General features: G+C 69.7%; 359 protein-coding genes and 6 pseudogenes. 207 read left to right on the top strand and 158 right to left on the bottom strand.

What is annotated here, in order from left to right; translation table 11 throughout:
* Positions 1-176: 176 nt before the first annotated feature.
* Together ACH4YL_RS15815 and ACH4YL_RS15810 are read left to right on the top strand one after the other, a co-directional pair.
* Entirely contained in the window at positions 177-350 is a 174-nt protein-coding gene (locus ACH4YL_RS15815) for a CsbD family protein (protein WP_398507864.1), read from the top strand.
* A 35-nt stretch (positions 351-385) separates the two neighbouring features.
* Positions 386-566, top strand: a pseudogene (locus ACH4YL_RS15810) (RtcB family protein); the annotation flags it as partial.
* A 125-nt stretch (positions 567-691) separates the two neighbouring features.
* On the opposite strand, the gene ACH4YL_RS15805 reads toward ACH4YL_RS15810, so the two are convergent.
* The 3 genes from ACH4YL_RS15805 to dhaM form a co-directional block, all read right to left on the bottom strand.
* Complete coding sequence (locus ACH4YL_RS15805; RefSeq protein WP_398507863.1) at positions 692-1,180, bottom strand: ATP-binding protein; 489 nt, start codon at positions 1,178-1,180, stop codon at positions 692-694.
* A gap of 76 nt (positions 1,181-1,256) precedes the next feature.
* Positions 1,257-1,553, bottom strand: a complete 297-nt coding sequence (locus ACH4YL_RS15800) for an HPr family phosphocarrier protein (protein WP_398507862.1) — start codon at positions 1,551-1,553, stop codon at positions 1,257-1,259.
* The gene (gene dhaM, locus ACH4YL_RS15795) at positions 1,537-1,929 is read right to left on the bottom strand and encodes a dihydroxyacetone kinase phosphoryl donor subunit DhaM (protein WP_398507861.1); all 393 of its coding nucleotides are present in this window, start codon (positions 1,927-1,929) and stop codon (positions 1,537-1,539) included. The genes ACH4YL_RS15800 and dhaM overlap by 17 nt, the downstream gene beginning before the upstream one ends.
* A 60-nt stretch (positions 1,930-1,989) precedes the next feature.
* Between dhaM and ACH4YL_RS15790 the strand changes: the two genes are divergently transcribed.
* The 13 genes from ACH4YL_RS15790 (at position 1,990) to ACH4YL_RS15730 (ending at position 16,250) form a co-directional block, all read left to right on the top strand.
* The gene (locus ACH4YL_RS15790) at positions 1,990-2,766 is read left to right on the top strand and encodes an IclR family transcriptional regulator (protein WP_398507860.1); all 777 of its coding nucleotides are present in this window, start codon (positions 1,990-1,992) and stop codon (positions 2,764-2,766) included.
* Positions 2,767-3,109: 343 nt separating this feature from the next.
* On the top strand, positions 3,110-3,883 hold the full coding sequence (locus tag ACH4YL_RS15785; protein ID WP_398507859.1) for an MIP/aquaporin family protein: 774 nt from the start codon (positions 3,110-3,112) through the stop codon (positions 3,881-3,883).
* Entirely contained in the window at positions 3,880-4,878 is a 999-nt protein-coding gene (gene dhaK, locus ACH4YL_RS15780; protein WP_398507858.1) for a dihydroxyacetone kinase subunit DhaK, read from the top strand. Before ACH4YL_RS15785 ends, dhaK (ACH4YL_RS15780) begins: the two co-directional genes overlap by 4 nt.
* 131 nt (positions 4,879-5,009) lie before the next feature.
* Positions 5,010-5,645 carry a dihydroxyacetone kinase subunit DhaL gene (dhaL, locus tag ACH4YL_RS15775; protein ID WP_398507857.1) on the top strand — a complete coding sequence of 212 codons (636 nt, stop codon included), beginning with the start codon at positions 5,010-5,012 and terminating at the stop codon, positions 5,643-5,645.
* Entirely contained in the window at positions 5,642-7,324 is a 1,683-nt protein-coding gene (locus tag ACH4YL_RS15770; RefSeq protein ID WP_398507856.1) for a putative PEP-binding protein, read from the top strand. Before dhaL (ACH4YL_RS15775) ends, ACH4YL_RS15770 begins: the two co-directional genes overlap by 4 nt.
* Positions 7,325-7,388: 64 nt before the next feature.
* Positions 7,389-8,381: a dihydroxyacetone kinase subunit DhaK gene (gene dhaK, locus ACH4YL_RS15765; RefSeq protein ID WP_398507855.1), complete on the top strand. Its 993-nt coding sequence runs from the start codon at positions 7,389-7,391 to the stop codon at positions 8,379-8,381.
* A 46-nt stretch (positions 8,382-8,427) separates the two neighbouring features.
* Entirely contained in the window at positions 8,428-9,093 is a 666-nt protein-coding gene (dhaL, locus tag ACH4YL_RS15760) for a dihydroxyacetone kinase subunit DhaL (RefSeq protein ID WP_398507854.1), read from the top strand.
* A 203-nt stretch (positions 9,094-9,296) separates the two neighbouring features.
* The gene (locus ACH4YL_RS15755) at positions 9,297-11,441 is read left to right on the top strand and encodes a nitrate- and nitrite sensing domain-containing protein (protein WP_398507898.1); all 2,145 of its coding nucleotides are present in this window, start codon (positions 9,297-9,299) and stop codon (positions 11,439-11,441) included.
* 153 nt (positions 11,442-11,594) lie between these two features.
* Positions 11,595-12,752 (top strand): alpha/beta hydrolase family protein, encoded by a 1,158-nt coding sequence (locus ACH4YL_RS15750; protein WP_398507853.1) that lies wholly within the window; start codon positions 11,595-11,597, stop codon positions 12,750-12,752.
* Between the two features lie 157 nt (positions 12,753-12,909).
* A complete protein-coding gene (gene rpmF, locus ACH4YL_RS15745; protein WP_398507852.1) occupies positions 12,910-13,080 on the top strand; it encodes a 50S ribosomal protein L32 in 171 nt (56 codons plus the stop codon).
* Positions 13,081-13,085: 5 nt separating this feature from the next.
* Complete coding sequence (locus tag ACH4YL_RS15740; RefSeq protein ID WP_398507851.1) at positions 13,086-14,261, top strand: GTP-binding protein; 1,176 nt, start codon at positions 13,086-13,088, stop codon at positions 14,259-14,261.
* A 184-nt stretch (positions 14,262-14,445) separates the two neighbouring features.
* Positions 14,446-15,489 (top strand): permease, encoded by a 1,044-nt coding sequence (locus ACH4YL_RS15735; protein ID WP_398507850.1) that lies wholly within the window; start codon positions 14,446-14,448, stop codon positions 15,487-15,489.
* Positions 15,486-16,250, top strand: a complete 765-nt coding sequence (locus ACH4YL_RS15730) for a TIGR03943 family putative permease subunit (RefSeq protein WP_398507849.1) — start codon at positions 15,486-15,488, stop codon at positions 16,248-16,250. Before ACH4YL_RS15735 ends, ACH4YL_RS15730 begins: the two co-directional genes overlap by 4 nt.
* Positions 16,251-16,383: 133 nt before the next feature.
* On the opposite strand, the gene rpsN is transcribed toward ACH4YL_RS15730, so the two are convergent.
* Positions 16,384-16,689: a 30S ribosomal protein S14 gene (rpsN, locus tag ACH4YL_RS15725; protein WP_398507848.1), complete on the bottom strand. Its 306-nt coding sequence runs from the start codon at positions 16,687-16,689 to the stop codon at positions 16,384-16,386.
* Complete coding sequence (gene rpmB / locus ACH4YL_RS15720) at positions 16,689-16,925, bottom strand: 50S ribosomal protein L28 (protein ID WP_398507847.1); 237 nt, start codon at positions 16,923-16,925, stop codon at positions 16,689-16,691. The genes rpsN and rpmB overlap by 1 nt, the downstream gene beginning before the upstream one ends.
* A 67-nt stretch (positions 16,926-16,992) precedes the next feature.
* Between rpmB and rpmG the strand changes: the two genes are divergently transcribed.
* The 6 genes from rpmG to ACH4YL_RS15690 all read left to right on the top strand — a co-directional run bounded on the left by rpmG (position 16,993) and on the right by ACH4YL_RS15690 (position 21,290).
* Complete coding sequence (rpmG, locus tag ACH4YL_RS15715) at positions 16,993-17,157, top strand: 50S ribosomal protein L33 (RefSeq protein WP_134028780.1); 165 nt, start codon at positions 16,993-16,995, stop codon at positions 17,155-17,157.
* A 41-nt stretch (positions 17,158-17,198) separates the two neighbouring features.
* Positions 17,199-17,453, top strand: coding sequence for a type B 50S ribosomal protein L31 (locus ACH4YL_RS15710; RefSeq protein ID WP_398507846.1), 255 nt, complete (start codon positions 17,199-17,201; stop codon positions 17,451-17,453).
* The gene (locus tag ACH4YL_RS15705) at positions 17,453-18,607 is read left to right on the top strand and encodes a CobW family GTP-binding protein (protein ID WP_398507845.1); all 1,155 of its coding nucleotides are present in this window, start codon (positions 17,453-17,455) and stop codon (positions 18,605-18,607) included. Before ACH4YL_RS15710 ends, ACH4YL_RS15705 begins: the two co-directional genes overlap by 1 nt.
* 54 nt (positions 18,608-18,661) lie before the next feature.
* The gene (gene rpsR / locus ACH4YL_RS15700) at positions 18,662-18,904 is read left to right on the top strand and encodes a 30S ribosomal protein S18 (RefSeq protein ID WP_398507844.1); all 243 of its coding nucleotides are present in this window, start codon (positions 18,662-18,664) and stop codon (positions 18,902-18,904) included.
* A gap of 119 nt (positions 18,905-19,023) precedes the next feature.
* Positions 19,024-19,653, top strand: coding sequence for a hypothetical protein (locus ACH4YL_RS15695; protein ID WP_398507843.1), 630 nt, complete (start codon positions 19,024-19,026; stop codon positions 19,651-19,653).
* A 275-nt stretch (positions 19,654-19,928) separates the two neighbouring features.
* The gene (locus ACH4YL_RS15690; protein WP_398507842.1) at positions 19,929-21,290 is read left to right on the top strand and encodes a hypothetical protein; all 1,362 of its coding nucleotides are present in this window, start codon (positions 19,929-19,931) and stop codon (positions 21,288-21,290) included.
* Between the two features lie 115 nt (positions 21,291-21,405).
* On the opposite strand, the gene ACH4YL_RS15685 is transcribed toward ACH4YL_RS15690, so the two are convergent.
* Both ACH4YL_RS15685 and ACH4YL_RS15680 read right to left on the bottom strand, forming a co-directional pair.
* A complete protein-coding gene (locus tag ACH4YL_RS15685; RefSeq protein WP_398507841.1) occupies positions 21,406-21,675 on the bottom strand; it encodes an amphi-Trp domain-containing protein in 270 nt (89 codons plus the stop codon).
* Between the two features lie 63 nt (positions 21,676-21,738).
* Positions 21,739-24,057 carry a SpoIIE family protein phosphatase gene (locus tag ACH4YL_RS15680; RefSeq protein ID WP_398507840.1) on the bottom strand — a complete coding sequence of 773 codons (2,319 nt, stop codon included), beginning with the start codon at positions 24,055-24,057 and terminating at the stop codon, positions 21,739-21,741.
* Positions 24,058-24,671: 614 nt separating this feature from the next.
* On the opposite strand from ACH4YL_RS15680, the gene ACH4YL_RS15675 reads away from it, so the two are divergent.
* The 8 genes from ACH4YL_RS15675 to ACH4YL_RS15640 all read left to right on the top strand — a co-directional run bounded on the left by ACH4YL_RS15675 (position 24,672) and on the right by ACH4YL_RS15640 (position 34,669).
* Positions 24,672-25,112, top strand: a complete 441-nt coding sequence (locus ACH4YL_RS15675; RefSeq protein ID WP_398507839.1) for a hypothetical protein — start codon at positions 24,672-24,674, stop codon at positions 25,110-25,112.
* Positions 25,082-26,638 carry a gluconokinase, GntK/IdnK-type gene (locus ACH4YL_RS15670; RefSeq protein ID WP_398507838.1) on the top strand — a complete coding sequence of 519 codons (1,557 nt, stop codon included), beginning with the start codon at positions 25,082-25,084 and terminating at the stop codon, positions 26,636-26,638. The genes ACH4YL_RS15675 and ACH4YL_RS15670 overlap by 31 nt, the downstream gene beginning before the upstream one ends.
* A gap of 32 nt (positions 26,639-26,670) precedes the next feature.
* Positions 26,671-27,585 carry a cyclase family protein gene (locus ACH4YL_RS15665; protein WP_398507837.1) on the top strand — a complete coding sequence of 305 codons (915 nt, stop codon included), beginning with the start codon at positions 26,671-26,673 and terminating at the stop codon, positions 27,583-27,585.
* Positions 27,586-27,725: 140 nt separating this feature from the next.
* Complete coding sequence (locus ACH4YL_RS15660; RefSeq protein WP_398507897.1) at positions 27,726-29,306, top strand: GMC oxidoreductase; 1,581 nt, start codon at positions 27,726-27,728, stop codon at positions 29,304-29,306.
* 197 nt (positions 29,307-29,503) lie between these two features.
* Positions 29,504-30,298, top strand: coding sequence for an SDR family oxidoreductase (locus tag ACH4YL_RS15655; protein WP_398507896.1), 795 nt, complete (start codon positions 29,504-29,506; stop codon positions 30,296-30,298).
* Between the two features lie 35 nt (positions 30,299-30,333).
* Complete coding sequence (locus ACH4YL_RS15650; RefSeq protein ID WP_398507836.1) at positions 30,334-31,815, top strand: cytochrome ubiquinol oxidase subunit I; 1,482 nt, start codon at positions 30,334-30,336, stop codon at positions 31,813-31,815.
* Positions 31,812-32,867 (top strand): cytochrome d ubiquinol oxidase subunit II, encoded by a 1,056-nt coding sequence (locus ACH4YL_RS15645; RefSeq protein WP_398507835.1) that lies wholly within the window; start codon positions 31,812-31,814, stop codon positions 32,865-32,867. The genes ACH4YL_RS15650 and ACH4YL_RS15645 overlap by 4 nt, the downstream gene beginning before the upstream one ends.
* A complete protein-coding gene (locus ACH4YL_RS15640; protein ID WP_398507834.1) occupies positions 32,864-34,669 on the top strand; it encodes a cation:proton antiporter in 1,806 nt (601 codons plus the stop codon). The genes ACH4YL_RS15645 and ACH4YL_RS15640 overlap by 4 nt, the downstream gene beginning before the upstream one ends.
* Positions 34,670-34,696: 27 nt before the next feature.
* Here the strand turns inward: ACH4YL_RS15640 and ACH4YL_RS15635 are convergent, their stop codons facing one another.
* The gene (locus ACH4YL_RS15635; RefSeq protein ID WP_398507895.1) at positions 34,697-36,595 is read right to left on the bottom strand and encodes a glycoside hydrolase family 15 protein; all 1,899 of its coding nucleotides are present in this window, start codon (positions 36,593-36,595) and stop codon (positions 34,697-34,699) included.
* A 180-nt stretch (positions 36,596-36,775) separates the two neighbouring features.
* On the opposite strand from ACH4YL_RS15635, the gene ACH4YL_RS15630 reads away from it, so the two are divergent.
* The 3 genes from ACH4YL_RS15630 to ACH4YL_RS15620 all read left to right on the top strand — a co-directional run bounded on the left by ACH4YL_RS15630 (position 36,776) and on the right by ACH4YL_RS15620 (position 39,881).
* Complete coding sequence (locus ACH4YL_RS15630) at positions 36,776-38,086, top strand: DUF2254 domain-containing protein (protein ID WP_398507894.1); 1,311 nt, start codon at positions 36,776-36,778, stop codon at positions 38,084-38,086.
* Between the two features lie 142 nt (positions 38,087-38,228).
* A complete protein-coding gene (locus ACH4YL_RS15625) occupies positions 38,229-39,104 on the top strand; it encodes a hypothetical protein (protein ID WP_398507833.1) in 876 nt (291 codons plus the stop codon).
* A 27-nt stretch (positions 39,105-39,131) separates the two neighbouring features.
* Positions 39,132-39,881, top strand: coding sequence for a hypothetical protein (locus tag ACH4YL_RS15620; protein WP_398507832.1), 750 nt, complete (start codon positions 39,132-39,134; stop codon positions 39,879-39,881).
* A gap of 50 nt (positions 39,882-39,931) precedes the next feature.
* On the opposite strand, the gene ACH4YL_RS15615 is transcribed toward ACH4YL_RS15620, so the two are convergent.
* Positions 39,932-40,705 carry an SDR family NAD(P)-dependent oxidoreductase gene (locus ACH4YL_RS15615; RefSeq protein ID WP_398507831.1) on the bottom strand — a complete coding sequence of 258 codons (774 nt, stop codon included), beginning with the start codon at positions 40,703-40,705 and terminating at the stop codon, positions 39,932-39,934.
* A 63-nt stretch (positions 40,706-40,768) separates the two neighbouring features.
* A complete protein-coding gene (locus ACH4YL_RS15610) occupies positions 40,769-41,104 on the bottom strand; it encodes a YnfA family protein (protein WP_398507830.1) in 336 nt (111 codons plus the stop codon).
* A gap of 105 nt (positions 41,105-41,209) precedes the next feature.
* On the opposite strand from ACH4YL_RS15610, the gene ACH4YL_RS15605 reads away from it, so the two are divergent.
* Entirely contained in the window at positions 41,210-41,689 is a 480-nt protein-coding gene (locus tag ACH4YL_RS15605) for a hypothetical protein (protein ID WP_398507829.1), read from the top strand.
* Between the two features lie 54 nt (positions 41,690-41,743).
* A complete protein-coding gene (locus tag ACH4YL_RS15600; protein ID WP_398507828.1) occupies positions 41,744-42,451 on the top strand; it encodes an AAA family ATPase in 708 nt (235 codons plus the stop codon).
* 23 nt (positions 42,452-42,474) lie between these two features.
* On the opposite strand, the gene ACH4YL_RS15595 is transcribed toward ACH4YL_RS15600, so the two are convergent.
* The gene (locus ACH4YL_RS15595) at positions 42,475-43,881 is read right to left on the bottom strand and encodes an FAD-dependent monooxygenase (protein WP_398507827.1); all 1,407 of its coding nucleotides are present in this window, start codon (positions 43,879-43,881) and stop codon (positions 42,475-42,477) included.
* A 115-nt stretch (positions 43,882-43,996) separates the two neighbouring features.
* On the opposite strand from ACH4YL_RS15595, the gene ACH4YL_RS15590 reads away from it, so the two are divergent.
* Together ACH4YL_RS15590 and ACH4YL_RS15585 are read left to right on the top strand one after the other, a co-directional pair.
* Positions 43,997-44,569 carry a TetR family transcriptional regulator gene (locus ACH4YL_RS15590; RefSeq protein WP_398507826.1) on the top strand — a complete coding sequence of 191 codons (573 nt, stop codon included), beginning with the start codon at positions 43,997-43,999 and terminating at the stop codon, positions 44,567-44,569.
* A gap of 41 nt (positions 44,570-44,610) precedes the next feature.
* Positions 44,611-45,093: a MarR family winged helix-turn-helix transcriptional regulator gene (locus tag ACH4YL_RS15585; protein ID WP_398507825.1), complete on the top strand. Its 483-nt coding sequence runs from the start codon at positions 44,611-44,613 to the stop codon at positions 45,091-45,093.
* 41 nt (positions 45,094-45,134) lie between these two features.
* Here ACH4YL_RS15585 and ACH4YL_RS15580 read toward each other — a convergent pair whose 3' ends face one another.
* The 3 genes from ACH4YL_RS15580 to ACH4YL_RS15570 form a co-directional block, all read right to left on the bottom strand.
* Positions 45,135-45,869 (bottom strand): Mut7-C RNAse domain-containing protein, encoded by a 735-nt coding sequence (locus tag ACH4YL_RS15580; RefSeq protein WP_398507824.1) that lies wholly within the window; start codon positions 45,867-45,869, stop codon positions 45,135-45,137.
* A 12-nt stretch (positions 45,870-45,881) separates the two neighbouring features.
* Complete coding sequence (locus ACH4YL_RS15575; RefSeq protein WP_398507823.1) at positions 45,882-46,736, bottom strand: NmrA family NAD(P)-binding protein; 855 nt, start codon at positions 46,734-46,736, stop codon at positions 45,882-45,884.
* A 126-nt stretch (positions 46,737-46,862) separates the two neighbouring features.
* Positions 46,863-47,393, bottom strand: coding sequence for a GNAT family N-acetyltransferase (locus ACH4YL_RS15570; protein ID WP_398507822.1), 531 nt, complete (start codon positions 47,391-47,393; stop codon positions 46,863-46,865).
* Between the two features lie 110 nt (positions 47,394-47,503).
* Between ACH4YL_RS15570 and ACH4YL_RS15565 the strand changes: the two genes are divergently transcribed.
* A complete protein-coding gene (locus ACH4YL_RS15565; protein ID WP_398507821.1) occupies positions 47,504-48,124 on the top strand; it encodes a hypothetical protein in 621 nt (206 codons plus the stop codon).
* A gap of 37 nt (positions 48,125-48,161) precedes the next feature.
* On the opposite strand, the gene ACH4YL_RS15560 is transcribed toward ACH4YL_RS15565, so the two are convergent.
* A complete protein-coding gene (locus ACH4YL_RS15560; protein WP_398507820.1) occupies positions 48,162-49,076 on the bottom strand; it encodes a DUF6597 domain-containing transcriptional factor in 915 nt (304 codons plus the stop codon).
* 63 nt (positions 49,077-49,139) lie between these two features.
* Here ACH4YL_RS15560 and ACH4YL_RS15555 point away from each other — a divergent pair, with 63 nt between their 5' ends.
* Positions 49,140-49,751, top strand: coding sequence for a TIGR03086 family metal-binding protein (locus ACH4YL_RS15555; RefSeq protein ID WP_398507819.1), 612 nt, complete (start codon positions 49,140-49,142; stop codon positions 49,749-49,751).
* A 64-nt stretch (positions 49,752-49,815) separates the two neighbouring features.
* On the opposite strand, the gene ACH4YL_RS15550 is transcribed toward ACH4YL_RS15555, so the two are convergent.
* On the bottom strand, positions 49,816-50,373 hold the full coding sequence (locus ACH4YL_RS15550; RefSeq protein WP_398507818.1) for a hypothetical protein: 558 nt from the start codon (positions 50,371-50,373) through the stop codon (positions 49,816-49,818).
* Between the two features lie 274 nt (positions 50,374-50,647).
* Between ACH4YL_RS15550 and hemL the strand changes: the two genes are divergently transcribed.
* The 8 genes from hemL (at position 50,648) to ACH4YL_RS15510 (ending at position 58,831) form a co-directional block, all read left to right on the top strand.
* Positions 50,648-51,955 carry a glutamate-1-semialdehyde 2,1-aminomutase gene (gene hemL, locus ACH4YL_RS15545; RefSeq protein ID WP_398507817.1) on the top strand — a complete coding sequence of 436 codons (1,308 nt, stop codon included), beginning with the start codon at positions 50,648-50,650 and terminating at the stop codon, positions 51,953-51,955.
* A complete protein-coding gene (locus ACH4YL_RS15540; RefSeq protein WP_398507816.1) occupies positions 51,952-52,653 on the top strand; it encodes a histidine phosphatase family protein in 702 nt (233 codons plus the stop codon). The genes hemL and ACH4YL_RS15540 overlap by 4 nt, the downstream gene beginning before the upstream one ends.
* Before the next feature lie 113 nt (positions 52,654-52,766).
* The gene (locus ACH4YL_RS15535) at positions 52,767-54,026 is read left to right on the top strand and encodes a hypothetical protein (protein ID WP_398507815.1); all 1,260 of its coding nucleotides are present in this window, start codon (positions 52,767-52,769) and stop codon (positions 54,024-54,026) included.
* An 89-nt stretch (positions 54,027-54,115) separates the two neighbouring features.
* Positions 54,116-54,721 carry a TlpA family protein disulfide reductase gene (locus tag ACH4YL_RS15530; RefSeq protein ID WP_398507814.1) on the top strand — a complete coding sequence of 202 codons (606 nt, stop codon included), beginning with the start codon at positions 54,116-54,118 and terminating at the stop codon, positions 54,719-54,721.
* A 31-nt stretch (positions 54,722-54,752) separates the two neighbouring features.
* The gene (locus ACH4YL_RS15525; protein ID WP_398507893.1) at positions 54,753-55,490 is read left to right on the top strand and encodes a cytochrome c biogenesis CcdA family protein; all 738 of its coding nucleotides are present in this window, start codon (positions 54,753-54,755) and stop codon (positions 55,488-55,490) included.
* 6 nt (positions 55,491-55,496) lie between these two features.
* Positions 55,497-57,206, top strand: coding sequence for a cytochrome c biogenesis protein ResB (locus tag ACH4YL_RS15520; protein WP_398507813.1), 1,710 nt, complete (start codon positions 55,497-55,499; stop codon positions 57,204-57,206).
* On the top strand, positions 57,203-58,288 hold the full coding sequence (gene ccsB, locus ACH4YL_RS15515) for a c-type cytochrome biogenesis protein CcsB (RefSeq protein WP_398507812.1): 1,086 nt from the start codon (positions 57,203-57,205) through the stop codon (positions 58,286-58,288). Before ACH4YL_RS15520 ends, ccsB begins: the two co-directional genes overlap by 4 nt.
* 36 nt (positions 58,289-58,324) lie before the next feature.
* Positions 58,325-58,831 (top strand): SRPBCC domain-containing protein, encoded by a 507-nt coding sequence (locus ACH4YL_RS15510; protein ID WP_398507811.1) that lies wholly within the window; start codon positions 58,325-58,327, stop codon positions 58,829-58,831.
* Between the two features lie 18 nt (positions 58,832-58,849).
* Here the strand turns inward: ACH4YL_RS15510 and ACH4YL_RS15505 are convergent, their stop codons facing one another.
* The gene (locus ACH4YL_RS15505) at positions 58,850-59,782 is read right to left on the bottom strand and encodes an isopenicillin N synthase family dioxygenase (RefSeq protein WP_398507810.1); all 933 of its coding nucleotides are present in this window, start codon (positions 59,780-59,782) and stop codon (positions 58,850-58,852) included.
* A gap of 135 nt (positions 59,783-59,917) precedes the next feature.
* Between ACH4YL_RS15505 and ACH4YL_RS15500 the strand changes: the two genes are divergently transcribed.
* Complete coding sequence (locus ACH4YL_RS15500; protein ID WP_398507809.1) at positions 59,918-60,826, top strand: DMT family transporter; 909 nt, start codon at positions 59,918-59,920, stop codon at positions 60,824-60,826.
* Here the strand turns inward: ACH4YL_RS15500 and ACH4YL_RS15495 are convergent.
* Both ACH4YL_RS15495 and ACH4YL_RS15490 read right to left on the bottom strand, forming a co-directional pair.
* Positions 60,780-61,676 (bottom strand): LysR family transcriptional regulator, encoded by an 897-nt coding sequence (locus ACH4YL_RS15495; protein WP_398507808.1) that lies wholly within the window; start codon positions 61,674-61,676, stop codon positions 60,780-60,782. The genes ACH4YL_RS15500 and ACH4YL_RS15495 overlap by 47 nt on opposite strands.
* A gap of 10 nt (positions 61,677-61,686) precedes the next feature.
* Entirely contained in the window at positions 61,687-62,076 is a 390-nt protein-coding gene (locus ACH4YL_RS15490) for a PLD nuclease N-terminal domain-containing protein (RefSeq protein ID WP_398507807.1), read from the bottom strand.
* An 88-nt stretch (positions 62,077-62,164) separates the two neighbouring features.
* Here ACH4YL_RS15490 and ACH4YL_RS15485 point away from each other — a divergent pair, with 88 nt between their 5' ends.
* Together ACH4YL_RS15485 and mqnP are read left to right on the top strand one after the other, a co-directional pair.
* Complete coding sequence (locus tag ACH4YL_RS15485; protein ID WP_398507806.1) at positions 62,165-63,616, top strand: menaquinone biosynthesis decarboxylase; 1,452 nt, start codon at positions 62,165-62,167, stop codon at positions 63,614-63,616.
* Positions 63,613-64,515 (top strand): menaquinone biosynthesis prenyltransferase MqnP, encoded by a 903-nt coding sequence (mqnP, locus tag ACH4YL_RS15480; RefSeq protein ID WP_398507805.1) that lies wholly within the window; start codon positions 63,613-63,615, stop codon positions 64,513-64,515. Before ACH4YL_RS15485 ends, mqnP begins: the two co-directional genes overlap by 4 nt.
* Before the next feature lie 188 nt (positions 64,516-64,703).
* Here mqnP and ACH4YL_RS15475 read toward each other — a convergent pair whose 3' ends face one another.
* A complete protein-coding gene (locus tag ACH4YL_RS15475; RefSeq protein WP_398507804.1) occupies positions 64,704-65,309 on the bottom strand; it encodes a rhomboid family intramembrane serine protease in 606 nt (201 codons plus the stop codon).
* A gap of 96 nt (positions 65,310-65,405) precedes the next feature.
* Here ACH4YL_RS15475 and ACH4YL_RS15470 point away from each other — a divergent pair, with 96 nt between their 5' ends.
* The 6 genes from ACH4YL_RS15470 (at position 65,406) to ACH4YL_RS15445 (ending at position 69,732) form a co-directional block, all read left to right on the top strand.
* Positions 65,406-66,095 carry a UbiX family flavin prenyltransferase gene (locus ACH4YL_RS15470; protein WP_398507803.1) on the top strand — a complete coding sequence of 230 codons (690 nt, stop codon included), beginning with the start codon at positions 65,406-65,408 and terminating at the stop codon, positions 66,093-66,095.
* A 121-nt stretch (positions 66,096-66,216) separates the two neighbouring features.
* The gene (locus ACH4YL_RS15465; RefSeq protein ID WP_398507892.1) at positions 66,217-66,672 is read left to right on the top strand and encodes an Lrp/AsnC family transcriptional regulator; all 456 of its coding nucleotides are present in this window, start codon (positions 66,217-66,219) and stop codon (positions 66,670-66,672) included.
* Between the two features lie 46 nt (positions 66,673-66,718).
* On the top strand, positions 66,719-67,882 hold the full coding sequence (gene mqnE / locus ACH4YL_RS15460) for an aminofutalosine synthase MqnE (RefSeq protein ID WP_398507802.1): 1,164 nt from the start codon (positions 66,719-66,721) through the stop codon (positions 67,880-67,882).
* A gap of 8 nt (positions 67,883-67,890) precedes the next feature.
* Positions 67,891-68,415 (top strand): GNAT family N-acetyltransferase, encoded by a 525-nt coding sequence (locus tag ACH4YL_RS15455; protein ID WP_398507801.1) that lies wholly within the window; start codon positions 67,891-67,893, stop codon positions 68,413-68,415.
* Between the two features lie 117 nt (positions 68,416-68,532).
* Positions 68,533-68,787: a DUF4229 domain-containing protein gene (locus tag ACH4YL_RS15450; RefSeq protein ID WP_398507891.1), complete on the top strand. Its 255-nt coding sequence runs from the start codon at positions 68,533-68,535 to the stop codon at positions 68,785-68,787.
* 288 nt (positions 68,788-69,075) lie between these two features.
* On the top strand, positions 69,076-69,732 hold the full coding sequence (locus tag ACH4YL_RS15445) for a TetR/AcrR family transcriptional regulator (protein ID WP_398507800.1): 657 nt from the start codon (positions 69,076-69,078) through the stop codon (positions 69,730-69,732).
* Here the strand turns inward: ACH4YL_RS15445 and ACH4YL_RS15440 are convergent.
* Positions 69,701-70,561, bottom strand: a complete 861-nt coding sequence (locus tag ACH4YL_RS15440) for a MaoC family dehydratase (RefSeq protein WP_398507799.1) — start codon at positions 70,559-70,561, stop codon at positions 69,701-69,703. The genes ACH4YL_RS15445 and ACH4YL_RS15440 overlap by 32 nt on opposite strands.
* A 442-nt stretch (positions 70,562-71,003) precedes the next feature.
* On the opposite strand from ACH4YL_RS15440, the gene ACH4YL_RS15435 reads away from it, so the two are divergent.
* Positions 71,004-75,308, top strand: coding sequence for a Pls/PosA family non-ribosomal peptide synthetase (locus tag ACH4YL_RS15435; RefSeq protein ID WP_398507798.1), 4,305 nt, complete (start codon positions 71,004-71,006; stop codon positions 75,306-75,308).
* On the top strand, positions 75,296-76,684 hold the full coding sequence (locus ACH4YL_RS15430) for a M1 family metallopeptidase (protein WP_398507797.1): 1,389 nt from the start codon (positions 75,296-75,298) through the stop codon (positions 76,682-76,684). The genes ACH4YL_RS15435 and ACH4YL_RS15430 overlap by 13 nt, the downstream gene beginning before the upstream one ends.
* Positions 76,685-76,709: 25 nt before the next feature.
* Here the strand turns inward: ACH4YL_RS15430 and ACH4YL_RS15425 are convergent, their stop codons facing one another.
* The gene (locus ACH4YL_RS15425; protein WP_398507796.1) at positions 76,710-77,111 is read right to left on the bottom strand and encodes a DUF1992 domain-containing protein; all 402 of its coding nucleotides are present in this window, start codon (positions 77,109-77,111) and stop codon (positions 76,710-76,712) included.
* 70 nt (positions 77,112-77,181) lie between these two features.
* Positions 77,182-78,084, bottom strand: coding sequence for a MurR/RpiR family transcriptional regulator (locus tag ACH4YL_RS15420; protein WP_398507795.1), 903 nt, complete (start codon positions 78,082-78,084; stop codon positions 77,182-77,184).
* 122 nt (positions 78,085-78,206) lie between these two features.
* Here ACH4YL_RS15420 and ACH4YL_RS15415 point away from each other — a divergent pair, with 122 nt between their 5' ends.
* The 6 genes from ACH4YL_RS15415 to ACH4YL_RS15390 are packed head-to-tail and all read left to right on the top strand — an operon-like array spanning position 78,207 to position 84,555.
* Positions 78,207-79,370, top strand: a complete 1,164-nt coding sequence (locus ACH4YL_RS15415; RefSeq protein ID WP_398507794.1) for a C45 family autoproteolytic acyltransferase/hydolase — start codon at positions 78,207-78,209, stop codon at positions 79,368-79,370.
* 9 nt (positions 79,371-79,379) lie between these two features.
* Complete coding sequence (locus ACH4YL_RS15410) at positions 79,380-81,020, top strand: ABC transporter substrate-binding protein (RefSeq protein WP_398507793.1); 1,641 nt, start codon at positions 79,380-79,382, stop codon at positions 81,018-81,020.
* A gap of 7 nt (positions 81,021-81,027) precedes the next feature.
* A complete protein-coding gene (locus tag ACH4YL_RS15405) occupies positions 81,028-81,975 on the top strand; it encodes an ABC transporter permease (protein ID WP_398507792.1) in 948 nt (315 codons plus the stop codon).
* Positions 81,972-82,808, top strand: a complete 837-nt coding sequence (locus ACH4YL_RS15400) for an ABC transporter permease (RefSeq protein ID WP_398507791.1) — start codon at positions 81,972-81,974, stop codon at positions 82,806-82,808. The genes ACH4YL_RS15405 and ACH4YL_RS15400 overlap by 4 nt, the downstream gene beginning before the upstream one ends.
* 2 nt (positions 82,809-82,810) lie before the next feature.
* Positions 82,811-83,767: an ABC transporter ATP-binding protein gene (locus tag ACH4YL_RS15395; RefSeq protein WP_398507790.1), complete on the top strand. Its 957-nt coding sequence runs from the start codon at positions 82,811-82,813 to the stop codon at positions 83,765-83,767.
* Positions 83,764-84,555: an ABC transporter ATP-binding protein gene (locus tag ACH4YL_RS15390; RefSeq protein WP_398507789.1), complete on the top strand. Its 792-nt coding sequence runs from the start codon at positions 83,764-83,766 to the stop codon at positions 84,553-84,555. Before ACH4YL_RS15395 ends, ACH4YL_RS15390 begins: the two co-directional genes overlap by 4 nt.
* Before the next feature lie 133 nt (positions 84,556-84,688).
* Here the strand turns inward: ACH4YL_RS15390 and ACH4YL_RS15385 are convergent, their stop codons facing one another.
* On the bottom strand, positions 84,689-84,892 hold the full coding sequence (locus ACH4YL_RS15385) for a cold-shock protein (RefSeq protein ID WP_003967102.1): 204 nt from the start codon (positions 84,890-84,892) through the stop codon (positions 84,689-84,691).
* 317 nt (positions 84,893-85,209) lie between these two features.
* Between ACH4YL_RS15385 and ACH4YL_RS15380 the strand changes: the two genes are divergently transcribed.
* On the top strand, positions 85,210-86,106 hold the full coding sequence (locus ACH4YL_RS15380) for a menaquinone biosynthetic enzyme MqnA/MqnD family protein (RefSeq protein ID WP_398507788.1): 897 nt from the start codon (positions 85,210-85,212) through the stop codon (positions 86,104-86,106).
* 22 nt (positions 86,107-86,128) lie between these two features.
* Here the strand turns inward: ACH4YL_RS15380 and ACH4YL_RS15375 are convergent, their stop codons facing one another.
* On the bottom strand, positions 86,129-87,175 hold the full coding sequence (locus ACH4YL_RS15375; RefSeq protein WP_398507787.1) for an alpha/beta hydrolase: 1,047 nt from the start codon (positions 87,173-87,175) through the stop codon (positions 86,129-86,131).
* Positions 87,176-87,376: 201 nt separating this feature from the next.
* Here ACH4YL_RS15375 and ACH4YL_RS15370 point away from each other — a divergent pair, with 201 nt between their 5' ends.
* The 10 genes and pseudogenes from ACH4YL_RS15370 to ACH4YL_RS15325 all read left to right on the top strand — a co-directional run bounded on the left by ACH4YL_RS15370 (position 87,377) and on the right by ACH4YL_RS15325 (position 98,184).
* On the top strand, positions 87,377-89,017 hold the full coding sequence (locus ACH4YL_RS15370; RefSeq protein ID WP_398507786.1) for a serine/threonine-protein kinase: 1,641 nt from the start codon (positions 87,377-87,379) through the stop codon (positions 89,015-89,017).
* A gap of 104 nt (positions 89,018-89,121) precedes the next feature.
* Positions 89,122-90,321: a cyclic dehypoxanthinyl futalosine synthase gene (gene mqnC, locus ACH4YL_RS15365; protein WP_398507785.1), complete on the top strand. Its 1,200-nt coding sequence runs from the start codon at positions 89,122-89,124 to the stop codon at positions 90,319-90,321.
* 7 nt (positions 90,322-90,328) lie between these two features.
* Positions 90,329-90,925, top strand: a complete 597-nt coding sequence (locus ACH4YL_RS15360; RefSeq protein WP_398507784.1) for an imidazolonepropionase-like domain-containing protein — start codon at positions 90,329-90,331, stop codon at positions 90,923-90,925.
* A 32-nt stretch (positions 90,926-90,957) separates the two neighbouring features.
* On the top strand, positions 90,958-92,331 hold the full coding sequence (locus ACH4YL_RS15355) for a hypothetical protein (RefSeq protein WP_398507783.1): 1,374 nt from the start codon (positions 90,958-90,960) through the stop codon (positions 92,329-92,331).
* Positions 92,328-93,077, top strand: coding sequence for a hypothetical protein (locus tag ACH4YL_RS15350; RefSeq protein ID WP_398507782.1), 750 nt, complete (start codon positions 92,328-92,330; stop codon positions 93,075-93,077). Before ACH4YL_RS15355 ends, ACH4YL_RS15350 begins: the two co-directional genes overlap by 4 nt.
* Positions 93,074-93,706, top strand: coding sequence for a hypothetical protein (locus ACH4YL_RS15345; RefSeq protein WP_398507781.1), 633 nt, complete (start codon positions 93,074-93,076; stop codon positions 93,704-93,706). The genes ACH4YL_RS15350 and ACH4YL_RS15345 overlap by 4 nt, the downstream gene beginning before the upstream one ends.
* Positions 93,707-93,738: 32 nt before the next feature.
* Positions 93,739-94,434 carry a demethylmenaquinone methyltransferase gene (locus ACH4YL_RS15340; RefSeq protein WP_398507780.1) on the top strand — a complete coding sequence of 232 codons (696 nt, stop codon included), beginning with the start codon at positions 93,739-93,741 and terminating at the stop codon, positions 94,432-94,434.
* A 6-nt stretch (positions 94,435-94,440) separates the two neighbouring features.
* Positions 94,441-95,352 (top strand): glutaminase, encoded by a 912-nt coding sequence (locus ACH4YL_RS15335; RefSeq protein ID WP_398507779.1) that lies wholly within the window; start codon positions 94,441-94,443, stop codon positions 95,350-95,352.
* Between the two features lie 309 nt (positions 95,353-95,661).
* Positions 95,662-95,727, top strand: a pseudogene (locus ACH4YL_RS15330) (zinc-ribbon domain-containing protein); the annotation flags it as partial.
* 27 nt (positions 95,728-95,754) lie between these two features.
* Positions 95,755-98,184, top strand: coding sequence for a hypothetical protein (locus ACH4YL_RS15325; protein WP_398507900.1), 2,430 nt, complete (start codon positions 95,755-95,757; stop codon positions 98,182-98,184).
* Here the strand turns inward: ACH4YL_RS15325 and ACH4YL_RS15320 are convergent.
* Positions 98,168-98,677 carry a GNAT family N-acetyltransferase gene (locus tag ACH4YL_RS15320; protein WP_398507778.1) on the bottom strand — a complete coding sequence of 170 codons (510 nt, stop codon included), beginning with the start codon at positions 98,675-98,677 and terminating at the stop codon, positions 98,168-98,170. The two genes, ACH4YL_RS15325 and ACH4YL_RS15320, sit on opposite strands and share 17 nt — an antisense overlap.
* 99 nt (positions 98,678-98,776) lie before the next feature.
* Between ACH4YL_RS15320 and ACH4YL_RS15315 the strand changes: the two genes are divergently transcribed.
* A complete protein-coding gene (locus tag ACH4YL_RS15315; RefSeq protein ID WP_398507777.1) occupies positions 98,777-100,063 on the top strand; it encodes a geranylgeranyl reductase family protein in 1,287 nt (428 codons plus the stop codon).
* Positions 100,064-100,278: 215 nt separating this feature from the next.
* On the opposite strand, the pseudogene ACH4YL_RS15310 reads toward ACH4YL_RS15315, so the two are convergent.
* Positions 100,279-100,560 (bottom strand): annotated as a pseudogene (locus tag ACH4YL_RS15310) (hypothetical protein); the annotation flags it as partial.
* Here ACH4YL_RS15310 and ACH4YL_RS15305 point away from each other — a divergent pair.
* Positions 100,449-102,836: an NPP1 family protein gene (locus ACH4YL_RS15305; protein ID WP_398507890.1), complete on the top strand. Its 2,388-nt coding sequence runs from the start codon at positions 100,449-100,451 to the stop codon at positions 102,834-102,836. The pseudogene ACH4YL_RS15310 and the gene ACH4YL_RS15305 sit on opposite strands and share 112 nt — an antisense overlap.
* Positions 102,837-102,931: 95 nt before the next feature.
* Here ACH4YL_RS15305 and ACH4YL_RS15300 read toward each other — a convergent pair whose 3' ends face one another.
* The gene (locus ACH4YL_RS15300) at positions 102,932-103,729 is read right to left on the bottom strand and encodes a C40 family peptidase (RefSeq protein ID WP_398507775.1); all 798 of its coding nucleotides are present in this window, start codon (positions 103,727-103,729) and stop codon (positions 102,932-102,934) included.
* A 724-nt stretch (positions 103,730-104,453) separates the two neighbouring features.
* Between ACH4YL_RS15300 and ACH4YL_RS15295 the strand changes: the two genes are divergently transcribed.
* From ACH4YL_RS15295 to nuoN, 14 genes are read left to right on the top strand one after another with little or no spacing between them, the layout of a single operon-like run.
* A complete protein-coding gene (locus tag ACH4YL_RS15295; protein WP_030494815.1) occupies positions 104,454-104,813 on the top strand; it encodes an NADH-quinone oxidoreductase subunit A in 360 nt (119 codons plus the stop codon).
* An 18-nt stretch (positions 104,814-104,831) separates the two neighbouring features.
* The gene (locus ACH4YL_RS15290) at positions 104,832-105,386 is read left to right on the top strand and encodes an NADH-quinone oxidoreductase subunit B family protein (protein WP_266533888.1); all 555 of its coding nucleotides are present in this window, start codon (positions 104,832-104,834) and stop codon (positions 105,384-105,386) included.
* On the top strand, positions 105,383-106,111 hold the full coding sequence (locus tag ACH4YL_RS15285; RefSeq protein WP_398507774.1) for an NADH-quinone oxidoreductase subunit C: 729 nt from the start codon (positions 105,383-105,385) through the stop codon (positions 106,109-106,111). Before ACH4YL_RS15290 ends, ACH4YL_RS15285 begins: the two co-directional genes overlap by 4 nt.
* Positions 106,111-107,433, top strand: a complete 1,323-nt coding sequence (locus ACH4YL_RS15280; protein ID WP_398507773.1) for an NADH-quinone oxidoreductase subunit D — start codon at positions 106,111-106,113, stop codon at positions 107,431-107,433. Before ACH4YL_RS15285 ends, ACH4YL_RS15280 begins: the two co-directional genes overlap by 1 nt.
* Before the next feature lie 17 nt (positions 107,434-107,450).
* The gene (gene nuoE / locus ACH4YL_RS15275) at positions 107,451-108,266 is read left to right on the top strand and encodes an NADH-quinone oxidoreductase subunit NuoE (RefSeq protein ID WP_398507889.1); all 816 of its coding nucleotides are present in this window, start codon (positions 107,451-107,453) and stop codon (positions 108,264-108,266) included.
* Positions 108,263-109,627, top strand: a complete 1,365-nt coding sequence (gene nuoF, locus ACH4YL_RS15270; protein WP_398507772.1) for an NADH-quinone oxidoreductase subunit NuoF — start codon at positions 108,263-108,265, stop codon at positions 109,625-109,627. Before nuoE ends, nuoF begins: the two co-directional genes overlap by 4 nt.
* The gene (locus ACH4YL_RS15265; protein ID WP_398507771.1) at positions 109,624-112,161 is read left to right on the top strand and encodes an NADH-quinone oxidoreductase subunit G; all 2,538 of its coding nucleotides are present in this window, start codon (positions 109,624-109,626) and stop codon (positions 112,159-112,161) included. Before nuoF ends, ACH4YL_RS15265 begins: the two co-directional genes overlap by 4 nt.
* A gap of 32 nt (positions 112,162-112,193) precedes the next feature.
* Entirely contained in the window at positions 112,194-113,528 is a 1,335-nt protein-coding gene (gene nuoH / locus ACH4YL_RS15260; protein WP_398507888.1) for an NADH-quinone oxidoreductase subunit NuoH, read from the top strand.
* On the top strand, positions 113,521-114,108 hold the full coding sequence (nuoI, locus tag ACH4YL_RS15255; RefSeq protein WP_398507770.1) for an NADH-quinone oxidoreductase subunit NuoI: 588 nt from the start codon (positions 113,521-113,523) through the stop codon (positions 114,106-114,108). Before nuoH ends, nuoI begins: the two co-directional genes overlap by 8 nt.
* 14 nt (positions 114,109-114,122) lie before the next feature.
* On the top strand, positions 114,123-114,947 hold the full coding sequence (locus tag ACH4YL_RS15250) for an NADH-quinone oxidoreductase subunit J (protein WP_398507887.1): 825 nt from the start codon (positions 114,123-114,125) through the stop codon (positions 114,945-114,947).
* The gene (gene nuoK / locus ACH4YL_RS15245) at positions 114,944-115,243 is read left to right on the top strand and encodes an NADH-quinone oxidoreductase subunit NuoK (protein ID WP_069927518.1); all 300 of its coding nucleotides are present in this window, start codon (positions 114,944-114,946) and stop codon (positions 115,241-115,243) included. Before ACH4YL_RS15250 ends, nuoK (ACH4YL_RS15245) begins: the two co-directional genes overlap by 4 nt.
* Before the next feature lie 15 nt (positions 115,244-115,258).
* Positions 115,259-117,154, top strand: a complete 1,896-nt coding sequence (gene nuoL, locus ACH4YL_RS15240; protein ID WP_398507769.1) for an NADH-quinone oxidoreductase subunit L — start codon at positions 115,259-115,261, stop codon at positions 117,152-117,154.
* Between the two features lies 1 nt (position 117,155).
* On the top strand, positions 117,156-118,727 hold the full coding sequence (locus ACH4YL_RS15235; protein ID WP_398507768.1) for an NADH-quinone oxidoreductase subunit M: 1,572 nt from the start codon (positions 117,156-117,158) through the stop codon (positions 118,725-118,727).
* Positions 118,724-120,373 (top strand): NADH-quinone oxidoreductase subunit NuoN, encoded by a 1,650-nt coding sequence (nuoN, locus tag ACH4YL_RS15230; RefSeq protein WP_398507767.1) that lies wholly within the window; start codon positions 118,724-118,726, stop codon positions 120,371-120,373. Before ACH4YL_RS15235 ends, nuoN begins: the two co-directional genes overlap by 4 nt.
* 91 nt (positions 120,374-120,464) lie before the next feature.
* Here the strand turns inward: nuoN and ACH4YL_RS15225 are convergent, their stop codons facing one another.
* The 11 genes from ACH4YL_RS15225 to ACH4YL_RS15175 form a co-directional block, all read right to left on the bottom strand.
* Entirely contained in the window at positions 120,465-120,902 is a 438-nt protein-coding gene (locus ACH4YL_RS15225) for a type II toxin-antitoxin system VapC family toxin (RefSeq protein ID WP_398507766.1), read from the bottom strand.
* Positions 120,899-121,165 (bottom strand): CopG family transcriptional regulator, encoded by a 267-nt coding sequence (locus ACH4YL_RS15220; RefSeq protein WP_398507765.1) that lies wholly within the window; start codon positions 121,163-121,165, stop codon positions 120,899-120,901. The genes ACH4YL_RS15225 and ACH4YL_RS15220 overlap by 4 nt, the downstream gene beginning before the upstream one ends.
* Positions 121,166-121,534: 369 nt before the next feature.
* Complete coding sequence (locus tag ACH4YL_RS15215) at positions 121,535-124,228, bottom strand: fumarate reductase/succinate dehydrogenase flavoprotein subunit (protein ID WP_398507764.1); 2,694 nt, start codon at positions 124,226-124,228, stop codon at positions 121,535-121,537.
* Between the two features lie 11 nt (positions 124,229-124,239).
* Positions 124,240-125,013, bottom strand: a complete 774-nt coding sequence (locus tag ACH4YL_RS15210; protein ID WP_398507763.1) for an ABC transporter ATP-binding protein — start codon at positions 125,011-125,013, stop codon at positions 124,240-124,242.
* Positions 125,014-125,016: 3 nt separating this feature from the next.
* Entirely contained in the window at positions 125,017-125,889 is an 873-nt protein-coding gene (locus ACH4YL_RS15205; RefSeq protein WP_398507762.1) for an ABC transporter permease, read from the bottom strand.
* Positions 125,886-127,232 carry an ABC transporter substrate-binding protein gene (locus ACH4YL_RS15200; RefSeq protein ID WP_398507761.1) on the bottom strand — a complete coding sequence of 449 codons (1,347 nt, stop codon included), beginning with the start codon at positions 127,230-127,232 and terminating at the stop codon, positions 125,886-125,888. Before ACH4YL_RS15200 ends, ACH4YL_RS15205 begins: the two co-directional genes overlap by 4 nt.
* A gap of 31 nt (positions 127,233-127,263) precedes the next feature.
* Positions 127,264-127,491 (bottom strand): ferredoxin family protein, encoded by a 228-nt coding sequence (locus ACH4YL_RS15195; RefSeq protein WP_266479325.1) that lies wholly within the window; start codon positions 127,489-127,491, stop codon positions 127,264-127,266.
* Between the two features lie 33 nt (positions 127,492-127,524).
* A complete protein-coding gene (locus ACH4YL_RS15190; RefSeq protein WP_398507760.1) occupies positions 127,525-128,295 on the bottom strand; it encodes a GntR family transcriptional regulator in 771 nt (256 codons plus the stop codon).
* A 138-nt stretch (positions 128,296-128,433) separates the two neighbouring features.
* Positions 128,434-129,108, bottom strand: a complete 675-nt coding sequence (locus tag ACH4YL_RS15185) for a GPP34 family phosphoprotein (RefSeq protein WP_398507759.1) — start codon at positions 129,106-129,108, stop codon at positions 128,434-128,436.
* Positions 129,105-130,337, bottom strand: a complete 1,233-nt coding sequence (gene fahA / locus ACH4YL_RS15180; protein ID WP_398507758.1) for a fumarylacetoacetase — start codon at positions 130,335-130,337, stop codon at positions 129,105-129,107. Before fahA ends, ACH4YL_RS15185 begins: the two co-directional genes overlap by 4 nt.
* A gap of 84 nt (positions 130,338-130,421) precedes the next feature.
* Complete coding sequence (locus ACH4YL_RS15175) at positions 130,422-132,389, bottom strand: CocE/NonD family hydrolase (protein WP_398507757.1); 1,968 nt, start codon at positions 132,387-132,389, stop codon at positions 130,422-130,424.
* Between the two features lie 187 nt (positions 132,390-132,576).
* On the opposite strand from ACH4YL_RS15175, the gene ACH4YL_RS15170 reads away from it, so the two are divergent.
* The 5 genes from ACH4YL_RS15170 to ACH4YL_RS15150 all read left to right on the top strand — a co-directional run bounded on the left by ACH4YL_RS15170 (position 132,577) and on the right by ACH4YL_RS15150 (position 138,192).
* Positions 132,577-133,587, top strand: a complete 1,011-nt coding sequence (locus ACH4YL_RS15170; protein WP_398507756.1) for a polyprenyl synthetase family protein — start codon at positions 132,577-132,579, stop codon at positions 133,585-133,587.
* 176 nt (positions 133,588-133,763) lie between these two features.
* Positions 133,764-134,777 carry a CHRD domain-containing protein gene (locus ACH4YL_RS15165; protein WP_398507755.1) on the top strand — a complete coding sequence of 338 codons (1,014 nt, stop codon included), beginning with the start codon at positions 133,764-133,766 and terminating at the stop codon, positions 134,775-134,777.
* Positions 134,778-134,977: 200 nt separating this feature from the next.
* Complete coding sequence (locus tag ACH4YL_RS15160; RefSeq protein ID WP_398507754.1) at positions 134,978-136,243, top strand: outer membrane lipoprotein carrier protein LolA; 1,266 nt, start codon at positions 134,978-134,980, stop codon at positions 136,241-136,243.
* 82 nt (positions 136,244-136,325) lie between these two features.
* Positions 136,326-137,273, top strand: a complete 948-nt coding sequence (locus ACH4YL_RS15155; RefSeq protein ID WP_398507753.1) for an ABC transporter ATP-binding protein — start codon at positions 136,326-136,328, stop codon at positions 137,271-137,273.
* Positions 137,260-138,192: an ABC transporter permease gene (locus tag ACH4YL_RS15150; protein WP_398507752.1), complete on the top strand. Its 933-nt coding sequence runs from the start codon at positions 137,260-137,262 to the stop codon at positions 138,190-138,192. Before ACH4YL_RS15155 ends, ACH4YL_RS15150 begins: the two co-directional genes overlap by 14 nt.
* Positions 138,193-138,274: 82 nt before the next feature.
* On the opposite strand, the gene ACH4YL_RS15145 is transcribed toward ACH4YL_RS15150, so the two are convergent.
* Entirely contained in the window at positions 138,275-139,576 is a 1,302-nt protein-coding gene (locus tag ACH4YL_RS15145) for a M28 family metallopeptidase (RefSeq protein WP_398507751.1), read from the bottom strand.
* Between the two features lie 226 nt (positions 139,577-139,802).
* Positions 139,803-140,252, bottom strand: a complete 450-nt coding sequence (locus ACH4YL_RS15140; protein ID WP_398507750.1) for a VOC family protein — start codon at positions 140,250-140,252, stop codon at positions 139,803-139,805.
* Positions 140,253-140,273: 21 nt separating this feature from the next.
* Between ACH4YL_RS15140 and ACH4YL_RS15135 the strand changes: the two genes are divergently transcribed.
* Positions 140,274-140,879: a CGNR zinc finger domain-containing protein gene (locus ACH4YL_RS15135; protein ID WP_398507749.1), complete on the top strand. Its 606-nt coding sequence runs from the start codon at positions 140,274-140,276 to the stop codon at positions 140,877-140,879.
* A 77-nt stretch (positions 140,880-140,956) separates the two neighbouring features.
* On the opposite strand, the gene ACH4YL_RS15130 is transcribed toward ACH4YL_RS15135, so the two are convergent.
* On the bottom strand, positions 140,957-141,451 hold the full coding sequence (locus ACH4YL_RS15130; RefSeq protein ID WP_398507748.1) for a winged helix-turn-helix transcriptional regulator: 495 nt from the start codon (positions 141,449-141,451) through the stop codon (positions 140,957-140,959).
* A 137-nt stretch (positions 141,452-141,588) separates the two neighbouring features.
* Between ACH4YL_RS15130 and ACH4YL_RS15125 the strand changes: the two genes are divergently transcribed.
* Positions 141,589-143,007 carry an MFS transporter gene (locus ACH4YL_RS15125; protein ID WP_398507886.1) on the top strand — a complete coding sequence of 473 codons (1,419 nt, stop codon included), beginning with the start codon at positions 141,589-141,591 and terminating at the stop codon, positions 143,005-143,007.
* Positions 143,008-143,034: 27 nt separating this feature from the next.
* Here ACH4YL_RS15125 and ACH4YL_RS15120 read toward each other — a convergent pair whose 3' ends face one another.
* The 3 genes from ACH4YL_RS15120 to ACH4YL_RS15110 form a co-directional block, all read right to left on the bottom strand.
* Complete coding sequence (locus ACH4YL_RS15120; protein WP_398507747.1) at positions 143,035-143,799, bottom strand: hypothetical protein; 765 nt, start codon at positions 143,797-143,799, stop codon at positions 143,035-143,037.
* A 72-nt stretch (positions 143,800-143,871) separates the two neighbouring features.
* Complete coding sequence (gene rarD / locus ACH4YL_RS15115; RefSeq protein ID WP_398507746.1) at positions 143,872-144,831, bottom strand: EamA family transporter RarD; 960 nt, start codon at positions 144,829-144,831, stop codon at positions 143,872-143,874.
* Between the two features lie 101 nt (positions 144,832-144,932).
* A complete protein-coding gene (locus ACH4YL_RS15110) occupies positions 144,933-145,787 on the bottom strand; it encodes an SDR family oxidoreductase (protein WP_398507745.1) in 855 nt (284 codons plus the stop codon).
* Positions 145,788-145,879: 92 nt separating this feature from the next.
* Between ACH4YL_RS15110 and ACH4YL_RS15105 the strand changes: the two genes are divergently transcribed.
* The 4 genes from ACH4YL_RS15105 (at position 145,880) to ACH4YL_RS15090 (ending at position 151,509) form a co-directional block, all read left to right on the top strand.
* Complete coding sequence (locus ACH4YL_RS15105; RefSeq protein ID WP_398507744.1) at positions 145,880-146,272, top strand: winged helix-turn-helix transcriptional regulator; 393 nt, start codon at positions 145,880-145,882, stop codon at positions 146,270-146,272.
* A gap of 66 nt (positions 146,273-146,338) precedes the next feature.
* Complete coding sequence (locus ACH4YL_RS15100; protein ID WP_398507743.1) at positions 146,339-147,172, top strand: hypothetical protein; 834 nt, start codon at positions 146,339-146,341, stop codon at positions 147,170-147,172.
* Positions 147,169-149,337 carry a bifunctional serine/threonine-protein kinase/ABC transporter substrate-binding protein gene (locus tag ACH4YL_RS15095; RefSeq protein WP_398507742.1) on the top strand — a complete coding sequence of 723 codons (2,169 nt, stop codon included), beginning with the start codon at positions 147,169-147,171 and terminating at the stop codon, positions 149,335-149,337. Before ACH4YL_RS15100 ends, ACH4YL_RS15095 begins: the two co-directional genes overlap by 4 nt.
* Positions 149,338-149,340: 3 nt before the next feature.
* Complete coding sequence (locus tag ACH4YL_RS15090; RefSeq protein ID WP_398507741.1) at positions 149,341-151,509, top strand: bifunctional serine/threonine-protein kinase/ABC transporter substrate-binding protein; 2,169 nt, start codon at positions 149,341-149,343, stop codon at positions 151,507-151,509.
* A 36-nt stretch (positions 151,510-151,545) separates the two neighbouring features.
* On the opposite strand, the gene ACH4YL_RS15085 is transcribed toward ACH4YL_RS15090, so the two are convergent.
* The 5 genes from ACH4YL_RS15085 to ACH4YL_RS15065 all read right to left on the bottom strand — a co-directional run bounded on the left by ACH4YL_RS15085 (position 151,546) and on the right by ACH4YL_RS15065 (position 158,237).
* Positions 151,546-152,607 (bottom strand): 2-oxoacid:ferredoxin oxidoreductase subunit beta, encoded by a 1,062-nt coding sequence (locus ACH4YL_RS15085; RefSeq protein WP_398507740.1) that lies wholly within the window; start codon positions 152,605-152,607, stop codon positions 151,546-151,548.
* On the bottom strand, positions 152,600-154,546 hold the full coding sequence (locus tag ACH4YL_RS15080) for a 2-oxoacid:acceptor oxidoreductase subunit alpha (protein ID WP_398507739.1): 1,947 nt from the start codon (positions 154,544-154,546) through the stop codon (positions 152,600-152,602). Before ACH4YL_RS15080 ends, ACH4YL_RS15085 begins: the two co-directional genes overlap by 8 nt.
* A gap of 272 nt (positions 154,547-154,818) precedes the next feature.
* A complete protein-coding gene (locus tag ACH4YL_RS15075; RefSeq protein ID WP_398507738.1) occupies positions 154,819-155,478 on the bottom strand; it encodes a LuxR C-terminal-related transcriptional regulator in 660 nt (219 codons plus the stop codon).
* 151 nt (positions 155,479-155,629) lie between these two features.
* Positions 155,630-156,973 (bottom strand): sensor histidine kinase, encoded by a 1,344-nt coding sequence (locus ACH4YL_RS15070; protein WP_398507737.1) that lies wholly within the window; start codon positions 156,971-156,973, stop codon positions 155,630-155,632.
* A gap of 70 nt (positions 156,974-157,043) precedes the next feature.
* Complete coding sequence (locus ACH4YL_RS15065) at positions 157,044-158,237, bottom strand: sensor histidine kinase (RefSeq protein ID WP_398507736.1); 1,194 nt, start codon at positions 158,235-158,237, stop codon at positions 157,044-157,046.
* Positions 158,238-158,453: 216 nt separating this feature from the next.
* Between ACH4YL_RS15065 and ACH4YL_RS15060 the strand changes: the two genes are divergently transcribed.
* The 13 genes from ACH4YL_RS15060 to ACH4YL_RS15000 all read left to right on the top strand — a co-directional run bounded on the left by ACH4YL_RS15060 (position 158,454) and on the right by ACH4YL_RS15000 (position 170,758).
* Complete coding sequence (locus ACH4YL_RS15060) at positions 158,454-158,852, top strand: NADH-quinone oxidoreductase subunit A (protein ID WP_398507735.1); 399 nt, start codon at positions 158,454-158,456, stop codon at positions 158,850-158,852.
* Complete coding sequence (locus ACH4YL_RS15055; protein ID WP_398507734.1) at positions 158,843-159,454, top strand: NADH-quinone oxidoreductase subunit B; 612 nt, start codon at positions 158,843-158,845, stop codon at positions 159,452-159,454. Before ACH4YL_RS15060 ends, ACH4YL_RS15055 begins: the two co-directional genes overlap by 10 nt.
* On the top strand, positions 159,451-160,971 hold the full coding sequence (locus ACH4YL_RS15050; RefSeq protein ID WP_398507733.1) for an NADH-quinone oxidoreductase subunit C: 1,521 nt from the start codon (positions 159,451-159,453) through the stop codon (positions 160,969-160,971). Before ACH4YL_RS15055 ends, ACH4YL_RS15050 begins: the two co-directional genes overlap by 4 nt.
* Entirely contained in the window at positions 160,968-161,936 is a 969-nt protein-coding gene (locus ACH4YL_RS15045) for an NADH-quinone oxidoreductase subunit H (protein WP_398507732.1), read from the top strand. The genes ACH4YL_RS15050 and ACH4YL_RS15045 overlap by 4 nt, the downstream gene beginning before the upstream one ends.
* Positions 161,936-162,625: a 4Fe-4S binding protein gene (locus ACH4YL_RS15040; RefSeq protein WP_398507731.1), complete on the top strand. Its 690-nt coding sequence runs from the start codon at positions 161,936-161,938 to the stop codon at positions 162,623-162,625. The genes ACH4YL_RS15045 and ACH4YL_RS15040 overlap by 1 nt, the downstream gene beginning before the upstream one ends.
* Positions 162,622-163,182 carry an NADH-quinone oxidoreductase subunit J gene (locus tag ACH4YL_RS15035; RefSeq protein WP_398507730.1) on the top strand — a complete coding sequence of 187 codons (561 nt, stop codon included), beginning with the start codon at positions 162,622-162,624 and terminating at the stop codon, positions 163,180-163,182. Before ACH4YL_RS15040 ends, ACH4YL_RS15035 begins: the two co-directional genes overlap by 4 nt.
* Positions 163,182-163,553, top strand: a complete 372-nt coding sequence (gene nuoK, locus ACH4YL_RS15030; protein WP_398507729.1) for an NADH-quinone oxidoreductase subunit NuoK — start codon at positions 163,182-163,184, stop codon at positions 163,551-163,553. The genes ACH4YL_RS15035 and nuoK (ACH4YL_RS15030) overlap by 1 nt, the downstream gene beginning before the upstream one ends.
* Positions 163,550-165,562: an NADH-quinone oxidoreductase subunit L gene (locus ACH4YL_RS15025; RefSeq protein ID WP_398507728.1), complete on the top strand. Its 2,013-nt coding sequence runs from the start codon at positions 163,550-163,552 to the stop codon at positions 165,560-165,562. The genes nuoK (ACH4YL_RS15030) and ACH4YL_RS15025 overlap by 4 nt, the downstream gene beginning before the upstream one ends.
* A gap of 27 nt (positions 165,563-165,589) precedes the next feature.
* Complete coding sequence (locus tag ACH4YL_RS15020) at positions 165,590-167,143, top strand: NADH-quinone oxidoreductase subunit M (protein WP_398507885.1); 1,554 nt, start codon at positions 165,590-165,592, stop codon at positions 167,141-167,143.
* A complete protein-coding gene (locus ACH4YL_RS15015) occupies positions 167,140-168,681 on the top strand; it encodes an NADH-quinone oxidoreductase subunit N (protein WP_398507727.1) in 1,542 nt (513 codons plus the stop codon). The genes ACH4YL_RS15020 and ACH4YL_RS15015 overlap by 4 nt, the downstream gene beginning before the upstream one ends.
* Positions 168,682-168,829: 148 nt before the next feature.
* Positions 168,830-169,693, top strand: a complete 864-nt coding sequence (htpX, locus tag ACH4YL_RS15010) for a zinc metalloprotease HtpX (RefSeq protein WP_398507726.1) — start codon at positions 168,830-168,832, stop codon at positions 169,691-169,693.
* The gene (locus tag ACH4YL_RS15005) at positions 169,690-170,082 is read left to right on the top strand and encodes a YccF domain-containing protein (protein ID WP_398507725.1); all 393 of its coding nucleotides are present in this window, start codon (positions 169,690-169,692) and stop codon (positions 170,080-170,082) included. The genes htpX and ACH4YL_RS15005 overlap by 4 nt, the downstream gene beginning before the upstream one ends.
* Positions 170,083-170,200: 118 nt before the next feature.
* On the top strand, positions 170,201-170,758 hold the full coding sequence (locus ACH4YL_RS15000; protein ID WP_398507724.1) for an SMI1/KNR4 family protein: 558 nt from the start codon (positions 170,201-170,203) through the stop codon (positions 170,756-170,758).
* Here ACH4YL_RS15000 and ACH4YL_RS14995 read toward each other — a convergent pair.
* Positions 170,733-172,034: an APC family permease gene (locus tag ACH4YL_RS14995; protein ID WP_398507723.1), complete on the bottom strand. Its 1,302-nt coding sequence runs from the start codon at positions 172,032-172,034 to the stop codon at positions 170,733-170,735. The two genes, ACH4YL_RS15000 and ACH4YL_RS14995, sit on opposite strands and share 26 nt — an antisense overlap.
* Positions 172,035-172,120: 86 nt before the next feature.
* On the opposite strand from ACH4YL_RS14995, the gene ACH4YL_RS14990 reads away from it, so the two are divergent.
* On the top strand, positions 172,121-172,390 hold the full coding sequence (locus tag ACH4YL_RS14990; protein WP_398507722.1) for a GlsB/YeaQ/YmgE family stress response membrane protein: 270 nt from the start codon (positions 172,121-172,123) through the stop codon (positions 172,388-172,390).
* Between the two features lie 28 nt (positions 172,391-172,418).
* Here ACH4YL_RS14990 and ACH4YL_RS14985 read toward each other — a convergent pair whose 3' ends face one another.
* Positions 172,419-173,087 (bottom strand): alpha-ketoglutarate-dependent dioxygenase AlkB family protein, encoded by a 669-nt coding sequence (locus tag ACH4YL_RS14985; RefSeq protein WP_398507721.1) that lies wholly within the window; start codon positions 173,085-173,087, stop codon positions 172,419-172,421.
* Complete coding sequence (locus ACH4YL_RS14980; RefSeq protein WP_398507720.1) at positions 173,084-173,596, bottom strand: methylated-DNA--[protein]-cysteine S-methyltransferase; 513 nt, start codon at positions 173,594-173,596, stop codon at positions 173,084-173,086. The genes ACH4YL_RS14985 and ACH4YL_RS14980 overlap by 4 nt, the downstream gene beginning before the upstream one ends.
* A 339-nt stretch (positions 173,597-173,935) precedes the next feature.
* Between ACH4YL_RS14980 and ACH4YL_RS14975 the strand changes: the two genes are divergently transcribed.
* Both ACH4YL_RS14975 and ACH4YL_RS14970 read left to right on the top strand, forming a co-directional pair.
* Positions 173,936-174,688, top strand: coding sequence for a tRNA-dependent cyclodipeptide synthase (locus ACH4YL_RS14975; protein WP_398507719.1), 753 nt, complete (start codon positions 173,936-173,938; stop codon positions 174,686-174,688).
* A complete protein-coding gene (locus ACH4YL_RS14970) occupies positions 174,678-175,886 on the top strand; it encodes a cytochrome P450 (protein WP_398507718.1) in 1,209 nt (402 codons plus the stop codon). The genes ACH4YL_RS14975 and ACH4YL_RS14970 overlap by 11 nt, the downstream gene beginning before the upstream one ends.
* A gap of 75 nt (positions 175,887-175,961) precedes the next feature.
* Here ACH4YL_RS14970 and ACH4YL_RS14965 read toward each other — a convergent pair whose 3' ends face one another.
* The 4 genes from ACH4YL_RS14965 to ACH4YL_RS14950 form a co-directional block, all read right to left on the bottom strand.
* A complete protein-coding gene (locus ACH4YL_RS14965) occupies positions 175,962-176,360 on the bottom strand; it encodes a hypothetical protein (protein WP_398507717.1) in 399 nt (132 codons plus the stop codon).
* A 170-nt stretch (positions 176,361-176,530) separates the two neighbouring features.
* Entirely contained in the window at positions 176,531-177,268 is a 738-nt protein-coding gene (locus ACH4YL_RS14960; RefSeq protein WP_398507716.1) for an anti-sigma factor domain-containing protein, read from the bottom strand.
* Positions 177,265-177,789 carry an ECF RNA polymerase sigma factor SigK gene (sigK, locus tag ACH4YL_RS14955; protein ID WP_398507884.1) on the bottom strand — a complete coding sequence of 175 codons (525 nt, stop codon included), beginning with the start codon at positions 177,787-177,789 and terminating at the stop codon, positions 177,265-177,267. The genes ACH4YL_RS14960 and sigK overlap by 4 nt, the downstream gene beginning before the upstream one ends.
* Before the next feature lie 435 nt (positions 177,790-178,224).
* Positions 178,225-178,608 (bottom strand): MmcQ/YjbR family DNA-binding protein, encoded by a 384-nt coding sequence (locus ACH4YL_RS14950; protein ID WP_398507715.1) that lies wholly within the window; start codon positions 178,606-178,608, stop codon positions 178,225-178,227.
* Positions 178,609-178,885: 277 nt separating this feature from the next.
* Between ACH4YL_RS14950 and ACH4YL_RS14945 the strand changes: the two genes are divergently transcribed.
* Positions 178,886-179,296 (top strand): VOC family protein, encoded by a 411-nt coding sequence (locus ACH4YL_RS14945; protein WP_398507714.1) that lies wholly within the window; start codon positions 178,886-178,888, stop codon positions 179,294-179,296.
* Positions 179,297-179,330: 34 nt separating this feature from the next.
* Here the strand turns inward: ACH4YL_RS14945 and ACH4YL_RS14940 are convergent, their stop codons facing one another.
* Entirely contained in the window at positions 179,331-180,608 is a 1,278-nt protein-coding gene (locus tag ACH4YL_RS14940; RefSeq protein WP_398507883.1) for a hypothetical protein, read from the bottom strand.
* 133 nt (positions 180,609-180,741) lie between these two features.
* Here ACH4YL_RS14940 and ACH4YL_RS14935 point away from each other — a divergent pair, with 133 nt between their 5' ends.
* From ACH4YL_RS14935 to ACH4YL_RS14925, 3 genes are all read left to right on the top strand, one after another.
* Positions 180,742-182,496 carry a cellulase family glycosylhydrolase gene (locus ACH4YL_RS14935; protein ID WP_398507713.1) on the top strand — a complete coding sequence of 585 codons (1,755 nt, stop codon included), beginning with the start codon at positions 180,742-180,744 and terminating at the stop codon, positions 182,494-182,496.
* A 76-nt stretch (positions 182,497-182,572) separates the two neighbouring features.
* A complete protein-coding gene (locus ACH4YL_RS14930) occupies positions 182,573-183,871 on the top strand; it encodes an alpha/beta fold hydrolase (RefSeq protein WP_398507712.1) in 1,299 nt (432 codons plus the stop codon).
* A 61-nt stretch (positions 183,872-183,932) separates the two neighbouring features.
* Positions 183,933-184,766 carry an enoyl-CoA hydratase/isomerase family protein gene (locus ACH4YL_RS14925; protein ID WP_398507711.1) on the top strand — a complete coding sequence of 278 codons (834 nt, stop codon included), beginning with the start codon at positions 183,933-183,935 and terminating at the stop codon, positions 184,764-184,766.
* Positions 184,767-184,779: 13 nt separating this feature from the next.
* Here ACH4YL_RS14925 and ACH4YL_RS14920 read toward each other — a convergent pair whose 3' ends face one another.
* A complete protein-coding gene (locus tag ACH4YL_RS14920; RefSeq protein ID WP_398507710.1) occupies positions 184,780-185,664 on the bottom strand; it encodes an SDR family oxidoreductase in 885 nt (294 codons plus the stop codon).
* 150 nt (positions 185,665-185,814) lie between these two features.
* Here ACH4YL_RS14920 and ACH4YL_RS14915 point away from each other — a divergent pair, with 150 nt between their 5' ends.
* The 6 genes from ACH4YL_RS14915 (at position 185,815) to ACH4YL_RS14890 (ending at position 191,203) form a co-directional block, all read left to right on the top strand.
* The gene (locus ACH4YL_RS14915; protein WP_398507709.1) at positions 185,815-186,399 is read left to right on the top strand and encodes a helix-turn-helix domain-containing protein; all 585 of its coding nucleotides are present in this window, start codon (positions 185,815-185,817) and stop codon (positions 186,397-186,399) included.
* An 80-nt stretch (positions 186,400-186,479) separates the two neighbouring features.
* On the top strand, positions 186,480-187,448 hold the full coding sequence (locus tag ACH4YL_RS14910) for an NADPH:quinone oxidoreductase family protein (RefSeq protein ID WP_398507708.1): 969 nt from the start codon (positions 186,480-186,482) through the stop codon (positions 187,446-187,448).
* A complete protein-coding gene (locus tag ACH4YL_RS14905) occupies positions 187,445-188,626 on the top strand; it encodes an acyl-CoA dehydrogenase family protein (protein WP_398507707.1) in 1,182 nt (393 codons plus the stop codon). Before ACH4YL_RS14910 ends, ACH4YL_RS14905 begins: the two co-directional genes overlap by 4 nt.
* Positions 188,623-189,723, top strand: coding sequence for an acyl-CoA dehydrogenase family protein (locus ACH4YL_RS14900; RefSeq protein WP_398507706.1), 1,101 nt, complete (start codon positions 188,623-188,625; stop codon positions 189,721-189,723). Before ACH4YL_RS14905 ends, ACH4YL_RS14900 begins: the two co-directional genes overlap by 4 nt.
* Positions 189,724-190,021: 298 nt before the next feature.
* Positions 190,022-190,879 carry a phosphatidylinositol-specific phospholipase C/glycerophosphodiester phosphodiesterase family protein gene (locus tag ACH4YL_RS14895; protein ID WP_398507882.1) on the top strand — a complete coding sequence of 286 codons (858 nt, stop codon included), beginning with the start codon at positions 190,022-190,024 and terminating at the stop codon, positions 190,877-190,879.
* A gap of 129 nt (positions 190,880-191,008) precedes the next feature.
* Entirely contained in the window at positions 191,009-191,203 is a 195-nt protein-coding gene (locus ACH4YL_RS14890; protein ID WP_398507705.1) for a hypothetical protein, read from the top strand.
* 6 nt (positions 191,204-191,209) lie between these two features.
* Here ACH4YL_RS14890 and ACH4YL_RS14885 read toward each other — a convergent pair whose 3' ends face one another.
* A complete protein-coding gene (locus ACH4YL_RS14885; protein ID WP_398507704.1) occupies positions 191,210-191,566 on the bottom strand; it encodes a DUF779 domain-containing protein in 357 nt (118 codons plus the stop codon).
* 134 nt (positions 191,567-191,700) lie between these two features.
* On the opposite strand from ACH4YL_RS14885, the gene ACH4YL_RS14880 reads away from it, so the two are divergent.
* Positions 191,701-192,147 (top strand): nitroreductase family deazaflavin-dependent oxidoreductase, encoded by a 447-nt coding sequence (locus ACH4YL_RS14880; RefSeq protein ID WP_398507703.1) that lies wholly within the window; start codon positions 191,701-191,703, stop codon positions 192,145-192,147.
* 200 nt (positions 192,148-192,347) lie between these two features.
* Entirely contained in the window at positions 192,348-193,115 is a 768-nt protein-coding gene (locus ACH4YL_RS14875; RefSeq protein WP_398507702.1) for an NPP1 family protein, read from the top strand.
* Positions 193,116-193,216: 101 nt separating this feature from the next.
* Here the strand turns inward: ACH4YL_RS14875 and ACH4YL_RS14870 are convergent, their stop codons facing one another.
* The 4 genes from ACH4YL_RS14870 to ACH4YL_RS14855 form a co-directional block, all read right to left on the bottom strand.
* Entirely contained in the window at positions 193,217-194,278 is a 1,062-nt protein-coding gene (locus ACH4YL_RS14870) for a radical SAM protein (RefSeq protein ID WP_398507701.1), read from the bottom strand.
* A 67-nt stretch (positions 194,279-194,345) separates the two neighbouring features.
* Positions 194,346-194,546: a hypothetical protein gene (locus ACH4YL_RS14865; RefSeq protein ID WP_398507700.1), complete on the bottom strand. Its 201-nt coding sequence runs from the start codon at positions 194,544-194,546 to the stop codon at positions 194,346-194,348.
* Between the two features lie 124 nt (positions 194,547-194,670).
* On the bottom strand, positions 194,671-195,819 hold the full coding sequence (locus tag ACH4YL_RS14860; RefSeq protein ID WP_398507699.1) for a tryptophan 7-halogenase: 1,149 nt from the start codon (positions 195,817-195,819) through the stop codon (positions 194,671-194,673).
* Complete coding sequence (locus ACH4YL_RS14855) at positions 195,816-198,815, bottom strand: LodA/GoxA family CTQ-dependent oxidase (protein ID WP_398507698.1); 3,000 nt, start codon at positions 198,813-198,815, stop codon at positions 195,816-195,818. Before ACH4YL_RS14855 ends, ACH4YL_RS14860 begins: the two co-directional genes overlap by 4 nt.
* A gap of 215 nt (positions 198,816-199,030) precedes the next feature.
* Between ACH4YL_RS14855 and ACH4YL_RS14850 the strand changes: the two genes are divergently transcribed.
* The 6 genes from ACH4YL_RS14850 to ACH4YL_RS14825 all read left to right on the top strand — a co-directional run bounded on the left by ACH4YL_RS14850 (position 199,031) and on the right by ACH4YL_RS14825 (position 203,406).
* On the top strand, positions 199,031-199,681 hold the full coding sequence (locus ACH4YL_RS14850) for an RNA ligase (RefSeq protein ID WP_398507697.1): 651 nt from the start codon (positions 199,031-199,033) through the stop codon (positions 199,679-199,681).
* A complete protein-coding gene (locus tag ACH4YL_RS14845) occupies positions 199,645-200,235 on the top strand; it encodes a hypothetical protein (protein ID WP_398507696.1) in 591 nt (196 codons plus the stop codon). The genes ACH4YL_RS14850 and ACH4YL_RS14845 overlap by 37 nt, the downstream gene beginning before the upstream one ends.
* 3 nt (positions 200,236-200,238) lie before the next feature.
* Positions 200,239-201,153 carry an AAA family ATPase gene (locus ACH4YL_RS14840; RefSeq protein WP_398507695.1) on the top strand — a complete coding sequence of 305 codons (915 nt, stop codon included), beginning with the start codon at positions 200,239-200,241 and terminating at the stop codon, positions 201,151-201,153.
* Between the two features lie 126 nt (positions 201,154-201,279).
* Complete coding sequence (locus ACH4YL_RS14835; RefSeq protein WP_398507694.1) at positions 201,280-202,725, top strand: glyceraldehyde-3-phosphate dehydrogenase; 1,446 nt, start codon at positions 201,280-201,282, stop codon at positions 202,723-202,725.
* Between the two features lie 215 nt (positions 202,726-202,940).
* The gene (locus tag ACH4YL_RS14830; protein WP_398507693.1) at positions 202,941-203,192 is read left to right on the top strand and encodes a DUF6400 family protein; all 252 of its coding nucleotides are present in this window, start codon (positions 202,941-202,943) and stop codon (positions 203,190-203,192) included.
* Positions 203,176-203,406: a hypothetical protein gene (locus ACH4YL_RS14825; RefSeq protein WP_398507692.1), complete on the top strand. Its 231-nt coding sequence runs from the start codon at positions 203,176-203,178 to the stop codon at positions 203,404-203,406. The genes ACH4YL_RS14830 and ACH4YL_RS14825 overlap by 17 nt, the downstream gene beginning before the upstream one ends.
* Positions 203,407-203,473: 67 nt before the next feature.
* Here ACH4YL_RS14825 and hypE read toward each other — a convergent pair whose 3' ends face one another.
* The 15 genes from hypE to ACH4YL_RS14750 all read right to left on the bottom strand — a co-directional run bounded on the left by hypE (position 203,474) and on the right by ACH4YL_RS14750 (position 218,391).
* Positions 203,474-204,514, bottom strand: a complete 1,041-nt coding sequence (gene hypE, locus ACH4YL_RS14820; RefSeq protein ID WP_398507881.1) for a hydrogenase expression/formation protein HypE — start codon at positions 204,512-204,514, stop codon at positions 203,474-203,476.
* A gap of 19 nt (positions 204,515-204,533) precedes the next feature.
* Positions 204,534-205,715 (bottom strand): hydrogenase formation protein HypD, encoded by a 1,182-nt coding sequence (gene hypD / locus ACH4YL_RS14815; RefSeq protein WP_398507691.1) that lies wholly within the window; start codon positions 205,713-205,715, stop codon positions 204,534-204,536.
* Positions 205,712-206,017, bottom strand: a complete 306-nt coding sequence (locus ACH4YL_RS14810; protein WP_398507690.1) for a HypC/HybG/HupF family hydrogenase formation chaperone — start codon at positions 206,015-206,017, stop codon at positions 205,712-205,714. Before ACH4YL_RS14810 ends, hypD begins: the two co-directional genes overlap by 4 nt.
* 10 nt (positions 206,018-206,027) lie before the next feature.
* A complete protein-coding gene (gene hypF, locus ACH4YL_RS14805; RefSeq protein WP_398507689.1) occupies positions 206,028-208,448 on the bottom strand; it encodes a carbamoyltransferase HypF in 2,421 nt (806 codons plus the stop codon).
* Positions 208,445-209,140, bottom strand: a complete 696-nt coding sequence (hypB, locus tag ACH4YL_RS14800; protein ID WP_398507688.1) for a hydrogenase nickel incorporation protein HypB — start codon at positions 209,138-209,140, stop codon at positions 208,445-208,447. The genes hypF and hypB overlap by 4 nt, the downstream gene beginning before the upstream one ends.
* A 2-nt stretch (positions 209,141-209,142) precedes the next feature.
* Positions 209,143-209,538, bottom strand: a complete 396-nt coding sequence (locus ACH4YL_RS14795; RefSeq protein ID WP_398507687.1) for a hydrogenase maturation nickel metallochaperone HypA — start codon at positions 209,536-209,538, stop codon at positions 209,143-209,145.
* A 139-nt stretch (positions 209,539-209,677) separates the two neighbouring features.
* A complete protein-coding gene (locus ACH4YL_RS14790) occupies positions 209,678-209,794 on the bottom strand; it encodes a DUF6893 family small protein (protein WP_398507686.1) in 117 nt (38 codons plus the stop codon).
* A gap of 55 nt (positions 209,795-209,849) precedes the next feature.
* Complete coding sequence (locus ACH4YL_RS14785; protein ID WP_398507685.1) at positions 209,850-210,362, bottom strand: hydrogenase maturation protease; 513 nt, start codon at positions 210,360-210,362, stop codon at positions 209,850-209,852.
* A complete protein-coding gene (locus ACH4YL_RS14780) occupies positions 210,359-211,822 on the bottom strand; it encodes a hypothetical protein (RefSeq protein ID WP_398507684.1) in 1,464 nt (487 codons plus the stop codon). The genes ACH4YL_RS14785 and ACH4YL_RS14780 overlap by 4 nt, the downstream gene beginning before the upstream one ends.
* On the bottom strand, positions 211,819-212,457 hold the full coding sequence (locus ACH4YL_RS14775) for a DUF6084 family protein (RefSeq protein WP_398507683.1): 639 nt from the start codon (positions 212,455-212,457) through the stop codon (positions 211,819-211,821). The genes ACH4YL_RS14780 and ACH4YL_RS14775 overlap by 4 nt, the downstream gene beginning before the upstream one ends.
* Positions 212,454-213,119, bottom strand: a complete 666-nt coding sequence (locus ACH4YL_RS14770; RefSeq protein WP_398507682.1) for a DUF5947 family protein — start codon at positions 213,117-213,119, stop codon at positions 212,454-212,456. The genes ACH4YL_RS14775 and ACH4YL_RS14770 overlap by 4 nt, the downstream gene beginning before the upstream one ends.
* Entirely contained in the window at positions 213,116-213,679 is a 564-nt protein-coding gene (locus ACH4YL_RS14765) for a hypothetical protein (RefSeq protein ID WP_398507681.1), read from the bottom strand. Before ACH4YL_RS14765 ends, ACH4YL_RS14770 begins: the two co-directional genes overlap by 4 nt.
* Complete coding sequence (locus ACH4YL_RS14760; protein WP_398507680.1) at positions 213,676-215,457, bottom strand: nickel-dependent hydrogenase large subunit; 1,782 nt, start codon at positions 215,455-215,457, stop codon at positions 213,676-213,678. Before ACH4YL_RS14760 ends, ACH4YL_RS14765 begins: the two co-directional genes overlap by 4 nt.
* 72 nt (positions 215,458-215,529) lie before the next feature.
* The gene (locus ACH4YL_RS14755; RefSeq protein ID WP_398507679.1) at positions 215,530-216,618 is read right to left on the bottom strand and encodes a hydrogenase expression protein HypE; all 1,089 of its coding nucleotides are present in this window, start codon (positions 216,616-216,618) and stop codon (positions 215,530-215,532) included.
* 39 nt (positions 216,619-216,657) lie between these two features.
* The gene (locus tag ACH4YL_RS14750) at positions 216,658-218,391 is read right to left on the bottom strand and encodes a hydrogenase maturation protein (protein ID WP_398507678.1); all 1,734 of its coding nucleotides are present in this window, start codon (positions 218,389-218,391) and stop codon (positions 216,658-216,660) included.
* Between the two features lie 227 nt (positions 218,392-218,618).
* Here ACH4YL_RS14750 and ACH4YL_RS14745 point away from each other — a divergent pair, with 227 nt between their 5' ends.
* From ACH4YL_RS14745 to ACH4YL_RS14725, 5 genes are all read left to right on the top strand, one after another.
* Positions 218,619-219,377, top strand: coding sequence for an IclR family transcriptional regulator (locus ACH4YL_RS14745; protein WP_398507677.1), 759 nt, complete (start codon positions 218,619-218,621; stop codon positions 219,375-219,377).
* Positions 219,378-219,476: 99 nt separating this feature from the next.
* Positions 219,477-220,820: a PP2C family protein-serine/threonine phosphatase gene (locus ACH4YL_RS14740; protein WP_398507676.1), complete on the top strand. Its 1,344-nt coding sequence runs from the start codon at positions 219,477-219,479 to the stop codon at positions 220,818-220,820.
* Positions 220,821-220,948: 128 nt separating this feature from the next.
* Positions 220,949-221,206 (top strand): Atu4866 domain-containing protein, encoded by a 258-nt coding sequence (locus tag ACH4YL_RS14735; RefSeq protein ID WP_398507675.1) that lies wholly within the window; start codon positions 220,949-220,951, stop codon positions 221,204-221,206.
* Between the two features lie 34 nt (positions 221,207-221,240).
* Complete coding sequence (locus ACH4YL_RS14730) at positions 221,241-222,800, top strand: Na+/H+ antiporter (protein ID WP_398507674.1); 1,560 nt, start codon at positions 221,241-221,243, stop codon at positions 222,798-222,800.
* Between the two features lie 93 nt (positions 222,801-222,893).
* Complete coding sequence (locus tag ACH4YL_RS14725; protein WP_398507673.1) at positions 222,894-224,288, top strand: amidohydrolase family protein; 1,395 nt, start codon at positions 222,894-222,896, stop codon at positions 224,286-224,288.
* Between the two features lie 109 nt (positions 224,289-224,397).
* Here the strand turns inward: ACH4YL_RS14725 and ACH4YL_RS14720 are convergent, their stop codons facing one another.
* Positions 224,398-225,153 carry an Atu4866 domain-containing protein gene (locus ACH4YL_RS14720; RefSeq protein WP_398507672.1) on the bottom strand — a complete coding sequence of 252 codons (756 nt, stop codon included), beginning with the start codon at positions 225,151-225,153 and terminating at the stop codon, positions 224,398-224,400.
* A 421-nt stretch (positions 225,154-225,574) separates the two neighbouring features.
* On the opposite strand from ACH4YL_RS14720, the gene ACH4YL_RS14715 reads away from it, so the two are divergent.
* Positions 225,575-228,496, top strand: a complete 2,922-nt coding sequence (locus ACH4YL_RS14715) for an MGH1-like glycoside hydrolase domain-containing protein (protein ID WP_398507671.1) — start codon at positions 225,575-225,577, stop codon at positions 228,494-228,496.
* A 94-nt stretch (positions 228,497-228,590) separates the two neighbouring features.
* Here ACH4YL_RS14715 and ACH4YL_RS14710 read toward each other — a convergent pair whose 3' ends face one another.
* From ACH4YL_RS14710 to ACH4YL_RS14700, 3 genes are all read right to left on the bottom strand, one after another.
* On the bottom strand, positions 228,591-229,373 hold the full coding sequence (locus ACH4YL_RS14710; protein ID WP_398507670.1) for an SDR family oxidoreductase: 783 nt from the start codon (positions 229,371-229,373) through the stop codon (positions 228,591-228,593).
* 64 nt (positions 229,374-229,437) lie between these two features.
* On the bottom strand, positions 229,438-230,277 hold the full coding sequence (locus tag ACH4YL_RS14705; protein WP_398507669.1) for an SDR family NAD(P)-dependent oxidoreductase: 840 nt from the start codon (positions 230,275-230,277) through the stop codon (positions 229,438-229,440).
* 205 nt (positions 230,278-230,482) lie between these two features.
* Positions 230,483-231,358 (bottom strand): helix-turn-helix transcriptional regulator, encoded by an 876-nt coding sequence (locus tag ACH4YL_RS14700; RefSeq protein ID WP_398507668.1) that lies wholly within the window; start codon positions 231,356-231,358, stop codon positions 230,483-230,485.
* 227 nt (positions 231,359-231,585) lie between these two features.
* Between ACH4YL_RS14700 and ACH4YL_RS14695 the strand changes: the two genes are divergently transcribed.
* Together ACH4YL_RS14695 and ACH4YL_RS14690 are read left to right on the top strand one after the other, a co-directional pair.
* A complete protein-coding gene (locus tag ACH4YL_RS14695; protein WP_398507667.1) occupies positions 231,586-232,458 on the top strand; it encodes a helix-turn-helix transcriptional regulator in 873 nt (290 codons plus the stop codon).
* A 56-nt stretch (positions 232,459-232,514) separates the two neighbouring features.
* Entirely contained in the window at positions 232,515-232,685 is a 171-nt protein-coding gene (locus ACH4YL_RS14690; RefSeq protein ID WP_398507666.1) for a flavin reductase, read from the top strand.
* On the opposite strand, the gene ACH4YL_RS14685 is transcribed toward ACH4YL_RS14690, so the two are convergent.
* Complete coding sequence (locus tag ACH4YL_RS14685; RefSeq protein ID WP_398507665.1) at positions 232,642-233,274, bottom strand: TetR/AcrR family transcriptional regulator; 633 nt, start codon at positions 233,272-233,274, stop codon at positions 232,642-232,644. The genes ACH4YL_RS14690 and ACH4YL_RS14685 overlap by 44 nt on opposite strands.
* A gap of 81 nt (positions 233,275-233,355) precedes the next feature.
* On the opposite strand from ACH4YL_RS14685, the gene ACH4YL_RS14680 reads away from it, so the two are divergent.
* Together ACH4YL_RS14680 and ACH4YL_RS14675 are read left to right on the top strand one after the other, a co-directional pair.
* Complete coding sequence (locus tag ACH4YL_RS14680; protein ID WP_398507664.1) at positions 233,356-234,261, top strand: alpha/beta hydrolase; 906 nt, start codon at positions 233,356-233,358, stop codon at positions 234,259-234,261.
* Entirely contained in the window at positions 234,254-234,883 is a 630-nt protein-coding gene (locus tag ACH4YL_RS14675) for a maleylpyruvate isomerase family mycothiol-dependent enzyme (protein ID WP_398507663.1), read from the top strand. Before ACH4YL_RS14680 ends, ACH4YL_RS14675 begins: the two co-directional genes overlap by 8 nt.
* Before the next feature lie 173 nt (positions 234,884-235,056).
* On the opposite strand, the gene ACH4YL_RS14670 is transcribed toward ACH4YL_RS14675, so the two are convergent.
* Positions 235,057-236,136: a LacI family DNA-binding transcriptional regulator gene (locus ACH4YL_RS14670; RefSeq protein WP_398507662.1), complete on the bottom strand. Its 1,080-nt coding sequence runs from the start codon at positions 236,134-236,136 to the stop codon at positions 235,057-235,059.
* A gap of 192 nt (positions 236,137-236,328) precedes the next feature.
* Between ACH4YL_RS14670 and ACH4YL_RS14665 the strand changes: the two genes are divergently transcribed.
* The 11 genes from ACH4YL_RS14665 to ACH4YL_RS14615 all read left to right on the top strand — a co-directional run bounded on the left by ACH4YL_RS14665 (position 236,329) and on the right by ACH4YL_RS14615 (position 249,971).
* Positions 236,329-237,255, top strand: coding sequence for a carbohydrate ABC transporter permease (locus ACH4YL_RS14665; protein WP_398507661.1), 927 nt, complete (start codon positions 236,329-236,331; stop codon positions 237,253-237,255).
* Positions 237,256-237,259: 4 nt separating this feature from the next.
* A complete protein-coding gene (locus ACH4YL_RS14660) occupies positions 237,260-238,216 on the top strand; it encodes a carbohydrate ABC transporter permease (protein WP_398507660.1) in 957 nt (318 codons plus the stop codon).
* 98 nt (positions 238,217-238,314) lie between these two features.
* On the top strand, positions 238,315-239,652 hold the full coding sequence (locus ACH4YL_RS14655) for an ABC transporter substrate-binding protein (RefSeq protein WP_398507659.1): 1,338 nt from the start codon (positions 238,315-238,317) through the stop codon (positions 239,650-239,652).
* A gap of 50 nt (positions 239,653-239,702) precedes the next feature.
* Positions 239,703-241,745 carry a beta-galactosidase gene (locus ACH4YL_RS14650; protein ID WP_398507658.1) on the top strand — a complete coding sequence of 681 codons (2,043 nt, stop codon included), beginning with the start codon at positions 239,703-239,705 and terminating at the stop codon, positions 241,743-241,745.
* 100 nt (positions 241,746-241,845) lie between these two features.
* Entirely contained in the window at positions 241,846-243,927 is a 2,082-nt protein-coding gene (locus ACH4YL_RS14645; RefSeq protein WP_398507657.1) for a glycoside hydrolase, read from the top strand.
* 284 nt (positions 243,928-244,211) lie between these two features.
* Entirely contained in the window at positions 244,212-244,760 is a 549-nt protein-coding gene (locus tag ACH4YL_RS14640) for an FABP family protein (protein ID WP_398507656.1), read from the top strand.
* A gap of 86 nt (positions 244,761-244,846) precedes the next feature.
* A complete protein-coding gene (locus ACH4YL_RS14635; RefSeq protein ID WP_398507655.1) occupies positions 244,847-245,941 on the top strand; it encodes an MFS transporter in 1,095 nt (364 codons plus the stop codon).
* On the top strand, positions 245,938-248,268 hold the full coding sequence (locus ACH4YL_RS14630; protein ID WP_398507654.1) for a molybdopterin oxidoreductase family protein: 2,331 nt from the start codon (positions 245,938-245,940) through the stop codon (positions 248,266-248,268). The genes ACH4YL_RS14635 and ACH4YL_RS14630 overlap by 4 nt, the downstream gene beginning before the upstream one ends.
* A gap of 7 nt (positions 248,269-248,275) precedes the next feature.
* Positions 248,276-248,944 carry a 4Fe-4S dicluster domain-containing protein gene (locus ACH4YL_RS14625; protein WP_398507653.1) on the top strand — a complete coding sequence of 223 codons (669 nt, stop codon included), beginning with the start codon at positions 248,276-248,278 and terminating at the stop codon, positions 248,942-248,944.
* On the top strand, positions 248,941-249,606 hold the full coding sequence (locus tag ACH4YL_RS14620; RefSeq protein WP_398507652.1) for a Rieske (2Fe-2S) protein: 666 nt from the start codon (positions 248,941-248,943) through the stop codon (positions 249,604-249,606). Before ACH4YL_RS14625 ends, ACH4YL_RS14620 begins: the two co-directional genes overlap by 4 nt.
* Complete coding sequence (locus ACH4YL_RS14615) at positions 249,603-249,971, top strand: hypothetical protein (RefSeq protein ID WP_398507651.1); 369 nt, start codon at positions 249,603-249,605, stop codon at positions 249,969-249,971. Before ACH4YL_RS14620 ends, ACH4YL_RS14615 begins: the two co-directional genes overlap by 4 nt.
* 34 nt (positions 249,972-250,005) lie before the next feature.
* Here ACH4YL_RS14615 and ACH4YL_RS14610 read toward each other — a convergent pair whose 3' ends face one another.
* Positions 250,006-251,169 (bottom strand): MFS transporter, encoded by a 1,164-nt coding sequence (locus tag ACH4YL_RS14610; protein WP_398507880.1) that lies wholly within the window; start codon positions 251,167-251,169, stop codon positions 250,006-250,008.
* A 289-nt stretch (positions 251,170-251,458) separates the two neighbouring features.
* Here ACH4YL_RS14610 and ACH4YL_RS14605 point away from each other — a divergent pair, with 289 nt between their 5' ends.
* Together ACH4YL_RS14605 and ACH4YL_RS14600 are read left to right on the top strand one after the other, a co-directional pair.
* Complete coding sequence (locus tag ACH4YL_RS14605) at positions 251,459-251,887, top strand: MarR family winged helix-turn-helix transcriptional regulator (protein WP_398507879.1); 429 nt, start codon at positions 251,459-251,461, stop codon at positions 251,885-251,887.
* Complete coding sequence (locus tag ACH4YL_RS14600; protein ID WP_398507650.1) at positions 251,884-252,330, top strand: MarR family transcriptional regulator; 447 nt, start codon at positions 251,884-251,886, stop codon at positions 252,328-252,330. The genes ACH4YL_RS14605 and ACH4YL_RS14600 overlap by 4 nt, the downstream gene beginning before the upstream one ends.
* Positions 252,331-252,435: 105 nt before the next feature.
* Here the strand turns inward: ACH4YL_RS14600 and ACH4YL_RS14595 are convergent, their stop codons facing one another.
* The 6 genes from ACH4YL_RS14595 to ACH4YL_RS14570 all read right to left on the bottom strand — a co-directional run bounded on the left by ACH4YL_RS14595 (position 252,436) and on the right by ACH4YL_RS14570 (position 256,666).
* Complete coding sequence (locus tag ACH4YL_RS14595) at positions 252,436-252,966, bottom strand: alpha/beta fold hydrolase (protein WP_398507649.1); 531 nt, start codon at positions 252,964-252,966, stop codon at positions 252,436-252,438.
* Entirely contained in the window at positions 252,963-253,310 is a 348-nt protein-coding gene (locus tag ACH4YL_RS14590) for an alpha/beta fold hydrolase (protein ID WP_398507648.1), read from the bottom strand. Before ACH4YL_RS14590 ends, ACH4YL_RS14595 begins: the two co-directional genes overlap by 4 nt.
* The gene (locus ACH4YL_RS14585; RefSeq protein WP_398507647.1) at positions 253,307-254,086 is read right to left on the bottom strand and encodes a TetR/AcrR family transcriptional regulator; all 780 of its coding nucleotides are present in this window, start codon (positions 254,084-254,086) and stop codon (positions 253,307-253,309) included. The genes ACH4YL_RS14590 and ACH4YL_RS14585 overlap by 4 nt, the downstream gene beginning before the upstream one ends.
* 9 nt (positions 254,087-254,095) lie before the next feature.
* Positions 254,096-254,887 carry a class II aldolase/adducin family protein gene (locus ACH4YL_RS14580; RefSeq protein WP_398507878.1) on the bottom strand — a complete coding sequence of 264 codons (792 nt, stop codon included), beginning with the start codon at positions 254,885-254,887 and terminating at the stop codon, positions 254,096-254,098.
* 364 nt (positions 254,888-255,251) lie between these two features.
* Positions 255,252-255,509 carry a hypothetical protein gene (locus ACH4YL_RS14575; RefSeq protein ID WP_398507646.1) on the bottom strand — a complete coding sequence of 86 codons (258 nt, stop codon included), beginning with the start codon at positions 255,507-255,509 and terminating at the stop codon, positions 255,252-255,254.
* A gap of 200 nt (positions 255,510-255,709) precedes the next feature.
* A complete protein-coding gene (locus ACH4YL_RS14570; RefSeq protein WP_398507645.1) occupies positions 255,710-256,666 on the bottom strand; it encodes a LysR family transcriptional regulator in 957 nt (318 codons plus the stop codon).
* A gap of 114 nt (positions 256,667-256,780) precedes the next feature.
* Between ACH4YL_RS14570 and ACH4YL_RS14565 the strand changes: the two genes are divergently transcribed.
* Genes ACH4YL_RS14565 through ACH4YL_RS14540 form a run of 6 tightly spaced genes read left to right on the top strand, consistent with a single transcriptional unit; the run spans position 256,781 to position 263,514 of the window.
* Positions 256,781-257,653 (top strand): FAD binding domain-containing protein, encoded by an 873-nt coding sequence (locus tag ACH4YL_RS14565; RefSeq protein ID WP_398507644.1) that lies wholly within the window; start codon positions 256,781-256,783, stop codon positions 257,651-257,653.
* A gap of 1 nt (position 257,654) precedes the next feature.
* Positions 257,655-258,176, top strand: coding sequence for a (2Fe-2S)-binding protein (locus tag ACH4YL_RS14560; protein ID WP_398507643.1), 522 nt, complete (start codon positions 257,655-257,657; stop codon positions 258,174-258,176).
* Positions 258,173-260,545, top strand: a complete 2,373-nt coding sequence (locus tag ACH4YL_RS14555; RefSeq protein WP_398507642.1) for an aerobic carbon-monoxide dehydrogenase large subunit — start codon at positions 258,173-258,175, stop codon at positions 260,543-260,545. The genes ACH4YL_RS14560 and ACH4YL_RS14555 overlap by 4 nt, the downstream gene beginning before the upstream one ends.
* A gap of 9 nt (positions 260,546-260,554) precedes the next feature.
* Entirely contained in the window at positions 260,555-261,481 is a 927-nt protein-coding gene (locus tag ACH4YL_RS14550; protein ID WP_398507641.1) for an XdhC family protein, read from the top strand.
* Positions 261,474-262,382, top strand: a complete 909-nt coding sequence (locus tag ACH4YL_RS14545) for an AAA family ATPase (RefSeq protein ID WP_398507640.1) — start codon at positions 261,474-261,476, stop codon at positions 262,380-262,382. The genes ACH4YL_RS14550 and ACH4YL_RS14545 overlap by 8 nt, the downstream gene beginning before the upstream one ends.
* Complete coding sequence (locus ACH4YL_RS14540; protein WP_398507639.1) at positions 262,375-263,514, top strand: VWA domain-containing protein; 1,140 nt, start codon at positions 262,375-262,377, stop codon at positions 263,512-263,514. The genes ACH4YL_RS14545 and ACH4YL_RS14540 overlap by 8 nt, the downstream gene beginning before the upstream one ends.
* A gap of 835 nt (positions 263,515-264,349) precedes the next feature.
* Here the strand turns inward: ACH4YL_RS14540 and ACH4YL_RS14535 are convergent.
* A complete protein-coding gene (locus tag ACH4YL_RS14535; protein WP_398507638.1) occupies positions 264,350-266,965 on the bottom strand; it encodes a cation-translocating P-type ATPase in 2,616 nt (871 codons plus the stop codon).
* Positions 266,966-267,122: 157 nt separating this feature from the next.
* Positions 267,123-269,501, bottom strand: coding sequence for a phosphoketolase (locus tag ACH4YL_RS14530; protein WP_398507637.1), 2,379 nt, complete (start codon positions 269,499-269,501; stop codon positions 267,123-267,125).
* Between the two features lie 846 nt (positions 269,502-270,347).
* Between ACH4YL_RS14530 and ACH4YL_RS14525 the strand changes: the two genes are divergently transcribed.
* Positions 270,348-272,075: a GAF domain-containing protein gene (locus ACH4YL_RS14525; RefSeq protein ID WP_398507636.1), complete on the top strand. Its 1,728-nt coding sequence runs from the start codon at positions 270,348-270,350 to the stop codon at positions 272,073-272,075.
* Between the two features lie 197 nt (positions 272,076-272,272).
* Here ACH4YL_RS14525 and ACH4YL_RS14520 read toward each other — a convergent pair whose 3' ends face one another.
* The 3 genes and pseudogenes from ACH4YL_RS14520 to ACH4YL_RS14510 all read right to left on the bottom strand — a co-directional run.
* The gene (locus ACH4YL_RS14520; protein WP_398507635.1) at positions 272,273-272,968 is read right to left on the bottom strand and encodes a response regulator; all 696 of its coding nucleotides are present in this window, start codon (positions 272,966-272,968) and stop codon (positions 272,273-272,275) included.
* Between the two features lie 150 nt (positions 272,969-273,118).
* Positions 273,119-273,535, bottom strand: coding sequence for a universal stress protein (locus ACH4YL_RS14515; RefSeq protein WP_398507877.1), 417 nt, complete (start codon positions 273,533-273,535; stop codon positions 273,119-273,121).
* An 87-nt stretch (positions 273,536-273,622) separates the two neighbouring features.
* A pseudogene (locus ACH4YL_RS14510) lies at positions 273,623-274,018 on the bottom strand (universal stress protein); the annotation flags it as partial.
* A gap of 1,167 nt (positions 274,019-275,185) precedes the next feature.
* Between ACH4YL_RS14510 and ACH4YL_RS14505 the strand changes: the two are divergent.
* A complete protein-coding gene (locus tag ACH4YL_RS14505; protein ID WP_398507634.1) occupies positions 275,186-276,055 on the top strand; it encodes a universal stress protein in 870 nt (289 codons plus the stop codon).
* Between the two features lie 772 nt (positions 276,056-276,827).
* On the top strand, positions 276,828-277,706 hold the full coding sequence (locus tag ACH4YL_RS14500) for a universal stress protein (RefSeq protein ID WP_398507633.1): 879 nt from the start codon (positions 276,828-276,830) through the stop codon (positions 277,704-277,706).
* A gap of 521 nt (positions 277,707-278,227) precedes the next feature.
* On the opposite strand, the gene ACH4YL_RS14495 is transcribed toward ACH4YL_RS14500, so the two are convergent.
* The 9 genes and pseudogenes from ACH4YL_RS14495 to ACH4YL_RS14455 all read right to left on the bottom strand — a co-directional run bounded on the left by ACH4YL_RS14495 (position 278,228) and on the right by ACH4YL_RS14455 (position 291,244).
* The gene (locus ACH4YL_RS14495; protein ID WP_398507632.1) at positions 278,228-279,751 is read right to left on the bottom strand and encodes an aldehyde dehydrogenase family protein; all 1,524 of its coding nucleotides are present in this window, start codon (positions 279,749-279,751) and stop codon (positions 278,228-278,230) included.
* A 101-nt stretch (positions 279,752-279,852) separates the two neighbouring features.
* A complete protein-coding gene (locus tag ACH4YL_RS14490) occupies positions 279,853-281,415 on the bottom strand; it encodes a GMC family oxidoreductase (protein WP_398507631.1) in 1,563 nt (520 codons plus the stop codon).
* A gap of 27 nt (positions 281,416-281,442) precedes the next feature.
* The gene (locus ACH4YL_RS14485; RefSeq protein WP_398507630.1) at positions 281,443-283,002 is read right to left on the bottom strand and encodes an APC family permease; all 1,560 of its coding nucleotides are present in this window, start codon (positions 283,000-283,002) and stop codon (positions 281,443-281,445) included.
* Entirely contained in the window at positions 282,999-284,468 is a 1,470-nt protein-coding gene (locus tag ACH4YL_RS14480) for an aldehyde dehydrogenase family protein (RefSeq protein WP_398507629.1), read from the bottom strand. Before ACH4YL_RS14480 ends, ACH4YL_RS14485 begins: the two co-directional genes overlap by 4 nt.
* A gap of 183 nt (positions 284,469-284,651) precedes the next feature.
* Positions 284,652-285,266: pseudogene (locus ACH4YL_RS14475) on the bottom strand (transcriptional regulator); the annotation flags it as partial.
* Positions 285,185-285,433 carry a hypothetical protein gene (locus ACH4YL_RS14470; RefSeq protein ID WP_398507899.1) on the bottom strand — a complete coding sequence of 83 codons (249 nt, stop codon included), beginning with the start codon at positions 285,431-285,433 and terminating at the stop codon, positions 285,185-285,187. The gene ACH4YL_RS14470 and the pseudogene ACH4YL_RS14475, both read right to left, overlap by 82 nt.
* 116 nt (positions 285,434-285,549) lie before the next feature.
* Positions 285,550-286,926 (bottom strand): esterase-like activity of phytase family protein, encoded by a 1,377-nt coding sequence (locus ACH4YL_RS14465; protein WP_398507628.1) that lies wholly within the window; start codon positions 286,924-286,926, stop codon positions 285,550-285,552.
* A gap of 179 nt (positions 286,927-287,105) precedes the next feature.
* On the bottom strand, positions 287,106-288,371 hold the full coding sequence (locus ACH4YL_RS14460) for an SWF or SNF family helicase (protein WP_398507627.1): 1,266 nt from the start codon (positions 288,369-288,371) through the stop codon (positions 287,106-287,108).
* Positions 288,368-291,244 carry a DEAD/DEAH box helicase gene (locus tag ACH4YL_RS14455; protein WP_398507626.1) on the bottom strand — a complete coding sequence of 959 codons (2,877 nt, stop codon included), beginning with the start codon at positions 291,242-291,244 and terminating at the stop codon, positions 288,368-288,370. The genes ACH4YL_RS14460 and ACH4YL_RS14455 overlap by 4 nt, the downstream gene beginning before the upstream one ends.
* 260 nt (positions 291,245-291,504) lie before the next feature.
* Between ACH4YL_RS14455 and ACH4YL_RS14450 the strand changes: the two genes are divergently transcribed.
* The 3 genes from ACH4YL_RS14450 to ACH4YL_RS14440 all read left to right on the top strand — a co-directional run bounded on the left by ACH4YL_RS14450 (position 291,505) and on the right by ACH4YL_RS14440 (position 293,486).
* Positions 291,505-292,599, top strand: a complete 1,095-nt coding sequence (locus tag ACH4YL_RS14450) for a fatty acid desaturase family protein (RefSeq protein ID WP_398507625.1) — start codon at positions 291,505-291,507, stop codon at positions 292,597-292,599.
* Positions 292,600-292,669: 70 nt separating this feature from the next.
* The gene (locus ACH4YL_RS14445; RefSeq protein ID WP_398507624.1) at positions 292,670-292,852 is read left to right on the top strand and encodes a hypothetical protein; all 183 of its coding nucleotides are present in this window, start codon (positions 292,670-292,672) and stop codon (positions 292,850-292,852) included.
* 91 nt (positions 292,853-292,943) lie between these two features.
* A complete protein-coding gene (locus tag ACH4YL_RS14440) occupies positions 292,944-293,486 on the top strand; it encodes an MOSC domain-containing protein (RefSeq protein WP_398507623.1) in 543 nt (180 codons plus the stop codon).
* A gap of 22 nt (positions 293,487-293,508) precedes the next feature.
* On the opposite strand, the gene ACH4YL_RS14435 is transcribed toward ACH4YL_RS14440, so the two are convergent.
* Positions 293,509-294,312 carry a hypothetical protein gene (locus ACH4YL_RS14435; protein ID WP_398507622.1) on the bottom strand — a complete coding sequence of 268 codons (804 nt, stop codon included), beginning with the start codon at positions 294,310-294,312 and terminating at the stop codon, positions 293,509-293,511.
* Positions 294,313-294,446: 134 nt separating this feature from the next.
* On the opposite strand from ACH4YL_RS14435, the gene ACH4YL_RS14430 reads away from it, so the two are divergent.
* A complete protein-coding gene (locus ACH4YL_RS14430; protein ID WP_398507621.1) occupies positions 294,447-294,866 on the top strand; it encodes a deoxyxylulose-5-phosphate synthase in 420 nt (139 codons plus the stop codon).
* On the opposite strand, the gene ACH4YL_RS14425 is transcribed toward ACH4YL_RS14430, so the two are convergent.
* Complete coding sequence (locus ACH4YL_RS14425; RefSeq protein ID WP_398507620.1) at positions 294,790-295,077, bottom strand: hypothetical protein; 288 nt, start codon at positions 295,075-295,077, stop codon at positions 294,790-294,792. The two genes, ACH4YL_RS14430 and ACH4YL_RS14425, sit on opposite strands and share 77 nt — an antisense overlap.
* Before the next feature lie 109 nt (positions 295,078-295,186).
* Positions 295,187-295,786: a class I SAM-dependent methyltransferase gene (locus tag ACH4YL_RS14420; RefSeq protein ID WP_398507619.1), complete on the bottom strand. Its 600-nt coding sequence runs from the start codon at positions 295,784-295,786 to the stop codon at positions 295,187-295,189.
* A 157-nt stretch (positions 295,787-295,943) separates the two neighbouring features.
* On the opposite strand from ACH4YL_RS14420, the gene ACH4YL_RS14415 reads away from it, so the two are divergent.
* The 4 genes from ACH4YL_RS14415 to ACH4YL_RS14400 are packed head-to-tail and all read left to right on the top strand — an operon-like array spanning position 295,944 to position 300,325.
* The gene (locus ACH4YL_RS14415) at positions 295,944-296,798 is read left to right on the top strand and encodes an MHYT domain-containing protein (protein WP_398507618.1); all 855 of its coding nucleotides are present in this window, start codon (positions 295,944-295,946) and stop codon (positions 296,796-296,798) included.
* Positions 296,799-296,846: 48 nt separating this feature from the next.
* Positions 296,847-299,459, top strand: coding sequence for a nitrate- and nitrite sensing domain-containing protein (locus ACH4YL_RS14410; RefSeq protein ID WP_398507617.1), 2,613 nt, complete (start codon positions 296,847-296,849; stop codon positions 299,457-299,459).
* Complete coding sequence (locus tag ACH4YL_RS14405) at positions 299,456-299,878, top strand: roadblock/LC7 domain-containing protein (RefSeq protein WP_398507616.1); 423 nt, start codon at positions 299,456-299,458, stop codon at positions 299,876-299,878. The genes ACH4YL_RS14410 and ACH4YL_RS14405 overlap by 4 nt, the downstream gene beginning before the upstream one ends.
* A 39-nt stretch (positions 299,879-299,917) precedes the next feature.
* Positions 299,918-300,325 carry a DUF742 domain-containing protein gene (locus ACH4YL_RS14400; RefSeq protein WP_398507615.1) on the top strand — a complete coding sequence of 136 codons (408 nt, stop codon included), beginning with the start codon at positions 299,918-299,920 and terminating at the stop codon, positions 300,323-300,325.
* Positions 300,326-300,332: 7 nt separating this feature from the next.
* Here ACH4YL_RS14400 and ACH4YL_RS14395 read toward each other — a convergent pair whose 3' ends face one another.
* Entirely contained in the window at positions 300,333-300,902 is a 570-nt protein-coding gene (locus ACH4YL_RS14395) for a GNAT family N-acetyltransferase (RefSeq protein WP_398507876.1), read from the bottom strand.
* 230 nt (positions 300,903-301,132) lie between these two features.
* On the opposite strand from ACH4YL_RS14395, the gene ACH4YL_RS14390 reads away from it, so the two are divergent.
* From ACH4YL_RS14390 to ACH4YL_RS14355, 8 genes are all read left to right on the top strand, one after another.
* Positions 301,133-301,738, top strand: coding sequence for a GTP-binding protein (locus ACH4YL_RS14390; RefSeq protein ID WP_398507614.1), 606 nt, complete (start codon positions 301,133-301,135; stop codon positions 301,736-301,738).
* Positions 301,739-301,824: 86 nt separating this feature from the next.
* Entirely contained in the window at positions 301,825-302,229 is a 405-nt protein-coding gene (locus ACH4YL_RS14385; RefSeq protein ID WP_398507613.1) for a roadblock/LC7 domain-containing protein, read from the top strand.
* A gap of 120 nt (positions 302,230-302,349) precedes the next feature.
* On the top strand, positions 302,350-303,303 hold the full coding sequence (locus ACH4YL_RS14380) for a DUF6397 family protein (RefSeq protein WP_398507612.1): 954 nt from the start codon (positions 302,350-302,352) through the stop codon (positions 303,301-303,303).
* A gap of 392 nt (positions 303,304-303,695) precedes the next feature.
* Positions 303,696-304,202, top strand: a complete 507-nt coding sequence (locus ACH4YL_RS14375; RefSeq protein WP_398507611.1) for a two-component system response regulator — start codon at positions 303,696-303,698, stop codon at positions 304,200-304,202.
* A gap of 119 nt (positions 304,203-304,321) precedes the next feature.
* The gene (locus tag ACH4YL_RS14370; protein WP_398507610.1) at positions 304,322-305,386 is read left to right on the top strand and encodes a dipeptidase; all 1,065 of its coding nucleotides are present in this window, start codon (positions 304,322-304,324) and stop codon (positions 305,384-305,386) included.
* A 433-nt stretch (positions 305,387-305,819) separates the two neighbouring features.
* On the top strand, positions 305,820-306,851 hold the full coding sequence (gene tdh / locus ACH4YL_RS14365) for an L-threonine 3-dehydrogenase (RefSeq protein WP_398507609.1): 1,032 nt from the start codon (positions 305,820-305,822) through the stop codon (positions 306,849-306,851).
* A gap of 92 nt (positions 306,852-306,943) precedes the next feature.
* The gene (locus tag ACH4YL_RS14360) at positions 306,944-308,125 is read left to right on the top strand and encodes a glycine C-acetyltransferase (RefSeq protein WP_398507608.1); all 1,182 of its coding nucleotides are present in this window, start codon (positions 306,944-306,946) and stop codon (positions 308,123-308,125) included.
* A 117-nt stretch (positions 308,126-308,242) separates the two neighbouring features.
* Positions 308,243-309,157: a LysR family transcriptional regulator gene (locus ACH4YL_RS14355; RefSeq protein ID WP_398507607.1), complete on the top strand. Its 915-nt coding sequence runs from the start codon at positions 308,243-308,245 to the stop codon at positions 309,155-309,157.
* 28 nt (positions 309,158-309,185) lie between these two features.
* On the opposite strand, the gene ACH4YL_RS14350 is transcribed toward ACH4YL_RS14355, so the two are convergent.
* The 4 genes from ACH4YL_RS14350 to ACH4YL_RS14335 form a co-directional block, all read right to left on the bottom strand.
* The gene (locus ACH4YL_RS14350; protein ID WP_398507606.1) at positions 309,186-309,695 is read right to left on the bottom strand and encodes an SRPBCC family protein; all 510 of its coding nucleotides are present in this window, start codon (positions 309,693-309,695) and stop codon (positions 309,186-309,188) included.
* Positions 309,696-309,724: 29 nt separating this feature from the next.
* Positions 309,725-311,308 carry a cation acetate symporter gene (locus ACH4YL_RS14345; RefSeq protein WP_398507605.1) on the bottom strand — a complete coding sequence of 528 codons (1,584 nt, stop codon included), beginning with the start codon at positions 311,306-311,308 and terminating at the stop codon, positions 309,725-309,727.
* The gene (locus tag ACH4YL_RS14340; protein WP_398507604.1) at positions 311,305-311,598 is read right to left on the bottom strand and encodes a DUF485 domain-containing protein; all 294 of its coding nucleotides are present in this window, start codon (positions 311,596-311,598) and stop codon (positions 311,305-311,307) included. The genes ACH4YL_RS14345 and ACH4YL_RS14340 overlap by 4 nt, the downstream gene beginning before the upstream one ends.
* A 335-nt stretch (positions 311,599-311,933) precedes the next feature.
* A complete protein-coding gene (locus tag ACH4YL_RS14335) occupies positions 311,934-312,833 on the bottom strand; it encodes a DMT family transporter (protein WP_398507875.1) in 900 nt (299 codons plus the stop codon).
* Positions 312,834-312,984: 151 nt separating this feature from the next.
* Between ACH4YL_RS14335 and ACH4YL_RS14330 the strand changes: the two genes are divergently transcribed.
* Positions 312,985-313,875 carry a LysR family transcriptional regulator gene (locus ACH4YL_RS14330; RefSeq protein ID WP_398507603.1) on the top strand — a complete coding sequence of 297 codons (891 nt, stop codon included), beginning with the start codon at positions 312,985-312,987 and terminating at the stop codon, positions 313,873-313,875.
* A gap of 36 nt (positions 313,876-313,911) precedes the next feature.
* Here the strand turns inward: ACH4YL_RS14330 and ACH4YL_RS14325 are convergent.
* The 4 genes and pseudogenes from ACH4YL_RS14325 to ACH4YL_RS14310 all read right to left on the bottom strand — a co-directional run.
* Positions 313,912-314,712, bottom strand: a pseudogene (locus tag ACH4YL_RS14325) (ThuA domain-containing protein); the annotation flags it as partial.
* Positions 314,709-316,964 carry an RICIN domain-containing protein gene (locus tag ACH4YL_RS14320; RefSeq protein WP_398507602.1) on the bottom strand — a complete coding sequence of 752 codons (2,256 nt, stop codon included), beginning with the start codon at positions 316,962-316,964 and terminating at the stop codon, positions 314,709-314,711. The gene ACH4YL_RS14320 and the pseudogene ACH4YL_RS14325, both read right to left, overlap by 4 nt.
* 53 nt (positions 316,965-317,017) lie before the next feature.
* Positions 317,018-318,403: a ricin-type beta-trefoil lectin domain protein gene (locus ACH4YL_RS14315; protein WP_398507601.1), complete on the bottom strand. Its 1,386-nt coding sequence runs from the start codon at positions 318,401-318,403 to the stop codon at positions 317,018-317,020.
* Positions 318,403-319,674, bottom strand: a complete 1,272-nt coding sequence (locus ACH4YL_RS14310) for a ricin-type beta-trefoil lectin domain protein (protein WP_398507600.1) — start codon at positions 319,672-319,674, stop codon at positions 318,403-318,405. The genes ACH4YL_RS14315 and ACH4YL_RS14310 overlap by 1 nt, the downstream gene beginning before the upstream one ends.
* Before the next feature lie 330 nt (positions 319,675-320,004).
* On the opposite strand from ACH4YL_RS14310, the gene ACH4YL_RS14305 reads away from it, so the two are divergent.
* The 5 genes from ACH4YL_RS14305 (at position 320,005) to ACH4YL_RS14285 (ending at position 324,227) form a co-directional block, all read left to right on the top strand.
* Positions 320,005-321,216 carry an MFS transporter gene (locus tag ACH4YL_RS14305; RefSeq protein ID WP_398507599.1) on the top strand — a complete coding sequence of 404 codons (1,212 nt, stop codon included), beginning with the start codon at positions 320,005-320,007 and terminating at the stop codon, positions 321,214-321,216.
* Positions 321,217-321,310: 94 nt separating this feature from the next.
* Positions 321,311-321,745 carry a heme-binding protein gene (locus ACH4YL_RS14300; RefSeq protein WP_398507598.1) on the top strand — a complete coding sequence of 145 codons (435 nt, stop codon included), beginning with the start codon at positions 321,311-321,313 and terminating at the stop codon, positions 321,743-321,745.
* Positions 321,746-321,800: 55 nt separating this feature from the next.
* On the top strand, positions 321,801-322,082 hold the full coding sequence (locus ACH4YL_RS14295) for a helix-turn-helix domain-containing protein (RefSeq protein WP_398507597.1): 282 nt from the start codon (positions 321,801-321,803) through the stop codon (positions 322,080-322,082).
* Positions 322,079-323,665 carry a helix-turn-helix domain-containing protein gene (locus ACH4YL_RS14290; protein ID WP_398507596.1) on the top strand — a complete coding sequence of 529 codons (1,587 nt, stop codon included), beginning with the start codon at positions 322,079-322,081 and terminating at the stop codon, positions 323,663-323,665. The genes ACH4YL_RS14295 and ACH4YL_RS14290 overlap by 4 nt, the downstream gene beginning before the upstream one ends.
* A complete protein-coding gene (locus ACH4YL_RS14285) occupies positions 323,658-324,227 on the top strand; it encodes a transcriptional regulator (RefSeq protein WP_398507595.1) in 570 nt (189 codons plus the stop codon). The genes ACH4YL_RS14290 and ACH4YL_RS14285 overlap by 8 nt, the downstream gene beginning before the upstream one ends.
* A 222-nt stretch (positions 324,228-324,449) precedes the next feature.
* On the opposite strand, the gene ACH4YL_RS14280 is transcribed toward ACH4YL_RS14285, so the two are convergent.
* The 6 genes from ACH4YL_RS14280 to ACH4YL_RS14255 all read right to left on the bottom strand — a co-directional run bounded on the left by ACH4YL_RS14280 (position 324,450) and on the right by ACH4YL_RS14255 (position 331,045).
* Positions 324,450-325,139, bottom strand: a complete 690-nt coding sequence (locus tag ACH4YL_RS14280; protein ID WP_398507594.1) for a hypothetical protein — start codon at positions 325,137-325,139, stop codon at positions 324,450-324,452.
* Between the two features lie 189 nt (positions 325,140-325,328).
* On the bottom strand, positions 325,329-327,245 hold the full coding sequence (locus ACH4YL_RS14275; protein ID WP_398507593.1) for a transglycosylase domain-containing protein: 1,917 nt from the start codon (positions 327,243-327,245) through the stop codon (positions 325,329-325,331).
* A gap of 69 nt (positions 327,246-327,314) precedes the next feature.
* Positions 327,315-328,556, bottom strand: coding sequence for a sensor histidine kinase (locus ACH4YL_RS14270; protein WP_398507874.1), 1,242 nt, complete (start codon positions 328,554-328,556; stop codon positions 327,315-327,317).
* An 8-nt stretch (positions 328,557-328,564) separates the two neighbouring features.
* Complete coding sequence (cseB, locus tag ACH4YL_RS14265) at positions 328,565-329,278, bottom strand: two-component system response regulator CseB (protein WP_398507592.1); 714 nt, start codon at positions 329,276-329,278, stop codon at positions 328,565-328,567.
* The gene (locus ACH4YL_RS14260) at positions 329,278-329,982 is read right to left on the bottom strand and encodes a hypothetical protein (RefSeq protein WP_398507591.1); all 705 of its coding nucleotides are present in this window, start codon (positions 329,980-329,982) and stop codon (positions 329,278-329,280) included. The genes cseB and ACH4YL_RS14260 overlap by 1 nt, the downstream gene beginning before the upstream one ends.
* Positions 329,983-330,052: 70 nt before the next feature.
* Complete coding sequence (locus ACH4YL_RS14255) at positions 330,053-331,045, bottom strand: aldo/keto reductase (RefSeq protein WP_398507590.1); 993 nt, start codon at positions 331,043-331,045, stop codon at positions 330,053-330,055.
* 185 nt (positions 331,046-331,230) lie between these two features.
* Here ACH4YL_RS14255 and ACH4YL_RS14250 point away from each other — a divergent pair, with 185 nt between their 5' ends.
* Positions 331,231-331,674: an SPW repeat protein gene (locus tag ACH4YL_RS14250; protein ID WP_398507589.1), complete on the top strand. Its 444-nt coding sequence runs from the start codon at positions 331,231-331,233 to the stop codon at positions 331,672-331,674.
* 110 nt (positions 331,675-331,784) lie between these two features.
* Here ACH4YL_RS14250 and ACH4YL_RS14245 read toward each other — a convergent pair whose 3' ends face one another.
* Together ACH4YL_RS14245 and ACH4YL_RS14240 are read right to left on the bottom strand one after the other, a co-directional pair.
* Positions 331,785-332,744: an endonuclease/exonuclease/phosphatase family protein gene (locus ACH4YL_RS14245; protein ID WP_398507588.1), complete on the bottom strand. Its 960-nt coding sequence runs from the start codon at positions 332,742-332,744 to the stop codon at positions 331,785-331,787.
* Between the two features lie 132 nt (positions 332,745-332,876).
* Entirely contained in the window at positions 332,877-333,323 is a 447-nt protein-coding gene (locus ACH4YL_RS14240; RefSeq protein WP_398507587.1) for an SRPBCC family protein, read from the bottom strand.
* A 195-nt stretch (positions 333,324-333,518) separates the two neighbouring features.
* Here ACH4YL_RS14240 and ACH4YL_RS14235 point away from each other — a divergent pair, with 195 nt between their 5' ends.
* Positions 333,519-334,457, top strand: coding sequence for a lytic polysaccharide monooxygenase (locus ACH4YL_RS14235; protein ID WP_398507586.1), 939 nt, complete (start codon positions 333,519-333,521; stop codon positions 334,455-334,457).
* Positions 334,458-334,479: 22 nt separating this feature from the next.
* Here the strand turns inward: ACH4YL_RS14235 and merB are convergent, their stop codons facing one another.
* Both merB and ACH4YL_RS14225 read right to left on the bottom strand, forming a co-directional pair.
* A complete protein-coding gene (gene merB, locus ACH4YL_RS14230; protein ID WP_398507585.1) occupies positions 334,480-335,187 on the bottom strand; it encodes an organomercurial lyase in 708 nt (235 codons plus the stop codon).
* Between the two features lie 38 nt (positions 335,188-335,225).
* The gene (locus tag ACH4YL_RS14225) at positions 335,226-335,978 is read right to left on the bottom strand and encodes a DUF2470 domain-containing protein (RefSeq protein WP_398507584.1); all 753 of its coding nucleotides are present in this window, start codon (positions 335,976-335,978) and stop codon (positions 335,226-335,228) included.
* Positions 335,979-336,103: 125 nt separating this feature from the next.
* Here ACH4YL_RS14225 and ACH4YL_RS14220 point away from each other — a divergent pair, with 125 nt between their 5' ends.
* Positions 336,104-336,682 (top strand): YdeI family protein, encoded by a 579-nt coding sequence (locus ACH4YL_RS14220; RefSeq protein ID WP_398507583.1) that lies wholly within the window; start codon positions 336,104-336,106, stop codon positions 336,680-336,682.
* A 63-nt stretch (positions 336,683-336,745) separates the two neighbouring features.
* Here the strand turns inward: ACH4YL_RS14220 and ACH4YL_RS14215 are convergent, their stop codons facing one another.
* The 3 genes from ACH4YL_RS14215 to ACH4YL_RS14205 form a co-directional block, all read right to left on the bottom strand.
* Positions 336,746-338,746: a GTP-binding protein gene (locus ACH4YL_RS14215; protein ID WP_398507582.1), complete on the bottom strand. Its 2,001-nt coding sequence runs from the start codon at positions 338,744-338,746 to the stop codon at positions 336,746-336,748.
* 176 nt (positions 338,747-338,922) lie between these two features.
* A complete protein-coding gene (locus ACH4YL_RS14210) occupies positions 338,923-339,666 on the bottom strand; it encodes a type 1 glutamine amidotransferase domain-containing protein (RefSeq protein WP_398507581.1) in 744 nt (247 codons plus the stop codon).
* Between the two features lie 159 nt (positions 339,667-339,825).
* The gene (locus ACH4YL_RS14205) at positions 339,826-340,545 is read right to left on the bottom strand and encodes a DinB family protein (protein WP_398507580.1); all 720 of its coding nucleotides are present in this window, start codon (positions 340,543-340,545) and stop codon (positions 339,826-339,828) included.
* Positions 340,546-340,770: 225 nt separating this feature from the next.
* On the opposite strand from ACH4YL_RS14205, the gene ACH4YL_RS14200 reads away from it, so the two are divergent.
* Together ACH4YL_RS14200 and ACH4YL_RS14195 are read left to right on the top strand one after the other, a co-directional pair.
* Positions 340,771-341,007, top strand: a complete 237-nt coding sequence (locus ACH4YL_RS14200) for a hypothetical protein (RefSeq protein ID WP_398507579.1) — start codon at positions 340,771-340,773, stop codon at positions 341,005-341,007.
* 5 nt (positions 341,008-341,012) lie between these two features.
* Positions 341,013-341,135: a hypothetical protein gene (locus tag ACH4YL_RS14195; RefSeq protein WP_398507578.1), complete on the top strand. Its 123-nt coding sequence runs from the start codon at positions 341,013-341,015 to the stop codon at positions 341,133-341,135.
* Between the two features lie 214 nt (positions 341,136-341,349).
* Here ACH4YL_RS14195 and ACH4YL_RS14190 read toward each other — a convergent pair whose 3' ends face one another.
* Both ACH4YL_RS14190 and ACH4YL_RS14185 read right to left on the bottom strand, forming a co-directional pair.
* On the bottom strand, positions 341,350-342,195 hold the full coding sequence (locus tag ACH4YL_RS14190) for a nitroreductase/quinone reductase family protein (RefSeq protein WP_398507577.1): 846 nt from the start codon (positions 342,193-342,195) through the stop codon (positions 341,350-341,352).
* A gap of 483 nt (positions 342,196-342,678) precedes the next feature.
* Positions 342,679-343,632, bottom strand: a complete 954-nt coding sequence (locus ACH4YL_RS14185; protein ID WP_398507576.1) for a nucleoside hydrolase — start codon at positions 343,630-343,632, stop codon at positions 342,679-342,681.
* Between the two features lie 159 nt (positions 343,633-343,791).
* On the opposite strand from ACH4YL_RS14185, the gene ACH4YL_RS14180 reads away from it, so the two are divergent.
* Positions 343,792-344,589 (top strand): maleylpyruvate isomerase family mycothiol-dependent enzyme, encoded by a 798-nt coding sequence (locus ACH4YL_RS14180; protein ID WP_398507575.1) that lies wholly within the window; start codon positions 343,792-343,794, stop codon positions 344,587-344,589.
* Positions 344,590-344,609: 20 nt separating this feature from the next.
* On the opposite strand, the gene ACH4YL_RS14175 is transcribed toward ACH4YL_RS14180, so the two are convergent.
* The 6 genes from ACH4YL_RS14175 to ACH4YL_RS14150 all read right to left on the bottom strand — a co-directional run bounded on the left by ACH4YL_RS14175 (position 344,610) and on the right by ACH4YL_RS14150 (position 351,710).
* Complete coding sequence (locus ACH4YL_RS14175) at positions 344,610-345,812, bottom strand: epoxide hydrolase family protein (protein WP_398507574.1); 1,203 nt, start codon at positions 345,810-345,812, stop codon at positions 344,610-344,612.
* An 83-nt stretch (positions 345,813-345,895) separates the two neighbouring features.
* Positions 345,896-347,614, bottom strand: a complete 1,719-nt coding sequence (locus ACH4YL_RS14170; RefSeq protein WP_398507873.1) for an RNA polymerase sigma factor — start codon at positions 347,612-347,614, stop codon at positions 345,896-345,898.
* A gap of 75 nt (positions 347,615-347,689) precedes the next feature.
* Complete coding sequence (locus ACH4YL_RS14165; protein ID WP_398507573.1) at positions 347,690-348,952, bottom strand: alginate lyase family protein; 1,263 nt, start codon at positions 348,950-348,952, stop codon at positions 347,690-347,692.
* Between the two features lie 111 nt (positions 348,953-349,063).
* The gene (locus tag ACH4YL_RS14160; protein WP_398507572.1) at positions 349,064-349,267 is read right to left on the bottom strand and encodes a cold-shock protein; all 204 of its coding nucleotides are present in this window, start codon (positions 349,265-349,267) and stop codon (positions 349,064-349,066) included.
* A gap of 130 nt (positions 349,268-349,397) precedes the next feature.
* Entirely contained in the window at positions 349,398-350,945 is a 1,548-nt protein-coding gene (locus ACH4YL_RS14155) for a carboxylesterase/lipase family protein (RefSeq protein WP_398507571.1), read from the bottom strand.
* 96 nt (positions 350,946-351,041) lie between these two features.
* Positions 351,042-351,710, bottom strand: coding sequence for a hypothetical protein (locus tag ACH4YL_RS14150; protein WP_398507570.1), 669 nt, complete (start codon positions 351,708-351,710; stop codon positions 351,042-351,044).
* An 82-nt stretch (positions 351,711-351,792) separates the two neighbouring features.
* On the opposite strand from ACH4YL_RS14150, the gene ACH4YL_RS14145 reads away from it, so the two are divergent.
* The gene (locus tag ACH4YL_RS14145; RefSeq protein ID WP_398507569.1) at positions 351,793-352,470 is read left to right on the top strand and encodes a class I SAM-dependent methyltransferase; all 678 of its coding nucleotides are present in this window, start codon (positions 351,793-351,795) and stop codon (positions 352,468-352,470) included.
* Positions 352,471-352,486: 16 nt separating this feature from the next.
* Here the strand turns inward: ACH4YL_RS14145 and ACH4YL_RS14140 are convergent, their stop codons facing one another.
* Complete coding sequence (locus ACH4YL_RS14140; protein WP_398507568.1) at positions 352,487-353,857, bottom strand: NAD(P)-binding domain-containing protein; 1,371 nt, start codon at positions 353,855-353,857, stop codon at positions 352,487-352,489.
* 141 nt (positions 353,858-353,998) lie between these two features.
* Here ACH4YL_RS14140 and ACH4YL_RS14135 point away from each other — a divergent pair, with 141 nt between their 5' ends.
* Positions 353,999-354,361: an ArsR/SmtB family transcription factor gene (locus ACH4YL_RS14135; protein ID WP_398507567.1), complete on the top strand. Its 363-nt coding sequence runs from the start codon at positions 353,999-354,001 to the stop codon at positions 354,359-354,361.
* Between the two features lie 182 nt (positions 354,362-354,543).
* The gene (gene pstS / locus ACH4YL_RS14130) at positions 354,544-355,668 is read left to right on the top strand and encodes a phosphate ABC transporter substrate-binding protein PstS (protein ID WP_398507566.1); all 1,125 of its coding nucleotides are present in this window, start codon (positions 354,544-354,546) and stop codon (positions 355,666-355,668) included.
* Here the strand turns inward: pstS and ACH4YL_RS14125 are convergent.
* Both ACH4YL_RS14125 and ACH4YL_RS14120 read right to left on the bottom strand, forming a co-directional pair.
* Positions 355,605-356,423: an aquaporin gene (locus tag ACH4YL_RS14125; protein ID WP_398507565.1), complete on the bottom strand. Its 819-nt coding sequence runs from the start codon at positions 356,421-356,423 to the stop codon at positions 355,605-355,607. The genes pstS and ACH4YL_RS14125 overlap by 64 nt on opposite strands.
* Positions 356,424-356,479: 56 nt before the next feature.
* Positions 356,480-356,794 carry an ArsR/SmtB family transcription factor gene (locus ACH4YL_RS14120; RefSeq protein WP_398507564.1) on the bottom strand — a complete coding sequence of 105 codons (315 nt, stop codon included), beginning with the start codon at positions 356,792-356,794 and terminating at the stop codon, positions 356,480-356,482.
* A gap of 86 nt (positions 356,795-356,880) precedes the next feature.
* On the opposite strand from ACH4YL_RS14120, the gene ACH4YL_RS14115 reads away from it, so the two are divergent.
* Together ACH4YL_RS14115 and ACH4YL_RS14110 are read left to right on the top strand one after the other, a co-directional pair.
* Positions 356,881-357,513 carry a three-helix bundle dimerization domain-containing protein gene (locus ACH4YL_RS14115; protein ID WP_398507563.1) on the top strand — a complete coding sequence of 211 codons (633 nt, stop codon included), beginning with the start codon at positions 356,881-356,883 and terminating at the stop codon, positions 357,511-357,513.
* 53 nt (positions 357,514-357,566) lie between these two features.
* Positions 357,567-357,986, top strand: coding sequence for an arsenate reductase ArsC (locus tag ACH4YL_RS14110; RefSeq protein ID WP_398507562.1), 420 nt, complete (start codon positions 357,567-357,569; stop codon positions 357,984-357,986).
* A gap of 107 nt (positions 357,987-358,093) precedes the next feature.
* Here ACH4YL_RS14110 and arsM read toward each other — a convergent pair whose 3' ends face one another.
* On the bottom strand, positions 358,094-358,858 hold the full coding sequence (arsM, locus tag ACH4YL_RS14105) for an arsenite methyltransferase (RefSeq protein ID WP_398507561.1): 765 nt from the start codon (positions 358,856-358,858) through the stop codon (positions 358,094-358,096).
* An 80-nt stretch (positions 358,859-358,938) separates the two neighbouring features.
* Positions 358,939-359,313, bottom strand: a complete 375-nt coding sequence (locus tag ACH4YL_RS14100) for an ArsR/SmtB family transcription factor (protein WP_398507560.1) — start codon at positions 359,311-359,313, stop codon at positions 358,939-358,941.
* A gap of 251 nt (positions 359,314-359,564) precedes the next feature.
* On the opposite strand from ACH4YL_RS14100, the gene ACH4YL_RS14095 reads away from it, so the two are divergent.
* Positions 359,565-360,554 (top strand): D-cysteine desulfhydrase family protein, encoded by a 990-nt coding sequence (locus ACH4YL_RS14095; protein WP_398507559.1) that lies wholly within the window; start codon positions 359,565-359,567, stop codon positions 360,552-360,554.
* Here ACH4YL_RS14095 and ACH4YL_RS14090 read toward each other — a convergent pair.
* Together ACH4YL_RS14090 and ACH4YL_RS14085 are read right to left on the bottom strand one after the other, a co-directional pair.
* Positions 360,538-361,638 (bottom strand): DNA alkylation repair protein, encoded by a 1,101-nt coding sequence (locus tag ACH4YL_RS14090; protein WP_398507558.1) that lies wholly within the window; start codon positions 361,636-361,638, stop codon positions 360,538-360,540. The two genes, ACH4YL_RS14095 and ACH4YL_RS14090, sit on opposite strands and share 17 nt — an antisense overlap.
* A 22-nt stretch (positions 361,639-361,660) precedes the next feature.
* Positions 361,661-362,458, bottom strand: a complete 798-nt coding sequence (locus tag ACH4YL_RS14085; protein WP_398507557.1) for a VOC family protein — start codon at positions 362,456-362,458, stop codon at positions 361,661-361,663.
* A gap of 247 nt (positions 362,459-362,705) precedes the next feature.
* Here ACH4YL_RS14085 and ACH4YL_RS14080 point away from each other — a divergent pair, with 247 nt between their 5' ends.
* Both ACH4YL_RS14080 and ACH4YL_RS14075 read left to right on the top strand, forming a co-directional pair.
* Positions 362,706-364,823, top strand: coding sequence for a SpoIIE family protein phosphatase (locus tag ACH4YL_RS14080; RefSeq protein WP_398507556.1), 2,118 nt, complete (start codon positions 362,706-362,708; stop codon positions 364,821-364,823).
* A 46-nt stretch (positions 364,824-364,869) separates the two neighbouring features.
* A complete protein-coding gene (locus tag ACH4YL_RS14075) occupies positions 364,870-365,814 on the top strand; it encodes a serine hydrolase (protein WP_398507555.1) in 945 nt (314 codons plus the stop codon).
* 22 nt (positions 365,815-365,836) lie between these two features.
* Here the strand turns inward: ACH4YL_RS14075 and ACH4YL_RS14070 are convergent, their stop codons facing one another.
* Positions 365,837-366,436, bottom strand: a complete 600-nt coding sequence (locus ACH4YL_RS14070; RefSeq protein WP_398507554.1) for a TetR/AcrR family transcriptional regulator — start codon at positions 366,434-366,436, stop codon at positions 365,837-365,839.
* A 103-nt stretch (positions 366,437-366,539) separates the two neighbouring features.
* Complete coding sequence (locus ACH4YL_RS14065) at positions 366,540-368,603, bottom strand: discoidin domain-containing protein (RefSeq protein ID WP_398507553.1); 2,064 nt, start codon at positions 368,601-368,603, stop codon at positions 366,540-366,542.
* A gap of 278 nt (positions 368,604-368,881) precedes the next feature.
* Here ACH4YL_RS14065 and ACH4YL_RS14060 point away from each other — a divergent pair, with 278 nt between their 5' ends.
* A complete protein-coding gene (locus ACH4YL_RS14060) occupies positions 368,882-369,661 on the top strand; it encodes an alpha/beta fold hydrolase (protein ID WP_398507552.1) in 780 nt (259 codons plus the stop codon).
* Positions 369,662-369,696: 35 nt separating this feature from the next.
* Here the strand turns inward: ACH4YL_RS14060 and ACH4YL_RS14055 are convergent, their stop codons facing one another.
* Together ACH4YL_RS14055 and ACH4YL_RS14050 are read right to left on the bottom strand one after the other, a co-directional pair.
* On the bottom strand, positions 369,697-370,254 hold the full coding sequence (locus tag ACH4YL_RS14055) for a hypothetical protein (RefSeq protein ID WP_398507551.1): 558 nt from the start codon (positions 370,252-370,254) through the stop codon (positions 369,697-369,699).
* Positions 370,255-370,322: 68 nt separating this feature from the next.
* Complete coding sequence (locus ACH4YL_RS14050; protein WP_398507550.1) at positions 370,323-371,849, bottom strand: phosphoesterase; 1,527 nt, start codon at positions 371,847-371,849, stop codon at positions 370,323-370,325.
* Between the two features lie 344 nt (positions 371,850-372,193).
* Here ACH4YL_RS14050 and ACH4YL_RS14045 point away from each other — a divergent pair, with 344 nt between their 5' ends.
* Positions 372,194-372,550, top strand: coding sequence for a DUF805 domain-containing protein (locus tag ACH4YL_RS14045; protein ID WP_398507549.1), 357 nt, complete (start codon positions 372,194-372,196; stop codon positions 372,548-372,550).
* A 107-nt stretch (positions 372,551-372,657) separates the two neighbouring features.
* Here ACH4YL_RS14045 and ACH4YL_RS14040 read toward each other — a convergent pair whose 3' ends face one another.
* The 4 genes from ACH4YL_RS14040 to ACH4YL_RS14025 are packed head-to-tail and all read right to left on the bottom strand — an operon-like array spanning position 372,658 to position 378,643.
* Entirely contained in the window at positions 372,658-373,869 is a 1,212-nt protein-coding gene (locus ACH4YL_RS14040; RefSeq protein ID WP_398507548.1) for a type III PLP-dependent enzyme, read from the bottom strand.
* The gene (locus tag ACH4YL_RS14035; RefSeq protein WP_398507547.1) at positions 373,866-375,629 is read right to left on the bottom strand and encodes an IucA/IucC family protein; all 1,764 of its coding nucleotides are present in this window, start codon (positions 375,627-375,629) and stop codon (positions 373,866-373,868) included. Before ACH4YL_RS14035 ends, ACH4YL_RS14040 begins: the two co-directional genes overlap by 4 nt.
* 6 nt (positions 375,630-375,635) lie before the next feature.
* Positions 375,636-377,435 (bottom strand): IucA/IucC family protein, encoded by a 1,800-nt coding sequence (locus ACH4YL_RS14030; RefSeq protein ID WP_398507546.1) that lies wholly within the window; start codon positions 377,433-377,435, stop codon positions 375,636-375,638.
* Complete coding sequence (locus ACH4YL_RS14025; protein WP_398507545.1) at positions 377,432-378,643, bottom strand: acetyl-CoA carboxylase biotin carboxylase subunit family protein; 1,212 nt, start codon at positions 378,641-378,643, stop codon at positions 377,432-377,434. Before ACH4YL_RS14025 ends, ACH4YL_RS14030 begins: the two co-directional genes overlap by 4 nt.
* Positions 378,644-378,783: 140 nt before the next feature.
* On the opposite strand from ACH4YL_RS14025, the gene ACH4YL_RS14020 reads away from it, so the two are divergent.
* Positions 378,784-379,662, top strand: a complete 879-nt coding sequence (locus ACH4YL_RS14020) for a (2Fe-2S)-binding protein (protein ID WP_398507544.1) — start codon at positions 378,784-378,786, stop codon at positions 379,660-379,662.
* A gap of 18 nt (positions 379,663-379,680) precedes the next feature.
* On the opposite strand, the gene ACH4YL_RS14015 is transcribed toward ACH4YL_RS14020, so the two are convergent.
* The 4 genes from ACH4YL_RS14015 to ACH4YL_RS14000 form a co-directional block, all read right to left on the bottom strand.
* Entirely contained in the window at positions 379,681-380,112 is a 432-nt protein-coding gene (locus ACH4YL_RS14015) for an SRPBCC family protein (RefSeq protein ID WP_398507543.1), read from the bottom strand.
* A gap of 110 nt (positions 380,113-380,222) precedes the next feature.
* Positions 380,223-380,519, bottom strand: coding sequence for a hypothetical protein (locus tag ACH4YL_RS14010; RefSeq protein WP_398507542.1), 297 nt, complete (start codon positions 380,517-380,519; stop codon positions 380,223-380,225).
* A gap of 201 nt (positions 380,520-380,720) precedes the next feature.
* Positions 380,721-381,566, bottom strand: a complete 846-nt coding sequence (locus ACH4YL_RS14005; RefSeq protein ID WP_398507541.1) for an SDR family oxidoreductase — start codon at positions 381,564-381,566, stop codon at positions 380,721-380,723.
* Between the two features lie 100 nt (positions 381,567-381,666).
* Positions 381,667-382,467, bottom strand: coding sequence for an SDR family NAD(P)-dependent oxidoreductase (locus ACH4YL_RS14000; RefSeq protein ID WP_398507540.1), 801 nt, complete (start codon positions 382,465-382,467; stop codon positions 381,667-381,669).
* 149 nt (positions 382,468-382,616) lie between these two features.
* Between ACH4YL_RS14000 and ACH4YL_RS13995 the strand changes: the two genes are divergently transcribed.
* Complete coding sequence (locus tag ACH4YL_RS13995; RefSeq protein ID WP_398507539.1) at positions 382,617-383,576, top strand: helix-turn-helix transcriptional regulator; 960 nt, start codon at positions 382,617-382,619, stop codon at positions 383,574-383,576.
* Positions 383,577-383,619 lie beyond the last annotated feature (43 nt).

Raw genomic sequence — 383,619 nt, 5'->3', positions numbered from 1 at the left:
CAGACGACAACACCAAGCCCGCCTCAGTCACTACAAACGACGCGGACACAGCCCATAAAAACTGCCCAACCGTCACGGCAAACACCGTTGCAGTACTAGGTCGTGCACACCCGCGAGCAGAGCGCCCGCACGGGGGATCACACAGGAAACCACCCTCTGGACGAGAAGGAACCGCCATGAGCGTTGGGCAGAAGATCACCCACAAGACACAGGAACTGAAAGGCCGGATCACGGAAAGCGTCGGCCGGCTCACCCGGAACAGGCGGCTGCAGAGGGAAGGCAGGAACGATCGGGTCGCGGGGACCATGAAGCAGGCCGGCGACAGGGCCAAGAAGGCATTCAAGCGGTGACGCCACCGGGAGGGTGACTCCCCGCCACATGGGGGCACCACAACTACGTGGCGGAGGAGCGGTACGAGGGCATGGACCCGCTGGTCACCCGCGAGGGGAGCGATCCGGGCGGGCAGCGGCGACTTCGGGATCATCCCGGGCTCGATGGGCACCGGTTCGTACATCGTGAAGGGCCTGGGGAACGAGGCGTCGTTCAACTCGGCGTCGCACGGGGCGGTCTGCGTGCAGACGGACTTCTGGGCCGATGCCTCACTGGCGCACGACCTGCCGATCGGCGCCCTGACGATCGTTCGCGAGCCGTGCACCGCGGGTCCGGCCGTTCCTGTGCCCCCGGACGTTCCTCAAGGGCTTGCAGTGGCAGCACTGCCAGTGTGGCCGCCCGCCACGTGGAGCTCAGCCCATCGGGTCATCCTCTGGAGTTGGCGGGACACGCCGTGTCGCATGGAAAGGGCCGCGACGATGCCGGTCCCGCGGCCGTGTTCCTCAAGTTCCGCAGGCGGCGGACTCTCGAGTGATCGGCGCGGTCGGGGTACCGGCCCGGCATCTGCGACCTCGATACGGAGGGTGTGACGGCCGCCGGCCTCGGGCATCGACAGCCGCAGTACTGCTGGGGGCAGTGCATGGGCGATCGCGTTGGTGATCAGTTCCGAGATCACCAGGATGGCGTTGTCTGCTGTCTCCGTGGGCAGGGCCCAGCGGGCCAGGACCGTGCGTGCGCGGTGGCGCACGGTGGAGACGGTCTCAGGGATGTGCGGCAGCGGGAGGATGTACTCGGTCCGCGGGTGCGGTGCCACGCTGGTGCCAGACGTGGTCATGGCCGGAGTGGTCATCTTCGACCACCTCCACTTGTCTCGGCTTCTCATATCGGAAGCGGCGGCTCGTTCTGTGCGGTGGCGCGTGGCCGGGCTATTCGGCGTTGGCGAGGATCTCGGCCAACGCGGTGACGGCCTCGTCTGCGTCGGGGCCTTCGGCGCGGACGGTCACGGTGCTTCCGGCGGTGGCGCCCAGGCCCATCACGGCGAGGACGCCGGTGGGGTTGACGGTGCGGCCGTCGTGCTCCAGCTGTATGGCACTGGTGAATCCTGCTGCGACGCGGGCGAGTTGGCCTGCGGGGCGGGCGTGCAGGTTGGCGGGGAGGACGACGGCGATTTCGTGGTTCAGCGTGGCCGTGGTCGTGGCGTTGGACTCAGAGCTTGAGGACATGGCGGGCCTCCTTGGCGGCCTCGACGACGGTCTTCAGGTCGGCGCCGGATGCGGCGGTGACGACGGCTGCGACGGCTCCTTCGACGAAGGGTGCGTCGACGATGGTGACGTCGGTGCGGGGATGGTCTTCCAGGACGGTGCGGGCGGTCAGGACGGAGCTGCCGAGGTCGGGGAGGACGACGACGCCGGCTCCGCGGTCCGCGTTGCGGATGGCGGCGAGGACGAGGTCGTAGCTGGTGCCGATCCGGCCGTCGTCGGTTCCTCCGGCGGTGGCGAGGGGGACTGTGTCGGAGCCGATCTGCTCCACCAGCAGGCGAAGGCCCGCGGCGAGCTCGGCGCTGTGGGACACGAGTACGATGCCGACAGGGTTGCTCATGAACAACCACGCTATATCTCGGAACGCTGTTCATCAATACTGAATCTGGAGAAACTTTCGATGGTGCAAGCGGTGCAGCGGGCGGTGCAGATCTTGCGGGAGCTCGCGACCACCGGGCCCCGGCTGGGTGTGACCGAGCTGGCCGACCGCCTGGGTGTGGCCAAGCCGACCGTCCATGCGCTGCTGCGCACGCTGGAGGGCGAGGGGCTGGTGGTGCAGGACCGGGACAGCTCGAAGTACCAGCTCGGCCCGCACCTGGTGCAGCTGGGCAATGCCTACCTGGACACCCAGGAGCTGCGGACCCGCTCGCTGACCTGGGCGGACCAGCTCGCCACCCGGGCGAACGAGGCGGTGTGGGTGGCCGTGCTCACGGGTGACCACGTCCTGGTGGTGCACCATGCCTTCCGGCCGGAGGGTGCCGTGCAGATCCTTGAGGTGGGCGCCAGTGTCCCGTGGAGTACCTGCGCCCTGGGCAAGGCCATCGTGGCCTTCACTCCGGCCTCCGAGCGGGAGCGGCTGCTCGCGGGCGAGCCGGCGGTGCTCACCGGCGCCAGCATCACCGATCCCGGGGAGCTGGCGGGGCAGCTGAAGGAAATTCTCAGGACGGGGTACGCGATCGAGGATCAGGAGTCCGCCATCGGGGACGCCGGCATCGCATCTCCTGTCTTCGACCGTTCCGGCGAGGTGGTCGGCGCTCTTGGCATCGTCGGCCCCGTTGAGCGCCTGCTGGCCGAACCGGCACGTCAGGAGCTTGCGGTCGCGGTCAGGGAGACCGCCCGGAACCTCTCCCGCGACCTGGGCGCCCCCAGAGGAGTTCCGCGCATCGCGGGCACCTGACCTGCACACTCCGCATCCATCTGCAGCCCGGTAGCGGCGTACGCCGTCTCCGCCACCTACCCCTCCGCCCAGGCCCCTCGGCGCATCGCCGTGGGGCCTTCTGCGTGTCCGCGGTGCCCGATATTCACGGAACCTCTTGACAGGCGTGAAACGCGGGCTTAACTTCCGGAACAACGTTCGTCATTAATGAACGACTTACCGGATTCCGCTGGTTATCCGGTTCCCCTGAGCCGGCCGCCAGGTGCCCGACCCCTGACCACCTGGCGGCCACCTCCCCTTCATAGCCCGCTCCACGCGGAGGAGGTGAGACGCCCAAGCTGCCGCTCGGCACTGGGCGCCCATCATGGAAGAAAACACCTACCCACAGAAGCTTCTCGCCGAGATGCTGGGCACCGCAGTGCTGGTGTTCATCGGCGTCGGTTCGGTTCCCGCCACGCTCATAATCGGCGGCGACGCCCCCTTCACCATGGCGCAGCTGGGAATGATCTCGCTGGCCTTCGCCACCGCGGTGATCGCCATGGTCTACGCGATCGGCCATATCTCCGGCTGCCAGATCAACCCGGCCATCACGCTGGCGCTGGCCGCCACGAAGAAGATGCCCTGGCGGGACGTCCCCGGCTACATCGCGGCCCAGGTGGCCGGTGCGGTGCTGGGAGCGCTTGCGATCGTCGGAGTGCTGGGGAAGAAGGCGGTCGACGTCGGCCTCGGCATCGCCGCCTACGGCACCGGTGTCGGCTCCGGCCAGGCATTCTTCGCCGAAGCCATCGGCACGTTCATCCTCGCGTTCGTCGTCTTCGGGGCCATCGACCGGCGCGCGGCCGGCGGCTTCGCGGGCCTGGCCATCGGCCTCGGCGTGTTCGCGATCATCATTCCGGTGGCGCCCGCCACCGGCGCGTCCATCAACCCGGCCAGGACGATCGGCCCGATGATCACCGGCGAGCTGTTCGACGGCACGGTCCACTGGGACCAGCTGCTCGTCTACCTGTCTGCCGAAGTGGTCGGCGCGATCGCCGCCGGCGTCCTTTACACCGCCCTCAACGCCAACCGCAAGGCCGCCGCAACCGCAGCCGAGAACCGGGCCGCCCAGCCCGCCGCTGCCGAAGGAGCCCTGTCATGAAGAAGCTCATCAACGCCCCCGAGGCGGTGCTGGACGAGGCCTTGGCCGGCATCGCCGCCGCCCACCGGGATCTGAAGGTCGACGCGGAGAACAAGGTGATCGCCCGCGCGGGCGGCACCCGACCGGGCAAGGTCGCCCTCATTTCCGGCGGCGGTTCCGGGCACGAGCCGCTGCATGGCGGTTTCGTGGGACCGGGCATGCTGGACGCCGCCTGTCCCGGCGAGGTGTTCACCTCTCCCGTACCCGGCCAGATGCTGACCGCGGCCAAGGCCGTCGACGGCGGCGCGGGCGTGCTGTTCATCGTGAAGAACTACACCGGCGACGTACTCAACTTCCAGATGGCCGCCGAACTGGCCGCCGAGGAAGGCATCACGGTGGAGACCGTGCTGGTCGACGACGACGTCGCCGTCCAGGACTCCACCTGGACCGCCGGACGCCGCGGCACCGGAGCAACCGTCTTCGTCGAGAAGATCGCCGGCGCCCTCGCCGAGAACGGCGCCGACCTCGCCGCGGTGGCGGAGATGGGAAAGCGCGTCAACGCCGCCTCCCGGTCCTTCGCCGTCGCCCTGACCGCATGCACCACACCCGCCTCGGGTAAGCCCGGCTTCGACCTGCCCGAGGACGAAATCGAAGTCGGCGTAGGCATCCACGGCGAACCCGGCCGCAGCAGAGAAAAGCTCCGCCCCGCCAAGGAGATCGTGGCCACCGCCCTGGACGCCATCCTCGCCGACCAGCCGCTCGCCGCGGGGGACGAGTCCATCGTCATGGTCAACGGCCTCGGCGGCACACCGCTCATCGAGCTGTATGTGGTCTTCAACGAGGTCGCCGCCGTTCTCGCGGACAAGGGCGTGGTCATCGCCCGCAACCTCGTCGGCAACTACGTGACCAGCCTGGACATGGCCGGTGTTTCCATCACCGTGTGCAAGACCGACGCCGACATGCTGTCCCTGTGGGACGCACCCGTAAACACCTCAGCCCTGCGCTGGGGCGCCTGAACCGAGCCGGGGGCGGGGCCGCGCGATACGCGAGGGCCGGGCGGGCGCCTTCCCGCGCCAGCTCACCCGACCGCCCTCGCATCCGCCCCCGCCCTCGGCTCGCCCAACCGTGAACCCGCCACACACCGACCATGAACGGAGACTCCGTGGACATCGACCTCGCCCGCACGTGGGTGCAGGCCATCGCCGCCGCCGTCGACCAGCACAAGGACCACCTCACCCAGCTCGACTCGGCCATCGGCGACGCCGACCACGGCGTCAACATGAAACGCGGCTTCTCCGCCGTCACCACGGCGCTGGCCGACTACAGGCCGGACACCGTCGGGGCCGTGCTGGTCAAGACGGGCACCACCCTCATCTCCAGCGTCGGAGGCGCGTCCGGCCCGCTGTACGGCGGCGCCTTCCGCGCCATGGGCAAGGCCCTTGACGCACCCACGGCCGACACGCAGCAGTTCGCCACCGCACTTGCCGCCGGCCTGGAGAGTGTCCAGAAGCTCGGCGCGGCCGCACCCGGCGACAAGACAATGATCGACGCATACGTTCCCGCGCTGTCCGCCTTCCAGCAGCACGCCGGAGCCGACTTCGCCGCCGCAGCCGGGGCCGCAGCGGACGCTGCCGAGGAGGGCATGCGCGCGACCACCCCCATGCAGGCACGCAAGGGCCGAGCCTCGTACCTCGGCGCCCGCAGCATCGGCCACCAGGACCCGGGAGCCACCTCCACGGCCCTGATCTTCCGCGCCCTCGCCGAGGTGGTGGCTCCCCGATGATCCGCCACACCTACGCCGGGCACACCGCTGCACCCGGCATAGCCCTGGGCTTCCTCCACCGCACTGACCGCCCCCTCACCCGAGCCGTGCTCCCTCAGCGCACCAGTGGCGACGCCGCACAGCAGATCACCGACGCTTTCGACGCCGTCGCCGCCCGCCTGCTCGACCTGTCCACCTCGCTGCGCGAACAGGGCAAGGACGAACAGGCCGACATCATGGAGGTCAACAGCTACATCGCGCAGGACCAGGATCTGCGCGAACAGGCCGTCAAACGAGCGAACGACGGCCAGCCGGTACCCGTCGCCGTCCGGCAGGCCATCGACACCTACGCCGCAACCATCGCTGCCCTGGACGATCCCACCCTCGCCGAACGCGCCGCCGACGTCCGGCAGGTCGGCCGCCGCGTCCTGGCCCACCTGCACGGCGACACCGGCCCCGCACCCGACCAGCCCCTCGTCCTGGTCGCCCACGAAATCGGCGCGGCAGACCTGCTGGAACCCGGCCAAACGGTCACCGCCGCCATATCCGTCACCGGCGGCCCCAACTCCCACGCCGCCATCGTCGCCCGCTCCCAGGAAATCCCCCTCCTCCTGGCCGTCGACCCCGCCCTGCTCGACCTGCCGGACGGACAGGAAATCCTCCTCGACACCGACCAGGCCACCGCCGTCGCCCACCCCAACGACAGCGAACGCGCAACCGCCCTGCACGCCATGGACGTTGCCCGCACCCGCCGCCTCGCCCTCGCCGAAGAGCGCCACCTGCCCGCCCAGACACTGGACCACCACCACGTGGTGCTGCGGGCCAACGTGGCGACCCCGGCCGAGGCCCGCGCAGCCCTCGCGGCCAACGCCGACGGCGTCGGCCTGCTCCGCACCGAACTGCCTTTCCTCAACCACCCCGCCTGGCCCACCCGCAACCAGCACGCGGCCACACTCGTCCCCGTCCTGCGCGCACTCGCCGGACAGACCGTCACCGCCCGCACCCTCGACTTCGCCGATGACAAACTCCCGCCGTTCCTGTCCCGCCTCCAAGGCGCGCGGATCGGCCGCGGTCTGCCGCTCATGCTGGCCCAACCAGACGCCTTCGCCGACCAGTTCCGCAGTCTGCTCATCGGCGGAGCCGACACCGACCTGCGCATCATGATCCCGATGGTCGCCGGCATCGACGAACTCCGTGCCTGCCGACGCCTTCTCCAAGCTGCCGCCGACGAAGTCGGCGTCCCTGTCCCGCCCTTGGGCATCATGGTGGAACTCCGCGAAGCCGTCGCCGCAGCCGACGACCTCGCCCGCGAGGCGGCGTTCCTGTCCATCGGCAGCAACGACCTCACCTGCCAGATCCTGGGCCTGGACCGGCGCGACCCCGCCGCCTCCCCCGCCATGGCCGCACACCCTGCCGTACTCGACGCCATCGCCCGCGTCGTCACGGCGGCCCACCGCCACAATCGTCAGGTCTCCGTCTGCGGCGACGCCGCCGCACACCCCCTCGTCATCCCCCTCCTCCTCGGCCTCGGCTGCGACATCCTCTCCGTCGCCCCCGCCGCCCTCGACGAAGTACGCGCCCGCATCCGCCGCCTGCGCCATGACACCTGCGCCTCCCTGGCGGCCATCGCCCTCACCCGCGAAACCCCCGAAGAGGTCTGGCGACTCGTCGAGCAGTGCTGCCTGCCGTCGCTGCCCTGACCCGAGCCGCGCACATGGCGCGTTTCTGTTGATGTTCCTCTCCAGTCGAGAAGAGGCATGAACCGTGAAGAAGCTCATCAATTCGCCCGATGAAGTGCTTGCCGATGCTCTCGTCGGCGTGGCCGCCGCGCACCCCTCACTGACGGTCAACACGTCCGACCGCTACATCATCCGCGCGAGCGGGCCGACCGCTGGGAAGGTCGGCCTGGTGTCAGGCGGCGGGTCCGGACACGAGCCGCTGCACGGCGGGTTCGTCGGGTACGGGATGCTGGATGCGGCCTGTCCTGGTGAGGTGTTCACATCTCCCGTGCCGGACCAGATACTCGCCGCCACGCGGGCCGTTGACGGCGGCGCGGGCGTGCTGCACATCGTGAAGAACTACACCGGCGACGTGCTGAACTTCCAGATGGCCGGCGACTTGGCCGCCGACGACGGCATGCGAGTGGAGGGCGTCGTGGTCAATGACGACGTCGCCGTGGAGAACAGTACGTGGACGGCGGGCCGACGGGGCACCGGGGCGACTGTGTTCGTGGAGAAGATCGTCGGTGCGGCTGCCGAGCTCGGCGCGGACCTGGCCGCGGCTGCGGCTTTGGGCCGGGAGGTCAACGACCGGTCCCGTTCGTTCGGGGTGGCGCTCACGCCGTGCACGGTGCCCGCGTCGGGCAAACCCGGCTTCGAGCTGGGCGAGGACGAGATCGAGCTGGGCGTCGGCATCCACGGCGAGCCCGGTCGCGCCCGCGGCAGGCTCGTCTCCGCCAGGGAGATCGTCGGTGTCGCGTTGGACGCCATCCACGCCGACATGCCGCTCTCGGGCGACGTGCTCGTGATGGTCAACGGCCTGGGTGGTACCCCACTTCTTGAGCTGTACGTGGTGTATGCCGCGGTTGCCGAGTGGCTCGCCGGCCATGGCGTGTGGATCACCCGCAACCTGGTCGGCAACTACATCACCAGCCTGGAGATGGCCGGTTGCACGATCACGGTGTGCCGGCTCACGCCGCAGCTGACCTATCTGTGGGATGCCCCCGTCGAGACCCCCGCGCTGCGCTGGGGACGCTGAACGGCCTCGGACACCGCGACGGACACCACGAGGGAGAAGGACGACCATGGACGCGAGCATGTTCCGGGCCTGGATCCACGAGGCGGCCCGATTGGTGGTCGACAACGCCGACTATCTGACCCGTCTCGACTCCGCTGTCGGCGACGCCGACCACGGCATCAACATGCGCCGTGGTCTGTTGGCGGCGGTGGCGATGCTGGACGAAACCAACCCGTCCACCCCTGGTGCGGTGCTCGCCACCGTCGGCCGGGCACTCATCAGCAAGACCGGCGGCGCCTCGGGACCGCTGTACGGCACCGGGTTCCGGCAGGCCGCGGGGACTCTGGGCGAGGATCCCGACGTGTCTGCGGCACAACTCGGGGAGGCGTTGGCGGCCGCTCTCTCCGGCATCCAGCGGATCGGCGCGGCTCTCGAAGGCGACAAAACCATGATCGACGCCCTCGGCCCGGCGGTCGCCTCCTACCAGGCCGCCATCGACACCGGCGGCGACCTGAGCAACGCCACCCGCGCGGCGTTCGACGCCGCCGTGCGGGGCCTGAAGCAGACCGCCGGCATGCAGGCCCGGAGGGGCCGGGCGAGCTATCTCGGCGCCCGCACCATCGGTCACGAGGACCCCGGCGCGGCGTCGACCGTGCTCATTCTGTCTGCCCTCGCGACCGTCACCGCGGCAGGCACAGGTGACAGACGGCCGGGCAGCAGTACCGAGCGATGAGAGGCGCGTCCGCGATGCGCGCACGCGCCCCTGAATCGCGCACGTTCAACGGCGGGGAGAAGGTGCGAGGGCAAGTGCAAACACAACCCGCGGTGGATCGCCGTGGCACGGAACCGGTGCAGACACCTCGGGCGGTAGGCAACGGCAGCAACCGGAAGGCGTTCGTACCGAGTAGCTGGAGTTTGCGGACCCAGCTGTTGGCTGTGGTGCTCATCCCGATCATCACCGCACTGGTGCTCGGCGGTCTGCGGATCGGTTCGGCCGTGCAGAACGCCCAGGACATCGACAACGTCCGTCAGCTCGTCCGTCTCGTCGACAAGAGCACGGGACTGTTGGAGGAACTGGAGGACGAACGCGATCTCACCGCGCTCCATGTTGCGGCCGGGCGCACGGGCGACACGAGGGCGCTGGACACTCAGCGCTCCCAGGCCGACGCGGCGCTCGCCCGATTCCGTGCCGAGGCCGCCCATGTCCACCGCGGGACGAATCGCGTCCTGGCCACCCGGCTCGCGGCGCTCGACGCCTTGGGCAGGCGGGTGACGTCACTGCGCGACACGGTAGACCACTCGAAAATGCGCTTTCTGCCCGCGGTCAACGCCTACACGGCGCTGATCGCCGAGCTCACGGACGCCCTTGACCTTGTCACGGCGGACATTGCCCACCAGACCCTTGCCGTGAGGGCCCGTGTTCTCCAGACCTTCGCACAGGCCACGGAGCAGACCTCCCGGCAACGCGCGCTGCTCGGCGGGGCGCTGATCGAGGGACATTTCGATGCGAGCGAGGCCCAGAGCCTGACTCTCGTCAGCCTGCAGCAACAGGCCCTGATCGGCGAGTTCCGGTCCGGTGCTCCGCCGGCCCAGCGTCAGTTCTACGAGCGCACCGTCACCGGAAGGGACGTCGACAGGGCCGAGATACTCCAGAAGCAGGCGCTCACCCGGCAGGGCACCAGCCGCCCCCGCCTCGACGCCGGCGAGTGGTTCGACACCATGACGAGCAAGCTCGAGCTGATGCGTCTGGTCGAGAAGCGGCTCGTCGGAGCGGTCGAAGACGAGAGCTCGCGCGAGCAGCACCGGGCCGAGCGCTCAGTGTTCATCGCTTCGCTCGTCGTGCTGTTGATCCTCCTGCTCGCATTCGGTGTGACACGCGCCGTCGTGCAGTCGATGATTGCCCCCCTGCACACCCTGCGCGCCTCCGCGCTCGACATCACGGAACGCCGCCTGCCCGAGGTGGTCCGGCTGCTGCGAGTGGGCTCCAGCAACGCCCAACTGGAGGCCATCAAGGCCGAGCCTACGAGCATCAATTCGACCGACGAGATCGGCGGTGTCGCCCACGCGTTCAACGACGTCTATAGCGAGGCCGTACGGCTGGCGTTCGAGCAGGCGCGGCTGCGAGGCCGCATCAACTCGATGTTCGTCAACCTTTCGCAGCGCAGCCAGTACCTCGTGGAACGGCAGTTGGAGCTGATCGACCACCTGGAGAACAGCGAGCAGGACCCCGACCTGCTCGCCAGCCTCTTCAAGCTCGACCACCTGGCCACCCGCATGCGCCGCAATGGGGAGAACCTGCTCGTCCTCGCGGGCGAGGAGGCGGGCCGCCGCTGGAGCGCCCCAGTCCGGCTCGTGGATGTCCTCCGGGCCGCTATCAGTGAGGTCGACCAGTACCAGCGTGTGCAGCTACGCGGACTGGTCACCGCGGACGTCGACGGCCGGGCTGTGAACGACATCGTTCACCTCATCGCGGAGCTGCTGGAGAACGCGACCGCGTTCTCCTCGCCGGACACCGAGGTACTCGTCACAAGCCAGCTGCTGTCCGGCGGCGGCGCCAAGGTTGAAATCCAGGACAGCGGCATCGGCATGAGCGCAAAGGACCTTGAGGAGGCCAACGAGAGGCTCCTGAACCCGCCAGTCGTCGACGTGTCGGTGGCGCGGCGCATGGGCATGTTCGTCGTCGGCCGGCTCTCCGGCCGCCACGGCATCCGTGTCCAGCTCCGCAGGTCATCCGCCCTCGGCATCACAGCAGTGGTCATGCTGCCCCAGAAGTTGGTCCGGGAACACGGAGATCACATGGATCCTCCCGGACTGTCAGCCAGGTACAACTCGGAAGGGCGCCTCACGGGCTGGCGCAACTACGACACGGCCGAGCAACTCAACGACAGCGCGCCGGCCAAACACACGTACCGGACACGCCGTCAAGGCGCCCGCTCGGCAGGCAAGGAGAAAGGGCTACCGCGACCCTCTCCGCGCCATGGGGATCCCCCGGGACGGAGCGACCTCACCGGAGAGCCTCAGCCGGCCATGCCTGCCCCGCCAGACACGTCGGCCGAAGGCGCCCCGCACCGCCCCCGCTGAGGAGGCGTTGCCATCGCGGTGGGATCGTCCCGGGCGTCGTGCCCCTCCGCGGAACCGGTCCGGTCGTCTTTTCCTCTATCCCGGCGGAACCGGCGCTTCACGGAGTTCGCCAGGAGTCCGGCCCGGCTCCGGACATCGGGAGAGGGGACCAAGATGACGTCACGTCGACCCGTCGGCACGGGTACAGGAAGAACGGTGAGCCGGGTGCTCGCCGCCGGCCTCCTGGTAGGCGCCTGCCTGGCGGGGGTGAGCTCGCCCGCGCTGGCGTCGAACGGGACGGCGGCCGCCTCCGGCTCCAGCACGACCGACCACGACCGGGTTCGCGTCGTCACCGAGACCTACGACCTGGGTGACGAGGCATTCACCATCCCCACCAGCGGCACCGTCAGTGAGATGCGCGCGGTGGTGCACCGCCCGAGCACCGTGCGGGGACGACTCCCCGTGGTGATCGTTTCCCACGGGTCGTGGTACGGGTGCACCGATCCCGAGGCCCAGGAGTGGCCCTGCGAGAAGGGCACGCCCTACCCCAGCTACCGCGGTTACGACTACTTCGCGAAGGCACTCGCACAACGCGGCTTCGTGGTCGTCTCGCTCAGCGCGGACGCCATCAACATGACGTCCTTCGACTACGGGGACCGCGCCCGACTGATCAACGAGCACCTGCGCCTGTGGCGGCAACTGTCCGACGGTAAGGGGGTTCTGGCCGAGCGTCTGCCCGCGCTGAGCATGCATGTGGACATGCAGCGCGTCGGAACCGTGGGGCACTCCCGGGGAGGCAAGGGCGTGATGTGGCAGGCCTCCGACAAGTACCGGGACGAGGTACCCGACGGTGTTCGCATCGGGGCGGTCCTGGCCCTCGCGCCGGTGAAGTTCGACGATCCGGAAGGGGACAACAGCGACACCCTGGTCACGGACACTCCCGTGGCCGTGGTCACCAGCGGCTGCGACGGCGCGGTGGGCGAACGGGGTCAGGAGTACCTCGACGACGCCAAGGGACACTCCACCAAGCCGGCGTACTCCGTCTCGCTGCGCGACGGGAACCACAACTTCTTCAACACCCAGTGGACCCCTCCGGCCCCGCTCGGCGAGGACGACAGCACCTGCCCCACACGCGAACTGACCCCCGAGAGCCAACAGGATGCCTTCACCGCATACGCCACGGCCTTTTTCGAGAAGCACCTCAACGACAACCTCGAGGGCGAAGGCCTGCTCACGGGTAGGAAGCCTCTCCCCTGCGTGGAGTCAACGACCCGTGTGGTCGAACCGGTAACGCCTACCGGCTCGCTCCGTGAGGTGACCCTACGACGGTGACCGTTGCCCGGCGCCGGTGAACCCTCCGGCCCGGTCCCCGCACCTGCGGGGACCGGGCCGGATCCGCGTCCGGCCGACCGGGTATGCACCCCGTATTAGAAATGGAACCCATTTTCATGTAGCGTCTGCGTCGCGCCGCCCAGAGAGGACCTGAACCATGGCCGTACCCAAGCGGAAGATGTCCCGCAGCAACACCCGTCACCGCCGCGCTCAGTGGAAGGCGATCACGCCGCAGCTCGTGCCGATCACGGTCGACGGCGCCGCCTATCTGGTGCCGCAGCGGCTGGCCAAGGCGTACGAGCGCGGTCTGCTGCGCCCCGAAGGCTGACGGGCATGGCCGAACGGCTGCCCGTCACCGTCCTGTCCGGCTTCCTCGGAGCGGGCAAGACCACCCTGCTCAACCATGTTCTGAGCAACCGCGAGGGCCTGCGCGTCGCGGTCATCGTCAACGACATGAGCGAGATCAACATCGACGCCGCACTGGTGCGCGGCGGTGAGGCCGCCCTGTCGCGCACCGAGGAACGCCTGGTCGAGATGACCAATGGGTGCATCTGCTGCACCCTGCGCGACGACCTGCTCGAGGAGGTCGACCGTCTCGCCCGCGAGGACCGCTTCGACTACCTGCTCATCGAGTCCAGTGGCATCTCCGAGCCCATGCCGGTTGCCGCCACCTTCGCCTTCCCCCGCGACGACGGCGCAACGCTCGGCGACCTGGCCCGGCTGGACACCATGGTCACGGTCGTCGACGCCGCCAACTTCCTGCCGGAACTGGCAGGCGGGGACGGGCTCGCCGAGCGGGGACTCGACCAGTACGACGACGACGAACGCACCGTCAGCGACCTGCTGGTGGACCAGATCGAGTTCGCCGACGTCATCGTGCTCAACAAGCTCGACCTCGTCGATCCGGAGAGCGCCGACCGGCTGCGAGCGGCCCTGACCCGCTTCAACCCGGTGGCCCGGATCGTGGCGGCCACCCGCGGGCGCGTGGACCTCGACGATGTGCTCGGGACCGGGCTGTTCGACCTGGAGCGCGCGCAGCAGGCCCCGGGCTGGGTCATGGAACTCAACGGCGACCACGTCCCGGAGACCGAGGAGTACGGCATCTCCAGCACGGTGTTCCGCTCCGAGGCACCGTTTCATCCGGGCCGCCTGTGGACGTTCGTCACCGAGAGGCTCGACAGCGGAACCTTCGGACAGGTCCTGCGCTCCAAGGGGTTCTTCTGGCTGGCGAGCCGCCCCAACGTGACCGGTCTGTGGTCACAGGCCGGTGCCGTAGTCCGCTTCGAACCCTCCGGTGCCCGGGGCGCGGACAGCTCACAGGGCCAGGAGCTGGTCTTCATCGGCACGGGCCTGCGTACCACTGCGCTTCAGGCTGCGTTGGCCGGCTGCCTCATGAAGGAGGGCGAAAGCCTCCCGGGCGTCGATTCTTTCCCCGCGTGGGACACCTACGGCATCGACGACGCCTGCGAGCACGAGCGCGAGCACCCCGAACTCGTACCGCAGATGTGAAGCTTCCGGGTTGGGCAGTGGTCGCAGCCACGGCACTGCCCAACCCGGTACCCTCGCCCGCCCTACGAGGGCATGGACTATGACGGCTCGATCGTGTGTCCGACGATGGCGAGCATCAGCCAATCTCCGGGATGAGCGCATTCCGCCTATATCGTGACGCCTCTCTCTGGCAACCGGAGCCGACGTGAACGAACCGGACGGGTTGGTGAAAGACCTGCGGGTCGACGCCCCAAGGCAGCCCGGGACAGGTATCACCCGGGGTGGCCCCGCCCCGGCGTCCGTACTTGCCGCAGGCGCTGTCTCGGCACTGGCCGTTGCCGGGCTTGCCTGGGCCGCCGGCGCAGCGGACTGGCTGACTCACCCCGGCTTCCGTGCCTGGCAGACGATCTGCGTGGCCGTCACCGTCCAGGCCCTGCCGTTCCTCGTCCTGGGCACGCTCATCTCCGGAGCGGTCAACGCCTTCGTACCGGCGCACGTGTTCAGCAAGGCGCTCCCGCGCAACCCCGCGCTCGCGGTGCCGGTCGCGAGCGCCGCCGGGATCGTGCTGCCGGGCTGTGAGTGCGCGTCGGTGCCCGTGGCGGGAAGTCTGATCCGGCGCGGTGTGACTCCGGCGGCCGCCTTCGCGTTCCTCCTGTCCGCGCCGGCCGTCAACCCGATTGTCCTGACCGCAACTGCCGTTGCCTTCCCGGGCACGCCGGAGATGGTTGCCGCGCGTCTCATCGCCTCACTCGCCGTCTCCGCGGCGATGGGGTGGCTGTGGCTGAAGCTCGGCCGTGCGGAGTGGCTGCGGATGCCGGTCCGGCACACCGGGCACCAGGACGGGCACAGCCGGTGGGAGGAGTTCCGACTCGGCTTCCAGCACGACTTCCTGCACGCCGGCGGGTTCCTCGTACTCGGCGCCATGGCGGCGGCGACCTTCAATGTCACCGTGCCACGATCGGTGCTGGACACCTTCTCCGGCTCGCCCTGGATGTCGGTGCTGTTCCTCGCCGGGCTCGCGATCGTCCTCGCCGTCTGCTCGGAGGCCGACGCCTTCGTCGCCGCCTCGCTGACCGGCTTCTCGCCCACCGCCCGCCTGACGTTCATGGTCGTCGGCCCCATGGTCGACGTGAAGCTGATCGCCCTTCAGGCGGGTACGTTCGGCCGGGCCTTCGCCCTGCGGTTCTCGACGGCCACTGCCGTGGTTGCCGTCCTGTGCAGTGTCCTCGTCGGGTGGTGGCTGCTGTGAGACGCACCTTCCAGACGCTGCTGCTTTTGCTGACCGGAGCCGGGGTCCTGCGCGTGTCCCTGTTCAGCGACATCGGCCTGCGCTACGTCAAACAAGGGCTGCAGCCCTTCCTCGTCGTGTCCGGGATCATTCTCTGCGCAGCGGGGCTGATCGGTGCTCGGCGCGATGGGCTGCGCCTCAGGGGCCGCCACGGCCACGACGGGTCCCCGAGCGACACCGCCGTGGAGCCGGGGCACGGACACGAGCACGAGCACACTCATGGCCCTCGCATCGCCTGGCTTCTGCTGCCTCCTGTGCTCGCCCTGCTGCTCTTCGCCCCACCGGCCCTGGGCTCCTACACCGCCGCACGTGACCATCCGAAGATCGTCGAGGACTACGAGCGCTTCGAGCCGCTTCCCGCTCACGGCCCCGCCCCACTGTCACTGACCGAGTTCATCGCCCGTGCCCAGCAGGACGACAAACAGAGCCTCAAGGACCGTCCTGTCCTCTTGCAGGGATTCGTCACCCCGGGCAGTAACGGGACCTGGGAGCTCACCCGGCTCCTGGTCGCCTGCTGCGCCGCCGACTCCCAGTCGTTGACGGTGACCATGCACGGTGCTGCGGCACCGCCCGCCGACACCTGGGTGAAGGTGACCGGCACCTGGCACCCACGCGGTGCTCTGGGCACCACGTCGGCAGCCCTGGCACTCGACGTCGCAACAACCCAGAAAATCCCGGAGCCGCGCATCCCGTACCTCGACAGGGCGCCTTCGGTCGGCTGAAAGCCGGATCCGGCGGTGCCACCTGCCCCGTACGAGCGCGCCCCGCGGCAGCCGTGGTGGCTTCCGGCACACGGCCGGCCGTGACTCCGCCGAGTCACGGCCGGCAGTTCATCCGCCGCGAGGGCGGGGACGATCACCAGGACGACTTGGTGACTCCGGGGAGGAATCCGGCGTGGGCCTGCTCGCGCATACGGACGCGGGACAGCCCGAACTGCCGCAGGTGTCCCCGGGGCCGGCCGTCCACGCTGTCCCGGTTGCGTACCCGGGTCGCGCTGGCGTCGCGTGGCTGGCGCCGAAGCTCCGCCAGAGCAGCAGCCCGCTCCGTCTCCGGGGTGCCGGGTCGGCGGATGAGCTCCTTCAACTCGGCCCGGCGGGCGGCGTACCGCTCGACGATCGCCTTGCGCTTCTCGTTCTTGGCGATCTTGCTCTGCTTGGCCATCAGACCTTCACTCCCCGGGCGCGGATGCGGGCCACCGCTGCCTCGATACCGATGCTGTCGATCGTCTTGATCGCCTTGGCGCTGAGCGTCAGGCGTACATGCCTGCCCTCGCTCGGCAGCCAGTACCGCTTGCGCTGGATGTTGGGGTCGAAGCGCCGTGACGTGCGCCGGTGCGAGTGGGAGATGTTGTTGCCGAAGCCCGGCTGGGTGCCGGTCAGTTGGCAGTGGGCGGACAAGGTGTTACCTGCCTCTCTTCAGACGGCTTCTTTTTGGTAATGGAAACCATTGTCATATACTAGCCTCATGGCCCGCAACGAAGTACGCCCGATCATCAAGCTCCGCTCCACCGCGGGGACCGGCTACACCTACGTGACCCGCAAGAACCGGCGGAACGATCCCGACCGCATGGTCCTGCGCAAGTTCGACCCGATCGCACGCAAGCACGTCGACTTCCGCGAAGAACGCTGACCCCACTGCCCTGCCCCGACCCTGCCCCGAAGGACACCGTCATGAAGCCCGGAATCCACCCTCCGTACGGCCCCGTCGTCTTCCGCGACAAGGCCGCCGGCTCCGCCTTCCTCACCCGCTCCACCATGACCAGCGGCAAGACGATCGAGTGGGAGGACGGCAACACGTACCCCGTCGTCGACGTCGAGATCTCGAACGTGAGCCATCCCTTCTACACCGGCACGGCTCGCGTCCTGGACACCGCCGGCCGCGTCGAGCGATTTGAGCGCCGCTACGGCCGTCGCGAGGCGAACTGATGCCGGACACGCCCCGGTTGCCCGTCGTGATCGTCGGCGGGCTCCACTCCGACGCGCGCAAGCAAGTCGTGGAACGCCTCCTGCGGACCGTCCCCGGCAGCGTCGTCCTCCACCACGATCTGGCCACAGCGGCCGAAGGCACCCTGCGGCGCCTGGTGCGCGACGCGAGGGGCGAGTTGTCGTACGGCGATGCACCGCTCGTCAACGACTGCGCCTGCTGCGCGCTGCGCGAAGACCTGGTCCCCGAGCTGGAGCGCCTGGCCGCCGACGGTCTGACCCGGCTCGCGATCGTCGAGCTGTGGGACTCCGTCGAACCCAAGGCGATGGCGGAGGTCGTCGTCGCGCACGGCGGAGACGTCCTCGAACTCACCAATGTGATGACCGCCGTCGACCCCGCGCTCGTACTGCCCTACCTCGCCAACGGCGACGACCTGGCTGAAATCGGACTCGCCGCTGCCGCCACCGACCAGCGCACGGTCGGCGACACCTGGGCCCGTCAGCTGGAGTACGCGCCCGTGCTCGCACTCGTCGACAGCGAAGACGCGGACGACGAGGACCGCGCACTGCTTGCCCAGCTCCACCCGACCGCCCGACAGGTGCCCGCCCGATCCGGTGAACTCGCCCAACTGGCCTTCGCCGGCTTCGATGTGGAAGCGGCCGCTGCCGCCCAACATCCGGCCTGCGCCCTGCTGCCCCAGGAAGCAGAAGAAGCCGGGGTCGCCACCCTCGTCTGGCACCGCCGCCGCCCCTTCCACCCCGAACGCCTCTACCAGGCACTGGAAGACCTCTGCTGCGCCGCCGCCCGCAGCCGCGGCCGGTTCTGGCTCGCCGACCGCCCCGACACCCTGCTCGCCTGGGACGCCGCCGGTGGCGCGCTGTGCGTGGAGAACGCCGGCCCGTGGCTGGCCTCCCTGCCGGACGCCGCCTGGGACATGGTGACCCCGATACGCCGGGCCGCTGCGGCACTGGACTGGCACCCCGAGCACGGTGACTGCTGCCAGCACCTTGTCTTCACCTCTCCCGGCCTCGACCGCGAGGGCCTGGCACAGCTCCTCGAGTCCTGCCTGCTCACCGACGACGAGTACGCCGCAGGCCCCGAGGCGTGGAAGCACCTGCCGCCCGCGTTCGACTCCCTTCTCGCCCCCGTCTCATAACTCCAGCCCGGCACCAAGCACCCGTCCGAATTCAGCACCGAAGCAGGAGCACTCATGGCCCGCCGTCACGACCCCCGCAAGCCGCTCAAACCCCGCCCCAACCCCCTTGACGCGGCCGGTGTCACGTACATCGACTACAAGGACACCGACCTGCTGCGGAAGTTCATCTCCGACCGCGGGAAGATCCGCAGTCGGCGCGTCACTCGCGTCACCGCGCAGCAACAGCGGCAGATCGCCGCTGCGATCAAGAACGCCCGGGAGATGGCGCTCCTGCCGTACGCCCGAGTCGGCGCGTAGTACCCGCCGCCTTCGTCGCCTGCGTCCATCAGGGGCAGCAGGGGGCGAACGGCGCGGCGGTCGGCGTGCGGCTTCCGGTGGAGGTCGTGTGGAGCGGTTCACCGGCAGGGGGTCTTGGGATGGGTACGGACATCAGCGGGTTCGTTGAGTTCAGGGCGGGGCGTGCGGTTGAGGGAGAGCGAGAGGTCGTCTGGCGGGCTGCCGTCGACCTGTACGACCTCAACGACATCCGGAACTATGACGCGTTCGGCTGCCTCTTCGGGGTGCGCAACTTCGCCAACTTCCGGCCGTTGGCCGCTGAGCGTGGCAGGCCGGTCGACGCGTCGGAGGAGGTCCGGGCCGAACTGGACCGGCTCGCTCCCTGGCCGGACCAGGCGTACGGCACGACCTGGATCACCTGGGCCGAGCTGAAGGCGGTGGACTGGGACGAGCCGGCGGAACGGCCGGACAGCCGCATCCACGAGTACCGGCAGTCCCCTGACGGGCTCAGATTCGTCGGGAAATCCGGCTGGGACCCGAGGTTCGCGCAGGCGCTCAACTCGCCGCGCCAGCCGTCCGACCCGCGGCCGACCTGGCCCGAGGGGACGGAATGGCTCATCGGCGACACGCTCTACAGGTCCGAGACGCTCCGCCGCCGGGACGCCGTTCGGGAGGACGGCGAGTGGAAGCCGGTCTGGGACGCGATGGAAACGCTCGCGGCGCAGCACGGCGACGACCATGTGCGACTGGTCGTCTGGTTCGACGACTGATCGGCAACCGGGCCACTCGCCGTCGCCGTCCCGGCGGGACGGACACCGCTACAACCTCCGGGCCGCCTGGGATGTCCAATGGTCGCGGACGAGCGACAGGCCGTCCGCGGTGGTTCCTGTTCCCCGCCGGAAGGATGGCCCCAGGGATGAGGCACGGATTCATCATGCGTGCGGTCGGCGCCGCCCTGGGCGTTGTCGTGGTCCTGGCGCTTGGAGGGTGTCGGTCAACGACCCATGAAGAGGAAAAAGGGCCGTCGGGGGTGGTCACTGTGGACGTGCCTGAGTCCTACGGAATCGCGGCTCTCGTCGGTCCCGTACCGGACGATCATTACAAAACTCTGGCACTGCGTTTCGACCCCAGCGTGGCGCAGGACGACGCGGAAGTCGTCATTGACACGACGGATGCCAAGGACGTGGCCGACTTCCGTTTCTACGAAGACTGCTCGGTGTCCGGTTCGGGCGCCACGTGCCCCGTCAGCCTCAACTTTCACGAAAGCAGCACCCTGGCGCCAACGGACTTCCTGATCGAGCTGCGGCCCAAGGAGGGCATCGCACCTGGTAGCTCGGCCGTCATCAGGTACACCGTGAGGGCCGGAAAGGCCATCGTCTCACCGGCCAGTCACCTCCAGACCCGGCTGAACGTGATCGCCGAGGGCGCTCTGTTCCACGCCCCCATGCCTGCCACGGTGAAGGTGTCCCCGGGCGGGACGTACGCGCTGCCCGTGGAAGTCCGCAACATCGGCACCCGCGCCAAGGGCGGCGTCGCCGCCAAGCGAGGCACCCGCACCACGGGCCGATCCGGCGTCGCGCTCAGCGTCGAGCTCAAGGCCATGACGGGTGGCGAAGGCCTGGAGCTGCTGGGCGGTAACTACACCAACTGCCGCTATGGCCAAGAGCAGAAGGCGGGTTCCGGGCGGCTCGAATACTCGTCCGCATACTGCGAGTTCGACACGCCGATGGAGCCGGGAAAGGCATACGGCCTGAGCGCTCCGCTGAAGGTCCGGGCTGTGGCAGAGCATGCGAAGTCCGAGGTGCATGTCGGCTTGAAGGAGGTGTGGGACAGCCAGGAACGCTCCGGGTACGAGGAAAGGCGTGGCACCGGGGGCGTCCTGAGATTGGTGTCGCGACCCGCGACGGGCAGTATCCGGTCACTGGTCAACTTGCAGGACGGGTCGGGCCAGAGCATCAAGGTGGACATCAAGAGCCCCTCCGTGACGGGTGAACCCGATGTCGCCGCGGTCGGCGCGACCGTACGCGGCGCGGACGTCGGCAAGCCGTTCGATGTGAAGGTCGGCATACGCAATGCCGGCCCGGCCCCGACGTACGAGGGACGCGTGGAGCGCCTGACCGTGCAGATCCCCGAAGGGGTCGACGTACTGCTCGCCGACAAGCGGTGTCGGCGCGAGATGACGAACGAGATTGTGCTGTACGAATGCGAGAACGACGGCCGTCTCCTGCGTCCTGGCCACAGCCTGTTCTTCGGCTTCCGGATGCGGGTCGCCCGTCCGATCGCGGAGGCCAGTGCCTCTGTGCACAGATACGGCTTCGACGAGGGCAACGGCAACGACGCCAACGACCGGTCCCCGCTGACAATCTTCACAGGCACCTCGCCGCCCGTCTCCAGGCATGGGGCATAGGCCTGGCAGAGCGGCTGGGGTTCCTCGGCGTCGGCACGCGCTCCCGTGCCGACTGGTTCGCGTCTCGCGTCTCGCGCCGGTCGTCTTCGCATCGGTCGGCTTTGTGTCGCCGGGCCTACTCCGTGCCTGCCGACGCCTGCGACGGCGCTGACCGCGTCTGTGCGGTCGGCCACTTGAACTCGATCTCCAGCTCGATCTCTCCGTCACCGACCTCGACCTCTATCTCGCTGCGGAGGTCGTCGGGGACCCGCAGGCTCAGCCTCCCGGGGCCGAGTTCCAGTTCGGCATCGCCGCCGTGCCTCAGTGCGGCCGCCAGCGCCGCGAGCTGGTCTGCCGCCTCGAGGCGTGACAGCGTGCGCTTCTGCTCAAACTTGAGGTCCTTCATGGTTGTCTCCGATCCGGCCCGGGAGGACCTCGGCGAGGCAGCCCGGGACCTGGTGCCGACGGTTCAATTCCTGGGCGGGGGCAGCTCCTGCTCCGTCCAGATGGTCTTGCCCTCGTTCGTGAAGCGGACGCCCCAACGCCGGGCCAGTTGGGCGCAGATGAACAGACCGCGGCCACCCTCGTCACTGGCCTTTGCATGGCGCAGATGCGGGGCGGCGGGGTTCGAGTCGCTGACTTCGCATGTGAGGTTGTGGCCGTGGATGAGGCGAAGCTTGAGAGGAGGAGTGCCGTAGTGGACCGCGTTGGTGGTCAGTTCGCTCACGATGAGTTCGGTGGCGAACGCGAGCTCGTCGAGGCCCCATTCGGCCAGTAGCCGACGGGTCCGGGCGCGTGCAGTGGCCACGGCGGCGGGATCCAGCGGCAAGTCCCATGTGGCGACCCGGTCCGTGTCGATCGTGTGCGCGCGGACGAGGAGCAGGATCGCGTCGACGTCGGGTTCCTCGGGCGCGGCTGTGCGGACGGCCTCGTCGCGCATGGCGTCCAGTGAGCGTCCGGTGTCCGCGAGGATCTGTCGCAGCTCGTCCCGGCAGGCCGCGGCTTCGGTGTCGTCCGCGGGGAGGAACACGTCGGTGTAGAGCCCGATGACGCTTCCTTCGTCCAGATCGAGGCGCGTGGCCGCGAACACCGCGCCGTCGCTGTCGGCGCCGAGAGGTGGTGCTTGGGGAAGGTCGGGGATTTCCGTGGTTCCGTCGGGGTGTGCCAGTACCGGTGGCGGATGCCCGGCGGTGGAGATGGTGCAGTTGAGGGTGAGGGGGTCGTAGATGCCGTATGCGCAACCTACGGTCAGGCCCTTTCTCGGCAACGGGTCCCCGGCATCGGGGGCGGCCCGTTCGGCGGCGAGGAGGGTCACGGTGTCGTTGAGCCGGGCCATGAGTTCGCCGCATTCGAGATCGAGGGAGGACAAGGTGTGGATGGCCGTCCTCACCTGTCCCATGGCCGTGGTCGCGTGGATGTCTCCTCCGGAGACACGGCCGACCGTGAGTGCCACCCGCGCGCCGGACAGCGGAATGACGTCGAACCAACCACCGCTGGCTCCCATCGGCGGGTGAAAGTGCGATGTGTCCATGCCCGTCCGGGCCAGCGGCAGTTGCGGCAGGAGATGGCGGTGCAGCGTCAGCGCGATGGTGTGCTCACGGGTGTAGCGCCGGGCGTTGTCGATGTGGAGGGCGATCCAGGCGGCCAGGTCCAGCGCGAGGTCGAGGTCCTCCTGCTCGAACACGGCACGGCCGGGAGAGCGGTAGAGGCTCATCGTGCCCAGCACCCGGCCGCGCAAGGTCAACGGGGCGACGATGGCGGAATGGGTGCCGGGTGCGCGGCCCGGTGAAGAGCCCGGGTGGGAGGGTTCGTCCGGACTATGGGCGACCAGGTGGGGCCGCAGGTCGTTGAGCGACTGCATCCAGGCCGCCGGGAAACGGAACGGCCCGGTGGCCGCGGCAAAGGAGACCCGCGAGCGGTCCGCGGAGGCGAACGCCATACGCCGTAGCGGTACATCGGGCGCGACTGGTGCCGACGGCGGCTCCGCACCGCGGATCACCGGGTCCAGCAGGTCGACTTCGGCATCGTCCGCGAAGGCAGGCACCAGGACGTGGACCAACTCCGCGCACGTGGTGTCCATCTCCAGCGTGTGGCCCACTTCTTCACGTACCGCGGTCAGGATTCGCGTTCGCGCCAGAGCCTGCTCGCGTTCGGTGACATCGACCACGGCGGACGCGGCAGCGAGCACCCGTCCGTCGGTGTCGTGGAGCGGCAGCACCGAGACGGAGTACAGATGTTCCCGATCCGGGTCGCTGGGCGGGTGGGCGCCCACGATGCGGTCGATCGCGGGCTCGCTGGTGGCGAGCACGTCCCGCACCATGGCCTCGGTGGCGTCCGGGGCGGTCAGCTGGATCGCCTCACGCAGGCGGCGCCCGATGAGGCCCTCGTACGTGGCCCCGCTCATTCCGCCGGCCGCCGAGTTCACCCGCAGGATTCTCAAGTCGTGATCCAGCACCTGCATCCCGATGGGAGAGAGCGAGAACAGAGCTTTCAACAGGGCCTTGTTGATCGCGTCGGCACTCTCGTCCGGTGCCGCCCGATACACAGCCCACGCGCCGGACCCGTCCTCACGGGACACGGGCCGCAGCAGCAGCCCCTCCGCCATCGCACGGTCGAGCGGCGTGGCGGCGATCCCGTCGGCGGGCACCCCTGCGGCGGTGGTCAACGAGGCGACCGGACGTCCCACCACCTCGGACGCGCTGAGGCCGAACAGGGCACGAGCCGCCCGACTCCACTCGAGCACGACTCCTGACGTGTCCACCACCAGCAGCGGGTCGTCCGACGCCATAGGACGGGTCGCCTCCGGTTTCCGTCGTCAAGGCGGCCGCTTGCGCGTTGCGCCTGCGGTCAGGGCCTCCTCCCAGGTTGCGGTCCGCTGTGGGCGGGCGCACATCGGCGCCGGGCCGCTGTCTCGGCGACAAGCCGGTGGGCGCGGGTCGTACGCTCTGTGCATGGTGGATACGCAGCCGCGGCCGCTGCGGCGCGGGCCGGCGTGAGCAAGCCCGCCAGCTACCGGCGATGGCTCACCAAGCAGGATCTGATCATCGCCGCCGCCGGGCCCCGCATCGGCGTCCTGCCCGTTCCTGACCTGGGCGAGTTCCGTGCCGAGCTCCGGTTCGTACTCACCAGGCGCTGTCCGGGGCCAGTACGCGGAGTACACGCAGCGGATCACGAGCGTGACCAGGCGCGGCGGCTCTGGTGGCCGCACCGGACCTCCGCGCCGGACCTTCCGCACCGGCCTTCCGCGCCGCCCTCCGCACCCCTTCTCCGATCGGACAGACCTGCCAGGCACGAGCCGGCCGCCGACGTGCGCGGCCGGGATCTTGGGTCGAGATTGGAGGTATCCGGTCAGCCGTGCGGGAACGTCCGGCGGACCGGCCGTACGACACGAAGGAGCGTGTCATGACGAGTCATGTGAGCGGAGCCCGCTCCGGCGAGGCTGCCCCCGGTCCGGCGAAGAGCGGCTTCACGATCGGCAGCGGCTGGCTGGTGTTCGCCGGCGTACTGATGGTCTTCGGCGGGCTGATGACGCTGTTCGCGGGCATCGCCGCCATCGCCAACGACGACGTGTTCGTCACCACGCGCAACTACGTCTACAAGTTCGACCTCACCGGATGGGGCTGGATCCATCTCATCCTCGGCGCCGTGATCGTTCTCACCGGGCTCGCCCTGTTCAGAGGCGCCACCTGGGCGAGAGTCATCGGCGTGGTGCTGGTCGGTCTGAGCATGATCGCGAACTTCATGTGGCTGCCCTACACGCCGTTCTGGGCGATCGTGCTCATCGCGATCGACGGCCTCGTCATCTGGGCGCTGTGCGCGGCACCCGGTCCCAAGGAGCGCTGACGTCCGGGTCGTCGTCGGCGGCTCCGGCTCGTGACGCGCCCGCCGCGCGGCCCACGGCCCTGGTCCTCGTCGTCGGTGTCTCGGGATCGGGCAAGACCACGGTGGCGGAGCTCCTCGCGGAGCGGCTCGGCTGGCCGCACCGGGACGCGGACGAGTTCCACTCCGAGGCCAACCGCGCCAAGATGGCCGCCGGTCAGCCCCTCACGGACACCGACCGCGGCCCGTGGCTGGACGCCATCGGCGTCTGGATGGACCGTGAGATCGCGGCCCGTCAGCCGGCCGTCGTCACCTGTTCCGCGCTCAAGCGCGCCTACCGCGACCAGCTCCTGGGCGGACGGCCCGGAGTGCGCCTGGTGTACCTGCACGGTTCGCGCGAGCTGATCCACTCCCGACTGGCCGCGCGGCGCGGCCACTTCTTCCCGGCCGGCCTGCTGGACAGCCAGTTCGCGGAGCTCCAGGAGCCGGAGCCCGACGAACATCCGCTGGTGGTGGAGATCGACCAGCCGCCGGAGGCCGTCGTCGCGGCGGTGCTGTCGCTGCTTCGTACGGAGACCGCCTCCGGGGCCGCCGTCCACCACGTACCGCCCGAGGAGACGCGCATGACCGCCGGCCCGACAGGAGAGCAGTGGCAGCTGCGCCACGGCGGGCAGCGGGCTGTCGTGGTCCAGCTGGGTGGGGCCCTGCGCCACTACGAGGTGGACGGCCGGCCGCTGCTGGACGGATTCGCGGCAGACTCGCCCATCACCGGCGGGCGGGGGCAGTTGCTCGTCCCCTGGCCCAACCGGGTGGGCGGCGGCCGCTACCGGTTCGACGGCAGGGACCTGCAACTGCCGCTGACCGGACCGGCGAAGCACAACGCGATCCACGGTCTGCTCCGCTGGACGCCGTGGCGGCTGCTCGCCTGCGGCGACGACGCGGTGAGGGTGGGCACCACGCTCTTTCCGCAGCCGGGCTATCCCTTCCTGCTGGAGGTCCGCACCGAGTACCGGCTGGGACCCGAAGGGCTGGAAGTCGTCGTCTCCGCCACCAACACGGGGACCACTCGGGCACCGTACGGAGTGGGCCAGCACCCGTATCTGACCGTCGGCACCGGCCTGGTCGACACGGCGCTGCTGACCGTGCCCGCCCGGTACCGGCTGCTCACCGACGACGAGGGCCGGCCGGCCGGGCAGGAGCCCGTCGACGGCACGGCGTACGACTTCCGCACCGCCCGCCCCATAGGCGATCTGCAACTGGACACCGCCTTCACCGGACTCGACCGCGACTACGCGGGCCGGGCCGTCGTACGGCTGGCACATCCCTCGGGGCTGCGCGGCACCGATCTGTGGCTCGGCGAAGGCACCCGGTATGTGCAGGTGTACACGGGCGACACACTGGCCGAGCCCGAGCGGCGGCGCCGAGGTGTCGCGGTGGAAGCCATGTCCTGTCCGGCGGACGCCTTCCGCAGCGGCACCGATCTCGCCGTCCTGGAGCCGGGCGCCGGCCATGTGCTGCGGTGGGGCCTCAGCCCGTGGGGCTCCGCATGACCTCCCCTCCGCCTCCGTCGGAGACGCAGCGGATGACCACGGAGGACTTCCGGGCGCTGTACGGGCGACTGCGCGACGGGGCCAGGACCGGGCCCGGCGACCGGCCCGGAGCGCTCGGCCACCTGACGCCCGAGCGGGTCGCGGCAGCCGCCGCCGAGGTCCGGCTCGGGCACACCGTGTCCCTGGCCGCGCCGGTCGAGACCCGGCCCGGCCCGGACAACCCCGAGCCCGCGCACCACTGGATGACCGGACCCGCCGCCGGTGACATCGAGGCGGACGGACTGCACTTCGCCCTCGACCGGATCGCCATGAACGTGCACGGGGACGCGGACAGCCATCTCGACGCGCTCTGCCATGTGCTGTTCGACGGCGAGCTGTTCAACGGGGTGCCGGCGAGCAGTGTGACGCCCGAGGGCGCCCGTTCGCTCTCCCTGGACGTGGTCCGGGACGGCATCGTCGGCCGAGGCGTGCTGCTGGACATCCCGCGGCTGCGCGGCGTGCCCTGGCTGGAGCCCGGCGACCATGTGACGGCCGGCGACCTGACCGCGGCGGAGGCCGCCCAAGGGGTCCGGGCCGGACCGGGGGACCTGCTGCTCGTCCGCGTGGGTCACCGCCGCCGGCGTGGCGAACTCGGCGCGTGGAACACGGCGCAGGCTCGGGCGGGCCTTCATCCGACGGCGCTGGGGTTCCTCGCCGAGCGGCAGATCGCGGTCCTCGGCTCGGACGGCAACAACGACACCGCCCCCAGCGCGGTGGCGGACATCGCGTTCCCCGTACATGTACTGGCCATGCACGCCATGGGAGTGCATCTGATGGACTACCTGCAGTTCGAGGAGCTGGCCCCGGTCTGCGAACAGGCGGGCCGCTGGAGTTTTCTGTGCGTGGTCGCCCCGCTGCGGCTGCCAGGCGCCACGGGCTCTCCCGTGAACCCGATCGCCGTGCTGTGAGCGGGGCCCTGAGGGCTGTCCGGTCGCCGTTCACCGGGAGGGCGGATACGTTCGAATGGGTGGGAAGGCATGGTCTCCGCGGCGCGGAGTGACAGGTCCTGGGGCCAGTCAGGGCCGTGAGCGCAAGGACGGTGGTCGTTGTGGGCGACACCTCCCACTACGACGTCATCATCATCGGTACCGGCGCCGGCGGCGGCACCCTCGCCCACCGGCTCGCCCCCTCCGGCAAACGGGTACTCCTGCTCGAACGCGGCGACTACCTGCCGCGTGAACGGGACAACTGGGACTCCACCGCCGTGTTCGTGAAGGGCAAGTACCGGGCCCCGGAGTTCTGGTTCGACAAACACGGCAACGAGTTCCCGCCCGAGGTCAACTACTACGTCGGCGGAAACACCAAGTTCTACGGCGCCGCCCTCTTCCGGCTGCGGCCCGAGGACTTCGGCGAAATCCGTCACCACGGCGGACTCTCGCCCGCCTGGCCGATCCAGTACGAGGAACTGGAGCCGTACTACACCCAGGCCGAGCACCTCTATCTCGTGCACGGACGGCACGGCGAGGACCCCGGCGAAGGTCCGGCGAGCGCGCAGTACGCCTTCCCGCCCGTCGAACACGAGCCGCGCATCCAGCAGTTGAGCGACGATCTGACCAAGCACGGTCTGCACCCCTTCCATCTGCCGATCGGCGTCAACCTCAGCCAGGACGGCAACGGGCGGGCCACCCACTCCAGCGTCTGCATCCGCTGCAACCGGGTGGACGGCTTCCCCTGTCTGGTGCGCGGCAAGTCCGACGCCCAGGTGATCTGCGTGGAACCCGCCCTCCAGCACCCCAACGTCGAGATGATCACCAACGCCCATGTGGTCCGGCTGGAGACCGACGCGACCGGGCGCAGCGTCAACGCGGTGGTCACCCGGCTCGCCGACGGCTCGGAGGTCCGGTTCGCGGCGGACGTCGTGGTCGTCTCGTGCGGCGCGGTCAACTCCGCCGCCCTGCTGCTGGCCTCGGCGAACGACCAGCACCCCCGAGGCCTTGCGAACAGCTCCGACGTGGTGGGCCGCCACTACATGCGGCACAACAACCTGGCCCTGATGGCCATTTCGAAGGAACCCAACGACACCCAGTTTCAGAAGACCCTCGCTCTGCACGACTGGTACCTCGGCGCGGACGACTGGGAGTTCCCGCTGGGCGGCATCCAGATGCTGGGCAAGTCGGACGCCGAGCAGATCCACGGCGAAGCCCCGCGCTGGGCCGGAGCGGTCTCTCCGGACATGCCGTTCGAGGTGCTGGCGCATCACGCGGTGGACTTCTGGCTGTGCGGTGAAGACCTCCCGCTGCCGGAAAACCGGGTCACGCTGGACGGCGACGGCGGTATCCACCTCGCCCTCGACGAGACGAGCAACGTCGAAGGTCTGAAGCGGCTGAGGCACAAACTCCAGGGCATGCTCGGTCATTTGGGCATGCACGAGCACCGGATGCTGTCCCACAGCATCTATCTCCACAAGGGCATGCCGATCGGCGCCACCGCGCACCAGGCGGGCACCGCACGGTTCGGCACCGACCCGGCCGCCTCCGCCCTGGACGTCAACTGCAAGGCCCACGACCTCGACAACCTCTACGTCGTCGACACGAGCTTCTTTCCGAGCATCGGCGCGGTCAACCCGTCTCTGACGGCCATGGCCAACGCTCTGCGGGTCGGCGACCACATCCTCGCCCGACTGAACTGACCGCTGGGCCGACCGGGCGAAGTACGCCCGCCCAATGGCCCAACAGCGGCTCGCCTGCCTGCCACCGGCCGCGGCCGGTGGTTGCGTGACGCCCGGGTCCGGCCGGCTGCGGCCGGGCGGACCGGGGCCGCGCAGCGAGGAGGCAGGACACCGTGGATTCCGCATCGGGCGCACCACACGGCGTGATTCCGACACAACTGCTGAAGGGCCAGAAGGCACTGGTCACCGGCGCCAACTCCGGAATCGGCAAGGCCACGGCCATCGGTCTCGGCCGGGCGGGCGCCGATGTGGTCGTCAACTACGTGGCCGGCCGCGAGGAAGCCGAGAAGGTGGTCGAGGAGATCACCTCGTTCGGAGTGCGCGCTGCGGCCTACGAGGCGGACGTGTCCCAGGAGGACCAGGTCGTCGCCATGATGGACCGGATGGTCCAGGAATTCGGCACGATCGACATCCTGGTCGCCAACGCGGGTCTGCAACGCGACGCCCCGCTCACCGAGATGACCCTCGCCCAGTGGCAGAAGGTCATCGACGTCAACCTCACCGGCCAGTTCCTGTGCGCCAGGGAGGCGACCAAGGAGTTCCGCCGCCGTGGGGTCGTACCCGAGGTGTCCTCCTCGGCCGGGAAGATCGTCTGCATGAGTTCGGTTCACCAGCTCATCCCTTGGTCCGGCCACGTCAACTACGCCTCGTCCAAGGGCGGCGTGCGGATGATGATGGCGACCCTGGCCCAGGAGCTCGCACCGCACAAGATCCGAGTGAACGCGGTCGCCCCCGGAGCCATCCGGACGCCGATCAACCGCGATGCCTGGGAGACGCCCGAGGCGTTGCAGGACTTGCTGAGGCTGATCCCGTACGGCCGGATCGGCGACCCCAAGGACATCTCCCACGCCGTTGTCGCACTCGCTTCCGACCTCATGGACTACGTGGTGGGGACCACGCTCTACGTCGACGGCGGCATGACCCTCTTCCCGGGCTTCGCCACCGGCGGCTGACCTTCTCCTGTACGTCCTGAACAGTGAAGGCGTCTATGCACACCTCGCTCCGTCTGCTGGCGGACGCCCCGGACCAACTGCTGCCGGCCCGGGAGCTGATGGCCTTCACCCTGGCCTCCCACATCATCCTGGTGCCCCTGGGCGTGGCGCTGCCCTTCATCACCCTGGTGATGCACTACCGCGGGCTGCGCCGCAAGGACGCCACCGCCCTGCTGCTGGCGCGGCGCTGGTCGGCCGTCATGGCGGTGCAGTTCGCGGTCGGCGTCGTCACCGGCACGGTGCTCTCCTTCGAGTTCGGGCTGCTCTGGCCGGGCCTGATGGGCAGGTGGGGTGATGTCTTCGGCATCGGATTCGGCGTGGAGGCATGGGCGTTCTTCCTCGAAGCCGTGCTCATCGCCATCTATCTGTACGGATGGCGGCGGCTGAAGCCCCGTACGCACTTCCTGCTCGCGCTGCCGCTCCCGGCGACCGCGCTGCTCGGGGCGTTCGGCATCCTGGCCGCCAACTCCTGGATGAACACCCCGCAGGGGTTCTCCCTCGACTCCGACGGCAATCCGGTCGACGTGAACATCTGGAAGGCGATCTTCACTCCGATGTTCGGGCCGCAGTACTGGCACTTCGTCGTGGCGATGCTGCTGACCGCGGGCTATGTGGTGGCCGGTGTCTACGCCGTGGGCTGGCTGCGCGGCCGACGGGACCACTACCACCGGCTCGGTTTCACCGTTCCCTTCACCATCGCCGCGGTAGCCACGCCGGTGCAGTTCGTGCTGGGCGACTCCATCGCCCGTTCCGTGTTCCACAAGCAGCCGGTGAAGTTCGCGGCCCTGGAAATCGTCTGGGAGACCGACACCCGCGTACCGGAGTACCTGTTCGGCCGACTACACCCGGACGGATCGGTCTCGGGCGGCATCAAGGTCCCGCTGCTCGACTCGATCCTGGCCGGATTCAGCCCGAACACCAAGGTGGTGGGCCTGACCTCCGTCCCGGCGGACGAACGGCCCACGGCCACTCAGGCGACCATCGCCCACTGGGCCTTCGACCTCATGGTCGTGATCGGCTCCGTACTGGTGCTGCTCGCTCTCTGGTACGGCCTGGTCTGGCTGCGGCACCGCCGGCTTCCCGCTTCCAAGTGGTTCTACGGCAGCGCGGCCTGCGCGGGCGTCGCCTCGGTGGTGGCCGTCGAATGCGGCTGGATCGCCACCGAGGTGGGACGCCAGCCCTGGATCGTCTACCAGAACATGCGGGTCTCCGAGGCGGTGACCTCGACCCGCTCCACCAGCCTGTGGATCATGCTGGGCGTGGTGATCGTGGTGTACGTGTTCATCTTCGGCTCGCTCCTCGCCGTCCTGCTCAAGATGCGCACCCGCTGGCGGCTCGCCGACGAACAGCGGGCCGCCGGACGCCCGGGCGAGGCACCGGAGACGGACACCCCGTACGGGCCGCGGGCACCTGTCCCTGCCGGGGACGCCGCCGCCCGCGGCGGCGGAGCCGCCCCGCCCGGGGACGGACGGCCGTGACCGCCGACCTGATCGCCGTGGTGCTGCTGCTCGCAGTGGCCGCGTACGCCTGCGCGGGCGGCACCGACTACGGCGCCGGCTTCTGGGATCTGACCGCCGGGAACGCGGAACGCGGGAAGCGTCCCAGGTGGCTCATCGACCACGCCATGGCTCCCGTGTGGGAGGTCAACAACGTCTGGCTGATCTTCATCTTCGTCATCATGTGGACCGGCTTCCCGACGCTGTTCCAGACCGTGTTCTCCGCGATGTGGCTCCCGCTGGCGCTGGCCGCCGTGGGCATGGTCCTGCGCGGCGCCGGCTTCGCTTTCCGCAAGCCCGCCCGGCGGCTCGTCGGCCGGCGGCTCTACGGTGCGGTGTTCGCCGTGGCCTCGCTCGTCACGCCGTTCTTTCTCGGCGCGGCCGTCGGCGGTGTCGCCTCGGGCCGTGTGGCGCCCGGTACCGAGGCCTCGGCGGACGCCTGGTCCAGCCCCACCTCCGTCATGTTCGGACTGGTCGCCATCGCGACCACCGCCTTCCTCGGCGCGGTGTTCCTCGCCGGGGACGCCCGCCGCTTCGAAGCGCCCGATCTGGTCGGCTACTTCCGGGGACGCGCGCTGGCCAGTCTCGCCGTGCTCGCCGTGCTGGCCGTGATCACGATGTTCGTCACGCATGAAGACGCTCCTCATGTGTGGCACGGACTCACCCACGGCCTCGGGCTGTTCTTCGTCGTCCTGGCCGGGGTGGCGACGCTCGTGACGGCGTGGCTGCTGCGGACGCCGGGCAACTGGGCTCGCGTCGCGGCCGTCGGGGTCGTCGCGTCCGCCATCATCGCCTGGGGCATGGCGCAGCGCCCCTACCTCATCCCCACCTCGCTGACCGTGGCCGACGGCGCGGGCGCACCCGCCACGCTGACCTGGCTGGCGTTCGTCACGCTGGTCGCCGTGGTCATCGTCGTGCCGGCCGTCGCCTTTCTGTACTGGCTGGACACCCACGGCGAACTGGAGGAACTCACCGACGCGGACCTGCGAAGCGGCGGTACGGACAGTGACGGTGCTGAAGGGAAGCCGCTGTGACCGACGACGAGATCCTTCTCGGCCTCGGGCTGACCGTGGTGCTCGCCACCGCCTCGCAGATCCTGGCGAGCAAGCTGCGCGTCCCGGCCCTGATCCTCCTGCTGCCGGTCGGGTTCGCCGCCGGTGCGCTGACGGATGTGATCCACCCGGACAAGCTGGTGGGAGAGGAGTTCTCCGCGCTGGTGTCCATGTCGGTCGCGGTGATTCTCTACGACGCCGGTCTGGGGCTCAATCTGCGCAAGCTCACCGGTCACACGCGCTGGATCGTGGGCAGGCTGCTGCTGCTCGGTGTCCTTGTCACGTTCCTGGTCACCGCGGCGGTGGCACCGGCGATGTTCGACATGCCGCTCAGAGTGGCCTGCATGCTCGGCGTGATCCTCGTCGTCTCGGGGCCGACAGTCGTAGGTCCGCTGCTCGAATTTGTGCGCCCGAAGGACAAGGTGCGACGCATCCTGATCTGGGAGGGGACGCTGACCGACCCGATCGGCGGCATCCTCGGAGCACTCGTCTTCCACGCCATTGCCACGACGCACCAAATCGACATCGGCCGGGGATACCAGCTGGGCCAGTTCGCCATCAGCATGGCCGTCGGTCTGGTCGGCGGAGCCGTGGGAACCGCGTTGCTGTGGCTGACGCTGCGTACCCTGCGGCTCGGTGAGACGCTCGGCACGCTGGCGCAACTGGCCACGGTGATCGCCGTGTCGGCGGGCTGCGACATCGTCCGGGACGACACGGGGCTCATCGCCGCGATTGTCACGGGACTCGCCGTCACCAACATCCGCGGATTCGACATGCCCGCTCGCCGGCCCTTCTTCGAGACGCTGGTTCAGCTGATCATCGGGCTGTTGTTCATCTCCATCTCCTCCACCGTCACTCCGGCCTCCCTGGTGCCCGTACTTCTTCCCGCGCTCGGCCTCATCGCGATCCTTGTCCTGTTGGTGCGCCCGCTCGTAGCCTTCGCCGCCACTTCAGGGTCGGGCCTGTCCTTCGGGGAGCGGGGCTTCATCGGGTGGATGGCTCCGCGCGGCATCGTCGCCGCCTCCACGGCGTCGGCCTTCGCGGCCAGCCTGGTCGACCAGGGGGTGGACGGAGCTGCCAGGATCCTTCCGGTCACCTTTCTGGTGATCGTGGGAACCGTCCTGCTGTACGCGCTGACGGCTGCGCCCATGGCCCGACGGCTGGGCGTCGTCGAACCGGCAGGCACCCGCATTCTCCTGGTGGGCGGCGAGCCGTGGGTGATCGAGATGGGAAGGGCCCTGCGGTCCGCCGGACTCGACGTGCTGATGTGGGCGGGGCTCGAGGAGGCGCGGCAGCGGATCAAGGGTGCGGGGATCGAGCTGGCCAAGGGCGATCTGCTGGCCACGGCCACCAACCCCGGGGCACGGCTGGAGGGAGTGACGGCCGTGTTCCTGGCCACCGACGACGACGATTTCAACGCGCTCGCCTCGGTCATGATGCAGGACAACGTCGAGGGCCCCGTCTACCGCGTCGGACCACCGCACGAAGGCCACGGAGTCGTTGCCCCCTACACCGGCGGGGACATTCTCTTCGGCGGATCGCTGGTCCGTCACGTCCTGGCCGCGCGCTACGAGCGCGGAGCCCGTTTCGTGGTTCAGCCCGCCTCCGCTCCAGTCCCGTCGGAGCACGACACGCTCTTCGTCGTACGGGCCAACCGCAGGCTGGAGCCGGTCACCGAGAAGCAGCGGATCGTCCCGCAGGAAGGCGACACGGTCGTACTGCTGGGGTCCGGCACGTCCGGTGCGTCTGACACGTCCGGCACGTCAGGCACGTCAGGCCAGTGAGGCGGAACTCTCCCGAGGGCCGCTCGGCTACTTGCCGGCCTCACGTTCCCGCGTCAGGTACGTGTCCAGGGTGATCGCCGCATCGATCAGCGCGAGGTGAGTGAAGGCCTGCGGGAAGTTGCCCAGCTGCCGTCCCGTCAGGTCGATTTCCTCGGAGTACAGGCCCAGGTGGTTGGCGTACGTGAGCATCTTCTCCAGCACGAGTCGCGCCTGATCGGTCCGCCCGGCCCGCGCCAGAGCGTCGACGTACATGAACGTGCACAGGGAGAAGGTCCCTTCGGAGCCGCGCAGTCCGTCGGGCGACGCCTCGGGGTTGTAGCGGTAGACCAGGCTGTCGGACACGAGCTCGCGGTCCATCGCGTCCAGAGTCGACTTCCACATCGGATCGTCAGGGGTGATGAAACCTACGGTCGGCATGCGCAGCAGCGAGGAGTCGAGCACATCGCTGCCGTAGTGCTGCACGAAGGCCTTGCGCTCCCGATCCCAGCCCTTTGCCAGAACCTGTTCGTAAATCCTGTCCCGCTCGGTCATCCAGCGCCCGCGGGGTGCCGGACGGCCGCTCGCCGACGAGAGCCGCAGAGCGCGGTCGAAGGCGACCCAGGACATCACCCGGCCGTAGGTGAAGTTCTGCCGACCGCCGCGGGTCTCCCACAGGCCTTCGCCGGGCTGATCCCAGTGGTCGACCAGCCAGTCGAGGAGTGTGAGCAGTGAGGTCCAGCCCCTGTTGTCGAGCTGGATGCCACGCCGGTGGGCGAAGTAGATGCTGTCCAGCGCCTCGCCGTAGACGTCCAGTTGCAGCTGGTTCGCGGCTCCGTTGCCGATACGCACCGGGGCGGAACCGCGGTATCCCTCCCAGTGCTCCAGGATCTCCTCCACCAGGTCGGACGAGCCGTCGACCCGGTACATGACGTTCAGCGGTCCCGTGCTGTCGGCGTCGTTGCGGGCCTCTTCCTTCACCCGGTCGCGCAACCAGCCGATGAACGCCGTTGCCTCTTCCTTGAAGCCCAGGCCCAGCAGCGCATACACCGAGAAGGAGGCATCGCGGATCCAGGTGAACCGGTAGTCCCAGTTGCGCTCGCCGCCCAGCTGCTCCGGCAGGCCCGCCGTGGGAGCCGCGACCAGGGCCCCGCTCGGTGCGTACGTCATCAGCTTCAGTGTCACGGCCGAGCGTTCCACCGCCTCGCGCCAGCGGCCGGAGTAACGGGACTGGCCGAGCCACGACCGCCAGAAGTGGATTGTTTCCTCGAAAAGCCGCTGGAATTCCGCGACTCGGATTTCACGCGGGGGCCCGTCGGGCGACGACTCCATGATGAGACCGCGCTGCTGGCCCGCTTGCAGGGTCAGCTCGAAATGCAGGTCCCGGTCTCCCGAGAGCATGCTCAGCAGCCGCTCGTCCTCCGGCTCACGGACGGGGTGGACGGCCAGTTCCAGTCCCTCGGAGGCAAACACCGCTCCGTGCGCGGTGATGTGCAACTCGTGCGGCTTTCGGCCGTAGTCGAATCGCGGGGCGATGTCCACCTCGAATGCCATGCTGCCACGCACGCAGCGCAACATGCGTACGAGGCAGTGGCGGTCGGTTGCCGTGGTCCCGGTCACCGGCATGAAGTCGACGACTTCGCCCGCGCCGGCCTCGGTCATGAAGCGGGTCACCAGAATTGCGGTGTCGGGAAAATACAACTGCTTGGTCGTGTACGTCTTGGCGGACGGCCTGGCGGTGAAGTGCCCGCCTTTTTCCCGGTCCAGCAGAGCGCCGAACACACTGGGCGAATCGAAGCGCGGACAGCAGAACCAGTCGATGGTCCCGTCCGTGCTCACCAGGGCCGCCGTCTGCAGATCACCGATCAGGCCGTGGTTCTCGATCAGCGGGTAGTCGTCCATCATGACCCTCTTTCGGCGAGTGCCGTGGGGCCAGCCTAAGCACGGAATTACGCTCGGTCCTGCCGAGTGGGCGGGCGTCCGCCAGGGTGGCCACGTCCTGCTGCTGCGCCCTTCCGTGAACGGCCTTACCGTGGATTCAAGGCCGTTCCGAGCCGGAACTGGAGGGTGCCCTGTGCCCCGCTGCCGAGCACCGGTTTCCTCGAGTCAAGGGGTTCGTACGTGCGCGCCATGATGTCCTGGGCGTCCGTATTCAGGCTGCGGCAGTACGCAAAGTCAAGCCTGTGGATCGTGCCGCTGTTCGGACTCGTGCTGGGCGTCATTCTTGCCGAATGCGCCATTGCGGCGGACGGCGCGGACTGGCCGCCGAGCGGCTGGCGCTATTCGGCGACCACGGCGAGCGGTGTGCTCAGTGCCATTGTCGGGGCGATGGTTGCGCTGCTCGGATTTGTTGTGACCATTGGCGTTCTCGTCGTCCAGCAAGCCACCGGAACACTGTCCCCGCGATATATGCGCCTGTGGTACCGCGACCGGCTGCAAAAGGCCGTGCTGGCCACCTTCACCGGGACGTTCGCGTTCGCCTTCTCCCTGCTGCGCAGCATCGAGGCGAACTCCGTCCCCGACCTCGGAGTCACTCTGGCCGGCGTGGCGGTGGCCGTCAGCCTGCTGCTCCTGCTCGTCTATCTCAACCGGTTCACGCACAACCTCAGGCCCGTGGCCATCGCCGATCTCGTCGGACGCATGGGGGAGGACGTCTTTGCCCGCGGGGCACTGGCGATCCGTCGGGCCGCGCCACGCCAGGACAAGCCCGTGCCGTCCGGCGGCCCGGTGGCGCGTATTCACTGCGAACACGGCGGTGCCATCCAGGCATTCAACGCCGCCGGGCTGGTGGCTGAGGCGGCGCGCCACGACTGCACCTTCGTCGTGCCCCATCTGATCGGGGACTTCGTACCGCCCGGCGCCGTCCTCGTCGAGGTCCACGGCGGCACATCGGCGTCCGATGTCCATGGCGGCAGATCTGTGCCGGATCCGGATCGGGTGACGGGTCTTGTCGCCCTCGGGCCCGAGCGCACCATCGAGCAGGACCCCGCCTTCGCCCTGCGGATTCTCGTCGACATCGCCATCCGGGCACTCTCCCCGGCGGTGAACGACCCCACGACCGCGGTGCAAGTGCTCAACCACGTCGAGTCGTTCCTGCACGTGACCGGCGGCTCGCCCTTGCCCGGCCGCTATGTGCTGGCCGACGGCCATGGCCGGCCGCGGCTCGTGCTGCGGGGGCGTGACTGGGAGAACTACCTTCAGCTCGCCGTCTCCGAGATCCGTGACTACGGAGCATCGTCCATGCAGGTCTGCCGACGGCTCCGCGCACTGCTCGAAGGCCTGCTAGACACCCTGCCGGCGGCACATCTGCCGGCCGTGCGAACGGAGTTGGTGCTGCTGCAGGAGTCGGTCGAGCGGGAGTTCACCGACCCGGCGCGCCGTGCCATCGCGCAGGAGGCCGACCGTCAGGGCATCGGCGGGGAGCACCGGGCCCAGCAATAGCGCGCCGCGTGCCGACGTTTCTGGTGGCTCGCGCGAGGCGTGGGACACGTATTGGTCGTCGTCCAACAACTCACCTCTTCCAGGCAGTTCCCCGGTGTACGGTCGTCGCCGGTGACGCCGAGTCAGAGGCTGGAGTTGCGGGATGGGGAGCGGCATTCGCTACCGGGTCGAGCGGGCCGCGTTGGCGCTGATGGCCACGGCCGGCATCGCGGTTCTGATCGCGGATCTCTTCGGGTGGCTCGACAAGCTCGCTCCCGGTGGCGCACTTCCGAAGATCACGTTGCTCATCCTGAGCACCGTCACCCTGTTCCTCCTGATGGAGCTCGATCGCCTCAGAGTCCTCGACGACGTCACCGCGCAGTTGTCCAGGCTCGACGCCGATGTCAACACGCAGCTCTCCAAGCTGGACATCGACCGCATCGCCCGCGAGCTCCAGCAGGAGCACTACGGCGGCGTGCTGCAGGTGCACCGGCGCTTTCCCGAAGAGATGTTCACCAGGTTCGTGGAGACCTCCACCCGGGAAGTGACCATTCTGCAGACCTGGATACCCAACCTTCACCGCTTCGAGGAGGCGCTGGAGAAGGCCGTCGCCGACCGGCGGGTGCAGGTGCGCGTCCTGTTGCTGCACCCGTCGTCGCCCGTGGCCCGGTTGCGCGACGAGGCGTTGCGCACCGTACGGGATCCCGCCCTCGAGCAGGACGTGAAGGCTAGTGTCGAACGGTGTCTGTCCATCCTCGGATCCGTCTTCCGGCGCGTTCCGGAGGAGGGGCGGGCGCGGCTTCAGGTGCGCGTGTACAACTCTCTGCCGTCGGTCGCCGTGTACAAGGCCGACGAGCACTATCTGGTCAGCTCGTTCCTGCACGGACAGCTCGCCATCGACTCCACTCAGATCGAGATCGACGGCGGCGACACCGTGATGGGCAGGGAGGTCCAGCGGGAGCTGGACACGTTGTGGAGCATCGGCGGCGATGTGGATCTCCGCAACTGGCGCACCTCGGTCGACACCATCCGCCTGTGATCCGGGGAGAGTTGGAGAATCACGGTCATGCAAGCAACGGTCATGCAGGAACTGGACAGGTTCGAGGACGAACTCATCGAGCGGTTCAAGGAGCATCCGGTACTGGCGAACATCGGGCGGCTCTCGGACGACGACTTCGCGGCGGTCCTGCTTCAACGGCGCTTTCTGTCGCTCGCGTTCACCCCGTCCTACGACCTGGCGATCGACCTGCTGCGTGACGAGGCCGGGCTGCGGATCGCGCGGGTCATCCTGCGCGAGGAGTATCCGGACAGCCTCGGGCACACACCCTCGCACCGTGAGGACATGAAGGAGGATCTGCTGCGGCTCGGCGTCTCCAGGAGGGCCGTCGTCGAGTCGAGGCCGACGGCGGCGACGATGAGTGCGATCAACGACAGCTTTGAGCTGATCGCCGACGCGGGCCGCCGTGACAACGCCGATCTGCGGCTGCTGACGATCCTGCGGTTCTGGGGCGAGGTCCTGGTCTCCATCGAATACGGGCAGCTGTGGGAGCGGATGGCGCCGTTGCTGACGCGCGACGGCGAGAACCTCTCACGCTTCTACTACCCGCACCATGTCCATGACGCCAAGGCGCACTCGCTCGCCAACGTGTCCCTCCTGTCCGCCACGCACTCCGATCGTCTGGCCACGCGGTTGACCGAACTCCTGGCCCGCGAGGATTCGACCGACTGCTTCAAGGAAGTGGAGCAGCGGTCCCTCGAGCTCAAGGTGGGCTTCTACGACCAGTTCCTGCCGGTACTGGACCGCGTCGGGATCTGAACCCGGGGCTCCGGTCCCGGCCCGGTCCCGGCCCGGTCCCGGCCCGGGGATCAGAGTTCGCGGTGGACCTTGGAGTTGGATGCCTGGGCGCGGGGGCGGACCACCAGGAGGTCTATGTTGACGTGCGGTGGCCGGGTGACCGCCCAGGTGATGGTGTCGGCCACGTCCGAGGCGGTCAGCGGCTCGGCCACGCCCGCGTAGACCTTCTCCGCCCGCTCCGTGTCGCCGCGGAAGCGGGTCGTCGCGAACTCCTCCGTCTTGACCATCCCCGGCGCGATCTCGATCACCCGGACCGGTGTGCCGACGATTTCGAGACGGAGCGTTTCGGCGAGGACATGGGCACCGTGCTTGGCGGCGACATAGCCGCCGCCGCCCTCGTAGGTCGCGAGACCCGCGGTGGAGGAGAGGACCACGACCGTGCCGTTGCCGCCGGCGGTGAGGGTGGGGAGGAGGGCCTGGGTGGTGTTGAGGGTGCCGATGACATTGACCTCGAACATCGTGCGCCAGTCGGCGGGGTCGCCGGTGGCGACGGCGTCCGCGCCCAGTGCGCCGCCGGCGTTGTTGACGAGGACGTCGCAGCGGTCGAGGGACGCGGCGAAGGCGTCGACGGCCGGGCGGTCGGTGACATCGAGGGCGTACGCCGTGGCCCGGTGTCCCGCGCCCGTGAGCTCGGCGGCGAGCGCTTCGATGCGGTCCTTGCGGCGGGCGGTGAGGACGACGTGGTACCCGGCGGCGGCGAGTCCGCGGGCGGTGGCCGCGCCGATGCCGCTGCTGGCTCCGGTGATGACGGCGACGGGGTTGCCGGGTGTCCCAGTGGCGGTCATGTCGTACTCCTCGCGCATGTGATCGATACGCGGCCAGGATAGGCGGGGGCAGGGAGCGGCCGGTCAGCGGCTGCGCGGTACGTACATGATCAACGCCATGCCCGCCAGGCAGACGAGCGCCCCGATCACGTCCCAGCGGTCCGGGCGGTAGCCGTCGGCGACCATGCCCCATGCGATGGAGCCCGCCACGAAGACCCCGCCGTACGCCGCGAGGATCCGGCCGAACTCGCCCTGCGGCTGGAGCGTTGCCACAAAGCCGTACGCGCCGAGTGCAATGACGCCCGCGCCGATCCAGATCCAGCCGCGGTGCTCCTTGAAGCCCTGCCAGACGAGCCAGGCTCCGCCGATCTCGAAGACTGCGGCGACGACGAAGAGTGCGGCGGAACGGACGACGAGCATGGGCTCAGCGTGCCATGGGCGCTGTACCGGTACGGCGTGGGGCCGAGACTCGCCGGGGTTGACGGCCTCTCAGGTGCAAACCGGCATAAAAGGTATCTTCGGCTTATGTGTCTGATGCGCAAGGTGCTGCTCGCGGTGTCGGCGGCAGTGGTGATGGTGGTCGGTTTGGGAGCGAGTGCGGGTGCGTCCCGGATGATCGCTCCGGAGGCGGATGTGGCGTACCACGGTCATGTCTCGCTGACCGGTGGGAGGCTCGGGGTCTCGCTGGAGCCCGAGAGTCATGGCCCGGCGAGTCTTGTGAACGCGACCTTGAAGCTGTCCTTCTCCGTGCCGCTGGCGGGTGCTCAGGTGCTGCCGGAAGGGTGTCTGTGGGGCGCCGAGAACGTGGTGCTCTGCGCGACGGGGCCGATGAAGGCGGGCGGCCCCGGCCGCACGATCGCACTCGATCTGCGGACCGTGGGCGCGCCGGACGAGGTGATCGTGAAGATCGGCACGCACTGGAACGGCGGCGCGACCGACCGGAACCCCGACAACAACGAGCACGAAGTGCTGGTGCCGGCGACCGGAGACGCGTACGTCTTCTGAGCGGGCGGCTGTCGAAGCCGGCGCGCGGGCGGGCGCTTCGGGGACACTGGGCGGGTGATTGTCGAACGCGCGTACGCCCACCTCGCCTCCTACGACGAGGCCGCCTGGCCCTGGTCCGTGCCCTGCGTCCGGCAACTGCTCGACGAGGGGCTGCGCTTCACCGCGCCGGTGACCTTTCTGGTCGGCGAGAACGGCTCGGGCAAGTCGACCCTGGTCGAGGCGCTGGCGGAGGGCTTCGGCCTGGACTCGTACGGCGGCTCGCACGACTGGAAGTACGCCTCGCCCCGCGGCAAGTCGCTGCTCGGCGAGCTCATGCGGTTCGACGCCGCTCCGCGCGGACGCCGGATGGCCACCAGCTGGGCGGCGCGCAAGGGCTTCTTCCTGCGGGCCGAGACGGCGCTCGACGCGCTGGACCGTGAGGGGTTCGCGCCCGATTCGGTCAGCCATGGCGAGGGCTTTCTCGCGGCGTTCCGCGGCAAGTTCCGCCACGCCGGGCTCTATGTGATGGATGAGCCGGAGGCGGCGCTCTCCTTCTCGTCCTGCCTCGAACTGATCGGCCATGTCGACCAGTTGGTGAAGGCGGGCGGCCAGATCATCTGCGCCACACACTCTCCGCTGCTCACTGCTCTGCCAGGCGCGGACATCGTAGAGGTCGGCGAGCACGGCATGCGGCGGGTCGGCTGGAGCGAGCTCGGAGTCGTCGACCACTGGCGTCGCTACCTCGCCGATCCACAGGCCTACCTGCGGCACATCCTCGACTAGGCGGCCGGTGAACGGGGAGGCGGTCATTGGTCTGTCGCCCATGCGATGTATCCGTCGGGCCGGACCAGGAGCGCGCCGCGACGGTTCGTGGACCAATGCGCGTGGACGGCGCTGTCCGGTGCGGCCGGAGCCGCAGGTGTCTCGCCCTCCGGAGCCACCAGCACGAACTCGCCCTTGCGCAGCAGTTCATAGAGCCGGCCCTCGGCGAGTTGCAGATCCGGGGCCCGCCTGCCGGTGAGGCGGTGGGCGCCGCGCGGTGCGTCGTAGGCGATGCCGATGCCGGAGACCATGCCCATCGCCTTGGCAGCGGCCGGGCGGACCGCGCTCAGGAAGCGGGAGATCAGCGAACGGGCCGCGCGCTGAAGCGGGTTGTGGGCCATGGCGAGGCGGACGATCCCGCCGCTGCCGCGCAGCACCGTCGCGCCGACCGGGTGACGCTCCGCGTGGTAGCTGTCGAGGAGGGCCTCGGGGTCGAGGGCCTGGCCCTTGACGACCGAGGCGAGCTTCCAGGAGAGGTTGGCCGCGTCCTGCATGCCGGTGTTCATGCCCTGGCCGCCAGCGGGGGAGTGGACGTGGGCCGCGTCGCCGGCGAGGAAGACGCGACCGGTGCGATACGCCGGGACCTGGCGCTCGTCGCTGTGGAAGCGGGAGATCCAGCGCGGGTCGTGCATGCCGTGGTCGGTGCCGAGGGCGAGCCGGGCGATCTCGCGCACCTCGTCGAGCCCGACAGGCTCGCGGTCGGAGACCTGGCGCTTGCGGTTCCATCCCATGACGCGGTACCAGCCGTCGCCGAAGGGCGCGATGAAGGCGAAGGCGTCGTTGGCGCCGTTGACGGTGAGCAGACCCTCGGGCTCCTCCGTGAGCCGGACGTCCGCGAGGACGATGGAGCGGATGACGGACCGGCCTGGGAAGGGCAGACCGAGCGAAGTGCGCACGGCGCTGCGCACGCCGTCGGCGCCGACGAGATAGCGGGCGTGGAGGGTGCTTCGCGCTCCGTCGGCGTCCGCTATTTCGGCGGTGACCGAGTCGGTGGTCTGGCTCAGGCCGGTCAGCTCCGTGTCGTACCGGAAGGTGACACCGGTGGAGAGCGCGCGGCGCTCCAGCAGTCGCTCCACCTCGTACTGCGGGGTGATCAGCAGATACGGGAAGCGGGAGGGCAGCCGGGTCAGATCCAGCGAGAGCCGCCGGAACAGCCGGAGGGATGTGATGAGTGTGCCTGTCGTGACCAGCTCGTCCGCCAGGCCTCTGGCGTCCAGGAGCTCCAGCGTGCGGGCGTGCACGCCGAACGCCCGCGTCATATTGCTGGACTCGTGCGGGCGGCGCTCGATCACGGTGACCGAAAGGCCCGTGGCGGCGAGATCGCCCGCGAGCAGCATGCCGGTCGGGCCTGCACCTACGACGATCACATCGGTTCCGGGGTTGGCGCGCATGACTGCCTCCTGAATGCCAACGATTGTTGGCCAACATCTGTTGGTCAACGCTTGTTGGCAACGGTAGGGCGGAGCGGCTTGCGATGTCAACACCTGTTGGCCTACAGTTGTTGGCATGACGGAAACCGCCGGCGCGCCGCGCCGCTCCGATGCGACCAGGGCCGCGATCCTCGAAGCCGCGCGCGAGCGCTTCGCGGCCGACGGCTATGAGCGCGCGACCATCCGGGCCATCGCGCGCGACGCCGACATCGATCCGTCGATGGTCATGCGGTACTACGGCAACAAGGAGGGGCTGTTCGCGGCCGCCTCCGAATTCGATCTGCGCATCCCGGAGGTCGGCGCCCTGCCGACCGCTCACATAGGTGCGGTGCTTGTCTCCCACTTCCTCGACCGGTGGGAGCAGGACGAGGTGCTGACCGCGCTGCTGCGCGCCAGCGTCACCAATGCCGCGGCCGCCGACCGGGCCCGCGAGATCTTCAAGGCCCAGCTCGGGCCCATTGCCCTCGGCGTCTGCCCCGACCCCGCCGAGGCTCCTCGCCGTGCCGCCCTCGTCGCCTCGCAGATACTCGGCATGGCGCTGGCTCGCTATGTGCTGCGCTTCCCGCCCGCCGTGGACATGTCCCGCGAAGAGGTAGTCGCCTGGCTGGCCCCGACGGTTCAGCGCTATCTGACGGCCGAACTGCCGTAACGGGCACGAAGGGCAGCGGCTCTGCTCCGTACAATCTCTGCATGACGCAGAAGAAAGCGGCCGGACGCAAGCGGCTGATGGACGAGCTGTCCATCGCCTCGCGCCGCTACATGGCCTCGTACGCCCTGTTCAACCAGGCCCTCGCCGACCATCTGCGGCTCCACCCCACCGACCTCCAGTGCCTCAATCTGCTGGGACTCGAGCCCGGGCCCGTCACCACCGGGCGGGTCGCCGAGCTGACCGGGCTGACCACCGGGTCCGCGACGCGGCTCGTCGACCGGCTGGAGCGGGCCGGGTACGTCACGCGCGAGCGCGACGCCGAGGACCGGCGGCGGGTGCTGGTGACGGTCGTGCCGGAGCGGATGGCGGAGTTCGGTGAGGTGTGGCAGAAGCTGAACGGCTCCTGGTACGCCATGTTCGACGCGTACGGCGACGAGGAGATCGCGCTGCTCACCGCCCATATGCGGCGGACCGTGGAGCTGAGCGCCGCGCAGGTCGAGCGGCTGCGCGGCGGGGAGCTGTAGAAACAGTCGTGTCCTGCCCGGCGAAACCGGCTGGGCAGGGCCTAGGCCGCCGCGCCGCCGAACTCGCGCAGCGCCTCCTCGACGATCGCCTCCAGGCGGGCGTGGTGCGCTCCCCGCCAGTACACCCGCTCGCAGGCCGTGCACTGCGCGAACACGTCGTACGAGCGCTGCGTGCCGTGATGCAGCCGGCCCTGGACCGAGTCCTTGTCGGCCTCCGTCAGCCGGCCGTTGCACGCCGTGCAGCGGGTCCAGGGTGCGAGGACGGGCGCGAACCGCTCCAGTACGTCGCGGAGTTGGTCGTCCGGCCGGTCGCTGTAGATGTACGCCCCGGCAAAGATCTCTCGCCGCCGCAGCAGCCCGCGGTCCCGCGAGAGGAGTACGCGCCGCTCCTTCGCGGAGAGCGTCGCCAGCGCCGGGTCGCCGATGTCCTCGTTCTCGTACGCCGCGTCGACGCCGAGGAGCCGAAGCCGGCGCGCCAGCGTGCCGAGGTGGACGTCGAGCAGAAAGCGCAGCGGAGCGCCGGGGACCGCCTGAGGCCGCTCGACGCCGTACACCTCGACGCTCTCACCCGCGCGGGGGATGTGAGAGACGGCCACCTCTCGGCCGTCGACGAGCAGCCGGCCCGCTTCGGTGAGCGGGACGCCGAGCGACTCGACGACATGGCCGAGCGTCGACGATCCGTCGGTGACCACGGTCGTACGCCCCTGACGGCGCTCCGCGGATACGAAGAGCCGCAGCTCAGGCGCGACGCTGAGATGGATTTCCGGTCCGTTCACGCGGCCAGCATGTCATCGGGCGGCGCGGAAGGCATCCGCGTTCTCGGCCGCCCACTCGGCGAAGGTACGGGCCGGGTGCCCGGTCAGCTCCTCGACGGTACGGGTGAGAGGCGTCGGTGAACCGTCCGTCGAGGCCCAGTAGTTGAGCAGACCGTCGGCGAAGGCGGCCGGCATGTATCCGGCCATGGACTCCTTCCAGGCCTCGCGGGTCACGGCGTTGAAGGGGACGGTGCGGCCGACGGCGCGTTCGAGCACGGCGATCTGTTCGGTGAAGGTGAGCGACTCGGGGCCGGTCAGGTGGTACGTCGCGCCGCGCAGCCGCTCCTGAGTGAACAGCGCGAACGCGGCCTCGGCGATGTCCCGCTCGTGGATCGGATCGCTGTAACTGCCGGGGTACGGAAGGTCGATCACCCCGGCGGACTCGAGCGCCCAGCGCCACTGGAGCGCGTTGCTCGCGAAGGCCCCGGGCTGCAGAACGCTGGTCTCGACGGGCGAGGCGGCCAGGGCCTGTTCGACGGCGAGGTGGGAGGCGGCGATCGGGTTGTCGGCGGCGTCCCGGTCGCGTACGGAACTGGAGGAGAGCAGCACGATGTGCTGGACGCCGGCGGCGGCTGCCTCGTCGAGGAAGGCGTCGATGTGGGACGGCTCGGCGTACAGGAACACCGAGGTCACGGCGGAGAGCGCGGCGGGGAAGGTCGCCGGGTCGTTGAGCGCGCACCGCACGGCGCCGACTCCGGCGGGCAGGTCGAGTTCGTCGAGCTTTTCGGGGGCGGCGGACGCGGCCCGGACGGGGGCTCCGGCCTGGTGGAGGAAGGCGATGAGGGCGGAGCCGACTTTGCCGCGGGCTCCGGTGACGAGGGTGGTCATGGAGGTGGTCCTTGAGGATCGGAGGTACACGAGAGGATATGCATGACGTGGCACAGAAGCTGCGTCACGCAGATAAATATCGGTGGAAGGGCGATCCTCGTCAAGCGGGTTTCGGTGAGGTTGCCCTCAGCGGGCCTGGGCGCGCAGGTCCAGCCGCCAGTCGTTGCAGCGAATCGGATGGCCCGGCGGGTACTCGAAGTCGGCCTCGCCCATCAGCTCGAAGCCGGCCTTCCTGCACACCGCGTTCGACGGGCCGTTCTCGGTCGACGGATACGCGTGGAGATGGCGGTGTCTGTGCTCGGTGCGCGCCTCCGCGGCCACCGCGAGCGTGGCCGCCGTCGCGATCCCACGGCCCTGGAAGCCGGGCAGGACGGTCCAGCCCGTCTCGTACACCTCCTCGTCCTGCCAGGTCTTCGCCCAGAAGCCGACCGTGCCCGCCGCCTCGCCGGTCTCCTCCAGCACGATCCGGTACATCCGGCCCCTGCCGGTGCCGTCGGCGCTCAGCTCCACATAGCGCTGGTGCCGCGTGACCAGCTGCTCCTCCGATTCGGGGCCGCCCAGGTGATCCATCAGCTCCGGCGCGTTCGCAGCGCGGAGCAGGTCGAAGTCGGCCTCGGACCATGGCTCGAGACGTACTGCCGATGCTTTGATCTCCATGTCACGCACTGTAGGACGCGAGTCTGACAATCGGGGCGGATCGAGAACGGACCGAGAGCGGATCAAGAACGACCGAGAGCGGATCACGGGTGGGATCGGGGGTGGGCAGGATGAGCCGCACTGGCCTGTGGATGGTCGGCGCCGTTCCGGATGCCGAAGTCGCCGCGCTGCCGGGGCGGTTCGCCGATCTTGAGGGCGCGTGGGTCGTGCCGCCGGGATACGCCGATGACCTCGCGTGGTGGCTCAGCGGCGGCGACCGCGAGCCGTACTTCACGCCTGGTCCGACGGCCGCGGCGCGGCGCTTCGCCGCGTTCGCCTGGAGCGGAGGGCCGAGCGCGCCGGCGGTCGCCGCGATGAAGGAGGCGGGGCGGGAGCTGCTGCGTGCCGCGTCGGGCGAGCAGGTCTTTGCGGCCGCCGCGCGCGAGGGAGATCCGGCGGTCGCGCTCTGCTACGGCCTCGGCGCGGAGGCTTCGGCGAGGCTGCCGGGCTGGTTCGGCGACTTCCTGCTGACGGCGGCGGAGGTACGGGCGGTTCTGCCGCACGCGGAGTCGGCGCTGGCGGTTTCGGGCCCGGGACGGGTGGAGGTTCTGGCGCGGATCGACGTGTGGCTGTCGGCGATGAGTGACGGATCGGACTTCGAGCCGGGGATGTTGCTGGACGGGCCGCTGAGGGTGCTGCGGTATGCGGCGGGACGGGGGATGGGGGCGGTGGGGGTTACCGGAGCCGGGTGATGCGCCCGCCGGAGCCCCGCGCTCGCCGGAAGAATCGCTACGGAGAAGGCTGGCGGGCGTAGGCCGTCGGCGGGACTCCCACCGTGGACGTGAAGTCCCGTACGAGATGCGCCTGGTCGCTGTAGCCGAGTTCCGCGGCCAGGGCCGCCCAGTCCGGGCCGGACTCCGATCCGGATCCGTCCTCGGGGGACTCGCTCGACTCCGCCCGCTCCAGCGCCTCGTGGATGCGGTAGCGCAGGATGACCCACTTCGGGCCGACGCCGACGTACGCCGCGAACAGGCGTTGCAGCGAGCGCGCCGACACGCCCTCCGCGGTTGCCAGTTCCGCGACCCGGCGGATCGTGCGGTCCGTGCGGACCAGTTCGACCAGCTCCATCGCGCGCAGCGCCTGCGGGTCCGGCTGCGGGTCGAGGCCGAGGAGGAAGGCGTCGAGGGCCGCGACCCGGGCGTCTTCGTCCTCGGGAGTGATGATCGCGGACGCCGCACCCGGCGCGGACGGTGCGTCCACAGCACCCGGCGCGGACGCTGCGCCCGCAGCACCCGGCGCGGACGCCGTGCCCTCGGCATCCGGCAGCGCCTCCTCGATCCGTACCCGCCGGCCCGTCCAGTCCGACACCGGCCGGTGCGGCGCGAACGGGCGGAAGCCGCCCGGGCGGAACTGGATCCCGCACACCCGGCCCCGGCCCTCCAGCTTCTGCGTGAACAGCTCCAGACCGATCCCCGCGACCTCGCCCCACGCGGGCTCGTCGCCGTATCGCTGGAAGACGATGTTCACCGACGGGTGCGGCACCACATGGGAGGCGTAGGGCTCCGGGAGGTCCCAGTCGATGAGCCAGTAGTGCTCGAGGTACGGGCGCAGGTCCGGAGCGGGCTCGCGGCGGCGGAAACGAACCCGCGTGAAGAGTTCGCGGGCTTCCACGATGCCGCGGGTGTCACGGCGCGGACCTGCCATGACGGGGATCCTATGTCGCGTTTCTTCAAGACGCAGGGGCGCGGGCGTGCCTACCTTCGGGCCATGACGAACATCAGCAGTGACCGTCCCATCAGTGAGCTGCTCGATTCGGCGGGCGAGCGTGCCGTGGCCGTGGTGCGCGGGATCGCCGACGAGCGTCTCGCCGGCCCGACACCGTGCCCCGAGTACGACGTGCGGGCACTGGCCGATCACCTCATCCAGGTTGTGATCAACTTCCAGGCGCTGGCGGCGAAGCAGAACGCCGACTTCAGCGTCGAGCGGCACTACACCGACGGCGGCGCGGACTGGCGGAGCCGGTTCGCCGAGGAGACCGCCACGCTCGTGAAGGCATGGGCCGCGCCCGGCGCCGAGGAGGGCACCACGGGGACGTTCGGCCTGCCGGCCAGGACTGTCGGGCACATGGTGCTCGGCGATCTGACCGTCCACGCCTGGGATCTGGCGCGGGCGACCGGGCAGGAGTACGCACCTGATCCGGCGGTGGTCGACGAGATCGGGCCGGCGCTGGCGGAAATGGCGCCGATGGCGCGCAAGGGCGGGGTCTTCGGCGAGCCGGTTCCCGTGCCGGAGGATGCCTCCGACTTCGACAAGGTGCTTGCGCTGACCGGGCGGGACCCGCAGTGGAGCCCTGAATCGGGACCCGCACTGGAGCCCTGAGTAGCGAGTTGTCGAGGGCCGGGGCCGGTCCTTCGGGCCCCTGCCCCGCCCTACGGCCGAGGGATCAGGGCCACACCAGGCAGTACGGCTGGTGCCCCGCCTCATGCAGACGATGGCTGAAATCCTGCCATTCGTGCAGCAGCTGGTAGACGTTGAACGCGTCCCGCGGGCCGCCCCTGTCCGGGACCGTCGACCAGATGAAGGCCGCCGCGCCCACCGACTCTTCGCCGATGCCGCGGAGCGGGTCGACCACCGTCATCGGGAGTTTGACCACTGCGTAGTCGGGGTGCAGCACCACGAGCTCCAACGGCGGCACCTTGTGCAGGGGCATGCCCTGGATGCCGGTGAGCACCATCGCGGCTATTGTCTCGGGCTTGATCTTGGTGAACAGGCCGTTCATACCGAGTTCGTCGCCGCCGAGCTCTTCCGGGCGCATCGAAATCGGCACCCGTGCGGCTGTGGCACCGTCGGGCGCACCGAAGTACTTGTAGGTCACCCCCACTCGGCCGCTCCTGCCTCCCGTGGCATCAGCGCCCTCGTCGCCTCGCCGGTGTTTTCCCCGCCGGGCAGGCTCAGGACCCAGACCGTCGGTCCCCTCGCCCAGTCCGCCACCGCGATGCATATCTCCACCCGACCACTCGCAGCCCCCGCCGCGCAACCCGATCATCGTGACAGTGACCTCCCCCACGAACGTGCGGTGAAACACCAGTCCGCTAGATCGCCGGGGCCTCTGACACCATGGATTCCGTGAGCTTTCCCTGTGTCGCCCCAGTTTCGCAGACGCGAGGGGGGTGACGCCGTTTCGTAATACGAGGAGATCGCGCTCCTTGCTCACCGTTGGCCGAGATCATTCCGCCCCGGCCGCCCGTACACCCGAATCGCAGATCAGGACCAAAGTGGCGTATTCATACGAAGCACCAGTTTCGCAGACGCTTTTCGACCGCGCGTCCCTCGTGACGCCCGGCGGCGTGAACTCTCCCGTGCGTGCCTTCCGTGCCGTGGGCGGTACGCCCCGGTTCATGGTGTCCGGTACCGGCCCGTACCTCACCGATGCGGACGGACGCGAATATGTCGACCTCGTCTGCTCGTGGGGGCCGATGATCCTCGGGCACGCACATCCCGAGGTGATCCAGGCCGTACAGACCGCCGTCGCCCGCGGCACCTCCTTCGGCACGCCCGGTGAGGGCGAGGTCGCGCTCGCCGAGGAGATCGTGGCCCGGGTCGGGCCCATCGAGCAGGTACGGCTGGTTTCCAGCGGTACGGAAGCCACCATGTCGGCGATCCGGCTGGCCCGCGGTTTCACCGGCCGGGCCAAGGTCATCAAGTTCGCCGGCTGCTACCACGGTCATGTGGACGCGCTGCTGGCCGCGGCCGGCTCCGGAGTCGCGACCTTCGCGCTGCCCGATACGCCCGGCGTCACCGGCGCTCAGGCGGGCGACACGATCGTGCTGCCGTACAACGACCTGGAGGCCGTGCACGAGGCGTTCCACGCGCATCCCGGCGAGATCGCCTGTGTGATCACCGAGGCCTCGCCCGGCAACATGGGCGTGGTCCCGCCGGGTCCCGGCTTCAACCAGGGCCTCAAGGACGCCTGCGCCAAGAACGGCGCGCTGTACATCTCCGACGAGGTGATGACCGGCTTCCGCACGTCGAAGGCCGGCTGGTACGGCATCGACGGCGTGAAGCCCGACCTGATGACCTTCGGCAAGGTCATGGGCGGTGGGTTCCCGGCCGCCGCCTTCGGCGGCCGGGCGGACGTGATGGGGCATCTCGCGCCCGCCGGACCGGTCTACCAGGCAGGCACGCTCTCCGGTAACCCGGTGGCCACGGCCGCCGGTCTCGCGCAGCTCCGGCTCCTCGACGACGCCGCGTACGAGAAGGTCGACAAGGTCTCCGAGGAGATCCGGGCCCTGGTCACCGGCGCGCTCACCAAGGAAGGCGTCGCGCACCGGCTGCAGACCGCGAGCAACATGTTCTCGGTCTTCTTCACCGGCAGAGACGTGCGCAACTACGAGGACGCGAAGAAGCAGGAAGCATTCCGCTTCAACGCGTTCTTCCACTCGATGCTCGCGGACGGCGTCTATCTGCCGCCCTCGGCCTTCGAGTCGTGGTTCGTCTCGACCGCGCACGACGAGCGGGCCGTCGAGCGGATCGCCGCCGCGCTGCCCGCCGCCGCCCGCGCCGCAGCGGAGGCGACGGCATGAGCGAGCTGACCAACGGCACCGAAAGCGAAGAGATCACCGTCGTGCATGTGGTGCGGCACGGCGAGGTCGAGAACCCGGACGGGGTGCTCTACGGCCGCCGCGCCGGCTACCACCTGTCCGAGCTCGGCCGCCAGATGGCCGACCGGGTCGCCGAGCATCTCGCGGGCCGCGACATCACGCATGTCGTCTCCTCTCCGCTGGAGCGCGCGCAGGAGACCGCCGCGCCGATCGCCAAGAACCACGGCCTGACCCTCGACACCGACGAGCGGCTGATCGAGGCGGCCAATGTCTTCGAGGGCAAGACCTTCGGCGTGGGCGACGGCGCGCTGCGCAAGCCGGGCAACTGGAAGCATCTGACGAATCCGTTCCGCCCGTCCTGGGGCGAGCCGTACGTCGACCAGGTCGTACGGATGATGGGCGCGCTGAACACGGCACGCGACGCGGCCCGCGGGCACGAGGCCGTGTGCGTCAGCCATCAGCTGCCGATCTGGATCGTGCGGAGCTTTGTCGAGCGGCGTCGTCTCTGGCACGATCCGCGCCGCCGTCAGTGCACACTCGCGTCACTGACCACGTTCACATTCCACGGTGACCGCATTGTCTCCGTCGGTTACACCGAGCCCGCGCGCGATCTTGTTCCGGCCCATCTTCTTGCCGGTGCCAAGCCGGTGAAGGGTAAAGCGAAAGCATTTGGTGCGTAGGTCTTCACAAAAATAAGCAGTCGCCCAGGAACCCCCGTCCTGCGCATGCCCTCTAAATCGGTGGCCGGTTTGGAAGGGCTCCCCCTTATCAGGGAGCGCGGACGGGGGACGAAATGCGGAACATCAGCCGAAGGGGCCTGCTCGGAGCGGGACTTGGAGCCGCGGCCGCGATCTCGGTCGCGGGCTGCGGGTCTCTGGGCGGTGGCGAAAGCGGACATAGCGGCTCAAATGGCGGCAGTAGCAACGGTTCCGGCAAGGGAGAAGGCAGCGATCCCTCGCCGTCGAAGAGCCAGGGCAGGCCCATAGGCGACGGCTCCACCTCCGACACCGGAAAGCAGCCGCACCAGCCGCAGGCCCCCGTTCCTCTCGAACCGGGGCAGACGCCGCCGCAATTCGTGGTCTTCTCCTGGGACGGCGCCGGCGAGGTCGGCAATGGCCTCTTTCCGCGCTTCCTCGAACTCGCCAAGAACGAGGGCGCGGCCATGACCTTCTTCCTCTCCGGGATCTATCTGCTGCCCGAGTCCAAGAAGACGCTCTACCGCCCGCCGAACAATGGCATCGGCGCGTCCGACATCGGCTATCTCACCGATGACCACATCAAGGAGACGCTGAAGCACGTACGCCAGGCATGGCTCGACGGCCATGAGATAGGCACGCACTTCAACGGGCATTTCTGTGCCGGTTCCGGATCGGTCGGCAACTGGTCTCCCGCCGACTGGCAGAAAGAGATCGACCAGGCTGTGTCGTTCGTCACCGAATGGCGTACGAACACCGGCTGGAAGGATCTCGACCCGCTGCCCTTCGACTACCGCAAGGAACTGGTCGGCGCGCGCACACCCTGTCTCCTCGGCCGGGACAAGCTGCTGCCGACGGCGAAGACGCTCGGCTGGCGCTATGACGCCAGCTCGCCGGGCGGCCGCCAGATGTGGCCGGAGAAGCGGGGCGGCCTGTGGGATCTGCCGTTGCAGCAAGTGCCGTTTCCGGGGCACTCCTTCGAGGTGCTCTCGATGGACTACAACATGCTCGCCAATCAGTCGCAGAATTCGACCAAGGGCATACCGTCGCGCTATCCCGGCTGGAAGCGGCAGGCCACCGATGCGTATCTCGCCGGATTCAACCGGGCGTACGAGTCCAATCGCGCGCCGTTCTACATAGGCAACCACTTCGAGCAGTGGAACGGCGGCATATACATGGACGCCGTCGAGGAGGCGCTCAAGGGCATGGCCGGCAAGAAGGACGTACGGCTGGTCTCCTTCCGCCAGTTCTGCGACTGGCTCGACGTCCAGGACCCGCAGGTGCTCGCCAAGCTCCGCACGCTGGATGTCGGCCAGGGCCCGGCAGGCGGCTGGAACACATTTTTTAACGCGGCCTGACAAGGGGCCTTTCCGGGCATCGGAGGCACGGAGAGCGGCACCGAGGGGGCCGCGGAAGATCGCCTCAAGCGCCATGCGAAACTTTTCACATGAGCCTTAGCCGTGCCTCTCGTGCTGCCCTGCTGACCACCGCGGTCGCCGTCGGCGCGCTCACGCTGTCCGCCTGCACCGGCGGGGACACCGGAAAGTCCGGCGGCGGCGGCAACACCAACTTCGTCACCGACGCCGGCGGCATCTCCACCGCGGCGAAGGGGCAGCGCACCACGCCCAACAAGCTCGCCGGAGAGACCCTCGACGGCAAACAGCTCGACATCGCCGACCTCAAGGGCAAGGTCGTCGTGCTGAATGTGTGGGGCTCCTGGTGCCCGCCGTGCCGCGCCGAGGCCAAGCATTTCGCCAAGGTCGCCAAGGCGACGAAGTCGCAGGGCGTGGAGTTCGTCGGGATCAATACCCGCGACCCCAACAAGACGCCGGCGCTCGCCTTCGAGCAGGATTACGGCGTCGAGTACCCGAGCCTGTACGACCCGGCCGGCAAACTGATCGTCAACGGCTTCCCCAAGGGCAGCCTCAATCCGCAGGCGATTCCTTCCACGATCGTGCTCGACCGCGAAGGCAAGATCGCGGCCCGCTCGCTGAAGGCGCTCGACGAGACGGAACTCCGCAAGATCGTCGAACCGCTGATCGCGGAGAAGTGATCCCGTGCAGGTTCTCGCCGCGGCATCCGGCATGAATGAAACGGTCCTGGGCGGCGCGCTGGTACTCGCGCTGCCGATCGCCGTACTCGGCGGACTCGTCTCCTTCTTCTCGCCGTGCGTGCTGCCGCTCGTACCCGGCTATCTCAGCTATGTCACCGGCGTCAGCGGCACCGACCTCGCCGAGGCCAGACGCGGCCGGATGGTCGCCGGAGCCTCCCTGTTCGTCCTCGGCTTCACCGCCGTCTTCGTCTCCGGCGGCGCGCTGTTCGGCTACTTCGGCTCGACGCTGCAAGGACAGCGTGAGGTGCTCTCCAAGATCCTCGGCGTGCTGATGATCCTGCTCGGCGTCTTCTTCATGGGCATGATGCCGTGGCTCACCCAGCGTGAATTCCGCTTCCACAAGCGGCCGGTGACCGGTCTGGCCGGCGCTCCGCTGCTGGGCGCGCTGTTCGGCGTCGGCTGGACGCCGTGCATCGGCCCGACGCTCTCGGCCGTGCAGGTGCTCGCGGCCGAGCAGGCGAGCGCGGGCCGCGGGGCCATACTGACGGTCGCGTACTGCATCGGTCTGGGACTGCCCTTCGTCCTCGCGGCGGTCGCCTTCCGCAAGGCGCTGGGCGCGTTCGGCTGGGTCAAGCGCCACTACGTCTGGGTGATGCGGACCGGCGGCATCATGATGATCGCGACCGGTGTGCTGCTGCTGACCGGTGTGTGGGACACCCTGGTGCAGCAGATGCAGGGCTGGACCAACGGCTTCACGGTGGGGGTCTGAACTCCGATGAGCAACACAGAGACCGAAGAGCAGCGGGACAGCGGTGAGTACGCCGCGGCCGGGGCGCAGCTCTCCACCGCGCCGCGCGAAGAGCTCTCCGGCGGGGTCGGCGGACCGACGCTCGGCGTCATCGGCTGGGTTCGCTGGTTCTGGCGGCAGCTGACCTCGATGCGGGTCGCGCTGATCCTGCTGTTCCTGCTGTCGCTGGGCGCGATCCCCGGCTCGCTCATCCCGCAGAACAGCGTGGACGAGCTGAAGGTGGCGGACTGGAAGGCCACCCACGAGTTCTGGACGCCGCTCCTCGAGAAGCTGCAGTTCTTCGACGTCTACAGCTCGGTCTGGTTCTCGGCGATCTACATCCTGCTGTTCGTCTCCCTCATCGGCTGCATCGTGCCGCGCTCCTGGCAGTTCGTCGGCCAGCTCCGCGGCCGGCCGCCGGGCGCGCCCGGGCGGCTGACCCGGATGCCCGCGTACACGACGTGGCGTACGCACGCCGAGCCCGAGCAGGTGCGCGAGGCCGCGCTCGCGATCGTGAAGCGCCGCCGCTTCCGCGCCCATGTCGTCGGTGACGCGGTCGCCGCCGAGAAGGGCTATCTGCGCGAGGCGGGCAACCTGATCTTCCACATCGCGCTGATCGTGATGCTGGTGGCGTTCGCGGTGGGCCAGCTCTTCAAGTCCGAGGGCGGAAAGCTGGTCGTCGAGGGCGACGGCTTCTCCAACACGCTGACGCAGTACGACGACTTCAAGTCCGGGTCGATGTTCAGCGCCGACGAACTCCCGCCGTTCAGCTTCACGCTGGACAAGTTCACCGGCACGTACGCCAAGAGCGGGCCCGAGCGCGGCACGCCGCGCGTCTACAAGGCCGAGGTCACCTACACCAAGGGCGACGGCACCGAGGGCAAGAAGGCCATCGAGGTGAACAAGCCCCTGGTGTTCGGCAGCACCAAGGTCTATCTCAACGGCCACGGGTACGCCCCCGTCGTCACGGTCAGGGACGGCAAGGGCAAGGTCGTCTTCAACGGCGCGGTGCCGCTGCTGCCCATCGACAACAACGTCACCTCCACCGGCGCCATCAAGGTGATGGACGGCTACCGCGACAAGAACGGCAAGAAGGACCAGCTGGGCTTTGCCGCGCTGTTCGTGCCGACGTTCGCGGGCAAGGGGAAGGGGACGATGTTCTCGCAGTTCCCCGGACTCGAGTTCCCGGTGCTCAATGTGGGCGCGTACCACGGCAGTCTCGGCGTGGACTCGGGACTGCTGCAGAACGTGTACCAGCTCGACACCAGCAAGATGAAGGCGTTCAAGGACGACAAGGGCCGGATCCTCAAGAAGGACCTGCTGCCCGGCGAGACCCTGACGCTGCCGGACGGCGCGGGCTCCATCACGTTCGAGAAGGACGTGAAGGAGTGGGCGACCTTCCAGATCTCGGAGCAGCCCGCCAGCGGCTGGGCGCTGACCGGAGCGGTCGCCGCGATCGCCGGTCTCGTCGGCTCGCTGTTCATCCAGCGCCGCCGCCTCTGGGTGCGGGCCGTCACGGGTGACGACGGCGTGACCGTCGTCGAGATGGCGGGGCTCGGCCGCAGCGAGTCCGCGAAGCTGCCCGAAGAACTGGCCGATCTGGCCGGGACCTTGCATGCGCAGGCGCCGACCGCGCCTGAAGAACCCTCAGACGTACCTGAATCCTCAGACGTACCTTCCGAAGGGGCTGAGAAGTGACGCTCGCCGCCGCAACCAACGAAAATCTGGCCCAGTTCAGCAATTCGCTGATCTACGCGTCGATGGCCGTCTACACCCTCGCGTTCTTCGCGCACATCGCGGAGTGGGTCTTCGGCAGCCGCAGCAAGGTCGGCCGCACGGCCGCCGCGCTGACCGGCGCGCAGGCGCAGCAGACGGGCAGCGTGAAGGTCCAGGTCGCCCAGCAGGCCGGCGGCACCGCCGTACTGGAGCGGCCGAAGATCATCACGCGGTCGGCGGCCGGGCGGCGCGATGTGCCGGACGGCCCCGGCGCGGCCGGCGGCACCGAGAAGGGCGACCTGTACGGGCGGATCGCCGTCTCGCTGACGGTGCTGGCCTTCCTCATCGAGGCGGTCGGAGTCGTCACTCGGGCGGTGGCGGTGCAGCGCGCGCCCTGGGGCAACATGTACGAGTTCTCCACCACCTTCTCCACGGTGGCGGTCGGCGTGTACCTCGGCTTCCTGCTCGCCCGCAAGCCGATCCGCTGGGTGGGTCTGCCGCTGGTCACCACCGTCCTGCTGGACCTGGGCATCGCCACCACCGTGCTGTACACCGACAGCGACCAGCTGGTCCCGGCGCTGCACTCGTACTGGCTCTGGATCCATGTCTCCACCGCGATCATCTGCGGTGCGGTCTTCTATCTCGGTGCGGTCGGCACCGTGCTCTACCTCTTCCGGGACTCCTACGAGAACAAGCTCGCAACAGGCGGCAAGCCCGGTTCCTTCGCCTCCTCGGTACTGGACCGGCTGCCGTCGGCGGCCTCGCTGGACAAGTTCGCGTACCGGATCAACGCCGCGGTCTTCCCGCTGTGGACCTTCACGATCATCGCCGGCGCGATCTGGGCGGGCGACGCCTGGGGCCGCTACTGGGGCTGGGACCCCAAGGAGGTCTGGTCCTTCATCACCTGGGTCGCGTACGCCTGCTATCTGCATGCCCGCGCCACCGCCGGCTGGAAGGGCCGCAAGGCCGCCTACCTGGCGCTCGCCGCGTTCGGCTGCTGGCTCTTCAACTATTACGGCGTGAACATCTTCGTCACCGGCAAGCACTCCTACGCCGGGGTCTGAGTAGCGTCCGGGCTCCGGGAGCGTGACGCTGGTGCCATGAGCGAGTTCCCTCGTGGCACCAGCGAGACCCGGGACGGCGATCTGCATCTGCTGCGCTTCGAGCTCCATCTGCCGCATCCGGCGGACGCCGTGTGGGCGGCCGTCGCGACTCCGGAGGGACTGCCGGGCTGGCTGGCCGCGGCCGATGTCCTGGAGCCGCGGATCGGCGGCGCGGTGACGTTGCGCTGGCTCAACGCAGAGGACGAGGGCGCGCACACGGTGGCGTCCGGGACGGTCACCGCGTGGGACGTCGAGCGCGTGGCGGAGTACACCGTCTCCGTGCACGGGCGGATCCGCTTCCACCTGGAGACGGTGGGCGTGTCGAGCACCGTGCTGCGCTTCACCAACGAGTTCCGCGGTACGGACGAGGTGCGGCTGGACAATCTGGCGGGCTGGCACCACCACTTCGAGCTGCTGGAGCGGGCGTTGGCGGGAGCGCCGGTGACGGACTGGTCGTCCTGGACGCCGGACCGGTGGGAGCAGCTGAGGGCCGAGTACGTCTGAGGGGCGCTGGGTCGTGTCCTAGTCCGCCGTGATCGCGTCGAGTTGCGCCCGCAGATACGCGTGGGAGTCGACACCTCTGACCGACGTGCCCGGATCGCACTCGTAGAAGTACACCAGTGACATCAGCTCCTCCGCAGGAGCGTCCAGCGGCGGCGGCAGCACCCGGTGGCGGCCCGAGCGCCAGCGGCCGTCGGTCCAGTGGACCATCAGGTCGCCGATGTTGATGGTGAACGCCGCCGGATCGTACGGCGCGTCCTCCCAGCCGCCGTCGTCCGTGAAGACCTGGAGCCCGCCCTTGCCCGCCTGCCGGTCCAGGACGGTGACCGTGCCGAAGTCCGTGTGCGGGCCGATGCGGAACTGGCCGGGCGCGGGCTCGCCGACGACCTCCGTGCCCGGGTACCAGTTGATGTTGAAGCCCCAGGTCGGGTGTCCGGTGTGGCGGGTGAAGAAGTCCTCGGGCTCGCCGAGCGCGACCCCGAGCACTTCCAGCAGCAGGTCCGAGAGCTTCCGCAGCTGTCCGAGATACGTCTCCACCAGCGGCCGCAGCGCCGGCGTCTCGGCCGGCCAGGTGTTGGGCAGGAACCACTCCCTGTCCACGGCCGGATCACCGGTCGGCTCCTCCGCCGCGAAGGACAGCGACTCCTTCAGGTCGGGCGGCGTCTCGGTGCCTTCCGCATAGCCGTTGGCCTCGGCGCCGGGACCGAGCCAGCCGCGGCCGCCCACCTTGACGGCGTAGGGCTCCTTGGCCGCGGCCGGAAGGCGGAAGAAGGCGCGGGCCGCGGCCCGGATCTCCGTACGCAGGCCAGGGTCCACTCCATGGCCCGTGACCAGCAGAAAGCCGGCCGTCCGCAAGGCACGGTCGACAGTCCGCGCGGTCTCGGCGCGCGCGGCCGGGTCGCCGGACAGCCAGGGGCGCAGATCGATGGTCGGGATGCGGGGCTGCTCGCTCATGTCTCTCATGCTTGCCCATGCGAGTGCCCGCGCGCACCTGCGCCGGGGAACCTCATCGGCCGGGCCGATGGGCCCATCGGAAGGACGCCCCAGTGGCTCGTGGACCGGCCGCGAGCCCGCTCGTACCGTCAAGGCATGACCTCGGAAAACAAGGGAACGGCCCAGCTCACCGCCGCGATGGTGCTCTCCGGCACGCTCGGGATCTTTGTCGTCGAATCCGGCGCGTCGCCCTTCAACGTCGTGTTCTTCCGCTGCTTGTTCGGCGCGCTCGCACTCGGCGCCTATGTGATCGCCCGCGGCTGGCTGCGCGACCACGGGTTCAGCCCGCGGACGCTCGGACTGGCCGTCGCGGGCGGCGCGTTCATCGTCTTCAACTGGGTGTTCCTGTTCAAGGCGTACGAGGCCACCTCGATCTCGCTGGCCACGGTCATCTACCACACACAGCCGTTCTTCCTGGTGCTGCTCGGCGCGGTCGTGCTGCGCGAACGTCTCACCGGCGCCCAACTGGGCTGGCTGGCCGCCGCGTTCGCGGGTCTTGTCCTCGTCTCCGGCGTGCGGCCCGGCGATCTCGGATCGCTCTCCGGCATCGGCCTTGCCCTGCTGGCCGCGCTGTTCTACGCGATCTCCACGCTGATCACCAAGCGCATCACCGGCGTACGACCGCATCTCGTGGCCCTCGTCCAGGTCCTGGCGGGCATCCCGCTGCTGCTGCCGCTGGCCGACTTCGCCGCCGCCGGATCGCTCGGCGCGGGCTGGGCATGGCTGGCCGGTCTCGGCATCATCCACACCGGACTGATGTATGTGCTGATGTACGCGGCGTACCAGAAGCTGCCCACCGCGAAGATCGCGGTGCTCGCCTTCACCTACCCGGCCGTCGCGATGGTCGCCGACTGGGCGGTGTACGGGCACCACATCGGGCTCGTCCAGGCGCTCGGCGTCCCGTTGATCGTGCTCGCCAGCCTGAAGGTGAACATGGCCAAGTCGCCCCGGGCGGTGGCTAGTTCGACTCCTGCTCCCGCACCAGCCGCATCGTCTCGTCGATGAACAGCCGCACATGCCGCGGAAGCCGCTTGCCCTCGCGCCACGCCACCTGCGTGTACAGCTGGAACGGCGGCTTCCACGGCAGCTCGACGAGCGCCCCGGACGCCAGCTCCGCACGGACCGTCATCCGCGGCAGCAGCGCCACGCCGAGCCCGCCCGCCACGCCCCGCTTGGTCGCCTCGATCGTGCCGAACTCCATGAACGGCGGCGGGGCGCCGGTGTGTTCGCGCAGCTCCTGCTCGAACAGATCGCGGTACGGGCAGCCCGGTTCCGTGCCGATGAGCTGTACGTCCGTCAGATCGCCGGTCACCAGGGCCGGCGAGCCGGCCAGCGGGTGCGCGGGCGCGCTCACCAGCACCAGCGGCTCGGCCGCCAGTACCTCGGACTCCAGGCCCGCGTGCTCGGTCTCGCGCTCCAGCAGGAAGCCGATGTCGTACACGCCCTGGCGCAGTGCCTGCCGGGTCTCGTCGCCGAGGGTCGGCCGCAGCGACAGCTTCACCTGCGGATAGCGGTGGTGGAACAGTTCGAGCAGCGCGGGCAGCCGGTAGGAGGTCAGCGACTCCATGGTGCCTACGTTGATCGTCCCGGCGGGCTCGTCGGCACCGGCGACCGCAGCTCTGGCCTCGTCGTTGAGCTCGATGATCCGGCGGGCGTACGGCAGCAGCCGCTCACCGGCCTCGGTGAGCCGGATCCGGCTGCCGAGCCGGTCGAAGAGCTCCGTGCCGAGCGAGCTCTCCAGGGCGCGGATCTGGCTGGTGACGCTGGACTGGGCGTACTTCAGCTCGGCCGCCGCCTGGGTGAAGCTGAGGACGGTGGCGACCTTTTCGAAGGTGACCAGCAGCCGAAGCTCCATCAGCGTTCCTTCAGCTCTCGTCGTCTTCGCGCTCGCGGCGCTTGAGCTCCTCCTCGCGGCGGCGCAGATCCGCCTCCCAGTCCTTCAGCAGCGCGTCGTCCTGCTCGCTCTGCGAGGGCGCCGGTTCGTCCTTGATCGACTTGAGGAAGTCCGGGTTGTCGTCGGGAGCGACCCAGCCGCCGCGGCGGCCCGAGGCGCCCGGGCCTGCCGCCGTCCTGCGCGGGCGGCCGGCGACCAGCCAGGCGATCGGGCCGATCAGCACCTCGCCGAAGAGCAGCACGATGATGACCCAGACGACCTTCGGCAGATGCCGCACCTCGTTCTCGGGGGTGTTGAGGCAGTCGATGAACGCGTAGATCCACAGCGCCAGGACCAGCAGAAGGGGCAGATACCTGAGCATGGCCGTACGGTCCCCCAGATCGAGGTGGCGGGGCGCGGAACGGCCCCGGTGACGCGGCCAGGGTAGCTCGTACCGGATACTGGAGCGCATGGCTTACGACGATCTTCGCTCCCTGCTGAGGGCGCTGGAGCGCGAGGGAGACCTCAAGCGCATCAAGGCCGAGGTGGACCCGTATCTCGAGGTCGGGGAGATCGTCGACCGGGTGAACAAGGCGGGCGGGCCCGCGTTGCTCTTCGAGAATGTGCGCGGCTCGGCCATGCCGCTGGCGATGAACGTCTTCGGGACGGACCGCCGGCTGCTCAAGGCGCTCGGCCTCAAGTCGTACTCCGAGATCAGCGACAAGATCGGCGGGCTGCTCAAGCCGGAGCTGCCGCACGGGTTCGTCGGTGTGCGCGAGGCGTTCGGCAAGCTCGGCACGATGGTGCACGTGCCGCCGAAGAAGGTGAAGGACGCTCCGGTGCAGGAGGTCGTCCTGCGCGGCGACGACGTCGATCTGGACCAGTTGCCCGCGCTGTTCACCTGGCCCGAGGACGGCGGCTCCTTCTTCAACCTCGGTCTCACGCACACCAAGCATCCCGAGACGGGCGTGCGGAATCTCGGTCTCTACCGGCTGCAGCGGCACGACCGGCGGACCATCGGCATGCACTGGCAGATCCACAAGGACAGCCGCAACCACTACGCGGTGGCGGCGAAGCGCGGTGAGCGGCTGCCGGTCGCCATCGCGTTCGGCTGTCCGCCCGCGGTGACTTACGCGTCGACAGCGCCGCTGCCCGGAGATATCGACGAGTACCTCTTCGCCGGCTTCGTCGCGGGCAAGCGGACCGAGATGGTCGACTGCAAGACCGTGCCGCTCCAGGTCCCGGCGCAGGCCGAAGTCGTGCTGGAGGGCTGGCTGGAGCCCGGAGAGATGCGGCCGGAGGGCCCGTTCGGCGACCACACCGGCTTCTACACCCCGCAGGAACCGTTTCCCGCGCTGACCATCGACTGCGTCACGATGCGCAAGCGTCCGCTGCTCCAGTCGATCGTGGTGGGCCGGCCGCCGACGGAGGACGGCCCGCTGGGCCGGGCGACCGAACGCTTCTTCCTCCCCCTGCTCAAGATCATCGTGCCGGACATCGTGGACTACCATCTGCCGGAGTCCGGCGGCTTCCACAACTGCGCGATCGTCTCGATCGACAAGAAGTACCCGAAGCACGCGCAGAAGGTCATGCACGCGATCTGGGGCGCGCACATGATGTCGCTGACCAAACTGATCGTGGTCGTGGACGCGGACTGCGACGTGCACGATCTGCACGAGGTGTCGTGGCGCGCGCTCGGCAACACCGACTACGGGCGGGACCTCACCGTCGTCGAGGGCCCGGTCGACCATCTCGACCACGCCTCCTACCAGCAGTTCTGGGGCGGCAAGGCGGGCATCGACGCGACGAAGAAGCTCCCTGAAGAGGGATACGTACGGGACGGCGGCTGGCCGAACATGGTCGAGTCCGACCCGGACACGGCGGCGCTGGTCGACCGCCGCTGGAAGGAGTACGGCCTGTGAGCGCCTCCGCCGCCGCGGTACCCCAGCCGGGCGGTGCCCGGGCCTTCCTGAGGCTGGTGATGATCGAGCACTCGGTCTTCGCGCTGCCCTTCGCGTACATCGCCTCGCTCACCGCGATGTTCCAGCTGGACAAGAACATCCACTGGGGGCGGCTGCTGCTCGTCACGATCGCGATGGTGGGCCTGCGTACCTTCGCGATGGCCTGCAACCGGATCATCGACCGCGAGATCGACGCGCGGAATCCGCGGACGGCCTCGCGCGAACTGGTCACCGGCGCGGTCACCGTCAAGTCCGCCTGGACCGGCGCCCTTGTCGCCGTCGTGGTCTTCCTCGGCGCGGCGGCCGCGCTGAACCCGCTGTGTCTGGCGCTCGCGCCGATCGCGGTCATCCCGATGGTGGTCTACCCGTACGGCAAACGGTTCACGAACTTCCCGCACGCGATCCTCGGCGTCGCCCAGGCCATGGGCCCGGTCGGCGCGTGGATCGCGATCACCGGCACCTGGTCCTGGGACGCGGTGATCCTCGGTCTCGCGGTCGGCATCTGGATCGGCGGCTTCGACCTGATCTTCGCCTGCCAGGACGTCCAGGCGGACCGCGCGGAGGGCGTGCTGTCGGTCCCGGCCCGCTTCGGGATCCCGGCGGCGCTGTACGGGGCACGGGCGGCGCATGTCGTGACGACGGTGCTGCTGGTCTGGTACGCGCTGGCGACGGACGCGGGGTTCTTCTTCTGGCTGGGGCTCTCGGTGGTGACGGCGGCGTTCCTGTACGAGCACTCGATTGTGCGGCCGGGTGATCTGTCGCGCGTGAACCGCGCGTTCTTCACGGTGAACGGGTTCATCGGGATCGTGCTGTTCGGCTGCGCGCTGCTGGACTTGTTGGTGCGGGGCCTGACGGTCTAGGCCCTGTCCGGGCGCTCTTGTCGGGCCTAGGGCCTGTCGTCTGGATCTTGCCGGGCTCGCGTGCCCTGGCACCGCGCCTCGCCGCGTTGTCGTCAGTCGGCATGGCTCCGCCATGCCTCCCTCCTCCGCCTTGCGATCCACGACACCAGACCCCGCTCACTGATCCGGCCTGATCCAGACGAAAGGCCCTAGGCGGGCCGCGGGCCCGGTTGTTTGGTTCCGCGGCGGAAGACGAAGGCCGCCGTGACTCCCGCCAGCAGACCGAACAGGTGGCCCTGCCAGCTCACGCCCGTGTTGGACGGCGAGAGGCCCATCAGGATCGAGCTGCCCCAGATCGCGCCGATCACCAGGCCCACTGCCAGGTCGCTCAGCCTCCGGTCCACGAAGCCGCGGACCACCAAGTAGCCGAACAGGCCGAATATCAGGCCCGACGCGCCTGCCGTGTTCGTGTTCGACGGGGAGACCAGCCAGACGCCCAGGCCGTCCACCACCACGATCAGCAGCGATATCGCGAGGAACCGGCGGATGCCGCCGAGCGCGGCGAGGAAGCCGAAGACCAGCAACGGGACGCTGTTCGCCGCGACATGGGCGAAGCCGAAGTGGATGAAGGCCGACGGGACCACGTCCACGAGCTCCGACGGCTCGCGCGACACGATGCCGTACGAGTCGAGCGCATGGTCGCTCGCGGCGTCGATCACCTCGAGCGCCCAGAGCAGCGCCAGCCAGGCCAGCATCAGCAGGCCGGCCGCCTTCGCCCGGTCGGTCCGGCTCCGTTCGAGTGCTGTGGTCGGCATCGCGGCCCCCTGAGACGTCCTTGCGCCTGCATGAGCAGAAACGTCCGGGGGGCCTGGCTCGGTTCCCCCACCACGCCGCCGGATAGGCTCGATGCCATGAATCACGCCAACCGCACCCCGTGGATCGTCGGGGTGTCCGGCGCATCCGGGACCCCGTACGCCGCCGCCGTGCTGCGCGGGCTGCTCGCCGCCGGCGAGAGTGTGGACCTCGTGGTCAGCCGGGCATCGCGGCTGACGCTGCTCGACGAGACCGGGATCTCCTTCCGGGACGCGCACTGGCGCGAGGACCTGCGGGAGTGGCTGGCGCGCGGAGCCGACGGAAAGCCGGACACGTTCACGGTGGACGTCGAGGACGTACGGCACTGGGCGCCGGGTGATCTGGCCGCCGGGCCGTCCTCCGGCTCGTACTCCGTCAAGGGGATGCTGATCGTGCCCGCGTCGACGGCCGCGGTGGCGGGCGTGGCGCTCGGACTGTCCAAGGATCTGCTCCAGCGCGCGGCGAGCGTGACCCTCAAGGAGCGGCGGAAGCTGGTCGTGGCCGTGCGGGAGACTCCGCTGAACGGGCAGACCCTCAAGCATCTTGTGACGCTGGACGAGGCGGGCGCCGTGGTGCTGCCGGCCTCACCCGCGTTCTACGCGGGCGCGACGCACATCCAGGATCTGGTGGACTTCGTGGCGGGGCGGGTGCTGGACGCGGCGGGAGTGCGGCACACGCTGTACCGCCGTTGGGAGGGAGAGCTCGGTGGCTCCCGTCCGGACCGTACGGACGGTGCGGCTCGCTCCTGAAGCGTCGGCGCTGATTGTCCAAGTGTCGGAGCATCTAAACTTTCGCAGGAATGCGACCTCGCGCACCTTTGATTCTATGGTAGACTTGTAGGAACGCTAAACAATGGAAGGCTCCAGGCATATGGACGCGGTGGACAGGCAGCTCATCCAGGCCCTCCGGGAGAACGGCAGGGCCTCGTACGCCGAGCTCGGACGGCTCGTGGGCCTCTCCGGGCCCAGCGTCACCGACCGGATCAACCGCCTCGAGGCGGCAGGTGTCATCACCGGCTACCGTGCCACCGTCGACGCCGCCTCGCTCGGTCTCGGCGTCACCGCGCTCATCGGCATTTCGCTCTCCGACGCCGCCGACCACGAGGACGTGGCGCGCCGGCTGAAGGACCTCGCCGAGATCGAGGACTGCTGGTTCATCGCGGGCGACGACTCGTACATGCTCAAGGTGCGGGCGAGTGATGTCGACGGTCTGGAGAAGACGATCCGCCGGCTGTCCGGGACGCGGGGTGTGTCCCGGACGCGTACGACGATCGTGCTGTCCACCAAGTGGGAGAACCGGGTCGGCGACTTGCCCGAGCAGGCGTAGCCGTACGCTGGGTGGAGCCTGATCGATACACGCAGTGGGAGGCCAAGTGGACGCGGGACTCAAGCGCGAGCTGGAGGACAAGGTCCTCGCCGGAGAGCGGCTGACCCGTGAGGACGGCATCGCCCTCTACGAGTCGGACGATCTGGCGTGGCTCGGCGGCCTCGCGCACGAGGTGCGTACGCGCAAGAACGGCGACGTCGTCCACTTCAACGTCAACCGCCACCTGAACATGACGAACGTGTGCACCGCGTCGTGCGCGTACTGCTCGTTCCAGCGCAAGCCGGGCGAGAAGGACGCGTACACCATGCGCATCGAGGAGGCCGTCCGCCTTGCCAAGGCGATGGAGGGCGAGAACCTCACCGAGCTGCACATCGTCAACGGGCTCCACCCGAACCTGCCGTGGCGCTACTACCCGCGGTCGCTCTCGGAGTTGAAGAAGGCGCTGCCGAACGTCTCGCTCAAGGCCTTCACCGCCACCGAGATCCACCACTTCGAGACGATCTCCGGGCTGTCCGCCTCCGAGATCCTCGACGAGCTCATCGAGGCCGGTCTGGAGTCGCTGACCGGTGGCGGCGCGGAGATCTTCGACTGGGAGATCCGGCAGCACATCGTCGACCACCGCACCCACTGGGAAGACTGGTCGCGCATCCACCGCCTCGCGCACTCCAAGGGCCTCAAGACCCCGAGCACGATGCTGTACGGGCACATCGAGGAGCCCCGTCACCGCGTCGACCATGTGCTGCGGCTGCGTGAGCTGCAGGACGAGACCGGCGGCTTCCAGGTCTTCATCCCGCTGCGCTACCAGCACGACTTCGTCGACATGAAGGACGGCAAGGTCCGCAACCGCCTCCAGGCGCGTACGACCATGGCGACCGGCGCCGAGGCGCTGAAGACCTTCGCCGTCTCCCGGCTGCTCTTCGACAACGTCCCGCACGTCAAGGTCTTCTGGGTGATGCACGGCGTGCAGACCGCTCAGCTCGCCCTCCAGCACGGCGCGGACGACATGGACGGCTCGGTCGTCGAGTACAAGATCACGCACGACGCGGACAACTACGGCACGCCGAACAAGCTGACCCGCGACGATCTGCTCGACCTGATCCGCGACGCCGGCTTCCGTCCGGTGGAGCGGAACACCCGCTACGAGATCATCCGTGAGTACCCGGGCCCGGACGCCGACCGCCGTGAGTCGCCGCAGCCCATGCGCGTCTGAGGCCGCCGGTGAGTCTGACCTTCCAGCTGGACCCGCCGGTCGACCGGACGCTGCGGGACGGCGTCGTCGAGCTCTGGGCCGAGGTGTCGAACGCGGGCGGGGCGGTCGGTTTCGTACCCCCTGTCACGGCCGACTCCATCCGGCCCGAGCTGGTGAAGCATCTCGCCTCGATGGCCGAGGGCCGCACCCGGCTGCTCGTCGGGCACGACGAACAGGGTGAGGTCGCGGCCACCGCCTTCCTCGCACTCAACACGCACCGGCTGATGCGGCACTGGCTCTGGCTGTACACGGTCATGGTCCATCCACGGCACCAGGGCAAGGGATACGGACGGGATCTGATGGCCGCGGCCGCGGATGCCGCCCGGGGTCTCGACGGCATCGAGGCGATACGGCTCACCTGCCGTGGCGGCACGGGCGTCGACCGCTTCTACGGCTCCTGCGGCTACAAGGAGGTCGGGCGGGTGCCCGGCGCGATCCGGGTCGCCGACGGCGACGACCGCGACGACATCATCATGCTGCTGCCGCTGCACTGATTCCCGCTGTAAAGATCAAGTGGCGGGCATGCTTCACTGGTTTGGCACGATCTGTCTCAGGAAGAGAGAAGGCCCGCCGTGTCCGCCAAGTCGAGCGCCGCGATCCGGTACACCGCCATGCGCCTCGCCATCTTCGTCGGCTGCCTTGTCGCCGTCGGCGCGCTGGTCCAGATCGGCGTGCTGCCCAAGGGGCTTGGCGACTCGAACTTCGTCTGGGTCGTGCTCCTCGCGCTGGTGCTGTCCGCGCCGCTCAGCTTCGTACTCCTGCGCAAGCAGCGTGACGCGATGTCGGAGCAACTCGTCGGAAAGGTCGACCGCGCGAAGGAGCGGCTTGAGGCGAACCGTTCGCAGGAGGACGGCGAAACCGCCTGAGCCTCGTCACGAGACGAGCCTGTCGAGCGACACCTGCCACAGCCGGGCGGCCGCGCCGCTCGGCCACAAGGCCCTGACCCCGGCCGGCGACCCGTACCGGACTCTCGGCATCCACACGGCCCGACCCCGGCTCTCCCTCCGAACACACCCTGTGGCTTCCGGCCGGCTGCCTGCGAAGCGGCGGCGACCCAGGAGAGTTGAACGGGGCTCATATCCGTATACGAGGGTGGCCTCCGCGGGACGTAGGCTTACCGCGGAGTAGGTGTGGGGGCGGGAGGAATTTCTGACATGGGTTCTGTGAAGGGCGTGAAGGCGAGGCGCATGCCGCGCGCCGTGCGGGAGCGGCAGATGATGGACGCCGCGGTGGCGACCTTCGGACAGCGTGGCTACCGTGCCGCCTCGATGGACGACATCGCGGAGCTCGCCGGGGTGTCAAAACCACTGGTCTATCTGTATCTGAACTCCAAGGAAGAACTGTTCACCGCGTGCATCCGGCGGGAGGCGGCGGCGCTGGTCGCCGCGGTGCAGGCGGCGGTGGAGCCCGGTCTCACGGCGGACCGGCAACTGTGGGCCGGTCTCGCGGCGTTCTTCACGCACACCGCCGAGAACCCGGACGGCTGGGCGGTGCTGCACCGGCAGGCGCGGACCCACGGCGAGCCCTTCGCTCTTGAAGTGGCCGCGATGCGGGACGAGATCGTCACCTTTGTGACCGGGCTGATCGCGGCCGCGGCACACGAGGCCGGAGCCACGCGGCAGGACCCCGAACTGGCGGACCGCGATGTGGCCGGGCTTGCGCAGGCGTTGGTGGGGGCGGCGGAATCGATGGCCGGGTGGATGAACGACACCGGGCTCGTATCGGCCAAGGAAGCGGCGGCGACGCTGATGAACTTCGCCTGGATGGGCCTGGGCGGCCTTATGAAGGGCGAGCGCTGGTCCGCCCGGTGAGATGGACGCGGCCGCCGCTGCGGAGCTGGAAGGCGGTGCCGGTGTCCTTCTGTTCGCCGGCGTACGTCACGGTCGCGGGGAGCAGGACGGGGGCCCTGAACTCGGCCTGGGCGTAGGCGACATGGCCCGAGCCCGTCTCGGCCAGGCAGCGGGCGAAGGTCCACATGCCGTGGGCGATGGCGCCCGGGAAGCCGAAGAGGCGCGCGGTGAGCGCGGACAGGTGGATGGGGTTCCGGTCGCCGGAGGCCCAGCCGTAGCGGCGGCCGAGGTCGGCGGGGAGCTGCCACTCCGCGACGGCGCAATCCGGTGCTTCGGGAGTGATCCGGTCGGCGTCGGAATTGGCGTGGGAGTCGGGGTCGTACGAGGTGCGGTGCCGGGACAGATAGCGGCTGCGCGACTCCCACACCGGCTCTCCGGCGAGCCGCGCCTCGGTGGTCATGGTGACCTCCGTGCCGCGTCGGTGGGGCCGCAACCCGGCCGCGTACACGGTCAGTTCGAGCAGGTCCTCGGGATGGAGCACGCGGTGCGCCGTGATCTCGATGCCCGTGTGCACCAGGCCGAGCAGCGGCAGCGGAAAGTGCCGGTCCGCCATCAGCCGCATGGCGAGCGGGAATCCGAGGACGTGGGGGTAAGGGAGCGGCAGCGGGCCGGTGGCGGCGAAGCCGCAGATACGGGAGTACGCGGCGAGGCGCGACCGGTCGATCGGGACGGCCTCGACGAGCCGGGTTCCGGGCAGCGGCGCGTCCGCGTGGACGCCGCGCTTCAGCGGCGAGTTGAGCGCGCCGCGGGCGAGTGTGAGCGCGAGCGACTTCGTGCGCCGATCGACCATGTCCCAACTCCCAGTGCGGTGGCGGCTGCGGTGTGGCCGCTGCCGTGAATTTACTCCGGAGTAAGGTTACCTGTGAGTCAGAAGCGGGTCGAGAGTGGCGGCCGTCACGCTCCTCGCACCGCGCGGATGCCCTGTGTAACCGGGTTTGGGCGTGCGCTTCGCCACAATCCGGATTTCTTGTACCGGCCGGTATGCGGCGTCGGTGGCCGCTCCCGCCCGCCGTCCGAACTGCGGCGATGCCGTGTCCGGCGGTCGGCGAGACAGGGCGTCTCGCGGTCCTCCACGTGGCCTTCACAACAGGCGTCTCGGGTTAACGCTGGATAAACTCCTCGTTTGCCGTGCGCGGAACGGGGATTCGCAGCGCACTCCACACGACCTACGGAGAGTGAGAGATGCGAACGAAGCAGCTTTGCGCAGCGTCGGCCGGCGATCGGTGCACTGCATGACCGTCGCCCCGGAGACCCCGACCCTTCTTGATCCGCTCCTCGACGAAGCCCCCGCGCCGGCGCTTTTCGCCGCCGATGGCGCAGCCGCCGAGCGCACGCTGCTCGACATCCTCGACGAGACCGCGCGACGCCACCCCGACGCGCAGGCCGTCGACGACGGCGTCGCGCCGCTCACGTACCGCGCGCTCCTCGACGAGGTCGAGACGCTGCGGCAGCGGCTCGCGGACGCCGGGATCGGCATCGGCGACCGCGTCGGCGTACGCGTCCCGTCCGGCACCGCCGACCTGTACGTCTCGATCCTCGCCGTACTCGCCGCTGGCGCGGCCTACGTCCCCGTCGACGCGGAGGACCCCGACGAGCGTGCCGAACTCGTCTTCGGCGAAGCCGCGGTCAGCGCTGTCATAGGCGCCGAGCGGACCATCGTGCCGAGCGGCAGGCCCGGCGGCGTCACCGGCGGCCGTCCCGGCCCGGACGACGACGCCTGGATCATCTTCACCTCCGGCTCCACCGGCAGGCCCAAGGGCGTCGCCGTGAGCCACCGCAGCGCCGCGGCCTTCGTGGACGCCGAGGCCCGGCTGTTCCTCACCGACGCGCCGCTCGGCCCCGGCGACCGGGTGCTCGCCGGGCTCTCCGTCGCCTTCGACGCCTCCTGCGAAGAGATGTGGCTGGCCTGGCGGCACGGCGCCTGCCTGGTGCCCGCGCCCCGCTCCCTCGTACGCACCGGACTCGACCTCGGCCCCTGGCTCGTCGAACAGCGCATCACCGTCGTCTCGACGGTCCCCACACTTGCGGCGCTCTGGCCCGCGGAAGCGCTCGACGAAGTACGGCTGCTGATCTTCGGCGGTGAGGCCTGCCCGCCGGAGCTGGCCGAGCGCATGGCCGTCTCCGGCCGCGAGGTCTGGAACACGTACGGCCCCACCGAGGCGACCGTCGTCGCCTGCGCGGCGCCGCTGACTGGCGAAGGCCCGGTACGCATCGGCCTGCCGCTCGACGGCTGGGAGCTCGCGGTCGTGGACTACCGCGGCGAGATCCTGTCGATGGGCGAGACCGGCGAGCTCGTCATCGGCGGCGTCGGCCTGGCGAGGTACCTGGACGCGGCGAAGGACGCCGAGAAGTACGCCCCGCTGCCCGCGCTCGGCTGGGACCGCGCGTACCGCAGCGGCGACCTGGTGCGCGCGGAGCCGGAGGGCCTGCTCTTCGTCGGCCGCGCGGACGAACAGATCAAGCTCGGCGGCCGCCGCATCGAACTCGGCGAGATCGACGCGGCGCTCCAGGCGCTCCCGGGCGTCGCGGGAGCGGCGGCGGCGGTCCGCACGACGGGCGCGGGACATCAGCTGCTGGTCGGCTATGTGGTCCCGACGGCCCCGTCCGGCGCGCCGGAGCCCACCACTGTCATCGAGCCGGCCGACGCGGGCGCTGACGCCTCCGGCGTCGAGACCCCGGGCTCGGGCCCGGGGGCCGACGCGGACGCTCCGACTCCCGCCGTCGTCGGCGACGAGAGCGCCGAGACGGAGCTTGCCGCTGCCGACGCCGACGCCGCCTCCGCCTCGGCGGCGGACGCGCCCGAGGGCCTGGCCGTCGACGCCTCCGGCGTGGAGACCCTTGGCTCCAGTCGGCCGACCGACGTGCCCGCCGTCGTGTTGCCTGACGGCGCAGGCGACCCCACCGGCCCCGCCCTCGTCGACGGCGTGGGCCCCGGCGCATCAGGCCCGGCCGCCCGGCCGTCCCGTGGCGCGGATGACCCCGACACCCCACTGCCCGACGCCGACAGCGTCACCATCACCGTCACCGGCGAGTTCGACGTTGCCGATGCCGTCGCCCGGCTCCGCAAGGAGCTGCCCGCCGCCCTCGTGCCCCTGATCGCCGTCGTGGACGATCTGCCCACCCGCACCTCCGGCAAGGTCGACCGGAACGCGTTGCCCTGGCCGCTGCCGGACGCGAGCTCCGACGCCGGCAGCGCCGAGGGCCTCACCGAGGCCGAGGCGTGGCTTGCCGAGCAGTGGACCGATCTCCTCGGCCTGCCCGTCAGCAGCCCCGACGCCGACTTCTTCGTCAGCGGCGGCGGCAGCCTCGCCGCCGCTCAGCTCGTGTCGCGGATCCGGGAGCGGTATGCCACCGGGTCCGTCGGCGACATCTACCAGAACCCGACCCTCGGCGCCCTCGCCCAGACCCTTGAGGCCGTCTCCACCGGTGGGGCCGAGGCCCGCGCCGTAGCGCCCGTCCCGCGGCGGACCGGCGTCGTGCAGACCCTGCTCATGGTGCCGCTGCTCGGCGTTGCCGCACTGCGGTGGGGGGTCTTCGGGGCCGCCGTCAGCAATGTGACCGGACTGCCCTGGGCCCCGACCGTGTCCTGGTGGTGGGTGGCCCTCGGGTGGCTGCTCGTCGTCAGCCCGCCCGGGCGGATCGTGATCGCGGCCGGTGGCGCGCGGCTGCTGCTGCGCGGCCTGCGACCCGGCACGTACGCCCGCGGCGGCCGTACCCATCTGCGGCTGTGGACCGCCGAGCGGCTCGCCGAGCTGAGCGGCGCGACGAGTCTCGCCGGCGTCTGGCTCACCTACTACGCACGGGCCCTCGGCGTCCGTATCGCCGAGGACGTCGATCTGCACGCCCTGCCGCCCGTGACCGGCATGCTGCGCCTCGGCAAGGGCGCGGCCGTCGAGCCCGAGGTGGATCTGTCCGGGCACTGGCTGGACGGCGACCGGCTGCACATCGGCGCCGTGCGGATCGGTGCCGGCGCCACCGTCGGTGCCCGCAGCACGCTCTTCCCCGGCGCTCGGATCGGCAAGCGCGCCGAGATCGCGCCGGGTTCCGGCGTCACCGGCGCCGTCCCGGCCGGCGAGCGCTGGTCCGGTGTCCCGGCGAACCGCAAGGGCAAGGCGAACCGCCATCAGCCCGCCGGCCGCCCGGCGCGCAAGCGCCGCTGGACCACGGTCTACTCCGTCACCTCGCTGGTGCTCGGGTTGCTCCCGGCCTTCGCCGCGCTGCCCGGCCTGCTGGTCATCGGCGCGTTCCTGGACGGCAGCACCGGCTTCGGCGACGCGTTGCCTGCCGCGCTGACCGCCGTCCCGCTCGCGACCGTCGTCGCGATGGTCACGTACGCGCTGCTGATCCTCGCCGGTGTACGCGCCCTGAGCATCGGTCTCCGCGAGGGCTACCACCCCGTCCACGGCCGTGTCGCCTGGCAGGCGTGGGCGACCGAGCGGCTGATGGACATGGCGCGGGTGCATCTCTTCCCGATCTACGCGAGCCTGTTCACGCCCGTGTGGCTGCGGGCGCTGGGCATGAAGGTCGGCCGCGGCGTCGAGGCGTCGACGGTGCTGGCGCTGCCCGCGATGACGGCGGTCGGCGACGGCGCGTTCCTCGCCGACGACACGATGGTCGCCAGCTACGAACTCGGCGGCGGCTGGCTGCGCATCGCCGAGGCCCGCGTCGGCAAGCGCGCCTTCCTCGGCAACTCCGGCATGACCGCGGCCGGACGGTCCGTGCCCAAGCGGGGCCTCGTCGGCGTGCTGTCGTCGACCCCGAAGCGGGCGAAGGCGGGCTCCTCCTATCTCGGCATGCCGCCGATGAAACTGCCGCGTACCGCGGACGTGGGCGACCAGAGCCGCACCTTCGCGCCGCCGAAGCGGCTGAGGTGGGCGCGCGCTTTCGTCGAGCTGTGCCGGATCGTGCCGGTCATGTGCGGTGTGGCGCTCGCGGTCCTCGCGCTGGCCGCCTTCACCTGGCTCGCCGACCGCTTCGGCTACCCGGTCGCGGTGCTCCTGGGCGGCGTGATCGTGCTGGCCGCGGGCCTGGTGGCCTGCCTGGTCGCCATCGCGATGAAGTGGCTGCTGGTCGGCCGGTTCCGTACGGTCGAGCATCCGCTGTGGTCGTCGTTCGTGTGGCGCAACGAGCTCGCCGACACCTTCGTCGAGGTGCTCGCCGTGCCGTGGCTGGTCGGCGCGACCGGCGGAACGCCGCTGATGAACCTGTGGCTGCGCGGTCTCGGCGCCCGCATCGGGCGTGGCGCCTGGTGCGAGACCTACTGGCTGCCGGAGGCCGATCTCGTCACCATCGGATCCGGAGCGAGCGTCAATCGGGGCTGCGTCGTGCAGACCCACCTCTTCCACGACCGGATCATGCGCATGGACAATGTCGTACTCGGAGCGGGCTCGACGCTCGGTCCGCACGGCATCGCGCTGCCGGGTGCGGTGATCGGCGACCGCGCGGCGGTCGGTCCGGCGTCGCTGGTGATGCGCGGGGAGAGCGTCCCCGCGGACACCCGCTGGCTGGGCAACCCGATCGCGGCATGGAAGAAGTGATCACCGCGCTGCGAAGCAGTGGGCACGGGCGCGAAAGCGCAGTACTGGGCACGACCGAAGGACGCAAGAAGGTGACGGATTCGTACCTGCCGCAGCACGGCGACAGCGGTTACCGGACCACCGAGTACGACCTGGAGCTGGACTACCGTCCGCACACCGGGAGGCTCGCCGGCCGCGCCACGATCAGTGGGGTCGCCGAGCGTGCGCTGTCCGAAGTCGCGCTCGACCTGGGGCAGTTCAAGCTGAGCAAGGTGCTGGTGAACGGCGCCCGCCCGGCGCGGTACACGCATCGCGCGGACAAGCTGCGGATCCGGCCGGCGCGGCCGCTGCGCGCCGGTGCGCCCTTCACCGTGGAGGTGCGCTACACCGGCGTCCCGCACCCCGTCCGCACCCACGACTGGGGCGACCTCGGCTGGGAACAGCTGGAGGAGGGCGCGCTGGTGGCGTCCCAGCCGAGCGGCGCGCGCTCCTGGTTCCCGTGCAACGACCGGCCCGACGACAAGGCGGCCTACCGGATCGCGGTGACCGCGCCGTCCCCGTACACCGTCGTCGCGAACGGGGCGCTCACCTCCCGCACGATCAGCGCCTCGACGACGACCTGGGTGTACGAGCAGCCCGCGCCGATGGCGACCTATCTCGCGACCGTGCAGATAGGCCCGTACGAGCTGGTCGACGTCGCGCACGCGGGCACGGTGCCGCAGCCGGCCGCGGTGCCGCACAACCTGCTCGGACGGTTCGAGCGCGACTTCGCGCGGCAGCCGCAGATGATGCGGGTCTTCCAGGACCTCTTCGGCCCCTATCCCTTCGACGACTACGCGGTCGTCGTGGTCGACGAGGAACTGGACGTGCCCGTCGAGGCGCAGGGCCTGTCGATCTTCGGCGCCAACCATGTCGACGGGCGGCGCGGCAGCGAGCGCCTGATCGCGCACGAGCTGGCGCACGCGTGGTTCGGCAACAGCCTGACCGTCGCGGACTGGCGGCACATCTGGCTGAACGAGGGCTTCGCGAAATACGCCGAGTGGCTGTGGTCCGAGATGTCCGGCGGCCCGTCGGCCACGGCCATGGCGACCAGGTCGCGTGCCCGGCTCGCTCTGCTGCGGCAGGACATCCGCATCGCCGATCCGGGCCTGCGGCGGCTGTTCGACGACCGGGTCTACGAGCGGGGCGCGCTGACGCTGCACGCGCTGCGGACGGAGATCGGGCACGCGGCGTTCGTGACGCTGCTGCGGGAGTGGACGGCGACGCACCGGCACGGCGTGGTCACGACGGAGGAGTTCATCGCGATGGCCCGCCGTCACTCGCCGCGGCCGCTGGACAAGCTGTTCCAGGTGTGGCTCTACGAGCCGAAGCTGCCGCCGCTGCCGCGCCCGCGCTGAGCCGGGGCTTTTGACAGGCAGGCCCTCAGGCGGCCCGGGACGCGCGCCAGTCCCGTACGGCCGCCTCGATGTCGAAAGGCTTCAGGCCCAGCGGCGGTCCGGCCGGCGGCCGGCGGACCGCCTCCGCGATCTTCTCGTTGATCTCCTCGAGAATGCGCCGGACCTGCGACTCCGTCGCGGCCTTGGCGGCCGACTCCGCCGCGTCCTCCGCCTCCTTGCGGAGCTGGAGCGCCGGCGGCAGCACGGACATGCCCTCGCGGTGCATCTTTCCCTTGACCCACCACAGTTCGTCGTACGGGGCCGAGTCGTCCGGCAGCGGTTTGCCGAAGCCCGGAAGGGACGAGAAGTCGCCTCGGTCGGTCGCCTCGCGGATCTGCTTGTCGACCCACGACTCGAAGCTGACACCAGGGGGTTTGCGCTCGGTCACGGTCCGCTCCTCCGTCTCGTCCTTCCATCGTACGCAGCGGCGGTCCGCGGGAGCCGGGTGCCCGCCCCGGTCAGCTCTTCCGCTTCGGGTTCAGCAACTGCTCCCGCAGCGCGGTCAGTTGGTGCGAGGACTCCACCGCCCTCGTCTCGTCCAGCGTGGTGAGGGCCAGCAGCAGGACATCCGCCACCACCAGACCCGTCAGGGACTCGGCCGTGATGCCGGTCGGAGTGTGGGGCGCGGTCAGGACGGCGTCGACGCGGTCCTCGAAGGCGTCGGCCAGTTCGTCCGTGACGAGGACGGCGGTCGCGCCGACCGACCGGGCGCGTTCCACCAGGATGTTCAGCTCGTCCAGCGCGCGGCCGGGCTGGAAGATGACCAGCGCGTCGCCCTGTCCCAGGGCCAGCAGGGTGTCGGCGAGTGCGAAGCCGGTGGCTCCGGCGAAGCGGGCGCGGCGGCCGATGCGGCCGAGAGCCAGTGCGAGGTGGCGGGCGGCGAGTTCGGAGGCGGCGACGCCGTAGCAGAAGACCTCGCGGGCTGTGCCGAGCGCGGCGACCGCGCGCCGCAGGGCGTCGGGCGAGGTGAGGCGGCTGGCATGGCCGATGCGTTCCGCCGCCTCGTCGAAGACCTCTCCCCAGATCGCTTCCACATCGCGGCCCACATGGTCGATGCGCTGTTTGAGCCGTACCTCCGGCGCGACGGTCGCGGTGAAGTCCGCCGCGAGCTCCCGCTTGAGTGCCGGGAGTCCGGCGTAGCCGAGGCGCTGGAGTGCGCGGACGACGGTGGCGTTGCTGGTGCCGCTGGCGGTGCCGAGCTCCTGTGCGCCGGCGAAGAGCAGCTGCTCGACCGGGGCGCTGGCGAGGTATTGCGCGACGGCCCGTTCGCGGGCGGAGAGCTGGTCCCACTGATCGCGTACGGCGGCCCGCAGCCGGGTCACGCCGTCGCCACTCTCCGAAGCACCCTCTGGAATTTCCATTACAGGCATTGACTTCCTTGTGACCGCCGTTACTCTCCTGGCTAACGCATTCCAAGAGGAACGCATCCTGAAATCTACGTTACAGGACTGACTTCGGGAAGCGCTCCGTCGCGAGGAGAAGCATGTCAGCCCCCTCCCTTCCGGCTCCCACCCTTCCGTCCCTTCCGGTCATCGAGATCTCCGGCGGCCCCGTCGAACGCGGCCGCCAGTACGGCGAGGCCGTCCGCCCACAACTGCACGCCGCACTCGCCTACTACGAGGAGGCCTTCGGCCAGTCCTCGGGCCTGACCTGGGACCGGGTCACCGCACGGGCCGCCCGCTGGCTCGATCCCGTACGCGACTACGCGCCCCACCTCGTCGAGGAGATGCAGGGCATCGCGGACGGGGCCTCAGTCACGCTCCTCGATGTGCTGGCGCTCAACGCCCGTGGCGAGGTCATCTACGACCAGTCGTTCTCGGACATCGAGGAGGAGCCCGCCGAAGGGTGCACCTCGTTCGCCGCGTACGGAGAGGCCAGCGGCGACGGCCATGTCTACGCCGGACAGAACTGGGACTGGCGGGCGGGAGTCGCCGACACCGTCGTCATGCTCCGTGTCGTCCAGCCCCCCAAACCCACCCTGATCATGCAGGTCGAGGCCGGACAGATCGGCCGTCAGGGCGCCAGTTCCGCCGGAATCGCGCTCAACGCCAACGGCCTCGGCGGCCGCTTCGACGACCGCGTGGGACTGCCGCAGACCGTCGTACGCCGCGCCGTCCTCGACCAGACCAACATCAGCGACGCACTCGAAGTGCTGTGCCGTGCCCGCGCCCATATCGCCTCCAACGCGCTGCTCACCTGCCGCGAAGGCTTCGCCATCGACCTGGAGACGACGCCCGCCGGCCACGGCTGGCTGTATCCGAAGGACGGGCTGCTGGTGCACGGCAACCACTACCAGGCGGGCCTGCCGGGACCGCTCGCCGCGACCGGCTACCGGCCCATGTCGGCCGATTCGCTGATCCGCGTGCCGCGCGCCGAGGACGGCCTCAGGACGCTGCGCGCGGCCACCGGCCCCGACGAGTCCCGGAAGCTGATCAAGCAGGCGATGTCCGACCACCTCGGCCGCCCCGAGTCCCTGTGCACCCACCCCGACCCCCGGCAGCAGCCCGTCAAGCACTGGACGACGCTCGTCTCGTCCTGTGTGGACCTGACCGCCGGCGACTACCACGCGACCGCGGGCACGCCCTGCGACCGCGAGTACCAGCACCTGCCCTGGAACCTCTACGACGGCCCGTACGGCGAGAAGTAGGAGCACATCATGAACACGAAGAAGCGCACGGCCGTCGCGGGACTGGTGACCGCGGCCGTGTTCGCCGCCGCCGGATGCAGCGGCGCCACCCCGAACGCGGAGACCGGCGGCAAGACACTGGACGCCGCCAAGCTCACGCTCACGCCGACCACCACCGCCGCCAAGGGCCCGCTGGACAAGGCGAACTGGCTGCTGGAGGACGAGCCGGACTCGCTCGACCTCGACACCCAGGGCACCAGCGCCGGACGCGTCGTCCTCACCAATGTCTGCGAGCGGCTCTACCAGCTCCAGCCCGACATGAGCGTGCGGCCGTTCATCGCCGAGAAGGCGCGGACGCCCGACGACAGGACACTCGTCCTCACGATCCGCTCCGGCGTCACCTTCCACGACGGCACCGAGCTGACCGCCGACGACGTGCTGTGGAGCCTTCAGCGGCACGCCGACCCGGACATGGAGCAGGGCGACGAGTTCACCAATGTCGCCGGCATGAAGAAGACCGGGGAACGCGAGATCACCGTCTCCTTCAAGGCGCCCGACGCGCTGTTCACCAAGGCGCTCGCGGGCGACGCGGGCATCGTCTGGAACAAGGAGCAGGTGGCGAAGGCCGGCAAGGAGTTCGGCACGCCGGGCCAGGCCGACGCGTGCTCGGGGCCGTACACCTTGCAGAGCTGGAAGTCCGGCGACTCGATCACGCTCCAGGCGTACGACGGGTATTGGGGCAGCAAGCCGCTGACCCGGCAGGTGGTCTTCCGCTGGGCCGCCGACAGCGCGCTGGTCAACGCGCTGACAACCGGTGCCGCCGACGGCGCGTACGCCGAATCGCCCAACACGGCGGCCGCGTTGAAGGGCAAGAAGGGCATCGACCAGCACTACGGCCCCTCCACCGCATCGCTCGTCCTCATCCCGACCGAGCGCGGCGGACTGAAGGACCCGAAGATCCGCCGGGCGCTCTCGCTCACGCTGGACCGGGCCGGGATCGCCAAGTCCGGTTACGGCGGCCTGGTCCAGCCGTGGGGCACACCGGTCGGATCCGGATCGTGGGGATACCAGAAGCCGGCCTTCGAGGCCGCGCAGAAGGCGGTGACCGGCGCGCCCGCGAGTCCGTCCGCCGACGATCTGGCCGAGGCGAAGAAGCTGGTGAAGGAGGCGGGCGCGGCGAACGGGCCGATCGTGATCGGGACCGACGCCAGCCAGGGCCGTACGGTCGTCGCCAACGCGGTGCGCTCCGCGCTCCAGCGGATCGGGCTCAAGGGACAGATCAAGACGGTTCCGACGGCGCAGTTCGAGGAGTTCTACAGCGATCCGCAGGCCCGCGCAGAGATCGATGTCCTGGTCGGTGACTGGTACATCTCCAAGTCCGACCCGATGGGCTTCTACGACAACGCGCTCTCGGACTCCTCCAACAACTGGGTCGGCTTCAAGGACCCGGCGTACGACGCCACCGTCAAGAAGGCGCTGGGCACGCTGGACGACGCGGACCGCGCGAAGCTCACGATCGAGGCGCAGCGGAAGTTCACCGACTCCGCCGTGTGGATCTCGGTCGCGCAGGTGCCGTCCGTGCTGGTGCTGAAGTCCTCACTGACCGGCCCGCCCGCGTCGATGGCGTACCTCTACTACCCGTGGGCCGCTCAGCTCGGCGCGAAGGAGTGATGCGCTGATGCTCGCCCGGACATCCCGGCGGCTGGCGGGGCTGCTCGCCACTCTCTTCGCCGCCTCGTTCGTGATCTTCGCAGCGGTGTACGCGGCGCCCGGCGACCCGGCCGTCTTCCTGGCCGGCGGGCGCGACAAGCTCACGCCGGAAAAGCTGGAACTGGTGCGGGCGCAGTACCACTTGGACGAACCGCTGGTCGTCCAGTACGGCCGCTGGCTGTGGGACTGCCTCCATCTCGACCTCGGCCGCTCCTTCAAGTACAGCGACCAGGTGGCCGATCTGCTGGCCGCCCGCCTCCCGACCACGCTCGCGCTCGTCGTGTACGCCACGGTGCTCTTCGTCGTGGTGGGCGTCGGCGCGGGTGTGCTCGCGGCCGTACGGCGCGGCACCTGGGTCGACTCGGCCGTCGTCGGCGGGACGACGCTCGCCGCTTCCGTGCCGTCGTTCGTGTCGGCGATCGCGCTGGTCGCGCTGTTCGGCGTCCAGCTCGGCTGGTTCCCGGTCACCGGCAGCGGCGAAGGACTCGCCGGGACGCTGCACCATCTCACCCTGCCCGCACTGTCGTTGGCGCTCGGCGCGCTCGCACTGATCAGCCGTGTGACACGGCAGGCGATGGTGGAGGCGGGCGGCGCCGACCATGTCGCGGTGGCGCGGGCGTCCGGCCTTCCGGAGCGGGACATCGTCCGCCGCCATGTGCTGCGCAACGCGCTCGGCCCGATCGTCACCATGTGCGGCCTGGTGATGGCGGGCATGCTCGCCGGGACCGTCGTCGTCGAGACGGCCTTCGGGATCAGCGGCATCGGCTCGCTGCTCGTCGGCGCGATCAACACCCATGACTTCCCGGTCGCGCAGGCCGTCCTGCTGCTGATGGTCACCGGCTACATCGCGGTGACGACGGCCGTCGATCTGGTGCATCCGCTGCTGGACCCGAGGGTGAAGGAGGCCGTGGCATGACCGCGCTGACACTCGCTCCCGTGGGGGCGCGCAGGCCCCTGGGGATCATCGCCGCGGGCGGCTTCCTCGGCCTGGTCGTCCTGGCCGCCGTCCTCGCACCGCTGCTCGCTCCTTACGCACCGGACGCGATCGACCTGTCCGCCTCACTGGCCGGCACCACCGGCGCGCATCCTCTCGGCACGGACTCGTCCGGGCAGGACCTGCTGTCGCGGGTGCTGTTCGGGGCCCGTACGAGCCTGATCGCACCGCTGCTGCTGCTGGCCATCGCCGCTCTGCTCGGCGTGACGCTCGGCACCGTGGCCGCATGGCGCGGCGGCTGGGCCGACGCGCTGGTCTCCCGGGTCACGGACGTCATGTACGCGTTCCCCGGGCTGCTGTTCACCGTCCTGATCATCGCGGTGTTCGGCGCCGGAATGACCACGTCCGTGCTGGCGCTCGGTCTTGCGTACACGCCGACGGTCGCCAAGTACACGCGGTCGGTGGCGCTCGCCGAGACACGCAAGCCGTATGTCGACGCGTACCGGGTGCAGGGCATGGGCGGGGCCAGGATCTGTACGTTCCACCTCGTCCCGAACCTCGCCCGCACCATCGTCGGCTATCTGGTCGTGCTCTTCGGCGAGGCACTGATGTCCCTCGCGACGCTCTCGTACCTCGGCTTCGGCGCGCAGCCGCCGAGTTCCGACTGGGGCCTGATGGTCCAGGAGGGCCAGGCCGCCGTCGTCCAGGGCGCGCTGCTGCCGGCGCTCGTCCCGGGCACGGCGATCGCCGCGGTCGTCGTGTCCTTCAACGTCGTCGGGGTCTGGGCCGCCGACCGACTCGGCTCCCGGAGGTAACCGTGCTGCTGGACATCGAACATCTCACCCTGCGGCTGCCGGGTGCCGCCCGGCCGCTGCTCGCGGACGTGTCCCTGCGCGTCGCGGCGGGTGAAGTCGTCGGCCTCGTCGGCGAGTCCGGCTCCGGCAAGTCGACCACCGCTAAGGCGGTGCTGCGGCTGCTGCCGGAGGGTGCGTCGGCGTCCGGCGCCGTCCGCGTCGACGGTACGGATGTGCTCGCCCTGACCGGCGAGGCGCTGCGGGCGCACCGGGCCGGCCCGGTCGCGATGGTCCACCAGGACCCGCGGGCGGCGCTCAACCCGGTGCGCAGGATCGGCGACTTCCTGACGGAACGGGGCGCGTCCGCCGAGCGTGCGCATGAACTCCTCGACGCGGTCGGCCTGTCCGACCCGTCGAAGCGGCTGCGTCAGCGTCCCCATGAACTGTCCGGCGGCATGCTCCAGCGCGTCGTCATCGCCGGCGCGCTGGCGTCCGGCCCCCGGCTGCTGCTCGCGGACGAGGCGACGAGCGCGCTGGATGTCACGACCCAGGCGGAGATCCTGGCGCTGCTGCGAAAGCTGCGCGACGAACGGGGACTCGGGCTCATGTTCATCACGCACGATCTGCACCTGGCGGCGGCGTACTGCGACCGGGTCTATGTGATGTACGCGGGCCGGGTCGTCGAGGAACGCTCGTCCTCTCTTCTCTTCGGCGATCCGCGCCACCCGTACACCCAGGGCCTGTTGGCCTGCTCGCCGACGCTGGGCGAAGGAGAGCTCGGCGCCCCGATCCCGGGCCGCCCGCCGTCGCTGGCGGACGCGTTCACCGGCTGCGAGTTCGCTCCCCGCTGCCCGGCGGCCGAGGACGCCTGCACCACCGGCCCTCCTGAGCCGGTGCCGCTCGCCGACGGGGGCACGGCGGCGTGCCGCCGGGTCTCCCCGCACCCGCCCGTCCTTGTTCCGGAAGGGAGCGTCCGATGAGTGAGGCACTGCTGGTCGCGGACCGGCTGCGGAAGGAGTACCGGCTGCCGGGCGGCACGAGCCTCGTCGCCGTCGACGGGATTTCGTTCACCGTGGGCGAGGGCCGGGCCCTGGGCATCGTGGGGGAGTCCGGGTCCGGGAAGACGACCGTCGCGCGGATGCTCGTGGGGCTCGTACGGCAGGACAGCGGGAGCGTGGCCGTCGCCGGGCGGGTGCGCGGAGCCAAGCCGCCGCGCGGGCGGGCCGCGAGGCTGGGGCGGGCGCGGGAGGTGCAGATGGTGTTCCAGGACCCGTACGTCTCGCTCGATCCGCGGCTCACTGCCCGCCGCTGCCTGACCACCGCACTGCGGCTGCACGACCGGGAAGACGCCCTGGCCGACGGGCTGCTGGAGCAGGTCGGGCTCGGGACCAGGGAGGCCGGAGCGCGGCCGCACGAGCTGTCCGGCGGGCAGCGGCAGCGGCTCGCGATCGCGCGGGCGCTCGCCGTGGATCCGCGCGTGCTGGTGCTGGACGAGGCCGTCGCCGCGCTGGACGTCTCGATCCAGGCGCAGATCCTTCAGCTGCTCGGCGAGATCCGCCGGGAGACGGGCGTGGCCCTGGTCTTCGTCAGCCATGACCTGGCCGTGGTGCAGCACATCACCGACGACGTGCTGGTCATGCGCCGCGGCGCGGCCGTCGAACAGGGCGCGACCGGGGCCGTGCTGGCCGCGCCGGAGCATCCGTACACCCGGCGGCTGCTCGCCTCGGTGCCCCGGCCCGGCTGGGACCCGTCGGCGGTTCCGGCGTAGCCGCCGGCCGGCAAAGTCCGGGACAACCGGAAGGCCTCAGAACAAAGGGCAGGAGCCCCGAACCGTACAGACCGTACGGTTCGGGGCTCCTTGGGTACTGCTAAGTCGTGCGCGATCGCCGACCCCGGGCAAGTTAGGCCGGGGTGACGTTCTCCGCCTGCGGGCCCTTCGGGCCCTGAGTGACGTCGAAGTTCACGACCTGGTTCTCCTCGAGGGAGCGGAACCCGGACGCGTTGATCGCGGAGTAGTGGACGAAGACATCCGGGCCGCCGCCGTCCTGGGCGATGAAGCCGAAGCCCTTTTCAGCGTTGAACCACTTGACGGTTCCGGTAGCCATAAGCCCTCCTTGGGCCAAAGGGTTGCCCTGCTCCAGAACCTGCAAGAAGTCTGAAAACTACAAAAGCCTGCGGGTTACATGCTCCGCAGGCTCTGTACTGCAAGGGAAACCAAACTGCAACTTGGCGTCGAGCCTAGCATGCAGCGTCGGCAAAGCGGTAGAGGGAAAGATCACGTCACCCGGACGTTTGAAGTGATCTTGAACGGCCGGTGAAATCCCAGCTCGGAGCGGGTTGCGCGGGAGCTGTGGCGCGCCACGCGGGCGCGCCCTTCCGCCCCCGTGCACCCCGTCGCGCCCCGCAGGTCTAGCCTCACGATGTGGACAGTCCTGCAGAGAGCACAGCATCGGGTCATCGCCGCGTCCGGCCCCGCGTCGGGCACATCCAGTTCCTCAACTGCCTGCCCCTTTACTGGGGGCTGGCGCGCACCGGAACCCTGCTCGATCTCGAGCTGTCGAAAGACACCCCGGAGAAGCTCAGTGAGCAGCTGGTCCGCGGCGAACTGGACATCGCGCCGATCACTCTCGTGGAGTTCCTGCGCAATGCCGACCAGCTGGTCGCCTTCCCGGATCTCGCGGTCGGCTGCGACGGGCCGGTGATGTCCTGCGTGATCGTCTCGCAGGTGCCGCTGGCGCATCTGGACGGCGCTCGCGTGGCGCTCGGGTCCACCTCGCGCACCTCCGTACGCCTGGCGCAGCTGCTGCTGGCCGAGAAGTACAAGATCGAGCCCGACTACTACACCTGCCCGCCCGACCTCGGCCTGATGATGCAGGAGGCGGAGGCCGCCGTGCTGATCGGCGACGCCGCGCTGCGCGCCTCGCTGCACGATGCGCCGAACCTCGGTCTCCAGGTCCACGATCTGGGGCTGATGTGGAAGGAGTGGACGGGGCTGCCGTTCGTCTTCGCGGTGTGGGCGGCGCGCAAGGAGTATCTGGAGCGCGAGCCCCTCGTCGTGCGCAAGGTGCACGAGGCCTTTCTCGCCTCGCGGGACCTCTCGCTGGAGGAGGTCACCAAGGTCGCCGAGCAGGCCGCCCGTTGGGAGACCTTCGACGCGGAGCTGCTGGAGCGGTACTTCACGACGCTGGACTTCCGCTTCGGGCCCGAGCAGCTCGCCGGCGTACGGGAGTTCGCGCGCCGGACCGGGCCGACGACCGGATTCCCGGCGGACGTACGGGTCGAACTGCTCGCTCCCCTGACGGCTACGGCCGACCGCTAGGTCGCGTCTTCCGGATCAGGCGCTAGGACGACGGGATCGGGGCCTGCATGTGCTCGCTGATCCACTGGATCGACCCGTCGCCCATGCCCTTCACATAGGTCTTGGCGTTGTGCTCGCCGTCCTGGATGACCTGGACCCGGGTCTTGACCGGGCCCTTGCCGTAGACCCGCGCGAAGTTCTGCACCTTCTTCATCCCGGACTCCTTGGTGCCGACCTGGAAGGCCAGATACACGGCGTTGCCCTTGGTGTCGGGCTTGGCGCCGAGGGCCTTGGCCAGCTTCTCCGGGTTGTTGGCCTGGCGCTCCGCCTCGTGGCCCGACCAGAGGGGCGAGTCCGGGACGGTGTCGGGGCCGGAGGCGATCACGGCCTTGAACCTGTCCGGGTGCTGGAGCACGGACTTCAGGCCGACGAACGCGCCGGACGACGAGCCCATGAAGGCCCAGCCGTCACGGGACTTGAAGGTACGGAAGTTGGCCCTGACGAAGTCCGGGACGTCCTCGGTCATCCAGGTGCCCATCTTCGGCTGTCCCGGGATGTCGCTACCGTCGTAGTAGTACTTGTCGTCCGGGTTGAGCACCGGCATCACGACGACGAAGGGCAGGCTCTTGCCCTCCTTCGACCACTTGCTGATGCTGCTCTGCAGCTTGAGGTCGGTGCCCATCCAGTAGTTCTTCGGATAGCCGTTGCCGCCGGGCAGGGCGATCAGGACCGGGAAGCCGCTGTTCGCGTACGTGGGATCGAAGTACTCCTTCGGCGCCCACACCCAGACCTTGCCGGTGAAGCCGGACTTCTTGCCCTCCAGCGTGGTGACGCCGATCTTGGTGCCGTCGTCGAGGCTGTTCTGGGTGGTGAAGGAGGCCTTGGGGCCGGTCGGCATCAGCGTCTTGGCCGCGGCCTCCGACACCCCGTTGTTGTTGCCCTTGCTCCCTCCGCCGGCCGGCTGCCGGGCGGTGGCCGTGGCCGTCGGGCCGTCGAAGGAGACCGGCTCACCCTCCTCCGAGCAGCCCGAGACGAGCGCGACAGAGCCGAGGGCGACGGCGGCTATGAGGGCTTTGGGCAGGCGTTTCATGGCGGGACTCCGAGCGGTGTTTTCGGACAAGCCGTGTGAATTACGCCCAGGGAGATGGCTGTTCTCACGGTTCGGTTCCGGCCCGCGGCCCGAGGGCGGCGTCAATCCTCGTGATGCCGAACACGCCGGGGCCTAGGCTGAATCCCGGAAGCCCGGCAAGGGCACGAGCAAGAGCTGGGCGAGGCAATCGGGGGAGTGCAGATGCAGCCGCTGGATCCGGGCGAGCCGCAGAGCATCGGTGCGTACCGGCTGCTCGGGCGGCTGGGTGCGGGCGGAATGGGCCGCGTCTATCTCGGGCGCAGCGCCGGCGGCCGTACGGTCGCGGTCAAGGTCATCCATCCGCACCTCGCGCTCGACGAGGAGTTCCGGGCGCGGTTCCGGCGCGAGGTCGAGGCCGCGCGGCGGGTCGGCGGCCAGTGGACCGCGCCGGTGCTCGACGCGGATCCGGAGGCCTCCGTGCCCTGGGTCGCCACCGGCTATGTCGCCGGGCCGCCGCTCTCACAGGCCGTCGCCGAACACGGCCCGCTGCCCGCGCACTCGGTACGGGTGCTGGGCGCCGGACTCGCGGAGGCGCTGGCGGCCGTGCACGCGCTGGGCCTGGTGCACCGCGATGTGAAGCCGTCCAATGTGCTGCTGACGCTCGGGGGCACCTCCCAGGCCGGCGGCTCCGTGGGAGGCCCGCGGCTGATCGACTTCGGCATCGCGCGCGCCACCGACGGCACCGCCTCGCTCACCTCCACCGGTGTCTCGGTCGGCTCACCGGGCTACATGTCGCCGGAGCAGATCCTCGGCAAGGGCGTCACGGGCGCGGCCGATGTCTTCTCGCTCGGCGCTGTCCTGGCGTACGCGGCGACCGGCTCGGCTCCCTTCCCGGGCGACTCCTCGGCCGCGCTGCTCTACAAGGTGGTCCACGAAGAGCCCGAACTGGGCTTGCTGGAGGGCGATCTGCGCGAACTGGTCGCCGCCTGCCTCGCCAAGGACCCGGCCGCGCGGCCCACGCCCGGCGAGATCGCGAGCAGGCTCGCGCCGGGCGGCGCCGCGGCGCTGGTCGGCGCGGGCTGGCTGCCCGGCCCGCTGGTGGAGCAGGTCAGCCGGTCGGCGGTGAGCCTGCTGGACCTGGAGCCGGCGGACGCTGTGCCGGCGGATGCGGCGTCGGGTCCGGTCGCTTTCAGCAGCCCGTCCATCGGGACGTTCGGGACGTTCGGGCCGCCGGTGGAGCCGGTCGGTGCACCGCACACGCCGACGCCCACACCGTCGCCGGGTACACCGCTTCCGGGTAACGGCCGCCGGAGGGTGAGCTGCACGGTCACGCTGACCCTGGCCGCCGCGCTCGCCGCGGTCACCATCGGCGGCGGCTTTGTGCTCGACCTGTGGCCGGGCACGAAGGACAAGACGAGCGACCAGGGCGCCCGGCCGCCTTCCTCCAGCAGCCCGTCGAGTCCGGGGGCCACCGCATCGGCCGAGCCCGGCGAGAGCGTGGACGAGGTGCCGAAGGCGTTCGTCGGCACCTGGAAGGGTCCGTTCAAGGTCAGCCTCGCCGGGAGCGAGCTGGAGGCCGGGACCTTCTCGGTCGTCATCAAGACCGGCAAGGTCGGCAAGAAGATCGCCACGGTCAGCCAGTTCGACGCGCTAGGGAACCTCTCCTGCGAGGACAACCTGGTGCTGCGCCGGGCGACCACGACGGAGCTCCTCACCGACGGCAGGTCCAGCGGCAAGGCGGGCAACAGCTGTACGCCGGGCACCCACACCGTGAAGCTGCGGCTCAACGGCTCCAACGTGGAGTACACCTCCGACGAGCCCCGGGCCGGCGACCCGCGCGCCACCCTGGAGCGGACCGAGTGACCCGTGCGCCCGCCGCGCCACCGCGCCCGCGGGTCGCCGACGTGGCTGGCGTAGGCTGGACCGGCCCGAAGATGCTCTGAAAGACCGCCGAAAGGTGACGCCCGGTGACCGAGAAGGCCGACCTTCAGTCCGTGCTGGACCGTGCTGCCGAGGGTGGGCGGATCACCCCGGAAGAGGCGCTGGAGCTGTACCGCTCAGCGCCGCTGCACGCGCTCGGCTCGGCGGCCGACGCCGTACGCCGACGGCGGTACGCGGGTACGGAGCACATCGCGACGTACATCATCGAGCGCAACATCAACTACACCAATGTGTGTGTCACGGCCTGCAAGTTCTGCGCCTTCTACGCGCCGCCGAAGGACACGGACAAGGGCTGGACCCGCGACCTCGACGACATCCTGCGGCGCTGCGCCGAGACCGTCGAACTGGGCGGCACGCAGATCATGTTCCAGGGCGGGCACCACCCGGACTTCGGCGTCGAGTACTACGAAGAGCACTTCTCGGCGATCAAGGCCGCCTACCCGCAGCTGGTCATCCACTCCCTCGGCGCGTCCGAGGTCGAGCACATGGCCCGTATCTCCGGTGTCTCCGCCGAGGAGGCCATCCGCCGGATCCACGCAGCCGGGCTCGACTCCTTCGCGGGCGCCGGCGCCGAGCTCCTGCCCGCGCGGCCGCGCAAGGCCATCGCGCCGCTCAAGGAGTCCGGCGAGCGCTGGCTGGAGATCATGGAGATCGCGCACGGGCTCGGTGTGGAGTCCACGTCGACCATGCTGATGGGCACCGGCGAGACCAACGCCGAGCGGATCGAGCATCTGCGGATGATCCGCGACGTACAGGACCGGACGGGCGGTTTCCGGGCCTTCATCCCGTACACGTACCAGCCCGAGAACAACCACCTCAAGGGCCGTACGCAGGCGACGCTCTTCGAGTATCTGCGGATCATCGCCGTCGCGCGGCTCTTCCTCGACAACGTGGCGCACATCCAGGGCTCGTGGCTCACCACCGGCAAGGAGATCGGCCAGCTGTCGCTGCACTACGGCGCGGACGACCTCGGCTCGATCATGCTGGAGGAGAACGTCGTCTCGTCGGCCGGTGCGAAGCACCGCTCCAACCGGCTCGAGATCATCGACCTGATCCGCAAGTCGGGTCGCGTCCCGGCGCAGCGCACGACGACGTACGAGCACATCCTGGTCCACGACGACCCGGCGAACGACCCGGTCGACGAGCGGGTTGCCTCGCACATCTCGTCCACGGCGATCGACGGCGGCACGGCGCACCCGGAGCTCAAGCTCCTGAACGCCAACTGAGCCGGTTTTGCTGACGATCCACGTCGCGGACCTGCTGCTGCCCGGCGGCGGGCGTGAGCCCGTGGCGGGCGGCGCGGTCGCCGTCCAGGGCCGCGAGATCGTGGCCGTCGGCCCGTACGAAGAGCTGGTGGCCGCGTATCCGGGCGCGCGGGTGCGGCGCTGGCCGGGCGTGCTCGCGCCGGGCCTGTTCCAGCCGGACGGCCCCGGACTGCTGGAGCGGACCTACCATCCGGACCCGCGCGAGGCGGCCGAGCTCGGCAGCGCGCCGATCACCGGAGACGCGCTTGCCGCACTGGCAATGACCGATACGCGCTGGGGCGCGAGCGCCCGGCGTGGGGTCCAGCGGATGCTGGCCCACGGCACCGTCGCGGTCGCCGGGCCGTTCACCCGGCCCACGGTCCGTACGGCGGTGGCGCGTTCGGGGCTCCGGGTCGGGGAGGCGGGGCGGGCCGGGCTGGTGGCCGGCGGGCCCGCCGACTTCGCGGTCTTCGATGTTCCGGTGGACGAAATGGACGAAGTTCCGGAGCGGGCACTGAGGTTGGACGGCGCGGGCGGCTGCGTCGCGACCGTACTCGGTGGACGGCTCGTATACCGGCGCGCGTAGGGTGGCACCCGCCTGTGTGACGGGAGGGCCCTGTGGTGTTTGTGATGCGGGTGGTGTCCGCAGCCGCCGCCTTGGTGCTCGCGGCCGCCTCGGCAGCGAACGCGGCCGGCAGCGCGGCCGGGGACGACCCGGCCCCGACGCGGGCCGACATCGCCGCCGACGCGCTGCGCCAAGAGCCGGTCTACATCAGTCCTCACCTCGACCCTGGGGCCGTCGGGCCGCAGGACATGAAGCGCCTGCACCAATCCGCGGACCGGCTCAAAGCCGCCGGCATCCCGGTCTTCGTCTCAGTCAGCCCGGTCTGGGACGGCGACGGAAGCGGCGAGTTCGGCGTCGCGTATCTCGCGCTGCTGCACGACCGGTTGCGCAAGGACGGGGCGTACGTCCATGTCGACGCGAACGGCCGCACGCAGATCCGCGCCTACGGCGTGCGGCCCGCGGGCAGCGCCGAGACCGTCTCGAACCGGCTGCGCGGCTGGGCCGACGACCCGGAGACCTCGCTCGCCGATCTCGCCGTGCTCGCGGTGGACGGGCTGCGCACCGGACAGGTGCCCACGGCTCCTTCGACGACCGGTGACGACATGGCGTACATCGCACCGCAGTACCGGGCCGAGAAGGCGGCGCTGGTCGTCGGCACGGTCGGCGCGGTGGCGGTCGCGGTGCTGGGGCTGCTGCACCGGTTCACCGATCTGCCGCTGTGGCCCCGGCGGCGCAGACAGGCACCCGCCGACCCTGCGGTGGACTGGCGGTCCGCCCCGGAGCTGCCCGATCCGACGTACGAGACGCTGTACGAGCTGGCCGACCGCCGCCTCGAAGCCCTCACCCTGGCGCTGGCGACGGCGAGTTCGGCCAGGCTGCCTGTCGCCGGATCGGTGGCGGCGATCGCCCAGGACCTCGCGGACGACCTGGTGATCTGCTGCCTTCCGGCCGGTTTCGAGACGGAGGACGAGGAGGGCCGGGCCGTCCTGGAGGCCATTGATCTGCCGGACATCGTGGCCGCGATCGAGTTGGGCCGGATCGGGATGCTGGCGCTGGCGGCGCTGCGTGACGGTGTTCCGTACGAGCACCAACCGCCGTGTTTCTACCATCCGTTGCACGAGCGGGGTGCCGAGGTGGTGCCGTACCCGGGCAGGGACGGCGAAGTGGACGTCATGATCTGCCCGTCCTGCGCCGAGCGCGGGCCCGAGCCGCTGCTCACGCGGTTCGGCGGCGAGATGGTGCCGTACTACGAGTCCGACGACGTCAACCCGGTGTGGCGGCAGACCGGGTACGGCGCAGCGAACACGCCCTGGGACGCCGGGCGGCTGCTCGCCGTGTTCGCCACCTGGGTCGACGAGGGCCTGGAGGACGGCGAGGCGGACGACGCGGCACAGAACGCCGATGTCGGCGAAGGAGCCAGGGCATGAAAACGACCGGGATTCTGCTCGCCGCGGCCGCGCTGCTCACCTTCGGCGCGGCGGCACCGTCGCCTGCCGCCGCGTACGACCCCGTCGCGAAGGCGGCCGGTGAACTCAAGCAGCGGCCGGTGTACGTCGATCCGGACCTCGGCCATCTGCTCAAGGCCGAAGACCGGGCGAAGCTCGAAACCGGGCTGAAGAAGCTGCGCACACCGGTGTACGTCGCCGTCCTGCCGGGCGTGCCCCAAGGGTTCATCAACGACGCGCGGATCCGCGACCTGGCCAAGAAGACCGGCAGGAACGGCGCATACATCCTCGTCATGGACGACGGCTGTTTCGGCGTCAACACCCAGACGCTGCCGAAGAAGAAGCCCCTGGAGATCCCGCAGCAGTGCGAGCGCAACAGCGCAAGCATCCGCGATCTCGCGCTGACCTACGCGCGAGCCACCGACCGGCTCGCCGACGCTCCGCCCGGAAAGCTCACCGGCTCGACGACCTGGGACGACCCGTACGAGGAAGACCCCGCGGACGCGGCGGCCGCCAAGGCGGCCGAGCGCCCGGACGATCGGCTCACCGCCGACGACTGGGGCAAGATCCTGACCGCCCTGATCCCGGGCGCGCTGGTCGGCGGCTATGTGCTGCGGCCGCTCGTGATCCTGCTGGTCCGGCTCGTACGCCGCAGGCCGACGACGCCGCCCCGCTCGGTCCGCCGGGCCAGGGCCGCGCTCGACGCCCGGCTGGAGGGAGTGAGATGACCGGGCGACGCGCCGTGCTGCTTCTGCTGTCCGGAGTCCTGCTGCTCATCGGTCCGGCCGGTCAGGCGGCGGCCGCCGAGCCGCCGGACCGCGCGCGGGCGATCGCGGACCGGCTCGCCCGCGATCCGGTCTATGTCGACCCGGCCAGAAGCACACTGCTCGACGCCTCCGTCCAGGACAGGCTCCGCAAGCGGATCGGCTCCTCCAAGGTGCCGATCTATGTCGTGGTCGCGCCGAACCGCCACGAGCACACCGACCCGTACGAAGGCGACCCCGAGATCCTGCTGGCCTTCGTCCACGACCGGCTGCGGCGCGACGGCGTGTATGTCGTCGCCGACGAGGACGGCGACGATCTGGTGGCGCAGGAGTACGGCGTGGAAAGGGACGCCGAGACGGCCACGCTGCTCGGCGACTACGGCGACCCGCTGCGCGTATCGCTGCCTCGTTTCGTCGACGCGGTGGCGTCCGGCACGGCGGAGCAGCGGTACGAGGAGGAGAACGGCTGGAACGACGAAGGGCCGTCGGGAAAGACGTCCGGCTGGCCGGTCCTCGGAATCCTCGTGGTGATCATGCTGGTGCTCGCCGGGTTCCTGACCCACCGGATCAGAAGGCTGCGGCGGCTCCCGTAAGGGTCGTGCACCCGGGCTGCTTGAATGGGTGCGTGATCCGAGCCTCCCTGGACAAGCAGCCGCACGAAGTCGCCTCGATGTTCGACGACGTGGCGGCGAACTACGACCTCACGAACGATGTGCTCTCGCTCGGCCAGGACCGGCGGTGGCGCAAGGAGGTCGCGAAGGCGGTCGACGCGCGGCCGGCGCAGAAGGTCCTCGATCTGGCCGCGGGCACGGGCACCTCGTCGCTGCCGTTCACCGCCGCCGGCGCGTATGTCGTGCCCTGCGACTTCTCGCTCGGCATGCTGCGCGAGGGCAAGAAGCGCCATCCGTGGCTGCCGCTGACCGCGGGCGACGCGACGAAACTGCCGTTCCGCGACGATGTCTTCGACGCGGTCACGATCTCCTTCGGGCTGCGCAATGTGCAGGACACCGACCAGGCGCTGAGCGAGCTGTACCGGGTGACCAAGCCGGGCGGGCGGGTCGTGATCTGCGAGTTCTCGCATCCGACCTGGGCGCCGTTCCGGACGGTGTACGAGGAGTATCTGATGCAGGCGCTGCCGCCGGTGGCGCGTGCGGTCTCCTCCAACCCCGACGCGTACGTCTATCTCGCCGAGTCCATCCAGTCCTGGCCCGATCAGCCGGCGCTCGCCGCGCGGCTGCAGAAGGCCGGCTGGTCGAAGGTGGCCTGGCGGAATCTGACCGGCGGGATCGTGGCGCTGCACCGCGGCACCAAGCCTGAGTAAGCGGCGATGAACTATCAGTCGGTCCTGGAACGGATCGCGGAGGACGTCGCACCACAGGTCGGCCACGGCACGCCCGCCGAGTACATCCCGGCGCTCGCCTCCGTCGACCCGCACCGCTTCGGCATGGCCATCGCCGACGTGGACGGGAATGTCTACGGCGTCGGGGACTGGCGGCAGCCCTTCTCCACCCAGTCGATCACCAAGGTCTTCACGCTCGCCCTCGCGCTGGCCCACGGCGGCGACGACCTGTGGGAGCGGGTCGGGCGCGAGCCGTCCGGCAATCCGTTCAACTCGCTGGTGCAGCTGGAGTACGAGAGCGGGATTCCGCGCAATCCGTTCATCAACGCGGGCGCGCTCGTCGTCACCGACCGCCTGCTGACCCTGACCGGCGACGCCAGCCGCGAACTGCTGGAGTTCCTGCGGCAGGAGTGCGGAAACGACCGGCCCTCCTTCGACACCGAGGTCGCCGAGTCCGAGTCCGCGGCCGGCTCGCGCAACGCCGCCCTGGCCCACTTCATGGCCTCGTACGGCAATATCGCCAACCCGGTCCCGACCCTCCTCGACCACTACTTCTGGCAGTGCTCGATCGAGATGAGCTGCGCGGATCTGGCCCTGGCGGCCCGGTTCCTGGCCCGGCACGGGCTGCGCGCCGACGACTCCCGGCTGCTGTCCCGCAGTGAGGCCAAGCAGATCAACGCGGTGATGCTCACCTGCGGGACGTACGACGCGGCGGGGGAGTTCGCCTACCGCGTCGGGCTGCCGGGCAAGAGCGGCGTCGGCGGCGGGATCGTCGCCGTGGTGCCGGGGCGCTGCACGCTGTGCGTGTGGAGCCCGGGGCTCGACGAGCAGGGCAACTCGGTGGCGGGCGTGGCGGCGCTGGACCGGTTCACGACACTGACGGGTCTGTCGGTGTTCTAGGGCCTTTCGTCTGGATCAGGCCGGATCAGTGAGCGGGTCTGGTGTCATGGGGCCTCCCCGGGCCCCCAGGGCCCAGGGGACGGATCGCAAGGCGGAGGAGGGAGGCATGGCGGAGCCATGCCGACTGACGACAACGCGGCAGATGTGGGTGCCAGGGCACGCGAGCCCGGCAAGACCCAGACGACAGGCCCTAGGCGGCCGAGGCTGCCTCCGTGATTGGGAACCGGCGGGTGGGCAGGATGAGTCAGTTGCTTACGACTTCCTTATCTCCAAGGCCTGTTGCCGCTCTTTCCCGCTCGGAGTCTTTCCATGGCGCACTGTCCACACTGCGGTTCCCCGTCCCCGGACGAGGCGCGTTTCTGCATGAAATGCGGGCGTGAACGGCTCCCGGCGGCAGCGCCTTTGCCGCCCCTGCCACCCGCACCACCGGCATACGCGGCCGGGCCCGACGAGCCCTCGCCCGTCGCCGTGTTCTTCGGCCGGGTGTTCCGCGGCGACTGGCTCGCGTCCGCGCGTGCCGCGCTCTGGCCCGCTGGGCTGGTGCTGGTGCTCGCGGTGGCGCTCGCCATCCCCTCGTACACCGATGACGGCGAGACCGCCATCGGCTGGAGCGACCGGTTCCGGATCGCGCTGGCACTGCTGTTGCAGGCCGTCGGCGGCGGCTTCGAGGTGAAGGCGGCGGGCGGATCGCCGTTCGGCTCCGACCCCGAGTCCGGTTCCGGCTCCGGCTCCGGTTCCGGCTTTCCCGACAGCTCGGGCGGGGGTCTCGACGCGGTCGGCGCGGGCTCGCTCTCGCTGGTGCCGCTGACGGTGACGCTGCTGTGGATCGGCGCGGTGTATCTCGGCGCGCGGATGCTGCGTACGCAGGGGGCGGGACTGGAAGCGGCGGTACGGCTCTCGCTGCTGGCCGGAGGTGTCGTGCTGGTGCTCGGGCTCTTCGCCCAGCCCGACTTCCAGGGCCTGGAGGTCTCCTCGTCGCCGCTGCTCGCGGCGCTCGGCGCGCTGGCCATCTCGCTGGCGGTCTCCTGCGGAGTGCTCCAGCGCGATCACCTCGCGTCCTGGCTGTCCCAGCGTCCGGCCGCGGCCTCCGCGGTCCGCGCACTCGGCGCCGCGGTACGAGCACTCGGCGCGGTTGTCGCGCTCTGCTCGGTGGCCGGCTTCATCGTGTACGCCAACGCGGACGACGTGGACGGCACCGCCCTCCTGTTCGCGCTGCCGGTCCTGCCGAACATCGGGATGGCGGTGCTCGGGCTGAGCTGGGGCGTGCCGGTGGAGTTCGATGTGGCGGGCCAGTACAGCGGGTTCGGCGACTCCGCGGAGCACGGCTCCTTCGGACTCGCCGAGATCGGCGACCTCTGGGGCAACGGCGCGGTCGCGGGGACGGTGGCGCTCGGCGTGGTCTGCGCGCTCACCCTCGGCGTCTGGACCGCCCGCCGTGCCTCGGACCGCCGCGAGCAACTGCTGGCAGGCGGCTGCGTGTTGGCCCTGATCCTGCTGCTCACGGCCGCGAGCGGGGTCTCGGTCGCGATCGCGGGAGGCCTGGGCGACTGGGGCGGCACGGGCACGTCGGAGTTCGCCCCGAGCGTCCCGGACACGCTGCTGTTCGGTCTCCTGTGGGTGGCAGCGGCGACCTTCGTCGGCCCGTACGCCCTCCGCCTGACGGGCCAGTCCCCGGGCATGTACGCCCCGCCGCTCACGGGCGTGCCGATGCCGGGCGCCCCGTCGGCCTTCGCGGGCCCGGCGGTGCCGGGTGCCGCGGCCTACCCGGCGCCTCCCGCCGTGCCCGATGGCGCGGCGGGTCTTCCGCCCGGTCCGGGCGGCCTCGACGCCGCCCAGGCGGGTCCTGTGGTGCACCCGGTGGCCCCGGCTGCGCCTGGCATTCCAGCCGCGCCTGGCATTCCGGCCGGTCCGGCCACCGAGGCGGACCCGGCTGCCCAGGCCATGCCGGGCGGCCCGGCGGCGCAGGCGGATGCCGTGGCCGAACCGGCGGGCCCGGGTGCCCCCGGCGCGCCCATGTCCCTCCACGCCGCCGAGACCTATGTGCCCGCGGCGTACGACCCCCGCACCGTCAACCTCGCCGCCGCACCCGCACCCGCTCCCGCCAATCCCGAGCGCAAGCGCAAGGCTCTCGTCTGGACCGCGACCCTCCTGGCCGCCTTCGTCGTCGGAGGCGGTGCCACCGCCGGGGTCCTTGTCCTGCAGGAGGACCGCGGCAGCTCCGGGCAGGCGCAGAACAAGCCGCCCGCCGCCTCGCCGTCCGAGACCACAAGCCCGCAGCAACAGGCCTCGGCCACACCGAGCACGGAACCGACCCCGGCACCGACGCCCACCCCGTCGACGTCCACGGACGGGAGTCCAAGCCCCACGAGCCCCACCATCCCCGCCGGTTTCGTCCTCAAGCAGGACCCCGCCGGATTCTCCGTCGCCGTCATGGACGGCTGGACGCGGCGGCAGGCCGGCAGCCAGATCTTCTACGAGGCCCCGACCGGCGGCGACTACCTCCAGATCGGCGTCGTCAAAAACACCCCGATGTCCTCGTACGAGAACTTCCTCGGCCTGGAGAACAAGCACCAGGAGACCCCGGAGACCCAGTACCGCCGCACCCAGCTGGTCCAGAACACCTATCAGGGACGGCCCGGCGCCCTCTGGGAGTTCACCCACGTCCCCGAGCCCGACGAGGGCGGCCTCCGGCGGCATGTCATCGACCAGGCCTTCGTCGCCGACGACGGCACGGAGTTCGCGATCCTGGCCGCCGGCCGCGCCGAGTTGTGGGACCCGGACAAGGACATCGTGTTCTCGACCGCCCTCAAGACCTTCACAGCCGGAGGCTGAAGCAGTAGCCCTCCTGCTGCGACGCCGGCGTTGTGAACCGCCCCGCCAGCTCCATCCCCAGCCGCCGCGTCACGGCGATCGACCGCTCATTGCGCGCGTCCACCATCGCCACCACCCGCTCCACCCCCGCCGCCCGCACCCGCTCCAGCGTCGTGCGGGCGGCGGCCGTCGCATATCCCTTGCCCCACGCCGACCGCGCCAGCCGCCATCCGATCTCGATCTCGCCGACCGGTCCGAAGTCCTCGTGCGGCCACGGCTGCGCGCCGGTGAAGCCGATGACCTCGCCCCGCTCGTCGAGCATCGTCCACAGGCAGAAGCCGCGCTCCGCGTCGTGTCTGCGCTGCCGGGCCGTGAGCTCCTCGTACACCGAGAGCTCCGCCGACGACCCACCGTGGAACTCCATGACGTCCGGGTCGTCGAAGACCCGGTGCCACGCCGGCGCGTCCTCGTCGGTGGGCACGCGCAGCTGTACGGCGGGGACCGGCCTGCTCATAGGGGGAGCCCTTCAGTTTGTGGATCAGTACGCACCCATAGACTGCACATGTCCTGTGCCCTTCGGTACGCAATATTCGAGTCTTCGGGAGAACCCGCCGTGACCGAGCCCCTCTCCGAACACACCGCCGATGTGATCGTCGTCGGGGCAGGCCCGGCCGGCTCCACGACCGCGTACTACCTCGCCAAGGCGGGACTGGACGTGCTGCTGCTGGAGAAGACGGCCTTCCCGCGCGAGAAGGTCTGCGGCGACGGCCTGACGCCGCGCGCCACCAAGCAGCTCGTGTCGATGGGCATCGACATCTCCGAGGAAGCCGGCTGGCTCCGCAACAAGGGCCTGCGGATCATCGGCGGCGGCGTCCGGCTGCAGCTGGACTGGCCGGATCTCGCCTCCTATCCGGACTACGGACTCGTCCGCAAGCGCGACGACTTCGACGAGCAGCTGGCGCGGCAGGCGCAGAAGGCCGGCGCGCGGCTGTACGAGCGGTGCAATGTCGGCGCGCCCGTCATCGACGACCGTACGGGCCGAATCACCGGCGTCCACGCCAAGCTCGGCGAGGAGAAGCGGGAAGTCACCTTCCACGCTCCGCTGGTCGTCGCCGCCGACGGCAACTCGTCGCGGATCTCCCTCGCGATGGGTCTGCACCGGCGTGAGGACCGGCCGATGGGCGTGGCGGTACGGACGTACTTCACCTCGCCGCGCCACGACGACGACTATCTGGAGTCCTGGCTGGAGCTGTGGGACCGCCGCGGCCCGGGCGAGGACCGGCTGCTGCCCGGCTACGGCTGGATCTTCGGCATGGGCGACGGCACCTCGAACGTCGGCCTCGGCGTCCTCAACACATCCGCCTCCTTCAAGGAGCTGGACTGGCGCGAGGTGCTGAAGGCGTGGTGCGCATCGATGCCGGAGGACTGGGGCTACACCCCGGACAACATGACGATGCCGATCCGTGGTGCCGCGCTCCCGATGGCCTTCAACCGCCAGCCGCACTACACCAAGGGCCTGCTGCTGGTCGGCGACGCGGGCGGGCTGGTCAACCCGTTCAACGGCGAGGGCATCGCGTACGCCATGGAGTCCGGCCAGATCGTCGCCGACATCATCGTCCAGGCCCACGCCCGGCAGACCCCGGCCCAGCGCGAACTGGCCCTGCACAGCTACCCGAAGGTCCTCAAGGACACCTACGGCGGCTACTACACACTGGGCCGCGCCTTTGTGAAGCTGATCGGCAACCCGAAGGTCATGAAGATCGCGACCCAGCGCGGTCTGACGCATCCGCTGCTGATGAAGTTCACGCTGAAGATGCTGGCGAACCTCACCGACCCGACGGGCGGCGACGCGATGGACCGCATCATCAACGGCCTCTCGAAGGTGGCCCCCAAGGCCTGAGAGGTCCAACACGGCCGAGGGCCGCGGCTCCACCCCTGAGCGGGGAGGGAGCCGCGGCCCTTTCGTGTGCGTAGGCACAGACAGGCCCGGATAGGTCGAACAGCCGATGTGGCCGACCGGGCCGGGGGAAGAGTATTGCCGCGTCCATTCACCGGTCACGGAGCTGCGCGATGAATGCCCCGCCCAGATGGGGGAGTTGAAACCCGTCCCGGGAGTTAAGACCCGACCTGCGTCATCGCCGGGGCCAAGTGCGCCCAAATCCGAGCCCGAAACAGGAAGGAAGCATGTGCCCCCTTTGACCGAGAGACCCATGCCCGCGGTGGCGGGTGCGGCGAGACGAACGATGAAAAGATTCGCCGCTCGCGCTGTTCTCGTCGGCCTGCTGATGGGAGGGCTCGTGGCTCTCCCGGCCTCGCCCGCGGCGGCTGCCGACCCCGACCCGCCGCCCGCTCTCTCGCAGAACGCCACCGAGGCGGACCTGAAGTGGCAGCCGGCCCTCGACTATGACACCGACGGTTGCTACAACGTCCCGGCCATCGGGCCGGATGGCCGGATGGTCGAGGGCCTCACCACCGACGACACCACGGGCCCGGCCGGCTGCCGCGACCAGTCGGACCTCGACAACACGAACGCTTACTCCCGCCAACGGTGCAATTCTGGTTGGTGCGTCTACCTTTACGCCTACTACTTCGAAAAGGACGTCGCCGTCGAGAACGTACACGACGGTGGCCACACCCACGATTGGGAACACATCGCGGTGTGGGCCCGAGACGACAAGGCCGAGTATGTGGCCACGTCGGCGCACGGCGGATATGAGATCAGGCCGGCCGACGAGGTCGAATGGGACGGCACCCACCCCAAGATCGTGTATCACAAAGACGGAGCCTCAACTCACGCCTTCCGCTTCGCCACAACGGGCGACGAACCACCCGAGAACCACTACGGCGATTGGCGGCGCTCGGCACTGGTCTCCTACAACGGCTTCCCCAGCGGACTCCGCGACAAGCTGTTCGAACACGACTTCGGTGACGCCACGATAGCCATCAAGGACACTCAATTCGCGGGCAACCTCGAATCGGCCATCCCCCTTGGGTGCGCAGGCTCAGGGCCCCACGGGATCTGCACCTCAAGACCCCCCTTGTTCGACTTCGACTATGGCCTCGACGAAGGCTCACCCGGCACTCCCGAGGTACCTGATCCGCCTCAGCCGCCTGATCCGCCTCAGCCACCTCTGGACCCGAACGGACCGCACAGCGCGACCGTGAGGCTGATGCCGTTGGGCGACTCCATCACCTACGGAGTGGGCAGCTCCACCAAGTCGGGGTACCGGGCCGAGCTGTGGAAGATGCTCAGGGCGTACACCGACAAGCTGTCCTTCGTCGGTTCGCAGGAGTCGGGAGTCATGCCCGACGATGACCACGAGGGGTATCCGGGACGGCGTATCGACGAGTTGGCGACCATGGCCGACTGCACGGTCAAGAGGTCGACGCCGAACGTGGTGACCATCCACTTGGGCACCAACGACATGAACCAGAACTACGACCTCCCCAACGCGCCGAAGCGGCTCGGCAACCTGATCGACCAGGTACTCACCGACGCGCCCGGCTCGACCGTCGTGGTCGCCTCCCTCATCCCGTCCGTGAAGGCAGGGATGCAACCCAAGATCGACGCGTTCAACGCGGCACTTCCCGGCGTCGTCGCCGAGAAGGAACAGCAGGGCAAGCACGTGGTCCTGGTGAGTATGGACGCAGTCAGCACGTCTGAGCTGGCCGATACGTCCCACCCGAACGACGCGGGTTACGGGGACATGGCCAAGGCGTTCATGTCCGGAATCAACACGGCCTCCCGCAAGGGCTGGATCCAGGAACCCGCAGGGCCCGAGGGGGATCCCAAGACCTGTGCCGAGGGCTTTCAGCCGGGTCTCGGCGACGGCTGGAAGTCCATGGGTGTCATCGCGCCCGGTATGGGGGGTCCGGCAGGCAAGATCGAGCTGGTACAGCTCAACGGCGACAGCCGCGCCGACTACGTGAAGATCTTCCCGGACGGATCGGTGCGGGCCGCACTCAACACACAGAGCGCCGACGGCCGGATTCACTGGGTGGACCAGGGCATCATCGCCCCCGGTGTCGGACAGCCGGGCGAAGCCGTGCGCTTCGCCGACATGAACGGCGACGGGCTGGACGACTACGTCATTGTGGGCACCAAGGGATCAGTGTGGGCGTTCCTGAACAAGCCGGGCGCAGACGGGAAGTTCCACTGGGAAGCCACGGGCCGCATCTACCCCTACGCCCACGAGAAGGCGGTCGGCGACGAGACCGGGATCGAACTGGGATGGGAGCGCGAAGACGTGCGCCTGGCCGACGCCAATGGCGACGGCGTGGACGACTACCTGGTCATGGGCCCTGCCGGCTCCATGGACGCGTACATACGCACCCCGAACACCACCAACTGGTCCAAGATCGACACCTTCGCCACGGGAACCGACGCCGGGCCACGGGCGAGAGTGCGGCTGGCCGACGTCAATGGCGACCGCAGGACCGACTACCTGGTCGTCGGCGGCACCGGCGCCGTTCACGCCTACATCAACCACATGGCGGGAATGTCCGACGGCAACTTCACGGAGCACAAGTACTTCGCACAGGAGTCCTTCTATCCCGACACGACCGTGGCCTTCCGCGACGTCACCGGTGACGGCACGGCCGACTACCTCGTGATCCAGGGCGACCAAGTACAGGCCTGGGAGAACCGGGGCGGAAACAACATGCCGTCCTGATCAGGCCCGAGAGGTCCGGCACGGCGAAGGGCCGCGGCTCCACCCCCGAGCGGGGGAGCCGCGGCCCTTTTGCTGCCGTATGCGGACTTCTGCGGTCAGAGTACGCGTACCGCGCCGCTCGCCGGGTAACCCGACAGGTCCTGGATGACCACGCCCTTGCCGGGGTTGGCCGCGTCCAGGTACTTGCCGTCGCCGATGTAGACGCCGGTGTGGTACGCGCTGCCCGCACCGCCCCAGTAGAGGATGTCGCCGACCTGGAGGTTGGACGTGCCGACCTGGGTGCCGGCCACCGACTGGTCCTGCGAGACGCGCGGCAGGTCGATGCCGACCTGGCGGAACGCGGCCTGCACGAGGCTGGAGCAGTCCCAGGAGTTGGGTCCGGTCGCGCCCATGACGTACGCGTCGCCGAGCTGCGCCTTGAGGAAGGCGACAACGGTCGCGGCGGAGCCGGTGGCGTTGGAGGAGGTGCTGGTGTCCGCGGAGAGCGTGGTGCGCTCGGAGTCGCGGGAGGCGCGCTCCTGAGCGGCGGCCTGGGCGCGCTTCTTCTCCTCGGCCTTCTTCTTGGCCTCGGCCTTGCGCTCGGCCTCTTCCTTGGCCTTCTTGGCCGTCTGCGCGGCCTTCTTCGCTGCCGCGTCCTCCTGCGCCTGCAACTCGAGGTCGAGGGCGACCTGCTGAGTGGCGTCCACGGACTGCTGGACGGCGGCCTGGAGTTCGGCGGTGATCGTGGGCATCTCAATGGTCTCGGTCACCGGCTCGGCGTTCGCCGGTCCGGCAGCTCCGGCCACTGCGATGGTGCTGAGGACGCCACCGGCGACTCCGGCCCTGAGCGCGATCTTCGAGGCGCTCTTGGGGCGGGGCTTCCGGTGGCTGGGTATGTGAGCGGTGTGGGACATGAGTACTACCGCTATCAGGGGCTCATGGTTCCCATCAAGAAACGTGTGTTGCGCCACAGTTACGACCGGAATCTCTGAATCCGCTCTCTGTGGACGCTTATTGACGCCGTAACGGGCAATTCGGGCACGCCTGATCACTGCTGCGATCATGGGCTTTCCGTAAAAGGTCCGAATTGCCTGGCGCTTACCACCGCTTCACACGGTTGGCCAAGCCCGCTTTTGTTGAGAGTTCCAGCGAGTGGTACAGGTCACAGAAAGGTCACCGCCAGGACGCCGCCGGGTTGCGTCCGGCCGACGAAAAGCCGTCGCCGGAAGTTCGTGAATTTGTGCACGCGTCCACCTCGGTCCGCGAGGCCCCTCGGCCGAGTGAGAGGCGTCCTCTATCACCCGATGCGGTCCATCTCCAATTTGCTCGGGCGTGCACCGGCTTGATATGGCCACAAGCCCTCCACCAGCGACGACGCACCCGGATGTCACTTCCCGTGACCGCGCGGGCGCTTCGCGTACGAAGGTCACCACTCATCCGTCTTCATGATCCTTCGCCGGGTGGTGGAGATCACAAAGGCGTTGTCGTACCCCGTGTCGCAGATCACAGACCGGCAGGCATAGGATGCGGGGCAGTCGGGCTTGTGAACTGCCTCACATGTACACGATCTTCGTGAGGCGGCGAGGCGGATGCCCGGTGCGGTCCAACGGTCAAGGACGACTGGAAGGAGCGAGGAGGGTGAATGCTTACGCGCCCATCCTTGTGCTCGGCGCCCTCGGGGCAGGGTTTGCGATCTTCTCCGTGGTCATGGCCACGCTTATCGGCCCCAAGCGCTACAACAGGGCAAAGCTGGAGGCGTACGAGTGCGGTATCGAGCCGACGCCCACTCCCGCCGGAGGCGGCCGCTTTCCCATCAAGTACTACCTGACGGCGATGCTCTTCATCGTCTTCGACATCGAGATCGTCTTCCTCTACCCCTGGGCGGTCACCTTCGACGCCCTGGGGCTTTTCGGGCTCGTGGAGATGCTGCTCTTCGTGCTCACCGTGTTCGTCGCCTATGCGTATGTATGGCGGCGCGGCGGCCTGGAATGGGACTGAGGGGCTGAGGAGCACACCATGGGAATCGAAGAGAAGCTGCCGAGCGGTTTCCTGCTGACCACCGTCGAGCAGGCCTCGGGCTGGGTGCGCAAGTCATCCGTCTTCCCGGCAACCTTCGGTCTGGCCTGCTGCGCCATCGAGATGATGACCACCGGCGCCGGCCGTTACGACCTGGCCCGCTTCGGCATGGAGGTCTTCCGCGGCTCGCCGCGCCAGGCCGACCTGATGATCGTGGCCGGGCGGGTCAGCCAGAAGATGGCGCCCGTCCTGCGGCAGGTCTATGACCAGATGCCCAACCCCAAGTGGGTTATCTCCATGGGTGTTTGTGCGTCATCGGGCGGAATGTTCAACAATTACGCGATTGTGCAGGGCGTTGACCACATTGTTCCTGTTGACATCTATTTGCCCGGTTGCCCCCCGCGTCCGGAGATGCTGATGGACGCCATTCTCAAGCTCCACCAGAAGATCCAGACTTCCAAGCTCGGTGTGAACGCTGAGGAAGCGGCCCGCGAGGCGGAGGAAGCGGCCCTCAAGGCGCTGCCGACCATCGAGATGAAGGGGTTGCTGCGATGACGGACCAGCCCAACCCCGAGAAGGAACTGAGCGAGCAGAACCTGCCGGGACAGCGCGGCGAGCACGGTGAGGAGGTCCGCGTCCAGCGCGGCATGTTCGGCGCCAACAACGGCGGCGACACCTCCGGTTACGGCGGCCTCGTCCGTTCCGTACGGACGCCGGGCCCGGCGTCCCGTCCGTACGGCGGCTACTTCGACGAGGTCGCCGACGAGCTCGAAGGCGCCCTGGAAGAGCAGGACCTCGTCCCCGAGAACGCCATCGAGAAGACGGTCGTCGACCGCGGCGAGCTCACCTTCCACATCGCCCGCGAGCATCTGCTCCAGGTCGCCAGGACCCTGCGCGACGACCCGGCGCTGCGCTTCGAGCTCTGCACCGGCGTCAGCGGCGTCCACTTCCTCGAGGACAAGGGCCGCGAGCTGCACGCCGTCTACCACCTGCGCTCGCTCACCCACGGCCGGCTGATCCGGCTGGAAGTCTCCGCGCCTGACAGCGACCCGCACGTGCCGTCGCTGGTGGCGGTCTATCCGACCAACGACTGGCACGAGCGCGAGACCTACGACTTCTTCGGGCTGATCTTCGACGGCCATCCCGCCCTCACCCGGATCATGATGCCGGACGACTGGCAGGGCTTCCCGCAGCGCAAGGACTATCCGCTCGGCGGCATCGCCGTCGAGTACAAGGGCGCCCAGATCCCGGCTCCTGACCAGCGGAGGTCGTACAGCTGATGAGCACTTCACACGCTTCCGCCCGCGAGACGACCGAGGGGACTGTATATACAGTCACCGGCGGCGACTGGGACGAGCTCGTCCAGACCGCGGCCAAGGCCGACGACGAGCGCATCGTCGTCAACATGGGCCCGCAGCACCCCTCCACGCACGGCGTGCTCCGGCTGATCCTGGAGATCGACGGCGAGACCGTCACCGAGGCCCGCTGCGGCATCGGCTATCTGCACACCGGCATCGAGAAGAACCTCGAGTACCGGACCTGGACCCAGGGCACCACCTTCGTCACGCGCATGGATTACCTGACGCCGTTCTTCAACGAGACGGCGTACTGCCTGGGCGTGGAGAAGCTGCTCGGCATCGAGGACCAGATCCCGGACCGGGCGAGCATCATCCGCGTCCTGCTGATGGAGCTCAACCGGCTCTCCTCGCACCTGGTGTGCATCGCCACCGGCGGCATGGAACTCGGCGCCACCACGATCATGATCTACGGCTTCCGCGATCGTGAACTGATTCTCGACATCTACGAGCTGATCACCGGCCTGCGCATGAACCACGCGTACATCCGGCCCGGCGGACTCGCCCAGGACTTCCCGCCGGGCGCCGTCGACCAGCTCCGCGAGTTCGTGAAGACCATGAAGAAGAACCTGCCGGAGTACGACAAGCTCGCCACCGGCAACCCGATCTTCAAGGCCCGTATGCAGGACGTCGGCTATCTCGATCTGACCGGCTGCATGGCACTTGGCGCCACCGGTCCGATCCTGCGCGCCGCGGGCCTCGCCCACGATCTGCGCAAGACCGACCCGTACTGCGGATACGAGACCTACGACTTCGACGTCCCGACCGCCGACACCTGCGACGCGTACGGCCGCTTCCTCATCCGCCTGGAGGAGATGCGGCAGTCGCTGCGAATCGTCGAGCAGTGCCTGGACCGGCTGGAGCCGGGCCCGGTCATGGTCGCCGACAAGAAGATCGCCTGGCCGTCGCAGCTCGCGCTCGGCCCGGACGGACTCGGCAACTCGCTCGACCACATCAAGAAGATCATGGGCACCTCCATGGAGGCCCTGATCCACCACTTCAAGCTGGTGACCGAGGGCTTCCGGGTCCCGGCCGGGCAGACGTACGCAGCCGTCGAATCGCCCAAGGGCGAGCTCGGCGTCCATGTCGTGAGCGACGGCGGCACCCGCCCCTACCGGGTCCACTTCCGCGACCCGTCCTTCACCAATCTGCAGGCCATGGCGGCGATGTGCGAAGGCGGCCAGGTCGCCGACGTCATCGTCGCCGTCGCGTCCATCGACCCCGTGATGGGAGGCGTCGACCGGTGACTGACGTATCGCTCGGGATGCCACAGCTCCCCGCCCCCGAATACCCGGCGGAGGTGCGCGAGCGGCTGGCCGCGGACGCCAAGGAGATCATCTCCCGCTACCCGGACAGCCGGTCCGCCCTGCTGCCGCTGCTGCATCTGGTGCAGTCGGAGGAGGGCCATGTCACGCGCACCGGCATGCAGTTCTGCGCGGACATGCTCGAACTGACCACCGCCGAGGTAACCGCGGTCGCCACCTTCTACACCATGTACCGGCGCAAGCCGTCCGGTGACTACCAGGTGGGCGTCTGCACCAACACGCTCTGCGCGGTGATGGGCGGCGACGCGATCTTCGAGGAGCTCAAGGAGTACCTCGGCGTCGGCAACAACGAGACCACCGACGACGGCAAGGTCACGCTGGAGCACATCGAGTGCAACGCGGCCTGCGACTTCGCGCCGGTCGTGATGGTCAACTGGGAGTTCTTCGACAACCAGACGCCGCAGTCCGCGAAGCGGCTCGTCGACGATCTCCGCGCCGGACGCGAGGTCGCGCCCACGCGCGGCGCGCCGCTGTGCACCTTCAAGGAGACCGCGCGGATGCTCGCCGGCTTCCCCGACGAGCGCCCCGGCGCGGTCGAGGCGACCGGCGGCGCAGGTCCCGCCTCGCTGATCGGTCTGCGCCTGGCGAAGGGCGAGACGTCGGCGGCCCGGGTGGTCTCGCCGCGCGCTGAGTCCCGCCGGGACACGGCCCAGCCCGGCTCGGAGCACCTCAGCTCGCATGACGCACCGCAGAAGACCTCGGACTCCGATCCCGAGCATCCGGCCGGCCCGGTGAACGAGGAGGGGAAGGGATGACCGTGTCCACCGAATTCGGCGGCAGCGTCCAGGGCGACACCAGCCCCGAGAAGCTGCTCGCGCCGGTGCTTTCGGCCTTCTGGGACGAGTCGGAGTCCTGGACGCTGGAGACCTACCGGCGGCACGACGGCTACCAGGGCCTGCGCAAGGCGCTGGCCATGTCGCCCGACGACCTCATCGCGTACGTCAAGGACTCCGGTCTGCGCGGCCGCGGCGGCGCCGGCTTCCCCACCGGAATGAAGTGGCAGTTCATTCCGCAGGGCGACGGCAAGCCGCACTACCTGGTCGTCAACGCCGACGAGTCGGAGCCCGGGACCTGCAAGGACATCCCGCTCCTGTTCGCCAACCCGCACTCACTCATCGAAGGCATGGTGATCGCCTGCTACGCGATCCGCTCGAACCACGCCTTCATCTATCTGCGCGGTGAAGTCGTCCCCGTGCTGCGGCGGTTGCACGAGGCCGTGCGTGAGGCGTACGAGGCGGGCTTCCTCGGCAAGAACATTCTCGGCAGCGGACTCGACCTCGAACTCACCGTGCACGCGGGGGCGGGCGCGTACATCTGCGGTGAGGAGACCGCGCTGCTGGACTCGCTGGAGGGACGTCGCGGTCAGCCCCGGCTGCGTCCTCCCTTCCCCGCGGTCGCCGGTCTGTACGCGTGCCCCACTGTTGTCAATAACGTCGAGTCCATCGCGTCCGTTCCCGCGATCCTGCATCGCGGCAAGGACTGGTTCAAATCGATGGGCAGCGAGAAGTCGCCCGGCTTCACGCTGTACTCGCTCAGCGGCCATGTCGCCAGCCCCGGCCAGTACGAGGCCCCGCTCGGGATCACGCTGCGCCAGCTGCTCGACATGAGCGGCGGAATGCGGCCCGGCCACCGGATGAAGTTCTGGACGCCCGGCGGCTCTTCGACGCCGATGTTCACCGACGAGCACCTCGATGTCCCGCTGGACTACGAGGGCGTGGGCGCGGCCGGCTCGATGCTCGGCACCAAGGCGCTCCAGTGCTTCGACGAGACGACCTGCGTGGTGCGGGCCGTGACCCGGTGGACGGAGTTCTACGCGCACGAGTCCTGCGGCAAGTGCACGCCGTGCCGCGAAGGAACGTACTGGCTGGTGCAGTTGCTCCGGGACATCGAGGACGGCAAGGGCCTGATGTCCGACCTGGACAAGCTCAACGACATCGCCGACAACATCAACGGCAAGTCGTTCTGCGCGCTCGGCGACGGCGCTGCGTCCCCGATCTTCTCCTCGCTCAAGTACTTCCGCGACGAGTACGAGCAGCACATCACCGGCAACGGCTGCCCCTTCGACCCGGCCAGGTCGACCGCCTGGGCCGACAAGCACCTGGAGGTGAACGCATGACTGTTCTCCAGCCGAACAGCGGCTCCGCCGCGGGCCAAAAGCGTCCCTCCGGGGGCGGCGAGGCCGCGGTTCCCCCCGAGGACCTGGTCTCACTGACCATCGACGGCATCGAGATCTCCGTGCCCAAGGGCACGCTGGTCATCCGCGCCGCCGAACTCCTCGGCATCGAGATCCCGCGGTTCTGCGACCACCCGCTCCTCGACCCGGCCGGCGCCTGCCGCCAGTGCATCGTCGAGGTCGAGGGCCAGCGCAAGCCGATGGCGTCCTGCACCATCACCTGCACCGACGGCATGGTCGTCAAGTCGCAGCTCACCTCGCCCGTCGCCGAGAAGGCGCAGAAGGGCGTGATGGAGCTGCTGCTGATCAACCATCCGCTGGACTGCCCGGTCTGCGACAAGGGCGGCGAGTGCCCGCTGCAGAACCAGGCGATGTCCCACGGCGGCGCGGAGTCCCGCTTCGAGGGCAAGAAGCGGACGTTCGAAAAGCCGGTGCCGATCTCCACACAGGTGCTGCTCGACCGTGAGCGGTGCGTGCTGTGCGCCCGCTGCACCCGGTTCTCCAACCAGGTCGCCGGCGACCCGATGATCGAGCTCCTGGAGCGGGGCGCGCTGCAGCAGGTCGGGACCGGCGAGGGCGACCCGTTCGAGTCGTACTTCTCCGGCAACACCATCCAGATCTGTCCGGTCGGCGCGCTGACCTCGTCGGCGTACCGCTTCCGCTCGCGCCCCTTCGACCTGGTGTCCTCCCCGAGCGTGTGCGAGCACTGTGCGGGCGGCTGCGCGACGCGCACCGACCACCGGCGCGGCAAGGTCATGCGGCGGCTCGCGGCGGACGACCCCGAGGTCAACGAGGAGTGGGTCTGCGACAAGGGACGGTTCGGCTTCCGCTACGCGCAGCAGCGCGACCGGCTCACGACTCCTCTGGTACGCAACGCGGAATCGGGCGAACTGGAGCCGGCGAACTGGCCGGAGGCGCTGGCCGCGGCGGCCGCCGGGTTCAGCGCGGCGCGCGGCCGGGCCGGCGTCCTGGTCGGCGGCAGGCTCACCGTCGAGGACTCGTACGCCTACGCCAAGTTCGCGCGGGTCGCACTCGACACCAACGACATCGACTTCCGTGCGCGCGTGCACTCGCCCGAGGAGGCCGACTTCCTGGCCGCCCGGGTCGCGGGCCGTGGCCGGGACCTCGACGGCAGCGGGATCACCTACACCACGCTGGAGAAGGCGCCGGCGGTACTGCTCGCCGGGTTCGAGTCGGAGGAGGAGGCCCCCGGCGTCTTCCTGCGGCTGCGCAAGGCGAACCGCAAGCACGGCCAGCGCACCTTCGCACTGGCCACGCACGCGACGCGCGGCCTCGAGAAGGCCGGCGGCACGCTGCTCCCGGCCGCGCCCGGCACCGAGACCGAGTGGCTGGACGCCATCGGCTCCGGCGTCGGTCTCGACGGCGACGGAGCGAAGGCGGCGCAGGCGCTGCGTGCCGAAGGCGCGGTGATCCTGGTCGGCGAGCGGCTCGCGGGCGTGCCCGGCGGGCTCACCGCCGCCGCACGGGCCGCGACCGCGACCGGCGCGCAGCTGGTGTGGATCCCGCGCCGGGCGGGCGAACGCGGTGCGGTCGAGGCGGGCGCGATTCCCTCGCTGCTGCCCGGTGGCCGGCCGGCCACCGATCCGCGGGCCCGGGAGGAGACCGCCGAGGTCTGGCGCGTACGCGAACTCCCGCACCGCTACGGCCGTGACACCGGCCAGATCGTCGAGGCAGCGGCCACCGGCGAGCTCGGTGCGCTGCTGGTCGCGGGCGTCGAGCTCGCCGACATGCCGGACCCGGCACGTGCGCGTGAGGCACTCGACGCGGTCGGCTTCCTGGTCTCGCTGGAGCTGCGGCCCAGCGAGGTCACCGAGCGGGCGGACGTGGTCTTCCCGGTCGCGGCCGTCGCCGAGAAGCCGGGCACCTTCCTCAACTGGGAAGGCAGGGCAAGGCTGTTCGAGGCCGCGCTGAAGCCGGAGCAGATGACCCGCAGGCTGGCGCCGAGCGACGCGCGGGTGCTGCACATGATCGCCGAAGAGCTGGATGTCAGCTTCGGCCTGCCGGACCTGAAGTCCGTACGCAGGGAGCTGGACCGGCTCGGCGCCTGGGACGGTCCTCGGGCCACCGAGCCGCTGGAGTCGGCGCAGCCGCTGCCGCGGCCGGGCGAGGGCGAGGCGGTCCTCGCGGGCCACCGGCTGCTGCTCGACCAGGGCCTGCTGCAACAGGGTGACGAGGCGCTGGCGGGAACTCGCCATGCGGCCGTCGCCAGGCTGTCGGCGGCGACCGCGGCGGAGACGGGCGTCAAGGACGGCGACGTCCTGGCGGTCAGCGGCCCGGCCGGTTCGGTCGAACTGCCGCTCCAGGTGAGCGCGATGCCCGACCGGGTGGTGTGGCTCCCGCTGAACTCCACGGGCGGCGGCGTTCCTTCGGACACCGGGGTCAATCCGGGCCGGCTGGTCCGGATCGGCCCGGCGGCGAAGGCTGCCACCACTGACGAACCGGAGGTGCGAGCGTGAACCCGACCCTCCTCGCCGCCGAGGATCTCTCGATGTTCGGGACCGATCCCTGGTGGCTCGTCCTCATCAAGGCCGTGTTCTGCTTCGCGTTCCTGATGATCACTGTGCTGTTCTCCATCGTGTGGGAGCGCAAGGTCGTCGCCTGGATGCAGCTGCGCATCGGGCCCAACCGGCACGGTCCCTGGGGCATGCTCCAGTCGCTCGCCGACGGCATCAAGCTGATGCTGAAGGAAGACGTCATCGTCAAGCGGGCGGACAAGGTCGTCTACGTCCTCGCGCCGATCATCGCCGCGATCCCGGCCTTCATGGCGATCGCGGTGATCCCGTTCGGACCGGCGGGCAACGAGGTCTCGATCTTCGGCCACCGCACCTCGATGCAGCTCACCGACCTGCCGATCGCGATGCTCTACATCCTCGCGATCGCCTCGGTCGGCATCTACGGCATCGTGCTCGCGGGCTGGTCCTCCGGCTCGACCTACCCGCTGCTGGGCGGCCTGAGGTCGTGCGCGCAGATGATCTCGTACGAGATCGCCATGGGCGCGGCGTTCGCCTCGGTCTTCCTCTACTCCGGGTCGATGTCGACCTCGGCGATCGTCGAGGCGCAGGCGGACCGCTGGTACATCATCCTGCTGCCGGTCTCCTTCATCATCTACATCGTGACGATGGTCGGGGAGACCAACCGCGCGCCGTTCGACATGCCGGAGTCCGAGGGTGACCTGGTCGGCGGCTTCAACACCGAGTACAGCTCGATCAAGTTCGCGATGTTCATGCTGGCCGAGTACGTCAACATGGTCACCGTCTCCGCGGTCTCCGTCACGCTCTTCCTGGGCGGCTGGCGGGCCCCGTACCCGATCAGCACCTTCTGGGAGGGCGCGAACCACGGCTGGTGGCCGATGCTCTGGTTCGTCATCAAGGTCCAGGTGCTGCTGTTCTTCTTCATCTGGCTGCGCGGCACGCTGCCGCGCGTCCGCTACGACCAGCTGATGAAGCTCGGCTGGAAGGTCCTCATCCCGGTCTCGGTGGTCTGGCTGATGCTGGTCGCGACCGTGCGGGCGCTGCGGAACGAGAACTACGACTTCCAGGAAATCGTGCTGTACGTCGGCGGCGCGGTCATCGCCGTACTGCTGCTCTCCTTCGTCGCGGACATCTTCCGCGGCAGAAAGGAGAAGGAGGCGGAGGCGGCCAAGCCGGAGCCTCCGGCCTTCGACCCGATGGCGGGCGGATTCCCCGTACCGCCGCTTCCCGGGCAGGAGTTGCCGCCGGTGCCGCGCAGGCGGCCGCGCCGGGAGCGCGAGTTGATTGTCAGTGGCGGCGTGGACACTCAAGGTGACGGTCCAAGTGACGGAAAGGAGGCTGACGGTGTCTGAGGGATCCGAGGACAAGTTCCAGAATCCGGTTGCCGGCTTCGGCGTGACCTTCAAGGCCATGTTCAAGAAGCGGCTGACCGAGCAGTACCCGGAGCAGCAGAAGGTCACGGCGCCGCGCTTCCACGGCAGGCACCAGCTCAACCGCCATCCGGACGGGCTCGAGAAGTGCATCGGGTGCGAGCTGTGCGCGTGGGCCTGTCCGGCGGACGCGATCTATGTGGAAGGCGCGGACAACACCGACGAGGAGCGCTACTCGCCGGGCGAGCGGTACGGCGTCGTCTACCAGATCAACTACGCCCGCTGCATTCTCTGCGGACTGTGCATCGAGGCGTGCCCCACGCGGGCGCTGACGATGACGAACGAGTTCGAGCTGGCCGACAGCTCCCGCGAGAACCTGATCTACACCAAGGAGCAGCTGCTCGCCGGACTCGAAGAGGGCATGGTCGAGTCGCCGCACTCCATCTACCCGGGCATGGACGAGCAGGACTACTACCGGGGCCTGGTCACCGAGGCCGCCCCGGGCACGGTCCGGCAGACCGCCACCTCCAAGGGTGAGAAGGGCGAGGAGGTGGACGCATGAACGCCCTTGCCGGCATGAACGCCCTGGCCGCCACCACGACTTCGACGGGCGAGGCCTTCCAGTTCTGGGTGCTCGGCATCGTCGCCGTGGCCGGGGCGCTCGGCACGATCCTGATGAAGCGGGCCGTGCACAGCGCGCTCAGCCTCGCCGGGACCATGATCGTTCTGGCGGTCTTCTACCTCGCCAACGGCGCGTACTTCCTCGGCGTCGTGCAGATCATCGTCTACACCGGCGCGATCATGATGCTGTTCCTGTTCGTCGTCATGCTGGTCGGCGTCACCGCGGCCGACTCGCTCAAGGAGACGCTGAAGGGCCAGCGCTGGATGGCCGCGCTCTGCGGAGTCGGCTTCGGTGTGCTGCTGATCGCCGGAATCGGCAATGCCTCGCTGAAGAACTTCAACGGGCTCGACGCGGCGAACAGCGCGCACGGCGGCAATGTCGAGGGACTGGCCGCGCTCATCTTCACCAAGTACGTCTTCGCCTTCGAAATCACCGGCGCGCTGCTGATCTCGGCGGCCGTCGGCGCGATGGTGCTCACGCACCGCGAGCGCACCGAGCGCGCCAAGACCCAGCGCGAGCTGGCAGAGCAGCGCGTGCGGGAAGGCAAGCACCTGCCGCCGCTGCCCGCGCCCGGCGTCTACGCCCGGCACAACGCCGTGGACATCGCCGGTCTGCTGCCCGACGGCACGCCGTCCCAGCTCAGCGTCAGCAAGACGCTGCGGGACCGTGGCCAGATCCGCGATGTGTCGACCGAGGCGATGAACGACCTCAAGGCGCTGGAGCAGCGCTCGGAGGTACGGCTCGGACGGGACCGGGACGAAGAGGAGGTCACACGGTGAATCCGGTCAACTACCTCTATCTCGCGGCGCTGTTGTTCACCATCGGCGCGGCCGGGGTGCTGATCAGGCGGAACGCGATCGTGGTCTTCATGTGCGTCGAGCTGATGCTCAACGCGTGCAACCTCGCGTTCGTCGCCTTCTCCCGGATGCACGGCAATCTCGACGGCCAGATCATCGCGTTCTTCACGATGGTCGTCGCCGCCGCCGAGGTCGTGGTGGGGCTCGCGATCATCGTGTCGCTGTTCCGTTCCCGCCACTCGGCCTCGGTCGACGACGCCAGCCTGATGAAGCTGTAAGGGGTCGGAAGAATCGTGGAGAACCTGATTGCGCTGCTCGTCGCGGCGCCTCTGCTCGGAGCGGCGGTACTGCTGTGCGGCGGGCGGCGGCTCGACCGCAGCGGCCACTGGATCGGCACGCTGCTGGCGGCCGTGTCCTTTGTGCTCGCCGCGGTGCTCTTCGTCAACATGCTGGGCAAGGGCGCGGACGAACGGGCCCTGCACAGCACGCTGTTCACCTGGATCGACGTCGGCAGCTTCCAGGCGGACGTCGCCTTCCAGCTCGACCAGCTGTCGATGACCTTCGTCCTGCTGATCACCGGTGTCGGCTCGCTGATCCATCTGTACTCGATCGGGTACATGGAGCACGACGAGCGCCGCCGCCGCTTCTTCGGCTATCTGAACCTCTTCCTCGCGGCGATGCTGCTGCTCGTCGTCGCCGACAACTACCTGCTGCTGTACGTCGGGTGGGAGGGCGTCGGCCTCGCCTCGTACCTGCTCATCGGCTTCTGGCAGCACAAGCCCAGCGCGGCCACGGCGGCCAAGAAGGCCTTCCTGGTCAACCGCGTCGGCGACATGGGTCTGTCGATCGCGATCATGCTGATGTTCACCACGTTCGGGACCTTCACCTTCGGGCCGGTCTTCGAGGCGACCGGTGAGGCGAGCGAGGGCAAGCTGACGGCCATCGGGCTGATGCTGCTGCTCGCGGCGTGCGGCAAGTCCGCACAGGTGCCGCTGCAGTCCTGGCTCGGGGACGCGATGGAGGGCCCGACTCCGGTCTCGGCCCTGATCCACGCGGCGACGATGGTGACCGCCGGTGTGTATCTGATCGTCCGGTCCGGCACGATCTTCAACGCGGCGCCCGACGCGCAGCTCGCGGTCGTGGTCGTCGGAGCGGTCACGCTCCTCTTCGGTGCGATCGTCGGTTGCGCGAAGGACGACATCAAGAAGGCGCTGGCCGGTTCGACGATGTCGCAGATCGGCTACATGGTCCTGGCGGCCGGGCTCGGCCCGATCGGATACGCCTTCGCGATCATGCACCTGGTGACGCACGGCTTCTTCAAGGCCGGTCTGTTCCTCGGCGCCGGTTCGGTCATGCACGGCATGAACGGCGAGGTCGACATGCGCAAGTACGGCGGCGTGCGGAAGTACATGCCGATCACCTTCGTCACCTTCGGGTTCGGCTATCTCGCGATCATCGGGATGCCGCCGTTCTCCGGCTTCTTCTCCAAGGACAAGATCATCGAGGCCGCGTTCGCCCAGGAGGGCGCGCGGGCCTGGATCTTCGGTGGCATCGCGCTGCTGGGCGCGGGCATCACCGCGTTCTACATGACCCGAGTGATGATCATGACCTTCTTCGGTGAGAAGCGCTGGCAGCCCGATGAGCAGGGCAACCAACCGCACCCGCACGAGGCGCCGAAGTCCATGACGATCCCGATGATCGTGCTCGCCTTCGGGTCGGTCTTCGCGGGCGGGTTCTTCAGCATCGGCGACCGGTTCGTGGACTGGCTGGCTCCGGTCACCGAGTTCGAGCACCCGCACCCGGTCATCAGCGTGCCGACGATCACCGCGTGCACCATCGGGATGCTGCTGATCGGAGCAGCCATCGCCTGGGGCATGTACGGACGCAGGCCGGTCCCGGTCATCGCGCCGCGCGGCTCGCTGCTCACCCGGGCCGCCCGCCGCGATCTGCTCCAGGACGACTTCAACCATGTGGTCCTGGTCAGCGGCGGCACCCATCTCACCCGCTCACTGGTCTATGTCGACCACACCCTGGTCGACGGAGTGGTCAACGGCACGGCGGCCTCGGTCGGCGGTCTTTCGGGCCGGCTGCGCAAACTGCAGAACGGCTACGCCCGCAGTTACGCGGTCTCGATGTTCGGCGGTACGGCGATCCTCATCGCCGCCACCCTGCTGATGAGGACGGTCTGAAATGTCCTTCCCAATCCTCACGGTGACGGCGGCACTGCCGGCCGTCGGCGCGATCGTCACGGCCGCAGTGCCGGCGGCGAGGCGCACCGCCGCCAAGTGGCTGGCGCTGCTGGTTTCGCTCGCCACGCTCGTACTGGCCGCGATCGTGCTCGTACGGTTCGAGCCCGGCGGCGACCGGTACCAACTGACCGAGTCCCACAGCTGGATCAGGGACTTCGGCGTACGGTACGAACTCGGCGTGGACGGCATCGGGGTCGTGCTGATCGCACTGACCGCGCTGCTGATCCCCTTTGTGATCCTGGCGGGCTGGCACGACGCAGATCCCCAGGAGACCGGCAGCAAGCGCTGGCGGCCCACGCAGGGCTTCTTCGCCATGATCCTCGCGGTCGAGGCGATGGTGATCCTCTCCTTCGAGGCCACCGACGTCTTCCTCTTCTACATCCTCTTCGAAGCCATGCTCATCCCGATGTACTTCCTCATCGGCGGCTTCGGGGACCGGGCCCACGCGGGCAGCGACGAGAACGCGGCGACCCAACGCTCGTACGCGGCGGTCAAGTTCCTGCTCTACAACCTGGTCGGCGGACTGATCATGCTGGCCGCGGTCATCGGGCTCTATGTGGTCGCGGGCAGCTTCTCGCTCTCCGAGATCGCCGAGGCGCGGGCGTCCGGCCAGCTGGACATGGCGACCAACACCGAGCGGCTGCTGTTCCTCGGCTTCTTCTTCGCCTTCGCGATCAAGGCGCCGCTGTGGCCGCTGCACACCTGGCTGCCGAACGCGATGGGCGAGGCGACCGCGCCGGTCGCCGTGCTGATCACCGCGGTCGTCGACAAGGTCGGCACGTTCGCGATGCTGCGGTTCTGCCTCCAGCTCTTCCCGGAGGCGAGCAAGTGGGCCACGCCGGTCATCGTCGTACTGGCGCTGATCAGCATCGTCTACGGAGCGCTGCTGGCGGTCGGCCAGCGCGACATCAAGCGGCTGGTCGCGTATGCCTCGATCTCGCACTTCGGCTTCATCATCCTGGGCATCTTCGCGATGACCTCCCAGGGCCAGTCGGGCGCGACGCTCTACATGGTCAACCACGGAATCTCGACCGCCGCGCTGATGCTGGTGGCCGGCTTCCTGATCACTCGGCGCGGCTCGCGGCTCATCGCGGACTACGGCGGAGTGCAGAAGGTCGCACCGGTCCTCGCGGGAACGTTCCTGATCGGCGGCCTGGCGACGCTCTCGCTGCCGGGTCTCGCGCCGTTCGTCAGCGAGTTCCTGGTCCTGGTCGGGACGTACAGCCGCTATCCGGCGGCCGGCATCGTGGCGACCTTCGGCATCGTGCTCGCCGCGCTCTACACCCTCGTCCTGTACCAGCGGACGATGACGGGCCCGGTGAAGCCCGAGGTGTCGAAGATGCCCGACCTCAAGGCGCGTGAGCTGGCGGTGGTCGCACCGCTGATCGCGCTGCTGCTCTTCCTCGGCGTCTTCCCGAAGCCGGTGATGGACATCATCAACCCCGCGGTGGAGCACACGATGTCCGATGTACAGGAGAAGGACCCCAAGCCCGAGGTGGAGGCGGCCAAGTGAGCGCTACAGCTGTCCACAGCCTGTGGACGACGGCCGCAGAGCCGATCGACAAGATCCCGGCCCCGCACATCGAGTACGCACAGTTGGCGCCCGCGCTGATCGTGGTCGGCGCGGCGATCGTGGGCATCCTCGTGGAAGCCTTCGTACCGCGCAGGTCCCGCTACTACACGCAGGTGTTCCTGACCGTCGTCGCGCTGGCGGCCGCCTTCGCGGCGGTCGTCGGCCTCGCGGCCGCGGGTTACGGCACCACAAAGGCGCACATCGCGGCGATGGGCGCGATCGCGGTCGACGGCCCGGCGCTGTTCCTGCAGGGCACGATCCTGCTGGCGTCGATCGTCGCGGTCTTCACCTTCGCCGAGCGCCGGCTCGACCCGGCGGCGCACGGCAACCGCATCGACTCCTTCGCCGCGCAGGCCGCGTCCGTGCCGGGCAGCGACAGCGAAAAGGCCGCGGTCAAGGCAGGGTTCACCACCACCGAGGTGTTCCCGCTGGCGCTCTTCGCGATCACCGGCATGCTGGTCTTCCCGGCCGCCAACGATCTGCTGACGCTCTTCATCGCGCTGGAAGTCTTCTCGCTCCCGCTCTACCTCCTGTGCGCCGTCGCCCGCCGCAAGCGGCTGATGTCGCAGGAGGCGGCGGTGAAGTACTTCCTGCTCGGCGCCTTCTCCTCGGCCTTCCTGCTGTTCGGCATCGCGCTGATGTACGGGTACGCGGGCTCGGTCTCGTACGCCCGGATCGCCGGGGTGGTCGACGGCAGCGTCCGCACGATCGACCCGGCGCTCGCGGACACCATGGGCAATGACGCGCTGCTGCTCATCGGCGGCGCGATGATCCTGATGGGCCTGCTGTTCAAGGTCGGCGCGGTCCCGTTCCACATGTGGACGCCGGACGTCTACCAGGGCGCGCCGACGCCGGTCACCGGGTTCATGGCGGCGGCGACGAAGGTGGCCGCGTTCGGCGCGCTGCTGCGGCTGCTGTACGTGGTGCTGCCGGGGCTGAGCTGGGACTGGCGGCCGGTCATGTGGGCGATCGCGGTCGTCACGATGCTGGGCGGCGCGATCGTGGCGATCACCCAGACCGACATCAAGCGGCTGCTCGCCTACTCGTCGATCGCGCACGCGGGCTTCATCCTGGCCGGTGTGATCGCGATGACGCCGGACGGCATCTCGTCGGTGATGTTCTACCTCGGCGCGTACTCGTTCGTGACGATCGGCGCGTTCGCGGTGGTCACCCTGGTCCGCGACGCGGGCGGCGAGGCGACGCACCTGTCCAAGTGGGCGGGTCTCGGCCGTCGTTCGCCACTGGTGGCCGCCGTCTTCGCCATCTTCCTGCTCTCCTTCGCCGGCATTCCGCTGACGGCCGGCTTCTCGGGCAAGTTCGCGGTCTTCTCGGCGGCGGCGGACGGGGGCGCGGGGGCGCTGGTGGTGGTCGGTGTGATCTCCTCCGCGATCGCCGCGTTCTTCTACATCCGGGTGATCGTGCTGATGTTCTTCAGCGAGCCGAAGGCGGACGGCCCGACGGTCGCGGTGCCGTCGCCGCTGACGATGACGACGATCGGAGTGGGTGTGGCGGTGACGCTGGTCCTGGGCGTGGCGCCGCAGTACTTCCTGGATTTGGCGAGCCAGGCGGGGGTGTTCGTCCGCTAGCCGGGTCTCTGAGCGCTCGCCGTGGTGTCTTCTGCGACGCCACGGCGAGCGCTTTTGTGTGCGGGCATGTACGTGGGCGGGGCGCTGGGGGTCAGTGGTCGTCCGGCAGTACTCGGAACGCCTTGTGGGCCGTGAGTGGCCGGATCGCGCGGAAGTCCCGGCGGTCAAAGGTGAGCACCGCGTCGGTGCGGAACTCGGAAGCAAGCACTACATTCACGGCATCGGCGAGATCGAGATCCAGATCGCGGTACCGACGCATGACGGCACGGGCCTCGGCCAGCATGTCCGCGGTGATATCCGGAATGATGAACCTCTGCCGTCGGGCCTCCGCGACGATCCCGTCCAGGAATTCCTCCCGCATCGCGGGACCGCCGATCCGGCGCATCAGGTGATCGGCCTCAGCGAGTACGAGTGGAGACAGCACCACCAGTCCTGCTGTCTCCAGCACCCCACGGCTCGCCGCCATCTCGGGGTGGTCCTCGTCAGTGGCGGCCAGTAAGGCGGACGTGTCCGCGACGATGACGATCACGGACGCCGCCTCTTGGTCTCCTCGTAGGCACGGGCCTTCTCGTCCCAGATCTCTCCGAGCGAGGCGTCGTCCGCGGTGCCCGAGGCTCCACTGCGGAACCTGGGCAGCTCAAGGGGAGCCTCCCAATCGCGCTTGGACAAGGCTGCCAGGTGAATGGCCTCGCGAATTATTTCGGCCTCCGCGATGCCTTCGCGCGCGGCGGCCGCTTTGATGATCGCCAGGTCGTCGGCGTCGGCGTAGACCGTGGTGCGCTTGAGTCCCATACACGTATGGTACTCGTTGTATACGTCGGTGGGAGCTGGTCAGCCTGCCGAAGACCGGCCATCCGGCGAGGTCTCATCTGGCTGCGCGGCCCAGTGCGCCGTCGACGCACCCTGCCATCCATCGCTCCGTGAGCGGGAAGGGTGTGACCCCCTCCGTCTCGCCGTGTTCGCCGCACTCCGACTCCGCGCCGCCGTCGTCGCCCGGGCCCGTGGACGTGCCCGCATGTCCGGACGGGATCTCCTCCCGGCCGAAGCGGTAGCCGTCCCGGTACTGCGCCTCCGGGCTCGGCGCGTCCGAGCAGCATGGGCCTGCTGTTGTGCGCCCGTCCAGTACGCCGTGCAGTACGCCGTGGCGAGCGGCGGCTCGGGTCAGGCCGGGGCAGCCGCCCGGGCGGCATAGGCGCGTACGTCCGAGTCCGGGTCGGTGACCGCTGTGGCCAGTGCGGCCCGGGCGTCCTCGTGGGCGGAGTGCCTGAGCAGGGAGAGGACCGCGGCTTTGCGGACATCCGCGTTGGGGTCGCCGAGTGCCTTGGCCAGGGCGGGCACGGCGCGTTCGGTGGTGGCCGTGCCGAGGGCAGTGGCCGCGCCCGCGCGGATCTGCCAGGCGGCCGACGACAGTTCGGTGACCGCCGCGGTGTCGTACGGAGCCGGGCAGCCGGCGGTGGACAGAGCCGCGAGTGCGGCCGCGCGCACCAGGACGTCGGGGTCCTGGAGCAGAGGGGACAGGGCGTCCGGATCGGTCAGGCTGCGGGCGACGGCGACGCGGACCTCGCGGGCCGGGTCGGTGGTCGCGCGGGCGACGGTGTCGAGGGCGTCGACCGAGACCAGGGCGCGTACGGACGCGATACGGACCTCGATGTCCGGGTCGTCGAGCGTACGGGCGTAGCCGGCGGCGTCGCCCAGGCGCAGGGCGCGCTGCACGTCGAGCACCGTGGAGCGGATCCGGGGGTCGTCGTGGGCGAGCGCCGTCACCAGTGGAGTACTCAACTCGGCGGTCGGCGGGAGGACTTCGACGAGCTCCAGGAGAGACGCCGCAGCGGCCGTGCGCACGCCGCGGTCCGGGTCCGCCAGGGTCTCGGCGAGCGCCGGGCCGGTCCCCGGCGGGACGGTCTCGGTGAGTGCGGCGACGGCGGCGCGGCGGACGGCGGGGTCGGGGTCGGTCAGGAAGGGGCGGAGTTCGGGTAGTTGGGGCTCGTCCTCGGCGAGGGCCAGCAGTTCCAGGATGCGGGGTGAGGCGGTGGCAGCCGAGATGTCCTGGCGGATCGTGGCGCGGACGCCGGAGCCCGTCGGGGCGATGTCGCGCGGGCCCGCCGTGGAGACCTGCTCAAGTGGGGCCTCGCCCAGGTGGCGGGACGGGCCGCCCGTGGGGCTGAACTCGTCGACCGGCACCAGGTACGGCGCGACCGGGCGGGCCGTGAACTCCATTGTCCCGGACGGGGACTTGCGCAGGTCCAGGTGGTGCAGCCAGTCCACGTCGTCGCGCCGCGGGTGGTCCGTACGCTCGTGGTACAGACCCCAGCGGGACTCCGTACGGGCGAGGGAGGAGCGGGCCGCCATCTCGGCGCAGTCGCGGATGAAGCTCACCTCCGCGCAGCGCATCAGCTCGTGCGAGGTCTGGGCGCCCATCTCGGCGATCTCGCCCCGCATCCGCTCGAAGTGTTCGACGGCCAGCGAGAGCCGGGCGCCGGACTTGGGCGGGGCGACGTAGTCGTTCACGAATCGGCGGAGTTTGTACTCGACCTGCGGCTGGGGCGGGCCGTCCGGGTTGCGCAGCGGGCGGTAGATCAGTTCGTGGGCGTCCCGGATCTGGTCGGCGGGCAATGCGCCTTCGTACGCGGTGAACCGGGAGGCGTCCTCGCCCGCCAGGTCGCCGAAGACGAACGCGCCGATCATGTAGTTGTGCGGGACGCAGGCCAGGTCCCCGGCTGCGTACAGACCGGGGACGGTGGTGCGGGCGTGGTCGTCGACGCGGACGCCGGAGGCCGAGTGGCCGCCGCACAGGCCGATCTCGGAGATGTGCATCTCGACGTCGTGGGTGCGGTAATCGTGGCCGCGGTTCGCGTGGAAGGTGCCGCGGGTGGGGCGTTCGGTGGAGTGCAGGATGCCCTCCAGCGCGCCGATGGACTCCTCGGGAAGGTGGCTGAGCTTGAGATAGACCGGGCCGCGGTCGGAGGCGAGTTCGGCGGCGAACTCCGACATCATCTGGCCGGACCAGTAGTCGGAGTCGACGAAGCGCTCGCCGTGCCGGTTGACCTGGTAGCCGCCGAAGGGGTTGGCGACATACGCGCAGGCGGGACCGTTGTAGTCCTTGATCAGCGGGTTGATCTGGAAGCACTCGATGCCGGTGAGTTCGGCGCCGGCGTGGTAGGCCATGGCGTAGCCGTCACCGGCGTTGGTGGGGTTCTCGTACGTGCCGTAGAGATAGCCGGACGCCGGGAGGCCGAGGCGGCCGCACGCGCCGGTGGCGAGGACGACCGCGCCCGCGCGGACCGTGACGAACCGGCCGGTGCGGGTGTTGAAGCCCGCCGCTCCGACCGCCTTTCCCTGGGCCGTGAGGACCCTGACCGGCATCACGCGGTTCTCGATACGGATGCGCTCGCGCATCTCGCGGCGGCGCAACTGCCGGTAGAGGACCTTCTTGACGTCCTTGCCCTCGGGCATCGGCAGGACGTACGAACCGGAGCGGTGCACCTGGCGGACCGCGTACTCGCCGTGCTCGTCCTTCTCGAACTTCACGCCGTACGACTCCAGGCGCTGCACCATGCCGAAGCCGCGGGTCGCGGTCTGGCGGACCGTGGACTGGTCGACGATGCCGTCGTTGGCGCGGGTGATCTCGGCGACATAGTCGTCGGGTTCGGCGCGGCCGGGGATGACGGCGTTGTTGACGCCGTCCATGCCCATGGCGAGCGCGCCCGAGTGGCGGACGTGCGCCTTCTCCAGCAACAGCACATCGGCCCCGTGCTCGGCCGCGGTGAGCGCCGCCATCGTGCCGGCCGTGCCGCCGCCGATGACGAGGACGTCGCAGGAGAGTTCGTCCGAGTCCGCGAGTGCGGGGATCTGCATGGCGGTGCCTTTCAGGAACCGAGGGATTCGAGCACGTCGCGGCGCAGGGCGACGGTCGCGGGATCGGCGTGGGCAGCACGGTCGCGCGGCCGCGGCACGTCGAGGACGCGGCCGGTGCCGAGGAGGGCGACCCGGTCGCCGAGGAAGAGCGCCTCGTCCACGTCGTGCGTGACGAAGACGACGGTCGCGCCGGTGCCGCGCAGTACGTCGACGAGGAGCTGCTGCATACCGGCGCGGGTCTGCGCGTCGAGCGCGCCGAAGGGCTCGTCCATCAGGACGGCGCGGGGCTCGGCCGCGAGCGCCCGGGCGAGCTGGACGCGCTGGCGCTGTCCGCCGGAGATGCGGTACGGGAGGTGGGCCGCGCGGTCGGCGAGCCCCACGCGCTCCAGCCACTGCTCGGCCTTCCGGCGGCGCTCGGCACGCTTCGATCCCCGGATGGCTAGGGGCAGTTCGACATTGGCGCGGACCGTGCGCCAGGGCAGCAGAGCGTCGTCCTGGAAGACCAGTGCCCGCTCGGCGCGAGGGGCGGTGATGGGCTCGCCGTCCTGTGCGACCTCGCCGCCGAGCGCGGGAAGCAGCCCGGCGAGCGTGCGCAGCAGCGTGGACTTCCCGCAGCCGGACGGTCCGACGACGGCCAGGATCTCGCCGGGTGCGATGTCGAGATCCAGCCCGTCGAGGACGGTGGCTCCGGGACGGCCGAGTGCGACGCCGGAGAGGGTGAGGCGGGCGCCGCGCGGTGAGGTCCTGGCGGCGGTGGGGGAGAGGGTCTTGGAGGGGCTGGTCACGGGTCACGCCTCCTTGTGGGTGCGGATGGGGGCGGTGGCGCTGCGCGTGGCCGGCTGGGCCGGGGCGGGAGCAAGCGCGGCATCGCGGACCCGGACCCGCGCCACCGGTGTGTGTTCCGTGCGCGGGAGCCACCGCGTCACCCGGCGCCCCGCCAGTTCCACCGCCGTCGACGTCAGCCAGCCCAGCACGCCGATCGTCGCCATGCCCACGAAGACGCCGGGGTAGTCGACGACCGTGTAGTCCTGCCAGGTCCGGTAACCCACCCCGTACTCCCCGGAGATCATCTCCGCCGAGATCACACAGATCCACGAGACGCCGATGCCCACCGAAAGCCCGCCGAGGATCCCGGGCAGCGCGCCCGGCAGGACCACCGAGCCCAGCACGCGCCACCGGCCGCCGCCCATCGTGAGGACCGCCTCCTCCCAGACCGGGGTCAGGGCGCGGACCGCGTGCCGGGTCGAGACCATCACCGGGAAGAACGCCGCGGTGAAGGTGATGAAGACGATGCCCTGCTCGTTGCTGGGGAAGAGCAGGATCGCCACCGGCACCAGCGCGATCGCCGGTATGGGGCGCAGCACTTCGAGGACCGGGCCGAGCAGGTCGGCCGCCAGACGGGAGCGGGCGATGGCCGTGCCGACGGTCACACCCGCGACCGCCGCCAGCGCGAAGCCGGTGACGATGCGGGTGAGGCTGTCGGTCAGGTCCTGCCAGTACGGGCCGCTGCCGACCCGTTCCCCGAACTCCCGCGCCACATCGACGACGGTGGGGAACTGCTCGAAACGCAGCCACAGATTGACGTCGAGCGCGGTCAGCGACTGCCACAGCCCGAGCGCCCCGGCGAGCGAGAGGACGCGCAGGGCATGGCGGCCGGTCATGACGCCTGCTGCAGAGCGTCGGCGTACGGGACGGTGCGGGCGCCGGCATGCGCCGAGACATAGGCCGCGGCACCCGAACGTGTCACGAAGGGCAGCAGCTTCGCGCCGTCCGCCACCCATACCGCCTTGTCGGCGAACCAGAGGGTGCCGGTCGTGGCGTCGGGGACGTACGCCGCCCGGATCAGGCCCTGCTGAGACGCCACATGGCGCAGCAGTTCGGCCGGCGTCGCGAAGGACTTCGTCGTGCCGCCCTTCAGCCACACCTCGCTCTTCGTGGCGTCCGGGGCCGCCGTCAGCGCCTGCGCATAGCCGTCGCCGTACGCCCGCTTCACATACTGCTCGTCGACGAACGCGTCGACATCCACGTCCCCGACCAGCTTCGCCGACTTCAGTACCGGCACGTCCTTCTTCAGCGCGTCCACCAGCGCGGGCTTGACGGCCGTGCCAAACGTGGCGATGCCGTTCGCGCCGTTGTAGAGATAGACGACCTCGGGCGGCAGACCGGTCGCTTCGGCCACCGACTCGGCCGCCGCGACCGGCTGCTTGTTCAGATAGTCCGTCGCGTCGGCCTGGGCGCGCAGGAAGTCCTCCAGCACGGCGGGCCGCTTCTTCGCGAACTCCTCACGCACGGTGACCCCGTGGAAGGTCGGCAGGTTCAGCTCGGCACCGTCGTACAGCGCCTGCGCACGGCCCTGGAAGGCCAGCAGTCCCGGCCAGGCCACGAACTGCGAGAGCGCGTCCGCGCTGCCCGCCTGGAGCGCCGAAGCGCCCACCGCCGGCTGCTGGTTGAGCTTGCGGATGTCCTTCTCCGGGTCGATGTCCGAGCGCTGGAGCGCCCGTACGAGGGTGCCGTCGGCGGCCGAGCCGACGCTCGTCGAGACCTTCTTGCCGCGCAGGTCCTTCAGCGATGCCAGCTTCGAACCGGGCGCGGTGACAATGGTGTTGAGGCCGCCTCGCAGGTTGTAGCCGGTGATGGAGACGAGCTTCGTCGGCCGGTTCAGCTGCTTGCCGCGGGCCGCGTTGATGAGCAGCGGAAAGTCGCCCATCGAACCGATGTCGATCTTTCCGGCGGTCATCTGCGCGGTGATCGGCGCACCTGTGGCGTAGTCCTGCCACTCCACCTTGTACGTGACGCCCTCACGCTTGCCGCGGGCGGCGAGCTCCCGCTCGAAGTAGCCGAGCGAGCGCAGCAGCGTCCCGGCGGTGACGGTGTTGATGGTCTTGGACTGGTAGCCGACGGTGACCGTGACGGTCGAGCCGTCGCCCGCCTCCGCGGAGCCGCCGCAGCCGGTGAGCGGCAGCAGCAGGGCGGCGGCGAGGAGTGGAAGTGGCTTGCGTGTCATGGGAGTTCGGACCTCTCGACCTTCGCCGGGTTCACCGGAGCAGATAGGGCATGTTGACCGTGACCGCGTCGGTGGGACACCGGGCCGCGCACGGGCCGCAGTACCAGCACTCGTCGACGTGCATATAGGCCTTGCCGCTGTCCGGGTTGATCGCGAGGGAGTCGAGCGGGCACATGTCGACGCAGAGGGTGCAGCCGTCGATGCACTTCGACTCGTCGATGGTCACGGGCACGTCGGCGCGCTGGGGGGCCAGAGGCATGGCTGTCTCCAGGAAAGGGGTGCGGGGCGAGGGTCAGAGAGAGCGGTGGAGCAGCCCGCTCATGGTGATGCGGTCGCCGCGGAAGCGGATGAACTCCAGGTCCACGGGGCGTCCGTCGGACAGCTGCGTGAGCCGTTCGAGCATGAGCACGGCGGCGCCGCGCGGGGCTTCGAGTACGGCGGCGGAGTGCGCGTCGGCGTTGACGGCTTCCAGGGTGATCTCCGCCGTGCCCAAGGGCTGTCCGGTCAGGGTCTCGAGCAGTCGGAACACGTCGGTGTGCTCCAGGTCGCAGCCCAGCAGCCCGGCGCCGATGTCCATCGGGACGTAGGTGAGGTCGAGGGAGAGGGGCAGGCCGTTGAGCCGGCGCAGCCGCTCGATGTAGAGCACGTCGGTGTGCTCCGCGACGCCCAGCCGCCGGGCCACGGGTGCGGGCGCGGGGACGGGGCCGACGGTACGGACTTCGTTGGTGACGTCGCCGTGTTCGTGCAGTGTCTCGGCCAGGCCCTGCAGCCGGTCCAGGCCGTGCGGGTACTTCTCGGACACCACGACGGTGCCGACGCCGGGCTGCCGCTCGACCAGGCCCTCCGTGCGGAGCAGATCCAGCGCCTGCCGCACGGTGTTGCGGGAGACCCGGTAGTCGTCGCCGATCGTGCCCTCCAGCGGCAGGACGCCGCCGGGGAAGCCGCCGGTACGCACCTGGTGGCGCAGCAGGTCGGCGAGCTGCCGCGCCTGGTCCGCGCGCAGCCGCCGCCGTCGTGCGGCGGCGAGCGGCACGGTGTGCTCACGGATGCGTTCGGCTGGCATGCGAGGGACCATACCGACGCTGTGTCGCCCGTGGTGTTGCCAGAGTGTTGCGCCACCGGCGACTACCAGCACACCGCGCTGACCTGCGGTGATGCTGGTCAGCGGGAAAGATCTGCCACCCGGGGTGCAGCCGGGCCGTCAGTCGCCGCCGCCCCCGCCTCCGCCGTCGCTCCCGCCGTCTGGACCGATGCTGACGCTGGTCCCCGACTTCTTGTCCTGCTGCACGGCGCGGTACACCGCGTGCGGCGCCCACTCCTCCCGTACGAGGATGCGCAGCGCGCCGCGCTCCCCGCGGGACCCGAATCCCGGATGCAGCACCGAGGCCAGACCGATCGCCGAAGTGAAGGCGGCCAGCAGCCGGCTGCGGCGGTCCGGGAAGCCGGCCGTCACCGACTCGGCATAGCGCCCGCGCACGGGCGCCGACCAGTCCTCGGCGGCCGCGGGGTACCGGTGGTACGGGAAGACGCCCAGGAAGCGGCGTCGGTCCACCCGCAGCGCCCCGCGCTCCACCAGCCGGTGCAGGCACAGCTCTTCCACGTGCCGCCCGGTGCCCCTGACCCACTGCCGGACCCGTAGACCGCGCGGGGTCAGAAGGCTCGCCAGGATCTGCGACGACAGCGGGTCCTGCGGCGGCAGTGGATTGACCACCGTCACCCGGCCGCGCGCCTCGGCGACCCTGCCCTGGAGCTCCAGCTCGGCGAGTGACGCCCCGGCCAGCCCGTACTGGAGATAGCGCCGGTTGACGTACCGGCGGCCCGTCTCCGGGTTGAGCGCGAGCAGCAACAGTTCTTCGGCCAGGGTGAGTCCGGTCATGCTCCGGCGCTCGGTACGACCCGGCCCGTGACCTCGCCGAGGCCGACCCGGACGCCGTCCGGACCCGGCGCCCAGGCCGTCATCCTCACCACGTCGCCGTCCTCCAGGAACGTGCGCTTGCCCTCCGGGAGTTCGAGCGGGTCCCGGCCGTTCCAGGTCAGTTCCAGCAGCGAGCCGCGCTGGTGGACCTCGGGGCCGCTGACCGTGCCGGAGCCGTACAGGTCGCCGGTGCGCAGCGACGCGCCGTTGACCGTCATATGGGCCAGTTGCTGTGCGGCCGTCCAGTACATCGTGGCGAACGGCGGCTCGGCGATCACATGTCCGTTGATCTCCACCGTGATGCGCAGGTTGAGACCGCCCTGCTCGTCCTCGGCCGAGTCGTCGAGATACGGCAGCAGGTCGAATTCGCGGGCCGGCGGCGCCGTGCGGGCCGCGTCCAGGGCCTCCAGCGGGGTGACCCACGCGGAGACGGAGGTGGCGAAGGACTTGCCGAGGAACGGGCCGAGCGGGACGTACTCCCAGGCCTGGATGTCACGCGCCGACCAGTCGTTGAGCAGCGAAAGGCCGAAGACATGCTCGCGGAAGTCGCCGAGCGCCACCGGCCTGCCCAGCTCGGACGGCGTGCCGACGAGGAAGCCGACCTCCGCCTCGATGTCGAGCTTCACCGACGGGCCGAAGACGGGAGCGGCGTCGGCGGGCGTCTTGCGCTGGCCGGCGGGGCGCACGACATCCGTGCCGGAGACGACGACGGTGCCCGAGCGGCCGTGGTAACCGATCGGCAGATGCTTCCAGTTGGGAGTCAGCGCGTCGCCGTCCGGGCGGAACATCCGGCCCACGTTCGTGGCGTGGTGCTCGCTCGCGTAAAAGTCGACATAGTCGGCGACCTCGTACGGGAGGTGCAGCGTGACCGAGTCGATGGGGTGCAGCAGCGGCTCGATGTCGGCCCGGTGTGCGGGCACGGTCAGCCAGGCGGTGAGCGCGCGGCGCACATCGCGCCAGGCGGTGCGGCCCGCGGCGAGCAGCGGATTGAGGCTCGGCCTGGCCAGCAGCGCGGCGTACGGGGAGCCGAGGCTCTGGGCCGCGGCTCCGGCGTCGAGCACATGGTTGCCGATGCGGACGCCGAGCCTGCGGCGGTCGGGCTCGTCGGGCGTGGTGAAGACGCCGTACGGGAGGTTGTGCGGGCCGAAGGGATCGCCCTCGGCCAGATCGAGCGGGCTCTGCTCGGGCATCGGTGCTTGCCTCGCTTTCCACGGGTGTGGACGACACGTTACGTGGACGCGGCCCTGGTCAGGCAAGGGTGCCCGGTGAGGTGCTCAGCCGGCCGCCCGAGGAATCCGCTTCTCCCAGGTGCGGTGGAAGACGATCTCGTCGCCGTCCTTGCAGACCACCTCGTTCTCGGTGACGAAGTCGGCCGCGTCGCAGGTGATTTCGGAACGGGTCCGGACCGTCACGTCCCACTCGGCGTCCGGTTCCGGCTCCGGCCGGTGGAGCCGGGCCGTCCAGTCCGAGCGGGTCCGAGCCGACAGCGGGTCGTCCTCCCGGATCGTGTACGTCTCCACGGCGGTCTCGGTGAGCTCCAGGCCGTCCGGGAACACGCGGGTGCCGTCGGGGACGGGGTCGGTCTCGACCTGCCACTCGCCGGTCGCCACATCGCGGACCACCTGCCGCTCCGGCCGCTGCTCGTCGAGGGTCGCCGCCGAGCCGACGACCGGCGGCCCGGACTGCTCCGGCTCCTCGAAGGCGATCGCGTCGTCGGTGTGCGCGCGTACGGGCAGTTCGAGCCGGGAGCCCGCCGGGTCGATGGTGAAGCCGGCCGAGTCGGCACGGGGCCAGATCCACGGCCAGTACGCGGAGGAGACGGCGAGCCGGATCCGATGGCCCGGCGCAAAGCTGTGGCCGGTCGCGGACAGCTCGAAGGTCACGTCCGCCGTCGCACCGGAGAGGTTGAGCGCGCCGCGGGTCACCAGCGTGGATTCGCCGCCGGGAGCGACATCGCAGAGGCGGGCCACGGCCTGGCCGGACGGGGCGTGAAGGCGCAGCACGACCCGCGGCCGGCCGAGGATCTCCACCGCGTCGCCGGCCACCGGGAAGTCGAAGCAGGCCGAGCGCGCGTCCTCGGCCTGCTGGTCGGGCGGCAGACCGGCATCGCTGTCCGGCAGGAAGCCGCCGGCGTCCAGCCCGGTGTGCTGCGGTGAGTCGACGCGCAGCGGTGCGCCCGGAAGGTCGTACGCGACGGGCGTGACGCGCGGCGACGGCCAGGCGGTGTCGCCGGCCCAGCGGCCCGGCAGATCGCCGCGGACCGCCTCCGGCGGGTGCGAGTCGCTGATCCAGGACCGCAGCAGCGGCTCGCTCATCACGCCGTTGTCGATGCCCTTGAGATGGCAGTCCCACCATCTGAGGGTCTCCTGGAGGAAGCCGATCGCCGGTCCCGGCGCCTGCTCGCGGTCCGGGTACTGGTGCGCCCACGGTCCGATCAGTCCCCGTACGCGATCGGACGGCAGGTGCTCCACCAGTCTGAGGACGGTGTCGCGGTACGGGTCGAGCCGGCCGCCGACGGCGAGGACCGGGGCCTCGACGGCCGAGTAGTACTCGCTGACGCTGCCGTGCTTCCAGTACTCGTCGCGGAGCTGGTGCGCCAGCCAGGTGTGGACGAACGGCTCGACGGCCTCCAGGCGCTTCAGCCACAGCTCGCGCCACTCCTCACCGGCGTACCGCGGGTCCGGCGGGCGGCAGACCGAGGAGAGCAGGGCGGCGGCGCGGGCGGGCATCGCGCCGGCGAGCAGCGAACCGCCCAGGTAATGGGCGTCGTTGTCGTAGCGGTCGTCGGTGGCGCAGACCGTGACGACCGCCTTCAGCGGTTCGGGCGCGAGCGCGGCGATCTGGAGCGCGTTGGTGCCGCCCCAGGAGATGCCGAACATGCCGACGCGGCCTGTGCACCAGGGCCGGGCGGCCAGCCAGTTGACCACCGCGACTCCGTCGGCGAGCTCGGTCGCGTCGTACTCGTCGCCCGGCAGGCCCTCACTGTTCCCGTGTCCGCGAACATCGACCCGTACGGAGGCATAGCCGTGGCCCGCGTACCACGGATGGCGCTGCCAGTCGCGTGGCGCGGTCGCGTCGGTGAGCCGGTGCGGCACATATTCGAGGAGGGCGGGGACAGGCTCTTCGGTGACCGGCCGCCAGATGCGGGCGTACAGCCTCGAACTGTCCGCGACCGGGATCCTTACGTCCTCGTGCAGCGTTTCGTGAGGGAAGCGAGTAGGGAAGCGAGTGCGGTGGCGCATGGCTCTGACCTCGGTCACCCATTCCGGCAAAGCGGAGTACTCCTGGTCGTATCTGCTGATGCCGAACATACCGGCGGTGGCGGGAAGGCGCTCATGGTGATCGAAAGGCGACCGGATACGCTGACTTGAGTGAATCCAGCGACACATCGACAATCCGTGTGATCGTCAGCAGACAGGAGACCCCCTCGTGACCGTCGTCGGGCCGTTCGGGCTGAGCGTGCGGGACCAGGCTCTTGAGGCCGATGTCCAGACCGGACTGTCGGCTGTCGAGGCGGGTCTGCTCGATGCCACCAAGAGCGAGGTGCCCTTCATCACGGAGGCCGCACAGCACCTAGTGCGGGCCGGGGGGAAGCGTTTCAGGCCGCTGCTGGTGATGCTGGCGGCCCAGTTCGGCGATCCGTACGCGCCGGGCGTGGTGCCCGCGGCCGTGGTCGTCGAGCTCACCCATCTGGCGACGCTGTACCACGACGACGTGATGGACGAGGCGGAGGTGCGGCGCGGTGTGGACAGCGCCAACTCCCGCTGGGGCAACTCCGTGGCGGTGCTGACCGGCGACTTCCTGTTCGCCCGCGCCTCCCACATGCTGGCCGATCTGGGACCCGAGGCCGTACGCATCCAGGCCGAGGCGTTCGAGCGGCTGGTCACCGGCCAGATCCTGGAGACGGCGGGGCCGCGCGACGGCCGCGACCCGGTGGAGCACTACCTCGATGTGATCGGCGGGAAGACGGGCTCGCTGATCGCGGTCTCGGGCCGGTTCGGCGCGATGATGTCGGGCGCCGACGAGGGTGTCGTGGACATCCTCACGCAGTACGGCGAGCGGCTCGGCGTGGCCTTCCAGCTCGCCGACGACGTACTCGACATCGCGAGCGACTCGCACGAGTCCGGCAAGACGCCCGGCACCGATCTGCGCGAAGGCATCCCGACGCTGCCGGTGCTGCGTCTGCGGGCGCAGGCCGAGGCGCACGGGCGGCCCGAGGACCTGGAGCTCGTCGCGCTGCTCGACGGCGATCTGACGGACGACGACCGGCTCACCGAGGCGCTGGCTCGGCTGCGGGTGCATCCGGCGCTGGAGCAGGCCCGGCGGGACACCGTGCGGTACGCGGAGGAGGCGCGGGCGACGCTCGGGCCGCTGCCGGAGTGCTTTGCGAAGGCCGCGCTGGAGGAGCTGTGCGACGCGGTGGTCCACCGCGCGGGCTGAGGGCCCGGCACCTCCTGTTTACCTTGGGTTACCGGTCCCGTTTGCCATGAATTAACGGCGCATGCCTATGTGACCCAGGTCACACTGTTGGATTGAGTCTAACCTCGGATCCACTCCGTACCCATGCCCGGAAGCCGACGCACGGGGCGTTGGCATCGGTACGGGGAGATTTCCTGATGAAGCGGACCAAGACCATCCTTGTCGGCACCACCGCTGTCGCCGCCGCGGCCGGCGTCGCGTTCGCCGTCCTTCCGGCCTTCGCCGCCGACGGCAACAGCTCCGCCGGGCACACGGGCCACGGGAACAGCGGCGCGAGCATCGGCGTGCAGAGCGGCGGTGGCAGCGGTACGGACGGCGACGCCGCACTGTTCGTCGCCAGCCTCCGGGGTGCCAATGAGGTTCCGGTGCAGGGCGGGCCCGCCGTCGGTGACCGCGACGGCGCAGCGCTCGAATTTGTGAAGGTCGACGGGGACAAGGTCTCGGTCGCCGTGAAGTTCCGCGGCGTCGACAAGCCGACCGCCCTCCACATCCACCAGGGCGCGAAGGGGGCCAACGGAGGCATCAAGGTCGACTTCGGCGAGGTGCTCACCAAGGGCAAGACCAAGAGCAAGGGCTGGACCGGCGCGGTCACCGGCACCGTCACGGTCAAGGACGCGGCCGTACTGGACGCCTTCAAGAAGGACCCGAACGGGTTCTACGCCAATCTGCACACGGCCGAGTTCCCGGGCGGCGCCGTCCGCGGCCAGTTCCACAAGGTGACCAACTCCTTCCGGTTCGACCGGGCGCTGAGCAACGTCCAGGCCTCGGTCATCAAGGGCAAGCAGATCTACGAGTGCAAGAAGGGCGACGACGGCACGTTCTCCTTCCAGCAGCGCGACGTGCGCGCCGTGCTCGGCGGCGCCATCGCCCACTCCTTCATCGCCCCCAACTCCGGTACGCCGCAGTGGATCGCACCCGACCGCAGCGCCGTCACCGGCAAGCTGATCAGCAAGGTGGCGAACGGCGAGAAGAACATTCCCGAGCTGGATCTGCAGGCCACTCAGTCCGGCAAGAAGCGGGGCCTGTTCGCCGGGACCCAGGAGATCTTCCGGCTGAACACGGTGGGCGGCGTCGCCCCGGCCGGCAGCTGCGAGCAGGGCACGATCGCCGGTGTCCCGTACGGAGCGGACTACGTCTTCATCAAGAAGTGACGGGTCTTCATCAGAAGTGATGGCCTGATCCGGCCTTGCACGCAACAGCCGCGGCGCATCCCCTACTGGATGGGGGAGGCGCCGCGGCTTTCTGTCATCCCAGAGCAGTACGCGAAGTTGCTCCCGCGGACTGACGCCTTCCTCACGCCGATTTGGTCAGATTGAAGCACCACGGACCAACCACGGAGGTAGGGCACACCATGGCACCGAACGACAGCGCAGAGACCACCGAAGAGGCCAAGGACCTCGCAGCGGGCCGCCGCAAGGCCGCGCGCTACATCGTCCCGGTCGCGGTGGCCGGCGTGGCGGCGGCGACCATCGGGCTCGTCCCGGCGCTCGCCGCCTCCGGTGACCCCGATCTGCCGGACATCACGGCGCAGAAGCTCATCGAGAAGATCGCCGCGTCCGAGACCCAGCAGCTCTCGGGCACGGTCAAGATCAAGACGGATCTCGGCCTCCCGGACTTCGGCGGCCTTGCCGAGTCCTTCGTGCCCAAGGGCGGCGCGGGCGGCGGCGAAGGCTCCTCCGCGGCACCCGAGAGCAAGCTGATGGAGCTCGCCTCCGGCTCGCACACGCTGCGGGTCGCCGCCGACGGTCCCGAGAAGACCAAGGTGTCGATCCTCGAGGACAAGGCCGAGTACAGCCTCATCCACAACGGCGACGAGGTCTGGGCGTACGACAGCGCCTCGAACGAGGTATTCCACGCCAAGGACGCCGACGCGGGCAAGGACTCCGGCAAGGAGAGCAAGGCCCCGGGCGAGGACCTTCCGCAGACGCCGAAGGAGTTCGCCGACGAGGCGCTGAAGGCGGCGGACGACACCACGTCGATCACGGTCGGCGGCACCGCACAGGTCGCCGGACGGGACGCGTACCAGCTGGTCATCAAGCCCAAGCAGAGCGGCTCGACGATCGGCTCGATCAAGGTCGCGGTGGACGCCGAGAACGGCACTCCGCTCAAGTTCACGCTCACCCCGAGCAGCGGCGGCAAGGCCGCGATCGACGTCGGCTTCACCAAGGTCGACTTCTCCAAGCCCGCCGCGTCGACCTTCGAGTTCACCGTGCCCAAGGGCGCGAAGGTGACCGAGGCCGACGAGCTGGAGAAGGGGAACGGGGCGAAGGGCCACGAGAAGTTCAAGGAGGAGTTCAAGGGCGGCGAGTTCAAGGGCGAGGACTTCGGCGGCCCCGAGGACTTCGAGGGTCTGAACGTCATCGGCGAGGGCTGGAACGCCATCGCCAAGTTCGAGTCCCCGGCCGGTTCGGACGTCAAGGCGCCCAAGGACGGCGACGTCCCGCCGGAGGCCCAGAACTTCCTGGACGCGCTCGGCGACCCGGTCAAGGGCGACTTCGGCTCGGGCACGGTCTTCAAGACCCGCCTGGTGAACGCCCTGATGACGGACGACGGCACGGTCTACGTCGGCGCCGTCACCAAGGACGCGCTGGTGAAGGCCGCGAACGAAGGCAAGTAACGCTCTTCTGCTCCGCCCCGCCGTACGCGACGTACGGTGGGGCGGAGTGCTGACGCGAGGAAACGAGGCAACGGTGCCAGGCATGACAGCCGTGAGCGAGACAGCCGTCATCCAAACGCGCGGGCTCACCAAGCGCTACCGCGGCGGCCAGCTCGCCGTCGACGGACTCGATCTCGCCGTGCCCGGCGGCAGCGTCTTCGGATTCCTCGGGCCCAACGGGTCCGGCAAGACCACCACCATCCGCATGCTGATGGGCCTCATCGAGCCGACGGCGGGCAGCGCGACGGTCCTCGGCAGGCCGATGCCGCGCGCCGTGCGCTCCGTACTGCCGCACGTGGGGACGCTGATCGAAGGGCCCGCGCTGTACGGGTTCCTGAGCGGACGGGACAACCTGCTGCGCTACGACTCCGCCGACCCGAGCGCCGACCCCCGAACCCGCAAGGCGCGGGTGGCCGCCGCGCTGGACCGGGTCGGGCTGACCTCGGCGGCGGGCAAGAAGGCCAAGGCGTACTCACTGGGCATGAAGCAGCGGCTCGGGCTCGCCTCCGCTCTGCTGCAACCGCGCAGACTGCTGGTGCTCGACGAGCCCACCAATGGCCTCGACCCGCAGGGCATGCGGGAAATCCGTTCACTGGTACGGGAGTTGGCCGCGGACGGCACCACCGTGTTTCTCTCCTCGCATCTGCTCGACGAGATCGAGCAGGTCTGCACGCATGCCGCGGTGATGGCGCAGGGACGGCTGCTGACACAGGGTCCGGTGGCCGATCTGGCGGCGAACGCGCGGGGACGGCTGGCCGTCGTCACGCCCGACACCGGCGATGCCGCGCGGATCCTCAAGGAGCAGGGAGTGGCCGATGTGACGGTCGCCGACGACCGGGTCACCGGCGAGCCGCCCGCCAAGGACCTCGCCGAGGTCAACGCCGCGCTGGTCCGGGCGGGCGTACGGGTACGGGGATTCGGCGTCGAGCGTGCCTCGCTCGAGGACGCGTTCGTGGCGCTGACCGGGGAGGGCTTCGATGTCGCAGGCTGATACGGCTTCGGCCGGAGTGGACCCGACCGGGACGGCCTCCGGCGAGGTGATGGGGACGGGCGAAGCGGGCCGCGGGACGAGTCCGCTGTGGACGCTCGGCCTCTTCCGCTCCGAGCTGGTCACCACGCTGCGCCGCTGGCGCACGCTCGCACTGCTCGGTGTGCTGGCCGCCGTGCCCGTACTGATCGGCATCGCCGTGAGGATCGAGACGGGCAACGGCGGATCGGCCGGCGGCCCGGGTGGCGAAGGCCCCGCCTTCATCACGCAGATCACCAACAACGGCCTGTTCCTGGTCTTCGCCGCACTCGCCGCGACGCTGCCCGTCTTCCTCCCGATGGCGATCGGCGTCATCGCGGGCGACTCCATCGCGGGCGAGGCGAACGCAGGGACGCTGCGCTATCTGCTCGTCGCACCCGCCGGACGCACTCGGCTGCTGCTCGCCAAGTACGCCACGATCTGCGCCTTCTGCCTGGTCGCGACCCTGGTCGTGGCGGCGTCGGCGCTCGCCGTGGGAGCGCTGTTCTTCCCGCTCGGCGAGGTCACGACCATCTCCGGAACCACGATCTCGTTCGGCGACGGGCTGCTGCGGGCCGCGCTGATCGCGGTGGTCGTGGCGGCCTCGCTGACCGGCATGGCGGCGCTGGGCCTGTTCGTCTCCACGCTCACCGGCAGCGGTATCGCGGCGATGGCGACGACGATCGGCCTGCTGATCACGGCGCAGATCCTCGACACGATCCCGCAGTTGCACGCGATCCAGCCGTATCTCTTCCCGCACTACTGGCTGTCCTTCGCGGACCTCATGCGGGAGCCGGTCTACTGGGACGAGGTGCAGAAGAACCTCGGGCTGCAGGCGGTGTACGCGGCGGTGTTCGGGTCGGCGGCGTGGGCGAGGTTCACGACGAAGGACATCACTGCGTAGGACATCGCGGCATAGGCGTGACTGCATGCGCGTGCGGTGAGTGCACGCGCATGCAGTCGGTGGGGGGTGGCGGTCGTGGGGCTCAGAAGGTGAGTTTCCAGCTGTCGATGTAGCCGGTGTCCTGCGCCGCGACGTCCTGGACGCGCAGCTTCCACGCCCCGTTCGCCGCCTCGCTGGACGCGTCCACGGTGTACGTGGCGATGACGTTGTCCGCCGAGTCGTTGCCGCTGGAGTTCTTCAGCCGGTACGTCGTTCCGTCCGGTGCGACCAGGTCGAGTACCAGATCGCCGCGCCAGGTGTGCTTGATGTCCACGGAGGCCTTGAGGGTCGCCGGGGCGTTTCCGGTGCGGCCCGTGACGGACACGCTGGAGGTGACGGCGGTGCCGTTGTCCGGGATGGCGACGTCGGCGGTGTTCTCGTAGAAGTCACCCGGCGGAGTGGTCGGTTCGGTGGACAGGGTCCAGATGGCGTGGGCGATGGCGTCGCTGTTGCGGTCCAGCGCGGTGTCGTTGATGTTCGAGGTGTTGTCGCAGGAGGAGTGGTAGCAGCGGTCGAAGGCCTGGCCCGCCGTGCCGCCCCACTTCTGGGCCTGGGCGCTGGACTTCGTACGGCTCGCGCCGGTGAACAGGCCGCCGACCGCTATGCCCACGTTCTTGAACGAGGCGTGGTCGGAGCGGCCGTCGCCCTCGGTCTCGATCTCGGTGGCGACGCCGATGCCCGCGAAGTAGTCCTTGAGGGTCTTCTCGATCGCCGGGTCGTCGTCGTAGACGAAGTAGCCGGGGTTCGGGGAGCCGATCATGTCGAAGTTGAGATAGCCGGAGATCTTCGAACGCTCCGCGGCGGGCAGGTTGTTGACGTAGTACTTCGACCCGACCAGGCCCAGCTCCTCCGCGCCCCACCAGCCGAACCGCAGATGCTTCGTCGGCTGGAGCTGCGCGCGGGAGACGGCGAGCGCGGTCTCCAGGACGGCGGCCGAGCCGGAGCCGTTGTCGTTGATCCCGGCGCCGGAGGACACCGAGTCGAGATGCGCGCCGGCCATCACGGTCTGGTTGGCGTCTCCGCCGGGCCAGTCGGCTATCAGGTTGTAGCCGGTTGCGCCGCTGGTGGTGAACTGCTGGACGGAGGTGGTGAATCCGGCCGCGTCGAGCTTGGCCTTCACATAGTCGACGGACGCCTTGTAGCCGGCTCGGCCGTGGGCGCGGTTGCCGCCGTTGGCGGTGGCGATCGACTGGAGTTGGGTGAGATGCGCCTTGACGTTGGCGAGGGGTATGTCGGGGGCGGCGAGTACGGGTGTCGGTGCCGCAGTCGCCGCGGGTGCCGCGGAGGCGAGCAGCCCGGCGATGGCCAGGACCGCGGTCGCGGCGACGTGTCTGTAGAGCTTCATGTGGGGGGCTCCCGGATTCCGTTCGGGGACATGACGGAACGTGCGGGTGTGCATGGAGCGCTGTGCGTGAAGCTGTGTGAAGTCGTGAAGCTGAGTGCGTGCTGAGAGTTCAGCGATTCTTTGACCCACCGTCAAGGGCGGAAACCGGTCAGCGGTGTTCAGATAACGGACGAGCGATGTCCCGATCGCTCATTCCGCGTCACACCGCGCTCACTGCACGCAGAACTCACTGCACGCAGAACTCATTGCCCTCCGGGTCGGCCATCGTCGTCCAGCGGCCCATCGGCTGATCCTGCTGGTACAGGACCGTCGCCCCCAGCCCCTCCAGTCGCGCCACCTCTGCCTCGCGGCGCTCCGGACCCACATGCAGATCCAAGTGCAGCCGGTTCTTGGCCGTCTTGGGCTCCGGGACGCGCTGGAACAGCAGCCGGCGACCCTGGCCCATGCCGGTCTCCTTGTCGAAGGGGTCGTCCGGATGACGGACGGCGGCGTAATCGCGCCAGGCGTCCCGGCCGTGCCACTGGACCGTGGAGTCGTCCGGCAGTTGCCCGTACCCCCGCAGGCGCTCGATGAGGGCGCTGTGGTCCTCGGTCTCGTAACCGAGGGCCGCTGCCCAGAAGTCGGCCTGTGCCAGCGGGTCGGACGTATCGACGACAAGCTTCCAGTGCGTGGTCATGAAACCAGTTATAGTGGTTACATGAGCGAGGCTGCAAGAGGACTGACCCTGCACACGAGGGAGGGCCGTCCCTATCGTTTCGACCCCGGCGCGCTCTGCCTTGAACTGCTGCCGACCGGCGGCCCTGGCGAGTACGCACGCTGGGAGGTCCTGCACACCACCGCCGACCTGGTGCGATGGTTCGGCGAGAGCCGGCTGCCCACCGGTGTCGAGCCGGTCGTCGTGGACGCGGAGGTGGCCGCGGCCCGCGCGCTCAGGGATGCGCTGTGGGCGCTGGCCGAGGGCCGGGTGTTCGGTCGCGCCGCGCGTGTCGCCGACCTCGACGTGGTCAACGCGGCCGCGGCCGAGGCCCCGCCGGTCCCGCGGTTCACGGCGGACGGGCGGCTCGCATGGGCCGCCGGGGTCACCGGCACACAGCTGCTGTCGGCGGTGGCCCGCGACGCGGTGGAGCTGTTCACCGGGCCGTACGCCGACCGGATCCGCCAATGCGGCGGGCACAACTGCTCCTTGCTCTTCGTCGACACCTCACGACCCGGCCGCCGTCGCTGGTGCGTCATGGAGAACTGCGGAAACCGCAGCAAAGTCCGGGCGCACCGGGCCCGTCAGAGCGAGGGAGAAGACGGATGACCGCAGGTCTGACCCAGGACGCCGGCTGGGAGATCGGCGTGTCCAGGACCCTGCCGTTGCCCGAGGTCGTGAAGACGCTAGAGGCGGCCTGAGGTCTCGGGCACCTCTGTCTCCACCTCTCTCTCCACCTCGACCTCTGCCTCTGCCGTGCGGGCGTCGTAGGTCGCCCGCGCCGCCGCGATCTCGCGCTGGTGCTCCTCGGTCCAGGTGACCAGTGCGCGGATGGTGGTGTGCAGCGTGCCGCCGAGCGGAGTCAGCTCGTACTCGACGCGCGGCGGGACGACCGGATGCACGGTGCGCTTCACGAGCCCGTCGCGCTCCAGCTGGCGCAGCGTGACCGTCAGCATGCGCTGGCTGATGCCGTCGATCTCGCGCCGCAGCTCGGTGAAGCGCAGCACACGGCTCTCGAGCAGAGCGATGACCAGCAGCGACCACTTGTCGGCGACGCGGTCGAGGATCTGCCGGACCTCGCAGTCCTCGCGGGTGTCCCATTGGAAGGGGCCCGGGTCTCCGGAGTCGGCGGGGCCGGTCACTCGGCAGTGACTCGGTGACTTCGAAGTGCCTTCTTCCATGTCAAGCCATGCTGCCGGAGGATCGAGTCGGTTACAAGAGAGAACTGGCCACCCGATCAGTAACCGCCTATTCCTCTTCTACGGAGTCCTCCATGTCTTCAGCCGTGCCTTCCTCCGGATCGCCCGCGTCCATGGCGATGTCCGCCAAGGCCTGGGCCCTTCTCCTGGTCCTCTGCGGCACGATCTTCCTGGAGGGCATCGACGTGGCCATGCTCGCCGTGGCCGTGCCCTCGATCAGATCCGACCTCGGCCTGTCGACCGGCACAGCGGCCTGGGTGATCAGCGCCTACGTACTCGGCTACGCCGGCTTCACGCTGCTCGGCGGCCGCGCGGCCGACCTCCTCGGCCGCCGCCGGATGTTTCTCGCCTGGCTCACCGTCTTCCTGGTCTTCTCCGGACTCGGAGGCTTCGCCGACGAGGGCTGGATGCTGATCGTGGCGCGCTTTGTCACCGGGGTCTCGGCGGCGTTCATGACACCGGCCGCGATGTCGATCATCACCACCTCGTACGAGGAGGGCCCGCAGCGCAACAAGGCGCTGCTCGTCTTCGCCGGAACCGCGGCCGGCGGCTTCTCGCTCGGCCTGGTCATCGGCGGACTGCTCACCCAACTCGGCTGGCGCTGGGTCTTCTTCGCGCCGGTGCTGCTGGCCGGCGTGATCCTGCTGGCGGCCGTACGCCTCATCCCGTCCGAGAAGCCCCCGGTCCGCAAGGGCGGCTTCGACCTGGCGGGCGCGGCGACGGCCGCGGGAGCGATGCTGCTGCTGGCCTACGCAATCGTGCGCCTGGAGCACGGGCCGGAGGGCTGGGGCACGACGGTGGCGGCGGGCGCCGGCGGGCTGCTGCTGGTGGCCCTGTTCACGGTGATCGAACGCCGCTCCGCGTCGCCGCTGGTCCGGCTGGGAATCCTGCGCCGCACGTCGATGGTGCGGGCGGACCTGGGGGCGCTGCTGTTCGTGGGCTCGTTCATGGGCTTCCAGTTCGTGGTGACGCTCTACCTCCAGGAACTGCGCGGCTGGTCCTCGCTGGAGACCGCGCTGGCACTGCTGATCGTCGGCTCCGACGCGGTGCTGGCCCCGACGCTCACCCCGCGCCTGGTGAACCGCTTCGGCAACGCGCGGGTCATCCTCGGCGGGTTCCTGCTGGCGACCGTGTCGTACGCGCTGTTCCTTCCGGTCGGCCTGGACTGGACGTACGCGTCGATGCTGCCGACGCTCGTCCTGACAGGCGTGGCGTTCGCCCTGGCGTACGGCCCGCTGACGATCGCCGCGACGGACGGCATAGCCGCGGAGGAACAGGGCCTGGCGGGCGGACTGCTGCACACGTCGACGCAGTTCGGCGCCGCGGTGGGGATCTCGGCGGTGACGGCGGTGTACGGCCTGGCCCGGTCGGGGACGGACCCGGCGTCCACGCTGGAGGCGTTCCGGTGGGCGCTGGGAGTGCCGGTGCTGATGGTGGTACTCGGCACGGCGATCACGCTGACAGGCGTCCGCCGGACTCCTCACCGCGGGTCCCCGGAGCGAGCGGAGTCCCAGGCGCCTGCGGCCGGCACGCACTAGGTCCCGAACTCCGGAGAGCCTTGACCCTCACATCGGGTCGATGTTCTCCGGGGCTTCGAGGTCCACCGGGCGCGCAGGGCGGGTGGGGCGCGCGGGGCCTCGGGCGGTGGCGCGTTCCGCCGAGGACAGCCAGCGTTCCCAGCGGTCGCGCATCGGGTGGATCAGGCCCCCGCCCACCCCCACGATCAGGATCCCCGCGATCGCCGCCAGCGCCGCCGTGAGCAGCGGGCCCGTCACCGTTGTCGCGATCTCCGCCTGGCCCAGCGCCGCGATCACGCCGAGGGTGACGATGGACGCCCAGACCACCGTGGACACGACCTTCGCGTACGGCGCTTCGCCCAGCGCCGAGGCGACGATGTCGCGGACCGCACGGGCGATCGCCAGCGCCACCACCACGATCACACACGCCACGATCGCCTTCGCTAGCCAGCCGACGACGTCGGCGATCATCGCGCTGACCGGGTTCGGCCCGAACACCCCGAAGCCCAGCTGCAGAACGACCAGCAGGATCCCGTAGTAGAGGATCTTGACGATGATCCCGGTCGCGTCGTACGGCGAGTCCTTCAGCGCGTGAGCGACCCCGCTCCGCTCCGCGAGCTTGTCGAAGCCCGCCTTCCGCAGCAGCCGGTCCGCGAACCGCGCCAGCAGTTTCGCCACCAGCCAGCCGATGAGCAGGATGACCAGAAACGCCAGCAGCTTCGGTACGAACCGGGCCACCGCCGACCATGCGTCGGTGAAGCCCTGGCCGAAGTCCACCGACAGGGCGAGAGGCTGGGGCAGGGGACGCGACATGCTTCGGTCGTAGCACCGGTCCGGCGGCCGGACCTGCGCCCAGGCCCGGACCTGGGCCGTTCGGGTCCCGAATCAGCCGGAGGACTCAACGGGCAACGGCTGCCGCGCCACAGCTCCCGCACCGGCAAGCCGTACCGCCTCCGCCCTCGTCCGCCGCGCCGTCCTCAGCGCATCCCACGTCAGGCAGGTCAGCGCCAGCCACACCAGGCCGAACCCGGCCCACCGCTCCGCAGGCATCGACTCGTGGAAGTACCAGATGCCCAGCAGGAACTGGCAGACCGGAGCCAGATACTGCAGCAGCCCCAGCGTGGACAGCGGCACCCGGATCGCGGCCGCTCCGAAGCAGACCAGGGGCGCCGCGGTGACGACGCCGGTCGCGGCGAGCAGCGCCGCGTGTCCCGCGCCGTGCGCGCCGAAGGTCAGAGTGCCGTCCGCGCCCAGCCAGAGCAGAAAGCCGAGCGCCGGCAGGAACTGGATCGCGGTCTCCGCCGCCAGCGACTCGAGGCCGCCGATGTTGACCTTCTTCTTGACCAGTCCGTAGGTCGCGAAGGAGAAGGCGAGCGTGAGCGAGATCCACGGAGGCCGGCCGTACCCGATCGCCAGCACCAGCACCGCCGCGAAGCCGATGGCGACCGCCGCCCACTGCGCGGGCCGCAGCCGCTCCTTGAGCAGCAGTACGCCCATGGCGATGGTGACCAGCGGGTTGATGAAGTAGCCGAGCGAGGCCTCGACGACATGGCCGGAGTTCACGGCCCAGATGTAGAGGCCCCAGTTGACGGTGATGACCGTGGCGGCGACGGTGATCAGCCCGAGCTTGCGCGGCCGGCGCAGCAGTTCGCGTATCCAGCCCCAGCGTCTCAGGGCCACCAGCGCGATGCCGACGACGGCCAGCGACCAGACCATCCGGTGGGCGAGGATCTCCGCCGCTCCGGACGGCTTCAGCAACGGCCAGAAAAGCGGGACCAGGCCCCACATCCCGTAGGCCCCGATCCCGTACAGCAGTCCTGCCCGCTGTTCGCCCTCCGGCTTCACTGACCCTCCCAGCCCCGCGCGCGTCACCTCGACGAAGGTACGCGCCACAGGGCCGGGCTGTCATGCCCGTATCGCCATACGGTCATGACGGCTGTGGAGCGTCAGGCGAGCGCCGCGGCGACCGATTCGGCGAGCGGAGTCGTCGGACGCCCGGCCAGCCGCGCCAGGTCGCCGGTCTGCCGGGCCAGCAGGCCCCGCTGGACCGCCGCGTCGACGTCGACGAGGATCTCGGCGAACGGCCCGGGCAGCCCGGCGCCGGACAGGATCTCCAGATGCGCCTCGGCCGGGACGTTGTTGTACGCGATGGCCCGGCCGGTCTGCCGGGAGAGCTCGGCGGCGTACTCCTCCAAGGACCAGGCGACGTCGCCGCTCAGCTCGTACGCGCGGTTCAGGTGGCCGTCTCCGGTCAGTACGGCGGCTGCGGCCGCCGCGTAGTCGGCACGGGCGGCCGAGGCGACCCGGCCGTCGCCGGCGCTGGCCACGACGGCGTTGTGCTCGAGCACGGGCGCGAGGTTCTCGGTGTAGTTCTCGGTGTACCAGCCGTTGCGCAGCAGGGTGTACGGCAGCCCGGAGTCCAGGATCAGCTGCTCGGTGGCCTTGTGCTCGCCGGCCAGCAGGAAGTCGGCGTCGGGACCGCCGAGCACGCCCGTGTACGCGAGCTGCGCGACGCCCGCCGCCTTCGCGGCATCGATCACGGCGGTGTGCTGCTGCACCCGCTTGCCGACCTCGCTGCCGGAGATCATCAGCACGCGGTCACCGGCCCGGAAGGCCCCGGCGAGCGTCTCGGGCCGGTCGTAGTCGGCGACGCGCACCTCGACACCGCGCGCGGCGAGGTCCGCGGCCTTCTCCTTGCTGCGGACGACGGCGGCGATCCGGTCCGCCGGGACGGTGGTGAGCAGCTCTTCGACGACGAGGCGGCCGAGAGCTCCAGTGGCTCCGGTGACAACAATGCTCATGGGTGATTTCTCCTCTTTGAAGCGTTTCCGGAGCTCACCCTACGGCGTGCACTAACTAGTGGAAAGTACCCACTTTGAAGTAAGGTACTGGCATGGCCGTAAGCAAGAATCTACGAGGGCCGGACGTCAATGAGCCGATGTGTCCCTCCCGCCTGATCCTCGAGCACGTCACCAGCCGCTGGGGTGTGCTGGTGCTCGCCGCGCTGCTGGACCGCTCGTACCGCTTCAGCGAGCTGCGCCGCGAGGTCGGCGGCGTCAGCGAGAAAATGCTCGCGCAGACCCTCCAGACGCTGGAGCGCGACGGCTTTGTGCACCGCGACGCCAAGCCGGTGATCCCGCCGCGCGTCGACTACTCGCTCACCGAGCTCGGCAAGGAGGCCGGCGAGCAGGTGTGGGCGCTGGCCCGCTGGACGGAGAAGCGGGTGGACGAGGTCGTCGCCGCGCGCGCCTCGTACGACGAGGAGAAAGCCCGAACTGCCGGATAGATGAGGCCTGTTGGTGGGTTGGCCGAGGGCCGTACGATCGGCGCACAACCCTGGGGGGAGAATTTCGTGCGGTACGCGAGAGCGTTACGGGCCGCCAGTTTCGTGCTGGCGGGCGGGCTGATCTGGACCGGCTGTTCGTCCGGCGCGGACGACACCAAGTCCAAGTCCAAGGCCGACAGCAAGACTTCCGCAGATGCGAAGGGCAGCACGCCGACGAAGCGGCCGACACCGCAACCCAGCCCATCGCCCGATGCTTTCGACTTCGACCCCGACCCCTCGCGCGCCCCCAAGACTCCCGCCGACGGTGTACGCATCGCTCGCGCCGTGGCCGCCGGGCCCGAGCTCCTCGGCCCCGACTTCGTCCGGCGCACGCCGTTCGAGACCGACCCGGCCACCTGGGCCGTCCTCGACACCGACTGCGTATGGCAGCGCTCGCCGCTTCCCGCCGGAGTGCTCGCCAGCCTCACCCGGCGCAGCGAGCTCCCGGCCGAAGGCGCCAAGGGCCCGATGTTCTTCGCCACCGTCGTCACCGTCCACCGCGATGTCTCCAGCGCCGACTGGGAGTTGGCGCGCAGCCTCGAAGAAGCGCTGCGCTGCCCGGACCAGCAGCTGAGCCGGAACGAGCGGGTCGTGGGACTGATCTCCCAGGGCACGACCTTCGGAGCGGGCGGCAACCGCTTCGCCGAGGACTCGATCGGCGAGGCCGGCGACTACTACAACGATCAGGGCGGCGGCCCGTACGACTACTACTGGGACCAGGCCCGCATCGGCCAGGTCACGGTCGCGGTCGTCGGCAAGGGCGGGAAGGGCCGCACCGACCAGGACATGAACGGGGCGATCCAGCGTGCGATCAGCCCCATGCTGATCCGCGCCGAGAACGAGCAGGAGGCCGCGCGATGACCGGTCCGCTGCTCCCCTCCGACCCTTCCTCGATCGCGGGCCACCGCCTCCTCGCCCGGCTCGGGGAGGGCGGCATGGGCGTCGTCTATCTCGGCCGTACGGACCAGGGGGCGCTCGCCGCCGTCAAGGTGATCCAGGCCGAGTACGCGTCCGAGCCGGAGTTCCGGGCCCGCTTCCGCCGCGAGGTCGAGGCCGCCCGGCGGGTCACCAGCCCCTGGGCCGTGCCCGTCACCGGCGCCGACCCGGACGCCGATTCGCCGTGGCTCGCCACCGCGTTCGTGGCCGGCCCTTCGCTGGGCGAGGCGGTCACCGCCTGCGGCCCGCTGCCCGTCCGGAGCGTACGGGTGCTGGGCAAGATGCTCGCCCGGGCACTCACCGCGGTGCATGCGGCGGGCCTCGTCCACCGCGATGTGAAGCCGGGCAATGTGCTGCTCGCGCTGGGCGGTAACGACGGGGCCGGAGGCTTTGGAGGAGGGCCGCGGCTGATCGACTTCGGCATCGCGCGCTCCGCCGAGGACACCGCGATCACCTCGGCCGACATGGTCATCGGCACGCCCGGCTTCCTCTCGCCCGAACAGGCCGAGGCACGCGGCGCGGAGACCGGACCGCCGAGCGACATCTTCTCGCTGGGCTGTCTGCTGGCGTACGCGGCGACCGGCCGGGCCCCGTTCGGTACGGGAGCGGTGGACGCGCTGCTCTACCGGACGGTCCATGACGCGCCCGATCTCGACGGCATCGAGGGCGAGTTGGCCGGGCTGCTCGAAGACTGCCTGGCCAAGGACCCGGCCGACCGGCCCAGCGCCGACGAGCTCGACGCCCGGATCGTCGAGGACACCCCGGAAGGCAGCATCGACTGGCTGCCCGACGACGTCGTACTGATGATCGCCCAGCGCTCCGCCGAGCTGCTCGCGCTGCCGGACATCGAACCGACGCGTGCCGAGACCGTGGCACCGGAACAGTCCACATCCCGGCGGCGGTTCCTGCTCGCGGCGGCCGGCGGGGCCGCGCTGCTCGCGGGCGGCGCCGGCGCCTGGGCCGTACTGCGTGACGACGAACCCTCCGCGGCCGGCCCGCCGGCCGGGACCCGCACCTGGACCATCGGCGTCCAGGCCGACCTCAGCGGCCCGCTCAAGTCGACCGGCCGCGCACAGGAGCAGGGCGCGCGCCTCGCCGTCGAACAGTTCAACTCCCGCAAGGACAAGCCCTTCCGGCTGCAGCTGAAGGCACTCGACGACGGCGGCGGCGCGGACCGTGCGCCGGCCGTCGCCAAGCAGTTCACCGCCGACCGCGATGTGCTCGCGGTACTCGGCCCGACCGACGACGCGACGGCCCGCGCGGTGCTGCCCGTGTACGACGAGGCGCTGCTGCCGCTGCTCGGCGTCTCTCCGGGCGCGATGGACCTGCCGAAGGCCGACCACCGCTCCTTCCTGAACGTCCGGCCCGGCGACGCGGTCGTCTCGGTGCCACTCGGCCTGCACCCGGCGGCCGAGCTCAAGTCGGCCCGTCCCGGGCTGGTTCAGGACCGGACGGCGGGTCAGTACGGCTGGGAGTCGGTCTTCATGGCCAGCGTCGGCATACGCCGCTTCGGCCGGGTGCCGTATCCGCGCGTGGTACCCGCGAACCTCACCGACTTCAAGCCCGTCGTCGCCGACATGCTGAAGGCGGGCGTGGACTCGTTCAGTTACTGCGGCTACGCACAGGGCGCGGCCCGCTTCGCCCGTGATCTGGCGGCCGCCGGTTTCCAGGGCCCGCGGATCGCGCCGCAGGCCGTACTGGATCCGGCGTTCCTTCGGGAGGCGGGCGACGCGGCCGAGGGCTGGCTGATCGCCGCCACTTTCGTCGACCCGTCCGCCGTGCCCACGGCGAAGGCCTTCACCGCCGCCTTCCGCAAGCGATTCGGCACGGCACCCGCCTACTTCGCGGCCGAGGCGTACGACGCCGTCAACCTCGTCCTCCAGCAGCTCATGGCTCATCACAAACAGAAGCGTGCTCTGCCGGACCGCAAGACCCTCGTAGCCCTGCTGCGCAAGGGCAAGTACCAGGGCATCACCAAGCCGTACGCCTTCAACCCGGAGGACGGCCGCTTGCTTGCAGGCGGTGTGTTCTACCACCGGGTGGAGGGCGGCCGCTTCCGCTACGTCGGCCCCGCGCCCTCGACCTGGTAGCCCGTGCAGCCGCTCACCGCCGGAGATCCGCCCGGCATCGGAGGCCACCGGCTGCTCGGCCGGCTCGGCGCGGGCGGCATGGGCGTGGTGTATCTGGCGCGTTCGGCGGGCGGCGCGCTGGTCGCGCTGAAGGTGATCCGCGCCGAGCACGCCGCCGACCCCGGCTTCCGGGCCCGTTTCGAGCGTGAGGCGCGGGCGGCGGGCCGCATCACCGGCCGCTGGACCACGCCGGTCGCCGGAGCCGATCCGTTGGCCCGCGAACCCTGGCTGGCCACCGCCTTTGTGCCCGGGCCCTCGCTCGCGGAGGCGGTCGCGCTGCACGGGCCGCTGCCGTACGCCACGGTGCGCGTGCTGGGGGAGCGGCTGGCCGAGGCGCTCATCGAGGTCCATGCGGCAGGGCTGGTGCACCGGGACGTGAAGCCGGGCAATGTGCTGCTCGCGCTGGACGGTCCTCGGCTGATCGACTTCGGCATCGCTCGGGCCGTCGGCGCGACCGCGCTGACCGCCACCGACATGGTGATCGGCTCCCCGGGCTATCTCTCGCCGGAACAGGCGCAGGCGGGGCGGGCGGGCGAGATCGGCCCGCCGAGCGATGTCTTCTCGCTCGGCTGTGTGCTGGCGTACGCGATCAGTGGCCGCCGCCCGTTCGGCACCGGCTCTTCGGCCGCGGTCCTGTTCCGCACGGTGCACGAGGAGCCCGAACTCGGCGGAGTTCCCGGCGAGTTGCTGCCGCTGGTGACCGCCTGTCTGGCCAAGGACCCGGCGGCCCGACCCACCGCCGAGGAGATACGGGCCGAACTGGCCGGGCCCGAGCCGGGCCCTGAGGCCGCCGACTGGCTGCCGTCCGCCCTGCCCCGCCTCATCGCCGAGCGTTCCGCCCGCGTCCTGGAACTGCCCGACCCCGAGCCGGACGAGCCCACGCGGACAGGGGAGACGGCCGTACAAGCCACTAGCCGCCGCCGCTTCCTCGCGGTCGGCGGATCGGCGGCGGGTGTGCTCGCGGTCGGCGGCGGCATCGCGGCCTATCTGGCGAGCCGCCCGGACGGCGGCTCGGACGCCGGGCAGACCCGCGGCGGCCAACTGCCGCGCCATGCCGTCGGGGTGCTGGCGGATCTGTCCGGCGGCGGCCGGGCCGCGGGCCGCGGCCAGGAGCGCGGCGCGCGCCTGGCGGCCGAGGAGTTCAACGCCCGCAAGGACCGGCCCTTCGACCTGACGCTCAAGGTCTACGACGACGGCGGGACGCCGAACCGGTCCAAGAGCGCGAGCGCCAAGCTCATCGCCGACGCCACGGTAAAGGCGGTCATCGGCCCGTCCGCGGACGGACCGGCGGAGGCAGTGTCGCCGCTGTACAAGGCCGCGTTGCTGCCGCTGCTGTGTGTCTCCGTCGGCTCGTCGCGCATCTCGACCATCAACAACCGCACCTTCTTCCAGCTCAGACCGGACGACAACAACGTAGCCACGCCCCTGGTCCACTACCTCACCGTCGTGACGCCGACCCGGCGGACCGCGATCATTGAGGACCGGGCGGCAGGCGACTTCGGCTGGGAGCTGGCGAAGAGCCTGAGCGAGACACCGCCGTCCAACGGCACCGCCACGGTGCATCAAGTGCCCGCGGCGAGCGAGGACTTCGGGCCCGCCGTCGCAGCGGCCGCCGCGGCCGGCGCGCAGGGTGTGATCTTCGCCGGGAACTCACCTCACCGGGCCGCACTCTGCGCCCGTGCGCTGAAGGAGGCGGGGTTCAAGGGCTCACGGATGGGCGTCGGAGAGGTACTGGAGCCCGCGTTCCTGTCCGAGGCCGGCCAGGCCGCCGAGGGCTGGGCCTTCGGCACGGCCTTCGTCGACCCGGCGGCGCAGCGCGGCGCCGAACGCTTTGTCGCCGCGTACAAGAAGCGCTTCCGGGTGGCGGAGGTGGACCGGTACGCCGTCGAGGCGTACGACACGCTGCTGTTCATCGCTCAGGCCATGCGCGGTCTGGGCACGGAGGGCGTGGAGCGCGGCGCGATGGTGCGCAGGCTGCGGGAGAGCTCGTACAAGGGACTGGCGAAGACGATCGCGTTCGACCGGCTCACACAGGCGCTGATCGCGCCGCCGGCCCAGTTCCTGCACCGGGTAGAGGGCGGCCGGGCGCGCTTTCTCGGACCGTACGGAAAGGTCAGGAGCACGGGCTCCTGACCTTTCCGTACCTGCCCGACGTGCCTGTGAGGAACGTCAGCCGACGACGGTCCAGGTGTCGTTCCCGGCGAGCAGCGCGGCCAGGTCGCCCTTGCCGTTCTGCTCGATCGCGGAGTCCAGCTGCTCGGACATCTGCGTGTCGTACACCGGCCGCTGCACACTGCGCAGCACACCGATCGGCGTGTGGTGAAGCGTGTCCGGGTCGGCGAGCCGAGACAGCGCGAACGCCGTGGTCGGGCTGGGGTTGTGCGCGTCGTGGACCAGGATCTGCGACTCGTTCTCGGCCGTGACCTGGACGACCTTGAGATCGCCGGTCGCCGGGTCCCGTACGACGCCCTTGCCGCCGTCCGCGCCGAAGCGGATCGGGCTGCCGTGCTCCAGGCGGATCACGGCCTCTTCCGCCTGCTGCTTGTCCTTCAGCGCGTCAAAAGCGCCGTCGTTGAAGATATTGCAGTTCTGGTAGATCTCGATCAGCGCCGTGCCCTGGTGCTGGGACGCCTGGCGCAGCACCTCGGTGAGGTGCTTGCGGTCGGAGTCGACGGTACGGGCGACAAAGCTGGCCTCGGCGCCGATCGCCAGCGACACCGGGTTGAACGGCGCGTCCAGCGAACCCATCGGCGTCGACTTGGTGATCTTGCCGACCTCGGAGGTCGGGCTGTACTGGCCCTTGGTGAGTCCGTAGATCCGGTTGTTGAAGAGCAGGATCTTCAGGTTCACATTCCGGCGCAGCGCGTGGATCAGATGGTTTCCGCCGATGGAGAGCGCGTCGCCGTCACCGGTGACGACCCAGACGGACAGATCGCGGCGCGAGGACGCGAGCCCGGTCGCGATGGCGGGCGCACGGCCGTGGATGGAGTGCATCCCGTACGTGTTCATGTAGTACGGGAAGCGGGAGGAGCAGCCGATTCCGGAGACGAAGACGATGTTCTCCTTCGCCAGACCGAGCTCGGGCATGAAGCCCTGCACGGCGGCGAGGATGGCGTAGTCACCGCAGCCCGGGCACCAGCGCACTTCCTGATCGGACTTGAAGTCCTTCATGGACTGCTTGGCCTCGGCCTTGGGAACCAGGGAGAGCAGAGTAGACGCCGTCTCAGTCATTGATGGCCTCCTTGAGAGCCGTGGCGAGCTGCTCGGCCTTGAACGGCATGCCGTTGACCTGGTTGTAACTCTGCGCGTCGACCAGATACTTCGCCCGGATCAGGCTGGCGAGCTGGCCGAGGTTCATCTCGGGTACCACTACCTTGCTGTAACGCCCCAGCACCTCTCCGAGATTCCCCGGGAACGGATTGAGGTTGCGCAGATGAGCCTGTGCGATGGGAATGCCTGCGGCACGCAGCCTGCGGACGGCGGCGGTGATCGGCCCGTACGTCGAACCCCAGCCCAGCACCAGCGTGCTCGCCTCGTCCGGGTCGTCCACCTCGAGATCCGGCACCTCGATGCCGTCGATCTTGGCCTGGCGGATCCGGACCATGAAGTCGTGGTTGGCCGGGTCGTAGGAGATGTTGCCGGTGCCGTCCTGCTTCTCGATGCCGCCGATGCGGTGCTCGAGACCGGGCGTGCCGGGCACGGCCCATGGACGCGCCAGCGTCTGCGGATCGCGCTTGTACGGCCAGAACACCTCGGTGCCGTCGGCCAGCTCGTGGTTCGGTCCGGTCGCGAACTGCACGCGCAGGTCCGGCAGCTCGTCGATGTCCGGGATCCGCCACGGCTCGGAGCCGTTGGCCAGATAGCCGTCCGAGAGCAGAAGCACCGGCGTGCGGTAGGCGAGCGCGATCCGGGCCGCGTCCAGCGCCGCGTCGAAGCAGTCGGCGGGCGTGCGCGGCGCGACGATCGGGACCGGGGCCTCGCCGTTGCGCCCGAACATGGCCTGCAGCAGATCGGCCTGCTCGGTCTTGGTCGGCAGCCCGGTCGACGGACCGCCGCGCTGGATGTCGATGATCAGCAGCGGCAGCTCCAGCGAGACCGCGAGACCGATGGTCTCCGACTTCAGCGCCAGGCCGGGGCCGGAGGTGGTGGTCACGGCGAGCGCGCCGCCGAAGGCCGCGCCGAGCGCCGCGCCGATGCCGGCGATCTCGTCCTCGGCCTGGAAGGTCCGCACACCGAAGTTCTTGTGCTTGGACAGCTCGTGCAGGATGTCGGAGGCCGGCGTGATCGGGTACGAACCCAGGTAGAGCGGCAGGTCGGCCTGCTTGGACGCGGCGACCAGACCGTACGACAGCGCCAGGTTCCCGGAGATGTTGCGGTACGTGCCGGTCGGGAAGGCCGTGCTCGCGGGCGCCACCTCGTAGGAGACGGCGAAGTCCTCGGTCGTCTCGCCGAAGTTCCAGCCGGCCCGGAAGGCCGCGATGTTCGCCTCGGCGATCTGCGGCTTCTTGGCGAACTTGGTGCGCAGGAAGGTCTCGGTGCCCTCCGTCGGCCGGTGGTACATCCAGGACAGCAGGCCCAGCGCGAACATGTTCTTCGAGCGCTCGGCCTCCTTGCGGGTCAGGCCGAAGTCCTTCAGCGCCTCGACGGTCAGCGTCGTCAGCGGCACCGGGTGGACGTGATAGGCGTCCAGCGAGCCGTCCTCCAGCGGGGAGGTGTCGTAGCCGACCTTGGCCATGGCGCGCTTGGCGAATTCGTCGGTGTTGACGATGATCTCGCCGCCGCGCGGCACATCGGCGAGGTTCGCCTTGAGCGCGGCCGGATTCATCGCCACCAGCACGTTCGGCGCGTCGCCGGGGGTGAGGATGTCGTGGTCGGCGAAGTGCAGCTGGAAGCTGGAGACGCCCGGGAGCGTGCCGGCAGGGGCGCGGATCTCGGCGGGGAAGTTCGGCAGCGTGGAGAGGTCGTTTCCGAACGACGCCGTCTCCGAGGTGAACCGGTCACCCGTGAGCTGCATACCGTCACCGGAGTCACCCGCGAAGCGGATGATCACCCGGTCCAGGCGGCGGATCTCCTTCTCCCCGGCGGGCCTGCGCTGCCCGCCGACAAGTGCCTCATTGGCTTCGTCGGCCTCGTCGGCACGTTCGGCTGGGCTACTGACCTGGCTGGTCACTGAACTGGACCTCCCTCGAGGCGGCTCTCCTCGGGCCCGGCCGGCCCCGCCGGCCGTCCCAGTGCCACCTTACGTCGGTAAGGGTGGCCTTCCTTGGACCGCTCATATGTTGGACGTCCGTTTGGTACGTCCTGGCGCCCTGGTTTGCCATATTTCGTTCGCCCCCCGGATCCTTCCGGTCCTTCTTTGAAAGACGCTCCCTGCTCATTCTTTGGTTCTAGGACTGCCGTCCTGCTCAAATACCGCTCAATAGCTGACAGAGTGTCAGTCAATTAGGAGTTGAGGTAGGTCAACACCGCCAGTACGCGCCGGTGATCCCCGTCACTGGGGGACAGCCCGAGCTTCAGGAAGATGTTGCTTACATGCTTCTCGACCGCGCCGTCGCTCACCACCAGCTGCTTGGCGATCGCCGAGTTCGTCCGCCCCTCGGCCATCAGACCGAGGACCTCCCGCTCGCGGGGCGTGAGCCCGGCCAGCACGTCCTGCTTGCGGCTCCGGCCCAGCAGCTGCGCGACCACCTCCGGGTCCAGCGCGGTACCGCCCCGGGCCACCCGCACCACGGCGTCCACGAACTCCCGCACCTCGGCCACCCGGTCCTTGAGCAGATAGCCCACACCCCGGCTGCTGCCGGCCAGCAGCTCGGTGGCGTACTGCTCCTCGACGTACTGAGAGAGGACCAGCACGCCGATCCCGGGATGGTCCTTGCGCAGCCGGACCGCCGCGCGCACACCCTCATCCGTATGAGTGGGCGGCATCCGGACGTCCGCGACGACCACATCCGGCAGCGCGTCCTGCGCGGCCAGCTCGCCGACGGTCTTGATCAACGCCTCCGCGTCACCCACGCCGGCCACGACATCGTGCCCGCGGTCGGTCAGCAGCCGGGTCAGGCCCTCCCGAAGCAGCACTGAATCCTCGGCGATGACCACGCGCACTCTGTCCTCCACAGCCCTGCAGCCCCCATGTCGATCCGCTTCCCACCCCTGTGGCTACCAGCATCTCAGGCTTGGTTACCGGCTGAGGGGTATTCCGGGTGCGGGGTGGGTCGGGGGCTCGGCACGCAGGCGCGGGCAGGAGGCCTCGGGATCAGCCGCGCCAGGGGAGTTCCGCGGTCACCATGGTCGGGCCGCCCGTCGGCGAGTCCACGACGAGGAGGCCGTCGACTGCGCCCAGCCGCTCCGCGAGCCCGGCCATTCCGGTCCCGCCGTCCAGCCGGGCCCCGCCCCGCCCGTCGTCCGTGACCTGCAGCATCAGCCGGTCCTCCGAGCGCCAGACATCCACCGTCGCGCGCCGGGCCTGCGCGTGCTTGCTGACGTTCTGCAACAGCTCGGACACGGTGAAGTACGCGATGCCCTCGATGGCTGCGGCGGGCCGGGACGGCAGATCGACGTCGACGGAGACCGGGACCGCGCAGCGGGAGGCGACCGAGGAGAGCGCGGCGTCGAGCCCGCGGTCGGTCAGTACGGCGGGATGGATCCCGCGGGCGAGGTCGCGCAGCTCTTGCAGCGCCACCTTCACCTCGCCGTGCGCCTCGTCCACCATGCGGGCCGCCGCCTCCGGGTCCTCCAGCAGCTTCTCCTTGGCCAGGCCGAGATCCATGGCGAGCGCGACGAGCCGGGCCTGGGCGCCGTCGTGCAGATCGCGTTCGATCTTCCGCAGGTCGGCCGCGGCGGTGTCGACGACGACGCCGCGGTCCGACTCCAGCTCGACGACGCGGGTCGCGAGGGTGGAGGGCCCGAGGAGCCCGCTGACCATCAGCCGGTCCACGTGCGCGAGGCCGCGGATCAGCCAGGGGGTGGCGAGTACGAAGACCAGGCCCACCGCGGCGGTGCTGCCGATCTCGAAGGGAGTGTCGGCGTAGAACTGGCGGCCGTTGGCGTCGCCGAAGACCGCGATGCCCGGCTGGTCGGTATAGCGCGGGAAGGTCCACTGCCACAGCGGGTACAGGAACAGCCCCCAGCCCGTGGCCCAGAAGGTGACGGCGATGCAGAAGGCGGTCACCGCCCACGGAAAGTGCAAAAACCCGTAGAGGAGCTGCCGCCACGACGTCCCGCTCTTGAGGACCGCGCCGACCCAGGACATCAGCCCGTTCGTCCGGGCCCGCGCCGGAGCCGGGTCGTCCACGTCGAGGTGCAGCAGCCCCCGGGCCCGGGACCTCTCCAGCGCACCGAAGGCGCGGCAGCCGGCGAGACCGGCGGCCAGGACAGGGATGCCGAGGAAGGTGATCAGCAGCCCCGCGCCGAGGGAGACGGTGACCACGGCGAAAGTGAAGAAGACGATGCTGATCGGCAGGCTCAGCAGCAGATACCCGAACTCCCGCCACGTCCGGCCTTCGAGCGGCGCGCGCACGACGGCGGGAAGAAAGTGCTGCCGCTCCGAAAACTGGTCCGTGGCCATCGGCGCCGTCCGTTCTGCGATGGGTGCTGTCATACGTCCAGCCTGCTGTGCGGGGGAGGCCCGCACCATGAGGGCGGTCGCCGTCTTGGACCGGGGGTTTTCCCTACCGTGGCCCCGCCTGCGTCACCGCAGCGCGCTCGCGCCACGGCAGTTCCGCCGTCACTGTCGTCGGTCCGCCCACCGGCGAGTCCAGTACGAACAGCCCGTCCACCGCATCCAGCCGCTCCGCCAGCCCGGCCATGCCCGTGCCGCCCTCCAGCCGGGCCCCGCCCTGCCCGTCGTCCCTGACCTGGATCAGCAGCCGGTCCTTCGACCGCCACACATCCACCGAGACGCTCTTCGCCTGCGCGTGCTTGCTGACGTTCTGCAGCAGCTCGGAGACGGTGAAGTACGCGATGCCCTCGATCGCCTCGGCCGGCCGCTCCGCCAGATCCACGGTCACCTTCACCGGCGCCGTACAGCGTGACGCGACGGACGAGAGCGCGGCGTCGAGCCCGCGGTCGGTCAGTACGGCGGGATGGATACCTCGCGCGAGGTCGCGCAGTTCCTGGAGTGCCACCTTCACCTCGCCGTGCGCCTCGTCCACCATGCGGGCCGCCGCCTCCGGGTCCTCCAGCAGCTTCTCCTTGGCGAGCCCGAGCCCCATGGCGAGCGCGACGAGCCGGGCCTGGGCGCCGTCGTGCAGATCGCGCTCGATACGCCGCAGGTCGGCCGCGGCGGTGTCGACGACGACTCCGCGGTCCGACTCGAGTTCGGCGATGCGCCGCTCCAGTTCGTCGGAGGGCGAGAGCAGCCCGCGCACCATCGCGCGGTCGGCGTTGGTCAGCCCGCGCGCGATGAACGGCAGTACGGGCCAGAGCACGAACAGGCCCACCAGCGTGACGGTGAACGTCAGCACCCCCCACGGCAGCCGGATGAAGTTGTACAGCACCGTCCGCCAGCCGACCGGGTCCTTCAGGCTCGCCCACAACCAGGGGAAGAGCCCGTCGCGGCGGTGCGGTCCGCGCATCGGGCTCGGCTCGTCGATCCGTACGCCGAGCAGCGAGCGGGCGCGCCCCCGTTCGAAGTGTCCGATTCCGCGCGCGCCGGTCAGACCGAGGGCGAGAAGCGGCAGACCGACGACCGTCACTGACATGAGTGCGCCGACGAAAATCATGAACGCCACGTAAACAAAGCCGATCAGTGCGATCGGCAGGTTGGCGAGGAGATGTGCGATCTCCTTCCAGGTGTGGCGGTCGAAGGCGAACCGCGCAGGCAGCGGCCGGTCATGGTCGATGGCGGGGTTGTTCGCGGTCATACGGGCCAGCCTGCCGGGCGGCGTCGCCGTGCGCCATGGGGTGCGTGGGTGGGATGAAGTAGGGATAACCCCACCTGATGCGGGACGCGACTGCTTACCGTCCCTTTAGCAGGGCCTAGACTCCGGATGCGTACGGAGAGATCGTCGAACAAACGGATCGAACAAATCCGATAGATCCGACAGATCGACTGTGAAGTCAGGGAGCGAGGGGCGGACGTGCCGGAACCGACCGTGGCCGTGCTCGCGGCGGACTACTTCGAGAGCTATTCGGTCGTCGGGCTGCTCGCGGTGATCGGCGTGCTGTTCGTCGCCGTGGCTTTCGGCGCAGGCCGGCTGCTGCGGCCCGTGGTGCCGACGCCGGAGAAGATGCTCACCTACGAATGCGGCGTGGACCCGGTCGGCGAGGGCTGGGCGCACACACAGGTCCGCTACTACGTCTACGCCTTTCTGTACGTGATCTTCGCCGTCGACTCGATCTTCCTCTTCCCGTGGGCGACGGTCTTCGCCGCCGCGGGTTACGGCGCGACGACCCTCGTGGAGATGTTCATCTTCCTCGGCTTCCTGGCCGTGGGACTCCTCTACGCATACAAGAAGGGCGTCCTGGCATGGACGTGACCCAGCCCGAGGCCCAGCCGGCTGTCCAGCCCGTGATGCTGCCGGAGCCGCAGCGCCTGGGCGTGCTGTCGCGCCTGGCGCCCGAGCCCATGAAAGTGGTCCTCAACTGGGGCCGCCGCTACAGCCTCTGGGTCTTCAACTTCGGGCTCGCCTGCTGCGCGATCGAGTTCATCGCGGCGTCGATGGCCCGGCACGACTTCATCCGGCTCGGCGTGATCCCGTTCGCGCCCGGCCCGCGCCAGGCGGACCTGATGGTCGTCTCGGGCACGGTCACCGACAAGATGGCCCCGGCGGTCAAGCGGCTGTACGAGCAGATGCCCGAGCCCAAGTACGTCATCTCCTTCGGCGCCTGCTCCAACTGCGGCGGCCCGTACTGGGACTCCTACTGCGTGACCAAGGGCGTCGACCAGATCATCCCGGTCGACGTGTACGTCCCGGGCTGCCCGCCCCGTCCGGAAGCGCTGCTCCAGGGCATCCTCAAGCTCCAGGAGAAGATCGCCCGCGAGTCGCTCGGCGAGCGGTACGGGACGGGCCGCGCATCCGTGGGCGAACTCCGCAGCGGCCTGGTGACCCCGCCGCCGGCACCGGGAGGTGACCGGTGACCGCGTACGACCGGCTCCCCGACTCCGTCACCGAGATCTTCGGCGAAGAAGCCACCGCCGAGCGGGCCTACGACCTGCTCACCGTCGACGTCCCGCCCGGCTTCTGGATCACCGCGCTGGAGATCGCCCGCGACAAGCTGGGCTGCACCTACTTCGACTGGCTGAGCGCGGTCGACGAACCGGGCACGGGCTTCCGCGTCTGCGCCCATGTCGTCGCCCTGGAGGGCCACCAGGTCCGCCGCCTGCTGCTGCGTACGACCGTCCCGCACGAGGCTCCCGTACTCGCCTCGGCCGTGACGGTCTACGCCGGAGCGGGCTGGCACGAGCGCGAGACCCACGAGATGTTCGGCGTCGACTTCACCGACCACCCGCACCTCGTCCCGCTGCTCCTCCCGGAGAGCTTCGAGGGCCACCCGCTCCGCAAGGACTTCATCCTCGCGGCTCGGGTCGCGAAGGCCTGGCCTGGGGCGAAGGAGCCGGGCGAGTCCGAACACGGCGGCCCGAAGCGCCGCCAGATGCTCCCTCCGGGCGTTCCGGACCCGAACGACTGGGGCCCCCTCAAGGGCCAACTCCCCCCGGCCCCGGCCCGCCCGGCCCGCACCCCCCGAGCAGCCACCACCCCGGGCGAACGCCCCCCACGCCGCGCACGCACCGCGGGCGAGGGCTCGGCGAGCCAGACGGCCACTCCTGGGGCCGCCGAGGCTCCGGGTCCGGCCGCTCCGGCCGGTGCTCCGGCCGCTCCTGGGACTCCGGCGGCGTCGACCGAGGCGGGTCCGGGAGCTCCGGGCGCGACACCGGCTCGCCGTACCCGCACGGCGAGCGAGGGCTCTGCGAGCCAGTCGGCGACTCCGCCCGAGGCCGCCGAGGCCCCGGGTCCGGCCGCTCCTGGGACTCCGGCGGCGTCGACCGAGGCGGGTCCGGAAGCTCCGGGTGCGACACCGGCTCGCCGTACCCGCACGGCGAGCGAGGGCTCTGCGAGCCAGTCGGCGACGACGCCTGGGGCCGCCGAGGCTCCGGGTCCGGCCACCTCGCCCGGTGCTCCGGCCCGGCGCTCGCGCAGCGCCGCCGAGGGCTCGGCAAGCCAGGCACCGGAGCCGACCGGTACTCCTGACACGCCTCCTGCGAGCCAGGCCGCGGAGACAACGCCGGTCGAGCCCCCGGCCACGTCGCAGGCACAGCAGGCCCAGCAGGCACCGCAAGCCCCGTCGCCGTCGCCGCGAACCCGTAGCGCCGACGCCCCGTGGCATCACGCCCGCCCGGCATTCGACGACACGGATTCCGAGGCGAAACCGGACACCGAGGCGAAGCCAGCGGCTCAGCCCGAGGCAAAACCGGAGCCCGAGGCAAAACCGGAGGCTCAGGCTCAGCCCGAGCCGGGGCACCAGCCCGAGGCTGAGGCCGGTGCCGAACCGGCCGCGCCCGAGACCGACACCCCACCCACTCCACGGCCCGAGCCCGCGTCCGCTGACGGACCCGAGGACCGGCCGACCGACACCGCTGGAGGCGACCTCGCGTGAACGACGCTATCGACGTCGCCCTCCGGCTGGTCGTCGTCTTCGCCGTGTTCCTTGTGCTTCCGCTCGTCATCGGGCAGACCGAGCACAAGGTCATGGCTCATATGCAGGGCCGCCTCGGCCCCATGTACGCCGGCGGCTTCCACGGCTGGGCCCAGCTCGTCGCGGACGGCGTGAAGTTCGCGCAGAAGGAGGACGTGGTCCCCGCAGGCGCGGACCGCCGCATCTTCCAGCTCGCTCCCGCCGTCGCACTGCTCCCGTATCTCCTCGTGCTGGTCGCGATCCCGATCGGCCCGAGCGAGAGCGCGGTCGGCCAGGTCGTCGACGCGGGCATCTTCTTCGTGCTCGCCGTGATGGGCGTCGGCGTGCTCGGCTCGCTCATGGCGGGCTGGGCCTCTGCCAACAAGTTCTCCCTCCTCGGTGGTCTGCGGACCGCCGCTCAGCTGCTGGCATACGAGCTGCCGATGCTGCTGACCGCCGCCTCGGTGGCGATGGCCGCCGGCACGGTCTCGCTGCCCGGCATCCTGAACGCCTTCGAGTGGTGGTGGCTGCCCTGGCAGATCGTGGGCGCCTTCGTCTTCTTCATCGCCGGCCTCGCCGAACTCCAGCGCCCTCCCTTCGACATGCCGGTCGCCGACTCCGAGATCATCTTCGGCGCGTACACCGAGTACACCGGGCTGCGCTTCGCGCTGTTCCTGCTCGCCGAGTACGCGGGCATCGTCGTCCTGTGCGGTCTGACCACCGTCCTCTTCCTCGGGGGCTGGCACGGCCCGTTCGGCGCGGAGGGCCTGGGCTGGGTCTGGACGCTGCTCAAGACGGCCGTGCTCGCCTTTGTCGTCATCTGGCTGCGGGTGACCTATCCGCGGATGCGCGAGGACCAGCTGCAGAAGTTCGCGTGGACCACGCTCGTCCCGCTCGCCCTGGCCCAGATCGCTCTCACCGGCATCGTGAAGGTGGTGATCCAGTAATGGCTCCGATTCCCGGATCCGGCCTCGCCAAGGGCCTCGCCGTCACCCTCCGCACGATGACGAGGAAGTCCCACACCGCGCAGTACCCGGACGCCCAGCCCGAACTTCCGCCCCGCACGCGCGGCGTGATCGGCCTGTTCGAGGAGAACTGCACGGTCTGCATGCTCTGCGCCCGTGAGTGCCCCGACTGGTGCATCTACATCGACTCCCACAAGGAGACGGTGCCGGCCGCCGCGCCCGGTGGCCGCGAGCGGAGCCGCAATGTGCTCGACCGCTTCGCCATCGACTTCGCGCTCTGTATGTACTGCGGTATCTGCATCGAGGTCTGTCCTTTCGACGCGCTGTTCTGGTCGCCGGAGTTCGAGTACGCGGAGACGGACATCCGCGAACTCACGCATGAACGCGACAAACTCCGCGAGTGGATGTGGACGGTGCCCGCGCCGCCCGCGCTCGACCCGGGTGCCGAGGAGCCGAAGGAGATCGCCGCGGCCCGCAAGGCGGCCGAGAAGCTCGCCGCCGCCCAGGCGGAACCCACCCCGGCCCCCGAGGCACCGGCCACAGCCGGCCCCGCGTCAGACGCACCGGCCCCGGGCGCACCGGCCACGGACGGCCCGGCCCCGGACGGCCCGGCGTCGGACGGCCCGGCCGGCTCCGCCACGCCGCCCGCCGGTGACGGAGGTCCGGCATGATCCTCACCGCAGCCGCGACCCAGGGCTTCCTCTCGCCGACCGGCGTCGAGGTCGCCTTTCTCTTCGTCGGCCTCGCCACCCTCGGCGCGGCAGCCATAACCGTCACGACCAAGCAGCTGGTGCATGCCGCCCTCTGGCTGGTCGTGGCGCTCGGTGGCCTCGCCGTCGAGTACCTCCTGCTGACGGCCGAGTTCATCGCCTGGGTGCAGGTCCTGATCTACGTCGGTTCCGTGGTCGTCCTCCTTCTCTTCGGGCTGATGCTCACCAAGGCCCCCATCGGCCGCTCCCCGGACGCCGACTCCGGCAACCGCTGGGTCGCACTCGCCGTGGCCGCCGCCGCCGCGGCCGCCCTGGTCTGGGTGGTCGTCGACGCGTTCCGCACCACCTGGATCGACCTGGACGGACCCGCCCAGGGCTCCACCCAGGTGTCCGGCGAAATCCTCTTCCGGCACTGGGTGCTGCCGTTCGAGGCGCTCTCCGTGCTGCTGCTCGCCGCGCTCGTCGGCGCGATCGTCCTGTCCCGCAAGGGCACCAAGGATCCCGAGGGGGAGCGCTGATGCATCTCGCCTATCCCGCCGTGCTCGCCGTCCTCCTCTTCTGCATCGGGCTGTACGGCGTACTTGCCCGCCGCAACGCGATCCTGGTCCTGATGTCCGTCGAGCTGATGCTCAACGCGGTCAACCTCAACCTCGTCGCCTTCGACGTCTGGCTCCGCGACTCCCTGCACGCCGGCCAGGCGCTCACGCTCTTCACCATCGCCATCGCGGCAGCCGAGATCGGCATCGGCCTGGCGATCGTCCTGATGGTCTACCGCAACCGCGGCACGTCGGACGTCGACCGGCTCCGCGACACCGCCGAAGGCCCCGACGGCATCCCCGACACCCCTGACGAGACCGCCCCGGCGCAGAAGGCTGAGGCCACCGCGTGACCACGACGACCCTCGCCGTCCTCGTCCCTCTTCTTCCTTTCCTGGGCGCGGCGGCCGGACTGCTGCTCGGCCGTACGGCACCCGGTTTCGTACGGCCCCTGGCCGTCCTGCCGACCCTTGTCGCGACCGCGATCGCCGTGCTCGTTGCCGTCCGCCAGGGCGGGGAGAAGGCGATCAACGCCTCGACCCAGCTCACCCCCACCGGCTCGGTCCCGATCGACCTCTCGCTCTACCTCGACGGCTTCGCGGTCCTCGTCGCCGTCCTGGTCGGTGTCGTCGCGTCCTGCGTGCAGATCTACTCGACGGGCTATCTGCGCGACGACCCGCGCTACCCCTCGTACGCGGCTCTCGTCTCCCTCTTCACCTCCGCGATGCTGCTCGTCGTCTACTCGGGCGACCTGATGGTGCTGCTGGTCGGCTGGGAGATCATGGGCATCTGCTCGTACTTCCTCGTGGGCCACTACTGGGAGACGCCCGAGGCGCGCGCCGCCTCCCTGAAGGCCTTCCTGGTCACCAAGCTCGGCGATGTCCCCTTCCTGTTCGGTCTGTTCGTGCTGGCCACCGACGCCGGCACCTTCCAGATCACCGGGATCCTCGGCTCCGTCGCGGCGGGCGGGATCGATCACCCCACCCTCGTCGCGCTGCTGCTCCTCGCGGGCGTGGCGGGCAAGTCGGCGCAATTCCCGCTGCACACCTGGCTGCCCGACGCGATGGCGGGCCCCACTCCCGTCTCCGCGCTGATCCACGCCGCGACGATGGTCGCGGCCGGCATCTACTTCGTGGCCCGGCTCCTTCCCGTCTTCGCCGCCTCCGCGGCGGCGCTCATGGTGCTGGCCGTGATGGCCGCCATCACGATGGTCGGATCCGCTCTCGCCGCCCTCGCCCAGGACGACATCAAGCGGGTCCTGGCCTACTCGACCATCGGCCAACTCGGCTACATGTCAGGCGCTCTGGCCGTCGCAGACCGCGGCGCCGCCGTCTTCCACCTCCTTGCGCACGGTGCGTTCAAGGCGCTGCTCTTTCTCGCCGCCGGCGTGATCATCCACGCCGCCGGCACCAACTCGCTGGCCGCCATGTCCCGGATGAGCGGCCTCGCCAAGCGCATCCCCGACGCGTACTGGACGATGACCGTCGCCCTGTTCGCGCTCGCCGCGATCCCTCCCTTCGCCGGCTTTTTCTCCAAGGAAGCCGTCCTGGTGGCCGCCGAGCACGCTGCGTTCGGCGAGACCGACGTCGCTCCGAGCGCCGCGGGCTGGACGGTGCTGGTCGCCGGTCTGGTGACCGCACTCCTCACCGCCGCGTACGCGATGCGCCTGTGGCTCCTCGCCTTCCGCGGCCACGGAGCCGAAGCGCCCGACCACGGCCGCGATCCCATCGCCATGAACGCCGTGCTCTGGGTGCTCGCCATCCCCTCCCTCGGTTTCGGTCTGACCGTCGGCTACCTCGACGGCTGGTTCGACGGCCACCCGCTCACTCCGACGGTGACCACCGCCGTCCTCGGCACGGGTGTCGCGCTCGTCGGCGGACTCATCACCTACGGAGCCTGGCGCGCGCTGCACTACCGCGAGGACGCCCTTGCGGCCCGCACGCCCATGGGCGCCGTCGCCGCCCACCCGGAAGCCGCCCCGTCGGTCACCGAGGCGGAGGCCATCGCCACCCACACCCCCGCCTACGGCGACGTGGCCGCAGCACCCGACCCCGCCGACCCCGGCCGACTGCTGCTCGGCCCACTGCACCGCCACGCCGCCGCCGGCTTCCACGTCGACGCCGTCTACCGCGTGCTGTTCGTCCTTCCCGTCCGCGCGGGCGCCGAGCTGGTCCGCTTCCTCGACCGCGAGGTCGTCGACACGTACGTACGCGGCGCGGGCACCGGCTCCAACTGGCTGGGCTGGCTCGTCCGTCGCGCCCAGACCGGCAACGTGCAGACCTACCTCAGCGCGCTGCTCGCCGGTTCCGCCGTCCTGGCGGTCGCTGCCGTCGTCCTGTCCAACGTCAACGCGGGATCGTGAGCCGTGATCGATATCAGCGAGTCCGTGATGCAGTTCCTTCTCGCGTTCATCGTCGTCGGCCCGCTCGTCGGCGCCGCGGCGGCGCTGCTGCCCGCCCCGCCAGGGCTGCGCGGCAAGAGCCCCGACCAGGCGGTCCTACGACACGGACTGACCGTGACGGGCGCGATCCTGGCGGCCGCGATCGTGCTGGCAATCGGCTTCGACCATGACCAACCGTCGAAGATGCAGGCCACCACGGACATCAGCTGGATCCCGGCACTCGATGTGCGGATCCACCTCGGCATCGACGGCATTTCCCTCCCCCTCCTGGTCCTGACCGCGCTGCTGACCTTCCTGTGCGCGCTGTACAGCTACTACAAGATGCCTGCGGGCCCGTCCCCGAAGGCCTTCGTCGCGCTGCTGCTCGTCCTTGAATCGGGGACGCTCGCGACCTTCGCCGTCCTCGATCTGCTGCTCTTCTTCCTGGCTTTCGAGATGGTGCTCATCCCGATGTACTTCCTCATCGCCCGCTGGGGCGGGGAAGCGCGGCAGCCCGCCGCCTGGAAGTTCATCCTCTATACGCTGCTCGGCTCTGTCGTCATGCTGCTCGGCCTGCTGCTGATCGGGCTGAAGACCGGCACATTCGACATGGTGGCACTCGCCACTGACAACGGCCGTGGACTGACCACATCCGTCCAGGTCATCGCCGTTCTGGCGATCGGCGTCGGCCTCGCGGTGAAGACGCCGATGTGGCCGTTGCACAGCTGGCTGCCGGACGCGCACACCGCCGCTCCGACTGTCGGCTCCGTGCTGCTGGCCGGTGTGCTGCTGAAGATGGGTACGTACGGATTCGTCCGTATCGTTCTGCCGATCGCGCCCGACGGCATGCGCATCTTCGCGCCGTATCTCGCCGCGTTCGCCGTCGTCGGCATCATCTACGGATCCCTCGCCTGTCTTGCACTCGCCAAACAGGGCGCGGGCGGCGACCTCAAGCGTCTGATCGCGTACTCCTCCGTCGGCCACATGGGCTTTGTGCTCCTCGGCATCGCGACGATGACCCCGACCGGCGTGAACGGCGCACTCTTCGCCAACATCGCCCACGGCCTCATCACCGGCCTGCTCTTCTTCCTGGTCGGAGCGCTCAAGGACCGCTACGGCACCGCCGACCTCGACACGCTCGCCGGCGCGACCGGAGCGGCCCTCTACGGCCGCGCGCCCCGTCTCGGCGGCCTTCTCGCCTTCGCAGCCGTCGCCTCCCTCGGCCTGCCGGGCCTCGCCGGGTTCTGGGGCGAAATGCTCGCGCTGTTCGGCGCGTTCGACCCGGCCGACGGTCTGAACCGCCCCGCGTTCCTCACGTTCATGGCGATCGCCGGATTCGGCACCCTGCTCACCGCCGCGTACCTCCTGATCGTCGTGCGCCGGGTCTGCATGGGCGCGCTGCGGCCCGAAGGGGAAACGAAGCTCGCCGACGTGCAGACGTACGAATTCGCCGCCTGGACCCCGCTCGTGGCACTCACCGTCCTCGCCGGACTGTGGCCCGCGGTCCTCCTCGGCCTCACCGACCCGGCCGTGCAGAAGCTCCTCGCAGGAGGCAAGTCGTGACCGTGGCAGCCGACAGCGTCACCAGTCTCGTCCAGTCCGTCGACTGGCTCACGATCGCGCCGCCGACCATCACCGCGACGGTCGGCATGATCGTCCTGGTGGCCGACCTGTTCGTGGCGGAGAAGCACAAGCGCCTGCTCGGCGTCGTCGCGATCGCGGGCCTGGCGGCCGCGCTGATCACGCTCGTACCCCTGCGCAAGGGCGACCGCGAAACCTTCTGCCTCACGACCGACGCCAACGCCTGCAGCTACACCGCGGATCACTTCACGCTGGTCATCCAGCTCCTGGTGCTCGGCGGCGCGCTGCTCACCGCGCTGCTCTCGCTCCACGACACACGCAAGCAACTCCCCGCAGGGGAGTTCTGGTTCCTGCTGCTCTCCTCCGCCGCCGGTGCCGCGCTGCTGCCCGCCTCCCGGGACCTCGCCACCCTCGTCGTCGCCCTCGAAGTCGCGTCACTGCCGGCCTTCGCACTCGTCGGTCTCAGGCGCGGCGACCGCCTCTCCAGCGAAGCGGCGCTGAAGTTCTTCCTGTCCTCGGTCACCGCGACGGCCGTGATGCTGCTCGGCGTGAGCTTCGTGTACGCCGCGACAGGCACCCTCCACCTGACGCAGATCGCCGCCGAACTGGACAACGTCCCGGGCCAGCTCGACACCCTCGCCAAGGCGGGCGTCGCGCTGACCCTCGTCGGCTTCGCCTTCAAGACGGCCGCCGTCCCGTTCCACTTCTGGGTTCCCGACACCTATGTGGGCGCCCCGCTGCCCGTCGCCGCGTATCTCTCCGTCGTCGGGAAGGCGGTCGGCTTCTCCGGTCTCATCCTGGTGACCGTGATCGCGTTCCCCGCCTACGCGGACGTCTGGGGCCCCGCGATGGCCGTCCTCGCCGGCTTCACCATGACAGCGGGCAATGTCGCGGCACTGCGGCAGTCCGCCACGCGAGCGTGGAGCGCGGTTCGCCTGCTGGCCTGGTCCTCCGTGGCACAGGCCGGCTACCTGCTGGTGCCGATCGCGGCCGCCGCGTACTCCAGCGACGACCAGATCGGCGCCACCGTCGCGTACGCCCTGATGTACGCCGTCGTGAACCTCGGCGCCTTCGCGGTGGCGGCGCTGGTCGCCCGTACGAAGCCGCTCAACCGGATCTCCGACTACCGCGGTCTCTACGCCACCCGCCCGCTCACGGCCCTCGCCATGGGCTTCTTCCTGCTCTGCCTGGCCGGTCTCCCGCCCGGCATCGTCGGCCTGTTCGCCAAGGTCACCGTCTTCTCCTCGGCCGTCGACGCGGGCCTGGGCTGGCTGGCCGTGGTCATGGCCGTCAATGTCGTGATCGCGCTGTACTACTACCTCCAGTGGACGGCGATCCTCTTCCGGGCCCCGGAAGCCGCCGAAGTGAGCGCCGACGGGACCACGGAGGCGGCGGAGCCCGCACGCAAGCGCGCCCCCGCGCCGGTCACCGTGGCCATCGTGCTGACGGCCGTCGTCGGTGTCGTCCTGTCCGGCTATCCCCAGCTGGTGCTGCGCTTCGCGGCGAGCAACCTGTTCTGAGCGCCACCCGAACGGCCCAGCCCGGGGCCGGGAGCACAAGGGAACTAGCGTCCTTCGCCTGGCGTTGACCAGTACAGAAGGGTCCACTGAAGAGTGGAGCGACCACCACGCAAAGGGTTCCCCTGCTGCACCACCTGGAGGGCGTACCGTGCACCGCCGGCACAACGGGCTGAAGACCGCCGTACTCCTCGGGGGATTGTCCGCGATCATCCTCGTCATCGGCAGCTTCTTCGGCCGCACGGGGCTGATCGTCGCGCTCGTCGTCGCCCTCGGCACCAATGCGTACGCCTACTGGAACAGCGACAAGCTGGCGCTGCGGGCCATGCGGTCCCGTCCCGTCAGCGAGTTCGAGGCCCCGGTGCTCTACCGCATAGTCCGCGAGCTCTCCACCGCCGCCCGCCAGCCCATGCCACGGCTCTACATCTCGCCGACCCAGGCCCCCAACGCCTTTGCCACGGGCCGCAATCCGCGCAATGCGGCGGTCTGCTGCACCGAAGGCATCCTGCAGATACTCGACGAGCGCGAGCTGCGCGGGGTCATCGGCCACGAGCTGAGCCATGTCTACAACCGCGACATCCTGATCTCCTCGGTCGCCGGTGCCCTCGCCTCCGTGGTGATGTTCCTGGTGAACTTCGCCTGGCTGATCCCGATCGGCCGCTCCGACGACGACGAGGGCCCCGGACTCGTCGGCATGCTGCTGGTCATGATCCTCGGCCCGCTGGCGGCCTCCGTCATCCAGCTGGCCGTCAGCCGTTCGCGGGAGTACGAGGCGGACGCCTCGGGCGCCCAGCTCACCGGTGACCCGCTCGCGCTGGCGAGCGCCCTGCGCAAACTCGAAGCCGGTACGAAACAGCTGCCGCTGCCGCCCGAGCCGCGCCTCGAGACCGCCAGTCATATGATGATCGTGAATCCCTTCCGTCCAGGCAGGGGCCTTTCCAAGATGTTCTCCACGCACCCGCCGATGGCAGAACGCGTTGCCCGGCTCGAGCAGATGGCAGGTCGTCGACCGTGAAAACAATCCTGAACGTCATTTGGCTCATCCTGTGCGGCTTCTGGATGTTCCTCGGCTACATGCTCGCGGGCCTGCTGCTCTGCATCACGATCATCGGCATCCCGTTCGGCCTGGCCGCCTTCCGCATCGCCGTCTACGCTCTATGGCCCTTCGGCTACACGGTGGTCGAGCGCCGGGACGCGGGCGCGCCGTCGTTCATCGGCAATGTGCTGTGGCTGATCCTCGCCGGCTGGTGGCTGGCGCTGGGCCACATCTTCACCGGCATCGCGCTGTGCATCACGATCATCGGCATCCCGCTGGGCATCGCCAACTTCAAGCTGATTCCGGTCTCGCTGCTGCCGCTCGGCAAGGAGATCGTTTCCACGGACCGGCCGTTCGCCTCTCGGTGACGCAGGCCCGCTCGCGCGCCTGCCGTTCGTTCCATGACGAGGATGTCCACGGCGAGGACGTCCACAGCGAGGACTGAGCACCCACCTGATTGTCAGTGCCGTGGTCCACCATGAACACATGACCGAGATCGAGCAGTTGCTGGACCGCGTCGCCACTCAGGCGCGCAACAACCACCCGTGGGGCTGGGATTCGCTTCCCGAGCCGGTGAGCGGCGAGACCATCGCCCGCGCCGAGGCCGCCCTCGGGTTCGCCCTGCCCTCGCTGCTCGCATCGCTCTACTCGCGCATAGGCGACGGCGGATTCGGTCCGGAGTACGGATTGCTGCCCCTGCTCGAGGGGCCGCCACGCGGCGAGCGTCCGGCTGTCGTGCAGTACCTGGCCAATCGCAAGGACGGCGAGCAGGACCCCGACTGGGCCTGGCCCGCGGGAGTGCTGCCGATATCCCACTGGGGCTGCGGGATGTACGCCTGCGTCGACGCGCGCAGCGAGAACGGCACGGTCCTGCTGTTCGAGCCGAACGCGGACGAGGCGGACCACGCCTGGTACGTGGACGCGCCCAGCCTTGCCGACTGGCTGCGGGGCTGGCTCGACGGCACCGGCTGGTACGAGGAGGCGAACGACGGAATGGACCTGGAGGCCTGGCCCGACTTCAGGACCCGGACCGCGGCCGTCTGACCTTCCGTACGGCGTACAAGCCTGCTCCCGCCGCGATCACGGCCGCTCCCGCCACGACGGAGGAGACCGGCAGGGCGAAGGCCAGCACCAGACAGCCGAGCAGGCCGAAGCCCGCCGTGATCCGGACCGCGGTCGTCCCGGCCGTCGTCGGGCTGTCAGCCGTCACTCGAACGTGTGTATCCCGATCCCGGCCGGAACTCAGCGTCCACGCCGAGGCGTTGGCAATGGTGTAGTACAGCAGCACTCCGAACGACGAGAAGCCGATCGCGCCGCGGACATCCGCGGTCGCCGCCACCACCGCGACGACCGCTCCCACCGCCACCTCGGCCCGGTGCGGCACCTGAAACCGAGGGTGCACGGCAGCCAGCCCGGCCGGCAGATGGCCGTCCCGGGCCATCGCCAGCGTCGTCCTGGAGACGCCGAGAATCAGAGCGAGCAGAGAACCGAGCGCTGCCACCGCGGCACCCACTCGTACGACGGGCACGAGCCAATGCGCGTCCGCCGCGCGCACCGCGTCCGCGAGCGGAGCCGTCGACAGGCCCAACTCCCGGGCTCCCAACACAGAAAGGACCGAGACCGCGACACATACATAGACCACCAGCGCGATACCGAGCGCCAGCGGCACGGCGCGCGGGATGGTACGCGCCGGATCCCGCACCTCCTCGCCCAGCGTGGCGATCCGGGCGTAGCCGGCGAAGGCGAAGAACAGCAGCCCCGCCGCCTGGAGAACCCCGCCCACCGAGGCGTCCGCACCCACGTCCAGTCGGCCGAAGTCCGCAGCGCCGGACCCGAGAGAGGAGACGACCACTGCCGCGAGGACCGCCAGTACCGCCGCCACGATCGCGCGCGTCAGCCACGCCGACTTCTGAACGCCCCCGTAGTTCACGGCAGTCAGCGCGACCACCGCGGCTACGGCCACCGCATGCGCCTGATCCGGCCACGCATACGCCCCGACCGTCAGCGCCATCGCGGCGCATGACGCGGTCTTCCCGACGACGAATGCCCAGCCCGCCAGATAGCCCCAGAACGGCCCCAGCCGTTCCCGCCCGTACACATAGGTCCCGCCGGACGCCGGATAACGGGCGGCAAGACGGGCAGACGACATGGCGTTGCAGTACGCGACCACCGCCGCGAGCGCCAGACCCAGCAGCAGCCCTGAGCCCGCGGCCCGGGCGGCCGGGCTCAGCGCCGCGAAGATCCCGGCCCCGATCATCGACCCGAGCCCGATCACCACGGCGTCGAAGAGTCCGAGCGATCGCCGCAGTTCCTGTGTCATGGGCCGCACCCTACTGAGACCCGCAACCGCGGCCCGCACCAGGGACGTCCTTGATTGCGACACCGTACGAAAGGCAGGTTCACGGCATGGGCATCATCAGCTGGATCATCCTCGGACTGCTCGCCGGGGCCATCGCCAAAATCCTGCTCCCGGGGCGGGACCCGGGCGGTCTGATCGGCACCACGCTGATAGGCGTCGCCGGCGCGTTCACCGGCGGCTGGATATCGGCCCGCTACCTGGACCGGCCGATCACCAACGAGTTCTACGACGGCGCCACCTGGGCCGCGGCGATCGGCGGCTCGCTGGTGCTGCTGGTCATCTACCGGATCCTGTTCGGCCACTCCCGCTCGCGCTAGCTCCCGCCGGGCGAGTCAGTCAGGCACGTCAGCCCGGCAGGCCGGTCTCTCGCAGGGTGATGTTCAGGCGCCCGGCGCTCATCCCTGTCGCAGGGTCGGCCGTGCCCGGGTACACCTTCGGCACGCCGTGGTACGCGAAGCGCGCCGGGCCGCCGAAGACGAACAGGTCACCGGAGGTCAGCTCGACGTCGGTGTAGGGCCGCCCGCGCGTCTCGGCGTTGCCGAACCGGAAGACGCAGCTGTCACCGATGCTCAGCGACACCACCGGCGCACCGGACCGCTCTTCCTTGTCCTGGTGCAGCCCCATCCGGGCCGCGCCGTCATAGAAGTTGATCAGCGCGGTGTCGGGTGTGTAGCCCTGATCGGCCTCGACCTCGGCCGCGCCGTACGCCGCAACCAGCGCTGTACGGCCCAACTCCACCAGCCAGTCCGGGAATTCGGCGACCCGTGCGCCGTTCACATCGTCGGCGGTGCGGCTGTACCGGTACGGCTGCCAGTGCCAGCCGATGCACACGGTCTGCACGGACATCACGCCGCCGGGCAACACGGTGTGCCGGATCGGCACCGGGCCGCGCGCCCATGACCGGCAGGCTTCGACCAGTTCCCGCTGGCGGTCCACCGGCAGCCACCCCGGCACATGCACCGCGCCAGGGGCGACCACGGTCCGCTTCCTCGGGAAGAGGGTCTCGCCGTTCACGACGCGGGCGCGCCCTCGAGCCCGAGGAGCCGCTCCTTGCGCTCCAGCCCGCCCGCGTATCCGCGAAGCGCCCCGTCCGCGCCGATCACCCGGTGGCAGGGCCGCACGACCAGCAGCGGATTGCGGCCGATCGCGGTGCCCACTGCCCGTACGCCAACCTTCGAAGCGCCGACCCGCTGGGCGATCTCGCCGTAGGTCGCCGTCGCCCCGTAGGGAATCTCCTCCAGTGCCTGCCACACCCGCCGCTGGAACTCCGTGCCGCCGTCGACGTACTCGATGTCGAAGTGGGTGAGGCGGCCTTCGAAGTACCAGGTCAGCTGCTTGCTGATCTCCTCGAAGGCGGCGGGGTCGCTCCGCCATCCGTCCTGGACGACGGCTGCGCCTTTCTGGCCGGGCAGCGAGAGCGAGGCAAGCGCGGTGCCGCCCTTCGCCGTGGCGGACTCCTCGCCCACCAGCAGCAGTTCGCCCAGCGGGCTGTCGATGGTCGTGTAGACCGTCGTGGCGGTCATGGCTCGTTCCTTCCCTCGCGGCGATTCCTGCGTCCTACGCCTACGAGTCTGCGGCCCGCGTCCCGCCGAAGCTGGCGGGATTCGGACATCACGCCCGGACTCCGGAGCCACGGTCGCCGGGCCCCGGGGGGGGGGGGGGGGGGGGGGGGGGGGGGGGGGGGGGGGGCGGCCCCCGCCCCCCCCCCCCCCCCCCCCCCCCCCCGCCACTCGGCGAAGGCTCGTCTCACCAGCCGGTACTCCCGTTGACACTCTCCGTGTTCGAAGGCTAACTTCTCGCGTCGTCGCCACACCAGGAGCACAAGGCTCCCAGGGACTAGCGACGCCGAAGGACGCTTTCAGTTGACGACAGCGACCGAAATCTTAGAGATTCAGTCCTGCACATCCGTCGCGACAGCGAACGAAGTCTTCGAGGTTCAGCCCTACACCCCCCACTGCCAGGTGATCTGCGCCGAGGGTGACCATGCCGTGATCGGCGTCTCGCCGGGCAACAGCTACTTCTCCGCCCAGCGCCTCATCGATCTCGCCCACTGGGGCACCGAGAACTTCACCGAAGTCGACTTCGTCTACACCGATCTCCATGTGGCCGAGATGTACGAGACGTTCGGCTACACGCCCGAGGACGCCCGGCGCAAGGCCGTCAAGAATCTGCGCGGCGTACGGGCCAAGGTGACCAACGCGGTCGAGGCAGCCGGGCCGATGGGCGGCAGACTCAGGGCCCACCCCATGTCGGCCTTTGTGGACAACCCGGCGTACCGGAAGATCCATGACCACATCTGGACTCTGCTCGACAAGGACGCGGAGTTCCGCGAGACGTGCGACGCACTGGTGGACTCCTTCCTCTCCTCCAAGGTCCTGGACGGCAGAGCCAGCAACGCGCGGCAGCGCGCGGTCTGCCTCGAGTACATCTGCGCGGAAGCCCCGTTGTTCCTCGACACCCCCGCCATCCTGGGGGTTCCGTCCTCTCTCAACTGCTACCACCAGCTCCTGCCGATGGCCGAACTCCTCTACTCGCGCGGATCGGGACTGCGCGCCTCCCGCAACCAGGGACATGCCATCGTCACACCCGCACAAGGAGACTCCGATGTCCGTTGAGACGCTGCACCACCGGCCCGCCGACGCGCTCCTCGACTTCCCGTTCTCCTGGCGCGGTGACCAACTGCCGCACGAGTTAGCGGCGTTGCGCAACGAGCCGGTCAAGCGGGTCCGTACGATCGCCGGTGACGAGGCGTGGCTGGTCTCCTCCTATCCGCTGTGCAAGCAGGTACTCGAAGACCGGCGGTTCAGTCTGAAGGACACCTCCGCGCCGGGTGTGCCGAGGCAGTACGCGCTGACGATCCCTCCGGAAGTCGTCAACAACATGGGCAACATCACGGGGGCGGGGCTCCGCAAGGCGGTGCTCAAGGCGATCAACCCGAAGGCCGAGGGCCTGGGGGAGTGGATGCGCTCGTACGCGTCCGAGCTGGTCGACGCTCTGATGACCGAGGGCGCGCCGGTGGATCTGCGGACGCAGTTCGCCAACCCGTACGCGGAGGCGCTGCACTGCCGCATCCTCGGCATCCCGCTGGAGGACGCGCCGCGCCTGGCCGCGTCTTTGGACATCGCGTTCATGAACTCCGCCTGCCCGGTCACCGGCGCGAAGCTGAACTGGGACCGCGACATGGCGTACATGGTGGATCGTCTCGACGACCCGTCAACCACCGGGCTGATGGCCGAGATCGCGGCGCTGCGGCTGGACCCGGAGTACGCCCATCTCACGGACGAGATGCTCGCCACGGTCGGTGTGACGATGTTCGGCGCGGGCGTGATCTCGACTTCGGCGTTCCTGACCATGGCGGTCTTCTCGCTCATCCAGCACCCGGAGGCGGTGGCCGAACTCCGTGCGGATCCCGGCAGGATCCCCGCGGCGGTCGACGAGCTGCTGCGGATCAATCTGTCGATCGGCGACGGCCTGCCGCGGCTGGCCACCGAGGACGTCACCCTCGGAGACGTCGGGATCAAAAAGGGCGAGCTGGTGCTGGTCCTCGTCGAGGGCGCCAACTTCGACGCCGACGTGTTCGCCGATCCGCACCGGATGGACATCGGCCGGGAGAACAGCGCCGCGCACCTGTCCTTCGGAGGCGGCCAGCACTACTGCCCTGCCACCGCGCTGGGCAAGCGGCACACGGAGATCGCTCTGGAGACCCTGCTCGAGCGGATGCCGGACCTGCAGCTCGCGGTCCCGGTCGAGCAGCTCGTATGGCGGACCGGGTTCATGAAGCGGATGCCCGAACGGCTTCCCGTCATGTGGTAACCGGCTGACACGCGAGGGAGGTTCCAGGACCGGGGGGTCCTGGAACCTCCTTGCGGGTTCCGGGGGTGCGGGCGCTCACCTGTGGTGGCAGTCCCAGTGTCCCTTCACCCAGTGCTTCTCCCAGTGGCTGGGAATGTGGTCCCACTTCCAGTGGCCCTTGCCGTGGTTACTCCAGTGCCCCTTGTGCCACTTGCCGTGGGGGTCCTTGTGACCCTTGTGCCAGGTCTTCGGGTGGGACCGGTCGTGCTTGACCCACTTCTTCTCCCAGTGGCCCTTGACCCACTTCTTCTCCCAGTGCCCCTTCTTCCAGGTACACCGGTCATCGTGGTCGCCGGCGACGAACGACGTCGTCGCCGAGGCGGGCGCCGGAGCGGCGGCAGCCGTCCCGGCGGTGCCCAGAGCGGCACCACCCGCCAGCAGACCTGCTGCTGCGGCTCCCGCAACCAGACGGCGGGCTCGGACGGAAATCGTCATCAGACTCACCTCCCTTGTCTCGGATCTCATGTGCGGTTCTGCCGTACACGCGTGCCGTGTACGGCGTGACACAGGGGATTCGAGGCAGGCCCCGACCCTGGATTGGAGCAAATCCCTATAAAGCAGAGAAACTTCGCATTCAACGCATGTAGTTACAAAGAGTTGCCGGGTCAGGTGAAACTGATCAGGCCGAGCGGCGCGGTCGTGGGCTGGGCCGAGCCGCCTGCCGGCTCGACCGTGACGCCGACGCCCGTGGCACCGCCCACGGGCCCGTCGAGAAGAGTGAGCTGCCGACTGGCCGTCCCGCTCAGCAGTCCGGCCGGGCGCATGGTGCCGGCTTCGGCGAACCACAGTTCGTAGACCTTGCCCGCGGGAAGCTCCGGCAGGCCCGTGGCGATGAACGCCGCCGCGTCCTCGTTGCGGGAGACCGCGACCGTGGCCAGGCCTCCGCCGGCGAGTTCCTGGGTCTGGTACACCGCGTCCGGCGCCGACAGCACATCCGCGGCCGCAGCCTCCCGCTGTTCGGCCTGCCGCACCGCCGACCTGGCGGTTTCGGCTTCCTCGTGCTGCCAGATGGCGATGCCGCCGAAGGCCACGGCGGCGGCGAGGCACGCGGCCAGCGCAAGCCGGGGAAGCCACCGGGCGGGCGGCCCGAACCGGTCGCGCACCGGCAGCGGGCGCTCCTGGCCGGTGGCGGCGACCCGGCGCATGACCTGGTCCTTCAGCTCCGCGGGCGCGCCGATCGCCACGGCCCGGCCGAGTCGCGCGGCCGTGGCGTTGAGTTCGTCCACCTCTTGGCGGCAGGCCTCGCAGTCGGCCAGATGCTGCTCGAAGGCGCGCCGTTCGTTCTCCTCAAGGGCGTGCAGCACATAGGCGCCGACGGCGGCGTGCAGATCCGGGGCGTTCATGGCGTCACCCCCAGACAGTCACGGAGCCGGATCAGGCCGTCCCGCAGCCGGGTCTTCACCGTGCCCAGCGGCAGTTCCAGCGACTGGGCGACTTCCTTGTGCGTCAGCCCCTGGTAGTAGGCGAGGGTGACCGACTCCCGCTGGATGTCGGTGAGCATCCGCAGGCACCGGCGTACCTGCTCCCGCTCCAGCCGGGTCTCGACCTCCTCGGTCACCTCGTCGAAGGGTGTGGTGACATCCAGCAGCGCCGCCTTCTGCTCACGGTCCGATCTGGCCTGGTCGGAGCGGACCCGGTCCACCGCCCGCCGGTGGGCGAGCACCATCACCCAGGTCATCGCGCTGCCCCGGTCGGGCCGGAACCGTGCGGCGATACGCCACGTCTCTACCAGTACGTCCTGGGTCACTTCCTCGGACTGCGCCGGGTCCCGAAGCACTCGGCGCACGAGCCCCATCACTGGGCCGCTCACCACGTCGTACACCGAACCGAAGGCCTCCCGGTCACCGCGGCCGGCCCGGACCATCAGCTCGTCCAGGTCGGGCTCGATCGACTGCGTACGGACTTCACGTCCGCCGCCGGCGGATGACACGCAAGCCCCCTCGCTCGGCTGCCCGTATCGGCGTTGTCGGGCATCTACACCATCAATGCCACCACTGAAACGAGGCGGCCGCACCTGTGAGGGGAGCGATCCAACGGGACGTCGGCTCCGAATTACCTGTATCAAGCCGACGTCAGGGCACGGAGAAAGGAGTCGCTGAGAAGCGGGGCCGGCGCATTCCGGCGGAATGGGGTCGTCCGCCCTGTGTGGACCGCGGCATATCGGCAAACGCTCATTCGGGCATCACGGCTCGACGGTAACCAGTCCGCGAGTAGACCCGATCCCACGGTCCCGCCACGGTGCGGATGACCTGCCCGGCAGGTGCCGGGACACCGGCGTACGAGAAGTCCGGCGGCGTGATCAGCGGGCGTCGAGCTCCGCGACCAGCTTCTTCGTGGCGATCGTGCGGTAGCTCTCCTCGACCCAGTCGCAGAGCACGTCCGCCGGCGGCGCGCCTTTCTGGGCGAGCGGGATCTGCACCCAGCCGGCCTTCCCCAGCCCGTATCCGGACGGCTCGGCGCCCGGGCACGACAGGGCGTGAGCGTGCATCGCCTCGTCCTTCAGTTTGACGCCGACACCGAGCGGATAGCTGCCGTCGTCCACGCCCAGAAAGACAAAGATCTTCTTGTTGACCTTGACGACGGTCTCGCCCCACGGAAATTCCTCACCGGCACCGGGCAGCCCCAGGGCAAAGCCCCGCACCTTCTCCCACTTCGCCAGCGCGTGCTTCGGTGGTGCGGCCATCTGGTCCTCCCGGTAGCAAAATCTGTCCCGTCTCACGTTAGGGCCTTTCGTCTGGATCAGGCCGGATCAGTGAGCGGGTCTGGTGCCATGGGGCCTCCCCGGGCCCTCAGGGCCCAGGGGACGGATCGCAAGGCGGAGGAGGGAGGCATGGCGGAGCCATGCCGACCGACGACAACGCGGCGAGGCGCGGTGCCAGGGCACGCGAGCCCGGCAAGATCCAGACGACAGGCCCTAGCCGCGCCCGGCGACCGTCGCCGAGCAAGTGATGGGAGTGGACATGGGCATTCTGGACGACGCCCGGGTGGCCACGCGGCTTCCCGCCCAGGACCTGGAGCGGGCCCGGCGTTTCTACTCCGAGAAGCTCGACCTGGAGCCGATCGACGAGCGCCCCGGCGGGCTGTTGTACCGCTGCGGAGGATCGGACTTCGCACTGTTCCAGTCGGCGGGGGCTTCACCGGGCACCTTTACTCAGATGGGCTGGGAGGTGGACGACATCGAGGCTGTGACCGCCGAGCTGAAACGGCGTGGAGTGGTGTTCGAGGAGGTCGACCTGCCCGGGCTGCGGACCGTGGACGGGATCGCCGACATCGAGGGCAACTACCCGAGCAAGGGCGCGACCGGCGAGCGCGGGGGATGGTTCCGGGACAGCGAAGGGAACATGATCGGGGTCGGACAGCCGGTCCGCTGAACTATCCCCGGCTGCCGGAGGACGTGGCGAGAAACTACCTGGAGTCCAAGGACCTGCTCGGCACGTCCGGTTGAGGCGAGCCGTGAGCCGACTGGTGCGCCTGGTGCGGCTGGTGCAGGCTCTCGAGCCGCCGTTGCAGCACCTGAAGAGCTCCGCGCTGACGTCCCGGCACAGCACGGCGCAGCGTGACGAGCCGTGGAGCGAGCGCGCGGGCCCGCGGCAGGTCTCGTATCTGCTCCCACTGGTGGTGCGCACGGTCGACCGCTCCCTCGACATCGGGGCTGTCGGCACTCTGCCGGCGCGCCAGCCTTGCGTCGGCGGCCGCCATCCACAACTCGCAGCTGAGCCCGGGGTCGCGGGCGAGCCGCGCGAGATCGGCCCGCACCTCCATCCAGTGAATCGCCTGCGGCGAGCCCGGCCCATGGGACCGCAGCTCCTGCTGCTCCCAGGCCGCGGCGGCGGCAGCGGCCTCGCCGTGCCGTCCGGCATGTGCGGCGGCGAGTATCGCGGCATGGGGGTCGTCGGCCGTGGCCCGAACGGTCTGCCCGGGCACGGGCTGCGCCGTCGGGACAGCGCCGGCCACCGCGGAGGGCCCGGCCTGCGCCGGGGCAGCGCCCGCCGCGGGCGCCGTGCTCACCGCCCCGACCGTGCCCGGCACGCCGCCCGGCGCGAGCAGCAGCGCCTCGCCGCCCGCCCGCGCCGCCGCCTGTTCGTGCAGCGCCTCCAGGCCCGGCCGGGAACCGCTGCGCCAGATCGACGCGTAGGCCTTGAGATAGTCGGGGCTTGCCACTGCCCGGCGCTGCGGCATCGGGGCCAGGCGTCCGTAGACCCGTACGCCGGGCCCGAGCGCGAGGCCTTCCCGTACGAGCTGCGGCCAGGCCTCGGCGTCGGCGACCAGGTCCACCACGACCGTGGTGGAACCAGGAGGTCTGATCGCGAGTTCGGAGGCGAGCCAGTGCCACGGCAGCCCGGTGTACCGCATCGTGGCCGGCGTGGTCCGGGCCAGTGCCAGATGCGGCAGCCGCTGCTTGCGGTCGAGCTGCAACTGCCCGGCGACGTACAGGAACAGTGGTCCTTCCGCGGCCGCGGCCGCCCGGATCCGGGTGAGCACCGTCTGCGGATCGAGCGGGTCGGCGAGCTCGATCACGGTCGCGGACGGCGTGCCCGTCAGCGCGCTCGGCGGTACGGCGGCGAGCGCGGGCAGCACGGAACTGGCGTCGATCAGACGCCCTTTGCCGACCGGCGCGGCCGCGATGAGCAGCGCTGTCCCCGATGCTGCGCTGTTCCCTCCGGTGATCACCACACCCAGCACCGTAACCGACGCCACTGACGGCCGAGACCGCTCTCCGGTGTGGTGCCTGCCTCCCGGCCCGGCTCAGCGGTCCCACTTCGCGCCAACAGCCCCATGGGCCCCAGCAGTTGACCTGTAGCCGTCGTCGACGCCGATGGCGACGTGCCCTCCGCCGCGCTCAGATGTCCGAGACCGAGTCGAACTCCGCCTCGTGGTGCCGTCCGGGCAGACCTTTCTGACCTGCTCGAACCGGATCATCTCTGCACGCTGGAAGCGGCGGCGCGAGCGCGTACACGGGCCGGGACCGGACGAGTCATCCGGCCTGCGGTCGCGGATCAGTCTTTGTCATGGCCCTTGCAGCGCGGGTCGGACGCTGCTATTCCATTCGGTTAGGAAAGTTTCCTTTCAGTCCCGGATCCCCACACCAGGCAACGGAGACCTCATGAGACCGGCACGGAAGTGGATACGCACACTCGGCAGCGTCGGAGCCCTCGGCGCCGCGCTGCTCCTCGGCCTCACCGCGGCCCCCGCCGCCCCGGCTGCACCCGCCGCGGCCGAGGCCCCGGCGGCAGCGGCAGCCGTCACCCACGAGGCCGAGAGCGCGGCCATCTCGCAAGGAGTCGTGGAGTCCAACCACGCCGGCTTCACCGGCAGTGGCTTCGTCAACTACAACAATGTCACCGGCAGTTATGTCGAGTGGACGGTCAACGCGGCCCAGGCCGGCAGCGTCGGCCTGACCCTCCGCTATGCCAACGGCACCACCGCCAACCGGGCCATGGACATCTCCGTCAACGGCTCGCTCGCCGCCGACGAGAAGGCCTTCGGCGGCACCGGCGCCTGGACCACCTGGAAAACCACCACCGTCACCGCCAACCTGAAGGCCGGTGCCAACACCATCCGGGCGACGGCCACCACCGCCAACGGCGGGCCCAACGTGGACAGTCTCGCGACCGGCACTGGCACCCCCGCCCCCGGCGGCACGCCCGTCGAGGCCAACGGCCAGCTCAAGGTCTGCGGCACCAAGCTCTGCAACCAGCAGGGCAAGCCGATCCAGCTGCGCGGCATGTCCACCCACGGCCTCCAGTGGTACCCCCAGTGCGTGACCTCCGGCTCGCTCGACGCCCTGGCCAAGGACTGGAACGCCGACGTCCTGCGCATCTCCATGTACATCCAGGAGGGCGGCTACGAGACCAACCCGCGCAAGTACACCGACCTGGTCCACTCGATCATCGAACAGGCCACCGCGCGCGGCATGTACGCGATCGTCGACTGGCACATGCTGAGCCCCGGCGACCCGCACTACAACCTCGCCCGCGCCAAGACCTTCTTCACCGAGATCGCACAGCGCCACGCGAACAAGAACAACCTGCTGTACGAGATCGCGAACGAGCCCAGCGAGGTGCCCTGGTCGCGCGTCAAGAGCTACGCCGAGCAGCTCATCCCGGTCATCCGCCAGCACGACGCGGACACTCCGGTCCTGGTCGGCACGCGTGCGTGGTCCTCGCTCGGTGTCTCCGACGGTGCCGACGAGACCGAGGTCGTCAACAACCCGGTGAACGCCTCCAACATCATGTACACGTTCCACTTCTACGCCTACTCGCACCGGGACGAGTATCTGAACACCCTCTCGCGCGCGGCCGACAAGCTCCCGATGTTCGTCACGGAGTTCGGCACGCAGAACTATGCGGGCGAGGGCAGCAACGACTTCGCCATGTCCCAGCGCTACATCGATCTGATGGCGAGCAAGAAGATCAGCTGGGTCAACTGGAACTACTCCGACGACGAGCGCAGCGGGGCCGTGTTCAAGGGCGGCACCTGCAACAACAACGGCCCCTGGACCGGCACCGGGCCGCTGAAGCCCGCCGGCGTCTGGGTCCGTGACCGGATCAGGACAGCGGACGACTTCTGACGTCCGTTCCCTGCGACCCGCGTCCGCCCATGTGATCCCATGGGCGGACGTGGGCGCAGAAGGAACAGGAGCATCAGTGACCAGCTACCGCCAGCCGGGCGTCGTCCTCACCGACCGCCACTTCACCGTCCCGCTCGACCACTCCGATCCGGGCGGTGAGCAGATCGAGGTGTACGGGCGCGAGGTCGTCGCCGCCGGACATGCCGGCGCGGATCTGCCGTGGCTCGTCTATCTGGAGGGCGGACCGGGCTTCGGCGCCCGCCGCTTCAACGGCAAACAGGCCTGGCTGGGCCGTGCCGTACAGGATTTCCGGGTACTCCTCCTCGATCAGCGCGGCACCGGCCGCTCCACCCCGCAGAACCGCCAGACGCTGGCCGGGCGCGGCGGACCGCAGGCCCAGGCCGACCATCTCGCCCACTTCCGGGCGGACAACATCGTGCGCGACTGCGAGACGATCAGACGGCAGCTGACCGGCGGCGCGCCATGGACCGTGCTGGGCCAGAGCTTCGGCGGGTTCTGTGCGACGCACTATCTCTCCGCCGCACCCGAAGGGCTGCGCGCCGTGCTCATCACCGGCGGTCTGCCGTCTCTCGACGCGCATGTCGACGACATCTACCGGGCGTCCTATCCACGCGTCCAGCGCAAGGTCGAGGCCCACTACGCCCGCTACCCGCAGGACGTACGCCTGGTCCGCCGCATCGCCGGGCACCTCGCCGAGCACCGGACCGTGCTGCCCGGCGGTTACATCCTCACGCCCGAGGCCTTCCAGTCGCTCGGGATCGTGCTCGGCGGGGGCGAGGGCAGCCATCATCTGCACTACCTCCTCGAGAACGCCTTCGTACGCGTGGGGGAGCGGTATGAACTCTCCGACGCCTTCCAGGAGTCGGTGCTCGCCGGGCTCTCCTTCGCCGGGCATCCGCTCTACGCCCTGCTGCACGAGGCGTGCTGCGCCCAGGGCAAGCGGCCGACCGACTGGTCCGCCGAGCGGATCCGCGCGGAGTTCCCGCAGTTCGACGCCGCCGCGGCGCTGGCCGGGGACGGACCGGTGCTGTTCACCGGAGAGACCATCCACCCCTGGCACTTCGAGGTGGACCCGACCCTGCGCCCGCTGCGCGAGTGCGCCGACCTTCTTGCCGCACGCACCGACTGGCCGGTGTTCTACGACCCGGCCCGGCTCGCCGCGAACGAGGTCCCGGTCGCCGCGGTGGTGTACCACGACGACATGTATGTCGACACCGGCCATGCGCTGGACACGGCCCGCGCGATCCGCGGGCTGCGCACCTGGGTCACCGACGAGTACGAGCACGACGGGGTCAGGGCGAGCGGTCCGCGCGTACTCGACCGGCTGCTGGCCCTCGTCAACGGCGAGATCTGAGTGGGCTGAGCGGGTACGCTGGCCTGATTTCTGATGGTGCGTCAGGAAGGGGCGGGCGGCGATGATCGACACACTCGACCGGGAGATCGCCGAGGGTGAGGAACGGATCCGGCTCGACATGGAGGGCGGCATCGGCGTCCTCACCCTCTGCCGGCCCGGCCAACTCAACGGCTGGAGCTGGGAATCCAGCCGCCAGCTCGGCCTGATGGCCGACCGCATCCGCTTCGACGACACCATCAGGGCCGTCCTGTTGCGTGCGGAGGGGCGGGCGTTCTGCGCGGGCATCGACGTCACCGCGCCAGGTGGCGCGATCACCGGCCGCACGCCCGCCGAGCGCACCCAGCGCTACTACGAGGGCATCCGCTGGGCGCACGAACAGTTCGCCGCCTTCGCCAAGCTGCCGCAGCCGGTCGTTGCCGCCGTCCAGGGCTACTGCCTCGGTTTCGGATTCGAGCTCGCGCTGCTGGCCGACATACGCATCGCCGCTGCCGACGCCGTCTTCGCGCTGCCCGAGGCGCAGCTCGGCGTCGCGGTCGACGCCGGCGGCGATCTGCGGATCGCCCGTGACGCGGGCGCGGGCTGGGCGAAGTATCTGGCTCTGACGGGCCGCCGAATCGACGCCGCGACGGCCGAGCGTCTCGGGCTCGTGCAACTCGTCACACCGGTCCGGGAGTTGGACGGTGCCTCGCGCGAAGCGGCCGCCGAGATCGCCGCCAACGCACCGCTGGCCGTCCGGGCGATCAAGCGCGATATCGATGCCTTCGCCGACGCGGGCCTGGCCGAGGCGCTCGACCGTACGGCGCTGAGCGCGGCCCTCACGCTCACGTCGGACGACTGCCGCGAGGGCTACGCGGCCAAGGCCGCCAAGCGGCGCCCGGACTTCGACGGCGGCTGACCTACCTCGGCGTTCAGCCCTCGAACGGCCCGCGTCCCAGCTGCTCCCGCACCGTCACCACCGGCTCGTTGACCAGGGCCCGGCGCTGCCAGTTCGCGCCGTCCACCACCAGCGTGTGCCCGGTGATCAGTCGCGCGTACGGTGACGCGAGGAAGGTCGCAGCCCAGCCGATCTCCCGCGGCTGCCCGACCCGCAGAGCCGGCTGCCGTACGTCCTTGTCCTCGGCCCGGTCGAGGCCGCCGCGCAGATCGGCGCTCATGTCGTCGTGCGGTACGAGGCCGGGGACGAGCGCGTTGATCTGGATGCCGTACGGCCCCCACTCCACCGCCAGCGTCTCCACCAGGTTCTGCACTCCGGCCTTCGCCGCCGCGGAGTGGACGAAGCCCGGGCCGCCGGTCCAGGCGTACGACGCACCGAGATTGATGATCGACCCCGGCGTGCCCGCCGCGAGATGGCGGCGGCCGAACTCCTGGGTCATGAACCATGTGCCGCTCAGCGTGATGTCGACGACGGCGCGCCAGCCGTTGGGCGACAACTCCTCGGCGGGGACAGGGAAGTTGCCGGCCGCGTTGTTGACCAGCACCGCAGGCAGTCCGAGCGCCGCCTCGGCGGCGTCGAAGACCTCGGCTATCCGGTCCGGCTCCCGGATGTCGCACACGGCGGCGGTGACCTTCCCGTCGCCGAGTTCGCCGAGTTCGTCCTGCGCCGCCTTCAGCCGGTCGGCCTTGCGGCCCACGAGCATCAGGTCCGCGCCGAGCCGGGCGAACTCCAGGGCGATGGCTTTCCCGAGTCCGGAACCGCCGCCGGTGACGATCACGGCGGTCCCGTCGAAGGTCCCGCCGGGGAGGGCGGTGGCGCCGAGCGGTGGAGGCGCGGGCAGTCCGAAGCGGTCAGTCATGACCGAATGAGTAGTCGGTGAAGCCGGAAAGTGCCATGGGCTTGCACGGAACTTTGCGATAACCGCTGGTACGGGCGCTGAGCGTGAGCGCGCGGCCACTGTCGACTACTGCTGATTGACAAACGTGCTTGCTGTTTCTGCAATGGACGCATGGATGACGACTCTCCGCTCGACTCCGTACTCGATGCCGTCGGCCCGCGGCTCCGCAAGATCAGGCGTGACCGCGGCGCGACTCTCGGCGCGCTCGCGGAGGTGACCGGCATTTCCGTGAGCACGCTCTCGCGGCTGGAGTCCGGCCGCCGCAGGCCCAGCCTCGAACTGCTGCTGCCGATCGCCCGCGCCCATCAGGTCCCGCTGGACGAACTGGTCGGCGCGCCGCCGGTCGGCGACCCCCGGGTGCGGGCGAAGCCGATCGTGCGCCACGGCCGGACCATGCTGCCGCTCACCCGCCAGCCCGGCGGTCTGCAGGCGTACAAGGTCGTGCAGCAGGCGGGCGAGGGCGAGCCCGAGCCGCGTACGCACGAGGGGTACGAGTGGCTGTATGTGCTGTCGGGGCGGCTGAGGCTGCTGCTCGGTGATCACGATGTGGTGCTCGGTCCCGGCGAGGCGGCGGAGTTCGACACCCATGTGCCGCACTGGTTCGGGCCTACCGCGGACGGGCCTGTGGAGTTTCTCAGCCTGTTCGGCCCCCAGGGTGAGCGGATGCATGTCCGGGCGCGGTCCAAGCAGAGCTGACGGGGGCTTCCCGAGCAGGCAAGCGACCGCTTAGTCTGTGGTCGAGCACAGTACTGCCTACGGTTTGTGGAGGCCCCGAAATGCAGGCATGGCGAGTGCACCGGAACGGCGAGCCGAGCGAGGTGATGCGGCTCGAAGAGGTGGACCGGCCCACGCCGGGCGAGGGGCAGCTGCTGCTGAGGGTCCGCGCTGCGAACATCAACTTCCCCGACGCGCTGCTCTGCCGCGGCCAGTACCAGATCCGGCCGCCGCTGCCGTTCACGCCAGGTGTCGAGATCTGCGGCGAGACCGAGGACGGACGCAGGGTGATCGCCAACCCCGCGCTGCCGAACGGCGGACTCGCCGAGTACGTCGTGGCCGACGCGGCGGCCGTGCTGCCCGCCCCCGACGCCCTCGACGACGCCGAGGCCGCCGCGCTGCACATCGGCTACCAGACGGGTTGGTTCGGCCTGCACCGTCGCGCACACCTCCAGTCGGGGGAGACGCTGCTGGTCCACGCGGCCGCCGGTGGCGTCGGCAGCGCCGCCGTCCAGCTCGGCAAGGCGGCCGGCGCACGCGTGATCGGTGTCGTCGGCGGCGCCGAGAAAGCCCGTATCGCACGGGAACTGGGCTGCGACGTAGTCATCGACCGCCGCGAGGAGGACATCGTCGCCGCGGTCAAGGAAGCGACCGGCGGCCGCGGAGCCGACGTCGTCTACGACCCGGTCGGCGGCGACGCCTACGCCAAGTCCGTCAAATGCGTCGCCTTCGAGGGCCGGATCGTGATCGTCGGCTTCGCCAGCGGCGTGATCCCCACCCCGGCGCTCAACCACGCCCTGGTGAAGAACTACTCGATCGTCGGCCTGCACTGGGGCCTCTACAACCAGAAGGATCCGGCCGCGATCCGCGCCTGCCACGAGGAGCTGACCAAGCTCGCCGAGCAGGGCGTGATCAAGCCGCTGATCAGCGGGCGGGTCGCCATGAAGGACGCCGCCGACGCCGTGCAGCGCGTCGCCGACGGCACGACCACCGGCCGCCTGGTCGTCGTCCCGGAAGGAGAGGCGCGATGACGGACGCCGCCGAACTGCTCGGCCGCACCAAGGAGCTGCTGGCAGCGCACCCGCCGGCCACCACGGAACGCACCGACTTCCTGAAGGCCCGTTTCGACGCCGGTCTCGCCTGGGTCCACTACCCGAAGGGCCTCGGCGGACTGGACGCGCCGCGCTCGCTCCAGGCGGTCGTCGACGCCGAACTGACGGCCGCCGACGCGCCCGACAACGACCCGCGCCGGATCGGCATCGGCCTCGGCATGGCCGCGCCCACGATCCTCAAGTACGGCTCCGAAGAGGTGAAGCAGCGTTTCCTGGGGCCGCTGTGGGTCGGCGAGGAGGTGTGGTGCCAGCTCTTCAGCGAGCCCGGCGCGGGCTCCGACCTCGCCGCGCTCGGCACCCGGGCCGTACGGGACGGCGACGAGTGGGTCGTCAACGGCCAGAAGGTGTGGACCTCCAGCGCCCATGTGGCCCGCTGGGCCATCCTGATCGCCCGCACCGACCCGGAGCTGCCCAAGCACCGCGGCATCACCTACTTCATCTGCGACATGACCGACCCCGGGGTCGAGGTGCGTCCGCTGCGCCAGATCACCGGTGAGGCCGAGTTCAACGAGGTCTTCCTCACCGATGTGCGCATCCCCGACGCGCACCGCCTGGGCGAGGTCGGCGACGGCTGGAAGGTCGCGCAGACCACCCTGATGAACGAGCGGGTCTCGATCGGCGGCAGCCGCATCCCGCGCGAGGGCGGCATGATCGGCCCGATCGCCACGACCTGGCGCGAGCGCCCCGAACTGCGCACACACGACCTCCACCAGCGCCTGCTGACGCTGTGGGTGGAGGCCGAGGTCGCCCGCCTCGCCGGCGAACGGCTGCGCCAGCAGCTCGTCGCGGGACAGCCGGGACCCGAGGGCAGCGGAATGAAGCTCGCCTTCGCCCGCCTCAACCAGGAGATCAGCGGCCTGGAGGTGGAACTGCGCGGCGCCGAGGGCCTGTTGTACGACGACTGGACCATGCGCCGTCCCGAGCTCGTCGACTTCGTGGGACGCGACGCCGGCTACCGCTACCTGCGGTCCAAGGGCAACTCCATCGAGGGCGGCACCAGCGAAGTGCTGCTGAACATCGTCGCCGAACGCGTACTCGGACTGCCCTCCGAGCCGCGCAACGACAAGGACGTCGCCTGGAAGGACCTGACCCGATGAGTAGCCAGCGCCCGCAGCCCGATCTGCTGTACTCCGAGGCAGAGGACGACCTGCGCGCCGCGGTACGTTCCCTGCTGACCGACCGCGGCGACACCGCTTCGATGCTGCCGCGCGCCGAGGCGGGCGCGCCGTACGACCCCGAGCTGTGGAAGGCTCTCGCCGGTGACATCGGCGCGGCGGGACTTCTCGTACCGGAGAAGGCTGGCGGGCAGGGCGCCTCGCACCGGGAAGCCGCGGTGGTCCTGGAGGAGCTGGGCCGCAGTGTCACGCCCGCGCCGTACCTCACCAGCTCGGTGATCGCGACCGAGACGCTGCTCGCCCTCGACACCGAGACCGCGGAGGTCACCGAGCTGCTGACCGCCCTCGCGTCCGGCCGCAGCACCGCCGTGCTCGCCGTGCCGTTCTCGGCATCGCCGCACGGCCCGCTCCCCGTCGGCACTTCCAGGATCACCGGGGTCGCGGACGCCGCAGCGGCCGATGTGCTCCTGGTCCTGAAGTCCGACGGGCTGTACGCGGTCGACCCGGCGAGCGTCACCGTCGAGCCGCTGACCCCGCTCGATCTCACCCGCCCGCTCTCGGCCGTGACCATCGGCGACACGGCGGGCGGCACCCGCCTCGCCGACGCGGCAACCGCCGAACAGGCGGTACGCCGCGGACTGCTGGCAGGCGCCGGACTGCTCGCGTCCGAGCAGCTCGGGCTCGCCGAATGGTGCCTGGAGGAGACCGTCCGGCACACCCGCGAGCGCCATCAGTTCAACCGGCCCATCGGCTCCTTCCAGGCGCTCAAGCACCGTATGGCGCAGCTGTGGCTGGAGGTCGTCTCGGCCCGTGCCGCGGCCCGCAACGCGGCCGACGCGCTGGCTGCCGGTGACGGCCCCGAGGCCGCGCTCGCGGTCGCCGTGGCCCAGGCGTACACGGCCAGGGTCGCCGTGCACGCGGCGGAGGAGTGCGTGCAGCTGCACGCCGGCATCGGCATGACCTGGGAGCACCCGGCGCATCTGTACCTCAAGCGCGCCAAGTCCGACGAGATCGCGCTCGGCACGCCGGGCAGCCACAAGGAGGCACTGGCCGAACTGGTCGATCTCCAGGCTCCGTAGGGGGCAGTCCGCACGCGGGCCGCCGCGCCGCCATTCGGCGCGGCGGCCTTCTCGATCCCCGGCGGTGCCGCCATCTGATCGTCGTCGATCCGTCGCGGGTGCCCGCCAGGCCGTCGAAAGCCCCGGCGCACGCAGCCGAGTTGCGTCCGAAACCGCCGAAGTGAGCTGACGACAAACCCAAGGCACACGGCCTGATCAACAGGTGACAGGTGGCCGAACTCTTCGTGTGCCACTGCCAGTTGAGCCCTGCCGCGGCAGATACTGACCCTCCCGACCCCCACGAGCCCGGAGGGCACCCATCGTGCTGACCACCCGCCGCAGAGCCGTCACCACCATCGCCGCCGCGCTGGCCGGCACCGTCGCCGTCCCGGCGGTCGCGCAGGCCGCCGAGAGCCACGGCCGTCCGCGGCCGCTGCGCCGGGCACACGCGCACAACGACTACCTCCACGAACGTCCCCTCCTCGACGCCCTGTCGCACGGCTTCACCAGCCTGGAGGCCGACATATTCCTGGTGAACGGCGAACTCCTGGTCGCCCACACTCCGGAGGAGCTCGACCCGACGCGCACGCTGCGCTCGCTCTACCTCGACCCGCTGCTGGCCCGCGTGAAGGCCAACCACGGCTCCGTGTACCGCGGTTACCGGCGCCCGGTCCAGCTTCTGATCGACATCAAGACGGACGGCATCAACTGCTACCTGGAGCTCGACCGTCAGCTCCAGCGCTACCGCCGCATGCTGAGCAGCTACGTCAACGGCCGTGTCCACTTCGGCGCCGTCACCCCGGTCATCTCCGGCGACCGTGCCGCCCGCGTGCCGATGGAGGCGCAGCGCGTGCGGTACGCGTTCTACGACGGTCGCCTCGACGACCTCGGCACCACCGCTCCCGCGTCCTTCATCCCGCTGATCTCCAGCAACTGGACCCAGAGCTTCACCTGGGCGGGTACCGGCCAATTCCCCGCCGCCGAGCGGGCCAAGCTGCACGCGCTCGTCGCTCAGGCTCACGACCACGGTCAGCGCGTTCGCTTCTGGGCCACGCCCGACACGCCGGGACCGGCACGGGACGCCTTCTGGACCGAGCTGCTCGCAGCCCGCATCGATCACATCAACACGGACGACCTGGCAGGACTTGAGCGCTTCCTCCGCGCGCGCGGCGAGTAGTCGCGAGTAATCGAACTCACCAGCAGACAACACCCGTACGGCGGACACGCCAGTCGGCCGTACGGCCCCTCCGCTGCGCCAGACTGACGGCCGGACGCCGCAACTCCGGCGCGGCGGAGGAGGTTGGCGATGGCCATTTCGATCTCGATCGTGTTGCTGCTGGTGGTGCTCGCGGTGATCTTTGTGCGCAACGGCGGACTGAAGCTCTCCCACGCCATCGTCTGCGCCATGCTCGGCTTCTTTCTCGCGGGCACGAGCATGGCGCCGACCATCACCGAGGGAATCGCGGCCACCGCCGAGGTGGTCGGCAGCCTCAAGCCCTGAGCGCCCTCAGTCGCCGATCAGCTGCGACCGGATGAGGAACCGCACTCCCTCCGGCGCCTCCAGCGAGAAGCCGCTGCCCCGGCCTTCGACGACATCGACGACGAGCCGGGTGTGGCTCCACAACTCGTACTGACTCTTCGAGATCCAGAACGAGATGTCCTCGGCGACGCCCTCGACGTGGAGGTCCTCCAGCAGGACGTCGGACTGACCCGTACGGAATTCGCCCTGCGGATAGCACATGGGCGCACTGCCGTCGCAGCAGCCGCCCGACTGATGGAACATCAAGGGACCGTGCGCCGCCCGCAGCCGGCGCAACAGATCGGCGGCGGCCGGGGTCAGCTCCACGCGCGGGGACGGTGTCATCCCGACAGCAGAGCACCGGCAAGGTTGCAACGCCGTTGCAGCGCGCGGCATCGAAGACCCGGCCGCCCGGAATGATTGCGTGGACCAGGCACGTTCCACACGGTACGTGAGTCCTCGACGACAGGATGGATGCCATGCCTCTTGATGGTGAGTACGAGCCGAGCCCGACGAAGTGGGTCCGTGACCAGGTCGATCTCTACGAGAGCTCCGGCGGCACCAAGGGCACGACGATGCGTGGAATGCCGGTCATCGTCCTGACGACCCGCGGCGCCAAGAGCGGCAAGGTCCGCAAGTCGCCCCTCATGCGAGTGGAGCACGAAGGCACTTATGCGGTGGTGGCCTCGCTCGGCGGAGCGGTGAAGAATCCGGTCTGGTACTACAACGTGGTGGCCGACCCCCATGTGGAGCTGCAGGACGGCCCGGTGCGCCAGGAGATGACCGCCCGTGAGGTGACGGGCGAGGAGAAGGACGTGTGGTGGGCGCGTGCGGTCGAGGCGTACCCCGACTACGCGGCCTACCAGAAGAAGACCGACCGCCAGATCCCGGTCTTCGTCCTGGAGCCGGCGACCAAGGACGGCTGAGCGCACCAGAGTTTTCGCGCGTACGAAGGGCCCGACTCTGCGGAGTCGGGCCCTTCGTCGTGGCAACCCCCTGTATTTGGTTGACCTTTCATCGCTCTGACACCTGTCGACGCCGGGCGCGTCAACGAGGTTCGGACACGCTGAGCTGGGCATGTCAACCGGATCGCGTGCCCCACGCCGCGGTCGATCAGGAGGACGCTTTGAAGACTGGCTCGCGCATCCGTAAGGGTTCGCTCATCGTCGGCAGCGCCATGGCGCTGGTCATCGCTTTCCCGGGCAGCGCTTTCGCCGCGCCTCCCAGCGCATTGCCCGCCAACGCGGACGGGCTGGAGCAGACGTTCCAACCCGCCTACGACTACGACGGGGACGGCTGCTACTCCACGCCGGCGATAGGCACGGACGGGACCATAAACGGCGGACTCAACCCGTCCGGCGCGGTCAACGGCCAGTGCCACGACCAGTCGGACCTGGACAACACCAACGGATACGCGCGGTACAAGTGCAACAACGGCTGGTGCGCCATCATGTACGGCCTCTACTTCGAGAAGGACCAGGCCATCGCCGGCAGCAGTCTCGGCGGGCACCGTCACGACTGGGAGCACGTCGTGGTGTGGGTGCAGAACAACGAGGCCAAGTACGTCTCCACCTCTGCCCACGGCAACTTCAACACCTACGGCCGTGACCAGATCCGCTGGGACGGGACGCACCCCAAGATCGTCTATCACAAGGACGGCATCAGCACGCACGCTTTCCGCCCCGCGAGCGCCAACGACGAGCCGCCGGAGAACCACTACCACAGCTGGCAGTTCCCCAGGCTGGTCGGCTGGAACGGCTACCCGGCGGGTCTGCGCGACAAGCTGAGCCAGGCCAACTTCGGCAGCGCCGTCTTCGGCCTCAAGGATGGCAATTTCAACTACCACCTGGAGAAGGCCAAGCCGGCCGGTATTCCGTTCGACCCCAACGCCTGATGAGTGCAGGGCCGGTGGACTTGGCGCGTCAGCCGCCGCGTCCCCCTGCCCTGCCGGCGGGCGGACAGCGCGTCGACGCGACGCTCGGCACTGTCCCTCGCCTATGTCCTGGCCTGTCGGCGAGGCCCCGCGCTGATCTGCAGGAGCGGCGAGGCCGAACGGGGCATGCCGACGTAGGGGCAGCCGACGGCTGTCCAGTCGCCGTTTGCCCAGCCGCGCAGCCATGGAGTCAGGCGTGCGTCGTCAATGTGGATTGTGCCGTCCGACGCGAGTCGGCCGATGTCGTTGGACGGATCGGAGAGCGCCACGGTGCACTTTGCGATGCGTCCGTTCGCGCGAATCACCAGGGAGTTGGGGCGGGCGGCGTAGCAGACGTCCGGCCCGGAGGGAGTACGAGAGGCAGGCACCCCGGCCCGGACTACCGCCTCCAGTTGTCCGACAGCTTCCGCCCTGGCTTGCTTCGAAAGGACTTCCAGGGTCTCGTCGTTGGGCCCACCCATCCGCTCCACGGGCTTGAGGCTGACGGAGAATCGGCTGTCGCCCAGGAATGTGTCACGTACCTGGCGCAGGAATTCTGGCATCGACGGCAGGTTTTCCGGGGTGAGATGGATCCGTAGCAGGATCCGCACCGGGAGCCGGCTGTCCCGGATCGCGAGCAGGTTCTGCCAGATGCGCTGGAACGAAGCGCCGCCGTTGCTTCTGACCCGAGTCGTGTCGTGTACGGATTCCGGGCCATCGAGGGAGATCTGGTAGATCGTGACGCCGAGCCCTGCGAGTTTCTCCGCTGTGGGAACGTCGAGCAGATAGCCGTTGGTCGTCATGTCGCCCTGGTACTGAAATTCCGGGCGGTCGGCGACGGACGTCATCACGTGGGCCGAGATCTCTTCCACGATGGCCTGGGCCAGCAGGGGTTCGCCGCCGAACCATGCGATGTCCAGCCGCTGCAGGTCGGCGAAGCGCCGGTTGAGCAGCAGCTTGAGCGCTTCGACCGTCTCCCGCTCCATTCGGCCGATCGCGAAGTCCTCGTAGCAGTAGGTGCAGCGGAAGTTGCACTGCTCTGTGGGGAGGAGAATCAAGTGCAGCGTTTGGTCTGTCAGCGCTGACGAGAGCTCTTCCTGAAAGGCGGCGTCCCCACGGCGGGAGGTGTCGGCGATCTCACCCATGCGTACCTGTCCAGACGTGATTGTTCGGGGCTGAGGAACTTCGGTGCGGGCCGAGGGCTGCCGGAACTCACATCTGCGGCCCGCCGGATCCGCAGCCCACTACGGCGTTGACGATCGGGCAAACACCGTTGGTCGGCCTGAACCCCGCCGTGGCGATATGGGCGCTCCTCAGCGCCGCGGCGAGCTCCGGCGCGTTGATGACGATGCGGCCCTCCTGGTCCAGCTGAATGTCGGCCGGTGACTTGGGGGTGGGTGCGGGGGAACTCACAGCGCTCTCCTGTCGTCGAAGCGAGGCTCTCGCCTTTGTTGTCCACTGTCATGCGCAAGCCCTGCCTCCGCGAGCGGCATGGGCCGGACGGAGGAGGGCCGGGAGTCGTCGTCGCGAGGGGCATTCATGGTGAGCGTTGTCGGCGCTGCCAGAAAGCGTGCTTCTGCCAGCGCTGCTCCTGGTGGTAGGACTCCGCGTGATGGCGGCGGTAGGCGTCCGCGATGTGATCCAGGAATGCGGCGTATGCCGCGACGGCGCCTGTCTCGCCGGCCAGGCACAGGTCAACGGTCTGGCCGGCGCGGGCTCCCGTGTGCAGGGCCGTGAGGATGCCCTGCGAGGACAGCGGGTCGAACGCGATTGCGGCGTCTCCGGCGGCGACCCATCCAGGACCGGTTGGCGTGGACAGACGCAGCCCGTGGGCTGCGGTCCAGCGCGGCGCCGGGACATGTGCCGGGTCGTAGCCGTCGAGACGGACCCGGATGTGCCGGGTCCTCGCGACGCTGCCGAGGAAGCCCTCGGCGGTGCGCAGTCCGGTTTCGGCGAGGTCGACGTCGGTCAGATGGGCGACCAGCCGCCCGTCAGGAACTCGGGCCGTGTACCACCAGCCCTGGGGTACCGCCTCGACCAGCGTACGGAGCTCCGAGTCCTCGGTGTGATGACCGGGAACACGGTGACTGAACAGGGCGAATGCAGCCACGAGTCGGTCCTGCCTGCGCCGGACGGCCCGTTGGCGGCCGATCACGGCACGGCGACCGGTCGCGTCCACGACCCAGTCGCAGCGCACCTCTTTGAGGAGTCCCTGTTCACGGATCACCACGCGTGGTTCTCCGGCGTCGGTGAGGTGCCGCACGACGTGGGCCCTCAACAAGCGGGCGCCCGCTTTCTCCGCCGCGTCGCGCAGGAACGCGTCGAACCGGATCCGGTCGAGGTGCCAGCCATGACCGTGCGGGTCGTAGAGGTGGCTCCGGCCGTGGAGCTTCTCCGATCCCCAGGACGCGTAGGTGCCCGCGCAGCGAAGGTGTGCCTCGGCGGTGAAAGCGGACCACAGGCCCAGATCGTGCAGCAACGGCCGGGCCGCGGGCGGCAGAGTCTCTCCGACCTTGAGCGTGGAGAGCCCCGACCCGCCGGTGGGCCCGTCGACGAGAAGAACGCGACGCCCGCCCCGCGCCAGTACCAGAGCCGCGACGGCGCCTGCCGGGCCACCTCCCGCCACGACGGCCTCGAAGTGTTCGCCCGGCTCCGCGGGAGCGGCCGGCCGGATGCGGGCGGTCACTGATCGCCCGGGAACCGTACGACCTTGTCGAAGAAGCCCGCCATCACCTCTTCGTCCGGCACGTCGGCCTGGCTGATGGCAGCGGCCACGGCAGCCTCCCTCAGCTCGGGGTCGGCGGCCTCGGGTACGTGCAGGCACAGGAGGCTCCGCAGCTCGGGCGGGGCCTGCTCGGGGTGGAAGCCCACCTCGGACTCCACCAGCATCGTCGCGGGGAGGTCGGGACCCGCAGCGGGCCCCACCCGCCGTTCGATGAGGCCGAGCTTGCCGAAGTCCTTGACCATGGCGTTCATCTGCTCGATGCGATCGGCGGGCAGCCATCTGTCCCAGACGGCTCGGCGTTCGAAGGCGGTAAGGCGCTCCTCGGAGGTGCTGGAGGGGTCGATGGCCTTCTCGTAGTCCTCTGCCGTCAGGACATGGTTGGGCACCCGCGCAGGCCAGAACGTGGGGAGGTACGGGTCGTATCGCGGGCCGTAGCCCAGGTAGTAGCCGGAGCGGCAACGGGCGGTGTCGGTCTGCCAGGGCACGGCCATCCAGCGGGTCAGATCGCCCGGACCCTGCTCGTACAGAGGACCGTCGACGGAGAGTGCCGTCTGTGGCGTGAGTACGGTGCCGTACGACGGCTGGGGTGTGCCGGGATCGCGGTGCCGCACCCGGAACGGCGCGGAGTACATGGTGGGATGGCGCATCGGCCAGGAGAGCTCGCAGCCGGGATGGAACGCGTCGGCCAGACAGAAGGACAGGGCCGCCCGGTCGAGTGTCCGGGGACGTTCCGCCAAGGGCAGGGCGTCGAGAGACGTGGGAGCTGCCGCCGCCGGATCGTGGTCGGCGTCGAAGTCTCCGGCGGCCCAGCGGGCCAGCAACCGGTACTGCAGCGGAGAGAGCGCCAGATGCTGCCGCGCGGAGATGGGCCGCAGACTCATCGTGTCGCCATAGAGCGGGGGCCACGGCACGGGAGAGAGTCCGTCGCGATCGGGATCCCGCATCATGGCCCAGATCTGCTGACGCAGTTCGTCGTGGCGGGAGCTGGGGTCGGCCAGCTCGGCCAGCCGATCGGGGGCCAGGAAGTGTTCGCGCCCACCGTGTCCGAATTGGGCCGCGAACCCTCGGTTGACCCATTGCAGGTCGCACAACCGCCGCAGTACCGGAAACACGTCGCGGGTGAACGAGACCCGGCGTGGGGCCGACAGCATTCCGGCGGACACGAAGGTGTCCCGCAGCAAGTCGTACAGCGTCCGCACGGACTTGAGCTCCGGCGCAAAGTTCGGCGGAGCCACCACCACCCAGGCCGGATCGACCGGTACGGCCCGGCCGTCGATGCGCACCTGCGCGGTCACCGGACCGTCGGAGGTGTCGTCGTGCCAGCCGTCGTTGTTCGCGAAATGCTCTGCCTGGGTGTTGTTCTTGGAGGCGGAGACACCGCGGCCGCCGAGGAAGATCAGCCGGCCCGCGCCATCGGTGCGCAGCTCACCCAGATACACGGGTTTCTCGAAGAAGTAGCCCGTGTCGAACCGGTACTCGGGTCGCCCCCCGCGGTCCCGGCCGCGGATCGACCTGTGCCCGGGGTCGATGACCAACTTGTTCCGCTCTCCGGCCGGAACCATGGCGTTGCGCAGTGCGCTCTGTGCTGCCTGGGCTGCCTCCGGGATGTCCAGGGCCAGTTGGAACTGGTACCACGCCGCCTTCTTGTTGGCCACATGGACCGTCCAGCGCAGGTCGGCATTGTCCGCCGTGAGTTCGGCGACGGGCTCGCCGGCGGCGTTGTAGCCGTAGACACGAAAGCGCGCCGCCTGACGCTTGAGGGCGCCCGTCGCGTCCTTGTAGGTGCCGGTGGCAAGGGGAGGAGGATCGTCGACCTCCGGGGCGAGGATGAACTGGTCGGCGCTGTCACCGACCCGAGCCACTCCGATCGCGGGATGGATCGCGGCCCTCACGATCCGCGTGTCGCGCCCGTGCGGTTCGACAGACGCCGGCCGCGCGGGACCCGGCTCCGTCGCCGGAATGCCGTTCGCGTCGCGACGTCGTGCCGCCGACGCGAGGTACACGACCTTCCGCGCCTCGGCGACGCTGCTGATCGGCCGGTGCTCGGGCAGGCTGTGCCAGGGGTTGTAGGCGAGGTTGTCGCCGTAGGCGTCCTGGCCACGGGCCAGGGTGTCCTGTTGATGCAGGGTCAGCCTTGCCACGCGGACGGGGACACTCTGCGCCTCCTCCCAGCGCACGGTGGCGCGGTCCAGCGGCATCCGGTCCGGGTCCGTGCGGAACTGCAGCATCACATCGAAGACGGCCTCGCCGGCGGACAGACGGTGCCGCAGATCGCTGCGCAGGAATGAGGGATCCTCGTCCGGTGGCGCAGCCTGCGGGTCACCGGGCGGGCAGCCGACCGGCACGAGCTTGTACTTCACGTACCGGTCGGGCCCGAAGGCGTACGGCAGCACACCCCAGTAGGTGGCCTTCAGCGCGCTTTCCTCCGGCTTTCGCATCTCCTCGAGGATGCGGCGGGTGTCGGGGTGGGCGTTCTGGTACGCCACGGGGTCCTGCTGGAATTCGCAGAAGTCCTGGGCGGTGTCGACGAAGAAGACGTCGTGGTTCTGGACCACGAGGTCCTGCGTGTCCGCCTGGCTCTCTTCCTCCAACAGCTTCGGACCGGGAACGCCGAACAGCTTGATGCCCATCCCGACGGTCCGCCGGAAATCTGTGCGGCTCGGCAGAGTGTCGCTGGAGAACCGCACCCAGGCGGACAGACCGCCTTCTTGCTCCTGAGCGACCCTGAGAAATCCGATGGAGAGTTCCGGCGGCAGATCGGGGACGACCGTCAGAACGCCGCGGGCAGTGCCGTGATACTTGACGAAGACCGGTCGCAGGACAGGCTCCTGACCCTGCGAAATCCGGTCACCCATACGCTCGCCCACGAACTCGGCCAGAATCCCGGCAATCGGCTCGGTGGCACAGTCGGGCAATGCGGCGGACGAATTCCGGTGCGGGTCGGATACGCCAGTCATGGCAACGCTCTCCTGCTGGTCGAGCCGATGTGGTGGTCTCTGCTCATGACTGGAGCAAATTCACCCAAAGTATGCCGAATATGGTGCAAGGCATGCAGATGGGGGCATGGGTGCTCCGCCGTGACCTGCGTCTCTCGCCGCCGCACCGCACAAAATCGCTGTCGGTCAGCGCCTCCCGCACGAAAGAATCACGCATCTCAATCCGGGAGGAACCCATGAGCCAGGCCCACCTGACTCTTCAGGAGCTGCTGCCGCCGCAGGAGTTGACGGCCGCACTCGATGCCGGGCACGTCACGCGCAAGTCGCACCCCGAGCTGCCGCTGTCGATCTACACCTACACCCAGACCTGCCAGTACGAGCGGATCTGGAACGAGGTGACCACGCGCTGCCGTGGCCTCGTCGCCGACGACGCCACGGGCGAGATCGTCGCGCTGCCGCTGCCGAAGTTCTTCAACGTCGGCGAGCACGAGGCCGGTCAGCCGTACGCGCCCGCCCTGCCGGACGAGCCGTTCGAGGTGTACGACAAGGTCGACGGCAGCCTCGCGGTCGTCTTCCACTACGCGGGCCGGTGGCGGGTCGCCTCCAAAGGATCGTTCATCAGCACACAGGCGACCTGGGCGCAGCGCCGCCTCGACGCCAAGGACACCTCGGCTCTGACCCCCGGTGTCACCTACCTCGCGGAGATCCTGTACCCGCAGAACCGGATCGTCGTCGACTACGGCGACCGCCGGGACCTGGTGCTCCTCGCCGCGTTCGCCAAGGACGGCTCGGAGATACCCCTCGACGAGGCCGCCGGCGACTGGAAGGAGATCGGCTCGGTGGTCACGGTGTGGCCCGCCATGCCGCCGCCGAACTGCTCGCACTGACCGAGTCGAACACGATGCCCGGCGGGCGGACCGCCACGGGCACCGACGCCGAGGGCTTCGTCCTTCGCTTCGCGTCCGGTGTACGGGCCAAGGCCAAGCTCTCCGAGTACGTACGGCTCCACAAGGTCCTGACCGGCGTCACCGAGCGGGACATCTGGCGCAGCCACGGCATCCAGCGCTTCGCCGGTCTGCCTGCCAAGCAGACGGCCCAGGCCCTCGGTTGCTCGCTCGCGGACATCGAGGCATCGGGCAGGCCGCTCGACGCACTGCTGGAGCAGGTGCCGGACGAGTTCGACACATGGGTGCGCGAGGTGATCACGCGCATCGAGCGCGACGCCGCGAACCGTGAGCGCGCCATCGACGAGGCCTTCGAGTCGATCGCGCATCTCCGCGCCGACCGGGGCGCCTTCGCCCGCGCCGCCCAGGCGCTGCCGGACGCGAGCATCCGCTCCACCATGTTCCTGCGCCTCGACGGGCGCCCGACCGAGCTTGTCACCTACCGATCCCTGCGGCCGGAGCCGTCCGACCCGTTCACGACCGACGAGGAGAACTGACCAGTGCCCGTAGTACACGTCATGACGGGGCTGCCCGCCTCGGGCAAGACGACTGCCGCCCGCAAGCTCCAGGCGGAGTCCGAGGGCCGGATACGCCGGGTCAACCTCGACGACCTGCGGGCCATGCTCGACATACCGGCGCCCGAGCGGGGCCGGTCGCACGCGCATGAGCAGACCGTGTTGGCGGTCCAGGACGCCGCCGTGCGGGCGGCCGTTGACGGCGGCTTCGACGTGGTCGTCGACAACACGCACCTGACACCCCACATCCCCAAGCGGCTGAAGGCCGCCGTCGCCGGACTGGCCACCTTCGTCGTGCACGACTTCACCGACGTACCGGTCGAAGAGTGCATCCGCCGGGACGCCGGCCGCCCCAGGGCCGTCGGCGAGGAGATCATCCGCATCCTGGCCGACAAGCATGCGAAATCCACCCGTGGCGGCTGGCGCCTCACCGACACGTGGCTGAACGACGAGCCGGCCGTCGAACCGTACGTCGCCGACCCGGCGTTGCCGGCGGCGGTGATGTGCGACATCGACGGCACACTCGCCATCAGAGGCGCCCGCGGGCCCTACGACTTCACCCGCTGCGGTGAGGACCTGCTCAACGTCTCGGTGCGCCAGGCCCTGCGCTCCTTCCAGCGCGCCGACAGCGACGTGATCGTGCTCCTGTCCGGGCGCGGCGAAGAGCACCGGCCGCAGACGGAGGCGTGGCTGGAGCGCCACGAGGTGCCGTACGACGAGCTGTGGATGCGTGCCGCGGGTGACGGCCGCCGTGACGACGTCGTGAAGGCCGAACTGTTCGATGCGCATGTACGTCACCGCTACGCGGTCAGGGTCTCGCTGGACGACCGCGACCGCGTGGTCGCCGTCTGGCGCCGCATGGGCCTGCCCACCTGGCAGGTCAACTACGGCAACTTCTAGCTCCACCGTCGAGGGGCGGGCGCGGGGACCGGGAAGGGACCGGATCCCGCTCGGGCGGTACCGCTCAAAAGATCATCTTCGCCGGGGGTTAGCATATGAGCACCGCCTAGCTCGAAAGATATACCTGTGACTGTCAAAGACGACTCGTTCACCAATTGGCAGACCCGCGAGGAGATCGCGGAGTCGATGATCCCCATCATTGGGAAGCTGCACCGGGAGCGGGACGTCACCGTCCTGCTTCACAGCCGCTCCTTGGTGAACAAGTCGGTGGTCAGCCTCCTCAAGACCCACCGGTTCGCCCGGCAGATCGCCGGTGAGGAGCTCTCGGTCACCGAGACGCTGCCGTTCCTGCGGGCTCTCACCACGCTCGATCTCGGCCCCTCCCAGATCGACATCGGCATGCTCGCCGCGACGTACAAGGCCGACGAGCGCGGCCTGACGGTGGAGGAGTTCACCGCCGAGGCCGTCTCCGGCGCCACGGGTGCCAACAAGATCGAGCGCGGCGAGCCGCGCGACGTCGTCCTGTACGGATTCGGCCGCATCGGCCGCCTCGTCGCCCGCCTGCTCATCGAGAAGGCCGGCTCCGGCAACGGCCTGCGGCTGCGTGCCATCGTCGTCCGCCAGGGCGGCGACCAGGACATCGTCAAGCGCGCCTCGCTGCTGCGCCGTGACTCGATCCACGGCCAGTTCCAGGGAACGATCACCGTCGACGAGGCGAACAGCACGATCATCGCCAACGGCAACGAGATCAAGGTGATCTACGCCGGCGACCCGACGGAGATCGACTACACGGCGTACGGCATCAAGGACGCCATCCTCATCGACAACACCGGCAAGTGGCGCGACCGCGCAGGCCTGTCGAAGCACCTGCGTCCCGGCATCGACAAGGTCGTGCTGACCGCGCCGGGCAAGGGCGATGTCCCGAACATCGTCCACGGCGTCAACCACGACATGATCAAGCCGGACGAGCAGATCCTGTCCTGCGCCTCCTGCACCACCAACGCGATCGTCCCGCCGCTGAAGGCGATGGCGGACGAGTACGGCGTCCTGCGCGGCCACGTGGAGACCGTCCACTCGTTCACCAATGACCAGAACCTGCTGGACAACTACCACAGCTCCGACCGCCGCGGCCGTTCGGCGCCGCTCAACATGGTCATCACCGAGACCGGTGCCGCGTCCGCCGTAGCCAAGGCGCTGCCCGACCTCAAGGCGCCGATCACCGGCAGCTCGATCCGCGTCCCGGTGCCGGACGTCTCGATCGCCATCCTCAGCCTGCGGCTCGGCCGCGAGACCACCCGCGCGGAGGTCCTCGACTACCTCCGCAACGTGTCGCTGACCTCGCCGCTCAAGCGCCAGATCGACTTCATCAGCGCCCCCGACGCGGTATCGAGCGACTTCATCGGCTCGCGCCACGCCTCGATCGTCGACGCCGGCGCCACCAAGGTCGACGGCGACAACGCGATCCTCTACCTCTGGTACGACAACGAGTTCGGCTACTCCTGCCAGGTCATCCGCGTCGTCCAGCACGTCTCAGGGGTGGAGTACCCGACCTTCCCGGCACCGGTGGTCTGACGTCTGCCGGCCGCTCCGGTGTCGCGGCGCGCCGCGGCGGCAGCGGGGCGGCAACCGGTCCCGATCGGCATCCGGCTGCTCCTTCGTGGAAACGGGGGAGCGCCGGTGCGGCGTCGAATCGGCGGTGAATGAGGTCGGTCACAGCGCCTTCCCGCGCGGCGGCCCGCTCTGGTAGACGTGGCGGGCCCACCCGTTCCCCGCGAAAGCACCGCCCCATGGATGACAGCTCCCGCCCCGACCACCTGGCCTTCACCATCGACCTCACTCTGGAGGAGGCCCGGAGACGGGCAGAGGTGCTCGCCGCGCTCGGACCCGACTGGGACCCCGTCGCCGCGCTCCGCTCGGAGGAGGCGGCTCACCGCCTGCTGTACTCCGGCCTGGACGCGGAGCAGGAGCGGACGTTCGCCATGCTGGTGGAGGCCGGCGTGCTGCCGGGACGGGACGCGGGCGATGCGGCTTCCCATTGATCCGCAGGCCGACCGGGCCCGCCGGGCCTGGGTCCCCTGTCCCGGCTGCGACGACGCGCGCGACTGCGCGACCTGCGCGGGGCGGCGCAACTGCCCGGTGCACTGGCGCTACCTCATAGGCAACGAGGGCGCCCGAGTTCATCTCCAGTGCCCGGGCTGCACCCACACCTGGACCCTGGACACTCATCGCGGCAGGCGCGGCCGGCCCGCCTGAACGGCCGCACGGCCTGACGGGCGCGGCGCCGGACCCCGTGTACCCGCGAGTCCGGCGCCGAGTCCGATCAGCAGATCCGCGGCAGCTGTTCGCCGATCGGCATGTCCACCACGCGCGTGCCGCCGAGACCGGTGCGGGCCACCACCATGCCCGGATGGTCCTCGACCGCCTCGCCGATGATCGCCGCCTCGCCGCCGAGTGGATGGGCCCGCATCGCGGCGAGGACCGCGTCGGCGTGGTCCCGGGCGACGAAGGCGACGAGCTTTCCCTCATTGGCCACGTACATCGGGTCGAGGCCCAGAACGGCGCAGGCGTTGGCCACCGGGGGCGGAACCGGGACCGCGCGCTCCTGGATGACGATCCCGGCTCCCGAGGCCGCCGCGATCTCGTTGAGCGAGGCGGCCAGGCCCCCGCGGGTCGGGTCGCGCAGGACGTGCAGTTCCTTGGTGACGGCGAGCATGGTCTCGACGAGTCCGCCCAGTGCCGCGCAGTCGCTCTCGATCTCGACCTCGAACCGCAGGTTCTCTCGCACGCTCATGATCGCGACACCGTGGGCGCCGATGCTCCCGCTGACGATGACCACGTCACCGGGGACCACTCGCTGCGGACGCAGATCGACTCCGGGAGGGATGAGGCCGATGCCCGAGGTGTTGATGTAGATGCCGTCGCCGTGTCCGGCCTCCACGACCTTGGTGTCGCCCGTCACCACCCGCACACCTGCGGTGCGGGCGGCGGCGCCGAGCGCCTCGGCCACCCTGGAGACGGTGTCGATCTCGACGCCCTCCTCCAGGATGACGCCGCACGAGAGGTAGGCCGCGCGTGCCCCGCTCATCGCGAGGTCGTTGACCGTGCCGTTCACGGCAAGGTCGCCGATGCTGCCGCCGGGGAAGAAAAGAGGCCGCACCACGAACGAGTCGGTGGAGAAGGCGAGCCGTGCCCCGCCGAGCTCGACGGCGGCGGAGTCGGTCAGCGGCGCGGGGTCCGAGCCCCCCAGCGCCGGCAGGAAGACCTGCTCGACGAGTTCGGCGGACAGGGCGCCGCCTCCGCCGTGGCCCATCACCACGCGTGGCCGGTCACGCAGTGGAGCGGGGCAGGCCAAGGACAGCATGTCCGGCGCTGCGTAGGTGTCAGACAACGGGGCTGCCCTCCAGGGTCTGGGTCGACGTGACGGAAGCCGTCGGCGTCACGGCCGTTGGCGGGGTCTGCGCCGGACGGGCCGGCAGATCGAGCCGCCGGTACAGGTAATAGGCGGCGCACGCGCCCTCGCTGGAGACCATCGTGGCTCCGAGCGGCGAGCGCGGGGTGCACGTGGTGCCGAAGGCCTCGCACTCGTGGGGCTTCAGCAGCCCCTGCAGCACCTCCCCGCTGCGGCACTCGGCCGGCTCAAGGGTGGTGATGTCCCCGACCTGGAAGCGGTGTTCGGCGTCGTGGTCCCGGTAGCGCTCGGACAGCCGCCATCCGCTGTCGGGGATGACGCCGATGCCGCGCCAGGCCCGGTCGGTCACCTCGAAGACGTCGTCCAGCATCGCCCGCGCGGCGGGGTTGCCCTCGTCCCGGACGGCACGCGGATAGGCGTTCTCCACCGTGTGCTCGCCCCGCTCCAACTGCCGTACGGTGCGCCGCACGCCTTCGAGGATGTCCAAGGGTTCGAACCCGGTGACCACGATGGGCACCTGGAACCGCTCGGCGAGCCCCGGGTATTCCCCCGTCCCCATCACGCTGCACACGTGACCGGCCGCGAGGAAGCCCTGGACGCGGCAGTCCGGCGACTGCATGATCGCCTCGATCGCAGGCGGGACCCGTACGTGCGAGACCAGCAGGCTGAAGTTGCGGATGCCGCGCTTGCGGGCCTGGTAGACCGTCATCGCGTTGGGCGGGGCCGTGGTCTCGAAGCCGATGCCGAAGAAGACGACCTCCCGGCCCGGGTTCTCCTCAGCGATCCGCAGTGCGTCGAGCGGCGAATAGACCACCCGGACGTCGCCGCCCTCGCCGCGTACCTGGAACAGGTCGCGGCCGGTGCCCGGCACCCGGAGCATGTCGCCGAAGGAGCAGAAGATGACGTCGGGGCGCGAAGCGATCTCCAGGGCCTTGTCGATCACCTCCAGCGGCGTCACACACACAGGGCAGCCCGGTCCGTGGATCAACTCCACCTCGTCCGGCAGGAGTTGGTCGATGCCGTGACGGATGATGGTGTGCGTCTGGCCGCCGCACACCTCCATGAGCGCCCATGGCCTGGTGACGGTGGCCCTGATGTCGTCGAGCAGTCGTGCTGCCAGTTCCGGGTCCTGGAACTCGTCGATGTACTTCACCGCAGCACCTCCCCGGCGGCGGGTCCGTTGCCGTCGGCCTGCGCGGCCTGCTCCCACGGGTCGCCGAACTCCTCCTGGAGCATGCCGAGGTTCTCGAACAGCTCCAGCGTCCTGCGGGCCGACTCCTCGTCCAGTCGTTGCAGGGCAAAGCCGACATGGACGATCGTGTACTCACCCACCTGAAGGTCCGGCAGGTACTCCAGGCACACGTCCTTGACCACACCGCCGAAATCGACGGTGGCCATACGCGTGCCGTCCCGTTCCTCGACCCCCAGCACTCTGCCAGGTACGGCCAGGCACATATGTGTCTCCTCACTCTCGCCCTGTGGAGCCCGTGTCCGTCGATCCGGCACGTGCCGTGGCGCGGGCGGCCACGATGAGCTGGCCGAGCGCCAGCCCCCCGTCGTTCGGCGGGATCCGGTGGTGGCGAAGTACGTTGAACCCGTCAGCGCGCAGGCCGAGGGCGCAGGCCGAGGACAGCAGCGCGTTGGAGAACACCCCGCCGGACAGCGCGACGGTCTCCAGGCCGCTGGTCTCGCGGGCCAGGGCGCACACCGTGCGTACGAGCCGGGCGACGGCGAGATGAAAACGGGCGGCGACGACCGGGGTAGGGACTGCCTGCCGTACGTCCTCGACGACAGCGGCCAGCAGCGGCGCCGGATCGGCGGTCAACGGCGGCGCACCGGGCGACCGGACATCTCCCGTCAGACGGAAGGCGTAGCGCGGGTCCTCGTCCTCGGCTCCCGCGGCGACAGCGGCGGCTTCCAGCTCGATGGCCGCCTGTGCTTCGTACTCGGCGCGGTGGCAGACGCCTGCCAGGGACGAGACGGCGTCGAAGAGCCGTCCCATGCTGGATGTGGGCACGCAGTTCAGGTCCCGTTCCAACTGCTGCCGCAGCAGAGCCAGTTCCTCCGGCGGACAGGCGGCAGTGCACGGCAGGTCCGCGCCGGGCGCGATGCCCGCCGACCGCAGATGCGACAGCGCCATGCGGTAGGGCCGCCGCACGGCCGCGTCACCCCCGGGAAGCGGTACGTAGGCCAGGTGCGCGAATCGGGTACAGCCGCTGTAGTCCGCGACCAGGAACTCTCCGCCCCATACGGCACCGTCGTCGCCGTGGCCCGTACCGTCGAAGGCGACCCCGATCACCCGGCGGCCGTCCTCGAGACCGTGCTCGGCCATGACGGCGGCGATGTGCGCGTGATGATGCTGGACACGAACCACCGGGCGTCCGCCGGCGTGCCGCCGCGCCCAGCTGCCCGATCGGTACGCCGGGTGCGTGTCGGTGACGAGCAGTTCGGGGCGCACGCCGGTGATGGATTCCAGCTGCTGCTCGGCGCGGCCGAAGGCCTGCTGGGTGGCGAGGTCGTCCATGTCACCGATGTGTGCGGACAGCCAGGCCCTGTCGCCCTGCCCGAGGCAGAAGACGTTCTTGAGGTCGCCGCCGACTGCCAGGGCCGGAGCGACCGGCACCGGCAGAGTGAGCGGCAGCGGGGCGTAACCGCGGGAGCGGCGCAGCACCAGCGGCTCGCCGTCGCAGACGCGTACGACCGAATCGTCACACGGCACATGAATGGGACGGTCGTGCGCGAGCCAGGCGTCCGCCAGTCCGGCCAGCCGTTCGAGGGCCTCGTCGTCGTCGCTGACGATGGGCTCCCCGGAGAGGTTGCCGCTCGTCATCACCAGCAGTCGGGGCCCGCCCGCGCCGAGCAGCATGTGGTGCACGGGCGTGTACGGCAGCATGACGCCGAGGTCGGGACTGCCGGGCGCAACGGCTTCGGCCGGCACGAGGGTCCCCGGCCCGGCCGGGACACCGGTGCGCCGCCGCATGAGGACGATGGGGCGCACCCGGCCGGTGAGCAACTCCCGTTCGGCGGGACCCAGGTGCACCAGGTGCTCCACGTCTCCGACGCTCCCGGCCATCACGGCGAACGGCTTGTTCCCGCGCGCCTTGCGGCGGCGCAGTTCGTCGACCGCACGCGGATTCGTCGCGTCGCAGGCCAGGTGGTACCCGCCGATGCCTTTGACGGCGAGGATCGCTCCGGCGGTGAGCAGCGCACGCGCCCGGTCGACCTGGTCGTCGCCGGCACTGGTGTGGGCGCCGACACCGGGTGCGACCGTCAGCCGCAGGCGCGGGCCGCAGGAGTGGCACGCGACGGGCTGCGCGTGGAAGCGGCGGTCGGCAGGGTCGTGGTACTCGCGAGTGCACTCCGGGCACAGCGGGAAGTCCGCCATCGTCGTGTGCTCGCGGTCGTACGGAAGTCCGGTGACGATGGTGAAACGCGGCCCGCAGTGGGTGCAGGTGATGAAGGGGTGGCGGTGGCGCCGGTCCGCCGGGTCGGCTAGTTCGGCGAGGCAGTCGTCGCAGGTGGCGGTGTCCGGGGAGACCAGTGTGCGGACCTGGCCGGCGCTGTGCGAGGCGACGATGCTGAAGCCGCTGTCACCGGTGGCCGGCAGGCCGGCGGTGTCCACCGACTCCACGATCGCCAGGGGCGGGGCCTCGGGCGCGATACGAGCGCAGAACCGGTCAACGGCCTCCGCGTCGCCTTCGACCTCCACGACGACGCCGTCTCCTGTGTTGGTCACATGGCCGGCGAGCCGCAGGTCCGACGCGAGTGAGTACACGTACGGCCGGAAGCCAACGCCCTGCACCACGCCGCGCACGACGACACGGGTGCGCCGCAGCAGGGGCGCCGCCGCTTGCCCCGGTGCGCCCACGTCGTGGGTGGTGCTCACGGCTGGGCCCGTGCCATCACCGGGGCATGCACCTCCGCGCCCTCGGCCGTTGCCAGCGCCCGGTCCACCAGCAGACCGGCGCCCTCCGAGGTCCGTACGGAGCTGAGGACGACCTCCACCCCAGGGTTGACCTGCTGGACGTTGGCGCGGAAGGCGGCCTCGTCGAACTCGGCGGGAACGGCCAGGTCGGCCTTGGTGACGATGACCAGGTGCGCCAGGCCGAACGCGGTGGGGTACTTCAGCGGCTTGTCCTCGCCCTCCGTGACCGAGGCGAGGACCACCCGCAGTGACTCGCCGAGGTCGTAGGAGGCCGGGCAGACGAGGTTGCCCACGTTCTCCACGAACAACAGACGGGTGTCCTCGGGGAGCCAGTTGTGCAGATGCCCGGCGAGCATGTCCGCCTCCAGGTGGCACAGCCCGTCGGTGAGTACCTGCTTGACCGGCACACCGGAACGGGCCAGGCGTACGGCGTCGTTCTCCGTCGCGAGGTCCGCGGTCAGAGCCGCGGACGGGATGCCACGCTGGCGGGCGAGCAGCAACTCCCGCTCCAGCAGGGCCGTCTTGCCGCTGCCGGGGCTGGACAGGAGGTTGACCACGGTCGTGCCCTTGGCCGTCAGTTCGGTGCGCAGGATGCGGGCGGCCATCGTGTTCTTGGCGAGCACCGCCTGCTGGAGGTCGACTACACGGCACATGGTCAGCTCTCCTCGACGAGGGTTGCACAGGGGGAGTCGGGCGCGTCGGGCTCCGCGGCCCAGCGCACCTCCGCGATCCGCAGCTCGCGGCCCGACAGCAGGTCGGTCGCCGCGCCGCCGCAGTCCGGACAGAGCATGTCGGGCGGCATCCCGGTGTCCCAGGTCCGTGCGCACGATGCGCAGCAGGCGCGGCCTGGGACGGGCCGGGTGATCAGCCGGGCGCCCTCCAGGACGGTCCCGGCACAGGCGAGTTCGAAGCAGAAACCGAGAGCGTCCGGGACCACACCGGCCAGTTCGCCGATGTCGAGATGAACGTGCTGGACGCCCCGCGCGCCGCGGGACCGTGCCGCCTGCTCGACCTGGTCCACCACGGACAGGGCGACGGACATCTCGTGCATGCGTCTCCGTCCCGGGCCCGGGGTTGTCTCTCGTCGCCCATTAGAGGCCGGGCCCCGGGGGCGTGCCGACCGGCGCGCCGGGGGCAGCGGACGGCGTAGGCCGTTCGGCCCATGTGCGTCACCACGGCCGGCCGGCGGGTCACATCCGGCGGATCCGCAGGTAACGCCGGACGTCGGGCAGGATGTTCGCGATCACGGCCGCGATGGCGGTGGCTGCGGCGGTGGCGGCGGCTCCGCCGACGATGCGCTTGTTCATGGTGCCCTCCGTGGGGGTGGGGCCTCGGCGGTTCGCCGGGGCTGTTGTCTGCACGTCATACGACGGCTTGGTCGCGGACCAGTTCGGTGACGAGGCGCACCGCTTCGGGCACTGCGGCGGCCACTTGGGGACTGAGACCGATGGCTTCCTCGACGGCGGCGGGTTCGCAGCCGACGACGAGAGTGCGCCTCGGGGGCGTGGCGCCGGTGCCCGCGCACAGGGTGTCCAGCAGGGCCAGTACGGCGTCCGGTGTCATGCGGTGACCGTCGAGGGGCACGGTCTGCGACGACCGGCCGCCGTCGGGTTCCGCGGCGTCGATCACGTACAGCGTTCCCGGTTCGCCTCCGCGCGCCGTCGCGTCGAGCAGGATCAACGTGTCGTACCCGTCGAGGACCTGGTAGGCCAGGTGGACACCGCGGATGCCGATGTCGGTGACCTCGACGCCGGGCGGCAGCTCTTGGCCGGCCAGCACGCGAGCGGCCTCGACGCCGAATCCGTCGTCGCCGAGGAAGATGTTGCCGACCCCGGCGACCAGGGTGCGGGGGCGCGGCGTTGCGTCGGTGGTCACTCGTCCTCCGGGGCGGGTTCGACCTCGTCGGGCTGGAAGTAGAGGAAACGGCCCTGCTCGCGGCGGATGTCGGCGCCCGGGTCGTCCTCGACGGTGACCGCGATGTGCACGCCGCCGTCGACGTCGTGCAGGACCGCCTCCACCTGGGCGTGCCGACCGCTGAGGAAGAGATCCTGGGCGTCGGAGTGCCGCAGCCGCGGCCGCAGTACGACGCGGCTGCCCGCCCGCACCGCCTGACCGTCGATCAGGACATGGTCGTGGGCCGGGTCCACGGAGGCGTCCGCGCCCGGATCCCACCAGGGGGTGTCCGGCCGGGTGACGCCGGCTCCCGGGAAGGGATCCGACGGTCCGTCGGCGGCGGGCGTCCCGAGCGTGGTCACGCCGTGCGCCGGCGCGCCCGCCGTCGTCACCTCGCGCAGGCCGCGTACCGCGCCGTGCAGTCGTTCCAGAACCTCCGCCGGCATGGAGTCGGCCAGGTCGATGACAGCCGCCGCCCGTGCGTCCGTGCCCCGGGCCTCGCGTTTCTCCTCGTCGGTGAGGGCGGCGGTGCGCAGGGCGAGGATCTCGTCGATCTCCGTCGCGTCGTACAGGGCACCGAGGCTCTCGGGGGCGATGGCCGGATGGTCCTCCAGGATGATCGGCGAGGAGAGCACCAGGTCGCAGCGGCCCGGTTCACCTGCCAGCACCGGCCAGGTGTGCAGGTTGCGGCATGCGGCGGAGGCACCCTTGGCCCACTCCGGCGGATCGGTCAGCGACAGGAACCCGCCGGAGTCCAGGCAGAGCAACGTGTGGCTGGCGACCAGCGAACGGGGCAGGGCAGCATCGCGGTCGGCGTCCTCGCCGGGCGTCCAGTCGCTGGTGTTCTCCACGATCACGCTCAGCCGCTGCGTGGCGTACGGGCCGGTCAACTCCTCCGCCGACAGCCGCAGAACGCCGCGGATCTCCTCGCGGCGGCGCACCAGCCGTCCCACGACCTGCCCGCCCGTGTCCGTGACCGGTTCGGACTCCTCGGCTGCCGGCCGGCTGAAGGGAAAGACGAGGCCGGCGTCGGCCAGTTCGTCGACGGGGACGGCGAGCCGGACCGTCTCTTCGTGGCCCTCGTCCCAGGGGAACAACACCTGGTCGTCCAGACGCAGTTCGCTCACCGTCTCGAAGCCGCCGTCCGAGCGCAGCCGTTGCACGGTACGCCGCCGGGTGTGCAGGAAGCGGACTTCGAGGGCGAGCGTGGCCCCTCGTTTGGGTTCCATCAGCAGTTCGGTGTGCTGGAAGTCGTGCTCATCGGCGGCCGAGGTCCAGGCCGGTGGCACGAGCACACCGAACTGCCAGCGCAGACGGTTCTTGGCGGCCGAAGCACGGTACGGGTAGAGCACGTATCCCTCGAACAGCACCGCGTCGGCGACCTGGCGCGCGACGGCCAGCCGGGCCTCGCTCTCGGGGGTGAACGTGGTGGTCGTGGTCACGGTGTCCGCTCCCCGGCCTCTTCGAGGAGAGCCTCGACCGCCGCCTGCCAGGAGGGCAGGGCGCGCCGAGACCGGAGCGCGAGCAGCGCGTCCATGGTGTCCCTGGGCAGCCGGATCCAGCCGCAGCCCGGGAAGTGCTGGTCGACCATCTCCTGCCAGGTCTTCACCGGCAACCGGAAGGTGGCTTCCTTGTCCCAGGGGATCGGCTCGACGTGGAAGCCGCCGGCGCCGGTGAACGCGGTTCCGGAGAACAGCAGCAGCAGCGGCACCTCCCCTTCTTCCAGGGCGTTGAAGTAGCGGGTGGACGCGATGTCCATGTCGTAGGTGCAGGGCACCACCAGGTCGGTCTCGACCTCGCCGGTGAAGCTGGGGACCATCACCGGCACCTGGGCGAACTGCACGGGGTTGAGGCTGCTGCCCCAGCGGGACCGTTCCCCGAACAGGTCGGACAACGCCGCGGCCTCGCCGTCGCCGTAAGAGCGCCGGACGGGTTCGATGCGGATCTGGCAGCGCAGCGCCAGGGCGTGGACCCGGGTCTGCGGGGATGCGGTGATCCGCAGCCGGAACACCAGGGTGGGGCCCGCGGCGTGCGGGTCGGCGCGCACCCCGGTGCACACGAAGCCGAACTCGGTCACGACCGGCTCCCTCGGGGGTCACGGGCCCGGTCGCGGACAAGGGCGAAGAAGGCCTCCAGGTCGGCGCGGGCCTCCGCGCCGCCGTCGAAGCCCTGCCACAGCAGTCGCATACGGCCCACCAGTTCGTAGCAGATGTCGATCGGGACCAGGAAGCACTCGACGCGCCCCTCCTGACGGCGCAGCAACAGCGCCTCGACATCGGGTTCGAGGAGTCCGGCCAGCTCGGTGGCTGCCAGGACGGACTGCCAGGACTCCGGGTCCAGCTCGCTCTCGGTCGCTCCGGCCGGGCTCGGGTAGAGCGCGACCAGCCGGTCGAGCGCGGAGTTGCGGAAGAAGAAGGCGACGCCGACGGGGATGCGCAGTTGCTCCCACGCCTGCTCGTCGATGCGGTGACCGGGGTCGCTCAGGAATCGGCCCGGGACCGCGCGGAAGCGTCCCTGAGGTCCGCCGGTGCGGTCCAGCAGCTGGGCGCAGGGGCGGCAGGCGCAGGCCAGCGCTCGCTTCTCGGTGTCGACGAGGTGGTGGTGACGCTCGTCGGCGAGCGGTGCCGAGCACAGCTCGCAGCGCTCCTCGGGAGTCCGGCGGGGCGACGTGAAGCGGCGCAGGCCCCGTGGGCCGGGGCTGCGCCGTGTCCGGTCCGCACCGGCCTGGGGCGCGCTCACGGCGCCTTGGCCGGTGAACGGCCGCCGGCGCGGTGCGGTGCGGTGCTGATCTGGAGGAGCGCAGGTTCCTTTGCGGGGGCGGCCAGTTCGATCTCCGTCACCTCCGGTGCCAGGGCGGCGAGAGCGTCCGTGGCCGCCTGCTCGACGGCCTCCTGCGTGCCGCCGCAGCCACATCCGGACGAGCCGGTGAGCCGCAGGCGAAGCACACCGCTCTCCGGGTCGAAGCCGGCGTTCTCGACGGGGTGCGGTACGCCGTCCAGGGCGCGGGCGATACGGGTGTGCGGGTCGTCGGGGTGCAGTTCGTGCAACACCAGCAGGCTCGCCACGAGTTGGTCGCCGAGGAGCGCGCCCAAAGCGTCACCGGCGGAGGCCTCCGGGTCCCGTCCCACAAGTTCCACCACGCGGGCGAGGCCGGCGCCGTAGAACTCCATGAGGCCCCGTACGAGTTCCTCGGCGGCGTCGCAGGCCGCGCGGTCGCCGGAGGCGGCCAGCCGGTCGAGTACCTCCTCGACGAGCCGGCCGGCCGCCTCCGCGTTCACCGTGTTGTGCGCGCCGCTCATCCGGCGAGACCGCTCAGGCCGGTGGGGACGTGCATCGACTTGACCGTCTTGCCGCCGCCGACGTACATGTGGACACCGCACGGCAGGCAGGGGTCGAAGCTGCGCACGGCGCGCATGATGTCGATGCCCTTGAAGTTCTCCGGCGGGTTCTCCTCGAAGATGGGCGTGTTCTGCACGGCGTCCTCGTACGGCCCCGGCGTCCCGTAGCTGTCACGGGTGGAGGCGTTCCAAGGCGTCGGCGGGTACGGGTGGTAGTTGGCGATCTTCCCGTCCCGGATGACCATGTGGTGCGACAGGACGCCGCGCACCGCCTCGGTGAAGCCGACGCCGATGGACTCGTCGGGCACCTCGAACTTCTCCCAGGTCTGGGTCCGCCCGGCGCGCACCTCCGCCAGGCCCTTCTCCGCACAGTGCAGGGCCACGGCGGCGGCGTAGGCCTGGAAGTAGGTGCGGGCCCGGTTGCGCTCGAGGGCGTTGCTCCACTTCGGGATCTTCCACTCGAAGGTGGTCTCCGGCTTGGTGAGCGTGCGGGGCAGGTTGATGACGACGCTGTGCCCGGTGGCCTTCACGTACCCGATGTCCACCAGCCCGGACAGGGCGGTTGACCACAGGCGGGCGAGGGGGCCGCCGCCGGTGTCGAGCGGCAGGTAGTCCTTGCCGTCGAACCAGCGCGGGGACATCACCCAGCTGTACTTGTCGTTGAAGTCCCGCTTCTGGGGCGAGGGGATGGTGTGCTGGTTCCACGGGTGCCGCGGGTCGACCGGGTTGCCGAGCGGGTCGTGGGTGACGAACTGCTCCTGGCCCTCCCAGTCCTCGTAGTAGGAGCTGCCCAGCAGGATCCGGATGCCGAGGTTGATCTCGGTCAGGTCGTTGGTGACGAGCTTCCCGTCCACGATCACGCCGGGCGTGACGAACATGCGCCGGCCCCAGTCGGTCATGTTGGCGTACGTGAAGTCGCAGTACTCGGGGTCGTTGAGGGCGCCCCAGCAGCCGAGCAGCACGCGGCGGCGGCCGACTTCCTCGTAGCCGGGCAGCGCTTCGTAGAAGAAGTCGAACAGGTCGTCGTGGAGCGGTACGACCCGCTTCATGAACTCCACGTAGCGCATGAGCCGTGACATGTAGTCCGTGAAGAGCTGTACGGACCCGATCGTCCCGACACCGCCCGGATACAGGGTGGACGGGTGGACGTGGCGGCCCTCCATGAGACAGAACATCTCGCGGGTGTAGCGGCTCACTTGGAGCGCTTCGCGGTAGAACTCGCCCTCGAGCGGGTTGAGGGAGCGCATGATGTCGGCGATGGTGCGGTAGCCGTGCTCGCCGGCATGGGGCGCCTCGGTGCGCTCGGCGAGTTCCAGCACCCCCGGGTTTGTCTCGCGGACCATCTTCTCGCAGTAGTCGACCCCGACCAGGTTCTCCTGGAAGATGTTGTGGTCGAACATGTACTCCGCGGACTCGCCGAGGTTGATGATCCATTCACCCAGGTGCGGCGGCTTCACGCCGTACGCCATGTTCTGCGTGTACACGGAGCAGGTCGCGTGGTTGTCGCCGCAGATGCCGCAGATGCGGCTGGTGATGAAGTGGGCGTCGCGCGGGTCCTTGCCCCGCATGAAGACGCTGTAGCCGCGGAAGACCGACGAGGTGCTGTAGCACTCGGCGACCCGCTTCTGCTTGAAGTCGATCTTCGTGTGGATGCCGAGGCTGCCCACGATCCGAGTGATCGGGTCCCACGACATCTCCACCAGGCCGGTGCCGTCACCGGACTTCTTCGAGGTCGCCATTGTGTTTGTGATGCCCTTCGGTCGGTCGGGTCTTCGAGCGGGGGAGGGAGCAGCGGGTCGCGGGAGCGGTGGTCACCACGGCGGCCGGTAGCCGGTGGTGATCTTCCGGCCCGTGCGCCGCCACTTCGGCTCCTTGTCCACGGTCCTGGCCGTGATGGTCCGGAGCCTGCGGATCACCGCGCCGTAGGCTTCGCTGGTGGTGCTGGACAGCTTGGCGCCGGGAGGTTCGTCCATGAACGGCATGAACTTGTCGGGGAACCCGGGCATGGTGCACGCGATGCAGATGCCGCCCACGTTCGGGCAGCCGCCGATGCCGTTCATCCATCCGCGCTTGGGTACGTTGCACTTGACGACGGGTCCCCAACAGCCCAGCTTGACCAGGCACTTGGGCGAGTCGTACTCCGTCGCGAACTGGCCCTGCTCGTAGTAGCCGGCCCGGTCGCAGCCCTCGTGAACGGTGGCGCCGAACAGCCAGGTGGGGCGGAGCTTGTCGTCCAGCGGGATCATCGGCGCCGAACCGGCCGCCTGGTAGAGCAGGTACGTCAGTGTCTCGGCGAAGTTGTCGGGCTGGATGGGGCAGCCCGGCACGCACACGATGGGAATGCCGGCCTGCGACTTCCAGTCCCAGCCCAGATAGTCGGGCACACCCATCGCGCCGGTCGGGTTGCCGGCCATGGCGTGGATGCCGCCGTAGGTGGCACAGGTGCCGATCGCGACCACGGCCAGGGCCTTGGGGGCCAGGCGGTCGATCCACTCGCTCGTGGTGATGGGCTGGCCGGTCTCCGGGTCGTCACCGAAACCGCACCAGTAGCCCTCCTGCTTGATCGCCTCGTTGGGGACGGACCCCTCGATCACGAGCACGAACGGGTCGATCTCGCCCCGCTCACCTTTGAAGAACCACTCGATGAACGTGTCCGCGCCGCCGACCGGCCCGCACTCGAAGTCGATGAGCGGCCAGTGCACCGCGATCTTCGGCAGCCCGGGCAGTGCGCCGAGGACAATCTCCTCGATGCTGGGCTGCATGGCGGCCGTCAGGGCGACCGAGTCACCGTCGCAGCTCAGCCCGGCGTTGATCCAGAGGATGTGGATCGGCTTCTCATCCGTGCCGGGCGAGCCGGACGCGCCGGGCTCCTGGACCGTGGTCGGCGATGCTGCGTTCATCAGAGCCTCCTGGGGAGGTATGCGGCAAAAATGCTCAGATCAACTTTTGTCTGGCCCAGAGTCCGCCAGCGGGGCGCTCCTCGCATCCGCGGTGACTGGGTCGGGCGGACCCGCTTCCTTGCGTACGAACGCCCTGCGCAGGGCGTGGTACGGGGCGGCGGGGTCCCAGAAAATGGTCTGTATGCGGGCGAGTTCCCGCTCGCGGAAGGCCGCCAGTGGGGTGAGGGAGTCCCGGCGTTCGCTCTCCGCCTTCTTGGCGGCCAGGCGTGGCTGAGCCCCGGGGGAGGCCGCGAGCCGTGCGGCCAACCGGGTGACTTCCGCGGTGAAGCGCGACGGAGCGCACTCGACCACCCGGTCGATCAGGCCGATGTCCCGCGCGCGGGCGGCGGTGACCGGCAGGGCCTCCTCGGTGATCCGCTCGGCCGTGGCGGCACCCACCTTGCGCGGTAGGCTGTACGTCCAGTACTCCGAGCCGTACAGCCCCATGCGCCGGTAGTGGGGGTTGAGCACGGAGCCCGAGCGGCACCAGACCTCGTCGGCCGCCAGGGCGAGCATGACGCCGCCGGCTGCGGCGTTGCCGCCGATCGCGCTGACGACGAGTCGGTCGGTGGTGGTGAGAACGGCCTCGACGAGGTCGTTCATGGCGTTGATGTTGGCCCACGACTCCGCGGCCGGTTCGGCCGCAGCCTCGATCACGCTCAGATGGATCCCATTGGAGAAGAAGTCCCGGCTGCCGCCCAGCACCAGCATGGTGGTGGGCCGGACGCAGGCTGCCCGGTAGGCGTCCAGCAGGCGCCGGCACTGCTCGGTGGACATGGCGCCGCCCGGGAACGAGAAGGACAGCACGCCCACCGTGCCGTCCTCCCGGTAGCGGATGTCCGACCAGGCGGTGTCGTCGTTCACGGTCGGCAGCGCCGGAGCGGGGAGGTCCGGCAGGTTCGGCAGCCGCCCGGCCAGCGCCAGGACGGCGGGAAGTTTGCACGCGCGCGGGGCACCGGGGGCGGTACGGGCCCGGAGCTCCGGAATCCACACGGCCCCGTCCGCCGTGGCGCGACAGACGGCGTTCTCCCGGGTGGCCAGCAGCTCACCCGGGCGTCCGCGCAGCCCGCGCTCCGGGTGGCCGCCGTGGAGGAACCACTCCGCGCCGAGCAGGTCGTCCAGGACGCCTGGCTGGGAGGCGGCGGCCCGCAGCTTCCGCAGCACCGTGTCGGTGGTGTCGTCGGCCCAGGAGATGCGGCGGGCCGCCTGGCGCATCGGCGGCCGCTCGCGAGCGGCCGCCGTCCTCGGCAGTGCGTCCTGGCCGACGGGCACGTACTCGCCGGAGGCGAACCGCTCGACCGCCAGCAGCACCGCCTCGACGGCGGCGTCGGACACCTCGTTGCGATACAGGTCGCTCTTCGTCACGGGCGGCACGGGGAGGGCCACCGTCGCCCACACGGGGCCCGCGTCCATCTCGGCCTCCGCCTGAAGAACGGTGACGCCCCACTCTTCGGCGCCCTCGTGGATCGCCCAGTCCAGCGAGGACGGTCCTCGGTCACCCACGGGACCCGGGTGAACGATCAGGCAGGTCCTGCTGGACCACACATCGCGCGGCACGACCGCTCGCAGCATGGGCGCCACGATCAGGTCGGGCGTGTGCCGCTCGGCGGCCGCGCGCACGTCGCAGCCGCGGGGCGTCACCTCGACGGCGACGGCGTGCCCGCGTTCGCGCAGCTCGGCGTGCACCCGCTGGGTGAGGCTGTTGTAGGCGCTGGCGACGAGCAGGATGCGCAAGGCGGCTCTTTCCGGGGGAGGGCCGAGGCACGGTGAACCGGCTGCCTGCGATGGTCGAGCACGCGGTCACACGGTCGTCGACACGAATCCGGATCCTCACCCGTACGGGACCAGGTTCCCGCCACTTGGTCGGCTGCAGACGGCCCAGCCGGCTTCGCCTTCCGGGCTGCCTCCTGCGACGCGGCTCGCGCCTTGCCTGAGCCATGCGCCCGGCGCACGCTGGTCGTATGGCTGCTCAGGACGGCCCCACGCTCATCACTTCCGTGCAGCGGGCCTTCCGCCTGCTGGAGGCGGTGAGCGCGCACGAGAACGGCGCGCCGGCGAAGCAGCTGGCACGTGAGACCGGCCTGCCCCTTGCCACCGCCTATCACCTGCTGCGGACGCTGGTCCACGACGGATACATACGGAAGCTGAGCGACGGCGGGTTCGTTCTGGGCGAGAAGCTGCAGACACTGCACACCTCGGGCCGCGGGCAGGCGCTGCTCAGCCGTGTCCGTCCCACGCTCGCCGCTCTGCGGGACGAGTTCGCGACCGCGGCCTACCTCACGTTCTACGAGGAGGGTGAGATCCGGGTCGCCGAGATCGTCGACGGTCCACGGGCGCCCCGGGTCGATCTCTGGGTGGGATTCGAGGACGCGGGGCACGCCACCGCGCTGGGCAAGTCCGTGCTGCGAGAACTGGACGACGACGCGCGCAAGGACTACCTCTCCCGGCACCAGCTCGCCGACCTCACACCACGAACCATCACCAGCCGGGTGGAACTGCTCCGGCGACTCGACTCCTCACCGGTGGCCCCGGCCGTCACGGACCTGGAGGAGTACGCCCTCGGCACGGTCTGCGTCGCCGTGCCCGTTTACAGCGGCGAGACGCTCGGCTCGCTCGGCGTCTCGCTGCCGGCGGACCAGTTCTCGCGACTCGAGGAGATCCGGGCGCGGCTGATCCCGACCGCAAGCCGCGTGACCAGGGGCCTATCGCTCACTATCTGAAAATCCAGTCCTTGTGGCGGGTGCGCCGAAGCCGTTTCCTGGATGAAACACCCATTTCAGGAGTACACCCTGCACACAGGCGAGGACTGCGGACGAGACATGAGTCAGGCGAGAGATCATGGTGGCGGCCACTGGCCGATGCGGCCGTTCAGGAACCGAGTGGCCGGGCCCGGGGCGTCCGCGCAGAGGCGCGCGGCCGCACGGCTGGCCGCCGGTATGCCCGTACTGCCCGTGCTGATCGTCTCCGTCGTCGTGCTCGTCGACCTCGTCGGCGGAGCAGGAATGATCTGGCTGCCGCTGCTCGCGGCCGGGCCCGCACTCGCCGCCACCACCAACGGGCCGCGCGGAGTCCTCTGTGTCGGTCTCCTCGCCGCGGTGCTGGGCGCGACGATCGGCATCCGGGACGGTGTCCCGGGCCTGGAGCTGGCGGCCGTACTGTCCGCCCTGGTGGCCGTCACTCTGGCGAGCAGCCTGGCCAGCGCGCTGCGGGGACGTCGTGAACGGGTGCTCGCGGCCGTCCGCTCGGTCTCGGAGGCCGCCCAGCACGCGCTTCTCAAGCCTGTGCCGGAGACCGTCGGCCCGTTCCAGGTGGCCGTGCGCTACAGCGCCGCGGCGGCGGAGGCCCGGATCGGCGGGGATCTCTACGCGCTCGTGCCCACGCCGTACGGGGTCAGGCTGATCGTCGGCGATGTGCGCGGCAAGGGGCTGCCGGCCGTGGAGACCGCCGCGCTTGTGCTCGGTGTCTTCCGGGAGGCCGCCTACGACGAGCCCGATCTCCTCGCCGTCGTCGGCAGGATCGAGCGGAGCCTGGCGCGCAACCTCGGTCATGACGACTTTGTCACCGCCGTGGTCGCCGGATACCCGCAGGCAGGGCATCTGGAGATGGTCAACTGCGGACACGCGCCTCCGCTGCTGGTACGCGAATCCGGAAGCGTCGTGACGGTGGAGCCCACCCACCCGGCACCGCCCCTCGGGCTGCGCGCCCTCACGGGCGAGGTCCCCAGTCTCCAGGTGCTGCCGTTCGCCGACGGTGATCAACTGCTGCTCTACACCGACGGGGTCACCGAGGCCCGCAACCACGGCCGTGAGTTCTACCCGCTCGCCGAAGGGCTGGCGCGCCACCTGTCCGACGAGCCGGCCCGCACCCTCACCGCGCTCCACGACGAACTGCTGGCGCATGTGGGCGGCCGGCTGCACGACGACGCGGCGCTGCTCCTGCTCCACAAACCGGCTGTGTCCGAATCGGTCGCTTCCGAGCCGGTCGTTCCTGAGCCGGTCGTTTCCGCGCCGGTCGTTTCCGCGCCGGTCGTTTCCGCGCCGGTCGTTCCTGAACCGGCCTCCGACGCCGGCCGGGACAGCGGCGGCATCGCGTTCCGCACCCGGTTCTCCGCGATGGACGCGGGCCTGGGCGTGGCCGTGGGCGGCGGCAGCCGGAGCGGTTAGCGGCCGGAGCGCATGACGGCCGGCTTCCTCGTTCCCTTCGCCGAGGGTGGGTGCCGGACTCCCAGGAACGCAGCTCCTGCGAACACCGTGGCCTGGTTCCCTGTGTGTCGGGGCGCGACCGTTGTGCCATGAACACGAACACAGCGCCCCACCCCTTCGTCGGCATGTGGGTGACGGCAGACGGCCACATCCGTCAGGAACTTCTCCCGAACGGCCGCTACGACGAGGCCCGCGGCAACCGGCAGAGCGCCTACACCGGCAGCTACACCGTCACCGGCGACCACATCGACTACGTCGACGACACCGGCTTCACCGCCACCGGTGACGTCCGGGACGGCGTGCTCTTCCACGAGCATCTCGTCCTGTATCGCGAGGACGCCGGTTGAGTGTCCGGCGGTACGCGCAGCAGAGGCAACCGACATGGAAAGCCTGGAACTGATCGTTGTCGTCGCCGTCGGTGTACTGGCGATGGGCTGGCTGTCGCGTCGTACGGGCCTGAGTGAACCGCTGCTGCTGCTCGGCGCGGGCTGCCTCGTGGGACTGACACCGCCCTTCGCCTCGTTCGCGCTCTCCCCGGACGTCGTCCTGTTCCTCTTTCTGCCCGCCCTGCTGTACTGGGAGGCGCTGACCTCCTCGGTGCGCGAGATCCGCAACAACTTCCGCAGCATCGCCCTGCAGTCCACCGGGCTGGTCGTGGCGACCGCCGTCGCCGTCGCAGCGGTGGCCCACGCGTTGGGCTACAGCTGGCCCATCGCCTTCGTCCTCGGCGCGGTCCTGGCTCCCACCGACGCCGGGGCCGTCGCCGCCGTCGCCAAGGCCATGCCACGCCGCATCCTGACCATGCTGCGCACCGAAAGCCTGCTGAACGACGGGACCGCTCTGGTCCTGCTGGCCGTGACCATCGAGGTCGTCACCGACGAGCAACCCTTCTCCTGGTCCGGCACGGCGGTCGCCTTCGTCGAGTCCTACGCCGGCGGAATCCTGATCGGTGCCGCGGTCGCACTGCTCCTGATCCCGGTCAGGCGCCGGCTGGCCGAGCCCCTGCTCCACAGCGTGCTGAGCGTCGCCACCCCGTTCCTCGCTTTCCTGCCCGCCGAACTCCTCCACGTGTCCGGCGTCCTCGCCGTCGTCACCTGCGGCCTTGTGACCACGCGGCTCGGCCCTCGCGTCATCGGCTCCGACGCCCGCATCCAGGCCATCGCGTTCTGGGAAGTGGCCAGCTACCTGCTCGACAGCGCGCTGTTCATCCTCGTCGGCATCCAACTGCCCGCCGCGGTCCGGGCCTTGACCTCCATCTCCCTGGTGCAGGCGACGCTCGCCGCCGCCGCTGTCAGCGTCGCTGTGATCGGGACACGGCTGCTGTGGTTCTACTCGGTCCCCTATCTGGTCAGGTTCCTGGACCGGCGTTCCCAGCAGCGGGACCGCCGTATCACCGCCCCGCAGCGCCTGCCGCTGGCGTGGGCGGGGATGCGCGGAGCCATCTCGCTGGCCGCGGCGCTGACCGTGCCCGCCGTGACCCCGGAGGGACACGTCGTCGAGCAACGCGACGCCGTCGTGTTCATCACGACAGTCGTCATTGTCGTCACCCTTGCGTTGCTCGGTCCGACGCTGCCGGCCGTGGTCCGCCGGGCCCGCTTCCCCGAGGACGAGGACAAGACCGCGGAACTCACCCTTGCCCGGGGCCGGATGAGCAGTGCCGCGTTACGCGCCCTGCCGGAGCTGGCGCAGCGGTTCGGCGTCCCCGAGGCGGACACCGTTCGTATGGCTCAGGACTTCGAAGGCCGTACGGCCCCCGTGCCCGGCTCCACGCGTCGGCGCGAGAGTGTGCGGCGCCTCGAACTCGCGTTGCTTCAGGTCAAACGCGACACGCTCATCGGCCTTCGTGACGCCGGAAGTATCGACGACATCGTCCTGCGCGCCATTCAGGAAGTGCTCGATGCGGAGGAGGTCCGACTGATGTCCTGGGTGCGCCGCACCTAGGGAAACGGCGGCCTGGTTCGCCTGCCGGCACGGATCGACTCTGGACCAGAAGCCACTTGGCCCAGACTCAGAGCCTCCCGAAAGGGGCCCGCCATGAACTCCAACGACACCACCAGCGCCAGCCTTCTCGAGCAGCTGCGACGCCAGTCGGACGATCCGCGTCGGCGCATCCTGTTCACCGGCGCCACCATCGTCACGATGGACCCGGAACTGGGCATCCTGCAGAACAGCGACCTGCTCGTCGAGGGCGACGCCATCGCCGCGATAGGGCCGAACCTGACCGCGGACGGCGCGGTGGTCGTCGACGCCTCCGGCACGATCCTGGCCCCTGGCCTCGTCGATACCCACCGGCACGCCTGGGAAGCGCAGCTGCGCCGGATCATGCCCGACGTCGACGACCTCGGCGGCTATGTGATGGCCACGCTGGCCGGCTACGCCACGGTCTACCGCCCGGCGGACATGTACATCGGTACCAAACTGGCGGCGCTGACCGCGATCGACAGCGGTATCACCACCATGCTCGACTTCTCCCACAACTCCCGTACCCGCGAGCACTCCGACGCGGCGATCGAGGCCCTGCGGGACACCGGTATCCGTGGGGTGCACGCCTCGATGGGACCGCACTTCGGTGAATGGGACCGGCAGTGGCCGGCCGACCTGACCCGCCTCAAGGACCAGTACTTCAGCAGCGACGACCAGTTGCTCACGCTCCGCATGGCGACCCTGGCCACCGACGAGATCGCCGGCCCCGCTCTCGCGTACGGCCCCGACCTCGCCCGCACCGCGGCCGACCTGGGTATCGGCGTCAGCGTCGACGCCGTCTTCGGTACTGCCTCGTCGGAGGCCGTGCTGTCGTGGGCCGAGAACGGGATCCTCGGCCGCGACGTCACCCTGATCCACTCCACCGGTTTGACCACCGAGGCGTGGAAGGCGATGGGGGAGTCCGGCACCACGGTCGCCCTGGCGCCCACCTCGGATGCACAGATCGGTCTGGAGACGGCGATCCCCGCGGTGGACGAGGCGCTCGCGGTCGGCATCCGTCCCGGCCTCAGCATTGACGTCGAAGTCGCCCTCGCCAGCGACATGTTCACACAGATGCGGGCCCTGCTCGCGATCCAGCGGATGCGCGCGGTCAACGCCGCCTACGGAACGGACGGCGATCTCTCCCGCATCACCACGCACGACGTCCTGGACTTCGCCACCCTCCAGGGTGCGCGGACCAACGGCCTCGGCGACATCACCGGCTCCCTCACCCCCGGCAAGAAGGCCGACCTGCTGGTCGTCCAGGCCGAGGACCTCAACAACATGCCTCTCAACGACCCGATCGGCACACTCGTGTTGGGCTCCGACGCCCGTAACATCACCGCTGTCCTGATCAACGGCCGGCCCCGCAAGTGGAACGGAGAGGTCCTCGACGTGAACCTCCCCGCACTGCGCAGCGAGGTCAACGCCTCCCGCACCTACGTGCTCAACACGCCGGCCGGCTGACCGGAGTCCAGCTGACAGGCGAGAGCTCCAGCCCTCACCCCGGTTGCGGGTGAGGGCTGGAGCTCTCAGTGGACTCAGTGGTCTGATCAAGGCCGGTACGGCGAAGGGGTCAGCCCAGCCGCATGGCGTACCCCGCGTGGTGCAGCTCATCGCCCTGAAACTCCCCGAAGGCCCAGAAACCGAGGTCGTCCAGGTAGTCGATCCGGTTGCCGTCGATCCAGTACCGGCCCTGATATGCGTGCGGGCGGCCGCCCCGGGTCTCGTCGTAGCGGCCGTCGGCGGTGAGCTCCTGGTGCAGGAAGTCGTTCTTGTCGATCCAGACGCCGACCCGCGGGCTGCCGGTCATGTCCTGAGCCGCCGGGATTCCCGCTTCGGGTGCGGTGCGGCGGCTGGGGGCGTCGGTGCCGGCCCAGAGCACGGGCCTGCCGGCCGCGACCAGCGCGCGGACCTGCTCCGGGCGGGACAGGAGCGTGGCCTGTGCGCTCGCCACGTCGGGGGCGAGCTCGTCGGGCAGGACGAGCAGGTCGCCGGCGTTCCCCGGCGTCAGCGTCGCGACGTACTCCGAGCGGTGGCCACGTCCGCCGACCAGGGCGACGGTGTCCACGACTGCCGGCACGACGGTCATGCCCGTGCAGTCGACGACGATGGCGTTGTCGTCCTGTGCCGCGGTGACGATGCCGGGGCCGACGCCTACGATCAGGGCGCCCACGAGCAGGACGTCCGCGCCGTGCATGGTCCCGATCAGCGGGTCCATCGTCAGGACCCGGGCGTTGGTGAACAGGACGGGACGTCCCGCGTCGTTCGGGACGATCTCGTCGAAGGCCTTGTTGTTCCAGCTCATGGTGGTTGTGCGGGTGGCGGTCATCGCCTGCTCCTCAGGTGAGTGGGTCCATCGGCCTGTGGAATGCGTCAGGCGCGCTCGCGCGGCCGAGAGGGAGTCGGCAGCCCCTTGCGGCTGCTCCACCGCCAGCCTGGTCGCGTCCCGGGAACGCAACCAGGCCGCCGTTCACCCAGGTGTCCGGCACCCACCTTGCGCGCCGGTTCGCGCGCGGCGAGCGGCATCGAAGGTCTCTGTCAGTGCCCCCAACAGGAGTCTGTCCAAGGGAAGTTCGCGGTGGCCCCGACGGTTGACACCCTGTTTTCGGGCGCCCATCATCGGTGGAACTTCGACGAGGCTCCTCGTGCATCCAACTTTCCGATCAGCCAAGGGCCTCTTGGACCGCAGTTTTGAATCGTTTCAGAAGTTGCGTTTTCCGTGTTCCCGCATCCGATCGCAGGAGGTTTCCATGCGTCGTCGTTCCCCGCTGAGCAGATCGCCGGGTCGGCACCACTTGCTCGCGCTCGCCATGGTCGCGACCGCCGTGCTGGCCGTGGGTCCCGCGCCGTCCGGCGACGCCGCTCCTTCCGTGCCCGCGGCGGCTTCGGCGAACTCGGCATCCTCGACGGCCGCAACGGGCGTCAGCAAGGCGGCCCTTGGCGCCCTGAACTACTCGCCGACCTCCCGCACCCTCAAGCCGACCGCCGTGTACTCGACGTCCGGAAGCGTCGCGAACCCGCAGAACGTCCTCAGCGGACAGCCGACGCGGATCTCCGGCTCGCGGTCGGCCATCACCCTCGACTTCGGCAAGGAGGTCGGCGGCCTGACAACGTTGTCCTTCGGCTCCACCAGCAGCAGTGGCCAACGGGTCGGCCTGGCCTTCAGCGAGTCGTCCCTGTACGCGGGCACCAACAGCGACCGGAGCAGCGGCCGCGACGGCGATGACGGAGCGCTCTACGCCACGGCCTCCGCCAACGGCACGTACACGATGCCCGTCTCGCGACTGCGGGGCGGCTTCCGCTACCTCACCGTCTTCCTCGACACCGCGGGCTGGGTGGACCTCAACGGCGTCAGCCTCGACTTCACCGCGGCTCCGGGGAAGGCCAACCCTGCCGACTACGCCAACTACTTCCATTCCAGCGACGACCTGCTCAACCGCATCTGGTACGCCGGTGCGTACACCGTGCAGCTCAACACGATCGCCTCCGACCAGGGCCGCGCCTGGCCCCCGCCGGCCACGGAGTGGGACAACGCCGCCACCGTCGGCGTGGGCGACTCCGTCCTGGTCGACGGGGCCAAGCGCGACCGTACGGTGTGGCCCGGCGACTTGGGCATCGCCGTACCCACGCAGTACGCCTACTCGAACGACCTCACCTCGACGCGCAACGCGCTCACCACGATGTACGACGTGCAGTCGGCCGAGGGCGAAATCCCCTGGTCGGGACCGCCGTTCAACCTCAAGGGCTCGGACACCTACCACCTCTGGACGCTCCTGGGCACGGCGACGTACTACATGTACTCCGCCGACCGGGCGTGGCTGGACTCCGCATGGGCCGACTACACGCGGGGGATGGCCTTCATCGCCGGCAAGATCGGCGGCAACGGCCTCCTCAATGTGACCGCCACCCAGGACTGGGCCCGAGCCGGGCAGGGCGGCGAGAACATCTCCGCCAACGCGTTGCTGTACGCCACGCTCAAGGGCGGCGCCACCCTGGCCTCGGCCAAGGGCGACAGCGCGCTCGCCGCGAGCTGGACCGCCAAGGCGGCCGCCATCAAGACCGCGGCCAACTCCCGCCTGTGGGACGCCTCGAAGGGCATGTACAAGGACAACCCGACCAGCGGCCTGTACCCGCAGGACGGCAACTCGCTCGCGGTCTGGTACGGGCTCACCGACTCCACCGCGAAGTCGCGCAGCATCGTCAGCCGGCTTGCGACCCGGTGGGGCATCTACGGCCCACTCACGCCCGAGTGGGGCGGCAATGTCTCGCCCTTCGCCGGCGGAATGGAGCTCAACGCCCACTTCGCCGCCAACGACGACCACACCGCCCTCGCGCAGATCCGCCGTACCTGGGGCCACATGCTGGGCAGCGACATCGGCACCAAGAGCACCTTCTGGGAGGGCATCAGGGCCGACGGCGGCCACGCCTACGGCGGTTCGTTCATGAGCCTGGCCCATGGCTGGTCCACCGCGCCCACCTCCACGCTCACCTTCGACGTGCTCGGCACCGCACCGGAGTCGGCGACCGGCGCGTACCGCTTCGTCCCGCACCCCGGCGATCTGACCAGCGCCGAGGGCCGCATCACCATGCCTCAGGGCGCCGTCAACGCCTCCTGGTCCCGCGTCCCCGCCGCTGGCACGTACACGGCGCAGCTCACCAGCCCGGCCGGCACCACCGGCCGCATCGGAGTCCCGAAGTTCGGCGGCGGCAACATCTCGGTGTCCGTGAACGGCAACGTCGTCTGGAGCAACGGCTCCTTCACGCCCACCTCGGGAATCACCGGCGGGAGCCAGGACGACACCTACGTCTACCTCACCGGCGTCGCTCCGGGCAGCTACAGCGTGACCGCCACCGGACTGGGCAATCCGCCGGCACCCGCCGAACCCGGTAGCGGTGCGCTGCGGGCGGGCTTCACCCGGTGCGCGGGCGAGGGCGGCACCTGCTCCTTCAGCGGCACCCGCGCGGTGGCCTACGGAGCAGGGACCTACACGTACACAACGGTGACCGGCAGCACGGCCTGCACCAGCAATGCCTTCGGAGGCGACCCCGCGCCGAATCTTCTCAAGTCCTGCTACGTCGCCGACGCGGGCGGCCCGCCCGGATACACCGTCTGCGCGGCCGAGGGCAGTAACTGCGCCGTGCCCGGCTACAACCGTGATGTCGCCTACGGCGCCAACGGCAACTTCGCGCACCAGGTCACCAACGGCTCCGTCGCCTGCACCAACGCCCACTTCGGCGATCCCGTCGACGGAGTCGCCAAGTCCTGCTACCTGCCGCCCGGCGGAGCGCCGCCCGGTGGCTGGACCAAGTGTGCGGACCAGAACGGCACCTGCCCGGCCGTCGCCGGGCAGCCGGTGATGTACGGCGCCTTCGGCGCGTTCGCGACGATCAAGGCCACCGGCGACACTCCGTGCACGGACGCCGCGTTCGGCGACCCGATCCCTGGCGAGTCGAAGACCTGCTACACCGCCACCGGCGGCCCCGTCGGGTACGCCACGGCCTGCTCGGACGAAGACGGGGCGTGCACTTTCGGCGGACAGCGGACCGTCGCCTACGGCGCACGGGGCAGCTTCGTGTACAGGTCGTTCACCGGCGGCACCGGCTGCACGACGGCGGCATTCGGTGCTGATCCGCTGCCGGGCGTACGGAAGGGCTGCTACCTCACCTCCTGAGGAGCGCCAGGACGTGGTCGGGTCTCGGCCGACGCGTCATGGCGGGGGAGGGGCAGCCGAGTGCTGTACCTCCCCCGCCATGACGGGACGGACTTCAGATTGCCTGGGCGGTGGGCAGGATGGTGATCTCGGTGAGGTTGACGTGGCGCGGGACGGCGGCCATGAAGGCGACGGTTTCAGCGATGTCGGCGCTCTGGAGGACATCGATGTCGTGGATGAGGTCGGCCATCAGCTTGGAGGCATCGGGGTCGGTGACGTGGTCGGGGAGTTCGGTGTCGACCATGCCGGGTTCGATGGTGGCGACGCGGACCATCTTGGAACCTAGTTCGACGCGGAGCAGGCGGGTGAGGTGGCTGATGTAGGCCTTGGTGCCGGAGTAGACGGAGAACTTCGCCAGAATGCGGGTGGCAGCGATGGACGAGGTGTTGATCAGGTCGGCGGCCTTGCCCTGGGCGGCGGAGTCCGTCAGGTGCGGGAGGAACGCGGCGATGACGTTCATCAGGCCGCTGATGTTGAGGTCGATCTGGCGCTGCCAGTCGTCGACCTTCAGCTCCTCGATGCCGGAGATGAGCTGGACGCCGGCGTTGTTGAACACAAGGTCGGCCTTGCCGAAGCGTGCGGCGACCTGCCGGGCGGCGCTCTGGACTGCGTCGCGGTCGGTGACGTCGACGGCCAGGGCGAGCGCGGTGCCGCCGGCGGCCTCGATGTTCTTGACCACGCTGTCGAGGCGCTCCTTGCGCCGGGCCAGCACGACCACTGTGGCGCCGAGTTCGGCGAGGCGTTCGGCGGTGACGGCACCCATGCCGCTGGAGGCGCCGGAGACGACGGCGACACGGCCGGCCAGGGGAGTGCCGGTGAGCAGAGCAGCAGACATCACAAAACCTCAATCAGTTTGATCGGAAGGTGAGGAGAGTCGGATCAGTGCGGTGCCCGGCGGTGCGTCAGGCGGCGTCGCTGTGTGCGGTGGCGGCGGACTTCTCGCGCCACGGGGTGAGGTCGTCCTGCACCTGCTGGTACTTGACCTCGAGCCGCTCGATGGTGTCGCGCCCGAGGTAGAGGTGTGTGGGCAGCTTCTCGCCGGAAGCGGCCTCGACGATGAGAGCGGCGCCCTTGACGGGGTCGCCGAGCTGGGCGTGGTTGGCCTGGTCGATCCAGTCCAGCGTCACGTGCGCGGGAGTGTTGTCGTAGTCGGCGATGCGGTTCGCGGCGACCGACAGGGAGCTGGAGTCGAGGAAGTCGGTGCGGAAGACGCCCGGTTCGACGACCATCGACTGGATCCCGAACGGGGCCATCTCGGCGGAGAGTGCTTCGCTGATGCCGGCAACGGCGAACTTCGAGGCGGAGTACAGGCTGACGCCCGGCTCGCCCTCGAAGCCTGAGCGGGAGCCGATGTGCACCAGCGTGCCCGAGCCCTGCTTGCGCATGACGGGCAGCACGGCCCGGGTGACGTTGATCAGGCCGAAGACGTTGAGGTCGAACAGTGACCGGGCCTCCGCGTCGGTGATCTCCTCCAACGCGCCGAGCAGGCCACGGCCGGCGTTGTTGACCAGAACGTCGATGCCGCCGAACCGGTCCACGGCGGCTTCGACCGCCTGCGGAATGCTGTCGTTGTCCGTGACGTCCAGAGCGACGGCGAAGACCTGGTCGGAGTTCTTCAGATCGGCAGGCACACGTTCCGGGTTTCGTACGGCGACCACGACATTGTTACCGCCTGCCAGAGCGGCCCGGGCGATTTCGGCACCGATTCCACGGGAGGCGCCGGTGACAAACCACGTAGCCATGGGGATAACCTCTTTCTTCGCTTCCCCTTGTCGGGGATTTCCTGTTGACGCATTTGAGTTTGCCCGTCGGCTACGGCGCTATGAAGGCTGCGTTTTTCCTGGGAGTCTCACACCCACGAAGACGAGGCGGCAGGCTGCGCCGCGAGCTCCAACCGGACCGAATTGGAGCCGTCGAGAGGAAGACGGTTTTCCTGCGGCCCCTGGCTCAGGAGCCGTGTGCCGGATTCTGCTGGTGAGGTACTTCAGGTGCGTTGATGGAGCCCAGCAGGGCCAGGCCGTCCGCGGAGGGAGAGCCCGGCTCGGCCTGCAGGATGATGAGCTGCTGGCCCGGAGCGCTGCGGATGTTGAGGGCCTCGTGCCGCAACTCCAGGTCGCCCACGCCGGAGTGGTACATCTGCTTGACGTCGTAGGGCGGGAGCCGGGTGTACTCGCGTGCCCAAAGGGAGCGGAACTCGCTGCTGCGCACCGACAGTTCGCCTACGAGCTCCAGGATGCGGGGATCCTCGGGTGTGCTTGCGGCGGTCTGCTGAAGGTCGGCGACAGCGCGGTGCTTGGCCCGCTCCGCGTTCTTGTAGAAGGTCTTCGCCGCGGGGTCCAGGAAGAGCATGCGCAGGACGTTGTCGTGCTGTGCGAAGTCGCGGTAGAGGGCGTCGGCCAACGCGTTGGTGGCCAACAGGTCCTGGGCGTGGCCGATGATGAAGGCCGGCGTCCTGGTCCAGCTTTCGATCAGTTGCCGCAGGTGCGGGCGGACACGCTCGACCCGGGAGGGGGACTTCGTACGGCGGGCCGCCGGCCGGGCCAGCCGGAAGAGCTCCCGCTTGTCCTCTTCACCAAGTTGCAGCACGCGGGCCATGGACTCCAGCACCCGGAGCGAAGGCCTGAGTTCACGGCCCTGCTCGAGCCGGCTGTAGTAGCTCAGACTGACACCTGCGAGCGCCGCGACCTCGTCGCGTCGCAAGCCGGGCACCCTTCGGCGTCCAGTGCTGGGCAGTCCTGCGTCCACGGGTCTGAGGCGTTCCCTGTGGGAGCGGAGGAACTGACCCAGCCCTTCAACCGAGTCAGGGCGCGTGTCGTTGTACATGCTGCCGAGGCTAGGCGGGAAACGCCCGGAAAAGTTCTGCCGACGGTGGGTGCAGTGCACCCAGGATTACGGCTCCTTGGTTGGCGCCCGGCCTCCGCAGCGAGTCGGCGTGCCTGGAAGGTCCCACCGGTCAAGTCGGTGAACTACTCTGTGTGAAGGCCGCGCGACCTGGTGCCATATTCGAGACCGGCACTTCTCATCGGCTGGAAACCATCTAGTCTTGCCGCATGAGCAATGGGACGCCTTTGGGCGATTTTCTCAGAGCCCGCCGAGAGGCCTTGAAGCCGCACGATGTCGGTCTGCCCGAATACGGGCGTCGTCGGGTGCCTGGACTGCGCAGAGAGGAAGTCGCGCTCCTCGCCGGAGTCAGTTCCGACTACTACATCAGGCTGGAACAGGGGCGGGAAAACAGTCCGTCCCCTCAGGTGCTCGATGCCGTGGCGCAAGCGCTGAAACTGAATGCAGAAGCCACTGATCATCTCAACCGCCTCTGCCTCACCACCTCGCAGCGCCCGCGCGACTGGGGCGAGGCGGAGGTCAGCCAGCAGTTGTTGCAGCTGATGGACGGATGGGAGCACACTCCGGCCTTCGTTGTCGGCCCGGCCCTCGACATCATGGCGGGCAACTCCCTTGCTACGGCCCTCCACGGCGGGTTCGACCAGTTCGACAACCTGGCCCGGATGGTGTTCGTCGACCCGGCAGGGCGCGAGTTCTACCAGGAATGGGAGCGAGCCGCGCACTCCTGTGTTGCCGAAATCAGGGCCGCCTACGGCCACGATCCCGAATCGGCCCGCATCGCCGAAGTCGTGGCGGAACTGTCCGCCGAGAGCGAGGAGTTCGCCGAAATTTGGCAGATGCACGAGGTCAAGAGCAAATCCCAGGAAGGCAAGCATCTCAAGCATCCGCAGGTCGGCGACTTGCACATCAAGTTCGCGGCCTTCACGGTCAATGGGGCCCCGCATCAGCAACTGGTGGTCTACCAGGCTGAACCGGCGAGCCCGACGGCGGCCGCCTTCGAGGAGCTGAGGGCCATGGCCGTCGACCCGAAGCAGGCCCGGGCCGCTGCACCCGTGGGCGACCTCACCGTCCAGGAGCAGTAGCGCCGAACGTGAGCACGTAGCCCGGGCAAAGGCTGGTCCTGCCGCACCCAGGAACGATGCAGATGGTGCGCCATGACCCGCCGCTGATCGCGTGCACCATCGGCCCCTGGGACTACAGCTACCAGGCCCTGGCCGAAACCGGCGAGTGCGTCATCTCGGTCCCGACGGCGGACATGTACCCGCCTAAGCCGAGGCCTCTCGGCTTAGGCCGCCCAGGATCAGGGTGAGTCCTTCTTCGAATTCCCGGTGGGGGTCTGTGCCGGCTGTGGTGGCGAGTGCGGCGAGTGTGGGGTTGGCGTCGCTCGCGACGGTGCGGATGCGGTCGGCCTCCCCCTTGGGGTCGCTTTCGGGGGTGAGCGGTCCAGCGAGTTCGGACTGCGCGATACCGATGACGAAGCCCATGACCGCACGGAATGCCACCAGGAGGTCGAAGCCGGTGCGCCCGGACCGCGCCAGGGCGGCGGCCAGTGCCTCTGCCGGGGCCAGGGCACTCGGCGAGGTGGTGCGGCGGGTCAGGATCAAGGGGATGGTGGCCGGGTGTTCGCGGGCGGTGCTCCAAAGCGCTGTGGCTGCGGTTCTCGCATCGGCCATCCAGTCGTCCGTCGGTTCTGTCCGTGGCACCTGCGCCGCCACCGCGTCGACGACGAGTTCTTCCAGGCCTTCTCGGCCGTCAAGGTAGTTGTACAGCGTCATCGGCCCGGTTTGGAGCGCGGCCGCGAGGCTGCGCATGGAGAGCCCGGCGAGTCCCTCACGGTCGACGATCTCCAGGGCCTGCTGCTGGATCTGGGCGAGCGTGTAGCGCGCTGGCCTTGCCACGTGACCTCCACTTGACACGTACGTCGTACGTAAACGACTCTACATTACGTACACCGTACTTAAACGAGAGGAGTAGCGACGATGTTCGACACCATTGACACGTCGTTCCAGTCCAGGGGCAGCCGGTGCGCCGCCTGGCTCACCTACCCCGCCGGCACCGGGCCGTTTCCGGCCGTCGTTCTGGTCCACGGCTTCGGTGCCACCCACGAGATGCGGCTCGCTCAATACGAGCAGGCGTTCGCCGCTGGTGGGATGGCCGTGCTTTCCTTCGACTTCCGCAACATCGGAGCCTCGGAGGGAACTCCGCGCCAACTCATCTCGGTACGCCGCCAGCTGGCGGACATCGACGCTGCCCTCGACTTCATCCGACGGGATCCGAAGATCGATGGCAGCCGGATCGCCATCTGGGGCACCTCGATGGGCGCGACCCATGTCCTGCTGACGGCGGCCCGGCATCCCGAATTGGCCGCAGCCGTGGTGCAGTGCCCGGTGGTCAACACGATGGACGCAGCCTTCAGCTCGGGCCTGCGACACGTTCTCAGGCTCGTCGGCCCGATCACCGACGACCTGGTCCGAGCCGCCTTGCGGCTGCCCCGCCGGTACATCGCGGTCGTCGACGAACCGGGCACGTCCGCAGTCGTGACCGTGCCAGGAGCCAAGGAAGGCTGGTACGGCATGGTTCCCCCGGGCGTGGACTTCGACAACCGGGTCACCGCCGCAGTCGGCGCCGAACTCGTCACCCTCAACGCCTCCCGCAAGTCCCGGAAGATCAAGTCCCCGCTGCTCGTGTGCGTGTCGGACCACGAGACGCTGATGGACCCCCGCATCGCCGTGAAGACCGCCGAACGCGCTCCGAGGGGTGTCGTCATCCGCTACCCGGCTGACCACTTCGAGGTGTACCACACCCCGCTCGTCGACGGGATCATCGCCGACCAGGTCGACTTCCTCACCCGCCACCTCGGCCCGAGCGAGGCCCTCCATGCGTGACCTCGTGCGCCGCCAGGACGAGCACTTCCTGGAATTCGCGTACTCGCTGACCGATGACGAGTGGGCGGCACCCAGCCTGTGCGCCGGCTGGACGAACAAGGACGTCCTTTCGCACCTGGCCCTCGGCCTTCAGGCCCGGAGCACGCGGCTGCTGGCCGAAATGGCAAGACAGCGCGGCTCCTTCGACACCGCGAACAACGTGCTCACCCGCGCACATGCCCATCGCCACACCGCCGCCGAACTGATCGAGCAATTCGACCGCGGGCGCGACAGCCCCCGGGGAGTCGGACGGCTGCTCCCGACGCCGCTGCTCCTGGGCGATCACACCGTCCACCATCTCGACATCGCGCTGGCCCTCGGCCGGTCCGCGGACCTCGCGCCCGAGGTGGCGAACGCTGTCCTGCACGTGGAGACAACCATCCCGAACCCGTTCGTGCCCGCCAAGGCGAGGAGCAAGAACCTGCACCTCTTCACAACCGACACAGGTTGGAGCGCCGGATCGACCAGCCAGCCACAGGCATCCGGCCCGGCGGAGGCCCTCATCTCCGTACTGGCCGGGCGCGGACACGCGCGCGACCAACTCAGGGGCCCCGGTGCGCCGATGCTGGCAGCCCGGCTCTGACGTTCCTCCCCGAGGGCGGACCGCCACCTCACTCAGACCGGTCACTCGGATTGACAGCCCAGGAACGTCGCTCCTGCGAACGTCGTGGCCTGGTTCCACGGCCGTCGTGGCGCGACCGTAGAGCCATGAACACACAACGCAACCCGGCCGACGACGGTTTACGAGTGTGCCGGTCAGTGTGAAGGCGGCGGCGCGGTACTGTCGCGCACCACGAGTTGCGTGGGGACCAGCGTGGTGCCGTGTTCTGTCGTGTCGCGACGCATCTGCCGCAGGACGCCCTCGACGCAGCGTCGTCCCACTTCGGCGAAGTCCTGGTGAACGGTGGTCAGGGGAGGCAGGAAAGAGCCGGCCTCGGGGATGTCGTCGAAACCGATCACGCTGACGTCTTCCGGTACTTTCCGGCCCCGCTCGTGCAGGGCCCGCAGGAGACCCAGTGCCATCTGGTCGTTGGCGGCGAACACCGCAGTGCAGTCCGACTGGGAAGCGAGTTCCAGGCCGGCCCGGTAACCGGACTCCGCCGACCAGTCGCCCCGTACGAGGGGCGGCGGGGTGCGGCCTGACTCGGTGAGTTCGGCGCGCCAGGCGTCGGTGCGGCGCTGGGCGGCGTAGGACTCCTCGGGACCCGCGAGGTGCCAGACCGTGCGGTGGCCAAGGTCCAGCAGATGGCGCACGGCGGTGCGCGTGCCGCCCGCCTGGTCGGTGTCGACCACGTTGTACCGGTCGCCGGCGTCCGAATCGGCCACGACGACCTGGACGTTCGGCGGCAGGGAGAGGGTCACCGCATCGAGCAGGTGCACCTCCAGGATGACGATGACGGCGTCGACGGCCAGCTCCCCGAGGCGGGAGAAGGCGCCGCGCACCTCGTCCTGCGTGGGGACGGCGACGGGCAGCAGCGTGACCGCGTAGCCCTCGTGCGCCGCCGAGGTGGCGATCGCGTCCAGGGTGCGGACATTGCCCGTGGTGGAGAGGCCGAAGGTGATGACGCCGATGGTGCGGAACTCGCCGCGTTTCAGCGCCCGGGCGGCACTGTTGGGCCGGTAGCCCAGTTCCCGCATGGCTGCCAGCACCTGCTGCCGGGTCTCTTCGTTCACGCCCGCGTAGCCGTTGGAGACACGGGACACCGTCTGCGAGGAGACACCCGCCAGGCGCGCGACATCCGCCATGGACGCGGTCTGGGTCCGGCCTGCGGCCTGTTTCCTGCTGCGTGCCGGTGCCTGCGGCCTGCTCGCCGAGGTGCTGTCCGCTGTGTCCACCCGTCTCCCTCGCTGTCCGAGTCGCGGTTTCCCGAGTGACTCTTGACCACCGTCAACGGGGCAGTGTAGACATGCCGCCATCGAATGTTTACGTAAACATAACAGGCCCGGGCGTCTTGCGGAGCGGGATGTTTACGTAAACATCGGGGCGGCGCTCGCCGCCGGTTCCGAGATGGACGAGCGAGGAACGACATGACGACGCTACAACCGCCGGTGGCCGCGCAGCGGCGCCCGGCCCGGGCTCCGGCGAAAGGGGACCGCCGCTCCTGGAAGGGGTGGGGTTTCATCGGTCCCTTCGTGGCCGTGTTCGCCCTTGTCTTCCTGGCGCCGATTCTGTACTCGATCTACCTCAGCCTGTTCCGGGACCAACTGATCGGCGGCACCACCTTCGTCGGCCTGGACAACTATGAACAGGCGCTGAAGGACGACCAGTTCTGGGCCTCGCTCGCACGGGTCTCGCTGTTCCTGGCCGTACAGGTTCCGATCATGCTCGGCATCGCCCTGCTGATCGCCCTCGCCCTGGACAGCGGACGCCTGTACGGCAGGGACTTCTTCCGCATCGCGATCTTCCTGCCGTACGCCGTGCCCGCCGTGGTCGCCACCCTGATGTGGGGCTTCATGTACGGCACGCGCTTCGGTCTGGTGGGCGACATCAACGAAGCCCTCGGTGTCACCCTGCCCGACCCGCTCTCCGCCGACCTCGTCCTGGCGTCCATCGGCAACATCGTCACCTGGGAGTTCGTCGGCTACAACATGCTGATCTTCTTCTCCGCACTGCGGGTCATCCCGAACTCGCTGTACGAGGCCGCGGAGATCGACGGCGCCGGGCAGTTCCGCGTCATCACCGCCATCAAGCTCCCCGCCATCCGCGGCGCCCTGGTCATCGCGACGATCTTCTCGATCATCGGCAGCTTCCAGCTCTTCAACGAGCCGAGCATCCTGAGGCCGCTGGCACGCAACGCCATCACGACGGACTACACCCCGAACTTCTACACCTACTCACTGTCCTTCAACGGCCAGCAACACAACTACTCCGCGGCGGTCGCCATCGTCATGGGCCTGATCACCATGGTCATCGCCTATGTCGTGCAGCTCCGCGGCATGCGGAAGGGAGCGTGAGCCGATGAGCACCACGAGCAGCTCCGTCACCACCGCCTCCCGGCCCGCACCCGCTCAGAACGCCGGCGGTTCCAAGGGCGTGCCCCGACTACGCATGCGCCACAAGCACGTTCCCGGGCGCCCCAGGCGCAGCGTTCTGCTGACCGTGCTCACCGGCCTGGTCCTGCTGTACACCGTGGTGCCCCTGGTGTGGCTGGTCATCAGCGCCACCAAGACCCAGGAAGGGCTCGCCGACTCGTCCGGACTGTGGTTCAGCCATGACTTCGCCCTCTGGGACAACATCAGCGAGACGTTCACGTACAACGACGGCATCTTCGTACGCTGGCTGCTGAACACCCTGCTGTACGTCGTGCTCGGCGCCGGCGGCGCCACCCTCCTGGCGATCCTGGGCGGCTACGCGCTGGCGAAGTTCAACTTCCCAGTAAAGCGCGCCGTGTTCGCCGTGGTCATCGGTGCCGTCGCCGTCCCGGGCACCGCACTCGCGGTCCCCACCTTCCTGATGTTCAGCAGGATGGGTCTCACCGACACCCCGTGGGCGGTGATCATCCCCTCACTCGTGTCGCCCTTCGGTCTGTATCTGATGTGGGTCTTCGCCACTGAGGCCATACCCAACGAACTGATGGAGGCCGCCCGCATCGACGGAGCGGGCGAGGTGCGCACCTTCTTCCAGGTCGCCCTGCCGCTGCTCGCCCCCGGCACCGTGACCGTCCTGCTGTTCACCACGGTCGCGACCTGGAACAACTACTTCCTGCCGCTGATCATGCTCAAGGATCCGGACTGGTACCCCCTGACCCTGGGCCTGGACGCCTGGAACTCCCAGGCCCAGACGATCGGCGGCGACGTGATCTTCAACCTGGTGATCACCGGTTCGCTGCTCACCATCGTGCCGTTGGTCGCCGCGTTCCTGCTGCTGCAGAAGTACTGGCAGTCCGGGCTCGCCGCCGGAAGCGTCAAGGAGTAACCCCGGCCTCAAGGCTCCACCCCCCTCAGCCTCACCTCTTTCACCTTCATCTCTTCACCCACACCCTGTCCCACCCACGAAGAAGTGGAAGCACCTCCATGCGCAGAACGCACCGACGCCTGATACGCGGCATCGCCGTCCTCTCCGTCCTCGCTCTCGGGGCGACCGCCTGCGGCGGCTCCGACGACGACAGCTCCGGCCAGAAGTCTGTCTCCGCCGGGGACATCCAGGCGGCCCTGAAGAAGGGCGGCACGGTCACGGTCTGGGCCTGGGAGCCCACGCTCAAGACGGTCGCCGCCGACTTCGAGAAGAAGTACCCCAAGGTCAAGATCAACCTCGTCGGCGAGCGGTCCGGCGACAAGCACTACACCGCGCTGTCGAATGCCATCTCGGCCGAGAAGGGCGTCCCCGACGTCGCGCAGGTCGAGTACTTCGCGCTGGGCCAGTACTCCCTCACCAAGGGCCTCAGCGACCTGGCCCCCTTCGGCGCCGACAAGCTCAAGGCCACGTACACCCCGGGCCCGTGGAACGCGGTGAGCGAGGGCGAGGCGGTCTACGGCCTGCCGATGGACTCCGGCCCCATGGCGCTGTTCTACAACAAGAAGGTCTTCGACAAGTACAAGGTCGCGGTGCCGACCACCTGGGACGAGTACGTCGAGGCGGCCCGGACCCTGCACAAGGCCGACCCCAAGGTCTACATCGCCAACGACGCCGGCGACGCGGGCTTCACCACCAGCATGCTGTGGCAGGCCGGTTCGCGTCCCTACCAGGTCGACGGCACCGAGGTGAAGATCGACTTCAACGACGCGGGCGCCAAGAAGTACACCGACACCTGGCAGCAACTCCTCGACGAGAAGCTTGTCGCGCCCATCAACGGCTGGACCGACGACTGGTACAAGGGCCTGGGCGACGGCACCATCGCCACCCTGGCCACCGGCGCCTGGATGCCCGCCAACTTCGTCACCGGCGTGCCGAACGCCTCCGGTGACTGGCGGGCGGCCCCGATGCCGGCCTGGACCAAGGGTGACAAGGCGAGCGCGGAGAACGGCGGCAGCTCCCTGGCCCTGCCCGCGCTGGGTAAGAACAAGGAACTCGCCTATGCCTTCACCGAGTACGCGAACGCCGGCGACGGCGTGCAGACCCGCATCAAGCAGGGCGCCTTCCCGGCGACCAGCGCGGAGCTTCAGTCCGACGCGTTCCGGAACACCGAGTTCAAGTACTTCGGCGGGCAGAAGGCCAACGAGATCTTCGCCGACTCCGCCGCCAACGTCGCCGACGACTGGTCGTACCTGCCCTTCCAGCAGTACGCCAACTCGATCTTCAACGACACCGTCGGCAAGGCCTACGTCTCGGGCACCAAGCTCTCCGGCGGCCTGAAGTCCTGGCAGGACGCGTCCGTCAAGTACGGCAAGGAGCAGGGCTTCACCGTCGAGTAGTCGGCGCAAGCCCTCCGCCTCCCCGCTTGTGACCCACCGGAAGGACCACGATGATCTCCACCCTCCTGTCCCAGCTGCACGGGCCGGACGGTGACCCCACCCCACGCCTCGTGTACGGCGCCGACTACAACCCCGAGCAGTGGCCCCGCGAGGTGTGGCAGGAGGACGTCCGGCTGATGCGCGAGGCCGGCGTCAACCTGGTCTCCGTGGGGATCTTCTCCTGGGCCCGCATCCAGCCTGCCCAGGACGAATGGGACTTCGCCTGGCTCGACGAGGTCATGGACCTGCTGCACGCGGGCGGCATAGGCGTCGACCTGGCCACCGCCACCGCGTCCCCGCCGCCCTGGCTCACCACGGCGCACCCGGAGATCCTCCCGGTGACCGCCTCCGGTGAGACGGTGTGGCCGGGGGCACGGCAGCACTGGCGCCCCACCTCGCCCGTCTTCCGTACTCATGCACTGCGCCTGGTACGGAAGATGGCAGAGCGGTACGCGGATCATCCCGCGCTGGTGGCCTGGCATGTCTCCAACGAGCTGGGCTGCCACAACATCTACGACTACTCGGACGACGCCGCCCGTGCTTTCTGTGACTGGCTGCGCGCCCGCTACACCACCCTCGACGGCCTCAACCACGCCTGGGGTACGGCGTTCTGGTCCCAGCGCTACAGCGACTGGGGGCAGATCCTGCCTCCCCGGCTGGCGGCCTCCCACCCGAATCCCACGCAGCAGTTGGACTTCAAGCGTTTCTCGTCCGACGCGCTGAAGGAGTACCTGCGCGCGGAACGGGAGGTGCTGCGGGAGGTCACGCCCGACGTGCCGGTCACCACGAACTTCATGGTGATGGGCGGGATCAAGGGCATGAACTACCCGGAGTGGGCGGGCGAGATCGACTTCGTCTCCAACGACCACTACGTCCATCCCGGCCGCCAGGACCGGGACGAGCTGTCCTTCTCCGCCAACCTCACCAGCGGTATCGCCGGCGGTCGCCCGTGGTTCCTCATGGAGCACTCCACCAGCGCCGTCAACTGGCAGCACGTCAACGTGCCCAAGCAGCCGGGCGACTTGGCCCGCGACTCGCTGCTGCACGTCGCGCACGGCGCCGACGCCGTCAGCTTCTTCCAGTGGCGCCAGTCGGCAGCCGGGGCCGAGAAGTACCACTCCGCGATGGTGCCGCACGCCGGACCCGACAGTGAGGTCTTCCGCGCGGTCGCCGGCCTCGGACAGACCCTGCGGTCACTGGCGCCGGTCGCCGGGACCGAGCGTGAACCGGCCCGGGTCGGCATCGTCTTCGACTGGGACTCGTGGTGGGCGAGCGAGCAGGACTCCCACCCCACCTCCCGGCTCGACTACCGCCAAGAGGCGCTGGACTGGTACTCCGCACTCCTCGCCCTCGGCGTACGGGCCGACGTCATCACCACCAAGACCGGCCTCGACCGGTACGACCTCCTGATCACGCCCGTGCTCCATGTGATCCCCGCCCCGCTGGCCAAGGAACTCACGCGGTACGTCGAGGGCGGAGGGCACCTCGTCACCACCTACTTCTCCGGCGTCGTCGACGAGAACGACCACATCTGGCTCGGCGGCCACCCCGGAGCGCTGCGCGAGCTGCTGGGCATCCGCATCGAGGAGTTCGGCCCGCTGCTCGACGGCGACACCGTCGAACTGGACGGTGCCGGTACGGGCACCCTGTGGACCGACCGGATCACCGTCACCGACCCCGAGGTGGAGGTGCTGGCCGGCTACCGCACCGGGGCGTACGCCGACCGCCCCGCCGTCACCCGCCGGGCGGTGGGCCGGGGTTCGGCCGCGTACATCTCCACCAGGCTCGGCGCGGACGGCCTCGCCGGTCTGCTGCCGAAGCTGCTCGCCGGCGCCGGTGTGGAGAGCGAACTGCCCGCATCCGCACGAGGACGCGTCGAGCCGGCCGTACGCCGTGACGCCGACAGCCGCTACCTGTTCCTGGTCAACCGGACCGACGAACCGGTGCCGCTGCCCGGGCTCACCGGGGAGCTTCTGGTCGGTGCGGCAGAACCCGAGGGCGCCCTTGTTCTGGCGCCCAGGGAGGTCGCCGTACTGCGACAGCCCACCCTCTGACTCTCCTCGAACGGCACCGCACCCCTTCGAGGGGCGGACCGTCCTGCCCGCCGGGGCACGACGGTCCACCGAAGCGACCACAATGAGTTGGGAGCACACGATGGCACGCCGCACCCGCACGCGACGGCTCCTGGGGGCCGTCGGCATCACCGCCCTGGCCACCGGAGCAGCCCTGGTCACCGCCCCGCCGCCGGACGCCCGGGCCCAGGCCGGAACGGAGGCCGCAGCGGCCTCTGTCACCGTCCGGCCCGACCCCTCGTACAAGCATGAGAGATTCGAGGGCTGGGGAACCAGCCTGGTCTGGTTCGCCAACGCCACCGGCGACTACCCCAAGGAGATACGTGAGAAGCTCGCCGACCTCCTCTTCGGTGACGACGGCCTCGCCCTGAACATCGCCCGCTACAACATCGGCGGCGGCAACGCCCCGGACGTCAAGGACTATCTGCGCGCCGGAGGAGCGGTCGAAGGCTGGTGGCAGGCCCCGGAGGGCACCACCCGTGAGGACACCGACTGGTGGAGCGCCGAGGACCGGGCCGACTGGAACCCCGGGGCCGACGCCACCCAGCGTTGGTGGGTGGACCGGATCAAGGACGACATCGACCACTGGGAGACGTTCAGCAACTCACCGCCCTGGTTCATGACCAACAGCGGCTATGTCTCCGGCAGCTTCAACTCCACCGACGAGCAGCTCAAGGCGGACTCCGTCGACGACTTCGCCGCCTATCTGGCGGGCGCGACCAAGCGGCTGGAGAAGGCGCACGGCATCAAGGTCGACACCCTCGACCCGTTCAACGAACCCAACACGGGCTATTGGGGTACGCGCCTGGGCGTCGACGGTCAGCCCGTCGGCGGCCGTCAGGAAGGTGCTCACATCGGCCCGGAGCTCCAGCAGAAGGTGATCAGCGCGCTGGCCCCCGCCCTGAAGAAGGCGAAGACCGGCACGAAGATCTCCGCGATGGACGAGACCAACCCGAACCTCTTCACGCAGAACTGGAACACCTACCCCCAGGAGGTGCGCGATCTCGTCGACCAGATGAACGTCCACACCTACGGCACCGGCGGCCGAACCAGCGCGCGCGACCTGGCCAAGGCGGCGGACAAGCCGCTGTGGATGAGCGAGGTCGAGGGCGACTGGGGCGACGGGCAGAGCTTCACGGACATGCGGCCCGGTCTCGGACTGGCCCAGCAGATGGTCGACGACCTGCGCGAACTCGAGCCCAGGGCCTGGGTGTTCTGGCAGCCCGTCGAGGACTACGACAACATGAAGCCGGGCGGGGAGTCAGCCAAGGGCGGCAACTGGGGCAGCATCCAGCTCCCGTTCAGCTGCACCTCCAAGGACACGCTCGACAGCTGCCCGATCTACACCAACACCAAGTTCGACACGGCCCGCAACTTCACCCACTACATCAAGCCCGGCGACCGGCTGATCAAGACCGACGACACCTCCAGCGCGGCCGCCGTCTCCCGGACGGGCAACGGCGCCACCGTCGTCCACGTCAACAGCACCGCCGAAGCCCGTACGGTCACGGTCGATCTCTCCAAGTTCGGCCACGTCAGCCGCGAGGCCATGGTCACACCTGTAGTGACCAGCACCGAGGGCAAGCTCGAACAGCACGAGCCCGTCAAGGTCAGCGACGGCAAGGCCACCTTCACCGTGCCCGCGCAGTCGGTGACCTCCTTTGTCGTGAAGGGCGTTTCGGGTGTCGCGAAGGATGCCGCCCTGCTCCAGAAGGGCCACAGCTACGAGCTGACCGGCGTCCAGAGCGGCAAGGAGCTCTCCGTCGCTGACAACGGCACCAGCCTGGTCATCAGGACCGCGACCGCGGACGCGGCCGACGCCGGCCGGCAGTGGCAGCTGCGACAGATCAGCGGTGACACCGGCAACCAGAAGCGGTACGTGTTCACCAACCCGGCGGAAGGAAAGCTCCTGACCGTCCGCAACGGCGCCCCGGTGCTGGAGGACGACAGCGGCGACCGCGACAGAGCCGCCCAGTGGATCATGTCGACGACCGGGGACGGCACTTGGACCCTCGTCAACGCCGCCACCGGAAGACTGCTCGAGGTCGGCGGCCAGGCCACGCACGACGGGGCCGCCGTCACGCTGTGGACGCCGAACTCCGGCTCCAATCAGCGTTGGAAGGTGTCCGAGGTATTGGCTCACACCGACTCCCAGCCGAATTAGCCACTCAGGCACGCACCTGGTGTTCGCCTCTGTCTCCGCCGAGAGTCCACGGCGGAGACGGAGGCTCGCGACGGCAAGCGGACGGCCGTGGTCCGTGACGCCATTGCGCCTGCGAGACCGTGCTCGATGCCTGTGGTGGCACTTCATCGGGCGCACCGAACGATGAGATCGCCCGGAACCGCGAGGAGTCGACGCAGCCTCCGCTGCCCGGCGCGGGCGGATCGACGCCTTAGTCTGCCACCGGCACCGGCACCGGCACCGGCATCGACCCAGGAGCGCACATCATGTTCGACCCCGTCCACAAGCACCCCTACCCCGACGCCTTCCGACCGGACGAAGCGCCCGCGCCACACGCACTGCTCGCGCCGCTGATCGGATTCCTGGGCACCTGGGCCGGCCGGGGCCGCGGCGGATATCCGACGCTCGCCGAGGAGTTCTCGTACGCGCAGGAGATCACCTTCAGTCACGACGGGCGGCCCTTCCTCCACTACGAGTCGCGCGCCTGGCTGCTCGACGCGGACGGCAACCCGCTGCGGCCGTCGGCTCGGGAGAGCGGCTGGTGGCGGCTGCAGCCCGATGGGCGCGTGGAGGCATTGATCACCCAGCCCACCGGTATCGCGGAGATCTCGATCGGCCGTGCGGTCGACGGCGCGGTCGATCTCACCACCCATCAGGTCGCTCTCGCTCCCACCGCCAAGGAGGTCAACGCGACCCGCCGCCGCTACACCCTGACGGACGAGCACACCCTCGACTTCGTCCACGACCTGGCGGCGGTCGGTCAGCCACTGCAACACCACCTTTCGGCACAGCTTCGACGCGCGGGCGGAAGTTAGGCAAAGGCTCCGCCCAGCGACCGGCCGACTGGTCCAGCCGGGTTACATAGCAGGAGGTAAAGGGTCATAGCGCCTAGCGTGGTGCTGTGTCCGAGCCCACCGAAGTCGCCGCGGCGGCGCCGCCACCCGAGGCGCCGCCCAAGACCCCGCTACGGCTGGGCAGAAGATCCGTCACCGCATGGGCGACGCTGGCCGGAACCGTCGTCTCGCTCCTCCTGATCGCAGCGATCGTGCTGGGCAGCCGTCTGCTGCGTGACTTCGACTCGGCGCTGCTGCCGTACGCCGTTGCCACCGTCTTCCTGGCCTTCGGCGTCGCCTACCGCTATACGGTCTGGGTCTCGGCGCCCGGCGCGCGCCGGCTCTTCAAGAAGGGCTTCGGCAGCTTCTTCTCGGCCGCCAACTTCAGGAAGGCGCCCACCGCCCTGCCGAAGATGATCGCCACCTACCTCGGATTCCAGAAGTTCCTCGGCGCCCGCTCACGCGCCCGCTGGGCAGCCCACCAACTGATCTTCTGGGGCTGCATCCTGGCCGCGCTCATCACCTTCCCGCTGACCTGGGGCTGGTTCACCTTCACCTCGGGCAGCGGGTCGGGCCCCGGCTACGAGATGCGGATCTGGGGCATCAAGGTCCTCGGCTTCGACTCACTGAACATCCTGGGCTGGCTGATGTTCCACGGCCTGGACGTCGCCGCCGTCCTGGTCATCCCCGGCGCCTCGTACTTCCGAAGAATGAAGGACCGCGGCGCGATCACCGGCCAGCGGTTCGCCTATGACCTGCTGCCGCTGATCTGCCTGATCGTCATCTCCGTGACCGGCCTGCTGCTCACCTTCTCGTCGATCTTTCTGCACGGCGGCGGCTACGAGTTCCTGGCGATCCTGCACATGGTGTCGGTGGTGTTCACCCTCGTCTACATCCCGTTCGGGAAGTTCTTCCACATCGTCCAGCGGCCGGCCGCCGTCGGGATGCAGTTGTTCAAGTACACCGCCCGGCAGAACGAGCAGGTCTTCGCCTGCAGGCGCTGCCAGGAGCCGATCGACACCACGCCGTACATGGAGAACCTGCGCGGCACGATGCGCGATCTGAAGCTCGACTTCGACGCCTGGGCCGAGTACTGCCCGCGCTGCAAGCGGGTGCTGCGCGGCAGCGCCTATCTCACCCAGGTCAAGAAGGGCTTCAAGTGACCGCCACCGACCCCTTCAAGGCCGCGTCCCGGCCCGTGCCGGTCTCCATCGACCCGTCGATCGCCCCGCACGGCACTCGCAACTTCCGTGACGCCGGCGGTATCCCGGCCGATCAGTGGCACGCCGACCAGACCGGCGAGACCCTCGTCCCCACCCACTGCTGCTTCTGCGGGGTGCAGTGCGGGATGTACCTGCGCGTGGACAAGGGCGGCAAGGTCTTCGGCGTGGAGCCCCGCAACCACGACATCAACCGGATGCGGCTGTGCCCCAAGGGCATCAACGCCTACCAGCAGGTCAACCACCCCGACCGGCTCACCGCCCCGCTGATGCGCCGCTCCCGCGACGAGGAGTTCCGGGAGGTCTCCTGGGAGGAGGCTCTCGACTTCACCGTCTCGGAGATCCGCCGCATCCAGGACCAGCACGGCAACGACGCGTTCGGGCTGCTCGGCGGCGCAAGCCTGTACTCCGAAAAGACCTATCTGGTCGGCAAGTTCGGCCGGGTGGCGTTGAAGACCCGGCATGTCGACTACAACGGCCGCCTGTGCATGGTCAGCGCCGCCGGTGCCAACAAGCTCTCCTTCGGCATCGACCGGGCCGCCAACGGCTTCTCCGACATCCTCCTCACCGACTGCCTGCTGATCGCCGGGTCCAACGTCGGAGAGTGCTTCCCTGTGATGACCCAGTACGTCTGGGGCGCCCGGGACCGCGGCGCGACCCTCATCGTGGTCGACCCGCGCGAGACCGCCGTCGCCCGCACCGCCGACATCCACGTGGCGATCAAACCCGGCACCGATTCGGCCTTCTTCAACGCCGTCCTGCACGTGGCCGTCGCCGAGGGCCTCACCGACGAGGCCTATCTCGCGGCCCACACCACCGGGTGGGACGGTGTCAGGGCGACCGTCGAGGCCTATCCGCCCGCCCGCTCCGCTGATATCTGCGGGGTGCCCGAGGCCCAGATCATCCAGGTGGCCCGGACGTTCGCGGGCGCCGACCGGGCCATGGCGATGCACGCCCGCGGGGTCGAGCACCACTCGCAGGGGGTCGAGAACTGTCTGTCGATCATCAACCTCTGTGTGGCCACCGGGAACCTCGGCAGGCCGGGCGCCGGCTACGGCACGATGACCGGCCAGGGCAACGGCCAGGGCGGCCGCGAGCACGGCCAGAAGGCCGATCTGCTGCCCGGCGGGCGTTCCATCACGAACCCGGAGCACCGCAGGCAGATCTGTGAGATCTGGGGCATCGAGGAATCCGAACTGCCGCCCGCCGGCACCTCGATGATGGAGATGGTCTGGCAGATGCAGCGTCGTGAGATCCGCGGCCTGATCGGCATCTGCAACAACCCCTTCGTATCGCTCCCCAACTACGCGACCGTGAAGGAGGGCTACGACGCCCTCGAGTTCCACGCTCAGTTCGACTTCTTCCTCTCCGAGACCGCGACCAACGCGCACGTGGTCTTCCCGGTCACCGTCTGGGCCGAGGACGAGGGCGTCATGGCCAACACCGAGGCCCGCGTCGTCAAGCACAACAAGGCACAGGAGGCGCCCGCCGGGGTCCGCACCGACACCTGGGTGATGTGCGAACTGGCCCGCCGCCTGGGCCAAGAGGACAAGTTCGACTTCGCTGACTCCCGCGAGGTGTTCGAGGAGTTGCGGGTTGCCTCCGCCGGCACGGTCAACGACTACTACGGGATTACCTACGAGCGTCTGGAGGAGACCTGCGGGATCGTCTGGCCGTGCCCCTCCACCGACCACCCGGGCACCCCGCGGCTGTTCGAGGGCGGCCGGACCTACCACCCCGACGGGAAGGTCCATATGCAGGTCGTCGAGTGGCACCCGCCGATGGACCCCTACACCGAGGAGTTTCCGCTCTCCCTCACCACCGGCCGCACCGTCGCGCACTACCTCTCCGGCAACCAGACCCGCCGCCTCGGCGGTCTCGTCGAGCAGACCCCTCGTCCGTGGGTGGAGGTCCACCCCTCGCACGGCTTCAAGAACCGTGACCCGGTCCGGGTGGTCACCCGCCGCGGCAGCGAGACCTTCCCGGCTCTGGTCACCGAGGCCATCCGCCCCGACACCATGTTCATCCCGTACCACTGGCCCGTCCCGACGGCCGCGAACGCCCTCACCATCGACGCCCTCGACCCCCGCTCGAAGATCCCCGAGTACAAGGTCTGCGCCGCCCGGATCGAGGCCGCCACCCGGATCGACGAGGTGCCCGCGCCACCCACCGCCCCGGGCCATGAGGCGTATCCGGAGACTCAGGTCTCCCGCAGCGACCCACTGCCGCCGACGGCGCCACAGGGCCGCGGCACGGCGGAGAGGGGCTGACCTCGTCATGATGGGTAAAACGATCTTCATTGACCCGGGGCGCTGCATCGGCTGCCAGGCATGCGTATCGGCCTGCCGCGAATGCGACTCCCACCGGGGCAAGTCGATGATCCACCTCGACTACACCGACGCGGGCCAGTCCGTCGCCTCCCTGCCCACGGTCTGCATGCATTGCGAGGATCCGGTCGCACCGTGCGCCGAGGTGTGCCCCGCCGACGCGATCCTGGTCACCGCCGACGGCGTGGTGCAGCAGGCGGACACCACCCGCTGCATCGGCTGCGCCAACTGCGTCAACGCCTGCCCCTTCGGCGTACCCAAGATCGACCTGCAGGCGAAGCTGCAAATGAAGTGCAACCTCTGCTACGACCGCACCGCGTACGGTCTGGCGCCGATGTGCGCCACCGTCTGTCCGACGGGAGCGCTCTTCTACGGAACCCTGGCAGAGCTTCAGGCCGAGCGGCCCGGCGTTCAGGTCGCCGACTCCTTCACGTTCGGCGATGTCGTCGTATCCACAGGTGTCGCGATGGTCGTGCCCGCCGACAAGGTCCAGTGGCCGGTGCCGGGAGGCCTTCCAGTGGTCGAGGTCAACGGACGGCCTACGCAGCAGGGTCGTCACGGCGGCGGGCTTCAGGCCGGCGACGTGGACGGAGACGTGGACGGAGACGATGTCCCATGAGCGTGAGCGAACAGCCTCCCTCCGGGCACACGTCGGGTCCCTCCGACACCCACGGTTCCGGCGTCGACCTCTCCCAGGCCGCCCTGCGCGATCGGATCAGCGCGGACTCGCTCACCTCGCGCCGCGACTACCTTCGGATCGTCGCCATCGTCTCCGGCGGCCTCGCCGTGGGCGGGATCGCAGTCGCCGGTGGCGTCATGCACCGGCACGGAGACAGCGACAGCGTCCTGCCCTCCCGGAAGATCGCGGACGAGTTGCCGCGCGGCCGGTCCATCGCCTTCCGCTACCCGGGAGAGCAGGACCGGGCTGTTGCCGTCCGGATGAGGGACGGCACGCTGGTCGCCTACTCCGCGGTGTGCACCCATCTCGCCTGCGCCGTGCTCTGGCGCGAGGACCGCGGAGCGGAGGGGGAGTTGTACTGTCCGTGCCACGAAGGCGTCTTCGACCCACGCAGCGGTGAGGTCACCGCGGGACCGCCCCCGCGTCCGCTGCCCAAAGTGGTCGTCGTCGAGGAGGCGGACGGCAGCGTGTGGGCCGTCGGCACCACCCGCTCCGGCGAGAGCGTCCAAGAGGGGCTGTGCCGGCAGATCCGGGACCAGGAGCCGGATGTCGCGCTGCGCGCCGGCTGCCCCGGCGTCACGGAGCAGGGCAGGCAGACATGAGCGAAACGCCCGAGCCGCCTCTGCCGGACTACCGGCCCGGGAGCGCCCAGCCACGCCTCAACCGTCCCGTACACGAGCGGTATCCGCAGATCCGGCCCACCAGCGGTTACGCGGACCCTCGAACCCGGCACACCGGCCCGGGTCCAGGCGCCGGCGGTGAACAGGACCCCGAACGCTCCTCCAAGCTCACGGCCCGTCTGGTCCTCGCCATGAGCGTGGTCACCGGCCAGCTCTGGGCGCTGACCATCACCGTCAACGAGTGGATGCGCGGGGAGACGGCGACTGCCTGGTGGGGAGCGGGTTTCCTGTGCCTGTCGTTCCTCGTCGTACTGGTGCTGTGGTGGTTCGACCCCAAGGACCGATGAACTCCCTTGGCTGAACGCCACCCCGCCCGGATCATCAGGCGGTCCCAGCCGTCGGGGTGTCGGTCTTCGGACCGGGCTGCGCTTGCGGGCGCAGGACGCGCATCCGACCGTAGGCGTACCCGCAGCCCGCGAGCGCCAGGTCGGACAGCAGCATGAACCCGATCGAGTACGAGTCCTTGGCGCTGTAGATCGAGCCCATCACCAGGGGCGGCACGAACCCGCCGAGTCCGCCGACCGCACCGACGATGCCTGTGACGCTGCCGACTTGTGCCTGTGGTGTGACCTGCGAGACCAGGGCGAAGACGCTACCGCTCGCCGTTCCGAGACCAGCCGCCATGGCGAGCAGCGCGATGGTGCCGACCGGGTAGAGCCCGGGGTCGAAGGCCTGGACGACTGCGAACAGCGCGACGACGCCGAGCGCACCCGCGGTCACCAGCGCCGGGTGGATGCGGTCGGACAGCCAGCCGCCGATGGGCCGGAAGACGACCGTGACCACAGCGAATCCGGCGGTCTTGGTCCCCGCGTCGGTTGGGTCCAGGTCGTACCAAGTCTTCAGATACGTCGGCAGGTACACGCCGAACGCGACGATGCCGCCGAATCCGATCGCGTAGAGCGCGGACAGCTCCCAGGTGACCCGCAACCGTCCGGCCTGCGCCAGGCGTGTGCCGAGAGAGGCCGTGGGCACCGGACGGTCGGGGCGGTCGGTGATCAGGACGGTCGCCAGAACCGCGAAGACGGCGAGCGCGGCCGCAACGATGATCGACGGCAGGTTCTCGCCGTGCTCGGCGATGCGAGGGGTGAAGAATCCGGACAGGGCGACACCGCCCATGCCCATGCCGAACACACCGAGTGCCAGGCCGCGTTTGGCGGGCGGGAACCACGAGTTGATCAGTGGGATGCCGATCGCGAAGGTTGTGCCCCCGAGGCCCAGCAGAAAGCCGACCGCCAGCATCGCGCCGTACGAGTCGCGGGCGGGGACGAGCAGCAGGACGGGAACGATCGTCAGCGCGGAGGCGAGAGGGAACATCCTGCGGGCGCCTAACCGGTCGGTGAGCGCACCCGCCGGGATACGCCCCAGCGAGCCGACGAACACGGGCACCGCGACGAGCAACGACTGCTGAAAGGAACTCAGGCCCAGCCGGTCCTTGTAGTCGGCGGAAAGCGGCGCGATGAGGTTCCACGCCCAGAAGGTCAGCATGAACCCGATCGTCGCCGCCGCCAGGTTCCGGTATGCGGCGGGAGTCGGTTCCTGGGCTGCTTCCACAAAGCCACGCTAGTTACGGCGGCGGGGCGGGGCTCACGTTGATGCTCCGAATGGGCGGACGGCGGAGCGGCTCGCGGTCGCCGGCATCTCGGTCCGATCGTGACCTCGCATCGGGTTGCCTGCGAGAAAATAGTAGCCATGTACATAGTAGCCATGTACTGTATTTCGAGTGAGTTCAGCAGCTGAAAATGCCACGGCGGGCTTCCTGGTCTGGCGCTTGTCGATGAAGTGGCGGGTAGCCGTCGACCGGGCGGTCGCGCCGCTGGGGCTGACACATGCCCAGTACGCGTTGATGGCGTCGCTGTACGGCATGAGGCGTTCCGGGCTGCGGCCCAGCCAGCGTCGGCTCGCCGACCACACGGGGCTCGAGCCGTTGTACGTTTCCAAGCTCGCCCGCGCCCTGGAGGCCGCCGGACTCGTAGCGCGCACCCGGGACCCGAACGACCCGCGGGCCGTGCAGCTTTCGCTCACTGAGCAAGGGCGCGATGTCACACGCCGTGCAATCAAGGTGGTCCACGGACTGCTGGACCAATTGCTGGAGCCGCTCGGGGGACAGGACAGCCCGCGCACACGGCAGTTCACCCGGGAGCTGGTGACCCTGCTCGACGCACCTCTTGATCCGCACACCGAGAACGACAAGGAGCAGTCATGACCACCACCGCACCCACCGTCAATGGCCGGGTCGTAGCGCTGGCGCACTACGCCGCGCGTGCCCTCCTGGAGGGCGTGCTGGCTCGCCACGGCACCACGTTCAACCAGAGTGTGACGCTCCGGGCCGTCGCGGTCGCGGGCGAGTCCATCGGCCGCGACGAGCTCGTCGGTGAGGTCAACGGCTCGCTGAAGACCGGCGAGTCGGTCGTCCGCGGTGTCATCGAGGAGCTGACGGCCGCGAAGGTGCTGGAAGAGGACCCGGCGGAGGCGTCCCGGTTGCGGCTCACGGATGCCGGACGGGAGTTGTACGAGAGCACAGGCGCTGAGAGCGCCGAGATCTCCGCCCGGCTGTACGCCGATATTCCGGCCCAGGATCTCGCGGTCGCGGGCCGCGTGTTGGCACTGGTCACGGAGCGCGCGAACGCCGAGTTGGCCGGCGCCTGAGGTTCTGTCCCGCCACTCACGATCGGAGCCGGGGCACGGACAGGCCGCCCCGCGGGTCTCCGCTTCCAGCATGCGCCCGGCCGACGGCTTCCCTGCGGGTCCGTTTCAGGCCGCCAGGAACCCGGTGAGTGCCGCAGCGACCGTCTCAGGATCCTCCAGCTGCGGGTAGTGCCCGACGGACGGCGGCCCGGCGAGCTCCATGACTTGGGCCTCCGGCATGCGCGCCCGGATACGGGTGAGTACGTGGGCCCCGCTGATGGGGTCGGCCGGCCCCCACACGAACAGCGTGGGACCGGGGAAGCCCTCCAGAGCCGAGGTCCAGCGCGCGGCGTGTCGGCGGCGCTCGTCGATGTAGCGCAGCAGCCGCGGGGCGAGGCGGTGGCCGTTGGCGCGGGACGCGGCCGCCCACAGGTCGCGCACATCCTCGTCGTGGATCGGCCGTCCCAGCACGGCGCGCAGGGTCGCGGCGAACCGCCGCTCCGTGGTGAGAGGCGCGAGCAGTGGCCCCAGCGGTCCGTGCAGCAGGCGCTGGATCGGCACGGGGCGGTGAAGATCGGGGTAGAGGCCGCCGTTGAGCCAGGCCATGCGCGTGATGCGGGCCGGGCCGCGGGCCAGCAGCTCCTGGCCGACGCTCACCCGTAGTCGTGCGCGACCAGAGCGGTGCTGCCGATCCCGTACCGGCGCCAGACCTCCTCTACCAGCGAGGCCTGGTCGAGCACCGAGTAGCGGTGGCGTCGGGGCTTGTCGCTCTCCCCGAAGCCGAGCAGGTCCAGCGTGGTGACTCGGAGTCCGGCTGCGGTGAGCGCCGGGACGACGGCGGCCCAGTCGTGGGAGGACGTCGGGAAGCCGTGGACGAGGGTGACGGGTGCGCCATGCGCGGGCCCGTCCTGGCGTACGAAGACCGAGTGGGCGCCGATCCGCAGGGCGCTGCCCCCCTCGGTCCAGCGGCGCAGCGGTGGCAGGACGCGTCCGCCGGTCATGCCGGGGCCCCCTCGGCGCCCAGGTGCCCCAGCCCGTGCAGCAGCGTTCGCAGGCCGAACTCGAACTCGGTCTCGGGATCGAGCGAGTTGAGTAGTTCGGCGTGTCGGTGGACAACAGGGTGGGTGCTAGGGGAGAGGGAGGCGAACAGCTCGGCCATCGCGGCACGCTGTCCGGCGGTGCGGGCCGCGCCGCCGGAGTCGAGCACTGCGGCACCGATCACGAAGTGGGTGACCGTGAGGTAGACGTGGACGGCGGACCGCGGGGCCCACCCGTGGGCGAGGAGTTGTCCGAGGGCGTGCTCACGAGCCCGCAGAGCATTGGGACCCAGCAACTGACCGGTGGTCAGCAGGGGGACGACCGCCGGGTGTGCCGCGAGGACCCGTCGGAACTCCCAGGCTCCCTGCTCCAGGCCGGCCCGCCAGTCCCCGTCGAGCGAGGGCAGCCGGATCTCGCCCAGCATGTGGTCGACGGTCTCGATCAGCAGTTCCTCCCGGCTCGCGATGTGCCGGTAGAGGGAGGTGTGGCGGACCTGGAGGTGGTCGCCGAGCCGGCGCATCGTGAGCGCCTCCAGGCCCTCACGGTCAGCCAGTTCGAGCGCGCCAGCGGTGATCCGATCGAGCGTCAGCCCACCCTGGCGAGGCCTGCGCCGGTCGCGTTCGGCATACCGAGCCTGCCACCAGGCCGGCGATCCGGGCTCCGCGGAGCGCAGGGAGGGGTCGGCCTGCTGTGGACGGGCGGAGGCGGGTCCGGCTTCGGCTTCGGGTTGGAGAGTCATGGACTGCGCCTACTCGAAGAGTTCGGGTTCCGTGCGGACGATCTCGTCCCAGAGGGGCTGGAAGGAGAACCAGCCCGCGAGCGGAAATCCGGTCTGTTCCCGGGTGTACCGGGCGGCCTGGGGGTCGATCAGGTGCGGAGTGCCCGCAGCCTCCGCCAGCAGCTGCGCTTGGGCGCTGCGCTCCATGGAGATGAACCACCAGGCCGCCTCGTCGACCGATTCGCCGACGGTGAAGATGCCGTGGTTCTGGTGGATGACGGCCTTGTGCGGCCCCAGCCCCGCGGCGAGCTGCCGGCCGGCCTCCTCGTCGACCACCACGGCCCCGGCGCCGTCCCGGTGGACGGTGTGCTGCTCGTACAGGGCGCACGCGTCCTGGGTGATCGGGTCCAGCAGTCGTCCCAGACTGGAGAAGGCCTTCCCGTGGACGGCGTGGGCGTGACAGGCGGCGATCACGTCGGGGCGTGCGGCGTGGATGGCGGAATGGATCACGAATCCGGCCCGGTTGACCGGGCGCCTGCCGTGGCGGACCTGTCCCTCGTGGTCGACGAGGATCAGGTCGGAGACCCGGATGTGCCGGAAGGACATGCCGAACGGGTTGACCCAGAACATGTCCGGGTGCTCCGGGTCCCGCACGGTGATGTGTCCCGCGACCCCTTCGGGGAAGCCGAGGCGGCCGAAGATGCGGCAGGCGCCGGCGAGCCGCTGCTTACGATGCTCGCGCTCCTGCGCGAGGTCGGTGAACACGGGCGGCAGGGGCAGTTCGAGGTTCTCCTGCCGCGGGACGAACGCACTGCCGCTCAGCCCGTCCCCGCCGCCGTCACCGGGAACGGTCCCCGTCGCCGGGCCTGTCCTGTGCTGCTCGTGAGTGCTCGTTGCCTGGTCCACGCCCGCCTCATTCACTATGCGTCCGATGGACGCATAGTGTGGGTCCATCGGACGCATAAAGCAAGACCCGCCGCCACTCGGAGGCGGTCGGGCTTTCCGGGAACGCCGTGAGGGAGGGCCGGGACCAGAGCGGTCCGCTCCCGGAAGCGAGGGGCGGCGGGGGAACGGATCGATGACCGTGGCGCCGAGGCGGAGGTCGGTGCCGTCGTCCAGCGCCTCTACGTGGCCCGTGGGGCCGTCAGGGGGTTTTCTGGGCTTGGTTCAGGGCTGCGATGCCTGTTCAGATGAAGCCGTTATGGCGGAGTCTTGAATGACCGCAGGTGGGCCTGGCGCAGGAGTGCTGGGGGCCTTTGAACTGTTCGCACGGGCACTGGTAGCAGTATGGGGCGTCGGGGTCGAAGCGCAGGTTGGCAGCGGCCAGCCGTGAGTTGGCGGTCCCCTGGATGTTGCGCATCTGCGTCTCGAAGTTGCTCAGGTCGGCTTCGTTTTCTGCGTAGGCCTTCTTCTGCTCGCCGGTGAGTTCGTACTCGCGTTCCATGCGTTCTCCCAATGGTGGGGCGGGTGCATTTCCTCCGTTTCCACGATGACTCGGTGACCATGGGACCGCATGTCGACCAGCGCAGCGATGTCACCGTGGGTTCGAAGCCCACAACCACCGAAGGTGAACGGCCCCTGATCCGTTCTCGGGAGACCGGGGTCCGCCTGACGGTGTGCCCGTCGGGCGTTCCTGCCCCAATCTCAACCGCCCCAGAGCGTGACGTACACCGGGGGTCGGAACTGGGAAGGCGGGACGCCCGCGCCGGGTGCGCCCATGATCCGGGTCGCCCCGGGGGTGTGAAGGAAGTGCAGGAACGCGTCGGTGGCCGGGGAACGGTGCTCGGGCTGGAGGACGGTGGCGTGCCACGTGGCGTCCGACGGTGTGGCCGAAGTTTCCAGTATGGACAGCTCGTCACGCCGGATGCGGGGCGACACCAGATGGGCCACGGCCGGAGCCACACCCGCGCCCTCGGCGGCGGCAGCCCAGGTCGCGGTCTGGTTCGGGAACACCAACACGTGCCGTTCGGGCACGTCCAGCCGACGCAGCAGCCGCCCGGAGTCCGCCTCCGGATCGGTGCCGGATGAGTCGACCAGCCACGACCACAGCGGTGGCGGACCCGGAGGCCGCGGCGCCCTGGCGCCGGTCACCACGACCAGCTGGGTGCGGAACAGCGGCTCGCTGACCAGTTCGCCCCCGCGGACGGCACCGAGATCCGGCCCGAGCGCGACATTTGCCAGCCGGTTCTCCACCAGCACGCGCATCTCGCTGCCGACTGCCACCCCGAAGGAGGTCTCGGTCCGGCGCCCCGCACGGTCGGCGAAGGCCTCCATGAGCGACGGGAGTACGAACTCGGCCAGCGTGCTCGTGGCGACGACGCGCAGTTCGTCGGGCGCACCCCGCGCCACCCGTACCGCGGCCTCGGCATCCGCGCTCAGCGCGACCATTCGCGACGCGACCGGCAGGAGCCGCGCCCCCGCGGGCGTAAGGCGCATGCCACCGCCGCTGGTGCGCCGGATGAGCGGATCGCCGAAGTGGGTGCGCAGCGCGCTGACCGCCTGCGACACGGCGGACTCGCTCACGTTCAGGGTCCGCGCCGCAGCGGCCACCGAACCGAGCCGGGCAACCAGCACGAAGGTGCTGAGCTGTGTGACGGTCACTACCTGATTTTCCCGCATTTGCAGTGATAAGTGAATGCTTATTGAGCCCTTGTATGGCTGGTGCCGACGAGCGCAGCATCACGACAGGTCGGGGGTAGCGTCCCGGGAGGCCCGATGCAGGTTCCAGCCGCGTTCCAGTACGAGAAGGCCACCAGCCTCGATCACGCGATCGAGCTGCTCACTCAGTACGGCCCTGAGGCTCGGGTGGTGGCGGGCGGCCACAGCATGCTGCCGATGATGAAGATGCGGCTGGCCCAGCCCGAGGCGCTGATCGACATCAACAGCCTCGATGAGCTGGCGCTGATCCGGGTGGACGGGCACGAACTGGCCGTCGGAGCGATGGTCCGCCACGCGGAGCTGCTGGCCTCGCCGGTCGTCAGCGAGCACTTCCCCATCCTGCGGGACGCGGAACAGGTCATCGCCGATCCGCTCGTGCGCAACCGCGGCACCGTGGGCGGCTCGCTGTGCCAGGCCGATCCGTCGGAGGACCTGTCCGCGGCGTTCTCGGCGCTGCGCGCAACCCTTGTCGCCCAGGGTCCCGGAGGCAGACGCTCCATCGCGATCAGGGAGTTCTTCCTCGGCCCGTACGAGACCGCGCTGGACGATGCGGAGCTTCTGGTGGAGATCCGCGTACCCATCCGGTCGCATGCCAGCGCCTACCGCAAGGTCGAGCGCAGGGTCGGCGACTGGGCGGTCGTCGCCGCAGGAGCGGTGCTGGAGATCTCGGGCGGGGTGATCACCGAGGCCGGTATCGGGCTGACCGCGGTCGGCGCCCGACGGTTCGTGGCCGAGCAGGCCGAGGACTTCCTGCGCGGCGGGCGGCCGGACGACGAGGCCTTCGTCGAGGCGGGCCGGATCGCCTCGCAGGAATGCCGGCCGACAGCCGACCAGCGCGGCCCGGTCGACTACAAGCGGCATCTGGCCGGGGAGCTCACCACGCGGGCGCTGCGCGCCGCCGCCGCCCGCGCCCAGGGGCAGGAGGCGTGACATGCGGATCACCGTGACCGTGAACGGCGAGCAGCACACGCGGGACGTGGAGCCCAGGCTGCTGCTCGTGCACTTCCTGCGCGACGAACTCGGGCTCACCGGCACCCACTGGGGCTGTGACACCTCCAACTGCGGGGTGTGCGCCGTCTGGTTGGACGGGACGCCGGTCAAGTCCTGCACCGTGCTGGCGGTGATGGCCGACGGCCATGAGGTGCGGACCGTCGAGGACCTGGCGCACGGGGCCGAACTCGACCCGGTACAGCAGGGATTCGTCGCCTGCCACGGTCTGCAGTGCGGCTTCTGCACGCCGGGGATGATGATGACCGCCCGCTGGCTGCTGGACCACAATGCGGATCCGTCCGAGGAGGACATCCGCGAGGCCATCTCCGGACAGGTGTGCCGCTGCACCGGTTACGAGAACATCGTGCGCTCCATCCGCTGGGCCGCCGAGCACGGCGGCACTGCTCATACCGCCGACGCGGCCACCGAACCGGCGTCCGGCCGCGAGGAGGTGCGGACATGACGACCACCGAGGAACGGCCGGTCGGCTTCGGACGGATGCCCCGTAAGGAGGACGCGCGGTTCGTCCGCGGCCACGGAACCTATGTCGACGACGTCCAACTGCCCGGGATGCTGCACGGAGCCGTCCTGCGCAGCCCGCTCGCGCACGCCCGGATCGTGTCCGTCGACACCAGCGCCGCCGAGGCGCACCCGAAGGTCAACGCCGTGATCACCGGGGAGACTCTGGCCGGTCTCGGGCTTGCCTGGATGCCCACGCTCTCGTACGACACCCAGGCCGTGCTCGCCACCGACAAGGTCCGCTTCCAGGGCCAGGAGGTCGCCTTCGTCGTCGCCGAGGACCGATACGCGGCCCGTGACGCCCTCGAGCTGATCGACGTGGAGTACGAACCGCTCCCGCCGGTCATCGACGCCCGCAGGGCGCTCGACCAGGACGCACCGGTGATCCGCGACGACAAGGAAGAGCAGACCGACAACCACATCTTCGACTGGTCGGTGGGCGACAAGGAGCGCACCGAAGAGGTCTTCGCGGCCGCCGACGTCGTGGTGGAGCAGGACATGCTCTACCCACGGGTGCACCCGGCGCCGCTGGAGACCTGCGGCACCGTCGCGGACATGGACGCCATCACCGGAAAGCTGACGGTGTGGTCCACCACCCAGGCCCCGCACGCCCACCGCACGCTCTACGCGATGGTGGCCGGTATCCCGGAGCAGAAGATCCGGATCATCTCCCCCGACATCGGGGGCGGCTTCGGCAACAAGGTCGGCATCTACCCCGGTTACGTGTGCGCGGTCGTCGGCTCGATCGTCACCGGCAAGCCGGTCAAGTGGGTGGAGGACCGCTCGGAGAACCTGATGAGCACCTCCTTCGCCCGCGACTACCACATGCACGGCGAGATCGCGGCGACGAAGGACGGGAAGCTCCAGGGCCTGCGGGTCCGTGTGATCGCCGACCACGGTGCCTTCAACGCGACCGCGCAGCCGTCCAATTTCCCCGCCGGCTTCTTCGGCGTCTTCACCGGCTCGTACGACCTGGCCGCCGCCCACTGCACCGTGACCGGCGTCTTCACCAACAAGGCGCCCGGCGGTGTCGCCTACGCCTGCTCGTTCCGCGTCACCGAGGCCGTGTACCTGGTCGAGCGGATGGTCGACCTGCTCGCGGCCGAGCTCGACACGGACCCGGCAGAGCTGCGGATGCGCAACCTGCTGCGACCCGATCAGTTCCCGTACCAATCCCAGACCGGGTGGGAGTACGACTCCGGCGACTATCCGCGGGCCCTGCGGCTGGCGATGGACATGGCGCACTACGAGGACCTGCGCCGGGAGCAGGCCGAGAAGCGTGAGCGCGGCGAGCTGATGGGCATCGGAGTCAGCTTCTTCACCGAGGCCGTCGGCGCCGGCCCCCGAAAGCACATGGACATCCTCGGGCTGGGCATGGCCGACGGCGCCGAACTACGCGTCCACCCGACCGGCAAGGCCGTCCTGCGGATCTCCGTACAGACCCAGGGCCAGGGCCATGAGACGACCTTCGCGCAGATCGTCGCCGAGGAACTCGGCATCCCGCCCGACGACGTCGAGGTGGTGCACGGCGACACCGACCAGACACCGTTCGGGCTCGGCACCTACGGATCCCGCTCGACGCCCGTGTCCGGGGCGGCAACCGCGATGGTCGCCCGCAAGGTGCGCGAGCGCGCGAAGATCGTCGCCTCCGCGATGCTCGAAGTAAGCCCGGACGACCTGGAATGGGAGAAGGGCCGCTGGTTCGTCACCGGCGACCCCGACCAGGGAAAGACCATGTCCGAGATCGCCCTCGCGGCCCATTCCACCCTCGAACTGCCGGAGGGCGTCGAGGGCCAACTGGACGCGACCTGCGTCTACAACCCGCCGAACCTCACCTTCCCCTTCGGCGCCTACATCTGCGTGGCCGACGTGGACGCGGGCACCGGCCAGGTCAAGATCCGCCGGTTCATCGCCGTGGACGACTGCGGCAACAGGATCAACCCGATGATCGTCGAGGGGCAGGTGCACGGCGGGCTCGCCGACGGCGTCGGCATGGCGCTCATGCAGGTCATCGCCTTCGACGAGGACGGCAACTGCCTCGGCGGATCCTTCATGGACTACCTCCTGCCGACCTCGGTCGAGTGTCCGTCCTGGGAGCTCGGCGAGACCGTCACCCCCTCTCCCCACCACCCGATCGGCGCGAAGGGTGTCGGCGAGTCGGCCACCGTGGGCTCGCCCGCCGCGGTGGTCAACGCCGTGGTCGACGCACTGAAACCGCTCGGCGTACGCCACATCGACATGCCCCTGACCCCCGCCGCGGTCTGGCGGGCCACCCAGGGCCGGCCGCTGCGCTCCGACCTGGCGATCACCTGAGGCCACGTGATGACGAGCACCGAACTGCTGACCCGCGCGGACGCACTCCGGCACGGCCGGACCCCGTTCGTCCTGGCCACCGTCGTCCGCGCGGAACGGCCGACGAGTGCCAAGCCCGGGGACAGCGCGCTGGTGCTGCCCGACGGCACCGTCGAAGGCTTCGTGGGCGGGACATGCGCCGAGACAACGGTGCAACTGCAAGGTCTGCGGCTGCTGGAGACCGGCGAGTCGCTGCTGCTGCGGATCACGGCCGCCGCGGACGCCGGGGCCGAAGGCGCCCAGGCGACGGGCCAGGGCCTGGTGACGGTGGCCAATCCGTGCCTGTCCGGCGGGACGCTCGACATCTTCCTGGAGGCCAACCTCCCGCCGGCGCTGGTATACGTCTACGGGCACGCGCCCATCGCGCGAGCCCTGCTCGACATCGGTCGCGTGCTCGGCCTCGACACTCGGCCCGCCTCGCCCGGGGAGCCGTTGCCGCCCGATCTGGACGTCGTCGTCGTTGCCTCGCACGGCCGCGACGAGGAGCCCGTGCTGATCGAGGCCGTGCGCGCCGGGGTTCCGTACATCGGGCTGGTGGCCAGCCGGAAGCGCGGCGCGGCGGTACTTGCCGGGCTGGGCCTCACCGAGGAACAGCGCGCGCACGTCCGGACCCCGGCCGGCCTGGACATCGGCGCACGCACCCCGGCGGAGGTAGCACTGTCGGTGTACGCCGAGATCATCTCGCTGCGGCCCCCGCACGCCCGGGCCGTGCGGCCCGCACGCGCCGCAGTCGGAGCGCCCGCCGTCGTCGAGGCGGTCGATCCCGTGTGCGGCATGACCGTCGCGATCACCCCTGCCACCCTCTCGCTGGACCGGAACGGCGACACGGCGTACTTCTGTGGGCCGGTGTGCCGGCACGCCTTCGGCGACGACCCTTCCCGTTACGCGCATGCCTGACCTCGACGCCCTCGTACCGGATGCCCCCGCCCTGCGCTCGGGGCTGGACGCCGTCGGCTACCTGGCGGACGACGCCCTGGCCACGGCGCTGCTGCTCGCCGTACGCATGCGGCAGCCGATCCTGCTGGAGGGGGAGCCCGGCGTGGGCAAGACCGAGGCGGCCCGCGCCCTTGCCGCCGTCCTCGACACCCCGCTGATCCGGCTGCAGTGCTACGAGGGGCTCTCCTCGGCCGAGGCCCTGTACGAGTGGAACTATCCGCGGCAACTGCTGGCCATCCGGCTGGCCGAATCGCGCGGGGAGTCGCTGCGGGACACCGACCTGTTCGCCGAGGACTATCTGCTGCCACGGCCGCTGCTCGCAGCGATCTCTCACCCGGGACCGCGGCCGGCCGTGCTGCTCATCGACGAGGTGGACCGCGCCGACGACGAATTCGAGGCCTTCCTGCTGGAGTTGCTGGCCGATGCCGCGGTCACCATCCCCGAACTGGGGACCCGGCGGGCCACGGTGGCGCCGGTGGCGGTACTGACCTCCAACCGCACCCGGGATCTGCACGACGCGCTGAAACGCCGCTGCCTCTACCACTGGATCGAGTACCCGGACACCGCACGGGTTGCCGCGATCATCCGCAAACGGGTGCCGGAGTCGGCCGAGTGGCTGGCCGCGCGCGTGGCGCACGGGGTGGCGGTGCTGCGTGCCCGGCAGGAACTCACCAAGCCGCCCGGCATCGCCGAGGCGATCGACTGGGCAGGCGCGCTGCAGGCGCTGGGGCTCTCCGTTCTCGACGCCGACGCCGCGGACCGCACTCTCGGGGCGGTGCTCAAGTACGCCGAGGACCTGCAGGCCGTGCGCCGGGCCGGGCTGGCGGAGCTGGTCGATGCGGAGCGGGGCACCGATGCCTGACCTGCCGGAACTGGCCGCCTCGTTCAGCGCGGCCCTGCGCGACGCCGGGATCGCGGTGGGCCCCGACCGCACACGGTGCTTCGCCCGGGCCCTCACCCTGCTGGCGCCGTCGACGACGCGCGAGTTGCGGCACTGTGCGCTCACCACCCTGGTGTCCGACCGCGAGCAGATCGAGCCGTTCGACGCGGTCTTCCGCGAGGTCTTCGGCGGCCCGGCCGACCGCGGAGCAAGGCGCGGGCAGCCCGGCGACCCGCCCCGCTCGCTCCCGGGCACCGTCCCCGGCGCCGACAGGAAGGCAACCGCGGACGGAGACGGCCGGGAGGGCGACGCGCAGCCGCGGGAGGTGGCCCTACCCCTTGCCGCCAGTCCCCTCGACCATCTCGCCACCCGCGACTTCGCGGCCCTGTCCGCCGAGGAACTGGCGCGCCTGGCCGAGATGATGCGCACCGTCGCGCTTCGCACCCCGACGCGGCAGTCCCGTCGGCGCCGGCCCGCCCCCCACGGCGAGCGGGTCGACCTGCGCCGCACGCTGGCCCTCAGCCGGCGCACCGGCGGATATCCCCTGCGGCTGCGCCGCTTCGTACCGCGCAACCGTCCCCGCGATCTCGTCGTGCTCTGCGACATCTCCGGATCGATGGAGCCCTACGCCCGCGCAATGCTGCAACTGCTCTACTGCGCCTCGCGCGCAGCCCGGGCCGAAGTGTTCACCTTCGCCACCCGGGTCACCCGCCTCACGCCCGTCTTCCGGCGGGCCGGGCCGTACGACGCCCTGGCACGGGCCGGTCGGGCGGCCCCGGACTGGTCCGGTGGCACCCGGATAGCCGACTGCCTCGCGGAGTTCAACGAACGGTTCGGCCGACGCGGCATGGCGCACGGCGCCGTGGTTGTCATCGTCTCCGACGGCTGGGACACCGGCGCGCCCGTCGATCTCGCCACACACATGGCACGGCTGTCCCGCGTCGCATACCGCGTCGTTTGGGTCAACCCCCGTACTGCCAGCCCCCGTTACCGTCCACTCGTCGGTGGCATGGCCGCCGCGTTGCCCTACTGCGACGCCGTCGTCAGTGCCCACAGCTTCGCGGCCCTGGACGACTTCACCGCCGCCTTGTCCGCCCCCGGCCGCCGTCGGTGACCCGGTGCCCCTCCCGTGCCGATCCCATGACGTTTGCGAACTGGTGGTCCGGCGGCTCACCGTCCGCTCGCTCCTCACCCCGCCCATCGACCGCAGAGCCGAGCTGCGCTGCTACATGCGCTGTACGACGGCTGTCTCATGGAGGTTGGGCAGGCCACCGGGCCTCCTTGAGGGCATCCTGGCCGACCCACCCGCCGGAAGCTGACCCCGGCGCCGCGACGCAGGGGCCTCGGCCTGCTCGGGAGCTGGTGACTCCAGGCTCGCCGAGACCAGGGCGGCGCGCTCCCGGTCCGCCAAGTTCCATGCCGGGCGACTCAGTTGTCTGTCTTGGAAGAAGCCCAACTTCTTCGGCGAGTACGACACCAGCAGGTTCTTCGTCTCCTGGTGGTACATGCGTGACACCTCGCCTGACCAGTAGAAACAAACGAATCTGTCTCGAACGAGGGATGATAGCCCGGAATTGGCCCGGATCTTGGTCTGCTCGGAGGTCCCGGCTGACCGGTGCGTCGATGAGGCCTCGGCCGGGCAGGTCCAGCAAGCGCCGCTCGACCCCGGCGCTCTCAACGAGGATCGCGACGTTGTTGTGTGTTGCGCGGTGGAGTGCCCGGACGTGGAGTTCGTGTACCAGTGCGTGTCCTGTCGGTGATAGCCGTCCAGTCGTACGAGATCCCGTGGGCTCGGACCTTACGTACGGTCCGAGGCCACCGGGGTGTGACGACGGCTTCTATTGCGACGGAGCCACCCGGACGCCGCCAAGGAGAAGGGTGATGAAGCGGGCCACGTCGGTCCAGCGGTCGAAGTATTCGAGGCCCGGGACGTCCACCGGCGTTCTGTCTCACGGTGCGGCAGGTGTCTGGTCGGCAGTCCTCGCCAACCAGCTCTCGGTGCGCGCTGCGCCGAAGCTGATGAGGCCGGCAGCCGCGGCGAGTGCGATACCGGTCCACGATGGCGATGAGGTGTCCAACAGGTCTGCCAGGAAGGGTACGTAGAGTGCGGCAGCGCCCAGCCCCGCCGCAGTCAGCACAGCTGCGGGCAGAAACAGATTTTGGCGCGTGAACAGTCGCTCCCGCAGCCCCAGAGCGACGCCGAGCTGGGCGGCCAGCAGGGCGATGAACAGGACGGTCTGCCACGGGCCGCCGGAGTGCCGGACCCAGAGGCTGGCAGCGAGGCTGGCTGCCGTGACCAGGACCGACAGCCGCAGTACCCGCTGCCAGAGCCCGTCGCCGAGTACGTGCTGCTGCGGCGGGCGCGGCGCGCGTCGCATGGCGTGGGGTGAGATCGGTTCGGCGCCCATGGCGACCCCTGTCAGACCATGAGTGAGCAGGTTGATCCACAGAATCTGACCTGCTCGCAGAGGCAATGCGAGTCCGAGCATCGGGCCAATGAGCATAACGAGGATTTCCGCGGCACCGCCGGCCAGCGCATAGACCAGGAACCGGCGGATGTTGGCGTAGACACGGCGGCCCTCTTCCACGGCCGAGATCACCGAGGTCAGTTCATCGTCGGCGAGGACCAGATCGGCTGCTTGGCGGGCAACTTCGGTTCCCCGACGGCCCATCGCCACGCCGATGTCGGCCTGCCGCAGGGCGGGGCCGTCGTTGACGCCGTCGCCGGTCATCGCGGTGACCTCTCCGCGAGCGCGCCATGCTTGGACGATGTCCAGTTTCTGTTGAGGCGTGGTACGAGCGAAAACCCTGACCTGGGTGGGGTCCGGGATCTGTCCGGCGGCCAGCTCTTTGCCGGTGGCCACGCGGCTCGGCATGGTGGCGTCGGCTCCCGTGAGGATACCGACCCTTTCCGCGATCGCACGGGCAGTCGCTGGGTGGTCTCCAGTGATGAGAACCGGAGTGATCCCGGCACGGCGGCAGGCTTGCACGGTCGCCGTGGCTGCTTCTTTGGGCGGGTCGCTGATGGCTGTCAGTCCCAGCAGTCGCAAGCCGCTTTCCGACTCCTCGATCGGGACAGGAATCCGGGCGGACGAACCTGACGCTATGGCCAGGACGCGGTAGCCCTCGGCGGACAGGGCGGCGGCCTCCTTACGCGCATGCTCCAGTGACGCGGGACTCTCGTTCAGAAGCGCGGCGTCCAGCACCATTTCAGGTGCGCCCTTGAGGTAGATCTCGATCGTTCCCGAGGGCGTGAGGTGGATGGTGGTCATACGTTTGCGGAGGCTGTCGAACGGCACCTCGTCGACGCGGGGATGAGTTCGCACCAACTCGTCGGGTGTGCAGCCCACTTTGGCGGCGGCGGTCAGCAGGGCGGCCTCGGTTGGATCACCGAGCGGGGTCCATTGCGCGTCTGCTTCCCCGGGCGGAATCAGCGACGCGTCGTTGCACAACGCCGCTGCGATGAGCACTTCTCGTACGGCATCCCTGGTGGCGGGTTCTGGATGTCGGCCGGTCGTGAGAATTTCACCAACGGGTTCGTACCCCGCGCCCGTCAGGGTCACCGTGCCATGGGCGGCGGTCCACACTCGTTCGACGACCATGCGGCCTTCGGTGAGGGTGCCCGTCTTGTCCGTAGCCAGTACGGTGACCGATCCGAGGGTCTCCACTGCGGACAGGCGGCGAACCACGGCGTTGCGGGCGGCCATCCGCCGCGCGCCCAGCGCCAGGCCGAGCGTGACGACAGCCGGCAGTGACTCCGGGACGGCAGCCACGACGAGGCTGATGGCCGTTACCGCCATCGTCTCCAAGGACTGGCCGCGCGCCAGTCCCAGGACGAGCACGAGGAGGCACAGCGCTACAGCGACCAGGGCCAGCACCCGGCCGAGTCCGGCCAGGCGCTTTTGGAGCGGGGTCTGTTGCTGTCGGGGGTGCAGCGAGGCGGCGATCATGCCGAGGGCGCTGCGCGGCCCGGTGGCGGTGACGGTGGCGACTGCGCGGCCACGCAGTACGACTGTTCCCGCCTGTAGTTGTCCCGTGTGCGGATCCGTTCCGTGGACGTCCTTGTCGACCGGTACGGATTCGCCGGTCAGCGCCGACTCGTCGATCAGAAGGGCAGCGGCCTGCGTGAGCGCGGCGTCAGCGGGGACGATGTCGCCCTCAACGAGTACCAGCACGTCGCCCGGGACGACGGCTGACGAGGTCACCTCCTGTTCCGTCCCGCCGCGCAGTACTCGTGCGGCAGGCGCGGTCATGGCGGAGAGGGCAGCGACCGCATTGTCGGCGCGCACCTCCTGCACCACCCCGACGGTGGTGTTGAAGAGCACGACCACACAGATGACGACTGCGTCGGCGTAGTCCCCGGTCACCACGGTCAGTGCCACGGCGGCCAGCAGCACGATGATCAGCGGGTCACGAAGCTGAGCGAAGATTCGGGACCGAAGCGATATCCTGCGCTGTTCGCTGAGCTCGTTGGGACCGCACTCCGCCAGCAGCTGGGATGCCTGCTCCTGACTGAGACCTGTCGCCCGGGCGGCCCCTGAAAGGGGTGCGGACGTAAGGGGCATGGTGACTCCGGTTGCTTCAAGGTGCTCATGGTCTTACGGGCCTGGCTCAGTGGGCGCTGGGTGCGTTGGCCGCGTCAGTTGGAGCTTTGACCGCGTCAGTTGGAGCTGGGGTGCATCAGCGTCCTGTCTCCGACATCACGGACCAACGCCGGGGCGCTCAGCTGTTCCAGTTCCATTCGCTGACTTCGGGCAGGTCGGTGCCGTGCTCACGAATCCAGGCGTGGTGGCGCAGACGGACGTCCGCCATCTCCTGTCGGACTGTGGCGGCGCGTACCGCCAGCCCGGGGACGCGGTCGATGACATCCATGACGAGCCGGTACCGGTCGAGGTCGTTGCGCACGACCATGTCGAAGGGCGTGGTGGTGGTGCCTTCCTCCTTGTAGCCGCGCACATGCAGGTTGGCGTGCCCGGCGCGCCGGTAGGCCAGGCGGTGGATCAGCCACGGGTATCCGTGGTACGCGAAGATGACGGGCTTGTCGGAGGTGAACAGCGCGTCGAACTCCGCGTCCGGCATGCCGTGCGGGTGCTCCCCCTTGGGGAGCAGCCGAGCCAGGTCCACGACGTTGACGACGCGTACGGCCAGGTGGGGCAGGTGCCGGCGGAGCAACTGAGCGGCGGCCAGGATTTCCAGAGTGGGGACGTCGCCCGCGCAGCCGAGGACGACATCGGGCTCCCCGCTCTCATTCTCTGCGCCTGCCCAGTCCCAGATTCCGGCACCGCGGGCACAGTGTCCGCGGGCCTGCTCGAGGGTCAGCCAGTCGAAGCAGGGCTGCTTTCCGGCGACGACGACATTGACGTAGTCGCGGGAGCGCAGCACATGATCGGCCACCGACAGCAGGGTGTTGGCGTCCGGTGGCAGGTAGACCCGCACGACCTCGGGTGACTTGTTGAGGACGTGGTCGATGAAGCCGGGGTCCTGGTGGGAGAAGCCGTTGCTGTCCTGCCGCCATACGTGCGAGGTGAGCAGGTAGTTCAGTGAGGCGATGGGGCGGCGCCAGGGCAGGCGCCGTGAGGTGCGCAGCCACTTGATGTGCTGGTTGACCATGGAGTCGACGATGTGGACGAACGCCTCGTAGCAGGAGAACAGCCCGTGGCGGCCGGTGAGGAGATAGCCCTCAAGCCAGCCCTGGCAGGTGTGTTCGGAGAGGATCTCCATCACCCGGCCGTGGCGGTCCAGGTGTTCGTCGACCTCCAGGGTCCGCGCCTGCCATGCCTTGCCCGTCGCTCCGTACACGGCCTGCAGACGATTCGAGGCCGTCTCGTCCGGCCCCATCAGACGGAAGTCCCGACGCTCGGCGGTGTTCTCCATGACCCCCTCCAACAGGTCGCCCAGGACCCGGGTGGGCTCGTGCAGGGTCGTACCGGGCTTGTCGACCGGAACGGCGTACCGTTCCAGCGGCGGGATCGGCAGGTCCTGTACGAGCAGGCCGCCGTTGGCGTGCACGCTGGCCCCGAGACGGCGAGGGCCGGCGGGCACACACTCCAGCACCCGCTCGCGCGGGCGGCCGCGATCGTCGAAGAGTTCCGCCGGCCGGTAGGAGTGCAGCCACTCCTCCAACTGCCTGAGGTGGTCCGGGTTTTCGCGTACGGAGGACAGTGGCACCTGATGCGCGCGCCATGTGCCTTCCACCTGTACGCCGTCGACCTCGGTCGGCCCGGTCCATCCCTTGGGCGTGCGCAGCAGGATCATCGGCCAGCGCATGCGTTGGGTGACGCCCTCTTCGCGGGCGCCGTGCTGGATGGCGCTGATGCGATCGAGTGCGGTGTCCATGGCGCATGCCATGGCGCTGTGCACCTGAAGTGCGTCATTGCCTTCGACATGCAGCGGGTCATGGCCCAGGCCCCGGAGAAAGTCGTCGAGTTCGTCCCTGGGCAGGCGCGCGAGCACGGTCGGGTTGGCGATCTTGTACCCGTTCAAGTGCAGGATCGGCAGGACCGCTCCGTCGTGGACCGGGTCGAGGAACTTGTTGGAGTGCCAGGACGCAGCCAGCGGCCCGGTCTCCGCCTCCCCGTCGCCTATGACGCAGGCGACCAGCAGGCCGGGATTGTCCAGTGCGGCGCCGTAGGCATGGGAGAGCGAATACCCCAGCTCACCCCCCTCGTGGATCGATCCCGGAGTCTCCGGGGCTACATGGCTGGGCACGCCCCCCGGAAAGGAGAACTGGCGGAACAGGCGCGCCATACCCTCCGCGTCCCGGCTCACGTCCGGGTACGTCTCGGAATACGTGCCCTCCAGCCATGAGTTGGCCAGGATGGCCGGTCCTCCATGGCCGGGGCCCCAGACGCAGATGGTGTCCTTCCCATGGTCCCGGGCCACCCGGTTGAGGTGGGTGTAGACGAGATTCAGACCGGGCGAGGTGCCCCAGTGGCCCAGCAGCCGAGGCTTGATGTGCTCCGGCTTCAATGGCTCACGGAGCAGAGGATTGGCCATCAGGTAGATCTGGCCAACGGCCAGGTAGTTCGCGGCCCTCCAATGCGCGTCCAACGCCGCCAGCTCTGCTTCATCGAGGTAGTTGGCTGATCCCGGTTCGGGCATTTCGTGCTCCTCTGTAGGTGCCGAGAGGAGATTTCGGCACGGTCGGTCGGTACGGGCAGGCGGCCGTTGGGCCCGATGTGCTCGGCTCATCTCCCAACGGGGCGGGGTCGGTGGTCAGGGCGGAGAGCAGTGCTGAACCGGGCAGCACGACGACGCAGGAGACGGCTGTGGCCTACCGCGCCCCGCGGCTCGGCAATTGGTGTCGGCCGCCAGCGGTAGAAGATCCGCTTACCTACCTCGATCAGGGCGAGGTAGCAGATCACCATGGCGACAGGCGCGACGAAGAAGCCAAGCGGAAGCGGTTGGAACCCGAGCCTGGCGGCCAGCGGTGTAGCGGGCAGCCTGTGTGGAGCGGGCAATGCCCGCACGGACCGGTGTGGAGAACTCGGTGACAAGGCGCGCACCGGGCCGCTTGCCGCCCGTACAGCGTCACGATCATGGACACGAACTCCTGCCCTATGGTGTTGATCCTCGGCAGTCGCCATGCGCCATCACTTCAGTGGGTGAGGGCTCATGGGCGTGGTGCTCGCCATCTCAGCCTGTGCCGTATTCGGGTTCAGGGGCGAGGGCCGAACGGCCTCTCCAAGGGGCCCGCCGGCCCTGTCAGAGCGACTCGATGGCCTCTTCGCCGGCATCCCCGGCAGCATCATCCAGATCGTGGTGGGCGTCATCGAGCGTCGCAGGGCTGATGGGTTCGTGCCCCGCAGCATGCTGAACGGCTTCGTGAACGCGGGGTTCTTTGGCGGCATGGATTCGTCTTGGTACGCGTGGATGCGTGCAGACCGATCCGTCCGGGGCAGGCTGGAGGAGCCAAAGGCAATGTGCCGGCGGCCTTAGGGAGCCGAAGTGGGCGAGGACACGGATGCCGAGAGGGATACCGGGGCGGCAGCATCGCAGCTGCGGCTGGACGAGCTGCCGAACGACCCGCAGTCGCAGGCAGTCCTTGCGCGCTCGCCCCGGGATCGCGTAGATCCGCTGCTGGAGGCGGTTCTGGCCGTCGGCAGCGACCTGGACCTTGGTGTTGTACTGCAGCAGATAGTGCAGTCCGCAGCCGACCTGGTTGATGCTCGGTACGGGGCCCTGGGCGTGATTGGTGAGGAAAATGGGCTCAGCCAGTTCATCACGGTCGGCATGGACGACGAGACCATCGAGCAGATCGGGCCCTATCCGCAGGGCCGGGGCATCCTGGGGCTCCTGATCCGTGAACCGCACTCGCTGCGGCTGGTCGACCTGGGCGAGCAGCCCGATGCATCCGGCTTCCCGGCCGGCCATCCACCGATGCGGACCTTCCTCGGTGCCCCCGTCCGGGTGCGTGAGAAGGTGTTCGGCAACCTGTACCTGACCGAGAAGCGGGGCGGGGCCGAGTTCGGTGCCGATGACGAAGCGGTGCTGGTCACCCTGGCCGTGGCAGCCGGGGTGGCAATCGACAATGCTCGGTTGTACGACGCCGTCCAGCGTCGGGAGCGCTGGCTGATGGCCAGCGGCGAACTGACCCGTGCCCTGCTGTCCGGCGTTGAACCCGCCGAGGTACTGAGGAACTTCACCGCAACCGTCCTCGAGATGGCCGACGCCGACTTGGTCACCCTCGCCGTGCCTGTTCCCCGCACCGGCAATCTGGTGATCGAGGCCGCCGCCGGAACGGATGCAGATCGTGCCCTTGGACTGGTGTTGTCGCACACCACTTTGGCCGGGAAGGTCTACAGCTCAGGCGAGACGATCACCACCCAGGACTGGAACGCCGACCCCCGCGCCGAACGGGACACCGCTTCCACGACCCTGGGACCGGTCTTCCTGGTCCCCCTCGGTACGCCCGAACATGTGCGCGGTGTCCTGCAAGTTGCCCGCCTTAGCGGCCGTCCCGCGTTCGCCGACGCGGCCGTGGCTATGATCGCCGGATTCGCCAACCATGCCGCTCTTGCCCTGGAGATCGCCGGACACCGGCACGATGCCGAACGCCTCCTGGTTCTGACCGACCGTGACCGCATCGCCCGCGATCTGCACGACCTGGCGATTCAGCGCCTGTTCGCCAGCGGTCTGAGCCTGCAGTCCACCCTCGCCCAGGTCGCCGACCGGCCGCGGGTCGCCGAGCGTATTGCACGAGTCGTGGATGACCTCGACGACACCATCAAGGTCATCCGTTCCACCATTTACGGATTGCAACAGCGCGGTCGCCCCGAAGACACCGGGCTGCGCTCCCGTCTGGTGGCCGAATCGAACCGGGCATCCGAGGCGTTGGGCTTCGCACCTGCGCTGCGTATGACCGGGTTGCTGGACACCCTGGTCCCACTAGCCATGGCAGACCACCTTCTTGCAGTGCTCCGCGAAGCCCTAGCAAACGCCGCCCGGCACGCCGACGCCACCGAGGTGGAGGTCACCGCCCAGGTAACCTCGGCGCACCTTACGCTGCGGGTGACCGACAACGGCCGGGGTACTGCCCCCGCGCGCGCCCACCGCAGCGGCCTGGCCAACCTCCACACCCGCGCCGAGGAACTCGGAGGAGCTCTGGTCCTTGCGCCCAATCAGCCCACTGGCAGTGTCGTGGACTGGAGCGTTCCCCTTTCGGCCGACGAGTGACCCCGCCCCGGACAGCGCGGCGCGAAGTAGTGCACGGTACCCCGTGAGCGCTCAGCCTCCGCCCGTCGTAGGCCGGGCTCGGCGCCCGATGGACCGTCGACACCTCCCCGCACGGCGGCACGCGCCTGACGTGGCAGGTACCGGGCGTCCCTGGGTGAAGGCTCTCTCTCCCGGACTGACGAGTGCCTTCCTCCGCTTCAGCGGTCCCGCCGAACGGGGGCCTGCGGTGCGGCCTGCGTGACCATGACCGCAGCCTGGATGCGCCGCTCGACGCCCAGCTTGGCGAGCAGGCGGGAGACGTTGTTCTTGACCGTCTTCTCCGCGAGGTAAAGCCGTTTGCCGATCTGGGAGTTGGTCAGTCCCTCTCCGATGAGATCGAGGATCTCCCGTTCGCGGGCGGAGAGCTCGGACAGTGCGCCTGCTTCGGTGTTCTGCGGAGAGTCGCCGCGGAGGCTACTCATCAGACGGGTCGTGGTCGCTGGGTCGAGCATCGACTGGCCGGAGGAGACGGTGCGGACCGCGGCAACAAGCGCAGACCCTTTGATCTCCTTCAGCACATAGCCTGCGGCCCCCGCCATGATCGCGTCGAGGAGTGCGTCGTCGTCGTCGAAAGAGGTCAGCATCAGACATGCCAGGTCCGGCATCCTCGACCGCAGTTCTCGGCAGACCGTGATCCCGTCGCCGTCCGGCAGCCGCACATCCAGCACGGCGACGTCAGGACGCAGAGCCGGCCCTCTGGCAAGAGCCTGTTCTGTTGTCCCCGCCTCACCGACGACTTCGATATCGGGCTCCGCGTCGAGCAGGTCGCTCACCCCGCGCCGCACGACCTCGTGGTCGTCGAGCAGGAATACGCGAATCGGCTTCCGCGGTGAAGTTTCCAGGTCCTCGGTCATTGCTTGTCCTCCACACTGTCACGAGCACCTTGCCCTGTGGTTCCATCCTTAGTCCGTCGCCATGGGGCCGCGCCAGGGCCGGGTGGGCCCCGCGTATCTCGCCACGGGAGCCCCCACCCGACGGGCGGTCACCTGAACCGGGGCTTGGTCTCAGGCGTGGGGCACGACGGCCACTGGGCAGGCTGCGTGATGAATCACGCCGTGAGCCACAGACCCCAGATGCATTCCGAGGGGGGATGTTCGCTCGCGTCGGCCGATGACCAGCATCGGCGCATCGGCAGCCGCTTCGACCAGGTGGGCGACGGCCTGCCCCGAAACGCTGCTGGCACGGACGGCAAGGTCAGGGCTCTTTTCGCGCCACGGCTCCAGGACCGTGCTCAGCGCGTACTCACGTTCCCTGACCAGCCCGGAATCGGCGATGAGCGTGCCCTCACCGGCGGCGATCGCGTACGACGACGGCAAGGTGTAGCCGTGTACGACGTGCAGGCCCACGCCGCGTACGAGGGCCGCTTCAAAGGCGAATTCGATCACCTCGTCGCAGGAATGGGTGAGGTCGATGCCGGCCACAACGTCGGAGCTGTGGGGAGCGCCGGTCGGCCGGAGTACGTCGGGAGATGAGTGTGCCCCGGTATGCCTCTCGGATCGTACGAGTACGACCGGCCGCGGAGCATGGGCGACCACTCTGAGTGCTACGGAGCCGGTCACGAATCCGGCCATTCCGCTCAGGCCGCGGGAGCCGAGGACGAGTACCTCGGCGTTCTCGGCCGCTGCCAGGAGCGCGGCGACGGGCGAGTCCGATATCTGCTCGTGGGTCGGCCGAAGCCCAGGGTGGCTGCTACGGAGCTGTTCCACGGCCGTACGCAGGATACGACCGGCCCAATGACGCTGAGTCTCACTGGTCGGGACGGAAGCCGAGGGGGCGGGGGACCATTCCCAGGCGTGCACGAGATGGAGCGGAACGCTGCGGAGCACGGACTCTGTGGCTGCCCAGCGCGCGGCAGCCAGGCTCTCGGGAGAGCCGTCGATCCCGACAATCACGGCACGAGCCATGAGTAGTACCTCCTGCTTGGTCTGTTGTGTTCCTGGCAGCAGCTTCACCCGCGCCGAGCAAATGGGGCAGGGGCGCCAGGCTCCCTCTGCGGTCCGAAAGGCTTCTCCCGAGGGGCACGCTCGCGACCGAAGGTGGAATCGGGTGGAGGCCCTGCTCTCCGGCCGACGGAAGGCGGACAGTCATGGCGCGCAGTGTGGTTGTTGGAGTTGACGGATCGTCATGCAGCGCTGGCGCCGCACCAGGCCTGCCACAGGGCTCGCGAGCCCTCGGGCCGGGACACCCACATCAAGGTCCGCGGTGTGCGGCGAGAGCGTCCGCAGCACGTGGAAGAGATGGAGCCGCAGAATGCGCCCATCTGAAGGCCTTGTCGAAGAACGCCCAGAGGAACACGAAACCGATCAGAACGCGGGCGGCGGCAGCGCGGGCAAGGGCGCCGGTCACGGACCGGGGCTGCGCGCCGTCGCCGGTTCGGGTCGTCCCGGTTCGATGCCATGACGGAATACGGATACCGGTGTGCCGATGCGGAGGAAGGCGAACGACCATGCCTGTCAGTACCTTTCACGAGTGAGCGCGATGAGCGGTGTGCGTGCTCAATCTCCCGCTGGGGCCGGTGAGTACGCTGCGGCCGAACGGCCGAACGGCACTGTGGCGGCAGACCTGTTGGGGCGATCCGGCTCAGCCGTTGCGGTCCCGGCTGTCAGCTTCGGGCAGGACGGCTGAGATGCGTCGCGAAATCTGTATGGGGCGGCGGGCGCGGGGGCCAGTCACGGCCGGTTTGGGCGGACTTGCGCGATCACTTGCATGCGACCGCGACTCGGGAGAAGCGGCCGACCGGGCGAGGCGGGGATTTCCGTGACCGTGAGCGGATCCGCTCCTGGGCGCAGGCCATCGCCCGTGAGCTGGTGGCGCTCCCCCCACGTGCGGCCGACGTTCGCCCGACGAGGGGAGACGCCGGTCGTAGCCCCGACTGCGTAGGGGCCCGAGCGCGGTGCAGGGATCGTTCCCGGCTCGGCGGTGGTCGGTACAGCGTGGAACAGGGCCGAGAGGACCCGGGCCAGGGACGATCGGCCCAGGCACCGCCGGTCCCTCCTCTGTAATCGTCTACCTCACGAAGTCAGCAAGTCCGTTGCGAATACTGACCGCGGCGGCACCACCGGGAGGCGACCATGCCTGGCACCATCACCGTTGGACTGGACGGAACAGACCACGCCCTCGCCGCCGCGGACTGGGCGGCGCACGAGGCGGCGCGCCGGGGGATGGACCTGCGCCTGGTGCACGCCTGGGTGTGGCGCGGCACCGACACGGTGTACATCGGGGACCGTGCTATGGAGGAGCGGTGGGTGCGCAACGTGCTGAACGAGGCGGAAGCCCGCGTGGCCAAGGTGTACCCGGACCTGAACGTCACTACCGAGCTGCTGGTCGATGACCCCGTACCGACGCTCGTCGCCGAAGCCGCGCGGGCCGAGATGCTGGTGCTGGGCTCTCGCGGCTACGGCACGCTGACCGGCTATCTGGTCGGTTCTGTGTCTCTGCAGGTGCTGCGCCAGGCGACCGGGCCGGTCGTCATGGTGCGCGGGCCGAGGCAGACCACAGTGCAACAGCGCTTCGACGAGGTCGTCGTCGGCGTACAGGAAGCAGAGGAAGCCGGCGGACCAGTCCTCGAGTTCGCCTTCGCGGCCGCCGCCGAACGCGGAGCGACGCTTCGAGCTGTACGCGCCTGGAGCATCCCGTCGGTCCTGTCCTGGAGTCCGGGATCGATGTGGCTGGCCGATCAGGCGGGTGGCTTGGAGCCGCTGCATAAGGAGATCCTGGCCGACGCCCTGGGGCCCTGGCGCCAGAAGTACCCCGATGTGGATGTCATCGAGCATGTCGAGATCGGCGCAGCCTCGGAGGTTCTGCTGTCCAACAGCGACCGCGCGAGCCTCGTGGTCGTCGGACGCCGCACCCACGACACGGGCCTGCGCCGTCTTGGCTCAGTTACCCATGCTGTTCTCCACCACGCGCCCGGTGCGGTCGCGGTCGTACCGCACCCCTGACACCGCGCGCATGGGAACGCGCCCTGCTACACCGCAACCGCCCTGGACGGGTCCGTCCAGGGCCGTTCGGTTTGGGCCGCGGCCGGCCAGTCGTGGGCCACCACGGCGACGGGCGACGTGGCGTGTTCGATGACGGCATGGGCGACATGGCCGATGTGCGGGCCCCAGCGGACCGCCCCGGATGCGACCGGCCGACCACCACCAGATCGGCGCCCTCGGCGGCCGCCGACAGCTGCCGCGTAGCAGAACCCGGGACCGGCTTCTCGACCACGTCCACCGTGTGGAACTTGTGCCACGGCAGCAGCATGTCGCCGTGCGCCTGAGCCACCTGGGCACTGATGTCGTCCTGCAGTCCGGCATCGAACACGGGCAGGTAAGTGAAGGCCGAGGCGGAGATGCGTCACGAGCGAGACGTGAACTCTTCCTGCGACACGTCCGCATGCTCACCTTTGGCTCGCTGAGGCCGGGGAAAGATCCGACGATATGGCGGCCCGTCGGTTCGCCGGGCCCGCTCCCGGGGTGTCCGGCTGTCGTGATCTGTCGGCTGGTGGGGGAATGGCGGTCCCACCAAGTCACGTCCGGGGGGCTGGGCGCGGCCGCGACATCTGGGGTGCGCCTCAAGCCGGGACCAGTGGTCCCCCGGCGGGCACCTGATGGCTCTCGCGTGTGGCGGGTGGTGCGGCGAGGCTGATGGGGCCGGTATGCCGGCGCTGTCACAGTGAAGGAGAGAGCCAAGATGCCTACGGCCCCCGCCCCCCATGCCCACGGGCGTATGCCCGTAGTCGCCGGAGTCAGCCAATCCGACGCAAGCAGAACCGGCCTTGCCTGGGCCTCGGACGAAGCCGCGCTGCGGCAACTGCCGCTGCGGCTGGTACACGCGCTGGAATGGCCGCCGGGAGCAGACCCCGACCCCCACGTCCCCCACCCGGAGCGCACCTGGAGCGCCCACTTCCGGTCCGGCGGAGAGGCGGTGCTGCGTGAGGCTGTGGAGTTCGTCCACGCACGCCATCCGGGCTTGGAGGTCGAGGCGCGTTCCGCTGACGGTCCGCGAGCCCGGGTGCTGGTGGAACAGGGTGCGGATGCCGCTCTGCTGGTGGTGGGTGCGAAGCGGCTGAACGTGGCGGAGCAGCTGTTCACCGTCTCCCCCCTTGGGGTCACCCTCACCGCCCATGCCGGGTGCCCGGTAGTGGTGGCCCGCGAACCCGAGCACGCCGTCGGCGAGCCGCCCCTGGTCGTCGTGGGGGTCGACGGGTCCGCCAATTCCCGCGATGCCATGGCGTTCGCCTTCGAAGAGGCCGCGGTGTCCGGGGCTCGACTGCGGGCGGTCATGGTGCGCTACCTGCATCGCGAGCGGGCAGTAGGCGGCGAGCGGGCCGATGTCGAGAATCGCTCCAGAATCGAGCTGTCGGAAGCGACAGCGGGCTGGCGGGAGAAGTACCCGGAGGTTGAGGTTGACTATCGGGTGAGGTATGGCCACCCGGCGCGGGCCTTGGCCCACACGGCCGCAAATGCGCGGTGCCTGGTGGTCGGGTCCCGCGGGCTCGGCGGCTTTCGCGGCATGCTGCTCGGCTCGGTGAGCCACGTGCTCCTCCATCAGGCGACCTGCCCTCTGATCGTGGTACCGCCGCGGGAAGGCATAGCCGCATACTGAACGTCCTACAGCGACTGGGGGCACCTCCCGGAGACCGGGTGAGGCATGCTCAACCTGACGGGGCGGGGTCGTAACCTCCGGCAAGGAGTGGACCGACGACGGTGAGGTCTATGAAGTGCACTCCCCAAAACGACGCGCTTCCAAGGCCACGCGGCCCGTGCCGATCCCGCCCTCCTTCGTGAGCACGCTGAGATCACACATCGACCGGTTCGGCGTGGCGCCGAACGGCCGGCTGCCACGAGGCCTTACGACCTTCGGCACGCCGGGATCTCCTTCTGGCTGCACTCTGACGTGGACCCCGGCCGAATGCGCGCGCCGAGCCGGGCAGAGCATTGAAGTCCTCTTCCGGCACTACGCCAAGTTCCCCAGGGCTGCCGGATCTGGTCCGCAACTGCTGGTCAGGAGTGGGAGACCGCTGGGAGGAGTTGGGATAGTCGACGCAATCCGGTCTGCTTTGTCATCGGATAGCGCAGAGGGCGCCTGACGGGGAGCAGCCCAGTTCAGGCGCCCTCTTCTTGGCCCTAGAAGAAGCCGAGCTTCTTCGGCGAGTAGCTCACCAAAAGGTTCTTCGTCTGCTGGTAGTGCTCCAGCATCATCCGGTGGTTCTCGCGGCCGATGCCCGACTGCTTGTAGCCGCCGAACGCCGCGTGTGCCGGATACGCGTGATAGCAGTTCGTCCAGACCCTGCCCGCCTGGATCGCGCGTCCGGCGCGGTACGCCGTGTTGATGTCGCGTGTCCAGACACCCGCGCCCAGCCCGTACAGCGTGTCGTTCGCCGTCTTGATCGCGTCGTCGAAGTCCGCGAAGGACGTGACGGCGACGACCGGGCCGAAGATCTCCTCCTGGAAGACCCGCATGCGGTTGTCGCCCTCGAAGACCGTTGGCTGCACGTAATAGCCGCCGGCCAGTTCGCCGTCGTACTCGATCCGCTGGCCGCCCGTCAGGATCTTGGCGCCTTCCTGCTGGCCGATGTCGAGATACGAAAGGATCTTCTGCAGCTGGTCGTTGGAGGCCTGCGCGCCGATCATCGTGTCCGTGTCCAGCGGGTGGCCCGGCACGATCGCCTGGGTGCGGGCGATGCCCGCGTCCAGGAACTCGCTGTAGTGGCCGCGTTGGATCAGCGCACGCGACGGGCAGGTGCACACCTCGCCCTGGTTGAGGGCGAACATGGTGAAGCCCTCCAGCGCCTTGTCGCGCAGGTCGTCGTCGGCAGCCCAGATGTCGTCGAAGAAGATGTTCGGCGACTTGCCGCCGAGTTCCAGGGTGACCGGTTTGATGTTCTCGGAGGCGTACTGCATGATCAGCCGCCCCGTCGTGGTCTCGCCGGTGAACGCGACCTTGGCGACCCTCGCGCTGGAGGCGAGCGGCTTTCCGGCCTCCACGCCGAAGCCGTTGACGATGTTGACGACGCCCGGCGGCAGCAGATCGGCGACCAGGCTCATCCAGAAGTGGATGGAGGCCGGTGTCTGCTCGGCCGGCTTGAGGACCACCGCGTTGCCGGCCGCGAGGGCAGGGGCCAGCTTCCAGACCGCCATCAGGATCGGGAAGTTCCACGGAATGATCTGGGCGACCACGCCCAGCGGCTCATGGAAGTGGTACGCGACAGTGTCGTCGTCGAGCTCGCTCAGCGAGCCTTCCTGGGCCCGCAGCGCTCCCGCGAAGTAGCGGAAGTGGTCGATGGCGAGCGGGATGTCGGCGGCCAGTGTCTCGCGGACCGGTTTGCCGTTCTCCCAGCTCTCGGCGACCGCCAGCTCCTCCAGATGAGCCTCCATCCGGTCGGCGATCTTCAGCAGCACGGAGGCCCGGTCGCCGGGCGAGGTGCGGCCCCAGCCGGGTGCGGCGGCATGGGCCGCGTCCAGCGCGCGTTCCACGTCGTCGGCGGTGCCGCGGGCGATCTCGGTGAAGGGGCGGCCGTTGACCGGGGTCGGGTTCTCGAAGTACTCGCCACGGGCCGGCGGGACGTATTCGCCGCCGATCCAGTGGTCGTAGCGGGACTCGTACGAGACGATCGCGCCGTCGCTGCCCGGCGCTGCGTATCGGGTCATGTCCTGGGCCTCCCGGTGAGGGCGCCGTCCGCCTTTGGACGGCGCTCGCCGCGAGGCTAGGGACCAGGAGGTTGCGAGGACGTTGCACAACGATTCGTCGCTCAGCCCGACTTGATCAGATCAGAGCACTTCTCGCCGATCATCATCGTCGTGATGCACGGATTGACCGCGGGCAGGAACGGCATCACGGACGCGTCCGCCACCCGCAGCCCGCTGACGCCCTTGACCCGCAACTGCGGATCGAGCGGCGAGTCCGCGTCGTCCGCCGCGCCCATCCGGACCGTGCCCGCCGGATGGTAGACGGTGTTGTGCGTCTCCCGGATGTACGAGAACAGCTCGTCGTCGGACTGCAGCGACGGACCCGGGGCGAGTTCCTTGCCCGCCCATTCCACCATCGGCGACTTCGCCGCGATCTTGCGCGCCAGCCGCAGCCCGTAGGTCATGACGCGGATGTCGTGCTCGTGCGTGAAGTAGCGCGGATCGACCTTCGGCTTGTCCCGGAAGTCTCGGGTGCGCAGCCGCACGGTGCCCATGGACCGCGCGCGGGTGACGTTCGGCGTGAGGCAGAAGGCGTTGTCCGAGGTGGGATATCCGCGCCGGTAGGTGTTCATGTCGAACGGCACAGAGCCGTAGTGGAACATCAGATCCGGCCGGTCGAGACCCGGCTGGGTGTCGGCGAAGATGCCGATCTCCCACCACTGGGTCGACGAGGTGACCATGGGCTGCTTCGCCTCCCACATGATCACGCCCTCCGGGTGGTCCTGGAGATGGGAGCCGACCCCGGGGGAGTCGACCCGCACGTCGACCCCGCACTCGCGCAGATGCGCGGCCGGTCCGATGCCGGACAGCATCAGCAGCTTCGGCGAGTCGATGGCCCCGCACGCGACGATCACCTCGCGGCGTGCCGCGACCGAACCGCTGTGAACGGTGTCGGGCTCCAGATACTCGACTCCGGTACACCGTCCGTCACCGCCGAACAGCAGCCGCTTGGCCTGCAGTCCGGTCCGTACCTCCAGGTTCGGTCGGCTGCCGAGGACGGGATGCAGATACGACACCGAGGCCGATGAACGGGTCCCGTCGGGGCGGGAGTTGATCTGGAACCAGTTCGCCCCGCGGATCACCGTCGTGCCGGAGTTGAACGGCGTGGTGGGGATGTCGGCGGCCGCGCAGGCCGCCAGCAGCGCACTGCCGCACGGGTCGTTCGGCGGTACGGTCCGGATCGTGACCGGGCCCGAGCGGCCGTGGTGCTCGCCCGGCGCGTCATTGGACTCCAGCCGCTGGTAGAGCGGGAAACAGTCCTTGGCGCTCCAGCCCGTACAGCCCATCGCGCCCCACTCGTCCAGGTCTTCGGCCGGGGCCCAGAACGCGATGCACGAGTTGTGCGACGAACAGCCGCCGAGCACCTTGGCGCGGGCGTGCCGCATGAAGCTGTTGCCGTTCTCCTGCGGCTCGACCGGGTAGTCCCAGTCGTAACCGGACTCCAGCAGCGCCATCCACCGGTCGAGCCGCAGGATGTTCTCGTCGCCGACGTCCGACGGGCCCGCCTCGACGACGCACACGCTGACGGCCGGGTCCTCGGACAGCCGCGCGGCGACGACGGCGCCGGCGGTGCCGCCGCCGACCACCACATAGTCGAACTCGTTGGCCGGGTTCTGTGCGGACATGGCGTCTCCAGGACGGGATCGGAGGTGTCAGGCGGTGGGGGAGTCCGGCTTGTCCGTGGCGACGGCGCGGTGCTCCTCGAGGACGCCGGTACGGTGCCGCTGCACGAACCAGTAGTAGGCGAAGCCACCGAGCGCGACCGCGCCGACGAACAGGAAGGCGCCCCAGCGCAGATACCAGTGCTGCGCACCCGTGGCGTTGTAGACCTCGGCGCGCGGCCAGGCGAGGTTCAGCGACATGGCCGCACCCCACACCACGGCGAGGATGTTGACGGGCAGCCCCCACCGGCCGAGCGAGAACCTGCCCTCGGCGGGCTGCCATTGGCCGCGCAGCCGCTGGAGCAGCATCGGCGCGGTGACGCACAGATAGGCCAGATAGATCATGATGACGGCGATGCTCGTGACCACCGAGAAGATCTGCGGCTGATTGATGTTGATGATCAGGATGACGAGGGCGACCACACCGATCACCACGGAGGGCACCACCGGCGTCTTGAAGCGCGGGCTGACCTTGGCCAGCACCGAGCCCGCGGGGAGGTTGTTGTCCCGGGCCATCGCGAACATCAGCCGGATGCCGGCCGCTTGCACCGCCAGTACGCAGACCGTGATCGCGACGACAACGCACCACAGGAAGATCTCACCGATCGTCGAACCCAGCGTCTCCAGCACCACGTACTGCAGACCGGCCGTCGACAGTTCCTCCGCGGCCAGGTTCGGCACCGCCATCAGGGCGAACAGCAGGATCAGTCCGCCGATGATGAACGACGCGATCAGCGCGCGCAGGATGGCCCGCGGCGCGTTGCGGCTCGGATCGTGGGACTCCTCGCCGAGTGAGGACGCCGTGTCGAAGCCGTACATCACGTAGGCCGAGGCCAGCGAAGCGGTCAGGAACGCGCCGAAGTAGCCGAGGGTCCGGTCGGCGCCCAGCCCGTAGGTGTCGGTGAGGACGGTGCTCGGGCCGCGGGTGATGTGCGCCGCGAGAAAGATGATCAGGCCGATGGCGGCGATCAGTTCGATGAAGACGCCCGTCGAGTTGATGCGGGCCATCAGTTGGACGCCGAAGGCGTTGACCAGCGTGGAGAACAGGATCAGCACCGAGCCGAGCAGCACGGCGTTGGCGGCCGCGTCGTTCGCGCCGGAACCGTCGCCGACGAACTGGAACCAGCCGTCGATCTGCGGCAGCGTGATCTGGTACGCGAGCGCCACGGCGGACAGCGTCACCATCGTCGCCGTCATCATCATCCAGCCGCCGAGCCAGCCGATGTGCGGACCGCCCATGGTCTTGGCCCAGTTGTAGACCGAACCCGCCACCGGATAGCGGCCGGCCAGCTCGCAGAAGCACAGCGCCACCATCAGCTGCCCGACGAAGACCATCGGCCAGGACCACCAGTAGGCCGGGCCGCCGAACGCGACACCGAAGTAGAACAGCTGGAAGGTGCCGGTGAGGATCGAGATGTAGCTGATCCCGGCGGCGAAGGTGTGGAAGTTGCCGAGGGTGCGCCTCAGCTCGGGCTTGTAGCCGAGCTCGCCCAGCGCCTCATCGTCCACCCGGCCCTGAGCGCTCTTCGTCGTACGATCGTCACTGCTCATGCGAACCACCGCTGCGGTCGCGGCGCGAGATTGCGCCAGATGTGTTTGGCTTCCTGATACTCCGCCAGACCCGCCGGGCCCAGCTCGCGGCCGAAGCCCGACTGCTTCATCCCGCCCCATTCGGCCTGTGGGACATACGGATGGAAGTCATTGATCCAGACCGTTCCGGCGCGCAGCTGGGAGGCCACCCGGTGCGCCTTGCCCTCGTCCTGCGACCAGACCGCGCCGGTCAGTCCGTAGATCGTGTCGTTGGCGAGCGCGACCGCTTCCTCCTCGTCGCGGAACCGCTCGACCGTGAGCACCGGGCCGAACGACTCGTCGCGCACCACCGACATGCCCGGAGCGCACTCGTCCAGCACGGTCGGCAGATAGTAGAAGCCGTCCCGCAGCGCCGGATCGGCGGGCCGCTTGCCGCCGCAGCGCAGTACCGCGCCCTCGGCGAGCCCTGCCGCCACATACGCCTCGATCTTGTCCCGGTGCTGGGCGGAGATCAGCGGCCCGGTCCTGGCCTGCTCGTCGAACGGGCCGCCGAGCGGGATCTGCTTCGCCTGCGCCACCACCGCGTCCACGAACCTGTCGTGCAACTCGTCCTGGACCAGCAGTCGCGCTCCGGCCGAGCAGACCTGGCCGGAGTGCAGGAACACCGCCATCAGCGCGTAGTCGACGGCGGCATCGAAGTCGGCGTCGGCGAAGACGATGTTCGGGTTCTTGCCGCCGAGCTCCAGCGCGACCTTCTTCACGGTGGGCGCGGCGGCCGCCATGATGCGCCGTCCGGTGACCAGCCCGCCGGTGAACGACACCAGATCCACCCGCGGGTCCTCAGTGAGCGGCGCGCCCGCCGTCGGGCCCGCGCCGAGCACAAGATTGGCCGCCCCGTCCGGCAGTCCGGCCTCGGCCAGCAGGTTCATCAGAATGATCGCCGTGTGCGGCGTCAGCTCGCTCGGCTTGAGGACGAAGGTGTTGCCCGCGCCGAGCGCCGGTGCGACCTTCCAGGCGGTCTGCAGCAGCGGATAGTTCCACGGCGTGATCAGCGCGCAGACGCCGACCGGTTCGTGCACCACCCGGCTGTCCGCCTCGGGATTGCCGGTGTCGACGATCCGGTCCTCGCCGCCGGAGGCCGTCAGACTGCCGAAGTAGCGGAAGCAGTTCGCGATGTCGTCCATGTCGATCTCGCTCTCGACCAGCCGCTTCCCCGTGTCCAGGGATTCGGCCCGGGCGAGCGCGGCCTTGTCGCGTTCGATCAGGTCGGCGACGCGCAGCAGCAGCCTGCCGCGCTCGGCGGCCGGAGTGCGGGGCCACGGTCCGCGGTCGAAGGCGTCACGCGCGGCGGCGATCGCCGCCGAACAGTCCTTCGGGCCCGCCTCGTCGACGGTCGCCACCAGGGTGCCGTCCGCGGGACAGCGGATCTCGCGTATCTCCCCTTTGACCGATGCGGTCCACTTGCCGCCGATGAACAGCTCCGGCATGGGGGCTCCTCCGGGTTGGACGATCGGGCATCCGGCGCGGGCCCGGCCGGTTCATGCCCTTCGTGCTCCATTCAACTGACAGTAAGGAGATCGGGCGGTCTTCGCAGTGCGGGAGCGGTCATCCGGTGGGTAAAGCCAGGCGTTCGGCCGTCCGAATGCCGTCGCGGGAGCAGCCGGAACCCTTCATGAGCGCTGCCAGTCGTCGAGCTCACGCACCCGCGCGAGCGCGGAAGGACGCTGCTGTACGGGAAGTACGGACGCCAGCGCCCGCCACACGGGGAGGTCCTCCTCGCCCCACGGGCTGTAGGCCCAGTCGGCGAGCAGGCCCGGATCGCCGCGCCCGATCAGCGCCGCCCGCAGTTGGTCCTCCAGACGGCGGCGCAGCCGGACCACCGCCGGCGCCTGCGAGGCGGGCAGCAGCGGACCGGCATAGCCGCTCAGCGCCCCGGTCACCGCGCCCGACGCCAGCCGCCGTGCCACCGCGGCGAAGTCCGCGTCGACACGGGCGTCCAGCCGGTACGGACGCGAACGGAGCAACTCGGGGCCGAGCAGCCCGCGCAGCCGGGACAGCTCCGCACGCAGGGTCACCGGAGTGACCGACTCGTCCTCGTACAGCTCCATCAGCAGCTCGTCGCCGCCGACGCCGTCCGGACGATGCGCCAGCAGCACCACGATCTCGCTGTGCCGCCGGCTCAGCCGCAGCTTGCGGCCTCCCGTCACCAGCAGCGCCTCGTCGCGGCCCAGCGCCGACAGCTGCACACCTCCGGCGGCGGGCGGCGGGGCGTGCAGCGCCAGCTCGGGCTGACATGGGCACGGGCCGAGCGCCGCCAGGAGTCGGCGACCACCGGACGGACGGGCCGCTCGACCCGGCCCGCCGTCAGATACGCGTCGTACGCACTGCGCAGCGCGGCGATCCGCTCCGTAGGATCCGCGCCGGACTCCAGGGCCACCCATGCGTCGCTCAATTCGGCCTCCCAGGCCTCATCGGCCCATCGTGACCGAGGCGGCGGGAGGCGACAAGCGTGCCGACGTCAGGGGAAACGTCGTCGAGGACGTCGGGCGAGGCCGATCACAGGGCGGTTCAGCCGAGGAGCGGACGCGGCAGGCGCACGTACGTCACCGTCGTCTCGATGCCGCTGTCCACCAGCCGGCCCTGCGCGTCGAAGGCCTCGGGCCCGTCCGTCATCCCGAAGTCGTTGTCGTTGACGAGCGCGAGCGTGTTCCGGCCGACGGGCGCGATGCCCTCGATCTTCCCGGGCACGCCGGCGACCTTGCCGAAGTCGACGACCAGCTGCTTGCGCAGCACCGGCACGCCGGCGGCCGCCGGGTCCTCGATCTGCTCGTACGAAGGTGAGGTCGCCGGGTCGTCCCAGGCGCCGCCCAGGATGCCCCGGCCGCGCGGCAGCGTGACGCGGTGCACGCGGGACGACTTGTCCGTGCGCTCCTGCACCAGCAGAGTGTCGCGGTCGAGTGCGACCACCGAGGAGATCTTCAGCTCGGCGGTCTCGTCCTCACCCGGGTCGACGACGTCCACCGCGTCGAACCGGTAGGCGTACTCGGCGGTCACGGTGCGCTTCTTCGGCGAGAACCGCAGCAGCCGGGCATTGCGCGACTCGTCGCCGGCGTCGGCGTCCGGCAGGGACAGCGGGCTCTGCACCGCCAGCACCAGGTCGCCGCCCGGCAGTTGGGTCAATCCCTCGAAGCCGCGGTTGATCTTGCGCTTCAGCAGAATGGCAGGCAGCGCCTCGACGACCGGATAGCCCGCGCCTTCGAGCTGGAGGCCCTTGGGCACATAGCGGGCGAGCACCCGGCCGTGGGCCGAGACATGCACCAGCGAGGGTCCGTACTCGTCGGCGAGCCAGAACGTGCCGTCCGCGGCGCGCACAATGCCCTCGGTGTCCAGGCCGCTCGGGTTGTACGAGAGAGGGGTCTTCGCGTCGTACGTGTACGGGGCCTCGTCGCGCGACGCCTGGTTGGGCAGCCCGGTGACCGGCTTCCCGGACCGAGTGGTGATCGCAATGGCCTTGACCACCTCCACGCGGTCACCGGTGACGCGCACCTTCACGATCGCCGGGTCGAACCCGGGGACGGGGAAGGTGCGGCGCTTCTTGCCGTCGACCTTGATCTGTCCGTTGGGCCCGCGGTCGGTCACCGTCCAGAACTCGCCCGCGCGGCCTGCGGGGTAGATGTCACTGCCGATCCCGCCGAGGTGTACCTCGCGGTCGTCCCCGACGGAGCCGGGCAGCAGCGCGTTGCTGAAGCGCCCGAGCGGTATCTCGCCGAGCACGGCGCTCCGCACGACGTGCGGAGCCCGCTCCTCGCCGTTGCCCGACGTACGGGGCAGACCCGGCGCGCCGGTGGCGGTCCCGGCCACGGCGATCGCCGCGACGAGGGCGATCGGGAGCCCCACGGCGATGGAACGGCGTACGGTGCGCTGCTTGTGCGCGAGCGGGGACATGAGGCCTCCTGGCCGAAGATCGGACGACAGCGGCCAGGTTGGGCGGTTGCGTCGAACGCGATGAGACGGCGGAGTGAACGGGGCCTGACGTGCCGCCATCATGCGGGCGGGGGGGGGGGGGGGGGGGGGGGCGCGCGCCCCCCCCCCCCCCCCCCCCCCCCCCCCCCCCCCGCGGCCGTTCAGTCGGCCTCGCCCGCCAACTCCGCCAGGGCCGCGGCCGGGTCCTGGGCCGGAGGCCCGGACGGGGTCCAGCGCCCGCGGGATTTGCGGTACGGCCACCAGCGGCCGTCAGGGCTCAGGCGCAGCTGGGCGTCCGCTCCCACCACGGTCCAGCGGGCGCCGCCTGCCGCGCGCAACTGGGGGCGGTCCGGGGCCTCCCAGGATTCCGCGAGCAGGGCTCGCGCTCTGGCCTGGGTCTCACGGTCCGGCGTCCACTCCTCCTCCAGCACCGAGAGCGCGGCAGCGCCTCCGGTGAGCCAGGCCCGTGCCGCCAGGTCCAGTTCGGCGCGCTGCCGGTCCGTGCCCGCGGCGAGCCGGGCGGCGATCGCCGTACCGGGCCCCGCGGCCGCCAGCCGTACAGCGTCCTGGTCCGTCGTCAGCCCGGGCTCCACCGGCTGGTGCCGGTGCCCCGGCGAAAGCGCTTCGATGAGCATCCGGCGTGCCCGCGCCGCCGCGTCGGCGGCGAGGAACTCCAGCGCCTGAGCATCCACGCCCGGCGCCGGTGCCGTCTCGGTGCCCAGCGCCTGCGGCCGGCCGGGCGAGTCCGGCAGCGGCGGAGGCGAGGGCAGCGGCGGAAGTACGTCCCGTGCCGCGAACGCCTCGTCCGCCCACATGCCTTCGACCGATTGCTCCGGCTCGTCCACCACCGCCCGCGCGGCGCTCCGCGCCTGCAGTTCGTCCAGCAGCCTCCGCTCCCCGCGCCCCCGCATCAGCAGCAGCACGAACGGATCCTGGTCGAGCAGGCGCGCCACCTGGTAGCAGAGTGCGGCCGTGTGCGGACACAGGTCCCACGCGCCGCAGCTGCACTCCGGCTCCAAGTCGCCGATACCCGGCAGCAGTTCGACACCGGCTTCCGCCGCGTCCTCGACCAGATGCGGCGGCATCTCGCGGTCCAGCAGCGCCGCGATGTGTCCCGCGCGGTCCACGGCCATGTCGAGGAAGCGGTCCCATTCGGCCTCGCTCAGCTCCTGCAGCAGCACGTCGCCGCGCTGACCGGTGCCGTCCCGGTCCCGTACGACCGCGGTGATCCGCCCGGGACGTACCGACACCGCCCCGACCGCACCCTCGCGCGCCTGCCTGCGGCCCTTCTTCAACTGCTCGGAGTCCAGCGCCGTGTCCTCCAGCGCCTTGAGCCACCGCCGGCCCCACCAGGTCTGCGCGAAACCATGGCCGCGCGCGGGCGGCAGTGCGGCGAACGTCCGCTCCGTCTCGGTACCGTCGCTCATCGTCCGCTCCCTCGCAGCTCGACCAGATCCGCCAGTTCGGCGTCGGACAGTTCCGTCAGCGCGGCCTCGCCGGAGCCGAGCACCGCATCGGCCAACTCCCTCTTGCGTTCCAGCATGTCGGCGATCCGGTCCTCGATGGTTCCTTCGGCGATCAGCCGGTGGACCTGCACGGGGCGGTCCTGGCCGATGCGGTACGCGCGATCGGTGGCCTGCGCCTCGACGGCCGGGTTCCACCAGCGGTCGTAGTGGACGACGTGCTCGGCCCGGGTGAGATTGAGCCCGGTGCCCGCGGCCTTGAGCGAGAGCAGGAAGACCGGCACGTCGCCGTCCTGGAAGCGATTCACCATGGCCTCGCGCTCGGGGATCGGCGTGCCGCCGTGCAGGAACTGCGTACGTACGCCCCGGGCTGCCAGATGCTGCTCGAGCAGCCGCGCCATCTGCACGTACTGGGTGAAGACCAGCACGCTCGCGTCCTCCGCGAGGATCGTGTCGAGGAGCTCGTCGAGCAGCTCCAACTTGCCTGAGCGGTCCGGGATCTTCGGCCGTTCTTCCTTCAGGTACTGCGCCGGGTGGTTGCAGATCTGCTTGAGCGCGGTGAGCAGTTTGACGACCAGGCCGCGCCGTTCCATTCCGTCGGCTTCGGAGATCGCGGCCAGCGTCTCGCGGACCACGGCCTCGTACAGGCCGGTCTGTTCACGGGTCAGGGACACGGCCCGGTCGGTCTCGGTCTTCGGCGGCAGCTCGGGCGCGATGCCCGGGTCGGCCTTGCGCCGGCGCAGCAGGAACGGCCGTACGAGCGCGGCGAGCCGCTGGGCGGCGGCGGGATCGTTGCCGCTTTCCACCGACTGCGCATAGCGCTTGCGGAACGTGCCGAGCCGGCCGAGCAGCCCGGGTGTCGTCCAGTCGAGGATCGCCCACAGCTCGGAGAGGTTGTTCTCCACGGGTGTGCCGCTGAGTGCGACCCGCGCCTTCGCGCCGATGGTGCGCAGCTGCCCGGCGGTGGCGGAGTACGGATTCTTCACATGCTGCGCCTCGTCGGCGACGACCATGCCCCATGCCACCGTGCCGAGCCGCTCGGCGTCGAGGCGCATCGTGCCGTACGTCGTGAGCACGAACTCCCCGTCGGCGAGCGCATCGAGACTGCGGGACGCGCCGTGGAAGCGGCGTACGGACGTGCCGGGCGCGAACTTCTCGATCTCGCGCTGCCAGTTGCCCATCAGAGACGCGGGACAGACGACCAGCGTGGGCCCGGCGGCCGACTCGTCGGTCTGGCGGTGCAGATGGAGCGCGATCAGAGTGATGGTCTTGCCGAGGCCCATGTCGTCGGCGAGGCAGCCGCCCAGGCCGAGCGAGGTCATCCGGTTCAGCCAGTTCAGCCCGCGCAGCTGGTAGTCGCGCAGCGTCGCCGCGAGGGCCGCCGGTGGGCCGATCTCCTGCGGCCCGCCCTCCGGGTCGGCGAGCCGGTCGCGGAGCGCGGCCAGCCATCCCGAGGCCTGTACGTCGACGCGACGGCCGCTGACCTCGGTGGAACCGGTCAGCACCGCGCCGAGTGCATCGACCGGAGTCAGTTTGCGGTCCTGGCTCTCGCGGGCCCGGCGGGCCTCCTCGGGGTCGATGAGCACCCACTGGTCGCGCAGGCGCACGACGGGCCGATTGGCCTCGGCGAGCAGATCCAGCTCCTCCCGGGTGAGGCGCTGATCGCCCAGCGCGAACCACCAGTTGAAGGCGAGCAGGGCATCGGCGGACAGGAACGACGGCAGTCCCGAGTCGTCTCGGCCGGACTGCGGGCCCTCGGTCCTTTCGCCCGCTTCTGCGTCGGGCGGCCCGATCACGGCACGCGCGGTGAGCCGGTGCGCCATGTCCTTGGGCCAGTGCACCTGGACACCGCTCGTGGCCAGCGCTCCGGCCGCCTCGCCGAGCAGTTCGGCGATCTCCTCGTCGGCGAGCTCGATCGTGTCTGGCACGGCGGCGTGGAGCAGCGGCATGAGCGGTGCCCATGCCCGGGCCGCGCGGCGCAGCGCGAGCAAGGCGTCCATCCGGGCACGCGGCCCGAACGCCGCGCCGGACCGGCCTCCTCCGGCCCACACCTCGGCGGCGTCCGCGACGACGGCCGGATCGCTGACGCTGTGCATCTGAAGGACGGCTCGGAAGTCCGGGCCTGTTTCGGCCTCCGTCCCGGTGAGCTCGATGCGCAGCGACAGGCGTACGCCCGCGTCATGACCCGCGGCCACATCAGCGGCCCAGGCGCGCTGCTCGGGAATGTGCTGCGGCTCCTGCGCGGCGAAGGCGGGGCCGCCCGCGGCCAGCGGCGCGGCGGGCGTGCGCGGCAGTCCGTCGGCGACCGCGTCGAGGAAGGACCGCAGCAGTCTTTCCGGTTCGGGCAGCAGCACGGGCTCGGCCGCCGGGTCCAGGGGCACGGCGTGCGCGGCCGGCGGCATGGAGGCCGCGAGCGTACGCACCAGATCGAGGTCCTGTGGTGTCAGCGGTCCGATCCGCCAGGCGTCGTGATCGGTCGCGGTCAGTCCGGGCAACAGCAGCCCGCGGGCGGCGAGTTGCAGAGCCAGGAGGGTCGCGGCACCCCAGAACGCCGCCGATGCCGAGGCGTCAGTACGGGCGCGCGCCCGGGTCAGGATCGGCAGCGCGTCCCGTACGGGCAGCAGCAGGGCCCGGACGGTGTGCGGGCGGGCATCGTCGGCGACCACGGTGAGCGACTCGACGGTGGCGGGCGTGAGAGGGAGGTCCAAGCCGTCGGGACGCCAGAACGCGATGCGTCCGGTGCGAGCCGGATGTCCTGTCGGCCCGGGCACGAAGACCACGGAGCAACCGACGAGTTCGGCAGTCGAAGAGGGCGTTGCCGGGTTGGGCTTGTGCACGGCGATGATGCATTCCTCAAATTTGACTACTGGAGCCGGAGCGGCCGAGGGTACCTGAAGCGCGGCACGGACGCAGACTGCCGGGCCGTGATCCGGCTCACATGCGACTGGGAGGGTGTACTTGGCACCACCAGATTCGCGGGTTTGCCCCAGCCCGGTCCGGGTGGTGGCGCCATGGTCGCGAAGGGGTGGCCGTACATACGTTTTCTCAGGTCAGAGCAGTCGCGCAGCAGCGCACGGCCCACAGACCGGAGACCGTCATGCCTCAGGCCACCGACACTCTCGCTCCACCGGCACCCGGGCCGGCCGCACCAGGAGGCGGAGCGAGGCGGAGCCTCGGAAGCGAGTTCGCGCCTCTCCTGCGGACCGTCAAGGAACAGGGACTCCTCGAACATCGCACCGGCTGGTACGCCCGCGGCATCACGCTCAATCTGCTCGGCCTCGCCGCCGTGATCACCGGCATGGCGCTGATCGGCGGCTCCTGGTGGGTGCTCCTGCTCGCGCCGCCGCTCGCCCTGCTGTCGGCACGCACCGCGTTCTTCGGCCACGACGCCGGGCACTCGCAGGTCACCGGCGACCGCCGGAAGAGCCGGATCATCCAGCTGATCCACGCCAATCTGCTCCTCGGCATGAGCCAGGAATGGTGGAACGACAAGCACAACCGGCACCACGCCAACCCCAACCACATCGACAAGGACCCGGACGTCGCCGCCGACATCCTGGTCTTCACACAGAAGCAGGCCGTGGGCCGCGCCGGGCTGCACGGCTGGCTCACCCGCCACCAGGCCTGGCTGTTCTTTCCGCTGACCACGCTCGAAGGCATAGCCCTCAAGGTCTACGGATTCCGGGCGGTGTTCTCGAAGCAGCCCGGCAATCGGCCCTCACGTCGCGAGCGTGCGGTCGAGGGCCTGTTGCTGATCGCGCACGCCGTCGCTTACGCCACGCTGCTGCTGACCACCATGACGCTCGGCCAGGCCGTGCTCTTCGCGCTCATCCACCAGATGCTGCTCGGCCTCCACCTGGGCATGGCCTTTGCGCCGAACCACAAGGGCATGGAGATGCCCGACGAGGAGAGCAACGAGCGCTGGGGTCATCTGCGCCGGCAGGTCCTCACCTCGCGCAATGTCCGCGGCGGCCCGGTCACGGACTGGTTCCTGGGCGGACTGAACTACCAGATCGAACACCATCTCTTCCCGAGCTTGCCGCGCCCGCACCTCGGGCTCGCGCAGCCACTGGTACGAGCCCACTGCCGCTCGCTCGGCATCCCTTATACGGAGACAGGACTCGTCGAGTCGTACCGCCAGGCGCTGGCCCATATGCATGAGGTCGGCGAACCGCTGCGAGCCGACGCATAGTGGAACCGTGGGACGTGCCTGCACGTTCACACGGCAGGAGCGGCCATGGCCGCGCAAGGAGGCGTCGAAGATGTCGACACGTACAAAGCTCGTCATAGGGGGAGTGGCCGTAGGCCTGCTCCTGATGCCGCTGATCGGATTCTGGCTGTCACTGCTGGTGGTGATCGGAGTGCCGGCGGTGGCGTATCTGATGCTCGATCCCAGCCAGCGCCGCAGGCTGCGCCGTGCCTCCCGCAAGGAGATCGGCCGCTGACCCCGGAGCGCCGGGTACCACCCCGCAGCCCTCAGCCCGTGCCGGGACAGAGTCGAAATCGATCACCGGCACGGACGAGGGGGATTGCGGGATGAGTGCAAGAGTCACCACGGTCAGCAGCAATGCGGAGTACTCCTTCACCAAGCCGAACCGCGCCAGCATCAAGCTGCTCGCCGGGCTCGGCGTCGAGGGGGATGTGCACGCCGGCGTGACGGTCAAGCACCGCTCCCGCATCGCGCAGGACCCCACCCAGCCGAATCTCCGCCAGGTCCACCTCATCCACCGCGAGCTCTTCGAGGAAGTCGCCGAGGCCGGTTTCGAGGTCGCGCCGGGCGATCTCGGCGAGAACATCACCACCAGCGGCATCGACCTCCTCGCGCTGCCCACCGGCACGGTGCTTCGGCTCGGTGAACAGGCGGTCGTGGAGGTCACCGGACTACGCAACCCGTGCCTGCAGATCGACGCCTTCAGCAGCGGCCTGCTCAAGCGGGTCGTCGGCCGGGACGACGCGGGCAATCTCGTGCGCAAGGCCGGGATCATGAGCATCGTCCGGACCGGCGGAGTGGTCAGGCCGGGCGACTCGATCACGGTGGAGCTGCCGACCGGTCCGCACCGTCCGCTCGACCGCGTCTGACCGCGTCTGGGGCTCAGCCGGCTCAGGCCGGGCGGACCGCCATCTTGTCCAGCGCCTCCAGGAGGCCCGGCAGGTCCGGCCCCCGGCCCACCGTCAGCACCTCGCACGGCTCTTCGTCCAGCAGGACAAAGGCGATGTCGTCGGTCCTGGCGACCATCGACCAGCCCGGCCCGTCGGCCCGCAGCATCCGCGCACCACCGGGCGCGAAGCTGGAGCGGACCCTGCCGGTCGGCGGCGTCGACTCCACATAGCCACGAGCCTCGGCAAGCGCCCGCCGGACCCCCTTGTGCGGCTGGTGGACCTCGTCCGCCGGCTTGTCCGGGGACGGGAAAGCCTCGTCTTCGTCGACCTGTTCGCGCCATTCCGCCCACTGGAGCGCGACCTCGTCCGCGCCGAGGCGGCGCTGCGCGGGCCCCCAGTTGTCGGTGTCGGGCGGTGCGAGCGGCGGCCGGTCGCCTTCCTCCGGCGGAGGATCGTGCGGCGCGGGCACTCCCGGTGCGGCGACGGCGAGATCCAGCGGCCAGCCCGGAAGCGCGGCCACCATGGTGCGCTCGTTGGGCGACAGCTCGTACTCCATGCCGCAGTCCCAGGACGCGATGGCGACGGCGACGAGCGACACGTCGTCGATCACGACCGTCCAGCGGGCGCCGCCGGAGTCCTGGCCGAGGACGAGCCCGTACCCCTCGTCGTACGGTTCCAGGCCCAGCTCCGCGCAGGCGGCAGGGAAGTCGTCGCCGAGCACGCTCGGGAACTGCGCCGGCGTCAGCAGCACGGCGGTCAGCACATACAGCGCGTCTTCGTCGACGGCGTCTTCCGTCCCGGCCACATCACCCTCCCAGTCCGATCGTCCCTGTCCGATCGCTCGTCGGCGCACCATAACCAGTGGGTAACCCGGACGTCGAGGGTCCACGGCGCGAAAATCGTGCGACCCGTGCCCCAACCGGGCCGTAGCATCCCACCATGCCCCCGGCCCGTCACCACTTCGTCTGCCTGCCCTGCCGCGCCTCCTTCAAGAAGGAGCCGGACTACGCCAGGGTCCGCACCGACCTGTGCCCGAGGTGCGGCGGCCAGTTGCTGAACGCGGGCTCGGCGCTCGCGGTGCCGCGCCGCCGCGACGTGTCCGGCTGGCGCGCGCTCTCCGCCGTGCTCAACGCGGGACTGCGCTTCCGCATGGGCTGCTGCTCCGGCCCCGGCTACCGTCCGCGCACCCTCGGCGAGGTCAAGGAGCGACTCGCCTACGCCGAACGTACGGGGCTGAGCCCGGCCCGGTCACTTGCCCGCCACGACCTGTCCGTCACCGACGTCAGGCGGCAGGCAGGCCGAGGAGACTACGCGCCACGGTCTGCGGAGACTCGTCCCGCTCGCGGGCGAGCGCAATGACAGCCCGGCAGGCCAGCTCGTTTATCCCGAACGAGAGCGCCTCCGGCGACACCCAGCTCACCGCCTCGTCCATCTGGTCCTGATCGTCCTCCGCGCACCCTGACACATAGGACGCAGCGGCCTCGAAAATATTGTGCTGCCGCGTGCCGGACGGTGCGTCCGTCGGTTTCTCCGAGCGGGGTGCGAGGAGCTTACGGAGTCTGCTGAACACCGGGACCACCTTCCCCAGGGCGGCAGTTGCCACCGATCTTTCAAGTTTTGCATTCCTGCGCCGAGTTGGCTTCCCGGCAACCGTCGGGGGGAACGGCGCGTGCAGCGGCTCAGTCCTGACGCACCGCGAGCGCCAGGAAGCGGTTGTCCTCGTCCACGTATGTGGTCATGAGCCAGCCGGATCCGGCGAGCAAGGGGCGCAGGTTGGGCTCGGCGCGCAGGTCGTCGTCGGTGATCTGCCGGCCCTGGCGCGCGGCGAGTGCGGCCCTGCCGATCGGATGGAACAGCGCCAGCCTTCCGCCCGGCCGCACCACCCGTGCCAACTCCCGCAGATTCGCGCCCGGTTGCGGAAGGTGGGCGATCAGGCCCGCGGCGAACACGGCGTCCAGCGACCTGTCCCGCAGCGGCAGTCGTGCCACGTCGGCGAGCAGCAACTGTCCACTGTTGTCGCGTCCCGCGGCCGCGGCCGCTGCCAGCATCTCGGGTGTCAGATCCGCCCCGAGCACTGTGCCGCCCGGTCCCACGGCGGAGCGCAGCGCCGGCAGCGCCCGGCCGGTGCCGCAGCCCGCGTCGAGTACGGCATCCCCCTCGCGCAGCCCCAGCTCGGCGACGGCCGAGGCATAGGCCGGACCGTCGTCCGGGAAGCGCGCGTCCCAGTTTGCGGCGCGGGCGCCGAAGAAATCCTGCACATGTGTGTGGTCGTCCGACATGACCTCATGATCCCTCAGTGACAGGTGCCCACACGAGCGTCCGGCGCACATGTTCGACCTCGGCACGATCGTTCTGAATCCTCTCTCTGTCATATTCCATCAGCTTTCGAAATGCGCCCTGAGCGTGCGCCCCCGGCGGGTCTAGCGTCCCTGAGCCATGGGACACCTGGACCACGCCTCCTTCGGCCTGCTGACCCCCGTGCTGTCGTACGCGATGGCCGTCATCGGCGCTGCCCTGGGACTGCGCTGCACCGTACGCGCGCTCGGCGCGAGCGGCCGCTCCCGCCGAAACTGGCTGATCACCGCCGCATCCGCGATCGGCACCGGCATCTGGACGATGCACTTCGTCGCCATGCTCGGCTTCGCCGTACGCGGCACCGACATCCGCTACAACGTTCCGCTGACCATCCTCAGCCTCCTCATCGCCATGCTGGTCGTCGGCGTAGGCGTGTTCTGCGTCGGCTTCGGCCGCGACCGCTTCCGGGCGCTGCTGGTCGGCGGCCTCACCACCGGCCTCGGCGTGGCGAGCATGCACTATCTCGGCATGGCCGCCCTGCGGCTGCACGGCACGGTTCGCTACGACCCGCTGCTCGTCGTGCTGTCCGTCGTCATCGCCGTGGTCGCCGCAACCGCGGCCCTGTGGGCGGCGCTCAACATCAAATCGCCGGTCGCGGTCGCCGTGGCCTCGCTCGTCATGGGCGCGGCGGTCAGCAGCATGCACTACACCGGCATGCTCGCGGTCAGTGTGCAGATCGAACCTTCCGGCACCGAGCTTCCCGGGGCCACGACGATGCAGTTCATCTTCCCCCTCGCCGTCGGCCTCGGGTCGTACCTCTTCGTCACCTCCGCCTTTGTCGCACTCTCCCCGACGGCGAACGAACGCGCCGCCTACACGTCCGCCGAACGGCCCGCGGAATCCGCCTCTGCCGATCAGCCCGCGAACAAATCCACTTCCCGAACCTCCACTTCTGCCTCGTCGGGTTCCGCCACCTCCACCGCTGCCAACGCCTAGCCCCCGACCGCTGCCGCACCCCAGCCCCGTACCCGGAACGAGGAGGCCATGCGCACACCCCGCAGGAACCAGGGCGCCGCCCAGACCCCGCCGCCCCCACTGCCGCCCGCACCGGCGACGGCAGTCCGCGGACGACGCGCACACGCCGGGCCGCCCGCGGTCGAACACACCGGCCAGGAACCGCACTTGGACGATCCGCCACAGTCGTCCACCGCCTTGCGCGGGCGCGGCCTGCCGCGCGCCAGAACCGTACGAGCAAAGATCATCTCCCTTCTGATGGTGCCTGTCGTCTCCCTGCTCGCACTTTGGGGATTCGCCACTGTCTCCACTGCTCAAGAGGTGTCGCGGCTGCGTCAGCTGCAACGCATCGACACCCAGATACGCGAGCCCGTCGTGTCCGCCGTCTCGGCGCTGCAGGCCGAACGGCGCGCGGCGGTACGCCAGGTGGCCGCCCCGTCGGACGAGCGCGCGGCGGCGCTTCAGCAAGAAGCCCGGCGTACCGACGACGCGGTGCGGAGGCTGCGTCTCGACGACAGGACTACGGTCGCAACCGGGAGCGGCATCCCGGCCGGTGTGGCGCAGCGGGTCGCGCACTTTGTCGCCCGCGCGGAGAAGCTGCGTACGCTCCGCTCCTCCGTCCTCGGCGGCAAAGCCACCTGGGACACCACCTACGAGCAGTACACCGCCACTGTCACCGCTGCCTTCGACGTCTCAGGTGCACTCGCCGGAATCCACGACGCCGGACCCGCCTCCGACGCCCGCGTCCTCCTGGAATTCGCCAAGGCCGGCGAGATGCTCGCGCAGGAGGACGCGCTCCTCGGCTCGGCACAGCTCAGCAAATCCCTTGCCGCCGAACGGCTTCGGCTGTTCACCGGAGCCGTCGCGACTCGTAGAACACTTACCGTAGCCGCCGCCACCGACCTTCGCGGCCCCGAGCGCGCAGCTTGGCGAGAGCTCGCCAAGCAGAGCGGCTACCGGCAGCTCGAGACAGCCGAGAACACGGTGCTCACAGCGCCGGCCGGCCGCAAGGCGGCACAAGTCGTCCCGGCCGCCACCTGGGACAAGGCGCACACGGCCGTCGGCGACGGAATGCGTGCCATCGAGACCGAGGCCCGCCGCAGCGCGGCCGACAGTGCCGATCCGATGGCGGAAGGACTTCTCACGCCGGCCGGTGTGGCCGTCCTGCTCGGACTCGCAGCCGTGGCCGCCTCCTTGGTCATCTCCGTACGCATCGGCCGCGGCTTGGTCGTCGAACTCACCAGCCTCCGCAACAGCGCACTCAAAATCGCCCGGCAGCGACTGCCTCACGCCATGCGCCGGCTGCGCACCGGCGAAGAGATCGACATTCAGGCCGAAGCCCCGCCGGGACCGCCTGCCGAGGACGAGATCGGTCAGGTCGGCGAGGCACTCGGCATCGTCCATCGGGCCGCACTGAGCGCCGCCGTCGAACGCGCCGAACTCGCCGGCAGCATCTCCGGAGTCTTCGTCAACCTCGCTCGTCGCAGCCAGGTCCTGGTCCATCGCCAGCTCAACCTGCTCGACACCATGGAACGCCGCGCCGACGACCCGAGCGAACTGGGCGACCTCTTCCGGCTCGACCACCTCACCACGCGTATGCGGCGGCACGCCGAAAGCCTCATCATCCTCTCCGGTGCCGCGCCCGGACGCGCCTGGCGCATGCCGGTCCCGCTGACCAGCGTCGTGCGGGCCGCGGTCTCCGAAATCGAGGACTACGCGCGCGTCGAGGTACGGCAACTGCCCGAGACCGCTGTCGTCGGCGCGGCCGTCGCCGACGTCACGCACCTGCTGGCCGAACTCGTCGAGAACGCGGCTCAGTTCTCCCCGCCGCACACCAAGGTGCGGGTCAGCGGCGAACCCGTGGGCAACGGCTACGCCCTGGAGATCGAGGACCGCGGCCTTGGCATGGGCAAGGAGGCTATGGCCGAAGCCAACCGCAGACTGGGCGAGTCCGAGGCGCTCGACCTCTTCGACAGCGAGCGGCTCGGACTGTTCGTCGTCAGCAGGCTCGCGATCCGCCGCGACATCAAGGTCCAACTGCGCCCCTCGCCGTACGGCGGCACGACCGCGGTGGTGCTGCTGCCGACCACTCTGCTGCAGAGCGCGCTCACCGCCCCGGCAGCCGCCCGCGTCGGCCCCGGGGCCGGTGGCAGGCGGCCCGAAGGCGTAGCTGCCGAGCGCGAGCCGCGACCCAACGCCGCGTCCGTACCGCCGCCGCCCCGGCGCCCGGCGCTCCAGGCACAGGCCGAGGCCCCGACGCCGCCGGGCGTCACCGCCCTGCGCCTGCGCAGCGCCCAACCCCTGCCCGAGGAAGGGGAACTCCCGCGCCGCGTCAAGCAGGCGCACCTCGTCCCGCAGCTGCGCGAAGCTCCCTCAGCCGAGGAGCCGGAAGAGGACCTGACCGCGACCGAGGCCGGTCCGGAACGCACTCCCGAACAGGTACGGGACCGCATGACGGCATACCGCGCCGGCTGGACCCGAGGTGGCGGCGCCACACCCGGCAGGCGCACACCCGGCATGCCCGCACACAGCACCTCCGCACCCGGCCCGGGGACCCCGGGCGCACCCACTCGCAGCACCCCCACTCCTGGCACGCCCGCACCCGGCCCGGGGACCCCCGGCAGTGAAGGAGACAGAGCATGACCGAGCAAGTGTCAGCCGCAGCGAGCCACTTCACAGGCGACCTGGACTGGCTGCTGGACGATCTCGTCCTCCATGTCGGAGAGGTCCGGCACGCTGTCGTACTGTCCAACGACGGCCTCCCCGTGGGCGCGTCCCACGGACTGACCCGCGAGGACGCAGAGCATCTGGCGGCCGTGGCCTCCGGGTTCCACAGCCTCGCCAAAGGCGCGGGACGGCACTTCGACGCCGGAGGCGTACGCCAGACGATGGTCGAGATGGACGACGGCTTCCTCTTCGTCGCGGCCGCCGGCGAAGGATCCTGCCTGGCCGTACTCACCTCCGTCGTCGCCGACATCGGTCTGATCGCCTATGAGATGGCTCGGCTCGTCAAGCGGGTCGGCGAGCACCTGCGGACCCCGCCGCGGATCATCGCGACCTGATGAATGACCGAGGCAGACGGATGACCGAGGCAGCAGACCATGACTGAGGCCACAGACACGGACGTCCCCGGCAGCGAGTGGTACGACGCCGACGCCGGCCCGCTCGTTCGCCCGTACGCGATGACCGGGGGCCGGACCGAGCCGGGACCGAGCAACGTGCGGTTCGACCTCATCGCGCTCGTCGACATCGCGGCCGACGCACCCGCCTCGGCCGAGGAGTCCCTCCTCGGCCCGGAACACCGCGCCCTGCTCACTCTGTGCCGCTGCGAGACCCAGTCAGTCGCGGAACTGGCGGCCGACGCCGATCTGCCGGTCGGAGTCGTGCGCGTACTCCTCGGCGACCTGCTCGAAGCGGGCTATGTCAGGGTCAGCCGTCCGGTACCGCCCGCGCAGCTGCCCGACGAGAAGATTCTCAGGGAGGTGATCGAGGGCCTGAGGGCGTTGTAGCACGCGCTCATCGCGTGGCGTTCCGCGACAGCCAGTCGGCCCTGGTCAGCACGTATTCGACATCACCGAGCTCGCCGCCCTCGATGGGCTCGGGCCACTCGTCGAAGAAGGTCCGGACATAGCTCAGACCCGCCTTTTCCATGACCCGCCGCGAACGGGCGTTGACCGTCATCGTGTTCGCGGTGACCAGATCCACGCCGAGCTCGGTGAACCCCTTGAGGATCAATGCGTGCGCGCCTTCCGTGGCGTAGCCGCGGCCCCAGGCGGGCCGGCCCAGCCGGTATCCGAGTTCGGCCACGGCCGGATCATCGTCCGTTTGTGGCCGGAATTCGAACCAGCCGAGGAACGCCCCGGTGGTGCGCTCCTCGGCCACCCAGACGCCGCGGTTGCCGAAGCACGGGTAGTGGTGGAGAAATCGCGGCAGCGACTCGGCCAGGAACGCCTCGCGCGTGATGGGCCGGCCACCGTTGATGAAGCGCATGACCTCGGGGTCGTTGTCGAGACGGAGCAGCTGATCGACGTCGGCCTCGCCGGCCGGACGAAGCGCCAGCCGGTCGGTCTCCAGGAAGTTGGGCATGGTCCGATCCTCGAACAGCATCGGCCGCGCCCGCCAGTGGATATCCAACCGGCCCGGCAGGGGCAGATCGAATTGACGGCAGAAATGGACAACGAATGATCCTGGAACAGTCGCACCGATCCAAATGCGATCCCTTCCCTCGGGATCGAGCCGCACTTGCCATCCTGTCGTCGTACTGGCGTGTGACTGCGCCGGGATATCACCGCGCCGAGTTGAGAGAGAAGTGACAGATGGCCTCCGAAAGCGCTCATGGCGCCGGTGGTGAGAGCACCGCCCTCGCATTGAAGATATTGGTCGCCGGTGGATTCGGCGTGGGAAAGACGACCCTGGTCGGCGCGGTGAGCGAAATACGTCCACTGCGTACGGAGGAACAACTCAGCCAGGCCGGCGCAGAGGTCGACGACATCGGGGCAGTGGGGCACAAGACGACGACCACCGTCGCCATGGACTTCGGGCGGATCACGATCCGCTCCGGCCTGTCCCTCTACCTCTTCGGCACCCCGGGCCAGGACCGCTTCTGGTTCCTGTGGGACGAGCTGTCCCAAGGAGCGCTCGGCGCGGTCGTCCTCGCCGACACCCGACGGCTCGTGGACTGTTTCCCGGCCGTCGACTACTTCGAGCACCGCAGAATCCCGTTCGTTGTCGCGGTCAACTGTTTTGCCGGATCTCGAACTTATGGCGCCCATGAAGTCTCACGCGCTCTCGACCTGGAACGCGGAACGCCGGTAGTCCTGTGCGACGCTCGTGACCGCGACTCCGGGAAGGAGGTACTCGTACGCCTTGTCGAATATGCCGGACGAATGCACACGGCCCGGCTTCTCGATTCAGTCGGCTAGCGGTACCTTGCCGTCCCGTCCCGTATACGAAAGGCTTGCGGGCAACACGGGGCCACGGGGAACGCACAAGCGGGGAAGGACCAACCATGCCGCTGGACAAAGGACTTGACTGGCTGCTCGACGATCTGACGAAGAGGATCGCGCACATACGGCACGCACTGGTGCTGTCCAACGACGGCCTGGTGACCGGGGCGAGTTCGGGCCTGGAGCGCGAGGACGCGGAGCATCTCGCCGCGGTCTCCTCCGGCCTGCACTCGCTGGCGCGGGGGTCCGGACGGCACTTCCGCGCGGGGAAGGCCCGCCAGACCATGGTCGAGTTCGACGAGGCGCTGCTGTTCGTCACGGCGGCGGGGGACGGAAGCTGTCTCTGCGTGCTCAGTGAGGCCGAGGCAGACGTCGGCCAGATCGCTTACGAGATGACGCTGATGGTCAACCGGGTCGGCGAGCATCTGGGAGTCGCGGCCAGGCAAGCGGGCGGAAACACCCTCTGATCTGGGGGAATTGATCGGGTCGGAGGCTCGCTGCGGAGTTGTCCACAGGCCGAGCGGGATGTGCCCGCAGCGGGCTACGGTCGTCACCGAGAGTATTCGTGACTCACGGGGGAGACCGTTATGACGGTGCAGGAATCAATGACGCGCGCGATGGCTCCGGGCCGGGCGGCGATGGAACTGGAGCTGAAGCGGGGTGAGTTCGAACTCGCGGTCCAGCTGGGCCATGTCCGCACTGTGCCAGGGGTGAACGGCGGGCCGCTGCGGATCGCCAAGGAGGAGATCGATCGGCTGCGTGCGGCCGACGGCTTCCCGGACGCGCTGCGGGAGCGGGTGAGGACCGTGGGGACGACGGAGGGCGCGAGGCTCATTTCGATCAGTCCTGAGCGCTTCACACGGCTCGCGCGCACGGGCCATTTCACGCCAATCCGGTTCTACCTGAACCGCTACCGCGCGGTCGTCTGGCTCTATCTCGCGGAAGAGCTCAGCGAGTTCGCGCTTGCGCACCCTGCGCTGCTGAGCGGCAGGACACCGCCGGCCGTGCGCACGATGGTCGACAGAGGCGAGGACCGGCGTCCGCGCAACTGGCGCGGCAGACGGCTCGGCCTGCTGCTGAGGTCGATGGCGGACCCGTGGGAGCGGGCGGCGGCGATCGCGTCCGTACTCGACCCGGTCACGATGGCCGAAGTGGTGAGCGATCCCTATGAACGCTCGCATTTGCGGGTGCTGCGGCCCGAGCTGGTGACGGGCCGACCGGACTCCCCGGCCGCGCACGAGGTGGTGGAACGGCTTCTCCTGGCGGACCATCCGGACGAGATCCTGTGGCACCGGGTGAGCCTCGCGCAGGCGCTGCGCGAGGCTCGGGAGACGCGTCCGGCCCCCAGGCCGGGCCTCAAGTCAGGCGCGCGGACCGCATCGGGGTCGGATCCGGCGCCGGATCCGACGTCTCGGACCACGGCCGATCCGCGAGCCGTCCTGAGGAGCCGGCCTTCGGCGCTGATGCCGGTACGTCGCAGTCCGCAGCGGCGCGGTCTGCTCAGGCGTCTGCGCTTCAGAAAGACGAATCCGGTCGTCTGACAGGAGACCGGATACCGAGATGGCTCGAATATGCCGCTGCCTCGGGCTGTGTTCGCGGCTGCATCGCGACGAATGGGGCCCAGGACTGCCACCGCGGAATTGCGTGCATCTGGTTCTTTCACGGCTGCAAGTCCCAGAAAGGGTTGAGGCTGATGGTGTGACAGATGCGGTTACAGAGCGCCAAGTTCACAGTTTCGGACAACAGCGGCGCATCCACGCCTGGTGCTTGGAGCCGCCCAAGGCTCCATACTTTCTTTACGGAATGAAGCCCCGCGGGAGCTGGAGGAGAGGGACGGGGCCGCTCTTCGCCGCAGCGTGCGGCGTACGCTGATGTGGCCGACCGTCGAGGGAGGCGCATATGGGACACGGGTTGTGCCTTGAAGATCCTTGTGGTGGACGATCGTGAGGACAACCTCTTCGCGATAGAGAGCCTGTTACGCCCCGTCGGGCATCCGGTGGTACGTGCGCGCAGCGGGGACGAGGCGTTGAAGACCGTCCTGCGCGGTGGCATCGCGGTCGTCATCCTCGACGTCGTGATGCCTCAGATGGACGGCCTTGAGGTACTCGCCTATCTCAAGCGGCTGGACCACACCCGGAATCTTCCCGTCGTGCTGATGACGGGCCTGGGCAGGGACGACGATCTTGCCGCCCGTGCCTACACGCTCGGTGTCTCGGACTTCATGGTCAAGCCCGTCGACCCATGGGTGGTCCGTACGAAAGTCCGAGCGCTCGCCGAGATGTACATCGAGAACCAGAGGCTGCGCGCGCAGCTCCGTGCGCTGGCCGACCGCGGAGGCGACGCCTCGGCCACGGTTCTGCCGGAGCTGCTTGAAGCGCATGTGCCGCGCCAGCCCGGAGGCGCACCGGGCCGCGCCAGAAGCGGTCACGGCGTCGACTGACGTGGCGCAGGAGGTGGTGGCGGAACGCAACGTGCGGCGAGCGGAAAACCGTTCGCCCGCCGCACGTTCAGCCACCTAGCCTCGGCACCGCCGCGGCCCCGTGCACGGCACCTCCAGGCATGGTTTCTTCGCAACCGATCGGTACAGAAAGGCCCAGCGTGCCAGACGACCTGCACCGCAGCGCCGTTGTCGCGGACACCCACAACGACCTGCTGATCGCGGTCACTGCCCGGCCGCCGAGCCGCTGGGCGGAGTTCTTCCGCGAGCGCTGGCTGCCCCAGCTGCGCGACGGCGGGGTCGATGTGCAGGTGCTGCCCGTTTTCATCGGCGACAGATTCCGCCCCGATGGAGCCCTGCGCGAGACGCTGCGGATGATCGAGTGCGCCCACACCCTCGCCGAAGGCAACGCGGACGCGGTACGGCTCTGTCTGGACGGAGCCGATATCGATGCCGCTCTCGCCGAGAACAAGATCGCGCTCGTGCTGGCCCTGGAAAGCGCGCCGGGCGTCGACGCGAACGTGGAACTGTTCTCCACCCTCCACCGGCTCGGTGTGCGCATCGCGTCCATCGCCCATTGGAGCCGCACTCCGCTCGCCGACGGCAGCGGTGAGGACGCCACGGGCAGCCGGCTCACCGAGGCGGGAGTCGAGGCACTGGCGGAGATGGAGCGACTGGGGATGCTCTTCGACGTCTCGCATCTGAGTGCTTCCGGGGTCGAGCACGTCCTGGAGCTCGCCACGCGGCCGGTGATGGCCACCCACTCCTCTGCCCGCGCCCTGCGCGACCACCATCGCAATCTCACCGACGAGCAGATACGCGGCATCGCCGCGACCGGCGGCACCGTGTGCGTCAACTTCCTGCCGGAGTTCCTGGCCGCCGAACCCGCAGGCGCCACCCTGGACCGGCTGGCCGACCACATCGTGCACATCGCCGAGATCGCCGGCGCCGACCATGTCGGCCTCGGGCCCGACTTCATCCAGGAGGTGAACGACGACATCACCCCGCCCTGTTGCGAGGAGCCTTATGGCTTCGACTGGGCGCTGCCCGGGCTCGAAGGGCCTCGCGGCCTTCCGTTGGTCACCGAAGCGCTGCAGCGCCGTGCGCTGTCCGAGGACACCATCCGCAAGATCCTCGGCGGCAATGTGCTCGACCTCTTCCGCAAGGAGCTGGGCCGCCCCGCCTGAGGCCGCGCCGGGAGATCGCGCCGGGAGGCTGCGCCAGGAGATTGCGCACCTCAGCGAGCGGCCCTGGCCGGAGTTCGGTGAAGCCTTGCATGGTGCGGCTCGGCTCCCCGTTCGCCGTACAACAGGTCCTTCGACTTGTCCTTCGATGCCGTTCGATGTGTCCTTGAATATGTCCCTGGACGTGTCTGTCTCTCATGGACGTGGACGCCGGGGCCCGCGGCGACGGTTCAACCCGCACGCCGCCTCTCGCGGCTCCCACGCCACATGAAGCTCTGCTGTTGCCCCGCTTAAGAAATCCTCGATGGACTCTCAGGGCCGCGATGGGCAGATTGGTGCAGGTCCATTGACCGGCGCTGTCATAGTTTGTCGTGGTTGCCGCAACTGTCGCAGCCGTATGCCAGTCCCTTCCGACGCCCCGCCTGGAGCCGCACCGATGAAGGCACTTGTCAAGCAGCACGCCGAGCCCGGCCTGTGGCTCATGGACGTGCCCGAGCCGGAGACCGGATCCGGCGACGTGCTCATCAAGGTGCTCCGTACCGGCATCTGCGGCACCGATCTGCACATCCGGTCCTGGGACGCCTGGGCCCAGCAGGCCGTCAGCACGCCGCGCGTGCTCGGCCACGAATTCGTCGGCGAGGTCGTCTCCGTCGGCGCGGACGTCCGCGAGGAGATCGCGGTCGGCGACGTGGTGAGCGGCGAGGGCCATCTCGTCTGCGGCAAGTGCCGCAACTGTCTGGCCGGCCGTCGCCATCTGTGCCGTAGCACCGTCGGCCTCGGCGTCGGCCGCGACGGCGCGTTCGCGGAGTACGTGGCGCTGCCCGCGTCCAACGTCTGGGTGCACCGCACGAAGGTGGACCTGGACATCGCCGCGATCTTCGACCCGTTCGGGAACGCCGTGCACACCGCGCTCTCGTTCCCGCTCGTCGGCGAGGACGTGCTGATCACCGGCGCCGGACCGATCGGCATCATGGCCGCAGCCGTCGCCCGGCACGCGGGCGCGCGCAGTGTCGTGATCACGGATGTGAGCGAGTCACGCCTCGCCATCGCCCGCAAGGCCGGCGCCACGCTCGCACTGAACGTCGCCGAGCACGGCATTTCCGAGGCGCAGCGGCAGCTCGGGCTCAAGGAAGGCTTCGACATCGGCCTGGAGATGTCCGGCCGCCCGGAGGCCATGCGCGACATGGTCGACAACATGACGCACGGCGGCCGCATCGCCATGCTGGGGCTGCCCGCGCAGGAGTTCGCCGTCGACTGGTCGAAGATCGTCACCTCGATGATCACGATCAAGGGCATCTACGGCCGGGAGATGTACGAGACCTGGTACTCGATGACGGTCCTGCTCGAAGGCGGACTCGATCTCAGCCCCGTGATCACCGGCAGCTACGGCTTCCAGGACTTCGAGGCCGCCTTCGACGAGGCAGCCACCGCCCGCAGCGGCAAGATCATCCTCGACTGGACGCGCTGAGCCTGCTCGTCCACGTCCTCTCGTCAGAGCCTCCGCCTCAGCGCCTCCGCCTCCGAGCCCTCTCGTCCGAGCCTTTCGTAAGGAGCACCACCATGTACGCGTCCGTCCGCGACGACCTCCGTACCGCCCTCGACGAGATCCGCGCCGCCGGCCTCTACAAGCCCGAGCGGGTCATCGGCACGCCGCAGAGCGCCTCCGTGTCCGTCGGGTCGGGAGACGTGCTCAACTTCTGCGCCAACAACTACCTCGGCCTCGCCGACCACCCCGAGGTCGTCGCCGCGGCCAAGGAGGCGCTGGACCGCTGGGGCTACGGCATGGCCTCCGTGCGCTTCATCTGCGGCACGCAGGACGTCCACAAGGAGCTCGAGGCGCGCCTTTCCGCGTTCCTCGGCCAGGAGGACACGATCCTCTACTCCTCCTGCTTCGACGCCAACGGCGGCGTCTTCGAGACCCTCCTCGGCCCCGAGGACGCGGTCATCTCCGACGCCCTCAACCACGCCAGCATCATCGACGGCATCCGGCTGTCCAAGGCCCGCCGCCACCGCTACGCCAACCGCGACCTCGCCGACCTGGAGCAGCAGCTCAAGGACACCCAGGACGCCCGCCGCCGGCTCGTCGTCACGGACGGCGTCTTCTCCATGGACGGCTATGTCGCCCCGCTCGCCGAGATCTGCGACCTCGCCGACCGTTACGACGCGATGGTGATGGTCGACGACTCGCACGCCGTGGGCTTCGTCGGCCCCGGAGGCCGTGGCACCCCGGAGCTGGCGGGCGTCATGGACCGCGTGGACATCATCACCGGCACGCTCGGCAAGGCGCTCGGCGGCGCGTCAGGCGGCTATGTCGCGGCCCGCGCCGAGATCGTCGAGCTGCTGCGCCAGCGCTCGCGCCCGTATCTCTTCTCCAACTCGCTCGCCCCGGTGATCGCCGCGGCCTCGCTGAAGGTCCTCGACCTGCTGGAGTCGGCCGGTGAGCTGCGCGAGCGCCTGAACGCCAACACCAAGCTCTTCCGTACGAAGATGACCGAGGCGGGCTTCGAGATCCTGCCCGGCGACCACCCCATCGCGCCCGTCATGATCGGCGACGCCGCCGAGGCCGGCCGGATGGCGGAGCTCCTGCTGGAGCGCGGGGTCTACGTCATCGGATTCTCGTACCCCGTCGTGCCGATGGGCCAGGCCCGTATCCGCGTCCAGCTCTCGGCCGCGCACTCCACCAAGGACGTGGAGCGTGCCGTCGCCGCGTTCATCGACGCCCGTACGGCACTCAAGGGCTGACGTACGGCAGAACTGACCCGCTCCGGCCCGGCGTGCGGAACGGCTGTCGTACGGCAGGGCTGACCTGCAAAGGAGCCGAGGTACGCCGGCGCTGACGGCGGCTGGCAAAATGGCCGGGTGATCGACCCCCGGCGGCTGCGCATTCTGCGGGCCGTGGCGGACCACCGTACGGTGACCGCCGCGGCCTCCGCGCTGTACCTCACCCCTTCGGCCGTCTCCCAGCAGCTCAACGCGCTCGAGCAGGAGACCGGCCACACGCTGCTGATCCGCAGCGGCAAGGGGGTGCAGCTGACGGCGGCCGGCGAGATCCTGCTGAGCCACACCCACACCGTGCTCGCCCAGCTGGAGCGGGCGGAGGCGGAACTCGCGGCGTACGCGGGCGGTGCGGCCGGCGAGGTCACCGTCGCCGCCTTCGCGACCGGCATCGCGGAGGTCGTCGCCCCGGCCATCGGCCGTCTCGCCGTCGGCCATCCGGACATCCGGGTACGGGTACGGGACGCCGAGGGCGACGAGAGCCTGCCGCTGGTCCTCGACGGCGAAGCCGATCTGGCCGTCGCGGTCGAATATCGCGGCGCTCCGGGCGCGGACGACCCGCGGCTGTCCCGCGTGCCGCTGTACGCGGAACCCTTCGACGCCGTCCTGCGCGCCGACCACCCGCTCGGCGACGCCGAACAGGTTGAACTCGCCCAGCTCGCCGACAGCGACTGGATCGGCCAGCACCCGGGCAACCCCTGCCACGACATGGTGCTGCTCGCCTGCGAACTGGCCGGCTTCCGGCCCCGTCTGATGCATCTCTCCGACGACTTCCGCGCGGTCGTGGCACTCGCCGGCGCGGGAGCGGGCGTGGCGCTGGTGCCGCGCTCCGCGCTGCGTGGCATGGAGCTGAAGGACACCGTCGTACGCCCGGTCGCGGGCCCGGCGGCGACCCGCCGGGTGTTCGCCGCGGTACGCCGCGGGGCGGAGCGGCATCCGCTGATACAGCCGGTGCTCGAGGCTCTGGCCGGGGCCGCCGGCGGGCTGTCCACCGACTGACTCCGGCCGCGGCCAGAATCAGCCGTCGTCACACGGTGGGCGGCTGCTCCAGCGCCTTCTTGAGATTGGCCAGCGTGATGCGGATGTTCCGGCGCTGGAAGTCGGCGAACGTGAACCCGCGCGTGGCGATCCGGTCGAAGGCGTTGGCCATGATGTCGGGCCAGTTCCGCCGGTCGTCCGTCCAGGTCTCGGTCACCTGCGTCCCGCCGTCGACCGCGTCGAAGCGGTACTCCCAGGTGGCGATGCGGCCCGGCAGCACCGGCTTGCGCGGGCCTATCGCGTGGACCCGGAAGGCGAAATGCGCGCCCGCGTCCGCCGCCGTCACCGTGCAGCGCGTGGTCCAGCGGACCGGTCCCCGTTTGTTGTGACCGTCGAAGACCATGCCCACATACGCGCCTTCGGTGTCGCCGTGCACCGTTGCGCCCCGGTTCTCCGGGCTCCAGCGGCCCATCTGGGCCGGGTGGCTGACCTGGTCGTAGACCGCCGACGGATCGGCGGCGATCACGATGCTGTCCGAAACGCTGAAGGTGCGTGCCATGGGCAACTCCGATCGGTCGGCGTCAGATGCTAACGGAGCGTCAGGATCTGTGTGTCCAGCTCGGGTTCCTGAGTGGTGAGGGGCTTGCTGGTCAGTCGTGTGGTGATCCAGCCCGCGAGGAATCCGACCGGGATGCTGATGAGCCCGGTGGTGGTGTACGGGAACCAGGTGAAGTCGCTGTTCGGGAAGATCGCCCTCGGCGAACCGGAGACCAGCGTGGTGCCGGTGATCAGGATCAGGACGCTGGCCGAACCCGCGATCAGCGTGCTGAGCATGGCCTGTCGTGTGAAGCGCGGCCAGAACAGGCTGTAGATGAGCGCCGGTGCGATCGCGGACGCGCCGAGGCAGAACGACAGGGTGACCATGGCCTGCAGGTTCTGGTGTCGGGACGCTGCCGCGAGGATGATCGCGGCGACGCCGACCGCGGCCGCGGTGGAGCGGGCGATCACCATCTCGGTGCGGTGCTCCAGCTCCTTCCTGCGGCGCAGACCGTGAGCGATCAGGTCGTGTGCAAGGGAGTTGGCGCAGGCGAGGGTGATGCCGGCGACCGACGCGAGCAGGGTCAGGAAGATGGCCGTGGTCATGATCGTGAACACCAGCGTCTCCAGCAGCGACACCTCCTTGCCCATGACGGCCTGGCTGACCAGCAGGATGGAGGTCTTGCCCTGCGGATCGGCGGCGCTGATCTGCAGCCGGCCGACGATCGCGGATGCGCCGAAGCCGATGACCGCGCTCAGAATGCACATGACGACCACCGTCGACACGGCCCAGGACATCGAGCGCCGTACGGCGACGGCGCTGCGGGAGCTGAACATGCGCATGGTGATGTGCGGCAGGCAGGCGGCGCCCAGGACGACGGTCAGCTGGGAGCTGATCATGTCGAGGTCGTCTCCGCCGAACTGCAGCCCGGGCGCGAGATAAGCCTCGCCCGCGCCGCTGCCACGGGCGGCCGCCTGAAGCAGCGACGGCACGCTGAAGTCGAAGCGGTTCAGTACCAGCGCCGCGATGGCGACGGCCGCGGCGAAGAGCACCACGGTCTTGACGATCTGGATGAACGCGGTGCCCTTCATGCCGCCGATGGCCGCGTAGATGATCATCAGCAGGCCGAGCAGCACGATGGAGCCGGTCTTGAACCCGGCGGCGTCGATGCCGAGAACGAAGGCCAGCAGATCACCGGCGCCGGCGAGCTGGAAGATCAGCAGCGGGAAGAGCGCGACGAGGGTGACGATGCAGGCCGTGACGCGGACCGCGGAGCTCGGCCCGCGGCGGGTCAGGACGTCGCCCATGGTGAACCGGCCGGCGTTGCGCAGCGGTTCGGCGAGCAGGAACATCACCAGCACCAGGGAGAGCGCTGTGCTCAGGGCGAGCACGAGCCCGTCCTGGCCGGCCAGGGTGATCACGCCGATGGTGCCGAGCACGCTGGCCGCGGAGATGTAGTCGCCCGCGATGGCGAGGCCGCTCTGCATCGGGGAGAGCGAACGGAAGCCGGTGTAGAACTCGTCCAGGTCGTCCCGGTCGGGTCCGGTCATCACGCACAGCAGCAGCGTCACCGTGATGACCGCTATGAAGGCGACGAGGGACATGGTCTGGGCCTCGGAGCTGAACCCGTTCATCGGCGTGTTCCCTGGTCGTTCTGGTCGTTCTGGAGGTGCTGGACGCGCACGGCCTCGACCAGCGGGTCGACGCGCCGCCGCGCGGACCGCTCGTACGCCGCAACGGCGGCGAGCATCACCGGGAGCTGAAGCAGGCCGAGGAGGATGCCGGTGTTGAGCCCGCCGCTGAGAGTGCCGGTCATCAGGTCGGGGGCGTACGCGGAAAGTAGGAGGAAGGCGACGAAGCACCCGAGCGCCGTGAAGGTCGCCACGCGGCGCAGCCTCTTGTACGCATGGCTCAGCGCGCGCACATCACGATGAGGTTCGGGCGCCGGCTCCGGTCGGAGAGGCTCCGGATCGTCCCAAGGATGCTGAGGCACGGCCGGCTGCTGCCAGTACTGCTGGTACTGCCCCGGCTGCGCACGGTAGTCGGGATATCTCTGGTATCCGGAGTGTTCGGGGTATTCGGGGAATGAGGGCTGTGGCGGGTGGTGCGACATCGCGTGGTACCTCGAATGCCTCGGCGCTCGGCCTGCGGGCGGGCATGCCGAAGGACGGCACACGTTACCCGTGGGTAGGTGGTGCCGAGCATTGTTACATGGACTGTCTGGTCGGTCAGTTGGTCCGAAGTTGTCCGGTCGCGTGGCTATCGAGCGGTACCTGCCACATCGGCTTCCACCTGCGACGACGATGACTCTGTCCGCTTTTGCCACCGGGTCAGAGACACCCCGGCGAGCACGACGGCCATCCCCGCGACGACGCGGAATGTGAGCGATTCCTCCAGCACGATCGCGCCCAGCGCCAGCGAGACCACCGGCAGCAGATAGCCCACCGTGGCCGCGCTGGTCGCTCCCTCGTCCGCGATGAGCCGGTAGTTGAGGGCGAAGGTGAACCCGGTCCCGAAGACTCCGAGGATCACAAGTGCGATGACGCCGACCCAGGTGATCTGCCCGGTCGCCGTGCCCCCGGCCGGCAGGGCGAGGGTGCTCAGACCGGTCGCGGTGAGCAGTTGGGCCGCGGAGAGCGCGAGGGGTGCCGAGCCTTTGCCGGTGAGCTTGCGTGCCATGTAGGCGAACGCGACGGCGTAACTCAGTGCGGCTCCCAGGATGGCGAGCGCGCCCCGGCCCATCAGTCCGTCCTGCTGCCACGGGGCGAAGATCAGCAAGGTGCCCGCAAAGCCGAGCAGCAGCCCGGCCAGCCGGACCGGACGGATGCGGCGCTCCGTGCCGATGGCGATGCCGATCAGCAGTGACCACAGGGGAGTTGTGGCGTTCAGTACGCCCGCCACTCCCGAGTCGACGGTCTGCTGTCCGATGCTGAACAGCGCGAACGGCAGCGCGTTGCAGAAGAACGCCGCGACGACCAGCCGCCCCCAGGTCGCACGGTCGCGCGGCAGTCGCTGCCGCGCCGACCAGGCGAGGGCCAGCAGCACCAGCGCACCGAGGGCGCACCGGGCGAAGGTGATCTGAGCCGGCGTCAGGCCGTTGTCGAGGGCAACCTCGATCCACAGGAACGCCGACCCCCACAGCAGGGCGAGCACGCCCATCCGCACCAGCGTTCCACGGCCGCCGCTGACCACGAGAGTCTCCCTCCACCGGCCGTCCGTCGATCGACCGGCCGTCTTCGCGGTCCACCGTGCCTCAGTCAACTCGACAGCACCAGTGAAAAGTCTTGTAGGGAGCGTTAACCTCTACTACATGCTCGATGTGCGCAGAATGCAGGTCCTGAGGGCCGTGGTCACCAGTGGTTCCGTGACCGCCGCGGCCGCCAACCTCGGCTACACGCCGTCCGCCGTCAGCCAGCAGGTCGCGGCGCTGGAGAAGCAGGCAGGCACGGCACTGCTCGAACGGGTCGGCCGCGGCGTACAGCCGACGGCCGCCGGCCGGCTGCTCACCGAGCATGCCGCCGTCATCAGCAAGAACATCGCGGAGGCCGAGACTGCGCTGGCCGATCTGCGCGAGGGGCGCACCGGCCGGCTGGCCATCCGCTACTTCGCGACCGCCGGCGCCACGCTCGTCGCGCCGGCGCTGGCGGCCCTGCGCCGTACGCATCCCGGAGTCAAGGTCGATCTCAAGCTGATCGATCCCCAGGACCCGCTGCCCGAGGTGAAACAGGGCCGCGCGGACCTCGCGGTCGTCGTCCAGCCGGTGGACCGGCCGCGCGACGGCGTCCGCCTGGTCCATCTGCTCGACGATCCGTACAACGCCGTGCTGCCCAAGGGCCACCGGCTCGCGGCACAGCGCGTGATCGACCTGGCCGACCTCGCCGACGAAGCCTGGGTCGGCAGCGAGTGGCCGGGCCCCTGCCTCGACGTCGTCCTCAACGCCTGCGGCGCGGCCGGGTTCAGCCCGGGTTTCGTGGTGGAGAGCGAGGACTACGCGACAGCGCAGGGCTTCGTCGCCGCCGGTCTCGGTATCAGCCTCATCCCGCGCACAGCACTGGGCAGCCGCCACCCCGGAGTCGTCGTGCGCAGGGTCCGCGGACCGGAACCGGTCCGTGGGATCCACGCGGCCGTACGGGAGACATCGCTCCCGCAGCCCGCGCTGCGCGCACTGCTCGACGCTCTCAGGGAGGCGGCTGCCCAGTAGACAGCCGACCTCAGAGACTCCTGATCAGGGCTTCGTGCCCAGCCACTTCAGTCCGTCCACGACGAAGCGGTTCTGCGTTTCGTCGGCGAACGTGTACGACAGCGTGGTGCCCGTTCCGTAGTCCATCGCGTTGTGCCCGAAGTTGGCGTACAGCATCTTGTACTTGTTGTTGATCCACAGGATCGGGTAATACCCGCTGTACCAGGACTGGTTGGGATCCGTTCCCAGCGGGAAGCTCACCGGGTCGACCGAGGCCAGGATCTTGATGTCCGGGTTCTTCCGCAGATCGTTCTTCCAGCTGTACCACTCGCTGACCGACGAGGTGAACGTGCCGGGCAGCCTCGCGGTCGAGGGATGCGGCCGGTTCTCGGTCCGCAGCACCGCCGTCGTCGGACCCCAGGTATTCGACTGGAACCCACCGCTTCCGAGGAACTGGTTGTGATACCAGGGCCAGTTCTGCGCGTTCGTGGTGAACGCTGAAACATGGAACCCCAGCCACGCACCGCCGCCCCGTACATACCGCTCGCACCCCGACCGCTGCGCGGCCGTCTGCGGCAGATCGTCCAGGAACACCACCACCTGGTACTGACTGAGCGAACTGCTGGTCAGCAGGTTCCAGTTGTTCGTCGACGTGTACGAGAAGTTGTTGCCGGCAGCGGTCCGCGGGAACCACTCATTGGCTTCCTTCACAAAGCTGATGTGCGCCGCGTCCCAGGTGCCGTTGTAGAACGCCAGCACCTTGAACGCGGGAGCCTTGCTGTCTGCGTGCGCCGGGGCGGCAGACAGTCCCAGCAGCATCGCCAGCAGGATCACCAGTCGTAACGCGAGCCGCCTCATGGGTAATTCACCACCGTCGCCTCGGTGCTGCCGCTGTTGGCCGTCCCGCCGGTGTTGTTGATCACGCGGTTGATGGTGCCGTTACCGCCGAGCGAGACGGTGATCATGTTGTGGAAGCGGACGTTCGCGTTGTTCGGCGCCTCGATGGCCCGCTCCGCCACCACGCTGTTGTTCACGTTGAAGAAGCAGTAGCTGCCCAGACCCCACGCCTCGTGGCTGGTGACGTTGTTGCCCACCTTGTACGCCGCGTAGCCGCGGGTCGAGCCGTTCATCCAGGCGGCCTGGTTGGGCGGGTCGTACGGCATCTCGTTCTGGTAGAAGTACGTGCGGCCGCCCTGGCCGTTCCAGATGGTCTGGTACTTCTGATAGTGCTCGACGAACAGCCCGTACATCGTGACGTTGTTGCCGTTGACGATCAGACCCGTGTCACCGGTGTTCACGTTCCAGCCGACGCTGCCGTTGTTGTCGTCGTGGTCGCCGCGCCAGATCCACAGGTGGTCGCCGATCACGTTGTGGCTGTTGACCACCAGGCTGGTGGTGGCCTTGCCCACGTGGTGGCCGCCGAGGCGGAAGAACACGTCGTGCAGCGAGACCGGGTTGGCCGAGTGGTTCGCGGACGAGCCGGCCGGGCCGACCTCCATCAGCGTCTGGGAGTTGGTGGGGCCCGCGTCGATCAGCAGACCCGCGACCTTGACGCCGTCCACGTCGGCGACCTTCATGGCGGTCACCCCGTTGACGGGCACGAAGGTGGCCAGGCCGATTCCCAGGATCACCGCGTCGGGGCGATTCACCTGGATCGTCTGGTCGATGTTGTAGACACCGGGAGTGACCAGCAGGTTCTTGCCCGCGGCGAGCTGGGCGTTCATGGTGGCGGCGGAGGTGCCGGGCTTGACGATGTAGAAGGAGTCGATGCCCAGCGAGCCGCCGGTCGGATTGCCGCTCTGCCAGGTGGTGCCCACGCTGTTGGAGCGCAGACCCGGCACGAACACCTGGTACTTGCCCGCCGAGTCGATGTACAGGAACGGCTTCTCGCGGTTCACCGGTGTCTGGTTGACCGTGGTGTAGCCCGGCTCGGGGAAGCTTGTCCCGGGCACGCCCTGGCTGCCGACGAAGACCATGTTCCAGTTGGCGCCGGTCCAGGAGCCGAGCTGCGAGTTGCGGGTCAGCCACTGCTGCTGGGTGCCGGAGCGCACCTGGCCGTCGATCTTGGTGTCGGCCATGAAGCCACCGCTGGACCAGCCGCCGTCGGACAGCTCCAGGTTGCCGCGGACGTGCATGCGGCGGTACGGAGCCGCCTGCGAGACCGACCAGCGGTCGGTGCCGCCGTTCGGGGTGACCGACAGGTTCTCCGCGCCGCGCCAGAAGTTCTGGGTGGCGTTCTGCGGCGGGAACCAGTCCGCCTCGACGTGCACCGCGCCGTTGATGTTCACGTTGTCGGGCGAGAACCCGAGACCGAGCACCTGGGTGTAGAAGCCGACGTTGACGTCGTTGTTGTACGTGCCGGGCTTGAACATCACCGCGTAGCGGTTGGTGCCGAACTGGTTCCGCTCCTGCTGCGAGAAGATCGAGTTCAGCCGCGACTGGATGGTCGACGAGGGCATGGACGGGTCGAAGATCGCCACGTTCGGGCCGAGGTCGATGTCGCCGGGCGCGGTGCTCACCGGCGACACCTGGAACCGCTGCGCCGCGGTGCCGTTGCAGGTGTACTGCACCAGCTGGACGCTGTCGGCCGTCGAGGCGGACGGCACGTCCAGGCACTTGCCGCTGTTGCGGTTGACGAAGTGGAACGCGCCGCCGCCCTCGTCCACCGCCTGCCACTGCTGGTTGCTTCCGCCGCCGTAGCTCCACAGATGCACCGCGGCGTTGTCGGCCGTGGACACATCGCTCACGTCCACGACCTGCGCCTCGTCATTGCGGTTGTTGATGCGCACATAGCCGTCGCCGGCGTCCGTGAAGCTCCACTGCTGCGCGGTGGAGGTGTTGCAGGCGTACTGCTGGACGGCGGTGCCGTTCACGGTTGCGGCCGAGCGCGCGTCCAGGCACTTGCTGCTGCCGCTGTTCACCACGGTGGTCCAGCCGGTGGGTACCGCGGCGGCCTTGACGGCACCTCGCGGCGTGGCCGCCTGGGTGGTCTCGACGGCGACCAGCACCGAGCCGACCGAGGCCGCGACGACAAGGGACGCGACCAGGGGCCGGTGACGGCGGGACGAATGGTGGCGACCCGCTCTGGGCGTTCGCAGGAATCGGAGCACGATTTCTCCTGTGCCGGTGATACGGCGTGGGTGGGGGGTTGGGGGAGTGGAGATCAGCCGGTGTACTGCGCGAAGACGCGGGTGAAGTCCCACGGCTGCTGGGAGACGCCCGAGCAGGTGTCGGCGCCGCCGCCGGTGCACGGACGGTCGCGGTTGACCGACCAGAAGGTCAGCCGCGCGAGATGCCGCTGCTGGGCGTAGCCGAGAATGGTGCGGAAGTCGGCGCCCGTGACGGTCTCGTTGTTGTCGGTGATGCCGTTCATCGACGAGATGCCGGTGTGCCGGTACGCCTGGTCGTCGGAGTAGCCGTAGGCGCTCTTGACCGTGTTCTTCAGGCCCTCGGCGGCACGGACGGTGAGTGTGCCCATGTTCTGGCCGGCGCCGCCGAAGTTGAACGGCATGATCGTCCAGCTGTCGACGGTCAGCCCGGAGGCCGCGGCCTTGGAGATCAGGCTGCTGTCGGGCCCGTTCTGGCCGGTGCCGAAGGTGACGTACACCTTGATGCCCGGGTTGTTCGCCTTCACCGTCTTGAGCGCGTCGACCGTGCGCTGCTGGACGGTCGGGCTGTCGTACGCCGCCGCCTCGATGTCGATGTCGATCGCCTTGAGGCCGTAGGCGTTGATGACCTTCTGGTACGCGGCGGCCAGCTCGCCCGCGCTGCCGCAGGAGCTCTCGAGCTTGTTGCCGCTCCAGCCGCCGAAGGACGGGATGACATCTCCGCCCGCGTTGCGGACGGTGTTGACCGTCTGCTGGTCGACGCCGCCGGTGAGCGGCCGGCTGCCGTCCCACTGCGGATTGCAGTAGCCGTTGCTGAGCACGAAGGCGAGCGTGAACCACTTGACGCCGGTGGCGTTCATGACGGTCGTCGGACTCGGCGGGCTGCCCCAGCCGTTGTAGATGTACGGCGCGACGGCCATCGGACCCACGGGCGTCGGGTCACCGCCGCCGGTGGGCGCCGTCCACTTCTGGTTGGCGGCTCCGGTGCACGTCCAGATCTGCAGTCGGGTGCCGTTGGCCGAGCTGTTGCCGGTGGCGTCGAGACACTTGTTGGCCTGGGGGTTGACGATGTCCCGGGCGGCGGTGACGGTCCAGCTCTGGGCCGCTGATCCGTTGCAGTCCCAGAGCTGGATGGGTGTGCCGTTGGCCGTGCCCGCCGATGTGACGTCGAGGCACTTGCCGAGCGCGCGGACGGTGCCGTCCGAACCGACATTCCACTGCTGGGCGCTGGTGCCGTTGCAGTCGTAGAGCTGTACCGCAGTGCCGTTGGCGCTGCTCGCTCCGGCGACGTCCACGCACTTGGCGCCGAGACCGGTGATCTGGCCGGTGGCCGCGGCGGCGCCGACGGCGGGGCTGCCGGTCAGGCCGGTGACGAGGGCGGCGGCGGCCGCCGTGCCCAGCACGCCTCGCACAGCGGGCGCCTGCAGAAGTCTTCTGCTCATCAGCGTGTGACCGTCCACTTCTGGTTGGCGGCTCCGCTGCAGGTCCAGATCTGCAGGCGGGTGCCGTTGGCCGAGCTGTTGCCGGTGGCGTCCAGGCACTTGTTGGCCTGGGGGTTCACGATGTCGAGCGCCGCGGGGAGTGCCCATTGCTGCGCCGCGGACCCGTTGCAGTCCCAGAGCTGGACGGGTGTGCCGTCGGCGGTGCCGGCCGAGGTGACGTCGAGGCACTTGCCGAGCGCGCGCAGCGTGCCGTCCGAACCGGCGCTCCACTGCTGGGCGCCGGTGCCGTTGCAGTCGTAGAGCTGTACGGGCGTCCCGTTGGCGCTGTTGGCTCCGGCGACGTCCACGCACTTGCCGCCGAGCCCCGTGATGGGCCCGCTGCCCGCCGGGTTGTCAGCGGTGCTGACCCGTACGTGGTCGACGACGAGCTGCTGCGGGAAGACGGTGCTGCCGTCGGGGTCGCCCGGCCAGTAGCCGCCGACCGCGAGGTTGAGGATCAGGAAGAAGGGCTTGTTGAACACCCACTGGCGGCCGCCGAGATCGGCGGGCGTGCGTCGCTGGTAGACGTTGCCGTCCACGGACCAGGTCACCGAGTTGGGGGACCAGTCGATCGCGAAGGTGTGGAAGGCGTCGGCGAACGCCTGGCCGCCCGGCAGGGAGTACGCGGCGCCGATTCCGCCGGAGCCGGAGTAGCCCGGGCCGTGCAGCGTGCCATGGACGGTCGACGGCTCGAAGCCGACGTTCTCCATGATGTCGATCTCGCCCGAGTTGGGCCAGCCGACCTGGCCGATGTCATTGCCCAGCATCCAGAAGGCGGGCCACATGCCCTGGCCGCGCGGCACCTTGACCCGGGCCTCGACGTGTCCGTACGTCGTGGTGAACTTGCCGGCCGTGTTGAGCCGGGCGGAGGTGTACTCACACCTGCCGTACCAGCACTGGTAGTTGGCCGGATTCTCGCGGCGTGCGGTGATGACCAGATGGCCCTGGCCGTCGAGCGCGGCGTTGCTGTTGCCTGCCGTGTACCACTGCCGCTCGTGGTTGTTGACGTTGTCGCCCGTCTCGATCTGCCACTTTCCCGAGTCGACGGCGGAGCCGGCGGGCCCGTTGAAGTCGTCGGAGAACGTGACGGCGGCGGGTGCGACGGCCGCGGCCGCCTTCGGTGCGGGTTCTGGCGCGGGTGCGCCCTGGGCGATGCCTGCGGGGAACATCGCGAGGGCGAGGACCGAGACGAGGGACAGCAGCAGGCGCCGCTTCAAGCGGGGGGAGTCCATGACTCTCCCTTCCGGGGCAAGGCGGAGGAAGGGGGCGGCCGGTCATGTATATGACAGGCGAGTGGCGCAGGCGGAGCCGTCTGGTTGCTGCGCCGACCGGGGGTGGGGGGTGAGTGGGGGGTGCTTAGTTCACTACGTGATTTAAGAAGTGAACAAAGGGACTGTCAAGAGCTTGGTCTGGACCGGAACTGCGAACAAGAGTCAAACCGGGCGAGGTTGCGCGGGCGGAGTCGACGGCGGGATATCCAGCGCTTGCAAGTAATGGCGCGTGCAATTATTGTGGACGCTCGTAAGGTGCAGACGCAATCGTCCCTGGAAGGTCCTTCCCCCATGCCACTCGCGCTTCTGGCCCTCGCCATCGGTGCCTTTGGAATCGGTACCACCGAGTTCGTGATCATGGGCCTGCTGCCCGAGGTCGCCACGGACTTCGGGGTGTCCATCCCGACCGCCGGGTTCCTCGTCACCGGCTACGCGCTCGGCGTGGTGCTCGGTGCACCGCTGATGACCGTCCTCGGCACCAAGGTCTCCCGCAAGCGGATGCTGATGCTGCTGATGGGCCTGTTCGTCGTCGGCAACGTCCTCTCCGCCATAGCGCCTGTCTTCGGCCTGATGCTGGCCGGCCGCGTCGTCGCCTCGCTCGCCCACGGCGCGTTCTTCGGCATCGGCTCCGTGGTCGCCGCCGATCTTGTCGCCCCAGAGAAGAAGGCCGGGGCGATCGCCATGATGTTCACCGGCCTGACCGTCGCCAATGTCGTCGGTGTCCCGCTCGGCACCTTCGTCGGCCAGAGCGCCGGCTGGCGCGCCACGTTCTTCATCGTCGCCGCACTCGGCGTGCTGGGCCTGCTCGGCGTCGCGAAGCTGGTGCCGGAACAGCCCAGGGCCGAAGGCGTGCGCCTGCGCCACGAGCTGGCTGCCTTCCGCAATGTTCAGGTCCTGCTGGCCATGGCCATGACGGTGCTCGGTTTCGGCGGAGTGTTCGCCGCCATCACCTACATCACGCCGATGATGACCGAGGTCACCGGCTTCGCCGACGCGTCCGTCACCTGGCTGCTGGTCCTGTTCGGCCTCGGCATGGTCGGCGGAAACCTGATCGGCGGGAAGTTCGCGGACCGTGCGCTGATGCCGCTGCTGTACGTCTCGCTCGGCGCGCTCTCGCTCGTCCTGGCCCTCTTCACGTTCACCGCTCACAACCAGGTCACCGCGGCCATCACCATCGTCCTGATCGGCGCGCTGGGCTTCTCGACCGTGCCGCCGCTGCAGAAGCGGGTCCTCGACCAGGCCGCCGGAGCGCCGACGCTGGCGTCCGCCGTCAACATCGGCGCCTTCAACCTCGGTAACGCGCTGGCCGCTTGGCTCGGCGGCATGGTGATCGCTGCCGGGTTCGGCTACACCGCGCCCAACTGGGTCGGCGCCGCGCTCGCCGCCTCCGCGCTCGCGCTCGCCGTCGTCTCGCACCTGCTGGAACGGCGTGCGGCAGCCACCGAGAGCCGCATCGTGACGGCCGGGGCCGCCGAGCCGGTCGCCGTACCGGCCGGCCGCTGAATCACCACCACGGCCACTGATTTCACCACCTGATCGACTCACCACTCGACCAACCCATCGCTTGACCAACCCGCCACCGCAAGGAGCCATCCGCATGACCACCTCCACTGCCACCGCCGTCGCCCCGCTCACCACCCAGGACGCGGAGACTCTCATCGACGCCGCCCGCCGCGCGGCCGAGGCGGCCGATGTCACCGTGGCCATCACCGTCCTGGACGCGGGCGGCCATCTGCTGGCCTTCCGCCGCGACGACCGTGCCGTGCTGATCGCGGGCGAGACCAGCACCCGCAAGGCATACACCGCACTCCAGTTGAACGCCCCGACCGCCGACCTCGTCGACGCCGTCCAGCCCGGCGGCCTGTTCCACACCCTGCCCACCGCTCTCGACCGGCCACTGCTCTTCATCGCGGGCGGCATCCCGGTCCACCGCGACGGCCGCCTCGTCGGCGCGATCGGCGTCGGCGGCGGCGCTCCCGACCAGGACCACGGCTTCGCGACCGCTGCGGTGGAGGCGCTCGCCGGGGCGTAGATGCGCCGGGCGCATGAACCGGACTCTTTCAGCGTGAGATTGATAGAGTCCGCATATGCCGATGACGCTGAAGGAGACACTGCGGCTCACCGTCGCAGCCCTGATGCAGGCGACCGGGGACTCGCAGAACGACCTGGCGGGGCCTCTCGGTCTGACGCAGACGCAGATCTCCCGCCGCCAGTCCGGGCGCACCGCCTGGACCTTGGACGACTGCGATCTGCTCGCCGCTCACTTCGGTCTTCCCGCCCTCGATCTGCTGGCCGGCCCGACCCGCGCCTGCGAGCTGCTACCTGCCGCTCGCAGGCGCACCCTGTCGCCTCCGGGGGTGGCGCGGTGACGGACTTCGAGTCGGTCGATGCGCTGCTCGCCTCGGTGAGCGTCGAGGCCGAGCTGCCTCCCGCGGACGAACGCCGTTCGCTGCGTACGGCTCTGAAGCTCTCGCAGGCCGATGTGGCGCGAGCGCTCGGGGTCAACCCGAAGACGGTCGGCGGCTGGGAGTCGGGGCGGGAGCCCACCGGCGACGTACGAGCCAGGTACGCCTATCTCCTCGACGGGCTACGGGCGAAACTCCAGCCGGAGTCCGAGCCCGAGCCGGAGGCCGAGCCTGAGGCAGAGTCCGAGTCGGAGGCCGACGCGCCCGAGGTTCCGGAGCCCGAACCCGAACCCGAACACGAGCCCCAGCCTGAGCACGACGGCGACGGCGACGACGATGTCGAGGCCCTCGATCGACCGCAGGCCTGCGTCCTGTGCGGTCGTCCCGCGACGCACCAGGTGGCCGGGTTCCCGCAGCACCTCGACCCTGCCGACTGCGCGGCCGAGCAGCCCGCAGCCGCACCGGCACACGCGCCCGCACCCGCGCCGGCCTCCGCGCCGGCCTCCGCGCCCCGGTCCGAAAGGGGCTCCTCCTACCGGGCGTTCCAGCCGTCCTCCGAGCTGCCCGACCTGATCGGTGACGCAGTCCGTGCCGCGCTGGAGAAGCACGGCGGCGATGTCGAAGCGGCTGCCGCAGCTCTCCTGCGGCGTGCGATTCCGGACGCGATGATCCTGCTGGACGCCTGCCGCAAGGGCGCGCGGTACGACATCATCGGCCACCCGTGGATCCCGGACGTCCTCCGCAAGAAGACCGCGAAGGGCCCCGACGAGGTCTGGGAAGCCCGGCCGAAGTGGACCCGGCCGCAACTCCCGTCCGGACGGCACGAGATCACCGCTCTCGACATCAACGGCGCCTACCTCTCGGCGCTCAAGACGCATCTGCCGCTCGGTGAGCTCGAGCACTCCACCGGCGGCGGGCACGACCGGCGACGGGCCGGTGTACATCTGATCACGCCGCCCGCCTGGCACCACGACGACGTACTGCCCAATCCGATCGGCAACCGCGACGAGCCGGGTCCGCTGTGGGTCACCGAACCCACCCTGCGACTGCTGCTGCGGCTGTCGTCGGCGAAGTACGGGCTGTGCGAACCGCCCGTGATCCATGAGTCGTTCACCTCGGGCGCGACCGAGAACCTGCTCGAGAAGTTCCGCGGCGTACTGCGCGACGCCCGCGACAAGGCCATCGAGGAGAGCGACGACGTCACGCTCGAGTACGTGAAGGCGATGTACTCCAAGTTCGTGTCCACGATGGGGGAGTCGAACTACAACCGTGAGCTGTACCGGCCGGACTGGATGCACATCATCCGCTCCCAGGCGTTCGCCAATCTCTGGATGAAGGCCCACAAGGCCCACGACGAGGGCCTCACCGTGGTCCGCGCCATGGGCACCGACGAACTGCATGTGATGGGAGACTGGCGGCGCGTCTTCCCCGAGGGCCGCGGCGTCTCCGAGGTGAAGATCAAGGACGTCTACGAGGCGGGCGACACCGGTGACGAAGATGGCGCCGAAGACGGCGACGAGCACGCGGAAAGGGCGGTAAATGCCTGAGCGCACCATCGACTTCGGGCACTACGGCGCCCGCGGCATGAAGAGCTCCGAGGCCGCCGCGCGTCAGCTGGACCGCCTCGTCGAGGGCATCGCGTCGCCGGTCACGTCGAAGCGTGGTCTGCTCGCGCGCCTGCACTATCTGACGAGGACGCCGCACGCCCGCGTCGCCGCCCGCGAGGCGGGCCTGACCGCGACCGAGCGCACCGTCAAGGCGTGGCTGGACGGCAGGCGCAGCCCGTCCAGGGCGAACCTCGAACGGATCGATACGGCGTACTGGGCGGTGCGGCGCAGGAACGTCGCGCGCCATCTCCTCAGGCGCCTCAACGCGCGCGGTGGGACACGGGTGGAGCTCCATCCGCTCAACCAGTCCCAGGTGGCCCGCCCGCACCAGCGGGTGCTGGGCTTTCGCACGCTGAACATCCGTCACTGGGACGCCATCGTGCGGGCTTGGTCCGCGGGCGACTTCCAGGCGCTGGACGACGCCTGGATCGACCAGATCGCCGACCTGGGTTCGGACTGGGGCAAGTACGAGTACGTGACGAATCTGGGCTTCGCCGCCTGACGGCCAATGCCTGGGCCCCGGCCGGAGCCCGACCCTCAGGCCCGTGCCCAGGACAGTGGCGGTTTCCTGCCCATGAGCGTGTCCGGGCCGCTCACCCGCGCCGCGAGCGCATCGTCGACGGCGTCTGCCTGGACGGACCAGTCGCTCCCCTGCAAGCGGCCTCCAGGTCCGTCTCGGCGACCCGACGGCGGACCCGTACCGCGGGGGTCCGCCATCGATCGGTCAGGGCAGCTCCGGGATGGCCGGCAGCGCCGGTGTCTCCGGTACGGCGACGGTGTCTGTCGCGGGCAGAGTGAGAGGAGGAAGCGTGAGCGGCGGAAGAGTGACAGGCAGAACGGTGGCAGGAGGGAGGATGGCGGGCGGAAGGGCGGCCGGCGGCAGCGTGACCGGCGGAAGGGAGATCGGCGGCAGGCTGACAACGGGCAGGAGACCCGTGATGGTCCCGAGCGCCGTGTTGATCAGACCTGTCACGACCGCGAGCACGGAGCCGAGGACGTCACCAACGACGCCGGACGTGGCGGCCGCGAGAAGGTCGTCGATCACCTTCTGCAGCGCCGCGAGAGCATCGTCGACCGCGTCTGCCCGGACGGACCGGTCGCTCCCCTGCATCGAGGCGAGCTGGTCGTCGATCGCCTTGGAGTGCCTGGCCGCTTCCTCGGGCGACAGGCGGCCGCCATTGGCCGACAGTACGTCCTGAAGCAGGTCGGTCACGGTGGTCGGCACACCCTGCATGCCACGCAGGTCCTCGACCTGCTTGTCCAGTTGCTGCGAGCCGGGAAGCGGCGCCGCGGCGGCGGCGGCCGTCGGCGGGGCGGGTTCGGGTACGGAGGTCATGGCGGCCGCAGGGCCGGTCGCCGTGAGGATCAGCGCGGCGCACACGGCCGGCGGCACAAGAAGGCGGGTGAGACGCATGCAGGGGTTCCTTCCAGAGCTGGGACGGTCTCTTGCTCACCGTGTGAAGCGCTGTCACGCAACGCAACCGCGCCATACTTCGCCACCCCGGCCCTTGTCCGGAGCGGCGGCCCTGACCTGCGCTTTCTATTCGGCTCGTAGATCGACTGGACACTGCTGCATCCGTGTGAGCGGCACGAAGCGTGCGCGTCACTGCCCACTGCCCGCCGTCTCCTCCGGAGGCTGTGCGGTGGGCGTCGCGGTGTTCACGGGCCAGGGCGCATCGCCGCCGAGCGCCTGCTGCGAGTAGTTGGTCCAGATGGTGGCCGCCCAGCCCTCGCCGATGCCCTTGAGCGTGACCTGCTTGTGCGTTGTGGCGTCCTCGCCGAAGAGTCCGATCGAGGTCAGCAGCTCCTCCGTGGAGCCGATGAACCACTCGGCCTTGCGGTCGTCCGTATGCCCCGACTTGACGGTGACACCGTGTCGGCCGTCCGGGACCCACAGCGGGCCGGCCTTGTCGCGTCGTGCGCCGTCCGACCTCATGAACGAGTTGACCGACTCCGCGGCGAGCGAGCTGATCGCCCGGCCGCCCACCGCCTCACGCAGCTGCGTCCGTTCGCCGCCGCGCTCGGCCGACTTCACGATGGAAGGCGTGACCTTCTTGCCATCGTGCTGGAACGACGCGTACACGCTTGCCAGTTCCATCGGACTGGCTCCCATCAGCCCGAGCTTCACTGCCTGCGGTGCCGCGAAGTCGCTCTTGTCGAGGTCCATGCCGAGTGCGTTGGCGGTCTCCTTGATGTGCTCGTCGTCGGCCGGCTGGCTGCCGTCGGACTTGGCGTCCGTGGAGGCCGCGATGGCGACTGGTTCGAAGGCCGGGCCCGCCTGGTAGTCGGAGCGGGTGGCATTGCTGATGTACTGGCGCATGTAGTCGCGTCCGCCGTAGAGGGCGACGATGCGGCCGTTCCTCGGGTCCAGTGAGACCGCGCCCGCCTGCCGGTTCTTGCCGTCCGCCGCGGCGTCGGCCTGCTTGGACTCCGCTCCGGCGGCGAGTCCGACCTTCACGGCCTCCTCCAGGGCCCGTTGCCTGTCCGGATCGATGGTGAGCGTGATGCGCCAGCCGCCGCCCGCCAGCTCCTGTTCGCTGACCCCGGACGCCATCAGCTCACGCCGGGCCGCGTCCACGAGATAGCCGGCCTGGCCCGAGAGTCCCGCGGCGGGCGTGGGCGCCACCGGTGCGGGGAACTTCATCGTCTGCCGCTTGTCCTTGTCGAGCCAGTCCTGCTTGACCATGTTGTCGAGTACGTAATTCCAGCGCTGGACGACGAGTTTCTTGCCCTTGGGGCCGGCGATGGCCCAGTCGTACTGGCTCGGGGCCTGCAGCAAGGCGGCGAGATACGCGCCCTGTTCGACGCTGAGCTCCTCGACCTCGCGGTGGTAGTAGGCGCGGGCCGCCGCCTGGATGCCGTACGCGAGACGTCCGTAGTAGCTGCTGTTGAGATAGCCGGCGAGGATGTCGTCCTTCGAGTTCCGCTGGTCGACCTTGAGCGAGATGACCAGTTCCTTGACCTTGCGGCTGACGGTCTGTTCCTGGCTCAGGTAGTAGTTCTTGACGTACTGCTGCGTGATGGTCGAACCGCCTTGTGTGCCCTGGCCGGTGAGGGTGCTGGCGATGCCGCGGGCGGTGCCGGACAGCGAGACGCCGGAGTCGTTGTAGAAGTCCTTGTTCTCCGCCGCGACAAAGGCGTACCGCACGTCTTTCGGGACCCGGCTGAGCGGGACGGTTTCGCGGTTGATCTCGCCGGTGCGGGCGAGGCGGCTGCCGTCGCTGTAGAGATAGACATTGCTCTGCGCCTTGGCCAGTGCGTTGGCCTGCGGAATGTCGATGGTGATGTAGAGGTAGGTGAATCCGCCGGCCAGCAGGGCGCATACGGTGAAGACGGCGACGAGCGCCTTCTTCCAGGTGAAACAGCGGCGGATACGGGAGCGCTTCCTCTTCCGGCGGTGCCGCCTGGGTGTGGTGGCGCCGTCCGCCGCAGCTCTCGCCTCTCTGGACGCACCTGCCTCGCCGACCTTGCTCGCCTGCTGCCTCTCCGCTGTCCGGCCCGGACTCCACCTGGTACGCATGGCGCCATCCTCAGCGCCGAAGATCTTCGTAAACCGGAAGCGGAGCATCGGCTGTGCCTCGGAGATGTATCAGCCGTGTATCGGCTCCTTCTCCGGAAGGCGGAGCGTCGCCTCCGCGCCGCCGTCCCGGGCGTTGGTGAACTCCAGTGTCGCGCCGATGAGTTGGGCCTGGCCGAGCGCGATGGTTAGTCCGAGGCCGTGCCCGGTGCCGCGTTCGCGTGCGCCGGTGCGGAAGCGCTGCGGCCCGTCGTCGAGCACGGCATCCGGATAACCGGAACCGTGGTCGCGCACCTTCACGGTCCGGCCGTCCGCCGCCACGGTCACTGTCACCGGCGGGCTGCCGTGCCGGTGCGCGTTGACGATCAGGTTGCTGAGGATCCGTTCCAGCCGGCGCGGGTCGGTCCACACCTCGGCGCTCTCCGCGCCTTCTTCAACGACCACTTCCATCGGCGCGGCGGGCAGGCCGGGGCGGGCGGCCATGTCTTCGACGAGCGGGCCGAGGCGGCAGGGCGAGAGGTCCGGCCGCTCGGCCCCGGCGTCGAGCCGGGAGATCTCCAGCAGGTCTTCGACCAGGGCGGCCAGCACGCGGACGCGGTCGCGGACGTAGCCGGCCGCCTGGCCGCCCTCGGGGAGCAGTTCGGCGGCGGTGACCAGCCCCATCAGCGGTGTACGGAGTTCATGCGCGACATCCGCCGTGAACCGCTGCTCGCTGCGCAGCCGTTGCTGCAGGGCTGCGGCCATCGTGTCGACGGCCGTGGAGATTTCGGCGATCTCGTCCCGCGGCCGTGGCGCGGCCTCGATACGCGCGTCGAGGTCGCCGTCCGCGATCCGCCGAGCAGTCCCGGCGGCGGCGCGCAGCCTGCGGCTCATCCGGCCCGCGCTGACCACACCGAGCGGCAGCACGACCGCGGTCGTCAGCACGCCGGCCCAGGCCATGCTGGTGTCGAGCGCGCCGATGTCGCGCAGTGTGGTGGTCAGGTCGATGCGTACGGACAGCACCCGCTCGCCGGCCGGCCGAGCGGCCCACATCGCCGGTCCCTCGGGATCGGTCGCGTACTCGGTTCCTTTGCGGCCCCGGGCCGCGAGATCGCGGAGACCCTCGGGCAGGCCGGGCGCGTCGAGCACGGCTCCGGTGCCCTGGACCGTGCCGCTGCGGGCGTAGGTGAGGGCGGCCCGGTCGAGGGTCGTACTGGCCGCGTCACGGGCCTGGTTGAGCTCCCGGTCGCGGGAGGCGTGATGGACGATGAAGCCGACGGCGGCGGCGACCGCGCAGATGGCCGCGGCGACAAGGGCGGCGATCCGCCATCTCAACGGCACGGTCAGCGCCGGAACTTGTAGCCGAAGCCGCGGACCGTCTCGATCCGCTCCGCGCCGATCTTTACGCGCAGCCGTTGGACATGGAGGTCGACGACGCGGCTGTCACCGTGCCAGGCGTGGTCCCAGACCCGGTTGAGCAGTGTCCGCCGTTCGAGTACGACTCCTGGTGAGGCGGCGAACTCCAGCAGCATGCGCAGCTCGGTGGGCGTCAGCGCCAGTGGCTGCCCGGCGCGGTGCACATCCATGCCGCGGGTGTCGATGGTCAGCTCGCCGAAGGTGAGGACGGCCGTGTCGGGAGTGTCCGCGGGAGCCGGCGTGAAGGACACGCGGCGCAGCAGCGAGCGGATCCGGGCGACCAGCACGGAACTCTCGCAGGGCTTGACCACATAGTCGTCGGCACCGGCCTCAAGACCGGAGATGACGTCGAGCGAGTCGCCTCGTGCGGACATCATCAGGATGGGCGCGAGGCTGAGTTCGCGGATGCGGCGGCACAGTCCGATGCCGTCGAGATGCGGCAGCATCACATCGAGCAGCAGCAGATCCGGGTTCTTCTCGCGGAACATCTCCAGGCCGGACAGGCCGTCGGCGGCGGTGGAGACGGTGAATCCATAGCGTTCGAGGAGCATGCGGACGGTGCTGCGGATGACCTCGTCGTCCTCGACGAGCAGCAGGTGCGCGTCGTCGGCGGTGCCGTGCGGGGTGAGGTGGCTCGTCATCAGGTTGTCCTGGGGGCGGGGCTCGGTGACTCGGACGGTTCGGGGGTGACGGGGTCCTGCGGGGCGGCCGCGGTCAGTTCGGTGCCGTTCCACCGGTAGCGGGTGGTGAAGCGGCCGTCCTTGCCGGTCGAGGTGAGCACCAGATCGTGGCCGAAGGTCTCGCCGGTGGCGCCGAGTCCGCTCCAGCTGATGAGGATCGGCCGGACGGCGGTGCCGAAGGCCCGGTAGACCTGGATCAGCGTCAGTCCGGCCACCTGGTCGTCGACCGCCACCACGAGTTCGTCCTTGCCGTCGCCGGTGAGATCCCGGTGGACGGGCGCGCGCAGACCGCAGTCGGTGCCGGGGCAGTCGAGGAGGACCGTGCGCACCAGCTCAGGGACATTGGGGTCGTGTTCCAGCAGCTGCTTCACCGGCAGTTGCTTCAGCCCGCCCGCGGGTGCCTCGATGCCTTTGACGTTCGCGTACCGGCGAAACGGAGTGGTGGTTTCGCGGTCGGGCTCGACCGGCGGCGTGTACTCGGGCCACAGCGGGGACGAGCTGACCGGCGGCGACAGCCGTGGCGCGGCCCCGCCGTCGCGTGCCCCGGTATCGGCCGCGCACCCTGTCAGTCCCGTGGCCAGGCCTGCCGTCGCCGCGCAGCCGACGAAGGCGGCCAGGAAGGGCCGCCCGGGACGGTGGGGGCCGCTGCGGGGGGAGTGACGCATAGGCGTATCACCCTACCGGCGGGGCCTTCAGGACATTGGCGGGGTGCCGAACGAGTGGCCGGTTCGAGGGCTACCAGCGGTGATGGACCTGCGCGCGGATCCTGCTGTCGTAGAGGTCCCGTACCGCGTCGAGCGTGGCTGCGGGCAGCGGCGGCAGCGAGGCGGCGCCGGCGTTGGTCCTGGCTTGTCCGGCCGAGCGCGCACCTGGGATCACGCTGCTGACGCCGGGCTGCTGGATGATCCAGCGCAGCGCGGTCTGAGCGGGTGTCGCCTCGTCCGGCGCTAGCGCGGCGAACTCCACGGCCGCCTCGACACCTGTCCCGTAGTCGACGCCGGAGAAGGTCTCGCCCTGGTCGAAGGCCTCGCCGTGCCGGTTGTAGGTCCGGTGGTCGTCTGCCGCGAAGACGGTGTCCTTGGTGTACTTGCCGGACAGCAGTCCGGATGCGAGAGGCACCCGGGCGATGATCCCGACGCCGGCCTCGGCCGCCGCCGGAAGCACCCTCTCCAGCGGCTTGAGGCGGAACGGGTTGAGAATGATCTGGACACTCGCGGTGCCCGGCCGTGCGATCGCGGTGAGCGCCTCGGCGCAGGTCTCGACGCTCACCGCGTACGCCGCGATCCGCTTCTCGGCGACCAGCGTGTCGAGCGCGTCGAAGACGGCGTCGGAGGAGTAGACCGCCGACGGCGGGCAGTGCAGCTGCACCAGGTCGAGGGTGTCCATGCCGAGGTTCTGGCGCGAACGGTCGTTCCAGGCGCGGAAGTTGTCGAGTACGAAGTTCTCCGGGACCTGGTCGGCGCGGCGGCCCATCTTCGTGGCCACGAACACATCCGCGTCCGGGCGTTCGCGCAGATAGCGACCTATCAGCTGCTCGCTGCGGCCGTCGCCGTACACATCGGCGGTGTCGAAGAAGGTGACTCCGGTGTCGACAGCGGCGTCCAGGACGGAGAAGGCGTCCTCCTCGCGCACGTCGCCCCAGTCCGCGCCGAGCTGCCAGGTGCCCAGTCCGACGACGGAGACGCTTCGACCGGTCCTGCCCAAGACACGCTGTTCCATGGCGCGCATCCTATGCCGCTCGATCTTGCGGCCTCCGGGCGACCGCACGGGCCGCACAACGGGGCGGAACCTGCTGGTCCGTATGACTACACATAAGGAATGGATAAGAGCAAAATGGAGGAGCGCGGCCGAGGAGCGCGGCTCCGCGGCACGCGCAGCGGTCGGACTTGCAGCACAAGAAGGAGGCGAGTCGCATGGCCGATGTCTCACACAGGGGAGACCTGGCGGGTCATCCCGACATCACTGAAATGCGAGACCGCTACGCTCGCATGCTCAAGGGGCGCGACGTGGCCCTCGTGGACGGCCCGGTGTTCCTTGTCGGCCTGGCCTGCGCAGCGTCCCCGTGGATCGTCCACTTCTCCGGCAACCAGCCGGCTCTCACGACGCACAACCTGATCATGGGCATCGCGATAGCCGTGCTCGCGCTCGGGTTCACCGTCACCCCGGACCGGATGTACGGCCTGAGCTGGGCCATGTGCGCCATAGGCGTGTGGATGATCATCGCGCCCTGGATCGTCGGCACCAACCCGGACGCGGGAGTCATCTGGACCAACGCAATTATCGGCGGCCTCACCTTCCTGCTGGGGCTCGCCTGCGCGGCCGTGGCGATGAGGAGCAATCGAGCCACCACCGCCTGAGCAGGGTGTTCCCCTGACGGGACATGCATGACACGCCGAGGCCGGCCTGCCGCACGGCAGGCCGGCCGTCGTTTGCGCAGCGTCCCAAGCACTGTGTGCCGATGCGGACGTCAGACGGTGATCCGAATCCAGACCGGCGCGTGGTCGGACCCTGCGGCGTCGCGGCGTTCGGCCGGGATCTCGTCGACCGACGGCAGCGTCGGCGGCTCGTCGGCGTCGACGAGACCGGTGCCCGCCGACTCCACACGGTCGAGGAGTTGATGGCTGATCAGTATGTGGTCGATGAGTTCGCCGCGGCCGGCGTGGACACGGGAGAACCGCCGGTCCTCGGGTATGAGCGGCGCGACGTTCCACAGCCGGACCGTGTCGCCCTTGTCGGGATGCGCGAATCCGGACGTGCCGATCTCGGACCCCGGCGGGCCATGCAGGATCTGCGTCGTGGCGGCGCTCGGCTCGTCGTTCAGATCGCCGAGCACGGCCACCGCGCGCTGCCTGCCCTGTCCTTCGAGCAGTTCGTCGGCCAGCGCGCGCAGCGTCGCCGCCTCGGCTGCGCGGCGGAACAGCGCATAGGCGCCGTACCGCGCACGCTCGCCCTCGTCGCGCGGCTGGAACCGGCCGTCGGGGAAGGAGAGCAGCTTGGACTTGAGATGACAGACGGCCACATCGAGCGGCCGGCCGCCACCCGGCTCGATGCGCACCGCGAGTGCGCCACGGCCCATGCCGGACGTCGGGTCGTCGCTGTCGTCGCTCTGTACGGGACGCAGCTGCTCGGGAAAGGTGTCGACGTCGGCGAGGACCGTGAGCGGATGGCGGCTGAGAAAGCCGACACGGATGCCCCGGTCGTCCGCGTGCTGTGACAGTGAGGTGTGCCAGCCGCCGCTCAGCAGGCCGGTCAGGTCCTCGAGCGCGTCGGGATCCCCGACCTCCTGGATGCCCAGCAGGCCGGGGTCGAGCGCTTCGATGGTGGCCGCGAGCGAGGCGAGTTTCGCTTCGTACGAGGTCTTGTCCCTGGGCCCGGAGGGGCCGCCCGGCCGGTAGAGGCTTTCGAGGTTCCACGTACCGAGGAGCAATGCATGGCTCCCGTCAGGAGAGTGTCCGGGCAGCCATCGTGACAGCGTGGAGCGTCGCGAACCAGCCGTCAGACCTCAACCAGCCGTCAGGCCTTCGGGACGGCAGGAGCCGGGAAGTCTCCCGTCGGGACGTCAGGAAGCCTCGACAGCCGTCTTGATGCGCCCGGCGAAGGCGTCGGCGTCCTTGCGTGCCGCGCTCAGGGCCAGTGGGGTCAGCAGTTTGCCGATCCCATGGCCTTCGAGCGAGTTGAAGACCCGCAGCCGCGTATTGCCGTCGGCGGTGGACTCGAGGTCGTAGCCGCCTTCCTTGGACGTCACGATGTTCTTCGAGACCTCGGTCCAGCGGAGCCTGGTCGGCGGCTGGAGTTCGCTGATCCTGATCTGCCGCTTGGTCGTCATGCCGGCGTCCTTGACCGTGCTCGCGAAGACGGTGCCGACCGCGGTCGGGCCCTCCGGCGTCTTGGCGATCTGCTGCACTCTGGGGCTGAACTTCGGATCGTTCTCGCCGTCGGAGAGGAACGCGAAGACCTCCTCGATGGGGCGGTTGATCTGGACCGTTGCCTCGAACTGACCCGCCATGGTTCCTCCACTGATGGCCCGCTTCGCGCTGCGGCGTGCGGACAGCGTTCCAGGCCCCCTGCAAGAAGTCTCGCAGCAGACTCGCGGCTTGTCGCCGCGACCAGGGCGGCCCGTGTGGCACCGGGGTGAACGCTCACCCCGACAGGGCCGTAATACACGGCAGGCTGCCGGGCCGACAAGGGAGGTCTGCCGAGAATGACCGTTCGCCGCACTGTCACCGCCGCCGCAATCGCCGGCGTCGTGCCGCTCGTGCTCACCATCGTCACCGCCGGGGTCGCCCAGGCGCACGGCGCGCCGACCGACCCCGTCAGCCGCGTTGCGGCGTGCGGACCCGAGGGGGCTCAGCGTGCGTCGGCGGCCTGCGGGGCCGCCGTCGCCGCGAACGGGGGAGAGACGTTCGATGCCTGGGACAACCTCCGCGTGGCCGATGTCCGGGGCAGAGACCGCCAGGTGATACCGGACGGACACCTGTGCAGCGCAGGCCTCGACGCCTACAAGGGCCTGGACGTCGCCCGCGCGGACTGGCCCGCGACACCGCTGAAGGCGGGCCGCGACTTCACGCTCACCTACCGGTCGACGATCCCGCACAAGGGCACGTTCAGCCTGTATCTGACCAAGCAGGGCTACGATCCGGCCGCACCGCTGCGCTGGGACGATCTGGCGGCCGAACCCTTCGCGAAGGCCACCGATCCGCGGCTGGAGAACGGCGCGTACCGGATCCGCGGCAAGCTCCCGACTGACCTGACGGGTCGCCATATGCTCTACACGGTCTGGCGGAACACGGACACGCCGGACACGTACTACTCCTGCTCGGACGTGGACCTGGGCGGCGATGCCCAGCAGCCGCCCGCGGACCCGCCGCCGGCCGACCCGCCGGCCGCCGATCCGGCACCCGCCGAACCATTGCCCGCCGACCCGCCGGCCGCTGATCCGACGGCCGATCAGCCCGCCGAGGAGCAGCAACAGCCGGTGACTCAGCCGCCGCCGGTCCAAGGCGCCGGGCAGCAGGCGGCCGCCGCCGCGGAGAGCCGGGACGACAGCACCACCGTGCTGGTCGGCGCCGGGGCTGCCGTACTCGCACTGCTCGCGCTGGGATCGGCACTGCTGTTCCGGCCGCGCCGCGGCCGTCGCTAGCGGTACGCGTCGGGGCTGCCGGTCAGTCGGCCGGCAGCCCCCAGAACGGGCCGCGCAGCCCCACTTCCGCGAAGTACGCGGCGGCGAGCAACGGTTCACGACGCCGGTAGCCGCGGTCCATGCGTCCTGCGTACCAGCCGCGGGCGAGCCGCCACAGAGTGGCGAGGTCCATCACGTAGCCGCGTTCCTGGCCGGTGGCGGTCAGCCAGTCGTCGACGCAGCCGACCGAGCAGAACAGCCGCTGGTTGCCGCAGGCGTGCACCACGTCGTCCCAGATGCGGTGGACAGGGACGAGGAAATGGGCCACCTGGCCGCCGGGCGGAGGCGCGTCCCGGCCGACCGCCCAGGCGTGCGGAGCGCCGCAGGCCGGGCAGCGGGTCGCGACCAGCACTTCCTGTTCGTCGCCGAGCAGATGGGGCACGGCGAAGGCGTCCCAGGCGCAACCGCCCCACCACAGCGTGTGTGAGCCCATCACGGAGAACCCGAGCGGGACGGCCGAGAAAGGGTGAGCCATCACGATGCGCTCGTCGTCCTTGGGGTCCAGCACGATGTCGCGGCTGCGCTGCAGTCGCTGGAACGCCTGCCGCACCTGAGCCGGCGTGAGACCGGTCCGGTCGGCCAGCTCGGCGGTACCGGGTGCGCGGCCGGCGCGGGCGAAGCCCTCGTACACGGTCAGGCGGACGTCCTCAGTCCGTTCCTCGTCGGCCGTCGGGTCCGGTGCTTGAGTCATGCCCCTCATCCAACTCCGTCAGCCGGGCCGGAGCCTGCTCAGGACGGCAGCCAGTTCCGCGGAGAGCGGTGCCGGGCGGTGTTGAGCAGTGCGTGGATGCGTACGCCTGCCTGGTCGACGTCCCTGATCGGCGCGGGGAAGGGCAGACGGGCGTCGTCGTGGGTCCGGTCGTATTCGAGGCGCAGGGTGATGCCGTACCGGTCGATGGCGACCGGCACGGCGCGACGGACGCCCATCGCCAGCCGCGGCTTCACCAGCCGCAACAGGAGCCCCACCAGGTCGCTGTGGTCGTCGACCAGATGTGTGAGCATGCCGGCCTCGCAGGTGGCCAGCGGATCCGTTTCGGCGGCGCTCAGTTCGTCGAGGCTGACGGTGACGCGCTCGCCCGCTGTTTCCAGGACGGCATGGGCGAACTCCATGCACCGGCTGCCCTTGGGCGACATGTGCGACGCGTCATTGGCGTTGATCAGCCAGCCGGCGAGGAAGACACGGGCGCGCACGCGGTCGCGTACCGGGGTCGGCGCGATGTCGGTGAACTCCAGCGTGGCACGCACGTGTCCGTCCGAAGGCGAGTCCGACGCGGAGCTCGAAGCCCAGTCCGCCGGGCCGTCACCCTCGCGCAGCGTCGCCGGGTGGAGATGGATGTGCTCGGAGACGCCGGTTCCGTCCAGTCTGGAGACCTCGGTGCGTTCCTCGTCCGTGACCACGGTCATGGAATCGGCGGCCGCCAGGATCGACCGGATCCGTTCCGCGCTGGTCGGCTGCGCGAGTGGGGTGTTGAAGAGGCGCATCCAGTCTCCACATAGAAAGTAAGGTTAGGTTTACCTAACTCAGCTGTCGGGGCCGGCCTCCGCCAACCCCGCGCCGTATCGTCGAGTCAGCCGGGCTTCGACGGCCCCGGGGTCATGGAGGGCAGATGGAAACGTTCGACGGCGCGGAGGCCCTGTTCTTCGAGGACTGGACCGCACTGGAGGACTGGCTCTCGGAGAATCACGGACTGACGGCCGGAGTGTGGCTGAAGCTGGCCAAGAAGAGCTCCGGGATCGCGTCCGTGAATTCCGAGGAAGTCATCGATGTCGCGCTCTGCTACGGCTGGATCGACGGCCAGCGCAGGTCCTTCGACGAGACGCACTACCTGCAGAAGATCACACCCCGCAGGCCGAGAAGCCTGTGGTCGCAGGTGAATGTGCGCAAGGTCGAGGCCCTTGACGCCGCCGGGCGGATGCGCGAGCCGGGACGCGCGGAAATCGCCCGCGCCAAGGCGGACGGGCGCTGGGACGCCGCGTACGAGTCGCAGAAGACGGCCACCGTCCCACCCGATCTCGAGGCCGCACTGGAGCAGAACGAACCCGCCGCGCGCTTCTTCGGGCAGCTCAACAAGACCGACCGATACGCCGTCATCCTGCACCTGTTGACGGCCAGAACCCCCAAGACCCGAGCAGCGCGGCTGCAGTCGGTGATCGCCTCGCTGGAGGCGGGACAGAAGCCTCGCTGAGCAACCGTCCGTGCCAGAAGGTCCGCTGAGCAACCCGCCGTCCCGTCGCCGCGACCGCATGGCTTACGACCGCCCGCCGACTCTCCGCACCACCTTGAGCAGATACTCCTTGCGGTCGAGCGGATCGTGGTCCGTCCGCGGCCGGTTCGGAATCGCTCCGGTGACCGGCTGATAGCGCTCGAAGGCGGTCTCCAGCACGCCCTCGCCGCGGCTCAACGCGGGCAGCTGCTGCTGCAGTTCATGCACCCGGGCCGCCGGAATCTCGCCCTCCAGCGTGCAGGTCGAGGCGCCCAGGACAGGCGTGTGCGCCGTGGCACGCAGCCTGGCCAGCACCGGCAGCACCGGCCCCAGCAGATCCGCCGGAAGCTCCAGCACGAAGCGGTGCATCGGCTCGTGGACGGTCGTACCGGCCTCTTGCAGCGCGCTCATCAGGACCAGCGGCGTCAGGTTGCGGAAGTCGCCGGCCGTGCTGGACATGCTTTTGTCGAAGGTGCCGTGCGCATGGCTCTGCCGCGCCCAATAGCCGGAATGCGTCATCGTGACCGTGCAGTCGGTGACCTGCCAGCCGTGAATTCCTTGCTGCAGTGTCTCTTTCACGGTCTCCTCGACCGCCGTCATGAAGGAGTACGGCATCGAACCGAGCTCGACCTCCAGCCGGAATTCCACCCCGGAGCCGACCGGAGCCGGATCGACCCGCAGTCCGACGGTCGCGAGAAACGGATTGGGATCCTTGTCGATGATCTCGAAAGCCGCACCGGTGCCGTTGGGCCGCTCCAGGCAGATCGTGGTCGTCTCGCGGAAGGTGACGTCGACGCCGAAGTCATTCGCCAGCGTCGCCTGAATGACCTCCTTCTGCACCTCGCCATAGAGCGAGAGGGACACTTCCTGCCGGATGTCGTCCTGCCGCAGATTGATCAGCGGATCCTGCTCGGCGAGCCGGCTGAGCGCCGCATGCATCGCGCCCTTGTCGGCCGGACGGCCGGGAACGACGACCGTCTCCAGCGTCGGCGGAGCGAAGAAATGATCCACCGGGCCGGCCGCTTTGGATACGCCGATCACATCGCCGATCCGGATGTCGCCAAGGCCCCACAGCTTGCCGATCTGCCCGGCGGAGACAGCGGCGCTCCGCACCGCAGGCCCCCGGTCGAACACCTCGACCGCCGTGACCTTGCCCTCCGCACCGTCGCGGAAGGACAGCCTGTCGCGGGTCCGTACGGTCCCCGACACCATCCGGACGTACGCCACCTTCTCTCCGGCCGGCCCGCGTTCGACCTTGAACACCGTGCCCGAGACCGGGCCCTCGGCATTGCCCTCGGCCGCGGGCAGCAGCTCGCGGACCCCGGCGATCAGCGCGTCCACGCCCGCGCCCGTGATGGCCGAACCGAAGAACACCGGATGCACCAGCGTCTGCCGTGTCTGCTCGGCGAGTTCGGCTCGCAGCCGGTCGTACGAGAGCGGGCTGTCGCCCTCGACGTATGCCGCGAGGAGCATGTCGTCGTGGTCGGCGAGCAGATCGACAAGACGGGTGGTGAAGCCGTCGTCATCGGCGGTGTACGGCGCGAATCCGGCATCGCGCGTGCCAAGACCGCCGGCCGAACCCATCGCGACGACGGCCGGAGTCAGCCTCTCGGACATGCTCTTCAGCACGCCCTCGTACTGCGCGCCACCGCGGTCGATCTTGTTCACGAACACCAGTGTCGGAATACGCAGCCGCCGCAGTGTCCGCATCAGCACGCGGGTCTGCGCCTGCACGCCTTCCACCGCGGAGACGACCAGCACGGCGCCGTCGAGCACGCTCAGTACGCGCTCCACCTCGGCGATGAAATCCGGGTGGCCGGGAGTGTCGATCAGATTGACCGTGACATCGTCGACGGCGAAGGACACGACGGCGGACTTGATGGTGATGCCGCGTTGCCGTTCCAGCGCGAGAGAATCGGTCTGGGTACTTCCGTCGTCGACGCTGCCGATCGCGTCGATGACACCGGCGGAATGGAGCAGCCGCTCGGTCAGGCTCGTCTTACCGGCGTCAACATGCGCCAGAATTCCCAAGTTCAGCGTTTGCACGAAGCTTCATGTCCTCTGGGTGGATGGAAATTCCCCTGGTGATGGACATGAATGCCTTCAGCATGTGCTTTCTCCCTGGTCGGCCGATGTGCGTTGAACAGTGCAGCAGAGGGCCGGCCGGGGCGGCAACCGGATTTACGGCGGCCCGCCGGTGAGTACGTGGGGTGGCACCGACGTCACGGCCGGCGAGTGTCCAGGAGCGCGATGAACCGGCGGCCGAAGAGGTAGGCGTCTCCCGGCCAGCGGGCCGAGAGGTAGTTGCCGTCCTCCACGACGAACGCGGGTGTGTCGTCCGTCGCGGTACCGCGGGTCGTGAGGGACTTGGGCCCGCGTTCGAACTGCCCGCCGGGGTCGGCCAGCGCGGCCTTGACCTCGTCCTCCACATAGGCGGGATAGGTCCGGTAGTAACGGCCGAGTCGCCATGCCGTGGTCAGATACGCCGTCCGCTCCATGTACTTCGGCAGACACGTCGTACGACGATCCGCGAGCACGCTGCGGTCTCCGCCGTCCTCACGCGCCCGCGCCAGGACCAGCACGCCGTGGCAGATGGCCCCGACGGGCCGCTCCAGCGCCCAGAACCGCGCGACCTGCCGCTGAAGCACGGCCGAGCCGAGGTACTGCCGCATCCCCGGTGCGTGACCGCCCGGCAGGACCAGGCCGTCGAAGCCGGCCATGTCGAGATCCGCCCATGCCTCGGTGGTGGCGAACTCCTCGGATCGGCAGAGCTGTTCGTAGAACTCCTTCGGTTCCGTCTCCGCGCCGAGCTGCCCGAAGAGCACACCTGTCAGGAGCCGCGGATCGGCCGCGGGCCGCGTCCCCGCGTGTTCGGTGGCGAAGACGACCTGGTGCCCGGCGTCGGTGAGCATCCGCCAGGGCACGGCCACTTCGGTGACGTCGAAATCGCGGTCGGGTACCGGCATCAGGACTCGCATCCGTGCATCATGGCAGGCGGAGCGGAAGCCGAAACGGCAGACGCTGAGCCTTTTTCAAGCTCACGATGACGCGGCAAGGTGAAGTGCGTGTAAGTGTCACCGCGGCGCAGATGAGCCAGGGCGAGCAAACGCCAAGACGCGCCGGGCCTACCGCGGAGTGGAGAAGCGGGCCCGCCACAGGTCACGGAGCAACGCGATCTCGGCCATGTGGTGGATGAATTCGAGGTTGGCCCCCCACTGCACGGAGATGAACGGTTCCTCGGGGTCGGAGCCGTACGGGTACTGCGAGAGGCCGACCGTGTCGAGCTGCTCCTCGGTGAGGGCGCCGACGTCGGCGCGCCAGCGGTCGATCACCGGCCAGAAGCGCTCCAGGGTCGAGGCCGCCGAGGGGGAGAAGTCGATCATCTGCTTCGGGTCCTGCCGTCGATCGCCGAAGGTCCACTCCCAGTTGCCCGCGAACTCGTAGTGCAGGTGACCCAGCCGCCACGCGATGGTCGTGACCGGCGTCTCGTCCGGCTCCGGTTCGCCGGTGTGGGCCAAGATCTGCTCGACCCGCTCGACGGTCACGCTCCAGTCCTCGGCGATCTTCTCCACGGACATGCCGCCGGCCGCCTGCCGGGCGACCTCCGCGTACTCGCTCGCCGGGATGTCCGCGGCGCCCAGGTCCATCACCCAATCGCCCGGCCCGAACGCCCGCGGCGTCGTCGCCTCGGCACGCCGCCGGAGCGACCAGCAGCCGGGCACCGGCTCCCACAGATACTCCTCGTCGCCGAGCCCCGCCAGCCGCACCCCGGCCATCTCCCTGGCCTTGTCGAACTGGTCGAGCAGCAGGCCCAGACGGTCGGTCCGTACGCCCTCGATCTCCATGAACGGCTCCCCTTCGCGGTCGCGTGTCGTACCTCTTCCGCTCCGGCGGAGGTTAACGGCTCACCTCACGGGGCGCGAACGCCTTTCTCGCCCACGAAGCGGTGCAGCACCTCCCGCATCACCGCACTCGTCCAGGCCGTCCTCACCCTCCACGTGACCTGCTCAAGCTGAGGTTGGAAAAGGCTCGCTGTGACCAGTGACCAACTGACCTGACAGGATGGCCCGATGCCCGACCACCTGTTCGCCGATCCGGGTCTCGCGGCGTTGTACGACGTACTCAACCCGACCGAGGACCGGGGCGACTTCGCGCTGTTGCACATCGCCCGGGAGGCCGGTCACGGCGGACGGCTGTGCGGCGTGGACCCGGCGGAAGGCATGCTGGAACAGGGCGGACGCGTACGGACATCGAATGGGTCCTCGGCGATCTCGGGACAGGTGGCTGGGACGGCGAGTTCGAGCTGATCGTGATGACGGGCCACGCGTTCCAGGTGCTCGTCGAGGACGACGAACTGCGCACCGCGCTCGCCGCGGTCCGCTCGGCGCTGACCGGCGAAGGCCGCTTCGCGTTCGAGACGGCCGCAGCACGCTGAGATTCCTCGACACGGACACGCTCTCCTCGTTTCTGGAGGGCGCGGGCCTGGGCGTCGAGGAGCAGTTCGGTGACTGGGACGGCAGCCCGCTGACCGGCAGCAGCCCGGAGATCATCACCGTCGCACGGCGCGGTCCGGCCCTCAGCGCGGATGGCACCTCGGCAGGACGAACTCCGAGTTGACGGAGACCGCGCCGAGCGCCCGGACCCGCCGCTCAGGGAGCCGACGCGTCGAGGATGGGGATCAACTGCTCTTCCTCGTACGTCAGATGGCGCTCCAGCTCGTCCGTGAGCCTTTCGACTTCCGGGAGCACCACCAGCGGATCCGCGCCCTCGCCGGACACGAGCGTCTGGAGATCGTCGAGCAGGCCCGCGATCTTCTGGTGTTCCTCGCGCAGCCGGTCCACGACGGGCCCGAGCTCAGGATGGCGCTGGGCGACGAACGGGAGGATCCCGGCGTCCTCTCCGCTGTGGTGGTTGTGCAGCCCCTGGCAGAGCGTCAGGCAGTTCACGCGGAGCTGCACGCCCAGGCCGGGGCCGGACTCGGTGATCTCCTTGCGGATCAGGGCGAGTTCGCGCCGGATCCCGTCGTGGACCAGCTTGAGCGCCGCACCCCACGACGCCGCGGCGATGTTCGGCGGCCCCTGGACCGGGACGGCTTCGAGGGCGACCACAGGGATGACGCGTGCCGTCTTGGCCTGATAGTCGGCCCATCCGGGGTCACTCTCGACGGCGCGCGCGAAGGCGCGGTCGCGTTCGGCGCCCTCCAGCGCGACGGCCTGCGCTTCATAGGTGAAGACACCGTCCTCGACGGTGACCCGAGGATGGGCGAGGAGGTTGTGGAACCAGTCCGGGTGGCCCGGTGCGCCGCCGGCCGACGCGATGACGAGTATCCGTGCGTCGCCGTCGGGGAGGTAGCCGACCGGCGTGGTGTGCCGAGTGCCGGACCGTGCGCCGGTGGTGGTCAGCAGAAGCAGCCGGGCTCCCTCGAAAGGGCCGCCGACCTCTCCGCCGTTGGCCCGGAATTCATCGATGATCTGCTGGTTGAAGACGTTGGGCATTCTCGGTATTTCTCCATGACTGAGGAGCCCGCGGAGTGTTTGCGGGCAGGACGAATTCACCACAGGCGAATTGCGGCCGTGGTGGGAAGGAAACGGGGAGGGCGCGCCGGACTTCCGACCCGGAGCGGTCGACGGTCGGCACGTGAAAGTGGCGTGCAAGGTCGGCGGTGACCAGCACCGCAGACACGTCCAGCACCTGGAACAGGCAGCACGCAGCACGCATGGAGCACGCGGAGTGCATGGACACGCAGAGCACGTGGAGCACGCGGAAACATCGCGCGAGTCGCGCGGAAAGGGAAATGGCGGGCTTCGCGCCCGCCCCCGCCTCACGTAGAGGCCGGGTGCCTTACTCGATTGTGGCCCATGGCCGACCCGGCAGTCACGGCGTAAACCTTAGTGCCAGGAACAGGCGGAAGCAATATGGAATTCCGGCCCGACAGCCCGACAGCCCGACAGCCCGACAGCCCGACAGCCCGCGAAGCGTCAACCGCCCCCGCCGGCACGCTTTCCGAGCGTCTCGACCGCCGCGATCACCCGGTCCCAGAACAGCTCGGCCTCCAGCGCCATCCCGACACGCGCGTTCACCGGCCGGTCCAGATACCGGTGCGGGTCCACGACGGTGGCGCCCCGCGTGTACTCCCCGCGCAGCTCGACCGCCACGCTCGCGTCGACGCAGTGCACGATCGCCGGGTCGATGACCCGGGCCACCGCGACGGGATCGTGCAGCGGCGGTGATGTGAAGCCCCACAACCGCCGGTACCTGGCCGCGAAGTACATCATCAACTCGGCGCAGATACGGCCGAGTTCGGTGCCGAGACCTTCGAGGCGGGCCAGCACGTCCTCGGTCGCGAGGGCCTGATGCGTGACATTGAGCCCGATCATGGTGACCGGCACCCCGCTGCGGAACACGATGTCCGCGGCTTCCGGGTCGACGTAGACATTGAACTCGGCGGCCGGTGTCCTGTTGCCGCGCTCGGTGCTGCCGCCCATCAGCACGATCTCGCGGATGTGCGGGACGCAGTCCGGATGGCGGGTCAGCAGCAGGGCGATGTTGGTCAGCGGCGCGGTCGGCACGAGCGTGACCGGCTCCGGATGCTCGGTCAGAATCCGGTACATGAGGTCCACGGCATGCTCCGGGACCACGTCCACGGTCGGCTCGCCGAACTGCGGTCCGTCCATGCCGGAGTCGCCATGCACGTCGTCCGCCACAAACAGGTGCTGGACGAGGGGCCGCGCGCATCCGGCCGCGATGGGCACATCGGTGATTCCGGCGACGGTGCAGACCCGGCGGGCGTTGAGCGTGGTCTTCTCGACGGTCTGGTTCCCGGCGACCGTTGTGATGGCGAGCAGATCAATGGCCGGGTCGCCGGCCGCGAGCATGATGGCGATGGCGTCGTCGTGCCCGGGATCGCAGTCGATGATGATCGGAACGGGCACGGCGCTCCTCGCTCTCCGGACGGCAACGTCTTCAGTGTGCCCGGAAGCGGCCTGATTTTCCGTTGGCCTGACAACCGGTCACGCCTGTCCGGAGCGGGGGCGGACCGGAACCGGCCACGTTCGGACTCCGGAGCTCGGGGGAGTGGCAGGGTGAGGACCATGGACTTCAGTGCTCACTTCCGGCGCGAGACACGCGCGTTCGAGGCCGCGGCCCGTGCGGCGGCGGAAGGCGGCGAGGCGCCGCTCGTCCCGTCCTGCCCCGGCTGGTCGATGTCCGATCTGATCGCGCACCTCGGCGGGGTGCATCTCTTTGTGAACCGCATTGTGCGGGACCGGCTCCAGCAGCCGCCGGACCTGGCGGACGTCTTCGCCGAGCTGCCCGCGGACCGCGAGGGCTGGCCGACCCCGGAGACGAAGTCACCGCACCGTGGACCGGTGCCTAGGAGCCTGGTCGACGCCTACGCGGACGGGGCCGCCACGCTGGACGCGCACTTCAGAAGCGTCGCTCCGGACGAATCCGTATGGACCTGGTCGGCCGAGCAGACCGTCGGATTCTGGCTGCGGATGCAGACCATCGAGGCGGCCCTGCACCGCTGGGACGCCGAGGGCGCGCTCGGCGTGCCGCAGCCGGTCGACACCGAGCTCGCGGAAGACGCCGTCAGCCAGAACTTCGAGGTCATGGCACCGACCAGGCGGGCCAGGCAGCAGCCGCCGCTCGCATCGGGCGAGCGGTACCGGTTCCGGCAGACCGACGGCACGGGTCTGTGGACGGTGCATCTCGACGGCGACGACATCCGGCTCGACGACGCCTCCGGCCCGTGCGACGTCGAGTTGTCCGGTACGGCGTCGGACCTGATGCTGTTCCTCTGGCACCGGATTCCCGCGGACCGGCTCGACGAGGTGACGGGCGACCGGGACGTGCTCGACCGATACTTCACGCTCGTCCCGCCCGAGTAGCCGCGTACGAACGGCACAACTCAGCCGGACGCCGATTCCCGGAGCTCTCTGAAGAACGCGCGAATGTCGCCGACCAGCAGCTCCGGCTCCTCCATCGCCGCGAAATGCCCACCCCGGTCGAACTCCGACCAGCGCACGATCCTGTTCGTCCGCTCCGCGACATGCCGCAGCGGAATGAAGTTCTCCTGCGGGAAGAGGGCCAGACCGGTCGGCGCGGCCGACGGCTCGGGCTGCCCGCCCCAGTAGTCGGCGTGCGCCCGCTCGTAGTAGAGACGCGCGGACGAACCGGCCGTACGGGTCAGCCAGTACAGCATCACATTGGTGAGCAGCCGGTCGCGGTCGACGGCATCGTCCTTGCCTTCGCGCGTGTCCGTCCACTCGTGGAACTTCTCGGCGATCCAGGCCAGTTGTCCGACCGGGGAATCGGTCAGTCCGTACGCAAGGGTCTGCGGCCGCGTCGACTGGATGTCCGCATAGCCCTGCCTGTCGCGGCTCCACTCCTGGTTGCGCTTCCAGGACGCCAGCGTCCGCTCGCGCTCCGCCGGGCTGAGCTCGGCCAGCTCAGCGGCGTCCGGCTCCTCGGCCGCGGCCGACCCGGGCAGGAGATTGAGATGTACGCCGATGAGCTCGTCGGTCCGGATACGCCCGAGCTCGCGCGAGACGGCCGAACCCCAGTCCCCGCCCTGTGCTCCGTAGCGCCGGTAGCCGAGCCGCTGCATCAGCTCGGCGAACGCGGCGGCGACCCGGCGGTACTCCCAGCCCTTCTCGCGCGTCGGCCCGGAGAATCCGAAGCCGGGAATGCTTGGCACCACCAGATGGAAGGCGTCGGCCGGATCGCCGCCGTGCGCGCGCGGATCCGACAGCGGACCGACGACCTCGGTGAATTCGACGATCGAGCCCGGCCAGCCATGTGTGATGATCAGCGGCGTCGCGTCCGGTTCCGGAGACCGGACATGCGTGAAGTGGATGTTTGCGCCGTCGATCGTGGTGGTGAACTGCGGCCACTGATTCAGCCGGGCTTCCGCGGCCCGCCAGTCGTACCCGGTGCGCCAGTACTGGACGAGCTCCTGGAGATATCCGCCCGGGATCCCGTACGCCCAGCCCACTCCTGGCAGCTCGTCCGGCCACCTTGTGCGGTCGAGGCGGTCGTGCAGGTCTTCCAGGTCGCTCTGCGGGATGTCCATGCGGAAGGGGTGGATGCGCTGGTCGGCAGGAGTTGTCACCGGCGCATGCTAGCTGCGACCGCTTTCACTGATCACCACCTGGTTCGGCACCACGCGGGCGGCCCTGATCCGCGCGCCGAGGCTCACACCCGCGAGCGCTGTGGCACCGTCGCCGGATCCGTCGGCCGGTCGCGAGTGACGTACTGCGGCACGGGCGCCGAGTCGTCGCCGGTGTCGCGGACCAGGCCGTAGCGGACCAGGCCCTTCTCCGGATGGGCCGGGTCCGGTGCGGTGCCGATGTCCTTGGTGGCCTCGGCCCAGCTCGACGGCATGACGATGAGGTTGTAGTCCGCGCCCCGTTCGTTCTGATGGAGCGTGACCGTCCCGTCCAGGTAGAAGTACTCGTTCTGCCACATCTGCTGGGCGCCGGACGGCAGTTCGGCGTAACCGGTTGTGGGACCGCCCATCCAGGTGCTGCCGTCGGACGCGCTCGGGACCACGTCGTCCATGCGGCGGCCGCCGCCCGATGCGGCATGGAAGAGCTTGCCGTCGAGACCCGTCCAGGTTGGCATGACGAGGGAGCCAGGGCGTTCGCGGGGAGTGATCTGCCAGCGCAGGAGGACGTATCCCTTGCCGCTGAGCGTCACACTCTCACCGCGGTGGGGGAGCACGGCCTTGTCGCCGTAGCTGCTGGTGAGCGTCGTCTCGGGCCGGCGAGGCAGGGGACCGGGGCGGCTGTTGGGGTCGGGCGCGGAGTCCACGCCGTCGACGACCGTTCCGTACACCGGTTCCGGTGGAGTGGCGGGCGCGGCGGTCGGGGCCGATGGAGAACGGGACACGGTGGATGGCGGGCCGCTGGTGGGCGCGGGCGGCGCCGCTCGTGGCGGAGGAGCGGACGGGGCCTGCTCCGGGCCTTCGTAGACGATGAACGCACCGCCCGCGACCAGGGTCGCGCCTGCCGTGATGGCAACCGCCGGCTTGGTCAGCGCGGTCAGCAGATGCGCGGACCAGCCGACCGGGTCCGCGGTGATCACGGAGGCGGCTCCCGCCGCTGCCGCCTTTCCACCGCCTCCGAGCAGCCCGGACAGCACCGCCAGTGTGAAGCCCGCGGGCAGCGGCACCAGCGCGATGCCCACCAGCAGCCGCTCGGCCGGTACGGCGTCGGGCCGCGGCCTGCCGCAGTCGGCGCAGCCCCGGACATGCCGGGCCAGGCGCTTGCGCCATACAGAATCTGGGCGGCCGTCCCAACCCGCGGTCAGCCGCCCCAGTTCGCCGCAGCGACGTCCCGGTTCGAGAGCGCGCACGATGCCGCGCGCCGTCTCCAGCCGTTCCTTGACGCGTTGCACTCGTACGGCCGTGTGCTGACGGCTGAGCCGCATCGCCGCAGCCACCTCGCGCCGGCTCAGCTCACCCCCGACCTCCAGCCACCACAGCGACAGCAACTGCCGGTCCTCGTCCTCCAGCCAGCGCACCGCCTCCGCGACCTCGCGCCGCTGGCCCTCCAACTGGAGCCGCAGCACGGCAAGTTCGGCGAAGTCCGAGCCGGGGTCGGCGGCCGGGACGCCTTCGTCGGCCGCGGCGTGCTGCCGCCGCCGGGAGCGGTCCCGTACCTGCCGCATCGCGATCGCCACCAGCCAGGAGCGGAAGCTGTCGGGATCGCGCAGTCCGTCGAGACCGTGCACGGCGCGCAGCATGGTCTCCTGCACGACGTCGTCCACGTCCGCATGCCCGTTGAGCGCGCGGCCGACGATGTTGTAGACGAGTGGGAGCCAGCCCGCGACCAGCTCGTCGAGCGCCTTGCGGTCACCGGCCTGGGCCGCCGCGACCGTGCCGCGCCACTCCCGTCCGTCCACTACGTCCACATCCAAGAGTTCTCCGGCCGGGCACTGTAACTCGTTCAATTCTGTACGACTAGCGTCAGAGGGTGGGGTGAGGCGCTAGCGCGAGTAGAGGAGCGTCCCGAAGCCGAGCTGATCGAAGCCGCCGCTGTTGGGCCCGTAGTCCCCGCCGCCGCCCTCGGCCCGCACCTGCTCGGCGATCGCCGTGATGTACGGCACGGACAGCCGCCGGCGCCGCGCGTAGTGGTTGTGCAGCAGCTCCCAGACCGGGCGAGCCTGCCCGCGCCCGATACCGGACACGACGGTGTGCTCGCGGTACGCGCCACTCTGGCCGCTGCGCCAAGCGTATGTGGTGAACGGGACGTCTCCGCCGAGGTTGTACTTGGCCACGTACTGGGCGCCCTTCATGAACCGGTTGTCGTCGTACCCGTACAGATCGACGCCCTGATTCCAGGCCATCTCGCAGATGGAGCCCATCAGCCCGATGCCCATGACGCTGTGTCCCTGGTCGCGGCCGCTCTCCTGCCACTGTCCGAGGCCGCCGGGGTGCAGGAAGGGCACGGCGTTCTTGACCGAGCCATTGCCCTGGCCGTTCTTGAAGTACTCGACGGCCCGGTCGAAGAGGGCGCGGTCGTCGCAGAGGATCCCGATGGCCATGACCGACGCGACGCTGCACAGGTCCCAGTTGGCCCAGTAGTTCTGGATGTGCGCGTCATTGTGGCGGGTGAGGAAGTCCTCGTTGAGAGGGTGGAAGACCGTCCGCATCATGCGCTGGAAGCGGTCGAGGTCGAAGCCGGCGTAGCCGCGCATCAACTCCGCGGCGTTGGCGAACTGGTAGCCGTAGATGCCCGCCGCGAGGAACCGGTCGGCGTTGCCGGTGACCGTCTCCAGCGTGCCCGACCAGGCATTGAGTAGGTCGCGGGCCGCGTCGCCTTGCGGCGTGCTGCCGGCGATCTTCCAGCGCAATGCGTTCTGGTAGGCGGCGTGAATGTCGTTGTAGAGCCGCGGATAGTTCTGGCCGGCCCCGCCCCGTACGACAGTCTTGAGCGCGCCCGGCTTCCAGGTGCTCTGTGCGTGGCGGTTGGCGGTCAGTCTGTCCCACCCCGCCGCCCAGGGCTTGGAGCCGGCGCGGACCCGGACCCTGGCCCGATTGAGTTCGCCGTACGCATGCAGCAAGCCCGGGTGCACGAAGGCCTCGGGCTGCTGCGGCGGCGTGCTCGACGCCTCGCGGTTGGGTGCGGCGCCGGCGTCGCCGTCGGACATCGTGACGGCCACCGCGCCGCCGACTCCGGCGGCGGCCAGGCCGCCGGCGATCTGCAGCATGCTGCGGCGGCTGAACCGGTGCTTGTTGTGCTGGGCCATGAAGGTGCTCCTGCGCACGCGTGGGGACGTTGGTGCACAGGAGACGGTCGTGCGGCCTGAGCGATAACAGTTTTTCGTGTTCCGGGTCTTGCCCGAGGGCCGTGCCCTACGTCATTGCGGGACGACGTTCTCGGCCTGCGGGCCCTTGGGGCCTTGGGTTACTTCGTACTCGACCTTGGCTCCCTCTTCCAGCTGCTTGAAGCCGCTGGTCTGGATGGCGGAGAAATGGACGAACACGTCCGGACCGCCGTCATCCTGCTCGATAAAGCCGAAGCCTTTGTCCGCGTTGAACCACTTCACCTTGCCAGTTGCCATGGGCACAGTTTCTACACATTCCCGGGCCGATGCGCAGCATGACACGCGCTCACCCTCCGAAGAGACGAACCTCGGCCCAACTGGCGGGGCCAGGCGGCTGGATGAGTTCTCGTCTGCCCGGGGTGGGCGATCACCCGCCGCCGGCTCGCAGGGGCAGCGCCGGAAAAGTGTGGTCCTGCCAGAGGAGACGGGAAGCTTCCTCCGGGTAGGCGGTGACGGACGGTCGGGTGTCGAAGAGCTGTACGAGGCGTTGCTCGGCGTCGTACGCGGGCCAGCCGGGGTCGCCGTGGGCGGCGAACGCCGTCCACGCCGTGCGCATACGCGCCGACAGCGTCTCCGCCTCCTGGGACGGCTCCTCGCCGATCAGCATCGAGACCTGGCCGCGGGTCAAGTTGCCGAAGACGAGCGGCACGTCGAGGCCGTGACACGCGCCGAGTGCGCCGCCCATGCCGGGGGCGGGCCAGGTCAGTTCGTTGACGTAGGCGCGGCCGCCACTCGCGGTCTGCGCCTTGGCGAGGTGCAGGCTTGGCATGCGGAACAGCCAGTCGGAGTTCACCAGTTCGTACAGCTCGTCAGGGCCCGCGGCCGGGAAAGCATCCCGGTAGCGGCGAGCGCCGTCCGGGCCGGGGGCGAAGGCCGTCAGCGCGGACTGCGCCTGCTCGTTCGTCACCATCCCGAGCATGCCGTCGAGCGCGGTGAACAGCCGGTACTCGTCACGGGTGTGGCCGACCAGGAGCTCGATGTCCCGGCCGGCGCCCTCGGCCAGGGCCTGCCACGGAGTGCGGGGCAGGACATCGCCGTCGACGACGGGTGAAATCGGGATCGACGTGTGGGCGAGCGGGCCCCAGCGTTTCTCGAACCCCGCCATCTTGGCCATGACCGCGTCACTGGCGGCGGGCAGGCTCGCGGCCGGCACCGTGGACAGGTCCGCCACGGTGGGCCGCAGGCTCAGTTCCGAGGCGCAGGCGGCGGCGATGTCGGCGGCGAGCTCCGGCGAGAAGAACGTGCCTTGCACGCTCTGTGCGACGGCACGGCGGAAGAGCCCTGCGGCCCGGTCCATCGCCAGCAGCGCGGCGACCGACCCTGCGCCCGCCGATTCGCCGAAGACCGTGACCCGGTCCGGATCGCCGCCGAAGGCCCGGATGTTGTCGCGTACCCACTCCAGCGCGGCGACCTGATCGAGCAGGCCCCGGTTGGCGGGCGCGCCTTCGAGCTGCGCGAAACCCTCGATGCCGAGCCGGTAGTTGAACGTCACCACGACGACGCCGCCGTCCCGTGCGAGGCGGCCGCCGTCGTACTCGGGGAGGCTGGACATGCCGATCGTGTACGCGCCGCCGTGGATCCACACCATCACTGGGAGCCCCGCGCCCGGGTCCGGCTCGGGCGACCAGACGTTGAGGGTCAGCCAGTCGTCGGCGGCCGCGTCCTGCGACAGCGCGTCCATGCCGAAAGCGCCGGCCTGCGGGGGCGGCGGGCCGTACGACACGGCCGGCCGTACGCCGTCCCAGCCTCGTACCGGCCGGGGCGCGGCGAAACGGAGCTCGCCGACCGGTGGCTCGGCGAACGGGATTCCGCGGAAGACGGCCACGCCCGCCTCCCGGCTGCCGCGCAGGGCACCCAGTGGCGTACGGACTTCGGGCTCGGACGCTGACTCGGACTGGGACTCGGCAACGCTCATCACAGCTCCCGCTCGTGGCCTGGCACGCTGATCGTCCCTGCGCGGCAGGTTGCGGGCAAACGCTTTAAGCCGGAAGCCGACCCGGAGGAGGTCGCGTCACCTCTTGGTGCGTGAGGTTTTGTAGAGCTCGGCGGTCAGGCTCGCCAGCTCGGACAGGGAGAGATCGTCGCTCTGGGTGGCGGCCACAGTGCTGTGGTCGGCCCAGACACAGATCGGGGCCTCGCGGTCCTGGCATTTCATCCGGGCGCCTTTGAAGCCATCGAGCTCGACCGTCTTGGGGCTGCCGACCTGCTTCCCCCAGCTGAACGGGTACTGCTCGCCATTCTTGATCGACCGGAAGGAGCGCTCGACCGCCTTGCCCGGGTCGGCGACCTGGCCCGAAAGTCCTCTGAACGTCACCCATTTCTGCTGGGCCGGTTCGTCCTCCGTTCCGACTCGGTAGTCGGCGCCCGTCCCGGACACGTTCGTGATGCCGATCGCCCTGGCATCGCTTCTCTCCATGCCATTGCCGTTCACTTCGCGGGCGGCCAGTTCGCAGTCCGAGTCGGAGGTCGCCCCTATGCAGTTGAACGCTCCCAGGTAGTCCTTGTCCCGCCCGAGTTTCTTGAACTCGCCCACCGACGTCGGCGGGGTCAGCTTGTAGCCCCTGGTGTCTTCGGCCACGCCACGGGCATGCTGGGCGTACAGCACGCCGCCGATCGCGGCGAGCACCACCACCGCAACGCCCGCCACGACCAGGCCCGTCTTCTTCCTGAGCACGCCCACGTTCCCCTCCCAAGCTCCGGACTGGGCCGAAGAGTAGCCTGGTGATCCTCTGTTGTTCACTGCATGCGGGGGTTCCTGGCACATGGGAGTACCCGGCGAGGCGACGCGCGCCAGCTATGACCGCGTGGCCGAGGCGTACACGAACCAGTTCTTCGAGGAGTTGCAGGACAAGCCACTGGACCGCGCGCTGCTCGGTGCTTTCGCCGAGCAGGTGCCCGAGGGGCTTCCCGTCGCCGATGTGGGGTGCGGACCGGGACATGTGGCCCGCTATCTGCACGGGCTCGGCCTCCATGCGCTCGGTGTCGATCTCTCGCCGCAGATGATCGAGCTTGCCCGGAAACGCACTTCCGACGTGCCCTTCCAGGTGGGTTCGATGCTCGCGCTGGATGCCGACGACGGCGCCTGGGGCGGGATCACGGCCCTCTACTCGATCATCCACCTCACCGCCGATGAACTGCCGCTCGCGTTCGCGGAGTTCGAGCGCGTGCTGGCCCCGGGTGGCCGGCTTCTGCTCTCCTTCCACATCAGCCCGCCGCCGGACATGGCGACGGACGGTGGAGTGGTCCATCTCGAGGAGCTGCTCGGACAGCCGGTCTCGCTGGACTTCCACTTCCTCGACCCGGCCGACATCAGCCGCAGGCTGGAGCGGGCCGGGCTGGCGGTTGAGGTGAGCGTCGAGCGGCTTGCGGACCTGACCGAGGTCAAGACCCGACGCGCCTATCTCATCGCCCGTAAGCCGGACGCCTCCGACGGGAGCTGAGCAACCGGACGGATGCTCAGCAGCCGCCGGAGGTGGCCGGGGCGCCGACGCCGATCTGGAGGGTGGCGGGCGCGGCGCAGCAGCCGCCGGATGCCTCGGCCGGATCGGGGTCGTCGAACAGTCCCGCGCCGCCGCAGACTCCGGTCTCCGGGAGCGTGAGTTCGACGCGCTCGGCGGCCTCCTGGTCGCCGGCCAGCGCGGCGGCGATGGAGCGGACCTGCTCGTAGCCGGTCATGGCGAGGAAGGTCGGGGCACGGCCGTACGACTTCATGCCGGCGAGGTAGACGCCCTGCTCCGGGTGCGCGAGCTCGTTCACGCCGTGCGGATAGACCGTGCCGCACGAGTGGACGTTCGGGTCGATCAGCGGGGCCAGCGCGACCGGAGCCTGAAGGCGCTCGTCCAGGCCGAGGCGGAGCTCGTCGAGGAAGGAGAGGTCGGGGCGGAAGCCGGTCAGTACGACGATCTCGTCGACCGGGTCCAGGCGGCGGCCGTCCTCGGCCACGAGTACCAGCTGCTCGCCCTGCTTCTCGACGGCGGTCGTACGGAAGCCGGTGACCGCGTCGGCATGTCCGCCGTCCACGGCCGCCTTGGCCGCCAGGCCGAGCGCGCCGCGGGCTGGGAGCTGGTCGGCCTCGCCGCCGCCGAAGGTGGAGCCGCTGATGCCGCGGCGCAGGATCCACGCGGCGTGCGTGCCCGGGGTGTCCTTGGCGAGATCGGCCAGGTAGGCGAGGGCGGTGAACGCGGAGGCGCCGGAACCGATCACGGCGGTGCGCTTGCCGGCGTAGCGGGCGCGTACCGCGGGGTTCTTGAGGTCCGGGACACGGTAGGAGATCCGGTCGGCGGCTGCGCGCTCGCCGAGAGCGGGCAGGCCGTCACCGCCGATCGGGCTCGGCGTCGACCAGGTGCCGGAGGCGTCGATGACGGCGCGTGCGGTGATGCGCTCTTCCGTGCCGTCGGCGTTCACCAGGTGGACGGTGAAGGGCTGCTGGTCGCGGTCGGCGTCGACGACCCGGTCCCGGCCGAGGCGGGAGACGCCGGTGACCCGTGCGTTGAGGCGGACCCTGTTGCCCAGTACGTCGGCCAGCGGCTGGAGGTACTTCTCGGCCCACTCACCGCCGGTGGGGTAGGCCGCGCCGTCGGGTGCGGTCCAGCCGGTGGGGGCGAGGAGCTTCTCGGCGGCGGGGTCGACGAGCTCGGACCAGGTGGAGAAGAGGCGTACGTGACTCCACTGCCGTACGGCGCTGCCTGCGGACGGTCCCGCTTCCAGGACCAGCGGCTGGATGCCGCGCGCGACAAGGTGTGCGGCGGCGGCCAGGCCGATCGGGCCGGCTCCGATCACCACGGTGGGCAGGGTGGCGGTCGACGCATCGGTAATCGGCACAGTCACGGTGACTCCTTGTTGTTTCGATATCTGTCGATGGCCTGAGTTGTCAGCATGGCACTTGTTTCGACAAGCGTCAACATAGATGAATGTCGAATCAAGAACGGGGCCCTGCGTCCTTGGTTCGACATGTGTCAACATAGACGTATGTCGAATGTGAGCGCGTTGCCGCTGCTGGAGCCGGATGCCGCGCTGTGCTGCCCGCCGCTGACCGAACGCCCCCTCACGGCGGAGGATGCGGTACGCACTGCCGCCATGTTCAAGGCGCTCGGCGACCCGGTCCGGCTGCGGCTCTTCTCCTTGATCGCCTCGCATGAGGGCGGCGAGGCGTGCGTCTGCGACATCTCCGACGTCGGCGTCTCCCAGCCGACCGTCAGTCATCACCTGAAGAAGCTCAAGGAAGCGGGTCTGCTCGCCTCCGAGCGTCGTGGGACTTGGGTGTACTACCGCGTGGAGCCGTCCGTGCTCGCCGCGATGGGGCAGATGCTGGGGCACTTCAAGGCTGGTTGAGCTGCGCCTTGAGGGCTTCGAAATTCTTCTTCGGCTCGGCTTGCCGATCGGCGGCCACTCGCCAGGTGAACCCACGTATCTCCAGAAGAGTCAGAGCGACGGCTGGTATTCACCGGAGTGTCACCCTCGGTGGCAGGAGATAGCTGAACATCTATGTTCCTGGCCTCTTGAAGGGAACACGGATGCACCATCGACGGACGGGCCGCACGCCGCTGCTCGGCGCGAGCGTGACAGTGGTGGCGGGTGGGGTGCTCCTTTCAGCTTGTGGGCTCGGCACGGCGGATGACGCGCCGTCACCCTCCAGGACGGTCAACAGCAAGATCGAGTGTGCGCCGCAGGGGCAGCTGGCCGCGTCCGGTTCCTCGGCGCAGCAGAACGCCATGAACCACTGGATGCGCGAATATCAACAGGCCTGCCCCGGCGTGCAGATCCGCTATGTGCCGATCGGCTCGGGCGGCGGCGTGGCCCAGTTTCTGCGCGGGGCGACGGCGCTCGGCGGAACCGACAGCGCGCTGAAGCCGGAAGAGGTCGAGGCCTCCCGCGAGGTGTGCCAAGGGGGTGGCAGGGCCATCGATCTGCCGATGGTCGGCGGTCCCATCGCCATCGGCTACAACATCTCCGGCGTCGACGACCTCGTTCTCGACGCCGCCACTCTCGCGAAGATCTTCGACTCGGAGATCACCAAGTGGAACGCTCCCGACATCCAGCGCCTGAACCCCGGCATTCGGCTGCCCGCGACCGTCATCAGCGCTGTGCACCGCTCCGAAGAGTCGGGCACGACCCAGAACCTCAACGCCTACCTCGCCGCTGCGGCGCCGGACGAGTGGCCGTACGAGAAGAAGAAGGCCTGGCAGGCCAAGGGAGGCCATTCCGCGGCCGGTTCGGACGGCGTGGCGTCAGCGGTGGGGACCACTGACGGCTCGATCGGCTACTTCGAGCTGTCCTTCGCGAAGGCGGGCCAGATTCCGACGGTCCGACTCGACACGGGTGCGCCCAAGCCTGTCGCCGTGTCCGCCGAGTCGGCCTCGGCCGGTATCGCCGCCAGTGAGGTGTCCGGCACCGGCAATGACGTCACGCTGAAGTTCGACTACGAGACCAGGGCTCCCGGCGCGTACCCCATCGTCCAGGTCACGTACGAGATCGTCTGCGACAAGGGCAACCGGGCCGAAGTGCTGCCCGCCCTCAAGTCCTTCCTGAGCTACACCGCAGGCCCGGAAGGACAGAAGGACCTCTCGCGCATCCACTACGCGCCACTGCCCGACGAGGTGGCCGCCGAGGTCCGCAAGATTGTCCGCACGCTGTCCTGACGGAAGATGAGGGCCACGAGAGCCAACCCGACCACGGTGCCGGCCAGTTGGGCGCCGATGAATCCCGGCACCGAGCCAGGGGCGATGCCGGCGAATGTGTCGGTGAACGCGCGGCCGATCGTCACTGCCGGGTTGGCGAACGAGGTGGACGAGGTGAACCAGTAGGCCGCGCCGATGTACGAGGCGATGGCGACCGGCGCGAAGCGCAGCCGGTCGGTCCGGGCCAGGCCGAAGATCAGGAGGATCAGTCCGGCGGTGGCCACGACCTCGCCGAGCAGCAGGTGTCCGGCGGAGCGGTCGTGCGTGGACCACTTCACCAGTGGCTCGCCGAACATCGCATCCGCGAGCACGGCGCCCGCGATCGCCCCGACGATCTGGGAGGGCACGTACACGGCCGCCTCGCGGGTGGTCACTCCGGCGCCGCCGCGCCGGGCGGTCCACCACTCGGCCAGAGTGACGGCCGGGTTGAAGTGCGCCCCGGAGACCGGTCCCAGCAGCACGATGAGAACGCCGAGGCCGAAGACGGTGGCCAGGGAGTTGGCGAGCAGCTGAAGGCCGACGTCCTGGGTGAGATCCGTGGCCTGGATGCCGGAACCGACCACGACCGCGACCAGAGCGGCGGTGCCGACCAGTTCGGCGGTGGCCCGGGCCGCCAGCGGCGTGCGAGGCGGGGTGGCGCCGGGCGCGGGCTGGGGTTCGGCGGATGCGGCGGACTCCGCCGGGGTTTCGGGGCCGGTGGGCCGGGTGGCGCTCAACTGAACTCCTCAGTGCGGATCAGTGTGGATGCGTCAGATGCCACAGGACGCGGTGATCAGGGGCAGGAACGCTTGGTGTCGCTCTCGGCGGTGGCCCGGGCTGTGGCGGCGAGCTCGGAGAACTGGCCCGCGAGCGAGGCGATGACCTCGGGCCGCAGCCGGTAGTAGGTGAAGCGCCCGCACGGCTCGGTGTCGACCACACCCGCATCCCGCAGTACGCGGAGGTGGTTGGAGAGATTGGTCTGCCGTGCGCCGGTCTCCTCGACGAGATGCGTGGTGCACAGCGTCTCGCGGGCGAGCAGGGTCACGATCTGGAGCCTGAGCGGGTCGGCCAGTACCCGGATCAGTTCAGTGTCGACTGACGTCATCATGGGCTGATACTGTCACATCAGCTGAAGCTGACACCAGTCTGGACTGAGACGTAGGGCCCTCAGCAGGTCAGTCGAAGGGGTATCCCATGTCCGCCTCACCGATTCCCGCCCTGCCCGATCAACGTCTGGCCGCCGGCGCGGCCCGCCTTGCCGCCCGGCATCAAGGCCACTTCTCCGTGGAGACCGTGCACCAACTGCTCGCCGACTCCTACCGCCTGCTCGCCGAGCAGGCCCGGGTGCAGACACACCTGGTGCTGCTGGCCGAGCGCCTGGCGACCGATCGCCTCGACGCACTCGCTCACGTTCAGGGAGCGCCGGGCAAGGCGCTCGCGCGGGTGCTGTTCGTCTGCGGCCACAACGCGGGACGCTCGCAGATCGCCGCCGCGCTGCTCACCGCTCGCGCGGGCGGACGCGTCGCCGTGTCCTCCGCAGGTACGGAGCCGGCCCCCGAGATCGAGCCGTACGTCGCCCAGGTCATGCTCGAGGCGGGCCTCAGTCTGGGGGACGCCTTCCCCAAACCGCTGACCAGCGAGGTGGTCGAGGCCGCCGATGTCGTGGTGACCATGGGGTGCGGCGACGCCTGCCCGGTGGTGCCCGGCCGCCGGTACCTGGACTGGCCCGTGGCCGACCCCGACGGTGCCCCCGTCGAAGCCGTACGGGACATCCGCGACGAGATCGACGCGCACATCACCGAACTGCTCGACTCCCTGCCCCACTGAACCAACCCGTCCGGGCCACCGACCCGTTGACCCGTCTCGCAAAGGAAGAACCGATGCCCACCACCCCTGCCGCATCCGTGCTGTTCGTCTGTGTCCACAACGCCGGACGCTCGCAGATGGCCGCCGCCTGGCTGACCCACCTGGCCGGGGACCGCATCGAGGTGCGCTCCGCCGGATCCAGCCCCGGCGACGCCGTGAATCCGGCCGCGGTCGAGGCGATGAGGGAGGTCGGCATCGACATCTCCGCCGAGACTCCGAAGATCCTCACGATCGACGCCGTGCGCGAGTCCGATGTCTGCATCACCATGGGCTGCGGCGACACCTGCCCGGTCTTCCCGGGCAAGCGCTACCTGGACTGGGAGCTGGAGGACCCGGCCGGGCAGGGTGTCGAGGCCGTACGCCCCATCCGCGACGAGATCAAGAAGCTTGTCGAGGGCCTGATCGCCGAGATCGACGCGGAGACCGCCAAGTAGGCGAAATGAGCGGCGAGCTCCGGGCTACGGGCGGATCGACGCGTACGCCATCGCTCGCTTCGGCGCAGGTCGCCACTCGGGCTCGGGAGCGCGAACAGCGCCCGTGATCACGCCGAAGTGGGCTTCACCGCGCGGACGATCGCGGACTGCATTCCGTCGGCGACATCGTGTGTGGGCGTGAGCTCGATGCCGGTGAACCCTGCCGCCTCCAGCCCGTGGCGGTATTCGGCATACGAGAGTGCTCCGGCGATGCAGCCCACATGGTCGCCGCGCTCCGCGCGCTGGGCGGGTGTCAGGCGGTCCTCGGCCACCACGTCCGCGATACCGATGCGGCCGCCGGGGGTCAGTACGCGGAACATCTCGGCGAAGACGGCGGGCTTGTCGACGGACAGGTTGATCACGCAGTTGGAGATGACGACGTCGATCGTGTTCGCGGGCAGTGGCACGGACTCGATGGAGCCCTTGAGGAACTCGACGTTGGTGGCGCCGGCCCTCTTCGTGTTGACGAGCGCGAGCGCGAGCATCTCCTCGGTCATGTCAACGCCGTACGCTTTGCCGCTCGCGCCGACCCGGCGGGCGGACAGCAGCACGTCGATGCCGCCGCCGGAACCCAGGTCCAACACGCGCTCGCCTTCCCGCAGTTCGGCGACGGCGAGTGGGTTTCCGCAGCCGAGCGAGGCTGCGACGGCCTCGGCCGGGAGATGTTCGCGCTCCTCGGTACCGTAGAGACCGGAGCCGAAGTTCTCGTCGGTCTCGACGGGCCCGCAACCGGACTCGGAGCCGCAGCAGGCTGTGCCGCCCTGCGTGACCTTGAGGGCCGCGGCCGCATAGCCGGCCCGGACGGTCTCGCGTACGTCGTTCTGGTCGCTCATGACAGGACCTCTCTGTATAGGCGCCTGTGGAATCAGAGTGCTCCTTGAATCGGGAGGCGTCAATATAGAGAACTGTCGAATCAGTGCGTGGTTCCGACGGGAGAGCTCAGGATTTCCTGCACGGCTTCCATGCCCTCACGGTCGACCGAGTACCAGACCCAGGTTCCGCGCTTCTCACGCGACAGCAGGCCGGCCGTGGCCATGGTCTTGAGGTGGTGGCTTATCGTCGGCTGGCGAAGCCCGAGCTTCTCGGTCAGGGTGCAGACGCAGGCCTCGCCGCCCGGTGCGGTCTGGATCAGATGCAGCAGTTGCAGCCGCGTGGGGTCGGCAATGGCCTTCAGCACGCGGGTGGTTCGCGCGATCCGCTCCCGGTCCACCAGGGGCGCGGTCAGCGAAGGTGCGCAGGGCCCGATGGCCTCCGCGCCCGATTCCGGGGCCGATGCAGCGACGCTCACCTTTGCAGCATACGAAGGCCGCCTGACCCGAAAAAGTGATCGAAGGTCTGCCGGGCTACCTGTTCACTCGGCATTCACCTGGTGCCTGCCGGCGAGCGGGCCACAGAGCGGGAGGCAGACGCGTCGCGTGGTCGACGCTCCATTGCGTCCGGCTGCCACCTGGGCCGCGGGTTCGCGAGACCATGTGCACCTGGCCGGGGATCACCCGTAGCCCCGGCGCGCAGGACACCGACCGGCGAAAGGCGACACTCATGCCCAAGGACAACCCGGAATCCACGCGGGTGCACCTGATGAGCCGGCCCACTCCACTGGAAGCCGCACCGCATCTCGCCGAGGCGATCGGTCTCGAGCCCGGTGACCTGTGGGTCAAGCGCGATGACCTCATCGGTCTCGGCGGCGGGGGCAACAAGGTCCGCAAGCTGGAGTGGACGGTGGGCGCGGCCCGCGCCGAAGGTGCGACGACCCTGGTGACCAGCGGAGCCGCGCAGAGCAATCACGCCCGGCTCACGGCGGCGGCCGGGACCCGGCTGGGCATGGACGTCGTCCTCGTTCTTGCCGGAGCGCCGAGTGACACCATGACCGGGAACGTCGTGCTCGACGGACTGTTCGGCGCGCGTGTCGTGTGGGCGGGTGACGTCAGCGGGGCCGAACTCGCCGCCGCCGTCGCGGACATGGCCGACAGCCTGCGCAGGCAGGGAGCCCGGCCGGCGGTGATTCCCTTCGGCGGCTCGAGCGTGCTCGGCGCGCGCGGCTACGTCGAAGCCGGCCACGAACTGCTGGCGCAGGCCCCCGACCTGTCCACGGTCGCCGTGGCGCTCGGCTCCGGCGGCACCATGGCCGGCCTGGTCCACGCGCTGGGCGCCGAGCGGGTGCTGGGGGCGCACTGCGGAGCCGTCGCCGATCCCGGGAAGACCGTCGCCGCGCTGGCCGACGGCCTGTCCGGCGAAGAGCCGCAAGGCCGGCCGGACACGCCGCTGCGGCTGCGCCTGGACCAAGTCGGCGCGGGCTACTCCCAGCTCACCGAACCGGTGATGGACGCCATCACCATCGCCGCCCGCACCGAGGGCATCGTCCTCGACCCCGTCTACACCGGCCGGGCTCTGGCCGGCCTCGTCGCGGCGGTACGCGAAGGGGACGTACGCCCGGGACAGCGCACCGTGTTCCTCCACACCGGTGGCCTGCCCGGCTTCTTCGGACATCCGCAGGTCCTGAACCGGGCCCGCTTCACGGTGTCAGGGTGAAGGTCGCGCTGCCTTCGTTCCGGCCGTTGACCAGGATGTCGAGGGCGTGCTCGCCGGGGTGGAACACACGCGTGCTGATGGGCTTGAAGGAACGGATCCGGCTCAGCACGGCCGTCTCGCCGGCGGCGAGCGTGAGCGTGGTGAGTTTGAAGACCTTGGGCGCGGTGCGGCCGTTGGCCTTTCGGTAGTGGACGGCGTAGTCGATGGCCAGCCGGACCGTGTCGTCGGCGGTGTTGGTCACCGTGATCTCGAAGTGCAGTTCGCCGCCGACTGTGACGGAGTCCGACCGCAGGACCGGCCCGGTGACCGCAAGACCGGCGGGCGGGCCGAACCCCAGCAGGGCCAGGGCTCGCGGATGGCCCTTCTTGACCAGCGTCCGCATGCCGTGGCGCACCACCTTGCCGGTGTTGTCGTCGGGGTCGGCGGTCCAGGCTTCTGCCGTGTCGACGGCGATGTCGGGTTCCGCGTAGCTGAGGTCGTTGAGGTGATTGGCCACCGAACGGCGCACATACTCGGCCGGATCCCGGTACAGGGCGTTCAGGACCGGCAGCGTCGCGGTCGGCTCGGCCAGCAGCGGACGGACGCGAACGGCCCAGGGCAGACGTGGCCGGGTGCCTTCGCTCGCCAGCCGGCGTACATGTTCGTCGGGGTGCTCGGTCCAGGTGCGCACGATGGCCAGCGCGCGGTGGAGATCGGCGTCCAGGAACGGCCGCAGCGCGTACTCGGCCGTCAGGCGGGGTGTGAGGTCCGCGAGCAGCGCCATGCCGTCGTCGAAGGTGTCGCCCTGGGGACCGTCGAGGGCCCGCGCCGCGGTCGCCGTCGAGACCGGCCAGATCATCCAGCCGGTGAACTCCCGGTCGTTGAGCGCACGCCGCACGATGCCCGCGAAGTCGGCGTACGTGGAGGGCAGATCGGCCAGCAGGGCGTCGCGCAGCAGGTCGCTGCGCTCGCGCAGCGAAGCGCCGTCGAACTGGGCCGTGGACTTGTGCAGCGTGGGCAGGTCCAGCTGAGGTGCGGCCGTGCGGATACAGGTGGTCAGCTGCTCGGCCACCGATCGGCCGAGCAGTTCGTCTGCGAAGGGCATGGGGCGAGTCTGCCCTGAACGCTCAGTCCACGTCGGAAATCTTCGGCATCTCGCCCTCGGTCCTGCCGAGGTCGATCACCGAGAACGACGCACCCTGCGGGTCACTCAGCGCCGCGAACCGGCCGAACGGGCTGTCCATCGGCCCGAATCGCAGCACTCCGCCGCGCTCGGTCGCCTTCGTCACGGCCGCGTCGCAGTCGTCGACAGCGAAGTACACATTGAGAGACGGCGGGACCTCGGGCGGGAATTCCTCGCCCATCTTCATCCGTCCCAGGACCGATTCGTCGCCCAGGTTGTACAGGTTGAAGTCGATCGCGTCGTCCTCCAAGTGCTGCACGCGGTAAGGGAAGACGGCCGGGAAGAAGGCGTCCGACTTCTCGGGTTCGCGCGTGAACACCTCGGCCCAGGCGAACGCGCCGGGCTCGCCGCGCTTCTCGAAGCCCTCGTGCGTACCCGCCTGCCACACACCGAAGACGACACCGCCGGGATCCCTGGCCAGGCACATGGAACCGAAGTCGCCGACCTGCATCGGCTCCATCAGCACCTCGCCGCCGTTGTCACGGACCTTTCCGGCGACGGCGGCGACGTCGGGCGACGCGAGATACAGACACCAGGCGGACTGACCCTCCGCGCCGGGCATCGGCGGTACGACGGCGGCCACCGCCTTGCCTTTCGAGTAGGCCTGCGTGTAGTTGCCGTACTCCGACGAAGCCTCGCCGAAGGTCCAGCCCAGCACATCGCCGTAGAAGCTCTTGGCTCCCTCGACGTCGCCGAACATCGCATCTGCCCAGCACGGAGTGCCCTCGGGTTGTACAGCCATGATTTTCGACCCTCTCACTGATCGACGGAAGGCCCTGTTTGTCACGCTATCCAGGCATCCGGCATCGCGCATCCTCCGTGGTCGACGGGTCGCGACAACCAGGTCACCGGGCGTGCGCATGCGTGTTACGGTGCCAGTCCTCGCGCCGGGCGCGGGCGCGCGAGAGGTGCGGCGGCGGCCGGTGCAGGGGGACGATGGGGAGGCACCGGGTATCAAGCTGTCGCGGCCGGCGGAAGGAAGTCCTTGGATGCGTGCAGCCGGATCCTTCCCCGCCGAACCCACCCAGCCGAGGGGCAGTACCACCGAGCCCGGCGGCCTGCTGGACGTACTGAACGTCGCCGCCGTCGTGCTCGACGCCGAAGGCCGGATCGCGCTGTGGAGCCCGCAGGCGGACCAGCTGTTCGGCTACTCCGCCGAGGAGGCACTGGGCAGGTTCGCGGCCCGGCTGCTGGTCCACGAGAAGCACTGGGAAGTCGTCCGACGGCTGTTTACGCAGGTCATGACCGGCGAGGGTCGCTGGGCAGGGGTCTTTCCCATTCGGCACAAGGACGGCAGCACTCTGCTCGTCGAGTTCCGCAATATGCGCCTCGAGGACGACAGGAAGGGCTTCTACGCCCTCGGGCTCGCCACCAACCAGGCCACGCTGCGGCAGGTGGAGCGCGACCTGGCGCTCTCCACGAGGCTCGTGTCCCAGTCCCCGATCGGTCTCGCGGTCGTCGACACCGATCTGCGGTACGTCTCCGTCAACCCGGCGCTGGAACGCATCAACGGCCTGCCCGCCGCCGAGCACGTTGGCCGCAATGTCCGAGAGGCCCTGCCGTTCCTGGACACCGAGGCCATCGAGTCGGCGATGCGCCAGGTGCTGTCCACCGGCGTACCCATCGTCGACCAGGAATCGCTCGGGTTCACCCCGGCCGACCCGGACCGCGAGCACGCCTGGTCGGTGTCCTTCTACCGGCTCGACGCCCCGAACGGGAACATCCTCGGTGTGGCCACCTCCGTGGTCGACGTGACCGAGCGTCATCGGGCCACGACCGAGGCCGTTCAGGCCCGGCAGCGCCTCGCGCTGGTCGCCGATGCCTCCATACGCATCGGCACCACGCTCGACCTCGACAAGACGGCCCGTGAACTGGCCGAAGTGTCCGTTCCGGAGCTGGCCGACATCGCCGCGGTGGACGTCCTCGACAGCGTCCTGAACGGCCGCGCCACGGTCGTCCTGCGAGAGGGGCCCGCCACCTTCCGGGCCCTCGCCGTGGCCTCCGCGTACCCCTCCGAGGCCGTACGGGCCGCCGACCCGCCCGGTGACGTCGCGCGGTACGACGCAGACCGCCTGGTCACACAGTGCGTGAACACCGGCCGCCCGGTCCGCGTCTCCCATGTGAGCAGCGACGATCTGCCCCGCATAGCGCGCTCTCCCGAATCCGCCACCCTGCTGGCCACCGCGGGCGTGCACTCCTACCTGGCGGTGCCGCTGATCGCACGCGGCGAAGTCCTCGGTGCGCTCGACCTCAAGCGCACCCGCAACCCCCGGCCCTTCGACGCCGACGACGAGATCCTCGCCGGCGAGCTGGCCGCGCGGGCAGCGGTGTGCATCGACAACGCCCGCTGGTACCAGCAGGTGCGCCACACGGCCCTCACGCTTCAGCGCAGCCTGCTGCCGCAGCAGCCGCCCGACCAGCCCGGCATGGAGATCGCCTACCGCTACCAGCCGGCCCAGGCCGCCAGCGAGGTCGGCGGCGACTGGTTCGACGTCATCCCGCTGACCGGCGACAAGACCGCGCTCGTCGTCGGCGACGTCATGGGCAGCGGCATCAACGCCGCCGCCATGATGGGGCAGCTGCGCACCGCGACCCGGACCCTGGCCGAACTCGACCTCGACCCGGCCCAAGTCCTGCGCCACCTGGACCGCATCACCGACCGCATGGGCCAGACCATCACGACGTGCATCTACGCCGTGTACGACCCGCACAGCTCCCAGTGCCTCATCTCCAACGCCGGCCATCTGCCGCCCGCGCTGGTACGCCCCGGCCGGCGGCCCGAACTACTCGAACTGCCGACCGGCGCTCCGCTCGGCGTCGGCGACGTCACCTTCCACACCACGACGCTCGATCTGCATCCGCACGACGAGCTGGTCCTGTACACGGACGGGCTCGTGGAGACTCGCGACGAGGCCATCGACGTACGCCTGGACGCGCTGCTCGCTCTCCTCGCCGACCATCCGCGGTCGCTGGAAGAGACCTGTGACGTGCTGCTTGACTCGCTGCGGCAGCCGGGAGACCACGACGATGTGGCGCTGCTGATTGCGCGGGCCCGGCGCTCCCTGGCCACCGGCACCGGAGAAGGCGACGCTCTCAGGAAGCGTTGACATGGTTCTCATCGCCCTGTGATCTGAGCTGCCTAGCGTCCGGAGCGTGCCCACCATCTTCGGCAGGCTGATGCCTGCGGCCCTCGTCGTACTCGCCCTTGCCGCCAGCGTGTCGTGCCAGGTGACGGGCAACGAAGCCGTCGCCGCGGAGGAGTCCGGCACACTCTCGCGCGCCTGGGCTACCAGCCCGGCCGGACCCGATCCCCGTCCGGCCTCCCCGTCCGCGACTCCCGCTGCCACGCCTTCTCAAGACGATGCCGACGAAGCGTACGAAGCGGTGCGCAAGGCGCTGGACGCGCTGCCCGGCAGCTCGGGCAGTTACTCGATCGCGGTCAAGGACGTCGAAGCCCCGGACTCCGTCGTGCACGGTGCGACGGCCGAGGAGTTCGACACCGCGAGCATCGTCAAGGTCGACATCCTGCTTGCCCTTCTGCTGCGGGCCCAGGACAACGGAACGTCACTCACCACGGAGCAGCGGCAGTTGGCGACCGCGATGATCCGCACCAGCGACAACGACGCGGCGGACGCGCTCTGGATGACCATCGGGGGCGCCCAGGGCCTCGACGCCGCGAACGAGCGCCTCGGCCTGACAGCGACCACCGCGGGAGGATCCGGACACTGGGGTCTGACCCAGACGACCGCCGCCGACCAACTCGCGCTCCTGGACGCCGTCTTCAGCGAGGAGTCACCGCTCACCAGCCGCTCGCGCGACTACGTGGAGTCGCTGATGAGCGATGTCGTGCCGGAGCAGCGCTGGGGGATATCGGCTGCCGCGGGCTCAGGATCCACGGTGGCGCTGAAGAACGGCTGGCTGCCGCGTACGGCGACGGGCCTGTGGGACGTGAACAGCATCGGGCGCGTCGAGTACGCGGGCCGCACTCTGCTCGTGGCGGTGCTGTCCGACGGGCAGCCGTCGCAGGGAGCGGGCATCGACCTGGTGGAACAGGTCGCGACCGTGGCTGTGGAGGCACTGGTCGAAGCCTCGGTGTGACCGCCGTCCAGCAGGGTGGTGCTCAGCCCGCGGGACGTACGAGGCTGACCACCTGGTCGGCGATCGTGTCGAGAATGTCCGCCGCCGCCGTGTCGTCACCGAGAACGAGGAAGTTCAGGGTCAGACCGTCGGTCATGACGGCCAGATAGCGGGCCAGCACCGGGACGGGCACGCGCAGTTCGAACTTCATGCTGTCGCGGAGCTCTTCGATGAGTTCCGTATAGGTGTCGGAGTACAGCTCGTACTGTCGTCGTGCCAGATGCTCGAACCCCGGCTGGCGCAGGGCGTACTGCGTGAGCTCGTAAGTGAGCATGTGCTCACCGGGGTTGGCGGACACATGGTCCCAGTAGGCCTGGAATCCCGCCCGGATGGTCTCCCTGAGCGTGGCCTTCGGCAGCATCGCGTCCTTCACCACGGTGACGTAGTGATCGGTGATCGCCGCGATGACGGACTCGAGCAAAGCCTGCTTGGAGTCGAAGCAGTAGTGGAAGACGCTCAGTGAGACGCCCGCCTCGGCGGCGATGGACCGGGTCGTCGTCCTGGGGACGCCGTCGCGGGTCATCGCCCGGATCGCTGCTTCGACGAGCTGCTGACGCCGCTCGCCCGATGGCATCCGTGCCACGTTGATTCCCTTCGCATGTCTCGCCTGGGAAGGCGGCCGGGGCCGGTCGGATCAGGAGAGCTGATCCGGCCGGCCCCGGCCCTTGAACACTCCATCGGTGGTGTCAGCTTACGTAGACGCCGACTTCCTGGAGCGAATAGCCCCAGTCCGTGCCGCGCTCCAGCCCGTGGACGCGCACATAGCGGGCTGATGTTCCGGTGAACTGCGCCGTGTCCAGGCCGCCGTCACCGGCGGTCGTGGACCAGACGGACTGCCAGTTCGTGCCGTCGGTGGAGACCTCGATGCGGTACGACTTCGCGTACGCGCGCTCCCAGTCGAGGGTGACGCGCTTGATCAGGCCCGGGGACCCGAGATCGATACGGAGCCACTGGTCGTTGCTCCAGTCGCTCGCCCAGCGGGTGTCCGCCCTGCCGTCGACGGCCCTGCCGGGTGCGTAACTCGTGAACGGGTTCCACTCCGACGAACTGGCCGATGCGGACGAGCCCGCAGCGAGGTTCACCCCTGCCTTGTGGTTCTCGGACGCCCCCCATGTGTCGAGGTAGGACTCGGCGCCCCGGAACAGGTCGTCCACGACACCCTTGCCGCCGACGACCCGTATGTCCTCCAGCCAGTCCGGGACGAGACCGTAGTGCGCGGCGCCGTCGGTGTTGATGTCCCAAGTGCGCTGGCCGGTGGTCTGCTTGTCGAGCACGGCGGTTCCGTCCGCGCTGCGGAAGGGGTACTTCACCGGGTTGGTGGTGTCCGCGCCGCGGGGGCCCGGCCAGCCGCCGACGCCGTTCATGTCGGTGCCGTAGCCGTAACCGACGTTGTACTTGTCGCGCAGTGCCTTCGTGCGGTTCGCCTCGGAGATGAAGCCCTCGGAGCCGTGCATGTACTGGGCGATGAAGCCGCCGAGACGGTAGACCCGCTCGGTCCAGTTGAGGTCCATCCAGCTGTGCGAGGAGATCACACCTGGGTACGACTCGGACTCGAAGATGTCGAAGGCCCGGCCCGCGGCCTTGACGCTCATGTGGTCGATCTCCAGCATCATCTTGCGTTTCATCATGCCGCGCACGGCGTACTCACCGAGCTCGGTGAGACCGCGGGTGTTGCACTGCGCGTCCGCGGCGTACGACGGGACCTTCACACCGGGCGGCAGTTCCTTCTCCGCCTGAGGCGCCGCGGCGAGGCCGATGGGGTTGTCGTGCTGCGGGCCGGTGCACTTCTCCGTCTTCCAGAACGTGCCGGTCGACAGGAACTGGCCGACGTTGATGGCCGTGCCGAGCGTGCCGGAGTCGAACCGGACGCCGCAGAGGGCGTTGTCGAACTTGTGGCACAGGAACATGCTGCGCACGCCGAGCTTGTGCAGCTCGTCCAGACCACGGTCGATGTCGTCCTTGCCGCACTGCGCGATGTCCAGGATCTGTTTGCAGCCGAACGGCTCGGAGGTCTCCACGCCCAGCACGACGGCCAGCTTGCCCTGCTTGATGACTTCACGGGCCTGCGCGCTGTCGGTGACGATCCTGAACCAGCCCTTGCCCGGGCCGCCGTACATCTTGTCGATGAAGGCCTGCATGTCGTACGTCTTCTGCGCCTGCAGGCGGATGGAGGTCATCTCGTCGCAGCTGCGGTCCTTGAAGAAGTAGACCGAGCAGATGACGCCGTTGGTGACGAGGTCGTTGACGAGCACCCGCTGACCGCCGCGCCAGGCCCGTTCGACCCAGGCGTAGTAGTTCTGCTGGTGGGTCAGCGAGTCATGGGCCGGCCAGTCCTTGAACGTCGGCCATCCATTGGGGTCGTGCTTGCCGTCGCCGCCTTTGGTGATGAAGTCGAAGATCGCGAGCGAGCCGTCGGGGTAGTGCTCGGGACAGTCCTTGAGCGCGTCGGCGACGCCGAGTTCGGAGAACGTCTTGCCGCAGATGAGCCGGCCGCCGAATGCCTCGTTGGACATCAGGTGGTTGTGCGCGTCGACGAAGCCCCGTACCTGTCCCTGAGAGTCGGTCCCCTTGAAGGGCTCGCCGGAGACATTGATCTGGGAGTCGGGCGCGGGCCGCGCGGCCGGGTTCCACCAGTCGGACTCGGACAGTGCCGAGGAACTGGGCCCGGTGCCGAGGACCATGGCCACCACGATGAGGAGCAACGACAGAACCGTAACCGGCCTGCGTTGGAGGTGCGAGCGTCGAGTCATGGCATCACTCATGCCTTCGGTGAGTGGACGGTGGGGGGTGAGGCGCCGATGCTGTCCGGGGCGTGTCCGCCCGATGAATTGTCATGGCCTGTGCAGGAGATGCTGACGAGAATCGTCACTGTCACACGCGGAGTCAATAGTCCGGGACGCCTGACCTGATAGCTCGGCAGATCCGCCGAACTCGTCGGGCGGGCGGCGGTGCCGGGCCCGGCGGTGACGCGCTGAGCTCTGTCGTTACTCTCGTCCCACCACTGATCTTGACTGCAGGGGAGCAGACTGTGCGTACCGCAACTGTGACGGCCGACGGTGACCAGATCCGCTGGGTCGAGCTGCCGGGCCGGGAGCCGTCCCGCGTCTACGTGCATGGTCTGGGCGCGACTTCGCCCGCCTACTTCGCCGAGGTCGCGGTCCATCCTCTGCTGGCCGGCCACCGTTCGCTGCTGATCGACATGCTCGGGCACGGAATCAGCGACCGGCCGACGGGCTTCGGCTACACCCTGGAATCGCACGCCGATGCCCTCGCCGAAGCCTTTGCCGCCGCGGGTGTCACCGGCGCCGAGCTGATCGCGCACAGCATGGGCGGCTCTGTGGCCATCGTCCTGGCCGCCCGCCACCCTCATCTGGTCTCACGCCTGGTCCTGATCGACGCCAACCTCGACCCGATCCCGCGCGCTCCCGGCACCAGTGGCAGCAGCGGGATCGCCGCGTACTCCGAGCAGGAGTTCCTGGCAGGCGGCTGGGAAGAGGTCCGCGACCGGGTGGGCGCTCACTGGTGGTCCACCATGCGCCTGGCCGGCCGGGAAGCCCTCCACTGCAGCGCCACCCACCTCATCCGCGGGAGCGATCCCGCCATGCGCGAACTCCTCCTGGACCTGAGGATTCCCCGCACCTTCCTGCTGCCCGAGGCCGCCGGTCCGCTCCCGGGCGCCGACGCACTCACCGAAGCAGGCGTGTCCGTCGTCTCCATACCGGACACCGGGCACAACATCATGCTGGACAATCCGCAGGCCTTCGTACGCGCCACCGCGGCGGCGCTCGCGGACCACGGCCGGCAATAGCGCTCGGGCGCCCGGCGGCTGCTCGACCGCGAGGTTCAGGGCCCGGCAGTCGGTGGCGTGGTGTTCTGGGCCGGTGGCAGCCGCCACTCGCCCGAATGGCCCGGGGGAAGCGCCAGATCGCGCCGCACCGCCGCGTAATAGCCTTCCCGCGCGGCGCGTTGTTTCTTCAGCAGCGCCGACCACGCCTCTGGATCGTGTGTCTGCCCGCGCACGAACTGTTCCATCTCAAGGACGATGACGACCCACGCGCGCGCCTTCTCCACCACATCCGGGGTGCCGAGCATCAGCAGGGCCTCTCCCGCCGGATCGCGCGCCTCATTGGCCTTCGCGACGTGAGCGGCAGCTTCCTCGGGGGACAGGGGATGCGGGTGCGGGTCGTTGCCGAGGTGCGCGGCGGTCCGGAACGTCAGGGTCACGGACTTCTTCAGCACCCTGGCGTATTCGGCGTACGTCGCCAGCCGCCGCTCCTCCCAACGAGCCGCCTGTTCCCGTTGGAAGCGGGCCCTGTCACCGCGTGTGATGGCCAAGTACGAGCCGAGAGCTCCGACCAGCACGCCGATCAGGGCGGGCAGTTGCTGTATGAACGCGGACATGGCCAAACGGTATAGCCAAAAGGGGCCCGCATGATCGCGGGCCCCAACAGCCGTGAGACTGCGCCTTCTCAGGCCTGGCGGAACTTGACGAAAACGGGATTCGAGTAGAACCACAGATCGTCCCAGGGGCTCTCCTGGCCGTCGGCAAGCGGCTCGGCCTCGTCGGTGCTCGTGCCGCGCACGCGGGCGTAGAGGTCGCCGTCCACGTCACGCACGGTGTGCCGGATGACGTATTCCTTCCCCTGCTTGCGCCAGTCGCGCGGGCCGAACCGAGCCACCACCTTCGTGGTCGGGTTGGTGTCGGCGTCGAGGTCGGCGCTCGGGCCGGTGATCCTGCCGACGATCAGGTCGACCCGCCGGACCTGCGGACGGTCACCGTTGGCGTTCTTGCCCTCCAGCGGCCGGAACCTGATCTCGATGTCGACGTCGGTGCGGTTGCGGCCGCTCACGGTGAGCGTCTCACCCATGGCGGCGTCCCGGCCGTGGTTGCTCGCCGTGAGGTCGAGGCTGGTGATCAGATCCCCGGTCCCGACCCAGATCCGACCGTTGCGCAGCCCGTCCATGATGTCGGCGTAGTCCTGCCTGGCCAGTACGTGGGTCTTGCTGTACTCGCCCGGCCAGAAGTCGGATCCGCCGCGCGTCCAGTGCACGTGCGAGTCCGAGGTTGCGGTGATCCACCAGCGCCGGCCCTCGCCGAGCAGCGAATCCCAGAGCCCGCCGACGCGAGCCGTCATCTGGTCGAAACCGCCGTGGGTCGGGTAGTTGCCGTACGCACCGCGCTTGCCTCCGTTGAGCGGGCCCGCCTGGTGGCCGGGAGCTCCCTCGAAGCCGACGTAGATCTCCGGTGCGGCGTTGTTGCCGTTGCGGAACTCCCGCGGAGTGTCCTGCCCGTAGACGCCGAGGCCTGGCGCGGACCGCGAGGTGTGGTGGGCGATCACCAGCGGCTTGCGCCGCATGTCCTTCGCGGCCTTCAGGAACTCGACCATCTTGGCCTCGGTGTCGCGGCCGGGATCGGCGGGGAAGGCGTCGTGCTTGGCGAAGCGGCTCTCCAGCTCGAACAACTGCTGTGCCTCGTCGCGGTGGTGAGGAATCATCAGCGTGTGGTGGTCCAGAGCCGGGGCGTCGAACTCCATCCCCCAGAACTGGAGGACCTCCGGCACGAGTACGCGCGAGCGCAGGAGATCGGGGTAGGCCTGCTCGAGGTTCACCTTCGAGTGTGTCGGACCGCCGTGGTCGGTGCACATCGCCCAGCTGAGGCCGAAGTGCTTGGCCATGATCGCGTTGGTGACGATCGGGTAGACGGCGTCGGCGCCCTTTTGGAACGTCGGCGGGTTCTTCGTCGTGTCGAACGAGCCGCTGTACTCCGAGTGCACATGGTGATCGCCGGCGCGCCACACGCGATGGCGGGAGTCGCCGGACTTTTTGTGCCCGCGATCGTCATCCTCGTCGGCCCATGCCGGGCCGCCGCCCACCAGCGGACTGGCGGCGGCCAGCGTCGCCCCGACGCCGGCGTACTTGACCAGCCGGCGCCGCGACATCGCCGAGTCCTCGGAGTCCACGGAATTCTCGGAGCCTTCGGTTCTCTTGTCCTTCACGGTGAAGCCCTTCGTTCAACTGCCGTGGGAGTGCCGACCGTTGAGCCTCGAACGGTGAACCGAACGCAGCATGAACGCAGCTGAGGACGGCGGAGAACAGTGCGCACGCCGGCTGCACGGCCGGGGCGTGGCGACCCCGTGTACGGCACAGCTCCACGACCCCGAATCCGGCACCGGTCAGCGCCTCGCACCGGCCTCCGGGGCCGACGGCCGGATCCCGACTCCTGGTCGGCATCGCCCCACTTCAGGTAACGAATTGACCCGCACAGATCAAGCCACTACGTTCTGCCCCTGGCCGCGTCCACGAGGGACGGGCCAACCCTGTCGCGAACCTTGGGGGACGCATGAACTGGTACGTAGATGTTCTGAAGAAGTACGCGGTGTTCAGCGGGCGTGCGCGTCGCCAGGAGTACTGGATGTTCGCGCTGTTCAACGTCGTCATCAGCATCGTGCTGTCGATCGTCGACAACGTTGCGGGCACCAGCCCGATCCTCGGCGCCGTCTACAGCCTTCTCGTGCTCCTCCCCGCCCTCGGCGTCACCGTCCGCCGCCTGCACGACACCGACCGCTCGGGCTGGTGGATCCTCATCGGCGCCGTCCCGCTCGTCGGCTTCATCATCCTGATCGTCTTCCTCGCGAGCGAGGGCAAGGCGGAGCAGAACGCGCACGGCCCGAACCCGAAGCTGGCCCCGGCCTACTGAGGTTCTTCCGCCGGCCGGTGAGAACCGCTCTCTCCCGAGCCGGCGGAACGCACCACCCCTACGAATGCCCGTCAGCACGGCTGACGGGCATTCGTCGTGCCCGTCGGCTACGTCCGGGCGTCCAGGAAGTGAAAACCCGGCCTCGGGTGCATCAGGAAGTCGTGGTGCGAGATGTTCCACGCGTACGCACCGGCCAGCCCGAACACCACTCGGTCTCCCGCCCGCAGACCGGCGACCGGGACGCGGCGGGCCAGCACGTCCTTGGGCGTGCACAGCTGGCCGGTCAGCGTGACCGGGCCCTTCCGGGCCGTGGACCGCGGCCACGAGTGGGGCCAGCCTTCCACCGGCAGGACGGCGCACGGCTGGTCGTGGCCCTTCGTCGCCGGAGTACGCAAGTGGTGCGTGCCGCCGCGGACGACCGCGAAGTCCTCGCCGTGGCTGTGCTTCACGTCCAGCACCTCCGTGGCGTACCAGCCGCAGTACGCCGTCAGCGCGCGGCCCGGTTCGATACGCAGCAGCAGGTCCGGGTGGGCGGCGGTGAGACGGGCCAGGCCCGCGCCGTACGCGGTCCAGTCGAAACGGACGTCGGGCCGCGCGTAGTCCACCGTCATCCCGCCGCCGACGTTCACCTCGTGCAGCGCGACTCGGTGACGCGCGGCGAGGTCCGACGCCCAGGTCACCACCGACTCGGCCACGGCGAGCTGCTCGGCCGCCGCCAGGCCGCTGGCCAGATGGGCGTGGATGCCCGCCAGTTCCAGCTGCGGACATGTGCCGTCGGTGAGCAGGCGGACCATGTCGTCCGCCTGGGACGGGTCCAGGCCGAACGGTGTCGGCCGCCCGCCCATGGCCAGCGCGCTGGCCGCCAAGGAGCCCTCGGCGAGCGGCAGATTGAAGCGGAGCAGTACCGGGACCCGGGCGCCGGGCGCCGAGCGGGCGGCGAGGTCCGCCAGCATGTGGAGCTCGTACGCGCTCTCCACATGGAAACGCTCCACGCCCAGCCGCAGCGCCGACTCGATCTCGGCGGGTGTCTTGCCGGGGCCGCCGAAGGCCGGCGGCCGGTCCGGGACCGTCTTTCTGACATGGGCGAGCTCGCCGCCCGACGAGACCTCGTAGCCGTCGACATACGGAGCGAGAGCGGTGAGGATCTCGGCTTCCGGATTGGCCTTGGCCGCGTAATACAGCTCGACGCGCTCGGGCAGCGCGGCACGGACGAAGGCGGCGTGCCCGCGCAGCGCTTCGAGGTCGTACAGGTACGCGGGCAGCCGGTCGGCGGGCAGCGACAGCGCGAGCTCGCGCACCGCGGCGGTCGGTGTGGTCATGGGGCACTCCGGTCTGCTTCGGTGTCGGCGTGGCTTGCTCCGGACAGCACGTCCTCGGCGAGCGGTGAAGGCAGCCGGACATAACCGGCGTCACGATCGGCCGTGCGGTCCCAGCGCGCCAGCAGATTGGCCTTGGCGGGCAGTGGCACGCCGGCCAGCAGGGCGCTCAGCCGCGGCGGGCAGCCGTGCTCGTCGGCGTACTCCTGAATCGTGCGGCGCACCTGCGACCACAGCGCCGGCTCGGTCTGCGGATGGAGATCGGCGAGGGCGGCGAGCATCTCGGCGATGTGGTTCACCAGGAGGCAGTACACGACCCGGTCCCAGCCGCGCCCGGCGTCGTACGTCAGCGGGCCCGCGACCGACGGAGGGAGCGCGGCGAGTGCCTCGGCGTGGTGCTCGGCGAGGAGCTTGGTGCCCTCCAGGTCGCGGAAGAGGACTTGAGCCGGCATGCCGCCGGGGTCCACGCCGAGGAGCACGTTCTGCAGATGCGGTTCAAGGACCAGCCCGTGGTCGAAGTACGCGGCCAGCACCGGCGGGACGAGCAGGCGGAGATAGTGCCGCCACCAGCCGAGGGCCGTCGCCGGATCCGCACCGGCCAGCAGCCGGGACATATGGGCGGGACCTGTCGGGTACTCGTCGGCCACGGCGGCGGCGAGCAGGGGAGTGGTACGAGGGAGAAGGTGCCGGTCGAGCCCTTCGCGGACGATCACACCGAAGCCCTCGAGGAGTGCGAGATCCGGCCGGCCGTCCGGGCCGGGCAGGGCGAGGCTGCGGTAGGCGGGTTCGCGGAGCATTCCGGCGCCGGGGAAGCGGGCGGCGAGATCGGCGAAGGCCGGGCCGAGGATCCTGGTGAGAGCGACCGCGCCCGAGAGCTCGTAGTGGGCGTTCTTCCGTATGCAGTTGGTGATGCGGACATTGAGGCTGAACTTCAGGAAGGTGTCGCCGTCGTACAGCGTCCGTACGGAGGCCGTGGGCGTGAAATGCGTACGGCCCGGGCCGAGGTCGAGGATGTCGCCGCGGCCCATGGCGGCCCGCAACGCCGGTCGTCGGCGCAGCAGTTCGTACTGCCACGGGTGCGCGGGCAGCAGCTTGAATCCCTCCGGCACCGCCCGCAGCCGGTCCAGCGGGCCGGTGGCGCCGGGCTCGACGGACTCCTCGGCGATCAGGTGCTCGCGTACGGCGAGCAGCCGCAGCGGAAACGCGGCTCCGGCCTCCGGCGCGTACGCGGACCAGGTGGCGGGGTCGGCGCCGTGTGCCTTGGGTGTCGGGTGGAAGCGGTGCCCCAGTACGAGGGACTGCTCGGACGCGAGGTAGGTGGCGAGCCGGTCTCCGTCCATGGTCTGAGGCCGGTGCGCGTGCACGGCGAGGGCGGCGGACACACCCTGGTGGCTCGCGGTGATCTGGGCCAGGAACTCGTCGTTGCGGGCGCCGGTACGCAGCGACAGCTCGGCATGCGTGTACTCGGCGAGCTTCCGCCAGCCGACCTCCCGCCGGCCACCGTCCGACTCCTCGCTGACCGGACCGGTGAAGCGGTGCGCGCCGAGCAGGGACCTGCGGCGCAGGGCAACCCGGAGCAGTACGCCGCGGCGCGGCAGCCGCAGCAGCAGATTGCCGTCGATGACGGCGGTCTGGTGCTCGGGTCCTGTCACCTCGCGGAGCAGGCAGTTGAGGAGCGTGTGCGTGACGGCGTGGTCGGCGGTGGGCAGCCCGTTCAACGGCTCCGGCACCTGAGCCGGACGGCCGGGGCTGGTGCTGGTCATCGCCCGTCACGCTCCCGGCAGCAGATAGTTGGGGCCGGTGACGTAGTGCTTGTTGATGTCGGACGCTCCCGATCGGGCCTTGGTGAGCAGCGTGCCGGCCGTGACCATCGCCTTGACGGGAAGCCGCGGGGCCTGAAGGACGTGCGCACGCAGGAGGGCACCGGGACCGCCGGGGCGGGTGCCGAGCCGTTCGAAGGCCTCGTCGAGCCGGTCGCGTACGAGGGTGAGCAGTCGGTCGAGCGGGGCGCGGCCGTGCCGGGCGAGAGCGAAGGCGTACGCGCCCGCGCACAGGTGGACGGTGATGGTGGTGAACAGGTCGAGGGCCGGGCCGTCGGTGTCGCTGAAGATGCGCGGGTCGTCGAACTCCGCCGGGTCCGGGGCGTCCGCGCCCAGGGTCTCGCGCAGCCGGGCGGTGTTGATGCGCGGGCCGTCGTTGTCCTTGAGCAGCAGCCGCAGCCGGGTGCGGCCGCCGGTCTCGTCCAGTACGAGCGAGACGTTCTGCTGGTGGGACTCCAGGGCGATGCCGTGGGCGAAGAGGGTGGTCTGCCAGTCGAAGAGCAGCGCGAGTGCGCAGTCGAGGAGAGCGAGCGGGTCGCCGCCGTAGAAGCGGTCGGCGAGCTGGTCGAGCACCAGCCGGCCGCCGGGGCTCTGGCTCAGCAGAGCCGCCATCGGGACGACGACGCTGCCCTCCAGACCGGCCGGGTAGCGGCGGACGAGAACGGCGAGGAGCTCATGACCGGCATGGGCGAAGTGTGTCTCGTCCGCGTGCAGGACGGTGTCCTGGAAGCGGGGCTCGCGGGCGACGACGGTCCGCAGCAGGCGCTGGCAGGCAGCGCCGTCGGTGAGCGTGCCGGGTTTGACGGTGCGGCGGTTGAGCAGGCCCAGGGTGGAGGTGGCCAGCGGCAGTTTGAGATGGACGGCCGGGTGGGCGGCGACGGCCACGGTCCGCATCGACAGGGTCGGTACGACGTCCAGGTACGGCAGGTCGGCGATCGCGGCCCGGTCGTCGAGTCCGGTGGCGCGCAGAGCATTGAGCAGCGGCTCGCCCACGGTCAACGGATGGACCGGGAAGGCGAGATGGTCCCGGTCGAGGTCCCGCGGCAGACCGAGCGACGAAGGCAGGGGCCACAGGTCGTCGGAGGCCGCGCCGCGCACGATGACCGCTTCCTTCGGCAGAGCGAGCCAGCGCAGGGGGAAGCGCGGGTGGAACTCGGGCGCGTATGCGTGCAGTTGGCTGCCCGTGAGGCGGGAGCGGCCGCGAGATGTCGGGTAGACGGGATGGTCGAGGCGGGCAGCGAGCGTGTCGAAGGCGGCGGAGGCGGCAAGGCCGGTCCAGCGGGCCGGGTCGCAGCCGTGCTGTTCCGCGAGCCCGGCGGTGATTTCGCCGTGTGTCGCGGTGTGCGTTCGCAGCGCGGCCAGAGCCTGCCGGCATTCGTCGGCGAAGGCGTCGAAGCCGCCGCGGTCCACCGGGTCGGCGAGCGATGCGAGCGCGGTCAGGATGGTGTCCGCGGTCGTCAGATCCGTGCCGTCGGATGCGCGTCGCAGGAGCGGCAGCCGGGCGGTGGTCTCGCACTGGAATCCGCGCGGGCCGTCGCTCCGGACCGGCAGCAGCAGCGCGTCGCCGTCCGGTGTGTCGAGGCGCAGCCATGTCCCGTCCGGCAGTTCCACGGGCGTACTGCGGCTCAGCAGACCGACGACGTCCTCGCGCAGCAGCGTGCTGAGCACGCGGAGCAGCAGATCCTCCTCGGCGGCCGCGGCCGCGGCTTCGGCTTCGGCGTCCGGCTCGGCCGCGCTGGTCACCGTCACGGTGTGATCTCCCAGCACTGCCCGGCGAGAAAGTCGGCCACCGCCCGGTCCACGGACTCCTGGTCGGTTCCGATGGCCCGCACGATGCCGAGGAAGTCGCGATTGGTGTGGTGGAGCGGCTGCCGCTCACCGATCGCGCGCACCGGACGGTACGTCAGCCGGACATCGCCGACCGTCAGATCCACCGCGGCGGGCGCGGCCGTCAGGGTACCTTCGCGGTCCGCACACGGATAGTCGAGCCGGGCTGCCACATCCGTACGGGCTTCCAGGTCCGCGGGCAGCGGCTGGCCCAGATGCGTGCGGAGGATGTGCTCGAAGAGCGGTACCCCGAGCAGTTCGGCGAGCAGCAGATCGCACTGGTCCCCGATGGCACGGTAGTTGACCTCGATGATGCGTGCGCGTCCCGCCTCCACCACGAACTCGGTGTGGCAGGCGCCGAACCCGACGCCGAGCGCATCGAGTTGCGCGAGTACCTGGGCGACGACCGGCCCGGGATGTTCGGGTACGAAGGTCAGCCGCTCCTCGATGAAGTACGGCGGAGGGGAGAGCTCGGTGTGGAAGCCGCCGAGGACATGGAGGCGCCGACCGTCGCCGAGGGTCTCGAGCGTATGCAACTCGCCGCCGAGGAACTCCTCGACGACGAGTGCGGCTCCCGGGCGGCGCGACTGGATCTCCTTGCAGCGCTGCTCCAGGGTCGCGGCGTCGTCGACCCGTATCACGTCCTCGCTGGCCACGCCCTCGCGCGGTTTGACCACGCACGGGAACGGCACATCCAGGCAGGACAGCGTGGCGGGGTCCTGTCCGGCGGCAAGCTCCACCGACCGGACGGTGTCGGCTCCGCCCGCGGCCAGATGCCGGCGCATCTCGGCCTTGTCCTTGGTGCGGAGTGCGGCCCGCCAGCTCTTGGCGGGCAGGCCGAAGTACTCGGCGGCCAGAGCCGTCTGGGTCTGCAGATGGTCGCTGTTGCTGAAGACCGCGTTCGGAGTGCGGTGCGTCGAGATCCGGGTGATGACGGCGTGAAAGTCGCGGATGTCGCACTCAAGGACCTCGACGTCCGGCGACCTGTCGCGGTGCGCTTCGGGCTGGTCGGTCAGCACGGTGACGGTCAGTCCGAGCCGGCGCGCGGCCGGGAGAAAGCCCTCGGTGACCGAGTCGGTCGGATTGAGGGCCAACAGGTATATCTGCCCGGCCTGGTTGTTCTCGAACACGATCCGAGAGCTTAGGTTAGCCATGCCTAAAACTGTCAATTCGCCGCCGCGCGGCCCCGGTTCGCGGGGAAGGTCTCCGGTGTGGATAAGGTGAGCCTCCCCTTACCTCGATCGTTTCGCTCTGCTGTTGGGGAGTACCTGTGACCCTGGCCCCGGCGTTGACACCGGCCGGACCCGCTGTGAGCTGCGCCGCGCTGCTCGCCTCGACCTACCGACGGCTCACCGCGCTGTGCGATGTGCTGGACGTGGACGTCGAGAAACCGGGTTCGCCGGCCGGCCAGGGCTGGATCGACGGCGCGGAGCTCGCGTACCGTCCGGAACTCATCGACGCCTTCCTCGACGCCGAGGCGGCACGCATCCGGGATCAGTACGCGCACACCGCCCGGCCGGACGTCGTCGCGTCCCGCGCGCTGCACGGCTACCTCTGGTCCGTCTGTCTGCTGATGAGTGGCCCGTGGTATCTGGAGCGGCGCGTGCCTCGGCTCCACCCGGTCGACGTCCGGGTCAGCCGGACCGCCGATGCCTACGCGGTCGTTGCCGGCGGCTTCGCCTGCCTGCCCGACGACCCGGCGGCCGGACTGCCGGGCGCTCGCGTGCTGCCGCACGAGGAAGCCCTGCGTGCCGAGTTGCGTACGGCCGTCGCCGATCACGTACGGCCGCTGCTGACTGCGCTCGGCCCGCGGCTGCGACGTGGGCCGCGGGCGCTGTGGGGGATGGTCGGCGACGATCTGGTGTCCGGCATCTGGCACCTCGGCAAGCTCCTCGGCGACGAGCCGCGCGCGGTCCGCGAAGCCGAAGGGCTGCTGCCGGGCTCCGTCCCGCCGTTCCCCGGCGGCGCCGACTTCCGCCGGCTGACGGGCGCCGACGGCCGGTCGCACACCACACGTACGCGCCTCGGCTGCTGCCTCTACTACACGATCCGCCCCGCCGAGGCATGCGGCACCTGCCCGCGGATCTGCGACACCGAGCGGCTGCAACGGCTCGAGGACGCCGCGGCGTCCTCCGCTGCCCTTGCCTGATAGCAGCCGGCGGACGGCTCACCGTCCCTGTTCCACCAGCTCCTTGAACTGCTCGAGGTCACTGCGCACGAGCCGTTCGATCGCGGTCGCCTGGGCGAACCCCTTCGGGCCGCCGAACGCCTCCGTGACGGCACCCGGGTCGTACTCGATCCGGGCCTGGAGCCGGGTGTGCTCCCGGTCGATGGGCAGCAGTGAGAAGGTTCCCGCCAGGTCGGGACCGCTCGTGGTCTGCCACTCCATGACGTTTTCCTTGCCGCGATCGGAGATCTGGGCTTCGAGCTCCTGAGCCAGGCCGCCCGCGTCGACATCCAGGTGCGCCCCGTGCTCGCCCGCCGGGCGAGCCTCGCGTACTCCGCCCAGGAACCGCGGATAGGTCTCCACGCGGTGGAGGCAGTCCCAGGCCGTATCCATCGGAACGCCGAGGTCGATCTGTTCTTCGAGAGTGCTCATCGGCCACCTCACAGCTCGGTTCACGGCTTACGGGGCCATGCCTCCAGTGTGCCCCCGCCGGAAGATCGGAGGCGAGCATCGAAGGTGAGTGGGGCCTTGAGGATCCGCGGCTAATGCACGGGGACGGAGAGTTCGCGGCCGCGATAGAAGCCCTCCCGCTCCTCGACGACGTACGGCGCCATGGCCTCGTGCCGCTGCCGCTCCGCCTCGGAGGCCCGCCACGAGTCGCACGCTTCCTTGGTGTCCCAGAACGACACTCCGGTGATCTCCAGACCGTCCTCGGACCAGTACGCATAGGCGTAGCGCAGGGCCTGCGGGTACGGGTCCGGGCGCCATGCCCGCTCGAACTCCTCCAGCGTGCCCGGCTTGATGCGACGCGTCGTCACCCAGACGAAGTGCTCCTTCATCGCAGCCTCCTCCGGAACGCCTGGTTCGGCTTGATGGCGCCCTCAAAACCACCGTAGGGCGGTGCTGCCGCTCGCGCCTCCGCGGGAGGCGATCCGGCCACCGGCCTACTGGTGCTGCTCGGCGCGCTCGTCCCGGGATTCGAACATGCGCGGCCCGAAGTCACCGCCGGGGTGTGAGCTCAAAGCTCGGACCAGGGCGTTTCAGGCGGTGGTGTCGTCGTAGGCCAGGTCGCCGCCCAGTTCGCGGGATGCCTGGGCCTGGGCGAGGAGTTCCCTGGCCTTGGCCTCGACGCCATCGATGGCGTCGGCGCCGGCGACGAAGCGCAGCGGCGGCTTCTCCTGGTCGGCGATGGTCAGCAGGGCGCCGGCGAGCTTGGCAGGGTCGCCGCTCTGCCTGCCGTTCATGGTCTTCCAGGCCGCGATGGTGGCGGTGGTGCGCTCGGCGTAGTCCTCGATGGACGGCTGGGGCCAGGTGGTGGAGGCGTCCACGAGCAGCTCGGTGCGGAAGAAGCCGGGCTCCACGACCGTGGTGTGGATGTTGTACGGCTCGACGTCGTGACGCAGCGACTCCATCCAGCCCTCCACGCCGAACTTGGAGGCAGCGTAGGCGACGCAGAACTCCTGGCCGATGATGCCGGCGGAGGAGGAGAGGGTGATGATGTGGCCGACGCGCTGCTTGCGCATCACAGGCAGGACGGCGCGGGTGACGTTCATGGGTCCGAACAGGTTGGTCTCGATCTGCTGGCGCATCTGCGCGGGCGTGATCTCCTCGAAGTAGCCGGCGAAGAAGTTCCCGGCGTTGTTGATCAGGACGTCGATGCGGCCGAAGCGGTCGACGGCGGCCTGCGCGGCCGCCTCGGCATCCTCCAGGTTGGTGACGTCCAGCTTGGTGACCAGCAGGTTGCCCTGCGGTCCGCCCAGAGTCTTCTCGACCTCTTCGGGGCGGCGGCCGGTGGCGACGACTTGGTGGCCGGTGGCGAGGGCCTCGCGGGCGATGTCCGTGCCCAGACCGCGTCCGGCACCGGTGACGAGAATGACCTTGCTCATGGGGGGTCCTTTCAGGTGCCGTGGTCCGGCACTCGGTGTTGTGCGGTGATGGTGAGTGGCGTCCCGGCGGGTGGCCGGGCGGCGGATGGGGCAGACGGCGTCAGGCTTGGTCTGTGGGCATGATCCACAGGTCGCCGATGGAGGAGTGGCGGGGCCGGGTGACCATGTAGGCGACGCCGTCGGCGATGTCCTCGGGGGCGAGGACCTCGGTCGTCTCGTAGAAGGGGGTGATCATCGCGCCCTGGATCTCGGGCTTGTTGTGCGAGCCCAGCTCGGTGTCCACGCCGCCCGGCTCCAGGACACCGACGCGGACGTGCCGCTGGGTGACCTCCTGGCGCAGGGACTCGGTGAATCCGTTCACGCCGAACTTGGTGAGGTTGTAGACGCCATATCCGTTCCACGCCACGCGGCCCGCGATCGAGCTGATGTTGACGATGTCGGCGACCCGGCGCGGACCCTCCTCGGCAGCCTTGAGCAGGTGCGGCAGGTGCGGCAGGTGCGGCAGGTGCGGCAGGTGCGGCAGGGAGGCGCGGGTGGTGCAGAGCAGGCCCTGGACGTTGACGGCGATCATGCGCTCCCACTCCTCGACCTCCGCGTCGACGACGGGGCCCAGGAGCATCAGGCCGGCGTTGTTGACCAGGGTGTCCAGTCGGCCGAAGTGCTCGACGGTCTGCTCTACGGCGGCCTCGGCCTGGGCGCGGTCGGTGATGTCCGCCTCCACCACCAGCGCGGTGCCGCCCGCTTTCTCGATCTCGGCGGTGAGGTCGTCCAGGCGGTCCTTGCGGCGGGCCACGAGGGCGACGGAGGCGCCGTGCTCGGCGAGCCGGCGGGCGGTGGCGGCGCCGATGCCGCTGCTCGCGCCAGTGACGAGAGCGACGGTGCCGGACAGATTCGTTGCCATGGGGTGTCCTGTTCTTTGGTTCTCTGCAACACCGCCTCGGCGGTGCACCATCTACAGAACCGGTTGTCACGGGACGGCGGGAGACCCTGATGAGAGGGGGTACTGAGAGGGACCCCCAGCCCTGCGGAGGCGCTCGTAGAGTGGAGCGCATGGCAGGCAGAAACGACCCTTATGGTGCCAATCGCGATTTCCGTAGTGATTTCCGAGCGGAGATCCGGGAATTCCTGGGCACGCGACGGGCCAGGGTCACCCCCGAGCAGGCGGGACTGCCCGTGTACGGCGGAGACCGCCGGCGGGTCACCGGGCTGCGCCGCGAGGAGGTAGCCCTTATCGCGGGCATCTCGAGCGAGTACTACACCCGGTTGGAGCGTGGCAACGCCACCGGTGTCTCCGAGAGCGTCATCGACGGCATCGCGCAAGCGCTGCAGCTCGACGAGGCCGAGCGAGCCCACCTGCTCGACCTCCTGCGCGGCGCCGGCGCGACCCGTCCGACGCGCCGCCGACCTGCCCAGCAGCGTGTGCGGCCCGCGGTGCAGCGCATCATCGACTCGATGGCAGGCACGCCCGGGTTCGTACTCAGCGGGCGCCTGGACATCCTGGCCGCCAACCACCTCGGGCGCGCGTTGTTCTCGCCGGTCTACGCCGACCCGGCGCGGCCGCCCAACAACGCCAGGTTCGTCTTCCTCGCCCCGCAGGCGACCGAGTTCTTCCGCGACTGGGACAAGGTCGCCAACGACACGGTCGCCATGCTGCGCTCCGAGGTCGGCCGCGATCCCTACGACCGGCGACTGTCGGACCTGATCGGGGAGCTGTCCACCCGCAGCGAGGAGTTCCGTCGCCGCTGGGCCGCCCACAACGTCCGTATCCACACCACGGGCATGAAGCTCCTCCACCACCCGGTCGTCGGAGACCTCGACCTGCCGTTCGAGACCTTCCCGCTGGGGGGCGACCCCAGTCAGAGCCTCCTCACCTATACCGCCGAGCCCGGTTCATCCTCGCAGGAGGCCCTGGACCTGCTGGCCAGTTGGGCCGCGACCAATGACGACATCGAGCGGTCCGCGTCTGCCAACGACTCCGAGCCGAGTGAGTCGGCCGAGACAGCCGACTGATCGACGAGCCAGGCGTGTCGATCCGCGGGAGTCGTCAACGGCT

Origin of the sequence: Streptomyces sp. NPDC020681, from assembly GCF_044334895.1 — a bacterium.
In the GTDB taxonomy this organism is placed as follows: domain Bacteria; phylum Actinomycetota; class Actinomycetes; order Streptomycetales; family Streptomycetaceae; genus Streptomyces.
Note: the sequence above shows the minus strand (reverse complement) of the source record. Positions and strands in the feature narration are given on the sequence as shown.

Coding starts and splice junctions, on each gene's coding strand:
- ACH4YL_RS15815 (WP_398507864.1), top strand. CDS start 177: ATGAGCGTTGGGCAGAAGATCACCCACAAGACACAGGAACTGAAAGGC.
- ACH4YL_RS15805 (WP_398507863.1), bottom strand. CDS start 1,180: ATGACCACTCCGGCCATGACCACGTCTGGCACCAGCGTGGCACCGCAC.
- ACH4YL_RS15800 (WP_398507862.1), bottom strand. CDS start 1,553: ATGTCCTCAAGCTCTGAGTCCAACGCCACGACCACGGCCACGCTGAAC.
- dhaM (WP_398507861.1), bottom strand. CDS start 1,929: ATGAGCAACCCTGTCGGCATCGTACTCGTGTCCCACAGCGCCGAGCTC.
- ACH4YL_RS15790 (WP_398507860.1), top strand. CDS start 1,990: ATGGTGCAAGCGGTGCAGCGGGCGGTGCAGATCTTGCGGGAGCTCGCG.
- ACH4YL_RS15785 (WP_398507859.1), top strand. CDS start 3,110: ATGGAAGAAAACACCTACCCACAGAAGCTTCTCGCCGAGATGCTGGGC.
- dhaK (WP_398507858.1), top strand. CDS start 3,880: ATGAAGAAGCTCATCAACGCCCCCGAGGCGGTGCTGGACGAGGCCTTG.
- dhaL (WP_398507857.1), top strand. CDS start 5,010: ATGAACGGAGACTCCGTGGACATCGACCTCGCCCGCACGTGGGTGCAG.
- ACH4YL_RS15770 (WP_398507856.1), top strand. CDS start 5,642: ATGATCCGCCACACCTACGCCGGGCACACCGCTGCACCCGGCATAGCC.
- dhaL (WP_398507854.1), top strand. CDS start 8,428: ATGGACGCGAGCATGTTCCGGGCCTGGATCCACGAGGCGGCCCGATTG.
- ACH4YL_RS15750 (WP_398507853.1), top strand. CDS start 11,595: ATGACGTCACGTCGACCCGTCGGCACGGGTACAGGAAGAACGGTGAGC.
- rpmF (WP_398507852.1), top strand. CDS start 12,910: ATGGCCGTACCCAAGCGGAAGATGTCCCGCAGCAACACCCGTCACCGC.
- ACH4YL_RS15740 (WP_398507851.1), top strand. CDS start 13,086: ATGGCCGAACGGCTGCCCGTCACCGTCCTGTCCGGCTTCCTCGGAGCG.
- rpsN (WP_398507848.1), bottom strand. CDS start 16,689: ATGGCCAAGCAGAGCAAGATCGCCAAGAACGAGAAGCGCAAGGCGATC.
- rpmG (WP_134028780.1), top strand. CDS start 16,993: ATGGCCCGCAACGAAGTACGCCCGATCATCAAGCTCCGCTCCACCGCG.
- ACH4YL_RS15710 (WP_398507846.1), top strand. CDS start 17,199: ATGAAGCCCGGAATCCACCCTCCGTACGGCCCCGTCGTCTTCCGCGAC.
- ACH4YL_RS15705 (WP_398507845.1), top strand. CDS start 17,453: ATGCCGGACACGCCCCGGTTGCCCGTCGTGATCGTCGGCGGGCTCCAC.
- rpsR (WP_398507844.1), top strand. CDS start 18,662: ATGGCCCGCCGTCACGACCCCCGCAAGCCGCTCAAACCCCGCCCCAAC.
- ACH4YL_RS15695 (WP_398507843.1), top strand. CDS start 19,024: ATGGGTACGGACATCAGCGGGTTCGTTGAGTTCAGGGCGGGGCGTGCG.
- ACH4YL_RS15685 (WP_398507841.1), bottom strand. CDS start 21,675: ATGAAGGACCTCAAGTTTGAGCAGAAGCGCACGCTGTCACGCCTCGAG.
- ACH4YL_RS15680 (WP_398507840.1), bottom strand. CDS start 24,057: ATGGCGTCGGACGACCCGCTGCTGGTGGTGGACACGTCAGGAGTCGTG.
- ACH4YL_RS15675 (WP_398507839.1), top strand. CDS start 24,672: ATGACGAGTCATGTGAGCGGAGCCCGCTCCGGCGAGGCTGCCCCCGGT.
- ACH4YL_RS15665 (WP_398507837.1), top strand. CDS start 26,671: ATGACCACGGAGGACTTCCGGGCGCTGTACGGGCGACTGCGCGACGGG.
- ACH4YL_RS15650 (WP_398507836.1), top strand. CDS start 30,334: ATGCACACCTCGCTCCGTCTGCTGGCGGACGCCCCGGACCAACTGCTG.
- ACH4YL_RS15630 (WP_398507894.1), top strand. CDS start 36,776: ATGATGTCCTGGGCGTCCGTATTCAGGCTGCGGCAGTACGCAAAGTCA.
- ACH4YL_RS15625 (WP_398507833.1), top strand. CDS start 38,229: ATGGGGAGCGGCATTCGCTACCGGGTCGAGCGGGCCGCGTTGGCGCTG.
- ACH4YL_RS15620 (WP_398507832.1), top strand. CDS start 39,132: ATGCAAGCAACGGTCATGCAGGAACTGGACAGGTTCGAGGACGAACTC.
- ACH4YL_RS15615 (WP_398507831.1), bottom strand. CDS start 40,705: ATGACCGCCACTGGGACACCCGGCAACCCCGTCGCCGTCATCACCGGA.
- ACH4YL_RS15610 (WP_398507830.1), bottom strand. CDS start 41,104: ATGCTCGTCGTCCGTTCCGCCGCACTCTTCGTCGTCGCCGCAGTCTTC.
- ACH4YL_RS15605 (WP_398507829.1), top strand. CDS start 41,210: ATGTGTCTGATGCGCAAGGTGCTGCTCGCGGTGTCGGCGGCAGTGGTG.
- ACH4YL_RS15595 (WP_398507827.1), bottom strand. CDS start 43,881: ATGCGCGCCAACCCCGGAACCGATGTGATCGTCGTAGGTGCAGGCCCG.
- ACH4YL_RS15590 (WP_398507826.1), top strand. CDS start 43,997: ATGACGGAAACCGCCGGCGCGCCGCGCCGCTCCGATGCGACCAGGGCC.
- ACH4YL_RS15585 (WP_398507825.1), top strand. CDS start 44,611: ATGACGCAGAAGAAAGCGGCCGGACGCAAGCGGCTGATGGACGAGCTG.
- ACH4YL_RS15575 (WP_398507823.1), bottom strand. CDS start 46,736: ATGACCACCCTCGTCACCGGAGCCCGCGGCAAAGTCGGCTCCGCCCTC.
- ACH4YL_RS15570 (WP_398507822.1), bottom strand. CDS start 47,393: ATGGAGATCAAAGCATCGGCAGTACGTCTCGAGCCATGGTCCGAGGCC.
- ACH4YL_RS15565 (WP_398507821.1), top strand. CDS start 47,504: ATGAGCCGCACTGGCCTGTGGATGGTCGGCGCCGTTCCGGATGCCGAA.
- ACH4YL_RS15560 (WP_398507820.1), bottom strand. CDS start 49,076: ATGGCAGGTCCGCGCCGTGACACCCGCGGCATCGTGGAAGCCCGCGAA.
- ACH4YL_RS15555 (WP_398507819.1), top strand. CDS start 49,140: ATGACGAACATCAGCAGTGACCGTCCCATCAGTGAGCTGCTCGATTCG.
- ACH4YL_RS15550 (WP_398507818.1), bottom strand. CDS start 50,373: ATGCATCGCGGTGGCGGACTGGGCGAGGGGACCGACGGTCTGGGTCCT.
- ACH4YL_RS15540 (WP_398507816.1), top strand. CDS start 51,952: ATGAGCGAGCTGACCAACGGCACCGAAAGCGAAGAGATCACCGTCGTG.
- ACH4YL_RS15535 (WP_398507815.1), top strand. CDS start 52,767: ATGCGGAACATCAGCCGAAGGGGCCTGCTCGGAGCGGGACTTGGAGCC.
- ACH4YL_RS15530 (WP_398507814.1), top strand. CDS start 54,116: ATGAGCCTTAGCCGTGCCTCTCGTGCTGCCCTGCTGACCACCGCGGTC.
- ACH4YL_RS15525 (WP_398507893.1), top strand. CDS start 54,753: ATGAATGAAACGGTCCTGGGCGGCGCGCTGGTACTCGCGCTGCCGATC.
- ACH4YL_RS15520 (WP_398507813.1), top strand. CDS start 55,497: ATGAGCAACACAGAGACCGAAGAGCAGCGGGACAGCGGTGAGTACGCC.
- ACH4YL_RS15510 (WP_398507811.1), top strand. CDS start 58,325: ATGAGCGAGTTCCCTCGTGGCACCAGCGAGACCCGGGACGGCGATCTG.
- ACH4YL_RS15505 (WP_398507810.1), bottom strand. CDS start 59,782: ATGAGCGAGCAGCCCCGCATCCCGACCATCGATCTGCGCCCCTGGCTG.
- ACH4YL_RS15500 (WP_398507809.1), top strand. CDS start 59,918: ATGACCTCGGAAAACAAGGGAACGGCCCAGCTCACCGCCGCGATGGTG.
- ACH4YL_RS15495 (WP_398507808.1), bottom strand. CDS start 61,676: ATGGAGCTTCGGCTGCTGGTCACCTTCGAAAAGGTCGCCACCGTCCTC.
- ACH4YL_RS15490 (WP_398507807.1), bottom strand. CDS start 62,076: ATGCTCAGGTATCTGCCCCTTCTGCTGGTCCTGGCGCTGTGGATCTAC.
- ACH4YL_RS15485 (WP_398507806.1), top strand. CDS start 62,165: ATGGCTTACGACGATCTTCGCTCCCTGCTGAGGGCGCTGGAGCGCGAG.
- ACH4YL_RS15475 (WP_398507804.1), bottom strand. CDS start 65,309: ATGCCGACCACAGCACTCGAACGGAGCCGGACCGACCGGGCGAAGGCG.
- ACH4YL_RS15470 (WP_398507803.1), top strand. CDS start 65,406: ATGAATCACGCCAACCGCACCCCGTGGATCGTCGGGGTGTCCGGCGCA.
- ACH4YL_RS15465 (WP_398507892.1), top strand. CDS start 66,217: ATGGACGCGGTGGACAGGCAGCTCATCCAGGCCCTCCGGGAGAACGGC.
- ACH4YL_RS15450 (WP_398507891.1), top strand. CDS start 68,533: ATGCGCCTCGCCATCTTCGTCGGCTGCCTTGTCGCCGTCGGCGCGCTG.
- ACH4YL_RS15445 (WP_398507800.1), top strand. CDS start 69,076: ATGGGTTCTGTGAAGGGCGTGAAGGCGAGGCGCATGCCGCGCGCCGTG.
- ACH4YL_RS15440 (WP_398507799.1), bottom strand. CDS start 70,561: ATGGTCGATCGGCGCACGAAGTCGCTCGCGCTCACACTCGCCCGCGGC.
- ACH4YL_RS15435 (WP_398507798.1), top strand. CDS start 71,004: ATGACCGTCGCCCCGGAGACCCCGACCCTTCTTGATCCGCTCCTCGAC.
- ACH4YL_RS15430 (WP_398507797.1), top strand. CDS start 75,296: ATGGAAGAAGTGATCACCGCGCTGCGAAGCAGTGGGCACGGGCGCGAA.
- ACH4YL_RS15420 (WP_398507795.1), bottom strand. CDS start 78,084: ATGGAAATTCCAGAGGGTGCTTCGGAGAGTGGCGACGGCGTGACCCGG.
- ACH4YL_RS15415 (WP_398507794.1), top strand. CDS start 78,207: ATGTCAGCCCCCTCCCTTCCGGCTCCCACCCTTCCGTCCCTTCCGGTC.
- ACH4YL_RS15410 (WP_398507793.1), top strand. CDS start 79,380: ATGAACACGAAGAAGCGCACGGCCGTCGCGGGACTGGTGACCGCGGCC.
- ACH4YL_RS15405 (WP_398507792.1), top strand. CDS start 81,028: ATGCTCGCCCGGACATCCCGGCGGCTGGCGGGGCTGCTCGCCACTCTC.
- ACH4YL_RS15400 (WP_398507791.1), top strand. CDS start 81,972: ATGACCGCGCTGACACTCGCTCCCGTGGGGGCGCGCAGGCCCCTGGGG.
- ACH4YL_RS15390 (WP_398507789.1), top strand. CDS start 83,764: ATGAGTGAGGCACTGCTGGTCGCGGACCGGCTGCGGAAGGAGTACCGG.
- ACH4YL_RS15385 (WP_003967102.1), bottom strand. CDS start 84,892: ATGGCTACCGGAACCGTCAAGTGGTTCAACGCTGAAAAGGGCTTCGGC.
- ACH4YL_RS15375 (WP_398507787.1), bottom strand. CDS start 87,175: ATGAAACGCCTGCCCAAAGCCCTCATAGCCGCCGTCGCCCTCGGCTCT.
- ACH4YL_RS15370 (WP_398507786.1), top strand. CDS start 87,377: ATGCAGCCGCTGGATCCGGGCGAGCCGCAGAGCATCGGTGCGTACCGG.
- ACH4YL_RS15350 (WP_398507782.1), top strand. CDS start 92,328: ATGAAAACGACCGGGATTCTGCTCGCCGCGGCCGCGCTGCTCACCTTC.
- ACH4YL_RS15345 (WP_398507781.1), top strand. CDS start 93,074: ATGACCGGGCGACGCGCCGTGCTGCTTCTGCTGTCCGGAGTCCTGCTG.
- ACH4YL_RS15335 (WP_398507779.1), top strand. CDS start 94,441: ATGAACTATCAGTCGGTCCTGGAACGGATCGCGGAGGACGTCGCACCA.
- ACH4YL_RS15320 (WP_398507778.1), bottom strand. CDS start 98,677: ATGAGCAGGCCGGTCCCCGCCGTACAGCTGCGCGTGCCCACCGACGAG.
- ACH4YL_RS15305 (WP_398507890.1), top strand. CDS start 100,449: ATGGGAGGGCTCGTGGCTCTCCCGGCCTCGCCCGCGGCGGCTGCCGAC.
- ACH4YL_RS15300 (WP_398507775.1), bottom strand. CDS start 103,729: ATGTCCCACACCGCTCACATACCCAGCCACCGGAAGCCCCGCCCCAAG.
- ACH4YL_RS15290 (WP_266533888.1), top strand. CDS start 104,832: ATGGGAATCGAAGAGAAGCTGCCGAGCGGTTTCCTGCTGACCACCGTC.
- ACH4YL_RS15285 (WP_398507774.1), top strand. CDS start 105,383: ATGACGGACCAGCCCAACCCCGAGAAGGAACTGAGCGAGCAGAACCTG.
- ACH4YL_RS15280 (WP_398507773.1), top strand. CDS start 106,111: ATGAGCACTTCACACGCTTCCGCCCGCGAGACGACCGAGGGGACTGTA.
- nuoE (WP_398507889.1), top strand. CDS start 107,451: ATGCCACAGCTCCCCGCCCCCGAATACCCGGCGGAGGTGCGCGAGCGG.
- nuoF (WP_398507772.1), top strand. CDS start 108,263: ATGACCGTGTCCACCGAATTCGGCGGCAGCGTCCAGGGCGACACCAGC.
- ACH4YL_RS15265 (WP_398507771.1), top strand. CDS start 109,624: ATGACTGTTCTCCAGCCGAACAGCGGCTCCGCCGCGGGCCAAAAGCGT.
- nuoH (WP_398507888.1), top strand. CDS start 112,194: ATGTTCGGGACCGATCCCTGGTGGCTCGTCCTCATCAAGGCCGTGTTC.
- ACH4YL_RS15250 (WP_398507887.1), top strand. CDS start 114,123: ATGAACGCCCTGGCCGCCACCACGACTTCGACGGGCGAGGCCTTCCAG.
- ACH4YL_RS15235 (WP_398507768.1), top strand. CDS start 117,156: ATGTCCTTCCCAATCCTCACGGTGACGGCGGCACTGCCGGCCGTCGGC.
- ACH4YL_RS15220 (WP_398507765.1), bottom strand. CDS start 121,165: ATGGGACTCAAGCGCACCACGGTCTACGCCGACGCCGACGACCTGGCG.
- ACH4YL_RS15215 (WP_398507764.1), bottom strand. CDS start 124,228: ATGCAGATCCCCGCACTCGCGGACTCGGACGAACTCTCCTGCGACGTC.
- ACH4YL_RS15205 (WP_398507762.1), bottom strand. CDS start 125,889: ATGACCGGCCGCCATGCCCTGCGCGTCCTCTCGCTCGCCGGGGCGCTC.
- ACH4YL_RS15200 (WP_398507761.1), bottom strand. CDS start 127,232: ATGACACGCAAGCCACTTCCACTCCTCGCCGCCGCCCTGCTGCTGCCG.
- ACH4YL_RS15195 (WP_266479325.1), bottom strand. CDS start 127,491: ATGCCTCTGGCCCCCCAGCGCGCCGACGTGCCCGTGACCATCGACGAG.
- ACH4YL_RS15190 (WP_398507760.1), bottom strand. CDS start 128,295: ATGCCAGCCGAACGCATCCGTGAGCACACCGTGCCGCTCGCCGCCGCA.
- ACH4YL_RS15185 (WP_398507759.1), bottom strand. CDS start 129,108: ATGACCGGACTCACCCTGGCCGAAGAACTGTTGCTGCTCGCGCTCAAC.
- fahA (WP_398507758.1), bottom strand. CDS start 130,337: ATGCCCGAGCAGAGCCCGCTCGATCTGGCCGAGGGCGATCCCTTCGGC.
- ACH4YL_RS15175 (WP_398507757.1), bottom strand. CDS start 132,389: ATGCGCCACCGCACTCGCTTCCCTACTCGCTTCCCTCACGAAACGCTG.
- ACH4YL_RS15165 (WP_398507755.1), top strand. CDS start 133,764: ATGAAGCGGACCAAGACCATCCTTGTCGGCACCACCGCTGTCGCCGCC.
- ACH4YL_RS15160 (WP_398507754.1), top strand. CDS start 134,978: ATGGCACCGAACGACAGCGCAGAGACCACCGAAGAGGCCAAGGACCTC.
- ACH4YL_RS15155 (WP_398507753.1), top strand. CDS start 136,326: ATGACAGCCGTGAGCGAGACAGCCGTCATCCAAACGCGCGGGCTCACC.
- ACH4YL_RS15150 (WP_398507752.1), top strand. CDS start 137,260: ATGTCGCAGGCTGATACGGCTTCGGCCGGAGTGGACCCGACCGGGACG.
- ACH4YL_RS15145 (WP_398507751.1), bottom strand. CDS start 139,576: ATGAAGCTCTACAGACACGTCGCCGCGACCGCGGTCCTGGCCATCGCC.
- ACH4YL_RS15140 (WP_398507750.1), bottom strand. CDS start 140,252: ATGACCACGCACTGGAAGCTTGTCGTCGATACGTCCGACCCGCTGGCA.
- ACH4YL_RS15135 (WP_398507749.1), top strand. CDS start 140,274: ATGAGCGAGGCTGCAAGAGGACTGACCCTGCACACGAGGGAGGGCCGT.
- ACH4YL_RS15130 (WP_398507748.1), bottom strand. CDS start 141,451: ATGGAAGAAGGCACTTCGAAGTCACCGAGTCACTGCCGAGTGACCGGC.
- ACH4YL_RS15125 (WP_398507886.1), top strand. CDS start 141,589: ATGTCCGCCAAGGCCTGGGCCCTTCTCCTGGTCCTCTGCGGCACGATC.
- ACH4YL_RS15120 (WP_398507747.1), bottom strand. CDS start 143,799: ATGTCGCGTCCCCTGCCCCAGCCTCTCGCCCTGTCGGTGGACTTCGGC.
- ACH4YL_RS15110 (WP_398507745.1), bottom strand. CDS start 145,787: ATGAGCATTGTTGTCACCGGAGCCACTGGAGCTCTCGGCCGCCTCGTC.
- ACH4YL_RS15105 (WP_398507744.1), top strand. CDS start 145,880: ATGGCCGTAAGCAAGAATCTACGAGGGCCGGACGTCAATGAGCCGATG.
- ACH4YL_RS15095 (WP_398507742.1), top strand. CDS start 147,169: ATGACCGGTCCGCTGCTCCCCTCCGACCCTTCCTCGATCGCGGGCCAC.
- ACH4YL_RS15085 (WP_398507740.1), bottom strand. CDS start 152,607: ATGACTGAGACGGCGTCTACTCTGCTCTCCCTGGTTCCCAAGGCCGAG.
- ACH4YL_RS15070 (WP_398507737.1), bottom strand. CDS start 156,973: ATGACAGCACCCATCGCAGAACGGACGGCGCCGATGGCCACGGACCAG.
- ACH4YL_RS15065 (WP_398507736.1), bottom strand. CDS start 158,237: ATGACCGCGAACAACCCCGCCATCGACCATGACCGGCCGCTGCCTGCG.
- ACH4YL_RS15055 (WP_398507734.1), top strand. CDS start 158,843: ATGGACGTGACCCAGCCCGAGGCCCAGCCGGCTGTCCAGCCCGTGATG.
- ACH4YL_RS15040 (WP_398507731.1), top strand. CDS start 161,936: ATGGCTCCGATTCCCGGATCCGGCCTCGCCAAGGGCCTCGCCGTCACC.
- ACH4YL_RS15035 (WP_398507730.1), top strand. CDS start 162,622: ATGATCCTCACCGCAGCCGCGACCCAGGGCTTCCTCTCGCCGACCGGC.
- nuoK (WP_398507729.1), top strand. CDS start 163,182: ATGCATCTCGCCTATCCCGCCGTGCTCGCCGTCCTCCTCTTCTGCATC.
- ACH4YL_RS15020 (WP_398507885.1), top strand. CDS start 165,590: ATGCAGTTCCTTCTCGCGTTCATCGTCGTCGGCCCGCTCGTCGGCGCC.
- ACH4YL_RS15000 (WP_398507724.1), top strand. CDS start 170,201: ATGACCGAGATCGAGCAGTTGCTGGACCGCGTCGCCACTCAGGCGCGC.
- ACH4YL_RS14995 (WP_398507723.1), bottom strand. CDS start 172,034: ATGACACAGGAACTGCGGCGATCGCTCGGACTCTTCGACGCCGTGGTG.
- ACH4YL_RS14990 (WP_398507722.1), top strand. CDS start 172,121: ATGGGCATCATCAGCTGGATCATCCTCGGACTGCTCGCCGGGGCCATC.
- ACH4YL_RS14980 (WP_398507720.1), bottom strand. CDS start 173,596: ATGACCGCCACGACGGTCTACACGACCATCGACAGCCCGCTGGGCGAA.
- ACH4YL_RS14970 (WP_398507718.1), top strand. CDS start 174,678: ATGTCCGTTGAGACGCTGCACCACCGGCCCGCCGACGCGCTCCTCGAC.
- ACH4YL_RS14965 (WP_398507717.1), bottom strand. CDS start 176,360: ATGACGATTTCCGTCCGAGCCCGCCGTCTGGTTGCGGGAGCCGCAGCA.
- ACH4YL_RS14960 (WP_398507716.1), bottom strand. CDS start 177,268: ATGAACGCCCCGGATCTGCACGCCGCCGTCGGCGCCTATGTGCTGCAC.
- sigK (WP_398507884.1), bottom strand. CDS start 177,789: ATGGTCCGGGCCGGCCGCGGTGACCGGGAGGCCTTCGGTTCGGTGTAC.
- ACH4YL_RS14950 (WP_398507715.1), bottom strand. CDS start 178,608: ATGGCCGCACCACCGAAGCACGCGCTGGCGAAGTGGGAGAAGGTGCGG.
- ACH4YL_RS14945 (WP_398507714.1), top strand. CDS start 178,886: ATGGGCATTCTGGACGACGCCCGGGTGGCCACGCGGCTTCCCGCCCAG.
- ACH4YL_RS14935 (WP_398507713.1), top strand. CDS start 180,742: ATGGCGACGTGCCCTCCGCCGCGCTCAGATGTCCGAGACCGAGTCGAA.
- ACH4YL_RS14925 (WP_398507711.1), top strand. CDS start 183,933: ATGATCGACACACTCGACCGGGAGATCGCCGAGGGTGAGGAACGGATC.
- ACH4YL_RS14920 (WP_398507710.1), bottom strand. CDS start 185,664: ATGACTGACCGCTTCGGACTGCCCGCGCCTCCACCGCTCGGCGCCACC.
- ACH4YL_RS14915 (WP_398507709.1), top strand. CDS start 185,815: ATGGATGACGACTCTCCGCTCGACTCCGTACTCGATGCCGTCGGCCCG.
- ACH4YL_RS14910 (WP_398507708.1), top strand. CDS start 186,480: ATGCAGGCATGGCGAGTGCACCGGAACGGCGAGCCGAGCGAGGTGATG.
- ACH4YL_RS14905 (WP_398507707.1), top strand. CDS start 187,445: ATGACGGACGCCGCCGAACTGCTCGGCCGCACCAAGGAGCTGCTGGCA.
- ACH4YL_RS14900 (WP_398507706.1), top strand. CDS start 188,623: ATGAGTAGCCAGCGCCCGCAGCCCGATCTGCTGTACTCCGAGGCAGAG.
- ACH4YL_RS14890 (WP_398507705.1), top strand. CDS start 191,009: ATGGCCATTTCGATCTCGATCGTGTTGCTGCTGGTGGTGCTCGCGGTG.
- ACH4YL_RS14885 (WP_398507704.1), bottom strand. CDS start 191,566: ATGACACCGTCCCCGCGCGTGGAGCTGACCCCGGCCGCCGCCGATCTG.
- ACH4YL_RS14880 (WP_398507703.1), top strand. CDS start 191,701: ATGCCTCTTGATGGTGAGTACGAGCCGAGCCCGACGAAGTGGGTCCGT.
- ACH4YL_RS14870 (WP_398507701.1), bottom strand. CDS start 194,278: ATGGGTGAGATCGCCGACACCTCCCGCCGTGGGGACGCCGCCTTTCAG.
- ACH4YL_RS14855 (WP_398507698.1), bottom strand. CDS start 198,815: ATGACTGGCGTATCCGACCCGCACCGGAATTCGTCCGCCGCATTGCCC.
- ACH4YL_RS14850 (WP_398507697.1), top strand. CDS start 199,031: ATGAGCCAGGCCCACCTGACTCTTCAGGAGCTGCTGCCGCCGCAGGAG.
- ACH4YL_RS14830 (WP_398507693.1), top strand. CDS start 202,941: ATGGATGACAGCTCCCGCCCCGACCACCTGGCCTTCACCATCGACCTC.
- ACH4YL_RS14825 (WP_398507692.1), top strand. CDS start 203,176: ATGCGGCTTCCCATTGATCCGCAGGCCGACCGGGCCCGCCGGGCCTGG.
- hypE (WP_398507881.1), bottom strand. CDS start 204,514: ATGCTGTCCTTGGCCTGCCCCGCTCCACTGCGTGACCGGCCACGCGTG.
- ACH4YL_RS14810 (WP_398507690.1), bottom strand. CDS start 206,017: ATGTGCCTGGCCGTACCTGGCAGAGTGCTGGGGGTCGAGGAACGGGAC.
- hypB (WP_398507688.1), bottom strand. CDS start 209,140: ATGTGCCGTGTAGTCGACCTCCAGCAGGCGGTGCTCGCCAAGAACACG.
- ACH4YL_RS14795 (WP_398507687.1), bottom strand. CDS start 209,538: ATGCACGAGATGTCCGTCGCCCTGTCCGTGGTGGACCAGGTCGAGCAG.
- ACH4YL_RS14790 (WP_398507686.1), bottom strand. CDS start 209,794: ATGAACAAGCGCATCGTCGGCGGAGCCGCCGCCACCGCCGCAGCCACC.
- ACH4YL_RS14765 (WP_398507681.1), bottom strand. CDS start 213,679: ATGAGCGGCGCGCACAACACGGTGAACGCGGAGGCGGCCGGCCGGCTC.
- ACH4YL_RS14760 (WP_398507680.1), bottom strand. CDS start 215,457: ATGGCGACCTCGAAGAAGTCCGGTGACGGCACCGGCCTGGTGGAGATG.
- ACH4YL_RS14755 (WP_398507679.1), bottom strand. CDS start 216,618: ATGAACGCAGCATCGCCGACCACGGTCCAGGAGCCCGGCGCGTCCGGC.
- ACH4YL_RS14745 (WP_398507677.1), top strand. CDS start 218,619: ATGGCTGCTCAGGACGGCCCCACGCTCATCACTTCCGTGCAGCGGGCC.
- ACH4YL_RS14740 (WP_398507676.1), top strand. CDS start 219,477: ATGAGTCAGGCGAGAGATCATGGTGGCGGCCACTGGCCGATGCGGCCG.
- ACH4YL_RS14735 (WP_398507675.1), top strand. CDS start 220,949: ATGAACACGAACACAGCGCCCCACCCCTTCGTCGGCATGTGGGTGACG.
- ACH4YL_RS14730 (WP_398507674.1), top strand. CDS start 221,241: ATGGAAAGCCTGGAACTGATCGTTGTCGTCGCCGTCGGTGTACTGGCG.
- ACH4YL_RS14725 (WP_398507673.1), top strand. CDS start 222,894: ATGAACTCCAACGACACCACCAGCGCCAGCCTTCTCGAGCAGCTGCGA.
- ACH4YL_RS14720 (WP_398507672.1), bottom strand. CDS start 225,153: ATGACCGCCACCCGCACAACCACCATGAGCTGGAACAACAAGGCCTTC.
- ACH4YL_RS14715 (WP_398507671.1), top strand. CDS start 225,575: ATGCGTCGTCGTTCCCCGCTGAGCAGATCGCCGGGTCGGCACCACTTG.
- ACH4YL_RS14705 (WP_398507669.1), bottom strand. CDS start 230,277: ATGGCTACGTGGTTTGTCACCGGCGCCTCCCGTGGAATCGGTGCCGAA.
- ACH4YL_RS14700 (WP_398507668.1), bottom strand. CDS start 231,358: ATGTACAACGACACGCGCCCTGACTCGGTTGAAGGGCTGGGTCAGTTC.
- ACH4YL_RS14695 (WP_398507667.1), top strand. CDS start 231,586: ATGAGCAATGGGACGCCTTTGGGCGATTTTCTCAGAGCCCGCCGAGAG.
- ACH4YL_RS14690 (WP_398507666.1), top strand. CDS start 232,515: ATGCAGATGGTGCGCCATGACCCGCCGCTGATCGCGTGCACCATCGGC.
- ACH4YL_RS14680 (WP_398507664.1), top strand. CDS start 233,356: ATGTTCGACACCATTGACACGTCGTTCCAGTCCAGGGGCAGCCGGTGC.
- ACH4YL_RS14675 (WP_398507663.1), top strand. CDS start 234,254: ATGCGTGACCTCGTGCGCCGCCAGGACGAGCACTTCCTGGAATTCGCG.
- ACH4YL_RS14665 (WP_398507661.1), top strand. CDS start 236,329: ATGACGACGCTACAACCGCCGGTGGCCGCGCAGCGGCGCCCGGCCCGG.
- ACH4YL_RS14660 (WP_398507660.1), top strand. CDS start 237,260: ATGAGCACCACGAGCAGCTCCGTCACCACCGCCTCCCGGCCCGCACCC.
- ACH4YL_RS14655 (WP_398507659.1), top strand. CDS start 238,315: ATGCGCAGAACGCACCGACGCCTGATACGCGGCATCGCCGTCCTCTCC.
- ACH4YL_RS14650 (WP_398507658.1), top strand. CDS start 239,703: ATGATCTCCACCCTCCTGTCCCAGCTGCACGGGCCGGACGGTGACCCC.
- ACH4YL_RS14645 (WP_398507657.1), top strand. CDS start 241,846: ATGGCACGCCGCACCCGCACGCGACGGCTCCTGGGGGCCGTCGGCATC.
- ACH4YL_RS14640 (WP_398507656.1), top strand. CDS start 244,212: ATGTTCGACCCCGTCCACAAGCACCCCTACCCCGACGCCTTCCGACCG.
- ACH4YL_RS14625 (WP_398507653.1), top strand. CDS start 248,276: ATGATGGGTAAAACGATCTTCATTGACCCGGGGCGCTGCATCGGCTGC.
- ACH4YL_RS14620 (WP_398507652.1), top strand. CDS start 248,941: ATGAGCGTGAGCGAACAGCCTCCCTCCGGGCACACGTCGGGTCCCTCC.
- ACH4YL_RS14615 (WP_398507651.1), top strand. CDS start 249,603: ATGAGCGAAACGCCCGAGCCGCCTCTGCCGGACTACCGGCCCGGGAGC.
- ACH4YL_RS14610 (WP_398507880.1), bottom strand. CDS start 251,169: ATGCTGACCTTCTGGGCGTGGAACCTCATCGCGCCGCTTTCCGCCGAC.
- ACH4YL_RS14605 (WP_398507879.1), top strand. CDS start 251,459: ATGAAGTGGCGGGTAGCCGTCGACCGGGCGGTCGCGCCGCTGGGGCTG.
- ACH4YL_RS14600 (WP_398507650.1), top strand. CDS start 251,884: ATGACCACCACCGCACCCACCGTCAATGGCCGGGTCGTAGCGCTGGCG.
- ACH4YL_RS14590 (WP_398507648.1), bottom strand. CDS start 253,310: ATGACCGGCGGACGCGTCCTGCCACCGCTGCGCCGCTGGACCGAGGGG.
- ACH4YL_RS14585 (WP_398507647.1), bottom strand. CDS start 254,086: ATGACTCTCCAACCCGAAGCCGAAGCCGGACCCGCCTCCGCCCGTCCA.
- ACH4YL_RS14575 (WP_398507646.1), bottom strand. CDS start 255,509: ATGGAACGCGAGTACGAACTCACCGGCGAGCAGAAGAAGGCCTACGCA.
- ACH4YL_RS14565 (WP_398507644.1), top strand. CDS start 256,781: ATGCAGGTTCCAGCCGCGTTCCAGTACGAGAAGGCCACCAGCCTCGAT.
- ACH4YL_RS14560 (WP_398507643.1), top strand. CDS start 257,655: ATGCGGATCACCGTGACCGTGAACGGCGAGCAGCACACGCGGGACGTG.
- ACH4YL_RS14555 (WP_398507642.1), top strand. CDS start 258,173: ATGACGACCACCGAGGAACGGCCGGTCGGCTTCGGACGGATGCCCCGT.
- ACH4YL_RS14550 (WP_398507641.1), top strand. CDS start 260,555: ATGACGAGCACCGAACTGCTGACCCGCGCGGACGCACTCCGGCACGGC.
- ACH4YL_RS14545 (WP_398507640.1), top strand. CDS start 261,474: ATGCCTGACCTCGACGCCCTCGTACCGGATGCCCCCGCCCTGCGCTCG.
- ACH4YL_RS14540 (WP_398507639.1), top strand. CDS start 262,375: ATGCCTGACCTGCCGGAACTGGCCGCCTCGTTCAGCGCGGCCCTGCGC.
- ACH4YL_RS14535 (WP_398507638.1), bottom strand. CDS start 266,965: ATGCCCCTTACGTCCGCACCCCTTTCAGGGGCCGCCCGGGCGACAGGT.
- ACH4YL_RS14530 (WP_398507637.1), bottom strand. CDS start 269,501: ATGCCCGAACCGGGATCAGCCAACTACCTCGATGAAGCAGAGCTGGCG.
- ACH4YL_RS14520 (WP_398507635.1), bottom strand. CDS start 272,968: ATGACCGAGGACCTGGAAACTTCACCGCGGAAGCCGATTCGCGTATTC.
- ACH4YL_RS14505 (WP_398507634.1), top strand. CDS start 275,186: ATGCCTGGCACCATCACCGTTGGACTGGACGGAACAGACCACGCCCTC.
- ACH4YL_RS14500 (WP_398507633.1), top strand. CDS start 276,828: ATGCCCGTAGTCGCCGGAGTCAGCCAATCCGACGCAAGCAGAACCGGC.
- ACH4YL_RS14495 (WP_398507632.1), bottom strand. CDS start 279,751: ATGACCCGATACGCAGCGCCGGGCAGCGACGGCGCGATCGTCTCGTAC.
- ACH4YL_RS14490 (WP_398507631.1), bottom strand. CDS start 281,415: ATGTCCGCACAGAACCCGGCCAACGAGTTCGACTATGTGGTGGTCGGC.
- ACH4YL_RS14485 (WP_398507630.1), bottom strand. CDS start 283,002: ATGAGCAGTGACGATCGTACGACGAAGAGCGCTCAGGGCCGGGTGGAC.
- ACH4YL_RS14480 (WP_398507629.1), bottom strand. CDS start 284,468: ATGCCGGAGCTGTTCATCGGCGGCAAGTGGACCGCATCGGTCAAAGGG.
- ACH4YL_RS14465 (WP_398507628.1), bottom strand. CDS start 286,926: ATGTCCCCGCTCGCGCACAAGCAGCGCACCGTACGCCGTTCCATCGCC.
- ACH4YL_RS14460 (WP_398507627.1), bottom strand. CDS start 288,371: ATGAGCGACGGTACCGAGACGGAGCGGACGTTCGCCGCACTGCCGCCC.
- ACH4YL_RS14450 (WP_398507625.1), top strand. CDS start 291,505: ATGCCTCAGGCCACCGACACTCTCGCTCCACCGGCACCCGGGCCGGCC.
- ACH4YL_RS14445 (WP_398507624.1), top strand. CDS start 292,670: ATGTCGACACGTACAAAGCTCGTCATAGGGGGAGTGGCCGTAGGCCTG.
- ACH4YL_RS14440 (WP_398507623.1), top strand. CDS start 292,944: ATGAGTGCAAGAGTCACCACGGTCAGCAGCAATGCGGAGTACTCCTTC.
- ACH4YL_RS14430 (WP_398507621.1), top strand. CDS start 294,447: ATGCCCCCGGCCCGTCACCACTTCGTCTGCCTGCCCTGCCGCGCCTCC.
- ACH4YL_RS14420 (WP_398507619.1), bottom strand. CDS start 295,786: ATGTCGGACGACCACACACATGTGCAGGATTTCTTCGGCGCCCGCGCC.
- ACH4YL_RS14415 (WP_398507618.1), top strand. CDS start 295,944: ATGGGACACCTGGACCACGCCTCCTTCGGCCTGCTGACCCCCGTGCTG.
- ACH4YL_RS14410 (WP_398507617.1), top strand. CDS start 296,847: ATGCGCACACCCCGCAGGAACCAGGGCGCCGCCCAGACCCCGCCGCCC.
- ACH4YL_RS14405 (WP_398507616.1), top strand. CDS start 299,456: ATGACCGAGCAAGTGTCAGCCGCAGCGAGCCACTTCACAGGCGACCTG.
- ACH4YL_RS14400 (WP_398507615.1), top strand. CDS start 299,918: ATGACTGAGGCCACAGACACGGACGTCCCCGGCAGCGAGTGGTACGAC.
- ACH4YL_RS14395 (WP_398507876.1), bottom strand. CDS start 300,902: ATGCCCAACTTCCTGGAGACCGACCGGCTGGCGCTTCGTCCGGCCGGC.
- ACH4YL_RS14390 (WP_398507614.1), top strand. CDS start 301,133: ATGGCCTCCGAAAGCGCTCATGGCGCCGGTGGTGAGAGCACCGCCCTC.
- ACH4YL_RS14385 (WP_398507613.1), top strand. CDS start 301,825: ATGCCGCTGGACAAAGGACTTGACTGGCTGCTCGACGATCTGACGAAG.
- ACH4YL_RS14380 (WP_398507612.1), top strand. CDS start 302,350: ATGACGGTGCAGGAATCAATGACGCGCGCGATGGCTCCGGGCCGGGCG.
- ACH4YL_RS14370 (WP_398507610.1), top strand. CDS start 304,322: ATGGTTTCTTCGCAACCGATCGGTACAGAAAGGCCCAGCGTGCCAGAC.
- tdh (WP_398507609.1), top strand. CDS start 305,820: ATGAAGGCACTTGTCAAGCAGCACGCCGAGCCCGGCCTGTGGCTCATG.
- ACH4YL_RS14360 (WP_398507608.1), top strand. CDS start 306,944: ATGTACGCGTCCGTCCGCGACGACCTCCGTACCGCCCTCGACGAGATC.
- ACH4YL_RS14350 (WP_398507606.1), bottom strand. CDS start 309,695: ATGGCACGCACCTTCAGCGTTTCGGACAGCATCGTGATCGCCGCCGAT.
- ACH4YL_RS14345 (WP_398507605.1), bottom strand. CDS start 311,308: ATGAACGGGTTCAGCTCCGAGGCCCAGACCATGTCCCTCGTCGCCTTC.
- ACH4YL_RS14335 (WP_398507875.1), bottom strand. CDS start 312,833: ATGGGCGTGCTCGCCCTGCTGTGGGGGTCGGCGTTCCTGTGGATCGAG.
- ACH4YL_RS14330 (WP_398507603.1), top strand. CDS start 312,985: ATGCTCGATGTGCGCAGAATGCAGGTCCTGAGGGCCGTGGTCACCAGT.
- ACH4YL_RS14315 (WP_398507601.1), bottom strand. CDS start 318,403: ATGAGCAGAAGACTTCTGCAGGCGCCCGCTGTGCGAGGCGTGCTGGGC.
- ACH4YL_RS14310 (WP_398507600.1), bottom strand. CDS start 319,674: ATGGACTCCCCCCGCTTGAAGCGGCGCCTGCTGCTGTCCCTCGTCTCG.
- ACH4YL_RS14305 (WP_398507599.1), top strand. CDS start 320,005: ATGCCACTCGCGCTTCTGGCCCTCGCCATCGGTGCCTTTGGAATCGGT.
- ACH4YL_RS14300 (WP_398507598.1), top strand. CDS start 321,311: ATGACCACCTCCACTGCCACCGCCGTCGCCCCGCTCACCACCCAGGAC.
- ACH4YL_RS14295 (WP_398507597.1), top strand. CDS start 321,801: ATGCCGATGACGCTGAAGGAGACACTGCGGCTCACCGTCGCAGCCCTG.
- ACH4YL_RS14285 (WP_398507595.1), top strand. CDS start 323,658: ATGCCTGAGCGCACCATCGACTTCGGGCACTACGGCGCCCGCGGCATG.
- ACH4YL_RS14280 (WP_398507594.1), bottom strand. CDS start 325,139: ATGCGTCTCACCCGCCTTCTTGTGCCGCCGGCCGTGTGCGCCGCGCTG.
- ACH4YL_RS14275 (WP_398507593.1), bottom strand. CDS start 327,245: ATGCGTACCAGGTGGAGTCCGGGCCGGACAGCGGAGAGGCAGCAGGCG.
- cseB (WP_398507592.1), bottom strand. CDS start 329,278: ATGACGAGCCACCTCACCCCGCACGGCACCGCCGACGACGCGCACCTG.
- ACH4YL_RS14260 (WP_398507591.1), bottom strand. CDS start 329,982: ATGCGTCACTCCCCCCGCAGCGGCCCCCACCGTCCCGGGCGGCCCTTC.
- ACH4YL_RS14255 (WP_398507590.1), bottom strand. CDS start 331,045: ATGCGCGCCATGGAACAGCGTGTCTTGGGCAGGACCGGTCGAAGCGTC.
- ACH4YL_RS14250 (WP_398507589.1), top strand. CDS start 331,231: ATGGCCGATGTCTCACACAGGGGAGACCTGGCGGGTCATCCCGACATC.
- ACH4YL_RS14240 (WP_398507587.1), bottom strand. CDS start 333,323: ATGGCGGGTCAGTTCGAGGCAACGGTCCAGATCAACCGCCCCATCGAG.
- ACH4YL_RS14235 (WP_398507586.1), top strand. CDS start 333,519: ATGACCGTTCGCCGCACTGTCACCGCCGCCGCAATCGCCGGCGTCGTG.
- merB (WP_398507585.1), bottom strand. CDS start 335,187: ATGACTCAAGCACCGGACCCGACGGCCGACGAGGAACGGACTGAGGAC.
- ACH4YL_RS14225 (WP_398507584.1), bottom strand. CDS start 335,978: ATGCGCCTCTTCAACACCCCACTCGCGCAGCCGACCAGCGCGGAACGG.
- ACH4YL_RS14220 (WP_398507583.1), top strand. CDS start 336,104: ATGGAAACGTTCGACGGCGCGGAGGCCCTGTTCTTCGAGGACTGGACC.
- ACH4YL_RS14210 (WP_398507581.1), bottom strand. CDS start 339,666: ATGCCGGTACCCGACCGCGATTTCGACGTCACCGAAGTGGCCGTGCCC.
- ACH4YL_RS14205 (WP_398507580.1), bottom strand. CDS start 340,545: ATGGAGATCGAGGGCGTACGGACCGACCGTCTGGGCCTGCTGCTCGAC.
- ACH4YL_RS14200 (WP_398507579.1), top strand. CDS start 340,771: ATGCCCGACCACCTGTTCGCCGATCCGGGTCTCGCGGCGTTGTACGAC.
- ACH4YL_RS14195 (WP_398507578.1), top strand. CDS start 341,013: ATGACGGGCCACGCGTTCCAGGTGCTCGTCGAGGACGACGAACTGCGC.
- ACH4YL_RS14190 (WP_398507577.1), bottom strand. CDS start 342,195: ATGCCCAACGTCTTCAACCAGCAGATCATCGATGAATTCCGGGCCAAC.
- ACH4YL_RS14180 (WP_398507575.1), top strand. CDS start 343,792: ATGGACTTCAGTGCTCACTTCCGGCGCGAGACACGCGCGTTCGAGGCC.
- ACH4YL_RS14165 (WP_398507573.1), bottom strand. CDS start 348,952: ATGGCCCAGCACAACAAGCACCGGTTCAGCCGCCGCAGCATGCTGCAG.
- ACH4YL_RS14160 (WP_398507572.1), bottom strand. CDS start 349,267: ATGGCAACTGGCAAGGTGAAGTGGTTCAACGCGGACAAAGGCTTCGGC.
- ACH4YL_RS14155 (WP_398507571.1), bottom strand. CDS start 350,945: ATGAGCGTTGCCGAGTCCCAGTCCGAGTCAGCGTCCGAGCCCGAAGTC.
- ACH4YL_RS14145 (WP_398507569.1), top strand. CDS start 351,793: ATGGGAGTACCCGGCGAGGCGACGCGCGCCAGCTATGACCGCGTGGCC.
- ACH4YL_RS14135 (WP_398507567.1), top strand. CDS start 353,999: ATGTCGAATGTGAGCGCGTTGCCGCTGCTGGAGCCGGATGCCGCGCTG.
- pstS (WP_398507566.1), top strand. CDS start 354,544: ATGCACCATCGACGGACGGGCCGCACGCCGCTGCTCGGCGCGAGCGTG.
- ACH4YL_RS14120 (WP_398507564.1), bottom strand. CDS start 356,794: ATGATGACGTCAGTCGACACTGAACTGATCCGGGTACTGGCCGACCCG.
- ACH4YL_RS14115 (WP_398507563.1), top strand. CDS start 356,881: ATGTCCGCCTCACCGATTCCCGCCCTGCCCGATCAACGTCTGGCCGCC.
- ACH4YL_RS14110 (WP_398507562.1), top strand. CDS start 357,567: ATGCCCACCACCCCTGCCGCATCCGTGCTGTTCGTCTGTGTCCACAAC.
- arsM (WP_398507561.1), bottom strand. CDS start 358,858: ATGAGCGACCAGAACGACGTACGCGAGACCGTCCGGGCCGGCTATGCG.
- ACH4YL_RS14095 (WP_398507559.1), top strand. CDS start 359,565: ATGCCCAAGGACAACCCGGAATCCACGCGGGTGCACCTGATGAGCCGG.
- ACH4YL_RS14090 (WP_398507558.1), bottom strand. CDS start 361,638: ATGCCCTTCGCAGACGAACTGCTCGGCCGATCGGTGGCCGAGCAGCTG.
- ACH4YL_RS14085 (WP_398507557.1), bottom strand. CDS start 362,458: ATGGCTGTACAACCCGAGGGCACTCCGTGCTGGGCAGATGCGATGTTC.
- ACH4YL_RS14080 (WP_398507556.1), top strand. CDS start 362,706: ATGCGTGCAGCCGGATCCTTCCCCGCCGAACCCACCCAGCCGAGGGGC.
- ACH4YL_RS14065 (WP_398507553.1), bottom strand. CDS start 368,603: ATGACTCGACGCTCGCACCTCCAACGCAGGCCGGTTACGGTTCTGTCG.
- ACH4YL_RS14055 (WP_398507551.1), bottom strand. CDS start 370,254: ATGTCCGCGTTCATACAGCAACTGCCCGCCCTGATCGGCGTGCTGGTC.
- ACH4YL_RS14045 (WP_398507549.1), top strand. CDS start 372,194: ATGAACTGGTACGTAGATGTTCTGAAGAAGTACGCGGTGTTCAGCGGG.
- ACH4YL_RS14040 (WP_398507548.1), bottom strand. CDS start 373,869: ATGACCACACCGACCGCCGCGGTGCGCGAGCTCGCGCTGTCGCTGCCC.
- ACH4YL_RS14035 (WP_398507547.1), bottom strand. CDS start 375,629: ATGACCAGCACCAGCCCCGGCCGTCCGGCTCAGGTGCCGGAGCCGTTG.
- ACH4YL_RS14015 (WP_398507543.1), bottom strand. CDS start 380,112: ATGAGCACTCTCGAAGAACAGATCGACCTCGGCGTTCCGATGGATACG.
- ACH4YL_RS14010 (WP_398507542.1), bottom strand. CDS start 380,519: ATGAAGGAGCACTTCGTCTGGGTGACGACGCGTCGCATCAAGCCGGGC.
- ACH4YL_RS14005 (WP_398507541.1), bottom strand. CDS start 381,566: ATGAGCAAGGTCATTCTCGTCACCGGTGCCGGACGCGGTCTGGGCACG.
- ACH4YL_RS14000 (WP_398507540.1), bottom strand. CDS start 382,467: ATGGCAACGAATCTGTCCGGCACCGTCGCTCTCGTCACTGGCGCGAGC.
- ACH4YL_RS13995 (WP_398507539.1), top strand. CDS start 382,617: ATGGCAGGCAGAAACGACCCTTATGGTGCCAATCGCGATTTCCGTAGT.